Here is a 419,034-nt window from a genome sequence, read left to right on the forward strand (position 1 = left end):
CCACCGCCCCCGCGCTTGGAGTCGCCGTTGCCGCCGCCGTTGCCGCCACCCCCGTTACCACCGTCGTTGCCGTTCGCGGAGGCGGTGAGGCGGTCGGTGAGGCCGCCGATCCGTTCGCCCGCCTTGCCGACGAGGCTGTGTCCCCGGGCGGAGAGGTACCCGCCGAGGGCGTCCTTGAGGCCCCCGAGAGGGGACGGCGTGTCCGTGTTCTGTCGGTCGGGGGTCATCCGCGTCCCCCTCCCCGCCTGCGTGAACTCGCGGTCTTCTTCGCGGGAGCCGCCTTCTTCGCGGGCGCGGCCTTCTTCGCCGTGCTCTTCGCCGTCTTCTTCGCGGCCTTCTTGGCCGTCTTCTTCGCGGGGGGCGCGGCCTTGCGCGGCGGAGCCTTCTTCGCCGTACGCCGACGCGGCGCAGGCTCGGACTCGGGCTCGCGGTCCTCCTCCTCGTCCTCCTCGTCGAAGTAGGCGTCCTCGTCCTCCGCGTCCTCGTCCGGGCCCTCCTCGTCCCCGTCGTCCTCCCGGCCTTCGCCGGTGAGCGCGTCGGTGCGGTCGCGCAGGGAGTCCGCGAGACCGGTGAGCCGCCGGTTCGCCGCGGCGGTGGCGGCCGCGCGCCCGGCGGTCAGCAGCTCGCCGCGCAGCTGCTCGGTGAGTTCGCGGATCTGCGGCGCCTGCTGGAGCCCGCCCAGTCCCTGGGAGAGCAGGTCGCCCGGCGACAGGCCGATGCGCCGCCCCGCGAGGTAGGAGCCGACCGCGAAGGCGAGCTTGGCCTTCTTCGTGCGCCCCAGGAGGTATCCGCCTGCCATGGCTGCCGCCAGGGCCGTCTTGCTGTCGCTCATGCGTGCCTTCCCTGCGCTCGGTCCATGGTGGTCGTACGGCCGCCCGGTCGGGCCGGACGGGCCCGGCGTTCGAGGAGGGCGAGCAGCCGCTCCTCCTCCCGTTCGAAGGCCGCCTCGTCGATGGCGCCCTCGTCCAGGGCCCGGTTCAGCGCGGCCAGCCTCGCCTGCACGGCACGCGGGTCGTGGAACTGACGCCGGGCCTCCTGGAGCAGGTGGTCGGCGATCCACGTCGTGCCGCGCACCGGCGCGAGGGGCAGCAGCAGGAGCCCGCTCACGATGCCCACCGAGTCACCGCCCCGCCGCCGCGGGACGCGGCTCGACGAAGCTGTAGCAGGGCAGGGGGCCGGTCACGCTGAGCGCCAGCCGGTCCCCGCAGGCACGGGCCCCCGCGTCCACCGCCTCCCGGAACCGGCGCTCGTCGCCCGCGCGCAGCAGGAACGACGCGCTGAGCACCTGATCACCGTCGGTCGTGCCCCCGGCCGTGCGCACCGCCAGCGGCGTCAGACGGTCCAGGACCTCCCGCGCGGCGCGCCGTGCCTCCCGGCGTACGCCGAGCGCGAGCGCCTCTCCCAGCCGGACGTTGGCCTCGTAGTCGGGACGGCGCCGGGTCCGCAGCGCCATGGACCGCAGGCTCTCGTCCCGGCGTACCAGATCGGCGAAGTGGCCCGGCACCACCGTGCCCTTGACGTTGAGTTCGACGCATCCCCGCACCTCTTCGAGCTGCTGCGTCAAGTGGGACGAGTCGGCGCGCAGTTGGGCGAGCAGGGTGTCGGTCCGGGGGCTGAGCACCGCGAACCGCATGGGCAGCAGCGGTCCCTGTGCCGCCAGTTCGTCCAGGACGGCCTGGTGGGCCAGCAGGTCGCGGCGCCGGGGCAGGAGCCGCGCCGGCGCGTCCGACACCGCGGCGCACAGGCCGGAGCCGGTCAGCAGCCGCACCGGGGCGCCGTCGACGCCGGGGGAGCGGGGGGCGCGGATCCCGGCGGGCGTGATGCCGTAGACGTAGAGCGACTTCAGCTCGGTGCCGCGGGCGGTGGTGGTGACGGGCGCGGTCATGCGTCCTCCCTACGGGTGCGGCGGCGGGGTCGGTCGCGCGGGCGGTCCTCCTCGGTACGGCGCCGTGCCGAGGAGCGCCCGCGGGGGAGTGCCTCCTCCTCGTCCGTCTCCTCGTCGGTCTCCTCGTCCGGCGCGAGGACGTCGCGCACCTTGTCGGTCAGCGAGCGCGCCGTCCGCTTCGCGCCCGCCCTGCCGACGGACTTGGCGACCGGGCCGCCGAACAGCTCGGGCACGGTCTTGGAGCGCGCGTCGTGCTCCAGGTCCAGCCGGTTGCAGGCCTCGGCGAACCGCAGATAGGTGTCGACGCTCGCGACCACGATGCGGGCGTCCACCTTGAGGATCTCGATGCCGACCAGGGAGACGCGCACGAAGACGTCGATCACCATGCCGCGGTCGAGGATGAGTTCGAGGACGTCGTAGAGGGTTCCGGCGCGGGGCGCGCAGATGACCTCGTCGTCGTACGTGATCATGCGGTGGTCCTTCCGGGTACGCGCCTCACCGTCGGCTCACTGGTCCTGGGCGCCGCGCCGGTAGCGCGCGATCCTGCGGTACTGCACGAGGTCGCCCGCGGAGTCCAGTTCGACCTCGTAGGTCGCGAGCAGACTGGTGGTGTCCGGGATGCGGGCCACTTCGAGCACGTCCACGTTGACGATCCAGCCGTCGTCCTCGCTCCGGCACACCGCGGAGACGCCCTCCAGGTGGTGCCGGGTCAGCTCGGAGAGGGCGTCCGCGGCGCGCCGGGCCGCGTCCCGGGCACCGCGCACGGGACGTTCGCGGGTGGCGGTGGAGGACGTGCGGCGCCGTCGCTCGCCAGGCTCTGTCATGGTCCCCACTCTGGCCGCGGGGCCCGGTGTGCGCGTGCGGGGTTACCCCATCCGGGGCGGCGCCGGGGCCGGCCGCCCGTCGCGGGGCCGGCGGGTCAGGCGTCCGGCGCGGTGGCGGCCGGGCGGCGGCAGTGCAGGAAGAGGTGCGGTTCGGGCCGGGCGTCCGGGTGGGCGGGGGTGAACAGCGTCGCCTCCTCCGTCACCACCTCAAGACCGGCCTCCTCCACCACGGTGGCGAGGGCCTGAGCGGTGAAGCTGGTCACGCGCACCGGCTGTCCCATGAAGACGGCGTCGACGCCCTCCACGTCCAGCGGCACGGTCGCCAGCACCAGGTAACCCCCAGGCTTCAGCACCCACGTCAGACGCCCGATGAGCGCCGCCTGCTCCCGCCGGTCCAGCTGGAGCAGCGAGAAGTACACGCAGACGGCGTCGAACGAAGCGTCCTCGAGCGGTACGTCGTGGATGTCGGCGCACCGGAACGTGGCGTCCGGCACCTGCCGGGCCGCCAGCTCGGCCATGACCGGCGAGATGTCGACGCCCAGCACGTCGTGGCCGGCGGCCGCGAGGGTCTCGGCGGTGGGGCGGCCGGTGCCGCTGCCCACGTCCAGCACCCGGCTGCCCGGCGCGAGCCGCCCGAGCAGCCACTCCAGCGAGCGCCGGTGCGTCCTCGACCCGGCGAACGCCTTCTCGTACTCGGCGCCCAGCGCGTCGAACGCGGCGGCGGGGTGCGGCCGGTGCTGGTCGTCGGTCACGACGGGTCCCTTCGCTGCGCTGAGGCGGTGCCGTCCGCATCGTTCCACCGGGACCGAGCCGCCGACAAGGACCCCTACGGGCGAAGGGCGCCCCGAACGCGCGCCTGCCCCTCGGCCCGCTCCGGCGCTTCCCGCCCCGCAGTGGGACTCAGTGTTCGGAACCGGTCGGCCTGCCGGTGCCGGTGGTGCCCAGGTCGTCGGAGCGGCCGGCGTCGATGCGTGGCCAGTGCGCTGTGGGGCGTCCACCCCGCTCGTCCCGGAGCGGCAGCCAGTCCGGGGCCCCGCTGAGAGTCCGCGTGGCCTGCCCGAGGCGCGGCCGCCCCGCCGGTGAGTCCTCCCACGCCTCCTGACGACCGAACGCCGTGAGGTCCATGAGCGCGTAGCTGTAGTCCACCGCCTCCGCCCCACGGCGCTTGGTCCAGTACGTCTCGAAGACACGGTCGCCGTCGCGCAGGTAGCACACCAGGTGGAACAGGCCCGGCTCCCGGCCGACCAGAAGCGTCTCGAGTGAGGGCTGCGCGGAGTACCACGGCATCGTCCAGCCCATGAAGGCGCGGTAGCGCAGGCTCTCCTCGTACGACGTCTGCGCGTCCGCGAAGCCGTAGGCGGAGTTCCGCCCCTGGGAGAACACGGCGAAGGTGATGTCGCGGGAGTGGAGATAGGCCAGCTCACCCACGTGGCTCATCACCCAGGTGCAGCCTTCGCACTGCTCGGCGGCCGGCCGCCCGGGCCACCACATGAAGTAGTAGGCGATCAGTTGGCGTCGCCCCTCGAACGCGTCCAGCAGCGTCACGGGGCCGTCGGGGCCCAGCAGAGGGCTGTCCGCGGCCACCTCGACCATCGGGAGCCTGCGGCGCGCGGCGGCGATCGCGTCCCCTTCGCGGGTGTGGGCCTTCTCCCTGGACCGCAACCCCTCCAGTCGCTGCTCGAAGGTCGCGCGGTCGACCACCGGCGGATGTGTGTCACTCGGCTTCTCGGACATCAGCGGCTCCTGGGATCACTCGTGGGCGTTCCGTTCGTGCCTCGCTGTCCCTGCCCTTTTCATCCTCCTGCCGCTGCCGTCCGACACCCAAGCCCCTCGATCGGACCACCGGGCTCGCGTCGGCAGGAGGTGAGGGATTCCTGAGAATCCCGGGGACGGCTGAACGCTCCGGCCCGCTCCTCCGTATGGAGCCGGGGGCATTCCATGCCCGAGTCCGTCACGACACAGGAGCACGCCTTGGGACACAACAGGCGCAGACGCCCGACCGGGGCGCGGCGCGCGACCTTCGGAGCGGTCGCGCTGATACTGGGGGGCGGCGGCCTGGTGGCCGTGAACGTCTTCGCCTCCGCGACCGAATCCGGCAACGACGCCGTTCCCCTGGGCAGTTCCGGAGTCGCGGCGACCGTCGACTGCCCCGACCTGACCGAGCGGCTGACCACCGTGCCGGAACCTGCCAGGCAGGAGGTCGACACCGAACTGGCCCAGCTCGACGAGCAGATCGCCACCGCGTACCGCCAACTCCAGGAGGCCGCCCGCACCGCGGACGACGGCTCCCTCGACGAGGCCGCCATCCTGGACCCCCTGAAGGAGGACCGGGCGGCGACCATCGAGCGCATCGCCGCCGCCGTCGCCAAGGCCGGGGACCGCCCCGAAGGACTGGACACACTCGCGGAGTGCACGCTGCGCCGCACCGAGGTCGCGACGGAGCCGGCGCAGAGCGGCAGCCCGGACCAGCAGGAGCAGCAGGACCAGGGACAGGAGAACCAGGGCCAGGACCAGGGACAGGACCAGCAGCAGGGCGGGGATGACGGCGGCGCGGCCGGGAACGGCGGCCAGGCGGGCAACGGCCCGGTGGCGGCCGACTACGCCGACATCAAGTCCGTCCAGCCCAACGTGGTGAAGGCGCCCCGCCAGAAGAACGCCTCGAACGGCTCCTTCAGCACCAGCTGCGGTGTCAACGCCGAGGGCCTGTTCAACTCGGACAACCTGATCGCCGCCCCCGGCGTCGGCAACGGCGCCCACCACTTCCACGACTACGTCGGCAACCAGGACAGCAACGCCTTCTCCAGCGACGAGGACCTGGCCGCCGCCGAGACCAGCTGCGCGGACCAGGGCGACAAGTCCTCGTACTACTGGCCCGTGATCCGCCTCCAGAACGGCACGGCCGAGCAGGACGCCCAGTCACCCGGCGGCGGCATCGAGGGCAACGCGGGCGAGATCGTCACACCGGCCGAGGTCACGCTCACCTTCGAGGGCAACGAGCGCGGCAAGGTCACGGAGATGCCGCGCCTGCTGCGCATCATCACCGGTGACGCTAAGGCGTTCGTCAACGGCAACGCCAACGCGAACGCCTCCTGGAGCTGCACCGGCTTCGAGGACCGGCAGCTGAAGGACAAGTACCCGCTCTGCCCCTCCGGCAGCGACGTGGTGCGCACCTTCACGTTCCAGAGCTGCTGGGACGGCCGCAACATCGACAGCGCCAACCACCGCACCCACATGGCCTTCGCCACCGCCGACGGCGGCTGCCCGGAGGGCTTCAAGGCCGTTCCGCGGCTGGTCCAGCGGGTCGTGTACGACGTGGACGCGCCCAGCGTCCAGGACGGCGGCCGGACGGTTCCGTTGTTCGCCGTGGACTCCTTCCCGGAACAGCTGCACAAGCCGGTCACCGACCACAGCGACTTCATCAACGTCTTCGACGAGGGCCTGATGCGGGAGATGACGGACTGCATCAACTCCGGCCGCGAGTGCGGTGCGGACGCGCCTCCGCCGGGCTCCGACCCGGGCCAGGGTGAGGACCCGGGCCAGGGTGAGGAGGACCCGGGCCAGGGCGAGGACCCCGGCCAGGGTGAGGACCCGGGCCAGGGCGAGGACCCGGGCCAGGGTGGGGACCCGGGCGCCTCCGAGGCGCCTGACGACGGCAAGGGCGAGGAGCAGCCCGGCGGCGACGGCGGCGAGCAGCCCACCGCGCCGCCGGCCGAGCAGACCGCCACGGCCTCGGCACCCGCCGATTCCGGCCAGGACGGCGGCCAGGACGGTCAGGACGGCCGCGACGAGCAGAACGGCGGCGGGAACGACGCGCCGGGCCCCGGGCAGGACGACGGCCGGGACGACGGGCAGAAGGAGGAGCCGAACCAGGGGCAGAACGGCGGCCAGGACGCCGACGCGTCCCCGAGCGCCGCGCCCAAGGCCGCCACGACACCGGCGGACGCCCCGGACGACGCGGGCAGCGCCGTGCCGGCCCCCGAGGCCACCCAGGGCGACGGCGGCGGCGCCGCACCGCAGCCGCAGGCGCAGGGCGGACTCGCCGAGACCGGCTCCGGCCTCGGACTGTGGCCCGCCGCTGTCGGCGGCGTCCTCTTCGCGGGCGGCTGCGTGCTGCTGATCCGTTCCAGGCGGCGTGCGCTCTGACGCGTACTCCGGCACCGGTATGACGACGGGCGGGCGGGACTTCTCCCGCCCGCCCGTCAGTCACGCGAACTGGCTAGTTTCGGATGTTGCCAAGGGATTCACGCGGGCGCAGCCTGGACCCCGCGAGGATTTGGGAGCGCTCCCACTGATGCGTCCCCGCCTGGACACTGTCCCCCCACGGAAGAAGGCAGCATGAATTGTCATGATCACGCTAATTCAGTGAATCCGGTGAGTCCGGTGAAACGGGTCCGCCGCACGACGACCCTCGCCCTAAGCGCCCTGACCGCGGTCCTCCTCACCCTGATCCCGTGGAGCGGCACCGCCTTCGCCCACGGCTCGGTCGTCGACCCCGCATCCCGCAACTACGGCTGCTGGGACCGCTGGGGCGACGACTTCCAGAACCCCGCCATGGCGCAGGAAGACCCCATGTGCTGGCAGGCATGGCAGGACGACCCCAACGCCATGTGGAACTGGAACGGCCTCTACCGCAACGGCTCCGCCGGTGACTTCCAGGCCGTCGTCCCCGACGGTCAGCTGTGCAGCGGGGGGCGGACCGAGAGCGGACGCTACGACTCCCTGGACACCGTGGGCGCGTGGCGGACCACGGACGTCGCCGACGACTTCACCGTCAAGCTGTACGACCAGGCCAGCCACGGCGCCGACTACTTCCTGGTCTACGTCACCCGGCAGGGATTCGACCCCGCCACGCAGGCCCTGACCTGGGGCGACCTCCAGCAGGTGGCGCGTACGGGCAGCTACGCACCCAGTCAGAACTACGAGATCCCGGTCAGTACGTCGGGCCTGAGCGGCCGGCACGTCGTCTACACGATCTGGCAGGCGTCGCACATGGACCAGACGTACTTCCTCTGCAGTGACGTGGACTTCGGCTGACCGCGCCCCCGCCGGTCCCCCCACCCCCGCCGGACGCGGCGCGCGCCGCGTCCGGCGGGGACACCGCGCGCCGCGGCCTTCCGCGCAGTACTCCGCGACCGTCCCGGAGTGCGGTATACGTCCGTACATGGACTACTACGACCTCGGCGTCCACGGCCGACCCGTGACCACGTCGTCGCCCGAGGCCCAGCGGTGGTTCGACCGCGGGCTGGTGTGGACGTACGCCTTCCACCACGAGGAGGCCGTCGCGTGCTTCGAGAGGGCGGTGGCGGCCGACCCGGACTGCGCGATGGCCCACTGGGGCATCGCCTACGCCCTGGGCCCCAACTACAACAAGCCCTGGGAGGCATTCGACGCCGAGGAGCTGACCCAAACCGTCGACCGCACCCACGCCGCCGTGGAACTCGCCCACGCCAAGGCGGGCCGGGCCACCCCCGTGGAACGCGCCCTCATCGGCGCCCTGCGCGCCCGCTACCCGCAGGAGCGCGCCGTCGAGGACTGCTCGGTCTGGAACGCGCCGTACGCCGACAGCATGCGCGCCGTCCACGACCTCGCCCCGGACGACCTCGACGTGGCCACCCTCTACGCCGACGCGCTGATGATGCTGACGCCCTGGCAACTGTGGGACCTGCGCACGGGGCTGCCCGCCGAGGGGGCCCGCACCCTGGCCGCGAAGGAGGTCCTCGACCGGGCCCTGGCCGCCGACGGGGGACTCGAACATCCCGGTGTCGTGCACCTCTACATCCACCTGATGGAGATGTCACCGACCCCCGAGGCGGCCCTCTCCGTCGCAGACCGGCTGCGCGGCCTGGTCCCCGACGCGGGACACCTGCTGCACATGCCGTCCCACCTCGAAGTGCTGTGCGGCGACTACCGGCGCGTGGTGTCGGACAACAGCGCCGCCATCGCGGCCGACGAGAAGTACCGCGCGCGGGCCGGGGCGATGAACTTCTACACCCTCTACCGGACGCACAACTACCACTTCAGGATCTACGGCGCGATGTTCCTGGGCCGGTACGACATTGCCCTCGACACCGCCGCCCGACTGGAGGCGTCCGTTCCCGAGGCACTGCTGCGCGTGCAGAGCCCGCCCATGGCCGACTGGCTGGAGGGCTTCCTGGCCATGCGGGTGCACGTCCTGATCCGCTTCGGCCGCTGGGCCGACATCCTCGCCCTGCCGATGCCGGCCGATCCGGGCCTGTACTGCGTGACCACCGCGATGCTGCACTACGCCCGCGGCGTCGCCCTCTCGGCCACCGGCCGGGTCGCCGAGGCGGAGGCCGAGCGCGTCCTGTTCCGCGACGCGGTCGCCCGGGTGCCGGACACCCGCATGCTGTTCAACAACACCTGCGCCGACATCCTCGCCATCGCCTCCGCCATGCTCGACGGCGAACTGGAGTACCGAAGGGGCGACCACGCCGCCGCCTTCGCCGCCCTGGAACGCTCGATCGGCCTGGACGACAGCCTTCCCTACGACGAGCCGTGGGGCTGGATGCAGCCCACCCGGCACGCGTACGGCGCCCTGCTCCTGGAACAGGGCCGGGTCGCCGAGGCCGAGGCGGTCTACCGGGCCGACCTGGGGCTCGACGACACCCTGCCCCGCGCCCTCCAGCACCCCGGCAACGTCTGGGCGCTGCACGGCCTCCACGAGTGCCTGGTGCGGCTGGGCCGGGAGGGGGAGGCGCGGATCGTGGCGCAGCAGCTGAGGCTCGCCGCCGCCCTCGCGGACGTACCGGTCGAGGCGTCCTGCTTCTGCCGCCTCGACACCGCGCCGGCCCCCGGTGGGGCGGGCGGCTGCTGCGCCACGGACCGGTGACCGGGCCGGGAGCGGGTCAGATGTTGACGCCGAAGTCCGCGGCGATGCCGGCGAGACCGGAGGCGTAACCCTGCCCGACCGCACGGAACTTCCACTCGGCGCCGTGCCGGTACAGCTCGCCGAAGACCATGGCGGTCTCGGTCGACGCGTCCTCGGACAGGTCGTAGCGGGCGATCTCCTGGCCGCCCGCCTGGTTGACCACCCGGATGAAGGCGTTGCGGACCTGGCCGAAGCTCTGGCCGCGGTTCTCCGCGTCGTGGATGGAGACCGGGAAGACGATCCGGTCCACCTCCGCCGGGACGGCGACCAGGTTCACCTTGACCGCCTCGTCGTCGCCCTCGCCCTCACCGGTCAGGTTGTCGCCGGTGTGCTCGACCGAGCCGTCCGGGCTGGTGAGGTTGTTGTAGAAGACGAAGTGCCCGTCCGAGAGCACCTTGCCGGAGGCGTCCAGAAGCAGCGCCGAGGCGTCGAGGTCGTAGTCGGTGCCGGTCGTGGTGCGCACGTCCCAGCCCAGACCGACCAGGACGGCGGTGAGGCCGGGCGCCTCCTTGCTGAGCGAGACGTTGCCGCCCTTGGCCAGGGAAACTCCCACTGCGTTCTCCTTCGTCGTGCCGACTGCGTGTCCACCGTTCAATCTACAACACTGTAGAAATCAGGTTTCTATACGATGGCCTCGGTACGGAGCGCACAGCGGCGGAAGGAGGCGGCCCGTGACGGATCACCGGCGGTCGCGGCGGCGGGGTCAGGGCGAGCTGGAGGCCCTGGTGCTGACGGCGCTGCGCGAGGCGGAAGGGCCCGCGACGGCCGGCTGGGTGCAGGAGCGGCTGGGCGGCGACCTCGCCTACACCACGGTGATCACGATCCTGACCCGGCTCCTGGAGAAGGGCGCCGTCAGCCGCGAGCGGGCGGGCCGGTCCTTCGCCTGGACACCCGCGGACCAGGCCGGTCTGGCCGCGCGCAGGATGCGCAAGGTCCTGGACGCCGAGAGCGACCGGGAGGCGGTGCTGGCCAGCTTCGTCACCGGCCTCGACCCGGACGACGAGCGGCTGCTGCGCGACCTGCTCGGGCACGCGCACGGCGCGGAGGACGGCTGACACCGCCATGGGGGTCTTCGTCTTCCTGCCACTGGTCCTGCCGCTGACGGCATGGCCCGTCGCCCGGCTGGCCGAGCAGCGCCTGCACCCGCGCACCGCGACCAGGCTGCTCACCGCCGTCGCCGCCGTCATGGCGCTGTGCAGCACCGTGTGCCTGGCGCTGGTGATGGTGGTCGGCACCGCGCAACTGCCCGGCAACCCGCTGCCCGACGGCTGGTCGGACCCCGAGGTGCGGGCGGCGGTGCCCTACGACGAGGTCGTCGGCAAGGCGGCGATTCCCGCTCTGTGCGCGGTACTCCTGGTCTCGGTCCGGGCGCTGTGGCGGCACGGCCGGGTGCGCCGCCGGGCCCACCGCGCCCTCGCCGGACTGCGGGGCACCGGCGTGGCCGTACTGCCGGACGACGTGCCCTACGCGTACGCCCTGCCCGGCGGACGCCGGGACCGGGTGGTGGTCAGCACCGCGCTGCTCGACTGCCTCGAACCGGCCGAGCGGCGCGCGCTGTTCGCCCACGAGCGGGCCCACCTCGCCGCCCGCCACCACCGCTTCCTGCTGGCCGTCCGGCTCGCCGCGCTGGCCAACCCGTTCCTGCGCCCCCTGCGCACCGCCGTCTCCTACACGGCCGAACGCTGGGCCGACGAGGCGGCCGCCAAGGTGGTCGGCGACCGTCGCACCGTGGCGACCGCGATCGGCAAGGCGGCCCTCGTCTCCCGGGGCACCCCGGTCGCGACCCTGGCCGGCCTCGCGGCGCCCGGCCCCGTGCCGCGCCGGGTGGCGGCCCTGCTGGGTCCCGCGCCCGCCGTCCGCACCTGGCCCTCGCTGTTCACCTCGGTGGGACTGGCCGCGTGGGCCGCGGCCGCCGGAACGGCCGTGTCGGCGATGTCGTCGGCGAACTCCGCCGTCACCATGTTCCTCATCCTGCGGGCCGCCACCCCGCTCTGAGCCTCCGTCATGTTGACGGCCTCCTCCGGGTGAAACCCCTGGTCACAGAGGTGTCCGAGAAACTTCCCCACTCGATCGGGTGATCGGCCAATCCGGAACCCGCCCTGCTCCGGATTCCCCGTGTGAGGGAAGAACCGAGACCACACCGACAGCGGACCGCCCGCCCGCGCTCCCTGCCTGCGATACGCAGGGCGGCTCGGCCTCCACGCGTATAGGAACCACCCACCGGGCGGACAGCTCACCGAGCGGACCATCGCTCCACCTCGACGCGTACCACGCTCCAGATCACTACATCGCTCCACATCACTACATCAGCGCTGCCTCAGTGCTGCCGATTTGCAGGGAGATATCCATGAACGCCCGTATCCGTCGCTCCGCCGTCGCCATCGTCGCGGCCGCCGTCCTGCCCCTGTCGCTGGCCGCCTGTTCCGACGACGGCGACAGCGGCTCCTCGGACTCCGCGCAGGCCGAGTCCTCGGCCCCCGCAGCCACCGACGACAAGTCCGAGGACACCTCGGGCGGCATGTCCGGCGCCGACGAGCCGTTCGGCCCGGCCTGCTCCACCGTGCCGAAGGAGGGCGCCGGTTCGTTCGACGGCATGGCGAAGGACCCGGTCGCCACCGCCGCCTCGAACAACCCGGCCCTGTCCACGCTGGTGTCGGCGGTGAAGAAGGCCGGTCTGGTCGACACCCTCAACAACGCCGAGAACATCACGGTGTTCGCGCCGACCAACGACGCCTTCGCCAAGATTCCGAAGGCCGACCTGGACAAGGTCCTCAACGACAAGGCGATGCTCACCGACATCCTGACCTACCACGTCGTGGGCCAGAAGCTCGCCCCCAAGGACCTGGAGAACGGCTCCTTCGACACCCTGCAGAAGTCCAAGCTCACCACCTCCGGCTCGGACGAGGCCTACAAGGTCAACGACTCCGCCAACGTGGTCTGCGGCAACGTCAAGACCGCCAACGCCAACGTCTACATCATCGACAGCGTCCTGATGCCGAAGAGCTGACGCGGTCGGGCGCGTCGGCGCCGGGGGGCGGATGAGGCAGCCGCCCGCCCCCCGGCGGCGCGAGGGCCCTGTGGTAGCTTGCGGAAGCCAGTCGAACCCACCTGGTGGGTCAGGGAATCCGGTGCGAATCCGGAGCTGACGCGCAGCGGTGAGGGTGACGGGCGGGACACGGGCCACTGGGCGGCGGACGCCGCCCGGGAAGGCGTCCCGCTCGGCCGACCCCGAGTCCGAAGACCTGCTGGCACCCGCGCCGTGTACGGCGCGGGACGCACCGCACGAACGGGCTTCGCGTACGAGCCCTCGACGCCAGAGGATCCTCCTTGCCCGCCTTCTCGCGCGCAGCGCGCCCCGCCGGTTTCCGACGCCTCCCTGCTTCCCCCCGGGCCCTCCGCGGCCTGGTGCCGCTCCTGGCCGGCGCCCTGCTGGCCGCCGGCTGCGGATCCGGGACGGACACCGGCGGCGACTCCGCAGCGCCGGACGCGGCCGGCTACCCGCGCACCGTCCGTGACTGCGGCCGCGAGGTCGAGGTCGCCGCACCTCCGCAGCGGGCGGTCTCCCTCAACCAGGGCACCACCGAGATCCTCCTCTCCCTCGGCCTGGCCGACCGCATGGCGGGCACCGCCACGTGGACCGACCCGGTCATGAAGGGGCTGGAGAAGGCCAACGCGGGTGTGCCCCGGCTCTCCGACGACATGCCGTCCTTCGAGACGGTCCTGGACGCCGAACCCGACTTCGTCGCCGCCTCCTTCGCCTCCACCCTCGGCACCGGGGGAGTGGCCACCCCCGAGCAGTTCCGCGAACTCGGCGTGCCGGCCTACCTCTCCCCGTCCGACTGCGTGGGCAAGGACAACAGCGGCGACGGCGACGGCGTGCGCAGCGAGCCCTTCACCATGGACACCGTCTACCGTGAGGTCCGAGACCTGGCCCGGCTGTTCGACGTCGAGGAACGCGGCGAGAAGTTGGTCGCCGACCTGAAGTCCCGGGTGAAGCAGGCGACGTCCGGCGTCGACGCCTCCGGCGTCACCCTCATGTACTGGTTCGCCAACTCCACGTCGCCCTACATGGGCGGCTGCTGCGGCGCCCCAGGCGTCATGACCCGCGCGGTCGGGGCGAAGAACGCCATGGACGACACCCACGACGAATGGCCGCAGGTCGGCTGGGAGACCGTTGCCGACCGCGACCCGGACGTCCTCGTCCTCGGCGACCTCACCCGCAAGTCGCAGACGGCCGAGACCGCCGCGAAGAAGATCGAGTTCCTGGAGTCCGACCCGGTCACCCGGAACATGACCGCCGTCCGCGAGAAGCGGTACGTCCTGCTCAGCGGGCAGGCCATGAACCCCACCATCCGCACCGTCGAGGGCGTCGAACAGGTGGCGGCCGCGCTGCGCGAGTACGGCCTCACCAAGTGACGTCCGCGAGCCGGGCGGCTTCCGAGGACGGGGCGTCCTCCAGGGACCGAATATCGTCCGAGGACCGGGCCGCGTCCGGGGAGCGGTCGCCCTCCGGCATACGCACGGCCGGCCGCCGTGCCTACCCCCTGTGGGCGCTGACCGGCGTCGTCGCCCTGTGCGCCTCCGTGGCCGTCGCCGTCACCATCGGACCGGCGGACATCGGCGTGGCCGATGTCTGGTCGGTCATCGTCGCCCACCTCGGCGCGGGCCCCGCCGCCTCGGACGTCACCCCCATCCGTGACGGCATCGTCTGGGACCTGCGGCTGCCCCGGACCTTGCTCGCCGCCGTGTGCGGCGCCGGACTCGCCGTGTGCGGCGCCGTCCTCCAGTCCCTGCTGCGCAACCCGCTCGCCGACCCCTTCGTGCTCGGCGTCTCCTCCGGTGCCTCGACCGGCGCCGTCCTGGTCGTCGTACTCGGCGTGGGCGGCGGCGCGCTGTCCGTCCCCGGCGGGGCGTTCCTCGGCGCGGTGTGCTCCTTCGCGCTGGTGATGCTGCTCAGCCACAGCCTCGGCGGCACCCCGGACCGCGTGGTCCTCGCGGGAGTGGCGGCGATGCAGCTGTTCTCCTCGCTCACCTCCTTCGTGGTGATGACCGCGGCCGACTCCGAGACCACCCGCGGGGTGCTCTTCTGGCTGCTCGGCTCGCTCGGCGGGGCCGGCTGGACGGACGTGTGGACCGGTACGGCGGTCCTGGTGCTGCTCCTCGCCGTGTGCCTCGGCCACGGCAGGACGCTGGACGCCTTCGCCTTCGGCCAGGACGCCGCGGCCACCCTCGGCGTCCACGTGGCCCGCACCCGGCTGGTACTGCTGTGCGCCACCGCCCTGCTCACCGCCGCCCTGGTCGCGTCGGCCGGTGCCATCGGCTTCGTCGGACTGGTGCTGCCGCACGCCGTGCGGGCGCTCACCGGACCCGGGCACGCCCGCCTCCTGCCGGTCTGTGCCCTGGCCGGGGCCGTGTTCCTGGTGTGGGTCGACACCCTGGCCCGTATCGTCCTCGCCCCCAAGGAGGTCCCGGTGGGCGTGGTGACCTCGCTGATCGGCGTACCCGCCTTCGTCCTCGTCCTGTACCGCACCCGGAGGGCACGGTGACGCTGAGCGCCGAGCGGGTCTCCCGCGCCGCCGGCGGGCGGCTGATCCTGGACGGCGTCGAACTCAGCCCCCGGCCCGGCGCCATGACCGGCCTGCTCGGCCCCAACGGGTCGGGCAAGTCCACCCTGTTGCGGCTGCTGGCCGGCGTGCTCGCCCCCACCTCCGGCGTCGTCACCCTGGACGGCCGCCCGCTGAACCGGATGGGCCGCCGCGACGTCGCCCGGCGCGTGGCCGTCGTCGAACAGCAGGCGGACACACTGGTGGAGGTGTCGGTCCGCGACGTCGTACGGCTCGGCCGGATCCCGCACCGCCGCGCCTGGACACCGGCGTCGGCGGCCGACGAGGAGGTGGTCGCGGACGCCCTCGCGCGCACCGGCCTCACCGGGCAGGCCGACCGGCTCTGGCACACCCTCTCCGGCGGCGAACGCCAACGCGTCCAGATCGCCCGCGCCCTGGCCCAGCAGCCGCGCGAACTCCTGCTGGACGAACCCACCAACCACCTCGACATCCAGCACCAGCTGGACGTGCTGGCCCTCGTCGTCGCCCTGCCCGTCACCAGCGTCGTCGCCCTGCACGACCTCAACCTGGCCGCGATGTACTGCGACCACCTCGTCGTGCTGTCCGGGGGACGCGTCGTGGCCCACGGCGAACCGGCCGAGGTCCTGACCGCCGCCCTGGTCGCGGAGGTCTACGGCGTCCACGCCGAGGTCACCCCCACCGGCCCCGACGCCCGCCCGCACGTCCGCTTCCTGGGCACGTTGGCTCACTCTGCGCTTCGCCGCGCGGACACCCCGGGGAAGGGGCCGACGCTCAGCGCCCCGCCGCCGGGGACGGCCCCGGGGCGTCGTCCGGGGCGAGCCGGGTGAGCAGGCCGGTGACCGCGGTCGTCGCCGTGCGGTGCCAGTGGGTGTGGTGGCGGAGCATGGCGTGGTCGCCGCCCGGCACGAGGAGGAGGTCGGCCCGGGCGCCCGCGGTGCGGGCGCGGGAGACGTATGCGGCGGACTCGGCAGGGTCGGTGATCCGGTCGCGGCTGCCGTGCATGACGAACACCCGCCGGTCCCGCAGCTGGGCGACCGGCTCGCCGGGCGGCACCCACGGGGCGAGGGCGACCACACCCCGTACCCGGGCGTCCTCCGCGGCGCGCAGGGCGGCCCGGCCGCCCATGGAGTGCCCCAGCAGGACCACCGGTACGTCACCGACGAGGCGGTACAGCTCGGCGAGCGCGCGCCGCGCGTCCAGCAGCGGATCCTCCGCCGCGCCGTTCCACCCGCGGGAGCGGTAGCGCACCTGGCCGAGCAGCACGTCGTCGCGGTCGGTGGCCGCCTCCAGCGACCGCAGGAACGGGTGCATCCGCAACGCCGCGAGCTGCCACGGCCGCGCGGCCTGCCGGCTGTCCGCGCGGCCACCGTGCAGGATCAGCACCGCCGCTCCCGTCCGCCGCGGCCTCCGCCGCACCCGCAGCGCCCCTGCCGACGGTTCGTCCCGCACGCTCATCCGGTCCCTTCCCCTGCCCTCGCCGGTCATCGGTGATCCGTTGCCGCACCCCGCGCGGATGGGTGGACCGTCAGCACAGGTCGGCCCAGACAGTGTGCCCTCCCGGAGCGGGCCGGTCCCCCCAGCGGGCGCTGAGGGCGTCGACCAGGAAGAGGCCCCGCCCGTCCTCGCCCCAGTCGAAGGCCGGGTGCCGCCAGCGTGCCCGCACCCGTCCGACGTCGAAGGACTCGCCCGCGTCGGTGACCTCCACCCGCACCGTGCACCCGCCGTGCGCCCCGCGCCGCAGGGCCAGGGCGAGCCGCACCGGCGGCCGGCCGTGCCGCTCGGCGTTGGCCAACAGCTCCGCGACGACCAGTTCGGCGTCGGCGGCGAGCGCGCCCGTTCCCCAGGACGTGAGCCGGTCCCGGACGTCGCGGCGTACGACGTGCACCGCGTACGCGGGCCCCTGGGCCACCGGCTCGTAGGTGTCGTTCATGGTCCCTCGGAACTCTTTCTCCCATTTCCTGCGCTTACCTCCCCACTCTTGATTCGTTGCCGCGCACCCTCCGGATGGGTTTCGCGGAACCGCCCGCAACCTGGCCCAATCCGCACCGGACCCGGCTCCGGATTACCCACGCCAGCGTTGATCACCGTGGGGTGGAGGAGTAGCGAAATGCCGCGAGCGTCAGGGGAGACCGCCCGCCGCACCGCCGTCATAGGCAGCGGAGTGGCCGGTCTGACCGCCGCGTACGTCCTGGGCCGTGCGCACCACGTCACGCTCTACGAGGCCGACGACCGCCTCGGCGGCCACGCCCACACCCACGAACTGGCCGCCGCCGACGGCCGGATCCACCGGGTCGACTCCGGGTTCATCGTGCACAACCGCCGCACCTACCCGAACCTGCTGCGCCTCTTCGACGAACTGGACGTCGCCACGCAGGAGTCGGAGATGAGCATGTCGGTGCGGTGCGAGGGCTGCGGACTGGAGTACGCCGGGGCCCGCGGCCCCGCCGGTCTCCTCGCCCGCCCGCGCAACGTCCTCAGCGGCCCCTACCTGCGGATGCTGGCCCAGGTGCCCCGCTTCCACCGCGCCGCCCACCGGCTGCTCACCGCCGACGCCGACCAGGCGCTGACCCTCGGCGAGTTCCTCGACCGCGAGGGCTTCTCGACGTACTTCCGCGCCCACTTCATGACGCCCGTGGTATCCGCCGTGTGGTCCTGCGACGCGGTCACCGCCCTGCGCTACCCGGCCGCCTACCTGTTCCGCTTCCTGCACCACCACGGCATGCTCGCGGTCGGCGGTTCACCGGTGTGGCGCACGGTCACCGGCGGTTCCCGCTCCTACGTCGACCGGATCGCCGAGCGCCTGCCCGACGTACGCACCGCCACCCCGGTCCGCTCGGTGACCCGGCACGCGGACGGCGTGGACGTGACCGCCGCCGACGGCACCACCGACACCTACGACCACCTCGTCGTCGCCGTCCACCCGGACCAGGCCCTGGAGTTGCTGGCCGACCCGACGCCGGAGGAGAAGGACGTCCTCGGCGCGTTCCGCTACTCCCGCAACGCCACCCTCCTGCACACCGACACCACCCTGCTGCCCCGAGCCCGGGCAGCCCGCTCCTCCTGGAACTACCTCATGCCGTCCTGCGACGCCGGCGCCGACCGGGTCCGCGTCAGCTACGACATGAACCGCCTGCAGCGCCTCGACGCGAGCGACACCTACGTCGTCACCCTCGGCGGCGAGGACCGCGTCGCCCCGGACCGGGTGCTGGCCCGCATGACCTACGAACACCCCGTCTACACACCCGAGTCGGTCGCCGCCCAGCGTCGGCTGCCCGGCCTGCGCACCCCGGTCACCGCCTACGCCGGCGCCTACCACGGCTGGGGCTTCCACGAGGACGGCTGCCGCTCCGGGGTGGAGGCCGCCGAAGCCCTCGGGGTGACCTGGTGACCCGCACCCCCACGGCCCGCCCCGGCCTGTACCCCTGCGAGACCGTCCACGTACGCACCGACCCCACCCGCTACAGCCTGCGCCACCGCACCTACATGTGGCTCGTCGACCTCGACCGCCTCCCCGAACTGCCCCGCCCGCTGCGCCCCCTCGCCGGCTTCCGCGCCCGCGACCACTTCACCGGCGACGCCCCCTCGCTGCGGGCCGGCCTCGACCGCTTCCTCGCCGACCGCGGCGTCGACCTGGCGGGCGGCCGGGTCCTCATGCTCGCGCACGCCCGCGTCCTCGGCCACGTCTTCAACCCACTGACCCTCTACTGGTGTCACGGACCCGACGGCACCTCGCGCTGCGTCGTCGCCGAGGTGCACAACACCTACGGCGAGCGCCACGCCTACCTGCTCCACCCCGACGAGGCGGGCGTCGCCCATGCCGCCAAGGACTTCTACGTCTCGCCGTTCTTCCCCGTCGACGGCGCCTACCGCATGCGGCTGCCGCTGCCCGCGGACCGTCTCGACCTGACCGTACGACTGGACCGGCCCGGCAGCCGCCCGTTCACCGCGACCGTCCGGGGCACCCGGCGGGAGGCGACCCCCACCGCCCTCCTGCGGCTCGCCCTGAGGCACCCGCTGTCGACGCTCGCGGTGTCCATCGGGATCCGCAGGCACGGCATCCGTCTCTACCTGCGCGGCCTCCCCGTCCAGCCGCGCCCGGACAACCGCACCACGGAGAAAGCGACATGACCGCGACCCACCACCGTCCCACCCCGCCCCGCGTCCCCTCGGTCCGCAGCACCCCGGTCGACCCGCAGCGCTGGCCCGACGTCGCCGCCCCGCCCCGGGCCTCCCGGGCCCGCCGTACCGTCGCCGCGGCCGTCGTCCGGCGGGCCCTGGAACGGCTGCCGCTGCGCGTGCGGTTCGCCGACGGCGACACCGTGGGCCTGGGCGGACCGCTGGTGGAGGTCCACGACCCCGACGCCTTCCACGGCCGGATCGGCGCCCAGGGACTCATCGGCTTCGGCGAGTCCTACATGGCCGGCGAGTGGGACGCCCCGGACCTGGTCGGCGCCCTCGGCGTGCTCGCCGCCGACGCCGCCCACCTGGTACCCGCCCCGCTCCAGCGGCTGCGCCGGCTGTGGCACCAACGGCAGCCCGCCACCCTGCGCAACACACCCGAGGGCGCCCGGTCCAACATCAGCAGCCACTACGACCTGTCCAACGACCTGTTCGCCCTCTTCCTGGACGAGACCCTCAGCTACTCCTCGGCCGTCTTCCTCGGCTTCCCCGCCCGCCGCGAGTCGCTCGCCACCGCACAACAGCGCAAGATCGACCGGCTGCTGGACCTCGCCGAGGTCGGCGACGGCACCCGGCTCCTGGAGATCGGCACCGGCTGGGGCGAACTCGCGCTCCGCGCCGCCGCGCGCGGCGCCCACGTCACCTCCCTCACCCTCTCCCGCGAACAGCGCGACCGCGCCCTGGAACGCGCCCGCGAGGCCGGACTCTCCGACCGCGTCCGGGTCGAACTGCGGGACTACCGCGAGGAGAAGGGCACCTACGACGCCGTCGTCAGCGTCGAGATGGTCGAGGCCGTCGGCGCCGAGTTCTGGCCGGTCTACTTCCGTGCCCTCGACGACCGCCTCGCCCCGGGCGGGCGGGCCGCGCTCCAGGCCATCACCCTGCCGCACGACCGCATGACGGCCTCCCGCTCCACCCACACCTGGATCCAGAAGTACGTCTTCCCCGGCGGTCTGATCCCCTCCACCGAGGCGATCGAGACGACGGTCCGCGACCACACCGGGCTGCGCGTCGCCCGCCGCGACGGATTCGGCGCGCACTACGCCGAGACGCTGCGGCTGTGGCGGGAACGGTTCACCGAACGCGCCGCCGAGGTCGACGCCCTCGGCTTCGACGAGACCTTCCGTCGCCTGTGGACCTTCTACCTCGCCTACTCCGAGGCCGGCTTCCGCGCCGCCTACCTCGACGTCCAGCAGTACCTGCTCACCAAGGAGGCCACCGCCCGATGACCCCCGCCCGCACCGCCCGGACCGGCGCCGCCCACCGGCTCGCCGCGCTCGTCGAGGACGCGCTCGGCGGTCCGCTCCCCGTCCGGCTGCGCGCCTGGGACGGCACGGAGACCGGCCCCGCCGACGGCCCCGTGGTCGTCGTCCGCTCCCGGCGCGCCCTGCGCCGCCTGCTCTGGCAGCCCGGCGAACTCGGCCTGGCCCAGGCCTACGTCACCGGCGACCTCGACGTGGACGGCGACCTGGCCGACGGCCTGCGCCGGATGTGGGCGGCCGCCCGCGAACGCCGCCTGCACCCGCCCCGCCCGGGCCTCGCCGACCGGGCCCGCGCCGCCGTCGGTGCCGTCCGCCTCGGCGCCGTGGGACCCCGCCCGCCGGTGCCCGCATCCCAGGCGCGGCTGCGCGGCGGCCTGCACACCAGGTCCCGCGACCGCGCCGCGATCAGCCACCACTACGACCTCTCCAACGACTTCTACCGCCTCCTCCTCGACGACACCATGGCCTACTCCTGCGGGCTGTGGCAGGACGAGCACACCGACGCCGACGCCGCCGACGCCCAGCGGGCCAAGCTGGAACTGATCTGCCGCAAGCTGGGCCTCACCGAGGGCGCCCGCCTGCTCGACATCGGCTGCGGCTGGGGCTCGCTCACCCTGCACGCGGCCGAACGGCACAAGGCCCGGGTCACCGCGGTCACGCTGGCGCGGGAGCAGGCCGCCCACGTCCGCGAACAGGTGCGCGAGCGCGGCCTCGAGGACCGGGTGGAGGTCGTCTGCCAGGACTACCGCGACATCACCGGCGGCGACTACGACGCCGTCTCCAGTGTCGAGATGGGCGAACACGTCGGAGACGCCGAGTACCCGGCGTTCGCCGCCGCCCTGCACCGACTGGTACGGCCCGAGGGCCGCGTCCTGGTGCAGCAGATGTCGCGCGGTCGCAACGCCCCCGGCGGCGGCGCCTTCATCGAGGCCTACATCGCCCCCGACATGCACATGCGGCCACTGGGCGAGACCGTCCAGCTCCTGGAGGACGCGGGACTCGAAGTGCGCCACACCGAGTCCCTGCGCGAGCACTACGTCCGCACCGTCGCCGCCTGGGAACGCACCCTGGAGAAGCGCTGGGACGACTTCACCGCCCTCGTCGGAGAGGAGAACGCGCGGGTGTGGCGGCTGTACCTGGTGGGCGGCGCGCTCGCCTTCGAGCAGCGGCGGATGGGCGTCGACCAGATCCTGAGCGTGCGGCCGACCGCCGAGGGCGTCAGCGGGATGCCCGCCACCTCGGGGGAGTGGTACGAGCGGCTGGACGCGTCGTGAGCGGCCTCCCGTGGGGCGCGTTCACCGCCGGCCTCGGCTGGGCGGCGGCCGCCGCGCTCGCCGTCATGCTGGCTACCTTCGCCGTCGCCGTGCGCAAGGGCGTGCACCGGGTCGTGGACGTGGCGTGGGGCCTGGGCTTCGCCGCCGTCGCGGTCGTGACCTGCGTGACGGCGGCAGCGGCCGGAGAGGGCGACCCGCTCCGTCGGATCCTGGTCGCCGCTCTGACCGCCGTCTGGGGGCTGCGGCTCGCCGTGCACATCGGCAGGCGCGGCCGGGGCCACGGCGAGGACCCGCGCTACGACGCCATGCTCGCCAAGGCGCCCGGCAACCGGAACCTCTACGCCCTGCGCATGGTCTACCTGCTCCAGGGCGCCCTCGTATGGCTGGTGTCATTGCCGGTCCAGGCGGCCTCCTACGGTTCGGGCCAGGTCACGGCCCTGGCCTGGACCGGCGCGGCCGTCTGGGCCGTCGGCCTGGCCTTCGAGGCGGTCGGAGACGCCCAACTGGCCCGCTTCAAGGCGGACCCGGCCCACAAGGGCCGCATCATGGACCGCGGCCTGTGGAGCTGGACCCGGCACCCCAACTACTTCGGAGACTTCCTCGTCTGGTGGGGCCTGTTCCTGATCGCCTGCGACGCGGGCCCCGCGGCGGCCGCGGTCTCGGTGATCTCCCCGCTGGTCATGACGTACCTGCTGATCGGCGGCAGCGGGAAGCGGCTGCTGGAACGGCACATGGCCGACCGCCCGGGGTGGTCCGAGTACGCGGCACGCACCAGCGGCTTCTTCCCGCGTCCGCCGCGCCGACGGGCGTAGAGCGGACGTGATGGTGCGGGGTGAGGGCTCGCGGCGCGGGCCCTCACCCCTTTCAGGCCGGCATGCTCATCAGGGCGACCGGGTCGGAGGTCGGCTGCGGTGACCCGCCCGCCGGTTCCACGGTGATGCCGACGCCGCCCGCACCGTCGACGGCGCCCTCCATCAGCACCGCCTGACTGGTCCGGCCGGGATCCATCAGGCCCGCCGACCGCATCGTCCCGTGGTCGTCGAACCAGAGCTGGTAGACCTTGCCCCGCGGCGGCTCGGCCATGCCCGAGGCCAGGAACACGGCCCGGTCCTGGTCCCCGGAGACCACGACGGTCCCGGTGGCGCCGCCGGCCAGGCGCGCGGTGCGCGACTCGGCGTCCGGCGCGGCCAGCACCCCGGCCAGGGTCTCGGCCCGCTGCTCGGCCTGCACCGCCCGCTCCCCGGCGTCCTGCGCCCGCTCGTACTGCCACACCGCCGTGCCACCCAGCCCCGCCGCGGCGGCCAGGCAGGCGGCCAGCGCCCAACGGCCCAGACCCCGCCCCCGGGGCACGACGCGGCGTGCCTTCCCGGCCGCGCCGCCACCCGGCGGGACCTGGCGCACGGCCGAGACCCGGTGCAGTACCCGGTCCCTCATCGCGGGGCCCGGCACGAGCGTCGCGGCCAGCCCCAGCCGGGCCGTGGCGGCGGCGAACTCACTGGTCTCCCGCTCACAGGCGGCGCACTGCTCCAGATGCCGTTCGAAGGCGGTCCGCTCGTCGTCGGGCAGCGCGTGCAGGGCGTAGGCGCCCGTCAGGCTGTGCAGGTCCTCGGTGCGCATCACGCACTCACCCCCAGGCAGTCGCGGAGTCGGATGAGGCCGTCACGGAGCCGCGTCTTGACCGTGCCCAGCGGCAGCGCGAGCGCCTCGGCCACCTGCCGGTAGGTCAGGCCGCGGTAGTAGGCCAGCGTGACGGACTGGCGCTGGATCTCGGTCAGGGTGCGCAGACAGCGCCGCACCTGCTCCCGTTCCAGCCGGGCCTCGACCTGTTCCGTCACCTCGTCGAACTCGGGCGTGCGGTCGAGCAGGGCTGCCTTGTGGTCGCGGGCCGCTGCGGCCTCCACCGACCGCACCCGGTCCACCGCCCGCCGGTGGGCCAGGGTCAGGATCCAGTTCACCACCGTGCCCCGCTCGGGCCGGTAGCGCGGCGCCGTGCGCCACACCTCGACCAGTACCTCCTGCGCGACCTCCTCGGACTGCGCCTGGTCGCGCAGCACCGCCCGGGCGACCCCGAGCACGGATCCCGCCATCGCGTCGTACACCGCGGCGAAGGAGTCCTGATCACCGAGGGCCACCTCGCGGATCAGCTGTTGCAGGTCGGGCTGTGACGATGGATTTCTGCCGATGTGTACGGCTTCCTTCACGACGGTCTCTCCAAAAGAACGCGACAGGCGGGCATGTCCCCGCGTAATCCGGGGCCGGACGGCCCGCGGATTGGTCGCCGGACCGCCGAAGGACGCGGTGACCTCGCCCGACGCCCACCCTCCCACGAGTAGACTGGCCCCCGTTCGCGTTCGACCGGCTCCACGGAGCGGGAGGAAAGGGAGGTGAGGTCGATGACCGTGCTCGACGCCGTCCTTCGGCGCGCCCGGACCTCCCTCGCGTCCCGAGCGGCGGCCTGACCCCGCATCCCACGAACGCAGACACCAGAAACGGATCCCCGTCCCGTCATGCCTCACATCTGGCACACCCGCGCCGAGACCGGCGCCGACATCCCCGTCATCCGCGACCTCGTCCGCGCCGCCTTCCCCACCCCGGAGGAGGCCGCCCTGGTCGACGCGCTCCGCGCCGACCCCGGAGCCTGGATCGAGGGCCTGTCCGTGGTCGCGGTCGACGACGCCGACCGCCCCGTGGGCCACGCCCTGCTGACCCGCTGCCATATCGGGGAGCACCCGGCGCTCTGCCTGGCACCCGTCGCCGTCCGGCCCGGATCGCAGCGGAGCGGCGCCGGTGCGGCCGCCGTCCGGGCCGTGCTGGCGGCGGCCGAGCGGCTCGGTGAGCACCATGTCGTCGTCCTCGGACACCCGGAGTACTACCCCCGGTTCGGCTTCACCCGGGCCTCGGCCCACGGCATCGGCCTGAGCATCGAGGTCCCGGACGAGGCCCTCATGGCCCTCACCCTGGACGCCGCACACCCGCTTCCCGCCGGCACCGTCCGGTACGCGGCGCCCTTCGGTATCTGATCCCACCACCGGTCCGCACTGATCGGATGCAGCGTGTGCCGGCGGGACTCCCTCCGCCGGCACACGGCATTTTCCTCGGTCCAAACCCTTGACCCCGTGCCCTGGCTGCTTCACATTACTGGTTAATGCGCATTAGGTAATGCGCATTAACGCGATCGAGGGGAGCAGTGGTGGCGAAGGAAGCCACAGGGCGGGCGAAGCCGGGGCGGGCCCCCGCGCCGCCCGGCAGGCGGGGGCGGCCGAGGCAGGCGGAGGTCGCCCGGCTCGCGGGTGTGTCGCAGGCGACGGTGTCCCTGGTGCTCTCCGGACGCGACATCGCGACCGGCAGGCCGATCTCGGCGGAGACCCGCGGCAAGGTCCTGGAAGCCGCCCGCAGCCTCGGCTACGTCCCCGACCCCGCCGCCAGCCGCCTCGCCGCCGCCCGCAACAACCTGCTCGGCGTCTTCAGCTTCACCGCGACCTTCCCGACCGACGTCCGGCACTCGTACTACCCCTTCCTCGTCGGCGTCGAGCAGGAGGCCGCCGCGCAGGGGTACGACCTGGTGCTGTTCACCGGCTCCAGCAGCGGGGGAGCGGGTGCGTCGGGGGCCGGCGCGCTCAACCGGGTGCGGCTGGCGGACGGTTGCCTCTTCCTGGGCCGCCACGCCCCCGCGGACGAACTGCGCCGGCTGGTGGCCGACGACTTCCCGGTCGTCCACGTCGGCCGCCCCGACGACGCGGAGGGCCTCGCCTGGGTCGGCGCCGACTACGTCAGCGCGAGCCGCGAGGTCGTCACCACCCTCGCCGGGCTCGGCCACCGGCGGGTCATGCTGGTCCGCGAGGACGACGAGGCCCCCGCCTCCACCGACCGCGAACGCGGCTTCCTGGACGGCCTGTCGGCGAGCGGACTGCCCGTCGGTCCGGACGCCGTGTTCCGCTCCGGCGACCTGCGCCGCGACCTCACCGCCGGCCGTGTCCGCGCCTGGCTGGCCGAGGGCGTGACCGCGTTCGTGGCCGAGGAGACCGACACCGGCACCGCCTGGCGGGCCCTGCGCGCCGCCGTCGACGCGGCCGGGCTGGACTGCCCCGGCCAGGTGTCGCTGGCACTGCTCGGCAGCCCGCCCGCCGACCTCGCCGACGAACCGGCCCCCATGGGCTTCGACATCCCCCGCCCCACGCTGGGCGCCGAGGCGGTGCGGCTGCTCGCCGCCCGCGTCGCGGGCGAACCCGCCAGGGGCACGCTCGTTGCCTGCGCCTTCAGACCGGGCACCACCGCCGGCCCCCCGGGCCGGCCCCCCGGCCGGCCCCTGAACCCCCGTCACCCACCACCCCGTACGAACCGCACCACCAGAGGAGCAGCGTGATACCGGAACCCGACATCCTCGTCGTCGGCGGCGGCCTCGGCGGCGTCGCCGCGGCCCTCGCCGCCTGCCGGGCCGGCCGCAGTGTCGTCCTGACCGAGGAGACGGACTGGATCGGCGGCCAGCTCACCAGCCAGGCCGTCCCGCCCGACGAACACCCGTGGGTCGAGCAGTTCGGCACCACCGCCACCTACCGGCGGCTGCGCGAGGGCATCCGCCAGTACTACCGCCAGTGGTACCCCCTGCGCGCCGAGGCCCTGGCGCTCACCGACCTCAACCCGGGTGCCGGGCGGGTCAGCAAGCTGTGCCACGAGCCGAAGGTCGCCCTCGCCGTCCTGGAGGGCATGCTCGCCCCGCACCTGGCGGCCGGACGCCTCACCGTCCTCACCGAGCACCGCCCCGTGGCCGCCGAGTCGGACAACGATGTCGTGCGCGCCGTCACCCTGGAGGACCTGCGCGACGGCACCCGCCGCACCGTCCCCGCCCGCTACGTCCTGGACGCCACCGAGACCGGCGAACTCCTCGACCTCGCGGGCGTCGAACACGCCAACGGGGCCGAGTCCAGGGCCGAGTTCGACGAACCCCACGCCCCCGAGCACGCCCAGCCGGACAACCAGCAGGGCATCACCGTCTGCTTCGCCCTCTCCCACCACGAGGGCGAGGACCACACCGTCGACCGCCCCGCCGACTACGACTTCTGGCGCTCCTACCGGCCCGATTTCTGGCCCGGCCCGCTGCTCGGCTTCGAGGCACCCGACCCGCGCACCCTCGAGCCGGTGCCGCGCACCTTCGAACCCAACCCCGACCTCGACCCGCTGGCCGTCAGCGCCGACCAGAGCGCCGACGCGGGCGACAAGGAACTGTGGGGCTTCCGCCGCATCCTCGCCCGCAAGCTGCACACCGACGGCGCCTTCGACTCCGACATCACCCTCGTCAACTGGCCGCTCAACGACTACTGGCTGAAGCCCTACATCGGCCAGGAGGCCGAAGCCCTGCGCGAGGCCCGGCAGTTGTCCCTGTCGGTGCTGTACTGGCTGCAGACCGAGGCGCCCCGCCCCGACGGCGGCACCGGATTCCCCGGGCTGCGTCCGCGACCCGACGTGACCGGCACCCCCGACGGGCTCGCCAAGGCGGCGTACGTCCGCGAGTCCCGCCGCATCAAGGCGGTCACCACCGTCACCGAGCACGACGTCGCCATCGACCTGGTCGGCCCCTACGGCGGCACCCGCCACCGGGACTCCGTGGGCGTCGGCAACTACCGCATCGACCTGCACCCCTCCACCGGCGGTGACAACTACGTCGACATCGGCTCCGTGCCCTTCGAGATCCCGCTCGGGGCGCTGGTGCCGCGCCGGGTGCGCAACCTGCTGCCGGCCGGCAAGAACCTCGGCACCACGCACATCACCAACGGCTGCTACCGGCTGCACCCGGTGGAGTGGAACATCGGCGAGGTCGCCGGAGCCCTCGCCGCCCACTGCCTCACCGAGAACGTCGAGCCGCACCAGGTGCAGGCCGAGGACAAGAGGTACGACGAGTTCGCCAAGGTGCTCGACCGCGGCGGCGTGCAGCGTCACTGGCCCGACGTCAGGGGCTACTGAACGACCCCGCGCGCGGGGGGAGTTCGGGCGGGGCAGCTCCACCTGCCCCGCCCGGTGACCGCCCGCGTGCGGACCGACCCAGCACAAGGAGGTGCCCGGACATGACCACCCACCGCATCCGCGTCGGCATCGACGTGGGCGGAACCTTCACCGACGCCGTGGCGGTAGACGCCACGACGCTCCGGCTCGTGGGCCAGGTGAAGGTCCCCACGAGCCACCATCACGAGGACGGCGTCGCCCACGGCATCGTCGAAGCGCTCGACCGGCTGCTGACGCAGACCGGACACGCACCCGCCGACGTCGCCTTCCTGGCACACGGCACGACCCAGGCTACCAACGCCCTGCTGGAGGGCGACGTCGCCACCGTCGGCCTGCTCGGCATCGGCACCGGCGGCGGCACGTACTTCACCCGCCGCCTGGCCTCGCTCGCCAAGCTCGAACTCACGCCCGGCAAACGGCTGCCGCTGCACTACGCGCACGTGCCCGACCCCGACGACGCCACCGCCGTACAAACCGCCGTCGCACGGCTCACCGCGGCCGGCGCGGAGGCGCTGGTGGCCAGCGAACCGTTCGGCGTCGACCGGCCCGAGGGCGAGACGGCGGTCGCCGAGGCGGCCCGCGCCACCGGCCTGCCGACCACCGCGGCCCACGAGATCACCTCGCTGTACGGACTGCGCAAGCGCACCCGCACCGCCGTGGTCAACGCGGCGATCCTGCCGCGCATGCTGGCCACCGCCGACCTCGTCGACGCCTCCATCACCAAGGCGGGCGTCACCGCGCCGCTGATGGTGATGCGCTGCGACGGGGGAGTGATGTCCCTCGACGAGATGCGGCGCAGGCCCCTGCTGACCGTGCTGTCGGGTCCCGCGGCCGGGGTGGCCGGGGCGCTGATGCAGGAACGCGTCAGCGAGGGCGTGTTCCTGGAGACGGGCGGCACCTCCACCGACATCAGCGTCGTCAAGCGCGGCAAGGTCGCGGTCCGCCACGCCACCATCCTCGGCCGCACCTCGTACCTCAACGCCCTCGACGTGCGCACGGTCGGCGTCGGCGGCGGCTCCATGGTGCGCGTCTCCGGCGGCCGCGTCACCGGCACCGGACCACGCAGCGCGCACATCGCGGGCCTGCCGTACGCCTGCTTCGCCGACCCGGCCGACCTGCGGGACGCGACGCTCACCACGATCAGCCCGCTGCCCGGCGACCCCGCCGACTACGCGGTGCTCGACGCCGCGGGCGGCCGGTTCGCGCTCACCATGACCTGCGCCGCCAACGCGCTCGGCCGGGTCCCCGAGGGCGACTTCGCGCACGCCGACCCCGGCACCGCCCGTGCCGCCCTGGCCCCGCTCGCCGCCGCCCTCGGCACCGACGTCCCCACCGCCGCCGCCCGGCTCCTGGACGCCGGGACCGACCAGGTGAAGGCCGTCGTGGACGACCTGGCCCGCGAGTACCGCCTTGACACCGACACCGCCGTCCTGGTCGGGGGAGGCGGCGGCGCGGCCTCCGTCACCCCGCACCTGGCCGACCGCACCGGCATGACCGGCCGCATCGCCCGGAACAACGAGGTCATCAGCCCCATCGGCGTCGCCCTCGCCCTGGTCCGCGAACAGGTCGAGCGGATCGTGCCCGGCGCGACCCAGGAGCAGATCCTCGCCGTCCGCGCCGAGGCCGAACGCGCCGTGGTCGAACAGGGCGCCGCCGCCGACGGCGTCGAGGTCGAGGTCACCGTCGACCCGCAGACCAACGTCGTACGCGCCATCGCCACCGGCGCGACCGAACTGCGCACCCAGGACCGGGCACACCGCGCCGACGACGACGAGCGGCTGCGCCTGGCCGCCACCAGCCTCAGGACCGAGCCGTCCAAGGTGGACGTGCTCGCGGGCACCCCCGCGCACACCGTCTACGGCACCGAGGTGCACCGCCGCTTCCGCCCCGTCCGCCACCCGGTGCGGGTCGTGGACGCCGACGGCGTCGTACGCCACCACGCGGCCGACGCCCGGGTCGAGGCGACCACCGTCGCGAGCGCCCCCGAGGTGCTGGCCAAGCTGGTGACCGAGGCCACCTCCTACGGCGACGGAGGCGTCCGCGCCCCCGCCGTGCGGCTGCTGGTCGGCTCCCGCATCGCCGACCTCTCCGGCGTCCTCGACCCGGCGCCGCTGCTCGCCCTCGCCCGGAGCGAGCTGCGCTCCCGCGCCGCCGACGAACCCGTCGTCGCCGTCCTGGAGGTGCGGGAATGACGGTCCAGGACACCCTCGCGACGGCCGACCCCGCCGCCACCGACGACATCGGGTGGGCGGTACGGCTGCTGGCGGCCACCCCCACCCACGAGCACCGCGACCCGGAGCTGCTGCGCCACTGGGCCCGCACCGCCGACGCGTTCGGCTCCGCGCTCGCGCCCGTGCCGTGCGCGGCGAGAGTCGTGGAGAGCGACGGCGGCCTCGCACACGGCCTGCTGGCCCGCTACACCTCCAGACCGCCCACGGTCGAGCTGTACACCGACACCATCGCGCTCGCCGAACGCGTCGTCGACGCCCGCGGCTGGCGCGCCTGGTACCCGGCGGGCTCCGTACGGGCCGCCGCCCTCGCCCACGAGGCGGTGCACGCCCACTTCCACCACGGACCCGCCCGCGCCGCCCTGAAGCACGCCCTCGGCCACCACGCCCTGCGCCTGGGCCGCCTGCGCGTGCCCGGCCACGTCGCCGGCGCCGAGGAGGTGGCCGCGCACGCCTACGCCCGCACCGTCTGCGGACTCGGCCGCAGCCCCCTGCTGCTGACCGCCGCCCTGGCCGCCGAGGCAGGGACCGGAAACCTCCCCTCACCTGCACGTGACGCAAGAAGAGAGAACTGACCCATGGGTGTCGTCATCCTCCTCGTCATGGCGGCCGGCGTCGCCGCGATGCTCACCCGCAAACTCCCCACCGCCTTCGCCCTGGTGCTGCTGGCCGTGGTCATCGCCTTCCTCTCCGGCGCCCCCCTGACCGGTGAGAACAGCGTCCTGGACACGGTCCTCCAGGAAGGCGCCCCGGCGCTCGCGGCCACCATGGTCGCCATCATCCTCGGCTCCTGGCTGGGCAGACTGCTCGACGAGACCGGCATCGCCGGCACCCTCGTCCGCAAGATCGTGGAGTTCGGCGGCGACCGGCCCACCGTCGTCGCCCTCGGCGTCCTCGCCGTCTCCGCGCTCGTCGGCACGGTCACCGGATCGGCGCCCGCGGCGATGCTGGCCGGCATCATCGGCATCCCCGCCATGGTCGCCGTCGGCGTGCCGAAGGTGACGGCGGCGGGGACCGTGCTGATGGGCATCGCGGTCGGGGTGCCCTTCGAACTGCCCGTCTGGCAGTTCTTCTCCACCGCGCTGGACCTGCCGGTCGACACGGTGCGCGGCTTCATGGTGAAGCTGTTCCCGTTCGCGCTGGTCGCCGCCGTCGCCTACGTGGTGATCGAGAACCGGCGGCGCGGCACCGAGCACGCCTGGTCCCTCAAGTCGGTGGCCGCCCGGCCTCCGTCGCGCCGCGAACGCCTCGGCGACGCGCCTTGGTACGCGCTGCTCGCCCCCGCCGTTCCGCTGGTGCTGGCCCTCGGCCTGGAAGTGGCCATCATCCCCTCCCTGCTGGCGGGCGTGCTCTACGCGCTGGTCACCACCACCCGGCCCGGCGAGATGAACAAGCGGCTGCTGCGCACCCTGTACGGCGGCTTCGAGGTGGCGGCGCCCCCGCTCGCCCTGTTCGTCGCGATCGGCATCCTGCTCGCCGCCGTCAAACTCCCCGGCGCCGTCGAGGCGCTGGAGCCGCTGATGAAGGCGGTCAGCCCGCAGAACCCGGTGCTGTTCGTCCTCGTCTTCACCCTGCTGGTGCCGCTCTGCCTGTACCGCGGCCCGCTGAACGTCTTCGGTCTCGGCGCGGGCATCGCGGGCGTCCTCATCGCCACCGGCATCTACCCGGCCGTCGCCGTCCTCGGCATGGCCACCTCGTACAACCAGGTCTTCGGCGTCGCCGACCCGACCAGCACGCAGACGGTGTGGGCCGCCCAGTACGCGGGTGTCAGCCCGCAGCAGGTCATGGTCCGCACCCTGCCCTACGTGTGGCTGGTCGCCCTCGGCGGCATGTGCGTCACCGCCGCCCTGTACCTCTGACCCCTCCCTCTCCCCCCAGGAGTCGACATGCACGAGCCGCACCTCGACCGCCGTCTGTTCCTGAAGGGCACGGCCGTCACCAGTGCCGCCCTCGCGCTGGGCGCCACCGCCGTACCCGCCGCCTCCGCCGCGCCCGGCGGCTTCCCCGACTACACCCACGTCCGCACCCTGCTGACGCCGTCCCAGCTCGCCTACAACCCCACCGGCGAGATCATCTTCCCGACCGTCCGGGGCGTCTACGACCGGCTGCCCGCGAGCGGCCGGCTGGGCCGCTACTACCTGTACTACGCCCCGCACGACGCACCCGGTGGCATCTGCCTGGCCTACGGCGACTCGCTGGAGGGCCCGTTCACGGAGTACCCGGACAACCCGATCGTCTCCAACAAGTGGTCGCCGCACTACTCCGTCAGCCACGTCTCCTCCCCGCACGTCATGTGGAACGCGGAGGAGAGGGAGATGTGGCTGTACTTCCACGGGGAGAACACCACCACCCGGCTCGCCCGCTCCAAGGACGGGGTGAACTTCACCTACGACAAGGTGGTGCTGACCACCTCGATGCTGCCGTCCGGCACCACGGAGACCTCGTACGCGAGGGTCTTCCGGCACGACCTGCCCTCGCGCGGCGCCCGCTACGTCATGGTGTTCATGCTGAACAACACGACCAACCACCGCGACATCGGCTGGGGCTGGTCCGCCGACGGCCGCACCTGGACGTTCGCCCAGCAGCCCCTGGTGCGCCACGGCGACGTCGGCGCGGTCAACGTGGGCGGACCGCACCTGCTGCACCGGAACGACAGCACCTACGTCGTCTACAACAAGGACAAGGAGAGCGGCGGCGACCTGATGATCACCGAGGTCGGCAACGACTTCTCGCTCCGCAGGCACCTCGGCGTCTTCTACGACTCCCGCGGTTCCGCGCCGGAGAACGGCCGCGCGGCCGCGCCCTCCTTCGGCACGGACGGCGGGGTGCCGTACATGATCTACGAGGCGGGGGAGCGGCTGGCGGGATCGATCGCGATGGCCCGCGGCTGACACACCCACTCCACGACGAAGGGGCCGCCCGTCCGAAGCGGACGGGCGGCCCCTTCGGGTCGGCCGGGTCAGGCGACGGGCGCCGCCGGGTCCTTGCCGGCCGGGGCGGCGGCCGTCTCGCCCGCCTCCTCGGCCAGGCGCTCCATGCCGCTGGTGGTCTTCAGCGGCTTCTCCTTGATGAACACGACGGCGACCAGCGCGAGCACCGCGAACGGTGTGGCGATGAGGAACAGGTCGGCCGTGGCGACGGCGTAGGCGTGCTCGACGATCGTCCGCATCGGGGCGGGCAGCGTGGACATGTCCGGGACGCTGCTCTCGCCCGACGCCTCACCACCGGGCACCGTGATGCCCGCGCCGCTGAGTCCCTTGGTCATCTCACTGGCGACCCGGTTGGCGAGGATCGCGCCGAGGACGCTGACCCCGATGGTGCCGCCCATGCTGCGGAAGAAGGACAGCACGGAGGTCGCGGCGCCCAGGTCGGCGGCGGGCACGTCGTTCTGGGCGGCCAGCACCAGGTTCTGCATCAGCATGCCGACGCCGACGCCGAGCACCGCCATGTAGAGGCTGAGCAGGCCGAAGTGCGTCTTGGCGTCGATGGTGGCCAGCAGCGCGAGGCCGACGGCCATGGTGACCGCACCCGCCACCAGGTACCGCTTCCACTTGCCGGTCCTGCTGATCACCTGTCCGGCGACGGTGGACGACACCAGCAGGCCGAGGATCATCGGCAGGCTCATCAGCCCCGCGACGGTCGGCGACTTGCCCAGCGAGACCTGGAAGTACTGCGAGAGGAAGACGGTCCCGCCGAACATGGCGACACCGACCAGGAGGCTGGCGACCGTGGTCAGGGTGACGGTGCGGTTCTTGAAGATGTCGAGCGGGATGACCGGCTCGGGCGTGCGGGCCTCGACGAGGACCGCGGCGACCAGCAGCAGCACACCTCCACCGGCCAGCGCGGCGGTCTGCCAGGAGGCCCAGTCGAACTCGTTGCCGGCCAGGGACACCCAGATGAGCAGCGCGCAGACACCGGCGACGATCAGGAAGGCGCCGAGCCAGTCGATGCGCACCTCGCGCCGCGTGGTCGGCAGGCTCAGGGTGCGCTGGAGCAGGGCGATGGCGAGCAGCGCGAAGGGGACACCGATGAAGAAGCACCAGCGCCAGCCCAGCCACGAGGTGTCCACCAGGACGCCGCCGACCAGCGGTCCGGCCACCGTGCCCACGGCGAAGACGGCACCGAAGATGCCGGCGTACTTGCCCAGCTGGCGGGGCGGGATGACGGAGGCCATCACGACCTGCGCGAGGGCGGTCAGACCGCCCGCGCCGATGCCCTGCACGACCCGGCTGAAGATCAGCAGGCCGACACCGTGCGAGAAGCCGGCCAGCAGTGAGCCGACGACGAACATGCCGAGCGACAGCTGGAGCAGCAGCTTCTTGTTGAAGAGGTCGGACAGCTTGCCCCACAGCGGGACCGTCGCGGTCATCGCGAGCAGTTCGGAGGTGACGACCCAGGTGTAGGAGGACTGGCTGGCGCCCAGGTCGGCGATGATCGTGGGCAGCGCGTTGGCCACGACCGTGCCGGCCAGGATCGCGACGAACATGCCGGCCATCAGGCCGGACATGGCCTGGAGTATCTGCCGGTGGGTCATCGAGGTGGGAGGCGCGTCGGCGGGCGCCTGGGGTGTGGTCACGACATCTCTTTCGGTGGTGGTGGTGGGTCGCGAGCCCGGCGCGGAGGCTACGCGGAGGGTGCCGGCAGGCCGGCGGCGAGGAGGGTGAACACCTCGTGGAAGACGTCGATGAAGGCGGCTTCCTCCTGATGGGTGGACCAGTGCTCCACGCTGGTCCGCACCGCGGCGCCCGCCACCGCGGCCAGCAGCCGCGGGTAGAGACCGGGCGCGGCCCCCTCGGCGCCGGTGCCGCGGAGGCGTTCGGCGATCGCGTCGGCCAGACCGGCCTCGGCCGCCATGTGGGCGCCGACGCCGCGGGCCAGGAGGTGCGGCGAGGCGTGCAGCACCTCGGCGTGCAGTCGCCACAGCTCGTGCTGCTGCTCCGCCTCGGCCAGCTCCGCCGCCATGGCCTCGCGCAGGGCCTCCAGCGGGGAGAGTGCGGGCGGCGCGTCCAGGACGGCGCGTCGCATGCGCGCCCCCGCGTCCGCGTCGATCACGACGAAGGCGTCGTCACGCGTGTCGAAGTAGTTGAAGAACGTGCGCACCGACACCCCGGCCGCGGCGCTGATCGCCTCGACGGTGACCTTCTCCGCCCCGTGCTCGGCGGCGAGACGTACGGCGGCCTCCGCGAGGGCGGCACGCGTCGCCCGCTTCTTCCGCTCCCGCAGACCGCCTCCCGCGGCACTCTTCTCCGACATAAGTTGCATGATATGCAAAGATGCACAGTATGCAAAATTGATCCGTGGTTCAGCCCGCGCCGCGCTCTTTGTCACAGACCATGAACAACTTCTGTGTCCAGAGGCGAAGTTGGGGTACACCGGGCAGCAGTGCGGCCGTCACCGGGGTCGGCGCCGGTGACGGCCGCGCTGTTCGCGTCCGCGCGCCCTCCCGGCACTCCGTCCGGAACGCGACGTGACCCGAACGGCCCGCTCGGGTACCCGGCCGGTCGGCACGGGGTTGGGATGTGCACGGGACCCCGCGCCCTCGCCGCCCGACCGCCGTCCCGACCCGGAAAGGACCCCCGATGTCCGCCGACACGCAGCAGGCGCCCCCCGGGCCCACCGACGAGGAGCTCGCGGGCCTGGACGCCCACTGGCGCGCCGCGAACTACCTCTCCGTCGGTCAGATCTACCTGATGGCCAACCCCCTGCTGGCCGAACCGCTCCGCCCCGAGCACGTGAAGCCCCGGCTGCTCGGACACTGGGGCACCTCACCGGGACTCAACCTGGTCCACACCCACCTCAACCGGGTGATCAAGGCGCGCGACCTCGACGCGCTGTGCGTCTGGGGTCCCGGCCACGGCGGGCCCGCCGTGCTGGCCAACGCGTGGCTGGAGGGGTCGTACGGCGAGACCTACCCGGACGTCGGCAGGGACGCGGCGGGCATGGCCCGGCTCTTCCGGCAGTTCTCGTTCCCCGGCGGGGTGCCGAGCCACGTGGCGCCCGAGACGCCGGGCTCGATCCACGAGGGCGGTGAGCTGGGCTACTCCCTCTCGCACGCCTACGGCGCCGCCTTCGACCACCCGGACCTGCTGGTCGCCTGCGTCATCGGCGACGGCGAGGCGGAGACGGGCCCGCTGGCCACCTCCTGGCACTCCAACAAGTTCCTCGACCCGGTGCACGACGGCGCGGTCCTGCCCATCCTGCACCTCAACGGCTACAAGATCGCCAACCCGACGGTCCTGGCCCGGCTCCCCGAGGACGAACTCGACACGCTGCTGCGCGGCTACGGCCACGACCCGCTCCACGTCACCGGCGACGACCCCGCCGCCGTCCACCGCGCCACGGCACGGGCCATGGACACGGCCCTGGACCGCATCGCCGCCATCCAGCGCGCCGCCCGGGAGGGCGGGGCCACCGACCGCCCCCAGTGGCCGATGATCGTGCTGCGCACGCCCAAGGGCTGGACCGGACCGGCCGAGGTCGACGGACTGCCGGTGGAGAACACCTGGCGCGCCCACCAGGTCCCCCTCTCCGGCGTCAGGACCGACCCGGACCACCTCGCGCAACTGGAGCGGTGGCTGCGCTCCTACCGGCCCGAGGAACTGTTCGACGAGACCGGAGCCCCGCGGCCCACCGTCCTCGCCGCCGTCCCGGAGGGCACCCGGCGGCTGGGCGCCACCCCGTACGCCAACGGCGGCCTGCTCCTGAAGGAGCTGCCCCTGCCCCCGCTGGAGAAGTACGCCGTGACCGTGGACGCGCCGGGCGCCGCCACGCACGAACCGACCGCCGTCCTCGGCGACCTGCTCCGGGACGTCACGGACGCCACCGCGGACCGGCGCGACTTCCGGCTCGTAGGCCCCGACGAGACCGCCTCCAACCGCCTCCAGGCCGTCTACGCCGCCAGCGGCAAGGCATGGCAGGAACGGACACTGCCCGTCGACGAGGACCTGGACCGGCACGGGCGCGTCATGGAGATCCTGTCCGAACACACCTGCCAGGGCTGGCTGGAGGGCTACCTCCTCACCGGCCGGCACGGCCTCTTCTCCTGCTACGAGGCCTTCGTCCACATCGTCGACTCGATGGTCAACCAGCACGTCAAATGGCTGCGCGTGACCCGCCGTCTGCCCTGGCGGGCGCCGATCGCCTCGCTGAACTACCTGCTCACCTCGCACGTCTGGCGCCAGGACCACAACGGCTTCTCCCACCAGGACCCCGGCTTCGTCGACCACATCCTCAACAAGAGCCCCGAGGCCGTACGGGTCTACCTGCCGCCGGACGCCAACACCCTGCTCTCCGTCGCCGACCACGCGCTGCGCAGCCGCGACTACGTCAACGTGATCGTCGCCGGCAAGCAGCCCTGCTTCGACTGGCTGTCCATGGAGGAGGCGAGGACACACTGCGCGCGAGGTGCCGGCATCTGGGACTGGGCCGGCACCGAGGACGGCGGCCGCGAGCCGGACGTGGTGCTCGCCTGCGCCGGTGACGTCCCGACCCAGGAGGTGGTCGCCGCCGCCCAGCTCCTCCGCCGCCACCTGCCCTCGCTCGCCGTGCGCGTGGTCAACGTCGTGGACATCGCCCGCCTGCTCCCCAGCGGCGAACACCCGCACGGCATGAGCGACTTCGAGTACGACGGCCTGTTCACCGCCGACAAGCCGGTGATCTTCGCGTACCACGGGTACCCCTGGCTGATCCACCGGCTCGCCTACCGGCGCACCGGCCACCCCCACCTGCATGTGCGCGGCTACAAGGAGATCGGCACCACCACCACACCGTTCGACATGGTGGTCGGCAACGACATGGACCGCTACCGCCTCGTCATGGACGTCATCGACCGGGTGCCCGGCCTCGCGGTGCGCGCCGCGGACGTACGGCAGCGGATGGCGGACGTACGGCAGCGGCACCACGAGTGGATCCGCGAGCACGGGGTGGACCTGCCCGAGGTCGCCGACTGGACCTGGGCGGGCCCGCGATGACCGCCACCCCGTCGACCTGGGACTACGACCACTACGACGCGGGCGAGGAGCGGCTGCGCGAGTCGCTGTGCACGCTCGGCAACGGCTACTTCGCCACGCGCGGCGCGCTGCCCGAGTGCGCCGCGGACGACACGCACTACCCGGGCACCTATGCCGCCGGCTGCTACAACCGGCTCACCTCCACCGTCGCCGACCGCGAGGTGGAGAACGAGGACGTGGTCAACCTCCCCAACTGGCTGCCGCTGCGGTTCAGGCCCGCCGGGGAGGAGTGGCTCACGCCGGACACCGCCGAGGTCCTCGACCACCGCCAGACCGTGCACCTGGACTCGGGGGTGCTGGAGCGCCGCACCCGCTTCGGCATCGGCGGGGGCCGCGTGCTGTCGGTGCGCCAGCTGCGTCTGGTGCACATGGCCGATCCCCATCTCGCCGCCCTGCGCACGGAGTTCACGGCCGAGGGCGGCCCGGTCGACCTGGAGGTGGAGTCGGCCCTCGACGGGGGCGTCACCAACTCCGGGGTACCGCGCTACCGGGACCTGGACGGCAGCCACCTGATCCACGTGCACACGGGCAGCGCGGACGACGGCACCGTGTGGCTGCGCTGCCGCACCCGCACCTCGGACATCCGGGTGGGCATGGCGGCCCGCACCACCGCCGAGGCGCCCGTCACCCCCGCGCGCGAGCACCTGTGCGTCACGCAGCGCACCAACCCGCGCACGGAACCCGGCCGCACCGTCACCGTCGACAAGATCGTGGCCCTGCACACCTCACGCGACCAGGCGATCAGCGACCCGCTCCAGGCCGCGATCGACCGGGTGGCCGCCGCCCCCGGCTTCGACGAACTGCTGCTCTCGCACCGGACCGCCTGGGGCCAGCTGTGGCGCCGGGCCGAACTCGACGTGCCCGGTGAGGCGGGCAGCATCCTGCGCCTCCACCTCTTCCACGTACTCCAGACCCTCTCCCCGCACACCGCCGACCTCGACGTGGGCGTACCCGCGCGCGGACTGCACGGCGAGGCCTACCGCGGGCACGTCTTCTGGGACGAGCTGTTCGTCCTGCCCTACCTCAACCTGCACTTCCCCGAGGTGTCCCGGGCCCTGCTCCACTACCGGCACCGCCGCCTGGAACGGGCCCGCGCCGCAGCCCGCGCGATCGGCCGGCGTGGCGCGCTCTACCCCTGGCAGAGCGGCAGCGACGGCCGGGAGGAGACGCAGCAGCTGCACCTCAACCCGCACTCCGGCCGCTGGCTCCCGGACCACTCACACCTCCAGCACCATGTGGGCTCGGCGATCGCGTACAACGTGTGGCAGTACTGCGAAGCCAGCGGCGACGCCGAGTTCCTGCACACCAAGGGTGCCGAGACACTGCTTCAGATCGCCCGGTTCTGGGCCGACTCCGCCGTCTGGGACGACCGGCTCGGACGCCACCGCATCCGGGGTGTCGTCGGTCCCGACGAGTACCACGAGGCCTACCCCGGCGCCCGTCTCCCCGGCCTCGACGACAACGCCTACACCAACGTCACCGCCGCGTGGGTCCTCAGCCGCACCCTGGAGGTCCTGGCCGAGCTGCCCGAACCCCGCCGCCGCGAACTCGTCGAACGCACCGCTCTGGGCGACGGCGAACTCGAACAGTGGGACAGCGTCTCCCGCACCCTCCACGTCCCCTTCCACGAAGGCGTCGTCAGCCAGTTCGAGGGCTACGGCGACCTCGCCGAACTCGACTGGGCCGGGTACCGGGAGCGCTACGGCGACATCCGGCGCCTCGACCGCGTCCTGGAGGCCGAGAACGACAGCGTGAACAACTACCAGGCGTCCAAACAGGCCGACGTGCTGATGCTGGGCTACCTGTTCTCGCCGGCCGAACTCCTGTCCCTCTTCGGCAGGCTGGGCTACCACCTGGACGAGGAGACCTGGCAGCGCACCGTCGACTACTACCTGGCCCGCACCAGCCACGGCTCCACCCTCAGCGGACTGGTCCACGGCTGGATCCTGGCCCGCGCCCGGCGCGCCGAGGCCTGGACCTTCTGCCAGGAGGCGCTCAAGGGCGACGTCGCCGACCTCCAGGGCGGTACCACCGGCGAGGGCATCCACCTGGGCGCCATGGCGGGCACCCTCGACCTCGTCCAGCGCTGCCTGACCGGCCTGGAGACCCGTGCGGGCGCCCTGTGGCTGAACCCGGTGCCGCTGCCGGAGCTGTCCTCGTACGGGTTCTCCATCCGTTACCAGGGCCACTGGGGCGTCCGGTTCCGGCTGGAGCACGGCCGGCTGGAGATCGCGGTACCCGAGTCCGGACCGCTGCCGATCGACGTACGGCTGCCGGACCGCGAGGTGCGTCTCCAGCCGGGTGACACCTGCCGGCTCGCGCTCCCCGACTGACCGCCGGGGGCCGTCAGCCCGGCAGCGGGTGGGTCACCGTGCGCGGTGACCCGTCCGGCCTGCCGTCGGTGTAGGTCAGGGTGATCCGGCTGAAGTGCCGCTCACCCGGGTCCCCGTCCGAGGCCGTGGGCCGGTCGAGCCGGACCGTCACGGGGTAGGAGCGGAACGCGCCCGCGGCGCAGTAGGGGTCGCAGTCGTTGACCGCGTTGCTGCCCCGGCCCACCGCGGCCTCGGCGTCCCAGCGGTACCAGTGCATCGACACCAGGCGGCTGTTGCCGTCCCCGCAGGCCAGGATAAACGTCCCCGGCCGCACCTCCGGCTGCCCGGCGCAGTCCACCAGCACCGGGTCCGTCGTCTGCTGGGCCGGTGCCGTCGGTGCGGCGGTGGCCGTGCCCAGGGGTACCGCGAACGCGGCAGCGGCACACAGTGTGACCGCGGCCCTCATCGGGTTCCTGCCCATGTCTGCTCCCAGCCGTATCGGGATCGCTTGTCTCCGCTCTCCTTTCCCGTACGACCGTACGGCCGAGCCGTGAAACGCACCACTCGTACGGAGTACTGTGCCGTGGCCGCCCGGCGGCGTCAGAAGTCCACCGGATCACGGACCAGTGGACACGTCATGCAGTGACCCCCGCCCCGGCCGCGGCCCAGTTCCGCGCCCACGATGGGGACGACCTCGACGCGGGCCTCGCGGAGCGCGGCGTTGGTGGCGGTGTTGCGGTCGTAGGTGAAGACCACGCCCGGTTCCACCGCCACGGCGTTGTTGCCGCTGTCCCACTGCTGGCGTTCGGAGGCGTAGGCGTCGCCGCCCGTCTCCACCACGCGCAGCGCGGAGAGGCCGAGGGCCTTGGCGACGACGTCGACGAAGGGGGTCGTGCCCTCGTCGACGACGTCGAAGCCCGGTGCCCGGTCGGCGGGGCGCAGCGAGAAGGTGTGGACCCCGTCCATGATGCGCGGATAGAGCGTGACGACGTCGCGGTCGGCGAAGGTGAACACCGTGTCCAGGTGCATCGCGGACCGCAGCTTCGGCATCCCGGCGACCACGACGTGCTCGGCCGCGCCGTCGCGGAACAGCGCGCCCGCGACCTGGGTGATCGCCTGGCGCGAGGTGCGCTCGCTCATGCCCATGAGGACGACGCCGTTGCCCACCGGCATGATGTCCCCGCCCTCGAAGGTGGCCTGCCCCCAGTCGCGTTCGGGGTCGCCCCACCACACCGTCGAGTCCCGGAAGTCGGGGTGGAAGGTGTAGATCGCCTTCATGAGCAGTGTCTCGTCGTGCCGCGCGGGCCAGTAGAGCGGGTTCAGGGTGAGTCCGCCGTACAGCCAGCAGGTGGTGTCGCGGGTGTACAGGGTGTTGGGCAGCGGCGGCATCAGGTACTCGCGCGCGCCGGTCGACTCCCGGGCGAGCGCGAGGTACGGGGAGCGGAAGTCCTCGGGCAGGTCACCGGTGGCCAGACCGCCGACCAGGTACTCCGCGAGTTCCCGGGGCGACAGGGTCTCCAGGTAGGCGCGGGTCGCGTCGACGAGGCCGACGCCGACCCGGTTGGCGACGATCTTCCGGTCCAGGAGCCATGCCTTCGCCTCCGGGATCGCCATGATCTGCGCCAGCAGGTCGTGCAGTTCCACCACCTCCACCCCGCGCCGGCGCAGTTCGCCGACGAACGCGGCGTGGTCGCGCTGGGCGTTCTCCACCCACATCACGTCGTCGAAGAGCAGCTCGTCCGAGTTGGTGGGGGTGAGCCGCCGGTGCGCGAGACCCGGCGAACACACCAGGACCTTGCGCAGTCTGCCGACCTCGGAGTGGACGCCGAGCGCGGGCTGCGCGGCGCTCTCGTTGCTGGTCACACTGCCTCCTTGAGAAGGACTCACAGGCTGATCCACCCGGCCGCCAGGGCGACGAGACCGAGGACGGCACCCACCACCGAGACGGCCAGGACGACTAGTTCCCCGGGCGAGAACAGCGGCCTGCCCTGTTCGCGGCGGGCCATCACGAACAGGGCGGTCGCCGGGGCGTAGAGGATGAAGGACACCAACAGGAACTTCAGACCGGCCGCGTACAGCAGGAACGCCGTGTACAGGGTCGCGACGACCGCGCAGGTCAGTTCCCGCCGGGAGGTGCGGCCGCCCTCGGTGCGCGGATCGTCGCGGCTGCCGATGCGCACCGCGAACCCCGCCGCCAGCAGGTACGGGACCAGGGAGAGGGCACTGGTCAGGTTGAGCGCGAAGTTGAACGCGTCGTCCGAGAAGCTGGTGGCGATCAGCACCACCTGGGTGAGCAGCGAGGTCATCAGCAGCGCCGGCACGGGCACGTCCGCGGCGTTGGCACGGCGCAGGAAGCGGGGCATGTCGTCGTCCTTGGCCGCGACGAAGAGCACCTCCGCCGCCATCAGTGTCCAGGCCAGGTAGGCGCCCAGCACCGACACGATCAGGCCGACGCTGATGAACACCCTGCCCCAGGTGCCGACGGCCGACTCCAGCACGCCCGCCATGGACGGCTGGCGCAGTGCGGCGATCTCGTCCATCGGCATGATGCCGTACGACACGATGGTGACCGACGCGAAGACGGCGAAGACGCTGAGGAAACCCAGCACCGTCGCCCGGCCCACGTCGGAGCGGCGTCTGGCGTGCCGGGAGTAGACACTGGCGCCCTCGACGCCGAGGAAGACGAAGACGGTGGCCAGCATGGTGCCGCGCACCTGTGTGAACAGGGAACCGGCGTGGTCGTCCCCGCCGAAGTTGTCGGCGAACACACCCGGTTCGAAGTACACCAGGGCCAGGATGACGAAGAAGACGATGGGGACGAGCTTGGCGACGGTGACGACCCTGTTGATGGCGGTCGCCTCCTTCACACCGCGCCGGATGATCCAGAAGAAGGCCCACAGCCCGAGGGAGGACAGGACCACCGCGAGGGCGGTGTCCCCGTCGCCGAGGGCCGGCCAGACGGAGCCCACGGTCGACATGATGAGGACCCAGTAGGTCACGTTGCCCACACAGGTGCTGGCCCAGTAGCCGAAGGCGGCGAAGAAGCCCAGGTACTCGCCGAAGCCCGCCTTGGCGTACGCGTAGACACCCGCGTCGAGGTCGGGCCGGCGTACGGCCAGGGACTGGAAGACGAAGGCCAGCATCAGCATGCCGGTACCGGCGATCGCCCACGCGATGAGCGCCCCGGCGACGCCGGTCTCCTCGGCGAAGCGGCCCGGCAGTGAGAAGACACCTGCGCCCACCATCGACCCGACCACCATGGCGGTCAGGGTGAACAGCGGCAGTTTGGCGGTGGGCGGGGATGCGTCTTCGGCGTCGGAAGCAGCGGCCTGCGACATGCCGTCCCTCCGGGTGGCTGGCGACTGGGACCACTGTGCCCCAGGTGACGGAGGCGGGCATCCCGGCCGGGGCGCCGGTCACTGCGCGGTGCGCAGGTCGGTGCCGCGCCGGGCCAGGCTGAGGACACCCATGACGATCAGGCCCACGCCGAGCAGCTGCGGCACGACCCACCAGTCACCGCGCACGTCCTCGCGGTACAGGATCACGCCGAGCAGCAGGCTGACCGTGGCGTCGCCCAGGGTCAGGGCGGGCTGGGAGGCGACGAGCGGGCCGCCCTGCATGGCGTGCTCCAGGAGCAGCACGGCACACACCCCGGCCGCGGCGAACCCGTAGGTCTGCCAGGTGGTCAGGAAGCCGGTCACGCCGCCGGAGTCCAGGACCCGCATGGAGTCCTTCATCAGACCGGCCGTCAGCGCGTAGCACACCGCTGTGGCGGCGCCGAGGCATCCGGCGCGGGCCTTGCCGACGGGCCGCTTCAGTCCGGCCGCCGCCAGCAGCGCGGCCGCCCCGGCACATGCCACCAGCGCGGGCAGCCAGCGGTCCAGCGGCACGTCCGCCTCACCGTGGTCCGGTGCCGCCGAGACCAGCGCGACACCCAGCCCGACGACCACCGCGCCCACGGCGAGCCACATGACCTGGGGCAGCTTGCCGCCGGTCATCAGCGAGGCGAGCAACAGGGCCAGCGGAAGCTCCAGCACGAACAGGGGCTGTACGAGTGACAGGGGCCCCGTCGCCAGCGCCACCGCCTGCCCCACACCGGCCACCACGACGGCCAGCATGCCGCCGAGCCACACGGGCCGCCGGAGCAGGTCGAGGACGAGCCCCGGGCGGAATCCCTGTGACTGGGGCACGCTCAGCGCGGCACGCCGCTGGAGCACGGTGGCCAGCGCGTTGCTGAACGCGGCGAGGAGTGCGAAGAGCACCGGCAGCACAAAGCCCATCCACCGATACTCACCCCGGTTCCCCCCGGCCGCGCGCCGCACCGCGCCCAGGGGGACGGTGTGCTCAGCTGCCGCTCTGCGCGGACGGCTCCGCGGCCGCGCTGTCCTGCTTCTGCTTCGGGGCGGCGGCGTCGGTGGCGGTGTAGTAGACCGAGGAACCCTGCTTGGTGCGCTGGGCCAGGTTCTTGGCGACGAGCCCTTCGAGGGTGGTGCGCACGACCGTGGTCTTGACGTTGCGCTCGGCGTGGGCCTTGCCCAGCGCCGTGGTGACCTCCGCGGCGGACCGCGGCTCGCTCGCCTCGACGAGGTGGGTCCGCACCAGTTCGACCAGCGTGGGCTGGGCGGTGGCCGGCGCGGACGCCTTCTTCGCCGCGGGCTTGGCGGCGGCCTTCGTGGCCGCCTTGGTGGTGGCCTTGCCGGCCTGCTTGGTGCCGGCCTTGGGTGCCTGCTTCGCGGCGGACTTCGCGGCCGGCTTGCCGGCGGGCTTCGTCGCCGACGGCTTGGTGGCCTGCTTGACGCCCGGCTTCGGTGCGGCGGCACGCTTGGGCGCGGTGGCGGCCTTCTTGCCGCGCGAACGCCCGCGGGTGGCCGGCTCGGCGGGTGCGCCGTCGCGCGGCGAGGGCACGGTGGCCGCACCGGTCGCGGGCTCCGGCACGGCGACGCCGAGCGCCTGCTGCACGCTCACCAGCAGGGCGTGGTCGTGCTGCAGCGAGGCCAACTGCTGCTGGAGCGCGGTGAGCTCCGCGCTGACACGTTCCTGCTCCTTGACGTTGCGCTCCAGGTCGTCGGTGACCTGGACGCTGTACTGCGACGCCAGTTGGGTGGCGGACTGCGTCGTGCTCTCGGACATGAGGGTGACTCTCCTCGATTCGCGGCCGTGAAGGCTCGTGAGGAACGGCGGGACACACAGATAGTACGGACGAACAGCGTCTGTTGTTCCCCTGTTTGCTGCCGGGCCGGTATACCACGTATGGCCGCCCACGTGGTATGTGCCGCCGCAATCTCGTGTGTGTGTTCGGAACACATGGCCCCCGCACTCACCCGCCCTGGGGCACCTCCACGATCTTCCCGTTCTCGTCGACGGTGTGTGTCTGCCAGTAGGTGTCCCACTTGTCGCCGACGTGTTCGGGCACCTTGCCCTCGGGGTACCGGGTGTACCCCTTGGGCGGCTCCTCGTCGTTGGACACACATGCGCTGCCGGTGCCGCCGATGGACAGGACCGGGTACTCGCCGCCGCCGCAGGTCGCCTCCTCGACGGAGCAGCCGGTCATGACCGCCGCGGCGGCCACTGAGGCCAGGATCAGATGAACTCGCTTGCCGGTACGCACGATTGGCTCCCTCGGGTGACTGATGACCCAAGCCTCCCGCGACGGGTGGGACACATCATGAGTACGGATACTCAACCGGATGTGTCCCGCTGCCCGGTGCGCGTGACCAGACGGTCCACCCGGCGCGCCGCGGTGCGTGCCTCCCGCTCCGCCCCGGTCACCGCCTTCCGGGCCGTACGGGCCGCTTCCCCGGCGTCCCGCCGGTCCCGCCCGGTCCGGTCGAGGTCCTCGCGTGCCGCGCGCAGTTCGTCCTCCGCGGCCGACACCGCCTCGTGGGCGCGGTCGTGTTCCTCGCCCGTCCGCCGGAGCAGTGTCTCGGCGTCCGCCTGCCGCGCCTGCGCGTCCCGCAGTCGTTCCGCGGCCCGCTCCGCCTCCTGTTCGGCGCGTGCGAGGTCCTCCTGCCGTTTGCGGCGCCGCTCGGCGAGTTCGTCCTTGGCCCCGGTGCGAGCCGGTTCCTTCCGGGGTGGCGGTGCCGGCGCGGGTGCGGGTGTCGCGGGGGCGGCCGGGGAGGTGTCCGAGGGGAACTCCGACGGCGGGGTGAGCGAGACCTCCAGGCGACCGCCGGACCACCGGTCGGCCGCGTCCTGGTCGGCGAGGACCGCGCGCAGGGTCGACTCGACCTCCCGCTGCGCCCCTTGGGACAACCGGTGCCCGGCCTCGTCGGCGAGTTGCGCGGCCTGCCGGGACAGGGCGGCGACGATGCGCCGCCGCTGCGCCGACAGCTCCCTGAGTCCGGCGGCGTCCAGAGCGCGGTGCGCCTCCCGCAGTGACTGCCCCAGTTCCAGGAACCGCCGGCTCTCCTCCGGCTGGGAGCGGGCCAGCAGGTTCGCCGCCCAGGCCGCGAGCGTGGGCCTGCGGGCGGCGTGGATCAGCCGGGCGTCCTCCTTGCGGCCGTCCGTCCTCGCGGCGGCCGCGCGTTCCTCGCGGCGGGAGACGAAGTCGGACGGCGGTGTCGTGTACAGCTCGTCGAGGACCGACTCGACCGAGCCCGTGCCAGGGCTGCCGGTCTTCCCGCCCTGCCCGCTGCTGCGCCGCATGCCCTTCCGCCTCCTCCGCCGGGGCCCGCGCCCGTACCTCCTGTCTACGGTCACCCCGCACGCCCCGCGAGCGGAGCGACATCCTGTTTGCCTAATTGAATTAGGCAAGTGCATAATTAACGAAGGAAAGCGCGACGGAGCGAGACGTACCACCACCGCCGGAGGCGACATGCACACCACGGAAGACTGGATCACCACGCCTCTCACCGGGGACCTCCTGCGGGGCGCCCTCGACCTGGAGCGCACGGAGCACGGCCTGCTGCCCCACCGGCTCCCCGCCGCGGCCCGCGCCCAGAACACCGACGGACAACTCGCCATGGCCGAGTCCCAGCCCTCCGGCGTACGCCTGGTCCTGCGCACCCGTGCCACCGCGCTCGAACTGGACACCCTGCCCACGAAGCGGGCCTACGTCGGCGCCCCGCCACGCCCGGAGGGGGTCTACGAACTGCTCGTCGACGGCCGCCCGTCGGGCCGGGGCACCGTCGCGGGCGGCAACATCCTGACCATCGACATGACCACCGGCACGACGGACGTCGAGCGTGGCCCGGTCGGCACCCTGCGCTTCGCCGACCTGCCCGAGGGCGACAAGGACATCGAGATCTGGCTGCCGCACAACGAGACCACCGAACTCGTCGCCCTGCGCACCGACGCCCCTGTCGAGCCCGCCCCGGACCACGGCCGCAGGGTCTGGCTGCACCACGGCAGCTCGATCAGCCACGGCTCCGACGCCGCGGGCCCCACCACCACGTGGCCGGCGCTCGCCGCCACCCTCGGCGGCGTGGAACTCGTCAACCTCGGACTGGCCGGCAGCGCCCTGCTCGACCCGTTCACCGCGCGCGCCATGCGCGACACCGCGGCCGACCTGATCAGCGTGAAGATCGGCATCAACGTGGTCAACGCCGACCTCATGCGTCTGCGTGCCTTCGGCCCGGCCGTGCACGGCTTCCTCGACACCATCCGCGACGGCCATCCCACCGCCCCGCTGCTGGTCGTCTCGCCCATCCTGTGCCCCGTCCACGAGGACACCCCGGGCCCGCTCGCCCCCGACTTCTCCGGCGTCGCCGAGGGACGGATGAGCTGGGTGGCCACGGGCGACCCGGCGGAGCGCGCGAGCGGGAAGCTGACCCTGAACGTCATCCGGGACGAGCTGGCCAGGATCGTGGCGCAGCGGTCCGCCACCGACCCGCACCTGCACTACCTGGACGGCCGCGACCTCTACGGCGAGGCAGACACCGCCGAACTGCCCCTGCCCGACGGCCTCCACCCGGACGCGGCCACCCACCGCCGCATGGGCGAACGCTTCGCCAAGCTGGCCTTCGCCGATCAGGGCGCCTTCAGCGGCTGACCCCGGCCCCGACCCTCACGCCGAGACGACCGCGGCGAAGCGCCGGGCGACCTCGTGCCAGACCGCCTCGGCCGCGGGCTCGTCGCGCTCCGCCCGGCGGGACAGCTCCACCGGGTCCAGTCCGCTCGCCCGGAGCCGCCCGGCGTCCCACGCCCGGACCCGGTCCGCCCCGGCCTCGGGATGGAACTGCACGCCCCACGCCCGCTCACCGACGCGGAACGCCTGGTACGGGCACCGCTCGCTCTCCATCAGCCAGGCGGCGCCGGGCGGCAGGGCGGTGACGGCGTCCTTGTGGTGCTCGACCGCCGTCACCCGCGACGGCAGACCCCTCAGGAGCGGATCGTCCCCGGCCTCGGACCGCAGGCTCAGCGGCGTGCTCCCGAACTCCGGTTCGCCGTGGTCGCCCCGCACCGTCCCACCCGACACCTGGGCGAGCAACTGCCCGCCGAGGCAGATCCCGAACACGGCGGCACCCCGCTCCACCGCCTCCGCGACCACCGCGCGGGTCGGCGCGAGCCAGGGCGCCCGCTCGTCGTCGTCGGGGAGATAGCCGCCGCCGAGCACCACCACGCCCTCGTGCCGCGCACGCCGGGGGAGTGGCGCACCGGCGTACGCGTGCACCACGTCCAGCGACAGCCCCTCCGCGACCAGCCAGTCACCGAACCGGCCCGGCCCGCCACCGGCATGGTTCTGCACCACGAGCACCCGCGGCATCGCCCACCCCCACGCTCCCGCGCCTCACCTGCGCGACATGTACAGACTCAGAGCCTTGTGCAGCACCCTGTTGAGCGGGTAGTCCCACTCGCCGAGGTACTCGACCGCCTGCCCGCCGGCGCCGACCTTGAACCGCACCAGTCCCAGCAGGTGGTTGTCCTCGTCCAGGGTGTCGGTGATGCCGCGGAAGTCGTAGACGGCCGCGCCCCCTTCGTGGGCGTCGCACATCATCCGCCACTGCAGGGCGCTGCTGGGCTGCACCTCGCGACGGCGGGCGGTGGACGCGCCGTAGGAGTACCAGACATGCTCCCCGACGGTCAGCATGGTGGCCGCGGCCAGCACCTCCCCGTCGTGATGGGCGAGGTAGAGGCGCATACGGTCGGGGTCCTCGGCCGTCAGCGCGGTCCACATGCGCCGGAAGTAGTCGAGCGGCCGGGGGACGAACCGGTCCCGTTCGGCGGTCTCGACGTACAGCTCGTGGAACGCGGCCAGGTCCTCCAGGTCGCCCCGGACCACCTTCACGCCCGCCTTCTCCGCCTTGTTGATGTTGCGGCGCCACTGCTGGTTGAGGCCGCCCCGCACATCCTCCAGTGACCGCCCCGCGAGCGGCACCTGGCAGACGTAGCGCGGCTGTCCCGCGGCGAAGGCGTCCTCGGTGCCCGCCTCGGCGCGCCGCCAGCCCATCCCGCGCAGTCGTTCCGCGATCCCGTCCGCCCCGGCCTCCCGCACCGTGGCCTCCACGTCACCGAGCCGCCGGGCTCCCGGGTCGGCGATCGCGGCCTTCACCGCGTCCGCGCTCCAGCGCCGGGCCACCACCGGGGGACCCATCTTGACCGAGAAGGCACCCCGCGAGCGCAGATACGCGAGCATCGGCTCCAGCAGGCCCTCCAGGTCCGCGGCGCCCCAGTCGATGACCGGGCCCTCGGGCAGGTACGCCAGACAGCGACGCAGCCTCGGCAACGGCCGCATCAGCACCAGCCCGGCGCCCACGAGCACGCCGTCCTCGTCGAACCAGCCCAGGCTCTCGGCGTGCCAGTCGGGTTTCACGTCTCCCCACGCGGGGGTCTGGAGATGGCTCACGGACGGCCGGGCCGCGACGAAACGCAGGTGTTCCTCGCGGCTGATCGCCTTGACGTGCCGGCTCATGGGCGGCGCCCCTTCGTTCGACGTCGTTGGGTGGGTGGGGGAGAGACGGCCGGCGGGTCGGTGGGGCCGCCGTCCTCCTCACAGGGAATACCGGCGGCGGCCGATCCGCGCGGGCTACCGGCCGTTCGGGCCGCCCCGGCGCCGGCCCGCCCGCCGTGCGACGACCACGCACACCCGACTGCTCCGCCCGGCGCGCGGGGGCGGGCACCCGGTGCGAGCGTGGGTGGCCCGGACGGTGTGGGACAGGACGGAGCGGACGGTCATGGCACGGGCGATCTGGACCGGTGTGATCACGTTCGGGCTGGTCTCCGTGCCCGTCGGCCTCTTCACCGCGACCGAGGACCACACGGTCCACTTCCACCAGTTGCAGCGCGGCACCTCGGACCGGATCCGCAACCGGCGGGTCAACCAGCGCACCGGCGACGAGGTCGACGCCGCCGACATCGTCAAGGGATTCGAGGTGAACGACGGCGAGTACGTCGTCGTGGAACCCGGCGAACTCGACGAGATCGCGCCGGGCCGCTCCCGCACCCTGGAGATCACCGACTTCGTCGACCTGGACCGGATCGAGCCGGTGTACTTCGGCCGCACCTACTACGTCGCCCCGCGCGGTGAGGCATACCTCAAGGTCTACGAGTTGCTGCGCACCGCGCTCGCCGAGACCGGCAAGGCCGGCGTCGCCACCTTCGTGATGCGCAACCGGCAGTACCTCACCGCGCTCCGGGCCGAGGACCGGGTCCTGCTGCTCCAGACGCTGCACTGGGCCGACGAGGTCCGCGACCCGGTCGAGGAACTGCCGGAGCTGCCGACGGGCCGGGTGGGCCGCGGCAAGGAACTGGACATGGCGCTGCGGCTGGTCGAGGCCCTCAGCGGCCCCTGGGACCCGGCCCGCTACCACGACACGTACCAGGAGAAGGTCCGCGAGCTGGTCCGGGCCAAGGCCGAGGGCGAGGAGATCGCCGTCGCGGAGGAGGCACCGCGGGCCACCGACGTCGTCGACCTGATGGACGTACTGCGGGGCAGCCTGGAACAGGCGCAGGACGCGGGCGGCAAGCGGTCGTCCGCACCTCGGAAGAAGGCCACCGCCCCCTCCCGCGAGGCCAGGCCCAAGCGGTCCGAGCTGCGGGAGCTGAGCAAGGCCGAGCTGTACCAGCGGGCCACCGAACAGGACATCGCCGGACGTTCGAAGATGAGCCGCGCCGAGCTCGTCGACGCGCTCACCGGTGCCGGTGGCCGCCGCAAGAAGAAGAGCGCCGCCTGAGCCGGAGACCCGGCTCAGGCGGCGCGCCGCCGGTCACGTGCTCAGGTGGTGCTGAGCATGCCCTCCCGCAGGCGGCCCAGCAGACGCGAGATCAGCCGCGACACGTGCATCTGCGAGACACCGAGCCGCTCGCCGATGTCCTTCTGGGTGAGCTCCTCGACGAACCGCCAGTGGATGATCTGCCGGTCGCGCTCGTCCAGCTGGGCGATCATCGGGGCGAGGGCGTGGAAGTCGTCCACGAGCGCCAGCGCGGCGTCGTCGGTGCCGATGAAGTCCGCGAGGGCCGACTCGCCGTCCTCGCTGCCGTTGATGGCGGCGTCCAGGGAGGCGGAGTTGTAGCCGTTGGCCGCGAGACGGGCCTCGACGACCTCGTCCTCCGGCAGGCTCATCAGCTCGGACAGCTCCTGCGTGGTGGGGTTGCGGCCCAGACGGCTGCGCAGCTCCTCGGTGGCGCGCGCCAGCTGGACGCGCGCCTCCTGGAGACGCCGCGGGACGTGCACGGCCCACGAGGTGTCCCGGAAGAACCGCTTGATCTCCCCGACGATGTACGGCACGGCGAACGAGGTGAACTCGACCTCACGGGTGAGTTCGAACCGGTCGATCGCCTTGATCAGGCCGATCATGCCGACCTGGACGATGTCCTCCATCTCCTCCGGGCCGCGGCTGCGGAACCGGCCGGCCGCGAAGCGGACGAGGGACATGTTCATCTCGATCAGGGTGTTGCGGGCGTACTGGTATTCGGGCGTGCCCTCCTCCAGCACCGTGAGCTGCTCGAAGAAGAGCTTCGACAACTCCCGCGCGTCCTTGGGCGCCACCTTGGACGGATCCGTGATCTCCGGCATGTCCGTGGTGGTGTGCGTCGCCTGTGCGGTCGTCGTCGCCATGATGTGCCCTCCCTGTCGATCGGCCCCCGTCGTCGTCACCTTGTTCGGCCGACGAAGGACCGCCTACCCCGGGTCACGCGCCGCACACCCCTCGATTTCCGCCGTTGCCGGACGGGCCCTGGGCCGGTGGGGCGACAGAGGCGCGACAGACGCGTGAAGCGGGGAACTAGACAGTGAGCGCGTTCTCGGAAGGGGAGAGTGGCCATGTTTGAAGCCGAAAACATTCGTGACTGGCGCGGCCAGGACGTCGTCGACCAGGACGGCCGCAAGATCGGGACCCTGGAGTCCGTCTATTTCGACACGCTGACCGACCGCCCCGCGTTCGCGACGGTCACGGTCGGCATGCCGACCCGGCGCCGTCTCGTCTTCGTCCCGGTGGAGAAGGCCGTCGTCGGGCCGGGCTACGTGAAGGTGACCTACGACAAGTCGCTGGTCAAGGACGCCCCGGGGATCGATCCGGACGGTGAGCTCGCGGCCGAGGAGGAAGGCGCGGTCTTCGAGCACTACAAACTGCCGTACGAGCAGGGCAGCCGCGGCGAACGGCGGCTCGGCCGGCGCTGAAGCGTCCGGGCCGGGTCGTCCGAGGGGCGGCCGGGCGCCGATGACGGCGGGCCCGGCGCGCCCCGCGTCCGGCGGGGCCGGCCGTCAGCCGATCTCGGCGCCGCGGGCCGCCGCCTCCTTCTCGGACTCCGCGCTGCCCGTCGCCAGGGTGCCTCCGGCGCTCTCCAGGTGGGCCCGCACGAACCACTGGAACTGCTCCAGGTCCCGGAGCTGGCCGATCAGGAGGTCCTCCGTGGCGGTGTCGATCTTGCCGGCCTCCTCGACGGCCGCGCGCATGCCCTCCACCACGCCGGTGTAGACCAGGTCGAGCGCGCCGAGGTGGGCGATCGCGTCGGCCCGGCCGATGGAGTAGTCGTCCCACTTCCGCTCCGACACCAGGGCCCCGGGCGTGCCCTGGGCCACACCGCCGAGCGCGGCGATGCGCTCCGCGACGTCGTCGGCCATGTCGCGCACCTGGTCGACCTGCGGGTCGATCATCTCGTGCACGGCGATGAAGTGCGGCCCGACGACGTTCCAGTGCACGTGCTTGAGGGTCAGGTGCAGATCGTTGAGGGCGTGCAGGCGCAGTCGCAGCACACCGATCAGCCGTCCGGCGGCCTCGCGCTCGATGCCGGGGACCGTGTACTTCGGGGTCAGGTCGTGCGTCATGGCGGACCTCAGCTCCTCATGTGTGTCGTACGTCGTTGCTCGTGCACGAATGCCCCGTATCGGGACCCTCAGACATCCGCGGGCCAGGTCGGTGACCATGAGTGCGGTACGAAGGCCTGCGAGGTCAGGACGGTGGGGCGGGCACGGGCATCGCGGCGAGGGCGCGCGCGGCGTGTACGAGGTTGGACGCCATCGCCCGGCCGGTGGAGAGCGCCCAGTCGTGGCCGCGCTCGTCGTCGAGGAAGTCGGGTCCGGGTCCGGGACCCAGGTGCCAGTAGGTCCAGGCCTGTCCCGGGACGGTGTAGCCGATGTCCGCGAGTCCGCCGCTGATCTCGCTGATGACGTGGTGCGCGCCGTCCTCGTTGCCGGTCACCAGGACACCGGCGACGCGGTTGTAGGCGACGGGGCGGTCCTCGTCGTCGGTCTCGCTCATCATGGCGCCCATCCGTTCGAGGACCCGCTGGGCCACGGAGGACGGACGGCCGAGCCAGGTGGGCGACCCGATGATCAGGATCTGGGAGGCCAGGAGCTTCTCGTGCACCTGGGGCCAGTCGTCGCCGTCGCCCATGTCGGTCTCGACGCCCGGTCTCAGATTCAGGTCGACGGCCCGGACGACGTCCACCTCGGCTCCGTGGCCCTTCAGGGCCGCGATGACCGTCGAGGCGAGGGCCTCGGTGTTGGACGGCGCCGGGGAGGGCTTCAGGGTGCAGTTGATGACGAGTGCGCGCATGCCCGTCCTTGTTCCCCGGTCGACGCAGGCCGACCGGGGAAGCGCGGGGCCGTTCACCCGGAAGGCCCCGCGGCGGACCGGTCAGGGCAGCGCGACGCCGTCCAGCTTGCCCTGCTTGGCGTCGTCGACCAGCGACGAGAACTGGTCGGCGCTCATCTGCACGCGCTGGCCGAAGTCGTCGGTCAGGACGATCCGCCGCTCCGCCGGTGCCTGGGGGTCGACGAACAACTGGGGACAGCCGCAGTCGCAGTTGCCGCAGAACGTCGCGACGGGCTCCAGGTCGTGAGGCTCGGTCATGTCGGTGCGCCTTCCGTGGGAGACGGGTGACCGCGCGGGTGTCCGGGGCGGCGGTCTCGGGGGCCCGTCTTGGGAGATACCCCGTGCGACCCCCGGGAACGCGCACCGGCGCCCCGCACGGAGGCACGCCGGTCGGCTCCCGGTGCGCCGGTGCACCCCGCGTCCGCTCCCGCCGCACCGGCTCGGTGGGGCCGGCCGGGAACCCGGCGGGGATTCCGTACGACCGCACGCGCGCGCGTGCACGTTATCGTCGGCCGTATGGCTGACGAGTGCTTCCTGCATCCGCGGCTCGCCGCCGTCTACGACGCGCTGGACACCGATCGCGGCGACCTGGACGCGTACCTGGGCATGACCGGCGAGTTCGGCGCCCGGCGCGTGCTGGACATCGGCTGCGGCACCGGGGTGTTCGCCCTGCTGCTGGCCGCACGGGGCATCGAGGTGGTCGGGGTGGATCCCGCCGCGGCCTCCCTCGACGTGGCCCGGGGCAAGCCGGGCGCCGCTCGGGTGCGCTGGATCGAGGGGGACGCGACCTCGCTGCCCCCGCTGCGCACGGACCTGGCGACCATGACGGCGAACGTCGCCCAGGCGATCACCGGGCCACGGGCGTGGCGGGGGACACTTCAGGGGGCGTACGAGGCCCTGCGGCCCGGCGGGCACCTGGTGTTCGAGACACGGGACCCGGCCCGGCGTGCCTGGGAGGAGTGGGTCCGCGAGCACACGCACCGGGTCGTCGAGATCCCCGGCACGGGTGCGGTGGAGAGCTGGTGCGACTTGCTGGACGTGAGCGGCCCGCTCGTCACCTTCCGCTGGACCCACGTCTTCACCGCGGACGGCGAAGTGCTGACCTCCGACTCCACGTTGCGCTTCCGCGACCGGGCCGAGGTGGAGGCCGACCTGACCGGTCGGGGCTTCGAGGTCCGGGAGGTGCGCGACGCCCCCGACCGCCCTGGTCGCGAACTCGTCTTCGTGGCACGACGCCCATAGAGCACCCATAGGGCACCCGTAGGAGGTGCACCGGCGCGCGGGGGGCGCACATCGGAACCGAGTGAGCCCTGTACGCGCCCCGTCGACGGTACGGACAATCACATTGGCCGTGATCACGCGGCGGGTGACGCCTCGTCGTTCCACCGCCGACTGCCGGGAAAGCAGGTCGATCAGCATGCACTTGCGTCTGCCCACGTCCGTGTCCGAGGCACAGGAGTGCCTGGCGGAGGGAGCGGTGCCCGTCGGCGGCGCCACTCTCGTGTGGGCCGCCTGGCAACGCGACGGCTTCCCCGAACTGGCCATGTCCCTGCGCGAGCTGCCGGAGGCGACCGTCCTCGAACCCGAGGCGCTGGGCGCGGCCGTACTGCTGCACCGCATCGACGAGCGGGTACCGGAGGTGCTGCGCCGCGCGGCGGGCTCGGTGGGCACCGGAGCCGTGCGCCGCGCGGCGACGGTCGGCGGCAACCTCGTGGGCAGCACCCTGCGCTGCCTGCTGCCCGCGGCCCTCGTGCTGGACGCCCGCGCCACCGTACTGGGTTCCGACGGGGCCTACGAGACGGATCTGGCCGAGGTGATGGCCAAGCGTCACCTGCTGCTGGGCCTGCGCTGGCGCACCCCGACGGCCAGCGGCTACCGCAAGGAGCCCGCCGCGGCGGGCGGGCCGCCGCCCCTGGTCGTCGCCACGGCGGTGCACACCGACGACGACGGCCGGCCCCGGCTGCGGGTCGCCGTCCGGGACGGCTACGAGGTGGTCGGCGGCAGCACCGCGTGCGACGGGGGCGCCGACGAGGCCGTCGACGCCCTGGAGGGTACGGATCTCGGCGGACTGCCGCCCGCTGCCCGGGACGTGATGCGCGAGCAGGTCACCGGCATCCTGGAACCCCTCGCCGGCCGCTGACACCGCGACCGGCGCCCGACGCGGGTCCCCGTCAGCCCTTGGCCAGGGCCTTGACGCGGTCCAGCGATCCGTTGAACTTGTTGTGGTCCCCGACGGTCTTTCCGGTCGAGGTGTACTGCCACATCGTGTGGAAGCCCCAGCCGGCCGGCAGGGCCCCCACGGACGAGGCGTACCGGGCGACCCACAGGGGGTTGTCCGCGCCGAAGGCGCTGGAGTTGCCGGTGCACTGCGTCCACCAGTTGGTGGAGGTGTAGATGGCGGCCTCGCGCCCGGTGCGCGCCTTGTACCGGTCCACGAAGCTCTTGATCCAGCTCACCATCTGGGACTTGGTCTTTCCGTAGCAGGTGGCCCCGTACGGGTTGTACTCGATGTCGAGGACGCCGGGCAGGGTCTTGCCGTCCTTCGACCAGGCGCCGCCGTGGTCGACGAAGTAGTCGGCCTGGGCCTTGCCGCCGGAGGTGTCCGGGGTCGCGAAGTGGTACGCGCCGCGGATCATGCCGGTGTCGTAGGAGCCGCCGTACTGCTGGGCGAAGTACGGGTTGCGGTAGGAGGTCCCCTCGGTGGCCTTCACATAGGCCCACTTGACCCCGCTCTTCCACAGGGTCGACCAGGCGACGTTGCCCTGGTGGCTGGAGACGTCCACGCCCTCGATCTGACTGGCGCGGGTTTCGGCGGGCCGCCCCTGGACACCTTCGTGGGCGAGGACACCCCGGCCCATGTAGGCGGAACCGCGGACGGGCGACCCGGCGTCTCCGGCGGTCGCGGGGACCGCCGACAGGGTCAGCAGGAGTGACTGGGAGGCGAGGAGCACGCCTGTCGTGAGCAGGCGTGAGTGGCTTGAAGCCACGGCTATGGGTCTGCGCATGGCACCCATACGATCCGCTGTCGCGCCCCACCGCATCCCACAGTCACCCAGATGGTGTCGCCGCGCCCGGGCCCGGCCCGTCCGGCCACCGCGCGAGCAGGCCGCCGGCCGGTCCGAACGGCCGTATCACATCGGCGCTTTCGATCGACGGGATGTGCGGGAAGTTCGCTCCTCGGTGGGGTTCCCGGCGGGTCGGGCATGCGTGTCCGCGGCGCTGACTAGCATGAGCCGGAAGTCCACCGGAGTGATCACCGGAGTGGTCAACAGGACCCGGTGGCACGGCTCCGCCCCGCGGGCCGACCCATGTCGATCGGCCCTTCCCCGCTCTCAAGGACCCCAGGGACCGCGGAATGTCAGTGTCTGCACCCCCCACCCCGCCCCGGACGCAGAAAGCCCCCCGCCGCACCCCCGCCGTCGCCCTGGTCGTGCTGCCCGCGACCGCCGCGGGCGCCGGTGCCGCCTGGGCCGCGGCGCCCGGTGCCGCCCAGGGCTGGACCGCGACCCTCGCCGTGACGTCCTGGCTCTGCGTCGCCGTCACCGTGGTCCTCGCCTCCCACCTCGTCGGGCGGGCCCGCCGTACCGCGGCCGACCGGATAACCGAGATCGGCACCCTGAAGGCCCGGCTCGCCCAGGAGAACGCCGGCCTGGTGCACCTCGTCAACGTCGTGCTGCCGGGCGTCGCCCAGCAGGTGCGCGAGGGGGCCGGCGCCGACGAGGCCGTCGCCCGCACCGCCCCCGCACCCGGGCCGCACCTGCGTCAGGTCGTCCAGGGCTTCGCCTCCCTCACGGCCGACGCCGTACGGCACGCCGCGGAGGCCGAGGCCCGGCACCAGGAGGCGCTCCGTGAGACGCGCAGCGCCACCGGGGAGCTGGAACACCTGACGAGCAGCACCCTGCCCGCCGCGGTGCGCAGGCTGCGCGACGGCACCTCGGCCGAGGCCGTCCTCGCCGAGCTGGACTGGCCCCGGCGCCCGCACCTGCGTACCTGTGCCGAACTGTTCGTCCGGGAACTGGCCCACAGCGAACGGCGCACCGCCGCCGCCGAGGCCGCCTCCGCCAAGTCCCTCAGCCGTGTCCAGGCCAAGGCCGTGCGCATGCTCGCCGACCTGCGGGACATGCAGGACCGGCACGGAGAGGAGGTCCTGGGCGACCTCCTGAGGCTCGACCACAGCACCTCCCAGCTCGGTCTCATCACCGACCGCCTGGCCCTGCTGATGGGCGGCCGCTCGAGCCGCGCCTGGAACAGGCCCATCGTGATGGAGAGCATCCTGCGCGGTGCCGTCGGCCGCATCGCCGCCTACCAGCGCGTCCGCATGCACTGCTCCACCACCGCCGCGATCTCCGGCTACGCGGCCGAGGGCGTCATGCACCTGCTGGCCGAACTGATGGACAACGCAGCCAACTTCTCGCCACCCGTCGACGAGGTCCACGTGTACGTGGAGGAACGTACCGCCGGAATCGTCATCACCATCGAGGACAGCGGACTGAAGATGGCCGACGCCGCCATGCGCCACGCCGAGGAGGCCGTGTCGGGACGGGCGACCGACCTGGCCTCGCTCCAGGGCACCCGGCTCGGCCTGGCCGTGGTCGGACGGCTGGCCGCCAAGTACGGCGTCGGAGTGAGCTACCGCCCCTCGTCCCGCGGCGGCACGGGCGTCGTCGTCCTGGTGCCGCCGCAACTGCTCGCCCAGCAGCGGGACCCGGGGCCCGCCCTGACCGGCCGCACCTTCGGCGGCGCCGCCCGCGTCCCCGTCCCCGGACCCGCGCCCGCCGCGGAGGCGCCCCTGGCCGCGTCGCGCCTCCCGGACGTCCGGGACGCCGAGCGGACCGTACCTCCCGAGCAGGCGCCGCGAAGCCGCACGCCGTCCGCGACACCGGGCGGACTGCCCGTGCGCTCCCCGGGCCGGACCATGGCCGAGGCCGAGCGCGAACGGCGCGACCCGCCCCCGCGGCCCACCGACCGGCCGGCGACGGCGTCCCGCGACGCCGGGTCCAGCTTCGGTGCCTTCCACCGCGGGCGCCGGTCCGGGGCGGCCGGCGGGGCGCCGACGCCGGAGCCGCCCGCGTCCGGGTAGACCGCGCGCCCCTCCGCACGGCGCACAACGGAGCCCCTTCGCAACCGAGTTCGTGAGATTGGAGGAACGGGCCGGTGACCGGAGCAGCAGCACCCACCGTCCCCTCACTCAGCATGCAGACCACCGACAACAGCCTCACCTGGCTCCTCCAGAACCTCCTGGACAGCACCCCCGGCACCCGCCACGCCCTCGTCCTGTCACGCGACGGCCTCCGGCTCTGCTGGACCGAACACCTCACCCTGGACCGGGCCGACCAACTGGCCGCGATCTGCTCCGGCATCCAGGCCCTCGCCCAGGGCGCCTCCGTCGAGTTCGGCAACGGAACCGGTGGCGTACGGCACTCCATGACCGAGTTCCACGGAGGGCTGCTGTTCATCGTCGAGGCGGGCGAGGGCGCACACCTGGCCGTCGTCGCGGTGGAGGACGCCGACCCCGGCGTGGTGGGCCACCAGATGACCGAGTTGGTCGAGCAGATCGGCGAGCACCTGCGGGCCGCGCCGCGCCACGCCCTGCGCGGGAGCGGCCCGTCGTGACGCGCAGGCCCGTGGACACCGGCGCACCCGACCGGCTCTACACGGTCACGGGCGGACGCAGCCGCGCCGACGACTCCTTCGACCTCGTCACCCTGGTGGTCGGCGAGTGCGAACCGTCGGCCGGCATGCAGTCGGAACACATCCGGATCCTGGAGCTGTGCCGGCACCCCACGGCCGTGGTGGAACTCGCCGCCGAACTGGCACTGCCGATCACGGTGGTCCGCATCCTGCTCGGCGACCTGCTCGCCACCGGCAGGATCACCGCCCGCCATCCGCGCCTGGGGCGGTCCGCCGCGTCGCACCGCCCCGATACCGCCCTTCTCCAGGAGGTGCTCCATGGGCTCCGCAACCTCTGACACGCCCACCCCCGCGCACCTCTCCGCCTCCGGCCGCACACCTCTGACCGACGCGGCGGAGACCGGCCTGAAGATCGTCGTCGTGGGCGGGTTCGGCGTCGGCAAGACCACCCTGGTGCGCTCCGTCAGCGAGATCCGGCCCCTCAACACGGAAGAGGTGATGACCCAGGCCGGCGTGGGCGTGGACGAGACCGGTGACGTCACGGCGAAGACCACCACCACGGTGGCCTTCGACTTCGGCCGGATCAGCCTCAACGACCGCATGGTGCTGTACCTGTTCGGCGCCCCCGGCCAGGAGCGCTTCTGGTTCCTGTGGGACCGCCTCTTCTCCGGCACCCTGGGCGCGGTCGTCCTCGTCGACACCCGCCGCATGGACGACTCCTGGTACGCGATAGACCGGCTGGAACACCACGGCACCCCGTTCGTCGTGGCCGTCAACCGCTTCGACGACGACACCGCCCGGCACTCCCTGGACGAGATCCGCCTGGCCCTCGCGCTGCCGGAGCGCGTACCGCTGATCGACTGCGACGCCCGGGTTCGCGCGTCCGGCAAGGACGTGCTGGTCACCCTTGTGGACCACCTCTACCAACTGGCCCTGGCCCAGGAGGGCGCACCGTGACCGACATCGACCCCGCTCCGCACCCCGTCGCCGCACCGGGCTGCCCCGCCCACCCGGACGCCGTCGCGCTGGCCGGTCTCGCGTACCAGCAGACGCCGTCGGAGCTGTACCGCGGACTGCGGGGCGAGCACGGCGCCGTCGCACCAGTGCTCCTCGACGGCGGGGTACCCGCCTGGCTGGTCCTCGGCTACCCCGAGGTCAGCTACGTGACCACCCACGACGAGCTGTTCGCCCGCGACTCGCGGCGCTGGAACCAGTGGGACCGCATCCCGCCCGACTGGCCGCTCATGCCCTACGTCGGACATCAGCCCTCGGTGCTGTTCACCGAGGGCGAGGAACACCGGCGCCGGGCCGGCGTGATCACCCATGCCCTGGCCGGCGTCGACCAGTTCGAGCTGGCCCGGGACTGCCGGCAGCTCGCCGACCGGCTCATCGCGGGCTTCGCCGGCAGCGGCCGGGCCGAGCTGATGAGCGGCTACGCGCACGCCCTGCCCATGCGCGCCGCGGTACGCATGTGCGGGATGCCGCACAGCGGTGCCGAGACCCAGCACCTCGTCGAGGACCTGCGCATCTCCCTCGACGCGGCGGAGGGCGACGACCCCGTCGCGGCGTACACACGTGTGGGCGAGCGCATCCACGGCCTGGTCCGGCACAAGCGCGAGCGGCCCGGCCCCGACGTCACCTCGCGGATGCTGACCCACCCGGCGGGCCTGACCGACGAGGAGACGGTGCAGGACCTGATCTCCGTGATCGCCGCCGCCCAGCAGCCCACCGCCAACTGGATCGGGAACACGCTCCGGCTGCTGCTCACCGACGAACGCTTCGCCCTCAACGTGTCGGGCGGGCGGCTCAGCGTGGGGGAGGCGCTCAACGAGGTGCTGTGGCTGGACACGCCGACGCAGAACTTCATCGGCCGCTGGGCCGTGAACGACACCCAGTTGGGCGGCCGGCAGATCCGCGCCGGCGACTGCCTCGTCCTCGGCCTGGCCGCGGCCAACACCGACCCGCAGCTCTGGCCCGAGGCCCACGTCGGCGCCGAGAACTCCGCGCACCTGTCCTTCAGCAACGGCGAGCACCGGTGCCCGTACCCGGCGCCGCTGCTCGCCGACGTCGTCGCCCGCACCGCGGTCGAGACCCTGCTGGAACGCCTCCCCGACCTCGTCCTCGCGGTGGAGCCCGAGGAGCTGACCTGGCGTCCGTCGATCTGGATGCGCGGACTCACCGCCCTGCCCGCCCTGTTCACCCCCGTCGTGGTCTGACCGGGTGTGCCCGCGTCAGCCCGCGCGCGGTGTGAACCGCACCGGCAGGGACTGCGGGCCCCGGGTGAACACCCCGCGCTCCACCGCGTCGAAGCCGTCGTCCGGCCGCAGATCCGGCATGGCGTCCAGCAGTTGTCCCACGCCGATCTCGACCTCCGCCTTCGCCAGCAGCGCTCCGACGCAGAAGTGCCGGCCCAGCGCGAAGGCGAGATGGTCGGCGGCGGCCGAGAAGGCGGTCGTCGTGGTCAGGTCCTCGCGGTGCAGGTCGAAGCGGTCCGGGTCGCGGTAGCGGCTCCCGTCCCGGTTGGCGGCGCCGATGAGACACGTGACGGTGTCGCCCGCCGGTATGGTGCCGCCGCTCAGCTCCACCTCGGACGCCGACTGACGCATGATCATGTGCACCGGCGGGGTGTAGCGCAGTGTCTCCGCGAAGGCGCGCGGTATCAGGGACCGGTCCTCGCGCACGGCGGCCAACTGCTCCGGGTGGGCGAGCAGGTTGGCGAAGATACTGGCGATCGCCTTGTCCGTGGTCTCACCACCCGCCGCGAGCAGCAGGCTGCAGAACGCCTTGATGTCGTCGTCGCTCATCCGGACCCCGTCGACCTCCGCCGCGCACAGGGAGGACAGCAGGTCGTCGCCCGGATTCTCCCGGCGCTCCCGGATGATCGGGATCATGTACTCGGCGAACTCCACGCGGGTGCGCGCTCCCGCGGCCGCCACCTCCTGGTCCCCCGAGAGGTTGCCCAGGAAGGCGATGACCGACGTGTACCAGCCGTGGAACCGGTCGTGGTCCGCCTTGTCCAGACCCAGCATGTCCGCGATGACGTTGACCGGGAAGCGGGTCGCGTAGTCGGCGACCAGGTCGGCGCGTCCGGTGTGCCGGAACACGTCGATCAGCTCGCGGGAGTTGCGCTCGATCACCGGCAGGAACCGGTCCTGGAGATCGGCCCCGCGAAACGCCGGCGCGACCAGCGCCCGCCGGACCGCGTGCTCCCGGCCGCTGAGCTGGAGGATCGTCCTGCCGTGCACGGGCTCGAGCTGCCAGTCGTAGTTCTCGGTCGTGAACTGCCCGTTCCGGTCCTTGAAGACGCGCTCCACGTCGTCGTAGCGCGAGACGATCCAGCTCCGCGTCGCCTCGTGCCAGATGAGGGGCGCGCTCTCCCGCATCGCCCGGTAGACCGGATAGGGGTTCGCCGCGAACTCGGGGGAGAGGATGTCGGGGACCTGCTGCGCGGTGGACATGGGGCTCCTCGGTCGACAACGGCCTTACGTCACCAGGCTATTGACGAGGCGGCGAGGCCGACAGACCGCGGACGGGACGAGGTCCCGGTCAGACGCCGCCGCCGTCCACCGAGGCGCGCGACCGGGCGCCGGCCATCCGCATGTGTCCGGCCGTCGCCCGGTCCGCGGCCTCCGGATCGCGCGCGGATCGCCCGGAGCACCGCGCGGTGCTACGCCCGCGAGTCGAACGCCGGGGTGACGTCGAGCAGTTCGGACAGGTCGGCGCCCACCGCGATCTCGCGGGCGGCGGTGGAGCGGCGGAAGAGACGGGCGTCGCGCGCGCCACCCAGGGTCGCGCGCCCCCCGTCGACGCGCAGCCAGGAGCCCTCCCGCAGGCCGAGGACCGGCACGTCGTTCTCCTCCAGGAACTCCGTCAGCCGTTCCTCGCGGGTCTCGCCCTTGTGCGTGGACGCCGGGTCCGGGTCGAGGTAGTGCGGGTTGATCTGGAAGGGGACCAGGCCGAGCGCCTCGAAGGAGGGCGGCTCGACGATCGGCATGTCGTTGGTGGTGCGGAGCGACGGCGCCGCCATGTTGGTGCCGGCACTGGCCCCCATGTACGGCAGTCCCGCGCCGACGGCCTTGATCAGTGCCTCCCGCAGCCCCGTGCGGTACAGCGCGGAGAGCAGCCGGAAGGAGTTGCCGCCGCCGACGAACACGGCGTCCGCCTCGGCGAGCCGCGCGAGCGGGTCGCCGCCCTCGTGCACGCCCCGCACCTCGATCCCCGCCCCGGCGAGCGCGCCGCGCACCTTCGCGGTGTAGCCGTCGTGGTCGGCGAGTGCGTACGGCACGAAGACCAGGCGCCCGCCCGTGGGCAGGAAGCCGGTCACGGTGTCCATGGCGTGTTCCAGGTAACCGCGGCCGTGCTGGGTGGAGTTGGACAGGAGCAGGAGATTCACGGGGTGGTCCTCGTCTACGGGGGTGGATCGGAGGTGCGGGTCAGGCGGTGCGGGGCGGGCGCGGGCGCCGGTGGTGCTGGGGCGGATGCGTCAGGCGCTGCTCCAGCAGCCGGGCGGCCCGGCGCAGCACCTCGAGACGGTCCTCGGGGCCCTCGGGGAAGCGCTCCTTGGCGGCGCCGAGACTGAGGCTGCCGTAGGGCTCCGCGCCGAGGAACACGGGCAGGGCGACGGTGCCGATGCCGGCGTCGTACTCGCCGACCGTCCAGGCGTAGCCCTGCGCGCGGACCTGGCGGAACTCGCGTTCCAGCTGGTCGGCGTCGGTGACGGTGCGCTCGGTGAAGCGGGCCATGGGGCGTCCGCGGAAGAGGCGGTGGCGCTGGTCGTCGGGCAGGAAGGCGTAGAACGACTTGCTGGTGGCCCCGGCGTGCGCCGGGTACAGCTCGCCGACCAGCGGGTAGTAGCGCAGCGGCCCCTCCTCGCCCTCGACGGCCGCGACGCAGCGCATGTGGAAGTTGTCGGGCAGGCAGAAGAGCACCGTGTCGCCGGTGGCCGCCCGCAGCTCCTGGAGGACGGGCTCGGCGAGCAGCTCCAGGGAGCCCGAGCGCTCCCAGAGACGGCCCAGGCGCAGGGCGGCCGGACCGATGCGGTAGCGCCGGGTCGCCGGGTCGGAGACCAGGAAGCCGCGGCCCGCGAGCGTGGACAGCAGGCGCTGGGCGACCGAGGTGTCCCAGCCGAACTCGGCGGCGATCTCGGTGACGCCCCAGTCCGGCCGGGTGCGCTCGAAGGCCAGCAGCACCAGCAGGGCGCGGTCGACGGTCTGGAGCGCCCCGGCCGGGGTCTTCCGGTCCGCGGGCTGTACCGGCGGGTCGGCCACGGTGACTCTCCTCCATCTCGCCATTCAGACGCGTATTGCAGATAACGGGAAACAGTTGCGGAGAACGTTAGTCGATCCCGAACCTGCTGTCAGCACCGCTCCCGGTGCGGATCAGGAGAACTGCCCATGTTGAAGTACGTCCTGGACCTCGTGGATCTGCTGGACGATCCCGACGTCGACGGCAAGCGCGTCGCCGCCCACCTCGACTCCGTGGCGGGGCCCGAGGGCTCCGGCGCCGAGGTCACCACCGTCACCGGCGAGCGCGGCTCGACGGACTTCGTGCTCGTGCGGATCCCCGGCCGGGACGGCCGCACCCGCGGTGGCCAGGCGCGCACCCTGGGCGTGGTGGGGCGGCTCGGCGGCATCGGGGCCCGCCCGGAGGCGACCGGCCTGGTCTCCGACGCCGACGGCGCGGTCGCCGCGCTCGCCACCGCCGCCAAGCTCCTCGACATGCGCCGCCGCGGCGACGTGCTCGACGGTGACGTGATCGTCGCCACGCACATCTGCCCGGACGCTCCGACCGCGCCGCACGACCCGGTGCCCTTCATGGACTCGCCCGTCGACATCGCGACCATGAACCGGCACGAGGTCACCGGCGAGATGGAGGCCGTGCTCTCCGTCGACACCACCAAGGGCAACCGGATCATCAACCACAAGGGCCTCGCCCTGTCGCCCACCGTCAAGGAGGGCTGGGTGCTCAAGGTCAGCGAGCAGCTCGGCGAGCTGCTCGCCGTGGTGACCGGTGAGCCGTTGGTCACGTACCCGGTGACCACCCAGGACATCACCCCGTACGGTAACGGTGTACATCACATCAATTCGATCCTTCAGCCGGCCACGGCGACGGCCGCTCCGGTCGTCGGCCTCGCGATCACCTCCGCGGCGGCCGTGCCCGGCTGCCAGACGGGTGCCAGCCACGAGACGGACATCGCGGCGGCGGCCCGGTTCGCCGTCGAGACCGCGAAGTCCTACGGCGGCGGACGGGTCGACTTCCACGACGACCAGGAGTTCGACGCGCTCGTGTCCCGCTACGGCTCGCTGACCCGGCTGCAGACCCTCGGCCGCGAACCCGGGGAGTCGTGATCATGGCCGCGCACAAGAACACCGGCACCGCGCCCGGGAACACCGGCACCGAGCCCGCCACGGGCGCCGCCCGCGCCGTCGGCAGCGACGACTACGCCCTCTCCCGCGTCCCGCGCGACAAGCGGCTCGGCTTCTGGACGATGCTGCTCCAGTGGCTCGCCCAGTCGGGCTCCATCTCCCAGTTCACCCTCGGCGCCACCATCGGCGTCGGCATGACCTTCGGCGACGCCTTCCTCGCGTTCACCCTCGGCGCGGTGATCCTGGAAGTGGTCATCTTCGCGATCGGCCTGGCCGGCATGCGCGAGGGCCTGGCCACCCCGCTGCTCACCCGCTGGGCCGGCTTCGGCCGCAACGGCTCGGCCCTGGTCAGCCTGGTCATCTCGGTCAGCCTCGTCGGCTGGTTCGGCGTACAGAACACGATCTTCGGTGACAGCGTCTCCGCGCTGGTCGGCGGCCCCTCGTGGCTGTGGTGCGTGGCCGCGGGCGTCGGCATCACCGTGCTGGTGATCTTCGGCTTCAAGTACATGGCCGTCTTCGCGAAGATCGTCACCCCGCTGTTCTTCGCGATGGTCGCCTGGTCGGTGACCGACGCGCTGAGCGACCACTCGCTCTCCGAGCTGATCAACTCGCCGGCGCCCGGCGAGACCATCCCGCTCGCCGTCGCGGCGACCGCCATCGCGGGCGGCTTCATGACCGGCGCGATCGTCTCCCCGGAGATGACCCGCTACAACCGCAAGGGCAGCCACGTCTTCCTCCAGAGCGCGTCGTCGATGATCCTCTCCGAGTACATCGTCGGCCTGACCGGCGTCCTGCTCGGCCACATGGTCGGCAGCGGCCAGGTCTCCCAGATCGTGCTCTCCACCTCCGGCGTCTTCGGCGTGCTCGTCGTCCTGATGTCCACCGCGAAGATCAACGACTGGAACCTGTACGGCTCCTCCCTCGGCGTCGTCAACTTCTTCCAGGTCGTCTTCGGCAAGCGCCTGCACCGGGGCGCGGTCACCATCGCCCTCGGCATCGCCGGCACCCTGCTGTCCGCCGTCGGCATGATGACCCACTTCACCGACTTCCTGTCCGTGCTGGGCGTCGCCATCCCGCCGGTCGGCGGCATCATCGTCGCCGAGTACTGGGTGGTGCGCCGCATGCGGGCACCCCTGGACGCCACCCGCGAGGCCGGGACCCTGCCCGCCACCTCACCGACCTGGGTGCCGATGTCCCTGGTCATCTGGGCGGCCGCCTTCTGCGTCGGCAAGTTCTACGACGGCGGCATCCCCGCCCTGAACTCGCTGCTGACCGCGTTCGTCCTCTACTGCGCCCTCGGCCTGGCCGGCTGGATCAGGACGTACGGCACCACCGCCCTCGACGACACCACCGAACCCACCCCGGCCGCCTCCGGCACGGCCCCCGTAGGAGCACCGTGAGCACCACCGCCCCCGCCCCCGTCCCGGCCTCCGAGGAGGCACAGCGGGAAGTCGTCGAGCTGTGCGCGGAACTGATCCGCTTCGACACCTCCAACCCCACCGGCGACGAGCGTGCCTGCGCCGACCGGGTCGTCGAACTCCTCGCCGAGGCCGGCATCGCCTCCGAACTGGTCGAGAGCGCCCCCGGCCGCGCCAACGTCGTCGCCCGCATCCCGGGCGCCGACCCGGCACGCGGCGCCCTGCTGGTCCACGGCCACCTGGACGTCGTACCCGCCGACCCGGCGGAATGGCAGGTGCCGCCGTTCTCGGGGGAGATCCGCGACGGCTACCTGTGGGGCCGGGGCGCCATCGACATGAAGGACACGGTGGCCGTCATGCTGGCCACCGCCCGGCACTTCGCCCGCACCGGTACCCGGCCCGCCCGCGAGATCGTCCTCGCCTTCCTCGCCGACGAGGAGGCGGGCGGCAGGTTCGGTGCCCACTGGCTGGTCGAGCACCGGCCCGACCTGTTCGCCGGGGTGACCGAGGCGATCGGCGAGGGCGGCGGCTTCAGCTACGCCCTGGACGACACCCGGCGCCTCTACCCGATCGAGAACGCCCAGCGCGGCATGGCCTGGATGGAGCTGACGGCCGCCGGCCGCGCCGGCCACGGCTCCTCCCCGAACGACGAGAACGCCGTCACCGACCTCGCCGAGTCCCTGACCCGCATCGGCCGGCACACCTTCCCCGTCCGGCTGATCGAGCCGGTACGCGCCCTGCTCGCCGAGGCCGCACGCCTCCAGGACGTCGACCTCGACCTCGACGCCGAGGACCTGGACGCCGAGCTGGCCAAGCTCGGTCACGTGGGGGACTTCATGCAGGTCGTGCTCCGCAACTCGGCCAACCCCACCATGTTCACGGCCGGGTACCAGACCAACGTCATCCCCGGCCGGGCCACGGCCCGCGTCGACGGCCGCTTCCTGCCGGGCCACGAACAGGAACTGGTCGACGCGATCGACGCGCTGCTCCTGCCCTCGGTGTCCCGCCGGTGGGTCAACCACGACATCGCGATGGAGACGTCCTTCGACGGCCCCCTCGTCGACGCCATGTGCGCCGCGGTGCGCGCCGAGGACCCCGACGGCCACCCGGTGCCGTACTGCAACCCGGGTGGCACCGACGCGAAGGCCTTCACCAAGCTGGACATCCGCTGCTTCGGCTTCAAGGGCCTCAAACTGCCCCACGACCTCGACTACGGCCGCCTCTTCCACGGCGTGGACGAGCGGGTGCCGCTGGAGGGGCTGCGGTTCGGGGTGCGGGTGATGACGCGGTTGTGGCAGGACTGCTGATCCCCGCCCGGCAGGCCCTCGCGACCGCGGGAATGCGCCGGCGGGGTGCGGTGTTGAGACGTCCGACTGGCATGCGCGGGTCAGCACAGGAACGGACACCGCGGGCTCGGTCGGAAGGAGCACCCATGGCACGCAGCACCGCACGCCCGGTCGTCAGGCTGAAGTCGACGGCGGGCACCGGCGTCACCTACGTGACGCGCAAGAACCGGCTCAACGATCCCGACCGCCTCGTACTGCGCAAGTACGACCCGGTCGCGGGGGCGCACGTGGCGTTCCGCGAGGAACGCTGATCCCGCGCCACCACGGAACAAGGAGGACCCCATGAAGGTGCGCAATTCCCTCCGCTCGCTCAAGGCCAGGCCCGGCGCGCAGGTGGTGCGCCGCCGGGGCGTGACCTACGTGATCAACAAGAAGGACCCGCGCTTCAAGGCCCGGCAGGGCTGAGCGCCCCCGTGTCCCCGGCCCGGCCCCGCCATCGCGGGGCCGGGCCCCCCTTGTGCTCCTGGTGCGGACCGTCGCCGGTGCCGAGCGGCAGCCCGCGAGGCGGAGCCGCGAGCGTCGGCTGACACACTGCTGAGCGCGTCACTCACCCGCCCTCAGGAGGACCTCGTCATGACCGAGCAGCCGCCGGCCCGCCTCGCCCGCCACGGGCGCCGGTTCGACAGGCTCTTCACGGAGTACTTCGACGACCTCGCCCGGACCCTGGACGCGCCGTCCTTCAGCCGCTTCACCCCTGAGTGCGTGCAGTTGCTGCGTGACCTGTCCCTGCGCGGCGGCAAGCGGATGCGGGTCGTGCTGCTGCACGAGGCCGCCCGGCTGGTCACCGACGGGCCCGTCGAGGGGCTGGACGCCGCCGCCCTGAGCGTGGAGCTGCTCCAGACCCACGGCCTCGTCCACGACGACCTCATCGACGACAGCGCGACCCGCAGGGGCGGCCCGACGACGTACTACGCCTACCGGGAGAGATTCCCCGGGCAGCCGCGGGCGGCGCTCGCCCTCACCGTGCTCGCCGGCGACCTCGCGCTCGCCCTCTCGCTGCAAGCGCTGCTGGACGCCGGGCTGCCGGCAGAGGTGCGCCAGGCCATGGTCGAAGTGCAGACGCGGGTCGCGGCCGACACCTTCGTGGGCCAGATCGCCGACCTCGAACGTGACTTCACCGACACGGTCCCGGACGACGAGGTGCTGCACGACGTCGCCGACCGGAAGTCGGCCCGGTACTCGATCCTCGCCCCCATGACCCTCGGGCTCATCGCCGCGGGCGAGGCACCGGCGGCCCACGAGGGCGAGTTGCGGCGCTACTCGCGCCTGGTCGGCATCTGCGGGCAGATGCGCGACGACTACCTCGACCTGTTCGGCGACGCGGACACGATGGGCAAGCCGACCGGCACCGACCTCCGCGAGGGCAGGCACACCTACGCCGTCGTCCGGCTCCTGTCCGCCGTGAGCGGCGCCGAGCGGGATTTCGTGCGGGAGGCCCTGGGCGACCCCGGCTGCACGCCGGCGACCGTCGCCGAGATCCGTGCGATCGGCGAGAGCCGGGGCGTCGCCGACCGCATGCGCGCCGAGATGGCGCAGTACGCGGAGCAGGCCCGCCTGGTGGCGCGGGGCTGGCGGCCGCGGTGGCGCGAGGACGCGGTGGCGTTCTTCGAGCGGCTGCCCGGGTGGAGCGTGGAGCGGGCCGCCTGACACCAGTTCCCCACGTCACTCAAAGGGGTATTCGGGATCTTCCGCCCCGTATGCCCGGCCATGATCGGACCGGATGCTCCGCCGACCAGGCGCATCCGTGCCGATGACGTGACCGGTGGGGAGAAGCATGACGGACGCGACGCGACGGGGCTCGGGCAGGGACGAACGGGCCGTGCTGCTGGTCGCCGGCCTGGCCGACCTGGCGGTGAGCACGGTCGGCTCGGCGGTGGGCGGGCTCCGTGGGCTCCTCGGCCGTTCGGACACCGCCGACCTGGTGCGCGACGTGGAAGGGGACCTCAAGGCCCGGGGCAGACTGGCCCTGGACCGGTACACGAGAGTGCCCCCCGCCCACCTGGAGGTTCTGGCCCAGCACGTGAAGGCCCGGCGTGCGGCCGACGGCGGCGATGTCTGAGCGCTGGGACCTGGACGCCTTCAGAACCCGCGTCGACGGCGTCCTGCGGAACTTCCTGGACGAGGAGGCCCGCCTGCTCGTGGCGGTCGACGACGCTCTCGCGCCTGTGGCCGAGCAGCTGCGGACGTCGGCCCGGCACGGCAAACGACTGCGGGCGGCCTTCTGCTACTGGGGTTGGCGGGCAACCGGACAGCCCGAAAGCGACGCGCTGGTCAGAGCGGCGGCCTCCATGGAGTTGGTGCACGCTGCCGCGATCGTGCACGACGACCTCATCGACGACAGCCGCCTGCGCCACGGCCTGCCCACCGCCCACATCGCCCTGGAAGCCGTGCTCGTCCGGGGCGGCCGCCACGAGGCGCACACGGCCGCGCGGTCCCTGGCCATGCTGGTGGGCGATCACCTGATGGCCCTCGCGGGCCGGTTGTTCACCACGAGTGGTCTGCCGGCCGCCTATCTGGCGCGGGCCCGGGACCTGTGGGCCGCCCTCGCCCGGGAACTCATCGCCGGTGAGTGCCTGGAGATCCTGCACACCGGTGGACGACCGGACACCGACACCTCCTTGAAGGTCGTCCGGTACAAGACCGCCAAGTACACCGTCGAACACCCCCTGCTCATCGGTGGCCTGCTCGGCGGTGCCGCCCCCGCGTTGCAGGACACCTTCCGCGACTACGGCCTGGCGCTCGGGGAGGCCTTCCAGCTCCGTGACGACCTGCTCGGCCTGTTCGGAGACCGGGAACGCACCGGGAAGTCGGGCCTGGACGACGTGCGCGGCCACCGGCCGACCGCTCTGCTGGCCGAGACGTGGAAGGCGGCCGACGACTCTCAACGAGGCTGGTTGCGCAGCCTGCTGGGCCGCGACGATCTGGACGGAACCCATCTGCGCGACGTGCGCCGTCTCATGCTCGAGCTGAAGGCGCCACAACGGATCGAGCGGATGATCGCCGCCCGTGTGGAGCGCGCCACCCGTGCCCTGGACGCCGGAGGGACACCGCCGCACGCCCGCCGGGCACTGCGCGAACTCGCCCTCCACGCCACCGACCGCACGCACTGACGAGGAGCCCGCCATGACCTGTACCGAGACGTCGATGGACGCCCTGCGCCACAGCGGTGACGAACTGGCCGACGCGGTCGTCGCCACGCTGTTCGAGCGCGGCGAGGTCGGCAAGTTCAATTCGCTGATGCGCTACGTGTCCACCACCGGTCAGCAACTGCCGGACGGCCTTCCCGGCGTGGCCCGGGAGTACCTGCGGACGACCGGCACGCCGCCCGACTGGGTCGACTGGGAGGAGATGGAACGAGCCCGCGCCTTCTTCCTCGACAACAACGTGCACATCTCCACCGCGCTGTCGTTCGCGTCCATGCCCGCCTGCTACGTCGTTCCCCACGTCGCCCGGCTGCTGTCGGCCACCCACGGGCTGGACTACCCCTCCAAACGCATGGCCGAGACCGGCCAGTTCACCGTCTACCTCATGCAGCCGGACGCCTTCGAGGCCGGCGGACGCTTCATCCCGGCCGCCCAGAAGGTACGCCTGCTGCACGCCGCCATCCGGCACCACCTGAAGCGGGAGGACCGCTGGGACACCGGTACCCTCGGCGTGCCGATCTGCCAGGAGGACATGATCGGCGGGCAGATGTTCTTCTCCCTGCTCGTCCTGGACAGCCTCCACCGACTAGGCATCCACATGTCCGTCGAAGGAGCGGAGGCCTACTTCTACGCCTGGCGCGTCGTCGGCGCCATCCTCGGCGTCGACCAGTCGGCGGTCCCGACCACGCTCGACGAGGCACGCCGGTTCCTCGACCTGTACATGCTGCGCCACATGGGCCCCTCCGAGGAGGGCGTCCACCTGACGAGGCAGCTGATCGACCTGTACGAGGAAGTCGTCCCGGGCACCCTCTTCGACCCCGTCGTCTCCGCGCTGATCCGCCACCTCGTAGGCGACACCTGCGCCGACTGGCTGGGCGTGCCGAGCACCGCCTGGGACACCCTGGTGCGCGCGGCACCGCACCTCCTCGGCGTCCTGGAGACGATCGAGGACCGTTCACCGCTCGGCGCGTGGGCCCTGGACCGGCTCGGCCACCTCACCACCGCCCTGGAGCTGTCCTCCCTGACCCGTGGACGGGTGATGCACTACGCCATCCCCGAACAGCTGAAGGAGGGATACGGCGTCGCCGGCGCCGCGGCCCGCACCAGGCGCTGGACCCCGCCGCCCGCGACCGTCTCCTGAGGGGCCGGGCCACGCGGTCGACGGACCGATTGTCAGTGGGATCTCCTACTGTTCGGGCAGTGGAACCCGCGGAACACGCCGCGGGGCCGGGCGGGGAGAGGTCTGACATGTCGAAGACGTACCTGGAGCTGTCACAGGACGACGGGAGCGCGCACAAGTTCTACGAAGTCACCGTCCAGGGACAGGTCGTGTCGGTGCGCTACGGCAGGATCGGCGCCGCCGGACAGACCCAGACGTCGACCTTCCCCACCGCCGAGAAGGCCGCGGCCGCCGCCGCCAAGAAGATAGGCGAGAAGGTCCGCAAGGGATACGCCCCGGCCGTCCAGGGACAGCGCGCGCCCCGCGCCGTCACCCGCAGGCAGGTGGCCTCCGCGCCCTCCACGGCCCGCGCGGTCGCCCCGGTCCTGTGGCGCTTCCGTACCGGCTCCGCCGCGTTCGGCATCCACATCGACGAGGAGCGCTGCTGGGTGGGCAACCAGTCGGGCGACGTCTACACCCTGGCGCACGGCGGCGAGGTCCTCGCCCACTACCAGTTGCCGGACGGCGTCAAGTGCCTGGTCGCCGACGACTTCTGGATCTACGCCGGCTGCGACGACGGCCGGGTGTACGACCTGTCGTCCAAACTCCCGTTCGCCGCCTACGACATCGCCGCCGACGTCGACATCTTCTGGCTCGACATCCACGAGGGCGTGCTGAACGTCGCGGACCGCGCCGGGCGCCTCACCGTCATCGACCACGAGGACGAACACCAGTGGGCGCGCGGCGGGCGAGGTGAGCACGCCTGGATGGTGCGCGCCGACGACCGCGCCGTCTACCACGGGCACACACGCGGTGTGACGGCCCACGCCCCGGACGGCGGCACCGAGTTGTGGCACACGCCCACCCAGGGGGCCGTGCTCTTCGGCTGGCAGGAGGACGACGCGGTGTACGCGGGCACGGCGCGTCACACGGTCCAGCGGCTGTCGAAGGCGACCGGCGCCATCGAGGCGACCTACCGCTGCGACAGCCCGGTGTACTCCTGCGCCACCTCGCCCGGCGGCCGGTACGTGTTCGCGGGTGACTCCGCCTCCTCCGTCTACTGCTTCGACCGGGACGGCACGCGGCTGTGGAAGCTGGGCACCGGCGGCGGCTCCGCGCTGTCGATGCAGTACCGCGACGAGCGGCTGTTCCTGGTCACCACGGACGGCTCCCTGGTCTGCGTGGACGCGAGCGAGACCGCGGTGAGGGCGGCGGAGCAAGGTTCGGTGCCCGTCGCCCGCGACGTCAAGCTCGCCGCCACGCTGCCGACGTACGCGCCCGCCACCGCGGCCGCGGCCGTCACGACCGTCGCCGTGGCGCCCGCCGGCTCCGTCGTCGTGGAGTGCGTCCAGGAGCACGGCCGGACCCGCATCCACGTGGTGTCGGAGGGGTACGACCGTTCCTGGAACGTCCAGTTCCCGAGGGCGATACGGGAGCCCGGCGCGCGGTACGTGGTCGACGCGCTGCACGCCGCGTCGGGCGGCTTCTACCGGGTGCGCGGGGACATCAGGCGCCTCCAGTGACCGGGCGGCGGCGTCAGGCTATCGACGCCGCTATGACCGCGGAGACCGCGATGTTGCAGGACGCCGTCACCCACACCGCGGGGTGCGGCTCCTGCTCGACCAGCGTCGCGCCCAGCCGCCCCGGGGTGATCAGGTCGACCACCAGGAAGGCCACGGCCATCATGACGAGCCCCAGCAGCCCGAAGACCGCCGTCGACACCAGGCCCTTGCCGAAGTCCTCGTACGTGGTCCAGATGGAGGTGAAGACGATGCCCCCGATGCCGAGCAGCGCGGAGCTGAGCACCAGGGCGGCGTTGCGGTTGCGCTGCTCCCAGATCTGCCGGCCGAGCTTTCCGGGGGTCAGCAGATCGACGAGGACGATCCCGAGCACCAGGAGGACCAGACCCAGGCCGCCGTAAGCGGCGGCCCGGCCGAGTCCGTTGACGATGTCGCTCATGGGGTAGCCGGCTCCGTTGGGTTGAGGGATCGCGATTGATCGTGGTCAAGGCGATGCAAAATGTAGCGCACCCGTTCGGAGGGTCAGGAGGCGGTCCGCAGCGCGCGGTTGCGGCGCACGGAGGACCAGAAGGAGGAGCCGATCAGGACCACGCCGACCAGACCCGTGATGATCTCGTTGATCTCGTACTGGATGGTCACCAGCAGGATGACCGACAGGGCGCCGATGGCGTAGTGGGCGCCGTGCTCCAGGTAGACGTAGTCGTCGAGGGTGCCCTGGCGGACCAGGTAGACGGTCAGCGATCGGACGTACATGGCGCCGATGCCGAGGCCGAGGGCCATCAGGACGATGTCGTTGGTGATGGCGAAGGCGCCGATGACGCCGTCGAAGGAGAACGACGCGTCCAGGACCTCCAGGTAGAGGAACATGAAGAACGCGGCCTTGCCGGCCAGCTTGACCGGTGAACCCGAGCCTCCGCCGCGCTCCGCCTGCCGCTCCGCCTCGTGCTCGCGCTCCTCCTCGTCCTCCAGCTTCTGCTCGAAGAAGCCGGAGAGCCCGCCGACGACCATGTACGTGATCAGACCGCCGACTCCGGCCAGCAGGACCGTCTCCGTCTTGTCGGCATGGATGCCGCCGTGCTGGTGGGCGTGGGCGCCGAAGGTGATCGCGGAGACGAGCAGCACGACCAGGGCGATGCAGACCGACAGCATGTCGACCTTGCCGAGCCTGGCCAGCGGGCGCTCCAGCAGGCCGAGCCACTTGATGTCCCGGTCCTCGAAGATGAAGTCGAGGAAGATCATCAGGAGGAACATGCCACCGAAGGCGGCGATCGACGGATGCGCGTCCGTCACCAGCTCCTGATAGCGCTCCTTGTCCGTGAGCGCGAGATGCACCGCGCTCCAGGGACTCAGCCGGGCGCTGATCGCCACGATCACCACCGGGAAGACCAGCCGCATCCCGAACACGGCGATCACGATGCCCACGGTGAGGAAGATCTTCTGCCAGAAGGCGTTCATCTTCTTCAGGATCCCGGCATTGATCACCGCGTTGTCGAAGGACAGCGAGACCTCCAGGACGGAGAGGATCGCCACGATGCCGAGAGCTGCCCAGCCGTCGTAGAGCACGCCCACGGCCAGACCGAGGGCGGTGACGGCGAAAGCCCAGCGGAACGTCTTCAGAAGCACCGGCCACTCATTCCTGTCGTCACGTGCGGGTGGGGCATCCCGTGCCAGTGCCCGCCACGCAGGTTGTCTACCACGATCATCCGGCCCCGGCAGGGCAGGACCCGGACGGCCTGTCCTGGACGACCACCAAGAATGGAATCGTTCGTTTCCTTGAGTCATTCGTGTTCCAGGGAGTAGGTTCGCGGCCATGACGGCATCCCGGCACTCCCGGAACCAGACCACCGCCGCCGAGCTGCGCGCGGTGGGCCTGCGGGTGACCTCCGCCCGCGTCGCGCTGCTGGAGACGGTCCGGGAGGGCGACCACCTCGACGCCGAGGCGGTCGCGTCCGGAGTGCGCCGACGCGTCGGGCAGGTCTCCCTCCAGGCCGTGTACGAGGCCCTGCACGCGCTCACCGCGGCCCGGCTCGTGCGCCGTATCGAGCCGCCCGGCAGCCCGGCGCGGTTCGAGGGCCGGGTCGGCGACAACCACCACCACGTCCTGTGCCGGTCCTGCGGTGCCCTCGCCGACGTCGACTGCGCCGTCGGCGACGCGCCCTGCCTGACCGCCTCGGACGACCACGGCTTCGCGATAGACGAGGCCGAGGTCATCTACCGGGGCCTGTGCCCCGACTGCTCCACCCCCGGCAGTTCCACAGCACCTTGATCCGCCCCGTTCGGAAGGATTTCCCTCCCATGTCCGAGAACCACGACGCCATCGTGACCGACGCGAAAACCGAGGAGACGGGTGGCTGCCCGGTCGCCCACGGACGCGCCCCGCACCCCACGCAGGGAGGCGGCAACCGACAGTGGTGGCCGGAGCGGCTCAACCTGAAGATCCTCGCCAAGAACCCCGCCGTGGCCAACCCGCTGGGTGAGGAGTTCGACTACGCCGAGGCGTTCGGCAACCTCGACCTGACGGCCGTGAAGCGGGACATCGCCGAGGTGCTGACCACCTCGCAGGACTGGTGGCCCGCCGACTTCGGCCACTACGGCCCCCTGATGATCCGCATGGCCTGGCACAGCGCGGGCACCTACCGCATCAGCGACGGCCGCGGCGGCGCCGGCGCCGGCCAGCAGCGCTTCGCCCCGCTCAACAGCTGGCCGGACAACGGCAACCTCGACAAGGCCCGCCGCCTGCTGTGGCCGGTCAAGAAGAAGTACGGCCAGAGCATCTCCTGGGCCGACCTGCTGGTCCTCACCGGCAACGTCGCCCTGGAGCAGATGGGCTTCGAGACCTTCGGCTTCGCCGGTGGCCGCGCCGACGTCTGGGAGGCCGAGGAGGACGTCTACTGGGGCCCCGAGACCACCTGGCTCGACGACCAGCGCTACACCGGCGACCGCGAGCTGGAGAACCCGCTCGGCGCCGTCCAGATGGGCCTGATCTACGTCAACCCGGAGGGCCCGAACGGCAACCCGGACCCGATCGCCGCCGCCCGCGACATCCGTGAGACGTTCCGCCGCATGGCGATGAACGACGAGGAGACCGTCGCGCTGATCGCCGGCGGCCACACCTTCGGCAAGACCCACGGTGCCGGCCCGGCCGACGCCGTCGGCGACGACCCCGAGGCCGCCTCCATGGAGCAGCAGGGCCTGGGCTGGAAGAGCACCCACGGCACCGGCAAGGGCGGCGACGCCATCACCTCCGGCCTCGAGGTCACCTGGACCACGACGCCCACCCAGTGGAGCAACGGGTTCTTCAAGAACCTCTTCGAGTACGAGTACGAGCTGGAGCAGAGCCCGGCCGGCGCCAACCAGTGGGTGGCGAAGGACGCCCCGGAGATCGTCCCGGACGCGCACGACTCGTCGAAGAAGCACCGCCCGAAGATGCTCACCACCGACCTGTCGCTGCGCCTCGACCCGGTCTACGAGCCGATCTCCCGCCGGTTCTACGAGAACCCGGAGGAATTCGCGGACGCGTTCGCCCGCGCCTGGTACAAGCTGACCCACCGCGACATGGGCCCGAAGTCCCTGTACCTGGGCCCGGAGGTCCCCGAGGAGACCCTGCTGTGGCAGGACCCGCTGCCGGAGCCCGACGGTGAGGCCATCGGCGCCGAGGATGTCGCGACGCTCAAGACCAAGCTCCTCGAGTCGGGTCTGTCCGTCGCACAGCTGGTGTCCACCGCGTGGGCCTCGGCGTCCACCTTCCGCGGCAGTGACAAGCGCGGCGGTGCCAACGGCGCCCGCATCCGCCTCCAGCCGCAGCGCGGCTGGGAGGTCAACGAGCCCGACGAGCTGGCGCAGGTGCTGCGGGTCCTGGAGGGCGTCCAGCAGGAGTTCAGCTCCGGCGGCAAGAAGGTCTCCATCGCCGACCTGATCGTCCTCGGCGGCTCCGCCGCCGTCGAGAAGGCCGCCAAGGAAGCCGGCTTCCAGGTCCAGGTCCCGTTCACCGCGGGTCGCGTCGACGCGACGGAGGAGCACACCGACGCCGAGTCGTTCGAGGCACTGGAGCCGGTCGCCGACGGCTTCCGCAACTACCACGGCAAGGGCAACCGCCTGCCGGCCGAGTACCTGCTGCTCGACCGGGCGAACCTGCTGACCCTGAGCGCCCCCGAGATGACCGTACTGGTCGGCGGACTGCGAGTCCTGGGCGCCAACCACCAGCAGTCCCAGCTCGGTGCCCTCACCCGGACTCCCGGCGTGCTGACCAACGACTTCTTCGTCAACCTGCTCGACCTGGGCACCACGTGGAAGTCGACGTCCGAGGACCAGACGACGTTCGAGGGCCGCGACGCCGACACGGGCGAGGTCAAGTGGGCGGGCAGCCGCGCCGACCTGGTCTTCGGCTCCAACTCCGAGCTGCGGGCACTCGCCGAGGTCTACGCGAGCGACGACGCCAAGGAGAAGTTCGTGCACGACTTCGTCGCCGCCTGGGTCAAGGTCATGAACCTGGACCGGTTCGACCTGGCCTGATCCACCGGCGTCCGGGCCGGCCGGTGGGATCCGGCCGGCCCGGACGGTTGCGAAAACGGGTGGGATCCGAAAACCGTTCGCGATGGCAGGGGCTTCGAGCCGAGACTGGTGGGTCGATCGCACCGAACAGGAAGAGTGGCCGGCCCTGACGTACAACCGCGACACCCTGCCCTTCCCCGAGAACCGCGTATCTCGCCTCACCTACGAGGACCTTCGGAACTGGGACGAATTCGACCCGGGCCGTCACCCGTTCGCCTGGGACGAGGCCGAGGACGCTCGTCTCCGCTCGCTGGTCCGCGCCTGGGTGCCGCCCGTGCTCTCTGGCATGGCCGGCTGGTGGCAGGGCGAACGGTGGTGTGAGAGCCAGGTGGACGCGGTCCTTCGGGAGCGGTACGGCACCTGGGCCTGGGGATGGAGCTGGAGCTATTACGACGGCGGTCCCATCGGCAACTGGGCCGGCGGGCCGAGCTCGGTCTCGACCCCGGACGAGACCGCAGAACGCGTCGTGGCCGCGCTGTTGGAGTGGCGGGAGTGGCTGGAGCGGACGGCCCGGCGCTTCGCCGAACTGGCGCCGCCGCAGGGCGCCTCGCCCGAGGATCGCAGCTGGCACCTGGAGCGGGCCTGCGTCCGGCTCGTGACCCACGCGCTGGACTCGTGCGCGGACAACGCCTGGTGCGGCCAGACCTCGATCGTCCTGGGCTGGTTCCTCACCAGCACCGGCATGGACCGGGCCGAAGCCGCGCAAGCGGTGGAGAACGCGATCGGTGGCCGGTTCAAGAGCTGGGTCCATCCGAAGCGGACGCTGATCGAGTCTGTCGGCGAGGACCTCGCCGTCGGCCTCACCGGCCACGCCCCGTACCAGGACCACCGTGAGAGGGCGGCGCTGGAGGAGCTCCATGACCGCTACTGACAGCCTTTCGGTCTGGATGCGCGTGCGCCGCGAGGCCGACTGGCACTGTGCACCGGCCCTGCAGCGGGACCCGTCCGGCCGAGACGGGTTCCGATCCTGGTGCGAGGGACCGGTGCGTCTGCGCGACCCGCTGCGAGCCGAACGTCTGCTCGCCGCACACACCTTGGCCCGAGAGGACGCCGCACGCCGCACCCCGCTGAACTTCGCCCTGCTGGCCGGCTGGCAGCGCGAAGTCCTCGGCGCAACCGAGGCACCGTTCCGCGCGAGCGACGCTTATGCGAAGGCCGGCCGCGAGCGCTACGGCTTGACCCCGCGCACCCGAGCCGATTTCGATTCCTGCCTGCGCGAGACGACCGACCCGGACGTCCCGCCGGCGGCCCGAGCGGCCCGCGCCTACCTCGATGTGGCGTTCTTCCACCCCTTCACCGACGGCAATGCCCGCGCCGCGCTGCTGACCCTGGTCCATGTTCTGGCGCGTGAGGACATCGTCCTTCCTGAGGTCGGTCCCCTCCAGACCACCCGCTACGCGGACGACCCGGCCGGCGCTGCCGACCTTGCCGCCCTCATCGGGGTACTCAGCCGACGCCGACCATGAACTGGCCGTTCCGGATCTCCCCGGAGGATGAAAAGCGGTGGCCGCCCCCGGCGCACGGTGCTGGGATGGCGTGATGCTCGGTGATGTGCCCGTGGTGGTGGACCGGGGGCGGTACGACGATGCCGTGACCCCCTGGGAGGAACGGTCCTGGCGGACCGGCGCGCTCGCCTGGACGGCGGGCGCGCTGGCCGGGCGGGGGCTGCGGCCGGCGGGGGAGTGGCGGGTGCGGCTGCGCCCCTGGTCCGTCCTGGTACGCGTGCCCGTCGAGGGCCGTGACGCGGTCTGGTTCAAGGCCAGTCCGCCGGCCAGTGCCTTCGAAGGCGCGCTGACCGAGGCACTGGCCCGCTGGGTGCCCGGGCGGGTACTGGAGCCACTGGCCGTGGACGCCCGCCGCGGCTGGTCGCTGCTCCCCGACGGAGGACCGCTCTTCCGGGACGTCCTCGCACGGGGGACGACCGGCCCCGGCGAGTGGGAGGAACTGGTGCGCCAGTACGCGGCCATGCAGCACGCCCTCACCCCGCACACCCCCGAGATCACTGGGCTGGGTGTACCCGGCGTCCCCGTCACCGCGCTGCCCGGCGTCTTGGACCGGATCGACGACACCCCGCTGCCACCGCACGAACGCGAGAGCCTGCGGAAGCTGCGCCCCCGCCTGCCGGACTGGTGCGCGGAGCTCACGGCCCTGGGCGTCCCGGACGCCCTCGACCACGCCGACCTGCACGACGGCCAGGTGTTCCGCCCCGGGCCAGGCAGGTTCACCTTCTTCGACTGGGGCGACGCCCTCGTCTCCCACCCCTTCGCGAGCCTGGCCGTCCCCGCCCGCCGCGCCCGCGAGGAGCACGGGCCGCGGGTACTGCCGCGTCTGCGCGACGCCTACCTGGAGCCCTGGACCGGCGCCGGCCGGAGCACGGCCGACCTGCGACGGGCGGTGAGCCTCGCCTGGCGGCTCAGCGCACTCGGCCGCGCGGCCGCCTACGGCAGGCTGTTCCCCACCGCGTCCGGCGCCGCCACCACCGACGCGGCCGCCCGCTGCCTCCTGGAGCTGCTCGACGACCCGCCGCTCTAGGACCCCGGCCCCTGGAACCCGGCCGTTGTCAGTGGCGGATGCGAGGCTGCGCGGCATGGATGAAGTGGAGTTCATGCGGGGCAGGGTCTACGGCGCCGACCACGACAGCCCCGGACCACGCGCCGGACGCGTGTACGCGCAACTGGTGGGCGGTCCGCTGGACGGCCTGCTGCTGGACGTCACGGACCTCACCGACCAGGAGCGCGGCCGGGGCGTGGCCCTGGCCACAGAGATCGGCCACTACGGCGCGGGCGGCCGCTCCGCGTACGCCCCCAGGCCGGGGGACCCCCGCCGCTTCGACTGGCGCGGCGACGTGCCCTGACCGACGAACTCCCCGGTCTCCGCGAACGCCCCCGTCTCCGCGGCCAGCGCCGCGAGCAGCCAGTCGTGCGCGGCCCCGGGGGTCGGCTCCGGCCTGCCGCCCGGCGGGGTACGCACCTCGGAGACCAGCTCCCAGTAGGTGTCGAGCCGCGGGTCGGCGGCGAGTTGCCCGGCCAGCCGGTGCCGGAAGTCCGGCGTGTCCCGGACCCCGTAGGCCCCCGTGTACGCGGCGACGAAACCGTCCAGCGCCTCGCCGGGCCGCGGCTCCCGGCCCCGGCGCAGGTGCACACCGGCCAGCTCGTACGCCTCCGCCAGCCCCGCGTACAGCACGGCCGCACCCCTGGCCCCGGAGACCCGGTGCGCCTCGGGCTGCGGCTGCGCGGTGCCCGGGCACGGGGCGAGGGTGAGGGCGTTGAGACGGGCGAAGGCCAGGAGCTGACCAGGGGCCGGGTCGTCGGGCGGCTGCGGGACCGCCACGTCCAGGAACGCCCCGGCCGCCGGGGCCGGCATCCGGGCCGGCAGCCAGCCGCGCCAGAACCGGACCAGCGGCGCCGTGCTGGGCGGCAGGGACACGGCGCCGATCAGCCGCAGACGGGCGGCCCGTTCCCCGGGCGGGCACTCCTGCACCAGCCGCAGCGCCGCCTCCCGCCAGCGCATCGCCCGCAGTTCCGAGCCGAGTTCGCGCAGGCGTCCGGCGACCGCGGCCTCCAGCGTCCCGCCCTCGCCGACCCGCCCACCGGACCCGTCCTCCTCCTCGAGGACACGGCGCACCTCGGGCACGGACAGACCCAGCGCGCGCAGCGACCGGATCAACCGCAGCCGGTCGAGCGCCTCGGGGCCGTACCGCCGGTGCCCGCCCGCGCTGCGGGATGCCTCCGGGAGCAGATCGCGATCGGAGTAGAAGCGGACGGTCTTGACGGTGACACCTGCCCGCTCGGCGAGTTCGCCGATGCCGCACAGTCCGTCGTACGACGTGACCACTTGAACCTCCCTCAGGGGGAGTTCCTACCGTACCGGCGAACGCGGACCGGTGATCGGCCCGGTCCGCGGACGTACGGCATCGCGACGACGCCGTACCGGACTCCGCGACGAGGGAGCGACCATGACCACGTTCATCCTGGTATCGGGCATGTTCACCGGCACCCACATCTGGCAGGACACCGCCGCGCGCCTCACCGCCGCCGGCGCGCGGGCACACACCGTCGCCCTCACCGGCCTCGACGGGCCGCGCGCCGCGCCGGGCACCGGCGTCGATCTGGAGACCCACATCGCGGACGTACTCGCGGTGATCGACTCGGTGGAGACCGGGCCGGACCGGAAGGTCGTCCTGGTCGGGCACGACTACGGCATCCACCCGGCCGTCGGCGCCGCCGACCGGCGCGCGGACCGCGTCGCCCGGATCGTGCACCTCGACTCGGGCCTGCCGCGGGACGGCGTCCCGGCGCTGGCCGCGGTGCCCGACCAGTCCCTGCGCGAGCGGCTGGGCGGGGAGCAGAGCCACGACGGACTGCTGCCGCCCCCGTCCCACGACGCGTGGCAGCGCTGGGGCAGCACCGAGGGCGTCCCGGCCGCGGCCCTGGACCGGCTCACCGCGCTCGCCGCCCCGCAGCCGCTCGGCACCCTGCTCCAGCCGCTGCGGCTGACCGGAGCGGTCGACACTGTGCCCTCCAGCGGAGTGCTCTGCACCGGCAACGGCACCAGCATCGAACTGATCCAGATGCTGGTGGGTCTCGGCGACCCCGCGCTGCGCGCCCTGACCGACCCGCGCGTGACGTTCTTCGAACTCCCCACCGGACACTGGCCGATGCTCTCCAGCCCGGCCGGGCTCGGCGACGTACTGCTGCGGGCCGCGGCCGGCGAGGGACACCGCCTGACGCCCGTCGACGCCGCCGAACCCCCCGCGCACCTGCGGCCGTTCGTGCTGGACGTCCCCGAAGTCCCCCGGGAACGGCACGGCAACGTCGACCTGTACCTGCCCGACGCCGAGGAGCCGCGCCCCGCCGTGGTGTTCGTGCACGGCGGCCCGGTACCCGCCGACGCGACCCCGACCCCGCGCGGCTGGCCGGGACTGACCGGGTACGCCCGGTACGCGGCCGGGGAGGGCGCGGTGGGTGTGCTCCTCGACCACCGGCTGCACGACCTCGGCGACTACGAGCGGGCCGCCGCCGACGTGGCCGCCGCCGTCGAACTGGTCCGGGGCGATCCCAGGGTGGACGCCGACCGGATCGCGCTGTGGTTCTTCTCCGGCGGCAACTTGCTCACCGTCGACTGGCTGACGGCGCCCCCGGCGTGGCTGCGCTGCCTCGCCGCCACCTACCCGGTCCTCGCCCCGCTGCCCAACTGGGGCCTGTCCGGCACCCGCTTCCACCCGGCGCGGGCGCTGGCGAACGCCGGGTCGCTGCCCCTCGTACTCACCCGGGTGGGACGGGAGATGCCCGAGATCGCCGCCACCGTCGAGGAGTTCCTGGCGGCGGCGAAGGACCACGGCGCGGACGTGGAGGTGGTCGACGTGCCGCACGGCCACCACGGCTTCGAGACCATCGACCGGACCGACGAGGCACGCGCGGCGATACGGCACGCCATGCGTTCGGTCCTGCGCCTCGCCTTCGGGCCGGACGCGCGCGGTCACCAATCCGCCCGCCGCCCGGCCCCGGATTACCGACGTGAGTGACGACGACAGGACCCCGCGGAATCATCCGGCCCCAGCATGGACCCGTCTCGGACTGGGGGCGCTGAGCGGCCTGCTCGCGGGCGGCGCGGCCCTCGCCGCCGCCGAGTTGACGGCGGTGGCCGTGCGACCGCAGGCCGGTCCGGTCGTCGCGGTCGGCGGGGCCGCCATCGACCGGACACCGGCCGCCGTCAAGGACTGGGCGATCCGCTCCTTCGGCACCAACGACAAGCTGGTCCTCCAGCTCGGCATCCTCGCCGTCCTGACGCTGTTCGCCCTGGCCCTCGGCCTGCTCGCCCTCCGCCACCGGCGTACGGGAGCCGCGGGCGTCCTGGTCTTCGGCGTCGTCGGCGCCACCGCCGCCCTCGGCCGGCCCGACTCCACGGGCGTCACGGACGCCTTGCCCTCCGTGCTGGGGGCTGTCGCCGGCGCGCTGCTCCTGTACTTCCTCGTCGGCCGCCTGCCCGCACCGGGCCGGGACGTCCCGGACCCGGAGGGCGAGGACTGGGACCGGCGCCGCTTCGTGATCGCGGCGACCGCCGCTGCCGCCGCCTCGGCCGGGGCCGGTGTACTGGGCCGGGCCCTGAGCGGCGCGGGCGGCCGCGAAGCCGTCGCGTCCCGCGAGAGCATCACCCTCCCGCGGCCCGCCTCGGGCGCCCCCGCCGTGCCCCGCCGCGTCCAGGCACGGGTCGACGGGGTCAGCTCCTTCTTCACCTCCAACAGCGACTTCTACCGGGTCGACACCGCCCTGGTGGTCCCCAAGGTCGACGCGACGACGTGGAAGCTGCGCGTCCACGGCAAGGGAGTGACCCGCGAGAAGACCCTGACCTTCGACGACCTGCTGCGGCGCGAGCTGATCGAACGCGACATCACCCTCACCTGTGTGTCCAACGAGGTCGGCGGCCCGTACGTGGGCAACGCCCGCTGGATCGGCGTCCGGCTGGCCGACCTCCTGGAGGAGTGCGGCGTGCGGCCGCCGTCGGCGGGCGGCCCCGCCGATCAGCTCGTCGCCCGCTCCACGGACGGTATGACCATCGGCAGCCCGGTGGAGGACGTCATGGACGGCCGCGACGCGATGCTCGTCGTCGGGATGAACGGCCAACCCCTCCCCTTCGACCACGGGTTCCCGGTCCGTATGCTCGTGCCCGGCCTCTACGGCTATGTCTCGGCCTGCAAGTGGATCAAGGACATCGAGCTGACGACGTTCGACGACTACGACCCGTACTGGGTCAAGCGCGACTGGGCCCGCGAGGCCCCCGTCAAGACCCAGTCCCGGATCGACACGCCGAAGCCCTTCGGCCGGCCCGGCGCGGGCACGGTGATGGTCGCGGGCGTCGCCTGGGCCCAGCACCGCGGCATCGACAAGGTCGAGATCCGCGTCGACGACGGCCCCTGGCAGGAGGCCACCCTCGCGGCCGAGGACTCCCGCGACACCTGGCGCCAGTGGTCCTACGCCTGGAAGGCCACGAAGGGCGGCCACACCCTGACCGTCCGAGCCACCGACCGCACCGGCGAGGTGCAGACCGAGAAGCGCACCAAGACCGTGCCGGACGGCGCGAGCGGGTGGCACTCCGTGGTGGTGACGGTGGACTGAGCGGGGGCGGGCCGTGCTCCCGCGGTGAGGGCGCGTCCCTCACGCGCGGTGAGGGCGCGTCCCTCACGACCCCAGACGCGCCGCCATGTGGTCCAGCAGCATCTCCAGGGCGACCGGGTAGGCGCTGTGCGGCATCCGCCGGGCCAGGAGCGGGGCCGTGGCGGCGATGTGGGGGTGCGACGTCGCCGGCAGGCGTGCGTACGTGGTGGCCCACATGTCCTCGTCCGCCGTCCGGCTCTCCTCCGTCAGCGCCAGCGCACCGGCGTCGAGCGCCGCGAAGGCCAGGCTCTGGTCGATGAAGGTGTGGTAGATCCGGGCCGCGTCCTCGTCCGGCAGACCGGCGCCGCGCAGGATGCCGAGGATGGTCTCGTCCACCGCGATCTCCCGTGGGCGCCCGGTGACCCGGCTCGCGGTGAGCACGGCGGCCTGCGGGTGGGCCAGGTAGGCCGAGTGGATGGCGAGGCCCAGGGCCCGCAGGTCGGCACGCCACCGACCGGTCGCCGTCCAGCTCTCCAGGGCCCGGCCCATCAGCTCGTCGCCGATGGCCCGCGTGAGGTCGTCCATACCCGCGAAGTACCGGTAGAGGGTGCTCGGGTCCGCGCCCAGCGCCAGACCCAGGCGCCGCGCGGTCAGTCCGCTGCCGCCGTGCTCGCGCAGCAGCCGCAGCGCGGTGTCCACGATGAGCGTCTCGGACAGCACCGTGCCCTGCCGGGTCGGCCGCCTCCTGCGCCGCGCCTCGTCCCGCACCACCGGCTTCGGCATCGCACCCCTCCTCGTCACCGCCACCGCGGCAGCGTTATGCCAACACGGTTGACCTTACCGTTCGGGCTCCCGTTCCATCGGGGGTACCCGGGAGGCGCCCGTCTTCCGTGACGAGCCAGAAAGGTGTCCGACATGCGTGTACTCCTCGTCGGCGCGGGCGGTGTCGGTACCGCCGTCACCAGGATCGCGGCCCGCAGGCGGTTCCTGACCCACATGGTCGTGGCCGACTACGACCTCGCCCGTGCCGAGGCCGCGGTCGCCGCGCTCGGTGAGGACGGCGACCGTTTCAGCGCCCGGCGGCTGGACGCCTCGGACGGCGCGGCCGTACGCCGGATGCTCACCGAGCAGCGCTGCGACGTCCTGCTCAACGCGACGGACCCGCGCTTCGTGATGCCGCTGTTCGAGGCGGCGCTGGCGGCCGGGACCCACTACCTCGACATGGCGATGTCGCTGTCCGTCCCGCACCCCTCCCGCCCGCACGAGGAGTGCGGTGTGAAGCTCGGCGACGACCAGTTCGCCCTGGCCGGCCGCTGGGACGAGTCCGGCCGGGTCGCCCTGGTCGGCATGGGTGTGGAGCCCGGCCTGTCCGACGTCTTCGCCCGGTACGCCGCGGACGAACTCTTCGACGACATCGAGGAGATCGGGGTCCGCGACGGCGCGAACCTGACCGTCGAGGGCTACGACTTCGCCCCGTCCTTCAGCATCTGGACCACCATCGAGGAGTGCCTCAACCCGCCGGTCGTCTTCGAGAAGGACCGCGGCTGGTTCACCACCGCGCCGTTCAGCGAGCCCGAGACCTTCGACTTCCCCGAGGGCATCGGCCCCGTGGAGTGCGTGAACGTCGAGCACGAGGAGGTCCTGCTCATCCCGCGCTGGGTGGACACCGGGCGCGTGACGTTCAAGTACGGCCTCGGTGAGGACTTCATCGCCAAACTGCGGACCCTCCACGAACTCGGCCTGGACTCCACCGCCAAGGTGACCGTGCCCGGCGCGGACGGCCCGGTCGGCGTGTCCCCGCGCGACGTGGTCGCCGCCTGCCTGCCCGACCCGGCCGGCCTGGGCGACCGGATGACCGGCAAGACCTGCGCCGGCACCTGGGTCAGGGGAAGTCGGGGCGGCGCGGCGCGCGAGGTGTACCTCTACCACGTCGTCGACAACGAGTGGTCGATGCGCGAGTACGGTTCCCAGGCCGTCGTCTGGCAGACCGCCGTCAACCCGGTCGTCGCCCTCGAACTCCTCGCCACCGGCGCCTGGCAGGGCACCGGGGTCCTCGGTCCCGAGGCGTTCCCGCCGCGCCCCTTCCTCGACCTGCTCACCGAGTACGGGTCCCCCTGGGGCCTGCGCGAAGAGGGCTGACCCCCGGACGCGGCCACGACGCCGGCCCGCCCCACCCCCCGGATGCCGACGGGCGGTGGGGCAAGCGTTTTCTGTGCGACGTCTTGACGTGTACGCGGCGTAGTGAGTGGATGGGGTGGGGCGTGGGAGCGCTCCCACGCCCACCTTCCCGTGTCCGCACTATTCCTGGAGTCGCCGTGCACACAGCTAGACGAGACACGCCGAAGAGCCCCCTGGCCCGGCTCATGACAGGGCTGGCCGCCCTGACCGGGCTGGTCCTCTTCGGCGCCCTCTGCCCCTCCATGGCAGCGGCCCAGTCGGCGGTCGGCGCGCAGGCGACCGGCCTGCACATCAGCGACGGCCGGTTACTGGAGGGCAACGGCAACGACTTCGTCATGCGCGGGGTCAACCACGCCCACACCTGGTACCCCGGCGAGACGCAGTCCCTCGCCGACGTGAAGGCGCTGGGCGCCAACACCGTCCGCGTCGTCCTGTCCGACGGCCACCGCTGGAGCGAGAACAGCCCCGAGGACGTCGCCGCCGTCGTCGGGCAGTGCAAGGCCAACCGGCTGATCTGCGTGCTGGAGGTGCACGACACCACCGGCTACGGCGAGGACGCCGCGGCCGGCACCCTCGACCACGCGGCCGACTACTGGATCGGCCTCAAGGACGTGCTGGCCGGTCAGGAGGACTACGTCGTCGTCAACATCGGCAACGAGCCCTGGGGCAACACCGACCCCGCCGGCTGGACCCGGCCGACCGTCGCGGCGGTCGGGAAGCTGCGCGACGCGGGCTTCCAGCACACGATCATGGTGGACGCGCCCAACTGGGGCCAGGACTGGCAGGGCGTCATGCGGGCCGACGCGCGGTCCGTGTACGACGCAGATCCCACCGGCAACCTGATCTTCTCGATCCACATGTACAGCGTCTACGACACGGCCCAGGAGATCACCGACTACCTGAACGCCTTCGTCGACGCCGGACTGCCCATCCTCATAGGCGAGTTCGGCGGCCCCGCCGACCAGTGGGGCGACCCGGACGAGGACACCATGATGGCCACCGCCGAGCAGCTCGACCTCGGCTACCTGGCCTGGTCCTGGAGCGGCAACACCGACCCGGTCCTCGACCTCGCCCTCGACTTCGACCCCAGCCGGCTCAGCTCCTGGGGCGAGCGCATCTTCCACGGCGTCGACGGCATCGCCCAGACCGCCGAGGAGGCCACCGTCTACGGCGGCGGCACCCCGGGCGACACCGAGGCCCCGACGGCACCCGGAGCGCCCGCCGCCTCCGCGGTCACGGACACGTCGGTCACGCTCACCTGGGCCGCGTCCACCGACGACACCGGCGTGACCGGCTACGACGTCGTGCGCGTCACCGGCGGCGCCGAGACCGGGGTCGCCGCGTCCAGAACCACCACCGCCACGGTGACCGGCCTCACCGCGGGCACGGCCTACGTCTTCGCCGTCCACGCCCGGGACGCGGCGGGCAACCGCTCCGCCCGCTCGGCCACCGTCGACGTCACCACCGACGAGGGCGGCACACCGGGAGCGGCCTGCTCCGTCGGATACCGGGTCGTCGGCGAGTGGCCGGGCGGCTTCCAGGGCGAGATCGCCGTCCGCAACACGGGCACCGCCGCCATCAGCCCCTGGACGCTGACGTTCGCCTTCGCGGACGGCCAGACCATCAGCAACATGTGGGGAGGCACCGCCACCCAGAACGCCGGCGCGGTGAGCGTCGCCCCCGCCTCCTACACCGCCACCATCCCGGCCGGCTCCACGGTGACTCTCGGATTCACGGCCGGCAAGGGCGCCGCCAACACCGCCCCGGCCGCGTTCCGCCTCAACGGGTCCGAGTGCGCCAAGGGGTGACCGACGTCACCACGACACCTCACGGACGTTGGCCTGGCTCTGCGGCCGCGTCGTCGCGGTGACCTCCGAGCGGTGGCGGCTCGCCGAGAACGTCACCGTCAGCTTCTCCGGCTCGCTCTGCTCCGTACTCACCGTGAAGCCCTGGTTCGGCACCGCCGAGATCAGACACACCCCGGAACCGCCGAACCGCACGGTCGCCTTGCCGCCCTCCGAAGGCACCGTGTACACACCCGCGCCGCCCTCCTCGCACCCCGGGTCGCCTCCGCCGCCCGGCGGTCGCGGGGAGGCGGTGGGCGCGGTCGGCGTCGGCTTCGCGGTCGGGCTCGGCGGCTTCGTGCTCGTACGGGAGGGCGTCGGGCTGGGCTTCCGGCTGCTGGGCGCGGCGCTGGGGGAGGGCTTCGCGGACCTGGACGGCCCGGGCGCGGGAGAGGCGGGCGGCTCCTTCGGTGCCGACTGCGCGACCGGTGCCGTCGGCCGGGTCGAGCCCACCACGAAGTGGATCGTGATGATGACGGCCGTGACACTGGCCGCCGTGCACGACAGCCAGATGATCAGGTAGCGCAGAAGGCGGGACACGACACCATAGTGACGGACCGGCTAACGTGCCTGCCCATGGCCTCCGTACTTGTCGTCGAGGACGACCCCGTGATCCGGGCCGCGCTGATCGAGGTCCTGACCGGGCACGGCTACGCCGTGAAGACCGCGCACCAGGGTTTCGAGGCGTTGCGCGAGATCACCCAGAGCCCGCCGGACATCGTCGTGCTCGACCTCGGGCTGCCCGACCTCGACGGGCTCGACGTGCTGCGGATGATCCGGGGCATCTCCCGCGTCCCGGTGCTGGTCGCCACCGCGCGCGACGACGACACCGAGGTGATCCGGCTGCTCAACGCGGGGGCCGACGACTACATGGTCAAGCCCTTCTCCGGCGGCCAGCTCGCCGCCCGCCTCGCCGCCGTGCTGCGCCGCTCGGTGCCCGCCGACGTCCGCGCGGCGCGGCGGCCCGTCCTCCAGGTCGCCGACCTGCGCATCGACACCACCGCCCGCACCGCGCACCTCGCCGGCCGGGAACTTCCGCTCACCCGCCGGGAGTTCGACCTGCTCGCCTACCTCGCGGCCAACGCCGACCAGGTCCTGTCCCGGCAGCGGATACTCGCCGAGGTGTGGCAGCAGCCGTACGTGGAGGACCAGACGGTGGACGTCCACCTCTCCGCACTTCGCCGCAAACTGGGGGAGAAGGCGCGAAAACCGCGCTATCTCCACACCGTGCGCGGCATCGGAATCAAACTGGTCAGCTCGCCATGAGACGTGCCCTCGCCGGGATCGCCCTGGCCGTCACCTCGATGGTGGCGCTGTCGTTCCTCATCCCGCTCGCCCTGCTCGTGCGTGAACAGGCCCGCGACCGGGTCACCACCGCCGCCGAGCAGCGCGCCTCCGCACTGTCGCCGGTGCTCGCCCTCACCACTCGGCGCGCCGACGTGCAGCAGGCCGTCGCCGAGCTGGGCTCGTCCGACCAGCTCGTGGTCCGGCTTCCCGACGGCGGCTTCGTCGGCACCCCGCACGCCCCCGAGAGCGCGCTCGACCGGGCCGTACGGGGGCGCGAGACGCTCGCCGTCGACACCGACGACGGCTGGGTCTACCTTCAGCCCGTCGTCCTGCGGGGCGACCGGGTCGCGGTCGTCGAGGCCTACGTCCCCGCGGCCGACCTGACCCGTGGCGTCGCCGCCTCGTGGGGGGTCATGGCCCTGCTCGCCCTCGGCCTGGTCGGTGGCTCGGTGCTGGTCGCCGACCGGCTCGGCGCCCGCGTCGTCCGCTCCTCGCGCGGCCTCAAGCGCGCCTCGCTCGCCCTCGGCTCCGGTGACCTCGACGTACGGGTGGAACCGGACGGGCCGCCCGAACTGCAGGAGGCCGGAGTGGCCTTCAACAGCATGGCCGACCGGGTCGTGGACCTGCTGGCGGTGGAACGCGAGCTGGTCGCCGACCTCTCCCACCGGCTGCGCACCCCGCTGACCGCCCTCTACCTGGAGGCCGACCGGATGGGCGCGACTCCGAGCGCCCGGCGGGTCACGGAAGCGGCCGGGCAGCTGGAGAGCGAGCTGGACGCGATCATCGCGGCGGCGCGTACACCCCTGGCCGCCGCGCAGCTCGGCGGGGCGGCGGGCACGGGGAAACCGTGCGACGTCGCCGAGGTGGTCGCCATGCGCCTGGAGTTCTGGTCCGTCCTCGCGGGCCAGCAGGGCCGGGCGTACCAGCGCTCCCTGACTCCGCGCCCGGCACCGGTCGCGTTCCCCGAGGACGACCTCGCCGCCGTCGTCGACGCCCTGATCGGCAACGTCTTCCGGCACACACCGCAGGGCACCGCCTTCACCGTGCTCGTGGAGCGGCAGGAGCGGTACGTCTTCCTCACCGTCGACGACGCCGGGCCGGGCGTGGCGGATCCCGAGGCGGCGCTCACCCGGGGCGTCAGCGTCGGCGGCTCCACCGGGCTCGGACTCGACATCGTGGCCCGGGCGGCCCGCGCGGCCGACGGTGAACTGACGATCACCCGCGCGCCGATGGGCGGCGCGCGGGTGCGGGTGTCGTTCGTGCTGGCCGGCGTCCGCGAGGGCGCTCAGCGGTGACGCGGGTCAGCGGCTCGCGCCGAAGTTCTGGGTCCACCAGGGGCCGCCGTCGCCGACGTGGACGCCGACGCCCAGCTCCTTGAAGGAGCAGTTGAGTATGTTCGCTCGGTGGCCCTCGCTGTTCATCCACGAGTCCATCACCGCCGCCGCGTCCGCCTGACCGCGGGCTATGTTCTCCCCGAGCGTGGACCACTGGTATCCGGCGGCCTCGACGCGGCTCGTCATGGTGGAGCCGTCCGGGCCCGTGTGGGACATCACACCGCTGCTCGCCATGACGTCGCTGTAGTCGTCCGCGGCCCGGGTCAGCTTGTCGTTGGCGGTGACGGGCGAGCAGCCGGCGGCGGCCCGCTCCTCGTTCACCAGGGCGAGGACCTGGGCCTCGGGCCCGCTCGACCCACTGGAGCCCGACCCCGAACCCGACCCGCCGTCCGACCCCGTGTCGCCGCCGCCCGCCGAGCGGTCGCCGCCGCTCTTCGCCGTCGCCTTCTCGGGCGTGCGGGACGCGGGAGGGTCCGCCTTCGCCGCGCTGGTGGACGGGCTCGCCGTCTTCTTCGGCTTCTTCGTCGGCTCCGCGCTCGCGCTCGGCGAACCGCTCGCCGTGCCCCTGGGGCTCGCCGAGGGGGACGTCAGGGGCGACGAGCCGCTCACCGTGTCCCCGGCGTCCGGCGTCTGCCCGGCGGCGTTCGCGCTCACCTGGTCCGAGGCCCCGCCGTCGTCGCCGTCCGCGACCGCCAGGGTGATCCCGACGCCCGCCGTCAGGGTGACCGCGCCGAGGACCAGCGCGGTCCCGCGGGTCCGGAGCCCGCCGCGGGGGCGGGCGTGGGAGCGGGACGGGCGAGCGGCTCGGCGGGAACCCATACGCAGGACACCTCGGCTTGTCTGTCGGCTGTCGGACCCCGCACCCGGACCCGGTGGACGCGACCGCGCCCACCGGGACTGTGGGGGGTGTTCGAGAGCCTAGGACCCGAACGGCGGGAAACGGCCGTTCGAAGGTCATCTTCAGAAAGCCTTAAAAGAGCCGCCAAAGTCCGCTGAGGAACGGACGGCCCCGGCCGGCCGGTGCACGCGGTCTCTTTACGCGCTCACCGCCCCGAGCCCTCGCCCCGCGGCGGGGCGCCTCAACGTGAAGGGAGGACGCGGGGGCTGCGCCGACGCCCCTCATGTGCTCCCGACACCCCGCCGTCACTCCCTCCGCGGCGCTTGCCGTGCCGGAGGGCCGGACAACCTGTCGGCGTGTCCGGCAGGTCGCCGGACGAGAAGGAGGAACCGGCATGACATCCACCGCCGAGGAACGAGAACTGGTCGACGAACTGCGGGAACTGCTGGCCGCCACGGTCGAGGACCTGTCCGTGGAGGAAGTCGTACCGGACTCCTCCCTGAGGGACGACCTGGGCGTCGACTCGCTGGCCATGCTGGAGCTGATCGCCGCGATCGAGGACCGCTGGCAGATCGAGGTGTCCCAGGAACAGGCGGAACAGCTCACGACGGTCCGGCAGATCGCCGCCCACCTGGCCAAGAGCGCCGCCGCGCCCGCCGGCGGCACCGCGTGAGCCCACGACACGCGGCCGGCCCGGACCGCCACGAGCGGGACGCCGTCGTCACCGGACTGGGCATGACGACCGCGCTCGGCGGCGACGTCCCCACCACCTGGCGGGCCCTGCTGGACGGCGTGTGCGGCATCGAGCGCGTCGACTTCGCGACGCCGGACGGACCCGCGCAGACCTACCTCGCGGCGCCCGCGGCGGTCGATCCCGGCACGGTCCTGCCCTCCGCCAAGGCGGCGCACTGCGACCGCTCGGCGCAGTTCGCCCTGGTCGCCGCGCGTGAGGCCACCCGCGACGCCGGATTCGAGGACCCGTCGTCCCTCTCCGCGGACGGTTCGCGGGTGGCCGTGGTCGTAGGGGTGGGTCTGGGTGGCTTCACCAGCATCCTGGAGCACGACCACCGCCTCCGGACCCGGGGCCCCGGGCGGGTGAGCCCGCGCGCCATCCCCGTCATGCTGCCCAACCATCCGGCGGCCGAGGTGGGACTGATGGTGGAAGCCAAGGCCGGGGTGCACGCCCCGGTCAGCGCCTGCGCCTCCGGCGCCGAGGCCCTCGCCCAGGCCCTCGGCATGATCCGCGACGGCCGTGCCGACATCGTCGTCGCCGGTGGTGCCGAAGCCGCGCTGCATCCGCTCGCCCTCGCCGGGTTCGCGCGGCTGCGGGCACTCTCCCGGCGCCTGGACGACCCCAAGGGCGCGTCCAGACCCTTCGACGCCGAACGGGACGGCTTCGTGATGGGCGAGGGCGCCGGCATGCTCGTCGTGGAGAGCGCCGCGCACGCCGCCGCCCGCGGCGCCCGCGTCCACGGCCGGCTGAGCGGAGCCGGCATCACCAACGACAGCCACCACGTCGCCCAGCCCGCGCCCGGTGGCACGGGCTGCGCCGCCGCCGTCGACGAGGCCCTGAGCGACGCCGGGCTCCGTCCGGGGCAGGTCCGGCACGTCAACGCCCACGCCACGTCGACACCGCTCGGCGACCTCGGCGAGGCACAGGCTCTGCGCCGGATCTTCGCCGAGGGCCTCAAGGACGTGGCGGTCAGCGCCACCAAGGCCGCCTTCGGGCACACCCTCGGGGCGGCCGGCGCCATCGAGGCCGTCCTCACCGTGCTCGCCCTGCGCGAGCGGACCGCACCGCCCGCGTGCAGTCTCGAACGCCTCGACCCCGAGATCGACGGAATCGGCCTGAACGTCGTGGGACCCAGCCCCGCGGCACTGCCCCCCGGACCCCTCGCGGCCGTCACCACGAGCATGGGTTTCGGCGGCCACAACGTCGCACTCGCCTTCACCGGCGCCCCATGAGCCACGGCGGCCCGGCCCCCACCGGAGGCACACCGCGCACCGTGCTGATGTGCCCCGGCCAGGGGGCCTACCTCCCCGGCGCGCTGCGCCACCTGCGGGACCTGCCGACCGTGGCGGACGTACTGCGGAGGGTGGACGCCCACAGCACCGCCCTCGGCGCGGCCGGGCCACCCGTCGCCCGTCTCCTCACCGACCCCGGCGCGCCCGGCCCCGACCAGCTCCTGCGCACCGACCCCCTCGCCTTCGACCTGGCCACCTACACCGCGGTGACCGCCCTGGCCGCCGTCCTGCTCGACCTCGCCGCCCGGCCCGTCCACGCGGTGCTCGGCCACAGCATGGGCGACCTCGCCGCTCTCACCGCCGCCGGGGTCATCACCCTGGAGCAAGGCGTCCGGCTGCTGCACCTGCGCGACCGGCTGCTGCGCGACGCCGCGCTGCCGGCGGCCGGCCTGCTGGCCACCGACCTGACCGCCGGCCGGGCAGCGGAGCTGCTCCGCACCCGGGCACTGGCCCGGGTGCGGATCGCCGCCCGCAACGCGCCCACCCAGACGGTCCTGGCCGGCCCCGACGACCAGCTGGCCACCGCGGCGTGCGCGGCCCGCGCACTCGGCCACCGCGCCACACCGCTGACCAGCCGCACCGCCTACCACCACCCCCTGCTCACCGACGTCCACCGGTCCTTCCGCCGCCTCCTGCGCGCGCAGCCCCTCGCACCACCCGCACTCGCCGTGTACTCGACCGTCACGGACCGTCCCTTGGACACCCCGGCTCAGCTGCGCGCCATGGCCGCCGCCCACCTCACCGAGCCCATGGCCTTCCACCGCACGCTGCACGCGCTGCGCCGGGCGGGCGTCACCACCTACCTAGACAGCGGCCCCCGGGCCCTGCTGACCACCCTGGCCAGGGCGGGACTCCCGGACTGCGCCGTCGCGGCCCCCTTCCGCACCCCGGTCGGCGTGGAACGCCTGCGCCACCGCCTCACCGCCGCCCTGGGGTGACGGAACGCATCCGGCCGGATCCCGGGACCGTATCCGGGTAGGCGGAGGGGATCAGAAGGAGGAGTGTCATGACGACATACGTCATCTCGGTGCCGGGCACGTTCACCGGCGCGGTCCAGGACGCCACGACGGACGAGCTCGCCCGCGCCCTGCGCCCCGACGACCCGCACCGGACCCAGCTGGGGGACGAGGAGGACCTGGACGCCCTCTCGCTCAACGACGACGGCACCTTCACCATCCGCCTCACCGTCGAGGCGGACACCGCGGCGCACGCGGAGAGCCGCGCCAAGGAGATCGCGGACTCCGCCCTGCGCACGGCAGGCCTGGACCGCGGCAGCGCGCCGCTCGGACCCACGGTCGTCACCGGGATCGACTCCGACGTGTGAACCGGCCCCGGGAAATCCCGGGCCATGAGTGGCCCGGCTCACATGGCGTACCGGAGGTGGCGCCGACACGATGGTCTCGTCACCCGGCAGGCTGAAGGGATCAAGAATGTTCCGCAAGGTGCTGGTCGCCAACCGCGGTGAGATCGCGATCCGCGCGTTTCGGGCGGGCTACGAGCTCGGCGCGCGCACCGTCGCCGTCTTCCCGCACGAGGACCGCAACTCGCTGCACCGGCTGAAGGCCGACGAGGCCTACGAGATCGGGGAGCCCGGGCATCCGGTGCGCGCGTATCTCTCCGTGCAGGAGATCGTCCGCGCTGCGCTCCGCGCGGGGGCCGACGCCGTGTACCCGGGTTACGGCTTCCTGTCGGAGAACCCGGAGCTGGCCCGTGCCTGCGAAGAGGCCGGCATCACCTTCGTCGGACCCGACACCAGGATCCTGGAACTGACCGGCAACAAGGCCCGTGCCGTGGCCGCCGCCCGCGAGGCCGGCGTACCGGTGCTCGGCTCCTCCGCGCCCTCCACCGACGTGGACGAACTCGTCCGCGCCGCCGACGACATCGGTTTCCCGGTGTTCGTCAAGGCGGTCGCCGGCGGTGGCGGGCGCGGCATGCGCCGGGTCGAGGATCCCGAGCAGCTGCGGGAGGCCATCGAGGCGGCCTCCCGGGAGGCCGCCTCCGCCTTCGGCGACTCCACGGTCTTCCTGGAGAAGGCGGTCGTGGAGCCCCGCCACATCGAGGTGCAGATCCTCGCCGACGGGCAGGGCGACGTCATCCACCTCTTCGAGCGGGACTGCTCGGTGCAGCGCCGCCACCAGAAGGTGATCGAGCTGGCGCCCGCGCCCAACCTCGACCCCGCCCTGCGCGAGCGGATCTGCGCCGACGCGGTGAACTTCGCCCGGCAGATCGGCTACCGCAACGCCGGCACCGTGGAGTTCCTCGTCGACCGCGACGGCAACCACGTCTTCATCGAGATGAACCCCCGCATCCAGGTCGAGCACACGGTGACCGAGGAGGTCACCGACGTCGACCTCGTCCAGTCCCAGCTGCGCATCGCCGCCGGTGAGACGCTGGCGGACCTGGGGCTCGCGCAGGAGAACATCACCCTGCGCGGCGCCGCCCTCCAGTGCCGCATCACCACCGAGGACCCGGCCAACGGCTTCCGCCCCGACACCGGGCAGATCAGCGCCTACCGCTCGCCCGGCGGCTCGGGCATCCGCCTCGACGGCGGCACCACCCACGCCGGTACGGAGATCAGCGCCCACTTCGACTCGATGCTGGTCAAACTCTCCTGCCGCGGCCGGGACTTCACCACCGCCGTGAACCGCGCCCGGCGCGCCGTGGCCGAGTTCCGCATCCGCGGCGTCGCCACCAACATCCCGTTCCTCCAGGCGGTCCTGGACGACCCGGACTTCCAGGCGGGCCGGGTCACCACCTCGTTCATCGAGCAGCGCCCGCACCTGCTCACCGCCCGGCACTCCGCCGACCGCGGCACGAAGCTGCTGACCTACCTCGCCGACGTCACCGTGAACAAGCCGCACGGCGAACGCCCCGAGCTGGTCGACCCGCTGACCAAGCTGCCGGCCGTGCCCGCCGGGGAGCCCCCGGCCGGATCCCGGCAACTGCTGGCCGAGCTGGGCCCCGAGGGCTTCGCCCGCCGGCTGCGCGAGTCGTCCACCATCGGCGTCACGGACACCACCTTCCGGGACGCGCACCAGTCGCTGCTCGCCACCCGGGTGCGCACCAAGGACATGCTCGCCGTCGCCCCGGTGGTCGCCCACACCCTGCCCGAGCTGCTGTCCCTGGAGTGCTGGGGCGGCGCCACCTACGACGTGGCGCTGCGCTTCCTCGCCGAGGACCCCTGGGAGCGGCTGGCCGCCCTGCGCGAGGCCGTGCCCAACATCTGCCTCCAGATGCTGCTGCGCGGCCGCAACACGGTGGGCTACACCCCGTACCCGACCGAGGTGACCGACGCCTTCGTGCAGGAGGCCGCCGCCACCGGCATCGACATCTTCCGCATCTTCGACGCCCTCAACGACGTCGAGCAGATGCGTCCCGCCATCGAGGCCGTACGGCAGACGGGGACGTCCGTCGCGGAAGTGGCCCTCTGCTACACCGCCGACCTGTCCGACCCCGCCGAGCGGCTCTACACGCTCGACTACTACCTGCGGCTCGCCGAGCAGATCGTCGACGCGGGCGCCCACGTCCTCGCGATCAAGGACATGGCGGGACTGCTGCGCGCCCCGGCCGCGGCGACCCTGGTGTCCGCGCTGCGCAGGGAGTTCGACCTGCCGGTGCACCTGCACACCCACGACACCACCGGCGGCCAGCTCGCCACCTACCTGGCCGCCGTCCAGGCCGGCGCGGACGCCGTGGACGGAGCGGTCGCGTCCATGGCCGGCACCACCTCGCAGCCGTCCCTGTCGGCGATCGTGGCCGCCACCGACCACACCGAACGGCCCACCGGCCTGGACCTCAGGGCTGTCGGCGACCTGGAGCCGTACTGGGAGAGCGTCCGCAAGGTCTACGCCCCCTTCGAGGCGGGCCTCGCCTCCCCGACCGGCCGCGTCTACGACCACGAGATCCCGGGCGGGCAGCTCTCCAACCTGCGCACCCAGGCCATCGCGCTCGGGCTCGGCGACCGCTTCGAGGACATCGAGGCGATGTACGAGGCCGCCGACCGGATGCTGGGCCGCCTGGTGAAGGTCACGCCCTCCTCCAAGGTGGTCGGCGACCTGGCCCTGCACCTGGTGGGCGCCGGTGTCTCCCCGGCGGACTTCGAGGCGGAGCCCGACCGCTTCGACATCCCCGACTCGGTCGTCGGCTTCCTGCGCGGCGAACTGGGCACCCCGCCCGGCGGCTGGCCCGAGCCGTTCCGCAGCAAGGCGCTGCGCGGGCGGGCCGAGGCCAAGCCGGTGCCTGAGCTGAGCGCCGACGACCGGGAGGGGCTGGACAAGGAGCGCCGGGCGACCCTCAACCGGCTGCTCTTCCCCGGCCCGGCCCGCGAGTTCGACACGCACCGCTCGTCCTACGGCGACACCAGCGTCCTGGACAGCAAGGACTTCTTCTACGGGCTGCGCCCCGGCAAGGAGTACACGGTCGACCTGGACCCCGGCGTCCGGCTGCTCATCGAACTCCAGGCGGTCGGCGACGCCGACGAACGCGGCATGCGCACCGTGATGTCCTCGCTCAACGGGCAGATCCGGCCCATCCAGGTCCGCGACCGCTCCGCGGCCTCCGACGTCCCGGTCACCGAGAAGGCGGACCGCACCGACCCCGGCCACGTCGCGGCGCCCTTCGCCGGTGTCGTGACGCTCGCCGTCGCCGAGGGCGACGAGGTGGAGGCCGGTGCCACCGTGGCCACCATCGAGGCGATGAAGATGGAGGCCACGATCACCGCCCAGAAGGCCGGCACGGTCACCCGCCTCGCCATCAACCGCATCCAGCAGGTCGAGGGCGGCGACCTGCTCGTGCAACTCGCCTGACCCGGCGGTTGCACCCGCGCGCCCGGGGCCCACCCCCGTGCGCGCGGGTGCACCGCGTCCTAATCCCGGGTCACGGGAACTGCGTGACCTTGGACGGCACGGTGCTCGTCCCCGACGTGGGCGCGCCGGTGTCGTTGATGACGTGCCGGTACTGGCCCATGCCACCCAGCGAGATCACCTGGAGGTGGCGCATCCTGACGCCCGGCTTGACCGGCACCTGGAACCCGTGGTGCTGGACGATGCCCGGATCGGACGTGTAGTTGCAGTAGCTGCCCAGGGCCACCGCCTCGTGCTCGTTCACCGAGTCGGCGACCTTGTAGGCCGCGTAGCCGACGATGCCGTCGTGGGTGATGGCGGCCTCGTTCGGGGCGTCGTACGCCTTCTCGTTCTGGAAGAAGATGGTCCGTCCGCGTTCGCCGCTCCAGTACACGTCGTACTTGTTGAAGTGCTCGACGAACAGTCCCGTCGCGAGGACGTCGTCGCCGTTGACGCGCAGGCCGTAGTCGGCGCGGTTGGTCTCCCAGCCGACGCCCTCGCCGTGGTCGGCGCGCCAGATCCAGGTGTGGTCGATCAGCACGTCGTCACTGTTGACCACGACGGAGTCGGTGGCCTTGCCCGGTCCCGCGCCGCCGATGCGGATGAACACGTCCTGCATGGTGGTCGGGTTGGCCGCGTGGTCCGCGCTCGAACCGGGCGCCCCGATGCGCAGCAGCGTCTCGGAGTTCTGCGGCCCGGCGTCGATCAGGAAGCCCGCGAGCCGCACACCGTCCACGTCGGCCACGTGCATGGCGTCGACGCCGCCGTCCGGGATGATCGTGGCCAGGCCGAGGCCCAGCACGACGGTGTTGGCGCGGTCGACCTCGATGGTCTTGTCGATGTGGTAGACCCCGGGCGTGAACAGCAGGTTGAGGCCCTGGTCGAGCGCGGCGTTGATGGTCGTGGCCGTCGCGCCCGGCTTGACCACGTAGAACTGGCTGAGCGGCAGCGAGGTGCCGCCCGCGTTGGCGGGCCAGGACACCCCGCGGGCGTTGGTCCGCTTGGCCGGCACCCGCACCTTGTACTCGTTGCCGTCCAGGTAGAGGAACGGCTTCTCACGGGAGATCGGCGTCGTGTCGAGCGTGGTGTACGGGCCGGTCTCGAAGTTGCTCGCGGGCGCGCCCTCGACCCCGGTGAACGTCATGTTCCAGACGCCGTTGGTCCAGCCGCCCACCGAGCTGTCGCGGGTGTACCACTGCTGCTGCGAGTAGGGGCCGACCGTGCCGTCGACCTTCGAGTCCGCGATGTAGCCGCCGGAGGCCCAGCCGTAGCCGTTGGGCGCGAGGTTGAGGCCGCCCTGGACGTGGATGCGGCGGAAGGGTGCCGCCTGGGCCACCGCCCAGCGGTTGGTGCCGCTCACGGGCCGGATGGCGAGGTTCTCGGCCGAACGCCAGAAGTTCTGCGTGGCGTTGCCGTTGAACCAGCCGGCGTCGACCGTGATGTCGCCGTTGAGCTGGACGTCGTCGGGGTTGAGGCCCAGGCCGGAGACCGAGGTGTAGAAGCCGAGCTGGGCGTTGATGCCGTTGTAGGTGCCCGGCTTCAGCAGGAACTGGTAGCGCCCGCTGCCGAACTGGGCCGACTCCTGCTGGGCGAAGACCTGGTCGAAGCGCTGCTGGAGGTTCGGGGTCGAGGGGTCCACGACGATGACGTTCGGGCCCAGGTCGCCGCCGCCCTCGATCGGGGGAGTGCCGGTGGTGCCGGTGTGCACGGCGAACTCCCAGAGCGAGTAGCCGTAGCCCGTGGCACGCGCGGTGCCGTACACGCGGACGTACCGCCCCGAGCCGCTGACGTCGTAGGAGGCCTTGCCCCCCGTGGCGCCGGTGACGCTCTTCAGCGTGTGCCAGCTCTGTCCGTCCGAGGAGGCCTCGATCCGGAGGTCCTTGGCGTGGGCGGCCTCCCAGTGCAGGTCCACCTTGCACAGGTCGCGCACCGCGCCCAGGTCGACCCGCAGCCACTGCGGATCCGAGGCCTGGCTGGACCAGCGGGTGCCGGCGTCGCCGTCGAAGGCCGCGGCGGCGGGTGTCCCGGCGTTCTCGACGGAGGAGGCCGAGGCGGGCTTGCCGCGCGCGGCGTCGGCGCTGTCGCAGGAGCCGGGGACGGCGGGGCCCGTGGTGCCGAAGACCTGGAACTCCCACAGGGAGTAGCCCCAGTCGGTGGCCCGGTGGACGCCCTGCATGCGGACATACCGTCCCTGGCCCGAGACGTCCAGGGTGTCGGTGCCGCCGTCGCCGCCGGTCACCGTCTTCGCGTCGGTCCAGGTGCTCCCGTCCGGGGAGAGCTGGATCTTGTAGTCCTTGCCGTAGGCCGCCTCCCAGTCGAGGACGACCCGGGTCACGGACGCGGTGGCGCCCAGGTCGACCTGGAGCCACTGGTCGTCGCTCGCGGCCGACGACCAGCGGGTGCTCGTGTTCCCGTCGACGGCGTTGCCGGAGGGCGTTCCGGCGTTCTCGGCCGACGACGACGTGGCCGTGCGGCCCTGGGAGAGGGGCGTGTCGGCCGCGGTGGCCGTGAGGGGCGCGGGAAGGGTGACGAGCGCCGCCGTGGCGACGAGCGCGACACCCAAGGATCTGAGTCTCATCTGTGGGCTTTCTGCGGGTGCGGACAAGGAGTGGCCCAGCGCCAACCGCAGTACGCGGCGGCTTAGTTCAAGGTGTGATTTAAGTAGTGAGACCTCGATCGGGCAAGAGTCCGGGCAAGAGTTCGGGCAACTCTTCGGTCCGGGCGGCCCCGCTCGGACCGCCCGTCAGGTCGTCGGCCGGGTGAAGACCCCGGCCCGCGCCGCCGTCGCGGCGGCCTCCGCGGCGCGGTCGGCCGCCGCCTCGTCGAGCGGGTCGCCGGTGGTCAGCAGTCGGTAGTAGAGGGGGGCGGAGACGGCCCGGATCACCTCGTGGGTGTCGGTGGCCGCCGGCAGTTCGCCGCGATCCACGGCCTGCCGGGCGCAGGGCTCCCACTCCGCGACGCGGACCTCGTAGAACCGGTGCAGGGCGGCCGCCGTCTGCGGGTCGCAGGTGGCGGCGGCCAGGACGGCCTTGAACAGGGCGCCTTGGCGGGGGTCGGCCAGCGTGCGCTGCACCAGCCGGGCGTTCGCCCGCAGGTCGCCGAGGAGTGAGCCGGACTCGGTGCGGGGCAGTGACTGCTCCGCCATGTCCGCGAGCAGGTCGGCGACCAGATGGGCCGGGGTTCCCCAGCGGCGGTAGACCGTCGTCCTGCCGACCTCAGCGCGGCGCGCCACGTCGGCCAGGTCCAGGCCGGCCAGTCCGTGCTCCGTCAGCGCGTCGCCGGCCGCCCGGAGTACGGCGGACCGCACCCGTGCGGTGCGGCCGCCGGGGCGAACGGTGCCGTGGCCTGTGCTCTCGGACGCCATAACGGGACTCCTGTTCCATTAATGCGGTGACTGGTGCTAGCGTGGGTCCCACGTTAACGGAACAAAAGTCCCGTTAAAAGCCGTCGTCGTGCGCGACGGCCGGACGAGGGGATGCGGTTGTGGAATACAGGAGACTGGGCGCGTCCGGGCTGATGGTCCCGGCACTGAGCTTCGGCGCGGGCACCTTCGGCGGGCGCGGCGAACTGTTCGGCGCCTGGGGCGACACGGACGCGGCCGAGGCACGCCGGCTGGTCGACATCTGCCTGGAGGCGGGGGTGACCATGTTCGACACCGCCGACGTCTACTCCGCGGGCGCCTCGGAGGAAGTCCTCGGCGCCGCCGTCAAGGGACGGCGCGACCAAGTGCTGATCTCCACCAAGGCCGGCCTGCCGACGGGGGACGGCCCGGGGGACGCCGGGACCTCGCGGACGCGTCTGATCAAGGCCGTCGACCAGGCCCTGCGCCGGCTCGGCACGGACCACATCGACCTCTTCCAACTGCACGCCTACGACGCCGGCACCCCGGTGCACGAGGTGCTGGCCACCCTCGACGACCTCGTACGCGCCGGGAAGCTCCGCTACACCGGCGTCTCGAACTTCAGCGGGTGGCAGCTGATGAAGTCGCTGGCCGACGCGGACACCCACGGGTACCAGCGCTACGCCGCGCACCAGGTCTACTACTCCCTCGTCGGACGGGACTACGAGTGGGAGCTGATGCCGCTGGCCGTCGACCAGGGGGTCGGAGCCGTCGTCTGGAGCCCCCTGGGATGGGGACGGCTCACCGGCCGGATCGGCCGCGGCCGGCCCCTGCCACCCGGCAGCCGGCTGCACGCCACCGCCGACTACGGGCCGCCCGTCGCGGACGACCTCCTCTTCCGCGTCACGGACTGCCTCGACGCCATCGCGGAGGAGACCGGCCGGACCGTCCCGCAGATCGCCATCAACTGGCTGCTGCGGCGCCCGACCGTCTCCTCGGTCCTCATCGGCGCCCGCAACGAGGACCAGCTCAGGCAGAACCTCGGCGCCGTGGGATGGTCCCTGACCGAGGACCAGGTGGCCCGGCTCGACGCCGCGAGCGCCAAGGCCGCCCCCTACCCGTACTTCCCCTACGAGCGCCAGGAGGGCTTCGCCCGCGTCAATCCGCACCCCCTGAGCCGCGCGGGCGGCCATGCGAGCGCCTCCGCCCTCGGCTGACCTGGGAGTTCCGGCGCGCGGATCACGTCGTTGTCAGTGTGGTGCCGCAGAATGCGGGTAACCGAGATCAACACCGGCCGGACCGGGTAGGCGGTCTCGAGTCACTGACCTGGAAGGGCCATTGCCGATGCCGCTTCACGCCGTCCGACCGCGGACCGCCGCCTCCCGTGCCACCGCGCGCCACGCCCCGCTCGGCCAGGGGGAGGCCGAGGTCCTGCGGATAGTCGCCGACGCGCGCACCCCCGTCTTCGTCACCGTGCGCGAGGGCGGGCGGCGCAGGTACAGCTACTGGCGCCCGCTGGACTCCGCCACCGGGAGAGGCGGCTGCTACGTCGCGCTGCCCACCGCCGAGTGCGACGCGCTGCACGCCGCCGGGCGGATCACCCTCGGCGACCCCGTCGCCGACCCGGCGCGGACGACCTACCGGGTGCGGGCCGCCCGCACACCGGCCGCGGCCGTGCGCGCGCTGCCCCGGCGGGAGCGCGCCGCGTGAGCCGGGACGGGGCGGATCGCGAGGACGGGGCGCCGCGCGACGAAGAGCCCACCGAGGCGAACCTCCTCGACGGCCTGCGGATCGACGAGCGCAGACCGGAGAAGCCGGTCCTCCTCAACGCCGACCGGACCCCCATCGACACCTGGCGGGAGAACCACCCCTACGACCGCAAGGTGCGCAGGACCGACTACGAGCGCGAGAAGCGGGTTCTGCAGATCGAGCTGCTCAAGATGCAGCGCTGGGTCAAGGAGTCCGGACAGCGGATCGTGGTGCTGTGCGAAGGCCGTGACGCGGCCGGCAAGGGCGGCACCATCCAGCGCTTCACCGAACGTCTGAACCCTCGCGGCGCACGCGTGGTCGCCCTGGACAAACCGACCGAGAAGGAGGCCGGCCAGTGGTACTTCCAGCGCTACGTCGCCCACCTCCCCTCCGCCGGCGAGATCGTCTTCTTCGACCGCTCCTGGTACAACCGGGCGGGCGTCGAACGCGTGATGGGCTTCTGCACCGAGCCCGAGTACCGCGCGTTCCTCGAACAGGCGCCGCTGTTCGAACGCATGCTCACCGATGACGGCATCCTGCTGGTGAAGTTCTGGTTCTCCGTCTCCCGGGCCGAGCAGCGGACCCGTTTCGCGATCCGCCGGGTCGACCCGGTACGCCGCTGGAAGCTGTCGCCGACGGACCTCGCCTCGCTGGACCGCTGGGACGACTACACGGCGGCGAAGGTCGACATGTTCCGGGCCACCGACACCGAGCACGCGCCCTGGACGGTGGTCAAGAACAACGACAAGCGCCGCGGCCGGCTGGAGGCGATGCGCAGCCTGCTGGACCGCTGCGACTACCCCGCCAAGGACCACCGGGCCGTCGGCCGGCCCGACCCGCTGATCGTGGGCGCCGCCGACACCCTGCTGGAGGCCGACGAGGAACCGGCCGACCTCTCGCCGACACCCCTGGCCGGGCACGGTGAGGGCCCCGGGACCCATCCGGGCCCGACGCACTGACGCGGGCCGCCCGGCCCCTCGGTGGCGGGTGCCTCCGAGGGGCCGGGCGGCGCTCAGTGCTCCAGCGGAGCGCGCAGCGCCGGGTCCGAGGCCGCCCCCCACACCTCCGGCAGCTCCCGCTGCCGCGCCTCCGCGCCCGCCCGCTCCCTGCCGTGCAGCAGCCCCCAGGTGAAGGCGGACTCGCCCGCCGCGTGCGCGGCCACGCCCAGCGCCCGCAGGGCTTCCTGGGCGACGACCGCGTCCTGGTGCTCGCCGAGCACCTTCTGCACCTTCTTGACCCGCTTGCCGAGCCGCGCGACGGGCTTGCCGAACGCGGGACGCGCGACCTCGGCCGCGTAGCGGACCTTCTTGGCCTCCTTGCGGGCCTCGTGCAGGGCCGTCGCCCGCGCCGGACCGGGCTCCTGCGCGAAGGCGTGCTCCATCCGCCCGGCGAGGCGGCCGTACTCCTTGAGGACCGCCGCGGCCATCGTCCGGGCCGGCTTGCCCGACGCCTTGGCGCGCAGTGGCGGCTCCCGCAGCAGCCCGTCCAGCGCGTCGAGGAGCAGCAGATAGCGGGGCGAGTCCAGGGCCTCGCGCGTCCGTGTCAGCGCGTCGGCGCCGCGGGACACGTCCCACACCCGAAGCCGGGCGGCGACGGGGCCGAGCACCAGGTCGTCGGGCAGGTCGTCCAGCGCGGTGCCGATGCGGTCGCGCAGTACCTCCTGGTCCCGCGCCACGCCCAGCTCGCCCGCCAGCCACTTGAGTTCCGCGCGTATTGGATCGGTGGTCCCGCGGTCGAGCACCGACCGGTACGAGCGCAGGCAGCTGCGCAGACGGCGGCACGTGACGCGCATCTGGTGCACGGCGTCGGGCAGGTCGCGCCGGACCGCCGGGTCCAGGGCGACCAGCTTGCCGACCTGCTCGCGCAGATACCCGAGCACGTACGAGCCGGGGGACGCCGCAACCACCTCGGCGGGCTCCGGCACCGCCCGCCCGGTTCGCGAGCCGGTGTCCCGCAGCGCGCGGGCGAGCTTGGAGGGGCTGTCGGACCGGACGACGCCCTTCTTGCGGAGCTTCTTCTCCACGCGGTCCAGCAGACCGGGGTCCGTCCCGTCCGTGAGTTCGACCTCCAGTTCGCTCCACTCGGCACGGCCGCCGCCCGGCAGCAGCGAGTCGGCGCGCACGTCGTCGAGGCTCAGCTCGGCGAGGACCCTGCCCTTCGCGTCGCACAGGTGCCGCACGGTCCGCCTGGAGCGGATCCGGACGACCGGGCGCAGGCGGGCGCCCCGGGTGCGGGACAGGGCCAGCTCGCGCAGCGCCGGGGGCACCTCGTCGGACAGCGGGGCCCGCACCTCTTCCCGGGTGTCCCCGGTGAGCGGCAGCTTCAGATGCCAGCCGGCGTCCGCACCGCCGGTCCGACGGCGCAGCGTGGCCGAGGTCGCGACGAGACGCAGATCCTCGGTGTCGTGGTACAGCGCGTCCAGCTTCTCGGACGCGGCCTCGGTGACCGAGGCGACCGGACCGACACCGGTGAGGTCGGGCAGCCCGCCGGTGCCGCGGGTGGCGGGCTCGTACTTGCGTTCTGTCTCGTGCTTGGACTGGGTCATGTTGTGTCCCTGGACGGTATCCGGCGGATCAAACGCGCGCGGCGGGAGTGACACCGCGCCCGGAGGGCGGGCACACCTGCCTCCTTGTAAGGAGTTCCCTGTCCGGCGGCGGCTAGCCGCCGCCGACCAGCCAGGGCTGCGGGTCCGTGTAGTAGCCGTCGAGGACGACCTCGAAGTGGAGGTGCGGGCCGGTGGACAGGCCGGTGGAGCCGACCCGGCCGATCGGTGTCCCGGCCTCCACCGACTGCCCCACGGCGGTCTCCAGGGCGGACAGGTGGCTGTACGTCGTCTCCAGCCGCTTGCCCTGAATGGTCCCGTGGTCGACCACGACACGGTTGCCGTACGCGCTGGTCGGCGACGCGAACACCACGCGCCCCCCGCGCGCGGCGACGACCTGCGCACCCTGGGGCGCCGCGAAGTCCACGCCGGTGTGCAGCTTGGTCACGCCGGTCAGCGGATGCTCGCGCGATCCGTAGGGCGAGGTGATGGTGAGCGGGCTGACCGGGGCGGTCAGCAGGGCGCCGGCCGCCCCGCCCGCGCCGGCGGGGTCCTCCCGGTCGAGCGCCTCGTAGCGGGGGAGGAGCTTGTGGACCTCGGCGAGGTAGGTCTCCGCCTCCGCCGGGACGCGTCCCGCCTTCGTCACGGCGTCCGTTCCGGTCGCGTACGCGGCCAGCGTCAGGTCCACGAGGTCGCCGTTGACCCTGCCCTCGGTGCGCAGCTCGGTCACCTTCTCGGCCAGGGAGCAGTCCCGCCGGCCCAGCGCCATGATGGCGTCCGCCGGTTCGCGCGGCGAGGCCTTGCCGTTGCCGTCGTCGTCCTTGCCCCAGGTCCGCCACTCGGAGTCGGTGAAGGCGGCGATGCCCTTCTGCCCCGACAGCTCGTCCGTGTCGTCGCTCCAGCCGGAGAGCTGGTCGATCTGGGCGGCGAGCACGGACGGGTCGAGGACGGTGCAGGCCGAGGCCGCCTTGCGCAGCCACGGGACGTAGGACGGGTCGACGTCGACTCCCGAGGACCGTTTCGTGTCCGAGTCGTCGGGCCAGGGGTTCGGCAGGCCGCCCGTCAGGGCGAGGAAGGAGGCCACACCGATGACGGTCACCAGAGCCGGCAACAGCAGCAGGGTGAGGAGTCCGGGGCCCCGGCGCTTCCGCTTCCGCTTCGGGGGCTGCTCCGCCTGCTCCGGCGGTGCCTCGTCCGTGCGGCCGGTCGCCTCCGCCACGGTCAGCCGCTCGTCGTTCACCAGGCCGCTCGCCGGGACGTGATGCTCACCGGAGGAACGTAACGCGGCGGTGGCGGGGAGTCAGGAGACGCCGAGGCAGAGGGAGCTGCCCGAACGGGCAGAGCCGGACGGGTGCGGCGACCGCGAGGGCGCCGGGTCTGGCCGGGAGCGGATTACTTCGATAGCTTGCAGGTGCGGCCCCGTGTCATCCCCCGTACGCGGGGCCGCGCCAAGCGTCCGCGTCACGAGCCGACGGTGACCACCTCGCCGGTACGGCGGGCCCGTTCCGCGGCCCAGACGACCCGGTGGCTCGCCAGACTCGCGGCCGCGTCCGACGCCAGGGCGCTCGCGTCGCCGGTGGCGACCGCGTCGAGGAACGCGTCGACCAGCGCCTCGTCCCCGCTCGGCCGCCGAAGCCCCCGCCGTGATCTCGGGATCCACCACCGACTCGGCGCCCGTGCGGAAGTCGACCAGCCTGATGCTCGTCCCGTCCCCTTCGGCGAAGCCGTGCGTGCCGTGCAGCCGGGTGCGCCGGTGCCCCATCGGCGTGAAGGCGCTCATGGTGAACGAGCAGGTGGCGCCGTCGGCGAACTCCATGGCGACGACCTGGTGGTCCACGACGTCGTTGTCGCAGGCGTACACGCAACGCCCGTAGGGGCCGGTGCGCAGCGCCCGCTCCACGCCCTCCTCGGTGAAGGTGTCCGTCACCGCGGACAGCGGCCAGAACTCGCTGTCCGCGTCGCCCAGACAGCCGAGGTAGAGCCGCTTGGCCGAGTACGGGCAGTCCGCCTCGACCGAGCAGTCCAGGCAGCGTGCGGCCGCCCCGGCGGGCGCGGCGTCGGCGCGGAAATGGCTGAGCGACCCGAAGGAGGAGACCCGCCGCGGCGTGCTGCCGACGAGGTGGACCAGCCAGTCCACGTCGTGACACGCCTTGGTGAGCAGCATCGGTGCCGAGGTGTCGCTGCGGCCCCAGTTGCCGCGCACGAACGAGTGCGCCTGGTGCCACCAGCCGACCGGCTCCAGGTGTTCCACGCTGGTCAGCCTGCCGATCCGGCCGCTGTCCAGCAGGGACTTGAGGGCCCGCGTGTAGGGCGTGTAGCGCAGGACGTGACAGACCGCGAGCATGATTCCGGCCCGCTCCGCGGCCTCGGCGACGGCCGTCGCCTCCCGCTCCTCGGTCGCCATCGGTTTCTCCAGCAGCAGGTGGTAGCCGAGTCCCGCCAACCGGACCGCGGGCGCCGTGTGCAGGCGGTCCTGGGTGGCGACCACCGCCGCGTCCGCCAGCCGTTCCCGCCCCGCCAGCTCCTCCCAGCCGGTGTACAGGCGGTGCGCCGGCACACCGAACTCCCGCCCGGCCGCGGCCCGGCGCACGGGGTCCGGTTCGGCCACCGCCACCACCTCGCCCGCGCCGGTGTCCCGCGCGTGGCGTGCGTACGTCAGCCCGCGCAGACCGGCACCGACCAGCGCCAGCGTCACTCGGGGCATCGTCCCGCCTCCCTCGTCGTGTTCGTCCCTCGTCGTGTGCCTCGCGCCGGTCGCGTCGGCTCAGCGGCCGAGCACCGCCCGCAGCCCCGGCTGGAGCCGGTCACCGTGGGCACGGACCATGTCGTCGCACAGCTCCCAGATCTGCTCGACCCGCAGCGTCGCTGCCGTCGCCGGGTCGGTCATCGCGGCGTGCCTGATGTGCCGCGGGTCGTCCTCCGTCGCGGCCCGCACCACCAGGTCGGTGGTGCTCAGGTAGGTGCGGTTGAGGGCCGCCAGTTGCGGGGGCAGCGCGCCGATGCGGGTGGGCTGGATGCCCGAGGAGTCGACCAGGCACGGCACTTCGACGGCGCCGTGGGCGGGCAGGTTGTCGATCAGGCCGTGGTTCGGCACGTTGCCGTAGATCGTGCGCGGCGTGCCGGTCACGATGCTGTGGATGATCTGCGGGGCGTACTCCATGGTGCCCTCGACGGTGAGCGGGGCGCCGCAGGCCAGCGCGTCCCGGGTCCGCTCGTACTCGGCGACGTTCTCGTCCACGATGTCCAGGTAGGCGCCGACGGGCAGCCGCAGCCGGTCGATCTCGCTGTCGTGGTGCAGGTACCAGGGGACGTACTCGGAGGAGTGCTCGCTGGTCTCGGTCGGGTACGCGCCCAGGCGCCGGTACATGTCGACGCGCACCCGCCGGCGCAACTGCTCGTCCTCGGCGATCAGGGCGTCGAGCCGCGGGTACAGGTCAATGCCGCCGTGCTCCAGACGGAGCACCCACGCCTGGTGGTTGACGCCCGCGGCCCGGTAGGTGACCTCCTCGTAGGGGACCTTGAGCAGGTCGCACAGGCTCTGGATGGTCCAGTAGACGGAGTGGCACAGTCCCACCACCCGGGTCAGGCCGGTCGCCTCGGCGAGGTACTGGACGTTCATCGCCATCGGGTTGGTGTAGTTGAGCAGCCAGGCGTCCGGGCACAGCTCGGCGATGTCCCGACCCAACTCCCTGAGCAGCGGGAAGGTGCGCAGGGCGCGGAAGATGCCGCCGACGCCGAGGGTGTCGCCGATGGTCTGGCGCAGCCCGTACCGGGCCGGCACCTCGAAGTCGGTGCGGGTCGCCTCCCGCATGCCGACCTGCACGATGTTGATGACGAAGTCGGCGCCGGCGAGGGCCTCGCGGCGGTCGGCGTGCGCGGTGACACGCGGGCGGGCACCGCGTTCGGCGGCGATGTACTCGGCCGCGGCCCGCGCGGTGGACAGGCGCTCCGCGTCGATGTCGTGCAGCGCGATGTGCGCGGACTTCAGCTCGTCGAACGCGAAGAGGTCGGCGAGCAGGCCCTGGGTGAAGACGACGCTGCCGGCTCCGACGAAGGTGATCTTGGGGGCGGTCGGCTGGGCGGTGCTCATGCGGGGTTCTTTCCGTTGCGGGTGACCTGGGCGAACGCTTCGTCCCAGGTGGGCTGGGCGGTCGTGCCGCCGTGGGCGCGGGTGGACAGCGCGCCGCAGACGGCGGCGAGTTCGAGGGCGTCGGGCAGGGCGAGCCCGGCGAGGAGGGCGGCGACGAAGCCGGCGTCGAAACTGTCGCCGGCGCCCACCGTGTCGACGGGCCGCGCCGGGATGCCCGGCGTGCAGAGCAGGGTGCGGCCGTCGTGGCACAGGGCGCCCTCGGCCCCGTTCTTGACGACGACCGTCGGTCCGCGTTTCGCGAGGGCGGCCGCGGACTCGCCGAGGTCGGTGGTGTCGAGTCCGGCGAGCCGCCGCGCCTCGGCCGCGTTGGGCAGCAGGTAGTCGGTGTGGGCGAGGACGGCGTCGAGACCGGGCGGGTCCCAGCGCCCCGAGGGGTCGTCGTTCGTGTCGAGGGACGTCGTGGCGCCGTTCGAGCGCGCGGTGCGCAGCAGGGCGGGCAGACCGGCGGCGAGGCCGGGCAGCAGGAAGTACGACGCGGCGTGCACGTGACGGGCCGCGGCCAGCAGGTCGGCCGGGACGTCGGAGGCCGTCGTGGACCGCAGGGTGCCCGGCGCCGTCACGATGGCGCGGTCCCCCTCGGCCAGGGTCAGGACGACGGTGAGCGGCGTGGCCAGGCGCGGATCGGTGCGCAGGGCCGTGGTGTCGACGCCGTGCGAACGGAGGCTGTCGCGCATGTAGCGGCCCGCGTCGTCGTCGCCGACCCGCCCGGCGAACGCCACCCGCAGACCGAGGCGGGCGGCGCCGCAGGCCATGATCGCGGCGGAGCCGCCGAGCGTGAGGGCGCCGTCGGCCACGAGTTGTTCGCGCTGCCCGAAGGCGAGCGGGGCGTCGAGCGGCCCGAGGACGACGTCGGGGTTGGCATCGCCGACGACGAGCAGGTCGAGGGTGTGCGGCATGGGTCTTCCCTGGGATGACGGAGTGACGGCGGTGCGGGAGGGCCGGGACGTGGCGGGACGTCAGCCCTTGAGACCGCTGGAGGTGATCGACTGGATGAAGGTCTTCTGCGCGCCGAGGAAGGCGAGCAGCACCGGCAGCACGGTGATGACGTTGCCGGCCATCACCGCGGCCCACTGGGTGTGATGCTGTCCCTGGAACGTGGTCAGGCCCAGTTGCAGCGTGTACTGCGTGTCGTGGTTGATCGCGATCAGCGGCCAGGTCAGGTCGTTCCACGTGGTGAGGAAGGTGAGCACGGCCACCGTGCTCAGCGCCGGCCGCGACAGCGGCAGCACGATGCGGAACAGCACCCGCAGCCGGGAGCAGCCGTCGATCCAGGCGGCCTCCTCCAGCTCCCTGGGCAGCGAGAGGAAGAACTGCCGCAGCAGGAAGACCGCGAACGGGGTGACCAGCGACGGCACGATCAGCGCGCCCAGGGTGTCGATGAGCCCGAACTTCTTCATCACCAGGAAGGTCGGGATCATCGTCAGCTGGAACGGCACCGCCATGGTGGCGAGCATCAGCCCCAGCAGCACCCGGGACCCCGCGAACCGCATCCGGGCGAAGGCGTACCCGGCGAGCGAGCCGAAGACGAGGTTCGCGGTGACGGTGACCGCCGAGACGATCAGCGAGTTGGCGAACCAGCGGGGGAACATCGCGTTGCCCAGCACGTAGCGGTAGCCGCCGAGATCGATGCCGGACGGCCACAGGGCCGGCGGGAAGCGGTTGATCTCCGCGTTGCTCATCACCGAACTCAGCAGCAGCCAGACCAGCGGCACGGCGAAGGTGAGGGCGAGCGGCGCGAGCAGCAGGTGCCACGGGCTGAACGGGAGCCGCCGCCGGTTCCGTTCGATGCCGGCGGGCTTCGTCGCGACGGTGTGGACGGTTTCGGGCCGGGTGGAGGTCGCCGTCATGATCGGGCCCCTTCGAGACGGTGGCGTCCCCGACGCCGGACGATGCGGACGGACCCGGCGACCAGGGCGAGGGCGACGGCCAGGACGTACGCGGCCGAGGCCCCGTATCCGGCGGTGGCGTTCTTGAAGGCCTGCTCCCAGATGAAGTAGACGATCACCGTGGTCGAGCCGAGCGGACCGCCCTTGGTGGTGACGTACACGAGGTCGAAGACCTGGAGGGACTGGATGGCCTGCCACACCACCAGGAAGACGGTGACCGGGGTGAGGGTGGGCAGCGTGACGTGGCGCAGCAGATGCCGACGGCCGGCACCGTCGAGGCGGGCCGCCTCGACGAGGGACTGCGGAACGTCCTGGAGGGCGGCGAGATAGACGACGACACAGAACCCGGTGCCGCTCCACAGGGTGATCGCCACCAGCACCAGCAGCGCCTGGGACGGATCGGAGAGGAAGCCCTGCGACGAGATGCCGAGTCGGTGCAGCACCGAGTTGGCGGCGCCGAACTCCGGGTCCAGGATGAAGGAGAACAGCACGCCCTGCGCGGTCGCCGACAGGACGAACGGCACGAAGATCAGGGTGCGGTAGAGGCCGACCAGACGGATGCTCCGGTTCAGCACCAGGGCGAGGGCCAGTCCGAAGAACATGCTCAGCGGCACGTACAGCACCGTGTAGAGCAGGGTGTTGCGGACCGCCTGACTGAAGTGGGGGTCCTGGGCGAGGGCGCGGTAGTTGTCGAGGCCGACCCAGCGGCTTGGCGTCACCAGGTCACTGGCCTGGAAGGACAGCAGCAGCGACCAGACCACGGGCACGATGCTCAGGCCCAGGACGATGAGGACCGCCGGTGAGACGAAGGCCCAGGCGGTGCCCGTCTCGCGCCGGCGCTTGGTGCGCAGGGCACGTGGCTCCGGCGGCGGACCCGCGAGGGTGATGGGTTGGGGGAGGCGCGGCATGGCGGTGTGGCTCCTCAGCGCGGTATGAGCAGGGCGGCGTTGGCGTCGTCGGCGCAGGCGCGCAACGCCTTCTCGGGAGTGCCGCGCCCCAGGAGCACGGCGACGATCGCCTGCCCCAGCGCCTGCGAGACCTCCGGGTACGCCGGGTGGACGGGGCGCACGCGCGCCGTCTCCAGGGCCTTGGTGAACACGGCCAGTCCCTCGGTGCGGGCGACCTTGTCCTGCCAGGCGGGCAGGGACTCGGTGCGGCGGCTGAGCGGGAGGCTGCCGGCCTCGATGTCCCAGCGCACGTCCTGCTCGGGCCGCGAGAGCCAGTCCAGGAAGGTGCGGGCGGCACGGGACCGCGCCTCGCCGTTGTCGAACACGGTCCAGGTGTCGGGTCCCGAGATGGTCACCGGGCGCCCGCTGAAGGACGGCAGGGGAGCGACGTGGTAGTCGATCCCCGCGTGCTCGATGTCGGGCAGCTGCCAAGGACCGGTGACCACCATGCCCATGCGGCCGGAGAGGAACACCTGGTACATCTGCTCGCTGCCGGGCTTGGGGTCGATGTAGACGCTCTTGTCGCGGACCAGGCCGGCCACCACCTCCAGCGCGCGGGTGCCGGAGTCGGCGAAGCCGATCCCCTTGCCGCTGTCGTCGATGACGTCGCCGCCGAGGTCCCAGATCATCGGCCACAGGCGCCACACGGTGTCCTCGTCGCCGGTGCCGGGCCAGCCGGTGCCGAACCGGCCGCGGCCGCTGTCGGTCAGGCGACGCGCGCAGGTGACGAAGTCCTGCCAGCTCCAGCCGGCCTTCGGCAGCGGCAGCCCGGCCTCGCGGAACAGCTTCCTGTTGCAGACCACGGCGAGTGAGTCGAGCAGTGCCGGAGCGGCCCTGACCTGACCGTTGATCGTCACGGCCTCCCGGGCCGCCGCCCAGTGGTTCTTCCACGGCACGGGACCGGACTCGACCTCCTCGGTCAGATCGACGACCTGCGGGCTGCGGGCCACCCGCGCCAGGTCCGAGCCGAAGATGTAGGCGATGTCCGGGTAGGACCCGGCGGCGAGGGCGGCGGTCACCTTCTGGAGCATCACGTCCGACAGCACCCCGCCGCCCATCGACACCTTGATGCGCGGGTGGCTGCGTTCGAAGTCGGCCACCAGGCCCTGCAGGACCTTCTTCGCGGTGTCGGCCTGGCCGTGCCACATCTCGATGGTGACCGTGCCGTCGGGGCCGACGCCGTCATCCTTGCCGGCTCCGCAGCCGGTCAGCGCGGTGCCCGCGACCGCCGTGAGCGCCGCGCCTCCGGCCGACCGCAGCACCCTCCTGCGGGAGGGCCGTGCGGCACGTCGGACCGCATCCATCTGTACCTCCAAGGACTGGCCGTGGGTGAAGTCAGCAGGTCTCACGGACGTAGGAGCTGCTGCCCTTCGGCGAGACGTCCAGGTCGCGCCGGACGATGCTGAGCGTGTCCGCGAACCCGGAGCAGGCCTTCGACAGGCCCTTGGCGGTGTACTCGATGACGATGACGTGGTCGCCGAACTCGGCCGTGTAGTCGCCGCACTCGTCCCATTCGCCGCACTCCTCGGCCACGGCGAAGTCCAGACCGTTCGCCACACGGTTCCCGGCGAGTTCGACGGTGTTCTTCTGTCCGACGGCCAGCCCGTCGGCGTGCGCGCGCTCCGCGAGCAGCTTGATGAACGCCTGGGCGTCGGCGGCGTCGAGGAGCTTGTGCGAGCGGGTGTAGCTGTCGTAGTTGTCCGGCTCGACCGCCTGGAAACCCTTGTTGCCGCAGCTGTCGATCCAGGTGCCGATCTTCTCGGCGACGCGCTCGCGCTTGTCGGCGGTGCGCAGGTCGAGCAGGGCCTCCTTCCATTCGGTGTCGTAGACGATGTCGCCGTCCGCGTCGCGCAGCAGCAGGTCGTCGTCCCACTCGTCCTCGGCACCGCGCTGCGCCTGGAAGGCGTTGACGTAGCAGATGTTGTAGAGGCCCGCCGCGGGGGAGGCCGTGTGGTCGCGGCTGACCACCCGTACGCCGGCCGGCGGGGCGTAGGCGCCGCCGATCTGGTAGTCGAAGTCCGCGTGCGCGGGGGGCGGTGCCGGTACCGCGGCCTCGGCCGGGGTGCTGCCCGGGACGAGGGCGGCGGCGGTGGCGAGGACGGCGGCGGCGCAGACGCCCGCCAGAACCGGCTTCTTCGAGGTGTGCACCTGCGTGCGGCTCATGGTTCGAGCTCCGGAGGGTGGTGGGCACGGCCCCGCCTCGGACGCGCATGGCAGTCCTGGCGACTCAGTCCGGGCTTCTGGCGTCGAGCCAGCTACCGGCTGGGCGTACCTCTGCCGCCGATCGCATGACATCGGCGTTGATCGGGAGTAAATCGACCGGATCCTGCCCCTGTCAAGGGTTCGAAAGGAGAGAGTCGATGCACGAAGTTGATCGAATAACCTTCATTCAGCGCAGAATCAATCACAATGCGTCGGTGGGTGGAGAGCCGGGAACGATGGGAGGGAGCCAGGTCGGAGCCGTGATCACCGGGTGGCCGCGGGGCTGGTAGCGTCGCGTGGTCGCGGCGGGCGGCGCGAGAGAGGTGTCGGTGCGTGGGAGAGCGGCAGGACCGTGAGTGGGTGGCGATGACACCGGGCGACTTCGACCGGGACGCCCCGCTGGTCCTCAACGTGGGCACCGGCCCCGCCACCGTGCCGGCCGAGCCGGACGAGTACGGCACCGCCCCCCTGTTCGGGGAGGAGGCGCCCGCGCCGGGCACCCGGCCCCGCAACCGGCGGGGACGGCCCGCACCCGCCCAGGAGCGGCTGTTCTGACCGTCCCCGCCAGGGGTCAGGAGGCAGGGACCTCGTCCACGAAGTCCGTACCGGCGTCCCGGTACCCGGCGACCTTCGCGGCCACCTGGGCCGGGGTGAGCACCTGGTCCTTGACGTGCAGGACGTAGTCGACCTGCTGGTCGTAGGCGCGCGGGGTCGTCGACGTCTGGCCGTTCAGGTCGATCAGCCACTGGTTGAAGTTGATCGACATCGGCCGCTCGGGCAGGTACTGCGCGTCATGGGTGCCGAAGTGCTGCCCGTCCACGTAGTACGTGATGGCGCTGTCGTCGATCGTGACGACCAGATCGTGCCAGCCCGCGTAGCTCCGGCGCTGCTCGGAGTGCTGGTTGACGGCCTGCCAGGGATCGGGGTTGTAGGTTTCCCAGGAGGTCGTGTACAGGATGTTCGCCGGCTCGCCCCACCCGCCGTTGGGCAGGTACTCGAAGTCGTACTCGGCGTAGTCGTCGGCCATCGGTGCCTTGAGGTCGTTGATGGTGAAGAACGTCTGCACCAGGTGGTCCCCGTCCGGCCCCGACTTCGGCGCGTCGGAGAACTTCACGCGCGCGGCGTAGGTGCCGTTCCTGAACTTCGTGGCCCGCGTGAGGACCTCGGTGTGGGTGGTGGACGCGCCGGTGCCCGCCGTGGAGGTCTCCAGGTTCATCACCGAGTTGCCCCCGGAGGACACGAAGGTGACCTTCGACGGGTCCCAGGTGGCGCCGGGGACGCCGGGGCCGCCGGAGTTGGCGCGCACGCTCCAGCCGTGCGCGGAGATCGCGGGGTCGGTGTGCGAGCTGTAGTCGAAGTCGTCGAACAGCGCCTGCCCGTCGCCGGGCGGGTCCGTGGGATCGGTGGGGTCGGTCGGGTCGTTGCCCTCGGGGGCCGTGCCCCACACGGTGGCACCGGCGAGCTGAGCGGTGACCTTGTCCCAGTTCGCGTACGAGGTCTGGGCGCCGTTGAAGGAGTAGTCGTCGCTCTGCCGGACCGTCTGCCAGTTGGTCCGGTGGAACCGCAGTTGGAGGTCGCCGGTGTCCGCGCCGGGAGCCAGCGTGCCGGCCGCCTGGGTGAAGCCGATCTCCAGGTAGCGGTCGGCGGTCGCCGTCGGGTTGCTCAGCGTGCCGAACGTGCCGGTGACGACCGAGCAGCCGCGTACCGCCCAGGAGCAGGCGAAGCGGTAGGAGTCGCTGGGGGAGTCGGCCTTGAAGTAGTAGCGGACCTTCACCTGGCTGAGCTGGACGGGGGAGGGGCCGGTGTTGCGGACCTTCAGCCAGGGTTCGGTCTGGTCCGCGGTGGCCCCGCCCGCGCTGGTGCGGTACTGGACGCTGAGGCCGTCCGCCGCGGGGGCGGCCTGGGCGGGGAGGGCGGTCAGGGCGCCGCCGCCGAGCAGAGCCGCCAGGGCGAGCGCGAGTCGGGCGCGCCCGGGTCCGGTTCGGCCGGTGGTTCGGCTGGTGAGTGGGCCGGTGGGTCGGTCGCTCATCGGGAATCCTTTCGGCAGGGCTTCCGCGGGTGCGGGAGCGTGGGGGGTGTGAAGTTCGGGGTGTGGAGCGTCGGCACGGGGGCCGGCGGGTCGGCGTGCGGCACGTCCAGGGCGTCCAGGCGGGCCCGGTGCCCGGCCAGCCGGGACGTGAAGTCCCGCCAGCCGGACGTGCCGTCCCAGACCCGCTCGGCGAGCGCGCACAGCCGCGGGTAGGTGAGGTACTCGACGTGCGCCCCGGTGGGCACGAACTCGGTCCACAACTGGCCCTGGGCGCCCAGCACCCGGGACGCGTCCACGGGCGCGGGCGGGGTGAGGTGCACGTCGTACACCGCGCGCAGGTCGACGATCCCGCCGGGCTGGCCGGGCGGTTCGCCGGGGCCGGGGCCGCGCGGGTAGTCGAAGTATGTCGCCCGGTGGTCGGCGTGCACGACCTCGTGCCCGCGCCGTGCCGCCGCGTGTGCGTGGCCGGGTTCGCGCCAGCTCATCACCGTGCACTCCAGGGGGAGGGTGACGCCGTTCTCGGCCCACACGACCGGCCGGCGGCCCGCGCCCACCAGGTGCTCGGACATGCGGGCGATGAACCAGGGGTGCAGGGCGCGGGGATCCGGCAGCCCTTCCCGGGCGGCCCGGGCGCGGGCCGCCGCGCTGCGCTCCCACTCGACGGTGGGGCACTCGTCGCCCCCGATGTGGACGTACGGCGCGGGGAAGACGTCCATGACCTCGTCCAGGACGGTCCGGAAGAAGTCCAGGACGTGGTCGTCGGTGCCCAGGACGTTCTCGCACACCCCCCAGTGCGTCCACACGCCCAGGCGCCGTCCGGGGTCGGTGCCCAGCTCGGGGTGGGCGGCCAGTGCGGCGCGGACATGCCCGGGCAGCCCGATCTCCGGGAGCACGCTCACGCCGCGCTCGGCCGCGTACGCCACCAGGTCCCGCAGCTCCGCCCGGGTGTAGGACCCGCCGTGCGGGACGCCGTCGAAGCGGTCGCTGCCCGCGGGCCCCGCCATCGACTCCGCCCGTGCTCCGCCGACCTCGGTCAGCCGCGGATACGCGGTCACCGGCATCCGCCAGCCCTGGTCGTCGGTGAGGTGGAGATGGAACACGTTCAGCTTGTGCAGCGCCATCAGGTCGACGTAGCGCCGCAGGTAGGACACCGGCTGGAAGTGCCGGGCCACGTCGAGCATGGAGCCGCGCCAGGCGTACCGGGGCACGTCGGTGATCTCCACCGCGGGCAGCTCCCACGGCACCCCGCGCACCGGTCGCCCGGACAGGGCCTCGTACGGCAGCAGTTGCCGCACCGTCTGCACACCGCGCAGGAGTCCGGCCGGGCGGGCGGCGCGCAGGAGGACGCCCTGCGGGCTGACGGTCAGGCCGTAGCCCTCGTCGCCGAGGCCGGTCAGGGCGGGGTCGAGGGCGAGGACGAAGGTGCCGTCGGCGGCCGTCGGCAGGGGAAGCCCCGTGGCGGGGGCGAGGAGGGTGCGCAGCAGGGCGGCGGCCGGTCCGGCGCCCGGGGTGACCCGCAGCCGGGTCGTGTCGTCGAGGCGGAAGCGGCCGGCACGGGTGGAGAGGCGCCGGGGGAGGGGTACGAGGGCCAGTTCGGGGCGTGGCAGGTCCACGGGACGGCTCCGGGGGGTCGGCGGTGCGCGGCGGGGTGGGGGAGAGCGGGGAGGGCCTAACGGTCAGCCCTTGACGCCTCCCGAGGCGAGCCCGGCGGTCACATGGCGTTGCAGGGCGAGGAAGACGACCAGCGCGGGGAGGGCGAAGAGGGTGGAGGCCGCCATGGTGGCTCCCCAGTCGGTGCCGAAGGTCGACTGGAACGAGGAGAGCCAGACCGGCAGCGTCCGGCTGTCCTGCTGCTTGATGATGAGGAAGTTGGCGTAGGTGAACTCGTTCCACGCGGTGATGAAGCCGAACAGCGAGGTGGCCATCAGACCGGGCGCCAGCAGTGGGAACGCGACCTTGCGGAAGGCGGCGCCCCGGGTGCACCCGTCCACCTGCGCGGCCTCCTCCAGTTCGGGCGGGATGCCCGCGATGAAGCCGCGCAGCACCACCACGGTGAACGGCAGCGTGATCATGAAGTAGATGAGCGTGAGTGTCGGCAGGCGGTCGAGCATGCCGGTGTCGCGGGAGATGATGTAGATAGGGATGATCAGCGACTCCCAGGGCGCCATCTGCGCGATGAACACCGCCAGCATGAACTGCCGGCGCCCGCGCCAGCGCATCCGGGCCACGGCATAGGCGGCGCCGAGGGCGACCAGCAGGGCGAGGAGCACGGCACTGAGGGTGACCAGGATGCTGTTGCGCCAGAACAGCGCGAACCCGTCGGCCCCGACGGCCCGCCGGAAGTGGTCGAGCGTCCACGCGCCGGGGATCAGCCGGGGGTCGTACGACTGGATGTCCGTGGACGGTTTGAGGGCCGTCGTGACCATCCAGTACACGGGGAACAGGCAGACCACGACGGTGAGCAGGGCCGCCGCGTTGAGCGGGAGGCGGCGCAGCGCGCGGCGCGGCGAGGGGTGCGGGGTGCTCACAGCTGCTCGCCCTCCTGACGGAAGAGTTGACGGAAGTACAGGACGAGGACGCCGCTCATCAGCAGGACCGTGAGCATCGAGGCGGCCGACCCCAGGTCGTAGCGCTGCCCGGCCAGCGCGGTCTGCACGGCGTACACCGGCAGGATGGTGGTGGCCTCGCCGGGGCCGCCCCGGGTCATCACCCAGATCTGCACGAACGCCTTGAACGTCCAGATGACCTCGAGCGACAGGACGAGCATGAAGATCGGCCGGATCAGCGGGAAGGTGACGGAGCGGAAGACGCGCGTGCCGCCCGCGCCGTCCATGCGCGCCGACTCGTACAGCTCGGCGGGCACGGTGACCAGCGCCGAGTAGAGCGTGATCGCCGCGAACGGCACGGACTGCCAGACGATCAGCACCACCACGATGGCGAACGCGGTGCCGCCGTGCGCGAACCAGGTGTATCCCTCGTACGATTCGAGGCCCAGGCCGGTCAGGGTCTCGTTGACGATGCCGAACTCGGAGTGGAAAAGCCACTGGAAGACGGTGGTGGCCGCGACCACCGGGACCGCCCAGACCAGGACCAGGGAGCTGAGGACCACGGTCCTGGCCACCCTGCCCAGCCGCTCGGTCATCAGCGCGACCAGGGTCGACAGGACCATGATCGCGACCACGCAGACCGCCATGAAGACGAAGGTGCGGCGCACCACCTCCCAGAACTCCGGGTCGCCGAGCAGCGTCCGGTAGTTGCGCAGCCCCACGAACTCGGCGTCGCCGAGGATGAGTTGGCGCAACCGGAAGTCCTGCACGGAGATGAGCACCGCGCGGGCCAGTGGATAGAGCAGCAGGTAGAGCATGCCCAGCACGGCGGGTGCGATCAGCAGGTACGGCCACAGCGCGCCCCGGCCCGCCCCGCCGCGTCCCCGCGTGGGCCCGGACGCGGCGGGCGGACGGCGACGGGCTGCCTCGCGCGGGACGCTCCGCTCACGGACGGTCGACACGGTGCCTCCTGTTCCCTCGGGTCGTCGGGGTCGTGGTCAGGAGCCGCTGTTGAGGGTGTCGGTGATGGTCCGGGACGCCTTCGCGGCCTCGGACGCGGTGTCCTCGCCGGTGAGGACGGCGGTCATGTACTCCTTGACCGGGTTCTTGGCCTCGACCGCCGCCCACTGCGGGGTGTTGGGGGTGGCGTGTCCGTTCGCGGCACCGGCCGCCATGGCCGCGGTGCCCGGGTCGCCGGAGACGGCGTCCGCCAGCGTGGTCTTGTTCGGTACGTAGCTCATGGCGACCGCGAGCTTCTTCTGCCAGGCGTCGCCCGTCAGTTCCCGGATGAAGGTGAACGCCTCCTCCTGGTGCGCGGCGACGGCCGGGACGACCAGGTCGGAACCGCCGGTGAAGACGGCGCCGGGCCGGTCGGCGCTCTTGCCGGGAATCGGGAAGAAGCCGAGCTTGCCCTTGAGTTCGGGGTTCTTCTCCTCGATGACCTTGGCACCGCCGGGGACCGCGATGATCTGGGCGACCTGGCCCTTGGCCATCACCTCCGCCTGCGGCGGCTGGGACTCGTCGGAGTCCTTGGGGCCCTTGCCGAGGGCCTGGAGGCGCTGGTAGAAGTCCATCGCCCGCAGCGCCTCGGGGCTGTCCAGGCCGCCCTTCCACCCGCCGCCCGACTTCACGGCCAGGTCGCCGCCCTCGTCCCAGACGAAGCCGGACAGGACGTACCAGTTCTGTCCCGGCAGATAGATCCCCTGGGTGCCGCCCTTGTCGAGCTTGCGGGTGGCGGCGATCCACTGGTCCCTGGTCCTGATCGAGGCGGGGTCAACGCCCGCCCTCTCGAACAGGTCGGTGCGGTGGATGACGACCCGGTTGGCGGCGTAGTAGGGAATGCCGTACTGCTTCCCGTCGTACGACCCGGGCTCCGCGAGCCCCTTCAGCCAGTCGCCGCCGCGCAGTTCGTCCACCCGGTCCGAGAAGTCGGTGAGGCCGCCGCTCTGGGCGTACTGGGCGACCTGGGTGTTGCCGACCTCGATGACGTCGGGGGCGTCGTTGCTGGCCAGGGCTGCCGTGACCTTCTCGCCGATGCCCTCCCACTCCTGGATCTGGATCTTCAGGTCGATGCCGGGATGGGCCTTCTCGAAGCCCGTCTCGAACTCCTTCTGGAAGCCGGCCGAGACGCTGTCGCGCATGAGCCACACGTCGAGGGCGGTCCGGCCGGACCCGGAGCCGTCCGAGGAGTCGCCGGAGGAACAGGCGGCGAGCCCGGCACCGAGCACCAGCGTGGAGAACAGGGCGAGGGAGCGGTACTTCACGGTTCACCTCTGGGAGAGCTGGAAGGGACGACGCACCCACACTTGACCAGTAAGGGGCGCAAGGCTTACCAGTCGGCGTTGGTCGAAGGTGGCATAGACCAATGGGGGCGTCAACCCCTCGCGTATGCACGGGATTTCAGCCGTTGAGGCCCGACGGGTGGCTGGATCACGAGCGAGGTGGACAGGTAAGCTCGGCTGACCAGCAGACCAGTTACGGGAGTACTGCATGGAGATCGACGCCGCCGCCTCCGGTGCGGTGCTCAAGCGCGAGCGCGTCCGCGACGCGATCCTGGAACTCATCGAGGGACGGCGCCCGGGGGACGCCATCCCCTCCGAGCGCAGCCTGTGCGCCGAACTCGGCGTGTCCCGTCCCACGTTGCGCGCCGCGGTCGACGAACTGGTGGTCGCCGGACTGCTGGTGCGCGAGCACGGCCGGGGCATGTTCGTCGCCGCCGAGAAGATCACCCAGGAACTGGTGTCGGACCGGCGTGCCTTCAGCCTCCCGCAGGCCGCGGGCGCCTGGACCAGCAGGCTCCTGGAGGTCCGCACCCTCCCCGCGGGCGCCCGGGTGGGCCGCAAACTGCGCATGTCGCCCGCGGCGCGGATCCACTACGTGGCCAGGCTGCGGCTGGTCGACGGGGCGCCCATGGCCATCGAGTACCTGCACGTGCCGGCCGACCTCGTCTCGGACCTGACCAGTGAGGAACTGGAACAGGGCGACCTGTACGCGCACCTGGCCGAGCGGCACGACGTCCGGGTCAGCGAGGCCGTGCAGTCGATCGAGCCCACCGTGGTCACCCGGGCCGAGGCCGACCTCCTCGACGTCCCCGAACTCTCCCCGGCGCTCCTCTTCGAGCGCCTGACCACCGACACCCTGGGCCGCCCCGTCGAGTACGTGCACTCGCTCTACCGGGGCGACCGCTACCGCATCGTCTCCCGCCTCACCCTGGGCCCGCGCGACCAGGCCCCCCCTCCGGGTCAGGGGCACCATCCGGGCATCCCGCCAGGCGACTTCACCACCAAGGACCCCGTCACGCTCTCGACCCGCGGAGTGGTCCAGGACGGCATGTAGACACGAGGACGAGCACCCTCAGGTGCGCGGAGATGCTCGGAACGGCTTTGTATCGAGCACGTATTGACATGTCAGGGCTGACACCGCAGAGTCATGCCCCGACAGTGCTCGACAACGCCCGTCCGCGCCCCCACCGTGCAGCCGACCGCCCACGAGGAGTGTTGCCGTCATGTCCGAAAAGCCCGCTGTCTCACGCCGACTGCTGCTGGGCTCCGCCGTCGCCACCGGCGCGGCCGCCGCCGGGATGACCGCGGCCGCCCCGTCCGCGTCGGCGGCCGAGCCGACGCCGCCCCGCCGCCGGCCCGGCCAGAAGTCGATGATCGGCGTGCCCTTCGAGGCCCACAGAACCGTCCGCGTCGGCGTCATCGGCCTCGGCAACCGGGGCGGCGGCATGATCACCGGCTGGGCCGCCGTACCCGGCTGTACGGTGACCGCCGTCTGCGACATCCGCGCCGACCGCGCCAAGAGCGCCGCCGACCGGCTGGCGGCCAAGGGCCACCCGCGCCCCGCCGAGTACGGCGGCTCGGCCGATTCCTACGCCCGGATGCTCAGGCGCGACGACATCGACCTCGTGTACATCGCCACGCCGTGGGAGTTCCACTACGAGCAGGGGAGAGCGGCGCTGCTCAGCGGCAAGCACGCCTTGGTGGAGCTCCCCGTCGCGACCGAACTGCGCCAGCTGTGGGACCTCGTGGACACCTCCGAGCGCACCCGCAGGCACCTGCTCCTGTCCGAGAACTGCAGCTACGGCCGCAACGAGCTGGCGATGCTGAAGGCGGCCCACGACGGTCTGTTCGGAGACGTCACCAACGGCCACGGGGGCTACCTCCACGACCTGCGTGAACTCCTCTTCTCCGACACCTACTACACCGACTCCTGGCGCCGGCTCTGGCACACCCGCAGCACCGCGTCCTTCTACCCGATGCACGGACTGGCGCCCATCGCGGCGGCCATGGACGTCAACCGCGGCGACCGCATGGCCACCCTGACCGCCACCTCGACCGCGCCGAAGGGCCTGGCCGACTACCGGGCGCGCTTCGTCCCCCGGGACCACCCCTCCTGGAAGGAGAACTACATCAACGGTGACCTGGTCACCTGCATGATCGAAACGGCGAGGGGCCGGACCATCCGGGCGGAGCACGACGTGAGTTCGCCCCGCCCGTACAGCCGCATCAACACCCTCGCCGGCAGCCGGGGCATCGTCGAGGACTACGCCGGATCCGCGCCGACCGGCGCCCGGATCTACGTCGAACCGGACCACAGCGGCCACACCTGGCGGGACTTCGAGGCCTACCGCAAGGAGTACGACCACTGGCTGTGGCAGAAGGTCGGCGACGACGCCGCGAACAACGGCGGCCACGGCGGTATGGACTACGTCCTCCAGTGGCGCCTGGTCCAGCTCATGCGGGTGGGACTGGTACCGGACATCGACGTCTACGACTCGGCCGCCTGGTGCGCGCCGGTCCCGCTGAGCGTCACCTCCCTGGCCCGGGGCGGCCGCCCGGTCGAGATCCCCGACTTCACCCGGGGTGCCTGGCGAGAGCGCAGGCCCGGTCTCGACTCGACGCCCACCGAGATGCCGCCCGTGCGCTGAACACCCGCCGCACACCCCCGGACCGCGTCAGCGGTCGCGCACCCGGCCCAGCTCCTGAAGCGCCCGGGCCGCGGTGCGCGCCAGCCGCGGCCGGTCCCGCACGAAACGCCGGGCGGCCCGCACCGGATCCCGGCGCATCCGGTGGACGGCGCCGCCCGGCCCGGGACGCACCACCGCACCCTCGTACACCCGCAGGTCCCGCGTCTTGAACGACTCCTTGTAGCGGGCCGGCCCACTGCCCAGGTCCACTGTCTGGATCCCGTCGGCGGCCGCCGCCTCCAGCATCCGCAGCAGCAGCACGAGCCCGGGCGAGTACTTGGCGTACATGCGGTCGTACGCCGGGAACCACCAGGACAGGACCGTCGGCGAGCGCAGCCCGAAGTGGGCGGCCACCGGCCGGCCGCCGGCGTGCAGCACCGACAGCACACCACGGCACCCGGGATCCCCGCTCCGGGCGAGCAGCTCCACCAGCCCGGTGATCCAGGTCTGCGCGAACCGGTCGCGCCGGCCGGTGCGCCGGTACTGCGCGGACTTCCAGCGCATGAGCGTGCCCAGCGCCGCGGGGTCCTGTTCGTCGTACACGAAGCGGACTTCGCCGACCTGCCGGGCGAGTCTTCGCTCCTTGGCGAGCGTCTGCTTCAGGAACGCGGGCGACCCGGCACGCAGGGCCCGCGCGTACCGGTCGAAGCCGTCACCCAGGTCGACGACCGGCGAGGCCAGCGCCTCGGCCGTGTGCGGCAGGAACATGTCCTGCTCCGACTCCAGGTTGTCGAACTCCCAGGACGGCAGCGAACAGGCCCGCAGCAGCGCGCGGGGGTCCAGACGGATGCCGTCCCGCAGCACGGCGCCCTGGCTGTCCGACACCCCGAGCCCGATGGCCCGCCCCTGGCCCGCGAAGCCCCGCTCGTACGGGAAGTACCCCACCGGGACTCCGTCGTCCCGCAGGACCGCCACCTCGGCCCGCGGCCTGACCAGCCCCACGGCCGTGGTGAACGCCGGGTCCAGGAACGGGTTCGCCGGAGCTCGGGAGGCGGCCCTGATCTCCCGCCAGATCTTGTGGTCGTCCGCGCCGAGCCGCCCCGGCCCGATCACGTCGATGCGCTTACCGGACACGCGCCTGCCTCCTGCGTCGTCGGAACTGAGGACACACGACGGCCTGCCGGACACCGTGTCGCGGCGGGTGGTCACCCGGGCCGCGCGGCGCAGGCCTGCTCGGTACCGCCTCGCTCAGCAGCGAAACGTCTGCAGTGCGGCCACGCCCCGGGCGCCCCCGTCGGCCGCCCTCCCGCGGGCCGGAAACGCACGGCCGGCCGCCGTCCCGTGCTGCCGGGCGGCGTGGGCAGGTGCCGGGACGCGGGCGGCGTCCCCGTCGTCGGCACCCGCCGTGCCCGCGGCCCTCGGCGCGCGGACGGCGACGTGACGGGCCGGGGAGTCCTCCTCGCCCGGGCCGGATTCCCCCGCGGCGTCGGCCACCACGGCGACCGTGGCCGCCGCACGCTCCGCGGGCGCCTCGGCGAGCACCGGCGGCCGGGGGGTGAGGAGATACAGCAGCGCCCACGCCAGCAGGACTGCCGCCGCTGCCCGTCGACGCCGCACTCTCGGACTCCTGACCTCAGTCCCGGCCGGGGCCGACCGCGGGTCGGCACGGGGCCAGTCCCCCGCATACGCCCAGTTGGCTCTCCAGTAGGCCGACCGTGCTCCGTCCCGTCAAGACCGAACCGTGCGAACCGGTCCGTCCGGCCCGGTCCGGTGACGTCGTGCTCCGTTGCCCTCTCGCACCGGGCGTCTACACCGGGTGGACGCACGAGGGGTGTGCTACCGCGCCAGGACCTCCCTCGGACCCATGACGACCACCGGCTCCTTGTCCGGGTCCACGGCGGTCAGCAACGCGCGCATGTGCTCCTCGCTCAGGGACACGCAGGCGTTGGTCGGCCCGTCGTGGTCCACGTGGATCCAGACGCCGCCGCCCTTGTCCTCCCCCTCGGGGCGGGTCAGGTCCAGCGGGGTGGTGCCCGGCACCCGGTTGTAGTCGATGGCGATCACGTAGTCGAAGGACCCCTCCAGCGGCTCGCCCAGATGCCCGGTGCCCGACACGGCGAACTCCGGATCCTGGTCGTACGGGAGTCGGCTGCCCGGGTCCGGCAGCCGGCCGCCCGCGTCGCTGAGCCCGAAGACACCGATGGGTGAGTGCAGGTCGCCCGCCTCGTGCTCGTCGGTCCAGCCGCGCAGGCCGTTGTGCGCGGACCAGGGCCCCGCGACCGCCCGCCAGCCCTGGGCGGGATACCGCTCGTAGAGCACCACCCGCGCCTGCGACGACGTCTCCGACTCACCGGTGACCACCAGGGCCTGCCGCGTGCCGGGCGGGAGCAGGTCCCCCATGACCGGCCCGACCCCGGGAAGCGGGCGGGGGAAGTGGCGCGGGGGACCGGGGCGGGGGGACACCGGCTGGGCCGCCGAACTGCCGGGCGCGTGGGCGTCCTGCAGGGAGGCGTCCGCTTGCTGCCGGGCGCAGCCGGTCCCCAGCACGCCGGTGCACACGGCAGCGCCGATCACCAGGGCCAGGGCTTTCCTGACGGTCATATCGATCTCCGACTCCGTGGGTGGACTACTCATAGCTAGACCACTTGTGGAACCGGGGTGTCCGCTCGCCTCGCCGTCTCCCCCGGATGGCGCAGAGGGGACCCGTACGGCGGTCGTTTTGGGGCCCCCGTACGCAACATCGTTCCCGCTCACACCCCTTACTCACTGGTGGGGCTCGGACATGCCGTGTAGCGTCAGCAGCAGATGTCGTGGTTCGCCCAGACCGCCCGCCCCGGAGTGCGGGCGGTTTGCTGTGCAATGCCGGAGGACCAGGACGACCACCTCCGGGTTCGCGCGGTGCGGATCCGATAACGGCTGAAAGGCAAAAGGCATGGCCAGCGGAACTGTCAAGTGGTTCAACTCTGAAAAGGGCTTCGGCTTCATCGCGCAGGACGGCGGCGGTCCCGACGTCTTCGCGCACTACTCCAACATCAACGCCCAGGGCTACCGCGAGCTCCAGGAAGGCCAGGCCGTCACCTTCGACATCACCCAGGGCCAGAAGGGCCCGCAGGCGGAGAACATCACCCCCGCCTGACCGGCAGACTGCCGAACAGGGCAGGGTGGCCGGAGACCGAGCGTCTCCGGGCACCCTGCCCTGTGGCATGCCGTCAGGGAACGTCGCGCAGGAAGCCGAGCAGTGCGGCGGTCAGCTCGGCCGGCGCGTCCTCCTGGACCAGATGACCCGCTTGGGCGATCGGCTCCCACCGGGCGCCGGGCACGGCGGCGGCGAGTTCGCGACCCTTCGCCACGGGAATCCAGGCGTCGTCCTCACCCCAGCAGATCAGTGTCGGTACGCCGATCCGGGTGTACCGGTCCTGGATCTCGTCGGTGTACCGCTGGTCCGCCTGGGCGATCTGCCGGTAGAAGGCCGGCTGCCCCGACTCGCCGAGCCAGGGCAGGACGAGCTGGTCCAGCACCGCCGGGTGCAGTCCGGGGCCGCCCGTGGAACCCACGTACTCGCGCACCAGCGCCCCGTGGAGCGCCGGGGGCAGCTGCTCGAACACCTCGGCGTGCTCGCGGACCAGCCGGAAGAACGGCGACCCCCAGGGCGCCAGCGCGACCGGATCGACCAGGGCCAGCGCCCGGTAGCGGGCGTCGTGCAGAAGGTGGGCCCGCAGCGCGACGGCGCCCCCGAAGTCGTGCGCGACGACCAGGGGCTCCGCCAGGCCCCAGTGGTCCAGCAGCTCGGTGAAGACCCTGCCCTGCGCCGCCAGTGACACGTCCTGGCCCGGGAACTTCTCCGACATCCCGTAGCCGGGCATGTCCCACACGAACACCTGGTGGTCCCGCGCCAGCGAACGGGCCACCGCACGCCAGACGTACGAGGAGAACGGCGTCCCGTGCAGCAGGACCAGCGGGCGCCCGTCCGGGGCGCCCAGCCGGTTCCAGCGGACGGTGCCCGAGCCGCTGCGGTACGACTCGGGCAGCTGCCATGCGGACATCGGGGTGTTCCTTTCGATCGGCGTGGCGCGGCGTCCGGTGCCGGACGCCGCGCGTGGCGTCACGGCTTGCGCGCGAGACCGCCGTGTTCGCCGATGGGCTCAGGGGCGGGGCCGCCGGCCTCGGGACGCCAGAGGGTCACCGGGACCACGCCCGGCTCCACGAGCTCCAGGCCGTCGAAGTATGCCGTGATCTGGTCGACGGTGCGCAGGATGTACGGCGCGGCGCCGCTCTCGTTGTAGGCGTCCTGCGCCCGCTCGAACTCCGGGTCCGTGCCCCGCGAGCCGTCGTTGACCGAGAGGTAGCTGCCGGACGGCAGGGCGTCCATCAGCCGGGTGGCGATGGAACGCGCCCGGTCGTGGTCGGCGACGTGGCCCAGGATGTTGCTGAGGATGAGGGCGACCGGCCGGTCCAGGTCCAGGGTCTCGGCGGCGGCCGCCAGGACGGTGTCCGGGTCGAGCACGTCGGCGTCGATGTAGGCGGTCGCGCCCTCCGGGGTGGAGTACAGCAGCGCGCGGGCGTGGGCGAGGACCATCGGGTCGTTGTCCACGTAGACGACGCGCGCCTCGGGCGCGAGGCGCTGGGCGACCTCGTGCGTGTTGTCGGCGGTCGGCAGACCGGTGCCGATGTCGAGGAACTGCCGGATGCCCGCCTCGGTGACCAGATGGGTGATGTTGCGGCGCAGGAAGGCCCGGCTGCTGCGGGCGATGGTGACGATGCCGGGGAAGACGGCGGTGTACGCGTCGCCGGCCTCCTCGTCCACCGGGTAGTTGTCCTTGCCGCCCAGCCAGTAGTTCCAGATCCGGGCCGAGTGCGGCACCGAGGTGTCGATCTTCTGGTGTGCCGAGTGACCGGGCGTCGTCGCGGGGTCGTTCATGGTGGCGGTCCGTCTTTCAGCCGAGGCGTGGGTGCTTTCCCACAACCTACGCGGCAACGGCCTTTCCCTGTACACCGGTTCGCCCACGGCCCGGACGGAACCGAGGGTTCCGCGGAAATCCGGACGCGCGACCCGGGGCGCTCGTGCCGGGCTGCCGGGCCGGCCCACGGCCTCACGACCGGTTGCCGTCCGCCCGCTCCACGAGGTCGCGGAGTTGCGAGCGGGCCGTGATGCCCAGCTTGGGGAAGCTGCGGTACAGGTGGGAGCCGACCGTGCGCGGGGAGAGGAAGAGCCGCTCGCCGATCTCGCGGTTGGTCAGCCCGCGGGCGGCGAGCCCGATGATCTGCCGCTGCTGCGGGGAGAGCCCGGCCAGCGAGCCGGGGTCCGCGTCGGCGACGTCGAGTCCGGCGGCCCGCGACTCGGCCAGGGCCCGTTCGGTCCAAGGGCGCGCTCCCAGCCGCCGGAAGGTCTCCAGTGCCTCGGCGAGCGGCGTGCGCGCCTCGGTGATCCTCCGCCGGCGGCGCAGCCACTCGGCGAGGTCCAGCAGGGCCTGCGCGCGCTCGAAGGGCCGGTGCGCCGAGTCCGGCTCGGCGAGCGCCGCCCGGAAGCGGGGTTCGGCGTCCTCGGGGTCCGCGAGGAGACCGCGGGCCCGCTCGGTCAGGGCGCGCAGACGGGGCGAGGCGTTCCCGGCGAGTACGTGCGCGGAACGCTCGACGATCGCGGCGGCCTCCTCGCGCCGCCCCGCGCGCACGGCGGCCGCGGCCAGGTCGGCGAGCGCGGGGTAGGACGCGTGGTAGTGCACGGGGGAGCCGTCCGTCGTGAAGACCGCGCGCAGTTGGTCGTACGCCGTCTCGTGGGCACCGTCGGACGCCGCGGCGGCCGCGAGCGCGCGCCGGGCGTAGACCGCGACCGAGCGGCTCTCCAGCGGGTCGACGAGGGCGAGCGCGTCCGCCGCCCGGGCGCGCGCCGGCTCGCTGTCCCCCTGGAGGGCGAGCAGCATGGCGTCCACCGCGGCCGCGCACGCCACGGCGTGGTCCAGGCCCAGCGCCGAGCCCACCGCGGTGACGCGGGCGCAGGCCTCGCGGGCCCGTTCCCAACGCCCCTGCTCCAGGTAGGCCCAGGCCGCCGCGCCGCCCATGCCGTCGGGGAGCGCCCCGTGCGCCTCCCAGTGGTCGAAGGCCTCGTCGAAGGCGCGGACGGCGAGCGGTGTCTCGTCCATGAGCCACGCCATGACGCCCACCGCGGTGAGCCGTTCGGGCCGGCCATTGGACTCTTCGGCCAGCCGGGGCAGTCGGGGGACGAGCCAGGCCCGGCTCCCGAAGGGGTCGGACACGGCCCTGACCCAGACGCCCGGCCACGGGTCCGGCACGTCCTCCGGAAGCGCCGCCAACACCTCTTCGATCCGGTGCAGCTGGGCTTCGTGTCCCGCGTAGAAGCGGACCACCGCGGCGTCCGTCAGCAGATCCAGCGCGGCGGCGGGCCGGGAGCGGGCCAGCCCCTCGGCGGTGTCGGTCAGCCGGGCGAAGACCGCGGAGTGACGCGCGGTCAGCACGGCCAGCCGCCCGGCCTGTACGGCCGCCTCGGCCCGCGCCCCCACGTCGTCCGTGCGGGCACGGACGGCCGCGACCAGTTCCTCGACCCAGGACAGGTCCCCGGTGAGCACCGCCGCCCGGGCGGCCGCCACCAGCAGCCGGGCGCCGTCCTCGGGGCGCGGGGCGAGTTCGGCGGCCCGTTGCAGCGCTTTCGCCGCCGCCGCGTGGCCGCCCCGGCGTCGGGCCCGCCCGGCGGTGCGCACCAGGTCCGCCGACACGTCCGCGTCCGCGTGCGGGGCGGCGGCGGCACGGTGCCAGGCACGCCGGTCCGGCTCGGTGAGCAGCATGTCGGCCAGCGCCAGGTGCGCCGCACGGCGGGCCTCGGAGGACGCCGCGTGATACACCGCGGACCGCACCAGCGGGTGGCGGAACCGGACACCGGAGCCGGTCCGCCCGATCAGCCCGGCCGCCTCGGCGGGCAGCCACGCGTCGTCCCCGGCACCGGGCAGCCCGGCCGGTACGGCGAGCGCGGAGTCGCCGGTGTCCATGGCGGCCAGGAGCAGCAGGGCCCGTGCGGTGGGGGAGGGGAGGCCGTCGAGACGGGCGGCGAAGACCCGTTCCAGGTGGTCGGTGAGCGGCAGCGGTCCGGCCGGCGCCGGCTCCCGGCCCGGGTCCCGGGCGGACCTCGCCAGTTCCACCAGCGCCAGCGGGTTGCCGCCGGCCTGGTCGAGGATCCGCGCCCGGGTCCGGCCGACGGGACTCCGCGGCTGGAGGTCCAGCAGACGGTGGGCCGAGGCGTCGTCCAGCGGTCCGAGCACGAGGGTCGGCGCGTGCCGGTCGAAGCCCGGGAGGCGCTCGCCCGTACGGGCTCCGACCAGCATCGTCACCGGCTCACCCGCCAGCCGCCGGGCCACGAAGGACAGCACGGTGAGGGAGGCTCGGTCGAACAGCGGCGCGTCGTCGAGGAGCACCAGCACGGGGGAGGGCCCGCCCAGCGCGGAGAGCAGGTCCAGGACGGCCACGCCGACGAGCATGAGGTCGGGCGGCGCCGCGTCCCGCCCCCCGCCGAGGGCGTCGCACAGCGTCGCGCGCTGTCCGTCCGGCAGTCGCTCCGCCTCGGTGCGCACCGGCCGCAGCAGTTGGTGCAGCGCGGAGAACGCGAGGTCCGACTCCGACTCGCTCCCGGTGGCCCGCAGCACGCGCGCACCGCTCGCCGCTGCCCGCCGCGCCACGGAGTCCAGCAGCGTGCTCTTGCCCGTGCCCGCCTCGCCCAGGAGCAGCAGCACCCGCTCGGGCGACGCCGGGTCCGCCGCACGAAGGAGGCGTGCCCACTGCGCGTCCCGGCCCACGACCGGCTCGCCGGTGTCCGGCCCCGGGTCCGCGGCGGCACCCGCCGTCCCTGTGCGCTCGTCCACGCCGCCAAGGCTACAAGCGGCGCCGACTGCCCCGGCGCGGGTGCAGTCGGGTGACGGATACCGCGCCCGCCGGAGCGTCCGTAGGTTTTCGGGCGGGCCCAGTAATGTCCTCGCCTCACCAAGGAGCGTCATGGAACGGATCGAACTCGGGAACGTCGGTGTCACCCGGGTGTGGGAATACTTCGGGCCCGTGGAGATGACACCCGAGACGTTCTTCCCGGAAGTCCCGAAGGACGTGTGGGACCGGCGCCGGGACTGGCTCGAACCGCATTTCCTGGATTCCCGGACCAATATCGTGAACTCGGCGATCCAGACCTGGCTGCTGCGCAGCGAGGGCAAGAACATCCTCGTCGACACCGGTGTGGGCAACCACAAGGAACGCCCCTACGCGCCGGTCTGGAGCCGGCTCGACACCGATTTCCTCGCCAACCTCGCACGGGCCGGCGTCCAACCGGAGGACGTGGACGTCGTGATCAACACGCACCTCCACATCGACCACGTCGGCTGGAACACGTATCTGGACGGACGCGACTGGGTGCCCACATTCCCCAACGCCACGTATCTGATGCCGCGTGACGACTTCGAGTTCTGGAACCCCGAGAACGGCCACCGTCCGCTGCTGGGCCGCGGCAACCAGAACGTGTTCGAGGACAGCGTCGCCCCGGTGCACCGGGCCGGACAGACACTGCTGTGGGAGGGCGGCCACCGGATCGACGGCAATCTGCGGCTTGACCCGGCCCCCGGTCACACCCCGGGCTCCAGCGTGCTCACCCTCGACTCAGGGAAGGACCGCGCGCTCTTCGTCGGGGACCTGCTGCACTCCCCGGTCCAGATCCTCGAACCGGACCACAACAGCTGCTTCTGCGAGGACCCCGCCGGCGCCCGCGCCACCCGCCGCAGACTCCTGGGCTGGGCCGCCGACCACCACGCCCTCCTGTTCCCGGCGCACCTGGCCGGACACGGAGCCGCCGAAGTGGTGCGCGACGCGGACAAGTTCGCCATCAAGGGCTGGGCGCCCTTCGACCCGTACACCGAGCAGCACCGAGACCACCCGAAGGGCACGAAGTGAACCACCACGACCCCGTCGTGACCACGGGCCGGGGCGCCGTGCGCGGAACCCTCGAGGACGGCACCGCCACCTTCCTGAACATTCCCTACGCCGCACCGCCCCGGGGGGCCGGCCGCTTCGCACCGCCCCGGCCGCACGAGAGCTGGGACGGCGTACGCGACGCCACCCGGCCGGGGCCCACCGCACCGCAGTCCGAGCGCAGACTCGGCCGTGTCGACATGTCGGCCTACTTCGGCCCCGGCCGGATCCCCGGCGACGACTATCTGACCGTCAACGTGTGGACGCCGGAGATCACGAGAGGTGCCCTGCCCGTCATGGTGTTCGTCCACGGCGGGGGATTCGTCGCCGGATCGACCCGGGCCCCGATGTACGACGGGTCCGCGTTCGCCCGCGACGGCGTCGTCCTCGTCACCCTCAACTACCGGCTGGGCATCACCGGATTCCTCGACCTCCCCGGAGCGCCCGCCAACCGCGGCCTGCTGGACGTCGTCGCCGCACTGCGGTGGGTGCACGAGAACATCGCCGCCTTCGGCGGCGACCCGCACCGCGTCACCCTCTTCGGCCAGTCGGCCGGGGCGACGATCGTGGGCGGCGTCCTCGCCGACCCCGGGGCCGCCGGGCTCCTGCGCCGGGCGATCGTCCAGAGCGGCAGCGGCCTGGGCGCGTTCACCACCGGGCAGGCCGCCCGCGTCACCGCGGCGGCGGCCGACGCCCTCGGCGTGGCACCCCGGGCCGACGCCTTCGCGGAGATCCCCGACGACCGCCTGGTCGACGCCGCCGGCGCCTTGGCCGGCCTCGACCTGCGGACCCCGGCCCACCGCGACCCGCTGCTCGGTCTCAGCCCCTTCAGCCTGGTCCTCGACACCCAGCCCGCGACGTCCGTCGCCGCGGGCGCCGGGGCGGGCACCGACCTGCTGATCGGAACCAACACCGAGGAGGGCAACCTCTACCTGGTCCCCGTCGACCGGTACACCACCTCCGACGCCCGGGACGTCGACGCCACGGCCGCGCGGGCGCACCCGGACCCGGCGCGGCTCGTCGGGACGTACCGCGCGGCACGCCCCGGAGCGACCCCCGGCGAACTCCGCTCCGCCATCATGGGCGACGCCCTCTTCGGCGCCGGCAGCCGCGCCCTGGCCGACGCGCACGCCGCGCATCCGGCCTCCTCCACCCACGCCTACGAGTTCGCCTGGCGCTCGCAGGCCCTGGACGGACGGCTCGGCGCCACCCACACCATGGAGCTGCCCTTCGTCTTCGACCGCACCGGCCTGCCGGAGCTGCGCGGACCCGGCGGCCTGCTCGGCCCCGACGAGCCACCGGCGGACCTCGCCGCCCGCACGCACGCGGCCTGGATCAGGTTCGCGAGCACCGGGAACCCGGGCTGGGACGCCTACGACACCCGGCGCCGGACGACCATGCGCATCGACGCGGAGTGGACACCGGCCGACGACCCCCGCGGCGCGGAGCGGCGGGCCTGGAGCTGACCCGCGGGGTCCGGGCCCGCCCGGCTACTGGGCGCTGCCCGCCGGGCGTACGACGATCTCGTTGACGTCGACCCCGGCGGGCCGGGACACGGCGAACGCGACGGCGTCCGCGATGGCGGAGGCGGGCAGGGCCACCGAACGGTAGGTCTTCATGTCCTCCCGCGCACGCGGGTCGGAGATGGAGTCGGCCAGCTCCGACTCGGTGACCCCGGGGGACACGACGCTCACCCGGATGCTTCCGTCCGACTCCTGGCGCAGTCCCTCGGACAGGGCCCGCACCGCGAACTTGGTCGCGCAGTACACGGCGGCGGTGGGCACCACCTCGTACGCGCCGACCGACGCGATGTTCACGACGTGGCCGCCGCCCTGCCGCCGCATGACCGGCAGGGCGGCCGCGACGCCGTGCAGCACCCCGCGCACGTTCACGTCGATCATCCGGTCCCACTCGTCGACCTTCAGGGCTGCGAGCGGCGAGAGCGGCATCACCCCGGCGTTGTTGACCAGCACGTCCACCCGGCCCCAGCGTTCGGCGGCGGCCGACACGAACGCCCGCACGTCGGCGGCGTCGGTGACGTCCAGCCGTCGGAAGGCGGCCGTGCCGCCCTCGGCCGTGATCCGCCCGGCCAGCTCCTCCAGCCGGTCGGTGCGGCGGGCGCCCAGGAACACCCGGTGGCCGTCGGCGGCCAGGCGGTGGGCCGTGGCCTCACCGATCCCGCTGCTCGCCCCGGTGACCAGTACGACCTTCGCGATGTGTGTCATGACAGTGCGTCCTCTCGGTCTCAGGCCTTGCTCCACCGAGTCTGTGCAGGTCGGCGGCCAGGTGCCAGGACGGTCCCTGCCTGGGTGCGACACACCCGGGCAGGGACCGGGGCCGCCGCCTAGCCTGGACGCCATGGACGAGAAGCACCTGGGCGACTTCCTGCGCGCACGCCGGGCCGGACTGCGGCCACGGGACGTCGGCATGGTCAGCCACGGCACCCGCAGGGTCGCCGGGCTGCGCCGCGAGGAGGTCGCGGTCCTCGCCGGAGTCAACGGCGACTACTACACCCGCCTGGAACAGGGCCGCGAACGCAACCCCTCACCTCAGGTCCTCGACGCCCTCGCCCGCGCCCTGCGCCTGGACACCGACGCCCGGGCACACCTGTTCCGCCTCGCCGGCGGCGCACCGGGCGAGGCACCCTCCGCCCACGCGGCGGAGGAAGTCAGCCCCGCGCTGCGCCAGTTGATGGACGGCTACCCGCACACCCCGGCGTTCGTGCTGAGCCGCACCCTGGACCTGCTGGCCGCCAACGCCCTGGCCGAAGCCCTCTTCGAGCCGTTCGAGCCGGCCCGCAATCTGGCCCGCATGGTGTTCCTCGACCCCGCGGGCCGGGCCTTCTACGCGGACTGGGAGCGGGCGGCCCAGGCCACCGTCGCCAACCTGCGCCAGGCGGCCGGGTTCGACCCGGACAGCCCACGGCTGCGTCGCCTGGTCGGCACCCTCACCGAGCACAGCGCGGACTTCACCCGCCTGTGGAATGCCCACGCCGTGCGCGGCAAGACCCAGGACGCCAAGAACCTCCGCCACCCCGAGGTAGGCGTTCTCGCCCTCACCTACCAGGCCTTCGACGTACGCGACGCGCCCGGCCAGCAGCTCGTGATCTACCACGCCGAGCCCGGCGGCCCGAGCGCCCGCGCCCTCGACCTGCTCGGCACCCTCCACGCCACCCGGCGGCGCACCGGGCCGCGGGGTTAACCGGCGCCGCGACCGGCGAGCAGGGCGCGCAGCACGTCGAGGCAGTCGTCGAGGAGTTCCCCCATCGGCTGTTCCACGGGCCCGTTCGTCCAGCGCCCGACGGCCACCTTCAGTACCGCGACCGCGATCTCTGCCGTCAGCTCCGCGGTCGGGTCGTTGACGTCGCGGCGGCGCAGCGCCTCCGCCGGCGCGAGGGACAGCGACGCGAGCTTGACCAGTTCCCGTTCCCGCAGCTCGGCGTTGGCGTCGATGACGGTCCGGCGCTGCCGGACGTGCTCGCCGGACTCCTCGAGGACCCGTGCCGCGGTGCTGAGCGCCGCGGCCGTCGCGTCCATCGGGGAGGCGCCGTCGGGAGCCGCCGCGACGGCGCCCACGCACTGCTCCGCTCGTAGCCGCGCTCCACATACAGCTCCGACGCCGCCTGCTCCAGCCGTCCGCGCGCGTTCGGCTCCCGCCGGCCCATGGCGCGGAGCCCATGGGGCGGCGATCACGCCCTGTCGTCGCCGAGCACCGCGATGCCCAGGGGGCGCTCTCCGACGGGCAGGCGCGTCACCCGGCCCGTGCCGGTGTCGACGACGCTCAGGCCGTTCCAGTAGCCGTCGCGGGTGAAGCCGCCCGACACGTAGGCGGTGCGGCCGTCGGCGGACACGGCGACCGACTCGTGCGGGCCGTCCAGGCCGATGACGCGTTCGCCCCCGTCGGGCGAGCGGACGGTCAGGGACGGTCCGTCGTCCTCGGACGGATCGATCGGGCCGGTCCCCACGACGTAGAGCGTGCCGTCCGGACCGGCCGCGACGCCGTGCTGGTGGGTGTTGGCCGTCATGTCCTCGATCCGGACCCGGCCGGTGCCGGGATCGACCACGGCCAGCCGCTCGCCCTCGAACGGCAGCAGCAGCGCCCCGTCGGACGGGCGTACGGCGGTGTAGTGGGGCTTGAGCCAGGAGCCGAGGCCGCCCTCCGTGCCGTACGGGGCGACCTCCACGCGGCGCGTCGACCAGTCACCGGTGTCGACGACGGTCACGTCGAAGGAGTCGTGGTTGGTTGCGTAGACGTGCCGGCCGTCGCGCGACACGTCCACGTCGAACGGGCGGCGGCCGACCGGCACGGACTCCGTCACCTCGCGCCGCCCGGTGTCCACGACCTCCAACGTGCCGTTGCCGCCCGGCACGTTGACCCCGACGTAGAGGCGGCCGCCGTCCGGGGACAGGGCGATCCCCATGCCCCCGCCCCGGTACTCGCCGGTCGTCACGGGGCCGGTGCGCGTGCGGTAGGGGATCAGGGCGGTGCGCTCGCGGGTACGCGTGTCCACCGCGGCCACGCCCTCCGCGGTCGCCACCCACGCGGTGCCGTCGTCGCCGAGAGCGATGCCGTAGGGGGCCGTCCCGACCCGCACGGAGCCCAGATCGGCCGCCGCGCCCCGTCGGCCGGGGTCGACGAAGGTGACGGTGTCGGCACCGAAGTCCGTGACCAGCAGGGTGCCGTCGGAGGTGCCGGCCGTTCCGGTGCCGTGGTCAGGCGTCCGGTCGGGCGAGGACACCGACGGCCGCGGCGGCTTCGGCGCCGCTCCGCCGTCGGCCGTCGTGCATCCGGACAGCGTCGCCGTGACGGCGGCCAGCAGGGCCAGGGGACCCGCGAGGGTGCGTCGTTTCACCGCCGCCCACCTTCCCCCTGCCCGCGGGCGCCGTTCGTCTCCGCGTGCCGCAGCAGGTCCGCCATGGCATCGAAGCCCCTGCGCTCGGCGTGGGCGCGTGCGGTGACACCGTCGCCGTCCGGCAGCAGGGGATCGGCGCCCGCGGCGAGCAGGGCCGCCACCACGTCCTGGTGGGTGCGGTCGCCGTCGCCGAGGATGACCGCTTCGAGCAGCGCCGTCCAGCCGAGCCGGTTGACGTGGTCGACGTCGATCGCGGTCTCGGCGAGCACCGCCCGCACGTAGGCCACGTGGCCGCGTTCGCTCGCCGGGATCAGCGACACGCCGCCGAAGCGGTTGGTCAGCGTCACGTCCGGGCCGCCGGGCAGCAGGGCCCGCATCATCGCCACGTTGCCAGTGACCCCGGTGACCAGCCACGCGCTGTCCTCGTGCGCGTCCTGCGCGTCGACGTCGGCCCCGGCGGCCACCAGAAGCGCGGCGATCTCGACCCGGTCGGCGAGGGCGGCCAGGAGGAGCGGGGTGCGGCCGTGCCCGTCCGGAGCCTCCGGATCGGCGCCGGCCCGCAGCGCGGCGCGGACGGCATCGGCGTCGCCGCGTACGACGGCGGCCGGAAGATCGAGGTCCCCGGGGATGGGTGGGGTGGCGTTCATGACGGGACGACTCCGCGGTGTCGGGGGCGAGTGTCCCCAGCCTCACCCCTCGCGGCGGCCGCGGCGGTCGGCGTACGGGATCCTTCCGGGTGGCCGGTCGGAGGACGGGCCTGTCGTCCGATCGGTCGACCCCGGCCGGCCGACGGGTGCGCTACGGGTGCCGTCTCAGCCCAGCGCGAAGGGGAGCCGCGCGGCGAGCCCGCCCAGTGCCGTCGTCTCCGCCGCGGTCGGGGCGCGCCGGCCGGTGCCCACCAGCAGCGCGTCCGTGTCGCCGAACGACCGGGGGAACTCCTCCCCGACGACCCGCTCCAGCAGCGCCCGGGCCCCGGCCAGCGCCTCGGCGGGAGGCGCGGCCGCGTCCGGGAGGTGGGCGACGAGGTCGAGGTGGTGCAGCGTCCACTCCAGGACGTACGCCGAGAGGTAGTCGCCCGCCGTGAGCACCTGGTCCTGGGTCTCCACGCGGGCGACGGGGTCCGCGAGCCCGGCGGCGCGGCCGGCGGCCGAACCCACGTCGTCCAGATGGAACTTGAGCAGCCACGGCTCCTGGTAGGCGGCGGCCAGCCGGACGGTCAGCGCGTCCAACGGGTCGTCGCCCGTGGGGGTCTCCACGACGTTCCAGTAGGTCGCCGCGGACCGGGTCGGCTCCGCCGAGGCCGGGGTGGCCAGGGTGATCAGGACGTCCTGGGCGTCGATGACCAGGTGGCACACCAGGTCCCGGACGAGCCAGCCGGTACAGCCGGACGGCCGTGCGAAGTCCTCGTCGGCGAGCTCGGCGACGGCGGTGCGCAGGGCCGCCCATGAGCCGGTGAACAGATCCATGACCGCAAGCCAACAGCACCCGTGCCGCGGTGGCGAACGGTTTCCCGCCCGCCGTTGCTCGCTGGCCGCCCGGTGGGACGCTCAGGCCCCCGCAGGCGCCGCCGGGGCCTGAGCGGGTTCCTCCGGTGGTTCGACGAGTTGCTCGCGCAGGTAGTTCCAGACCACCGCGATCAGCGCGGCGATCGGCACCGCGAGCAGACTGCCCACGATCCCGGCCAGGCTGCCGCCCAGCGTCACCGCCAGCAGGATCACCGCCGCGTGCAGACCGAGGCCGCGGCTCTGGATGATGGGCTGGAACACGTTGCCCTCCAACTGCTGTACGACGACGATGATCGCCAGCACGAGCAGCGCGTCCGTCAGCCCGTTGGACACCAGCGCGATGAGCACCGCGACGAAGCCCGCGAACAGGGCGCCCACGATGGGCACGAACGCGGACACGAACGTCAGCACCGCCAGCGGCAGGACCAGGGGCACATCTAGGATCCACAGCCCGAGGCCGATGAAGACCGCGTCGAGCAGGCCCACCAGTGCCTGGGAGCGGACGAAGGAGCCCAGGGTCTCCCAGGCGCGCAGGGCCACGGCCGGGACGTCGGTGGCCAGCCGGCCGGGCAGCTGACGGGTGAGCCACGGCAGGAACCGCGGTCCGTCCTTGAGGAAGAAGAACATCAGGAAGAGGCCCAGCACCGCGGTGATCAGACCGTTGACCACGGCGCTCACCCCCGTGGTCACGGCCGTCACCACACTGCCGACGCTGTCCTGGAGACGGGCCATGGCCGAGTCGAGCGCACCCGTGATCTGGTCGTCGCCGATGTTCAGCGGGGGACCGGCGGCCCACTCGCGCAACCGCTCGATGCCCTCGACGACACCGTCGGTCAACTCCCCGGTCTGGGACGACATCGGCACCGCGATCAGCGCCACGATGCCGAGGAGGGCCAGCAGGAACCCGACCGTGACCGTCGCCGCGGCGAGCGCGGGTCGCCAGCCGTGCCGGCGCAGGAAACGGGCCGCGGGCCAGGTCAGCGTGGTCAGGAGCAGACCGACTATCAGGGGCCACACGACCGACCACATGCGGCCGAGGAGCCACAGGGCCACCGCGAGCATGACGAGTACGATCAGCAACTCGGCAGAGACGCGGGCGCCGGTGCGCAGCGCGGCCCGGGTCCTCGCGGAACTCAATCTGGCAGACATGGGGGTCACCCTATGGGCAAGCCCCGACGTCCCCGGGCGTGAGGGTCTCCGCGCGAACCCGCGCCGTGCTCAGCTCTCGGGCACCTTGACCCAGTCGAGGGTGCGCTCCACGGCCATCTTCCAGCCGGCGTACCCTTCCGCGCGCCGTTCCTCGGACCACTGGGGTTCCCAGCGCCTCGACTCGGCCCAGTGCGTGCGCAGTTCGTCGGTGTCCCGCCAGAAGCCCGTCGCGAGCCCCGCCGCGTAGGCCGCGCCGAGCGCGGTGGTCTCCGCGACGACCGGGCGGCTGACCGGGACGCCGAGGACGTCGGCCTGGATCTGCATGCAGAGGTCGTTGGCGGTCACACCGCCGTCGACCCTGAGCACGTCCAGGTGGACGCCGGAGTCCTGCTCCATGGCCACGACGACGTCGCGGCTCTGGTAGCAGATGGCCTCCAGCGTCGCCCGCGCCAGGTGCGCGTTGTCGTTGTACCGGGCGAGCCCGACGATCGCGCCCCGGGCGTCGGAGCGCCAGTACGGGGCGAACAGGCCGGAGAAGGCGGGGACGAAGTACATGCCGCCGTTGTCCTCGACGGAACGGGCCAGTTCCTCGCTCTCGGCCGCGGTCTTGATGATCTTCATCTGGTCGCGCAGCCACTGCACCGCCGAACCCGTCACCGCGATGGAGCCCTCCAGCGCGTAGACCGCAGGGCTGTCGCCGAACTGGTAGGCCACCGTGGTGAGCAGACCGTGCTCCGAACGGACCAGCTCCGTGCCGGTGTTGAGGACCAGGAAGTTGCCGGTGCCGTAGGTGTTCTTGGCCTCGCCGGGCGAGAAGCAGACCTGCCCGACGGTCGCCGCGTGCTGGTCGCCGAGGACGCCGGTGATGGGAACGGCGGCGCGCAGCGGCCGGGAGGTCCGGGTGGTGCCGTACGCCTCCCGGTGCGAGGAGGGGTTGATGGTGGGCAGCATGCTCCGCGGGATGCCGAAGAAGCCCAGCAGCTCGTCGTCCCAGTCGAGCGTCTCCAGGTTCATCAGCATGGTGCGGCTCGCGTTGGTCACGTCGGTGGCGTGGATGCCGCCGTCGGGACCGCCGGTCAGGTTCCACAGCACCCAGCAGTCCGTGTTGCCGAACACGGCGTTCCCCTGTTCGGCCGCCTCGCGGACGCCGTCGACGTTCTCCAGGATCCACTGGATCTTCCCGCCGGAGAAGTACGTCGCCGGGGGCAGCCCGGCCTTGCGGCGGATGACGTCGCCCCGGCCCGAGCGCTCCAGGTTCGCCGCGATGGCGTCGGTGCGGGTGTCCTGCCACACGATGGCGTTGTAGTAGGGACGGCCGGTGCGCGGGTCCCAGACCACCGTCGTCTCGCGCTGGTTGGTGATGCCGATGGCCGCCAGGTCGCTGCCCGACAGGCCGCCGTTGCGCAGCGCGTTCTGCATCACCGAGTTGGTGCGCTCCCAGATCTCGACCGGGTCGTGCTCCACCCACCCGGAACGCGGCAGGATCTGCTCGTGCTCCAGCTGGTGCTTCGCGACCTCGTTGCCGCCGTGGTCGAAGATCATGAATCGGGTGCTGGTGGTCCCCTGGTCCACCGCGCCGATGAAGTCCGCCATGGTTGTGCCGCCTCTCCGGCCGGTGTCAGCCTTCTGATGCCGGGACACGCCCCGGCGGTTCGGGCTCGGCGGTCGGCAGGAACCGGCCGACGAAGACCTTGTACAGACCGGCGCCGAGCACGCCTCCGATCAGCGGACCGAGGATCGGCACCCAGAAGTAGAGATTTCCGTACTGATCTCGCCACGCGCCCCCGTACCCGGTGAGGAAGCTGGCCAGCCGGGGGCCGAAGTCACGGGCCGGGTTGATGGCGTAGCCGGCGTTGGTGCCGTAGGCCATGCCGATCGCGACCACGATCAGGCCGATGATGAAGGCGCCCAGGTTCGCGCCCGGCGGGGTGTTCAGCATGTCGGTGACGGCCAGGATCAGCAGCAGCAGGATGGCCGTGCCGATGACCTGGTCGCGGAACGCACCCCACTCGTGCACCGGAAGCGCCGGGTTGCCGTTGGCGGGAAGCGTGGAGAACACCGTCTGCGTCTTGATGGTGTGCCCGGGGTCGGCCTTCGCCAGGGCCTCGCTGTAGTTCCAGCGGACGATGAGGGCCGCCACGAAGGCGCCCGCCGTCTGGGCCAGCGCGTACGGGAGCACCTTGCGCCAGGGGAAGCCCTTGAACGTGGCGAGGGCGAGGGTCACCGCCGGGTTGAGGTGGGCGCCGCTCAGCCGGGCCGCCACGTAGACGCCGAGCGTGACGCCGAAGCCCCACGCCCAGGCGATGCTGTCGTGGTCCCCGAGGCCGCCGGCGGGGTCGGTGAGGGCACCGCCCGCCGCGACCTGTGCGACCACGCCGCAGCCGAAGAGAATGAGGATCATCGTGCCGGCGAATTCCGCCGACACTTCACCGATAAGACCGTGTCTTTTGAGCCGCTCAGCCATGGAAGCTCACCTTCCGCCGGCATGACCGGCTGTCGACTGTTCGAGCCTCTCCTCGGACAGATTAAGGTCGCTTCCGGCAAACCGCACATAAAGGACAAGCGTGACGAGCGGTCACCTCGTATGCGGATGCCGTGCGTTTCCTCTCACGCCTGCGGGCGGACGGCGTCGAGCGCCGGGGCGATGACGGCGAAGGCCCGCTCGGTCAGGGCCGCGGGGTCCTCGGTGCCGTCGCTGTCGCTCCAGCGGTGCAGCACGGTGTTGAACGCGGTCAGCGCCATCCCCGCGGCCAGTTGGGGATAGAGGTCGACGTCCGGGGCGGGGCCCGGGCGGCGGGCCAGCTCCGCCGTCAGGTCCTCGCGCCACTGTCCCTGCCGCTCCAGGAAGCGGGCGTGCAGGGCCGGAGTGCGCAGAATCAGCTGGACCACCCGCAATGCTCTGTCCGAGTGATCGGCGCAGGCGGCGACGGGGGCGGAAAGGGCGTTCCGCAGCGCCACGGAGGGGCGTTCCGTGGTGGGGCGGTCGGCCAGCTCCCGGTGGATGCCGGCGCCCATGTCGGTCAGGAACTGGACGACCACGTCCTCCTTGGACGCGAAGTACCGGAAGAACGTCCTCTTGGACACTCCCGCCGTGCTCGCGATCTCGTCGATGGTGACCGCGTCGAACCCCTTCGAGGCCAGCAGTTGCAGCGCCGCCTCGGTCAGTTCGTCCGAGACGAGTTGACGCTTGCGCTGGGCCAGGCTGGTTTCGGGGCGAGTGTTCACCGGCTCATCGTACCTCCATGCCTTGAATGGCACTCGGGTGCTCTGTTGACACTTGGTGCCACAGACGGCATGGTGAGTCAAATGACACAGCAGCGACGTTGGACCGCCGAGCGGATCGCGGACCAGACCACACGGGTGTTCGTCGTCACCGGCGCCGGCAGTGGCCTGGGCCTGGCGACCACCCGGGCACTCGCCGAGCGCGGCGGACAGGTGATCCTCGCCGTACGCGACGAGGAGAAGGGACGGCGGGCGGTCGCGCGGATCTCAGCCGGGACGCCGGGCGCCCGTCTCGAGGTGCGCCGGCTCGACCTGGCCGACCTCGACTCGGTGCGGGCCTTCGCCCAGGGGGTGCGTGCCGACCATCCGAGGGTCGACGTGCTCGTCAACAACGCCGGCATCATGGCGCCGCCCCGGCGACTGAGCGCGCAGGGGCACGAGTCGCAGTTCGCCTGCAACCACCTGGGTCACTTCGCGCTCACCGGCCTGCTGATGGACCTGCTCGCCGGAGCGCGGGACCCCCGTGTGGTGACGGTGACGTCCGCCAACCACCGGCAGGGGCGCCTCTTCCTCGACGACCTCACCGGGGAACGCCACTACTCACCCATGGCGTTCTACAACCAGTCGAAGTTCGCGAACGCCGTCTTCGGACGGGAGCTGCACCGGCGACTGGCCAGGGCCGGCAGCCCGGTGCGCAGCGTCCTCGCGCACCCCGGCTACAGCGCCACCGGCCTGCAGACGAGCGCGCCGGTGGCCACTGTGCGGCTCCTGTTCGGCCGCATACTCCTTCCGCTGGCCCAGTCCGCCGAACGGGGCGCCCTCCCGCAGCTGTACGCGGCGACCGACCCGGGCGCGCTGAGCGGCGACTTCCTGGGCCCGGACGGCCCGGGCGAGCTGCGGGGCGGACCGACACGGGTACGGCTGTCGCCGGCGGCGGACGACGAAGCCACCGGCCGCCGGCTGTGGGATCTGTCGGAGCGGCTGACCGACGTCCGGTACCCGCTCTCGTCCACGGCCGTCTGAGACCGGCCGCTCAGGGCGCGATCGGCAGCCTGCGCTTGTGGTCGGTCTGGCGGTAGCGGGTGACGATCTTCTGGAAGGTGTCGTCCTTGACCGGCTTGCCCTCCAGGAAGTCGTCGATCTCGTCGTAGGTGACGCCGAGGGCGTCCTCGTCGGCCTTGCCGGGGTCGAGGGACTCCAGATCGGCCGTCGGCACCTTGCCCACCAGCTCGGCGGGCGCTCCCAGCCGGTCCGCCAGGGCCCGCACACGGCGCTTGGTGAGACCGGTCAGCGGCACCAGGTCGGCGGCGCCGTCGCCGAACTTGGTGAAGAAACCGGAGACCGCCTCGGCCGCGTGGTCGGTGCCGACGACGAGGCCCTGGTGCGCCCCCGCCACCGCGTACTGGGCGATCATGCGCTGCCGGGCCTTGATGTTCCCGTGCACGAAGTCCTGGTGGTGGTCGTCGCGGAACGCCACGTCGGCGGCGAGCAGGGCGTCGAGCGCCGCGTCGCTCGCGGGCCGGACGTCGACGGTCAGCACTTGGTCGGCCTGGATGAAGGAGAGCGCGAGCTGGGCGTGGTGCTCGTCGGCCTGGACGCCGTGCGGCAGCCGCATCGCGTAGAAGCGCGCCTCGTGACCCGCGGCCCGGGCCCGCTCCACGGCGAGCTGGCACAGCCGGCCCGCGGTGGTGGAGTCGACACCTCCGCTGATGCCGAGCACGAGGGACCGCAGCCCGGTGGAGGTCAGCCGGTCGGCCAGGAAGGCCACCCGGCGTTCGATCTCCCGGTCGGCGTCGAAGGTCTCCGCGACCTCGAGTTCCCGGGCGATCTCCAGTTGCAGGGCGATGGACGCCGGCTCGCTCATGCCGCTCCTCGTTCGATGTGCAGGGCCTCGGCCACTCACCCTACCGAGCGACGTCCTCGGACCCGGAGCGGGAGACGCGGGGCGGCCGTCAGGGGGCCGCCCCGCACGCTCGCCGGTCAGGTGAGCGGTTCCACCCGGATATTCCGGAAACGGACCTTGTTCCCGTGGTCCTGCAACCGGATCGCCCCGGCCGCCGGTGTCTCGGCCCGGCCGGAGGCGGTGGGCCCGTCGAGAACGATGTCGTCGTGGACCTTCTCGCCGTTCCAGACCACCGTCACCCGCGCGTCGGCGGTCTTGCGGCCGCTGTCGTCGAAGCGGGCGGCACGGAAGACCACGTCGTACGTCTGCCAGGTCTCCGGGGCCGTCGCCGCGTTGGTGTCGGGCGCCTTCTTGAGATAGATCGCGCCTGCCTCGTTGGTGTCCAGGGTGGTGTCACCGTAGGAGTCGAGGATCTGCAGCTCGTAGCGGTCCTGGAGGAAGATGCCGCTGTTGCCGCGGTCCTGGCCGGTCACGTCGGGCGGCAGCAGCGGGACGCGGAACTCCAGGTGCAGCTTGAAGTCCTGGTAGGCGTCCTTCGTGCGGATGTCGCCGCAGCACACCTCCATCGACTTCTCCTCGGCGAGCGGCCAGGCCACCCGCCGCCCGTCCGTGTGCTGCCACTGCTCCTGCGAGGCCGCGGTGCCGTCGAACAGCGAGACGCGGGCGCCCCGCGGGTGCACGGTCACCAGGTCGAGGTTGACGTGGCCGGTGTCCCCGGCGTCGTACCGGTAGGACACCGTGTTGTGGCCCGCGCGCAGCTTCAGCCGTTCCGTGCGCGTGGACCAGGTGTCCCAGTCCCCGGTGGACTCGAGCCGCGTCTGCCGCACCTTCTTCCCGTTGGCGTACAGGGACAGCGACTTGGTGCCCTCGAAGGGGTTCGGGCCGTTGGAGTAGCGCAGGCCCACGTCGTAGGTGCCCGACTTCGGGACGGTCACGTCGAACGTGGTGGAGACCTCGCCCTCGGTGGCGTAGCGGTCGACGAACCCGCTGCCGGAGTAGCCGGCGTGGTCGGTGTTGATGCCGGCCTTGCCCGTCAGGCGCGCCTCCTCGGCCTCGTACAGGGTGGCCGGCGGGGGCTGCTTGCCGGGCATCTCGTTGAGCGTGTACCAGGCCTCGGTGCTCCACAGCGCCTCACCGGACGCCGAGCTGAAGGGCCGCGGGGAGCGCACGTGCACCACGCGGTCCGGCTCGAGCCCGTCCAGTCGCAGCCGCACGGTCCGCCCGTCGTCGGAGAGGGTCGCCGAACGCACGTTCAGCTCCTCCTCGGCGATCTTCGGGCCGCCGTAGTCGGCGGTCGGGGTGTAGCCCCACTGCTCGACCTGGTAGCGGTCGGCGAGTTCCGCGGCGGTCTCCTCGGAGACCGGCTGCGTGTACGTGAGGTCGAAGCCGCCCGGTACGGCCCGCATCTTCTGGATGTCGAAGGTGTTGCCGCCGTTCGGCGTGAGCTTCTGCAGACCGAACTTCAGCTTCCCCTCCTGCCCCCAGTTGCCGTCCGCGCCGAGACCGCCGGCGTAGACCGCGCCGTCGGGGCCGACGGAGATCCGGTTGACCCCGGCCTCCAGGCCCTGGGTGTAGCGGAAGACGGCGCCCTGGTACTGGCCCCTCACCTTCTCCAGGTAGGCGCGCTGGAGGCCGCCGTAGGTGACGTCGCCGATCAGCATCTGACCGGCGAAGGTGCCCTTGCTCACGTACAGCGGCGTGGAGGGCGAGTTGCCGATCTCGTTCTGCGGCAGCCACAGCACCGGCTCGGTGACCGGGGACTTCTCGAAGGGGCCCGCGGGCTCGGTGTAGTGGTTGAAGAAGCGGTCCTGCTTGACGTGGACGAGCTTCGAGGACGGCAGCCATCCGCCCTGGTTGTCGGTGGCGAAGAGGTCGCCGCCGGGGCCCCAGCCGATGCCGTTGGGCGTGCGCAGTCCGCCCGCGACCGGGCTGATCTTCCCGGTCTTCTTGCTGATTCGGTACGTCGTCCCGCGGCCCGGCGCGGGCTGCGGCGTGGTGGTCGCGCCGCCGAGGTCGATGGCGACGGAGAGGTTCACGTAGAAGTACCCGTCGCGGTAGAGCAGCCCGAAGGCGAACTCGTGGAAGTTGCCGCCGTACGGCCAGGTGGCGACCGTGCGGTACTCGTCGGTCACCTCGTCGCCGTCCTCGTCGACCAGCCGGGTGAGTTCGTGCTTCTGCGACACGTAGAGGGCGCCGTCGACGTACTTGATGCCCATCGGCTCGCGCAGCCCCTCGGCCACCTTCTTGACGGTGACCTTGTCGCGGCCGGTCGCGCCGGTGACGTTGTCGAGGAGATACACCTCCCCGGCAACGTTGTCGGTGCCGCCCCAGGTGCTGATCGCGAGACGTCCGTCGGGCAGCCAGTCCATGCCGGTGACCTGGGGCTCGAATCCGTCGGGGCGCAGGTCGGTGAGGGTGAGGTCGGGGCGTACCGAGTTCAGCGGCAGACCGTCGCCGGGGGTGTCGGTGCCCGCCTCGCACTCTTTGCGGCCCGGCGCCGTCACCCGGACGACCCCGGCGTCGGTGCTCAGTGCCTCCCGCGGTACGACGCTGAAGGCGCTCTCGCCCGGCGGCATCCAGGACAGTTGCAGCTGCTGGCCGCCGCCGCGGTCGAAGTGCTCGACGCGCAGCGGGTGCGCGCCGGCGGTGAGTTCGACCGTGCCGTCCTTCGGCTCGGCGCCGTGCAGGCCGTCGTGGTCGATGACCGTGGCGCCGTCCAGCGTGAGCCGTGAGCCGTCGTCGCTGACGAGCCGGAACGCGTAGGTGCCGTCGCGGGGGGCGACCAGGTAACCGGACGCCTCCGTCACGAAGTTGTCGGCGATGCCGCCGAAGTCGGCCGTACTGGACCAGTCGACCGTCGGCATCAGCTTGTCGTGGTTGGGGGTCTGGCCCGGTTTGAGGGTGCACAGCTCGTTCAGGGGCGTCTGGACGTCGAACACCCGCATGGTGACCCCGGGTTCCTGCGGCGGGATGTCCGCCGGGGCCGCGGAGGAGGCCGGGGCCGCCAGGACGCCGCCGACGGACACTGCTGAGGCCAGCAGGAGGATGAGGTGTCTTCGGGCGCGTGAGAACAGCCGTGGGGGCATTGGTCCTCCAGTGGGTGGGGACCGGACCGTGCCGGAAGCGCTCCGGTCATGAGCGGCAGGACGGTGGTTCCGCCGCAAAGGTAGGAGACTTCCGCTTGGCATGTCCATACTTTGTCATCGATGTGTTCAAAGTTCCCGGCGCTCGAAGTGCGCTGCCCCGCCCGGAGGTTGGGGAACTACTTGGACTCGAGGCGCGCGAACGCGTTCGGTCCGGCCGCCAGTTCTTCGCACGCCGCCCGCCAGGCCGCGTCCTCCGCGTACAGCGCGCCGCGCAGGTAGGCCCAGGTGAGCCGCTGCACCGCGGCCACTCGCCCGGGGTTCTCGTCGGTGGTCTCGGCGACGTCGTACCCGGCGATCCCGCCGAGCCCGTGCTCCGCGTCGAAGAGGGTGAGCAGGGACTTGGGGCCCGGGGCGAGGGAGTAGGGGTCGGCGTGCCACCCGGGCCCGCCGGCCGTCAGGTGGGCCGAGTCGTCCTTGTCGCCGGCGACCACGAGCGCGGGCGTCGTCATCGTGGAGAAGTCCGTGGACAGCAGGAACGGCAGGTTCGCCGCCGCCCAACCGCTGAGGGCGTCGCCGCCCCGGCCGGGCGCGGCCAGCAGGACGCCCGCCTTGATGCGGGGCTCGGTCAGGTCCACCTCCGTGCCGTCGTCCGGATCGGTGAGCCGGGCGCCAAGGAGCAGGCTCGCGGTGTGCCCTCCCATCGAGTGCCCGGCCACGGCGACCCGGTCCCGGTCCAGCCGGCCGGCGAGCTGGGGGACCGCCTCCTCCAGGACGTCGAGCCGGTCGAGGACGTGTGTCATGTCCTCGGCGCGGGAGCGCCAGAACATGGGTGCGCCGGGGGTGCCGGGGTCCAGGCGGAGGCTCCTGGAGCTGAGGTGGGTCGGCTGGATCACGACGAAGCCGTGTGCCGCCCAGTAGTGGGCGAGGGGTGCGTAGCCGTTGAGGGAGGAGAGGTGGTTCGACCGGCCCTGTCCGTGCGAGAGGAGCACCACCGGCAGGTCGCTGCCGGTGACGGGCGCGGAGACCCGGGCCTGGAGGTCCACGGCTCGGCCGGGGGCGGGCAGCGTGACGGGGGCGACGGAGAGCACGGGTGTGGGAAGTGTGGCGTGCACGGTGAGGTGTCCTTCGCGCAGCAGGAAACGAAACGATGTCCCGTTTAATATACGGAACGCTGTCCCGTTTGGTCAACGCGCGCGGTCCACGGGAGGCTCCGACTCCCGGCGCTGCGCCTGAACACGGCGGTGACTCCACACCAGCAGGGCGAAGAGGACGCAGCCGGAGATGATCAGACTCGCCCCGGTGGCCCACCCGGAGAACGGCAGCTCGGGGAACAGGCCCCACACCACGCCGGCGGCGAGGAGGAACAGACCCACGACCACCGCCCCGGCGATCCGCCAGCGGGAGGAGACGCTCTCCTCGGCGGCGCGCATCGCCCGGGTCCGGGCGGGAGCGACGAACCGGTCCAGGGCCGGGATCGCGCGTGAGAGCAGCACCACCCCCGCGAAGACGAGCAGCAGGCCCGGGCCGGGCAGCACCAGCAGGGCGACGCCGATCACCAGCAGAACGGCGCCGACGGCACCGAGAGCGGTCCGCCGGATCGATTCGACACCGCGCGCCATGTCGCCCCACTCTCCCGCGATCGCGATCGGCAAGTACTCCGGTTCGGCCGGCGTTCTCAACCCTAGGCAGGGTTCGCGGTGCGGGCGATTCCGGGCGGGCGCGAGGGTTCCCAGACCGAGCAGTCGTGGGCGAAGAGGACGCGCCGGGGGTCGAAGTCGGCGAGCCGGTCCAGCCAGGGCCGGTACTCCGGGAGCGGCGGTGCCGTGCCGTGCAGCGCGGCCTCGCGGGCCAGCTGGTCCGAGCCGAACTCCGACGCGAAGTCGTGAGCCTGCCCCGCGAGGATCACGGTGCCGTCGTCCTGCCCGACGACCAGCGACTGGTGCCCCGCGGTGTGCCCGGGCGTCGGGACGATCCGGACACCCGGCCAGACCTCGGCCTCACCGGTCAGCTCCTCGTACACCGCGCCGGGAAAGTCGACGAGTGCGTCGAAGGTGTGGCCGCCCGCGCGGGCGGTGGCCAGCTCCACGCCCTGCACCAGGATCGGCCGGCCGGCCAGCAGGGGGTTCCCGCCGCAGTGGTCGAAGTGGAGGTGGCAGTTGACGACCAGGGTGATCTCGTCGGGGGCGACTCCCGCCGCGGACAGCGCCGCCGGCAGCGCACGCCGCCGTGGCCGGTAGTGCGCCTCGGTTCCGGCGTCGGCGTGACCCATCCCGGTGTCGAAGAGGAGGAGCCCCCGCTCGTGCCGCACCAGATACGCGAGCACGGGCTCGACGCGCGGCCGCGACCCGCCGGTCTCCTCGGCCGGCCGGATGAAGTGTCCCAGGTCGAGGCGGAGTACCGCCGTGTTCGTCGCCATCTCCCCATGTTCACGGGGAGCGTGGGCGAGGCGGGCGGTATCTGCCCACGGCAGAGCCGGAGTCGGACGCCCCATCGACGTACGAGGGCTTCACTGCTAAACCTGCACAGCAGCCTGCACCGTCGCTACCACCTGCGCCATCTACGCCATCCGCACCATCCTGCACCACCTCACCACCTGCACCCACCGTCCAAGGAGGAGCATGTGAGAGCACGTCGCGCCGTCGTCCGAAGCGCCTCGGCCCTGGTCGCCGTCCTCGCCCTGACCGCCGGTCTCGCCGGCCCCGCCGTCGCCGCGCACGAGGGACAGGCCCGACCGGCCGCCACCACGGCCGACCCCGTCACGCACGAGGAGAACGACCGCGTCCCGGAGGGCTCGGTCTGGACCCAGCACTACTTCCCGTCCGCCGACCGCTCCGGCACCCGGCTCCACGCCGACGTCCTGCTGCCCGAGGGGATGACACGGCGTGAGAAGGTGCCGGTGATCCTGTCCGTCGGCCCGTACTTCGCCCACGCCGGCCAGACCGGGCCGGAGGGCTGGACCCACACCGGCCCCTCCGCCCGGTTCCAGGACTTCATCGAGGGCACCGACCTGTTCGACCAGGGCTACGCCTTCGTCATGGTGGACCTGCGCGGCTTCGGCGGCTCCACCGGCTGCCTCGACTGGGGCGGCCCCGGCGAACAGGCGGACGTCCGGGCGGCGATCGACTGGGCCTCCCGGCAGCCGTGGTCCACCGGCGCGGTGGGCATGTACGGCAAGTCGTACGACGCCGTCACCGGCCTCATCGGCAACAACCTGGACCAGCGTGCGCTCAAGGCCGTCGTAGCCCAGGAGCCGCTGTGGGACATGTACCAGTACATCTACTCCAACGGCGTGCCCCGCCCGAACGTGACCGGAACGGCGAACGCCTACAACTCCATCGCCACCATGGCGCCCATGCCGGACGACGACCCGCGCTACCGGGCGGCCGCGCTCCACGAGGAGACCCATCCGGAGTGCCTGACCGAGAACTCGGCCGGCTACCGGATATCCGACCAGCGGGACGAGCACTGGACCTCCCGTGACCTGGCGAGGATGGCGAAGGGCAGCGACACCCCGCTGTTCGTCACGCAGGGCTTCATCGAGAACAACACCAAGCCCGAGGAGATGGAGGAGTACCTCGACAACCACAGGGGCCCCGAGCGCGGCTGGGTCGGCCAGTGGGACCACGTGCGCGGCGGGGACCGCACCGGTGACGGCCGCCTGGCGATGGGCCGCGAGGGCTGGTACGAGGAGACCCTGTCGTTCTACGACCAGTACCTCAAGGGCGTGCGGCCGTCGGTGCGTTACCCGGCCTACGCCGTCGAGGACTCCACCGGCGCCTGGCGCGCCCAGCGCACCTGGCCCGTCACGGAGCGGTCGGTGACCCTTCCGCTCGGTGACGGCTCCTACGTCGACGACGGCGGGGCGTCCGCCCGCGCGGCGCTGGCCGCACCGGGGCGGCCGGCGCCCGCGGCACCGCCGCAGCCGACCGGACGGTGGGACATGGAGAACGCCCCCGCGATCGAGCGCCCGGCCCCGGAAGGACTGGCCGCGGAGCTGGCGGAGCGTCAGCGGGACGGTGAGGTCGCCTCCAGTTTCTTCGTGTGGTCCGAGCCGCTGAGGAGGCCCGTACGGGTCACCGGCACCCCTCGGCTGTCCCTGAAGGCGAAGGGCGAGGGCAACGTCATGGTCAAGCTGTACGACGTCGCCCCGGACGGCACCGCCGTCATGTTCGACGAACAGGTCTCCCTGGTGGACTCCGGCCGGCTGGCCGTCGACCTGAAGGCCACCGACTGGACCCTGGCCGCGGGGCACGTGCTGGCCGTGGAGATCGGGTCGATCCAGACCGGGTCGTGGCGGGACACCCCCTCCGGCGAGACCATCCGGGTCAGTGACGCCGGGCTGCGGCTCGCCCTCGACGACCCGGCCGACGACGTCGCCACCCCCGGTGACCGCTCGCCCTACCTGGACACGTACCTGAGTCAGTACACGGTGACCCTGCCGGCCGGGCCGGGGACATTTTCGGTGGTTCCGGGTCGCCGGCCGTGACAAGCTGTGCTCCTGATTGTCCGAGCCCAGGAGGTCGTCATGACTGAAGAGTCTTCATCGCAGGCAGGTTCGGAACCGGCGGAGGACGAGCGCCCCGCCCTGACACCCGACGAGGACGGTCAGTACGACCTGAAGGGCAAGTTCCGCGAGGCCCTGGAGCGCAAGCGCGGCAAACAGGCGGAGGCCGCGGCCCTCGCCTCGAACGCCGACGTGGCGAAGATCCGCGGCACCCACGGTCCGGCCGCCGGCCAGCGGTCGTTCCGGCGCAAGAGCGGCTGAGACCGCGACCGGTCGTACGGGGCGGGGCCCGGCCGTGGCAGCACGGCCGGGCCCCGTCCGTCATGCGGGGCCGGTCACGGGCGGCTGGTCAGATAGCCGCCCATCGAGGTGAAGTACTCGGCCGCGGACAGCTCCCGGCCGTCCTCCGTCCGCACCCGCGTGATGGCCAGGCCGTGACTGCGGCCAGCCCGGGCGTCGGCTCCGGCGACGATCACCACGCCGTCGCCCTCGCGGTAGAAGACGCGGCCGGGCGTACCGCCGTAGCGGCCCCGCGAGACCACCGCGGCGAGCACCTCCAGCCGCCTGCCCCGGTGGAAGGTGAAGGCGCTGGGGTAGGGCTCCGACTGGGCGCGGACCAGGCGCTCCAGGTCCTCGGCCGGCCAGTTCCAGTCGATCCGGATGTCCTCGGCGGACCGCTTGTGGAAGAAGTTCGCCTGCGACCGGTCCTGCTTGGTGAACTCGGTCTGCCCGGCGGCGATGAGGCCCAGAGCGCCCACGGTGACCGGGGCGATGAGGTCGACCGTCTTGTGGAAGAGGTCGGTCGCGGTGTCCGTCGGTCCGACCGGCACCGCCTCCTGCCGGACGATGTCGCCGGCGTCCAGCTCGTCGTTCATCATGTGCGCGGTGACGCCCACTTCGGACTCGCCGTTGAGCAGGGCCCAGATCAGCGGGGAGAACCCGGCGTACTTCGGCAGCAGCGAGTCGTGCACGTTGAGCGTGCCGTGACGGGGGAGCCCGAAGATGCGCGGAGGGATCCAGGTCCGCCAGTTGTTGGCCACGATGATGTCCGGGTCCGCGTCCTTGAGGCGCTCGAACAACTCGTCGTCGTCGGGCCGGTTGCGGATCAGTACGGGGACGCCGTGCTCCTCGGCGAGGTCGGCGACGGAGTCGCTCCAGATCTTCTCGTAGGCGTGCTCGCTCCTGGGGTGGGTCACGACCAGTACCACGTCGTGTTCGGAGTCCAGGAGGGCTTGCAGGGTCCGGTGCCCCCAGGTCTGGTAACCGAACATGACGACCCGCATGGGGTACCTCCTCAAGGCAGGGGCTGACCCGGCAAGTTGAGCAAGGCGTACCTTAGTGTGCAACGTCGGTGCGCAACAGCCCAGTTGGTGGCCGTGCGCTCCGGTTCGCCCTATCGACAGCTTCAAAGGCTTAGCTTAGGCTCACCTAAGTTTCCGGCGGGCGGCTCCGTCGGCATGTCCCATTCCGGCATCCCCCCAGGCCTCACAGGCGACTGTCCCGCACGATGGGAGTGACATGTCACAGGTTCTTCCTGATGACGCAACGCTGGTCCACGACCTCATTGGCATCGGCTTCGGCCCGTCCAATGTCGCCATGGCGATCGCGATCCGCGAGCACAACGCACAGGCCGGCACTCAGGAGGCGGTCAGCGCCCGCTTCTTCGAGCAGCAGCCCCGCTTCGGCTGGCACCGCGGCATGCTGATCGACGACGCGACGATGCAGGTGTCCTTCCTCAAGGACCTGGTGACACTGCGGAACCCGGCCAGCGAGTTCAGCTTCCTCTGCTACCTGCAGAGCAAGGGCCGGCTGATCGACTTCATCAACCACAAGAACCTCTTCCCGCTGCGCGTGGAGTTCCACGACTACTTCGAGTGGGCCGCCGCCAAGGTCGACGACCAGGTCTCCTACGGCCACGAGGTGGTCGGCGTCGCACCCGTGGAGCGCGACGGAGCCGTCGACCACCTCGAGGTGACGGTCCGTTCGGGCCAGGGCCTGGAGGTGCACCGGGCGCGCAACCTCGTCGTCGGCACCGGCCTGCGCCCCCTGATGCCGGAGGGCGTCGAGCGCGGCGACCGGATCTGGCACAACTCCGAACTGCTGGCGCGGGTGGACGCGTTGGAGGGCACCTCGCCCTCCCGGTTCGTGGTCGTCGGCGCCGGACAGAGCGCCGCCGAGAACGTCGCCTACCTGCACCGCCGCTTCCCCGGGGCCGAGGTGTGCGCGGTCTTCGCCCGCTACGGCTACAGTCCCGCCGACGACAGCGGCTTCGCCAACCGGATCTTCGACCCGGCCGCCGTGGACGACTACTTCGCCGCGCCCGGCAGCGTCAAACGCCGGCTGATGGACTACCACGGCAACACCAACTACTCCGTGGTGGACATCGACCTGATCGACGAGCTGTACCGGCAGATGTACCGGGAGAAGGTCCTCGGCACCGAGCGGCTGCGCTTCCTCAACGTCTCCCGGCTCACCGACGTCAAGGAGACCTCCGACCGGGTCCGTGCCACCGTGACCTCCCTGGTCACCGGCGAGGAGACGCTCCTCGACGCGGACGTCGTGGTCTTCGCCACCGGCTACCTCCCGGCCGACCCCCTCGGGCTGCTCGGCGAGGTCGCGGACCGCTGCCTGCGCGACGACGAGGGCCTGGTGCGGGTCGAGCGCGACTACCGCGTCGCCACCGACCCCGCACTGCGCTGCGGCATCTACCTCCAGGGCGGTACCGAGCACACGCACGGCATCACGTCGTCGCTGCTCTCCAACACCGCGATCAGGGTGGGCGAGATCCTGGAGTCCCTGGTCGACCGGAACCTGAAGTCCGCCTCCGACGAGGCCCGGACCATCGCCGACGGAGCCGGCGGCGGCGCGCGTTAGTGTACGTCGCCATGACCACGACTGCGGTTGAGCGCCCCGCGCCCGGGGGCACGACGGAGGCCCGTCGCAGACGGGTTGCCGGTTTGGGCGTACTCGCGGTGCTGCTCGTGCTCGCCGCGGCGGCCTCATTGGCCGTCGGCGCGCGGGCGTTGACCCCCGCCGAGGTCTGGCACGGGCTGACGGCCGCACCCGAGGCCGACCAGCGGCTCACCGAGATCAGGCTCATCGTGCGGACCGTGCGGGTGCCCCGCACGGTCCTCGCGGTCGTGGCGGGCATCGCCCTCGGGGCCGCCGGGGCGCTGATCCAGGGGTACACCCGCAACCCCATCGCCGACACCGGGCTGCTGGGGATCAACGCCGGCGCCTCCTTCGCCGTGGTCTCGGCGATCGCCCTGCTCGGCCTGACCGACCCGTTCCTCTACGTCTGGCTCGCCTTCCTGGGCGCCGGGCTCGCCGGTGCCGTGGTGTTCGGGCTGTCGAGCATCGGCCGGGGGGCGGGCAACCCGCTGACCCTCGCCCTGGCCGGCCAGGGGATCGCGGTCTTCCTCGCGGCGATGACCACGGCGGTCTCACTGACGGACAAGGCCTCGCTGAACGCGCTGCGGTTCTGGAACGCGGGCTCGCTGGCCGGCGTCGGGTTCGACGTCATCGGTCCGGTGTCGGCGTTCATCGCCGCCGGGCTGCTGCTCGCGCTCACCACGCTGCCCGCCGTCAACCTCCTCAACCTCGGTGAGGACGTGGCACGCGGGCTCGGGGTGAACGTCGCGCGGAGCCGGACGGCCGGCATCGTCGCCATCACCCTGCTCGCGGGCGCGGCCACCGCGGCCTGCGGTCCCATCGCCTTCCTCGGGCTCATGGTGGCCCATGTCGCGCGGTACCTCACCGGGCCGGACTACCGCTGGCTGGTGCCGTACGCCGGTCTGCTCGGCGCGGTGGTACTGCTGGTCTGCGACATCGTGGGACGCCTGGTGGTGCGGCCCGGGGAACTGGACGCCGGGGTCGTCGTCTCGCTGCTGGGGGCGCCGTTCTTCGCCGTACTGGTGTGGCGCGGAAAGTTCAAGAACACGTGAGCGGGGCGGACGTGAAGGCAGACGGGACGGACGTGCGGCCGGGTGGGGCTCACGTGAGCGCGTCGGTGGCGCCGGGAGTGCGGCTCGGCGGTGTGTCGTTCGTGTGGCGGCCCTGGACCGCGGGGGTCACGCTCCTGCTGGCGGCGGCGGCCTTCCTGGTGTTCTGCCTGTCCATCGGCGTCGGTGACTTCCCCATCGGGCTGCCCAGGGTCCTCGCCACGATCGTCGGCCGGGGCGAGCAGGTCGACGAGTTCGTCATCCTGGACCTGCGGATGCCCCGCGCGCTGGCCGGGCTCGTGGTGGGCATCGCGCTCGGGGTGTCCGGCGCGCTCACCCAGTCCATCGCGCGCAACCCGCTGGCCAGCCCCGACGTCCTCGGCATCACCAGCGGCGCGGGCGCGGTGGCGGTGTTCCTGGTGACCGTGTCGGGCGGCGCCGCGACGGCCGTCGTCGACTCCGTGGGCCTGTCGGCGGCGGCGCTCGCGGGCGGGCTCGGGACCGGCCTGCTGGTCTACTTCCTGGCGTGGCGCCGCGGGATCGACGGCTTCCGGCTGATCCTCATCGGCATCTCGGTGACCGCCGTCATGCAGGCGATCACGACCTGGCTGCTGGCCACCGCCGACATCAGGGACGTGGCCCGGGCCCAGGCGTGGCTGGTGGGTTCGCTGGACAACCGGTCCTGGGACGAGGTGCGGGTGGCGCTCTGGTGCACGCTCGCACTCCTGGCCGTCGTGGCGTGCGCCGCCTTCCAGTTCAAGCCGATGCACTTCGGTGACGAGATCGCCGCGGGTCTCGGCGTCCGCTACGGGGCGGTGCGCGCGGTTCTGCTGCTGTGCGCCGTGCTGCTTGCCGGCGTGGCGGTGAGCGCGGCCGGACCGGTGCCGTTCGTGGCCCTGGTGTCGCCCCAGGTGGCGATGCGGCTGGCGAGGTGCCCGACGCCGCCGCTGGCTGCCTCCGGCATGGTGGGCGCCCTGCTGCTGACCGGATCGGACGTGGTCGCTCGCACGGCACTGCCGGTCTCGCTGCCCGTCGGCGTGGTCACCGCGGCGATCGGCGGGCCCTTCCTCGTCTATCTGCTGGTGCGGGCGAACCGCCGATAGCTGGTACAAAGTAAGGCGAGCCTAATGGAGGGGGGCCTTGTGGCCGTTGAGTCCATCACCGGGGCCGGGACGGAAGTCGGCGGCGCCACGCGGCTGGCCGCCAGGTCGGTGGCGGTCGGGTACGGGGCCCGGCCGGTCATCGACGGGCTCGACGTGGCGATCCCGCCCGGGGTGATCACCACCATCATCGGCCCCAACGGCTGCGGAAAGTCCACCCTGTTGCGGACCCTGTCCCGGCTGCTGAAGCCGACCAGCGGCACGGTCGTGCTGGACGGCGAGGACATCGCGGGGCTCAGGACCCGGGACGTCGCCAAGAAGCTCGGACTGCTGCCGCAGGCACCGGTCGCCCCCGAGGGCCTGACCGTGTCCGACCTGGTCGCCAGGGGCCGCCACCCGCACCAGAGCTGGCTCAGGCAGTGGTCGTCGGACGACGCGGCCGTGGTGGGCCGCGCGCTGGCCATGACCGGGGTGTCCGACCTCGCGGACCGTCCGGTCGACTCGCTCTCCGGCGGGCAGCGTCAGCGCGTCTGGATCTCCATGACCCTGGCACAGGGCACCGACCTGCTGCTCCTCGACGAGCCCACCACCTACCTGGACCTGGCGCACGCGATCGACGTGCTCGACCTCGTGGACGACCTGCACGAGTCCGGGTGCACGGTCGTCATGGTGCTGCACGACCTCAACCTCGCCACCCGCTACAGCGACAACCTCGTCGTGATGCGGGACGGGGCCATCCTGGCCCAGGGGCATCCGCGGGAGGTCATCACCGCCGAACTGCTGCACGAGGCCTTCGGGCTGCGCGCCAAGGTGATCGACGACCCCGTGGGGGACCGGCCCCTCATCGTGCCCATCGGGCGGGCCCACGTGGAACTGGACCCGGTTTCCCCGGAGTTGTCACGGTGAGGGTAGGCTAACCTCACTCGGGCGCGATAAGATTCGCTGCCCTCAGAACGGGGCGCAGTGGACGGCGCGACAGCAAGGGATCTCCGGATGCTCCTCAGAACGACGCGTATGACGCCCTGGCGACGACTGGCGGCGGCACTCTCCGCCGCCGCACTCGGCGTCGGCCTCCTCGCGGGGTGCGGCTCCGACTCGGACGACTCGTCGGACAGCGCGAGCGGCGACAAGGCGACCGCCGGCGCCGGCGCGTTCCCGGTCACCGTGGAGCACGCGTTCGGAACCACGAAGGTCGCCAAGGCACCCGAGCGGGTCGTCACCGTCGGCTACACGGACGACCAGACCGTCCTGGCCTTCGGCGTCAAGCCCGTCGGCATGGTCGACCAGTACCCGAACCCGGAAGGGCAGAGCCCCGACATCAACACCCAGTGGCCGTGGGTGAAGGAGAAGTGGGGCGACGCCAAGCCCGAGGTCGTCATGAAGAACGGTGACACCGGCCCCAACTTCGAGAAGATCGCCGCACTGCGCCCCGACCTGATCGTCGCGGTGTACTCCGAGGTCGACCAGGCCTCCTACGACAAGCTCTCCAAGATCGCGCCGACCGTGGGACGCACCAAGGCGGAGAAGGAGCCGTTCAGCGCCCCGTGGCAGGACAACGCCCTGCACATCGCCAAGGCCCTCGGCAAGGCCGAGGAGGGCGAGAAGATGGTCGCCGACATCCAGGGCAAGCTCGACGCGGCCAAGCAGGCGCACCCCGAGTTCGCGGACCAGACCGCCGTCGCACTCTCCTGGTACAAGGACTCGGTGGCCCCGTTCACCTCCACCGACGTGCGCGGACGCCTGCTGACGGGCATCGGCTTCAAGTACCAGACCAAGATCGACGAGGTCGCCGGCGGCGACTTCTACACCACGCTCTCGCCCGAACGCGTCGACCTGGTCGACGTCGACCGCGTCTTCGTCATCAACGACAAGGCGGACCAGGACGCGTTGAAGAAGTTCAAGCTCTTCACCAACCTCGACGCCGCCAAGAACGGCAAGGTGACCTACCTCCTCGACAGCGAGGGCCCGGCGGTCGGCGCGGCCATCTCCCAGGGCACCCTGCTGTCGATGCCGTACGCGGTCGACGAACTCGTCAAGTCGGCCGGGTAGGTGTGAGCGCCACGGACACCCGGGTCGCCCCGGCCGCCCTGCGCACGGCGACCGGACGCGAAGCCACCCGCTGGGTCGGGGCGCACTGCCGTGAGGTGCCGTGGCTGACCCTCGCCACGGCACTCACCACGGTGGCCGGAGCGGCTCTCCAGGTCCTCCCCGTGCTGCTGCTCGGCCAGGTGGTCGACGCCGTGGTCGGCGGCGATTCGCGCTCGGTCCTGGTCACGATCGGCGCCGTGATGGTGGTGGCCGCGCTGCTCGGCGCGGCCGCCACCGCGGTGTCGACGTACCTGATCGGGCGGCTCGGCGCCGACCTGCTCGCACGGCTGCGGGAGGGCGCCGTCCGCGCGGTGCTGGCCATGCCGAGCGCCCGTGTCGAGCAGGTCGGCCGCGGCGACGTGCTGTCCCGCGTCGGCGACGACGTGGGCGTCCTCTCCAAGGGCATCCGTACGGCCGTCCCCACGGTCTTCTCGGCGGGGGTCCTGGTCGTCATCGCCACGGCCGGCATGTTCGGCCTGGACTGGCGGCTCGGTCTCGCGGGCGCGGGCGCGCTGCCCGCGTACGCGCTGGCCCTGCGCTGGTACCTCCCGCGCTCCGCCCCGCTCTACCAGCGGCAGCGGGTGGCCCAGGCCGACCGTGCCCAGGCCCTGATCAGCGGTCTCAACGGCATCGACACGGTGCGGGCGTACCGGCTGGAGGACGCCTTCCGCGAACAGGTCACCCGTGAGTCGTGGCGGGTGCGCGATCTCGGGATCGAGGTGTTCCGGTTCTTCGGACGGTTCGTCGGCCGGGAGAACCGCGCCGAGTTCATCGGCCTGACGCTCATCCTGGTGGTCGGGTACGCCCTGCTGGAGGCTGACGCCGCCACGCTCGGCGAGGTGTCGGCGGCCCCGCTGCTCTTCCACCGGCTGTTCACGCCGCTCGGCGCCATCATGTTCACCTTCGACGAGGCGCAGAAGTCGGGTGCGAGCCTGACCCGGCTGGTCGGCGTGGTCGGCGAGGACGCCGAGGACCGGCTGGTGGGCGACGCCTCGGTCGGGCCCGCGGCCGCCGGGGCGCACCCGGTGCGGGTGGAGGGGCTGACGTTCACCTACCCGGGGGGTGAGGAGCCGGTCCTCAGGGACGTCGACCTGACGATCCCCGCCGGTGGTTCGCTCGCCCTGGTCGGCGCCACGGGCGCGGGGAAGACGACGCTGGCCGCGCTGATCGCGGGCATCGGGACTCCGCAGGCGGGATCGGTGCGGGTCGGGGCGACCGACCTGGCCGGACTGGACGAGGCCGGCGCGCGCTCCCTGGTGACCATCCTCACCCAGGAGACACACGTGTTCTCCGGGCCGCTCGCCGACGACCTGCGGCTGGCCGCGCCGGAGGCCACCGACGCCGAACTCGCCGACGCCCTGCGGACGGTGGGCGCCGACAGGTGGGTCGACACCCTGCCCGAGGGGCTGGACACCCTGGTGGGGGAGGGCGGTGAGCGCCTCGACGTGACCAAGGTTGCCCAGGTCGCCCTCGCCCGGCTGGTGTTGAGCCGCTCACCCGTGGTGGTGCTGGACGAGTCCACGGCGGAGGCGGGCAGCGAGGGCGCCGCCGAGCTGGAACGCGCCGTGCTCGCCGCGTGCGCCGGCCGGACCACGCTGTTCGTGGCGCACCGGCTCACCCAGGCGATGGCGGCGGACCGGATCGCCGTCCTGGACGCCGGGCGGGTCGTGGAGGAGGGGACGCACGACGAACTGGTGGCGCTCGGCGGGCGGTACGCGCGGCTGTGGCAGGCCTGGCGAGAGGGCAGTTAGTCAAGGGTAGTTAGGCAAGCCTTAGTTAGGTTAGCCTGCGTTCATTCCTTGGAAGGGCGTGGATTCTTCGATGATGGAACCGACCGCTCGTCTCGTACTGCTCTCTCCCCGGCACCTGACCGACATCCGCCGGCGTACCGGGGACTTCGCCGACCGGACCATCGCCGCGGCGTGCGCCGTCGGACTGTCGTACTGGGCGACGGGCCGGAGCCCCGCCGGACTCGACCTCACCGCGGGCACCCTCTTCGGCGACGTGCTCGGCTGGGTTGCCAACGGAGGCTCCACGCCCGGCGGTTGGGAGGTCGCGGCGGACGGCCGGAGCATCACCCTCCCGGACGGCGTCGTACCGGACGACGCGCAGCTCGCGCTCGACGACCTGGCCGACTTCCCGGACCGGCCCCTCGGCACCATCGGCCCCTCCGGCCCGGCGGCCCGGCTGGCGAGCCTGGCCGCGTGGAACGACACCGACGTCGACCGGGCGCGTCCCACGCTCGTGGAGATGTTCCTCGCCCAGGCGCGCACCAGACCGGACGCCATCGCCGTGGTCGACGAGCACCGCTCGCTGACCTACCGTCAGACGGCGGCCATGTCGGCCCAGCTGGCCCACGTGCTGGCCGGACGCGGGCTGGCCGCGGAATCCGCCGTGGGCATCTCCCTGGAGCGCTCCGCCGACATGGTCGTCGGGCTGCTCGGTGTGCTCCGGGCGGGCTGCGCGTTCGTGCCGCTCGATCCGCACTGGCCGGCCGAGCGCCGGGCCGTCGTCATCGAGGACGCCGGGGTCGTCGTACAGCTCAACGCCACCGGCGAACACACCCCGGGCGAACCGGAGGCCCTCGCCGTCGACCTCGGCGACTGGCGCTACGGGTCCCACCCCGCCGAGGCGTCGGCAACCTCCGTCCGGGGCGACGGACTCGCCTACGTCATCTTCACCTCCGGGTCGACCGGACGGCCCAAGGGCGCCATGATCCGCCACGAGGCGATCAGCGAACGGCTGCTGTGGCAGGCCCAGGACATCCTGGGCTTCGGACCCGACGACGTGTCGCTGTTCAAGGCGCCGCTGTCCTTCGACATCTCCGTCAACGAGATCTTCCTGCCGCTGGTCCGCGGCGGCCGGCTCGTGGTCCTGCGCCCGGGCGGCGAACGCGACCCCCACCACCTGCTCGGCGTCATCGCCGAACAGCGCGTCACCTTCACCTATCTCGTCTCGTCCATGCTGGACGTCCTGCTGGAGATGGCGGGCGACTCCGGGCGACTCGACAGCCTGCGCCACGTGTGGTGCGGCGGCGAGGTGCTGACCCCCGAGCTGTACGAACGCTTCCGCACCCGGCTCGACATCCCCCTCTACCACGGCTACGGACCGGCGGAGACGACCATCGGCGTCTCCCACGTCGTCTACCGGGGCGCGGCGGAACGCCTGTCGACGTCCATCGGAAAGGCCAACCCCAACACCCGGCTCTACGTCCTCGACGACGAACTGCGCCCCGTCCCCGTGGGCGTCGGCGGCGAACTGTACGTCGGCGGCTTCCTCCTGGGCCGCGGGTACGTGGGCGCGCCCGGCCTGACCGCGTCCCGGTTCGTGGCCAACCCCTTCGCCGACGACGGGTCCAGGCTCTACCGGACCGGAGACCTCGCGCGCTACGCCCCCGACGGCTCGCTGGACTTCCTCGGCCGCGCCGACAACCAGGTCAAGATCCGCGGCATGCGCCTGGAGATCGAGGACGTCGAGATCGGTCTCGCGGAACACCCCGGAGTGCGCCACACCTGCGTCGTCGCCAGGAAGAACGCCGCCGGCGGCACTTACCTCGTGGGCTACGTCATCCCCGCCGCCGGCCACGAGGACCTCCGTGCCGACGACGTCAAGGCGTGGGCCGGCGCGCACATGGTGGAGTACATGGTGCCCACCCACGTCGTCGTGACGGCCGAATTTCCGCTCACCGCCAACGGCAAGATCGACCGCCACGCGCTGCCGGAGCCCGTGACCGGTGCCGCCGCTTCCGTGCCGCCGTCGACCGCGAACGAACGCGCGGTGTGCGCGGCGGTCGCGGCGCTCCTGCGACTGGACGAGGTCGGCGTCGACCAGGACTTCTTCCAGCTCGGCGGGGACAGCATCCTGGCGATCTCCCTGCTCGGCGCGTTGCGCGAGGCGGGCCTCTACGTGACGGCCCGGCAGATCTTCACCCACAGCACCGTGGGAGCGCTGGCCGCCGTGGCGAGCCGCGAGGACACCACGGCCGTGGACCACCGCGACGTCCCGGCCGGCACCGTCGTGGGGTCCCCCGTCGTGCAGTGGCTCGGCGAGACCACGGACGCCGTCGACGGCTTCGTGCAGTCGGTCGTCCTGAACACCCCGGCCGACCTCGGCGCGGACGCCCTCGACGCCGTCCTCACCGCCCTGACCAGCCGGCACCCCATGCTCCGCGCCCGGCTGGTGCGCGGCGACCGCTGGGGCTTCGACATCCCCGACGCGGCCCCGGCCGCGGCCCCCTGGCAGGAGAGCGACCGGCCCCTCGACGCGTGCGTCACCCTGGCCACCGAGGCACTGGACCCCGAGTCCGGCGCCATGCTGAGCGCCGTCTGGCGGCGCGCCGCACGGCAGTTGGTCGTGGTCATCCACCACGTCGTGATCGACGGTGTGTCCTGGCGGGTACTCATGGAAGACCTGGCCACAGCGTGGCGGCAGTTCTCCTCGGGCGCACCCGTCGAACTTCCCCCCGAGGGGACGTCGTTCCGGCGCTGGACCCAGCTGCTCGAGCGTGCCGCCTTCGACGCCGACAGCGCCCCCTTCCGGCGCCCGCTGCCGGGCCCGGACGAGCCGGTGGGCCGCCGCGCGCCGGCCGTGACCGACACCGTGGCGAGGGAACGGGTCCGCACCCTGTCCCTCGACGCGGCCTCCACCGCCGCCGTCCTCGGTGAGACACCCGCCAGATTCCACGCGGGCGTCAACGACGTCCTGCTGACCGCACTCGCCGTCGCCCTCGCCCGCCGGCGCCGCGACCTCGGCCAGACCCAGACCTTCGCGCACATCGAGCTGGAGGGCCACGGCCGCGAGGGACGCTTCGTCGCCCCGTCCGCCGGTTTCGAGCCCGAACTCTCGCGGACCGTCGGCTGGTTCACCACTCTCTTCCCGGTCACCGTGGACCCCGGCACCGCCCCCGACCCGACCGCACCGGCCTACCTGGCCACCGCGCTCAAGGCGGTGAAGGAAGACCTCGCGCGCGTACCCCACAACGGCGTCTCCTACGGCGCCCTCCGCCATCTGGCCGGAGTCTCCTTCGACGCACCGGCACCCCAGGTACTCTTCAACTACCTCGGCCGGTTCGAAGCCGGGGGCTCCGGCGAGTGGCAACTCGCGCGCAACACGGAGCAGCTGGGTGAGAAGCGCGACCCGCGCATGCGCCTGCCCCGCGCCCTGGAGTTCAACGCCGTCGCCGAACCCGGCACGGACGGCGCGTACCAGCTCGTCACCACCCTCTCCTGGCCCGAGGGCATGTTCACCGACGAGGACATCACCACCCTCGGCGGCTACTACCTGGACGCGCTGAGCGGCCTGGCCGCACTCGACCGCGGCGGCCACACACCCAGCGACTTCCGGCCCCTGTCCCTCACCCAGGCCGACGTCGACACCCTGGACGGACCCGCGCTGCGGGACATCCTCCCGCTGACCCCCTTGCAGGAGGGCCTGTACTTCCACTCGATCTACGACGACGACGCGACCGGCAGCTACGTCGAGCAGCAACTGCTGACCCTGGACGGCGAGGTCGACACCGGCCGGCTCGCCACGGCGGCCACCCGCCTGCTCAGCCTGTACCCGAACCTGACCGCGCGGTTCACGGCCCTCGACGACGGCCGGGTGGTCTCCGTCCTGGAGAACGGCGTCCAGGCGCCCTTCACCGTGCTCGACCGCCCCGGCATCACCGACGACGAGATCCGCGAGTACGCCGAGCGCGACCGCCGCGCCGGGTTCGACCTGGCCACCGGCCCGCTGATGCGGTACACCCTCGTCCGCACGGGGGACGGCCGGCACGTCCTGGTACAGACGGTGCACCACATCATCGCCGACGGCTGGTCGGTGCCGCCCATGCTGCGCACCCTCCTCGCCGAGTACCACGCGCCGGGCACCGTCCACCCGCTCGGCGGCTTCCCCGACCACGTGCGCCGCCTCGCCGCACGCGACGACGAGGAGAGTGACCGGGTCTGGGGCGAGCAGCTCGCCGGACTGCCCGGCCCCTCGCTGGTCGCCGAGGGCCACACCCCCTCCGACCACTTCGCGGACACCGCCGTGGTGCCGGAGACCGACGTCGAGGCCGCCGCCCGCGCGGCCGGCGTGCCGCTCAGCGTCGCCGTGCACGGCGCCTGGGCCCTGACCCTGGGCTCCGTCCTGGGCCGCGACGACGTCGTGTTCGGCTCCACGGTCTCCGGGCGCGACGCCGACGTGCCCGGCATCGAGGACATGGTCGGCCTCTTCATCAACACCATCCCCCTGCGCGCCCGGTGGACCGGCACCACGACGGCACGCGACCTGCTCGCCGCCGTCCGGGAGCACCAGAGCGCGGTCCTGCCGCACCAGCATGTCCCGCTCGCCGGGATCACCCGGCGGACCGGCACGGGACCCCTCTTCGACACCCTCGTGGTGTTCGACGTCGCGACCGACACCACGGACCTGCGTCGACCCGGCGACACACTGGCCGTCACCGACATCGTGAACGAGGGCGCCCCGCACTACCCCCTGACCCTCGTGGTGGAACGCACCCCCGAGGGCCGACCGCGCTTCAACCTCATCCACGACGCCGAGCTGCTGCGCGAACCGCGGGCCCGACGCGTCCTGCACACCTTCACCCGCACCCTCACCGGCCTGCTCACCCGCCCGGACACCCCGGCCGGCCACCTCGCCCATGCGGAGTCCTCGCGCGTCGAACCGGTCGCCCCCGCCACTCTGGGCGGACTCTTCGACGCCGCCGCACGCCGCGACCCCGCCGCCACCGCCGTCACCCAGTGCGCCCTCGACGGCACCACCCGGTCCCTGACCTACGGCGAACTGGCGCACGCCAAGGACGATCTCGCCGCCGTCCTGCGCGCGGCCGGCGTGGCACCGGGCGGGCGCGTCGCCGTCGCCGTCCCGCGCTCCGTCGAGCAGGTCGTCGCCCTGGTCGCGGTGGTCGGCGCGGGCGGAGCGTACGTGCCGCTGGACCTGGCCTACCCGGACGAGCGGCTGGAGTACGTCCTGGCCGACGCCGCGCCGCAGGTCGTCCTCGTGGCCCCGCAGCAGCGCGACCGCTTCACCCGGCTGCTGGACCGCGCGGGCGTCACGGCCCGGGTGCTCGTCCAGGGGGAGGAGCCCGTACCGGCCGGCGCCGGGCCGGGTCCCGAGGCCGACTGGCGCGACCCCGCCTACATCATCTACACGTCCGGCTCGACGGGCCGGCCCAAGGGCGTCGTCGTCCCGCACGCCGCCGTGGTGACCCTGCTCGCCCACACGCGGCCCGCCATGGAGTTCGGCCCGCACGACGTGTGGGTCCAGTTCCACTCCTTCTCCTTCGACTTCGCGGTCTGGGAACTGTGGGGCGCGCTGACCCACGGCGCCGAACTGCTGGTGCCCGACTACGCCCTGACCCGTTCCCCGGTCGACTTCCACCGCCTGGTCCGCGAGCGCGAGGTGACCGTCCTCAACCAGACGCCGTCCGCGTTCCACCAGTTCGCAGAGGCCGACCGGCACGCCGGTGGACCGCTCCCCGCACTGCGCCGGATCATCTTCGGCGGCGAACCGCTGGACCTGGGACGCCTGCGCGACTGGGTCGAGCGGCACGGCACCGCCTCGCCCGAGCTGGTCAACATGTACGGCATCACCGAGACCACGGTCCACGTCACCCACCGGGTCCTGACCGACGCGGACTTCGGCACCGACGACGACGCCAGCCCCATCGGCGGCCCGATCCCCGGCCTGGTCACCCACCTGCTCGACGACCGGCTCCGGCCGGTACCGCCGGGACGGGTGGGCGCCATCTACGTCGCCGGCGACCAGGTGTCCCTGGGCTACCTGGGCCGGCCGGGCCTCACCGCCGGGCGATTCGTGGCCGACCCGTTCGCCGGTGACGGCTCCCGCATGTACCACACGGGCGACCTCGCCCGCCGCACGCTCGACGGCGAGCTGGAGTTCGCGGGCCGCGCCGACGACCAGGTGCAGCTCAAGGGGTTCCGCATCGAGCCCGGCGAGGTGGAGTCCGCGCTGCGGGACCTCGACGGGGTGGTGGACGCGGCCGTCACGGTGGCGGACACCGGCGACCACCTGGTGGCCCACGTCGTGGGCCGGGTGCCCGACGGCCTCACCGCCCTCCTGGCGGCGAAGCTGCCCGCGCACATGGTGCCGGGCCGGGTGCTGCCCGTGGACGCCCTCCCGCTGACGGTCAACGGCAAACTGGACCGCGGCGCCCTGACCGCGCGCGCCGCCGCGGCATCCCGTGACGCGGCGCCGCCGCAGGACACGGCCTGCGGCGGCCGGCCCGGAGTCGCGCCGGTGACGGACCCGGGCGCCGACGCCCTCGCCCCGCTCCTCGGCATCTTCACCGAGACGCTGCCCGGCGCGGTCGTGGACGCCGACACCGACTTCTTCACCGCCGGCGGCGACAGCATCGTCGCCATCACCGTGATCAACCGCGCCAGGGCGCTCGGCCTGCCGATCACCCCGCGCGACGTGTTCCTGCTGAGGACCCCGCGCGCCCTGGCCCACCACCTCGGCACCACCGGCGCCCCGCACACCGAGACCCCCGCACCCGCTCCCCGCGAGGACGGCCCGCTGCCCCTCACGCCGATCATCCTGCGTCGACGCGAACTGGGCGGCCCGCTCGCCCGGTTCGCCCAGGCCAGGACACTCACCGTCCCCGGGGAGGCCGGACCCGCCGACGTGCGCCGCGCCGCCCAGGCCGTCGTGAGCGCGCACCCGGCGCTCAGGCTGCGCCTGCGCGTCCGGCACGGCGTGTGGTCCCTGACCACGGAGCCCGACCGCGAGGTGACGGTCGTCCGCACGGACGGGACCGACGCGACCGCCGCCGCCGACCTGGCCGCCGGCCGGCTCGACCCCGAGTTGGGCGAGGTCGTCGCGTTCACCTGGCTGGAGACGAGCCGCACCCTGGTCGTCGTCGTGCACCACCTCGCCGTGGACGCAGTGTCCTGGCTGATCCTGCTGGACGACCTGGCCGAGGCCCTGCGCGGGACGGCCCCGGCACCGGCGACCACCTCCTACGCCGAGTACGCCGAAGCGCTGACGTACCGGTCCGCCACCGCCGTCGACGACCTGGACCACTGGCTCACCGCACTCGCGGCCCCCACGCCCCTGCCCCCGGCCACCGGACTGCGCCAGACCACGGCCGTCCTCGCGCCCGAGGTGAGCGGACGCCTGACGCGTACCGCGCCCGCCGCACTCGGCCTCGGTCTCACCGAGCTGCTGTGCGGCGCGCTGCGCACGGCACTCACCCGAGTCCAGGCGTCGCCCACCGACCTGGCGATCGACCTGGAGCGGCACGGCCGCGTCCCGGCCCTCGCACACCACGACTACACCCGCACCGTCGGCTGGTTCACCGCCATCGCGCCGGTACGGCTCACCCCGCACACCGACCCCGTCGCCGCCGCGCACGAGCTCACCGAACGGCAGCCCGACGAGGACGCGCACGCCGCCTACGGCCGGCTCAGGTACCTCAATCCGCAGACCGCCCCGCTCTTCGGCACCCATCCGCAGGTGCTGTTCAACTATCTGGGCCGTGGCGGTGAATCCGAGGCGCCGCGCCTGACCGGCGTGGACGGGCACAGCCCGTACGCCGTCGAGGTGAACGCGTGGACCGACGCGGCGACCGGCGCCCTGCACGCGGAGTTCACCCTCGCCGAGGGCGTCCCCGACGCGATCACCGGGCACTGGCTGACGGCACTCGAACGGATCGCGGACGCCGCGCGGACCGCCGAGCGCACCGCGCCGGTCACCCCCCTCCAGAGGGGCCTGTTCTTCCAGGCCCAGTTGGCCGGCTCGACCGGGCACTACGTCGCCCAGAGCTACTTCACCTTCGAACGGCGCCTGGACACCGACGCGTTGGCCGAGGCGATGGCCTTCGTGATCGCCCGGCACCCGGCCGTGGGCGCGGGCTTCACCACGGACGACGACGGCGACCCCGTCCAGGTCCTCGCCGCCGGACGGCGGGTCGGCGTCCGCACCGTGGACGCGGCCACGGACGCGGAGGTCGAGGCGCTGCGGCTGGCCGACCGGGACACGGGATTCGACCCGGGTGCACCACCGCTGATCCGGCTGACCGTGGTGCGCCTGCCCGACGACCGCGACGGCCTGCTGCTCAGCTATCACCTGCTGCTGTGGGACGGCTGGTCGCGCGAGATCGTGCTGCGGGACCTCTTCGACGCCTACCGGGCCGTCCTCGCGGGCACGCTCCCCGTCGCGGTCCCGGCCACGCCCGGCTTCGAGGACCACGCGCGGGCGCTCGCCGCGAGGGATCCCGCCGCCTCCGAACGCTTCTGGGCGGAGTACCTGGCCGGGCTCCCCGGCCCGACCCTGCTGGCCGGACCCGCCCCGGCCCTCGCGGACGGCCTGCCGCGCGCACTCGTCCACACCCTGGGCGCCGAGGAGTCGGAACTGCTGCGGGCGGCGGCCAGGACGCACGGGGTCACGCTGAACTCCGTCCTCACCGGCGCGTTCGGCCTGCTCCTGGCCGCCCGGACCGGCCGCACCGACGCCGTGTTCGGCGTGACCGTCTCCGGCCGCGACGGCGAAGGGCTCGCCGACATCGTGGGCGTGCTGCTCAACACCGTGCCCACCTGGACCCGGGCCCGGCCGCACGACACGGTCCGCGACTACCTGACGGCGGTCCAGACCGCCAGGGCCGAGGCAATGGAGCACGAACACCTCGGGCTCGGCGAGATCCAGCGGGCCGGCGGCCACGGCACCCTCTTCGACAACCTGTTCGTGCTCCAGAACTTCCTGGACCTGGACGCCTTCGCCGAGATGAACGCCCGGCACGGCATCACCTCCGTGCGCGCCGACGACTCCACCCACTACCCGTTCACCTGGGTCGTCACCCCGGGCGACCGGCTCACCGTCAAGCTGGAGTACCGCGACCACGACACCGCGAACGCCCGGCGCCTCCTCGACGACTACCTGCGCGTCCTGGACGACCTGGCCCGGTCCACGGGCCCGTTGGGCGCGCTGCCCGGCCTGGGCTCCGAGCCCCGGCCCGTCGAACGCACCGACGTCGGCAGCGACACCGTCGTCGACCGCTTCGACCGGGCGGCCGACCACGACCCGCAGCGGGTGGCGCTCGTCGCCGACGGCTCCACCATGTCGTTCGCGGAACTCCGCGACCGCAGCCGCGCGGTGGCGGGCGTCCTCGCCGGGCGCGGCATCGGACCCGAGACGAACGTGGCCATCGCGGTCCCGCGCTCACTCGACTCCATCGTGGCCCTGTTCGCCGTACTGCGCGTCGGCGCCGCCTACGTGCCGCTGGAACTGGACCACCCCGACGAGCGGATCGCCGCGATCGTGGCGGACGCCCGCCCGGACGTCACCCTCACCGTGAGCGCCGTCTCGCCCCGGCTGACCGGCGACCTGATCGAGCTGGACCGCCCGCTGCCCGAGGCCGAGCCGTACCGCAGCTTCGCGCCGGACGATCCGCACCGGCTGCGGCACCCCGCGTACACCATCTACACCTCCGGATCGACCGGGAAGCCCAAGGGCGTGGTGACCGAGTACGCGGGACTGACCAACATGCTGGTCAACCACCAGCGCCGGATCTTCGAACCGGTGCTGGCCGAACACGGCCACCGGACCTTCCGGATCGCCCACACCGTGTCGTTCGCCTTCGACATGTCGTGGGAGGAACTGCTGTGGCTGGCCGACGGCCACGAGGTGCACATCTGCGACGAGGAACTGCGCCGTGACGCGCCCCGCCTGGTCGAGTACTGCCTCCGGCACGGCATCGACGTCGTCAACGTGACCCCGACCTACGCGCAGCAACTGGTCGCCGAGGGACTGCTCGACGACCCGGCCCGCCGGCCCGCGCTGGTGCTGCTGGGCGGCGAGGCCGTCACCCCGGCCCTGTGGCAGCGGCTCGCCGAGACCGAGGGGACCGTGGGCTACAACCTGTACGGGCCCACCGAGTACACCATCAACACCCTCGGCGTCGGCACCTTCGAATGCCAGGACCCGGTCGTCGGGGTCGCCATCGACAACACCGACGTGTACGTCCTGGACCCGTGGCTGCGACCGCTGCCCGACGGCGTCCCCGGGGAGCTGTACGTGTCCGGCATCGGCATCGCGCGCGGCTATCTCGGGCAGCCGGCGCAGACCTCGCACCGCTTCGTCGCCTGCCCCTTCGGCGCCCCCGGCGCCCGCATGTACCGCACCGGCGACCTCGTGCTGCGCCGCCCCGACGGCAACCTGATGTACCTCGGCCGCACCGACCAGCAGGTCAAGATCCGCGGCCACCGGGTCGAACTCGGCGAGGTGGAGGCGGTGTTCGCCGCGCACCCGGCGGTGCGGTTCGTCGCCGCCGTCGCCCAGCCCGACCCGCAGGTCGACGGCGCCCACCGGCTCGCCGCCTACCTCGTGCTGGACGGCGCCGACCTCGCGGCGGTCGCGGCCGAGGTCGGCGCCGGGCTGCCGGACTTCCTGCGCCCCACGCACTACGCGCAGGTCGACGCCATCCCGCTGACCGTGAACGGGAAGGCCGACACCAAGGCACTGCCCGAGGCCAGGCCGCTGGGCGCGCTGACCACGGCGGGGGAGCGCGGCCCGGAGACGGAGACCGAGACGACCGTGTGCGAGTTCTTCGCCGAGGCACTGGACCTGGACGACGACGAGGTGAGCGCGGTCAGCGACTTCACTGCCCTCGGCGGGCACTCCATGCTGGCGGTACGGCTGACCGGACTGCTCCGCCGGGAGTACGGTCCAGTGATCACGATCCGCGATCTGTTCACCCTGCGAACCCCGGAAGCGATTGCCCGCCACATCGATGAAGAATCCTGACAAGCAGCGGACCCGTCAGGGGGCCGACATCCTCCGCACCGCGCTGCGGCGCAATCTCGGCGCCATGGCCTGGGGCACCCTCCTCATGGGCCTCTACCAGGCCGCCGAGACCGCCTTCCCCATCGCGCTCGGACTGATCGTCGAACACACCATGCGGGACCGGAGTCCCGGCAGGCTCGGTGTCTCCATCGGCGCGCTGGCCGTGATCATCACGACCGTGTCGCTGTCGTGGCGGTACGGGATGCGGGTGCTCCAGAAGGCCAACACGACCGAGGCGCACCGCTGGCGGGTGCGGGTCGCGGGTCGCGGACTCCAGCCCGTGGCCCAGGACATCGACCTCAAGTCCGGCGAGGTGCTGACCATCGCCACCGAGGACGCCGACCAGACCGCCGACATCATCGAGGTGGTGCCGCTGCTGATCAGCTCGCTGGTCGCGGTGCTGATCGCGGCGGTCGCGCTCGGCCTGGCCGACATCCGGCTCGGCCTGCTGGTGATCGTCGGGACCGCCGCGATCCTGTCGGTCCTGAGCGTCATGTCCAGGCGGATCGGCTCCAGCACCCGTGAACAGCAGGCCCGGGTGGCCCGGGCGGGCGCCAAGGTCGCCGACCTGATCATCGGGCTCCGTCCGCTGCACGGCTTCGGCGGCAACCACGCGGCCTTCCGTTCGTACCGGAGGGTCAGCACCGAGGCGAAGCACCAGTCCATCACCGTCGCCCGGGTGAACGGCGTCTACGCGGGCACCGCGCTGGGCCTCAACGCGGTGCTCGCCGCCGCGGTGACCCTGACGGCGGGCTGGCTGGCCTTCGCCGGCCGGATCAACATCGGCGAACTCGTGATGGCCGTGGGGCTCGCGCAGTTCATCATGGAGCCGCTGAGGCTGTTCTCGGAGATGCCGAAGTACGTGATGATCGCCCGGGCCTCGGCCGATCGGATGGCGCTGGTGCTGACCGCGCCGCCGGTGACCACACCGGGCACCGGCCGGCCGGCCGCGGGCGCGGACCTGGAGGTCGACTGCGTACGGCACGGGACGCTGCGCAAGGTGCGGTTCCGGGTGGGCGCCGGCGAGTTCGTCGCGATCGCCGCCTACCAGCCGCGCGCCGCCGCCGACCTGGCCTCGGTCCTGGCGCTGCACGTCCCGCCCGACGGGTACGACGGGAGCGTGCGGCTCGGCGGACGCGACCTGGCCGACCTCCCGGTCGAGGCGGTCCGCGAGCGTCTGCTGGTCAACCCGTACGACGCGGAGATCTTCGCGGGCACCCTCCGCACGAACATCGACCCGTCGGGCACCGGCCGGACGGTCCCCGAGGCGGTCGAGGCGTCGATGCTGACCGACGTCGTCGCCCTGCACCGCGAGGGCCTCGACTACGCCGTCCGAGACCGCGGCGCCAACCTCTCCGGGGGACAGCGCCAGCGACTCTCCCTGGCCCGCGCCCTCGCCGCCGACACCGACGTCCTCGTCCTGCGCGACCCGACGACGGCCGTCGACGCGGTCACCGAACAGCTCATCGCCCGCAACGTCGCGAAGCTGCGCCGGGGCCGCACCACCCTGGTGATCACCAGCAGCCCCGCCCTCCTGGACGCCGCCGACCGCGTCCTCGTCCTCGACGAGGGCGTCATCACGGCCGAGGACACGCACCGCAACCTGCTCGCCACCGACGAGGAGTACCGCCTGGCGGTGACCCGGTGACGCAGGTCTCGCACAGGTGTCCCCCGATGCACCCGTTCCGGATGTTTGCCGTGGCACACACGGGAAAGGGGACCTGTGATCACCGGAGCCGACAATCCGGTGCACAGCGTGTGAAAAGTGATCAGCAAGGAGGTTTCGATGTCCTCGAAGCGACGTCGCAAGAAGAAGGCCCGCCGCAAGAACGGCGCCAACCACGGTAGCCGTCCGCAGAGCTGAGGACGTCCCGTCGTCTCGGGTGGGTGGCGTGAGCCACCCACCCGACGCGTTTCCGGGCCCTACCGCCCCAGTCCGCGCTGAGCCTCGTACAGGTTCCGCGGGCGCACGGCGTCGGTCGTGCCGTACAGCTCCAGGCGCGTGTGCAGGTCCCCGGCGAAGTCGGGGACGTCGATCTGGTCGAACTCGCGCACCTCGTTGATCCCGACGGTGGCGGACCAGGGAGCCAGACCGTCGATCCTCATCAGCCCGGCCCGGCCGTTCGTCACCCTGATGTTCCAGTGGGCGAAACGCGCTCCGAAGAGGGGGCCCGCGCTCGCGTCGCCGCCGTGGCGGCCGTTGTTGTCCACGGTGATGTCGGTGCGCACGTTCGCGAAGGGCATGCCGCGGTGACTGTCGAAGGTGCCCATCTCCATCACCCCGCGTGACCAGACGTTGTGCGAGGAGAGCCCCTCCACGTTGATGCCGTGCAACTGGGTGCCGGAGGGAGCGGGCGTGGTGCGTTCCTCGACGGTGAAGTCCTCGATCAGGTTGTCGTGGGAACCCTCGCGGCAGAAGTACGGGTGATGGGCACCCCGACCGGCCACCTTGGTCCGGCTCAGGGTGCACGCCGAGGCGGCGACCAGTCCGAACCCGTTGTCGACGTGGCGCACGGTCACGTCGTCCACCCGGCAGTCGTAGGCGCACTGCAGCACGACCCCGTTGAACCCGCGGTCCAGCAGGTGCGGCTGCTGGGGGACGTCGGGGGCCTCCAGTGTCAGCCCTTCGACCCCGGCGCCGGTCAACTCCCCGACGTGGGTCGTCAGCCGGGGATCCCACTCGGGGCGGAGGTCGAGCGGCAGCGGGCGCTCCAGGATGACGCGCCGGCCGCGTATTTCCGTGATGCGGACCGGCCACTCGTAGGGCACGTACGACGTCAGCTTCGTCTTGTCGTCCCAGGTGTAGGACTCGGCGCCCGGGCCGCCGCCCGCCATGTGGGCGAGCAGGGTGTGGTCCGCGTCGTCGGCGAGGCGCAGCAGGACGAGGTCGCCGGGACGGAGCCATGAGGGGTCGCTCACGCGGACCGTCCACGAGCCCCGTCGGGCGGGGGCGACGGTGGTCAGCGTGCGCCACTCGTCGCGCCGGTTGCCGGTCCAGCCCTCGAACGGCCACTCCTTCGCCCTGATGGCGTCGGTGAGGGAGTTCCAGCGGGCCTCGGGGGCCAGCCAGATCAGGCCGCCCGCCCAGGACCAGGAGGACTTGTCGCCGCCGTACCGGGATCCGTAGGCGCCGACGAGTTCGGTGAGGTGCTTGGTGGCGCGCAGTGTCGTGCGGTCGCTTCCGGCGCCGCGCAGTACGACGTTCGAGTGGCCGACGCGGATCAGGCCGTCGATGCGGAGGGTGCCGGGCGGCAGGGTGACGGTGCCGCCGCCGGCCCGCCCGGCGGCGGCGAGGGCGCGATTGACCGCCGGGGCGCAGTCGGTCGTGCCGTCCGCCACCGCACCGAAGTCGCGGACGTCGGCGACCACGGGACGCCGGGGGAGCCGTGCGGCCCCGCCGAGACAGCCGGCCCGGCCGACGAAGGGGATCTGGGGGTGCGTGAAGGGAGAGCGGGCGAACTCACGCCACAGAGGCGGCACCACCCCGGGCGCCCCGCCGGGCGGTGCTCCGGCCGCGGCGAGGGCCGACGGCGCCGCCCCGGCCACGGCACCCGCGGCCACGACCACGGCACCGCCGAGCAGACCCCGTCTGGTGACCGGACCGGCGCAACCGCCCGCGCCGCCACGGCTTTCGTCGTGAGACATACCCGCCCCTCTCCGTTGCTCCGTCAGACATGTATGTGAATCACGTTCGCGGTGGAGTTCCGGGGAGCATGGCACGTCGACGCCGAGTCGGAAAGACCGTCCGCAGGATCCCTGAGTGATCACTTCCGTTCATGTACGGGAACAGCGCTCAAGGGTGTACACCCATGGTGCCGTGTGCCACGCTCGGACAACTCCCAGGTCCCGTCGCCCAGTTGGAGGACGACCACCCATGAGTGTTTCCCGTCGAACCGTGCTGGCCTCGGCCACCGGCGTCGTGGGCGTTCACGCCCTGTCACAGCAGACCGCGGCCGCCGCCGACGCCGGGGCGCCCCCGCCGGCCACCGACCGCGTCCTGCGGGACGCGGCGGACTACGCCGTCGCGAAGCTCCGCGTCGTCGCGCCGGGGGTGAGCGGTTTCCCGGTGGGAACGAAGTCCGAGAAGTGGGTCTACTCCAAGAACGGCGACTGGGTGGGCGGGTTCTGGCCCGGGACGCTCTGGATGGCGTATCTCCACAGCGGCGACGAGGACTTCCGCACCCTGGCCCTCGACTCGGCGCGGGGACTCGCGCCGCGCCAGTACGACACCTCCACCCACGACCTGGGCTTCCTCTTCTACCCGTCGTGGGTCACCGCCTGGCGCCTGACGGGCGACCCCGCCTGGAAGGACGGTGCGATCAGGGCGGCCGACTCCCTCATCCAGCGGTACAACCCGCGCGGCCGCTTCATCCGCGCGTGGGGCGCGCTCTCCGACCCCGGGAACGCGGGCCGGGTCATCATCGACACCATGATGAACCTCGACCTGCTGGCCTTCGCGAGCCGGGAGACGGGGGACGGGAAGTACCTGGACATCGCCGTCGAGCACGCCGGGACCACGCAGCGCGTCTTCCCCCGCCCCGACGGATCGACCCCGCACGTCTACGACTTCGACCCGGACAGCGGCGCGCCCGTCGGACCCGGCACCGTGCAGGGGTACAGCCCCACCTCGTGCTGGGCGCGCGGCCAGGCCTGGGGCATCTACGGCTTCACGACGATGTACCGCAGGACCGGCGACCGCGCCTTCCTGACCACCGCCCGCGGCCTGGCCGACTTCGCGACGGGCGCCCTGACGGAGGACCACGTCCCCGTGTGGGACTACCGGGCGCCGCAGCAGCCGTACGACGTCAAGGACGCCTCGGCCGGTGCGGTCATGGCCTGCGGTCTGCTCGACCTCGCCGCGGCCACCGGCAGGCGGGAGTACCGCGAGACCGCCCTGCGGCTGCTCACCGCGCTGGCCCGGACCTGTCTCACGCGGCGGTCGGCGCGGGCCGACGCGGTGGTCGCCCGCTGCACGCGCAACCGCCCGGCCGAGGACGGCGTCGAGATATCCCTGCCCTACGCCGACTACTACCTGCTGGAGGGCATCATGCGCGTCCTCCGCCCGCGCGACGCCGACCGCGCCCTCGACCTCTCCGTCGTCGGCGCGTCGTAGGCCCTGAGTTCGGGGGTGGACCCTAGGCGAGCGCCCAGGCCACGTCCCGGAGCAGGGCGTGCCGCCAGCCCGCCCGGTCGTGGCCCGAGGCCGAGCGGGAGGCGAGCACCGTCGCACCGGCCTGTTCGGTCAGGGTCTCCACCAGGGAGCAGTGCGGGAGCATCCGCGTCTCGTGCTCCCCCACGTCGAACGCGATCCGCAGCCCGGACAGGTCCGGACCGCTGCGCAGCCGTGCCGCGACGGTGCCGCCGACCGGGCCGCCCAGCGGGTCCGGCAGGTGCGCGGCGTCCGGCGTCCACCAGAACGACGGCGACTGGCACGCCACCCGGGACACCAGGTCCGGGAAGTCCAGCGCGGCGTACAGCGCGCTCAGTCCGCCGAGGCTCTGGCCCGCGACCACCAGCCGGTCCGGGTCGGCGTGCACGGCGCTCTCCGCCATCAGGGGCAGCAGCTCGTCCCGGACCGCCTCCCACAGCGCGGGCCGGCACCCGAACTCGGTCTGCCGGTCCTTGGCCGGCAGGAACACCAGCGTGACCGGCGGCATCTCGCCGCTCGTGACCGCCGAGTCGAACGCGGCCGCCGCCGGATGCAGATACAGCCAGTCGTCCCCGTCGAGCAGCAGGACCACCGGCCCGCCCCCGCCCACCTCGTGGACCCGGACGGTGCGCCGCCCACCGAGGCGCTCGCTGGTCCAGCGCAGCCGGGTGCGGGGAAGGGGCAGGACGTCGTCGGCGCCGATCACGGGCCAGTGCGGCTGCGGCGGGGCGTCCGGCGTCGCGGCGATGGACCGCTCGCCGCCCGCGCCCACCGGATTGCACGGGTCCGCGTACGCCTCGTCGCCCACGAGGAACTGGTACGTCACGCGCAGCCGCGCCGGCATGCGGACCTCGGCGTACCAGCAGTCCGTGACCCCCCACCTGCGCAACGGCACCGGGTCCGACCAGCTCTCGAAGCCGACGCTGGCCGCCTCCCCGCCGCGCCGCAGGAACAGGGTCGTCCAGCCGTCGCCGTCGGCCAGCGACGCGGGGGTCCGCGCTGCGGCCCAGAAGGCGTCAGTGCCCGGCGCGCCGGAGAGCCCGTACGCGGCGAAGGCCTCTTCCCCCACCAGCCTCATGAACGTCTCCTTGTGGAGCGGAAAAAGGGACGGCTAAGCTCGCCGTCCATTAGGCGAGCCTAACCTAATGCCTCAGGAGGGATCCGACCCCCGATGCTCTGCACCAGACTGACGAACGCGCGCTTCCTCACCATGGACCCGGACCATCCCGTCGCCCACGACCTGGGCATCTGGCGGGGCCGGATCGTCGGCCTGGACGAGGCCGCGACCTCCCTGCCCGCCCGCGAAGTCGTCGACCTCCAGGGCGCCACCGTACTGCCGGGCTTCATCGACGCCCATGTGCACCTGGCCTGGACCGGGTTCAAGCAGAGCACTCCCAGCATCGCCGGACTCACCCGGATCGAGGACGCCCTCGCGGTCGTGGCGGAGGCCGTCACCCGCAAGAACACCCCCGGCTCCTGGGTGAGCATCGCCGGATACGACCAGCGGGCCCTCGGCCGCCACCTGACCGCCGCCGACCTGGACCGGGTCAGCCACGGGCACCTGCTCTACGTGACGCACGACTCCGGGCACGGCTGCGCCGTCAACTCCGCCGTTCTCGACCTGCTGCCCGCCGGCACCCCGCACGACAACGGCTTCCTCGCCGAGGGCGCGATGGGCGCCGCCCGCGCCCTGCGCCTGCCGCACGCCCAGGACGAGTTGGCCGAGGCGATCGGACGGGCCGCCCGCACCTGCCTCACCGAGGGCGTCACCGCCTGCGCCGAAGCGGGCATCGGCGGCACCCTCCTGGGCCACAGCCCGGTCGAACTGGGCGCCTACCAACTCGCCCGGGACCGGGGCCTGCTCCCGCTGCGGGTGCAGCTCATGGTGTCCGCGGACCGGCTGCACCCGGTCGGCGCCCACGAGACCGACGGCATTCCCCGGGCCCTCGACCTCGGACTGCGCACCGGCTTCGGCGACGACCGGCTCTCGGTGGGCGCGCTGAAGGTGTTCACCGACGGCGGCATGATGGCCAGGACCGCCGCGCTCAGCAGCCCCTACGAAGGGCTCGGCCACGCGGGCCAGTTGCAGGACGACCCCGACGTGCTCGCCCGGACCATCGTGGACGGACACCTCGCCGGCTGGCAGCTCGCCGTCCACGCGATCGGCGACCGCGCGGCCGACGTCGCCCTGGACGCGCTGGAACGGGCGCAGACCCTCCGCCCGCGGCCGGGCGCCCGGCACCGCATCGAGCACGCCGGACTGATCCGGCCCGACCAGCTCCCGCGCTTCGCCCGGCTCGGTGTCACCGCGGTCGTCCAGCCCAACTTCCTGCGCTACTTCGGCGACGACTACGCCGCGATCATGGGTGCGGAACGCGCCCCGTGGCTCTACCGGGGCAGGGCGTTCCTGGACCACGGCATCCCGCTGGTGGGCAGCTCCGACCGCCCCGTCACCGACGGATCCCCGCTGCGCGCCGTCCAGTTCATGGTCGAACGCGCCTCCCTGTCGGGCCGGCGGATCGGCCCCGCCGAGGGCGTCACCGTCGACGAGGCCCTGCACGCCTACACCGTGGCCGGCGCCCACGCCTGCCACTGGGAGGACGACCTGGGCAGTCTCACCCCGGGCAAGCGCGCCGACCTGGCCGTGCTCGGCGACGACCCGCGGCGCGTCGACCCCTCGCGCATCGGCGACATCGAGGTGGTGGCCACCTACGTCGACGGCCGCCCCACCGCGGGCGGTGTCACGCCGTCCCCGTGAACTCCCAGGTGCCGTGGCCGACCCGGTGGATGTCGAAACCGGGCACGGACCGCACGAACTCGGTTCCGCCGGGCGCCGACGCGCGCACCCCCTCGGCCACCGGGACGTGCACCTCCGCCTCCGACCCCACGGGCACCCGCACCGTCAGCCGGAGGCTGCCGCCGACCGCCGACCAGGCCACGGCCGCCTCCCCGCGCACGGTACGGATGGAGGTACGCGCCCAGTCCACGCCCGTACGGGCGTCGGGACGCACGCTGAACGTGCGGTACCCCGCGTCGCCCGGCCGCAGCCCGGCCACGTTCTCGTACAGCCACTGGGCGACGGTGCCCTGGAAGTAGTGGTCGCGGGAGCGGGAGTCCAGCGGCCACATCTCCCACATGGTGTCGGCGCCGTGGTCGTGCCAGTACCCCCAGCCCGGGTAGGTGCGCCGGGTGGCCACGGTGTGCGCGACGTCCGCACGGCCGTGGGCGCACAGCACCCGCAGCAGCACGCTGGTGCCCAGGGCACCGGTGTTGAGGTGGCCCCCGCGCTCCTCGATGTCGGCCACCAGGCTCTCCAGGACGGTGGCCCGGGCGCCCGGCGGGACCATCCCGAAGGCCAGCGGGATCGCGTTGGACGTCTGCCGGTACCCCGGGTCCCTGGCCGTGCGGTAGTGCCCCTCCGGCCCGAGGAACGCCTCGTTGAACGCGTCCCGCAGCGCCGCGGCGGCGGCCCGGTACCGTGCGGGGACGTCGTTGTCGCCCGGGAGGCCGGTCAGCTCCTCGCCCAGCTCGGCGGTGTGCAGCAGCGCCCGGTACAGGTAGGCCGTGGCGGTGAGCCGGGTGTCCTCGGGCGGGTTGCCGCCGTACCCGGGTGCCAGGTAGTCGCCGAGCGCGGTCACGGCCAGGCCGTCCCGCAGGCGGGCCAGTTCCCAGTCCAGGTAGCGGGTCAGGGCCGTCCAGTGGTCCCGGGCCGCCCGCTCGTCCCCGTACACCCGGTACAACTCCCGCACCACGAAGGGGTACACGGTCGTCCACTCCGGGGAGGGCCCGAGGTCGCCGTAGCCCCAGCCCCCGCTGGGCACGATGACCGGCAGCTGCCCCTCGCCGGTCTGGCTGTCGGCGAGGTCGCCCAGCCACTTCGACAGGAAGCGCTGCATTCCGAAGGCGTACGTCATGACGGGTGTGCCGAGCTGGGCGTCCCCGGTCCAGCCGTTCTTCTCGAACATCGGGGTGTCGGTGGGGATGCCGTGCAGGTTGTTCAGCACGGTGCGCCGCATGGCACGGTCCAGCCACTCGTAGAACGGCTCGGAACAGGAGAAGGAGCCGACCTCGTCGACGCGGGAGTGCACCAGGCGCCCCAGCACGTCCCCCGGCTCCGGCCGGGCGGGCAGGCCGTGCACCTCGACATGGCGGAAGCCCTTGTAGGAGAAGCTGGGCTCCCACACCTCCTCGTCCCGCCCCGCGCTCACGTACTCGTCGGTCTGGAAGCGCCCGGGTACGTGCCCGGTCTCCGCGTGCACGCTGCCGTCGTCCTTGAGCTTCTCGCCGTGGACCAGCCGGATCACCGCGCCCTCGGCGGCGCCGCGCACCGTGAGCCGGGTCCAGCCGGCCATCGTGCGTCCCATGTCGACGAGGTACACACCCGGGCGCGGTTCGCTGATGGCGTCCGGGCGCACGGTGTCGATGATCCCGATCGGATCGTGCGGCTGGGCGCGCAGGGTACCGCCCGGAGCCTCCCGCACACCGGCACGCCGCCACCCCGAGTCGTCGAACCCGGGCCGGGACCAGCCGGCCGGCGCCCGCCGGGCGTCGTACGTCTCCCCGGCGTAGAGGGAGTTGGACAGGGTCGGCCCCTCGGTGATGCGCCACTCGCCGTCGGAGGCGACGGTGGTGCGGGTCCCGTCCGGATGGTCGATCTCCAGCTGCGCGAGCAGCCGGGGCTCACCGTGCCAGGGAGCGCGGTGCCAGTTCCAGACGTTCGGCGTCGTCATGCCGTAGAAGCCCCGCCCCAGCGCGACACCGATCACGTTCTCCCCGCGCCGGAGCAGCTCCGTCACGTCGTGGACGGCGTAGAGCACGGTCTCCTCGTAGTCGGTGAACCCGGGGTCGAGGACCTGGTCTCCGACGCGGCGGCCGTTGATCTCCGCCTCGTAGTAGGCGAGTCCGCTGATGTGCAGGCGGGCGCGGGCCACCCGCCCGCGTACGGGGAAGGAGCGGCGCAGCAGCGGGGCGGGCTGCTCGGGCGTGCTGACGGTGACACCGCTTCCCCACGGCCCCTGGCCGTAGGGGGCGAGAACCGCGGCCTGCTCCCAGTCGGCGTCCTCGAACTCGGGCCGCTCCCAGCCCTCTTGGTCCTCCTCCGAGGTCCGCCAGCCTGCTCCGGAGTTGAGTTCGTGGGTACGCCCGTCCTCGGTCTCCACGACCAGCCGTACGACGAGCCCACCCGGGTTCACACTGGCGCCCGGCCGGTTGGTGGCCAGCGCGGCGACGACGATCCGGCTCCCGGCGGAGCGCGCCAGTTCGGTGACGTCCGCCGTACGGCCGGTGCGCCAGCCGTCGGTCTGCACGGGGGCGTGCAGCACCTCGCGGCCCTGCAGGTAGAGGGTGAAGTCGTCGTCGGCGGTGGCGGTGACCACGGCCCGCCTCACCACCGGCCCGTCCGGCAGGCCGAGCACGGCACGGAACCGGCGGGCACCCTCCGGGGCGTCGGAGGAGGTCGCGCCCGGGGACCAGATCCACGAGGCGCCTTCGAGTGAGGGCGGCGCGGGCGGCTCCTGCGCGCCGATCCAGCGCGCCCGCCACCCGTCCTCGGGCAGCGACGTCTCCCACCAGCGGCTCTCGCTCCATCGCGAGCGGCGCCCCGCGGCGTCCCAGACACGGACCTGCCAGTGGTAGCGGGTACGGGGGAGCAGCGCGGGCCCGTCGTAGGGGACACCGACGCTGCGGCCGGAGGTGACCTTGCCCGAGTCCCAGACGGCGCGGGCTCGCGGGTCGCGGCCATCGGAGTCCCGGGTGACCCGGATGTGGTAGGCGCTCTGCCGGGCGCCCCGGCCGGGGGCGGCCAGTTCCCAGGACAGGCGGGGGCGTTCGACGTCGGTGCCGAGCAGGTTCTCCGCGTACTCGACGGTGGTGCGGACGACGCGCAGTCCGGCGTCGTCGCCCTGCCGCCCTTCGTCGGGTCCGTCCGAGGCCGCCGCCGCGGGGCCGCCGGTGGAGAGCGCGGTGACTCCGGCGCCCGCGGTCGCCGCGGTGCCGCGCAGGAAGACTCTGCGGTTCCAGCCCTGGGTCATGACGATCCGCCTTCGGCTCAAGGGGAGGTGTGGTTTGAAACGTTTCAAGTCCTGCCTTCACGATCCTATGCACGCCCGGTGGGCCGCTTCAAGGGATGTGACGGTCATCGTCCCGTGGGACTCCGTGGGACTCCGCGGTCGCCGAAATCCGGTCGCGCCCCCGGGTGGCGACTCGCTAGCCTCCGCCTGAAAGCCGTGAGGGTGCGGGGTGCCACGAGGGGAGCCGGACATGGAGACCGAGGGTGCGCGCACCGACCGGTTGGGGGCGCTGCTCGACCAGTTCGACCAGGCCAGGGAGATGGCGCAGGTGCGACTGGCGGGGCTCGGCGACGAGGAGTACCTGTGGGAGCCGGTGCGCGGCTGCTGGTCGGTCCGGCGCAGGTCCGAGGCGGTGACGCCCCGGGCGTACGGGCCGGGCGAGTGGGTGCTGGACAAGGGTGCCCCGGACATCCCGGCCAACGAGTACGCCGAGGTGGCGCGGCAGGCCGCTGGGGGCATGTCGGTCGCCAAGATCGCCGTGGACTGGAGCGTGAGCGTCGAGCGCGTCGAGCAGGTACTCGCCCACACCGGTGAACCGCCCCCGGACGAGGCGCCGTTCACCACCCTCGCCTGGCGGCTCGGGCACCTGCACTCCTGCTTCGCGGGCCAGTGGGAGTGGACCTTCGGCGAACGCCGGCAGGACCCGAGGCGGCTGGTCGACTTCTCTCCCTCCGCCGAGGTGGCGCTCGCCCGCTTCTGGTCGCTGATCGACCGCTGGCGCGCCGACGTCGCCACCGTGACCGACGAGCAACTCGACACGGTCGGCTTCTCGCAGTACCCGTACGGGTCCGACCCGGACGACCCCTACATCAGCGTGGTGGCGGGCGCCAACCTCGAGTTCATCCACCACATGTCCGAGATCGCTGTCCTGCGCGACCTGTGGCGGCTGCGCGCCACCCTTTCCGGTTAGCGGTGCCCGTCCCGGGGGCGACGCGGCGACCCCTCGCGATCGGCGGTGCCGCTGATCGCGAGGGGTCGGTTGCGTCGGCTAGCAGCTGAGGTTGCCGCCGGGCTCGACCCCCAGGGCCTGAGTGAAGCGCTGGTAGTTGTCGATCCGGCTCTGGACCTGACCGGGGTTGCCCCCGTTGCACTCAAGGCTGCCGTTGATGGCGCGGATGGTCTCGCCGAATCCCGCTCCGTTGACCATGGCGTCGTGCGGTGTCATGGTCCCGGGCCCGCTCTGGGTGTTCCAGTACCAGAGGCCGGTCTTCCAGGCCACGGCCGCGTCGTTCTGGACCAGGTCGGGGTTGTTGAGCAGGTCGATGCCCAGGGCGTCCCCGGCGGCCTTGTAGTTGAAGTTCCAGCTGAGTTGGACGGGGCCGCGTCCGTAGTACTTGTCGGTGCCGGCCGGGCAGCCGTACGGCTGGCTGGCGTCGCAGTAGTGCGGGTAGTTGGCCTCGTTCTGCTCGACCACGTACTGCAGCCCGCCGGTCTCGTGGCTGACGTTGGCGAGGAAGGCGGCGGCCTCCTGCTTCTTCACCGTGTCACTGCCCGTGTTGGTGAACCCCGGGTAGGCGCTCAGCGCCGCGGTGAGTCCGCTGTAGGTGTAGAACGAGTTCCTGTTCGGGAACATCTGGTTGAACTGGGCCTCGCTGACCACGAATTCGGCGGCGGTCCGGGCGTCGGACCCGGGGGCGTCGGACTTCTGGGCGAGGGCCGACGGCGCCAGGGTCAGGCTGCAGAGGGCGGCGGCCGCTCCGGTGGCGGCCAGCAGTGCGAGTTTGCGGTGCTGCACGGTTATCGACTCCTGCTCGGTGGGGGGGAACGGCACGGAGGGGCGGGGAGGAGGGGGAGCGGTCGCGGTCCTCAGGGCGAGTGCGACCGCTCCCGGACTGCTCCGGCCGGTCCGTCAGCCGCCGACGTTGACGTCGATGCAGGCGTAGAAGGCGTTGGACGTGTCGGCGACGTTCCACACGGCGAGCACCTTCTGCTGGCCGGAGAGGCCGCCGAAGTCGACCTGGTGGTTCACCACCGCGCCCGGCTTGGCACCGCCGTCGTCGAACAGCGCGATCCGCTGCCCGCCGACGTAGTACTCCCAGGTGCTGGTGTTGTGCTGCGCGGTGAGCTTCCAGGAGAACGTCGTGTTCTTCGACACCGGGGTGACGGCCCAGCCCTTGCTGTCGTCGTCCAGCTCCGAGAAGCGGCTGTTGCCGCCGCTGCAACTGGTCAGGCCCTTGGGTCCTTCGACGCTCTGCGGCTCGTACTGGATGTCACCGCAGGACACCGTGCCGGCGGCGCACTGCGCCTGGCGGCTGGGCGGATCGGAGATGTAGCCGTGTGCGCTCGCCGAGGAGGCGGGGAGACTGACGGCGACGACGGGAGCGAGGGCCGCGCCGATCAGCGCGGCGGTCTTCCTGCGTGCGTGCATGCGGAACTCCTTCACTACAGGCCGTTCCAGGGCGGCACGCGGTCGTATGTGGGGGTGACCGCGCACGCCGAGTACGGCCTCTCGTGGGTGGGGCCAAGAGGCGGAAGGTGACGCGCGCTCGCCGTCCTCGCGGGGAGCGCGGCCCCGGGCAGGGGCCAACTCCGCAAACGGAGCGGCGAGTTCTGTTGGACTAGACCATACAAGCGGTCGACGTGAGCGTGTCAAGAGTGTTGCGTGGGGTCCGGGATCACCGTGCGGGAGTCTCCGTCTCGCCGGGCTGGTGGCCGCGCCGGGCGTCGCGGTCGAAGATGCCGAGGATCTCGCAGGGCCCGCCCTCGGCGCCGATGCTGTGCGGCAGCATGGTGGGGAACTCCGCAGCCTGGTGGGTCTCGACCCGGAACCGGCGGTTGCCGAGGAGCAGCGTCGCGGTGCCCGACAGGACGACCAGCCATTCGCGCCCCGGGTGGGCCCGCATGCGCGAGGGGTGGTCGGAGGCCGGCTCGGTCATGCGCCGGCGCACGACGGTCATGCCGGGCTCGGCCTTGATGGGCCACCGCATCAGCCCGTGGGCGGCGTCGATCATCGGGGAGGAGACGACGTCGTCGGTGGCGGTCTCGACGAGCTGGTCGAGGGACGTGTCCAGGGCGCGGGCCAGGGTGACGAGCTGGTCGAGGGCGAGGCGGCGATGGCCGTTCTCGATGCGGCTGAGTGTGGACTGGCTGAGCCGGGCCCGGGCGGCCAGCTCCTCCAGTGACCAGCCCTGGGCCACGCGCAGTGCGCGGATGCGTTTGCGTACCAGGCCGTCCAGATCGCCATCGTCTTGCGTCATGGGCAACATCGTATGCCTTCACGGCAAGGCCTGGTTAGCGTCGCCCGTGTGCCGCCCTCGCGGCCCGGCCCCACATCCCCCGCTTGAGAGGACCCATGAGTACGAACCAGCCTTCCCGGACGACCCACGACGCGGGCGACGCCCCCGACGAGGGTCTGCCCGACGCGCGTCGCCGCCGTACGATCCTGATCGCCGTCTGCGTCGCGCTGATGGCCGTCATCGCCTCGGTGTCCGGGCTCAACGTCGCCCAGCCCGACCTGGCGGTCGCCTTCGGCGCCTCGCAGAGCACGATCCTGTGGTTCATCAACGTCTACACCCTCACCCTGGCCGCGCTGCTGCTCCCGCTGGGCGCGATCGGCGACCGCCTCGGCCGCAGACCCACGCTGATCGCCGGCCTGACCGTCTTCGGCGTGGCGAGCGCGGTGGCCGGACTCGCGCCGTCCAGCGAGGTCATGCTCGCCGCGCGCACGCTCAGCGGTGTGGGCGCGGCGATGATCATGCCCATCACGCTCGCGGTCATCACCTCGACGTTCCCCGCTCAGGAGCGGGGGAGGGCGATCGGGGTCTGGACCGGCGTCGCCGGGGGTGGCGGCATCCTGGGCATGTTCCTCTCGGCCGCCCTGGTCGACGTGGCGAGCTGGCGGTGGCTCTTCGTGCTGCCCGTCGCGCTCGTCGCCGTCGCTCTCGTCCTGACGCTGCGCTCCGTCCCCAACTCCCGTGACGTGCCCCGCCACGCCTTCGACACCGTCGGTGCGCTGACCTCCGTCGTCGCGGTCGTCGGGCTCATCTTCGTCCTCCAGGAAGGACCCGAACGCGGCTGGGCCGCGCCCGCGACACTGCTGGCCCTGGTCGTCGGGGCCGTGGCCGCGGCCGCCTTCGTCGTCTGGGAACTGCGCCGCCGCGACGCCGCCCTGCTCGACGTGCGCCTGTTCGGCCAACGGGCCCTCGCCGGAGGCTCGATCACGCTCCTGGCCGTGTTCGGGGTGCAGGCGGGCATCTTCGTGGTCCTGTTCCCGTTCTTCCAGGCGGTCCTCGGCTGGTCGGGCCTGCTGTCCACCCTGGCGCTGATGCCGATGGCCGTACTGATGATGGCGGCCTCCGGCCTCGCTCCCCGGCTGGCCGCGAGGGTCGGGCCGCGGGCGACCATGGCCTCCGGGATCCTCCTGGCGGGTGCCGGGCTGGCGCTGATGGCCGGCGTCGTCTCCGTCGACGGCGGCTACCTCTCCGTCCTGCCCGGCATGCTCGCCATGGGCACGGGCATGGGCCTCGCGATGACACCTTCCACGGAGGCCATCACCGGCGCCCTCCCGCGTGAGCACCAGGGCGTCGCCTCCGCGCTCAACGACGTCACCCGCGAGTTCGGCACCGCGCTCGGCGTCGCCCTGCTCGGGGCCCTGCTCTCCGCGGGCTACCGCAACGCCGTCGACGCCCGGCTCGACGGTGTCCCCGACGCGACCGCGGACACGGCACGCGAAGGGGTCGCCAACGCGCTCGACGCCGCGCACGCGGCGGGGCCGCACGCGCGGGCGGTGGCGGACGCGGCCCGGGAGTCGTTCGTCGACGGCTGGCAACAGGCCATGTGGGCGGGCGTCGCCGTCATGGCGGTCCTCTTCGTCTACGTCCTGGCCCGCGGCCCGCGGCACCCCGGCCCCGCCCTGGCGGAGGGACCGGAACGGGTCGACGCGACCACCGGATCCTGACGCCGGGACCACCGGGGGCCCGCCCCGGCCGGGCGCGCCGGCGATACGGCCGACCGGGTGGGGGATGCCGCGCTCGGCGGCGCGCGCCGGGGAAACGGCGCCCGCGCTGCTAGTTTCGCCAGCCGTCGGAGGAATCCGGACGCCTCGGTCCGAGGCGCGGTTCACATGCGAGGGAGCAGCGGGTGACAGATGTGCGCGCGGAATCGTCGGGGGCACGGGCCCCGTTCGGGCGGAGGGCCTTCATGGCGTCGGCCGCTCTGACGGCTGCCGCTCCCGTGACGGCGGCCACCGGTCCGGCGGTGGCCGCTCCCGTCCCGGCGGCCGGCTGCCCGGTCACCACGGGCCCCTGCCCGTCCGTGGCGTCGCTGCTCGCCGTCCCCACGGACGGCCGGGACGTCGAGTGGCTCAAGCAGTCCCTGCAGGTGGCCGTGGCGCTCGAACTCGCCACGATCCCGCCGTACTTGTGCGGCTGGTGGTCCATCGAGGACCGCTCGAGCCAGGCGGCACGGCTGATCCGGCGGATCCTCGCCGACGAGATGTACCACATGGGTGTGGTCTGCAACCTGCTGGTGGCCGTCGGCGGCCGCCCACGCATCGCGGAGGCGGCGCTCGCCTACCCCGGGCCGCTGCCCGGCGGAGTGCGCGCCGAGGTGAACGTCTACCTGTCGGGCCTCACCCGCCCCTACGTGCACGACGTGATGATGGCGATCGAAGCCCCCGACACACCGCTCGCCCGGCGCGTGGAGGACGCGCCCAGCATCGGTGACTTCTACGACGCCCTGCTGGGCGCGTTCAAGGCCGCGGCGCCCGAGATGACGGCGCGGGGGCAGCTCTCCGACCGGATCGGCAGCGACGTCATGGAACCGGTGACCGATCTCGACGGCGTCGAGCGCTCGATCGAGATCATCAAGGAGCAGGGCGAGGGCACCGCCAGCTCCCCGGCGGAAGCCTTCGGCGACGACCACCCGGCCCACTACTACGCCTTCGGCGAGATCTACCACGGGCGGCAGCTGCGCGAGACGGAGGACGGGTGGGAGTTCACCGGCGCCCCCGTCCCCTTCCCCGCCACACGGCCCATGGCCCGCGTCCCGGCGGGCGGCTGGTCCGGTGCGTCCACCGCCGTCCAGGGCATGCTCGACCGGTTCGACACCGCCTACGCCAAGGTGCTGAGCACCCTGGACGCGGCGTGGACCGACGGGGACCCGCGCACCCTGCGCTCGGCCGTCCGCGCCATGGGTGCGATGGAAGCACCCGCGCTGAGGCTGATGGAGACCGCCCTGCCGGACGGCGGGGGCAACTACGGCCCCCAGTTCCGCCCGCCGGGGACGTGACCCGCTCCGCTACTTGCTGTGCACGATCTGGATCAGGTTGCCGCAGGTGTCGTCCAGCACCGCGGTGGTGATGGCCCCCATCTCCAGCGGCTCCTGCGTGAAGTGCACCCCTAGCCCCCGCAGCCGTTCGAACTCCGCCGGCACGTCGTCCACGGCGAAGGAGGCGGCCGGGATGCCGTCGTGGGCCAGCGCCTCCTTGTAGGGACGCACCGCGGGGTGGCCGGAGGGCTCCAGCAGAAGCTCGGTTCCGTCGGGGGCCTCCGGTGAGACCACGGTCAGCCACCGGTCCGTGCCCATGGGGACGTCGTGCTTCTTCACGAAGCCCAGAACATCGGTGTAGAAGCGCAGGGCGTTCTCCTGGTCGTCTACGAACACGCTGGTGAGATGGATTTTCATGGAGTGCTCTCCGGTGTGTCGGGTCTGAGCCATCGGGTCACGATGAGCTCCAGGGGTTCGGTGTCGAGGTCGTGGAACTTGTAGCGGCCCTCACGCCTCGGGACGACCAGGCCCGCCGCTTCCAGCACGGCCAGATGCTGGCTGACTGCCTGCCGGGACAGGCTCAGGCCGTGCTTGGCGGTCAGGCGGGCGCATATCTCGAACAGGCTCTGGCCGTCCCGTTCCGCCAGTTCGTCAAGGATGCGCCGACGGGTGGGGTCGGCCAGCGCCTTGAACACATCCTGCGTCATGACCCCACCATAGGCAAGTATCGACTTGCCTATCAATCCCCGGCCGTCCGGGCGCCCGGCGCCGGCGGGCCGGAGAGGGCGCGGACCAGGGACTCCGCCGGGAGCGCGGGGGCCGTCCGGCCGTCGAGGCCGGTGGTCGTGGTCGCTGCCAGCAGGGAGTTGAGTACCGCCTCCTCGACGGCGTCGAGCACCGCTTCGAACAGCGGGTTCAGGTCGGCATCGGCCACCGGGGTGCCGCCCGGGCGGGTGGCGAAGGCGACGGCGTAGTCACCGCTGCCGTGGCTGTACGCCGCACCGGTGCGTGCCAACGCGAACACCGCGCGCCGGGCGACCCGGGTGAGCTGCCGGGCGTCGAGCGGGGCGTCGGTGGCCAGCACGATCATGCAGGAACCCGCGTCCGCGACCGGCCCCGCACCGTCCGCCCCGACGACGCCCAGGGAGCGTGGGGTGAGGGTCCGGCCGAGCACCCGGAGCGTGCCGCCGAAGTTCGCCTGCACCAGGACGCCCACCGTGCGGCGCCGCCCACCCGCTTCCGGAGTGCGCGAGGCGGTGCCGACACCCGCCTTGAAACCCAGCGCCACGGTGCCGGTTCCGGCGCCGACGCATCCCTCGGCCACGGACCCGCCGGCGGCGGAGTCGAGGGCGGCGCGCACATGGTCCTCGTGGACGGGACGTGCCCGGATGTCCGACAGGAAGCCGTCGTTGCACTCGCCGACCACGGGGTTGAGACTGCGCACCTCCTCGCATCCGGGCCGCCGCAGCATCCAGCCGACCAGCGCGTCCGCGACCCGGAAGGCCGACAGGGTGGAGGTGAGCAGGACCGGGGTCTCCAGCGCGCCCAGTTCGGTGAGCTGGGTGGTGCCGATGAGCTTGCCGTAGCCGTTGCCGCTGAACACCCCGGCCGGCAGCGGGGTCCGGGGGCCGACCAGGTCGGGCACGACGGCGGTGACTCCGCTGTGGACGTCGGGCGGCCGCCGCACGGTGGTGTGCCCGACGCGGACGCCCGGCACGTCGGTGATGGCGTTGCGGGGCCCGGGGGCGCCGGACCCGATGACGACACCGAGGTCACGCGCCCGGGGCCGGGAAGTGGCGGAGGAGGATTCCATACCGCCGGACGTTACGTCGCCGACGAGGCGGCCGACGAGAAGCGAAGGCGGCGTTGGTTTCCGGCGGTTTCCGGCGACTTCCCGATACCGGCGCCCACGGAGTGCTCGCCTTCCGTACGATGTCGCCATGATCCGCAGCCCACGCCGCTTCGCCGCCCCGCGGTTCCGTGTGCTCGTCCTCCACGGCTGTTGTTGATCCCCACCGCGTAGTTCCCCGGGCAGACGGCCGGTTCGCCGTCGCGCCCACGGGACCGGTACGGCCGTCCCCCTGCCCGCCTCGGGGCGGGCACCCTCTTCTCTCCGCGCGGGACCGCCCGCGCCCTCCCTGCGAAAGGCAGGCCGTCATGCGTACCCACGAATCCGCCTACGACCGCCGCAGACTGCGCCAGTGGCTGGCCGGCGAGGCCCGGGCCGACGGCGTCTCCCGGCGCTCCATGCTCCGGCTGCTCGCCGCCGCCGGAGCAGCCGGTGCCGTACCCATGGCCCTGGGCACACCGGCCCGCGCCGCCGCGACGGTGCCCGGCATCGTCAAGCCCCTGCCCGAGGAGCTGTTCACGGTCCGCGGCACGAACGCCGAGACACGGTTCGCCGCACTCGCGGGAACCGGCTACCACACGCCCAACGACCGCTTCTTCGTGCGCAATCACACCTCGACCCCCGTCCTCTCGGCGGCCGACTGGGCCCTCACCGTGCACGGCGACGGCCTCACCCGCGACCGGACCGTCGACTTCACCCTGGCCGACCTGAGGAAACTGCCTTCCGTCACCCACACCGCGTTCGTGGAGTGCGCGGGCAACGGGCGCAGCCTCTTCACCGGTCAGCAGGGCCAGACGGTCAGCGGGACGTCCTGGACCCTCGGCGCCATCGGTGTCGCCCGGTGGCGCGGGGTCCGCCTGGCCGACGTCCTGAGGCGCGCGGGACTGAGCCGCCGGGCCGTGGACGTGATGCCCCGCGGCCTCGACGCCGACTACGTCACCGCCGACGGCGCCGTCCTCGGACGGGTCCGCCGCCCGCTCCCGCTGTCCAAGGCGCTCGACGACGTCCTGCTCGCCTACGAGATGAACGGCGAACCACTGCCGCCCGACCACGGACACCCCGTGCGCGTCCTCGTCCCGTCCTGGATCGGCATCGCCTCCATCAAGTGGGTCGGCGACATCGAGGTCTCCGCCGAGCCGCTGTACTCGCCCTGGAACACCGACTTCTACCGCCTGTTCGGCGACGCGTACCCGGACGGGGGGACCGCGCCGCTCACCGGGCAGACGGTCAAGAGCGCCTGGGAGCTGGACGCGGGGGCGAAGCTGGCGGCCGGGGCCACCCACCGGCTCACCGGCCGTTCCTGGTCCGGCGCGGGCGGAGTCGTCCGCGTGGACGTCAGCACCGACGGAGGCGGCACCTGGCACCGGGCCCGGCTCCACGACGCCCCCCGGCGCGACGGCTGGGTCCGCTGGTCCACCCGCTGGCGCCCGGCGACGCCTGGCCCGTACACCCTGCTCGCGCGGGCGACGGACAGCGCCGGCCGGACCCAGCCCGACGCGACCGTCCACAACACGCAGGGCTACCTGTTCGACGCGGTCGTGCGGCACCCGGTCAACGCCGTGTGACACCCGCACGCGGGGCGGGCCGGCCCGGTGCCGAGCCGGGCCAGGCGACGTCGTCGATCGCCAGCCACGGTGCGGCGGCCAGGGCGGTGGGGGTGAGACCGGTGAACGCCCGCACCTCACGGTGGAGATGGGACTGGTCGGCGTAGCCGCCCCGGGCGGCCGCGGCGGCCGGGGCGACGCCCGCCGCGAGGAGGTGGGCGGCGTGGTCGAAGCGGACGAGACGCGCGGCGCGCTTGGGCGTGATGCCGAGCTGGGCGGTGAAACGCGCCGACAGGTGCTTGCGGCTCCAACCGACCTCGCCGGCAAGGCCGTCGACCCGTACGCGCCCCCGGCCGGAGAGCGTCCGCCGCCAGGTGCGGGCGACCTCCGGGTCGACCGGACGCCGGTGAGCCGTCCGGCGGAGCAGCATGCCCGCCGCGAGGGCGAACCGTTCGTCCCACGACCCCGCGGCGCGCAGTTCCTCCTCGTTCCGTTCCGCGTCCCGGCCCCAGACGTCCGCGAAGGACTCGACCCGCCCGCTCAGGTCGGTCGACCAGCCCAGTACCGCGGTCGCCACGGCGGGTTCCAGCCGGATCTGGAGGCACTCGTCCAGGCGTCCCGACGCGCGCAGTTCGCCCGGGAGGAGACCGGCGACGAAGCTGCCGTGACCCTGCCGGCCGTGGGCGCCGTACTGGATGCCCTCGCCCTCGCTCAGATCGATGAGCAGGGTGACGGACGGGTGCGCGACCATCGCGATGTCCGTGAAGGAGGGGACGTGCTGCCGAAAGCCGGCCATGCTGATGCCCGGCAGCCGGACCGGCGGGGCCGGGACGGCGATGTCCACGCCCGTCCAGTCGGGTGGCGCGTCTGAAGGCAACACGGAAGCAGTCTAGGTATCCGTGGGCGACGGGCGGAGCGCCGGCGCCATCGCCGCGAAACGCAGCAGCAGTTCGGCGGTCGCCGCTGGCGCTTCGAGCGGGGGAAGGTGCCCCACCCCCGGCAGCGTCTCGACCCGCGTGTCGGGCACGGCGCCGTACCGGTGCGCCGACGACGGATCCCAACGGGGGTCGGCGTCGCCGAAGACGGCCAGCACCGGGAGGTGGAGCGCCGCGAGGCGCTCGGGCACGGTGCGCTCGGTGATGTACGCGATGTTCCGGCGCGACAACGTCCGGAACGCCCGGTACGTGGTGTTCCGCAGATCGCCGATCATCCCGTCCGGGACGTCCACGGGTCGGGCGGCCGTCGCGCCGATCCCCTTGCGGATCATCGTGTCCGTGCGGCGCGACCACAGGAGGCGGCCGAACGGCGGGCCCAGCAGCAGGCGGAGGACGAGGGGCTGGGTGCGGAACGCGTCCATGTCCGGACCGGTGCTGACCAGCGCGACGGCCCCCACCAGATCCGGCCGCCGCTCGGCGAGCGCCGTCGCGACGTACCCGCCGCTGGAGTGGCCGGCCACGGTCACGGAGCGAAGCCCCAGATGGTCGAGGAGTGCCGCGACGCGATCCGCCTGCGCGGGGACGTCGTACGACTCCGCGGGCGGGGACTGGCCGCAGCCCGGGAGGTCCACCCGGACGACGTGATGGCGGGCGGCGAGTGCCGGGATCACGGGGTCCCAGGTCGCGCCCGAGGCTCCGGTGCCGTGGACGAGCAGCAGCGGCGGCGCTTGGGGCGGGCCGTCGCGCACCACGTGCAGGCCGTGCGAGAGGTGGGTGCGGGTGCCGTTCTCCTTCATGCCTGCGATGGTGCGGCCGGTGCCGGCCGCGGGTCTTGTACGAATGTCGGCTCATCATTACGGGTGAAAATGTGTCATGTCCGACATGGACGTAAGGTGGCGGAGACGGACTCGGCCACGGTCTCCGGCCCCGGTCAGGGTCCGGCAATCCCTCCTGCCCCGGACCCGGAAGGATCAGCAATGGGCACGGTCACCACCTCGGACGGCACGACCATCTTCTACAAGGACTGGGGCCCGCGCGACGCGCAGCCGATCATGTTCCACCACGGCTGGCCGCTCAGCGGGGACGACTGGGACAACCAGATGTTGTTCTTCCTCTCGCACGGCTACCGCGTGATCGCCCACGACCGGCGCGGTCACGGGCGTTCCAGCCAGTCCTCGACCGGCCACGACATGGACACGTACGCCGCCGACGTGGCGGCCGTGACCGACGCGCTCGACCTGAAGAACGCCGTGCACATCGGGCATTCGACCGGCGGCGGCGAGGTCGCCCACTACGTGGCGCGTGCCAAGCCGGGCCGGGTCGCGAAGGCCGTACTCCTGAGCGCCGTCCCCCCGATCATGGTCAAGTCCGCATCCAATCCCGGCGGCACGCCGATCGAGGTCTTCGACGAGTTCCGCGCGGGCCTCGCCGCCAACCGCGCGCAGCTCTACATCGAGGTGCCGTCCGGGCCCTTCTACGGCTTCAACCGGGAGGGCGCGACGGTGTCGCAGGGCCTGATCGACAACTGGTGGCGCCAGGGAATGACGGGCGCGGCCAACGCCCACTACGAGTGCATCAAGGCGTTCTCCGAGACCGACTTCACCGAGGACCTCAAGCGGATCGACGTACCGGTCCTCGTCGCGCACGGAACGGACGACCAGATCGTGCCCTACGCCGACGCGGGGCCGCTGTCCGCCGAGATCCTCGAGCACGGCACCCTCAAGTCGTACGAGGGATTCCCGCACGGCATGCACGCGACCCATGCGGAGGTCATCAACGCAGACCTCCTGGCCTTCGTGAAGTCATAGCGGAGGGCTCACCGCCGGCCGTCGGCCCTCGACCGGTGGCCGGCCGCCTTGGCCCGGTTGCCGCAGCGCCGCATGGAACACCACTTGCGCGGCCTGCCGCCGCCGGAGTCGAGGAACAGCATCCGGCACACCTCGGAGGCGCACGCGCTGAGGCGGGAGCTTCGGGCCTCGTCCGTCACGAGGTCGATCAGATCCCGTGCCACGAGCGAGAGGAGTGCCTCCCGGGTGAGCGCCCGGCCGCCCTTCGCGACCCAGCCGCCGCCGGCCGCCGGTTCCAGCCGCGGCACCGGCGGTTCGGTCCGGGCCAGTCGGTTGACCAGGTCCACCGACCCGGGCCGGGGCCGGTGGCCGTCGAGCGCGGAGGAGGCGATGTCGAACGCCGCCGTGCGCAGGGCGTGCAGCGAGCGCAGCGTCTCCTGCGGGTCCTGTCCCTCCGCCGGCACCACACCCACGCCGCGGCACCAGGCGTCGAGGCGTGCCGCGTCCCCCATCCGTTCGACCGGGACGCCGGGCCTGCGGCCCACCGTCGCCACGAGGTTCAGGGAAAGGGCCCCCGCGTCGAAACGCAGCTCCCGGAGCCGCGCGGTGACCCTGGGACGAGGGGCGTCCCGCTGCTCTCCGTCCATGGTTTGATGGTAACCGTTCTAATGGTTACCAAGGGGAACGGGGCGGATTCATGCGCATCGCGGTGATCGGGGCGGGCGGCGTCGGCGGGTACTTCGGAGCGCGGCTGGCCGCCGCCGGGAACGAGGTGACCTTCGTGGCCCGCGGCCCCCACCTCGAAGCGATACGCCGGTCGGGGCTGGTCGTGCGCAGCCCGCTGGGCGAGTTCCGGGCGCCGCCCGCCTCGGTGGTCGCGAGCATCTCCGAACTCGGCCCCGCCGACGTGGTCCTGGTCGCCGTCAAGCTCTGGGACACCGAGGACGTCGCCGGACAACTGCGGTCGTCGGCGGCGCACTCGGCGCCGGTGCTGTCCCTCCAGAACGGGGTGCACAAGGACGGCATCCTCCGTGACCGGCTGACGGACGAACAGGTCCTGGGCGGTGTCTGCTTCATCTCCGCGTTCATCCAGGAGCCCGGGGTCGTGGTCCACAACGGGACGCTGCAGAGGATCGTGCTCGGCCCCTACCACGACGGTCAGAAGGCGGTCAGCGACGCCGTACTCGCCACGTTCCGCGACGCCGGGATCGACGCGGAGGCGAGCGACGACATCGAGCGGGTCATCTGGGAGAAGTTCGTCTTCCTGATCGGCCTGTCGGCGACCACGGCGGCCGTCCGCGCACCCATCGGGGTCGTGCGGGCCCACGAGGAGAGCCGCCGCCTGCTGCACGAGGTGATGGCCGAGACGGTGGCCGTCGCCCGGGCGTCCGGCGTGCGGCTGGACAGCGGGTTCGCGGACGACCGACTCGCCTTCTGCGACACGCTTCCCGCGGACATGACCTCCTCCATGCACCACGACCTGGAGCAGGGCAACCGCCTGGAACTGCCCTGGCTCAGCGGGGGAGTGGCGGACCTCGCCGACCGGCTCGGCATCCCGGCCCCGCGCAACCGCACGGTGGCCGACATCCTGGCACCCCATGTCATGGGGCGCCGGGCCGGCCACTCCTGAGGTCCTGGCCCGGCGGGCGCCGGTCAGGCGACGACGCGGGTGAGGAAGCCGCGGATGTGCCCGGTGATCTCCTCCAGGTGGCTCTCCAGGGCGAAGTGCCCGGTGTCGAGGAGGTGGATCTCGGCGTCCGGCAGATCGCGCTGGAAGGCGCGCGCTCCGTCGGGCCCGAAGATCTCGTCGTTGGCGCCCCAGACGGCCAGCAGCGGCACCTGGGAGTCGCGGAAGTACTGCTGGAGCCGCGGGTAGAGGGTGACGTTGGTCGGGTAGTCGCGGAACAGTGTGAGCTGGACGGCGTCGTTGCCCGGCCGGTCGAGCAGGGCCAGGTCGACGGTCCAGTTGTCCGGGCTGACGACGGTCGGGTCCGGCACCCCGTTCACGTACTGCCACTGGATCATCTCGGGGGACAGTGCCGCACGGACCGGGGCCTCGGTCTCGGGGGCCGGGTGATCGGTGTAGGCGAAGAGCCCGTCCCAGAACGTCTTGACGAAGCCGTCGGTGTACGCGTTGCCGTTCTGCGTGATGATCGCGGAAATGCGCCGCGGTGACCGGGTGGCGATCCGCCAGGCGATCGGCGCCCCGTAGTCCTGCACGTACACCGCGAACCGGTCGACGCCGAGGTGGTCCAGCAGGCCGACGGTCACGTCGGTGAGGGAGTCGAAGCTGTAGTCGAACTCGTCGACCCGGGGCATGGCCGAATGCCCGAAGCCGATCATGTCCGGCGCGATGACGTGGTGGGTGTCCGCGAGCTTCGGGATCAGGTTCCGGAACATGCGGGAGCTGGTCGGGAAACCGTGGAGCAGCACGACCGCGGGCGCCTGCGGGTCCCCGGCCTCGCGGTAGAAGACGTCCAGGCCGTCGACGGTGGCGGTGCGGTGATGGACGGTGGTATTCATCGTAACCCCTTTGATGACGTTAAGCGGTTAGCTTCAACTTCAGTGGAGCACCTCGAGACTAACCTGTCAAGCCAATTTAAAGGGTTAGAGTATGAAGGTGGCTGTAACCTGTAAGTCCGCGAAGAGGGGTTAGACGGTGGATGTGATGATCGACGGGGCGGCCGAGGAGAGGCTCCTGGAGCTGCTCAACACGACACCCGTCGTGGAGGGTGCCGTGCACGACACCCTGGGCGCGCCCGACGAGGCCCGCGCCTGGGTGCGCGAGCACGGCGGGACCGGGACGCGTGAGGAGATCGCCTTCCTCGCCGAAGTGCGGGACGCGCTTCAGCGTGTGGTCCGGGGCGAGCGCGCGCCGGAGTCCCTGCGCGGGTTCCTCGACGGGGTCGACAGTGTGCCCGGCATCGAGGACGGCAGGCTGGAGTGGTCGCTACGGGTGCCCGCGGCGCGGCGTCTCGCGGTGGAGTCCGTACTGGCCTGGGCGCATCTGCGGGAAGCGAAGCCGGGACGGCTGAAGCCGTGCGGCAATCCCGAGTGCCGGCTCTTCCTGCTGGACCGGAGCAAGCCCAACAGCGCCCGCTGGTGCTCCATGGCCGACTGCGGGAACCGGATGAAGGCCCGTCGCCACTACCGGCGGGTCAAGGACGCCCAGTCCTGAACCGCCTCAGGCCGCGACCTGCGCCTTCTCGTGCTTCCAGAAGCCCGAGAACGTGATGCGTTCCTTCGGCAGACCGAGGCGGTGCAGGTGCCTGCGTCCCTCGGTGGCCAGTGTCGACTCGCCCACGACGAAGGCGTACCCCGTGGCCTCGGCGCGGGTGACCCGGCGCAGTGCGCCCAGGGCGGCGACGCCGGGGACGGAGGCGCTGTCCTCGCGCACGACCCAGGTGACGGTCACGCCGGGCGGGGCGTGCAGCTCGCGCCGGTCGGCCGCGGTGGGGATCTCCTGGATGAGCCGGCCCACCGCGTCGGCGGGCAGGGAGCGCAGGATGCCCGCGGTGGCCGGAAGGCCCGTCTCGTCGGCCACGACGGTGACCTCGGAGGCGTCCCGCGGGCAGTCGAAGAGGATCCCCTGGTCGAGCACGGCGAGCGCGTCGCCGGGCCGGGCGGCGCAGGCCCAGATCGCGGCCCGGCCCTCGATCTCACCCGTGGGCCCGCGGTGGACCACGAAGTCGATGTCCATCTCCGCGCTCTCGCGGCGGAAGTCGGCCACGGAGTAGTTGGCGCAGTGCGGCCGTTCGGCCTCGGGGATGGCCAGGTACGGCTGCCACCACTGGGCGCCGGTGAACTCCGGGAGACGGAGGTCGCGTTGGTGGGGGAGCTGGAGGAAGAGGCGGAACCAGTGGTCGTACCCCAGCCACGGGAAGTCACCGAGTCCCGGTCCGGTGATCGTGACGCGCTGCATGGACGGGGTGACCCGCTCGGTCCGCACCACGCGGGCGCGGAACATCTCGGGCTGCTGGGGCGTGAGCCGACGAACCTTCGCCATAAAGGGAAGGCTAGCCTAAGTTGTACGCGATTCCGAGTCGGTGATCTCCAGACGCGCCCCCTGAGTGCGGTCGGACGCCGGTCCCGTCTCCAGTTCGACGACGCCCGCCTCGACGCCGACGCGCAGGTCGCGCCCCACTGACGCCAGCGTCTCCGCGTCCACGTCGAAGACCGCGTCGGCCCGCTCGCCCGGCGCGAGGCGCACGCGGACGAACCCCCGCAGCTCGCGCACACGCGGCCAGGACGTGCCCCCCGACACCCGGCGCAGGTACAGCTGCACCGTCTCGTCGGCCGGCCGCGTCCCGGTGTTGCGGATGGCGACCCGGCAGGTCAGGCGGGGCGCGTCCACAGGGACCCGGACCTGCGACAGGCGCGGCGCGCCGTACTCGACGCTCGTGTACGACAGGCCGTGCCCGAAGGCGTAGCGGGGCGTCGCGCTCTGATCGACGTAGCCGCGGTAGCGGTGGTCCTTGCCGTTGTAGAAGACGGGCAGTTGGGCGGCCGAGCGGGGTACGGACACCGGCAGCCGACCGCGCGGCTCGGCGTCGCCGAACAGCACCTCGGCCACGGCGCGCCCGCCCCGCGGTCCCGGGTACCAGCTGCTCAGCACCGCCGAGACCGGTGCGTCGACCTCGGGCAGGGCGTGCGGCCGGCCCTGCACCAGCACCACCACGACCGGCGTCCCGGTCGCCGACACCGCCGCCAGCAGGGCCCGCTGCGCCGGTGGCAGGGCCGGATCCGCCAGGTCGACGCCCTCACCGCACGTCATGCCGGACGGCGCCCCCGCCCCGGTGACGGCCGCCCCGTTCTCCTCGAAGGCGGTGCCGGCGCTGCGGGCACTGGAACCGCCCAGCACCAGCACCGCGACGTCCGAGCCGGCGGCCAGTGCCACGGCCTCGGGCACCCGGGACACGTCGTCCCCCACCAGCTCGCAGCCACGGGCGTACCCCACCTCGGTGCCGGGCGTGACGGCGGCCCGGATGCCGTCCAGGACGGTGACGCCGTCACCGGGCCTTTGCGGTGCCGTGTAGTCGCCGATCTGCTGGGCGACGGAATCCGCGTTGGGCCCGAGCACCGCGATCCGTCGCGCGGCCCGGGACAGCGGCAGGACCCCGCCCTCGTGCGCGAGCAGCGTCACCGAGGCACGGGCGATCCGCTCGCCCAAGCCGCCGACGTCCGGCCGGCCGGGGCTCCCGGGCCCGTCCGCGGGCCCCGGCCGCTCGAACAGACCGAGGCGGAACTTCAGCGTGAGCACCCGCGCCACCGCGGCGTCCAAGGCCCCCTCGGACACCAGCCCCCTTTCCACGGCCTCGCCCAGCCGGGGGAAGCAGTCGTCCCACAGACTGAGATCGCAGCCGGCGTCCAGGGCCAGGGCCGCTGCCGACACGGGGTCACCCGTCAGCCGTACCAGCCGGTCGATCGCGGTTCCGTCCGCCATCACGACACCGTCGAAGCCCCACTCGTCGCGCAGCAGTTCGGTCAGCAGGTACCGGTTGGCCACGCACGGCACGCCGTCGAACTCGTTGTAGGCGGCCATCACCCCGGCCGCGCCCGCCGCCACCCCGGCCCGGGCCGCCGCGAGGTGGATCTCGTGCAGCTCGCGGTGGCCCAGCTCCGTCGCCGCGCTGTTGCGACCGCCGACCGTGGCGCCCTGGCCGGCGAAGTGCTTCAGCACCACGGCGACACCCGCCCGCCGCGCACCCTCCACCAGGGCCTCGGTCATCCGTGCCGTGAGGTACGGGTCCTCGGCGAAGCACTCCTCGCTGCGCCCCCAGCGCGGATCACGTACGAGGTCCAGCGCGGACACCAGGGCGACGTGCGCGCCCCGGGCCCGGAGTTCGGCGCCCGCGCCGGCCACCGCCTCCGCGTACAGTTCCGGATCCCAGGTGGCGCCGGCCGCCAGGTTGACCGGCAGCACCGTGCCGTCGAGCGCCTGGTGGCCGTGCGGCATCTCCTCGACCAGCAGGACGGGGATGCCCAGCCGGGTGTTGTCCCTGACGTGCCGCTGGACGGCCGCCGCAGTCAGGGCGCCGTCCCGGGCGTCCAGGCCGTCCTCGAACCCGACGCCCGACCAGGCGTCCGCCCGCTGGAGTCCGTACAGCGCGCCCATGCCGTCGAAGGCGGCGACCTCCTCGCGGAACGCGTCCGTGAGGCGGTGACCGTCCGGGCCGCGCTCGTAGGCGTGCCAGCCGTACATGCGCTGGTTGAGCTGGCCCACCTTCTCCGCCGGGGTCATGCGGCCCAGCAGGTCGCGGACGCGTTCCGGCACCGGCGCCGCCGGGTCGCGGTAGCGGGGGACGGTCATCGCAGCTCCAGGACGGCGACGCCGTACGCGTCGATCCGTACGTCCTCCACGGGTTCGCCGTCGGCCAGACGGTGCAGCTTCCCGTCGGTCTCCGGACGGACCACCAGCGGTCCGTCGCTCTGACTGACCAGCCAGACGAAGCGGCGGCCGTCCGCGTGCGCGACGACGTCCGCCGAGACGTGCGGATCGGCCACTGTGACGGGCCGCCGCGCGCCCGACACCCGCGCCAGCGCGGCGTACAGCCGGTGGGTGACGTCCGGGTTGACCCGCGCCGTCCGGGCCGCCATGTGCTCCAGCGGGTAGGTGGCCAGCACGGTACGGCCCGTGCCGGTCTCGTGCACGACCAGGGTGGGCCGGCCGTGCGCGTCCACGGCGACGACCCGGCCCGCGCGCGGCACCACGGGCAGGTAGGCGCGGCTGTCCTCGTTCCCCGCGACCGGGAAGCGCAGCACCTCTCCGGCGCGCAGGCCGCCGAAGTCCTCGGTGAACGTCATCTCCAGCACGTCGTCCTCGATCGGCTCGGCGACGCCGTAGGACAACTGCAGCTCCACCCCGAAGAGGCCGTCCAGGTCGTCGAACCAGGGGCCGCGGGTGCCCGGGTGCTCACCGGAGCAGAACGACAGGTACACGGTGGCGCCGTCGGCGGCCCGGCGGGCCAGCTCCCGGCGGGTACGCGTGGTGAGCTGCCGGGTGGCGGGCAGCAGGTACAGCGACGCCTCGCCGGGCATCCCGTCGGCCTCGCGCGTGAGCGCGACGGGAAGGTCGGCGGCGCGCGCGGTGACGTAACCCTGGTGCAGGGACGTGAAGATGAGCGGCCGGTCGGCGGGGCGGCTGTACGGGTAGCCGCGTTCCAGGAAGGCGGGCACCACCAGTGCGGCGTCGGCCTCCGTGCGGGCGCAGTTCGGGAAGTCCACGGCCTTCAGCACCTCGGCGAAGGCGGCCAGTTCACGCAGCGGTTCCTTGGGCGCGCCCGTGGAGTCGGTGATGCCGAAGTGCATCTCGAAGGGGTGGTGGTCGTAGGGGGACTGGTCCCACAGGTCGTCGTAGTCGGTGTTGTTCCAGGCGATCCAGCCGGTGGCCCCGCCCAGCAGCGAGTTGTGCAGGGTCTGGCGGTAGAAATGGCCCGCGTTGGCGGCCGAGACGGTGTCGGTGGACAGCCCGAACTCCTCCAGCACCACGGGCTGCCCGGTCACCGCGGCCAGCTCGCACTCGAAGGCCGCGCGGTAGTGCTGCCGCGGCCGGTCGGTGTCGGAGCGGTACACGTGCGGGCCGACGAAGTCGACGTACTCGGCGGTCTCCCGCAGCGAGAAGCCGTTGTCGCGGCCGGTGACCTCGATGCCCCACGCCCCGTCGCCCAGCGACACCGGCTGCGTCGCGCCGGCCGCGCGCACCGCGTTGCACATGGCCTGGGCCCAGGCGGTCACCACGTCGGCCGACGGCGGGTCCACCTGGTAGATCCGTCCGTAGCCCGGCATCTCGTTGGTGATCAGCCAGCCCGTCACCGCCGGGTGGTCCTTGAAACGGCGTGCCATGCGGGAGACGAACCACGCCTGGCGGCCGACCATCCACACGTCCTCGTACAGGTCGCGGTTGCCGCGCCAGGCCGGGTCCCAGTTCTCACCGGACATGTGGCCCACGATGAACGTCGGTACCGTCCCCATGCCCGCTTCGAGGTGGGCGTCCAGGAAGTCCTCGAACCGCGCGCACAGTTCGTCGTCGACGCGGTCCGGCTCCGGGTGGAAGTCGGGCCAGTAGAAGAACGACCGGGTCATGTTCAGGCCGTGGTCGCCCAGTACGCGCAGTTCCTCGCGGACGGTCCTCGGGTCGTAGTCGCGCCACATCAGCGGACCGCCGGTGCGGGACCAGAAGTTGGCGCCGAGCCAGGGCAGGACGGCGGGCTGGTGGGTGAGCTGGGCGCTGTCGCGTCGCATGGTCCTTCTCGCGTGGTGGGGTTCGGGTGGTGCGTGGCCGCGGGTGCGTCGCGGCCGTGAGGTCAGCGGGCGTCCTGACCCGTGGCGGCGTCCCCGGGCGGGGCGGGGCCCGTGGACTCACGGACGACCAGCCGCGGCCGCCCGTCCAGGCCGGTCTCCTCGACCGGCTCGCCGCACAGGGCCAGCAGCATGCGGGCGGCGGCCGCGCCGACCCGCTGCACCTGCTGGTCGACCGTGGTCAGCCGGGGATGGAGCCAGCTGCCGAGCGGCAGGTTGTCGTAGCCGACCACGGACACGTCCCTGGGCACGGCCAGCCCGGCGCGCTGCGCGGTGCCGATGCCGCACACGGCCATCGAGTCGTTCGCGTACACCAGCGCGGTGGGCCGGTCGGCCGCGGCGAGCAGCGCCTCGGTGGCTCCGACGGCGTGCCGCTCACTGAAGTCGGTCGGCAGGACCGCGAAGGGACGCAGCCCGGCCGCGCGCAGCGCGTCCTCGAAGGCGGCCCTGCGCACCCGGGTGTGCTGCAGCTCCGGTGGCCCGCTGACGTAGGCGACACGCCGGTGGCCGAGCGCCAGCAGGTGTGCGACGGCCTCGGCGATCCCCGCCCCCTGGTCCCGCAGGCCGACCCGCGGTACGACGCCCGTGCCGTCCGGCGCGCCCAGCAGCACCGCGGGCAGCCCCAGCCGGGCCAGCAGGGCGGGGCGGGCGTCCTCGTCGCGGGCGTCGGTGAGCACCGCCCCGTCCACCCGGCCCTCGGCCGCGAGCCGTTCGTAGAGCGCGTACTCCTCCCGGTGACCGCTCACCAGGTGCAGCAGCAGACCGTAACCGCGCGGCGCCAGCTCGCCCTCTATGCCGGTGATCAGCTCACTGAAGTGCGGGTCGGAGCCCAGCACGTCGGTGGGGCGCCGGACCACCAGGGCCAGGCTGCGGGTACGGGCGTTGCGCAGCGCCGCCGCCGGGGCGTTGGGGCTCCACCCCAGCTCCAGCGCGGCGTCGAGGATGCGGCGTCGGGTCGTCTCGGAGAGCCGGCCCTTGTTGTTGAACGCCTGCGACACGGCGGCGGTCGACACGCCGGCCGCGGCGGCGACCTCCTTGATCGTCGGCCGTCGGCCCGGCCGCTCGGTGGACACGCTCACGCCTTCACCGCCCCGCTGACCAGGGCCTGCTGCATGCGCTTCTGGAGCACCGTGTAGACGATCCACACCGGCACCAGGGTCAGCACCGTGCCCGCCGTCAGGACGCCGTAGTCCGTGCCGGTGATCGACTTGAGCGTGGGCAGCGCCACCTGGACCGTGCGCTGCGCCGGGTCCGGGCCGATGATGACCAGCGAGTACAGATACTCGTTCCAGAAGGTCAGGAAGTTCAGCAGCAGCACCGTGGCGATGCCCGGCAGGCACATCGGCGTGTAGACGTGCCGCAGCACCGCGAAGGTCGACGCCCCGTCCAGCCGGGCGGCCTCCTCCATCTCCGGCGGGATGGTGCGCATGAACTGCACCAGGATCACCACCGACAGCGGCAGCGCCGTCGCCGGCAGGAAGAGCACCATGAAGATCCGGGTGTGGAACAGCCCGGTGGCCGCCGCCAGCAGGAAGGTGGGGAAGAGCGCGGCGAAGGTCGGGATCAGAAAGCCCAGGGAGAAGACCTTCTCCACCAGCGCCGCCGGCCGCCCGGTCGAACGGGCCAGGGCGAACGCGGCCGGGATCGCCAGCAGCAGCGTCAGCGCCAGCGAGAACACCGTCACCAGCGCGGAGTTGACCACCGCGAGCCCCAGGTCGGCGCTGTCGAACGCGGTCCGGAAGTTGTCCATGCCCAGCGAGGTGGGCGGGGCGAAGGGGTGGGCGAAGATCTCCTCGTTCGACTTGAACGCCGAGGCGAGGAAGTAGTACAGCGGGACGACGAGCAGCACCGCGTACGTCCACACCAGGACGTGGGCCGGGAGCCAGCGCTTGCCGAGCTTCATGAGTGCTGCTCCGATCAGTAGTTCTGGCGGAAGACGCGGCGGATCGTCAACAGCCCGACGAGGCCGGCGAGGAAGAGCAGGACGCCCACCGTCTGGCTGTAGCCGAGGTCGGCGGCGATGAACGCCTTCTGGTAGACGAGGAACGACAGGGTGGTGGACGACGTCCCCGGACCGCCCTGGGTCAGCAGCAGCACGTGCTGCGCCGAGCCGAACAGCGTCCACAGGAACTGGAGCATCGTCACCACGCCCACGTAGTCGCGGATCACCGGGAAGTGCACCGACCACATCGTCCGCCAGTGCCCCGCCCCGTCCAGCTGCGCGGCCTCGCCCAGCTCGTCCGGCACACTGCCCAGCCGGGCCGCGAACAGTACGGCGGTGAAGCCGATGCCGCTCCAGATGTCCAGGGCGATCAGACACGCCAGCGCCGTCGAGGGCGAGGCCAGCCAGGCGTCGGTGAGCGAACCCAGGCCGATGCCCGTCAACGCCCCGTTGAGCAGGCCGTCCGGGGACAGGGCGGCGTAGAAGACCATCGCCTTCGCGGGCGTCGAGATCAGCCCCGGAATGAAGAGCAGGTACCGCAGGACGCGGTGCCCGGGCGGCCGTTGGGCGACGTAGTAGCCCAGCATGTACGCGCACACGATCATCACGGGCAGGGCGACGGCCAGTTGTACGACCGTGTTGCGGACCGCGTCCCAGAACACCGGGTCGTCCAGGACCACCCGGACGTTGTCGAGGCCCGCGAAGGACACCGGCTGGAGCATGCCCGGCCAGTGCAGGGCCGCGATCACGAAGATCGCGAGCAGCGGCCCGACCATGAACACGAGGTACCACGCGAGTGCGGGGACCGCGAGGACGGTGCCGCCCTGCCGCCGGCGCCCGCGCGGTGCGGAGGCGGGCGGGGGCGGGGATGCGGACCGACGGGCCGCGCTGCCGTCCGGCGTCGTCGTGAGCGTCGTCATGCGGTGACTCCCGGAGTACGGGGGGCGGATACGAGGAGGACCGGGCGGTTCATGCGGACCGGTACGCGGACTCGAGGGCGGCGCGCACCCGGGTCGCGCTGGTGCCCCGGGTGAAGGACGTGCTGGTCGCGGTGATCAGCTGCTGCGCCGCGGCGGGCGGCACGTACACGTCGGGGAGGAGGACCTGGCTCACCTCGGAACCGAGCCGCTGGGCCGCGCCCACGAGGGGGAAGTCCGTACTCACGGCGTCCGTGCGCAGGGCCATGTCCCGGCCGCTCTCCGTCACGAACCGGGCCACCGTCTCGGGCCGGTACATGAACCGCAGGAACTTCTCGACCTGCTCGATCTTGCGCACGCCGTTGGGGCTGATCCAGAAACCGATGAGCGTGTAGGCGCGGATGACGGTCGGACCCTCGTGCGCCGCGCCGTCGGCCAGGGGCCAGCCGCCCACCTCGGTGTGCCGGGCCACCTTCTCCGGCACCTTGGCGAGCGCCGAGGACATCGCCGACTGGATCGCCGCCTCCTCGGTGTTGAACTGCGTGTTCATCGAGTCGGACGTGAGCCCCTGCGCCTTGTCCGCGAAGACTCCGGCGTCGCGCAGATGCGTGAAGTACTCGATGCCCCGGCGGGCGCCGCGGCCGCCGAAGTCGCCGGTGGAGTAGACGTGCCGGGCCTCCTCCTGCGACAGGAACGTCTGGATGATCTGCGCCATCAGCTTCTGCCCGGTCCAGTCGTTGCCGCCCACGGTCACGGGGGCGATGCCCTTGGCGCGGAGCTTGCGGGCCGCGGCGATCAACGCGTCCCCGGTGGTGGGGATCTCGTCGACGCCGGCCCGGTCGAGCAGGGCGCGGTTGTAGGCGACGGGCCAGTTGGTGGCGAAGTAGGGGAACGCCCTGACCCGGCCCTCGTCGTCGGTCCAGTCGGCCAGGGCGGCGGGCAGCACGCGGTCGCGCAGCCCCCAGTCGTCCAGGTAGGGGCGGACGTCGACGGTGGCGCCGACGTCCGTCCAGGCCAGCGTCTTGTCGTAGAGGTTGACCATCACGACGTCGGCCTCCTTGCGGGCCAGCCGGGAGGTCTCGTACACCTGGCCGAGGTCGTCGCCGTTGACGAGGTTCTTGACCTTCAGCCCCGGGTTCTCCTCGCGGAAGCGGTCGACGGCCGCGAGGTAGGTGGGGGAGCCCGGCGCGGTCGTGCCGAGCTGGGTGTGGACGACGAGGGTGTCCGGATCGGAGTCCGCCGACGCCAACGACGAACAGCCGGACAGAGCGGGCAGGGCAACGGCCGCAGCCAGGCCGGAACCGGCGGCGAGCAGGTCGCGCCGAGTCAGCGAAGAGCGCACAGCGGGGGTCTCCAACCAAGCGGTTAACGATTGGTTAATCGATGTACCTCGTGAGGTGCGAGGACCATATGGAGTGGAGGGACCGCGGTCAAGGGGGTGACGCCGGGGACTTCGGCGGGTCCGCTCAGGTGGTCGCGGTGTCGTCGGTGGCGATGCCGAGCCGGGCGGCCACGGTGGTGAGGGCCGGGCCCAGGGGGAGCGCGACCCGTGCGACGGCCTCCCGGTCGCCGCGGGTCGGGTCCCGGTTGACGATCAGCACCGGCGTCCCGGCGCGGGCCGCCTGGCGGACGAACCGCAGCCCCGACATCACCGTCAGCGAGGAGCCCAGGACCAGCACCGTGGTGGCACCCCGGACCAGTTCGCGGCAGTGCTCCACGCGTGCGGGCGGGACGGCCTCGCCGAAGAACACCACGTCCGGTTTGAGGACGCCGCCGCACACTGCGCAGGGCACCACTCGGAAGTCCCCGACCTGGTCGTCGGTGAGATCGGCGTCGCCGTCCGGATTGATCCCGGCGGCCACCGGCTCGAACCCCGGGTTGGCTGCCTCGAGACGCCGGGCCAGTTCGCGGCGCGCGCTGAACGCGCCGCAGGTCAGGCAGATGACGCGGTCCAGGCTGCCGTGCAGTTCGACGACGTCCTCGCTGCCGGCGGCCTGGTGCAGACCGTCGACGTTCTGGGTGATCACACCGGCGAGCAGGCCCCGATCGCCGAACGCGGCCACGGCCCGGTGCCCGGCGTTGGGCCGCGCCCGGCCGAAGGTGCGCCAGCCGAGGTGGCTGCGGGCCCAGTAGCGGCGCCGGGCCGCGGCGCTGCCGGTGAAGTCCTGGTACGTCATCGGCGTGTGCCGGCTCAGGCTGCCGCCCTCGCCCCGGTAGTCGGGAATCCCCGACTCGGTCGAGATCCCCGCCCCGCTGAGCACCACCACCCCACCGGCGCCCAGCGCGTCGGCAACGGGCTCCAGGTCCGTGGTGCCCGGCGGCAGGTCCGCTCCCGGGGTCCAGCTCAGAGTGGGCCGCATACGCATGCGGCAAGGGTACGGAAACCGGACGCCCTTCCGGGCGCCGGGGCGTGTCTGCTGTGTGCCTCGGGCGGGGGCCGGGACGAGCCCGGTGCGGCTCGGTGAGCGGCTACGGCCCCACGCTCGTCGAACCGGGCCGAACCGAACCGGGCCGGGCCGCGCCGCCCGGCGACTCCCCCCGGTCGGGCCTGGCGGGTCGCTCGACATGCCCTTCCCCGGGCCGGGTGACACACTTGCACTGGCCAGGCCCGCGGGTGGCTGACGCCCGTTCGGAGGCGTCCTGGTCCGGGAGTGGCCGATGTTCCGCAAGCGTCCCGCACCTGACGGTGAAGAGCTGCTGGCCCGGCTGGCGTCGCTGACCACTCAGGCCCGGGAGCTGGCCGAGCTGCGCAGGTCCCAGGTGGAGCTCGCGATCGCCCTGCAACGCGACATGCTGCCCGCCGACCTCCCCACGGTGCCCGGCTTCCATCTGGCCGCCTGCTACGCGCCCGCGTACGCCGGACTCAATGTGGGCGGCGACTGGTACGACGCCTTCGAGCTGCCCGACGGCCGCGTCGGGCTGTCCGTCGGTGACGTGCAGGGTCACGCCATCGACGCGGCGGCGTTCATGGGCCAGATCCGTGTCGGCCTGCGGGCGCTGGCCTCCGTGACGAGCCAGCCGGGCGACCTGCTCACGTGGACCAACGACCTCGTCCTGTCCCTGAACAAGGACCTCTTCGCCACCTGCACCTTCATCCGCTTCGATCCGGCCACCGGCGTCCTGGAGAGCGCGCGGGCCGGCCACATCCCCTGTGTCCGGGCCACCGCGGACGGCAGGGCCGAGGTCTGCCACGACGAGGGCGGGCCGCCACTGGGCGTCCTGGAGGGGGCCGAGTATCCGGTGACCCGGTACCGGCTCGCCGCGGGCGGAGTGCTCGTCCTGGTCACGGACGGCGTCGTGGAGGGGCCCTCCCTCAGCATCGACGACGGGCTCGACCGGGTGGTGCGGCTGGCGGGCCTCGCGGCCGTCGTCGGCATGGAGGCACAGGCCCTCGCGGCCGCCGTGCTCAAGAACGCCGAGCTGATCGGACACGAGGACGACGCCGCCGTGCTCGTCGTCGGCCATGGCGGACCCGCCGTTACGCCGTAGGGCGGGTCGCGGCGCCTCTCACCTCGCTGACCGGCCGGGGCCGGTGTCTGATGGCTCTGTGGTGGATATCCGTGCATGGCCGCGACCGGTCGTCCTCCTCTGCGAGACGCTGCTCGTCGCCGGTATCTACTACGCGGCGGGGCGACTGGGCCTGTCGCAGCAGCTGACCGCCGACGGGGCGGTCGTCACACCCATCTGGCCGCCCACCGGCCTCGCGGTGGCCTGTCTGCTGCTCTTCGGACCACGGTGCGTGCCCGGCATCGCGCTCGGCGCGCTGCTCGTCATCGTCTCCCTCGGAAGGCCCGGACTCTCGGCCGTCGGGATCGTGGCCGGCAACACCGCGGCCCCCGTCTGCTCCTACCTGATGCTGCGGGCTGTGGGTTTCCGCGTGAGCCTGAGCCGCCTGCGCGACGGGCTGTCGCTCGTCTTCCTGGGGGCGCTGACGGCGATGCTGATCAGCTCGGCGGTGGGCGTCGGGATGCTCGTCCTGTCGGACAAGCTGCCGTCGAGCGATCTCTGGCTCGTCTGGCTGGCGTGGTGGGTCGGCGACGCGATGGGCGTCGTACTCGTCACGCCGATGCTGCTGCTCCTGCACCGTGCCCGGCTGCCGCCGCCGTCCGCCCGGTGGACCGAGGCCGTGGGGCTCGCCGTCGTCGTCTGCGTCCTGGTCCCGCTGATCATGTACAGCACGGTCAGCCTGCTCTTCCTGGTCTACCCCCTGCTGATCCTTTCCGTGCTGCGCTTCCAGCTGGCGGGCGCCGTACCGTGCGCCCTGTTCGCCTCGGTGATGGCCACCGTCGTGGCCCGGGAGGAGGTCGGCGCCTTCGGCACGCTCAGTGACATCGAGACGTTGATGAGGCTCCAGGCGTTCAACGGCACGCTGGGGCTCACCGCGCTCCTGCTGTCCGCGGTGATCAGCGAGCAGCTCAACACCCGGCGGTCGGTGGAACGGGCCTGCAAGGAGCTGGTCGAGGCCTTGCAGCACCTGAACGCCGGGGGCTCCCAGAACCCGGGAGGGCCCGGCGGGGACGTCCGCTGAGCGGGGCGGCGGATCGCCGGGCCCGGGTCCGCCGGCTACGTCGCCGACCGTGTTTCCGGGGCCGGCCCGCGGCCCAGGGTGCGGTCGAAGACCGTCAGCAGGAGGTACACCACCCCGGCGCCGAGCATGACCCAGGCCAGCGTGTGCATGCCGCCGGTGTCCGCGCGGTGCCCGAAGGCCGCCGCGCTCGCGGCAGAGGCGATCATGGAGCCGACGTACGCGAAGGTCCGCAGCAGACCGGCGGAGGACGCCGTGCGCTCGGGAACGGCCTGGAAGTAGACCGAGTTCTGCAGGGCCAGGTTGTTGAGCCCCTGCGGGACGCCGAAGACGAGGGCGACCAGGAGCAGCATCCACAGCGGGCTCTCAGCCGTGAGCGTCAGGATGAGCACGCAGGCCACGATCTGCCCCGCCGCGCCGAGCAGCAGCTTCCCGCGCACACCCCGGCTGCGGCCGGAGACGACCGAGACGCCGATCGCCAGCAGGAACATCGGGATCTGTGCCAGCCCGGCATGGAAGGGCGACAGTCCGAAGCCCTCCTCCGTCCACTGGGTGAAGCCGTACAGGAAGGCGTACGCCACGACGTAGGCCACGAGCGCGCGCCCGTAGGTGGCCAGCAGCGGGGTGTTGCCGCCCAGCACCCGCAGATCGATGAAGGGGGTGGCGGCCCGCAGCTCCCGTGCCGCGAAGGCCGCACCCGCGGCGACGGTGATCGCCACGAGGTACCAGTCGCGCAGGTGCAGGTTCATCAGGAAGAGCAGCAGCGAGACGAGCGTCGCCGCGAACAGCGCCATGCCGGGCAGGTCGAGCTGCGCGGCCGGCCGTTCGTGCCGCGGGCGCCCGGCCCCGTCGGCCGGCTTGGGCAGGCGCAGCATCCCGAGCACCACCGCGGCGACGGCCAGGGGCACGTTCAGCGCGAACGTGGTGCGCCAGCCACCGGCGGCGATCAGCAGACCGCCCAGCAGCGGGCCGACGACGGCGATGGTCTGATTGGCGACCGCCAGCGCGGTCAGTACCCCGCCGGGACTGTCCCGCCCGGTGCGGTCGGCCTCGCCGCGCAGCAGCGCCATCGCCGCGGGATAGCCGGCGCAGGTGCCGAAGCCGAGCAGGACCCGCGCGGCGATCAGTACGCCGAGGCCGGGTGCCAGGGCGCCGACCACTCCGGCCACGCCGACCAGGCCGGTGCTGAGGAGGAAGAGCCTGCGCGGACCGAAGAGGTCGATGAGCCGGCCCACGACCGGCTGTCCGAGCGAGGTGGCCAGGTAGAGCGCGGAGACCAGCCATGCGGTCTCCGAGGCCGGCGCTCCCAGGGCGCTGCCGATGGGGACGAGGGCGACGGCGATGATCGTCGAGTTGATCGGGTTGAGGACCGAACCCAGCAGCATGGGCGGCAGCAGCCGCCGGTCGAATCCGGGCCGGTCCTCGTCGCGCGTCCGGGCCGCCGTCGGCTCAGTCACGGGTGAGTCGCTCCAGGACGGCCATGGCCGCGATCACCGCACGGCGCTCCTCCTCCGTGCACTTGTCCTGCAACTGGCCGGCGAGCCACTCCTTGCGCGTCTGCCGGTCCTCTTCTACCCGCCGGCGGCCCTCGGCGGTCAGTGTGATCAGCAGGCGCCGCCCGTCGTCCGGGTCGGGCCGCCGCTCCACGAGCCCCAGGGCGGCGAGCGGAGCGATGGTCGCCGTCATCGACTGGTGCCGCACCCCTTCGCCCGCGGCGAGTTCGCTGGCCGTGACCCCGCCGCGGTCGGACAGGCGTGCGAGGAGGGTCGCCTGGCCCACGGTGATGTCCTCCGCCTCGGACGCCTTGAGGATGCGGCGCCGCAGACGCCTGATGACCGCGCGGACCTCGCGGGACGCCTCGACCGCCGACGGCGACAGGTACTGGTTCTCGCTCATGCGCACAGCTTAACTTCCACAGTCTCAGCTGTACAGATAAAACTGTATAACTCGTCGGTCCGGTCCGGTCCGGTCCGGTCCGGTCCGGTGCGGTGCGGCGCGGTGTGGCGCGGTGTGGTGTCGTGCGGTCCGGCTTCGCGCGAGTCCCCGCCGGTGTCAGGAGGCGCTCGGCATGTGCTGCCGTACCCACGATGCGAAGGGCGTGACGGACAGGCCCAGCTTCCGCGCGAACTCGGGGCGGGCGGGCTGCGGGAACTCGTTGAGGGACGACTGTCCGAACCCCATGTCGGGCATGCCGGCGGCGACCGCCTCCTCCTCGCTCATGTCGGGCGCGGCGACCGTCGTGCCGAGGTGACGGGAGAGGATACCGGCGATCTCCGTCATGGTCAGGTGGTCGCTCGCCAGTTCCAGTTCCACGCCGTCGAAACGCTCGGGCTCGGCCACGGCCGCGGCAGCGGCCGAGCCGATGTCGTCGACCGCGACCAGGGACAGCCGCGTCGCGGGCTTGAGCAGGCTCACCAGGCCGCCCGCCAGGCCGCGCGGGAACACGATGGCCTCGGCGGGGAGGAAGTTCTCCATGAAGAAGCTCGGCTTGAGGAGCGTCCAGTGGGCGAAGCCGGCCTCGCGCACGCGGTCCTGGATCCCGGCCTTCGCCGTGTAATAGGGCTCCATCGCGGCCCATCGGCCCCGCACCCAGCCGGTGTGCTGCCCGGCGCCGGAGGCCGACGTGTGGATGAACTGGGGCACCCCGGCCGCCCTGGCGCCCTCGATCAGCCGGGTGGCCTGCGCGAGCTCGCCCGCGAAGGCGGCTCCTTCGAGGTCGGGCATCTGGACCGAGAAGACGGCGCGGGCCCCGTCGGCGGCGCGGGTCAGCGAGCCGAGGTCGTCCAGGTCCCCGACCACCAGTTCGGCGCCGAGTGCCGCGACCGCCGCCGCCCGGTCGGTCGAGGGGTCGCGGACCAGCGCCCTGACCGGTACTCCCGACTTCAGCAGGGCGCGGGCGGTGGCGCCGCCCTGTCGGCCGGTCGCGCCGGTGACCAGGACGGGTGCGGGATCTGTGGTCATGGTGTCCTCCGGACAGGCATCGTCGAAGCTAAGTGGCGGGGCCCGCCACTTAGCTTCCCGGTACGATACGGAGGGGCCCGCCATTTAGCAATGCGAGAGGACGCCATGCCTGATCACCAGCGCGCGGACGCGCGGCGCAACTACGCGCGGATCCTGGCCGTCGCCGAGCAGGAGGTCGCAGCACACGGCGCCGACGCGTCCCTGGAACGCATCGCCCGTATCGCCGGTGTCGGCTCGGCGACGGTGCGCCGGCACTTCCCCGGCCGCCGCGCGCTGCTGGAGGCGGTGTTCGCCGAGCGGATCGAGGCCCTGCGGGTGTGTGCCGTCGAGGCGGCCGAGGCGGAGGACGCCCGCACCGCGCTGCTGGACTGGCTGCGGGCCCTCACCGAATACGCCGCCTCCGCGCGGGGCATGGCCGACGCGCTGGCGCAGGACAGGCTCGTCGAGCCGGAGCATGTGAACGCCTGCGCGGCGAAACTCGGTGGAGCGGTCGAGCCCCTGCTGCGGCGCGCCGCGGCGGAGGGCGTGGTGGCGCCGGGCGTGACCCCCACCGACCTGCTCACGCTGGTCACCGGCATCGCCCTGGCCACGGAGCACCACGCCGCCCCGGCTGCCGAGGCGCGCCGCCTGCTCGGACTGACCGTGGAGGGGCTCAGCCCCACGAGGTGACCGGGGTGCGGAGCCGTCCTGAGTGTGGCCCACGCCACTTGATGTGGCGGGAACCCGCCGGTGTACGTCTCCGACTACTGCACCGTGACGGTTGGCGCACGAACGCTTCCCCGTGTGACGTGGCTCCGTGCGCCCGCGGGCGGCATGCGGTGCGCGCGTTTCGTACGGGCTGTGCTGTTCGCCGCCGTCTGCGTGCTGCTCGCCGCCCTCGGACACAGCCTGATGTCCGGTGCCGCCGTGCCCTGGTGGGCGGCGGGAGCGGGACTGGGTGGCACGGCGGGCGCGGCCTGGTGCGTGGCCGGTCGTGAGCGGGGACTGCCCGCCGTCGTCGCGCTCTCGGTCGCCGCGCAGACGGTGCTGCACCGCGCGTTCGCGGCGATACCGACGCCGTCCGCCCCGGCGCCGTCCTCTGTGCCCGGCGGCGGGGGCATGGCGCAGCCGCACATGGACGCCGGCCACATGAACATGGGCGTCGGCCATGGGTACTTGGGCGCCGACCACGGACACTTGGGTGTCGACCACGGACACTTGGGTGTCGACCAGGGACACTTGGGTGTCGACCATGGGTATTTGCATGCCGCTCATGTGCATCTGGGTTCCGGCCCCATGGAGATGACCGGCGCGGGTCACGACATGAGTGGCTCGTCGTCGTTGGGCATGTGGGCCGCCCACACGCTCGCCGCGCTGCTGTGCGGACTCTGGCTGGCCCACGGAGAGCGCGCCGCGTTCGACCTGCTCCGGGCCGTCGCCGGATGGCTGGCCGCGCCGTTGCGGCTGCCGCGCGGCACCTCCACCGCCGGGCCGATTCACCCCCTGGTCCGGCGTGCGCGCGGCGCGGGCCGGACGCCGAACCGCTTGCTCCTCGCCGACCCGATCACTTCCCGTGGACCTCCGCCCGGCCTCGCTCTCGTGTGAGACGGCCGGTCGTGCGGCAGCCGGTCCTGAGACAGCCGCTCGTACGACCGGCTCACCCGTTCCGCAGCCGCCCGGACGAACCGCGAAGGACCTCGAGTGATCACCCCTGCCCTGCCACGCCTGTCCTTACCGCCACAAGAACCCGCCCGGCGCGACGCGTTCGGGTCAACGGCCTCGTCCGACGAGGCGGTGACCGCATGGGCGCTCGCCGCCCGGGGAGGGGATCCCGTGGCCGTCGACCGATTCGTTCGCGCCCTTCACCAGGACGTCGTGCGTTACGTGGCGTGGCTCTGCTCCGACCCTCAACTCGCCGACGACCTGGCCCAGGACACCTTCGTGCGGGCGCTCGGAAGCCTGCACCGTTTCGAGGGCCGGTCCTCGGCGCGGGTGTGGCTGCTGTCCATCGCCCGCCGTGCGGTGATCGACAGCCACCGGTACGCCGCCGCGAGACCACGCCTGAGCGACACGGAGGACTGGAAGGGCGTGGCCGAACGCGCCCAGAAGCGGGACCTGCCCGGCTTCGACGACGGGATAGCACTGGCCGATCTCCTCCAGACCCTGCCCGCGGACCGCCGCAGGGCGTTCGTCCTCACCCAACTCGCGGGCCTGCCCTACGCGGACGTGGCCGAGATGAGCGGCTGCCCCGTCGGGACGGTCCGCTCGCGGGTGTCCCGCGCCCGCGCGACGCTGACCGGCTTGCTGGCCGACGCCGAAGCGGAAGCCGACGTCGAAACCGCGCCAGAGGCCGGGCCCGGGAACGAATCTCCGAACCCGGCGGGTACCGATTCCCCCATCCGCCCGCCCACTGGTGCGACGGCACAAAGATGCAAGGGCGGTGACCGCGGCCTGCAGGGAAGACAGTGACCCCGGAGACAACAACCGGGCCCTGTCGGTCCCGGGAGCGGCCGGTGCGGGGGGAACGGCCGGTGCGGCGACGTGTGCTTCGGCTCGCGGCTGGGAGGAGCGCTGGTGGAGGCGTTCGGGCGGCCGCCGGTCTTCCTGATCGACATGCCCGTCACGCGTGGGGCCGGTCGGCTCCGTGCGGATTCAGCCGGTGTGCAGGACGCGGAAGCGGTCGGGGCGCGCCGGATCCCGGTCCACGACCTGGACCGGCGGCCAGGCCCACTGCAGGACGCCGATACCGGGCGTGCGGGTGAACCGGATCCGCCCCCGGGTGCCTTCGACGTCGACCCGGGACCAGGACCAGGCGGTGCCCGCCGGCTCCGCTCCGTCCCTGCGCAGCACGTCGGCGAGGACGGCGACCGTGTCGTAGCCCTCGAAGGCGACGAAGGAGGGCGCTTCGCCCAGCTGTACGCGAAGAGCCGCCCCGACCCGTGCGCCCAGCGGGCCGAGCCGCTCGGGCAGGTAGCGCAGGAACGGGATCCCGGAACCGTCGGCGCCCAGCGCCCCGGCCCATTCGGCGAACTCCGGTTGCCCGGCCGGGGCACCGATCGTCAGCCCGGCCAGTCGCGGGTCGCGGCGCACGGCCCTGACGACGGGGACCACCGGATCCGGGTGGCCGAGCAGGAGGAGGAGAGCCGTCGCGCCGTGGTCGGCGAGCGCGTCGCACAGGGCCGCGGGGGAGAGCGCGCTCATGTCGAACTCGGTGACGGCGCCGCCGCGCGGAGCCAGGTGCTCCCGCAGGAGGCGAGTCCCGGACGCCCAGTACACGCTCGGCTGGGTCGCCACGGCGACCCGGCGATGGCCCGCGCCGAGCAGGAAGTCCCCGTAGACGCGCCACCCGTGGGACTGCGCCGGTGCGAGCCGGGCCACCCGGTCCGTGGGCCCTTCGGTGAGCGTGTCCAGCACCGCCGACGAGCAGAGGTACGGCACGCCGAGTGCGTCGGCCCTGGAAGCCGCGGCACGGGCGACGACGCTGTGGTACTCACCGGCCAGGGCGGCCACGCCCAGGCCGGCCAGTTCCTCCACGGCCGCCGCGGCCTTCGACGGATCGGCCGCGGTGTCGCGGACCACCAGCTCCAGCGGTCCGCCGGTCACCCCGCCGCTGTCGTTGACCTCGTCCACGGCCAGTTCGAGGCCGGCGAGCAGATGGCGGCCCGCCTCGACCCAGCCCGGCCGGGTCAGTGGAACGAGAGCGCCGATCCGGACGGACGGCCCGCCGGCCCGCGCTGCTTCGAAGGGGGTGTTCACGCGACGACGCCTCCTCGGTTGATCGTTCCGGCCATTGCATCCGTCGCCACGGCCGACGGGCAAACGAATTTGGAGTTCCGAGGACCGCCTCGTGGACGTGAACTCCCCGAGGTCGCCGGGGACATCACCCTCAGCAGGCACCGGATGACGCCCGGCGGAGCCGCGTACCGCCAGGAAGCGGCCGCGCGGTCTTTCGCTCAGACTGCAATGACTTGCTCACGACAAGTGGGGCGATCCATCATGCGGCTACCGGTGTGCGCGAACGCCCGTTCCTCGCGGGCCCGTTCGCGAGACCGGCCGGCCGCGGACCCCCGGTGCCCGCGCGGCCACCGCCGGGCCGCCCCCAGGAGACCCCCGGCCGCACCCGAACCGCCCCCACACCTCGTGGGCACCGGAGAGAGCGGAGCACCCCCACATGTCCTCCTCACTCCCCGCCGGACGTGCGAGAACCGCACTGTGCGCCGCGGTCGTCGCGGCCGCGCTGGCCCTCACCGGCCAGCCCTCCCCGGCCGCCGCCGCACCCGCGCCCAACGCACCGGACGGCTCCGTCAACCGGGCATTCGACCGCGCGGCCGTCGCCCACGACGTCCCCCGGGACCTGCTGGTCGCCGTCGGCTACGGCGAGACCCGCCTGGACGGCCACGAAGGACTGCCCAGCCAGGACAACGGCTACGGCATGATGCACCTGGTCAGCAACCCGCAACGGCACACCCTGGAACAGGCCGCGCGACTCACCGGCGAGAGCGTCGCCGACCTGAAACGCGACACCGACGCCAACATCCACGGCGCCGCCGCCGTGCTGCGCGCCCTGGCCGACGAGGCCGGTCTCGACGCCTCGGACCGCGACCGCCTCGGCGCCTGGTACCCGGTCGCCGCCCGCTACGGGGCCTCCGGCAGCGACGCCGCCGCGCGCCTCTACGCCGACGCCGTCTACGACGTCCTCGGCGAGGGTGTCCGGACCCGTGCGGACGGCGGCGAGCAGGTCACCGTGGCCCCGCTTGAGGTCCGGCCCCAGCGCGGGGAGTACGCCGGGACCGGCCCCGGCGCCGGGGCGAGCGCATCCGCCGACTACCCGCCGGCCCTGTGGAACCCGGCGTACTCCGGCAACTACGCCGCGGGCCGCAACTCGGCGATCACCACCGTGGTCGTCCATGTCACGCAGGGCTCCTACGCGGGCTCCATCAGCTGGTTCCAGAACCCGTCGGCGCAGGTCAGCGCCCACTACGTGGTGCGGTCCTCCGACGGCCAGATCACCCAGAGCGTCCGCGAGGGTGACACCGCCTGGCACGCGCGCTCGGCCAACCCCTACTCCGTGGGAGTGGAACACGAGGGGTACGTCAGCGACCCCGCCTGGTTCACGGACGCCATGTACCGCTCGTCGGCGGCGCTGACCCGTCACCTCACCGACAGGTACGGCATCCCCCGGGACCGCGCGCACATCGTGGGACACAGCGAGGTGCCCGGCAACGACCACACCGACCCCGGCCCGCACTGGGACTGGGCCTACTACATGAGCCTGGTCCGCGGCGACGACGGCGGCACGGGCACCCCGTTCCCCACGTGGGGCACGGACGTGAGCGTCCGTCAGCAGCCCTCCACGGACTCCGCCCGGGTGGCGAGTCTGCCCGGACCGACCTCCGTCCGCGTGGCCTGCCAGGTCCACGGCGGGCTCGTCGAGTACGACGGCTACAGCAACGATGCCTGGTCGTACCTGCCGGACTACGGCGGATACGTGTCCAACATCTTCATCGACGTCGCCGACGCCTGGCTCCCAGGAGTGCCCACATGCTGACCCCTCCCACCCCGCGCCCGGGTCCCGTCCCGCGCCGCGGACCGCGTCCCACGCGTGCCCTGACCGGCACCGTGTGCCTGCTCGCCCTCGCCGGCACGGCACTGGCCGCGGCTCCCGCACCGGCCGCCGACACCGCCGCCGCGCCCGCCTCGGAGTCCTGGCACCCCGACCTGTCCCCGGCCGGCGGCGACGACGTCAACGTCCGGTACGGGGAGGGCGCGCTGCGGGTGCGGGACGGCTCCGTCAGCCCCGCCTCCCTGGACCGGGACCGCGGCTACGCCTCCGCCGTCCTGGAGACCCACCACGTCCAACGGCCGGTGAACCGGGTCACCGTGGACCTCGACGTGACCGTGCCCGTTGCGGCGGACGTCGAGGTCGACGTGCGCGGACGGGCAGCCGACGGAACCTGGACCGAGTGGCGGCGAGCGGCGGCCGGCAGCCCGGCGCGACTGCCGCGTGACGTCGTCGACGTCCAGGCCCGGCTCACCCTGTGGAACGCCAAGGGCGAGGCCACGGCCGCCGTCCGCGCCCTGACCCTGACGGCCGACGACACGGGCAGCGTCTCCGCCGGGTCCACGCCGACGGCCGCCGCCTTCTCCGCCCGCGTCTACGCCACCCGCGAGGGCCTGGTCGGTCACACCACGGCCAACGGCCACGTCATCAAGGCGAACGACCACTTCGTGGCGCTCCCCTCCCGGAGGGCCCTGTCGCCCAAGGGCAGCGCACAGTACTCGGTGCAGGTGTGCGGTCCCGCCCGCTGCGAGACCGCGCCGGTGTGGGACGTCGGCCCGTGGAACACGCACGACGACCACTGGAACCCCTCCACGCAGCGCGAGCAGTGGAAGGACCTGCCGCGCGGCCTGCCCGAGGCGCAGGCGGCGTACGAGAACGGCTACAACGGCGGTCGCGACGAGTTCGGCCGCCAGGTCGCCAACCCGGCCGGCATCGACCTGGCCGACGGCACCTTCTACAACGTGGGCCTCAACGACAACGGCTGGGTGACCGTCACGTACCTGTGGACCGACGCCGGCGGAGACATCACGTCGTTCCCGACCTGGGGCACCGACGTGAGCATCCGTCAGCAGGCGAGTACCGGGTCCACCCGGGTGGCGAGCCTGGCCGGACCGACGACCGTCCGGGTCCGCTGCCAGGTCCACGGCGAGCTGGTGAACTACGACGGCTACAGCAACGACGCCTGGTCCTACCTGCCCGACTACGGCGGCTACGTCTCCAACATCTTCATCGACGTCGCCGACTCCTGGCTCCCCGGCGTGCCCACCTGCTGAACGGCTCCGTCCAGCAGCGCCGACCCCAGCGCGGTACGCCGGTGCAGTACCCGGTTGCCCTCGCGGCGGGTCGCCACCAGCCCCGCCTCACGCAGTACGGCGGCGTGGCGGCTCGCCGTGGACGGTGCCAGGCACAGCGCCGCGGCGAGCGAGGTCGTGGTCATCGGCGTCTCCAGCGACTCCAGCATCCGGGCTCGCGACGGCCCGGTCAGCCGGTCGACGGACGGCCTCGCCGCACCGGCGCGCAGGCGCGGCAGCCAGCCCGGCGCCGGGCGCAGCGGGTGCACCAGCACCGGCGGCAGCGACTCGTCCACCAGGGCCAGCGGCGTCCGTACGCAGAAGAAGGCGGGGACCAGCGTCAGCGGGCGTCCGCCCAGCCTGAGCGACCGGGGTTCGGGGTAGGGGGCGGCGAGCAGGGTGCCGTCCTGCCGCCAGCCCGGCAGGTCCGTGTAACTCGCGAGCAGGGCCTCGGCGCCACCGCTCAGCGCCGCCTCGGCACGCCGGGCGCGGTCCTCCCCGGCCCGGGCACGGATCACGGGCAGGTACGGCGCCACGGCAACGGCGTGGTAGCGGCGCAGCGTGCCGCCCAGCCAGCGCAGTGCGGTCGCGTCCCCGGAGGCCACCCACCGCACACTGCGCGGCACCGGGCCGCGCAGGTTCGCGCAGAGCCGGGTGAGTTCGGCGACGAGTCTGCTCCGGGGCGTCGAGCGCACCCGGTCCACGCCCTCCGCCAGGTCCAGGTCACCGCGACCGGGCGTCAGGAAGTCCGGGAAGTACCCGGTGGGCGGGCACAGCCGCATCAACGCCCTTACGTCGTCGGCGAGTCCACCACGGTGAAGGGCGCCGCGCACCTCGCGCCGCCAGGGGTCGTAGGCCAGGGGCTCCTGGTCGTTCTGCAGCAGGTGGAGGCTCAGCACCGTCTCCCACAACGGGTCGGCGCCCCGGGCCACGCCCATCCGGGTCAACGCGCCCTCGTCGAAGTCCACGTGCAGCACTGTGCCTCCCCCCGCCGGCCGCGGTCACGGCTCAGCAGCCGCCACAGTTGTAGTAGGTGACGTCCCAGTGGTTGCCCTCGTCGGCGTAGACGTTGCCCGACCCGGACCGCCACTGCGGAGCGCCGTCGCCGCGCACGCCGATGTAGGTGAACGTGTTCTTGATGTAGTTGCCGACACAGGTGGTCTTGCCGAAGTCGAGCTTGTAGCCGTTCCAGTGCGAGTAGGTGCCGGAGGCGTGCCCGGTCTCGGTACCGCCGGTGATGTTCAGCGCGCACCCGGTGGCCCGCTTGAGGGTCTGCGCGCCCTGCGCGGTGGCGAGGTTGAGCTGGTCGAACGACGTACAGGTGCCGTTGTTCCGGTTGGAGCAGTTGCCGGAGGACGACCAGGTGATGCCGACGTCGCGGAACATCGACGTGGCGGTGGCGTGACTGATCTTCGTGGCCGCGAAGGCGTCGCCGGCGCCGGCGACGACGACCGCGCCCGGTGCGGCGACCAGGGCGAGCGCCGTGACGACCGCCCGGACGCGCGTGGTTGGAGACCTCATGATGGAACCTCCATGCAGAACGTCATGCTTCCTGTGGGGTGGTTGAGCATGCGGTGCAGCACGATGGTGCCCGAGGTCTACGCGCGTACGCCATAGGGCGTCGGCGGCGGGAAGCCGTCAGCCGGGCGTGAAACGCACCCGGGTTCCGGCCGCGGCCTGCGCCGCCGCCGCGAGGGCGGGTTCCGCGACGACCGCGACGACCGGGTAACCCCCGGTCGTCGGATGGTCGTGCAGGAAGATCACGGGGCGCCCGTCCGGCGGGACCTGAACGGCGCCCAGAACCATGCCCTCGCTGGGCAGTTCGCCCGTCGCCGCGCGTTCCAGCGGCGGCCCCTCCGTGCGCAGGCCGATGCGGTTGCTGTGCGGCGAGACGCGGTAGACGGCCGTCACGAGGGTGCGCAGGGCGGCCGGGGAGAACCAGTCGGCGCGGGGGCCCAGGCGTACCGGCAGGACCAGTTCGGCGGGCGGACCGGGCCAGGGTGCGGTCACGGGCGGCGGCACCGTCCGTGCGGGCGCGCCCACCGGGAGGACGTCGCCGTCGCGCAGGGGGAGTGGCCCCAGCCCCGACAGCAGGTCGGTCGAGCGGCTGCCGAGGACGGCATCGACGGCGATGCCCCCGGCGACGGCCACGTACGACCTGACCCCGGTGGTGGCCGCCCCCACGTCCAGGACCGCGCCCACCGGCACCCGCACCGGGGCGCCCCAGGCGGCGGGCCGCCCGTCGACGGTCACGGGGCAGGGCGCGCCGCCGACGACCACGGTGACGCCGCGATCGGGCCGCAGGGCACACCCGGTCAGCGTGGTTTCCAGGACGGCGGCGTCCGGATCGTTGCCCAGCAGCCGGTTGGCGAGGCGCATCGCGGGCGAGTCCAGGGCTCCGGAACGTGGCACGCCGAGGTGGGCGTGGCCGGGCCGGCCCGCGTCCTGCACGGTGGTGAGCGCCCCGGCGCGCACGGTCGTGAACTTGGCCGTCATGCGGCGGCCTCCGCGGAGGCGCCGTCCACTGTGACGAATCGCACCCGGGTCCCCGGCGTGAGGAGCGCCGCACGCTCACGCGCCGGGTCCCACAGCGGCCGCGGGTCCGGCATGGTGCCGATCAGCTGCCAGCCGCCCGGCGTGGAGCGCGGGTACACCGCGCTGTAGGGGCCGGCCAGCGCGACCGCGCCGGCCGGCACGCGGGTCCTCGGTGTGGCCCTGCGGGGGACGTGGAGGTGAGAGGGCAGGCCGGTGAGATAGCCGAAGCCGGGCGCGAACCCGCAGAACGCGACCCGGTAGGTCCGGGAGCCGTGCCGGGCGGCGACCTCGTCGGGAGCGACTCCCCACAGCGCCGCCACGTCGGCCAGGTCCGGGCCGTCGTAGCGCACGGGAACCTCCACCACGTCCCCGTCGTCGTCCGGGACCGGCGGTACCTCCCACCCGGTGACCTCGCGGGCCAGCGCCTCCGGGTCCGGCACCCCGTCGAGCAGCACGGTCCGCGCCCCCGGGACCACCTCGGTCACCGGCGGCAGGGTCCCGGCGGCGCGCCGGGACAGCACCTCGGCGTGGAAGGCCGCGGTGTGTTCCGCGTCGGGCAGTTCGACGAGGAGCGCTTGGCGGCCGGCGGGGCGGGCCGAGCGGGCCCGGGCGCCCGTCATGCGAACGCCCCGATGCCGACCCCGGCCGCTTCCAGCGCCTCGCGCACCCGCGCCGCGATCCGGGCCGCGCCCGGGGTGTCGCCGTGCACGCACAGCGAACGGGCGGCGACCGCGACGGTCGTGCCGTCCACCGACTCGACCCGGCCCCGCTCCGCGAACCCCAGCGCACGGCCGACCACCGCGTCCGCGTCGGTCACCACGGAGTCCGCCTCGCCGCGGGGGACGAGGGTGCCCCGCGCGGTGTAGGCCCGGTCCGCGAAGGCCTCCGGGACACCGGTGAGACCCGCCTCCCCGGCGGCGTCGAGCAGCCGCGAGCCCGGCAGACCCAGCACGGGCAGCGCGCCGCCCGCCAGCCGGACCCCCGCCACGACGGCCCGGGCCTGCTCGGCGTCATGGACGGTGCGGTTGTAGAGCGCGCCGTGCGGTTTCACGTAGGCCACCTCGGACCCGGCGGCCTCGGCGAACACCCTGAGCGCGCCGATCTGGTAGGCGACCTCGGCCGCCAGCTCGCCCGCCGGTACGTCCATGGCGCGCCGTCCGAAGCCCGCCAGGTCGCGGTAGGACACCTGCGCCCCGATCCGGACCCCGCGCTCGGCGGCGAGGGCGCAGACGCGCCGCATCACGGAGGGGTCGCCCGCGTGGAAGCCGCAGGCGACGTTGGCGCTGGTGACGACGGAGAGCAGGGCGTCGTCGTCGGTGAGGGTCCAGCGGCCGAAGCCCTCGCCGAGGTCTGCGTTGAGGTCGATCACATGCCGAAAGTAGACGATCGTTGAACGATCCGACAAGACGCCGATGGTGGCCGTCCGGGCGGACGGAGAAAATCCACCTCTTGTTAGATCGTTGAACGATCGCTAGTGTCCGTGCATCTGCCACGTATCTGGAGCTATGGTCCGGGGACCGCTGAAGCCACGGCTCCGAAAGCTCCGGATCCGTGCTGCCCCGCCCCCTCATGCCTGAAGAAGGCCACCGAATGATCGTTCTCCTCGGTGTGGTCGTGGTGATCCTCGGATTCGTCACGCGCCGCAACCCCGTCCTCGTAGTGGGTGTCGCCGGAATCGTCACCGGACTGCTCGGCAAAATGGACCCCCTGGAGGTCCTCGCGGCCTTCGGCCGGTCCTTCGCCGACAGCCGCTCGGTCACCGTCTACGCCATCGTGCTTCCGGTGATCGGCCTGCTGGAGCGCTACGGCCTGCGCGAACAGGCCCGCAATCTCATCGGGCGCCTGGGCAGGCTCAGCGCCGGCCGGTTCCTCACCGTCTACCTGCTGGTCCGGCAGGTCACGGCGGCGTTCGGACTCAACAGCATCGGCGGCCCGGCCCAGACCGTGCGGCCGCTGGTCGCGCCCATGGCCGAGGCGGCCGCCGAACGCTCCACGGGGGCCAGACTGCCCGAGCGGTGGCGCGAGAAGGTGCGCTCCTACTCGGCGTCGGCCGACACCGTGGGTGTGTTCTTCGGCGAGGACTGCTTCATCGCGATCGGCTCGATCCTCCTGATCACCGGCTTCGTGAACTCGACGTACCACCAGGACATCGAACCCACCCAGCTGGCCCTGTGGGCGATCCCGCTGGCCGTCTGCGCCTTCGTCATCCACGGTGCCCGGCTGCTGCTCATGGACCGGCAGCTGGAGCGCGAGATGGCGGTCGCCGCCGCCGAACACGACCTGCCGCTTCCCGAGGGGGCCGACAAGTGATCAAGGTCGAATGGCTCTACTGGCTGATAGGCCTCGTCTTCGTCGTCATGGCCGTGCAGATGGCCGCCGACCGCAGCAACCCCAAGCGGTGGACGTCCGCCGCCTTCTGGGGACTGCTCGGCCTCACCTTCCCCTACGGCACCGGCGTCGCCAACGCCACCGCGAAGAACGGCGACTGGACCCTGCCCGCCGAACCGCTCGGCGTGGCGGTCCTCGCCCTGATCGTGCTCGCCGGCTTCAACTTCCTCGGCAAGGGCGTCCCGGTCACCACCACCGGTGAGCAGCGCGAGGCCTCCGCCGCCCGGCTCGGCAACAAGATCTTCATCCCGGCGCTGACCATCCCGCTCGTCGCCATCGTCTGCGCCTCGGTGCTGGACGAGTCCGGCCTGTTCGAGACCGGCAAGGCGACCCTCCTGGGACTCGGCGTCGGCTGCGTCGTCGCGCTCGTCGTCGGCATGCTGGTCACCGGCGAGAGGAAGCTGTCCGTCCCGGTCCACTCCGGCCGCTCCATGCTCGAGGCGATGGGCTCGGCCCTGCTGCTGCCCCAGCTGCTGGCCGTGCTGGGCTCGATCTTCGCCGTCGCCGGGGTCGGCGACCAGGTCGGCGACATCATGAACAAGGTCCTCCCGGACGACTCCAAGTACCTCGCCGTGATCGCATACTGCGTGGGCATGTTCCTGTTCACCGTCATCATGGGCAACGCGTTCGCCGCGTTCCCCGTCATGACGGCGGCGATCGGCTGGCCCGTACTGATCCAGCAGATGCACGGCAACGAACCGGCCGTCCTCGCCATCGGCATGCTGGCCGGGTTCGCCGGCACCCTGTGCACGCCGATGGCCGCGAACTTCAACATCGTCCCGGCCACACTGCTCGAACTGAAGGACCAGTACGGCCCGATCAAGGCACAGCTGCCGACGGGCGTCGCCCTGCTCGGCTGCTGCACCGTCATCATGGCGCTCTTCGCCTTCTGACCCGGCCATCCGACCCGCACGGCAAGGAACGCCCATGACCCGCGTCCTCATCACCGGTTTCGCCCCCTTCGGCGGCGAACGCGTGAACCCGTCCTGGCAGGCGGCGGCCCTGGTGGCCGCCGAACCACCCGCCGGGCTCACCGTCACCGCCGCCGAACTGCCCTGCGTCTTCGGCGAGTCCCTCGACGCCCTGCGCGACGCCGTCCGGGCGGCCCGCCCCGACCTGGTCCTCTGCCTGGGCCAGGCGGGCGGCCGCCCCGGCGTCACCGTCGAACGCGTCGGCATCAACGTCGACGACGCACGCATCTCCGACAACGCCGGCGCACAGCCCATCGACGAACCGGTGGTCCCGGACGGCCCCGCCGCCTACTTCTCCACCCTTCCGGTCAAGGCGTGCGTCGCCGCGATGCGCGAGGCGGGCGTCCCGGCGGCCGTCTCCAACACGGCCGGCACCTTCGTCTGCAACCACGTGGCCTACGGCCTCGGCCACCTCATAGCCACCGAGTTCCCGCACGTCAGGGGCGGGTTCGCGCACGTGCCCTGGGCACCGGAACAGGTCGCCGACGGCACCGCCCCGTCCCTGCCGCCCGCCACCGTCGCCCACGGCCTGCGCGCCCTGCTGGCCACCGCCGCCCGCACCCCGGCCGGGCACGACCTGAAAGTCACCGAAGGAGCCACCCGCTGATGCCGCTCGGCGCCCACGCGGCCCCGTTCGCCAGGATCGCCCTGGCCAACATCACCCGCGCATACCCCAACTTCCCGGCCCACCTGATCACTTCCGCGCGGGAGAACCCCGCGCACACCTCCCTGCACCCCGCCTTCTACGGGGCCTACGACTGGCACTCCTCGGTGCACATGCACTGGCTGCTCGTCCGACTGCTCCGCCGCCACGGCGGCACCCCCGAACTGCCGGACACCGCACCGGCCCTCGAGGCGCTGGACCGCCACCTCACCCCGGAACACCTCGCCACCGAGGCCGCCTACCTCCGCGACCATCCCTCCTTCGAGCGGCCCTACGGCTGGGCGTGGCTGCTCGCCCTGGCCGCCGAGTGCCGCGCCCACGGCGGACCGGCGGGCACCCGCTGGGCCGAGGCACTGGCCCCCGCCGTCAACGCGGTCGACGAACTGCTGGGCGGCTGGCTGCCCAAGGCCACCTATCCCGTACGCCACGGCAACCACCCCAACAGCGCGTTCGCGCTGAGCCTCGCCCTCGACTCGCGGGAACTGTCCGCCGGGACCGACCGGGCCGTCCGGGAACGTCTGCTCACCTGGTTCACCGACGACCACGACGCACCCGCGCACTGGGAACCGTCCGGACAGGACTTCCTCTCCCCGGTGCTGACCGAGGCCGACGCGATGCGCCGGGTGCTCCCGCCGGACCGGTTCGCGGCATGGCTGGACCGCTTCCTGCCCGCGCTCACCTCCGGCGCGCCCTGCCCGCTGCTCGAGGTGCCGGTGGTCTCCGACCACGCCGACCCGCAGATCGGCCACCTGCTCGGCCTGACGCTCAGCCGCGCGGCCGCGCTGCGCGCCCTCGCGGACGCCCTGCCCGACGGCGCCGTCCGCGCCCGCCTGGACGCGGCGGCTCAGGCACACCTCGCGGCGGGAATGCCGGCGGTGGAGCGCGGCGACTTCACCACCGACCACTGGCTGGCCACGTTCGCCGCCCTGGCCCTGGACCCGGTCGCCCGGCCCTGACGCCGGGTCACCCGCTCCGGCGGCGGATCGGCATCATCGTCTCGACCGCCGCCTCCTGACCGAGGTGGTCCAGGACCAGCCCGTTGACCAGGGCCGGCCGCTCCAGCGGCACCAGGTGGGAGGCACCGGGCAGCACGGCCAGCCGCGCGTCGGGAAGCGCGCGGTACAGGGCGGTGGTGTGCTCCAGCGTCATCATGTCGTCGTCACCGGTCACGACCAGGGTGGGCGCGGTGACCCGGCCCAGCTCGCGCTCGGTGAGGGCCGGCTGGGTGCGCCACATGTCGATCACCTTCAGCGCCACCACCGGCCAGTGGTCCGCACCGTCCGGCGACACGGCCTCGTACATCTCGCGGAAGAACGCCATGTCCGGGCTGTCGGGCGTCATCGCGTCGAGCATGTCCGGCTCGACGAAGCACTCTCCGGCGGGCCGGAAGTTGGCCCCGATCAGCACGACCCGGCGCACCAGTTCCGGCCGGGCGAGGGCGACGAGCAGCGCGACGACGGCCCCGTCGCTCCAGCCGACCAGGTGCGCGGGCGCGTCCACCACCGTCTCCAGGAAGGCGACCGTGTCGTCGGCCATGTCCTGGTACGTCAGCGGCCCGTCGACGTCGGGGGTGTGCCCGTGGGCGCGCCGCTCGGGCAGCAGGACACGGTACGCGGCGGCGAGATCGGCGCGCTGCGCTCCCCAGGTGTCATTGGTGCAGAACCCGCCGTGCAGCAGGACCAGCGGATCGCCGGTCCCCTCGCTCTCGTACCAGGTCCTGACACCAGGCAGGTCCGCGTAGTCACCCATCGTCCAGGCCCTCTCCGGCAGGCTGCCAGTTCCGGCCAGTGTCCGCCGGGACGTGGGCGGCCGCAACGCGGGCTCGGCGGCGGCGCCCCGTCCGCCGTCACGGGCACCTGGGCGGGCGTGCTCGCCCCGCACCGGGCGGAGGACCGTGTCATCGGCAATCGGGTGCGATCCGCCGCACCGCCCGCACCAGCGCCTCGACGCCCGCCTCCGCCTTGGACCGGGGGCACCCGACGTTGAGCCGCACCAGCCCCGGGGCGCCGTAGGCGGCCCCCGGCATGACGGCCACCTTCTCCGCCTCCACCAACTCGCGCTGGAGCGCGTCGTCGTCGATCCGGAGCGGGCGCAGATCGATCCAGGCCAGGTACCCGGCCTGCGGGGGCTCCCAGCCGAGCGCCGGGAACGCCGCGCGCAGCCGGTCCGCGACCATCGTGAGATTGCCCGCGAGGTACCCGCGCAGGGCGTCCAGCCAGGGTGCCCCGCTCCGGTACGCGGCGATGTGCCCGACCAGTGACAGCACCGCGGGGGAGGAGAGGCCGTCGGCGTCCTTGAGCTGCCGCAGATACGCCTCGCGGGAGGGCGCGTCGCCGATGATGCCGTAACTCCCGGTCAGCGCAGGGATGTTGAACGACTTGGACGCCGAACTGAGCACGGCCCAGCGGCCCTCGCCGCCGTGCCCGGCCCACGGGCGGTGCACATGGGGGGCGTACGCCAGGTCGGAGTGGATCTCGTCGCTGACGACCGCGACGCCGTACCGTTCGCACATCCGGGCCATCCGGTCCAGCTCCGCCTCTGACCACACCCGGCCCGTGGGGTTGTGCGGCGAGCACAGCAGCAGCACGGCCGTGTCGGGGAGTGCGAGGAGCCGTTCGAACTCCGCCCAGTCGTCCAGGGGGCACTCCCGCAGCCGGCGCCCGTTGGCCGCCACCGTCTTGGGGAAGGCGTCGTACATCGGGATGTGCGCGACCACGCCGTCACCGGGCCGCGACCACAGGCGCAGCAACTGCGAGACCTGGTAGACGACGGAAGGGGCGTACACGACGGACTCCGGGTCCACCTTGGTCTCGTGCCGCGTGGCATACCAGTGCACGATCGCGGAGAGGAAGTCGCTCTGGCGCCAGCGCGAGTAACCGAGCACTCCGTGGTCCAGACGGCCGCGGAGCGCGGCCAGGATCTCGGGGGCCGTCTCGAAGTCCATGTCGGAGATCGTGAACGGCAGCAGGTCGGGCACGCCGAACCGGTCCTGGACGTAGTCCCACTGCGTGCACCAGGTGCCGCGCCGGTCCACCGGCGTGTCGAAGTCGTAGGGCGGTGCCGAGGCCATGGTCAGCCCACCGGGATCATCGTGGCGATGGCGTCCTTCACCGACTGCACCTGCGGGCCGATGATGACCTGCACGCTGTGGGCGTCGAGCTTGACGACCCCCACGGCACCCAGCTTCTTCAGCCGTGCCTCGTCGACCCGTTCGGCGTCCTCGACCGTCATGCGCAGGCGGGTGATGCAGTTGTCCAGGGACCGGATGTTGCCGGCGCCGCCGATCGCGTCGAGGATGGCGACGGCGTCGTACTTCCCCGCGACCAGCTCACGCGGGGGCGCCGCCTTCTCGGCGGAGCCGGCGGGCGCCGCACCGTCGCCCTCGTCCCGCTGCTCCGCGTCCTCCTCGGCGCCCTCGGCCGGGTCGTCCTCGCGGCCGGGAGTCTTGAGGTCGAAGCGCCTGATGGCCCAGCGGAAGAGGAAGTAGTACACGGCGAACCACACCGCCGCGATGACCGGTATCAGGTACCACTTGGTCGTGGAGCCCTGGAGTACGCCGAAGACCAGCCAGTCGATGACGTTGCCGTCGGTGTTCCCGATGTAGACGCCGAGCACGGCCGCCGTGAGGAATCCGAGACCGACGAGGACCGCGTGGATCGCGTACAGCCACGGGGCGACGAAGAGGAACAGGAACTCCAGCGGCTCGGTGATGCCGCCGACGACGCAGGCGACGACGCCGGACACGAGGAGGGCCTTGATCTCCGGGCGCATCCGCCGCTTCGCGCAGTGGTACATCGCCAGCGCGGCGCCCGGCAGACCGCCCAGGTAGGCCGCCATCTTGCCCTGGGAGAGGAAGTGCGTCGCGTCCGTGACGGCGGAGCCCGGCGCGGCCGAGCAGTCCAGCTGGGCGTAGAACATGTTCAGGGCGCCGGAGACATGGTCGCCGCACACGGCTCCGGAACCGCCGACGTCGGTGAAGCGGAACATGGCCACGAGGATGTGGTGCAGCCCGATCGGCCGCAGGAGGACCTCTCCCATGCCGAAGAAGAACGGCCCGAAGACCCCGGTGTGCCCGATGCCCCGGCCCACGGCCGTGATCCAGCCGTTGAAGGTCGGCCAGACCAGCGGGATGAGGAGACCCAGCACGCTCAGGACCAGGGCGGAGACGATCGGGACGAAGCGCAGCCCGCCGAAGAAGGCGAGCGCGTCCGGCATCCGCTGGGTACGGAAGCGCCGGTGGAGCAGGCTGACAACGATGCCAACGGCCACGGCGCCGAGCAGTCCCGTGTCGATGGACTGCACGCCCAGCACGTCGGCTATGCCGTAGTGCTCGATCGCCTTCTCGTCCTCGAAGTCGACGCCCTTCGCGGTGAGGTAGAAGTTCACCGCGAGGTTCATGGCGGCGAAGCCGACGAAACCGGAGAAGGCCGCCACCCCCTTGTCCTCACGCGCGAGGCCGAGGGGGATCGCCATCGCGAAGAGCACCGGGAGGAACGTGAAGGCGACCAGACCGGTGTTGGCCATCCAGGTGAAGACGAGGTGCCAGCCCTCACCCTTCAGGAAGGCAACGTTGTCAGTAACCGCCTCGCTGGACAAGGAGGAACCGATGCCGAGCATGATGCCGCAGAACGCGAGCAGGGCCACCGGGAGCATGAACGTCTTGCCGAGCCCTTGGAGGAATTCCCAGAGCGCGGCCTTGGTCTTCTGCATGTGTACGGAACTTTCGAGCCTGAGGGGGGACGGACCCGTCCGTCCGCCGCACGGATCACATCACAGCAGGTTGGGGGCTGTCCATGGACCGGCGCCCCGCGGACCGGGCAGCCGGAGGTCTCCACGCGCCCCCGGCGATCCGGCCGTGGCGATGGCGTCTCGTCACGTCCGGTGTCCGCGTGCCCGCGGTCGGTCCGCCGCGCGCACCGGACGTTTACCCGCCGGTCTGCGGGACATCGGAGGTGTGGCCGCGCGTGCGGTCGCGGTCGTGGCCCGCAGTCGGCCGGCCGCCGGTGAGTGAAGGTGTGTGTATGCGTGAACGGCTGAGTGAGCGGCGAGTGGCGTCGGCGCCGCAGTGGGAGAACCTCTTCCTCGCCCCGGCCTACCGGGGCGAGGCGGCGGAGAGGGTCGAGGTGGACTGGCAGGAGCGGACGGCCGCCGTGTCGGTGGGCGGGCGGCGCCGGCGGGGTGCGCGCCGCGCCTCCCGTCCGGCCGCCTGACCCGGCGTCCCGGACGGGACCGGGAGGGCCGGGCGGCCGGACGGCGACGGCGCGGCAAGCCTCAGGGAGTGGCGGGGCGTGGCCGGCTTCAGGCCGCGCCCGCCGACGGGAGCCCGGAGAGAAGGGGGCTCCACGGGCCCGCCGGGTACATCCGTGCGGCCAGTCGCAGCAGGTGCAGTGGCTGGGGCTGCGGGCCGGTCACCGTCAGGCTGCCGCCGCTCCGGCGGGCGGTACGGTGCTGGTCCTCCAGCAGGTGCAGCCCCGCGGAATCCATGAAGACGACCTCGCGCAGGTCCCAGGTCACCGAGCTGACCGAGGCCGGCAGCGAGTCCGCGGCGGCGTACAGGCCGGGCCGGGTGTCCTGGTCGATCGCTCCGCTTGGAGAGATCACGGCACGGTCGCCGTCGATCGTGATGGGGATGATCATGCTCGCCCCCCTTCATGGGGGTCGTGTGAGTCCACCACCTACGACAGCCCGGCCGGACGGTCGCGGCCGTGCGGTGGCAGATCCGGTTTCCCGTGGTGAGGGCAACGCCCGGATCCGATGGCCCCTCAGGTCCAGAGGGAAGGTCGGACTCTTGTCCCACCATCCTCTCACGAGCCGTCAAGTGCCCGCCTCCAGGCGTATGTGGAGCGTGATACGCCGGGGACCGGCGTTGAACTGGTTCGATGGGGAAGGAGGTTGGGACAAACCGGGCTGGGATGGCTGTCCCGGCGTTCTACCGGGAGGTAAGTGATGGACGGGTACGGCGGGGATTTGACGCGGACACCCCCCGAGGGGGTGGCGCCGCTCGGTCCTCGGGCTCCGGGTAGGCCGCCGCAGATGACGGCGGGCGAGGCGCGGGACACCGTCCGGCGACTGCTCGACGACCATTACGGGTCGCGGGGCGAGCCGTCCGGCACCGAGGTGGCGGACGCGCTGCTGGTGACCAGCGAGTTGGTGACCAACGCGAACCGGCACGGCGGCGGTCTCACGGCGTTCAGCGCGCATGTCGTGCATGGTGAGCTGATGCTCCAGATCACCGACCGCAGCCCGCTCTCGCCCCATGTGCTGGAGACGGAGCGCGGCACGCCGGGCGGCTTCGGCTGGGCGCTGGCGAGCCGTCTGTGCCGCACCCTCTACGTCCGGCCGCTGCCGCACGGCGGCGGCAAGACGATAGTGGCCTGCCTGCCGCTGTGACGTCGGCGCACCGCCCGCTGCCTCGAACGGACCGAGACGGACACCGCCGACCGCGCCCCGAACGGCTTGGTACCCAGCGGGCGCCGGCACGACGGCCCCCGACACCGGGACCGTCGTGAAGCGGCTCACCGCACCCTGAGGGCCGGCGCTACGGCCGGGCGGCGCAGGCGAGGTCCCGCGCGGGGCGTTCCCCCGTGGTCAGGAAGGTCGTTGCCGCGTCGTTCGCGCACGTGTTGCGGCCGTACGGGTAGACACCGTGGCCGCCCTGGTCGGCGGTCACCATCGTGGCCCGCCCGCCGAACGCCCGCCGGAGCTCCAGCGCGCCGGCGAGCGGTGTGCCCGGGTCGCGCTCGTTCTGCAGCATCAGCACGTTCGACGGCCCCCGGCCGGTGATGCGCACCGGCGGTTCGGTCCGCTCCTCGGGCCAGAACGCGCAGGGGTTGATGCTCGCCGTCGAGCCGCCGAGCATCGGGTACTTGAGCCGGTCGACGGCGACGTTGCGCTGGTACTGGCGGACCGTACCCGGCCAGCGCGAGTCACCGCAGACCACGGCGAAGCGCGAGGCCAGCAGGTTCTCCAGCGTCGCGGGCGGTTCGGGAACCGGCAGTTCGGCTCCCGTGTCGACCGCCTGCCAGAACTCGGCGAGCTTCGGCATGGAGCCGTCCGCGTAGAGCTGTTCGAAGGTGTGCCCGCGGAACGCGATTCCGTTGACACCCTGCGCGGGCTCGGCGTCCAGCCGCTCCACCAGCTCGTAGAACTTGGCCTTGACCTGCCCCGGCGTGGAGCCCAGACCGTACTCGGGGTGGGCGGCGGCGAACGCGGCGAAGTCGGGGAAGCGGTCCTCCATTCCCCGGGCCAGCAGCCGCATGGCAGTGATGTCGTAGCCGCCGGGCCCCATGTTGCTGTCGAGGACGATCCGGTCGCCGCGCCGCGGGAACAGCGTCGCGTACACCGCGCCGAGGTAACTGCCGTACGAGGCGCCGAGGTAGGAGACCTGCTTCTCGCCCAGGGCCGCGCGCAGGCGGTCCATGTCCCGCGCGGTGTTGGCGGTGGTGGTGTGCGGCAGCATCCACGCCGTCCGTGAGCTCGCGCACTGTTCGGCGATCTTCCGCGCGTACGGGACCTCGCGGGTCACGTCGGCGGCGGTGTGTGCGTACGGAGGGAAGTTGCCGCGCCACTGCTGTTCCTGCGTCAGGTCACAGGTCACGGGTGCGCTGCGGCCGACCCCGCGCGGGTCGAAACCGATGATGTCGTAGGAGTCGAGGACGCTGCGCGGCAGGCCCGAGGCGGCGAGGACGGCCGGATACGTCAGCCCCGCCCCGCCCGGACCGCCCGGGTTGGTGATCAGGACGCCGCGCCGCCGGGACGGCTTCTCGCTCGCCAGACGGGAGACGGCGATCTCGATCCGCCGGCCGTCCGGATCGCGGTAGTCCAGCGGGACTTCGAGGGTCGAGCACCGCAGGCGCGGCGCGTCGGCGCCCTCGGGGCACGGGCCCCACTCCAAGGTGCTCGATGGTGGTGACCCGGTGTCGGCCGCCGACGAGGCGCCCGCCGGTAGCGCGGTGGCCGCCAAGGCCGCGGCGGTGAGGGCCAGGGACATACTTCGGCGCATGAGGTGTCCTCCTGTGGGGGGCCGGACCGGCACGGGACGAGTCTGCGCACCGGCTCCGGCCGGCACATCGGCCCAGCGGACGGCCCCTGCCCCGACCCTGGGCCAGGCAGGGGTCAGACCTGGGTCCGAGGCGGGGTTGGTCCTGGGTCGGAGCACCGTTTGCCGATGGCCGTTGGGTGCGTCTCCCACCTGGGCCTACGGCCGCCCGACGTGAGCCTCGCCTCACGGACGAAATCGCCGGACATGGGGTGAGGAAGCCGGGGTACGCCCTGCAACGTCAATTTCACGGTCCGGCGACCGCCGGAGCGATGCGGGAGGGAAAAGATGATGGCGACGACCGTGCAGGCGGCCGGGTGCCGCGCCGCGATGCCGGAAGTGGCGGATCCGTCCAAGGTGGCGCCCAGGGACGCCCGGGAGCTGTCGAGACTGTTCTTCGACCAGCTGGCCGTGCTCGAGGAGGGCACGCCCGAATACCAGTACGCGCGCAACACCCTCATAGAGATGAACATGTCCCTGGTCCGGTTCGCCGCCGGCCGGTTCCGCAGCCGCGGGCCGGAGGAGAGGGAGGACATCGTCCAGGTCGGCATGATCGGCCTGATCAAGGCGATCGACCGGTTCGAGATCTCGCGCGAGGTGGAGTTCACCTCGTTCGCCGTGCCGTACATCGTCGGCGAGATGAAGCGCTTCTTCCGGGACACCTCGTGGGCCGTGCACGTCCCGAGGCGCCTCCAGGAAGCCCGCGTACAGCTGGCCCGAGCCACCGAGGAGCTGCGCAGCCGGCTGGGGCGCACTCCCACGACCAGGGAGCTGTCCGAGCTGATGAGCCTGCCGGAGGAGGAGGTCCGCGAGGCGCGGGTGGCCTCCAACGGCTACAGCTCCTCGTCCCTGGACGCGGCCATCAGCGGCAGCGAGGACGGCGAGTCGGCCCTCGCGGACTTCATCGGCACCGACGACGCCGCGCTGGCGCTCGTGGACGACTTCCACGCCCTCGCCCCGATGATCGCCGAACTGGACGAGCGGGACCGGCAGATCATCCACTGGCGCTTCGTCGAGGAGCTGACCCAGAAGGAGATCGGTGAGCGGCTCGGCGTCTCGCAGATGCACGTCTCCCGGCTGATCTCGCGCCTGCTGGGCCGCCTGCGGGAGGGCATGCTGGCCACCGACTGAGCCCTGCCGGGCGACTTCGACCGAAGGGGGGCGCGTACGCGGTTCCTGAACGACGGGACCGCGGAGTCAGGCGCGCCGCCTTCTCTCGCTCCATGCCCGCGTTCTCGCCCGCCTCGGGACGGCCCGGGGCGGGCGTTTCCGTGTTCGTGGGAGTGGCGCGGCGCCGAACGGCCCGCACCGAGTAGGTTCCCGGCTCCTCGCCCCGTATCGCCGTCCCTACGGCCGGGGAGCGAGGTCCTGCACACCGATCACGCGCAGCAGTGCCAGCCGCTCGTACGCCGGTGTGCCCGGGCGCGCGGAGTGGACGATCAGCTGCTGGCTGTGGCCGTCGCTGAGCAGTACCTCGCAGTCGAGGTCGAGGACGCCGACGACCGGATGAACGAAGCTCTTCGGCGACGGGCGGCGGACCACCACGTCGTGCTCCAGCCAGAGCGCCTCGAACTCCGGCGACCGGGCGCGTAGTTCGGCCACGAGGGCGGCCGGGCCCGGGTCGTCGGGGCGGGCCGCGGTGACGGCCCGCAGGCCGGCCACGTGTGCCCGGGTGTGCTGGGCGTGGTTCTCCGGTGGGGCGATGTCCCGCGCGCCGGGGACCGTGAACCAGCGCCGGATGAGGTTCGTGCCGGTGTGCTCACCGGTGAGGGCGACGGACATGGCGTTCTGCGCCAGCATCACGCCCCAGTCGCTCACGACCGCGGCCGGCAGGTCGTGCAGGCGGTCCAGGATCAGCAGCAGGCCGGGGCGGACGTGCTCCGAGGAACCACCGGGCCGGGGCGGTTCCTCGCCCGCGAGGTGGAACAGATGGTCCCGTTCGGCGTCCGTGAGCCGCAGCGCGCGGGCGAGAGCGGTCAGCATCTGCCGGGAGGGGTGCGACCCGCGCCGCTGCTCCAGCCTTGCGTAGTAGTCCGTGGACATCCCCGCCAGGAGCGCGACCTCCTCGCGGCGCAGCCCCGGAGTACGGCGTCGTGGGCCGGCGCTGAGACCCACGTCCCCAGGGTTGAGTCGGGTGCGGGCGCGCCGCAGGAAGTCGGCGAGACCTGTGCGATCCATGGCTCCAGCATCCCTCCCGGCCGGGCCGGTATCCAGGGAGAGCCGCTCCCTGGATGACCGCGTCTCTCCCGCCGCGGCCGTGCCGGAGCCACGCTTCGGACATGGATACGACACATGAGGAGGCGGCCATGCTGACCCTGGTGACGGGAGCGACGGGACAGGTGGGACGGCGGTTCGTGCCGCGGCTGCTGCAGAGCGCGGCCCCCGGGGAGCGGCTGCGGGTGCTGGTACGGGACGCGGCGCGCGGCGAACACCTCGCCGCGCTCGGGGCCGAGGTGCTGGTGGGCGACCTCCGCGACGCGGAGGTGCTCGGCAGGGCCACGGCGGGTGTGGACGCGGTGGTCAACGTCGCCGCCGCGTTCCGCGGTGTTCCGGACGAGGAGGCGCGGGCGGTCAACCACGACGCCGCCGTGGAGCTGGGGCGGGCGGCGGCCGCCTCGGGGGTGGGGCGGTTCGTCCAGGTCAGCACCGGACTGGTCTACGGCGCCGGCAGGGGCCGGCCGCTGGTCGAGAGCGACGAGACCGTGCCGGGCACGCATCTGTGGGGCGCCTACCCCGAGTCCAAGTGGGAGGCGGAGCGCGCACTCGCCCGGCTGGACGGCCTGAGGGACCTGCGCATCGCCCGGCTGCCCTTCGTCTACGGCGAGGGCGACCCGCATCTCGCCGATGTCATGGCGTGGGCTCCGCGGTGGCCCGCGATGCAGCGCCTGCACATGGGGCACCACGTGGACGTGGCGCAGGGCCTTCGACGGCTGCTGTACGCGCCGGGCGCGCGGGGCGTCTACAACATCGCGGACGACGCCCCGGTCACCACGGTCGACCTGTTCCTGCTGAACGGTCTTCCCGTGCCGGGGGAGGTCCACGACCGCGAGACCCCGGATCCCTGGCACGGCGTGCTGTCCACCGACCGCATCCGGCGCGAGCTCGGCTACCGGCCCCTGGTCCCCTCGGTGTGGACGGCGAGGGAAGCCGGCCTCCTGTGAGCCGGCCCGCGGTGCGTCCCGTCGACCCGCCCGCTGCGGTCGCCTCCCGGGACACCGCCCACTCGTGGACGATGCCTAGGCGCGCGCGGCGTCGGTCCGTACGAAGTCCAGGACGAGGGAGACCACCCGCTCGGGGAACTGGTCGTGCGGGTAGTGCCCGGCGCCCTCGATCATCTCCAGGCGTCCGAGACCCGGGGACAGGGCGTCGACGACGGCCGTCCCCTCGGCGCGCGGGTCGGCCCAGTCGGGGTCCAGCGTGCCCATCACCACAAGGACGGGGCAGCGCACGTTGGCCAGTTGCGCGCCGGCGTCGCCGGGGGTGCTGCGGCCCATGCCCTGGAGGGCCTTCATGCGTCCCGGTTCGCGCAGCATCGTGTCGACCCGGCCCAGCCGCTCCGCCCAGTCGGCCGGCTTCGGGCCGGGGTAGGCCACGTCGAGGTACGAGCGCCACAGCCGCAGGCTGCCGAGCACCCCGGCACCGGCCAGCCGCAGCATGCCCCGCCGTACGCGCCGCACGCGCAGGTCGCCGAGGCGGATGGACTGCTTGCGCGTGAACGGCGCCAGCTCCACCACCGAGGTGATCAGCGAGGGCTCGCGGGCCGCCGCGACCGTGGCGGCGCCGCCGGAGATCGAGTGGCCGACGAGCACGGCCGGGCCGCCCAGGTGACGCACGACGGCGAGCAGGTCGGCGGCGATGTCGGTGCGGCTCCAGGCCGGCCAGTCGACGCTGGATTCGCCGCAGCCGCGCAGATCGACCGCGGCGACCCGGAAACCGGCCTCCACCAGGGGCGGGACCACGGCACGGTAGGCCGCGCGGCTGTCGCCCATGCCGTGCGCGAGGACGATCAGCGGCCCGGACCCCGCCACCTCGTACGCGATCGTGCCGCCGTCGACGGCCAGGTACTCGGTCATGACACTCCCCGTGGTGAACCAGCAGCGGCTAACGTTGTTAGCTCAAAGCTATTGCTGTTAGCCGCCACTGTCAACGGGCGGTCCCGCTCAGACGGACGCCGGGGACGGGGGCAGCACGTGGACGGCTGCCTTGTCGGTGCTCAGGCACAGTGAGCAGACGAACGCGGCATGGGCCTGGCAGGCCGTCATGTCGGGTCGCTCGTAGCGCACCCCGCAGACGTGGCACTCCAGGGCGACCGCGCTGGGGTTGCCCTCCGGGTCGAGCAGCGGCTCGTCGATGCCGTCGTCGGTGCGCCGCAGGTAGTAGCGGCCCTTGGTGGCGACGGCCATGACGGGTGTGAGCACGAAGGCGATCACCGCCGCGGCGACGGGGGAGTAGGGCTGCATGGCGTCGCCCAGGGCGTGGAAGTACATCGCGATGGACAGCCCGGAGGCGGCGACGAAGGACACCACCCCGACCGGGTTCACGGCGTACAGCATGCCGCGCCGGAACTCGGGTGCGTGCGGGGACAGTTTGAGCAGGTACTTGTTGACGCCGATGTCGGTGGCCACCGTGACCACCCAGGCGATCGCGCAGTTCGAGTAGAACCCGAGGAGGCTGTTGAGGAAGCTGAACATGTCGGCCTCCATCAACGCGAGGGCGAAGCCCAGGTTGACCAGGACGAAGACGAGACGCCCGGGGTACGTCCCGGTCACCCGGGTGAACGAGTTCGTCCAGGCCAGTGAGCCGGAGTAGGCGTTCGTGACGTTGATCTTGATCTGGCTGATCACGACGAGCGCCACCGCCAGCGGAACCACCGTCCAGGACGGCAGCATCGCGTCCAGCGCGCTCCTGAACTGCTGGATGGGCTCTGTCGCGGTGGCCGGCCCGACCTCGGCCAGGATGTACACGGCGAGGAAGACACCGATGGCCTGCTTGAGCGCGCCCAGCACCACCCAGCCGGGCCCGGCCATGACGACCGCCGTCCACCAACCGCGCTTGTTCGCCTCCGTCCTGGGCGGCATGAAGCGCAGGTAGTCGATCTGCTCGCCGATCTGGGCGATGAGGGACAGGCAGACGCCAGCGCCCAGCAGTACCGAAGCCGTGTTGACCCCGCCGTCGCCGTCCGTGCCCGCGTGCGCGAGGAAGCGGTCGACCGTACCGGGGTCGGTGGCGATCAGGTAGACCAGCGGCGCGACCATCAGCAGCAGCCAGACGGGCGTCGTCCACACCTGGAGCCTGCTCAGCGCCTTCATGCCGTAGACCACCAGCGGGATCACCATGACGGTGGAGACCAGGTAGCCCAGCCACAGGGGCATGCCCAGGCCGTACTCCAGACCCTGGGCCATGATCGACCCTTCCAGGGCGAAGAAGATGAAGGTGAAGCTGGCGAAGATGACACTGGTGAGGACCGACCCGTAGTAGCCGAAACCGGAGCCGCGGGTGATCAGATCGAGGTCGATGTTGTAGCGGGCGCCGTAGTAGGCGAGCGGGAAGCCGGTGACGAAGATGACCACGGCGGCCACCGTGATCGCCAGCAGCGCGTTCCCGGTGCCATGGGTGAGACCGATGCCCGCGCCGATGGAGAAGTCCGCCATGTAGGCGATCCCGCCCAGTGCGGTGGTGGCCACGACCATCGGGCTCCAACGCCGGTAACTGCGCGGCGCGAAGCGCAGGGTGTAGTCCTCCAGGGTCTCCCGTACGGCCTGGTCGGCGCGGGGCGCCGTCCCCGGTCCCGGCCGTGGTTCCGTGGCCTCCGTCAGCTGTGGCTCGACGCTCATCCACGCCTCTTCCGCCGTAGGGGGCGAGCGCCGTGCGCGCTCGTCGTGTTCATGGCGGATGACGGTAGGTCGGACGCGTTTCCGACCGCTCTCCACGGCGTGACGGCCGCGTTTCCGGCCGGGCCCCGTGCGCTCCGGCGGGCCGGTCGCGGTCAGGCCGAGGCGTCGCCGAAGTAGGACTTCACCCTCCGGCGCGCTTCGTGCAGCCGAGACTTCACGGTGCCCAGCGGCACCCCCACCCGCTCGGCCACCTCTGCGTACTCCAGCTCGCACAGGTCGCGGTAGACCAAGGGCGCGACCAGGTGCGGATGTTCCTGCTCCAGCCGGTCGAGCGCGTCCAGAAGCAGCAGCCGGGAGCCCGCGATGACGCTGGTGGTGCGCGGATCGACGTGCTGCGAGTCGTCGATCACCGCGGGCTGTTCGGCGCTGCGCCGCTTCAGCTCGCGGTACTTCTGCCGGGAGCAGTTCGCGACGACCGTGTACAGCCAGGTGCTGAACCGGCTCCGCCCCTCGAACGTCCCGATCTTCCGCGCGACCTGGAGCAGCGCGTCCTGGGCCGCCTCCTCCGCGTCCTCCCGGCACGGCAGGAAGTGCCCGCAGCGCCGGACCACCTCCGGGCGGATACCCGTCAGCAGTTCGTCCAGCGCCGAGGAGTCCCCGCCCGCCGCCCGCCGGGCCAGTTCCTCGGTGCGGGGCGCGTCGTGCACGGTGGTCCTCTCGGTCGGCCGGATCCGGGGCAATGCATGATAGACACATGCTTTCCTCCGACCGGATCGGGCGCTATCGGCTGGAGCGACGTCTGGGCACGGGTGCCTTCGGCGTCGTGTGGCTGGCCCACGACGACCAGTTGCAGGCGCCCGTGGCCGTCAAGGTCCTCGCCGAGAACTGGTCGGAGCGGCTGGACGTGCGGGAGCGCTTCCTCTCCGAGGCCCGCATGCTCCGCAAGGTGCGCTCCGCCCACGTGGTGCAGGTCTACGACATCGGTGAGCTGCCGGACGGGCGCCCCTACTTCGTCATGGAGTACGGCGACGGGGGCACCCTCGGCGACCTCGCCGACGGATCCCTGGCGCTGCCGGACGCTCTGCGCCTGACCGCGCTGGCCGCCGAAGGGGCCGCGGCCCTGCACGAATCCGGCGTCGTGCACCGGGACATCAAGCCGTCCAACGTCCTGCTGGCCACGGCACCGGACGGTTCGCGCCGGGTGCTGCTCGCCGACCTCGGACTGGCCAAGAGCCTCGCCCACGCCTCCGGGCTCACGCTCGCCGCCGGGAGCGCCGGCTACCAGCCGCCCGAACAGGCTCAGCCCGGCGGCGGCATCGACGAGCGGGCCGACGTGTACGCCCTCGGCGCCGTCGCCTACCACCTGCTCACCGGCACCGTCCCCGCCGCGCCCGGGCAGGTGGTCCCGGTGGACCGGCTCCGGCCGGGCCTCCCGCCGCGGGTGGCGCACGTGGTGACGCGTGCCCTGGAGCCGGAACGCGAACGTCGCTGGCCCACGGCGCGGGCGTTCGCCGAGGAACTGGAGTCGGCCGGCGACCGGACCGGCCGGACCACCGCCCGGCGCCCGCGGCTCCGTCGGCGGACGATTCTCCTGGCCGCCGGCACCCTCGTCCTGGCCGGTGCGGTGACCGCGACGACCGTGCTCGTCGACCGCGGCCGTGCCGCCGCCTCCGAGGTGACGGTCAGGGACGACACGGGCCGGGTCGGCGTCCGCGTCCCCACCGCCTGGGGCGGCCAGAAGCAGACCGGCGGCTGGGACCCCGCGGCCCTGGGCCTGCGCGCGGGGCACGAACCGGGGCTGATCGTCGCCGACGACCTGAGCGCGTGGGGGGACGCGGACGCCGAGGCGCAGGGCGTGTTCGTCGGGCTCGGCGGCGAGGGCGACGTCACCGCGAAGGTGGACGGCATCGAGCACGACGGGTGCCGCTACGCAGGGGCGCGTGCCTTCACCGGCGCCGAGTCCACGGGCCGGGTGCGCACCTGGGCGGACTGCTTCCACCAGGGTGAGACGCTGGTCGAGGCCGCCCTCGGACCGGTTGGCGGCGCGACCCGGCCCCAGGCGTACGTGCAGATCCGGCTGCGGGGCACGGACGCCGACGTCACCCGGGTGCTGGACTCGGTGCGCGTCACGGCCTGAGTGCCCCCGGAGCCGGGCCCTATCCGGTGGAGTGACGCAATCCGTTCGGGCGGGGTGACGCATCCGTTCGGGCGGGGTGACGAAATCCGTTCCGGGTGATCGCGAACTTTTCCGCGGGTAGGCGCATCGCATCACCTGACGGCGCACAGAGCGCCTCAGGCCCGCACCGGACGGTGCGGCAAGCGATCAGGGGAGACGGACATGGTGCAGACATCGCGAACCTTCCGGACGGCCGTCGTGCTGGCGAGCGCGAGCGCCGCGCTGGGACTGCTCACGGCGTGCGGCTCCGGCGAGGGCGCGGACGCCCCCGAGGCCGTCGCGGGCACGGCCGCCCCGATGGCCACGGACGGAGACGGTGAGACCGCCGACAGCAGTGCGTCCCCGGACGGTGACGCCGCCGGGGAGACGCCCACCTCCGGCTCCGCGAAGCCGGCGGAACCGTCCGGCTCCGGGGCCGACTCCACGAGGTCCGCGGGCGGTACGACGACCGAGCGCTGCCACACCTCGGAGCTGCGGGCCTCCGTCGGGCCGAACCACCCGGGCGCCGGACAGGAGAACTTCTCCGTGGTGTTCACCAACACCTCCGGGCACACCTGCACCCTGCGCGGCTACCCCGGGGCGGCGTTCACCGACGCGGACGGCAAGCAGGTCGGCAGCGATCCGGAGCGTACGTCCGGCAGCCCGGGCACCATCACGCTGAAGCCGGGCGCGGACGCGTGGGCGGGGCTCTCCTTCTCCAACCCCGAGATCAGCGGCGCCAAGACGGCCACCCCCGCCTCCCTCCTGGTCACGCCGCCGAACGAGCGCGACCCGCTGACCGTGGACTGGAAGGGCGGCGAGGTGCCGGTGTCCGGCAACGCCTCCAAGGCGAAGGTCTCGGTGCTCGCCCCCGGGTCGGGGGAGTGAGGCGGACGGCTACGTTCCACCGACACCCGTGGGGCCCGGCGGGCCGGGAAGCCGTTCCGCACCAGGGGCCTCCTCGGCGGTCGCCTGCTGAGCGGGTGCCGTGGCGTCCGTGTCGCCTGGCAGCCCCGGAGGAGCCTCGGGCAGGCAGGAGAAGAGTGCCAGCAGCAGGGCGAGCGCGGCGGCCGCACCGATGAGGCGTCCGGCGCGACGCAGCCGCATGCGGCGGTCGAGCTCCCGCCACGGCGTCGGCGTCGGCGTGTCGCTCTGCCAGAGGTCCCCTACGGCCGTCGGGGCCTCCTCGGGTCCGTCGCCACGTGAACCGGCCCGGTCCCGTGCCGCGGGCTCCACGGGGGCGGACCGCCGTATCGCCTCCTCGTCGTCCGCGAGGAACTTCTGCCACACCGATGCGGGGATCCGATCGGTCACGTCAGTCCTCCCTCGTGCCGCGGGAGCCGCGACGGTCCGCGTCGTCGCCGGAGGCCGGGCCCGATTCGAGGCGGACGAAGGGGATCGCGCGTCCCGCACCGCGCAGGGACGGAGCGCTTCCGTCGGCGGGCAGGCCCATGAAGGCGCAGAGCCGGCGCGCCGTACGCGGATGGCGCCGGCCGTACCGCTCCATGACGGGGGCGCCCTCGTCCGGTGAGAGGAAGCGCGCGGTGACGGCGTGGTGGCGGTTGCCGAACTGGACCACTGTCTTCGGCTGTTCGCGCAGGTTGCGGTACCAGTCGGCGTCCGGGCCGAACCCGGAGGCCACGATCCAGGTCCGGGAGTCCGTCTCGTACTCCACGACTTCCAGTACGACGCGGCGGTCCAGTCCCGAGCGCCGCCCCGTGTGGTGCAGGAGCAGCAGGCGTCCGCCCAGCAGCGGGCCGAGACCGGCTCGGAACAGAAGAATGGGCGTTCGGGCCATGGTCCGGCGCCATCCCGTGGGCGGGGGCGGACGGGTGTGACCTTCGTCCTCGTGCGAAAAGTGATTCATTGCCCGAAGTTTTGCACAGGCTAAATGTGCTTTCGGCGGGACGAGTCGGCTCCGATCCCCAGATGTTGTCGCTCCGTGACGTCGCCCGGGTGCCCTCGCCGCGCCGGGAGACCGGCGGCTGCGGCACGGTGGAAGGGGGCCGCCTAGCCGCATCCCCGGGGGTGCTCGGGGAAGCCGTCAGTGCCCGCCGGTGTGCGGCCGCGTCGCACGCTCCACGGCTCGTTCCACCTCTTGGCGGGAGACGCCCTGCTCTTCGGCGTAGGCGGTGATGCCGCGGACCAGAGCGGCGGTGGCGTCGGACCAGACCGCGAGGGCGACCGTCGCGTTCTCACCGGAGTTGCTCCGGTAGCGGTTGTCGGCGGCCATGGCGGCCCGCTTCAGTTCGACGAGGCGTCTCGGGATGTCCATGGTCGCAGAGCCTAGGAGGACAAGTCGCGGCGCCCAGTGTCTCGTCGAGCGCCCTTGCGCAGCGGTGAGGGCAAGGATGTCTGCCCTCGTGATCACGCGGACGGCTCAGGTGCGGACCGCGTGACACCCGCCCAGGGTGGACTCCCTGGCCTCCAGCCAGTGCGGTGCCACGTGAACCTCGAACGGCAGCGGTGCCTGCGACCGTATGCGTGCCGCCAGGCACTTGACGGCCAGTGCGGCGATGGCCGCCTTGTCGGGGACCACGGAGGTGAGGGAGGGGGTGCTGTACCGCGCCTCCTCGGAGCCGTCGATGCCGGCCACCGCCACGTCGCCGGGGATGTCCAGGCCGGCCTCGTACAACGCGCGCTGCGCGCCGACCGCCAGCAGGTCGCTGAAGCAGAAGACCGCGTCGGGCCGTTCGGCGGCGGGCAGGGAGGCGAGGGAGCGCATCGCCAGCAGGCCGTTGCGGCGGTCGAACTCCTCCACCCGGGGTGCCAGCCGGGGATCGAAGGGCAGTCCGGCGGCGTGCAGGGCCTGCTGGTACCCCTCAAGGCGCTGCCGGCTGGTCGCCGAGCCCTGGTGGTCCACCCCGATCGCGGCGATCCGGCCCCGCCCCAGCCCGATCAGGTGGGCCGTGATGTCACGGGCCGCGGCGACGTTGTCGATGAGGACGTGGTCGGCGACGACCCGGTCCTGTCCGTAGCTGCGCTCACCGAGCAGGACCAGCGGGAACTCGTCCGTGACGGCGGCGAGTTCGTCGGGCGTGACCCGCAGCGGGGAGAGGATCACGCCGTCGAGCAGCGACGCGCCCACCCCGTTGGCCAGACGCAGCTCCTCGGCGGTGTCCCCCAGCGACTCCTCCGTCAGGACGGTCAGGCCCAGCAGAGTGGCCTCCCTGCGCACGTGGTGGGCGAGTTCGGCGAAGTACGGAGTGGCCAGCTCGGGTACGACGAGGGCGATCAGGCCGCTGTGGCCCGTACGGAGCCTGCGGGCCGAGGGATTGGGCCGGTAGCCGAGCTCGTCCACCGCCCGCAGCACCCGCGAACGGGTCGAGTCCGACACCCGCGGGACGCCGCGTACAACGTTGGACACCGTCTTGATCGATACCCCCGCGCGCTCCGCCACGTCCTTGAGTGTCGCCGCGGCCACTGTCCGTCCCCCCTCGACCGAGTTTTCGCAGATTATGCCCCCGTGGACCCCACTTGTCAGGGTGCGGGAAGCGACGTCGAGTCTTTTCCGGACAGAGGGTTGACCTTGCGGACGCACGGCGGTTACAACGTTGGAACACGATAGCAAGCGGTTGCTACGAGCGGGTTGCCGCCCGGTGACCCGAATCCGGTGCCGCCCCACATCGGCACATCACCACTGTGCCCGCAGTGCTCGCCCGTCCGGCTCACGAGAGGGTCCGCATGTCTTCGCACGTTTCGCCCGCACCACTGCGTACGGCGGTGGTCGGAACGGGATCCATCGCGCGGTCCAGTCATCTGCCCGCGCTGCAGAAACTGGCCGCCGACGGCGAGGTGGAGATCGTGGCCGCGGTGGACGTGAACGGCGACGCGGTGCGCGCGTTCGCCGACGAGTACGGGATAGCGCACGCGTCCACCGATCTCGACGCGATGCTGGCCGAGGTGCGTCCCGATCTCGTCGTGCTGTGCACCCCGCCCGCCGTGCACCGGGACCAGTCCGTGGCCGCGCTCCGGGCCGGCGCCTGGGTGTGGTGCGAGAAGCCGCCCTGCCCCTCGCTGGCCGACTACGACGCCGTCGAGGCGGCCGAGCCGGGGGACGACGCGGCGCCCTACGCCTCCATCGTGTTCCAGCACCGCTTCGGTTCGGGCGCACGGCACGTCCGCGCCCTGCTGCGCGGCGGTGCGCTGGGCCGCCCGCTGGTGGCCCACTGCCAGACCACCTGGTACCGCGACAAGGCCTACTACGCGGTGCCGTGGCGGGGCCGTTGGGCCACCGAGGGCGGGGGCCCGGCCATGGGCCACGGCATCCACCAGACCGACCTGCTCCTCGACCTGATGGGCCCGTGGACCGAACTGCGCGGCATGGCGGCCCGGCTCGTGCACGACGTGGAGACCGAGGACGTCTCCACCGCCCTGGTCCGCTTCGCCGACGGCGCCGTCGCGACCCTCGTGAACAGCGTGCTGAGCCCCGACGAGGTCAGCCGGATACGCATCGACTGCGAACTGGCCACGGTCGAGGTGACCCACCTGTACGGCTACCGCAACGCCGACTGGCGCATCACCCCCGCGCCCGGCGTCCCCGAGGAGACCGCGGCGGCCTGGCGCGACTTCGGCACCGACGAACCCAGTTCGCACCTGGCCCAGCTGCGCGTCCTGGTCGACGACATCAGGAACGGCCGGCGCCACGCGACCAGCGGCGCGGGCGGCCGCCGCACGCTGGAGCTGATCACCGCCCTGTACAAGTCGGCGTTCACCGGCACGACCGTGCGCGCGGGCGACATCGGCCCCGGTGACCCGTACTACACCGAACTGCACGGCGGCGCCCCGGGCTGGGCGCCGGCCGGTAGCCGCGAGGAAGAGGACCACGCATGACGCTCTCACTGACCCACGTCCACGGCGACCGCATCACCGTGGCCCACGGGACGGCCGGCACCGAGCTGTTCTCGTACGTGTACCGGCCCGAGGCCGACTGGGAGGCACCGAAGCCGTACCTGCACCCGGTCCGCACCCTCTCCGGGGGTCTCGTGACCGACTACCGTCCCAACGACCACCGTTGGCACAAGGGACTCCAGCTGACCGCCTCCCACCTGTCGGGCCAGAACCTGTGGGGCGGCAACACCTACGTGCACGGCGACGGATATCTCGCCCTGCCCGAGAAGGTCGGCTCGATGGCCCACGTGTCCTTCGAGGAGGTCAGCGCCTCGGGCGACCGCGCCGTCATCGCCGAGCGGCTGACCTGGCACCCGCACGGCGGCGAACTGTGGGCCGAGGAGGAGCGCCGCGTCGAGGTGCGCGACGTCGACGCCGAGACCGGCAGCTGGACGCTCACCTGGACGTCGGCGGTGACCAACCGGCGCGACGAGGACCTGCGGTTCGGCAGCCCCACCACGCACGGCCGTCCCGCCGCCGGATACACCGGCCTCTTCTGGCGCGGCCCCCGCGCCTTCCGCGACGGCCGGGTCTTCACGGCCGAATCCGCCGGCTCCGCCGAGTCCGGCGATTCCTCCGACGGCGACCTGATGGGCACCCAGTCCCCGTGGCTCGCCTACGTCGGCGAGCACGACGGACGGGACGGCCACGCCACGGTCGTCTTCGAACACGCGCCCTCCAACGACCACTTGGGAGAGAAGGGCACGCACCCGGCGCACTGGTTCGTGCGCAGCGACCCGTTCGCCGCGGTCGCCCCGTCCTGGGCGTTCCACGAGGAGCTGGTCCTCCCGCCCGGCGAGACGCTCGCGCGCGCCTACCGGGTGGTCGTCGCCGACGGTGCCTGGGACCGCGCGCAGGTGGCCGCACACCTGGAGGGACTCACGTGGTGAGCACGGCGTACGACGGCTTCCCCGGCGCGGTGGGCGTGTCCCTCCTGACCGTGTACGACTGGCCGACCGTCGAGGGACTGCCCGGCGGAGGCACCCCGCACCTGCACCTCACGTGCAGCGAGGGGTACGTGGTCACGGCGGGCCGGGGTGCCGTGCAGACCCTCACCACCTCGGGTTTCGCGGAGACCCCGCTGGAGCCCGGCACGGTCGCCTGGTTCACGCCCGGCACGATCCACCGCCTGGTCAACGACGGCGATCTCGAGATCACCGTCGTGATGCAGAACAGCGGACTGCCCGAGGCGGGCGACGCGGTGCTCACCCTGCCCCAGGACCGGCTCACCGACCCCGACACGTACGCCGGCGCCGTCCACATCCCCGCCGACGTCCCCGAGGCCGAGCAGGCGCGGATCGCCCGCGCCCGCCGTGATCTGGCCACGCGGCGTTTCCTGGAGTTGCGCGAGGCGACCGAGAAGGGCGACCCGGAGCCCCTGGCCGCGTTCCAGCGGGCGGCGGCCGACCTGGTGCGGCCCCGCCTGGACGACTGGGAACAGCGCTGGCTCGACGGCGCGCACGCCGCCGCCGAGGCCACCCGTGCCCAACTCGACGCACTGCGCGGCAAGGACGACGGACACCTGGCCGAGGCCCGGGTGTCCGCCACCGGCCCCAAGGCGAGCGGCCGCTTCGGCATGTGCGGCCGGCTGGCCGTCTACCCCGGCATCTGACCGGGCGCCCACCCCGGCATCCCAACGGCCGCCTCCTCCGGCATCCCGGCGGGCCCGGCCCACGCCGCGACCCGCCTCCCGCCCTCGTCCACCCGTCCTCGCAACCCTGGGAAGGCACCCATGCCCGAGCCCCGAAGCGGCCGGCGCCGACCTCTGAGCCGCCGGGCCGTCCTGGCCGCGGCCGCCGTCGGTCTCAGCACCGCACTGACGGCGTCGCTCAGCGCGTGCTCCTCCTCCGGTGACGTGTCGTCCGGCGGCGTCACCCTCACGTTCTCCTGGTGGGGCAACGACGACCGCGCCGCACGCACCAAGAAGGCGGTGGAACTGTTCGAGAAGGAACATCCCGGCGTCGAGGTCCGCACCTCCAACGCGGACTTCGGCTCGTACATGCAGAAGCTGGCCACCCAGGCCGCGGGCGGCGGCATCCCGGACGTGGCCCAGCTCGACTACCGGCAGATCTCCCAGTACGCGGGCGGTGGCGCGCTCCTGCCGCTGGGCGAGGCCGTCGAGAACGGCACGATCCGGACCTCCGACATGGACGGGGAGTTCGTCCGTACGGGCGTGTTCGAGGGCAAGCAGTACGCCCTGCCGATGGGCCGCGGCATCACCGGCTACGCCTACGACTCCACGGTCTACCGGAAGGCCGGCATCCCCACCCCGCAGCCCGACTGGACCTGGCAGGAGTGGGCGCAGGCCAACCGGAAGATCGCCGCCCTGGGGCTGAAGTCCCCCGACGGACGCGACATGGTGGGCGCCAACGACAACGGTGTCAACGAGGACATCTTCGAGGACTGGCTGCGCAGCCGCGGCGGAAAGCTCTACAAGAGCCAGACCGAACTCGGCTTCACCGAGGACGACCTCACCGAGTTCTGGGCCTTCTGCGACAGGCTGCGCGAGGAAGGCGTCGTCGCCGAGGCCAAGGACACCTCGCAGGCCAGCACCACCGAACTGTCGCCCATGGGCCGCGGGCTCGCCGCCGCCGACTTCACCTGGGACGCGCCCTTCCCCGGGTACCCCGCACTCCTCGGCGACCAGGTCCACTTCGCGCCCGTCCCCACCGCCGACGGCCGCCAGGGCGCGTACTTCAAGCCCTCCATGCTCCTCGGGGTCGGAGCCAACAGCGAACACCCCAAGGAGGCAGCCGAGTTGGTCGACTTCCTGCTCAACGACGAGCGGGCCGGCGACATCCTCGGCTTCACCCGCTCCACACCCCCCAACCGGAAGATCGCCGCCCGCGTCGCCAAGACCCTCGAAGGCGCGGAGAAGGAGATCTACGAGTACGCGCAGAAGATGGAGAAGTACGGTCTGGACGCCCCGCCCCCCGCACCGCCCCGGGGCGACGTCGCCATCCAGACCGCCTTCAAGCGCGCCTACCACCGTGTGATGTACGAACTGACCTCCCCGCGCGAGGCGGCGCGGGAATTCATCGACGAGGCCGAACGGGAGCTGCGGTCATGAGCACAGTGTCGACCAGGGCGCCCGCACGCGCCGACCGCCCGGCCCGGTCACGGCCGCCGGCCGAACGCCGGCGCCACCGCCGTCGCGAACAGCAGTGGCCCGCCTATGTGTTCCTGACCCCGTGGATGCTCGGCGCGGCGGTGCTGACGCTGGTGCCGATGGCCGTGTCGCTCTACCTGTCGTTCACGGACTACAACCTGTTCGACCCGCCGCAGTGGGTGGGCCTGCGCAACTACCAGGAGATGCTCACCGAGGACCCCCGGTTCTGGCGGTCGGTCGGCACCACGCTGCTGTACGTCGTGGTCGCCGTTCCGCTCAAGCTGCTCCTCGCACTCGGGGCGGCGATGCTCCTGAAGAACCTCGGTCGGGGCCGCGCCTTCTACCGCTCCGCCTTCTACGCGCCCTCACTGCTCGGTGCCAGCATGACGATCGCCCTGGTGTGGCGCGCGCTGTTCAACGACGGCGGCTCGGTCGTCGACATCCTCGGCTCGGTCGGCATCGACACCGGCGGCTGGGTCGGCAACCCCGACCTCGCGGTCTACGTCATCGTCCTGCTGACCGTGTGGCAGTTCGGCGCCCCCATGGTGATCTTCCTTGCCGGCCTCCAGCAGATCTCGCCCGAGCTGTACGAGGCCGCGGCGCTGGACGGCGCGGGCCGCTGGCGGCAGTTCGTCTCCGTCACCGTGCCGATGCTGTCCCCGGTGGTCTTCTTCAACCTGGTCCTGGAGATGATCCAGTCCTTCCAGGTGTTCACCCCGGCCTTCGCGGTCAGCGGTGGTGAGGGCGGCCCCGCCGACTCGACCATGTTCTACACGCTCTACCTCTACGAACGCGGGTTCACCGCTTCCCACATGGGCTACGCCGCGGCCATGGCCTGGCTGCTGCTCATCGCCATCGGCGTCATCACCCTGATCCTGTTCAGGACGTCCAGGTCCTGGGTCTTCTACGCGGACGAGGAGGGACGATGAACCTCACCACCAGGCGATGGATCCCGCACACGATCGCCGTCGTGGGCCTGCTCGTCCTGCTGTACCCCCTGGCCTGGCTGCTCGCCACGTCACTCAAACCGGCCGACGAGGTGGTGACCAGCCTCAACCTGTGGCCCAGCCACCTGGAGTGGTCGAACTACACGACCGCCCTCGACGGCGTGTCCGGCGTCCCCGTCACCCGGCTGCTGTGGAACACCGTGCTGATCGCCGGCGGCGCGGTGGTCGGCAACGTGCTCTCCTGCTCGCTGGCCGCCTACGCGTTCGCCCGGCTGCGCTTCAGGATGAGCAAGGTGATGTTCGCCTTCATGGTGGCGACGCTGATGCTTCCGCACCACGTCGTGCTCATCCCGCAGTACATCATCTTCAACCGGCTCGGCATGGTGGACACCTACTGGCCGCTGATCCTGCCGAAGTTCCTGGCCACGGAGGCGTTCTTCGTCTTCCTCATCGTCCAGTTCATGCGCGGACTGCCGCGCGAGCTGGAGGAGTCCGCCCGCATCGACGGCTGCGGCGCCTTCCGCACCTACTGGTCGGTGACGCTGCCGCTGAGCCGGCCGGCGCTGATCACCACGGCGATCTTCACCTTCATCTGGACGTGGAACGACTTCTTCACTCAGATGATCTACCTGTTCGCCCCGGAGAAGTTCACCATCACCCTCGCCCTGCGCAGCTTCGTGGACCAGTCCAGCACCTCGGCGTACGGGCCCATGTTCGCGATGTCGGTGATCTCCGTGCTGCCGATCGTGCTGTTCTTCTTCGTCTTCCAGCGCTACCTGGTGCAGGGCATGGCCACCTCCGGACTGAAGGGCTGACACCATGACCCAGGCACCGGCCCTGCCGCCGAGCGACCGCCGCGAACCCGGGGAGGTCTTCTCGGCCGGGTTCACCCTCTTCGCGGACGTGCTGCTGGTGGGAGTGCTCACCAGCGTCGCCTGCCTTCCCGTCGTCACCGCTCCGGCCGCCTTCGCCGCCGCCTCAGCGACCCTGCGCCGGGCCGTGGAGGACGGCGCACCCGGAGGGGCCGGCGGCTACCTGGGGCACCTGCGCGCCCACCTGACACCGCGCTCGCTCGCCGGCGGTCTGGCCGTACCGCTGCTGGTCGTCGCCCTGCTGGTCGACTCGGCGCTGATCCGCGGCAGCCTGCCCGGGGCGGGACTCATGGCCCCGGCGCTGGTCCTGCTCACCCTCGGCCTGGCGGTGGTCGCCCTGCGCACCACCGCACTGCCGGCCCCGCACCGGCTCTCGCCGCGCGAGGGCCTCCTGCGCTCCGTCGCGGGCCCTCGCGGGAGCCTGCTGCTGGCCGCGGCGGTGGTGCTGGCCGCGCTGCTCGCCTGGTCGATACCCGTACTGATCCCGCTGCTCCCCGGCCCGCTGGCCTTCGCGGCCACCGTCGTGGACCTGCGCGGCACGGGGCAGGGGCGGGCGGACTGACGTGGACGTCAGCCCGGCCTCCCGTCCACGCGGAGGCCGACCTGTTCGCCGTAGAACGCGACCAGGCCGGCGATCCGCTGGACCTGCGCGGTCGGGAAGTCGTACGCCCAGAGGAGGTCCGAGTGGGCCCCGGGATCGGAGCGCAGGGACCAGTAGCCGCTGGTCGTCCCCTTGTACGGGCAGCGGGTGACCGTTTCCGAGGGCAGGAGCCGTGTCCAGTCGACGTACGCGCGGTCGAGGTAGTAGCGCGTGGGCAGGCCCGTCTCGAACAGGGTCACGCAGTGCGGCGCGTCCGCCAGCACCTCGCCGTTCAGCTCCACGCGGACGCTGCTGGACGAGCGCAGGGCGTCCACCCGCGAGTAAGGGCTCCGCGGATGCACGAAGACCGGTTCGTCCTCCTCGAACCAGTCGTCCAGCGCCTCCCATTCGAAGCGGACGGTGCCGCGCACCCGCTCCGGCGCCTCGTCGTCCCAGACCCAGACCGCCGCCTCGCGGACCTCGGGCCCGAAGCGCAGGGAGTGGCGCCGGGCGGGCCAGGCCCCCAGGGTCCGGGTCTCCCCGTCAGGAGTCAGCACCGCCCCCTCGGCCAGGTCGTCGAGCGGGATGCCGAACTGCGGATACGGGGGCCATTCCCAGACGTACAGCGCACGCCGCGTGTCGAAGACGGCACGGCCGCCGATCAGCCCGCGGACACGGCGCGGCACGGGCTCCACGTGCCCCACGGGCACGATCGCACCCGGGTACCGCACGGACTCGGTCGCCAACGGTCCTCACCTCGGCTCGTTCGATTCGGTTCGGGCGTCCCGGGCCCGTCGGGCCCTCGCGCCGTCATCCTTCCGATGGTGTGATCTCATCCGGGTCGGGCGCCACTCGGCGGACCGGCGGCATCAGGCGAGAGGGGCCCGGATCGATGGGCGCAGTGACGCGGACCGGTGTGGTCCTTTCCGGATACGGCCCGGTCGGCCGGGCGTACGTCGACCACCTGGCCGGGCACGGGGACGGACTCGCCCGCCTGCACGGCGTGCGCCCGGTGGTCCGCGCCGTTCGCGCGAGCTCGGGTCAGTGCCTGCTGGGAGACGACGGGCGGCCGGTGCCACCGCGCCCGTCCTGGGACCCGCCGGAGCCACTGGACGAGACGCTCGACCGGACCGGCGCCGCCGTGTTCGCGCAGGCGCTGCCGTCCTCGCCCGAACTTCGCGCGCTCGCCGCGGCCGAGGCGGCAACCGCGCTGCGCCGGGGCGTCCACGTCGTGACGGCCACCAAGAGCCACCTGCTCGACCACTGGGGGGACCTCGGCGCGGCGGCCCGCGCCGGGCGGAGCATGATCAGGATCTCCGGCGCGACCGGGGCGGCGCTGCCCGCGGGCGACCTGTCGCGGACCGCCCTGCGCGGCATGGGCTGCCGGACCGTCCGGGCCTGCCCGAACGGCACCGTGACCTTCGTCCTCGACCGCCTCGCCGAGGGCGACTCGCTGGGCGACGCGGTCGACGAGGCGCGGCGGCGCGGGATCGCGGAGGCGGACCCGTCGGCCGACCTGTCCGGCGCGGACTCCGCCACCAAGGTGCGACTGCTGGCCGCCCTGGCCTGGGGCTGGGACCCGGCGTCGGTGCGCGTGCGCGCGCAGCCCGTGGACGAGGGCACCGCCGGTGCGGCCCTGAGCGCGGCCTCCCGCTCGCGTCGCCTGCGGGCGGTCGCCGTCGCCTCCCTGGACCGGCCCCTCCTCGTGGACGTACGCCTGGAGGAGACGGAACCCGGGGATCCGCTGTACGCGCTCACCGGGCCGGAGAAGGCCGTGGTCTTCGGCTGTCCGGACGCGGGCGACGTGACCGTGAGCGGCGGACGGTCGAGTCCGACGGGGGCGGCCCTGGCGATGGTGAAGGACACCATCGACGTCACGGCGGACCGGACGGGGTTCCACTGACGTCGCCGGACACGGTGATCACGGTCTTGCCTCGGGCGTGGCCCCGCTCCACGTGGCGTACTCCGTCCGCCGTGTCGGCCAGCGCGTACGTCCGGCCGACCACGGGGACGACCTGCCCGGCCTCGATGAGGGCGGTGACGGCGAGCAGGTCCGCGCGCGCCGGTCCGGCCGGGGTCGCCGGGAGGATCGGGCCCAGCCGCTGCCGGGTGAGGGCGTTGGCCGCCGTCACCCTCAGCATGGAGCCGATCGCGCCGAAGACCCGGCCGGGCGAGCCGCCCCCGTTGGCCACCAGAACCCCGGTGGGGGTGAGCGCCCGGCGCAGTCGGCCGGGCGGGTGGTTGCCCACGTTGTCCAGGATCACGTCGTAGCGAACCCCCGCGTCGGTGAAGTCCTGTCGGGCGTAGTCGACGACGTGCGCGGCGCCCAGGGAACGCACCAGGTCGGCGTTGCCGGCGCCGCAGACTCCGGTGACCTCGGCGCCCAGCACCGCGGCGATCTGCACGGCGAAGGTCCCCACGCCACCGCCCGCGCCGTTGACCAGCACCCGCTGCCCGGACCGGACCCGCCCCACGGTCCGGACGCCGCGCAGGGCGGTCACCGCGGCCATCGGAACTGCGGCGGCCTGCTCGAAGGTGAGGCCGGCCGGCTTGGGCACCAGCAGCCCGGCCGGGGCGCACCCGTACTCGGCGAAGGAACCGGGGCAGAAGCCCAGCACCTCGGCTCCGGGGCCGAGCCCTTCCACACCGGTGCCGGCACTCTCCACCACCCCGGCGACGTCGATGCCGGCCACGGGGCACTTCGGACGCCTGAACCCCATGCCACCCGTCAGCCGCGCCGCGTACGGGTCGCCGCGCATCATGTGCCAGTCGTACGGGTTCACCGAGGCGGCGCGTACCCGTACCAGCACCTGACCGTCCCCCGGCCGGGGCCGGTCGATCTCCTCGACCCGCAGCACCTCGGGCGGGCCGAAGCGCTCCTGGACCACCGCCTTCATCGGCCTGCCCCTTCCCCCTGGCGCCCGTCAGCCGCCGAAGCGACCGCGTGCGTCCTCGATGTGGCCGAGGTACTGCTGGGTCCAGCCGCACATGGCGTCGACCGTGGCGCGCAGCGCCCGCCCCGGCTCGGTGAGGGTGTACTCGACACGCGGCGGCACGGTGGGGTGCACCGTCCGCTCGACCAGGCCGTTGCGCTCCAGCATGCGGAGGTTCTGCGTGAGCATCTTGTGGCTGACGCCCTCGACCTCGTTCCGCAACTCGCTGAAGCGCAGGGTGCGTTCACCGAGCGCCTCGATGATCAGGAGCGCCCACTTGTTGGCGACGTCGGAGAAGATCTCCCGGGCGAGGGAGTCCGCGCGCCTGAGGTCGGCGTCCTCGGGCAGTCCCTTGAGCAGCTGTTTGGAACCCATTCGCCCATACTCTCCTACGGTTTCCGGGTATCGACAAGAGAGTGCCCCGGGCGAACCGCCCGCCTCACCCCGCCGACCGCTACGACACCGGCGCCAGTCGGTAGGCGTCCCCGTGCGCGCGGACGCGGCCCGCGGTGGGCGGTGCGAAGTGGGTGCCGAGCAGGAGCGTGTCCGTGCCGGCGAGGTCGCCCAGCAGCCGGCGGCGCGTGGCCTCGGCCTGCTCCGGGTCGATGTCCACGCAGGCGCTGATCCCGGGACTGGCGAGCTGCACGGGGTGGTGGATGCAGTCGCCGCTGATGAGCGCCGTCCGCCCCCGCGCGGTCAGCTCGACGGCGACGTGGCCGGGGGTGTGGCCCGGGGTGGGGACCAGGCGCAGGCCCGGTGTGATCCCGACGCCCTCGCCCGGCACGTCGACGAGATCGAGCAGGCCCGCCTCCTCGACGGGGATCACGGAGTCGCGGAACATCTGCCGGCGGCCCTCCTCCATGTCGTACGTGGCCCAGAACTCCCGCTCGGCGCGTGAGGTGACGTAGCGCGCGTTGGGGAAGGTGGGGATCCACGCACCGTCCACCTTCCGCGTGTTCCAGCCGACGTGGTCGGCGTGCAGGTGGGTGAGGACCACCAGGTCGACGGAGTCCGGGGGGAATCCGGCGGCGGTGAGGCGTTCGACGAAGTCGGTGCGCAGGTCGTGCCAGGCCGGGTTGGCCCGCTCCTTGCCGTTGCCGATGCCGGTGTCGACGAGGACCCGCAGCCCGTCCGCGTGGAAGGCGAAGCTGTGACTGTCGAGGCGCAGGGTGCCGTCCGGGTCGGCGAAGTCGGGGCGCAGCCAGGGGTGTTGCGAGACGACCTCCGTGGTCGCGCCGGGCAGCAGCCAGGGGCCGGTCGCGGGCGGCAGGGGAGCCTCGTCGACGCGGTGGACGGTGACGTCGCCCACGGTCCAGGAGGGGGTCGGCATGACGGATCGAGCCCTTCAGGCTAAAAGCAATCTGTTTGCGTTAAAGAACCGTAGCCTCTAAGGTCCACTAAAGCAAACAGTTAGCTTTTGTTGCCCCGGGGATGACCCCGCTGCGCTTGTCGCTCGTCGTCGATCCGATCAGGAGAAACGCCCGTGTCCGCCGATGAACTCACGCCCCCGGAGGCGTACCGCTGGGCTGCCCGCGCGGGGCTCCCGCTTCCGGCCGACCGCCTCGACGCGGTCGCGGCCACCGCAGACCACATCCACTCCGTGGTCGCCGCCCTCCGGGAGATCGACTTCCGGGACACCCCGCCCGCACCCGCCTACCGCGCGGGGGAGGAGAAGCCCGATGCGGCCGTATGAACTGACCCTGACCGCCGCCGCCGACGCGATCCGGTCGCGGCGGCTGTCCCCGGTCGAGCTGGTGGACTCCGTCCTCGACCGGATCGACGAGGTGGAGCCGCACCTGAACGCCTACGCCACCGTCACGGGCGAGCGGGCCCGCCGCGCCGCCCGCCGGGCCGCGGACGAGATCACGGCCGGACGCCATCGGGGACCGCTGCACGGGATCCCGCTGGGGCTGAAGGACCTGTTCGACGTCGCCGGTACGGCGACCGCCGCCGGCTCCCGGGTCCGCGCGGACCACAGCGCGCCGGGCGACAGCACTGTGGCCGCGCGTCTGTCGGCGGCGGGCGCCGTCCTGGTCGGCAAGACCCACACCCACGAGTTCGCCTACGGCCTGACCACCCCGCAGACCGGCAACGCCTGGGACCCCGACCGGATCGCCGGCGGCTCCAGCGGCGGATCCGCCGTCGCCGTCGCGGCCGGTGCCGCCACCTTCGCCCTGGGAACCGACACCGGCGGATCCATCCGGGTGCCCGTCGCGCTCAACGGCGTCGTCGGACTCAAGCCGACCTACGGCCTCGTCCCCCGCACCGGCGTCACGTCACTGTCCTGGTCCCTGGACCACGTCGGCCCCGTCACCCGCACCGTGGAGGACGCGGCCCTGGTCCTGCCGGCGCTGGTCGGACCCGATCCCGGCGACCCCGCCTCGGTGCCCGCACCGCGGTCGGTCCACCCGCCGGGCGCGGGCACGGACCTGACCGGGCTGCGCGTCGGAGTTCCGGGCAACTACTACTTCGACCACGTCCACCCGGAGGTGGAGGCGGCCGTACGGCGCGCGATCACCCGGCTCCAGGACCTCGGCGCGCAACTCGTCGACGTGGACATCCCGATGGCACGCCACGTCCGGGCCACCCACTGGGGGCTGATGGTGCCGGAGGCCACCGCCTACCACGAACGGACCCTGCGTACGGTCCCCGAGCTGTACCAGGCGGACGTCCGCGTCCTCCTCGAGGCCGGTGAACTCATGCCCGCCGGCGACTACTTGCGTGCCCAGCGCGCCCGCACGCTCATGCGGCAGGCCTGGGCCCGCCTGCTGGGCGAGGTCGACGTCGTCGCCGCCCCCACGGTCCCGGCCACCGCCGTGACCGCCGGCAGCGAGACCGTCACCTGGCCCGACGGCACCGTCGAGAGCGTCTCCGACGCCTACGTGCGGCTGTCCTCCCCGGCCAACATCACCGGGCTGCCGTCCCTGTCCGTTCCGGTCGGCCACGACTCCGCGGGCATGCCGGTGGGCATGCAGTTGATGGCCCGGCCCTTCGCCGAGAGCGTGCTGCTGCGGACGGGTCGCGCGTACGAGGCGACCATGCCCGCACGCAAGCCGGCCCCGGTGGCCTGAGCGAGGTGGATCAGGCCCGTAGACGCAACACGTTTGCTTTAGGCTGGAGCCATGAGCCGCCCGATGGTGCGCCCCGGCGGGCGCAGCGCCCGAGTCCAGGCCTCGGTCCACGCCGCCGTACGCGAACTCGCGGCGGAAGTGGGCCGGGACGCCCTGACCGTCCCGATGGTCGCCCAGCGCGCCGGGGTGACGCCGTCGACGATCTACCGGCGCTGGGGCGACCTCCAGGAACTGCTTTCCGACGTGGCGGTCGAGCGGCTGCGCCCCGAGACGGCGCCCGAGGACACCGGCGACCTGCGCGCCGACCTGACCGCGTGGGCCGAGCAGTTCCTGGACGAGATGGCCTCCCCCTCCGGCCGCGCCTACATCCGCGACGCCCTGCTCGGCGATCCGGACGGCAGCAACGCCGGGCAGTGCTCCGCCTATGCCGCCGAGCAGATCGACGTCATCCTCACCCGCGCCACCGCGCGCGGCGAGCGGACGCCCGACACCGAGACGGTCGTCGACCACGTCGTGGCCCCTCTGATGTACCGCATCCTCTTCCGCCCGGCCGGCCTCGACGCCGCCCACGCCCGCCGCCTCGTGGCGACGGTGCTGTAGCCGCCACGGGACCGCGGGGGTCAGAGACCGGATCACCACCACCGTGTAGTCGGCCGGTGCGCCCATGAACCCGGTGAATGGCACCCCGCGATGAGTTCCGGCTGCGGCACGAGTCTGCACCTCGTGAGCGTCGTAGTCCCCGCTCGCGGCGCCGCCCGGCACGAGACACCACGGAGGATGTCATGGCGCACACGCCCAGTGACCCGACCACCCTGCCGTCCGGCCGTCCGCCCGTGGTGGACCGGGCCACCTGGCAGGCCGCCCGTGACGAGCTGCTGGTCCGCGAGAAGGCACACACCCGAGCCGGTGACGCCGCCCTCGCGGCGGCCCGTCGCCGGCTGCCGATGGTCGAGTTCGACGGGACGGTCGAGGTCGTCGGACCCGACGGGCCGGTCCCCTTCCTGGACCTCTTCCAGGGCCGAGACGAGCTCGTGGTCTACAAGCACATGTGGTACGACGGCGCACCGCACCAGGGGCAGTGCGAGGGCTGCACCACGACGGTCTGGCACCTGAAGGACCCCGTCTACCTCAACGCCCGCGGCGTCTCGTTCGCCGTCGTGACCACGGGCCGCTGGGAAGAGGTCGCCGCCTACGTCGAGTTCATGGGCTACACCCAGCCCTGGTACTCGGTCCGCGGCGTGGACGGACCGGCCGGCGGCGAAATGGGCTACCTCACCTCCTACCTGCGTGAGGGCGACCGTGTCTTCCTCACCTACTCCACGACGGGCCGCGGAAACGAGCGGGTCAACGGTTCCCTCGGCCTGCTCGACATGACGCCGTACGGCCGTGGCGAGGCATGGGAGGACACGCCCGAGGGCCGGCCGGAGGGCGGCGAGCCGTGCTGGTCGTGGCGCTCGGACGCGGACGGCAACGCCACCTGGGGCCGGACCAGCCGCCCCGTGCCCCAGTGGACGCGCCCCGGCGCGACACCGGAGGAAACCCTCGGCCGCCTCGGCCCTCACGGCTGAGGTGGGGCCGCCGGTCGGAGGCGGCATCGGGCGAAGCGACTTCCGGGGTTCACCAGCCCTCCGCGTGATTGTGGCCGCCGGACACCGGCTGCCACCCCGTGTCGGCCGCCCAGCGCTCCGCCGCAACCATCAGCACCTCGGTCGCCGGCCCCTTGATCTGCCCGTAGTCGGACAGGTCCGGCACGCTGTGGGCGAGGCGTTTCTTGAAGGCACCCCACGCGTCGCGGGTGGCGGTGTCCGAGCGCATGTAGTCGCGGAACAGGAGTGCGAACCGGGCGTTGGGTGAACCCACTTCGCGCAGGTGGACGTTGCAGCGGCGGGTGCCGACGGGCGGTGCGAACACGAGCTTGGGGCAGGGCAGGCCGCCCGAGATCTCCTGCCGGTTCCACGGCTCCGGACGGCACCGGAAGCCGACGGCGGCCAGGAGCCCGGCGTGACGCTCCCCGTCGAGGGCGTCGACCTGGACCTGGACGTCCACGCAGTCCTTGGCCGCGAGTCCGGGCACCGAGGTGGACCCGATGTGGTCGATCGCGCGGGCCTCGGCTCCGAGCGCAGCCCGCAGCACACCGGCCAGCCGCTCGAAGTCCTCCGCCCACCACGGCTGGTGCTCCACCATGGTCACCGGAGCCGACTCATCGGGAAAGGGCATGCCCCCAGCATGACGGAGGCGGCCGGACTTCGAGGGCGGTGGCGGCGAAGGTAGCTTCAGGCCATGGCTGATGACTGGCGGACGGATCGGATCGGGGCCGCGCTGAGGGGTGAGAACCCGACCGTGATGCGGCGACTGGCGGCCGGGTTCGCGGTGATCGGGGACGTCCAGTTCCTGCCGGGCTACTCGGTACTCCTCGTGGACGAACCGGACGCGCAACGGCTGTCCGACCTGCCGAGATCGAAACGGCTGGCTTTCCTGTCCGACATGGACCGCCTCGGCGAAGCGGTGGAACGTGCCTGCCGGCACCTGGACCCCGCCTTCCGCCGCGTCAACCTGGAGATCCTCGGCAACACGGACCCCTTCCTGCACGCGCACGTGTGGCCGCGCTACGACTGGGAGCCGGCCGACCTGGTCGGTGCCCCCGTCTGGCTCCATCCCCGGGACCGGTGGAGCGACGACCGGTTCCGGCTGGGGCCGCGACATGACGTACTGCGCGCCTCGATCGTCCGGGAACTGGACGAGCTGGGAGCGGTCGACGGGTGCGAGTGAGTGGGCCCGGGCCCGCGGTCAGCGGTCCGCCTCGGTGAAGGTGTCGAGGCCCAGTACGGCCAGCAGGCGCAGTTTCTCGTAGCCCTCCGTGCGCGGGGGAGCGGTGAGGACCAGGAGCGTCTGCTGCTGGTCCTCCGTGAACAGTGCCTGGCAGTCCACCTCGATCGGGCCCAGCTCCGGGTGGACGAGCGTCTTGTGGTCCTCGAAGCGCCGCGCGACCTCGTGCCGGACCCACAGCTCGGCGAACTCCTCGCTCGCCCTCTCCAGCGTCCGTACCAGCTCGCCGGCCCGCGACCGGGCACCCCGCAGGCCGTAGGCGGCGCGCAGGTTCGCCACCTGGGCGCGGCTCTGCCGGTCCCGGTCGGCCTCGGGGTAGAGGGACCGCTCCGCCGGGTCGGTGAACCAGCGGTAGATCGCGCTGCGCGCCGCCCCGGTGTGCCGGGACGCGTCCCCGAACAGGGCCGCGGCCATCCGGTTCTGCACCAGCGTCTCGCCCAGGTCGGTCAGGACGAGCGCCGGGGTGTCGTCGAGCCGGTCGAGGACCCTGAGGAGCGCCGGGGCGACATGGGCGGTGGCCGACAGTGACGTCGGCGCGTTGTGCCCGGCGACCCGGTACAGGTAGTCGCGCTCGGTGCCGGTGAGCCGCAGCGCACGGGCCAGCGAGGCCAGCATGTGCTCGCTGGGCTGCGGGCCGCGCCGCTGCTCCAGCCGGGTGTAGTAGTCGGTCGACATCACGGCGAGGGCGGCGACCTCCTCGCGCCGCAGCCCCTTCGCCCGCCGGCGGGGGCCCGTGGGAAGTCCGGTGTCCTCAGGCCGCAGCGCCTCACGGCGGCTGCGCAGGAATTCGGCCAGTGCTGCACGGTCCATGCGGTCGATTGTCGCCCGGCGCCGATGGCTGAGCCAGGGATCGCCGATCCCCCGACAAGCGGTCTCTGCACCCGGCCCCGCGCACCGCCCACGATCGAGCCATGGACATCTCCGGAAACACCATCTTCATCCCCGGCTCCACCAGCGGAATCGGCCTCGCCCTCGCCCTCGAGCTGCGAGCCCGCGGGAACAAGGTCATCGTCGGCGGGCGGCGCGGCGAACTGCTCGCACGGATCGCGGCCGACCACCCCGGCATCGACACCGTACGGATCGACACCACGGACGCCGCGAGCATCGCGACCGCCGCCGAGCAGGTGCTCGCGGACCATCCGGACCTCAACGTCCTCGTCACGATGGCAGGCGTGATGCACGCCGAGGACTGGCACGATCCCGCCACCTTCCTCGCCACCGCGGAGTCCACGGTGACGACCAACGTGCTCGGCCCGATCCGGCTCGTCGCCGCCTTCGTCGAACACCTGCGGACCCGCCCGGACGCCACGATCATGACCGTCTCCTCCGGCCTGGCTTTCACGCCGCTGAAGGTCACGCCCAGCTACAACGCGTCGAAGGCCGCGATCCACATGCTCAGCGAGTCCGTCCGGCTCCAGCTCGCCGACACCTCCGTGAAGGTCGTGGAGCTCGTACCGCCGTCCGTGCGCACCGCGCTGCTGCCCGGCCAGGAGGACAACGAGCACGCCATGCCGCTCGACGAGTTCGTCACCGAGGTCGTCGCCCTGATAGAGGCGGAGCCCGATGCCCGGGAGATCCAGGTCGAGCGCGTGAAGTTCCTGCGCCACGGGGAGGCCCGCGGCGACTACGACCAGGTCGTGGCCGCACTCAACGCGACCGACCCGCACGGGAAGTAGGCGGCCACTCGGCGATCTTCTTCGCGAATGGCTGTAAACAGTCGTCAACGGCGTACAACCACCGAACAGGCGCAAAGGTCTCAACGGGTGGCTTCAGCAACACCATGGGGAGGCCAGTCCGATACACGGATCGAGGTGCCATGAAGCGTTCCATGCAAGCCGTGGGTACGTTGTTGATCGCCGTCGGGGCCATCGGAGCGGCGCTGTTGGTGACCGCGCCCGCCGCCGGTGCGGCCACCAACGGCGCGACCGCCGCGTACAACGGGGTCTGCGGCTCCGGCTACAAGGTGGTGAACTCCATGCCGATCGGGAAGACCGGCACGGTCTACCTCACCTACAACTCGGCGACGGGCAAGAACTGCACGGTGACCATCCGCAACAGCACCGGCGCGCCGAAGTACATGGTGGCCTACGTGCGCAACGTCGACAGCAGCGAGGACATGTACGACGCGGGCGAGTACCGCTCGTACGCGGGGCCGGTGTACGCCTTCGCGCGAGGCGCCTGCGTGGAGTGGGGCGGCGTCATCGACAACCTGCAGGCCTGGAACTACGGCTCCAACTGCGGCGCGCTCGCGGCCAAGACCCCGCAGAAGGACTGGTTCGCCGGCGACCGGTGACGACCAGGAGGGGGCTTCGCCGGTGGGCGGAGCCCCCTCGTCGCATGGAGCCGAGTACGGTGTCGAGATGAACGGCACCGACGCACCCGTCCTCCTGCACACCACTGGCCGGGCCGCGCACATCACCCTCAATCGCCCCAGGGCCCTGAACTCCCTCACCCACGAGATGGTGCTCCGCGTCGACGAGGCGCTGACCGCCTGGGAGCGGGACCCGGCCGTGGACACCGTCGTCGTCACCGGCGCCGGGGAGCGCGGCCTGTGCGCGGGCGGCGACATCCGGAGCATCCACGACGACGCCCGCGACGGCGACGGCACGGTCTCGGCCGCCTTCTGGCGGGACGAGTACCGGCTCAACGCCCGTATCGCCCGCTACCCGAAGCCGTACGTCGCCGTCATGGACGGCATCGTCATGGGCGGCGGCGTCGGCATCTCCGCGCACGGCAGCGTCCGGATCGTCACCGAACGCTCCCGGATCGCCATGCCCGAGACCGGCATCGGCTTCGTCCCCGACGTCGGCGGCACCCACCTGCTCGCCCGCGCCCCCGGCGAACTCGGTACCCACCTCGCCCTGACCGGCACTCCGATCGGCGCCGCCGACGCCCTGCTCTGCGGTCTCGCCGACCACTACGTGCCCTCCGCCGCGCTGGGCGGCCTCGTCGACGAGCTGGCCGAGCTCCCCGCCGCCGAGGCCCTGGACCGGTACACGCAGGCGCCTCCGCCGGGTGTCCTGGCCGCGCACCGGACCTGGATCGATGCCTGCTACGCGACGGACGGCGTAGAGGAGGCGGTGCGGCGGCTGTACGACCACGGCGATCCGGCCGCCAAGGAGGCCGCCGAGACCCTGCTCACCAGGTCGCCGACCTCCCTCAAGGTCACCCTGGCCGCCGTACGCCGCGCCCGCGGGCTCGGCTCCCTGGAGCGGGTCCTGGACCAGGAGTACCGCGTCTCCTGCGCGGCACTGACCGCACCCGACCTGGTCGAGGGCATCCGCGCCCAGATCATCGACAAGGACCGCGACCCCCGCTGGACGCCGGCCGCCCTCGCCGACGTCACCGACGCGGACGTCGAGCGCTTCTTCACCCCACTCGGCGAGCGCGAGCTCGGGCTCGCCACCACGGCCGGCGCCGCGCCGGAACCCGGCGGTCAGACCCGGTCGTAGGTGTGGAATCCCCGGCCGGTCTTCCGGCCGAGGAGCCCCGCCTCCACCATGCGCTGGAGCAGCGGCGGCGGGGCGTACAACTGCTCGCGGAACTCGTCGTACAGCGACTCCGCGATCGAGGCGACCGTGTCCAGACCGATCAGGTCGGCCAGCCGCAGCGGCCCCATGGGATGGGCGCAGCCCAACTCCATGCCCGCGTCGATGTCCGCCGCGGTGGCGAAGCCGGACTCCGCCATCCGCACGGCGGACAACAGGTACGGGACGAGCAGCGCGTTGACGACGAACCCCGCCCGGTCCTGCGACCGGACCACCGTCTTGCCGAGCGCGCGGGCCGCGAAGTCCTCGACGAGCAAGACCGTGTCCGCCGACGTGTGCAGGGACGAGACGACCTCGACCAGGGGCAGCACCGGCACGGGATTGAAGAAGTGCAGGCCCACGACCCGGTCCGCGCGGCCGGTCGCCATACCCAGTCGCATGACCGGCAGCGAGGAGGTGTTGGTGGCCAGCACGGCCTGCGGATCCTCGACGATCTTGTCGAGCGCGCCGAAGACCTCCGCCTTGGCGTCCGCGTTCTCCACCACCGCCTCGACGACCAGCTGACGGTCGGCGAGGTCGTCGAGGCTGCCCGTGAACACGAGGTGGGCCAGCGCGTCCTCCGCCCCCGACGGCTCCAGCTTCCCGCGCCGTACCGCTCGGTCGAGGGACGCCGCCACCCGGTCCCGGGCGGTGCGGGCGGCGAGGGCGTCGGCCTCGCACACCACCGTGTCCAGGCCCGCCCGGGCGCACACCTCGGCGATGCCGGCGCCCATCTGCCCGCCGCCGACCACACCGACGCGCCGGATACCGACGCTCATGCCCCGGCCTCCGTCCGCCGCACGAGGTGGCGGGTGTACGCGTCCGGGGTGAAGAACAGCGGCAGTTCACCCGCCAGCACGGTCCGCTCGAACAGTCCCCGGATGTCGTCGAAGGACGCCCACGGGGAGATCGCGCCGAGCGCGACGACCTCCTCGTCGAGCAGCCGCAGCACGGTCTCCCGGTCGATCACCCGGTGCCGCAGCCACTGCCAGACCTGCACGCGGGCGATCTCGGCGGTGGCCGCGTCCTCCATCAGCCCGTCCACCGCGACCGCGCCCTCACCGCGCAGCCAGCCGGCGAAGTAGCGCAGCGCGACGGCGATGTTGGTGCGCACGCCCTCCGGGGTCGGCGGGCCGGTGACCCGGCGGACCGACAGCAGATCGACGGCCGTGACCTCGACGTCGTCGCGGGTGCGGTCGAGCTGGTGGGGCCGTTCGCCGAGGACGCCGTCGAAGACGTCGCGGCACACCGGCACCAGGGCCGGGTGGGCCACCCAGGAGCCGTCGAAGCCGTCCTCCGCCTCCCGCTCCTTGTCCAGCCGCACCTTGGCGAAGGCCGCCTCGTTCGCGGCCGGGTCGCCGCCCGGCACCTGGGCGGCCATGCCGCCGATGGCGTGCGCTCCGCGCCTGTGGCAGGTGCGCACGAGCAGTTCGGTGTAGGCGCGCATGAAGGGCGCGGTCATCGTGACCCTCGCGCGGTCCGGGAGGAGGAAGTCGGTGCGGTGCCCGAAGGTCTTGATGATGCTGAAGAGGTAGTCCCAGCGGCCGGCGTTGAGACCGGCGGAGTGCTCGCGCAGCTCGTACAGGATCTCCTCCATCTCGAACGCCGCGGTGATCGTCTCGATGAGGACGGTGGCCCGGACCGTGCCCCGGGGGATGCCGAGCAACTCCTGCGCCAGCAGGAAGACGTCGTTCCAGAGGCGGGCCTCGTATCGGTTCTCCAGCTTGGGGAGGTAGAAGTACGGGCCGCGGCCCGCGTCGATCTGCCGCCGCGCGCAGTGGAAGAAGTAGAGGCCGAAGTCGACGAGGGCCGCGGGCACGGGGCCGCCGTCGAACTCCAGGTGCTCCTCGTCGAGGTGCCAGCCGCGCGGGCGGATCATGAGGGTGGCGAGCCGGTCGCGGTCGGCGAGCCGGTACTCCTTGCCCTCCGCCGTGGTGAAGTCGATACGGCGCTCGACGGCGTCGAGCAGGGTGAGCTGGCCGTCGACGATGTTGTCCCAGGTGGGGGCCGTGGCGTCCTCGAAGTCCGCCATCCACACCTTGGCACCCGAGTTCAGCGCGTTGACGGCCATACGGCGGTCCGGCGGCCCGGTGATCTCCACCCGCCGGTCGGTCAGACCGGGCGCGGGCGGCGCGACCCGCCAGGACGGATCGTCCCGCACCGCCGCGGTGACCATGGGGAAGACGAGCGGAGAGCCCGACGCGAGCCGCAGGGCCTGGCGGCGGCGTTCCTTCATGAGATCCCGCCGGCGCTCCCCGAACGCCGCGGCGAGACGGCCGACGAAGTCCAGGGCGGCGGGGGTGAGGATCTCGTCGTGCCGGTGGCCCGGAGCGGCGAGGACACGGAGCTGGTGGGGCGGTGCGAGGGTGGTCATGGCGATCTCCTGGGAGAGGGGAGGGCGGGCCGGGCCGCGCGGGCGGCCCGGCCCGGCTGCCTAGTGGAACTGCTCTTCCTCCGTGGACCCGGCGAGAGCGGTGGTCGAGGAGGCCGGGTTGACGGCGGTGGAGACCAGGTCGAAGTAGCCGGTGCCGACCTCGCGCTGGTGCTTGACGGCGGTGAAGCCCTGGGCCTGGGCGGCGAACTCCTTCTCCTGGAGGTCGACGTAGGCGGTCATGCCGTGCTCGGCGTAGCCGCGGGCCAGGTCGAACATGCCGTGGTTCAGGGAGTGGAAACCGGCCAGGGTGATGAACTGGAACTTGTAGCCCATCGCGCCCAGCTCCCGCTGGAACTTGGCGATCTGGTCGTCGTCCAGCGCAGCCTTCCAGTTGAAGGACGGCGAGCAGTTGTAGGCGAGCATCTGGTCGGGGTACTGCGCGTGGATCGCCTCGGCGAACTCACGGGCCTGGGCGAGGTCCGGGGTGCCGGTCTCGACCCAGATCAGGTCGGAGTACGGCGCGTAGGCGAGGCCGCGGGCGATGACCGGGGCCATGCCGTTCCGCACCCGGTAGAAGCCCTCCGCCGTGCGTTCGCCGGTGACGAACTCGGCGTCGCGCTCGTCGACGTCGCTGGTGAGCAGGTTGGCGGCGAGCGCGTCGGTGCGGGCGACGATCACGGTCGGCACGTCGGCGATGTCGGCGGCCAGCCGGGCCGCGTTGAGGGTGCGGATGTGCTGCGAGGTCGGCACCAGCACCTTGCCGCCGAGGTGGCCGCACTTCTTCTCGGAGGCGAGCTGGTCCTCGTAGTGGATGCCGGCCGCGCCGGCGGCGATCATCGCCTTGGTCAGTTCGAAGGCGTTCAGCGGGCCGCCGAAACCGGCCTCCGCGTCGGCGACGACCGGCGCGAGCCAGTCGGTGGTGTCCCCGGCGCCCTCGGACGTGGCGATCTGGTCGGCACGCAGCAGCGCGTTGTTGATGCGGCGCACCACCTGCGGCACCGAGTTGGCCGGGTACAGGCTCTGGTCCGGGTAGGTGTGCCCGGCCTGGTTGGCGTCGGCGGCGACCTGCCAGCCGGACAGGTAGATGGCCTGGAGGCCCGCCTTGACCTGCTGCACGGCCTGCCCGCCGGTGAGCGCTCCGAGCGCGTGCACGTAGTCCAGATCGTGCAGCTGCCGCCACAGCCGCTCGGCACCGCGCCGGGCGAGGGTGTGCTCCTCGCGGACGCTGCCGGAGAGCCGCAGCACCTCGTCGGCGCCGTAGGTGCGCTCGATGCCCTGCCACCTCGGGTCGGTGGCCCAGCGCCGCGCGAGTTCCTCGGCCGCCTGTGTCCTCGCCTCTGCCATGACTGTCACCGTCTCCTCGGTCTGTGGTGTCTGCCAATCCCGAACCGATCGGAATCGGGTGTGGCACTGCGTGTCTGTCCTGTGGCTGCGGCCCGCCGGGACCTCCTGGAGAGGAGGATGAGCAATGCTGCCGTGGAGAGGTCACTCGCACCGATCCTTCCGACGTCAGGGCATGAAATCGCAAGTCGGTACCGGGTGGCCGTCCACCGGTTCCGGCGGGCCGCACTGAGACTCTGACACTGGCACTGAGTGCCATCAACCGTGGACGAATGCCAAGTTCTGCGAATCTTCCGGCCGGATTCTGCCAAGGTTGCGAAGGGCCCGCAGGAGGGCTCGTCCCGTACTCTGGCGGTCGGTTTCCCGGTGCGGAGGAGTGGCCGTGAGCAAGACCTATGCGGGGGCGCGGCTGCGGCGCCTGCGTGAGGACCGTCGGATGAGCCAGGCCGAGCTGGCCCGGGTGCTCGGCATCTCGCCGAGCTACCTCAACCAGATGGAGCACGACTCCCGCCCGCTCACGGTGCCGGTACTGCTGCGGCTGACCGAGGCGTTCGGCGTCGACCCGGGGTTCTTCTCCGCACGCGACACGACGCGCCTCGTCGCCGACCTGCGCGAGGCCCTGTCCACGGAGATCGCCGAATCCCGGGTCTCCGCCGCCGACCTGACCGACCTCGCGGCGCGAACCCCCGAAGTGGCCCGCGTCCTGCTCGACCTCGGCCGGCGCAACCAGCGGCTGTCCGAGCGGCTGGCCGGTGCCACGGACGGCCGGGCCGGAGAGTCGGCGGCCTCCTCACCCCACGAGGAGGTCCGGGACTTCTTCTACCGGCGCGAGAACTACCTGCACGACACCGACCTCGCGGCCGAGGGCCTGGCGGCGGAGATCGGCGTCCGGCCCGGCGAGGTGATCGGCGCCCTCACCGCCCGGCTCGCCCAGGCCCACGGCGTCCACCTGGCCGCCGAGGCCGGCGACCGGCTCCACCACTACGACGAGGCGACCCGCACCCTGCACCTGTCGCCGCGCCTGCGCCCGGGACGGCGCGCCTTCCGCATGGCCACTCAGCTCGCCCTGCTGGAGCACGGGGACGCCCTCGACCGGCTCGCCGCCGAGGACTTCACGCCCGGCTCGGCACCGCACGCCCTGACCCGCATCGGCATCGCCAACTACTTCGCCGCCGCACTGATCCTGCCCTACGGCACCTTCCACGCCGCGGCCGAGGAGGCCCGCTACGACATCGACCTGCTCACCGACCACTACGGCGTCGGCTACGAGACGGTCTGCCACCGCCTGAGCACCCTCCAGCGGCCCCGGCTGCGCGGCGTACCGTTCTCCTTCGTCCGGGTCGACCGGGCCGGCAACATGTCCAAGCGGCAGTCGGCCACCGGCTTCCACTTCTCCCGGGCGGGCGGCACCTGCCCGCTGTGGAACGTCTACGAGTCGTTCGCCGCTCCCGGCCGCATCCACGTCCAGATCGCCGAGATGCCCGACGGACAGCGCTATCTGTGGACCGCCCGGGCGGTCACCCGCCACCGCGGCCGGTGGAACGAGGCCGGCAGGACGTACGCCATCGGCCTCGGCTGCGAGACCCGCCACGCCCACCGGCTCGTCTACTCGGACGGCCTCGACCTCGGCAACGCCGCCGCCGCGACCCCCATAGGCATGGGCTGCCGCGTCTGTGAGCGCCTCGACTGCTCCCAGCGGGCCGCGCCACCGCTGGGCCGAGGTCTGCTCATCGACCAGAACAGCAGCACCTTCGTGCCCTATCCGGTCACGAACGACGGTTCCCGCTGAGCGCTGAGCGCTGAGCGCTGAGCGCTGAGCGCTGAGCACCGCCGCCACCGCGCCTTTTCGGCCGCACATGCCCGGCGCACTGGCTTGATCGCGACTCGGTGCTCCGCCGTCCCGTCGGCCAGACTGATGGCCCCACGACACACGCGCACCGCCCTGGCGGTGGCGGCGCCCGGGAGGCCCTGATGCTGTCCGACGCGAGGCCCGGGGAAGACGGGCCGCCCGCCGCTGGGACCGGACGCGAGCGCCGCCCCGCCGACCGCCCCGCCCTCCGAGGTGATCTGAGGTCCGCGGTGCCCGACGCCACCGCCGCGGTGGTGGTCACCGCGGCCGTGTTCGCGTTCCTCTACGCACGCATGGGGTCGGGGGACTCGGCCACCGTCGCGGTCATGCCGTTCATGGACGACCCCGCCACCTACTGGATGTACCTGCTCAGCCAGGCGTTCGGCTGGTCCGGCCTGCTGTGGGCGTGGGGCACGGTGATGCTCGGACTGCTGCTGTCCGGACCGCGCCCCACCCGACTGCCCGTCTCCCGGCAGGTGCTGGAACGCTGGCACCGGACGACCAGCCTGACCACGATGGCCCTGATGTTCGCGCACGCGCTGATGTTCGCCGCCGAACTCGTGCGCTACGAGACGAAGGTGGGGTGGGCGGAGCGGCTCTGGGTCGCCTTCGCGGACAGCTTCGTGCCCGGCTGGTACGACTCCGGCACCGGCCGGATCGCCATTCCCGTCGGCCAGGCCGCCCTGTACCTGGCCGTCCCCCTGGGCCTGTTGTTCTACGTCCGGCACCATATCGGCGCGAACACCTGGCGGCGACTGCACCGGTTCGTCATCGTCGTGTACGTGCTGAGCGTCTGGCACACGCTGCTGTACGGGACCAACGTCTGGTACGGAGAGTGGCCGCGCACCGTGCTGTGGCTGCTGCAACTGCCCGTCGCGGCACTGCTGTTGCTCCGACTGCTGCGACCCGCCCGGCGCGCCGAGAGGCTGGGTGCGCCCGGGACGCACGAGGGCGCGTCCCGGGCGGGATGGACGACGCGAGCCGCTGGACGCGTCGTCGTCGCCGCCGTCGTCGTGGGTCTTCTGATCGTGGTGGTGTCCGGCCGCGACGGCGGACGGGACCGTCCGGCCGAACCACCGGCGACCGGCCCGCACGCCCCGGCGTCGGAGTGACCGCGACGACCGCCGGAATCAGCCCTGTGCCGCCGTCGGATCCATCCACATCACCTCCCAGGTGTGCCCGTCGAGGTCGTCGAAGGCGCGGCCGTACATGAAGCCGTGGTCCTGGGGCTCACCGGTGGCCGAGCCCCCCGCGGCCACCGCCTTCTCGACGAGCGCGTCGACCTCTTCCCGACCGGCGGCGCTCAGGGCGAGCAGCACTTCGCTGGACGACGTCGAGTCCACGATCCGCTTCTTGGTGAACTCCGCGTACTTGCGGTGGGTGTGCAGCATGACGTTGATGGTGTCGCTGAGGGGAATCGCGGCCGTCGTGTCGTCGCTGAAGTTGTCGTCGGCGGCGAAGCCCAACTCGGCGAAGAACTTCCTGGCCGCGTCGAGGTCGTTGGTGGCCAGGTTCACGAAGATCATCTGCTGGTGCACAGGGTGATGCCTTTCCTACGGCTGTGATGGTGGTCCCCGGAGCCTAGGAACCGAACGCCTGCCTGACGCGTTGATTCGATCAGGTTCGAATGCCGGTCTGCGACGAACCGTTCATCGGGGTTGAGAACGCACAGGGGGAGCGGACTCGTGATTCGCCTGCACATGCCCGCCGAGCGGCTGGCCGGTCTGCGCTGGGCCGTGTCACCCGTGGGGGAGTTGGCAGCCGCGCTGGTGGCCGTGTCCGAGGTCCGGAGACCTCCGCCCGCCCTCCGTCAGGTCGGGGCCCTGCTGTCCTCCGGCCGGCTGCCGACGCTCGCCGCCGTCTCCCGCGGATACACCGCCTACCTCCCGGAACTGCTCACGCCGGCCCCCCGTACCTTCCTGCCGTCGGTCGAGGACCAGTTGCACGCCGTCGCCACGACCCCGACGAGCACGGTGGAGACCCAGTTCACCGCCTTTTTGGCCGGGGGACAGGCGCGGGGCAGCCGCTGCCCCTGGCTGCGCGAAGGCCAGCTCGGACGCGCCGAGGAGCGGGTCCGGCCCGGGATCGAGGTGGGCGAGAGCGAACTGCGGGAGCGTCTGGCCCGCGAGTTGCACTGGCTGTGGTCGAAGGCGATGGCACCGCGCTGGTCCGAGACCACCGCGAGCTTCGAGGGCTTCGTGGAACGGCACGGCGCCGTCGCGGCCCGCGAAGGACTCGGCGGTGCCCTCGCGGCCCTGCACTCCTCCCTGCGCTGGCAGGACGGCGCACTACAGGTCACCTCGGCCTACGAGGGCGAGGTCGGCGGCACGCACCCCCTCACGCTCATCCCGAGCCTCTTCCTCGACCGGGTCGGCCTGCACGCCCCGCTGCGACGCGAGGAGGCCCAGCTCGCCATCCCCATGGGCGCCGCACGCCACCGGGGCCCGCGCATCGCCCCCGTCCTCGGCGCCACCCGGCTGGCGATCCTCCACAGCCTGACCGAACCGCGCACCACCACGGCGCTCGCCGCCCTGCACCACCTCGCCCCCGCGACGGTCTCCTTCCACCTGACCCGACTCCTCGCCGCCGACCTGGTGCACCGCACCCGCTCCGGCCGGCACGTCCACTACCGGCACACTCCCCGGGCCCGCGCCTTCCTCCGCCCGTCCCCGGAGACCGACCCGTCCGCCGGGTCGCCGCCGCCGTGACCCGAGGACGTCACCCGGCGCCGCCGGCGTCCCGCGTCAGCAGATCGGCGACCCGGGCGATCATCTGGCTCTCCGCACCGTCGCGGACCGTCGTCGGGTGGTACGCGAGGACGAAGCGGCGGCTCTGGTCGCTGGTGGAGAACGCGGCGTTCTTGTAGCCGTACGTCTCGCCGGTCTTGCCCCACAGGACGACGCCGTTGACCGCGGCCTGTTGCAGTCCGGTGCTGTAGCGGGCCGGGCTGCCGTCGAGCATGCGCACCTCGTCCGGGGGCAGGGTGAACATCAGCCGGAGCAGCCGGGGCGGCAGCAGTTCGCCCGAGAACAAGGCGGTGAGCAGCCGGTCCACGTCGTCCACCGTGGAGATCATGTCGCCCTCGCCCCGGGCCGACGACTGGTCGTACGCGGTGATGTCCCGCAGCCGGCCCTCCGCCGTCCTGAGGTACCCGTGCACATGCCGGCCACGGATGCGCCGCTCGTCTCCCGGCACGGCGGTGCGGGTCAGGCCCAGAGGGCGCAGGACGCGGGCCGCCACCGCCTCCCCGTACGGGCGGCCGGTCAGCGTGTCGACGATCAGGGCGGCCAGCACGTAGTTGATGCCGCGGTACTCCTGCCGCGTCCCCGGCGCGAACTTGAGCGGACCGCGCGTCGCCGTCGCCACCCACTCCCGCGGCGTCCAGTGGTCGAAGCGGTGCCGGAACACCTCCTCGGCCGTCTCCGGCTCCGGGATGCCGACGTGGTCGGGCAGCCCGCTGGTGTGGTTGAGCAGGTGCGCCACGGTGATCGCGCCGAACCGGTCCGGCAGGAGGCCCGGCAGGATCCGCCGCACCGGCGTGTCCAGCGTCAACCGGCGCTCCGCCACCAGCTGGAGGACGACCGTGGCGACGAAGACCTTGGTCACGCTGCCGACCCGGACCCTGTCACCCGCCCGCACCGGACGCCGGCTCCCGAGGTCGGCGAGGCCCGAGGTGCCGTGCCAGTGCCCGGCCGTGCCGCCGATCCGGAGCTGCGCCGCGGTCGACGCAGGCGCCGCGCGGTCGTCGATGACCGCCTGAAGAGCGGCGGGGTCCAAGGGCGGGAGCGGCGGCATCGGCGCGGCGCGGGCGCGATGCCCGGGCAGTGCCAGACCGGTGGCCAGCGCGGCGGTCCCGGCGACCGCCGCGTGCCCGAATGCCCTTCGTGACATGTGCGTTGAGGTCATGCCCCCACACTGCCGACCGGCCGGGCACGGAACATCGGGGAGACCCCCGAGCGACCCCTGACGTCACCCCGATCCCGGCCGGGTGTGGTCGGGGCCCGCTCCGCGTGAAGCTTTCTTTCTGGTCAATTCCGTTCCATGCCGGGGTGATCGGCGCCGCGTCACGGCGGTGATCGCGCAGAGTACTTCCCATGACGACACCCGCAGAACAGCTCCGCGCCCTTGCCCGCACCCGTGCCTCGCTGGACGGCGAGGAGGTCACCTACTGGTGGACCGGTGACGTGTACGCCTGGGGTCCCGAGGAGCCGTACGAGCGTCTCTTCGGCTTCGAGGGCGTCAACGTCGCCCGCCTCGTCCAGGACGCCGACGGAGGTCCGGACGCCTACCGTCTGCTCACCCGCGAGGCCGCCTTCTACCTCGACCCCGTCAGCCGCGAGATCCTGGAGACCTGGCGGGACCTGCCGGTCGTGCACGTCTGGAACGACCCGGCGAACCAGAAGTGGCGCCCCTTCCCCGTCCCGACGACCGAACTCGGCGGACAGGTCTGCTTCAGCCTGGAGATCCCGCTCGCCTACCCCTCGCCGCTGCCCGTGGCCCAGTACCCGGTCCACTCGGCCGGTGACACGTACCGGGCTCTGGAGCTGTTCCAGTTCTTCGCCGACCGCGCCGACCTGGCGGGCCCCGCGCCCAGTGTCCCGGCGACCATGTCGTGGTCCCGGATGTCCCCGTGGCTCCCGTGGATGGCCCGCGGACAGCGGCCCGGCGGCCTCACCTTCCACTGCCGGGGCCGCAAGCTCGGCGCGTACACGGAGGTTCCCGAGCGCACCCGCGCGTACATCGCCGGCCACCATCCGGAGTTCGCGCACGCCCCGGAGAAGTGGAGCGAGCCGAACGAGACGAGCTGGACCTACTTCCGCAAGCTCAATCCACCGCAGTAGCCGCCTACGACCCGCGGCTCCTGACCCGCTTCGAGGACGAGCTGGTGGCCGTGGACCACGACCACGTCGTCGGCGGCCCGGCACTCGAGTACCGGACCGCCGACGACAGGGGAGTGGCTCAGTAGATGTTGGCCTCCACCTGCGGGCCCTCCTCGCGTCCCGCGTCGATCTGCGCGCGGAGCGAGATCTCGTCGTAGACGCGGACCTCCTTCACGATGCGGCCGTCCTGGATCAGGAACTGCGACACCCCGAGTACCGTCACCGGCCGGCCGGTGAGGGGGCCGAAGGCGGCGGTGCCGCGGTAGGTGCCGTGCATGGTCCACAGGACGGCGACGCGCAGACCCGCGTAGCGCGGTGAGTGGTTGGTCTGGATGTCCCGGACGGCGAACCGCGCGTCGGGGAAGGGGCCGACCATGGCGAGGAGGTCGCTCTGGTAGCGCTCGGGGCGGATGACGGTACGGTCGCCGACCGTGTGCAGGAACAGGTCGCGGACCATGAAGTCGTCGACCCGGTGCAACTGGCGCCGCGTCCACACCTCGTCGATGAACCGCAGCACCATCTCGCACTCGGGACGGTACTGGTCCTGGCGGGCGCCGCTGACGCCTTCCAGCAGCACGTCCGTCGGCGGCTCGTCGAGCATGGAGCCGCTGAACCCCTGGAAGGTGAGCCGGCGCGCCGCCTCGGCGGGATCGAGGCCGCGCTGGAGGCAGTCGGCCAGCTCGTCGCGTACCACCCACTCCTCCACCATCCGGCCCCTGCGGTACAGGCAGTTGGCCACCGTGCGCTTGCGGATGCGGATGTTGCGGCCGTCCACCAGGTGTTCGTCGGCGGAGAAGACCAGGTGGGAGCTGAGGAAGGCGTCGTCGCCGCGCGCCTCCCAGACCACGTCCTCCGCCTGGCCGATGTGGCCCGGCGTGCTGCCCATGCGGATGGTGGTGCCCTCGATGACACCGTCACGGCCGACGACGGTGCCGAGGCTGGTGTGCACGATCGAGTCGGGCTCGTAGTTGTCGACGATGTGGGCGATGTCCCGGTCGACCCAGATGCGGTCGGTCACCTCGCGGATGAAGTCGTCCGGGTCCTTGTAGGGGAGGTATGCGACGGGGTCGAGAGGCATGGTGCTTTCCGTTCCTGTGAATCGATGACAACTGTGCGGTGGTGCGAGAATGCGTATGTACGGATTCGCTCAGGTGCGGACGGCGAACTTGTCCGCGCCCAGGTGGCTCCGGTACGTCTCCGTCATGAAGGCGCTCACCACGACCAGCGCCAGGAGGGCGCCCGCCGCCAGGTAGGCCCAGACGGCGTAGATGGTGTCGAAGGTGCTGACCAGCAGCGTCGCGACGAACGGCGTGATGCCCATGAAGATGGAGAACGAGCTGTTGTACGCGATGGCGCTCGCGCTGAACCTGGTCCGCGTGGAGAACAGCTCGGCCGCGCAGACGGTGACGATGCCGGTGAGGAAGAACTCCGGCACGATGTAGATGAGTTGACTGGCGACCGCGGCCCCGAACGTCCCCTCCTCGCCCACCCGGAAGGCGAGCGGGACCAGCACGATGCAGGCGATGGCACCCGTCACCAGCATCGGCTTGCGCCCGATCCGGTCGGACAGCATGCCGGCCAGCGGCAGGAGGGGGATGAGGACCGCGATGGAGATGGCGTTCGAGGCCAGGCCCATCCAGCGCGGCAGACCGAGCGTGTCGGTCAGGTATTGCGGATAGAAGGTGACCCAGCTGTACGACAGGATCGCGAGCATGATCGAGATCCCGCAGAAGACCAGGATCGGCCGCCACTGCGAACGCAGCGCCTCACGGACCGGCGACTTGACGACGTCCGCGCCTTCCGCCGTCGCGCGCACGAACTCCGGGGTCTCCTCGATGTGGCGACGCAGCCACACCCCGACCAGGCTGAGCGGGATCGCCAGCAGGAACGGCAGGCGCCACCCGTACGAGTCCAGGGCCTCGCCCTGGAACACCCAGCTGGTCAGCGCCGCCGTACCGGCGCCGGCGAGGGTGCCGACGAAGCAGCTGTTGGAGGCGTACGACGTGTAGTAGGCGCGGCGGTTCGGCTCCGCCCACTCCACGATGAAGGCGACGGCCCCCACGTACTCGCCGCCCGAGACCGCGCCCTGGACGACCCGGAGCAGCAGGAGCAGGAGTGGCGCACCGATGCCGATCTGCTGGTACGTGGGCAGCATGCCGATCAGGGCGGTGGTCACGCCCATGGCGACGATGGTCCACAACAGGGTCTTCTTGCGGCCGACCCGGTCGCCCCAGCGGCCCACGAGGGTGCCGCCGAGCGGGCGGAACAGGCAGGCGATGGCGATGATCGCGTAGGTGCCCAGCACCGCCACGGTCCGGTCACTCTCGGGGAAGAAGGCGGGGGCCATGATGGGGGCCATGTAGCCGTAGAGGCCGTAGTCGAACTGTTCGACGAAATTGCCGATGCTGCCCGCGCCGATGGCTCGGCGTATCGCGTGTCGCTTGTCCGTGTCGGACTGGGGAGAGCCGACTGCTGGGGAGGCCGGTGCTGCGGCGGACATGGCTTCTCCGATCGCGCAGGGGAGGGGGAGGGGGGGAAGGGGAGAGAGAGGGGGGTGGGGATGCAGGCTAGAGCGTGCATACGTATGAACTGCTGGTGAACACTAAGGATCCGTGCGGGGGGCGTCAAGGGTTCGCCCCTCGTCAGGCCGAGTCCCCGGTCGCGTCCGTCGTCCCGGGCGCGGTCAGGGAGCGCAGGGTGTCCATGAGTACGTGGGCCATGTTGTAGACGACGAGCTGCGCACCCCGCCGCTCGGCGGCCCGGGCGGCGTCGAGGCCCGGCACGATGGCCATGACGGCCCGCCCGTTGGCGCGCGTCGCGTCGTGCGCCCTCGAGATCAGGGCGTCGACCACGCCGGGGTCCGGAAAGCCGCAGTCGGCGGCGAGGTCGGCGGGGCCCACCAGGACCGCGTCCACCCCCTCGGTGCCGGCGATGGCGTCGGCGGCGTCGCAGGCACGGCGCGTCTCGGCCATCGCCACGACCAGGGTTTCGCGGGACGCGGCCACATGCTCGGCCGCGCCGACCGTGCCGAACCGGCCCGCTCTGCTGTATGTGGCGAAACCGCGCTCTCCCCACGGCGGGTAGTGGCTGGCGGCCACCGCACGCCGGGCGTCCTCGCGGCTGTCGACGTGCGGGTGGATCAGCCCGGCGGCGCCCAGGTCGAGGCAGCGCAGCGCGAGGGCCGGCTCGGCCGAGCCGACGCGGACCAGGACGTCCAACCCGTGGGCCGCCGCGGCCGTGAGGTGATGCTGGAGCAGCGTCAGGTCGGCCGGCCCGTGCTCGCAGTCGATGACGACGTAGTCGAGTCCGGCGACCCCCGCCATCTCCACCAGCGTCTCCGACGGGAGCCGCAGCAGGGCGCCCCGCAACCGCTCGCCGTCCGCCAGGCGCTGTTTGAGGCCGCGGCGGGGGATGCCGCGCGCCGTCACCGGGCCACCATCCCGGCCGAGAGGTCGATGTCGGCCCCGCAGAGACCGCCCATGCGCAGCATCGCGGTGACGGCCTCGCCGACCTCGTCCTCGGTCACCATCCGCCCCAGGGCGGAGCGGGCCACGAACGCCTGCTCGGCCTGGGCGGGGGAACTGCCCGTGCGCTCTGCCTCCAGCCTGAAGTTGCGTTCCATCCGGGGGCCGGAAACGGGCCCGGGAGACAGGGAGTTCACCATGACACCGTGCGGTCCCGCCTCAACGGCCAGGGTGGTGGTGAGCCCGATGACCGCCATCTTCGAGGCGCAGTAGGGAGTGCGCCGCGCCAGCGGGCGTTTGCCGGAGACCGAGGCGATGTTCACGATGTCGCCGGTGCCCCGCGCGGTCATGGCGGGCAGGAAGGCCCGGCACATCAGGAACACCCCGCGCACGTTCACGTGGAAGACCTCGTCCCACTCCCGCGGGTCGATCTCGGTGAGCGGTGCCACCGGTCCCGCCGTCCCGGCGTTGTTGACCAGGATCGAAATCTCCTCGTCGGCCAGGTCGTGGGCGAGTTCCGCGACCTGTTCGGGGCTGGAGACGTCGCAGACGCGGTGCGAGACGTCCGGGCCGAGACGGTCGGCGGTCTCCCCGAGCCTGGTCCCGTCGCGGCCCGTGATCACCACCCGTGCCCCGTCGGCGACCAGCCGCCGTGCGATGCTCCGGCCGAGGCCGCTGCCTCCCCCGGTGACCAGAGCGGTACGCCCGGCCAACGGCGCGGTGTGTCCGGCCGACGCTGCATTGCGGGTGCTCACGCGGCGCCCTCCTCGTTCCAGGGCAGCCCGCCCCGGCCGTACTTGGCGGCACGCACGTCGCCGGAGCGGGCGTGCCCCTCGAACAGTTCGACGCGCGCGGCCCGTCCGCACACCTCTCCCAGCAGCGCGGAGGACGCGGTGTCGGTGACCTCCTGGTAGGTGACCGTCTTGAGGTACTTGCCGACCCACAGGCCGCCCGTGTAGCGGGCCGCGCCGCGCGTGGGCAGGACGTGATTGGTGCCGATGACCTTGTCGCCGTAGGAGACACAGGTCCCCTCCCCGAGGAAGAGGGCGCCGTAGTCCCGCATCCTGTCCAGGGCCTGGCGCGGGTTCTCGGTCAGCACCTCCACGTGCTCACTCGCGTAGGAGTCGGCGATCCGGAAGGCGTCGTCGAGGCTGTCGGCGATCACGATCTCGCCGTGGTCGCGCCAGGCCGGTCCGGCGAAGTCCCGGGTGGGCAGGCCGGGCAGCAGGCGCTCGATGTGCCGCTCGGCCTCGCGGCCCAGCTCCTCGGACGTGGTGACCAGCACGGCGGGGGAGTCCGGGCCGTGCTCCGCCTGCGACAGCAGGTCGACGGCCACCACGAAGGGGTCCGCGTGCTCGTCGGCGATCACCAGGATCTCGGTGGGCCCGGCGAACAGGTCGATGCCGACCTCGCCGAACAACTGCCGCTTGGCCTCCGCCACGTACGCGTTGCCCGGCCCGGCGAGCATCGGCACGCGCTCGATGGTCTCGGTGCCCACGGCCAGAGCCGCGACGGCCTGGACGCCGCCCAGCAAGTGAATCTCGTCGGCGCCCGCCAAGTGCATGGCCGCGACCGTCGCGGCCGGGATCTCACCCCGGATCGGCGGGGTGCAGGCGGCGACCCGGGGGACGCCGGCCACCTTGGCGGTCACGATCGTCATGTGCGCCGACGCGGTCAGCGGGTAGCGCCCGCCGGGTACGTACGCGCCGGCGCCGGACACGGGGACGTGCCGGTGGCCGAGACGCACGCCGGGCAGCGTCTCGATCTCGACGTCGGCCAGCGCGTCACGCTGGGCCTGTGCGAACGTGCGGACCTGGTCCTGCACGAAGCGGATGTCGTCCAGGACCGTGTCGGGGACCTGGGAGACGATCCGGCGGATCTCGTCGGGGGAGAGGCGGAACGACTCGGGGCTCCAGTCGTCGAACTTCTCGGAGTACTGGCGTACCGCGTCGTCGCCGCGCTCGCGGATGTCGTCGAGGATGACGCGGACGCGCTCGGCGACGTCCGCCCGGGCCGCGGTCACACGTGCTGCCGGTACGGGGGACTTGAGGTGTCGGGGCATGGCGGCTCACTTCCAGTAGGTGCAGGGGTGGGGTGGCAGGTCGTTCAGGAGGGGGTGGCCACGGGGCCGTCCGGCGACGAGACGACGGCCGTGACCAGGTCGCGCAGCGCGGACGACACCGCGTCGGGCCGTTGCCACGGCACGAGGTGTCCCGCGTCCGGCAGCAGCGTCAGACCTGCTCCCGGAACGGTCCGCGCGATCGTCCGGTGGAAGGCGGGCGGGCACAGTGCGTCCTGTTCCCCGGCCAGGACCGTGGTGGGGCAGCGGACGGTCCGCAGGACGCCGGTCGCGTCCGTGCGGGTGGCCTGTGCGGCGAGTTGTGCGCGGGCGGCGGTGGCGCCCACCGCGTGCGCCATGGCCCGGTAGCGCCGCTTCGCCGCGGGGGTGGGGCTCCGGTCGGGGAACATGGCCGGCAGCGTCCGTTCGACGACGTCCGTGAACCGGCCGGCCAGGATCTGTTCGTCCATCTCCCGCCAGGCCGTGTACTGCCCGGGGCGCGGCGCACCCGGGTTGGTCGCCATCACGCACAGCCCCGCGACCCTCTCGGGCGCCCGGCGCAGGACCTCGAAGCCGACGATGGCCCCGAGGCTCAGCCCGACGAGGACGAACGGGCCGGTGACCGCGGAGAGCACGTCCTGGGCGAGCGCCCCGACGCCGTCCCGCCGCAGCGGGACGTGATGGACGGCGTGGCCTTGCGGAAATTCGACGTCGTCCCAGAGCCCGGTGTCGCAGAGCATGCCGGGCACGACGACCAGGGGCGGCGGACCGGCCGGGTCCTCGCTCGGCACGCCGGTCACCAGGGACGTGCGGAGCGGGGCAGCAGCGCGTAGGGGGCGACGTAGCCGTTGTGGTCGATGCCCAGGCCCGCGTCCGCCGCGCTCTTGACGACCTCGTCGTCCCACTCCAGGCGGACCCGCCCGTCACCGGAGTTGACCACGAGGAGGTCGCCCCGCTCGTCGCCCGCGTTGCGTACGGAGCGCCAGGCGTCCTGCGGGACGGAGAGCATGTCGCGCGGACCGAGGCGGACCGTGACGGGGTCGGTGCGGTTGAGGGTGACCTCCCACAGGCCGTCCTTCACGATCAGGGTCTGGGTCTCGTGCTGGCGGTGCGTCGAGACGCCCTGCCCGGGATCGGCACGGAGCCAGGCGGCGTTGTGGCCGTGCGGGTTGAAGACGCGGGGTTCCTGGTGCGGGTCCTCGGTCATGCCGTAGCCGATGACGCAGCTCAGCCGGGCTCCGCCACCGGGCAGGGTGCTGTCGAGGAAGGGCCGCTCGGAGAAGACCAGGTCGTCGGCGGCGGCGACGCGGCGCCTCATCTCGTCGGGGGTGTAGCGGCGGAGCCGGTCGATGTGCTCCCGGGCCATGGGGCTGACCAGCTCGGACTCCGCGGGGAGAGGGTCCCCGGCGACGGTGTCGACGAGTTCGTTGCCGGCGGTGAGGTACAGGCCGTGCTCGCTCGCCTCGCGCAGGACCGAGGGGCCCCAGATGATGCCGCCGGTGTCGTCCATGCCCAGCACGGTGAAGAGCCAGCCGTCGTCGGGGCCGGTGTTGGTGAATCCGCGGAAGATCCAGGTCGGGACGGACGCGATGTCGCCGGCCCGGAGCGTGAGTTCACCCTCGGTGCCGTCGACGCCCCAGCGCAGCAGGTACTCGCCCTCGGTGCAGACGAAGACCTCGGCCGTGTAGTGGAGGTGCAGGTTGTTGGTGATGCCGTGCGGCATGGCGGCGGCGCCGATGTTGTAGCCGTGCGGCAGCCGGAGGTTGACGTGCTGGCCGGCGGCCTGTGAGACGCCCGGCCCGATCATCGCGTAGTTCTCCTTGCGGTCGGAACCGGGCGTGCGGCAGTCGATGAACGCCTGGTCGCAGGAGACGAAGTCGCTGCGGCGCACCGTACGGCGGGCCAGCTCGTGAGGGGTGACGACTGCGTCGGGCATAACGGCTCCTTGCTTGTGTATACGTATGCATTCCATGACAGGCGCCGGTGGCCGTGATGTCAAGGGGGTGGGTCAAGGTCTTTGCGGGCGGATGTCGATGACCGGCTGCGGCGGGTGGGCCGGGTACGGCGCAGGGGCGACTGACTGCCGTGAGATCGACATACGTATATTGGGTAAGGGTGCGCCGTCGGGTGGCGGCGGTGGCGACGAGGAGAGAGCCGATGGGGATCACCAGTCACGACGTGGCCAGACTGGCCGGTGTCTCGCAGCCCACGGTCTCCCGGGCCCTGCGCGACGATCCCCGTGTCTCCGAGGCCACCCGCGAGAAGGTGCGACGCGCCGCCCAGGCGCTGAACTACGTGCCGAGCGAGGCCGGGCGCACCCTCTCCACGCGTGCCACCCGACGGGTGGGTGTCATCGTCACAGACCTGACCAACCCGTTCTACCCGCACGTGATCGCCCCGCTCCACGACGAACTGAGCAGCCTCGGCTACCGCATGATGCTGATCACGGAGCGGTCCGACGAGGCGGTCGCGGAGGAGAAGCTGCTGGACCAGTCGATGGACGGCGTCGTCCTCGCGACGGCCACCACCGACTCCCGCCTGCCCGCTCAGCTGGACCGTCGCGGCATGCCCTACGTCTTCCTCAACCGGGACACCGGCCGGGCCGGCGACTTCGCCTCCGTCGTCGACAACGAGGGCGGCGGGCGGCTCGTCGCCCGGGAACTCGTGGCCCTCGGGCACCGGCACATCGCGGGCGTCTTCGGCGCGGCGAACACCACCACGGGGCGCGAGCGCGAGCTGGGGTTCCGGCTGGCCCTCGCCGAGGCGGGCGTCGGACTGCCCGAGGACCGGGTGGTACGCGGGGCCTTCGAGTACGACACCGGGTACCGGGCGCTGCCCGCCCTGCTCGACGCGGACCGGGCGCCCACCGCCGTGTTCTGCGGCAACGACGTCGTGGCCATCGGGGTCCTGAACGCGGCCCTCGCCGCCGGGGTCAGGGTCCCCGACGACCTCACCGTCATCGGCTTCGACGATCTCCCGATGGCCGCGTGGGAGGCCTTCCGGCTCACCACCGTCCGGCACGACCTGCGGGAGCTGTCCCGCCAGGCCGCCCGGCTGCTGGTCCGGCGGATCGCCAAGGAGGTCGACCCGGCCGGTGAACGGCTGGTCCTGCCGACCGAGTTCGTGCCCCGCGCCACGCATGCCCGCGCCCGCTGATCCGTCAGCGCCCGCCGACCGCGTGCCGCGCCGCCGGCCCCGACTCCCGGACCGCCGACGCCGGGGCGTCCCCGTCGCCGCCCCTCGTGCGCCGCTGCCGCAGCACCCCCACGCCCACCAGGACCGCGGTCAGGCCCAGCGAGAGCCACAGCTCCAGCCGGTGTCCCGGCAGCACGGCCATGACCACCAGTACCCCGGCGATGAAGGCGACCGTGGCGAGCGTCAGGTAGGGGAATCCCCACATCCGCACCTCGGCCGGCTGCCCTCCCTTGCGCCGGTTCGCGTACTGGGTGAGGGCGATGACCATATACATGATCAGGGCGATGGCTCCGCTGGAGGCGATGAGGTAGGAGAAGACGTCCGGCAGCAGGTAGTTGGCGACGACCGCGGCCACCCCGACGACCGTGGAGGCCGCGACCGCGTTGCGGGGGACTCCCTGCCGTGAGGTGCGGGCGAAGAGCGCGGGGGCGTCGCCGCGCCCGGCCAGCGAGAACATCATGCGGGACGCGGTGTACACGGCCGAGTTGAGGCAGCTGCCCACGGCGACGACGAGGACGACGTCCATGATCCGCGCGGCGCCCGGGATGTTCATCCGGTCGAGAACGGCCTGGTAGGAGCCGGCCGCCAGATCGTCGGCGTTCCACGGGACCAGGCACACCACGATGAGGATCGAGCCGATGTAGAAGAGGCCGAGCCGCCAGACCACCGCGCGCACGGCCTTCCTGATGTTCTTGCGCGGTTCCTCGGACTCGGCGGCGGCGATGGTGACGATCTCGCTGCCCTGAAAGCTGAACATCGCGGTGAGCAGACCGGCGAGGACGGCCGTGCCGCCCTGCGGTGCGAAGCCACCGTGACTCCACAGGTTCGACACCCCGTGGGTGTCCGACCCCGGCAGCAGACCGAGTACGGCGAGCGCACCGAGAACCAGGAACGCGACGATCGCGACGACCTTCAACAGGGCGAACCAGTACTCGAACTCCCCGTAGTTGCGCACCGCGAGAAGATTGCTGCCCGCCAGCAACGCGATCACCACCAGCGCCGGGATCCAGCTGGGCACCGAGGTGAGACCCGCGACCACCTCACCGGCGGCGATGGCCTCGATGGGGATCACGAGGATGTAGAACCACCAGTACAGCCACCCGATCGAGAAGCCCGCCCAGCGGCCCAGCGCACGGTCGGCGTAGGTGGAGAAGGAACCGGTGTCGGGCTGGGCCACGGCCATCTCGCCCAGCATCTGCATGACCAGCACCACCAGCCCCGCGGCCAGCAGGAAGGAGACCAGGGCGGCCGGCCCGGCGGCGGTCACGGAGGCGGACGAGCCGACGAACAGGCCGGCGCCGATCACCCCGCCGATGGAGATCATGGTGATCTGGCGGCCCTTCAGGCCCTGGGTGAGAGCGGTGCCGCTCCCTGTTCCGGCGGGCGCCGGTGGCGCGGACGGGTGGTGTGGCATGGCAGAACCTCGGGTGGGGACAGGGCGCGTGGCCGGGCGTGGCGGGGAGGGGGGCTTCGGCACCGGAGAGGCGGTCGCGTGCCGCCGCATGCCGTGCGGCGGCACGCGAGGTGTCACAGCTGGTCGCGCAGTGCGGCCGGAACGTCGTCGAACGCGCCGGACTTCCGTCCGATCCGGTCGATGCGGAGCGTCGCCGTCGCACCGTGGGCCGCCAGCCCCTCGAAGGCCGAGACGCGCTCGACGGCCGGGGCCAGCGACGCGGTCCCCTCCTTCGAGGCACGCTGGTACGTCAGCGGCTTGAGGAACCGGGACACGGAGAGCCCCGCGTTGTAGCGGGCCGTCTTGCCGGTCGGCAGTACGTGGTTGGTGCCGGCGATGCCCTTGTCGGAGTAGGCGACCGTCGACCACGACCCGATGAACAGCGAGCCGTAGTTGGCCAGGTTCTCCAGGTAGTAGTCGTCGTCCTCGGTCTGGATCTCCAGGTGCTCGGGGGCGATCACGTCGGCCACCGCGACGGCGGCGGCCGGGTCGTCCACCACGACGACGGAGCCGAAGTCGCGCCACGCCGGGCCGGCGATGTCCCGGGTGGTCAGCGTCCCCAGCTGGCGCTCGACCTCCGCGATCACGGCGCGCCCCAGCTCGGCGGAGGTGGTGACCAGAGCGGCCGGTGAGTTGGGCCCGTGCTCGGCCTGTCCCAGCAGGTCCGCCGCGACCCACACCGGGTCGGCGCTGTCGTCCGCGATGACGGCGACCTCCGAGGGCCCTGCCAGCAGGTCGATGCCGACCCGGCCGAACAGCTGCCGCTTCGCCTCGGTGACGTACGCGTTCCCCGCGCCGACCAGCATGTCGACCGGTGCCTCACCGAGCAGCCCGAAGGCCATCGCGCCGAGCGCCTGGACGCCACCGAGCGCGAACACCCGGTCGGCGCGCGACAGGTAGGCACCGTACAGCACGGCGGGGTGCGCGCCGTGCTCGCCGGACGGGGGAGTGCAGGCGAGGACCGTGGGGACGCCGGCCGTCTTGGCCACGTTCACCGTCATGAAGGCGCTGGCGAGGAGGGGGAACCGGCCGGCGGGCAGGTAGGCGCCGACGCGGGAGACGGGAACGTAGCGCTGACCGCCGGCGACACCGGGAGCCACCTCGATCTCGAAATCCGTCAGGTGCTCGCGCTGCGCGGCGGCGAAACGGTGGGTGCGCTCGTAGCCCATCTCCAGCGCGGTACGGACGTCCGGGGGAAGCGCGTCCCCCGACTTCTTCAGCTCGGCGGCCTCGATCTCCAGGTCGCCGGACCAGCCGTCCAGCTCCTGGGCGTAGCCGCGTACCGCGTCCATGCCCTTGCGCTCGATCTCGCTCAGCATCTGCGAGACGCGCTCGACCACCGAGGGGTCGCGCTGGGCGGGCGGACCGTCCACGGACGGCTTCTTGAGCCACTGGAACGGGGGGAGGGACTGTGCTTCGTCGTGCGTGATCTGCATGGCAGGGACGCTAGACGGCACACTGCCACAGGACCAGAGGGGCGAATCCTGTCCGAAGTACAGGGTTTCCCTGTGGCTTGCCCTGTGGGTCAGGTGGTCGGTGTGGAGAGGCCGAGATCGTCCCGGATCTCGCGCAAGGTGTCCTCGGCGATCCTGACCAGTTCCCGGGTGGCCCGCGACAGCGGATGACCCCGCCGCTTGACCAGCGCGATCGTGTCGTAGAGGGGGTCGGCGAACGGGACGGTGCGCAGCCCCGCGGGAAACGTCGCCCCGGCGACCACGGCCCGGCTGGCGATGGTGTCGCCCACACCTGCGGCCACCAGACCCAGCGCGGCCTCGACGTGTTCCAGCTCGATCAGGGGATCGACGCTCACACCGGCCAGCTGGGCCCGTTCCGCGAGCTGGCGCCGGGTGGGGTCCTGCCAGCCGTAGTGGGCGTCGTAGAGGACCAGCGGGGTACGGGAGAACGCCTCGATCGTCACGGGCGTCCGGGTGCGCTCCTCGCTCGCGCTGACGAAGAACACCTCGTCCCGCAGCAGCGGCGTCACCACCAGCCCCTCGTCCTCGATCGGCAGCACCACGAGCCCGGCCTCGATCCGTCCCGCCGCCACGGCCGCCGCGGTCTCGGCGGAGTTCTGCCCCACCAGCCGGACCCGGACGGACGGATAACGGGCGTGGAACAGCTGCACGAGGTTGGACAGCAGGTAGTAGTCGGCGTTGCGCAGCACACCGAAGGTGGCGGTCCCGCCGCCCAGCGAACCCAGGGAGCGCACCGCCCGGGTCCCGCTCTCGGCGGCCTCCACCGCCTGCTGGGCGTACGGCAGCAGTTCCTGGCCCGCCGAGGTCAGGGCCAGGGTGCGGCTGCCCCGCGCGAACAGCTCGGCGTCGAGCTCGGTCTCCAGGCGGCGCACCAGCTCGGAGGCGGAGGCCTGGGCGATGTCCATGGCCCGCGCCGCTGCGGTGAACGACCCGAGCCGCTCCGCCTCGACGAAGGCCCTCAGCTGGTTGAGGGTCATACGCGGTCCGTGTCCTGTCGAGTCGGGGCGCGCGTCGTCCTGACGCCGACGCGGGAGTCCTCGTTCTACCACGGCCGCCGGGCGGCGCGGGACGCCGCGCGGACCACAGGGTCTTCCTGTGGATCGCACTGGACAAGGGGATCTTGTCCCGTGGGTGGCCCGGTGATTGGCTCGACCACGCCCCCCCCGTCCCCGGACGTCAGCGACCGCGGAAGGCTGCCCGATGATGACGACTCCCCTGCCGATCGGCCTCGTCCAGACGGCCGCGCGGCACCACGCCGCCGATGCCGCCGACGCCTTCGCCGAGGACGTGCGCCGCGTCATGGCTGCGCACCCCGGCCTGCGGCTGCTCGCCTACCCGGAACTGCATCTGTGCGGGCAGGAGCCGGGCGAGGACCCCGAGCGGGTCATGACCAAGGGGGCCCAGCCCCTGGACGGCCCGCGCGGCGCCCGGCTGGCCGCCCTCGCCCGTGAACTGGACATCTGGCTCGTGCCCGGCAGCGTCTACGAACAGGGTGCCGACGGCCGGATCTACAACACCGCCCCCGTCTACTCGCCCGTGGGCGAGCGGGTCGCGGCGTACCGCAAGATCTTCCCGTGGCGCCCCCACGAGACCACGGCGGCCGGCTCCGACTTCGTGGTCTTCGACCTGGCCGGGCACGGACGGGTGGGCCTGACGATCTGCTACGACGCCTGGTTCCCCGAGGTCACCCGCCACCTCGCCTGGCAGGGCGCCGACCTCGTACTGAACCTGGTCCGCACCCCCACCGTCGACCGTGCCCAGGAAGTCGTGCTCGCGCAGGCCAACGCGATCGTCAACCAGGTCTTCATGGCCAGCCTCAACGCGGCCGCGCCGGACGGCCTCGGGCGCAGCGTCGTGGTGGACCCCGAGGGGCGGATGCGCGCCGAGGCCGGGCCCGGGACGGAGGAGGTCCTGACCGACGTGATCGACCTGGGCGAGGCCCGGCGGGTGCGAGCGCGGGGCACCGCGGGGCTCACTCGGGTGTGGGACCCCTTCGAGGACGGCGGGCCGCCGCTGGAGCTGCCCCTGTACGCCGGCCGAATCGAGCCTGAGCGCTGGCGTCTCGGCGCCGGTGTGGGCGAAGGCGCCCGGCGTGTTATTGAATGAGGTGTGCGGTCGGAGATCTCGGGGCCCGCCGCACGGGTGCGAGTACGGCCCGGCGCCGTGCCGGGGCCGGCGAGCGAGCTGAGAGAGCCGTATGGACACACCCTCTCCTTCGTCCTCTTCGTCCTCGTCGCCGTTCGACCTGGTCAGCAGCGCCTTGGGCAAGTACATCCCGCGCGGCGGAGCGGGTGCGGCAGCCGGTGCCGCCGGAGCGCCGGGCGAGGACACCGCCCCCGTACGCGTCCACCCCGGCCCGGCGGCCGGCCTCCAGGAGCAGATCCTCGGCGCGGTCAACCTGGACCGGGAGCTGCGCATCACGCGCAGCAACCTGGACGCCCCCGTCTTCGCCGGTCTGGACGTCGTGACCGGAAGCCCCTTCGTCGACCTGCTGCCGCCCTGGGACGTACCGACGGTCACCCGCCGGCTGCGGCAGGTGCTGGAGACCGGCGAGGCACATGTCGCCCGGGTCCAGCGGCTGCGGCGCGCGGACGGCTCGGAGCTGGTCGTCTCGATGAGCATCCTGTCCGCCGCGGCGCCGCAGGAGGGCCTGACCGTCTCCCTGATCGCCATGGCCAGGAGACTGCACCTGTACGCCGCCGAGACCGCGATCGGCACCTCGCTGGACATCGGCGAGACCGCGCAGTCGCTGGCGGAGTCGCTGCTGGCCTGGGGAGACGTGGCCGCCATCGACCTCGACTTCGCCGTGTGGACGGGCGAGGGGGTCACCGAGCACGGCCAGGGACGCATCCGGCTGCGGCGGGCGGCCCTGGTGCCGGACCGGGTCTGGCCCGCAGGGTATGTGACCGAGGGTGACGATCTGCCCAAGGATGCGAGTCATCTGCTGTCGCAGGCGATCCGGCGCGACGACGCCGCCCAGGCCGTCGTCATCCCGGACCGCGAGTCGATCGAGCGGGTCCTCGGCAGCCCGAAGCTGGTACGTGCCCTGGTCCCCAGCGACCGGTCGGCGGGTGTGGCCTGCATCCCGCTCGTCCTCGACGGGGCGCCGCCCGTCGTGCTCGGCGTGGCGGAGGTCTGGCGGCGGGCCGACCGCCCCTTCAACGACGGCGAGCTGCTCGACCTCCAGGAACTGGTGGCCAGAACCTCGCACCACGTCGATCTGGCCCGCCAGCACCAGCGCGAGCACACCCAGGTGCTGGCCCTGCAGCGCCGGCTGCTGCCGCGCACCGGCGGCGACACCGTCGAGACCGCCAGCGTCTACCAGCCCGCCACCCCCGACAGCGCGGGCGTCGGCGGTGACTGGGTCAACAGCTTCCCCCTCCCGGACGGCCGGACCGCCCTCGTCGTCGGGGACGTGGTCGGACACGGACTGGGAGCCGCGGCGACGATGGGCCAGCTGAGCATGGAGGCCCGCGCACTGCTCTCCGCGGGTCTCGCACCCGACGAGGTGCTGGAACACCTGGACAAGACCGTGACGATGCTCGACGACGCGGAGTCGGGGCTGGCCGCCGGCTACAGCGCCCTCGGATCGACGTGCTGCATCGCCGTCTACGACCCGGTCAGTCACCGCGTGGCCCTGTCCAGCGCGGGCCACCTTCCCCCGGTCCTGGTGCTGCCGGACGGACGCGCCGCGCCGCTCGCGGTCCGCCCGCATCCCGGCCTCGGCGCTGAGTTCGCCCTGCGGGAGCCGTTCGGGGTGCACACGTTCGCCGCACCCCCGGGCTCCCTGCTCGCCCTCTACACCGACGGGCTGGTGGAGGATCCCGCCGTGCCGATCGACGAGGGCATCGGCAGGCTCGCGGACGCCGTGTCCACGGTGCACCCCTGGGACGTCCTGGAGGAGGCCGCGCGACGGGTCGTCTCCGGGCTGTCGCCGCAGCGCGGGCGCGACGACGTGACCCTGCTGCTGGCCCGCATGATCGGCTACCGCAAGGGTGACACCGCCACCTGGCGGCTGCCGGCCCGCGACGACGCGGCCGCCCGGGCCCGCACGCTGGTCTCCGCGCTGCTGCGCGAGTGGCGTACCAGGGACGACACCCGGGACAGGGTGCTGCTCCTGGTCAGCGAGCTGGTCACCAACGCGGTCCGGTTCGCCGGCGGACCCATCACGGTACGGATGATCAGGGCAGGTCACGGACTGCTGTGCGAGGTCGGCGACACCGGCAACGGCCGTCCCCGCCTCGGCCGCGGCGAGCTGCTCGACGACTCCGGTCGCGGCCTGCACGTCGTGCACCGGCTCACCGCCCGCTGGGGGGTGCGGTGGACGGACACCGGCAAGGTGGTCTGGGCGGTGGTGGCCAGGTGACCGCGCGGCCGTGCTACAGCCACTCTCCTTCTAGGGCGGTCGCCGTGAGGCCCGGGGCCGCCGCGTACAGCACGGCGCGGCTGCCCGGCCGCTGCCCGGCGTCGTGCGCCCGCCGCATGATGTCGAACACGGCGGCGCCGCCGCGGTTGCCGCTGGTGTAGCTGGCCCGGCTGTGGTCCAGGAGCCCCGACGGCCACTCCTCGGGCATGGTCTGCTCCATGTACTCCAGCACGCGCGTCCCGCCGGGGTGCGCGAGCAGCACGTCGGGGTGCCAGGACTTCGGGTCGTCCTGGTAGCGGTCGTGCAGCCAGTCCCACATGGCGGTGACGGTGTTCTGCACGGCGCGCGGGCCGCGCCGGTCCATCACGAAGTGGGTGCCGTCCGCCCGCGTCTCCAGGCGGTGCAGGTCCTGGGTGTCCGGCAGGGTGTGGTGCCAGGAGGCGTCCAGCCGCAGCACCGACTGGGGCCGGGGGCGGCCCGTGACCACCGTCGCGACCGCGGTGTCCGCGAACAGCAGCCGGACGATCAGGGACTCCAGGGTGTCGTCCGCGGGCTGGTAGGTCGTACTCAGCGCCTCCGAGATCACGACCAGCACCACCCGGTCGGGGTCGGCCGCCACGAGGTCGGCCGCGAGTGCCAGGGAGCGGGTCCCGGCGACACAGGCCCACTGCGAGGCGGGCAGCAGCGTCGTGTCGCCGCGCAGCGGGAGCCGGTTGGCCAGGGCGACGTCCAGACCCGGCAGCGCCGGGGTGGTGGAGTTGCTGGTGATCAGGCAGTCGACGTCCGAGACGTCCAGCCCGGCGATCTGCAGGGCCCCGCGCGCCGCCCGCTCCCCGTAGGCCTGCACGGCCTCCCAGGCCGGGGCGGTGCGCTCCTGCACGGTCTGCGGTGCGGGTACCGCTTCGAGGGCGGCGACCACGCGGTCCGCGTCCTGCTCGGTGAACCCGTCGCGGACCAGCGCCTCCCGCGCGGGCCCGGTGCCGACCGCGGACAGAGCGCCCGAGGCGCCGGGCGCGACGGCGGACTCCAGCGGCAGCATCCAGCCCCGGGTCTCGATGCCGGTACTGGCCGCGATGCCGTCGATCCGGGGCGCCCAGGCCGCGTCCGGGTGCCGTTCGCGGACCTCCTCCACGATCTCGCTGGTCTTGACGGCGTGCTCGCCGTGTATGACGGCGGGCGGGCACAGGTATGCGGCCACGATTCGCACCTTTCTCCGGTGAACAAGAGAGGGAAGTCCCGAGTGCTGTGGCATGGCTCACTCCAGCACCCCACGTCCAAGTCCATGCCGGCGCGCGTCACTTCGGGCGCCGGCATCCGATTCGAGCATGGCGGCTAAAAGGACATTTGCGCTGTGACTCAGACAACTTGGACGGCTCTTGTCATGCGTGACGCTCCACACACCCCTGATGCGGAACCCACTCCGGAGGCGCCCCTCTCAGACCAGTTCGCCGTTCCGGGCCACCACCCGCCCGCCGTGCACGACCATGTCGCGCCGGGGCATGTCGACCACGACCTGCGGCAGGCACTCGCCGCGCACCAGCACGAAGTCCGCCGGCGCCCCCGGCTTCAGGTCGGCCCGTGGCAGGCCCATCACGTCCGCGCCGCCGTGCGCGCCGACGTCGTAGCAGGAGGCCAGCTCGTCGTCGAGGCGTACGTCCGTGATCCACCCGAGCAGATGGGCGCGGTGCAGCATGTCCGCGTCGCCGAACGGGCTCCAGGAGTCGCGCACGCCGTCCGAGCCGAGCCCGACCCGCACGCCGTACTCGCGCAGCGTGGAGACGGGCAGCACCAGGGACTCGTTCGGTGCGACCGTCGTCAGGGCGATGTCCAGCTCCGCCAGATCCTCGGCCATGGTGCGCAGGGCGCGCTCGGCGAGGAACGGCAAACAGAAGACGTGACTCACCGTCACCCGGCCCCGCAGGGACAGGGACCGGGTGCGCTCGATGATGCCGCGCATGACCCGGGTCCCCTTCTCGTCCCGGTCGTGCAGATGGATGTCGACGCCGATCCCGTGCCGGTCGGCCAGGTCGAAGACCAGGTCGAGCTGCTCCTCCGGAGCCTGGTCGAAGCTGATCGGGTCGATGCCGCCGATCATGTCGACCAGGCCCTCGCGCGCCGCAGTGGCCAAGAGTTCGGCCGTGCCCGGTGTACGGACCACGCCGTGCTGGGGGAACGCCACGATCTGCACGTCCAGCGCGTCCGCCAGGCGGTCCCGCGCCTCGGCGATGCCCTCCACGCCGTCGAGGCCGTAGGCGGGGGCGACGTCCGCGTGGGCCCGCATGGCCCGGGTGCCGCGGGTCACGGCGTGCGCCATCAGCCCGTACGCCCGTTCGCCGACCGGGCGCCGCTGGGAGTGGTACAGCTCGACGTCCTGCTCGCAGTACTCGGCGATGCCGCTCGCGGGCCTGCGCGACACCCACGGGCCGCCCCAACTGGTCTTGTCGGGGTGGATGTGCGCGTCGACGAGCGCCGGCAGCGCCAGCCGGCCGCCGCCGTCGACGACCTTGGCCCCCCTGGGCGCCGGCCGGTCCGAGACCCGGCCGTCGAGGACGGTCAGGTCCACCGCCCCGGACCTGCCCGGGAGGCGCACGTCGCGGAACACGACGGCGCCGCGGCCGTGCCGGGCCGGTCCGGGTGACGCGTGCGCCGTCTGGGCGGCCAGAGCGGCGGTGCCGCCCAGCGAGGCGGCACCGGCGAGGACGTTGCGCCGCGACAGGGGCGGAGGAGTCATGTCGTTCTCCTACGGGTCAGGGGGTGTGGGACGGCTGGAGGGTGGGGCAGTGGTCAGACGGGGAGGCCCGAACGCACCACCCGGGACGGCTTCTTGAGCAGTGACACGTCGGCCAGCGGGTCGCCGGGCACCAGGACCAGGTCACCGGCGTGTCCCCGGGCCGGCCGGCCCGCCGTGCCCTCCAGGCCGAGCAGCCGCGCGGCGTGCGTCGTCGCCGTGCGGATCGCGTCGAGCGGTGAGAGTCCGGCGGCGTGCATCAGCTCCACCTCCCGCCCGATGGGGTCCACCGTGCCGCCGGAGGAGTCCGTGCCCGCCGCGAGCGGCACGCCCAGCTCGTGCGCCGCCAGCACCGCCTGCTTCAGGACGGGCAGGTAGGCGCGGCCCCGCTCGGCGAGTACCGGGTCCGAGGACTCGGCGAGGCCCGCGATCGCGGTGAGGGTGGGCGTGAAGAACGTGTCCCGCCGCCGCATTTCGTGCAGGGTGCGCTCGCCGACGAACACGCCGTGCTCCAGGGAGCGGATGCCCGCGGTCACCGCGTCGTGGCAGCCCTTCTCGCTGTAGCTGTGGCAGAGCACGCCCTTCCCGCCGCGCCGCGCCGCCGCCACCACCTCGCTGAGCTGGGCATGCGAGTAGACCTGGGCCAGCGGGTCCTGCTCGGGCAGCCCGGCGCGTTCGTTCACCCGCGTCTTGACCACCTCGGCGCCGCGCGCCAGATTGACCCGGACCACGTGGCGCAGGGCCTCGGCGGAGCGGACCCCGTCCTTCAGTCCGGCCAGCATGGCGAGTTCCGGGTCGGCGAGGAGGGTGTCGCCCAGGTCCGGCGTCACGAAGATGCCGGCCGCCCGCAGACGGGGCGCCATGCCGGGAGCCCGGCGGGCCAGCTCGCGCACGGCGATGTCCTGGTAGAAGTTCGTGGACCCGCTGCGCGCGCTCGTCGCGCCCTTGCCGACGGCGTCGCGTGCCTCGGCCACGGTGTTGAGGTGGATGTGCGCGTCGATCAGGCCGGGCAGGACCCACTGGCCGTGCGCGTCGAGGCGCGGGACGCCGGCCGGGACGGTGGTCCTGCCACGGGCGCCGGCCGCGCGCACCACTCCGTCGCGGATCACCACGACGGCGTCCTCGGTGACGTCACCGGTGGCGGGGTCGAGAAGCGTGCCGCCCTCGACGACCAGGTCGCCGGTGCGCGGCCGGCGGTCCGTCGTGGTCGCGGCCGCCGGTCCGGCGGAACCGAGGGCCGTCGCGGTACCGGCGAGGGCCGCGGAGGCGGCGAGCACGCCCCGCCGGGTCAGCCGGGGGGACGGGGGCTCGGAGGACTCGATGCACATCGCTGGGCTCCTGGTGGGGGCGGGAAGTCGCGGCAGGGGGGAGACCTGCCTGGCGCCATTTTGTATACCAAGCCAGGAGGGCGGGACAAGGGGGTGTCGGATGTGCCCCGAAGATTCCCACCAGTACTGCACACTTACGAGATTCTCGCTGAGTGCAGAATCACTTGGTATACAAAGCGCTGTCCCCGAAGAGGGACCGCAGGGCCACGGCCCGGCTGTCCCGGACGTGCAGCAGGGTGCTCGCGGCGGCCGGCTCCTCGTCGCCCGCGGCGATGTGCCGGAAGATGTCCGCGTGCTGGGCCCGCATGTGCGCGGGTTCGGCACGCATGCCGAACAGCAACTGCAACTGCCAGCCGAGCTGCTCCATGGTGCGGGCCAGCAGCGGATTACCGGAGAGCGCGACGATCCGCTCGTGGAACTCCGTGTGCGCCGCGACCTCCAGCGCGCCCTCGTCCTCCTCGGCGGCGTCCTCGGCCCGCGCCAGGGAGGCACGCAGTGCGTCCAGTTCCGGCAGCGGCCCGTCCGCCGCCGCGACCTGCCGGGCGGCGAGCCGCGACGCCTGGACGGCCAACGGCTCCCACACCTCGTACAGGTACCGGACGTCGGCCCGCTCCAGACGCCGCACCCGCACTCCGCTGTGCGGCAGCAGTTCCAGCAGCCCCTCGGCGACCAGCGCGCGCAGCGCCTCGCGGACCGGCACCCGGGACATCCGCAGCTCCTCCGCGACCTCCCGCTCCACCAGCCGCGTGCCCATCGGATACCGGCGGTCCACGATGCGCTCGCGCACGGCCTCGCGGGCCCGCGCGCTCAGCGACGTCCGGGTCTGTCCCGCCTGCGGTGTGCCGGCTGCCACGTGCACCGTCCCTCGCCCTCGCCCTCGCCGTTCAGAGCGAGGATACGTTCAGGGCGATCACCGGGCCGCCCACGGGCGCGACCGCCCGCGGATCGTCATACTGGCCGGGTGGCGGACGAGGAGGAGCGGACGGGCCGGCAGCTGGAGCGAGCCATCCTGGAACTCCTGGAGCGCCGCCGCCCGGAGGCGACGATCTGCCCCTCGGACGCCGCACGCGCGGTCTACGAAGGGGACGACGACGGCTGGCGCGCCCTCATGGAGCCGGCCCGCCGTGCGGCCCGGCGACTGGCCGAGGCCGGGGAGGTCACGGTCACCCAGCGCGGTCGCAAAGTCGACCCGGCGACCGCGCGCGGCCCCGTCCGCATCCGCCGCGCCCGCTGACCGGCGTCAGCCGAAGACGTCGTACGTACGGCGGTAGAGGGCGTCGGTGTGTTCGCGGACGTCCCGGTACACCGCTTCGAGGCGCCGGTAGAGAGCGTGGTTCTCCGGGTCCGGGTGGAAGACCTCGCCGTCGCGGACCATCCTGGCCGTGGCCTCGTCGAAGTCCGCGTGCACACCGAGGCCCACCGCCGCGCAGATCGCCGCTCCCAGGCCCGCGGCGCTGGACGCCTCGGCGCGGCGGGCGGGAACGCCGTGCACGTCGGCCTGGATCCGCATCATCAGGTCGGAGCGCGAGCCGCCGCCGGAGACGATGACCTCGCGGTGTGCCGTGCCCAGTTCGCGCGCCATGCGCTCCGTCGTGTCGTGGACCGTCATCGCGAGGGCTTCCAGGATGGACCGGTAGACGTGGAAGCGGCCGTGGCGTCCGTCGAAGCCCAGCATCGTGCCCTTGCGGAAGGGGGCGTCGTCCGGGGCGAGCCAGTCGAGGACGGTCATCAGCCCGTCGGACCCCGGCGGCACCTTCGCCGCTTCGGCGTTGAGGTAGTCCTCCACCTCCAGCCCGGCGGCGCGTGCCCGGGCGGACGCCTCCTCGCCGAGCAGGTCGCGGTACCAGCTGACCGTCCACATGCCGCGCCGCACTCCGCCGGACTCGTAGAGGTAGGAGTGCGGCACGGCGGCGTAGTTCACCCAGAAGTCCGAGGGGCCCGTGACGTTGCGCGGGCCCGTGGCCATGCCGGCCACGTACGTGCCGAGCGAGACGAGGAGGGTGTCGGGGGAGCGCAGCCCGCAGCCCAGGGCCTCGACCGCCTTGTCGTTGGCCGTGGCGACCACGGGGACCCCGGCGGGGATGCCGGTGTGGCGTGCCGCGGCCTCGGTGACCTCGCCCAGGACGTCACCGGGCAGCACGAGGTCGAAGAGCAGCTCGGGGCGCAGGCCGAGCTTCGCGATCTCCGCGTCGTCGTCGCTCCACTGCCAGGTGTCCGGGTCCAGGGGCCACATCCCGGCGTAGTTGGCCGCCGTGTCACGGAACTTCCCCGTCATCCGGTGACCGATGTAGCCGGAGCTGGTCGTGACGCGGGCGGCCTCCGGGTCGGTGTCCTGGTAGGGGAGCCCGACGCGCTCGTCCATCCAGCTCATGACGGGCTGGGCGAGCGTGCCGTCCGCCTTGAGGACGGCACGGCAGAAGCGGATGGTGCACAGTCCCACGCCCACGATGTCCGCCGGGTCCCCGTCGAACGCCGCGAGCGCGGCCCGGCTCGCGGCGCCGATCGACGTCCACAGGTCGTCGTCCGGATGCTCCACGACGCCGGGCCGCGGGGTGTCGTAGGGGCGCAGCGCGGCACGGCCCTCGCTGACGACCCGGCCGTCGGTGTCGAAGACGGTCACCTTCGACGACTGCGAGCCGTTGTCGATGCCGATGAGGTAGCGGGGACGAGCGCTGGACATGGCCACTCCGGGGAGGTCGTGCGGGTCGGGGAAGGAGCGGGACCCCGGCCGTTGTGACGGCGGCCGGGGTCGGCTGGGAGTCTGGCTCAGGCGTCCATGGGGAAGATGGTGCCCTTGTTCATGATTCCGTTGGGGTCGAAGGTCTCCTTGAGCTTGGCGAGGATCCGGTACGCGCTGCCGTGCTCCTGCGTGGTCCACGGGGCGCGGTACTTGCCGATGCCGTGGTGGTGGACCATGGAGCCGCCCACCTTCAGCGCCTCCTCGACGATGATCGCGTTGAGCGGGATGTGGTACTTCTCGATCTCCTCGCGCGGCTCGCAGTTGATCCTGTAGTCGTAGACGAAGTACAGGTTGGTGCCGGTCTGGTAGCTGTGCGAGGAGTGGGCGCCGAGCATGACCAGGTCGTCGGCGGCCGGGAACTCGGTGCGGATGCGCCGGATCACGTTGTCGTACAGCTCGACGGTGCGCGACCAGTCGACGGAGACCTCGGTGGTGTAGCCGAGTTCTCCCTTGGCGAGCATGACCTGCTTCTCGGCCTCGATCTTGTCGACACCCCAGTTGAGGTTGTCGAACCAGTCCTCGATCAGGCGGGGGTCGACCTTGTCGTGCGGGTACTGGGCCAGGACCCGCTCGATCTCCTCGCTGGTGGCGCGCACGAGGCCCTTGGGCCCCTCCGCCACGAAGACGACGACGACCTTGCCCTGGTAGAAGTGCGAGAAGTGCTGCCGGGCGTCCTCGGGCGAGTAGACCCGGACGACCGACGGCTTGAACCCGCCTGTGACGACCTCGCGGATCGCCTTGACGCCGGTGGCCATGTCGTCGACGAGGAAGCCGTGGAACTCGTTGTTCTCGGGCTGGTACTTGAAGACCTTGACGGTCACCTCGGTGATGTAGCAGAGGGCGCCCTCGTTGCCGATGACGACGTGCCGGATGTCGGGGCCGGCCGCGCGGCGCGGGACGTTCTTGATGCGGGTGACCGAGCCGTCCGGGAAGACCGCCTCCAGACCGACGACCATGTCCTCGATCGCGCCGTACAGCGTGGAGAACTGGCCGATGGAGCGGGTGGAGACGAGCCCGCCGTACTGGGCGAGCGGCTTGGACTGCGGGGAGTGGCCCGTCGTGAGCCCCTGTTCGCGCAGCTTGTCCTCGAGCACCTGGAGCGGCACCCCGCACTCGACGGTCACCTGCATGTTCTCGGCGTCGACCGAGAGGATGCGGTCCAGGCCGGAGCCGTCGAGCACGATGGTGTCCTCGACCGCGGTCTCGAGACCGCCCTCGGTGCCGGTGCGGCCGGTCCGCGCGACCACGTTGATCCTGTTGTCGTTCGCGAAGGCCAGGACCTTCGAGACGTCCTCGGTGGAACGGGCGTTGACGATCGCGGCCGGGAGCGGGGCGTCGAAGATGCCGTGTACCGACTGGTACTTCTTGAACCGGTCGACGCTCGCGAGCTTCAGCTCCTCGGTGTCGGTGACGACCTGTCCGGCGTCGAGCAGGCCGGTGAGGCGGGCGACGATGTCTTCGCGGGTGAGCTTGGAGAGCGACTGGGCCATGGTGATCTACCTCTTGGTGTGCGGTGCGTGGGGGAGGGCGCGGCGTGGGGGGTTCAGCGGACCAGGTAGCCCCCGTCCACCGGGAGGACGTGCCCGTTCACGTAGTCCGACGCCCGGGAGGCGAGGAAGACGGTGGCGCCCATCAGGTCCGCGACGTCGCCCCAGCGGCCGGCCGGGATGTGGTCCAGGACGCGCTGGCGGGTCTCCGGGTTCGCCCGCGTCGCCTCGGTGATCTTCGTGGCGAAGTAGCCGGGCGCGATGGCGTTGACCTGGATGTTGTGCTGGGCCAGCTCGTCGCAGTACGCCTTGGTGAAGCCCACGATGCCGTGCTTGGTGGCCGCGTACGCGGGCGACCACTGGCCGCCGAGGAACGAGAACATCGACGCGATGTTGATGATCTTTCCGGAGCGCTGCGGAACCATGAACCGGACCGCCTCGTGGCTCAGCTCGAACGGGGCCGTGAGGTTGATGTCGACCATCGGGTCCCACTGCTCGCGGCCGAACTCCGCGACGTCCGCGATGTTGCAGATGCCCGCCGAGTTCACCACGATGTCGACCGATCCGAAGGTCTCCGCGCAGCCCTCGACGATCTGCCTCGGCACGCCGGGCCCGGTCAGGTCCGCCTTCATGAACTCCATGCGGCGGCCCTCGGCCTCGATCAGCTCGCGGGTGGTGCCGTCGTCCTCGGTCACGGACGGCACGAACACGTCGGCGCCCGCCTTGGCGAGGGCCAGCGAGAACGCCCGGCCGAGACCCGTGTTGCCGCCGGTGACGATGGCGCTGCGGCCGTCGAGGGAGAAGAAGTCCCGGTTGAAGTCGGTGATGTCCATGGTGAGTGACCTTCCTCAGAACGCGGGGGCCGGCTCGGTGGGAGCCGGCGCGGACGCCGCCGCACGCGCGGCCAGCTCCCTGCGGCGGATACGGATGGTGAGTGTGGTGAACAGCAGGCCCAGCAGCGCCGCGGCCAGCAGGAAGACGAACAGGGTGGTGTAGCCGCCGCCGCGCTCCGGCACCGCCGGACTGGCCGACGGGTCGCCGATCCACCACGCGGCGAGCGACGGCAGGAAGGCGTCCGGCAGGAACGCGATCCCGGAGACCAGGCCGATCACCCCGCCCCGCTCGTTGGGCGGGATCTCCACCTCCCCGACGGTGGCGAAGTACACCCCGCGGCTGGCGAAGACGAACAGGCAGAGCAGGAACATCAGCGTGACGGCGACCCAGCCGAAGGCCGTGCTGCGCGGCAGTACGAGGAACAGCACGGCGGCAGCCGCGCACCCCAGGAACATCCAGCGCAGGAAGCGCGGCGTCGACCGGGTGACCTTGTCGACGACCACACCGCCCGCGGGGCCGGCGGCGAACTGGAAGACGTACGTACGGACCACACCGATGACACCGATCAGACCCGCCGCGATCCCGTAGTGGTGCTCAAGGAGCGGCGAGAAATAGCCGAGGGTGGTGTAGAAGCAGTACATCATCATCACGGTGAGCCCGATGAGCCACGTGTATTTGTTGCTGGCTGCCCGCCACAGCTGCTTCAGGGTGACGGTGCTGGAATCCAGCGCGGCCAGTTTCTCCTTGTCGCTGTCCACGAAGAACCAGATGAGCGCGGCGAAGACGAAGGCGAGTATTCCGTAGAGCCGGATGAGCCACGTGACACCCGCCGCCTGCGTGACGGCCGTCGCCACCAATGCGGTGCCGACGAATCCCACGAGGGTGGAGGTGACTCCCCGCGCGCCTTCCAGGAACCCGAAGAGCCGGCCCTGTTCCGAGGCGTCGCCGAGCATTCCGATGGCCTTGAGCAGAGCCGGCCAGTAGAGGCCGGTGCCCATGACCGCCATAAGGGCGTGCGCGACGAGCGTACCGGTGTAGCCGGGGGCCTGCGCGATGTACAGATCAAGCACGCCGGTACCGGCCAGACCCAGCGTGACCAGGATCTTCGGCGAGAACTTGTCGGCGAACCAACCTCCCGCGAAGTACATCACGATCGCCACGATGCCGAACACGGAGATGATGTTGCCGTAGTCCTGCGTCGAAAGGTGCAGCGCCTCGGCGGTGGGGCCGAGAAAGACGAAGCGGATGTAGGCGACCTGGAAGATGATGCCGCATGACATCGACAGGATCAGGAATCCCGTCCATTTCCGCGCTCTGTTCACAGTCCACCTCGTTGTGGTTCGCAATCGGGCAACAAAAAAAGAACAGCAACTCTCGACGGGCGAGGAGTTACTGTTCTCTGGTCTCTAGTAACTGCTCCGGCACGGAGGCCGGAGCCGATATGTGATTGTGGCGGCCGAACGGGTGATCAGATGGCCGCAGGGCAAACCTAGAGTGACGCTCGGGCGAGTGTCAAGGGTCCGCCGGCGGTGTCACATCTCCCAGACATCGGTATTCGACGAGGCAATCGCGGCCGCGCCCGCCTTGAGTGCGGCGAACACGTCGTCCCGGTCGCAGACCAGGCCGCCCGCGATGAGCGGCACGTCGATGTCGGCGACGACCCAGGAGATGACCCGCGGCATGCACCCGGGGAGGATCTCCACGCAGTCCGCCTGCGAGGACCGCACCTGCGGCGCGAGCTTGCGGTACGAGAGCGAGTCGATGAGGAAGAAGCGGTGCACCGCGTACAGGCCCAGCTCGCGGGCGGCGCGCACCATGAACCCCTTGGAGCTGAGCACCCCGTCCGCCGCCGTCTTCTCCTTCACGTACCGGACGACGATCTCCTTGCCGGCGAAACCCTCCAGCAGATCGACGTTGACCAGGACCGTACGGCCGTCCTCCTTCAGCCGGGCCACGATCTCCGGCAGGTCCAGGACCGTGCCGTAGAGCAGGAAGACCACGCGGCAGTCGGAGCGCAGCACGGCCTCCAGGCCCTCCGCGTCCTTGACGCTGGCGACGACCGGGTTCTCCTCCAGGAGGGCGGGCAGTGGTGGGGTGTCCAAGGTGCGCTCCTAGCAGAGGCAGGCGGTGTCCTCTCAGGGTAGGACGCGGACACGGGGCACCGGCGTCCGGTCTCCGGCCGCCGTCGGCCACCGTCCTTGACGCGGGCTCGCGGCCCTCCCATACTGGCGGCCAAATCGATTTGGCCAAATCGATTTGGCCCTCCGTCCGGGGCCGGATCGCTGTTCCACCCCGAGCGTGCTGCAGGCCCGAACGGAGTCCAACGTGACCAGTGCCCACCAGAGCCGGCCGCCCCAGGCCGGACGTACCGACCAGCCCCCGCAGGCCCCGCCCCCGGAGCCCGCCGCCGACGCGCGGTCCACGGCCGGCGCCGGTGAACGGTCCGGCGTCCACCCCGTGGACGAGTCGCGGCCGTTCCACCGCATCCTGCTCTTCGGCGTCCAGCACGTCCTCGTGATGGCGGCCACACCCATCTCCGCGATCTTCCTGATGAGCGCGACCCTCGGGCTGGACGACGGCCTCACCGTCGACCTGCTCTCCGCGGCCTTCGTGCTCTCCGGCGTAGGATCCCTCATCCAGTCGCTCGGCCCGTGGAAGTTCGGGCCCCGGCTGCCGTTCGTGATGCTGCCGGGCGGTGCCCCGCTCATCCTCTTCCTGGCCATCGCCGAGCAGCACGGCCTGCCCACCGCCGGTGGTGCCGTGATCCTCACGGCGGCGTTCTGCTTCGTCGTACTACCGGTGTTCTCGCGGCTGCTGGCCTTCTTCCCCGCCCTCGTCATCGGCACGATGATCGTGATCGTGGGCGTCAACCTGGTGAAGGTCGGCGCGCTCCTCGTCACCGGCCCGCCCGGCTCACCGGGCTTCGCGGACCCGGGCAAGCTCGGGCTGGGCTTGGCGACGATCGGCTTCACCGTCGTCTTCTACCTGCTCTTCACCGGCGTCCTGCGCCAACTGGCCGTCATGCTCGGCCTGCTGGCCGGCACCGCTCTCGCCGCGGCGACCGGCGCGATCCACACCGGGTCCCTCACCGACGGACAACTGGTCACCCTGCCGCACCTGATGCCCTTCGGCACACCCGAGTTCAACCTCGTCGCCGCGCTGCCCCTGATGCTCTACAGCCTGGCCTCGATGGCCGAGGCCACCGGCCAGACGGTCATCAACGCCGAAGCGGTCGGCAAGACCATCGACAAGCGCACCGACGTCCCGAAGACCGTCCGCGGCGACGCGCTCACCTCGCTCCTGGGCGGCTGCTTCGGCCTGCCCCTCATGGTCACCAGCGGGGAGAACATCGGCATCGTCCGCGTCACCGGCGTCCGCAGCCGCTTCGTCACCGCCGTGGCCGGAGTCGTGCTCGTCGTCATCGGGCTGCTGGCGCCCGTCACCCACGCCATCAGCGCGATCCCGTCCGCGGTCGTCGGCGGCACCGCCATGATCGTATTCGGCGTCATCACCGTCCTCGGCATCCAGATGCTCGGCCGGTCCGACCTCGACCGGCACACCAGCACGTTCGTCGTCGCCGTCGCGCTCGCCCTGGGACTGCTCCCGATCCTGGTCCCCGGCGTCTACAGCGGCTTCCCGCCGAACGTCCGCATCCTGCTCGAGAGCGGTGTCGCCGTGGGCGCGTGCGTCGCCGCCGTGCTCAACGTCCTCTTCCACCACGTCAGGCCGGGCATCGCCGCGCGGCTGACCAACCCCCGCACAGAAAGCGACCGATGAACCGACTCGACCGCGCCCCCCTCACCGGCCAGGGCCCCCTGCTGCTCGCGCCGGACGCCGTCCTGCTGCCCGAAGGCCCCACCGACGGGTATGCCGTACTGGTCGACGACGGACTCTTCCAGGCCGTCGGACCGGCGGCGGAGCTGGCGGGGGCCCATCCGGGACTCGACACCGTAAGCCTCCCCGGGCATCTGCTCATGCCCGGATTCGTCGACGCCCACCACCACCTCACCCAGAGCTTCGGCGCGGCGCTCGCCTTCGGGGAGCCGTCGGAGATCTTCCGCCGGGTCTGGGTGCCGCTGGAGGGCGCACTGGACGAGGAGTCGGCGTACACGGCGGCCAAACTGGCCTCCTTCGAGGCCCTGCGCGGCGGCTTCACGACCGTCACCGACGCCGGCACCCGCGCCGACGTCGACGTCGACGTGGTCGCGTCCGCCGCACGGGACGCGGGCATCCGCTGCGTCCTGGGCCTCGTGTGCAACGACACCGACCGCGAGCCCGGGAGCGACCCCCGGGCCGTCCTCGACGACGCGGAGAAGCACCTCGCCCGCTACGACGGCGATCCGCTCGTCCATCCCTCCCTCGCCGTCTCCATCCCCGAGGCGGCCACCGAACGAACCCTGCGCGACACCGCCCGACTGGCGGCGGAGGCAGACGCCGTCGTCCAGATCCACGTCAACGAGCATCTCGCCGGCGTCGAACGGTCGCTCCTGCGGCACGGACTGCGCCCCCTCGAACACCTGCACCGCGTCGGCGCCCTCGGCCCGCAACTGCTCGCCGCACACGCCACGTTGCTCACCCCGCGCGAACTGTCCCTGCTCGCCGACACGGGCGCCGCCGTCAGCTACAACCCGGTCGCCAGCGCCTGGAAGGGCAACGCGGTCGCGGCAGCGACCGACATGACCGAGCGCGGAATCCGCGTCGGCCTCGGCACCGACGGCACCCGCGGCGACGGCTTCCGGCTCGCCGAGGCCGCCGAGTTCGCCCAGCGCCTGGCGTACGGGCTCACCACCGGCGACTCGTCGTGCGGGGCCGGCTGGACCTGGCTGGAGCACGCCACACGCGGGGGAGCGGACGCCGTGGGCCTCGGCGGCCGCACGGGGACCGTCGCGCCGGGCAGGGCCGCCGACTTCCTCCTGGTCGACATCGACACACCCGAACTCGCGCTCTCCTGGGACCTGCCCTGGGAGCTGGTCCGGCGCGGCAACCGCGACCAGATCACCGCCGTCTTCGTCGCCGGGCGCCTGCGCATGTGGCACGGCAGCCCCACCGCCTGGGACGGTGCCGCGCTGGTGCGACGCGCGGCCGAACTGGCGCGAGCGGCGGTGACCAGGGCGGGTGTGGTGCGGGCGCACCCCACCTCCACCGAGGCCCGGGCACGGCGGGAGCGGACGGTGATCCTGTGAGCTGGCCCTCGCTGGTCGCCCTGGCCGTGACGGTGGCGGTCGCCGCCTTCGTCCAGGGCAGCAGCGGACTCGGCTTCGCGCTGGTCGTCGCGCCCGTGGCCGGCTTCCTCGCCCCCGGTCTGGTCCCGGTGTTCGTCCTGGCCGCGATGATCCCGCTCAACCTGTACGTCGCCTGGAGGGAACGGGCGTCGCTCGACCTGCGGGGTGCCGGCTGGATCACCGGGGCACGGCTCGCGGCCACCCCCGCGGGACTGGCACTCCTGTGGCTGATCCCGGAGCGCAGCCTCGGCGTGTTCGTCGGGGCCGCGACCGTGCTCGCGGCCGTGGTGAGCCTGGCCGCGCCCGTCTTCACTCCGGGCCGGGCGGCCTACCTGGGCGCGGGCGCGGTGACGGGACTGACGGAGACGGCCACCGGCGTCGGCGGGCCGCCGCTCGCGCTGGTCTACCAGCACCGGTCACCGGCCGAACTCCGCTCCACCGTCGCCGCGTGCTTCCTCGTCGGGGAGGTCGCCTCCTTGGTGCTGCTGTTCGCCACGGGGAAGGCGGAGCCGTCCCAGCTCGGCTGGGCGGCGGCGGCGCTGCCGGCGATCGCGCTGGGCGCCGGGCTCAGCCGCCTGGTGCACCACCGGCTGGACGCCCGCAGGATGCGACTGTTCGTGCTGGTCTTCGCGCTGGTGTCCGGGGTCGTCCTGCTGCTGGGCTTCTGAACGGGCCGGGCCGGGACGCCGGGGTGAGGTAGGGGACGGAGGGGGATGGAGGGTGTCACTCCTTCCGGTCCCGGTCCCGGTCACCGCCCCGGTCCCGTACCGACGAGGCACGGGCGATCACCGCCGGCTCCGGGGACACGGCCACCGTCGGGGTGGTGGTGTCCCCGCGAAGCCTCCGCAGCAGCAGCTCGACGGCGGCCGACGCCGCCTGCTCCAGGTGCAGGTCGACCGCCGTCAGGGGCGGTTCGCAGGTGCGGGCGCGCAGGCCGTCGTAGCGGGTGGCCACCATGACGTCGTCCGGAACGGACCGCCCGCTGTCCCTGACGGCCCGGACCGCGCCCACGGCGAAGGCGTCGACCATCGCGCACACCGCGTCGGTGCCGGGGTGTTCGGCGAGGAGCGTGGCGCAGGCCTCGTAGCCCGCCTGCTCGCCACCCGACTCGGCGATCCGCGCCACGACCGGGGGCCAGCCCCACTCGCGCGCCATGTGCTCGTAGGCGGCGACCGCGTCCACGGACGAGTGCCGGGAGCCCGAGCCCACCATCAGCGCCGGCCGGGTAGCACCCTGGTCGTGCAGGTGCCGCAGCAGCAGCTCGGTCACCCGCGCACCGCGCAGATCGACGTACGGGACGCCCTCGTCCGGCGCCATGGGCCTGCCGAGCGCCACGTACGGCAGCCCGCGCTCGCGCAACTGCGCCGCGGCGGCGTCCGCGGTGTCCGGCTCGACAACGATGGCCCCGTCGATGTCCACGGAGTACAGCGCCGACCCCGACTGGACGGGCGGTACGAGCACGAGCGCGAAGCCGTGCGTGAGGGCACTCTCCGCGGCCGCCGCAGCGACCTCCATGTAGAAGCCGAGCCGGGACGGGCCGCCCGCCACGGCGAACGGCATCGAGGACGCCAGCGCGATCGCCTTCGCCTCTCCGCGGCGCAGCCTCTGGGCCCGGAGGTTGGGCCGGTATCCCAGCTCCGCGGCCGCCTGCCTGACGCGTTCCCGGGTGCGGGGGTCGACCTTCCCCAGCCCGTTGAGGGCGTGGGACACGGTGGTCCGGGAGACCCCCGCGACGCGGGCGACGTCGGCGATGGTGGGCTGTCTCGGGCCGGAGGCGGAAGCGGTCATCCGCGCGGACTCTCCTCGCTGGCGGGGAAGGGCGTACCCGTCCATCTTCCCCGACGGCGCCGCTCACCGGGAGTTCGGCCGCGCTCAGCCCTGCTGCGCGGCGCCCTCGAGGGCCTTGCCGGTCATGTCGGTCACCTCGGCGGCGGGGGGCGCCTCGGTGTCGACCTCGGTGCCGAAGTCCGAGAAGTTCATGACCGTGCTCATCTTGAGTTCCTTGGGCGACGAGCCGCTGTCGGGCTTCGCGGAGGCGGAGGCCGGTGCCTTGACGGTCATGTCGATCTGCTGGCGCCGCAGCCGGCCGTCGTCGTCGAGCCAGACCTGCATCGGCAGCGTCGGGCCGAGCTGCTGGCGCATCAGTTCGCCGCCGGGCAGCTCGGCCACGTCGACCGACACCCGGTAGTGGGTGGTCTCGGCGCCGTCGATCTTCTCGGTACCGACCTTCTCGACGTCCTTGTCGGTAATCGCCTTGGCGTAGGCGGCGGTCTGGGCCGGGTCGCCGAGCTGCTGACTGCCCAGGCCCTGCTGCTGGGCGACCTTCTTGAGGTCGATCTTGATCCAGGGTTTGCCGCCCGCGTTCTGCCCGGGCACCTTCTGGTACAGGACCTGGTCGACGACGCGCTGCTCGATCTTCTTGTTCTGGGCGGTGACGGTCATCACGCTGTTGCCCTCGGCGAGGTCGAGCGTGCCCTCGCCGTCGGTCGCGATCCGCTGCTCGCCGGCCGTGAGCTTCATGTCGATCGTCATGCGCGCGGACCCGGCCTCGGCCGTCTTGTCGTAGGCCGCCCGGACCGCCTTCGTGTCCTGCCCCTGGCCGCCCTCGCCGGAGCCGCCGTCGCTCGCACTCGAACTCGCGCTGGCCGACGCGCCCTTGTCCTTGCCCGTGTCCTCGGCCTGCGGGTCGCTGTCGCCCCCGCATCCCGCCAGCACCACGCTCGCCATGACGGCGGCGGTGCCGATCGCGCCGGCCTTCATCCCCCTGCTGCGCATGTGAATCCCCTTCTCCTCAACGGCTCTCGGCCGCCATCACCCGGCGTCCGGCTTTCGAGCCGAATGCCCGTGATGAGGCTCAACACGCCTATTGCTGCGTTGTTTTGCGCGTGGGACGGGCCGGCGGCCTCCGTGGCAGTCCGGCGGTCGATGCGTCTGGTCCAGCGGTCCGGCACGGGCGCCCCGGGGTGAGGCGCGTCTCATCCGGACCTGCCGCCTTGTCTATGCAACAAGTTGCATAGAAGGATCGGGGCATGGCGCTCGAACACGCGATCCTCGTCTCGCTGCTGGAGAAGCCGGGCTCGGGTTACGAACTCGCGCGCCGGTTCGAACGGTCCATCGGGTACTTCTGGACCGCCACCCACCAGCAGATCTACCGCGTCCTCGGACGCATGGAGGGTGGCGGCCTCCTGCACGTCCGCGACGTCCCGCAGCGGGGGCGGCCGGACAAGAAGGAGTACTCCGTGGCGGCCCCCGGCCGTGCGGCGCTCTCGGCATGGCTGCACGAGCCGATCGAACCGGAGAGCGTACGCCACGAACTGGCCGTGAAGATCAGGGGAGCGGCCTTCGACGACCCGACGGCGCTGCTCTCCGAGGTCGAGCGCCACCGGAAGGCCCACGACGACCGGCTCCGGCGCTACCTCACCGGGGAGCAGCGGGACTTCACCGGTCCCGAAGCACCCGACCCCCTGGACATCGGCCAGGAACTCCAGCACGTCGTCCTGCGCGCGGCATCGCCTACGAGCGCATGACCATCGCCTGGCTCGACGACGTCCTCGACACCCTCCACCGGCTCCGCGCCACGAAGCCCCGCGCCTGAACACCCGGCGCCCGCCACACCACGACCACGTCCGCACGCCCGACCCGCTCCGGAAGGCACCCCTCATGGCCGACCAGTTCCTGTTCAACCCGCGCACCTACGACCCGGCACACTTCGACCCGGAGACGCGCAGGCTGCTGCGCGCCACGGTCGACTGGTTCGAGGCGCGCGGCAAGCGCAGGCTGATCGAGGACTATCGCTCGCGCGTCTGGCTGGAGGACTTCCTCGCCTTCGCCGCGAAGGAGGGACTGTTCGCCACCTTCCTCACCCCCGCTGCGGACGGCGACCGGCCGGACCAGCGCTGGGACACCGCCCGGATCGCCGCCCTCAACGAGATCTTCGGCTTCTACGGCCTCGACTACTGGTACGCCTGGCAGGTCACCATCCTCGGCCTCGGCCCGGTCTGGCAGAGCGACAACGCCGCCGCCCGCGCCCGCGCGGCCGAACTCCTCGCCCAGGGTGAGGTGTTCGCCTTCGGCCTCTCCGAGAAGAGCCACGGCGCCGACATCTACTCCACGGACATGCTGCTGGAACCCGACGGCAGGGGAGGCTTCCGGGCGACCGGCTCCAAGTACTACATCGGCAACGGCAACGCCGCCGGACTCGTCTCGGTGTTCGGCCGCCGCACGGACGTCGAGGGCCCGGACGGCTACGTCTTCTTCGCCGCCGACAGCCGCCACCCCGCCTACCACCTGGTCAAGAACGTCGTCGACTCCTCCAAGTACGTCAGCGAGTTCCGGCTCGACGACTACCCCGTCGGCCCCGAGGACGTCCTGCACACCGGGCGGGCCGCCTTCGACGCCGCCCTCAACACCGTCAACGTCGGCAAGTTCAACCTGTGCACGGCCTCGATCGGCATCTGCGAACACGCCATGTACGAGGCCGTCACCCACGCCCACAACCGCATCCTGTACGGCCGCCCGGTCACCGCGTTCCCGCACGTGCGGCGCGAACTGATCGACGCCTACGTGCGCCTCGTCGGCATGAAGCTGTTCAGCGACCGCGCCGTCGACTACTTTCGCACGGCCGGCCCGGACGACCGCCGCTACCTCCTCTTCAACCCGATGACCAAGATGAAGGTCACCACCGAGGGCGAGAAGGTCATCGACCTGATGTGGGACGTCATCGCCGCCAAGGGCTTCGAGAAGGACACCTACTTCGCCCAGGCCGCGGTCGAGATCCGGGGTCTGCCGAAGCTGGAGGGAACGGTGCACGTCAACCTCGCGCTGATCCTCAAGTTCATGCGCAACCACCTGCTCGACCCGGTCGACCGTCCGCGGGTGCCGGCCCGCCTCGACGCGGCCGACGACACCTTCCTCTTCCGCCAGGGCCCGGCCCGTGGGCTCGGCTCCATCCGGTTCCACGACTGGCGCACGGCGTTCGACGCGTACGCCGCCGTGCCCAACGTGGCCCGGTTCCGCGAACAGGCCGACGCGCTGTGCACGTTCGTGACGACCGCCGCTCCCGACGAGCGGCAGAGCCGCGACCTGGACCTGCTGCTCGCGGTCGGCCAGTTGTTCGCCCTGGTGGTGCACGGCCAGCTCATCCTGGAGCAGGCGGAGTCGGCCGGCCTCGACGAGGACGTCCTCGACGAGCTGTTCGCCGTGCTCGTGCGCGACTTCTCGGGCCACGCCGTGGAGCTCCACGGCAAGGACTCCGCCACGCGGGAGCAGCAGGACTGGGCCCTCGGGGCCGTCCGCCGCCCGGACGTGGACGAGGCCCGCTCGGCCCGCGTCTGGGAGCGGGTGGAGGCGCTGTCCGGCGCCTACGCCTGACGCACGCACGCGAGGGGGCCGGGCCACCGGAAGCGGCGTGCGCCGGTGATGAAGACTGGGCGCATGGAGTTCTTCTGCTACCACCGTGACCGGCCCGGCTCCCTGCCGCTGCGCGAGGAACTGCTGGAGCGGCACTGGTCCTACATGGACGGCTACGCGAAGGAGATGATCGCCCGCGGCCCGACCCTCTCGGACGCCGACGGCGATCCCACCGGCAGTGTGCACATCCTCGACCTGCCGGACCCCGCCGCGGCCCGCGCCTTCGCCTTCGACGAGCCCGGGTACCAGGCGGGCGTGTACCGGGACGTGCTGCTGCGCCGGTGGCGCAACCTGCTCGGCCGCACCATGTGGGACTTCCCCGGCGGCCCGACGGACGGGGACCGGTACCTCGTGCTCGGCCTCGGCGCCGGCCCGGGGGCCGACCTCGCCGTGCCGCCCGACCGGGACGAGCTGATCGCCTACGGCCCCCTGCTCTCCGACGACGGCGCCACCTGGCTGGGCACGGCCGCGCTGGTACGTGCCCCGGACCCGGACACGGCCCGGACCTGCCTCACCCCCGACCGCTACGCCGGGGTCGAGGTGCACCACTGGCAGTTCGGCGGACGGCCGTCCTGACCTCGGCAGGCGCCCGGCCGGCCACGTCCTAGTGCAGCCGGCCGAGCGCCTCCCGCACCCTGCGCGCGTCGCGCAGCCGCTGCTCGTAGGTGGCGCCCAGCACGAGCAGCACCACACCGGCGAGGGCCGGAGGCACCCAGCGGGGCAGCGCGCCGACCGCCTGGGCGATGTACGGGGCGAGTTCGTGCAGCGCCACCAGCGCGAGCGCGCTTCCGCCGAGCAGCAGCGGCGCCTTGAGCCGGTGCCGGGCGCCCACCAGGGTCACCGTCAGCGCGGCGGCCCCGAGCAGCAGGGGGCGCGTCCAGTGCTGGTCGCCCCAGACCGCGAGCAGGCTCGGCACCAGCGTGACGGCCAGCCCGGCACCGTACGCCGTCCACGAGGAGACCTCCGGTTCGCGGCGCCGGCGGAGGAAGCCCACGACGAGCACGGGCACGGTCACCGGCAGGGTGTAGGCCTCCGGCGCGGTCACCTCCCAGGCGACCAGCCTGACCCATGTCGCCAGCAGGAACAGCACGGCTGCGGCGTGTCCGGCGGGGCGGCGGTCGGGACGCAGCGCGGTGCCCGCGGCGATCACCCCGGCGAGGGCCAGCACCAGCGCCAGCAACGGCGGTTCCGTCACGGCGAGCGCGAGGGCGACCACCCCGGCCGCCAGACCCGCCGCCTCGACCGGGACGGTCGTCGCCGAGGCGCCCCCGAGCCGGGCCGCGATCAGGGCTGCCGCGGCGGGCACGACCAGGACCAGCAGCGCGGTGTGGTGCCCCTGCCAGCCGGCGGAGGCACCGACCGCGCACGCCAGCGCCGTGGCGTATCCGAGGGCGGCGGGCACGGTGAACGGGCCGGCTCCCGGACGCAGGCCGGCCGCACCGAGCGCGACCGTCAGCGCCAGGAGCACACCGATCGTCGCCTGCTCGGAGGCCAGCGAGAGGAGTGCGAGGTGTGCGGAGGTGACCAGGGCGGCGAGGAGCGCCGCGAGGGGGAGCGGTGACGCGTCGGCGGCGGGACGCCGCGCCCACGCGGCACATCCGAGGGCGGCCAGGACCAGCGTCCCCTCCGCCACCAGACCGGCCGTGTAGGGGAGTTCGAGCACCACCGGCAGCACGAACAGCGCCGCCCAACCCAGGACGAGCCCGCCCACCGCGGTCGCCGGACGCCGGATCCCCCGCCGCTCGGCCACCAGCAGTACGGCGGCCAGCGCACCGAGCACGATGGGTCCGGTGCTCGCGTACGGGGGCCACGGCACGTGCGTGAAGACGGCGTCCCGCACGTCCCCGGGCGCCCCGGACCAGGGACGCTCCACCCGGGCGACCGGACCGAGCAGGGTCCCGGCGACCAGCGGGACCGTCGACAGCGCGGCCCACGCCTGGACCGTGACCGATGCCCACACCAGCCCCTGGCGCAGCGGGCGGGGCAGCGGAGTGCGCAGTACCGCCAAGAGGGCCAGGCCGAAGGCCAGGCACCCGGGCACCATCCACTCGCCGGGCACCGACACCCGCAGCACCCCGCCCGCCCCCGCCACCAGGCACAGCCCCGCGGCCAGGGCCGAGACCAGCGAGACGTCCGGCTTCGGCGCGAACCTCCCCGCGGTCAGCGCGATCGCCGCGGCGAAGACGAGGAGCACCGCTGCCCGCGCGGCCGCACCCGGGTCGGACGCGCTCCAGCAGAGCAGTCCGGCGGCCAGGACACCGACGGCGCCCGTTCCGAGCGCCCCGACCACCGCGACGTACCGCACCGGCACGAGCGCCGTGCGCAGCGCGAGCGCGGTGCCGCCCGAGGCCGTCACCAGCAGCACGGCCGTGAGCGTGTGCGCACCCGCACCGGCCGCGACCGCCCACAGCAGCAGCGGCAGGTGCGCCGTCCCCACCGCGAGGGGGAGCGGCACCCGGAGCGTGAGGCGAACGCCCGGAACCGGCGCGCCGTTCTCCGCCGCCGCGCGGGCGGCGCCCTCCGGGGCAAGTCCACCCGTTCCCACGCCGTACGCGGCCCACACCGCGGCCAGCACGGCGGAGGCAGCGGCCGTGTACCCGAGCCCGTCCGTCCCGGTGAACGCCACCTCGTGCAGCGCGTACGCGTCCAGCACCGTCAGCGCCAGCCCCAGACCCGCCACTGCCTCCGCGGTCGACCTCAGCCCGCGCCACAGCAGGGCCGGGGGAGCGCCCAGAGCGCCGACGGTCAGCGCGCCGAGCACCAGACCCCGCCCCGTGATGCCCATGTGGCCCCAGCTGACCAAGGTGAACGCGATCGCGGCGATCGTCAGCAGGACCCCGCCGAGGACCAGCAGCACGTTCTGCACACCGGGAGCCGTGGCGTCCGGCCCGGGCGCCGGGACGGGACCCGGAGCGGCGGCCCGCCACACCGGTGGGGCGGCGGACGTCCGCAGGGTGTGGATCAGCCACTCACGGCGGCGCAGCAGGACGACACGGCGGGCGTCGAGCTGCCGCAGCTCGGCATCGAGGAACCGCAGTTCCTCGGCCGGGGGCGGAAGGTTCGTCATGCCCCGGAGTGTGGCCGCCGCCACGTGGCCGGACATGAGCTCGGATACTCAGTCCGTACTCAGGTACCGGCCGCTCCGGACCCCCGCATCGCCGGCGCTCTCCTGGGCACTCGGCAACCGACACAGTTTCACGAGCCGGAGGAGAGACCATGCCGCAGACACCCGAAGGACAGAGCCGCAGCCGCTTCTGCAAGGCCTGTGGCACGCCCGCCGGGGACGGCACACTGTGCGAGCGCTGCGGATCCGTCCTGGAGACACCCGACGGCAAGGGGCTGACGGAGGACCAGGGCGCGGCCGTCCGGCGAGACTTCGAGGACCGTCGCCCATAGCCTGCCCGGTGCCGGGTACACGGTGCCGCATGGCAACGAGCACTGATTCCCCCGCACCCCAGTCGGTCGTGCGCCGGCTGCGCCAGCTCCGCCGCACCCGGGCCTCCTACGCGGTCGGTCTCGCCCTGTGGGCGGTCTCTACCGCCTGGACGGGGTGGGAATCGCCCGGCAGTCGGCAGATGTGGGTGTCCGTGCTCCTCCTGTCGGTCTTCGCGGCCCTGCTGCTCATGACCTCGCTGTGGACCCGCCGCCTGGAGAAGGCGCGTCCGGCCAAGCCCGCACACCACGCGGCACCGCGCCCGGCGGTCGTGGCGCACCACGCCGGCACCTGAGACGACGGCGCTCGTACGCCGCGACGACGGGCGTCCGTCCTGCCGTCGGCGTCAGCCGTGCGGCGGGCCGGACGCCGAACCGTCGTCCGTCTCGATCCGCTCCGCCTCGCGCATGCCCGGCAGGGTCCGGTGCTCGTCGGGGGAGGGGCGCTCGTCGTCGGGCGGAGCCACGACCAGGACCTCGTCGGCGTCACTCCAGACTCGTCGCTCCGACTTGAGGGGCGCCAGCCGGACGTCGCCGGGGCGGCCCGACGCGTGCGGGCGGTACCCGATCGCGCACTCTCCGCGCCCGAGCGCGGCGGCCACCACCGTGGCGAAGGAGGCCTCCCGCCCCGCCGGCACATAGCGGGAGGCGGGGTGCAGGGCCAGCGCGCCGCCCCTGGAGGCGAACAGCTCCTCGAACAGAGAGGTCATGGCCGGGGCGTGGGAGATCCGCGTCATGACCAGGGCAGTGAGTTCCGCGCGCACCACGGCGGCCGACCGCGGGCCGAGGGGGGCCAGCGCGCGGCTGCGGTGGTCACTCAGCTCGGCGACCACGGGCAGTGGCCGTCCCGCCGACTCCTCGTACGACCGCAGGGTCAGCAGCGTCAGCAGGGTCTGGTCGTCAGGCCCGAAGGCGACGGTCCCCTCGTCGGGTCCCAGGACGATCACACAGTCGTAGCCGAAGAGGTCGAGCCCCTCCGCCCGCTCCGGCAGGTCCAACTCACCGGTGCGGTGGGTGACGGTGAGCCGTCCGCCGCTCACGCGATGCACGAGGCGGGATGCCGTCGGCGCCGCCCGCGGGGCGGTCATGATGTCCAGGACGGAACCGGGGCGTGCCGTGCGGCTCAGCAGATCCGTGATCAGCGGAGCCCGGCTGTTCCACCCCAGCAGCAGCAGGCGTGCCGGCGGACCGGGGGGCGCGTCGGCCGGGGCCATCACGCCGGCGTCGACGTGTGCCCGCCCGGCCGCCGTGCGTTCGGGCCGCTCGTCCGGGGCGACGACGATCAGGCGGTCACCCGGGCCGCACCGGGTCTCCGCCGCCGGGGTGAGCAGGGCACGTCCGTCCGGCAGCAGGAAGCCGACGGGGCACGCCCTCGCGTACCGCAGAGCGAGCTCCCCGAACTCCAGTCCCGCGGCCTCCGGTTCGTCGACCACGTGGAACTCGGCCCCCGCCAGGTCGAGTAGGTCCCGCAGTGTGGACACCAGCCCGGGGTTGCGGGCGGCCTGCACGAGCAGCCGTGCGGTCGTGGCCTCCGTCTCGAGCACGGTTCCCCGCGCGCCCGCGGCGAGCCGGGCGGCCGCCAGGTGGCGCTCGTGGCGCACCGCGGCGACCACCGGTGGCCCCTCCTCCTCGCCGAGCAGGGCCCGCAGCGCCAGCAGGACCCGGATCACCTCGAGGTCGGCGTTGTCGTCGTCGGACGGCATCACCAGCACGGAGTCCGCCGCCGACGGCGTGAGCAGGGCGAGCGCGTCGGGATCGGCCGGTGAGCCGGAACGGCAGACGATCCGGACGCCGCCCGTCGCACCGAGCGCGGTGTGCAGCGCGGCCGCCATCTCGGTGGAATCGCGGTCCGCGAGGACGGCGACGACGCCTCGCGACCGGGCGGACTGGGCCGCGACCAGCTCACCGACCACCGTGAACACCTGGTCGGACCAGCCGAGTACCACCGCGTGCCCGCGCTCGAGCACCGTGGAGCGCCCTCGCCGCAACTCCTCCAGCCGGTCACCCAGCCCGGTCGTGACGACGCCGACCAGGGTCGACACACACAGCAGCGCGATCAGCCCGAGCACCACGGACAGGAGCATCCGCAGCGGTGCGCCGGTGATCCCGCCCAGGCGCAGGGTCTCGGCGCTCGTGCGCCACACCGCGACCAGCCGCTCGGAGAGCGAACGCGGCGCCTGGGGATCCGTCCAGACCAGCAGTGTGCTGACCGGCACCACGACCGCCAGGCAGCACACGGCGAGCCAGCCGAGCAGGGTCCCGGTGCTCCGGGCCAACGTCCGGTCGAACGCGTAACGCGCCCGGTCCCGGCACGAAGCCGCTCGCTGCCGCCGCTCCACAGCCACCTCCTGCCAACCCGCCCGGCGTCCGCCGTCAGCGGCAGAGTGCTGGCAGCGACCCCGCGACACACCGTGCCAGCGGGATATTCACCCTTACGGGAGGCCGCCGCACGGCCGGGACCGGATGCCCGCGCCCGCTGGCGCGGCCGCAACGGGCAACGCCGGGGAAGCCGTTGGTCCGGACCATGGCACCCGCGGCCGGTCCGGGCGGGCAGAGTGTGGGGCGGCGGCTTGCTGTACTTCGAGTAACAAGATCATTCTTGGGTCCGCGTCTCAGCTCCCCAGCGACAGGAACCCCGATGACCACGCCGCACGACCGCCTCGAGCAGGCGCGCCAGGACTACGAACGGCACCTGCGGAGCTGCCGTCAGTGCGAGGCGGACGGCGCGAAATGTCCCGCGGCCAAGCATCTGAGACGCCTCTACAACAACCAGCTCAGAGTGGGCTGACGAGCACGCCGCGATACGTGGTCAGACGGCGGTGGTGACGCGGTCCCGGCCGTTGGCGGCGGGTGGCTGCGCGGTCAGGGACTGCTCCAGGGTGTCGAGCGCCTGCCGCATGCCGGCGATGCGCTCGGCGAGAACCGCGGGATCCGGCGCGGGAAGGTTCACCACGGAGGTCCGGGCTCCGGGGTCACCGTCGCTGGTGGAGCGCCGCGCGTCGTCCAGTGCCGCCGTGTCCAGTTCGCGCGCCTCGTCGAGGCTGTTGAGGACGACGCCGATGAGGACGTTGACCAGGACGAAGGACGCGAGCATGACGTAGGAACCGTAGTAGAGGATGCTCAGCCGGGAGATGGACAGGCCGGTGTACACGGCGTCCTGCAGGCCCTCCAGCGTCATGAGCAGGAACAGGGTGAGCATCGCCCGGCCGAGAGAGCCGTAGTGGGCGGGATCGCTGGAGCCGAAGCAGAGCCAGCCGATCATCGCGTAGACGTAGAGGATGACGGCGCCGACGAAGAGAAAGCTCACCGTGCCGGGCAGACTGCGCGACACGGCCAGGAACAGCACCCGCAACTGGGGCAGGAACCTGGCCGTGCGCAGTACCCGTACCAGGCGCAGCAGCCGAAGCACGGTGGCGTTCTCCCGCACCAGCGGGATGTAGGCCGAGGCGACGACCACCAGGTCGAACACGTTCCATCCGTCAAGCCAGAACTCCCTGGGCCGGTCGGCGTGCGCGGCCACCCGCAGCACCATCTCCACGGTGAAGAAGGCCAGACAGCCGCGCTCGGCCCAGCGCAACTGGCCCATGTGGTCGGCGGCGAAGCCGTGGTAGGTCTCCGCGCCCAGCAGGGCGGCGTTGAGCAGGATCACGGCGAGGACGGCCAGGGAGAAGAGGCGGGCCTCGGTCACGGCGCGGCAGGCGGCCGCGAGCCGGGCCCGGACGGGAGCCGGGGCGGTGGTCATGAGGATCTCCGATGCGGACTGAGTCGGGCACCCGCCACGGAGCGTGCGCTGCGGCCCGGGCGGCAGGAGCGGCTGCCCCCTCGCGCCTAACGCGTGAGACGCCCTCAGGCTGCGGCGCGAGGAGCAAATGACCACGGGATTCATCCACTTCGGCGAAGGCCCGCACCCGCAGGCCCGCACGCCGCTCGTCAGGGCCGGCCGAGGGCCTGGATCATCCAGGGCTGGAACGGCAGATGTCCGTCGACGACCTGCCAGTCGTTCACCGTCCAGACAAGACGCCAGTACCGCTCCACGAGCGGGTCGTGTCCCGCCTCGAACTCCCGGGCCATCCACTCCCGCAGCCCGGGCCCCGACGGGCGGCCGAGTGCCTCGGCGAAGCGCGCGACGACGGCGTCGACGACGGGGACCGCCGCTGCACTGTCCGGCTCGATGCCCGCACCCCGCGCGGCGGCGACGGCCTCCCTGGTGAAGGACACCAGCCCGGCCGCCTCCCCGGAATCCACTCGCGGCAGGGCCGCTTCGTCGGCGGCGGCGAACGCCCCGTGCGCCAGGCGGGTGCGGAAACCGTCGTCGGCCATGAGCTCGGCGATCTCCACCCATGCGGCCAGCTGGGCGTCGGACGGGTCGTCGGGCAGCACGGGCAGCGCGGTGCCCAGCACCGCCGCCGCACCGCCGGCCTGGGGTGTGCCGGGGGCGAGACCGGCGACGAAGTCGGCGACCAGGCGCTTGCGTTCCTCGGCGGTGAGGTGGGTGAGGCGGTGCATGAGAACGGTCTCCTCAGGGCTGGAACCACGCTCGGCGACGAGCCGCAGAATGCTCTGACGCAGGCGCAGCGTGCGGATCCGGAGCGCGGTGGCTTCCCCTTGCGCCGCCGCGACCTCCGCGACGGAGAGGCCGTCGTCCAGTACGCGGCGGATGGTCGGGAGATCGACGTCGAGGTCCCGCAGGACGCAGATCAGGTGCAGCCGCCCCACGGACGCGTCGCTGTACCGGCGGTAGCCCGCCGGGGTGCGATGAGCCGGGGGCAGCAGTCCGGTGTCCGAGTAGAACCTGATCGTCCGTACCGGAACGCCGGTACGGACGGACAGGTCACCGATCGAGTGCGGGAGCGTCGCGCCGTTCATGACGCCCACTCTCCGGTCTCCAGCCACTGGAGAGTCAAGCCTCAGCGGCCGGTTTCGATCCTCAGGTCCCCCGTGGTCACCCTGCGGACGTGGTCACTGGCGAGCATGTCGTGCGGGAAGCCCAGCTCGATCCGGCCGGCCTCGTCGAGACGGGCCAGCTGGGCGGCGGTGAGCTCGACCTCCAGCGCGCCCAGGTTGCCCTCCAGCTGCTCGGGGGTGCGGGCGCCGACGACCGGTGCCGTCACTCCCGGCTTCCGCAGGGTCCAGGCCAGCCCGACCTGCGCGGGTGTGCGGCCCAGTTCCGCGGCGACCTCCTTGACGACGTCCGCGATGGCGAGGTTCCGTTCGGTGACCGTGCCCAGGGCGAGGTTGAAGCTCTTGCGGCTGCTGCCCTCGTCGGACGCGCCGTCCTGTGCGGTGAGGTCGGCACGGCTGTACTTCCCGGTGAGCACCCCGCCACCGAGGGGCGAGTACGGGACCACACCCAGTCCCATCTCGCGGGCCATGGGGATCAGGTCGCGTTCGCCCGCCCGCTCGATCAGGCTGTACTCGATCTCCAGCGCGACCAGCGGCGCCCAGCCGCGCAGGTCGGCGATGGCCTGCATGCGCGACACCTGCCAGGCCGGTGCGTTGGAGATCGCCACGTGCAGGACCTTGCCCTGGCGGACCAGGTCGTCCATGCCGCGCAGGATTTCCTCGACCGGAGTCGTGAAGTCCCACACGTGCAGGTAGAGCAGGTCGATGTAGTCCGTGCCGAGCCGCCGCAGGCTGGACTCCACCGACGCGAAGAGACTCTTGCGGTGGGCGCCCCCGGAATTCGGGTCACCGGGCCGACGCAGCGTCGTGTACTTCGTCGCCAGCACCAGGCTCTCCCGGCTGTCGCGGGTGAACTCGCCCAGCAGACGCTCGGAGCTGCCGTCCGTGTAGGTGTTGGCGGTGTCGATGAAGTTGCCGCCGCGCTCGACGTAGAGGTCGAACAGCTTGCGCGACTCGTCCGGCCCGGCGCCCCAGCCCCACTCGGTGCCGAAGGTCGCCGCACCCAGGGCCATCGGTGAGACCCGCAGCCCGGAGCGGCCCAGCGGCCGGTAGGTGTCGAGGGTGAGGGACATCGTGTCCTCCTGTGCTCGTGATCGTGCGATTCGTCGTCGAGCGCAAGCCTGCGACCGCCGTGAGCAGGGGGTAAGGGAAGAACCTTCCTGGGAACACCGGTCCCACCCTCGCTGTTGCACCCTGCATGCCGCCCCGGACCGTGGACACGACACAGGAGTTGGCCGCGTTCCTGCGGACCCGACGCGAGCGCCTGGACCCGCAGGACTTCGGACTGCCGTCACGCCGGCGGTCCCGGCGGACCCCGGGGCTGCGCCGCGAGGAGGTCGCCGAACTGGCCGGGGTCAGCATCGACTACATCGTGCGGCTCGAGCAGGCCCGCGGGCTGCGGCCCTCCGGGGACGTGGTGGAGGCCCTGGCCCGGGCCCTGCGGCTGACCCCCGACGAACGCGCCTACCTCTTCGACCTGACCCGGCAGCGCCGCCGCGGCGCCGTGGGAATCACCAGCACCGCGGCGCCACAGCTGGCCCGGCTGGTCGCGGACCTGTCGCCCCTGCCGGCCATGCTGACGAACCACCGGTACGACATCCTGGCCTGGAACGGTGCCATGGCGAGGCTGCTGCTGGACTTCGGCACCCTGCCGCCGTCGCGCCGCAACGCGATGTGGCTGTGCCTGCTGCATCCGCGGATCAGCGCGTGCTACGTCGACCGTGACCGCGTCGTGCGCGAGGGCATCGCCCACCTGCGCGCCGCGTGGGCCGCGCACCCCGAGGACGCGGCGCTGACCGGCCTCATCACCGAGTTCATCACCCACGACGAGGAGTTCGCGCGCCTGTGGGCCGAGGGCGACGTCAAGGTGAACGGCAGGGGACACAAGGTGATGCGGCATCCGGACGCCGGTGAGATCGCCCTGCACTTCGAAGTGCTCATGCCACTGCAGGACACGGACCAGCGGCTGATGATCTGCCGGGCCGCCGACGACGCGAGTCAGTCGGCCCTGGACCGGTTGCGGTAGCCCACGGCCACCGGCGGCAGTCCCGACTGCTCGCGGGGGCGAACGGCCGGGCCAGGCCGTGCGCAGGCACCTCTGCCCCGACCACCGAACCGGCTCGGAGTACGACGGCGATGGCGTTCGTGCTCCGCCCGTTCAGCCCGTGGGTACCGGCACCCCGGCAGGCAGCAGCCCCGCCGACCGCGCGGATGTCCAGAACTCGGTCGGGACCGGGTGGGCCAGCATACGAGCGGTGTCGTCCACCTCGTCCGGAGTGCGGGCTCCGACCACGACGCTCGTCACCACGGGATGGCCGAAGGGGAACCGGACGGCGGCCGCTGTCGGGGGCACCCCGAAATCGCGGCAGACCGAGTGCCAGGCGGCGACGCGACCGGCCAGTTCGCCCGGGACCGTGGCGTAGCCGTGCGGAGCGCCGGGGCGCGGGTCGGCGAGCAGGCCGGACTGGTAGACCCCCGCCACCATGACGGCGACGCCCTTCGAGGCGCAGAGCGGGAGCACCTCGTCCAGGCCGGACTGGTCGAGCAGGTTGTAACGGCCCGCGAGCATCACGCAGTCGGGGCCGGGATCCGCCACCTCCCTGAGGTAGCGAGCCGCCACCGGGGCGTGGTTGACGCCGATCGACACCGCGCCGATGGTGCCCCGGGCACGCAGCTCGGCCAGCGCCCGGTACGCCTCGGAGACGGCGACGGGGAAGTCCTCGTCCGGGTCGTGGACGTGGAGGACGTCGATCCGGTCGAGGCCGAGCCGTGCCAGGCTCTCCTCGACCGAGCGCATGACCCCGGCGTACGAGTAGTCGAGCCGAGGCCCGACACCGGGCGGCGGGTCGGCCCAGATCGGCTGGGTGTCGCCGCCGTCGGGCACGATCAGGCGGCCCACCTTGGTACAGAGCGTGTACTCATCCCGGGGACGGCCGCCCAGCGCGGCACCGGTGCGGCGTTCGGAGCGGCCGTAGCCGTAGACGGGAGCCGTGTCGAAGAGCCTGACGCCGACGTCCCAGGCGCGGTCCACGGTGCGAGCCGCGGCCGCGTCGGAGACGGGAACGAACAGCCCGCCCAGGGACGCGAGTCCCAGCCCCAGGCGAGTCACCCGCACATCGGTGCGCCCCAACGGCCGCGACTCGCCCGCCCTCATGAGCGGCTCCCGGAAAGACGCAGCCGCCAGCGGAGCTTGTCGCCGTGCACCTCGCCGGTGCGGGTGAACCCCGACCGGGCGGCGGCCCCCGCGGAGGCGCGGTTGTCCGGGTGTATGTCGGCCACGACGCTGTCGACGCCCTGCCCCCGGAGCCAGCCGAGCATGCCCCCGGCCGCCTCCCCGCCGATGCCCCGGCCCTGCCAGGGCCGCCCCGTCACCAGGGAGACGACCGCGGTCGAGCCCTGGTCGGAACGCGTGACGATCGCCTGCGCGAATCCCGTGAGACAGCCGGCCTCGCGGAGGTGGACGACCCAGTTGCACCACGAGACCGCCGGATCCGGCGAACCGGCGACCAGGTGCGCGTAGCGCGTACGCATGATCTCCGCCGTGGGCGGTGCCCCGGCGAAGAACGCGTACAGCGCCGGGTCGGCGAGGACTTCGGCCATCTCGTGCGCGTGGTCCACCCGGAGTGGCACGAGCACGAGCCGGTCGGTGTCGATCCGCCCGGGTGCCGTCTCTGCCTCTGCCATTGCCCTGACCTTCCCTGAACTCCTGCGGGCGTACCGTCCCGCCGGACGAACCCGGCGGGACGGAACGGTCCGACGGACGGCGGCGGGGTCAGCCGAACGTGTTGCTGCCCTCCGTGCCGATGCCGGTCACCGTGTCACAGCAACATCCCAGGTCGTGCAGGCGATCGGCCTCCATCATCTCGGTCGGCTCCAACAGCTGGAGGTCGTTGACGTTGTCCGACATCGGTTCACCTTTCTGTTGTGGGTTCCTGCGTCGTACGGACGGCGCGTGGCGCGTTGTGTGCCGCGAGCGTGAAGTCGTCCGTCATCCACCAGCGCTCGCCTCCGTGGCGGAGGCGATGCAGGAATCCGATCGGTCCGGCCATCCCCAGGTTGTAGCTGTGGTTCAGTTCGGTGTCGGATTCCGTCACGACGACCAGGCGGTCCTCACGCAGTGCGCAGAAGTGCCACAGCGCCGTGACGTGGTCCGCGGCCCAGTCCCGGTATGCCTCCTCACCGGTGAGGGCCGCCATGTCCAGGAGGAACTCCCCGTTGCCGGCGAGCCCATGGCAGTGCGTGTGGGCCAGCAGCCACCTCCGCCGGTGGGCGCTGACGGCGGCTCGGTGCGCGGCAGCGCGGAAACGGTCGTCGCCGGTCGCCCGCCACAGCCGGATCAGGAACGTGCCGATGCCAGGAGCACCGTTGCACCACCAGCACGAGATGCGGGCACGCTCGTCCCCGTCGCCCTCCGGACCGGCGACCGGCCATCGGATGCCGGCCCCGTCCTCGCGGGCCGCGTCGAGCAGGGACTCTCCACCGCGTACCGCGATGTCCAGGAGGTCGGGCCGGTCCAGCTCCCGCGCGGAGGCGAGGACGAAGGCGGCGATCCCGGCGAGCCCGTGGGCGAAACCGTGGTCACCGGCGTCGGTCGTGGTGCGCATGGCCTCCGGATCCAGCCACCTCCCGCCCCGAGAGGTGCGCGCGCCGAGCAGGGAGGTGACACATCGCTCCGCCCGGTCCCGGAACTCCTCGTCCCCGGTGCGGCGCCACAGGTGCAGCTGGGCGAGCCCGTTGCCGGCCAGTCCGTGCGTGATGTCGGCCTCGTGCCACACGGTCGGCAGGCGCTTGGCGCGCCCGGCACATCGCCGCCGGATCTCCTCGTCGCCGAGGGTGTCGGCCGCCTCGTACATGGCCCAGTACGTGCCCGCGCGACCGAAGTACAGGCCGGGGAGCTGCCGCGGCTCGCGGTCGGCGCGCTGATCCAGCCAGGTCAGCGCGGTGCGCAGGGCGTCCAGCAGCCGCTGCCCGCCGTACCCGGTCAGCGCCCCGCGGCGGAGCACCTCCAGCGTGCCGCCGACACCCGCCTGGACGGCGAACGGATCGAAGCGCTGTCCGCCGATCGCCGGAACCGGCCAGGGTGCGCGGTCGGAGGAGGGGTCGAGGGCGGCGACGAGCTGGTCCCAGCCGTCGGTGAGCAGCCGGCCGGCGTCGACGGGGACGCGACACCGCGGCTTCCCGGCCGCCGTCGGCTGCGCGGGCGGTACGTGCAGGGCGTCCCGCGCCTCGGCGGGCGCGGGCCGCTCCTCCGGGTCCTCCCGCATGAGCCGGGTGATCAGCGGGGCGAGGACGGCGAGTGCCGGACTGTCCTCGGAGGCCGCCGTCACCAGCTGCCGCACCCGCTCGTCGTGGGAGCGCGGTGCGACGGCGCGCGTGGTGCCGGGCCGGTCCTCGGGCAGAAGCGGAACGAAGCCGGTGCACAGGTGGAAGAGCGTCGCCCCGAGACCGTAGAGGTCCGCTGCCGCGGTGGCCGGGGAGATCCGGTCCGAACCGAGGCACACCTCGGGCGCGGTGAAGCCCGGCGTACCCACACCGGTCACCGGTTCCGCGACCGCCGCCACGAACTCGGTGTCGATCAGCAGCGGGTCCCCGTCCGGGGTGACCATCACGTTGCTGGGGGCGAAGTCCCGGATCACCAGCCCTTTGTCGTGTACGGCCGCGACCAGCTCCACCAGGTGCCGGGTCGTGGGCAGCACCTGCCCCGCTGCCAGGCCCCGGCCGGGTTCGCCGAGCACCCGCTCCCTCGCCCACCGGTACAGGGTGGTACCGGGCACCTCCTCCTCGGCGAGGAAGAGGTGCCCCTGATGCTCGAAGAGGTCCACCGGCCGGACCGCGATGCCCAACGGCTCCAGCACGGTCAGGGTCCGGTACTCGTTGCGGAGGTGGTCCCGGGCGTCGATGCCGTCCGGCCTCGCGTCGATGTGGGGACGCGCCTCCTTGACCACCGTCCGGCGGTCCCCGTCGTGCCGGTCCAGCGCGCGGTAGACACCGCCCCTGTTGGAGTGCCGGATGGCCTCCCGCACCAGGAACCGACCGCCCAGCAGAACGGGGGAGGGGACGCGGCCGCCCGCGGGCGGCCCGCCGCCTTGCGCGTTCGCCCCGTCGGTCGCCAGAGCCGGCAGGGTGGCCCACTCAGGGGGCGAGAACCAGGGGTTGCGGGTGTCGGGCGTCCACCTGCCGTCGGGGGCGACGAGGACGGGGACGTAGAAGCCGTCGTCCTCCAGCCTGGGCGGCAGGCCGCCGAAGCCTCCGTAGCGGTAGTGCACGAGGCTGCCCGGCCGGTAGGCGCGATCGGAGAGGACGGCGGGCCCTTCCAGGCCCTCGGTCGCCTCGTGCAGGGCCGCCAGCAACCGGACGAAACGGGCATCGTCGTCCGGATAGACGGTGATGAACTTCCCCCCGGCGCCACGGTCCATCCGCGGCGAGAGAAGGCTCCGCAGACGGCCCGGGCTGTGGGCGAACTTGAAGGCGGCCCGCTCCCGCAGCAGGACACCGGCCGCGGCCGTCAGCACCCGCTCCGCGGAGCGCGGGGTGGCCGACAGATGGATCTTCCAGCCCTGCACACGGAGCCCGGTGCCGGGCGGGGTCACCACACACCACAGGTCACGGATGTCGGTCCGCCAGCCCTCACCCGGCACGAACTCGTCAAGGAGACGGGCAAGGACGCCCCGATAGGCGTGGTCGTCACCGACCGGGCCGGCGAGGGGGACCAGAGCCATGCGGCACCTCGTTTCAAAGGTCACCTTCAGTCTGGCTTCACCGGATATGCGCCGAGCATCCGCGTGATATCCGGTACGCCCTCCCGGGGAGTTGCGTGGAGCACATCCGGCACGTCACCCGCCCGATGTTGTGTACATTCTGTAAGAGCGGGCGAAGTCGTCTTGGGAGAGACGGCCCGAGTGTGCCGAACCCCGTACTCAGAGCCATGATCCCGGGTTTGACGGGACGGAAGGTGGAGGCAGGGTGGCGGCGCCACAGTCATGGGCCGGTGGAATGCCCGCGTCCGAGAGGACCTCCGCCGAGGAGGCCTGGCAGTGGCGGGAACCGTCGGTGCTCCTGATCGAGGACGACCCGGGCGACGCCCTGCTGGTCGAGGAACTCGTCGCCGACAGCGCGTTGAAGATGCGCCTGCGCTGGGCCCGGTCCATGGCCGAGGCCCGCGAGGTGCTGCTCGCGGAGGCGCCGGACTGCGTGCTCCTCGACCTCCACCTGCCGGACGCCCACGGGCTCGAGGCCGTGTCGGCGGTCCACGCCCTGGCCGAGCAGGTCGCCGTCGTGGTGCTCACCGGACTGGCCGAGGACGAGACCGGCCTCGCCGCCCTCATGGCGGGTGCCCAGGACTACCTGGTCAAGGGCCGCGTCGAGCCGGAACTGTTCGGCAGGGCCGTGCGGTACGCCATGCAGCGCAAGGAGGCCGAGCAGGCCGCGGCGGCGCTGCAGGCCAGCCAGATGCACGCCCGGGAGAACGCCCGGCTGGAGAGGGGCCTGCTGCCCCGCCCGCTGCTGCACGGCACCGGCGTGGACGTCGTGGCCCGCTACCGCCCCGGCCGCGCCCAGGCGCTGCTCGGCGGTGACTTCTACGACATCGTCCAGAGCCCCGACGGAACCGTGCACGCCGTCATCGGTGACGTCTCCGGGCACGGCCCCGACGAGGCCGCCCTCGGCGTCGCGCTGCGCATAGCCTGGCGCACCCTGGTGCTCAGCGGTGTCACCGGGCCCGAGCAGATCGGCCGCCTGGAGGAGATCCTCGTGGCCGAACGAGCCCGCACCGAGGTCTTCGCCACGCTGACCAGCCTCATCCTTCCGCCGGGCGCACCCTGCGCACGGATGGTGCGGGCCGGGCACCCCGGCCTGCTGCTGCGCACCGACGACGGCGACGTGCGGTGGGTCGAGGTCGCCGGGGGACCGGCCTTGGGCGTGGTGCCGGGCCTGGCCCGCTGGCCCGTCCAGGAACTGCCCCTCCCCCCGGGAGCGGCACTGGTGCTCTTCACCGACGGACTCTTCGAGGGATACGTCGGCCGGGGCAGGGAGCGGCTCGGTGAGGAAGGGCTGCTCCGGCTCGCGAAGGAGGCGGCCCGGCTGTCCCCGGAGCCGTTCGTCGACGGTCTGATCGAGCGGGCCGAGAACCTCGCCGAGGAACAGGGCGGCCTCGCCGACGACGTGGCCGTGCTGCACCTGCGCTGGCACGCGCGGCAGGAGAACGAGAACAAGGGTGGAGACGTAAGCAGTGGCTGACGAGACACGGCTGCCGCGGGGCGGCGGCCGGCTGACGGTGCAGGGCTGGTTCCAGCTCGTGCTCGGCCTCATGGTCCTCATCGTGGTGGTGGGCACCGTGGTCGGTGCCCGGATGCAGGGACGCACCACCGACCTCACCGACCAGCTCACCGACCGCGTCCAGCCGGCCCAGACCGAGGCGTACCGGTTGCAGGCGGCCCTGGTCAACCAGGAGACGGGCGTGCGCGGCTACGCCATCGCCGCCGACCGGCAGTTCCTCACCCCCTACGAGCAGGGCAGGAAGGACGAGGCCCGGGCCGCGGCCCGGCTGCGCACGCTGATCGGCGACCAGCCCGTGCTCCTCGCGGACCTGGAGACGGTGCAGCGGCAGGCGGCCGAGTGGCGGCGGACCTACGCCGCCCCCCTCGTGGACGGTGTCACGCCCGGTGAACCCCGGACCGTGGACGAGACGACCGCCGGGCGGGGCAAGAAGGTCTTCGACGCGATGCGCGCCGCCTGGACCCAGCAGAACCGCGACCTCGCCGATGTCGTCGACGACGGCAAGGCCGAAATGGCCGACGCCCGCACGCTGCGCGACCTGACCTTCGGCATCGTGGTGGGGGCCTTCCTGCTGGCCGGTGTGGCGCTGGCGATCGTGATCCGCCTGCTGGTGGCGCGCCCCCTTCAGAACCTGCGTGAGGCCTCGCGGAAGGTGGCGCGCGGGGAGTTCGACTACTCCATCCCCGCCGAGGGGCCGGCGGACCTCACCGCCGTCGCCCGGGACGTCGAGGACATGCGGCAGCGGATCGTGGCGGAGCTCGCCGCGTCCCAACGGCAGCAGGACGTCCTGAGCCGGCAGGCCGCCGACCTGGACGCCCAGGCCGTGGAGCTCCGCCGCTCGAACGCCGAACTGGAGCAGTTCGCCTACGTCGCCTCCCACGACCTTCAGGAGCCCCTGCGCAAGGTCGCCTCCTTCTGCCAGCTGCTGGAGAAGCGGTACGGCGACAAGCTCGACGACCGGGGCGTGCAGTACATCGACTTCGCCGTCGACGGCGCCAAGCGCATGCAGGTCCTCATCAACGACCTGCTCACCTTCTCCCGGGTGGGCCGGCTCAACGACGCCGCTGTGGAGTGCGGCCTCGACGAGTTCCTGTCCAAGGCCCTGACCAACCTCGACACGGTCATCACCGAGACCGGTGCGCAGGTCGAGCGCCCCGGGGAACTGCCCCGGGTCGTCGGTGACCCGACCCTGCTGGTCATGCTCTGGCAGAACCTGGTGGGCAACGCCGTCAAGTTCCGCGACCCCGAGCGCGCCCCTCGGATCCGGATCACCTGCGACGAGGACCCCGACACCCCCGGGGTCTGGCGGTTCTGCGTCACCGACAACGGGATCGGCATCCCGCAGGAGTTCGCCGAGAAGGTTTTCGTGATCTTCCAGCGGCTGCACAGCCGGGACACGTACGGTGGCACGGGCATCGGCCTGGCGCTGTGCAAGAAGATCGTCGAACACCACGGCGGCCGCATCTGGATCGACACCGCCCACACGGGCGGTACCCGCTTCTGCTTCACTCTGCCGTCCGTCGCGAACGACACCGGCGACATCGACTCCCGTACCGAGGAAAAGGCCCTGGCATGACGACACCCGCCACCCCCATCGACGTCCTCCTCGTCGAGGACGACCCGGGCGACGAGCTGATGACGCGCGAGGCGTTCGAGGACAACAAGATCGGCAACACCCTGCACGTGGTCCGGGACGGTGAGGAGGCGCTCGACTTCCTCTACCGTCGCGCCGGCCACGCCGAGGCCCCCCGGCCGGACCTGATCCTGCTCGACCTCAACCTGCCCAAGTACGACGGACGGCAGGTCCTGGAGAAGATCAAGTCCGATCCCGAGCTGAGCGACATCCCGATCGTCGTCCTGACCACCTCGGCGGCCGAGGAGGACATCCTGCGCAGCTACAAGCTGCACGCCAACGCCTACGTCACCAAGCCGGTCGACCTGGACCAGTTCATCGCCGCGGTCCGCCAGATCGACGACTTCTTCGTCCAGGTGGTACGCCTGCCCCGACGCGGCCTCTGAACGAGCGGGCGGGGACGGCCCCCTTACGGACCCTCCGCTCCGAACAGGGTTTTCGCGAGCGGGTCCGCGCCCAGGAACGCCGTCAGTTCGGCGCGGTCGGGTGCGGTTGCCGGGCCCCTGCGGCCCACCGCGAAGGCCGCCGCCGCGTTGGCGCCGCGTGCGGCCGTCAGCGGGTCGTGGCCCTGTGCGAGCAGGGCCAGGAACGAACCGACGTGGGCGTCCCCCGCCCCGTTGCTGTCGACCGCGTCGACGGGGAATCCCGGTACGTGGACCGGTTCCCGGCCGGGCAGCGCCAGCCGGCAGCCGTCCTTGTCGGCCCGCACGAGCACGCCCGCCGTCGGCGCCAGCCGATCCCGCAGGGCTGCCACCGCGGCCCGCGGATCCTCGTGTCCGCAGAGCAGGCGGGCCTCTCGCGCGTTGAGACTGAGCCAGTCCGTGCGAGCGAGGACGGGCGCGAGGACGGCCTCGGGAATGCCGGCCACCAGGGGCCCCGGGTCGAGGCAGAGCGTGATGCCCGCCGGGAGCCCGGACGCGAAGGCGGACAGCAGGGGACCGTTGACCGGCAGCACCAGGCCGTAGCCGGAGAGCTGCACCAGGTCCCCGGGGCGCAGTTGCCCCGCGACCGCCTCGACCTCGGCGGGCCGCAGCGTGGCCTCGACACCGAAGCTGGTGACGAAGGTGCGTTCGCCACCGCCGTCGATCAAGGCGACGGTGAAGCCGGTGTCGCCCTCCGCACGGGCGGGGAGCAGGGTGCCGATGTCCTCGGCGGCGAGCGCCTCGCGTACGAGATCGCCGTACGGACCGCTGCCGTGCAGCCCGGCGAACACCGCCTCCGTGCCGAGCCGACGGGCCGCGACCAGGGTGTTGAATCCGCCGCCGACGGTCGTCTCGCTGCGCGTGCCGATGACGTCCCCGCCGCGTTCCGGCAGCGCGGGCACCTCGATCACCAGGTCGGCGATCACATTTCCGGCGAGGACGAGACGGCCGGTCATCGTCCGGCCTCCTGCAGGGCGGAGGGCACGGTTGGGTCCCCGCTGCCCGCGACGGAGCGGGTGCCGCGGTCGAACAGCGCGTACACGGCGGCGCCGACCGCCATGGCGATCGCCCAGCCGAGCCCGTTCCGGCCGAACCAGGTGTCGGAGAGCGGACCCGCGAACCAGACGTCCGCCTCACCGGTCGCGGCCTTGGTGAAGAGCAGGCCGGCCACGATGGCGGCGACCCAGCCCACGACCGCGGGCAGCCGGAAGCCGCCCGAGTACCAGTAACGGCTGGTCGACGTGGTGTCCATCAGCGCCTCCGGATCGTAGGCGCGCCCGCGCAGCGAGTCGACCGCGATCACTCCGATCCAGGCCGAGATGGGAACGGCGAGCAGGGTCAGGAACGTCGAGAAGGGCCCGTAGAAGTCGTCGGCGATCAGCATGAAGTAGATGCCGCCCGCGAACATCAGCACCACGTCGAGGGCGACGGCGGCGGCCCGCGGCACCCGGAGCCCCAGGGTGATCATCGTCAGCCCGGCGGAGTAGGTGGAGAGGTGGTTCGACATCAGCAGCCCGCCGAAGGCCGCGACGAGATAGGGGATCGCCATCCAGGAGGGCAGCATCGCGTTGATGGCCGCCACCGGGTCGGAGGAGGTGGCGAGCGTGGGATCGCCCGCCGAGAGCAGCGAACCGAGGGAGATCAGCAGAACGAGGGGGATGCCCGCACCGAAGGCGGAGGCCCCGATGAGCCGGCGGCCGGGGACCGACCGGGGGAGGTAACGGGCGTAGTCGGCACCGGCGTTGGCCCAGCCGATGCCGGTACCCGCGGCGATGAAGCCGATCCCCGCGATCACACCGCTGGCCGGACCCGCCGGGGTGCCGAGGACCTCGGACCAGTCGACGGTGGCGACCAGGAACCCCATCACGACCAGGTTGAGCGCGCCGAAGACGACCGTGGCCCACTTGTTGATCCACATGATGGTGGCATGGCCGAGGCCGCTGATCAGCAGCGTGCAGCCGATGAAGACCAGCAGGCAGACCAGCGTCAGCACGGTGTTCCGGCCCACCCCGAAGGCGGTGTGCAGCATGGCCAGCAGCGCGTACGCCGCGGTCGTGGTGGTGATGGTCTCCCAGCCGACCCGGCTGAGCCACGTGATGAGGGTCGGACCGGCGTTGCCCCGCTGTCCGAAGACCGCCCGGGAGAGGGTGAGCGCGGGCGCACCGCCCTTCTTGCCGGCCAGACTCAGGGCCCCCACCAGCGCGAAGGAGCCGAAGGAACCGACGGCGGCGACGAGGGCCGCCTGCCAGATGTTCAGGCCGCGGAAGGCGACGAGGGTCGCACCGAGCGGGAGCCCGAGGATGCTGATGTTGGCCGCGAACCAGGTCCAGAACATCTGGCCGGCCTGGCCGTGCCGCTCGTGGTCGGGGACCGGCTCGATCCCACGGGTCTCAATGGCGCCGACGCGATCGTTCGTCTTCGAAGCGGTCATGACGGAACCTCCTTGCTGGTGCGGAGGGGCGGGGCGTGCTCGGCGGCTCAGCGGAGTGCGAGCAGCCGCGTGGTCAGGGTTTCGAGTTCCAGGGAGTTGACGGACCGCAGCGTGTCCACGGGCTCGGCGGGCAGCCCAGAGAGCCCGGCGACGGACCCTGCGACGGCACCCGCGATCGCGCCGATGGTGTCACTGTCGCCGCCGAGGTTGGCGGCGAGCAGGGCGGCCTGCCAGGGATCTCCGTCGGCCACCGCCAGGACCGCGAACGCGGCGGGCACCGACTCCTGGCTCGCGACGCTGGTGCCGACGAGCGCGACGATCCGGTCCAGCGCCTCGGCCTCCGGGAGATCCCGTACGAGGTCCCGTGCCCAGGTGATCCGGGCGGCGATGTCGGCCCCGGCGACCCAGTGGCCGCGCCGCGCACCGGCCCGGGCCGCGGCCACGGCGGCATCGACGGCCTCGTCCAGCGAGCCGCCGCCGACACCCGTGCTGACGGCGGCGGCGACGGCGGCCGCGCCCGCGATGCCGAGCCCCGTGTCATGGGTGACCTGGCAGGACTCCACGACATGGTCCAGGAAGACGTCCAGCGGCTGGACGTCGAAGGCGATGCCGACCGGGGTGACGCGCATGGCCGCGCCGTTCGTCGTGCCGTTCCTGCCCGCGTCCCGCGCCGGAACACCGGCGGCCACCGCGTCCAGGGCGGCCTTGGTGGAGGGGCCGAGGAGGTCGAAGGAGCCCTTGGCCTTCATCTCCTTCTCCCAGTCCAGCAGGTCGTGGGCCAGGCGCAGGGGATCGATCCGGCCGCGTCCCTCGGCGATGAGGCGGCCCACGATGACGGCCTGGTCGGTGTCGTCGGTGACGGACCCGGCCGGCATGCCGGCGCTGACCGGATTGTCGGGGAGCGCGGGCCGGAAGCCGGTGAGCCTGCCGTAGACCCGGACGACGTCCTCCCGGGACATCACCTGTGTGGGCATGCCGAGGGCGTCGCCGAGGGCGAGCCCGTAGTAGGCGCCGAGGGCGCGGTCGAGTCGGTCGGTCACGGTCGGCCTCCCTGGCCCGAGCGCACGTGCAGTTCGAATTTGGCGGGATCCAGCAGGCTCGTGACCTGCTCGACGACCGAGCCGTCGCCCGCCCGGTACACCTGGGTGAGCCGCAGGAAGGACTCGCCGGGCGAGCGGTGCAGCACGGCGGCGTCCGCCTCGTCGAGCCCGCGCACCGACACCACGCCCTCGCCGGCGACGGTGATCCGGCCCGCGGCGACCAGCGCCCGGCTCAGCGAGCCGTCGACGAGGCCGCGTTCGGACAGCCCGGCCAGGTCTCCCGTGGCCGGGACCCTGCTGCGCTCCAGCGACACGCCCCGTCCGTCGGCGAGTCGCCTCACCCGGTCCAGCGCGATGAACGTGCTCGAATCCATCCCGAGTTCGGCGGCCAGCTCGGGGTCGCCGACCTCTTCGAAGCGCAGGGTCTCCGACGTGAGCTCCGTGCCCTGCTCGGCGAGGGCCTTGGTCCAGCCGAGCCGGTTGTCGATCGGTGTCCCCTCGAAGGTGACGAAGGAGCCGATCCCGGCATGGGTGGCGATGAGGCCTTCCTCCCCGAGCGCTTGCAGCGCCTGCCGCAGAGTGGTGCGACTGACCCCGAAGCGTTGGGTGAGCGCGTGCTCCCCGGGGAGCCTGCTGCCGTCGGAGTGGACTCCGGCCCTGATCTCGTCGGAGAGGACACGGACGATGCGATGGTGTTTATGGACCTGTCCAGGCATGTCCAAACCGTAAATGAACAAGTCTGGTCAGGTCCATAGCCGGCCGAGGATTTCCCGAACCGCGCGATCACGCGGAGCCAGGCGTGCTAGATTCCCCTTCTGAACATGGTTCCCATTATCGAAAGAAAGCGTAGGTAGGCCACGTGCCTCCGCCCTCGACATCCATACCGACGGCGCGCGCCGACGCGTTCACCGCGGCCGAGGCGCCCGCACCCGCCCCGGGAAGCGGCGGCCGGCTCGCCTCCCGCACGGGACTGCTGCTGGCCTGCGGCGCGTTGACCGCCCTCCTGCTCGCCTCGGTCGTCGTGGCCATCGGCCTGGGACCCGCGGTCATCACCCCCGGGGAGACCGCCCGTCACCTGTGGGCGGCGCTCAGCGGCGGGCGCATCGGCCAGGACGAGGTGACGACGTATCAGATCATCTGGCAGATCCGCACCCCGCGCGTCCTGCTGGCGGCCCTGGTCGGAGCCGGGCTCAGCGCGGTCGGCGTGGCGATCCAGGCCATGGTGCGCAACGCGCTGGCCGACCCCTTCGTCCTCGGTGTCTCGTCGGGCGCCTCCGTCGGCGCCGTCGCCGTCACGGTCACGGGCGGGCTGGCCGCCCTCGGCATCTACGCCGTCTCCGCCGGAGCCTTCGTCGGCGCGTTCGCCGCCTCGCTGCTGGTGTACGCCGCGTCCGCCAGCCGGGGAGCGCTGTCCCCGCTGCGCCTCGTCCTGACCGGCGTGGCCATGTCGCTCGGTTTCCAGGCCGTGATGAGCCTGATCGTGTACTTCGCGCCGGACAGCGAGGCGACCAGCATGGTCCTGTACTGGACCATGGGCAGCTTCGGCGCCGCGACCTGGGGCTCGCTGCCCGTCGTGGCGGTGGTGGTCACGACCGGGATCCTGGCCCTGCACCGGCACGGGCGGGTGATGGACGTCCTCGCCCTCGGCGACGAGACCGCGGCGAGCCTGGGCATCGGCCCCGACCGGCACCGCAAAGGGCTGCTGGTGCTCGTCTCCCTCGTCACCGGCGTCATGGTCGCCGTCAGCGGTGCCATCGCCTTCATCGGACTCGTCATGCCCCACGTGGTGCGCATGCTCGTCGGCGCCACCCACGCCCGCGTCCTCGCCGTGGCACCGCTGGCCGGAGCCATCTTCATGGTGTGGGTCGACCTGGCGGCCCGGACCGTGGTGGCCCCCCGGGAGCTGCCGCTCGGCGTGATCACCGCACTCGTGGGCGTGCCCGTCTTCATCGCCCTGATGCGCCGCAAGGGCTATACGTTCGGGGGGCGTTGACATGGATCTGAGGCTCGACGGACTCTCCGTCGTGACCGACGGCAAGAGCCTCGTGCGCGGCCTGTCCCTGGAGGTGCCGGACGGGCAGGTCGTGGGTCTGGTCGGCCCGAACGGCAGTGGCAAGTCCACCGCCCTGCGGTGCGTGTACCGGGCCCTGCGTCCCAGCTCCGGAACCATCTGGGTGGGCGAGCGGGACCTGGCACGGCTGTCGCTCCGACAGAGCGCGCGAACCATCGCGGCGATGACCCAGGACGGCGCCGTCGACTTCGACTTCACGGTCGAGGAGGTCGTCGCACTCGGACGCGCGCCCCATCTCCAGGGGAACCAGGCACTCAGTGGCCGCGAGCGCGAACTGTGCGAGCGCGCGATGCACCAGCTCGACATCGGTCACCTCGCACAGCGGGGTGTCCTGACCCTGTCGGGCGGTGAGCGCCAGCGCGTGCTGCTGGCCCGCGCCCTCGTCCAGGAGCCGAGCATCCTGATCCTGGACGAACCGACCAACCACCTCGACGTCCGCCACCAGGTCGAGCTGCTCTCGCTGCTGCGCGGGTCCGGCCTCACCGTCCTCGTCGTCCTGCACGACCTCAACCTGGCCGCGGCGGCATGCGACCGTCTCGGCGTGCTGGCGGGGGGCCGCCTCGTCACCTCGGGCACGCCCGCGGACGTCCTCACGCCCGAACTGGTCGCCGACGTCTTTGGGGTGACCGCCACCGTCGTCCCGCACCCGCTCACGGGCGGGCCCCAGCTCCTCTACTCGCTCGGCTCATCCCGCTGAAAGGTGCACGACGACATGCGTACAACCCGACCTCTCGCCCCGGCGCGCCGGCCTGCGGTTCTCGGATCGGCCCTGGTGGTGGCCCTGCTGCTCACCGGTTGCGGCGCCGAAGTCGAACCCGACGCCAAGGCGTCCGCCGAGGTCACCGTCAAGCGCTGCGGTGAGCCGGTGAAGTACAACGTTCCCCAGCGGGCCGTCGCCTACGAAGCCGGCAGCGCGGACAAGCTGTTCGCCCTCGGCCTGACTGATCACGTGCACGGCTACGTGATGCCGCCGGCCAACCCGCCGGTGAGCGAGTCCCCGTATGCCTCCGACTACGCCAAGGTGAAGATGCTCAGCGACGACCTTCTCAACAAGGAGGTCGTCGTCGAGGCCAAGTCCGACTTCGTCGTCGCGGGCTGGAACTCCGGGTTCAAGGACGAGCGGGGCATCACACCGGCCATCCTGGACAAGCTCGGCATCCAGAGCTTCATGCACACCGAGAGCTGCTTCAACTATCCCGGGTATCCGGAGAAGGTCACCCCCTTCGAAGCCCTCTACACCGACCTCGAACGGCTGGGCAGGATCTTCCGGGTCGAGGAGAAGGCGAAGACGGTGGTCGACGGTCTCAAGGAGCGCGTCGAGGCCGTCGAGGCCAAGGCTCCGGCGGGTGACCCGGTTCCGGTCTTCCTCTACGACTCCGGAACCGACCAGCCGTTCACCGCGGGCAATCAGGTCCCGCCCAACGACATCATCAAGTCGGCGGGCGGCAGGAACGTCTTCGACGGACTCGACGAGCGCTGGACCCAGGTCAACTGGGAGTCGGTCGCCGAGTCGGAGCCGGAGGTCGTCGTCATCCTCGACTACGGCGACCTGCCCGCGGAGAAGAAGATCGACTTCCTGAAGAAGTCTCCCCACACCAAGGGACTCCCCGCTGTGAAGAAGAACAACTTCTTCGTCCTCGACTACAACGAGGGCATCAGCGGGCCCCGCAACATCGACGGCCTGGAGAAGTTCGGCGCGTACCTGAGCAGTCTCCGGGGCTGATCGGGCGATGCCGGACGGCACCGGCGAGGTGCCGTACGGCAGTCGCGCGTCGGTCAGTCGCGCACCAGCACGGGCATGCGCGCCGCGGCCTCGGACGGCGAGGCGGCCGCGCTGCCGAAGTTGCCCTCGACCTCGGACTTCTCCGCCGCGTTCGGGTACGGGTTCGTGCACGCGACACCCGCCGTGGAGCCCGACATGAGGCTGGAGCACGGCCCGGGCTTGCGGTCCGGCAGACCCAGGATGTGGCCGAGTTCGTGGGACGAGATGCGCACCGTGTTGTAGCCCTCGTTCACCGCCTGGCGTCCGATGTAGACCGTACCGTTGCCCAGCGAGGTGGTGTAGGCACGCGGCCAGCCGTTGTCGGCCAGGATGCGGATGTTGGCCCGCTGCCCGGACGCGGCCGGGCGCATCTCCACGCCCTCGACGCTCTCGTTCCATATGGCCGCACCCCGGTCGACGGCCGACCGGAACTCCGCGGAGCCGCTCGCGTCGTAGGTGAGCACCGTGGCCGCGGCCAGGGACCTGGCGGTGCCGTTCGGGGCGTCGGCGGCCACGGCCTGGCCGCTCAGCAGGGGCATGGACATCAGCAGGGCTGCGGCGACACCGCCGGTCAGCGCACGGACGTGCATGTTCGACCTCCTTGTGGGGGTAGGAGTCGTGCTCATGACATCACCTGCCTCCCTGCCCGCTCCGCCCGGCGGTCAATCCGCTATTCCGCCCGGTGTCGAACAACCGCGCTGATAGCGTGGCGCCTTGAGCGAGGGGGAGCGGCGGCAGTGACTTCGACTGAGTTTCTGATCGGCGGGGATCTGCGGGTACGGCGGCTCGGATTCGGGGCCATGCACCTGCCGACGGACCCGGACCTGGCCCGCAAGACCTCTCTCGCGGTCACCCGGCGGGCCGTGGAGCTGGGCGTCACCCTGATCGACACCGCGTACATGTACGGCGGCGGAGCCAACGAGGAACTCCTGGCCGAGGCTCTCCACCCCTGTCCCGACGAGCTGCTGATCACCACCAAGGTCGGCGTCGCCCGGTCCGGCCCCGACGGCGAGTGGAGGCTCGACGGCCGGCCGGCAGTGCTGCGCGACCAGGTCGAGCAGGCGCTGCGCCGACTGCGTGTCGAGCGGATCGAGTTGCTCCAGCTCCACCGCATCGACCCCGAGACCCCGCTCGCCGACCAGGTCGGCACGCTCCGGGAGCTGCGGGACGAGGGGAAGATCGGCCGGATCGGACTGTCCGAGGTCACCGTGGGCGAACTCGACCGGGCGCGGCGGATCGTCGACATCGCGAGCGTGCAGAACCGCTACAACCTGCTCGATCGCGAGCACGAGCCGGTGCTGGCGGCCTGCGAGGCGGCGGGGATCGCGTTCCTGCCCTGGCGCCCTGTCGCCTGGGGAGAGTCGGGGCAGCGGGCCGAGGTCGCCGCCGTGGCCGCCGAAGTCGGCGCCACCCCCACACAGCTTGCCCTGGCTTGGCTCCTCGGCCACTCGCCGGTCGTCCTCCCGATCCCGGGCACCGCCCGGATCGACCACCTGGAGGAGAACCTCGCCGCCGAGAGCCTCCACCTGTCCCCGGCCCATCGCGATCGCCTAGACCGCCTCGGAGACGCTGGCAGCCGGGGAGCGGCCAAGTAGCGCCATCGGTTTGGAAACCGAGTGACAGAAGTGGCGTGCATTGGTCTAGGCCTGAGCGCTCCGGCCTCGTATGGTCGTCGGTGGCCGGCGGCACGACCTTCTCCCCCCACCCGGGTTGCGAGCCGGCTCGGAAGGCGCCCCACGACCGCGACCCGAGCAGCCGGGTGAACTCCCCCCACTCACCGCCTCCGGGAGGCAATGGTGAAAGTTCGCACCAGATTGTCGGCGATCATCGGCACCCTCGGTCTCGTCGGATCCCTGGCACTGGCCACGGCGTACGCCGACGAGCCCGCCACCGAAACGAGCGCGGCGCAGGTCGCGCTGACGGAGGTCGCCCAGGCCAAGAACCCGACCGCCGGTGCCGCGGGACCCGGCGACACGGTCTGGATCGCCGAACGCGCGGGAACGGTCCGGGTCCTGAACGACGCCGGACTCGGCGAACCCGTCCTCGACATCTCCGACGAGACCACCACCGACGGCGAACGCGGCCTGCTCGGCGTGACGTTCGACAAGGACTTCGCGCACTTCTACATCTCCTACACCGACCTCCAGGGCACCAGCACCATCGACGAGTTCGCCGTCCAGGACGGGACGATCCAGGAGGACACCCGGCGCACCGTCCTGACCCAGCAGCAGCCCGAGTCGAACCACAACGGCGGCGACATCACGTTCGGCCCCGACGGCTACCTCTACATCGCGTTCGGCGACGGCGGAGGCGGCGGCGACCCCGACGGCAACGGGCAGAAGCTCGACACCCTGCTCGGCAAGCTGCTCCGGATCGACCCGAAGGGCGGCACCCCGTACGCCGTCCCGAAGGACAACCCCTTCGTCGGCGACCCCAACGCCAAGAGCGAGATCTGGTCCTACGGGCTGCGCAACCCGTGGCGGTTCTCCTTCGACTCGGGCTCCGGCGACCTGCTGATCGCGGATGTCGGTCAGAGCGAGTGGGAGGAGATCGACTGGGCGCCCGCGGACAGCAAGGGCGGCGAGAACTACGGCTGGGCGCAGATGGAGGGCACCCACCCCTTCCGCGGCGGCACCGAGCCCGCGAACCACGTCCCGCCGATCCACGAGTACGACCGCAACGGCCTCGGCTGCTCGGTCACCGGCGGCTACGTCTACCGGGGCCAGGCCATCGGGGACCTCGCGGGCCAGTACGTCTACAGCGACTACTGCGACGGCACCCTGCGCTCCCTGGAGATCGAGAACGGCAAGGTGACCGCCGAGCACGACCTCGGTGTGAACGGCGGAGAGATCGTCTCCTTCGCCCAGGACACCGACGGCGAGCTGTACGCCCTGGCCATCGGCGGCACGGTCTGGCGGGTCGACCCGGCGTGACATGAGGGTATGACGGAGGCCCGGAAGGGCCGCACTTCGCGAGGGTAGGGTGGACGGGTGACCCTCATCGTGCGGCCCGACCGCGTCCTCCGACGCCCCCGTTGAGTGGGCGCGCCTGTGACCGGTGCGCGGGAGCGTGCGGTGCTTGTGACGGGGCCGCGCGTGTGGTGGGGGGCGGTGGTGGTGCTCGCCGCACTGGTGGTCGTCGCGGTCGGGGTTCTCTACGGCGGTGCCGGCGGGCCCGGTGTGGTGGACGCGCGGGTCGGGGCGGCCGTTGACGGTGCGGGATCGGCGTGGCGGGATGTCGCCCTGGCCACGGACTTCCTGGGGGAGCCCGGGGGAGCGGCGATGCTGGTGGTGGCCGCGGCGGTGGGTGCCCTGGTGGTTCGGTGGCCTCGTGCGGCCGTGTTCGTCGTGGCCGGTCCCGGCCTGTCCGTGGTGGCGACGAAGCTTCTCAAACCGGTGGTGGGACGCACCATCCACGACGGTCACCTGTCCTACCCGAGCGGGCACACCGCCTTCCTCACCGCGTTCGCCCTCGCGGTCGCGCTGCTCGTGACCGGCCGGCTCCGGATCGGCGGCGCCGCCGGCCCGTCGCTCGTGCTCGCCACGGCGACGGCGGCCGGCGCCGCGATGGGCTGGGCGCAGGTCGTGCTGGGCGCGCACTACCCGACGGACGTGCTCGGCGGCTGGTGCACCGCGCTGGCGGTGACACCGGCCACCGCGTGGATGGTCGACCGGGCGGCCGGCAGGCGGGCCGGACGGATGTCCGACGCCCCTCAGCCGGAGCGCCGCTGACGCCGGGTCACACGGAACGCCGGAACACCGGTTTCACCGGGCGTCCCCCCGTCCACGGCGTGGGGTCACCCGCGTCCAGTGCCTTCCGGTACACCGCACACGCCTGCGCCACCACGTCGACGGTGTGATCGATGTCGGCGTCACTGAGAGCGTTGCTCACCACGAACGACGGGGCCAGCACCCCGCCCGCCAGTAGCCGGCGCAGGAACAGGGTGCGGTACGGCTGTGACGGCCGACGGTTCTCGTCGAGGGTGGCGAAGACCAGGTTGCTGGCCCGGCCCCGGACGACAACGTGGTCGGCCACACCCATGCCGGCCGCGGCGTCGCGGACACCGGCGGCGAGGCGCTCGCCGAGCGCGTGCAGCCGCGCGGTCACGCCCTCCTCGACGTAGGTGGTCTGCACGGCCATCGCGGCCGCCAGCGAGTGCGTTTCGGCCCCGTGCGTGGTGGACAGCAGGAACACCCGGTCGCCGGAGTGACGCAGTCCGCCCCACTCCATCAGATCGCGGCGCCCGGCCAGGGCGGAGACGGCGCACCCGTTGCCCAGCGCCTTGCCGAAGGTGGAGAGGTCGGGGACGACGCCGTACAGGCCCTGGGCGCCCGCCTCGGACCAGCGGAAGCCGGTGATCATCTCGTCGAAGACCAGCACGCAGCCGTGCCGGTCGGCCAGTTCGCGCAGACCGGCGAGATACCCGGGCGGCGGCTCGTTGTGGGTGGCCGGTTCGAGGATCAGGCAGGCGACCTCGTCCCGGTACCGGGCGAGCAGTTCCTCGGTGGCGGCCAGGTCGCCGTACGGGAAGGCCACGGTGAGATCGGTGGTCGCCGCCGGAACACCGGCGGACATGGGCGTGGTACCGATGAACCAGTCGTCGACGGAGTAGAAGGGATGGTCGCCGCAGATGGCGACTCGTGCGCGCCCGGTGACGGCGCGGGCGAGACGTACCGCGGCGGTGGTGACGTCGGATCCGTTCTTCGCGAACTTCACCATCTCCGCGGTCGGCACGGTGGCCAGGAAGCGTTCCGCGGCCTCGACCTCCACGACGGACGGCCGGACGAAGTTGCTGCCGCGGTCGAGTTCGCGCCGTACCGCCTCGACCACGCGCGGGTGCGCGTGCCCGAGGCTCACCGACCGGAGGCCGGAGCCGTATTCGACGTAGCGGTTGCCGTCGACGTCCCACACATGGGCACCGCGGCCGTGGCTGATGACCGGGGCCAGGTCGTCGGGGTACTGGTCGTCGCCCTTGGCGTAGGTGTGCGCGCCCCCGGGAATCATGGCGTGCAGACGTTCGTTGGCCTGCCGCGACCGGGGCAGGCGGAGGCCTTCGGGCCCTTGGGTGTTCACGCGTACTTCAGCCCTCTCTCTGCTTCAGGACCTCGGCGAGGCTCGGCGCCTCCCGGTCCCGCCGGGACATCGACCTGGGCGGCAGCGGCCAGGGAACGGCGAGTTCGGGGTCGTCGAAGGCGATCGTGACGTCCTCGGCCGGATCGTGCGGGCGGTCGATCCGATAGGAGGTGTCGGCGGTCTCGGTCAGCGCCTGGAAGCCGTGCGCGCACCCCGCAGGGATGTACAGGGTCACCTGTGTCTCGCCGGACAGCTCGAAGGTGGCCACGTTGCGGTAGGTCGGGGAGCCGGGTCGCAGGTCGACCACGACGTCGAGGATCCGCCCGTACGAGCACCGCACCAGCTTGGCCTCTCCGGCCCCCGCGCGCAGGTGCAGCCCGCGCAGCACGCCCCGGACCGAGCGGGACACGCTGTCCTGGACGAAGGCGTCCGGGTCGAGGCCCACCGAGCGGACCACGTCGGCGTCGAAGGTGCGGCAGAAGAAGCCGCGTTCGTCGGCGTACGGCACCGGCTCGAAGAGGTACGCGCCGGTGATCTCCGGGACCGCGGTCGCCTTCATGAAGTCTCCTGTCGGGCGGGGGCGCCGGCGTTGCCGGTCGAGGGGAACAGGGTCGCGGTCAGGACGGTGAACTGCTGCTCCAGCCGCCGGACGGCGCCCTCGTTCCGCTCGGCGAGGGTCAGCCGCAGCTCCGCCGAGCGCTTCTCCAACTCCCGGAACTGCTCCAGCAGATGCTCGGCGTCGATGTCGCGCGCCGGCTGGCAGTACGGGGCCAGGCCCATGCGCGCCATCAGGGCGTCGCTCTTGGCCGAGTAGCTGAGCGCGAGCGTCGGCGTGCCCACCTTCAGGGCGCAGACCAGGTTGTGGTACCGGGTCGCCACCACGGTGTCGGCGGCCGCCGTCTCCTTCATCAGGTCGGCGAGCGAGGCCGTCTCGGCGACGGTGACCAGCGGCGAGTCCACCGCGTCGAGAATGCGGTCGGCCACCGGCCGGTCGAGCTCGTCGCCGGTGAGCAGCCGGACCGGTCTGCCCTCCGCGACGAGCGCGCGGACGAACCGCGTCGTTCCGTCGAGGTAGCGCCGGTGGATCTCGTCGGCCCTGGCGCGGTCGTCGTTGCCGCCGTGGAAGGCCATGACACCGACGCAGACCGTGCCCTGCGGAGCCGAGGGCGCGCTCGTCGCCGGTGTCGGCAGAGCGAACACGAGGTCCTCGTAGACCTCGTCGCGCGCGGTGTCCACGCCCATCTCCCGCATCGCGTCACGGGACATGCCGTCCCGGAACGACCGGTAGGTGGCCAGCCGTGCCGACCAGCGCGTCAACACGCGGGTCGGCCGCCGGGCGATCGTGGCGGCGCCCACACTGACCAGCGCGACCCGGGTACGGAGCAGCCGCCCGGTCGCACAGAGCAGGAACAGCGAGTACGGGAACCCCCACGGCCGCAGCGGCAGCGTGGCCTCCAGGACGCCCGTGCCCGGCACGATCACCACGTCGTGCCGGCGCACCCAGACGGCGGTGCGGACGGCGTCGACGATTTTGCCGAGCCCCTTGGCCGCGATCGCGCTCGCCCGGGACGCGGTCCGGTACTCGCCGCCGTACCAGTTCAGCCGGGTCGCCGGGATCCCGTACCTGCTCTCGACGTGTTCGGGTCCACCGCACAGCGCGTCCACGACGGCCGCCGGATGCTCGGCGCGGAGGTACCCGAGCACGGCCTCGAGCGATCCGTCGTTGCCGACGTTGCCGGAGCCGAGCAGCCCGAACACCCCTACGCGCACCGGTGTTCCGTGCGCAACGGTCATGCCTGCCTCCCCTCGCGGCCGGCGACGAGCGCGTCGACGGAGACGGTGTGCCGGCCCGGGTCGACGGGCGCGCGGTCCTCGACCCGCTCACCGGCACCGGGCCGGGCCCGGCTGGTCATCCACGCGGCAAGGTGGCGGTAGCACGCGCGCCGGTCCGCGGCCGACAACGGCGCCCGCCGGATCGCCGCGACGAAGCCCCAGACGTACTCGGCGAGCAGCCGGGGCGTCGGGTGCAGCGGGCCCGCCCGGCGCGGGTCCAGGTTGACGCACCGGGCGCGCTTGCCCGGGTTCGCCCGCTCGGCGCGGGTGGGGTGGTCGCGGCGGAAGTACAGCAGCTCCGGCACCTGGTGGAAGGGGCCGTGCAGGGTGATCTCGGCGACGAACGTGCGGTCCGCGTGGTGGTAGCTGTCGTGCGGCTTCACCCGGCGCAGCACGTCGGCCCGCATCACTCCGTAGAAGTCGTCGCCGCCGGGCTCGAACAGCAGACTGCGGAAGCGCTCCGGCGCGCGCGGCGAGTCGGTCGCGAGCCCGTACTCGTAGGGGACCTTCACCTCGCCGTCGCCGTCGACGACCGCCTGCCCGCTGTGCGCGAGGATCACCTCCGGCCGCTCGTCCAGCGCCTGCACGCAGCGGCGCAGCAGGTCACGGGCGTACAGGTCGTCGTGCGAGGCCCACTTGAACAGCTCGCCCCGGCACTCGGTGAACACGTAGTTGTGGTTGGGCGCGGCGCCGATGTTCCTGGGCAGCCTGAGGTACCGGATGCGTGAGTCCCGCGCGGCGTACCGGCGGCAGATGTCCCGGGTGCCGTCGGTCGAGGCGTTGTCCGACACGACCAGCTCGAAGTCCTCGTAGGTCTGGCCGAGCAGGGCGTCGAACGCCTCGGACAGGTACTCCTCGCCGTTGTACACGGGCAGGCCGATGCTCAGCCGGGGATGGGCGGTCATGGCGTCCTCACTTCACGGATGGAATGGTGGTGGCGCTCGCGCAGGGCGGCCCGCAGTTGCAGCCACCAGACGGCGGAGCCGCAGGCGGCGGCGGTGGCGACGCCCCAGGCGGAACCGGCCGTGCCGGCCGCGAAGGCACCACCGAGCCCTCCGCCGACGTAGCAGACGGAGGCGAACAGCTGGCAGCGCAGACTGCGCCGGGCCGCGGCGAGCGCGCGCAGCCCGGCCGCCGCGCCGGTGCCGAGGCCGGCGCCCGCGACACCGAGAGTGACCGGCACGACGATGGCCGACGCGCCGTCCCAGACATCACCGAGTACCAGCTCGCCCAGCCGGTCCGGGACCAGCAGCAGCGCCGCGCCCCAGAGCAGTGCGCCGACGGCCTGCCCGCCGCCCAGGAGAAGGCAGAACCTGCCCAGCCGCCGCGGGGCCTCCCGCAGTACCCGGGCCGCCTCCGCCACGGTGACCAGCGACAGCCCCATCAGTACCGCGAGGAAGGGGCCGAGCAGCAGTTCGGCTCCCCGGATCACACCGACCGCGCCGACGCCGACGATCACGCCGAGCCCGTACGCCCGCAGCTGGCTGGAGCCGCTGACGCCGACGTTCTCGACCAGGTACCGGTAACCGAGGTCGCGGTGGTCGCGCAGCCAGTCGCGTGCCCCGGTGAACCTGGGCCGGATGCCGGACTGGAAGCAGCCGTACACGGCGGCCACCGCGGCGGACGTGCCCCACGCGACCACGAACGCGGTCACGCTGCCCACCCGGGCCGCCACCACCATGGCGGGGACGAGCGCGACACCCCAGACGACGTCGTTCACAAAAGCCTTGCGCCCCTGGCCCGCGGCGAAGAACGAATACCGCCAGGCGTCCTGCAGCAGCAGCCCCGGCAGCATGAGGCCGAGGCCGGCGAAGGCGGGCCCCACGCGGCCGCCCATACCGAGGCCGGCCACCAGACACACCGCGCCGACGGTGGCACCGACGCCGAGCGCGGTGCCCGACGACCGGGCCACAGCCCCGCGCCAGGACGCCTCCGGCACGCCGCTGAAGCGCACCACGAGCGGGTCGGTGGCCAGCCCTCGCGAGACGCTGAGCACCACGCCGTACGTCACCCAGGCCAGGCTGAACACGCCGAACGCGGTCAGCCCCAGCGAGCGAGCCACGTAGATCCCCACCGCGAAGTTGGAGATGCTGGAGGCCGCCTGGTCGGCCAGTCCCCAGGACAGCCGGCCGGCCATGCCCGCCATGGCCCGCGTGCCGCTGGGCCGGGCGGGTCCGGCCTCGTCGGCCGAGGCCGTCGTCGTCTTCTTCCCTCCGGTGGTCATGGGCGTCACGCCTTGAGCAGCCCTGCGCCGTGCAGGGCGTCGGCCGCGTCGGCGACGGTGTCGAACGGGAGCCCGGACCGCTCGGCGATGTCCAGCAGACCGTGCTCGCCGTCGGAGAGGCTGAGCACCCAGAGCATGGCCATCTGAGCCTGCTTGGCGTCGCTGCGGCCGCCGAGCGAGTCGTACAACCCGCGCCGCCCCAGCTGTGGTTCGCCGTAGGGGCTGAGGTTGACGTACCGCCGGTCGCGGTCCAGCACGGCGAACGCCTCACGGCAGACGGCGAGCGTGTCCTCCATCGCCCGGGGGGAGACGAAGTCCAAGTCGTCCGCCGAGGTGTGGTATTCGGGGTAGCCGGCGTACGGGGTGCGGGTGAGCGAGCCCACACCGAGGTCGAAGCCGGGCGAGCAGAACTGGCGCTCGTCGTATCCGTAAGGGGTGAACTCGGTGACGAGGTGCGGGCGTTCGGAGGTCTCCAGCACGTGCCGCATCACCCGGTCGATGCCCGCGTCACCGCGCCGGCTCCGCTTGTAGGTCAGCCGGCCCCGGTCGCCCGCGCAGGCCAGCACCAGGCCGTGCTTGACCCGCTCGACGCGCTCCGCGTTGCGGGCCAGCCAGGTGATGGCCCCGATGGTGCCGGGCGCGAACAGGAACCGGTACGTGTAGTACGGCGTCCGCTCCGCCAGCTCCCGGGCCAGGAACGTCGCCACCGCGATGCCGGCCAGGTTGTCGTTGGCCAGCGACGGGTGGCAGACGTGGCAGGAGACGATCACCTCGTCGGGGACCTGCCCGGGGACCACGTGCTCGGCGTAGGTGAGGTGGCCGTCGGCGAGGGTGGAGTCGATCCGGACCTCGTAGTCGCCGTCCGGCAGCGCGTCCAGGGTGTCCTGGGCCAGGCAGAAACCCCAGTCGGGCTTGTAGTAGCTGGTGCGGTACGGCACCCAGGCGGGATGGTCCGGCAGGGTGTGCAGGTGCGCACGGAGTTCGGCGAGCGGCATCGTCGCCGACACCGGGACGCTGTAGCCGAGCACGTGCAGGCTGGACGCGGCGAAGTCGACGACCCGGTTGCCCCGCGCGTCGGCGATGTACGCGTCGCGGATGTTCCACTCCTGCGGCACCGTCCAATCGAGCACCTGCGTCCCGGTCGGCACCTCGTGCACCCGCAGCGGCAGGTACTCGCCCACGATCTCCAGGGTGGCCCGCACCCCGTCGCCCGTGATGCTCCGGCACAGCGGGTACATCCGCTCCACCAGCGCGTGCATCCGCTCACCGACCGACGTCCCCGGCTGTGCGCCGGCCGTCGTCATCCGCGCCACCGCAGGGTGTCGTCCACGGCGCCGGCGTCGGTGGCCGCACGCAGCACGGCCAGCCGGGTGAAGCGGCGCTCGAAGTCCTCCCGGGTCAGCCCGTGTTTCCGGTAGGCGTCGGCGAGTTCGAGCGCGCCCTGCTTCACCGTCCACTCGCAGTCGAAGCCGGGCACCGCGGCGCGGAACCGGGAGAAGTCCACCCGGTACGACCGCGGGTCGGCACCCGTCTCCCCGGTGATCACCACCTGTGAGTCCGGCACCGCCGCCGCGACCTGCTCGGCGATCTCGGCGACCGTGACGTTGTTGACCTCGCTGCCGATGTTGAACGCCCGGTCGTGCACCGCCTCCCGGGGCGCGGTCAGCGCGGCCGTGAAGGCCCGGGCGATGTCCACGGCGTGCACCAGCGGACGCCAGGGGGTGCCGTCCGAGAGCACCAGCACCTCGCCCGACAGGAGCGCGTGGCCCACCAGGTTGTTCAGCACGATGTCGGCGCGCAGCCGGGGCGAATGGCCGAAGGCGGTGGCGTTGCGCATGTACACCGGGCTGAAGTCGCCGTCGGACAGCGCGTGCAGGTCGTCCTCCACCCGCACCTTGGACTCCGCGTACGGCGTCACCGGGCGCAGCGGGGCGTCCTCGGCCACCAGGTCGCCACCACCCGCGGCGCCGTAGACCGAGCAGGTCGACGCGTACAGGAAGCGCCGCACCCCGGCGTCGCGGGCCAGCCGGGCCAGCCGCACGGACGCGTGGTGGTTGATGTCGTACGTCAGCTCCGGCGCCAGCGAGCCCAGAGGGTCGTTGGAGAGCGCGGCCAGGTGGATCACGGCGTCCACGCCGCTCACATGCTCGGCCGTGACGTCACGCAGGTCGACCCGGTGCCCGGGCGGGTCCTCGGGTGACGGGCCCAGCAGGCAGTCGGCGAACAGGCCGGCGTCGAGACCGACGACCTCGTGCCCGGCGGCCGTGAGGACGGGCGCCATCACGGTGCCCAGATAGCCCTGGTGTCCGGTCAGCAGTACGCGCAAGGTTGTTCAACCCCCCAGGTTGAGAGTGAGTTTGGTGACGGCGAACGCCTCGGCGTAGCGCGCGTGGCATTCGATGCCGCGGATCCGGGCGAGACCGAGGAAGGCCTCCCGGTCGTACCAGGGCCGGTGCCGCTGCGAGGGGTAGTGCTCCTGGAGGAGCCGTACCTTCCGCTCCGCGGTCTCCGGCGACAGCGGCTGGTACGCCACCGGGCGCCCGAGATCGCCGTCCCACTTCGCGATCTCGTAGCGGAGCACCAGGTGGTCGCGGAACGCGGTGGTCATCAGCTCCGCCAGGCCGCGGTGGTCCTGGTGCGCGTCGTCGGTACGCGGCGCCAACACGAGATCCGGTTCGGTCCGCTCGCGCAGCTCCTCGACCGCGGCCTTGGCCTCCTCCCAGTGCGCGGGCATCCGGCCGTCCGGCAGCTTGAGCACGGTCAGCCGCAGATCGGCGCCCGGGCAGAAGGCGTCGAGCGCGGCCTGCTCCTCCTGCTCCCGCTCGCCGCCACCGCCGGACAGCACCAGCGCGTCGACGCGGACACCCGGCCGCGCGCGGCACAGCGTGAGCAGGGTGCCGCCGGCACCGATGGCGATGTCGTCGCAGTGCGCGCCCACCGCGACGATCCGGTCCAGGGGCCCGCCCCCGAGCCCGATCACGCGCCCGCTCCGACGCCGGCCCGCTCCCACACGGCCCACGGACGGTCGCCCTGGGCGTAAGCGGCGTCGAGGGCGGCCCGCTCCTTCACCGTGTCGGTGGGCTTCCAGAAACCTCGGTGCTGATGCGCCACCAGGCGTCCCCGCTTGGCCAGTTGGGCGCACCCGTCGGCGACCAGGTCGCCGTTCTCCGGTATGTGGTCGAAGACTTCCTGACGGAGCACGAAGTAGCCGCCGTTCTCCCACAGCGGGAGTTCCCCGACTGCGGTGATGCCGCCCACCAGACCGTCCTCGCCCAGCTCCACGCAGTGGAACGACGACTGCGGTGGGACCACCATCATCGACGCCCCGGCGTCGCGCGCGGCGAACCGGTCGATCATCTCCGGCAGCGGGGCGTCGGTGAGCACGTCGGCGTAGTTGGCGAGGAACATCTCGTCGCCGTCCAGGTGGTGGCGCACCCGGCGCAGGCGTTCCCCGATCGGCGACTCGATGCCGGTCTGCGCGAACGTGATCGTCCAGTCGGAAATGTCCGTGGACAGCAGCTCGGTGCGTCCGCCGCGCAGCACGAAGTCGTTGGACGTCGTCTCCTCGTAGTTGAGGAAGAAGTCCTTGATGTGGTGCGCGCCGTACCCGAGGCACAGGATGAACTCGGTGTGCCCGAAGTGCGCGTAGTACCGCATGACGTGCCAGATCAGCGGGCGCGGGCCGACCATCGCCATCGGCTTGGGCACGTCGTCGGAGGTGCCGCTGCGCATCCGCATGCCGTAACCGCCGCAGAACAGGACGACCTTCATCGCTTGACCTCGACAATGCTCAGTTCCGGAATGGGGAAGACCAGCCGGCCGCCCCAGTCGTGTACGAAGGACAACTGCTCGATCAGCTCGTCCCGCAGGTTCCAGGGGAGGACGAGGACGTAGTCCGGCCGGTCGGTGGCGATCTGCTCGGGCGGCAGGATCGGGATGCGGGTACCCGGAGTGAACCTGCCGTGCTTGTACGGGTTGCGGTCGACCGTGTACGGCAGCAGGTCGGGCCGGATGCCGCAGTGGTTGAGCAGGGTGTTGCCCTTGCCCGGCGCGCCATAGCCGACCACGGTCTCGCCGCGCTCGGCCGCGTCGACGAGGAAGCGCAGCAGGTCCCGGCGCACCTTGGCCACCCGGGCGGAGAACTCGGTGTACCCGGACAGCTCCTGCAGCCCGGCGGCCTTCTCCCGGGCCAGCACGTCGGCCACCCGCCGGGCCGGCTCGCCCGCCACCTCGGCCGGCCGCGCCCACAGCCGGATGGAACCGCCGTGCGTGGGCAGCAGCTCGACGTCCACGAGGGCGAGCCCGCCGCTCGCCAGCGCCCGGATCGCGGACGCGACCGTGTAGTACTGGAAGTGCTCGTGGTAGATCGTGTCGTACTGGTTCTCCTCGATCAGCGTCAGCAGGTGCTGCACCTCGATCGAGACCCAGCCGTCGTCGGCGACCAGGGCGCGCAGCCCCTGGGTGAACCCGACCACGTCAGGGATGTGCGCGTACACGTTGTTGGCCACGACCAGGTCCGCCGGGCCGTGCTCGGCGCGGACGGCGGTGCCGGTCTCCGGGTCCAGGAACGCCGTCAGCGTGGGCACACCCGCCTCCCGCGCCGCGGCGCCGACGTTCACCGAGGGCTCGATGCCCAGGCAGCGGATCCCGCGGTCCGTCACGTGCCTCAGCAGGTACCCGTCGTTGCTCGCGACCTCGACCACGAAGGCGGCGGGGCCGAGATCCAGCCGCGCCGCGGCGTCGGCGACGAAGGTGCGCGCGTGCTCCACCCAGGATGTCGAGTAGGAGGAGAAGTACGCGTACTGCGTGAACGTCTCCTCCGGCGTGATCAGCGGAGGTATCTGCGCGAGCCAGCAGTCGGTGCAGACCCGCAGGTGGAGCGGGTATGTCGGCTCCGGCTGGGCCAGTTGCCCCGCCGAGAGGAAGCTCTCGCACGGTGGTGTCGCCCCCAGGTCGACGACGCTCTCCGTCGCCTCGGAGCCGCAGAGTCGGCATCGTGTCATGTGCTGTTCCCATCCCCCCTGCCCGCGCGGGCGCGCCCGCCCCGGGCCAGTGCTGACCGATCCGCGATCGCGGTGCGGTACCCCTCCAGCAGGCGCTCCAGCCCGACGGCCGGGCTGAAGCCCTGCTCGTAACGGTGCCGGGCCGCCCGTCCCATCTCCCGGTTGCGGGACGCCCCGGCCGTGATCCGGCGCAGGCACGAGGCAAGCGAGGCGGGCTCGCCCGGCCGGTGCAGCAGCCCGCTCACCCCGTCCTCGACGAGTTCGACGAAGGCGCCGTGACCGGCGGCGACGGCCGGGACCCCCGCGGCCATCGCCTCCACGACCACCAGGCCGAACGCCTCCAGCCAGGTGGACGGCGCCACCACGGCGACCGACCGCGCGACGGCCTCCCGGCACTGGGCCGGGTCGTACAGCCCGACGTACCGCACGTCTTCCCGGCCCGCCGCCCAGGCGGCCACCTCCCGCTCCAGCGGCCCCGCGCCGGCGATCACGAGCGGTACGCCCACGCCACCACCGGCGGCGATCTCGTCCCACGCGGCCATCAGCAGCCGCACGCCCTTGGCCTCCGCGAGGCGGCCGAGGAAGAGCAGGTGCTCGCCGGGGCCCGTCCGCCGGGCGCCCGGGTCGGGCACGAAGTTGTGCTTCACCGACAGCCGTTCGGCCGGCATGCCCGCTTCCACCAGCACGTCGCGCTGGGCCGAGGAGATGCAGAAGAACCGCTCCACGCCGGACCACCAGCGCCGCCGGTTGACCGACATGCTGACCGCGAGCGGCACCGTCGCCAGCCGGGAGTTGCGGTAGCAGCCGTGCCGGACCGCGGGCAGCGGACCGGACCCGACACACTCGGTGCACGGCCGGCCGTCCCGCTGCAAGGTGCCGGGCGGGCACACCTGGGTGTAGTTGTGCAGTGTGGCGACGGCGGGCACACCCGCGTCGGCACAGGCGGCCAGTACCGCCGGCGACAGCAGCGGGAAGACGTTGTGGATGTGCACCACGTCCGGCCGTTCGGCACGGAGCCGCGCGGTGAGCTCCGCCCGCACCGCCGGATTCCACGGCACGAGGAGCGGCACCGCGACCTTGCCCGGCAGGGACCGGGCGGCGATCTCGTCGCTGCGCCGCTCGAACAGGTCGACCCGGTGCCCGGCTCCGCGAAGCAGCGCCACCTCCTGGTCGACGACCTTGTTCTCCCCGCTCGGCTGCGCCGAGGCGTAGCGGTTGTGCGCCACGAGGACGTGCATCTCAGGTCACCTCCGGTGTGCTGCGGGCCCATCGCGGGACGTGTCGGTCGGGGGCTCCCGGTGCCGGGAGGGGAGTGGCCGACGGGGCGGGGGCCGCCAGCAGCGACGCGGCCACGGCCAGATGCAGCAGATACGGCGAGGCGTCGCCCAGCCCCGCCTCGGTGTACGACGCGATCGCGCAGTAGCTGATCAGGAAGATCGCGCAGGCCCTCGACAGCGAGGGCGGCCGCAGCAGCGCGACGGCGCCCAGGACGACGACCATGCCCGCCACCAGTGCCACGCCGGTCACGCCCTGTTCGTGGTACACGGCCAGCCAGCTGTTGTCGATCGGCAGCCCGCCGAAGGACTTGTCGCCCAGGCCCGCGCCGAACAGGTACTCCGAAGTCGTCCGGGGAGCCGCCAGCAGGGCGTCCCAGACCTTGGCCCGCCCGGTGAGGCTGGTGAAGTTCTCCTCGCTCTGGCCGCGCAGGAACCACGCGTGCAGCGCGGAGCCGAACACCACCGCCGCCAGCGCGGCGCACCCCACCGCCCAGGTGAAGAACCGCCGGGCGGCGGCGCTGGTCAGGACGAGCGAGCCGATCGCCAGGGCCAGCCCGGCGAGCAGACCGAGCGTGGCGGTCCGGGTGTGGGTCAGCACGAGCAGGACGAGTGCGGGTACTACGACCAGTGCCGCACTGGTCCGGTCGGTGCGGTGACCGAGCAGGAGCAGCACGGTGAGGCCGATGACCACCGCGGCGTACTGCCCGATCTGCGGCGGGGTGAGCGGCCACAGGGCGCCGACCAGCCGCCCGCCGTACAGGTCGGGCAGGGCCGTGCCCGGTGAGACGACCGCGCCGGCGGCCACCGTCCCGAGGACCGCCACATACATCCGGATGTGGTGCCGGACGAACGTCGTGCCGCCGTCCCACCAGCGGCTGAGCAGCCACAGGGTGGCGAGGAAGAGCGCCAGCCGGGCGCAGCGGAACAACGCGCCGAACCCGGACTCCAGGCTCAGGCTGGAGATCACGCTCGGCACCAGCAGCAGGGTGAGCAGGAGGAGGAAGGAACTCGCCCGCACGCGCAGCCGGAGGTTGACCAGGAGCGCCAGCGCGAACGCGGCGACCAGCGCGCCCATGGTGACCATCTGGATGAGGGAGCGGGGGAGCGGCACGATGGTCTCCGCCCCGGTGGAACCCAGCGTGTTGAGGACCAGCAGCCCCCAGACCGTCGCCACGGCCTTGGGCGTGGTGTGCTCGGCGGCCATCTCAACCACCGTCCCGAGCGCGGAAGGTACTGCCCTCGTCCTGCCGGTACGGCATGCCCTGCCACTGTCCGGAGTCGAGGGTGCGGCTCGGGTCGTGGGCGACGAACGTCCACGCGCCGAGGTAGACGTTGTCGTACCAGCGGTTGTGCTGCTCGCCGGTGATCGCCTCCGCCACGCGCTCGCCCTGGTACGGCGACCAGTCGGGGTAAGTGCCGTAGTTGGCCAGTACCGCCATCCGGTCGCAGAGCGCCGTGCAGTCGACGACGGACTTGTCCAGCACGAAGCGGTTGTCGTGGATGGTCACCCGCTGGGTCTTCCACCGGCAGTCGGCGTACAGCGGTGCGGTGGCGATCGCCGGCTGTGCGCACCGGTCGGTGTCCTTCACCAGGAGTGTGCACTCACCGGAGGAGGTGTTGGCCGGGCTGTTGCAGAACCGGTCGGCGTTCTCCCACAGGGTGATCCCGGACCAGTTGTTCTCCAGCGTGTTGCCGTAGATCTCGATCCGGTCCGTGCGGGCCCGGATCCGCGGTTCGCCGCCGGACTCGGACACGTAGACGGTCGCGAGCGGGAAACTGTCGCCGCGGTCGGCGTAACGGCGGCCCTCGACCCAGTTGTTGCGCCGGATCGTGTTCTTGCGGACGACGGCGTTGTAGCTGGTCTCGTAGATCAGCGCGGCTCCGTCGTTGGCCTCCAGCACGTTGCCCTCGATGCGGAAGTCGTTGTTGTTGGTGTCCGCCCACAGTCCGGTTCCACGGTTGTCGTGCACCCAGTTGCCGCGGACGTCGGCGCCGTCGACGGCCCAGAACTTGACTCCTCCGGTGCAGCCGCAGCCCGGCCGCCGCCGCTCCCAGTCGTCCCTGTTGTTGCCCGTGATCTCGTTGCCCTCGACCACCAGGCCGGTGATGCCGCCGCCGCCCTTGTACGCGTTCATGCCGTACTGGCCGTTGTCGCGCAGACAGCTGGCGCGGACCCGCTGGCGGGCACCGGCCATCAGCCCGGCACCGGAGTTCTGCTGGATCGTCGCATGCTCGACCACCCAGCCGTCGGCGGAGTCGTGGTTGACCACGCCCTCGTCGTGCGGCGCGACGAACCCCTGCACGGTCAGGTGGCGGATGGTCACGTCGCGGGCGGTGCCGCCGAACGCGTACTGGTTGGTCTTCCGGCCGTCGAGCACCGCGCCCGGGGCTCCGAGATACCGGTTCCCCTCCTTGGGGACGACCTGCGCGTAACGGTCCGGCTGGAGCCGGTGGGTGCCCGGACGCAGCCAGAACGTGGTGTTCGGGGGGCTCTTCCTGGTCTTCGCGGCCAGATCGCCGGCAACCTTGGGGTCCACCGTCACCGCGCCCGCCGGCGCCGTCGCGGGGCCGGCGGCCGGCTTGGCGCACACGCGCGCGACCGGCGCGGTCGGCGCGGCGGTCGGCTTCGGCCGCGCGCCCTGCGTGCTGTCGCAGCCGGTCGCCGCCAGCAGGGTCAGCGCCAGCAGTGCGGCAGGCAACGCCCAGCGCCGCCACTTGATCCCCACGCGGCCCCCTAGCCGTGGAACCTGAGTACGGTGGTGAACCCCTCGGCCCCGTCGGAGAAGCCGGTGCCGACGAGCGTCGTGGCGGGTTCCTTGCGCCCGAAACCGGCGGAGTACCAGCCCAGCGGCGGATCGGTCTCGCCGCGGTGCGCGCGCCAGCTCAGCTCCCCGGGCAGGTCGAGCACGGCGGAGCGCTCCGCGCCGTCCCGGTGCCAGGTGAGGGCGGCCCGGCTCCCCGTCAGGTCCGCGGCGATCGCCGGACCGAGGTGGAAGGCCAGCCGCACGGACCGGCGCGGGCCGCGCACCTCGTCGACCACCTTCAGCTCCCGGCTCGCGGCCGCCAGCTCCACCCGGCGGCGGTGCACGGAGCGCCGGTATCCGTCGTGCTCGGCGCACCAGCGGGCCGTCCCCCCGTCCAGGGCCCCGGACGGTTCCGCGACCAGCACCCGGCTGCGGGCGTGCCGGGTCCACAGGAACGGGCCGCCGGACACGGACTGGTCGGCGTCGTCCAGTTGCAGGGTGTTGTGCCCGAGCGTCGACCGGAAGTAGCGGCGCCACACGGGTTGCCCGTGGTAGCAGAACGTCCCGGGGTCGGCGAGCACGTCGACGCCGTCCTGCCGCACCTCCACGGACAGCGCATCCGCGTGCGCGTGCGCGGCGATGGACAGGAAGCCGTGCGGACCGCCGTCGCAGCGGCACCAGATCCCGTCCGGTCCGCGCAGGACGGTGAGCCCCGCGTCGGCGAAGTGGGCCGGGCGCCTCGCCGGACGGGTAACCGGGGGCACGGCTCCGGCCTTCGGGTACGGCCGGATGAGCGCGGCCAGCAGCGGGGTGCGGACGTCGGTTCCGGTCACCTCCGGCCACCAGGCGCGCCGTCCGAACACCGCATCCCCGGTGGCCAGCAGCGAGCCCCAGCGGTCGGTGCCCGCCCCGTCCACGACCAGACCGTGGCCGTCGTCGGCGTCCCCTTGGCGCGGCGGCCGCAACCGGTCGTCGACGATCGCCGCGAGCGCGTCGGTCATCCGCAGCAGCACCAGCCGGAGCGTCGGCGGCACCGGCACGTCGGCGAGGTCCGCCTCCGCCAGCGCGGCCAGGCCGAGCTCCAGCACGAGCCCGTGGTACTCGGTGGCCAGCTCGCGGTTGAGTCCGGACAGGAAGGTGTTGCCCCGCAGGTGCCGCTCCAGGGACCGCAGCGCGTCGGCCCGCAGCCGCGCCGAGGAGGGGAACCACCCGAAGGCGCAGGACGCCGCGAACTGCCCGGCGGCCTCGGCGATCACGTGGTTGTTGGCCGACGACCCCCGGCTGGGGAAAGCGGGCAGCCAGCGCTGGTGGTGCCAGATCTGGTTCAGCGCCACCGGGTTGTCCTCGAACAACTCCGCCGCGCCCGGCCAGCCGTCGAGCAGCCGGCGGACCCACACCCACGACAGCAGCCGGATCCCCAGCTCGATCCCGCTGGTCCAGTGCACCCCGTGCAGCGGCGCGTTCGCCGCCCACCACGACCGCAGATGGTCGGCCACGCGCTCCGCGTACCGCTCGTCGCCGGTGATCGCGTAGGCGGCGGCGAGCACGGTGAGGTACTGGTGCCGGGACAGCTCCCAGATCTGCTTGATGTCACCGACCACCTCCTCGTCCCGGTACGGCACCCCGAAGGCGTAGCCCCAGGGAGCCCGGCGCCCGGTCTTCGGGTCGTACCACCAGTCCGGGTCGGCCAGGTCGTCGCGGACCACGCCGAAGTACTCGACGTGCCCGGCCATCAGCCGGTCGGCCTCGGCGACGAGCCGTTTCGCGGCGTCCGGGGGCACCGCGGCGACCGTCCCCGCGGGCAGGACCGCGGTGAACCGGGCGCCGGTCACGGTCGGGGAGTGCGGCGGCGCCGACCGCCAGCGCCGCCTGCGCACGGCGTCTCCCGCCCGGCCGCCGACCTCCCGCGGCCCCATCCGGGACAGCCGCCGCAGGTACCAGCCCGGGCTCCCCGAGTTCACGGTCATCGCGCCGCCGCCAACGTGACCGGCGCGCCGCCGGCCAGACTGGCCTGCACGGCGAGAGTGGCCGCGGTGGTCGCCACCAGCGACTCCAGCGGCACCGGCATCGGCCGGCCGGTCCGCACGGCCCCGATGAACGCGGCCAGTTCGGCGTTCTGGCCCTTGTCCCGCGCCTTCGGCAACCGGGAACTCACCCACCGCTTCCGGCCGCCGTCGTAGACGGAGGCACGGACGAAGTCGTCGAGCCGCAGCGCCCGGCCGTCGGCGACCAGGTCCAGCGTCTCCTTGGGGAACCCGGACGGGCCGGTGGTGAGGTAGCTGATGGTGGCGGTCGAGCCGCCCGGGTAGCCCAGCACCACCTGGAGGTCCTCGTTGCCGGGCGTCGCCGTCGCGTACACCGACACCGGGTCGGCTTCGAGCAGCCGGCTCGCCGTGTCGATGAAGTGCCCGCCCTCACCGGCGAACCGCGAACCCTGGGTGCCCTGCTGGAGGTACCAGCTGCCGTGCTCCAGCCGGCCCGCGTTGACCAGGTAGCGCAGGCTGGCCGGCCCCGTCCGCGCGCCGAACCGCTCCCGCGCCTCCAGGAGCAGCGGCGCGAACCGGCGGTTGAAGCCCACCTGCAGCCGGTCGTTGCCCGACTCCTCCACCGCCGCGAGCACCCCGGCCAGTTCGTCCTCGGTCAGCGCCAGCGGCTTCTCCACGAACACCGCCTTGCCGGCCAGCAGCGCCCTGCGGGTCAGCTCGGCGTGCGAGCTGTGCCGGGTGACCACGAACACCGCGTCGACGGACGGGTCGTCGAGCACCGCGTCGAGTTCCGTGGTCGCCTCGGCGAAGCCGAACTTGCGCTGCGCGTTGGCCGCGGACAGCGCTGTCGTGGTGACGACCGTGGACAACTCGATGCCCTCGCGCCGCGCCAGGTGCGGCAGCAGCATCGACGTCGCGTAGTTCCCGGCGCCGACGAACGCCAGCCGCACCGGCGTCTTGCCGGGCCGGCCCGGCGCGGGGGCCCCGCCACCGCGGCGCACCGCGGGCACCGTCAGCTCCGGCGCCACCGCCTCCTCCGTGTGTCCGGGGTACCGGAACAGGACGGCCACGGCCTTGAGACCGCCGTCCTTCAGGCTCCGGTACGTCTCGACGGCGTCGTCGAAGTCGGCCGTGTGGGAGACCAGGGGCTCCACGTCGACGCGACCGCGGGCGACGAGATCGAGGAAGCACGCCAGGTTGCGACGCTCGGTCCAGCGCACATAGCCGATCGGGTAGTCGCGCCCCTCCAGTTCGTACTCCGGGTCGTAGCGGCCGGGGCCGTACGAGCGGGAGAACCGGACGTCGAGCTCTTTCTCGTAGTACGCGTTCCAGGGCAGGTCCAGGCTGCACTTGCCGATGTCGACGACCCGGCCGCGGTCCCGGCTCAGCCGGGCGGCCAGCTCCACGGGCTCGTTGCTGCCGCCGCCCGCGGCCAGGTACACCTGGTCCACACCGTGGCCGCCGGTGAGTTCGGCGACGGCGTTCTCCACGGCCGGTGAGGAGGGGGCGCCGCAGGCCGCCGCGCCCAGCCGCTCGGCCAGTTCGCAGCGCACCGGGTCGGGGTCGGCCCCGATCACGCGCACCCCCGAAGCGGCCAGCAACTGCACCACCAGCTGACCGATCAGCCCGAGGCCGACGACCAGCGCCACCTCGCCGAGCTGGGGCTCCCCGCGGCGCACGCCCTGCAACGCGATGGACCCGACGGTGCCGAACGCGGCGTGCCGCGGCGCGAGGCCGTCCGGCACGCGGGTGTAGAGGTTCTTCGGGACCCAGTTCACCTCGGCGTGCAGCGCGTGCTCGTTGCCCGCGCACGCCACCACGTCACCCACGGACACGTCGTCGATCCCGGCGCCGACCTGCTCGACCACCCCGCACAGCGAGTAGCCGAGCGGCGTGTAGGAGTCCAGCTTGCCCATCACCTTGCGGTAGGTGGCGGGCACTCCGTTGGTGGCCACGCTCTGCACCACCTTGGCGACCTGGTCCGGCCGGGAGCGGGCCTTGCCGACCATCGACATGCCCGCCTCGGACACCTTCATCAGCTCGGTCCCGGTGGAGATCAGCGAGTAGGCGCTCCGCACCAGCACACCGCCCGGCTTGCACCCCGGCACCGGGACGTCGAGCAGCGTCAGCTCGCCGCTCTTGTAGTTCTGCACTACCTGTTTCACCGAAGTCCTCTTGTCTCTACGCCGTCGAGGGAGAGTTCTGGCCGGCCCCGGAAAGCGCGCCGCGATACCAGTACTCGAGGGTCAGCACGTGCCACAGATGCTTGGAGTAGTCCCGGTGCCCGGCGGCGTCCTCGGCGATCAGCCGGGCCAGCGCGTCGCGGCGCAGCAACCCGGCCCGGACCAGCTCGCCGTCGTGTACCACCTCGCGGACCAGCGGTGCCAGATCCCGGCTCATCCAGGCCCGCAGCGGAGCGCTGAACAGACCCTTGGGCCGGTACACGATCTCCCGGGGCAGGACCGAGACGGCTGCCTTCTTGAGGACCGCCTTGCCCTGACGTCCGGCGATCTTGCGGTCTCCGGGCACGGCGAAGGCCGCCTTGACCACCTCGACGTCCACGTACGGCACACGCACCTCGGTCGACGCGGCCATGCTCGACCGGTCCGTGTAGGCGAGGTTCAGGCCCGGCAGGAACATCCGGGCGTCACCCAGGCACATCCGGTTGACGAAGTCGTCGAGGTCGTTGTCCCGGTACACGTCGGCGTGCTCGGTCAGCACGTCCTCCACCGTCCCGGCCAGGTCGGGATCGACCAGGGCGAGCAGCTCGTCCCGGTCGTACATGGTGTAGCTGCGCCGGAACGCGGTCTCCTCGGGCAGTTCGGCGAAGGAGAGGAACCGCTTCGCGAAGCGCACCGACCGGTACCCGCGACGGGCCGTGGCCACCGGCAGCCGGTCCACGGCCGCGGACACGCCGCGCCGCAGGGGACGCGGGACACGCTGGTAGCGCAGCGCGAGCAGGTTGGCCAGGTGCTTGCGGTACCCGGCGAACAGCTCGTCGGCGCCCATCCCCGAGAGCATCACCTTGACCCCGGCCTCCCGGGCGGCCTCGCAGATCAGGAACGTGTTGATCGCCGCGGGGTCGCCGATCGGCTCGTCCAGGTGGTACGTCATCCGCGGCAGCAGGTCGAGCACGTCGGGGGCGATCTCGATCTCGTGCAGGTCGACGCCGAACCGCTCGGCCACCCGCCGGGCGTGACGCAGGTCGTCGGGCATCGCCTCGAACCTGGCGTCCTCGGCGCGGAACCCGATCGTGTACGCGGAGATCCCGGGCCGGTCGCGGGCGGCCAGCGCGGTCAGGTAGCTGGAGTCCAGCCCGCCGGAGAGGAACGTTGCCACCGGCACGTCGGAGAGCAGGTGCCGCCGGGTCGACTCCTCGACGACGGCCGCGACATCCGGCCGTTCGCCGCTCAGCGCCCGCTCCCGGCCCTCGGCCGCGACGTCCTTCAGGTTCCAGTACCGGCCGCGCTCCACTCGGCCGTCGGGCCGGCACCGCAGCCAGCTCCCCGGCGGCAGCTTCTCCGCGCCGCGCAACGCACAGCGCGAGTCCGGCACCCAGTAGTACAGCAGCGAGGCGACCAGCGCCCCGTGGTCCACCTCCAGCGACCCGCCGGTCACGGCGGCGAGCGCCTTCAGCTCGGAGGCGAACACCAGGCCCTCGCCGCGCCGGAGCAGGAACAGCGGCTTGACGCCGAGCTGGTCGCGGGCGAGGAACAGGTCACCGGTCCGCTCGTCGAAGATCCCGAACGCGAACATGCCGCGCAGCCTGGGCAGGCAGTCGGTGCCCCAGCGCCGCCACGCCTCCAGCAGCACCTCGGTGTCGGACGTACCGCGAAAGCGCACCCCGGCGGCCGCCAGCTCGGCACGCAGCTCCGGCGCGTTGTACAGCTCGCCGTTGTACGTCAGGACGAGGCCCCCCGAGACCATCGGCTGGGCGCCCGTCTCGGTCAGGTCGATGATCGCCAGCCGGCGGTGCCCGAGGTGTACTTCGCCCTCGCCGACGGGGTGGCTGTAGCGGCCCGCCCCGTCCGGGCCGCGGTGGGCGAGGACGTCGGTCAGCCGGTCGGCCACGGCCTTCCCGTCCGGCCACCGGTAGGTGCCTGCGATGCCACACATGTCCTATCGCCCCTCCTGGTCGCTGTCCGGGACCCGCGTCGCCCGCATCGGCAGCCGCTCCGTCCGCGGTCGTTCGGTCCCGTTCGGCCGGGCCGGCCGCTCGCCGCGGCCGCGCAGCGCGTGGGCCCGCCCGTCCCACAGCGTGCCGTCGGTCCGGTCCCGTGGATCGGGGTCGATCAGCACCACACCGATCACCGTGACGCGCTGGTCGGCAAGGTGCCGGGCCACGGTGTGCAGCCAGGCGGCACTGCCGTGCCCGGCCCGGACGACGAGCACCGTACGGCCGCCGAGGTGCGGCAGATCGGTCCACGCCGTGCCCGGCGCCACCGAGCCGACGCAGAGCCGGCGCTCCTGCTCCGGCCGGGCCGTGGCGGCGTCCTCGCCGCCGATCACGGTCGGGTCTCCCGGCTTCGGGCGGCGCCGGGCGAGCGGGAGGCCGGGCAGGGCGTCGACGACGACCACCGACTCCTGTCCGTCCCGCGCCACCAGTGCCGCCGCGAGGTCGAGGGCGATGACGCCCGCGCTGCGCGCACACCCCAGTTCCAGCAGCGACACCGGTTCCTCGGAGCCGCGCACGGTGCGGGCCAGGGACGTGGTGAGCCGTGAGCGCGCCGCGCGGATCCGACGGCGCCGCCAGAGCCTGGGCGATCCGCGGCGGGGCAGCTCCGCGACGACCGAGGCCCCGAGGTGCGCCGCGATCTCCCGGCGCAGCACCGGGCGGTCCGCCACCAGGGAGCCGACCGCGGCCACCACGAGCCCGAGGACCAGCCCGAGGACGAGTCCGATCCCGGCGTTGGTGGCAGCGGTCCTGGGCAGGGAGTGCCGTACCGCGCGAGGGGCGTCCACGATCTGTGTGCCGGAGACGATCCCGGGTGTACCGGTACGTGCCTCCGCGGCCCGCTGGTCGAAGTCGGCGACACGTGAACTGAGTTCGGCCCGGCGGGCGAAGAGCGATTCGAGGCTCGCCGACGCCTTCGGGTCGCTCTCCGGTGACCGGTCCCCGATCGCCTTGTTGACCTCGGCGAGTTCGTCCCGCGTGCGCTCCCGCTGCTCGAGCAGGGCTTTGGACTCGGCGGCCGCGGTCTCGCGCATCCGACGGACATGGTCCGCGACGAACGCGTCCGCCAGCGCCTCGGCCCGGGCCACGGCCTGGGCGTCGCTGTCGCCGGACACGGTGATCTCGAGCAGGTTGTTGGTGAGGCCGGTGCCCCGGTAGTCCGCCATGAAGTCCTCCGGTTTCTCCGGGGACTTGAGGGACTTCAGGGCCGCCTCGGCGATCCGCGTCGTCCTCAGCAGCTCGACGTCGGTGCGGATCAGCGTTCCGGTGTCGTTCGGCTGGTCCTCCTTGTGCGCGACCAGCACCTTCGTCACCGCGGTCGGGGGTGGCGGCAGCAGGACCGCGAGCGCCCCGCCGGCCACCAGCCCCAGCATCGCCAGGGAGCACCACAGACGGCGGCGCCTGCGTACGGCCACCACCAGCGGCTGCAGATCCAGCAGCGGAGCGGCGGCCGGAGAGTCCGCTGTCCTGTCCGTCGTCACGCCGAACCTCCCCTCGCGTCGTCGCCGACCGCGACCGCCGGCGCCCGGTGGCGCGGAGGGCCCGCGGCCGCCCGGCCCCGGGGGGCCAGGACGGGGGTGGCGACGACGACACCCACGACCTCGTGCCCGGCGTCCGCACAGGCCTCGGCGATGCCGGCCAGCTCGCCCGCGGTCCGGCTGCCCGCGCCGAGCACGACCAGGGCACCGGACTCGGCGTCGCGATCAGGCACCATCGGCCGGTCCACCGAGACCTCCGCCACCCGCAGCAGCGCATCGCCCCCGGCCTCCGCGACGAGTTGCCGCGCGGCCCGACGGGCGGTCTCGTCGCCGTCCGGAACGACCACCAGCAGCCGCCGGGGGGCCGGCAGCCGGTCCCGGAGACGGGCGCACACCCGCCGGTAGCGGATCCGCCGGCCCTCCTCGTCGCCGGATGCGGGCGGGGGCGGCGTGTCCCACGGCGTGTCGATGCCCAGCAGGCCGCTGATCCGGGCTCCTCGGCCACGGCCGTCCGGTCGAGGCGCCGGCCGCTCACCGGGTACGTCGACGGTACCCAGCAGCGCGGAGCCGAGCGCCCCGGCGATCTCCTGACCGGAGCGCGGCCGGCGATTCCTGCGTGCGGTGACGAGATGCCCGACGATCGCGAGCACGAGGAACAGCAGCGCCCCGCCCGCGATCAGGTGCACCCGCGTCGGCGGGGCCTCGCCGGTCGGCCGGGCCGCCGGCCCCATGACGACCAGGTTGGCCTTGCCCGTCGCCCCGTCTGCCTGCTCCAGCTTGTTCATGGCGTCCGCCAGCGTGGTACGCAGCTTCGCCAGTTCGGTGCGGGCCTGCACGCTCTCCACGGTCCGCCCGGGGTCGGCCGAGTCGGCCAGATCGGTGATGCGGCGGTTGGTGCGCACGACCTGCTGCCGCAGCGCCTCGGACTCCGTGGCCGCGTCGGAACCGGTGTTGTCGCCCGCGATCCGCGCGGCGAAGGAGACGAACTGCTGTGCCACCTCGTCGGAGAGCCGCTGCGCGCGCCCGGGGCTGTCGGCCGTACCCGAGATCTTGATGATGTTCCCGTCGGTGGCCTCGGCGCCCACCTGCTCCCGCAGGCCGATGCCGTCCACGCCGTTCCAGTGGAGCGCGGCGGCCGCGCGGTCGACCACCTCCGAACTGGTCGCGATCTTCGCCTGGGTCAGCAGCTCGCGCTGCTCCCACTGCCCGGGCAGGAGGACGGATGCCGACGTCGTGTATCTCGGCGGGAACAGCAGGGAGGCGCCGTAACCGACGAGTGCGCCCACCACGGCGAGGACGGCGAAGAGCCGCCGACGCCTGCGCAGCATCCGCCCGATCGTGACCAGACGTATGGTGTCATCGCTCAACGGTGCGGCTCCCGCCCTGTACTGACGTGCCGGCCGGCGGCACCGGAGTGCGGCCGTCGCAGGCGGCGGCGTAGGCGGCGAGCAGCGACCGCTGGGAGTTCCGCCAGGAGAGCTCTCCGCCGATCCGCTCCTGGCCGAGCTTGCCCATCTGCTCCCGCCGCTCCGGGTCGTCGAGGAGCAGCGCGATGAGCCCGGCGAACTCGGCCTCGTCGTTGGCGGGCGCGTAGACGGCCGCGTCGCCCGCGGAGACCCTCGCCTCCCGGAGGTCGAACGAGACGATCGGCCGGCCCATCACCATGTACTCCAGGACCTTGTTCATCGTCGACACGTCGTTGAGCGGATTGCGCGGGTCGGGGGAGAGGCACACGTCCGCGGTCGACAGGTAGCGCACCAGGTCGGCGTCCGGAATGCGCCCGGTGAACTGCACCTGATCCGCGAGCCCGAGCCGTCGGGACAGCTCCACCATCTCGTCGAAGGTGTCACCGGCGCCGACGAACACCGCGTGCCAGTCGGTCCGCCCGAGGTCGTCGCGCAGCCTCGCGAGGGCCCGCAAGGCGTAGTCGACGCCGTCCTGCGGGCCCATGACGCCGAGGTAGCAGAGCAGATGAGGCTTGCCTCGCTTCAACTCCGGCTCGGGCGGGACCGGGTGGAACCGGTCGACGTCGGGAGCGCTGCGGACCACGAAGACGTCCGCCGGACGCCGGCCGCCACGGCGCACCGCGACGTCCCGGTAGCTCTCGTTCGTGGCGATCACGACGTCCGCGGCCCGGTAAGTGAGCCGCTCCAGGGCGCGCACACCGCGGTAGAGCAGGTCCTCACCGCGGCCGAACCGGGACAGGTACAGCTCGGGAACCAGGTCGTGCTGGTCGAAGACGAACCGCGCGCCGCGCCGCTTCATCCACAACGCGGGCAGGAACAGCAGGTCGGGCGGGTTGCAGGCGTGGACCACGTGGACCGGGCCGACCTTCCGGGCCAGCCGGACCGTGTGCCACAACGCCGCTCCGTACTCCCGCAGATAGCCGGCCGGTCCTCCGGTGGCCGCGCGCAACGGGTAGCGGTGGATCCGCACCCCGTCGATCTCCGCCTCCGGCTCCGTGTCCCGCTTCGTTCCCCGGGGACAGATGACGTGCACCGTCCAGCCCGCGTCGCGCAGCGTCGTGCACTCCTGCCAGACCCGCCGGTCGAACGGGACCGACAGGTTCTCGACCAGGATCAGCGCGCGCCGTTCCGGCCCGGCACCGCCCTTCGCGTCATTCGACGCCGTGTCACCAAGCAAGGCCCATGTACCCCGGTTCGGCCCGGCGCGCCTCGGCGTCGGGAAGGTGGACGAGATCGACGATCACGGGGCCGCCGGCGCCACGGGGCAGCGCCGACAGCACGGCCGGGTCCCTGGTCCCGACGACGCACACCTCGGCGTGGTCGAGTACCTCCTCGACGGAGTCCGCGAGCAGCTGCGCGAGGTGCGGCAGCCGCGTCTCGATGTACTCGCGGTTCGCGCCGAGCAGCCGGGACAGGCTCACGTTGGCGTCGTAGATCCGCAGGTCGTACCCCTTGCCGAAGAGCCGCTCCGCCAGCTCGACCAGCGGGCTCTCGCGGAGGTCGTCGGTGCCGGGCTTGAAGGACAGCCCGAGCAGGCCCGCCCGGCGTTTGCCGGTGCGCTCGACCAGCTCCACCGCGCGCTGCAGATGGTCGGAGTTGGAGGGCAGCACGTGGGAGAGGATGGGCACCGAGACGTCGGCCCGCTGCGCCGCGTGGACCAGGCTGCGCAGGTCCTTGGGCAGGCACGAACCACCGAAGGCGAAGCCGGGCCGCAGATAGGCGGGGCTGATGTTCAGCTTGCGGTCGGCCAGGAACACGTCCATCACCTGGTGCGAGTCCACGCCCAGCGCCTGACACACCGCGCCCAGCTCGTTCGCGAAGCCGATCTTGAGGCCGTGGAACGCGTTGTCGGCGTACTTGATCGCCTCCGCCGTCGGGATCGGCACCCGGAACACCTCGCCGGGCAGGCCGTAGTACAGCTCCATCACCGCCTCGCCGCTGGCGGGATCCAGCTCGCCGATGACGGTCTTCGGCGGGTCGAAGAAGTCCCGCACGCTCGTGCCCTCGCGCAGGAACTCCGGGTTGACCGCGACCCCGATGTCCACGCCGGCCGTGCCGCCGACGGCCTTCTCCAGGATCGGCACCAGCAGGTTGAGGCAGGTGCCGGGGAGCATGGTGCTGCGGAACACGACGGTGTGCCGCCCGCCGCGCTCACCGCGGGCCGCCAGCGCGGCGCCGATCTGCTCGGTGACCCGCTCCAAGTAGGTCGTGCACAGGCTGCCGTTGGGCTCCGACGGGGTGCCCACGCAGACCAGCGACACCTCGCTGTTCATGACCGCCTCGTGGACGTCGACGGTGGCGCGTAACGCGCCGGTCCCCGTGACCTCGGCGATCAGCTCGCCGATCCGCTCCTCGACCACCGGGGCCTTGCCGTCGTTGACCAGGTCGACCTTCACCTGGTTCACGTCCACCCCGATGACCTCGTGGCCGATTTCGGCCAGGCACGCGGCCGACACACAGCCCACGTAGCCGAGCCCGAAAACGCTGACTCTCATGACGCGTTCCTCCCCCCAGGCAGGCCCACCGGGCCTGCGGTCCCTGCGCCGGCCGGACCACGGCTCCGGCGCATCAGTAGGCCCCCTGGCCGTAGAACACCGCACGCAGCGTCTTCCACAAGATCACTGTGTCCAGGGCGAGCGACCAGTCCTCCACGTACCGCAGGTCCAGCCGGACCGCCTCGTCCCACGACAGGTCGCTGCGTCCGCTGATCTGCCACAGGCCGGTGAGCCCGGGCTTGACCAGCAGCCGCCGCCGGATGTCCGGTCCGTAGGCGGCGGACTCCTCCGGCAACGGGGGCCGCGGGCCGACGAGCGACATCGATCCGGTCAACACGTTGAAGAGCTGCGGCAGTTCGTCGAGCGAGTACCGGCGCAGCACCGCACCGACCCGGGTCACCCGCGGGTCCCGGCGGAGCTTGAACAGCAGGCCGGCGCCCTCGTTGCGATCGGCCAGCGCCGCACGCGCCCGGTCCGCCCCGGCGACCATGGTGCGGAACTTCAGGATGGTGAACTCGCGGCCGTCCTTGCCGACCCTGCGCTGGCGGTAGAAGGCCCCGCCCCGGCTGTCGACCAGCACGAGCAGCCCCACGAGCACCATCAGCGGCGCGAACAGCACCAGCAGGACCGCCGCGCCGGCCCGGTCGACGATCCCCTTGATCGCGCGGCGGCCACCCGTGAAGGTCGGCATGCTGACCCGCAGTAAGGGGATGCCGAGCACCGCGTCGATGTGCAGCCGCGGTCCGGCCACCTCCATCAGCACGGGTGCCACGACCATCTCGGTGTCGCTGCCTTCAAGGTTCCAGGCCAGTCGCTGGAGCCGGTCCGGCGACCAGTGCGGGTCCGGTGTGACGGCGACGACACGGTAGCCGTCGCGGTGGACGTGGCCCGCGACGTCCGAGAGCCGGCCGACGACCGGCACTCCGTCCAGTCGGTCGTCGTGCCCCTGACCGTTCGTCCCCAAACCGTCCGTCGTGCACACCGCGTCGACCCGCCAGCCGAGATGCGGGAATCTTCGGGTCCGCGTGATCAGGTCGCGCACGGTGGCGGGACTCCCGGCGGCGAGCACCGGTATCAGGCACCGCCCGTCCTTCCGCTGCCGGTGCAGCCACAGCCGCAGCACGTACCGCGCGGTCATGGTGACCAGCGCGATCGCGGGAATGGCGACGAAGATCCAGAGTTTGATGTTGCGCGAGGTGAGGGCGATCCCGCCGAGCGCCAGTACGACGGTCGCCATGAACAGTGAGCGCCCGAGCCGGCGGAATTCCTCGGCACCCTGGCCGAGCACCCCCGGGGCCCACGACCGGCTCACCGCGAGCGCGCCCAGCACCAGCAGTTCGGTGCCGAAGGCGAGAATTCCCCACTTCTCGTGCCAGTTGGCCGCGTCCCGGGCCCCGAAGAAGTTACCGATCGCGGCTACGACGACGGCGGTCGCCACCGTATCGGTGGTGATCACGGTACGGCGATATCGCTGCTCCCAGTCGACCGCGGGCCGGCCGACCGCCCCGTTCGCCAGGCTTCCGCCCGCAGCCGGAAAAGGGCTGACTATTCCCCCTTGCCGCACAGAACCCCCCAGGTCCCCAGTGATTCGACGTGTTCGCCCAACACTGTTTTGCTCTGCCGGGAGGCCCCCGCCTTCCGTGCCGATGCGGCAATGCAGAGCTACTTGAAGCAGAGCTACTGGAATTCGAGGCGCGCCGGTACCCGCCGAAACCTTGGGTGCTCCCCTCACCCAAGCGCCCTTTCGGGCTCCAGAAATTGATCATCCCCATGGCCGGCACGGATGCCGCAGGGTGCAACGCTGACCTGCCGCAGTGCCGGACCTATAGATCATTACTGGTCGCCTCGTGTCGAAGCACGGTCAATGTAGACCATCGTGGCCCGGTGTGAAGAGGGGATGTGTGTAATTTGTGTTCAACCTTTGAGGTTACCTTCATTAATCGGTCACGCTTTGCGGCGCTCCCGATGTCGCCCGGACTCCGGCGACGGCCTTGATCGAATTTGCGATACTGCTCACCCCCGAGCTCTGACCGTCAGTCATGGAACCGGTGCTGAGCTGCGGGTCTTGTGCCGTGTGATCGTCCGCGCTCATGGCCCGCGACTTTGCACGCGGTTGCCCGATCGCGCCGGCCCGGCCGGCGAAGAGCGCTCTCCGGCGGAGATCGCCCGCCCGCCGTGGAGGGGCATCGGGATCAACATCGGCTGGATTGCGGCGGGGTGGGGCCTCGGTCGTCGCTGGAGTGCGGGCGGGGGAGGTCGCCGCGGCTCCAAACCGGCGCGCGGTGGCGTGGACTCGGCCGACGGTGATCCCGGGCGCCGTTGGCCGGCCCGTGGAACTGGACAGGCTCTCCCCAACCGGGTGAGTCAGGGGGCTTGAGATGGCCAGTGGGTTTCAGCGGGCGAAGGTCGGGGCGATGTTCGAGGCGTTCGACGCCGACGGCAACGGCCTTCTGGAGGAGGCGGACTTCGCGGCGCTCGTGGAGCGGTGGCGCCTGCTGCCGCGCGTCGCCGCCGCTCCGGAGCTGACGGAGCGGGTGCGGGGCGTGCTCATGGGGTGGTGGCACCAGCTGTCGGCCCTCGCCGCCGAGGAGGGGGGAGGCGCGGGGCAGGTCGACATGGACATCCTGATGGCGATGGTGGACCGGCTGCCGTCGATGCCCGAGGCCGTCACGGCCACGGCCGACACCATCTTCGACGCCGTGGACGAGAACGGTGACGGACGCATCTCCCGCGCCGAGCATCAGCGGCTCATCGACACCTGGCACGGGCGCGGCACGGCGACGGGGGACGTGTTCGACCGTCTCGACCAGGACGGCGACGGCTACCTCGGCCGGCCGGAGTTCGCGCTGCTGTGGCTGCAGTTCTGGATCAGCGACGACCCGGCCGAGCCCGGCAACGTGATGTGCGGTCCACTGGCCCCGGCCGCCTGACGCCGCGGGCGCCGACACGGGAGTACGGTGTCGGCGCGCCGGCCGCCGGGAGCGCCCCGGCGGTCGTGGGCAGTGACCGGCCGCCGCGGCTCCCGTTCATGCCCGCCGCAGCGCGGAGCCGCCCGCGAAGCGTGCTGCGGATCCCAACTCCTCCTCAATGCGGATGAGTTGGTTGTACTTCGCCGTCCGGTCGGAGCGGGAGAGCGATCCGGTCTTGATCTGACCGCAGCCGGTCGCCACCGCGAGATCCGCGATCGTCGTGTCCTCCGTCTCGCCCGAGCGGTGCGACATGACGGCCGTCCAGCCCGCCTGGTGGGCCGTGGCCACGGCGGCCTGCGCCTCCGTCAGGGTCCCGATCTGGTTGACCTTGACCAGGACGGAGTTGCCGACGCCGGTGCGGATCCCCTCGCGCAGCAGCGTCTCGTTGGTGCAGAACACGTCGTCGCCGGTGAGCTGGCAGCGGTCACCGACGCGGGCGGTCAGCTCGCGCCACCCGTCCAGGTCGTTCTCCGCCATCGGGTCCTCGATGGAGACGACCGGGTAGGCGTCGATGAGCCTGGCCAGGTAGTCGGCCTGCTCCGAGGGGGTGCGCCGCACTCCCTCGCCCGTGTAGTCGTACACCCCGTCGTGGAAGAACTCCGACGACGCCGGGTCCATGACCAGGCCGATGTCCGTGCCGGGTCGGTAGCCGGTGCGTTCGATGGCGGCCATCACGAAGTCGAGCGCCTCCTCGGCCGTGCGCAGGTCCGGTGCGAAGCCGCCCTCGTCGCCGACGCCCGTGGAGTGCCCGGCGGTCAGCAGATCGCGGCGCAGGGTGTGGAAGACCTCGCTGCCCATGCGGACGGCCTCGGCGAAGGTGTCCGCGCCCACCGGCGCGATCATGAACTCCTGGAAGTCCAGCGGATTGTCGGCGTGGGCACCGCCGTTGACGATGTTCATCATGGGCAGCGGCAGGAGGTGTGCGTCGGCCCCGCCCAGGTAGCGGTAGAGGGGCCGGCGCCGGGCTGCCGCGGCGGCCTTGGCGGTGGCGAGGGAGACCCCGAGGATCGCGTTGGCCCCGAGCCGGGACTTCGTGGCCGTCCCGTCGAGGGTGATCAGCGCGCCGTCGAGCCCCGCCTGGTCCGCCGCGTCCCGGCCGCGCACGGCTGCCGCGATGTCGCCGTTGACGTGGGCCACGGCGCGGTCGACGCCCTTGCCGTGCCAGCGCGCGGAGTCTCCGTCACGCAGCTCGACGGCCTCCCGGGCACCCGTCGAGGCCCCGGAGGGGACAGCCGCGCGCCCCAGGGACCCGTCCTCCAGGACGACATCGACCTCGACCGTGGGATTGCCTCGGCTGTCGATGATCCGGCGGGCGGTGACGGTCTCGATGACGGCCGCGACGTCTTCGGCTGCCTGTGCGGACATGGGAGGTCCTTCCCGTTGTCGTGTGCCGTGGCCCCGGCTGCGACAACGCTGGCGCTGAGCCCGACAGCACAGACACTACAGCAATGCTGAACAGTCTTGCTGTTCAGTTCTGCTGCGCAGCTCTGCTGTGCAGTCCCGCCGTGCGGGTTCTTCTGCTGTGCAGCTCAGGTGCACAGCAATGCTGGTCAGCGGGATAAAGTGCCGTATGCCCACCTCGGAAGCCGCCGCCATCGCCGCCGAACTGCGCACCGCGATGGGAAAGCTGACCAGACGCGTCAGGCACGAGGACCGCATTCCGCTGGGTCAGATCGCCGTCCTGGGCTCACTCGACCGAGCCGGGGCCATGACCACCAGCGATCTCGCCGCGGACCAACGCGTCCGCCCCCAGTCGATGGCCCGGGCGGTGGGTCTGCTCATGGAGAAGGACCTCGTCACCCGCCGCGCGCACCCCACCGACGGCCGCAAGACCCTGGTGGAGCTGTCGGACGCGGGCCGGGCCGCGCTCGAAGCGGAACGCAACCGCAGGGCCGGCTGGCTCGCCCAGGCCATCGACGCCGGCCTCGACGACGAGGAACGGGCGCTGCTGGCCCGGAGCACCGCGCTGCTGGAGCGGCTCGCGGACTACTAGGGCGGCTATGGAAAGTCGACCCCGCCCTGGTCAGGCTGGGTTCGCGTGCTCACCGGCCAGGAACGGACGCAGCAGCCTGAGCAGTTCGCGCGGGCGATGCAGCGGAATGATGTGGCCGCAGTCCTCGATGACGTGTCCGGTGAGGTCGTCGGTGAACGGTCGGAGCTGGCGTTCCAGCGAGGCACCGACGGGCCGGGCGCCCACCGCCATCGTCGGCGCTTTCAGGCGGGCGGTGGCGACCGCCCGCTCGATCTGTGCGGCGCTCTCGGGCAGTGCCCGGTAGTACGCGAACGCGCGGCTCAACGCCGGGCGGCCGGTGTATGCGCGGACGAAGGCGTCCCGAAGCTCGGGGCGCACCCCGTCGCCGAGCGTGCCGGCGCGCAGAAACCAGTCGACGTAGTCGGCCTCGTGGCCCTGCAGCACGGTCTCGGCGAGGCCGGGCGCGGCGGAATGGAAGCCGAACCACCACGGCGGCCCGTCGGCGAGGAAGTCCTCGGCGCCGGGCAGCGTCCCCAGCAGGGACTCCATCACGACCAGGCGCCGGACGAGCCCGGGGCGACGCAGGGTCAGGAGGAAGGCCAGCGCAGCACCCGCGTCGATGCCCACCACCGCGGCCGGGGAAACGCCGAGCGAGGTGAGCAGCGCCGCCGCGTCCTCGGCCAGGGTGCCCGCGTCGTACCCGGAGGCGGCGGGGCTGCTCGCGCCGAACCCGCGCAGGTCCGGCGCGATGACGCGGTAGCGGCCGGACAGATCGGCCATGACGTCCGTCCACAGCTCCCAGGTGTGCGGGAAGCCGTGCAGCAGCAGTACGGCCGGGCCCGATCCGGCGAGAGCGACGTTCAGTTCGACACCGTTGACGGGGACGCGCCGCAGTTCGGGCATGGACAGGCTCCAGGTGTGTGGTGAGGAATGGTGACCTGGTCACGCTAGGGAACTATCCTGGTCCGTCCAAGACGGCACTTTCCCTTCAGGTGGTGAGCCCTGAGTGACCACATCGAGGCCCGGCGAACCCGCCCGGCGGCCCGGTGAGCGGGGTGATCTGCTGGATCCGCGCTGCCCGGCCCGCCAGTTGCTCGACCGTATCGGCACCAAGTGGACGTCGATGGCGGTCAAGGTGCTGGCCGAGGAGGCTCCGGACGAGCTGCGTTTCGCTGAACTGCGGCGCCGTATCCCCGGCATCTCACAGAAGATGCTGTCCGTCACCTTGAAGAGCCTGGTCCGCGACGGCCTGGTCGCACGGCGCGTGGAACCCACCGTGCCGCCCGCCGTCCACTACCGGCTCACCGAACTCGGCCTGTCCCTCGAAGGACCGCTCTCCGCGCTGCGGGTCTGGGCCGAGACACACATGCCGGAAATCGACCGCAGCAACCAGCTCGCCGACGAGTCGCCCCCGGGCTGGATCGCGGGCATGCCCAGGACCACACCACCAGGAGGAACCGGTGTCATACCCGCACCTGCTCACCCCCGAGGAGCAGCTGGCCCGGGCGAAGAAGCTGCTGAGCCTCCCTCGCATCGTCGCGATCTGCGGCTCCACCCGCTTCATGACCGAGATGAACGAGGCCGATCTGCGGGAGACCAGAGCCGGAAGGATCGTCGTCAAACCCGGCTGTGACATGAAGTCGCCGCACGAACTCTGGTCCGACCCCGTCGAGGCCGAGGCGCTGAAGGTGCGACTCGACGATCTGCACCGGGCGAAGATCCGGCTCGCCGACGAGGTGCTCGTCGTCGGCGGCTACATCGGAGACAGCACCCGAGCCGAAATCGCCTACGCCCGGTCACTGGGCAAGCCCGTGCGCTTCACACACCCCGACGTCGATCCCGACGCCTGACCGTCTCGCGGTGGCTCCGTCCGCCGCCCACGCCGCCGGTCAGCGGGTGCCCGGCCTGGGCCGGGGCACCCGCTCCGTGCGACACCGTCAGACGGCCCCGCGCACGCGTTCGCCGACCCGCTCCTGCGAACCGAGAGCCCGCAGTATCTCCTCGACGCTCTGCTTGGCGTCGCCGAAGAGCATGCCGCTGTTCTCCCGGAAGAACAGCGGGTTCTGCACGCCCGCGTAGCCGGAGGCCATCGAGCGCTTGAAGACGATGACGTTCTCCGCCTCCCAGACCCGTAGCACCGGCATGCCCGCGATCGGGCTCGACGGGTCCTCGGTCGCGGAGGGGTTGACCGTGTCGTTCGCCCCGATGACCAGCACCACCGACGTGTCCGCGAAGTCGTCGTTGATCTCGTCCATCTCCAGGACGATGTCGTACGGCACCTTCGCCTCGGCCAGGAGCACGTTCATGTGCCCGGGCAGTCGCCCCGCGACGGGGTGGACGCCGAACCGGACCTCGATGCCGCGCTCGCGCAGCCGCCGTGTCAGCTCCGCGACCGGATGCTGGGCCTGCGCCACGGCCATGCCGTAGCCGGGAGTGATCACCACCGACCGCGCCCCCGCGAGCAGCCCGGCCGCCTCGTGCGCCCGGATCTCGCGGTGCTCGCCCTGCTCCTCGGCACCGCTGGGCGGGGCCTCCATGCCGAAACCGCCCGCGATGACGGAGAGGAAGGAACGGTTCATCGCCTGACACATGATGTAGCTCAGATACGCACCCGAGGCTCCGACCAGGGCCCCGGTGACGATGAGCAGGTTGTTGTCGAGCAGGAAGCCGGCGGCCGCCGCGGCCCACCCGGAGTAGCTGTTGAGCATGGAGACGACGACGGGCATGTCGCCACCGCCGATCGAGGCCACCAGGTGCCAGCCCAGGGCGAGCGCCAGGACCGTGACCGTCACCATCAGAGGCAGGTTCGGACTGACGGTGAACCAGACCGTGAGCGCGGCGAACAGGGCCAGCGCGCCCAGGTTGAGGGCGTTCTTGCCGGGCAGCGTCAGGGGCCGGGACTTGATCCGGGCGGACAGCTTCAGGTACGCGACGACGGAACCGGTGAAGGTGACCGCGCCGATGAAGACGCCGATGAACACCTCGGCGTGGTGGATGCGGATCAGATCGGCGGCGATCAGGTTCTGCGAGCCGTGGGCCTCGACCTCCAGGTAGCTGTTCCAGCCGACCAGGACGGCCGCGAGGCCGACGAAGCTGTGCAGTACCGCGATCAGCTCCGGCATCTGCGTCATCTCCACGCGCCGCGCCTGCCACAGGCCGATCGCGGCGCCGATCACCGTGGCGAGCAGGATCAGCACGATCGGACCGGCGGAGACGCTCTGTGCCGAGACGACGATGGTGGCGGTCAGGGCCAGCGCCATCCCCGCGATGCCGTAGACGACGCCGGCGCGTGAGGTGCGGTGCTGGGACAGGCCGGCCAGGCTGAGCACGAACAGCAGGGCCGCCACCAGGTCGGCCGCGCGGGAGGCGGTCATGGACGTCATCAGGACTCGCCTCTCGAGAACATGGACAGCATGCGTCGGGTGACGGCGAAACCTCCGAAGATGTTCACGCTCGTCAGCAGGATCGCCACGAAGGACAGCACGGTGACGAGCGCGCTCTCGTGCCCGACCTGCAACAGGGCACCGATCACCACGATCCCCGAAATGGCGTTGGTCACCGACATCAGCGGTGTGTGCAGGGAGTGGTGCACCTTGCCGATGACGTAGTAGCCGATGACCACCGCGAGCGCGAACACCGTCAGGTTCTCGGCGAGTTGTGCCGGCGCGAAGGCGATCAGGAGGAACGTGACCGCCATCCCGAGGCCGATCAGCCCGAAGCGCCCGGCCGGGGTGAGCCGGGACTTCCTCGCGGGCACGGGCGCTGCCGGCGACGCCGCGGGCTCCGCCGCGGCCGGGGCGGCCGAGACGGCGACCGGTGGGGGAGGCCAGGTGACCGCGCCCGCGCGCACCACGGTCACGGCTCGCTGCACCACGTCGTCGAAGTCGACGGCGAACCGCCCGTCCTTGCCGGGGGTGGCCAGGGCGAGCAGGTTGACCAGGTTGGTGCCGAACAACTGGGAGGCCTGGGCCGGGAGCCGGGACGCCAGGTCCGTGTAGCCGATGAGGGTCACGCCGTTGTCGGTCACCACGGTCCGGCCCGCGACGGTGCCTTCCACGTTGCCGCCCTGCGCGGCGGCCATGTCGACGACGACGCTGCCGGGTCTCATCGCCGCCACGTCCGCGGCGGTCAGCAGTCGCGGCGCCGGCCGCCCGGGGATCAGGGCGGTGGTGATGACGATGTCCACGTCCCTGGCCTGCTCGTGGTAGAGCTCGGCCGCGGCCCGGTCGTAGTCGGTGGAGGTCGCCCTGGCGTAGCCGTCGGTACTCGCCTCCTGGGAGGCGTCCACCGCCAGGTACTCGCCGCCCAGGGAGCGCACCTGATCGGCGACCTCGGGGCGCGGGTCGGTGGCCCGCACGACCGCGCCGAGGCTGGACGCGGCCCCGATGGCGGCGAGGCCGGCGACCCCGGCCCCGGCGACGAGGACCTTCGCGGGCGGTACCTTGCCCGCCGCGGTGACCTGCCCGGTGAAGAAGCGTCCGAAGGCGTGCGCCGCCTCGATCACCGCACGGTATCCGGCGATGTTCGCCATGGAACTGAGGACGTCCATCGACTGGGCCCGCGAGATGCGCGGCACCGCGTCGAGGGCGAGCACCGTGACGTCCCGCGCGGCCAGCGCCTCCAGCAGGTCCGGGCGCTGTGCCGGCGCGATGAGCGCCACCAGCGCCGCACCCTCGCGCAGTTCGGCGACCTCCTCGCCCGACGGCGGGTTGACCTTCAGTACGACGTCGGCGGCCCAGGCCTCGCCGATACTGGCCCCCGCCTCCGCGTAGGCGTCGTCGGCGAACCCGGAGGCCGAGCCGGCTCCCGACTCGACGACGACCTCGTAACCGAGGCCGAGGAGCGGGCGGACCGTGGCGGGCGTCGCGGCGACACGAGTCTCTCCCGGTATGGACTCGGCGACGACGCCGACGCGTTGCGGCGGATGGTGAGTGGCGTGGTGTCCAGTCATGTCCAGTCTCTCGTCGAGGCGTTGTTGCCGGTTCCGTACCCAGACGAGGGCGAGCGGGCACCGAAAACGTGATCCCGGTCCGGCGGTTCACCGGCCGACGAGGATGAGCGGCACCGATCTGGTCCAGGGAGGCGGGGAGACGTGCTCGACGTCCCAGTCGCGCAGCCGCTCGAGGACGTGGTTCGCCCGGCCCCCCCCGTGCGAGCGGTGCGTCAGGTCCCTTCGCCCGAGTCGGGTTCGGCCATCTTGCGGTGGGCCTCGGCCTTGAGCCTGTCGGGCAGCACCTTGTTCGCCAGTCCCTGTGCCTTGGTCCTGGCGGATCCCGCGGTGAGCTTGTCCTTGCCGGCGAAGAGCGCGTCCAGCCCCTGCCGCGCCACCTGCGCCGGGTCGTCCTTGTCCTGCCGGCCGACCGGGGTGTCGTCCATGCCGGCGCGGTGGAAGAAGTCGGTCTCGGTGGGGCCGGGCATCAGCGACGTCAGGGTGACGCCGGTGCCCTCGAACTCGTTCCCCAGGGCCTGGGTGAAGGACTGGAGGAACGACTTCGACGCGTTGTAGACCGCCTGGTGGGAGCCCGGCATCGTCGACGCGATGGAGGACGTGACGAGGACCCGTCCTTCGTCCCGGGCGGCCATGTCGCGCAGGACGAGCTTCGCCAGGTGGACGGTGGACCGGACGTTGAGGTCCACGATCTCGAGATCGTCCGCGAGGTCGGTGTCGACGAAGGCGCCGCCCCGCCCGACACCCGCGTTGAGCACGGCGACGTCGAGCGGGCGGCCGGTCGCGGTAACCGCGGCGTAGAGCGCCTCGGTCCGGTCGGGGAGCCGCAGGTCGGCGGGGACGGTGTGGACGACGGTCCCCGCCTCCCGGATGCGCCCTGCCGCCCGCTCGAGTCGGGCCTCGTCCTCGGCGTTGACGATCAGGTCGTGTCCCCGCTCGGCGAGCTGACTCGCGAGTTCGAGACCGATACCGCTGGAGGCGCCCGTGACCAGGGCGAAAGGCTTGACGTCGTTCATGGCCGCTTCCCGGGGGTGTGGGGTTCAGGAGGACGGCGGACAGACCGCGGTCCGGGCCCCGGCCGCGTGGTCGGAGCCGACGGCCGGGTTCCCCGCCTCGCGCTCCCGGAACGGGGCACCGCGGCCCGGTCCGCACCACGCCCGCGTCGACCTTGTCCGTGCGGGTAGTCGGGGTGGCATGAGCGAAACGGACCCGAGGAAGAACGTGCAGGACTGGGCCACCGGCGAGGAACCGGCGACCGGCCCGCAGCTGAGCTATCTCCGGACGCTGGCCCGCGAGGCGGGCGAAGAGGTCCCCGAGAACCTGACGAAGGCGGACGCGTCACGGATGATCGACCGCCTGCAGCAGGCCTCACCCAGGACTAAGGAGACGGGTCCGGGCGGCGCGCAGGCCACCTGACCTGCACCCCGGCCCGGCTGACCAGGAGCGGGGCCGGGCATGCGTGGACTACCGTTGGCGTGAGCCGGACTCAGCGGCCGGTGAGCCCGGACGAGTCGGGGAGGCGCGGGTGGCGAGCCCGGAGGACGAGGTGGTCGGCGACGCCGACCGGCTCCAGGCGGTGCGGGACACCGGCCTGACCGCGGTCGCGGACGCCGACATGGACCGCTTCGCCCGCCTGGTCTCCCGCATGCTCGGTGTGCCGGTGGCACTGGTGTCGATGCTGGAGGAGGCCCGCCAGGTCTTTCCCGGCATGGTCGGCCTCGGCGAACCGTGGGCGCGGACACGGCAGACCCCCCTCACCCACTCGTTGTGCCACCACGTCGTCGCGAGCCGTGAGCCCTTCACCGTGGCGGACACCCGCGCGGACGAGCGGACCGCGGCGAGCCCGGCGATCGACGACCTCGGGGTGCTCGGCTACGCGGGGGTGCCTTTGACGGACGACGTCGGGCGGGTACTGGGCTCGCTGTGCGCCATCGACAACCGGCCCCGGCGGTGGAGCGCCGAGGATCTGGCGGCGCTGCGGGACCTCGCGGCCGCGTGCAGCGCGGAGCTGCGCCTGCGCATCGCCTCCAGCCAGCGGGAGCTGGCGCGCCGGGGGGAGGCCCGGGCCCGTGAGCGGGCCGACGTGATGCAGCACGGGACCCGGACGGCACTCAAACGCTCGCAGCTGCTGCTGCGCGCCGCGGACGCGCTGGCGGACACCACCGGCCTGAGCGAGGTCCGCCAACGCGTCCGCGAACTGGTCAGCGGCGACCTCAAGCCCGACTACGTCGGCCTGGTCCTGGCCGAGCGGCGACGTATGCGCCGGCTCATCGACCGGACCGGCGTCGCACCCATGGAGTACTCCTACGAGACCTACTCGATCGACTCGGCCTGGCCCACCGCCCGGGCGGCGCGCGAAAAGCGCACCGTCATCGTGCACAGCCCCGAGGAGCTCGCCGACCAGTACGGGCCGGACGCGGTCGCCGCCTTCGGACAGCTCGGCCTGCACACGGCGGTGTGCGTGCCGCTGCCCGGCACGGTCAGCTCGCTCGGCACCCTCGTCCTCGGCTGGGCCCACCCCTACGAGATTGACGTGCTGGAGCAGGCAGTGCTGGCCTCGCTGGCCGGCTACACCGCCCGCGCCGTCGAACGCGCCCTCTTCGTCGACGACCGCGTCCACGTGGCCCACCAGCTCCAGGAGGCCATGCTCACCGACCTCCCCGCCGTCGACGGACTGGACAGCGCCGCCCTCTACCGCCCCGCCGCCCAGGCCGACATGGTCGGCGGCGACTGGTACGACCTGTACGTCCTGCCCTCGGCACCGGACCGCGAGGCAGACCCCGCAACGGTCGCGCTCACCATCGGCGACATCACCGGCCACGACATGCACGCCGCCACTCTCATGGGCCAGACCCGCAGCATGCTGCGCCAGGCGGACCTCGACCACCCCGGCAGGGACCCCGCCCACATCGTGCGGGCCCTGGAGCACGCCAACCGCGAACTGCTCGTCGGCTCCAGCGGCACACTCGTCCACACGCACCTGCGCCCGTGCCCGCCGCCCGACGCCGCGACCTGGGAGATGACCTGGACCAACGCCGGTCACCCCCCGCCCCTGCTGGCTCTCCCCGACGGCACCACCGAGCTGCTCCACGACCACGGTGCACTGATCCACCCCGGTCTCGACCCGTCCGGTCGTACCTCCCACCGGCGCGTCCTCGATCCCGGCACGCTGCTGCTGCTCTACACCGACGGCCTCGTGGAGCGCCGGGGCACGGACCTCGACGCGCTCACCGACCGGGCGGCCAGGATCCTGTCCACCCACCGGCGCGACGATCTCCCGGCGCTGCTGTCACACCTGGTCGACGCCGTCGCGGGAGCGAGCGCCCCGGACGACGTCGCCCTCCTCGCCGTGCGCGTCAAGGAGTGAGCGACGCAAGGCGCGGGCGACCTTCCGGCGGTGACCGGCGGTCCGGTGGACGCCGGTTTCCCCAGCCGGCCGCGGGGGACCCGTCCGGTCGGCCTCCACGACGGAGCGCGCCTCGATGTCGGGAGCCCTTCACGGCGGCTTGTCGCGCTGCCGTTCGCGACCGCGCGCCGTTTTGCCCCGCTGCACGGTCCGCCCGGCCCTGCCGCTCTCGCGCCCGGTCTCCGGCGAGGCCTCCCGCGCAGCGCGCCCCGAGGTCCTCCCGACGACCTCACCGGCGCCGTCGCCCACCTCGCCAACCGCCTTCCCGGCGCTCTCGCCGACGCCCCGGACCGCGTTCCCGGCACCTTCCGCCAGCTCTCCCGCGGCCCGGCCGGCGCCGCTGCCCAGGCTCTCGGCCGCGGCATCGAGGCCGGACGTCAGCTGCTCGAGGATCTGCGGATGGGCGTCGACGGTGGACAGGACCCTGCCGACCATCTCGGCGACGTTGTCCAGCCGGACCTTGAGCAGGGCCTGCGCCTGGACGCCCTTGATGTCGAGCTCCACGCGGCCGAGCGAGACGTCGGCCCCGACGTTCAGCTTGAGGAGGTCGAGCACCTCCGCGTTCAAGGACACCCTGGCCTGCAGGTTTTCCACGTGCAGGCTGATCTCCTCGACGTGGAGCTCCGGCACGTCGAGGAGCACGTCCGGCTCACCGTCGCGGCCGGCACCGGTCTCCGCCTCCTCGTCGTCCCACTCCTGCTCGTACGTCTCGTTCTCGGCGTCGTCGCGGTCCGGCATAAGACCCCTCAAATCGCATATGTGTCTCTTTTCATACTGCATCACCCGTACGTCGGAGCGCAGAGGGAGCGGTCACGACGTCCCGGTGCCCGAGTCCACGGTGATGTCCGGCGCGGACGGGAGGGCGTGGAGCGGCAGTCCCGTCAGGTCTGCCGCCGGCTCGGTGTTCCGAAGGGTGTCGCCGAGCCACTCGCACATCAGCACGGTCGCGTCGTCCTGCAAATGCCCGTCGTGGTAGTCGAGGACGGCCTGCATGAGGCGGCGCAGCGTCTCCGGGACCGGCAGGCCGTCGGCGTGGTGGCGGATGAGGAAGTCGGTGAAGCGCTCCACGCCGAACTCGCTGTCGTCGTGGCTCCGGGCGTCGGTGATGCCGTCGGTGTAGAGGACGACGCGGTCACCCGGCTGGAGCTGTTCCCGGCAGACGGTGCTGGACAGGTTCAGGTCGGTGCCCATGGGGTGGGCCGGCGGGCACTGCAGGTGACTGAACCAGCGGTTGCCGCGGATGACGATGGGTGGGTGATGGCCGCGGTTGACCCAGCTCAGCACCCCCGTGCGGGTGTCGAGGGTGGCGAGGATGCCGGTGACGTACCGGCGGTGCCCGTACTGCTCGACGAGGGCGGCCTCCACCGCGGCGCCCTTGGCGGCCAGACCGGCGCCCTGACGGCGGGCGTTGCGGCAGGCTCCCAGCGCCAGGGCTCCGCACAGGCCCGCCGCGTTGTCGTGGCCCATGGCGTCGAACAGCGTCAGGTGCACCAGTGGCCCGTCGAGGGCGTACTCGTAGACGTCGCCGCTGATCTGGTAAGTCGGCTCCATCACCGCGGAGATGACGACCCGCCCGTCGGCGTAGGTGCGCGGCGGCATCAGGTTCCACGCCATCTCCGCCGCGATGTTCAGCGGCTCGGTCCGCATCAGCCGGGCCAGCGTGTCGCTGGAGGTGCGTTTGGTGGTGAGCAGCAGCGCCACGAGGGCCGCGAGACGGTCCGCGTCCTCCCGGGCGCGGGCGTCGTCGTGGGCCGAACGCAGCCGCAGCAGTCCGAGTCGCTCGGTACCGTCCACCAGGGGCACCCACCAGTCGGTGCCGGTCTCCTCCTGGGGCGCGGCGGAGGTGAGCCGTCCGCGCTGGTAGGCCCGCCCGGGCGCGGTGCCCTCGATCCGGATCTCCCGTTCGGCCCCGTGCGGCGGACCGTCCGGCCCGGCCAGCAGGTGCAGGCCCTGGTGCCCGAGGTCCGCGACATAGACGAGAACGTCGGTGAAGCCTGCGGCACGCGCGTGCGTGCGGACGGTGTTCGGCAACGCGTCGACCGGCATGAGGTGGCCGGCGTCCAGCAGGCCGGCGAGCATCGCCCGGGCCCCGGCGTCACGGTCCACGTCCACGGTCAGCTCCCTCCCGCTCGGCAGCCGCCCCCGCGTCACGTACTGGGGCCCATCGCAGCACAGGAGGCTCGCGCGCACCATCGGAGGGCGCATGTGAAGCGGTCTCGGGTTCCCCGGGGCCCGAAGGCCCCGAGGAACTCGGGGCTGTCTGCTCAACCCCTGGAGGGCGAGTAGCCCGGCTCAAATGCCTCACACCCGCACACCCGGCCCGAGTACCCGCATGGGCCGACGGGCCGGCCCCGCACCCCTTGACGCCCGTCCGGCGCCACGAGCGCCGCAAGCCCGTCAGTGAAGCCGCCGCACCGGGGTACCCGGTCGGCATGACGGAGAACGCGCAGGTCAACGGCTCGTACTGGCTTCAGACGGCCCCCGGTGGTGCGCCGCGTCCCGCTCTCGACGCCGACCTGGAAACCGACGTCGTCGTGATCGGTGCCGGGATCGCCGGGCTCAGCGCGGCCTGGGAGCTGGCGCGGGCCGGGCGCCGGGTCGCGGTGCTGGAGGCCGGGCGCCTCGCCGCCGGCGTCACGGGGCACACCAGCGCGAAGCTGACCGCCCTGCACACGCTCGTCTACGACAAGCTGCGCCGCACCCGCGGCCCCGAGGGCGCCCGCCTGTACGCCCGCTCGCAGTCCGAGGCCGTCGAGCACGCCGCCGGCGTCGTCGCAGACCTCGGCATCGACTGCGACTGGGAGACCCGCGACGCGTACACCTACGTCCGTGATCCGGGCCGCGCGGACGAGCTGCGGGCCGAGGCGGCGGCCGCCGCGGACGCGGGACTGCCGGCGTCGTTCGTGACGGAGACGGGGCTGCCGTTCCCGGTCGCGGGCGCGGTCCGCGTGACCGGCCAGGCCCAGTTCCACCCCCGCAAGTACCTGCTGGCCCTCGCCGAGAACCTGGAGGCGCAGGGCGGGCGGATCTTCGAGAGCACGCCCGTGCACGGTCTGGACGGCGGCAGCCCCTGCCGCGTCTCCACGGGCACGGGCGCGACCGTCACCGCCCGGGACGTCGTGGTCGCCACGCACTACCCGGTCTTCGACCGGGCCCTGCTCTTCGCCCGCCTCTCCCCGCGCCGCGAGCTGGTCGTCGCCGGGAGCATCGAGGCCGACCGCGACGTCGACGGCATGTACATCACGCCGGAGGAGAACACCCGCTCGGTCCGCACGGCGCCGCTGGACGACGAGGGACGCAGGCTGCTCATCGTGACCGGCGAGCACTTCACGCCCGGCACGGGCGACACCCGGGAGCGCTTCGAGAGGCTGTCCGCGTGGGCCGGCGAGCACTTTCCCGGCGCGGGCCTCACCCACGCCTGGGCCACCCAGGACATCGACCCCTCCGACACCGTGCCGATGGTCGGCCCACTGCACCCCGGAGCACAGCACACCTACGTCGCCACCGGCTTCGGCGGCTGGGGGCTGAGCGGCGGCATCATGGCCGGCCGGCTGCTCACCGCGTTGATCACCGGCGAGGAGTGCGCGTGGGCCGGCCTGTACGACCCGCGACGAATGCGCACGGCGGTGCGCGAGGCACCCGCCCTGCTCAAGGCGCAGGCCGAGGTCGCCGGCCACTTCGTCGGCGACCGGCTGCGGCCCGTACCCCCGGTGGACGCGCTCCCGCCCGGCGAGGGCGCGGTGGTCAGGGCCGGTGGCGACCGCGTCGCGGTCTACCGCGACGAGGCCGGCACGCTCCACGCCCTCTCCCCGCGCTGCACCCACCTCGGCTGCCTGGTCGCCTTCAACGCCGCCGAACGCGCCTGGGAGTGCCCCTGCCACGGTTCCCGCTTCGACACCGACGGCAAGGTGATCGAGGGCCCGGCGACCAAGCCGCTGGAGCGACGCGACATCTGACCGCGCCGCGCCGCGCCGGCGGGCGGTACGCGCGCACGTAACCCTCCCACCTGCGCTTCGAGTCCGCCTCGAGCGGCATTCAAGGGATTCGTGCGCACGGGGTGCTGTACTGGACGGCATTGACCGTGCTCGTCGAGGCGTACCGGGTCGGGCGAGCGTGACCCACGAGGTGCGGGAGCGCACATGAGCAGTGGCGACAAGAGCAACTACGAGGGTTTCACGGCCGAGGAACGGGCCGCGATGAAGGACCACGCCAAGGAGCAGAAGGCGGCGGCGAAGCGCGGGTCGCGGGCCGACAAGGCCGCGCTGGCCGAGAAGGACGTGCTGGAGAAGATCGCCGAGATGCAGGACTCGGACCGGGCGATGGCCGAACGCGTCCACGCGGTGGTCCTGAAGACCGTCCCCGAGCTGGCGCCCAAGCTGTGGTACGGAATGCCGGCCTACGCGCTGGACGGCAAGCTGGTCTGCTTCTTCCAGAGCGCGGCGAAGTTCAAGGCGCGCTACGCGACGCTCGGCTTCAGCGACAACGCGAACCTCGACGAGGGCAACATGTGGGCGTCCGCGTTCGCCCTGACGAAGGTGACGTCCGAGGTGGAGGAGCAGATCGCCGCCCTGGTGAAGCAGGCGGTGAGCTGACGCCCTCCTCGCCGTACTGATGGGAGAGCCGGCCCTGTGCCCTGCTGGCCGGCCGTGCCCCGTGCGCGGCCGGCCCCGCGCGGACGGCGCACTGCGCCCGGCGCGGGGGCACCGCGGCAACGCCCCATTCGTCCCCCTGCGCGCCCTGCCGAGCCCGCGTCACCCGCGGAAATGATGTACGGACCGCACGTGCACCACGTGCATCCGCGCACCCGCCCCTCAACAGGCGGGGCACGCAGGGAAGGACACCACCTTGCTGCTTCTCATCTCTCCGGACGGCGTCGAGGAAGCCCTCGACTGCGCCAAGGCGGCCCAGCACCTCGACATCGTCGACGTCAAGAAGCCCGACGAGGGCTCGCTCGGCGCCAACTTCCCGTGGGTCATCCGGGAGATCCGAGCGGCAATACCGGCGGACAAGCCGCTCTCCGCCACCGTCGGCGACGTCCCCTACAAGCCCGGCACGGTCGCCCAGGCCGCGCTCGGGGCGGTCGTCTCCGGCGCCACGTACATCAAGGTCGGCCTCTACGGATGCTCCACCCCCGAGCAGGCCGTCGACGTCATGCGGGGCGTCGTCCGCGCGGTGAAGGACCACCGGCCGGACGCCTTCGTCGTCGCCTCCGGCTACGCCGACGCCCATCGCATCGGCTGCGTCAACCCGCTCGCCCTGCCCGACATCGCCCGCCGCTCCGGCTCCGACGCCGCCATGCTCGACACGGCGGTCAAGGACGGGACGCGGCTGTTCGACCACCTTGCGCCCGACGTCTGCGGGGAGTTCGTCCGGCGCGCCCACGACGCCGGCCTCCTGGCCGCGCTGGCGGGCAGCGTCAAGACCGGCGACCTGGGCGACCTGGCCCGCATCGGCACGGACATCGTCGGCGTACGCGGGGCGGTCTGCGAGGGCGGCGACCGCAACGCCGGCCGCGTCCAGCCGCACCTGGTGGCCGCCTTCCGGGCGGAGATGGACCGGCACGTACGCGAGCACACGGTCACCGTCCCCGCCGCGAGCTGACCGCCACCATGGCGACGGAAACCCGGGGACGCCACCCCGAGACCCGCAACGGATACTTCCCCGTCGTCGATCCGGCGACGGGCGAGCCCTTCGACGAGGCCCCCGACCAGCAGCCGGACGACCTGGACTCCGTGGTCGACCGCGCGCACACGGCCTGGCACGGCTGGCGGGCCGACCCTGCAGCCCGCACGGCCGCGCTGCTCGCCGCCGCGGACGCCGTCGAGGCGGCCGGCCCCGGCCTCGCCACCCTGCTGACCCGCGAACAGGGCAAACCCCTGGCCGAGTCGCACGCGGAGGTGGCCCGCACGGCCGCCCGGCTCCGCCACTTCGCCGACCCCGACATCCCGACCCTGCCGATCACGGACGGCCGGCCGGTCCGCAGCGAGCTGCGCTGGCGGCCGATCGGCCCCGTCGCCGCGATCGTCCCGTGGAACTTCCCCCTGCAGCTCGCCTCGGCGAAGTTCGCACCGGCGCTCGCCGCGGGCAACACGGTCGTGCTCAAGCCCTCTCCGTACACACCCCTCGCAACCCGCCTGTTGGCGTCCGTCGTCTCCGCCGCCCTGCCCGAGGACGTCCTGACCGTCGTCACCGGCCGCGAACCCCTGGGAGCCCGTCTCGCCTCGCACCCGGGGATCCGCCACGTGACCTTCACCGGCTCGGCCCCCACCGGACGCGCCGTCGCCCGGGGAGCGGCGGCCTCACTGGCCCGCGTCACCCTGGAACTCGGCGGCAACGACGCCGCCGTACTGCTGGACGACGTCGACGTGGAGGAGATCGCGGACCGCCTGTTCTGGGCCGCGTTCCGCAACTGCGGACAGGTCTGCATGGCCGTCAAGCGTGTCTACGCCCCGGCCCGCGTCCACTCCCTGGTCGTGGAGGCCCTCGCCCACCGGGCGAAGACCGTCGTCGTCGGACCCGGACTGGACCCGGCCTCACGACTCGGCCCCCTGAACAACGCGGCGCAACTGACCCGGGTCGAGCACTGCACGGCCCGAGCCCTCGCGGACGGTGCCCGAGCCGCCGCCGGCGGCCACCGGCTGGACGGGCCGGGGTACTTCTTCGCCCCCACAATCCTGACCGGCGTAGCGGCCGACAGCCCGGTGGTGACCGGGGAGCAGTTCGGCCCGGTCCTGCCGGTCCTGCCGTACGACAGCGTCGACGAGGCCGTCGAGGCCGCCAACGGCACCCGCTTCGGACTCGGCGGCTCGGTGTGGGGGACCGACGCCGACCGGGCCGAGGCGGTGGCCGGCCGGCTGGAGTGCGGGACGGCGTGGGTCAACCACCACGCCGAGCTGTCCCTCGCCCAGCCCTTCGCCGGCATCAAGGACAGCGGCGTCGGCGTCGCCGGCGGACCGTGGGGCCTCTACGGGAACCTCAGACCGTTCGTCGTGCACCGCCCGCAGGAGGCCTGACGTGAGGTACCGCGCGGCCGTACTGCGCTCGTACGAGAAACCGTTCGCCGTCGAGGAGGTGACACTGGACGAGGCACCCGCCGCGGACGAGGTCCTGGTCCGGATCGCGGGCTGCGGCCTGTGCCGGACCGACCTCGCGGTGCGGCACTCCGCCGGCCGCTCACCCCTGCCGGCCGTACTCGGTCACGAGGGCGCGGGCGTCGTGGTGGAGACGGGCGACGCGGTCACCGGCCTGCACCCCGGCGACCACGTCGTGCTGAGCTTCGACTCCTGCGGTCACTGCCGCAACTGCCTGCGTGCCGCCCCCGCCTACTGCGACTCGTTCGCCACCCTGAACCTCCACGGCGGACGCCCCGGGAACGCCGGCCGGTTCACCGACACCGCGGGCGCCGTACTGGCCCCCCGCTGGTTCGGCCAGTCCTCCTTCGCCGAGTACGCGGCGGTCCCGGCCCGCAACGCCGTCCGGGTCGACCCGGCGCTGCCGCTCCACCTGCTCGGACCGCTCGGCTGCGGGTTCCTCACCGGCGCGGGCGCGGTCCTCAACTCCTTCGCCGCCGGCCCCGGCGACACCCTCGTGGTCCTCGGCGCGGGCGCGGTCGGCCTCGCGGCCGTGATGGCGGCCACCGCGGCCGGCGCGGTGACCGTCGCCGTCGACCGGCACCCCGAACGGCTGGCCCTCGCCGAGCGACTCCACGCCATCCCCCTTCCCGCCGCGTCGGCCGGCCTCAGCGAGCGCATCCGCCGGCTGACGGGCGGCGGAGCCCACTACGCCCTGGACACCACCGCCTCGGCCGAGCTGATCAACGGCACCCTCCACGCCCTGCGCCCGACCGGACGCCTCGGCCTGGTGGCGCGGCTCCACACCACCCTGCCCCTCGAACCCGGAACACTCGACCGGGGCCGCCGCATCTCCCACATCTGCGAGGGCGACGCCGTGCCCGCACTGCTGATCCCCCGGCTGACCGCCCTGTGGCAGGCGGGGCTGTTTCCCTTCGACCAGCTGATCCGCACCTACCCGCTCGCCGACATCAACGAGGCCGAACAGGACTGCGACGCGGGCCGCGTCGTCAAACCCGTACTCATCCCGGAACCGATCGGGGGACATGACGCATGACCCATACCGCACAGCAGGACACCGGCGTGGAGGGCGTGGAAGGAGGGGTCGGAGTGACCGCCCTCCTGGTCGCCGCGGCCCGGGCGCTCGAGACCCACCGGCCCGACAGCCTGGCCCAGGACGCCTACGCGGAGCACTTCGTGCTCGCCGCTCCGGCGTCCGCCGGCTGGCCGATCCGCCCCGAACAGGTCCCGGACGGCGACGCGAACCCGCTGTGGGGGCGGTTCGCCCGGTACTTCGGCCTGCGGACCCGCGTCCTCGACGACTTCGTCCTCGACGCGGTGCGGGCCGGCGGGGTCCGCCAAGTCGTGCTGCTCGGCGCGGGGCTGGACTCGCGGGCCTTCCGTCTCGACTGGCCGGCCGGCTGCGTGGTGTTCGAGATCGACCGCGGCGGCGTCCTCGACTTCAAGCACGAGGTGCTCGCGGGCGTGTCCGCGGCACCGCTCACGACGCGCGTGCCCCTCCCGGTCGACCTGCGCGACGACTGGGTCGGCGCGCTGACCGACGCCGGCTTCGACACCGCGGCCCCCACCGTCTGGCTCGCCGAGGGACTGCTGTTCTACCTGCCCCGCGCGGCCGAGACCTATCTCGTCGACACGGTGGACCGCCTGAGCGCGGCAGGCAGCGCGCTGGCCTACGAGGCCAAGCTGGAGAAGGACCTGACGGCCTACCGGGACAGCCCCCTCTACACCGAGACGCGCCGGCAGATCGGCATCGACCTCCTGGAGCTGTTCAGCCGGGAACCGCGCCCCGACTCCGCCGGCGACCTCGCGGGCAAGGGCTGGACGACATCCGTCGGCACCCCCTTCGACTTCACCCGCAGCCACGGACGCGGCCCGCTGCCCGAGGAGAACGACGCGCTGGCGGGCAACCGGTGGGTCTTCGCGGTGAAACACCGGAGGTAGGAGGGCCACACCACGGCCGGCCGGGGGCTTGCCACGGCGCGAGCGTGGAAGAAGGGCCCCATGAGTTCACTCACGACGCAGCAGAACCCGGCCGACTTCTACGACTTCGAGGGCGCCCTGTCGGAGGAGGAACGCAAGGTCCTGGCGAGGACACGGGCGTTCATGCGGGAGGAGGTCCAGCCCCTGGTCGCCGAGCACTGGGCCGAGGGGACGTTCCCCAGAGAGCTGATCGACCGCTTCCGCGAGAGCGGACTGGTCGGCCTGCCCTACGAGGGATACGGCGAACCGGGCCCCGTCGCCTCCCACTTGCTGACCGGCATGATGGCCATGGAGATGAGCCGCGTCGACGCCTCCGTGGCCACCTTCTTCGGCGTCCACAACGGACTGGCCATGTACGCCGTCCAGTCCGGCGGCGACCAGGAACAGCGCGACCGGTGGCTGCCCGGCATGGCGACCATGGAGACGGTCGGGGCGTTCGCACTGACCGAACCGCTCGACGGCTCCGACATCGCGGCCGGCATGCACACCACCGCCCGGCGCGACGGCGACACCTGGGTGCTCGACGGCGAGAAGCGCTGGATCGGCAACGCCACCTTCGCCGACCACGTCGTGGTGTGGGCCCGCGACGTCGACGACGACCAGGTCAAGGGCTTCGTGGTCGGGCAGGGGACACCGGGATTCGAGGCCACGCGGATCGAGCACAAGACATCGCTGCGCATCGTGGAGAACGCGGACGTCACCCTCACCGGCGTACGGGTGCCCGAGTCCGACCGCCTCCAGAACGTGTCGTCCTTCCGCGATGTCGCGGAGATCCTGCGCGCCACCCGCAGCGGCGTCGCCTGGCAGGCCCTCGGCGTCATGATCGGCGCCTACGAACTGGCGCTGCGGTACTCCACTGAGCGGGAGCAGTTCGGCAGGCCCCTGGCGGGCTTCCAGCTCGTCCAGGACCTCCTGGTGAAGAGCCTGGCCAACATCACCTCGAGTTGGGGGCTGCTGCTCCAGCTCGCCCGTCTGCAGGACGCGGGCACCTTCCGCGACGAGCACTCCTCGCTGGCCAAGGCCCACGTGACCGCTCGTATGCGCGAGGTGGTGGCCTGGGCGCGGGAGATATTCGGAGGCAACGGCATCGTCCTGGACTACGACGTGGCCCGGTTCTTCGCGGACGCCGAGGCCATCTACTCCTTCGAGGGCACCCGGGAGATGAACACCCTGATCGTCGGCAAGGCGATCACCGGGGAGAGCGCCTTCGTCTGATCCGCGGCGGCATGCGGAGCACCACGAGCGCGGCGTCGGCCGGGACGCCGCGCTTCCCCGTGCGACGGCCTCCGACGCATCGGCGGGAGGGATACGCCCGTTCGTGTGCACGGGACGGCCTTCGCCACCGCGACCGTCCGGTCGGCCCGATAGTGGACGAGCCGCCGGCCACGGAGCCGGCGAGCACCGACGGCAGTACTCCACCCGGAAAGTTCGAGGTGCACCATGACGCCCACCAGCGAGGCGACGGACCGTGTCCAGCTGGTCTTCACCCTCTTCGACGCCGACGGGAACGGCTACCTGGAGCCGGCCGACTTCAAGCTGATGAGCGACCGTGTCGTGGCGGCCGTACCGGCGGCCGGCGACGCCGTGAAGGACCGGCTCGCCGCATCCTTCCGCCGCTACGGGGACACGCTCCTGACCGAGCTGGACGCCAACGGCGACGGGCGGATCAGCCCCGAGGAGTTCGACTCCGTCGTCCTCAACCCGCAGCGCTTCGGGGCGGCCGTCGACGAGTTCGCGGAGGCGCTCGCGGCGATGGGGGACCCGGAGGGCGACGGCTTCGTCGCCCGGCCCGAGTTCGTCGCGCTGATGCTGGCCATCGGCTTCCGGCGGCCCAACATCGAGGCCCTGTTCGACGCCTTCGGGCCGGACCGGGAAGACCGTATCCGGGTGGCCACCTGGGCGGACGGCATCCGGGACTTCTACCGGCCCGAGAAGTCCGGCATCCCCGGCGACCACCTGACCGCGAACGCCTCCGCCTGACGCGCGGGCGGTGGCGGCGGGAGAGGCTCAAACCCGCACCACGCTGGTGTGATCGGCGACCGTCACCGCCCGAGCCGGGTCGCCCGCGATCGCGACCATGACGTACTGCCTCTCCTGGCGGGAGGGGGCGCACCGCATGCCTGACCGCCGTCCGGGCAGGTGAAGGATGCCGGACCACACGCGCACCGACAGCCCGCCAGGGGAGTGCACCATGCTGGAGATCAAACGGGAACGCGCCTTCGGGCGCACGTACCGCATTCTGTCGGACGGCACGCCCGTCGCGCGATGGTCCGCCCACGCGTGGAAGTCCGGCGGGCGGGTCGAGGTGGCCGGTGAGACCTTCGAGCTGCGCTCCGGCAAGTGGGGCCGGTCCTTCGAGATGCTGGCGGGGGACACGGTCCGCGCCGAGGCACACCGGTCCGGCCGCCGGTGGGTCGTCACGGGTGAGGGCGGCGAGTACGAGCTGACCCGCCAGTCCGCCCTGCGCGGACACCGCCGGCTGGTCCAGGGCACACGCGTCCTGGGCGAATTCCGGCGCAGCGGCTTCGGCACCGGCCTGACCGCCGAACTCACCGACGTGCCACTCTCCCTCCAGATCTTCACCGGCCTGGTGGTCGTCTCGCTCCAGCACCGCCAGAACACGGCTGCCGCGGCGTCGGCATCCAGCGGCTGATCGGAGACACGCCGCGCCAGCCGGTTGACCTCAACCACCCTGCACAGCAGGCTCGTTCGCGGACACGACGGGCCCGTGGTGCCTCGCGGGACGGACGACGACCTCCGAGAGAACGGGGTGAAGGCTGTGGCGACACGTCGCGCGGTGATCATGGCAGCGGGAGCCGGGGCACTCGCGTCCGGTGTGCAGACGTCGGCTGCCGGCGCGGCCGGGCCCGCCGGGAGCGACGTGCTGGCGGTCGTGGAGAAGAGCGGCCACGCGGTCGGCTTCTACGAGACGACGTCGGGCCGGCTGCTGCGGAAGGTGGCACTGCCCGACCACCCGCACGAGATGGTCGTCGACTCCCAGCGGCGGTTCGCGTACGTCGGGCACTACGGAGTGCGCATGTCCGCGACGGCCGGCGAGGGCGGCGCCGCGGTCTTCGTCGTCGACCTCGCCGAGCGGACGCTCGCCCGGACGATCGACACCCGGCCCTTCAACCGCGTCCACGGCATGGGCATCGACGACCGCGACCGGCTCTACGCGCTGAGCGAGGAGAAGGCGATGCTGCTCGGCTTCGACACACCCTCGACCGACCAGGCACCGACGCGGGCCGTACCCGCGCACGGCGTGAAGACCCACCTGTTCACCCTCAGCAAGGACGGCGAACGGGCCTATGTCACCGGACTCCTGTCCCACACCGTAAGCCTCGTGCGCCCCCACGACGCCTCCGCCCCTCCGCTCGTGGTGACCCCCGGGCAGCTGCCCGAGAGCAGCTGCCTCAGCCGCGACGAGAAGACCCTGTTCGTCGGCGCACGCAAGAGTTCAGCCCTGGTCGCCGTCGACGCGCGGACCATGAGGGTCCAGCGGAGCCGGAAAGTGGGCGGCGACCCGCTGCGCGTCTACACCGTCGACGACGACCGGCTGCTTGCGACGGACATCGCCGCCAACACCGTCACCCTCTACAGCACGGCCCTCCGCCCGATCCGCTCACTGAAACTCGACGGCATCCCGGCGGCCGTCTCCTTCCACCCCCACAGGCCAGTGGCGTACGTGTCCCAACTGGGCACCAACAGCGTGGCCATCGTCGACCTGGAGCGCTTCGCCGTGGTCGGCGGCTTCGACACCGGCCTGGAACCGGACTCCTCGGCCCTGCTGCCGACGGCCGGATAGGTACGGGGCCGTAGCCGGCACACCGGTCTCGACCGCGCCCACGGAGGGGTCAGACCGGTGCGGCACCGCCGAGGATCAGTTCGACCTCGTCCCCGGCGAGGACCGTGCCGCGCACCACCCAGCCGCGTCCGCCGATGGCGGTCCCCGCTGCCGTGGTGTAGGCCGCGACGACGAGCACGGGGTCCGCCGGGCCGTCTGTCGACAACCGCGCGTCCGCGATCACACCGTCGGAGAAGCGCACGTCCACGTCGACCGGGGCGGGCCGAGCCGCGAAGCCCCGCGGATCGGGCAGACCCTGGACACGGCACCGAGCCCCGGGAAACAGGTGCGTGCGGTCACACACGGCGACGTACGTGTCCGCGTCGGCCGGCCCGGTGGAGGACGGGGGCATGCGGGACCTCCGCGAGAGTGAGAGGGACGGTGCTTCGCCCGGTGACTCTAGGCCACCCTCGCGGGCCACCGGCGCAGGTGCGGGGGTGGTTTCGATCCTTCACGTACGCGTGGGCCGACGGCGGTACTCCCCGGGTGTCGTCCCCGTGATCCGTTTGAAGGCGACGCTGAGGGCGCTCTCGGACCCGTAGCCCACGGAACGGGCGATCGAGGCCAGGGTGGTGCCGTCCTTCCGCAACTGCCGGGTCGCCAGCTCGATGCGCCAGTGGGTGAGGTACTCCAGGGGCCCCTGGCCGACCGCGGCCTTGAAGCGCGCGGCGAGCGTGGAGCGGGACACGGCGGCGGCATCGGCCAGTTCGGCCACGGTCCACGGGCGCGCGGGGTCCCCGTGCAGGGCGGTCAGCGCCTCCGCGACCACCGGGTCCGTGAGCCCGGACAGCCAGCCGGACGCCGCCCGTGGAGACTGCTCGAGATGCAGCCGCAGCATGTGCACGAGCATCACCACGGCCAGGTGCTCCGCCACCAGGGCGCCGGCCATCGGCCGGTCCGTCAGCTCCTGGTTGATGGCGGCCAGGGCCCACCGCACGGTCTCGGCGTGCGGTGTGCCCGCGGAGACGTGGAGGACCGGCGGCAGTTGGCCGAGCAGCAGGTCCTGCGCGCGGCTGCTGAAGGCGAAGCCACCGCCGAGGAGAAACACGTCCGACCCCTGGCCTGCCTGGGCGATGCCGTCGACGGCACCGGCGAAGACAGTGCTGCCCTCCACCGGATCCGTCTCCGGGTCGCTGCGCAGAATGTAGGAGCGCGGCCGGGTCAGCAGAAAGCAGTCGCCTTCCGCCAGCTCGAACGGTTCCGGCACCCCGTCGACCACCAGCTGGCAGGAGCCCCTCCGGACGGCGTTGAACTTCACGACAGGGGGCGCGTCGAAGCGGACGGCCCAGCGTCCGCCCGCGACCAACCCGGCGGAGAGCCGGCTCCGGGTCTCCAACAGGGTCAGCACGTCCTCGAGCGGATCCATCTCCGACCTCCCCTCCTCAGCGCCTCGGCCTTGACTTCCTCGGGCTTTGGACGCTGGCTAAAGAAATGTGGACTCTTGATGATAGTGGATCCAGTGGGTTCATCGTAGCTTGGACGCATGACGACGAATCCGAGTCCACGGCCCGCCCCTGACGGCCACCGCCCCCTGCCGGCCGTCTCCGCACCCCTGACCACTCCCTTCGGCCCCGATGCCCGCGCCCGCGACGTCATCGAGGGCGTGGACCTCACCGGTCGCCGCGCCGTCGTCACCGGAGGCGCCTCCGGTCTCGGTGCCGAGACGGTCCGGGCCCTGGCCGCCGCCGGCGCGGAGGTCACGGTCGCCACGCGCCGCGTCGAGTCCGCGCAGCCGCTGCTCTCCGAGCTGACGGCCGCCGGGGGAGCGGGGCGGGTGCACGTACGCGCCCTCGACCTCGCCGACCCCTCCTCGGTCGACGCCTTCGCGCACACATGGAGCGACCCCCTCGACATCCTCGTAGCGAACGCCGGGATCATGGCGCTACCCACCCGCACTCTGAGCCCGCGCGGCTGGGAGATGCAGCTCGCCACCAACTACCTGGGCCACTTCGCCCTGGCCCTGGGCCTGTACCCGGCCCTGCGCGATGCCGGCTCGGCGCGCATCGTGGTCGTCAGCTCGGGCGCCCACCGCGGGGCGCCCTTCGACTTCGGCGACCCCCACTTCGAGCGGCGCCCGTACGACCCGTGGACGGCGTACGGGCAGTCGAAGACCGCCGACGTCCTGTTCACGGTGGGCGCCCGCCGCTGGGCGGCGGACGGCATCACGGCCAACGCCCTCAACCCCGGCTACATCCTCACCGGCCTGCAACGCCACGTGGACGACGACACGATGCGCGCGTTCGGCGTGATGGACGACCAGGGCAACGTCAAGCCGCTGCCCTACTACAAGACCGCTGAGCAGGGCGCCGCCACCTCCGTCCTGCTGGCGGCGTCGCCCCTCCTCGACGGTGTCACCGGCCGCTATTTCGAGGACAACGCCGAGGCCCGCACCGTCCGGGCCGGCGAAGAGGAGCCCGGTGGCGTGGCCCGCCACGCGCTCGACCCCGACGCGGCGGACCGGCTGTGGGAGTACGCGGCGAACGCCCTGCGCGACGGCTGAGAGAGCCCGGCCGCCGACGCGCCCTTCCGCGGGAGCCCGCCGGCCCGCCCGGCGTCAGCGCGCCGCCTGATCCGCCGGCTCGTGCGGCCGGGTCTCCGTGAAGGAGTACGGCGGCCAGGGGCCGAGGAAGCGGATGCGCAGCGCGGGCTCGCCCGCCCGGGCCTCGCTCAGTACCGCGCCCACGGCGTCGATGTCCTCCCGGCGCACCAGCACGGCGGCGGAGAGGACCGCCGTCTCGCCCGGTGCGCGCTGGGCCGGACCGCGCTCGCGCAGGTCCTCGGCCACCGACAGCAGCCGACGGCGCAGTCCGGCGTGCAGGGTGTCCGCGAGCTGCCCGGCGGTGTTCTTCTCCCGCTGCTCGCGCTGCTTGGCCATGAGCCTGCGCATACCCGGGGACCGTCCGTCGTCCCCGCTCTCCGGGGTGTCCGCGGCCCGCGCGCCCGGCTCACCGCCCGCACCGCGCTCGAGGGCGACCTCCACCCGCAGCTCGCAGCGTCCGGCGAGCGCGTCGAGCTGACCGGTGACCTCGTCCCGCTGGTCCCTGACCCAGTCGCCGAGCCGCTGTTCGGCGCCACGTCCTGACGCCGTGTCGGCGGCCACCAGGACGTTGAAGGTCATCGGCAGCAGGGTGCCGGTGCGCTCCCAGACCGTGGTGACGGCCTCGCTCTGCTCAGCCACCCACCGGCGCACCCGGTCGTCGTCGCCCTGGAAGGGTTCCGGCGCCGCATCGTGCACCAGTGCGGCCACCCCGGTCCCCTCGACCGGCACCAGCCGCAGCCGGCGTCCGTCGAGCCCGGTGACGCCGTCGGCGGCACCCGGCAGGTCGGGGAGCAGGGCGTAGACGTACAGCCCGCTGTCCTCGGTCATCGCCCGGCCTCCTCCGACCAGCGCTGAGGGTTGATCAGCTTGTCCACCACGTCGTCGACCACCTCGTCCAGGCCTCGGTGGAGATCGGCGACCGACGCGACGATGCCGTGGTCCTCCTTGATCTGCTCCATCGCCTCGTCCAGCTCCAACAGAGCGTCGGCGAGCCGCTCGGACTCCTCCGGGTTCAGGTCACCGCCCTCGATCCGGCGCATGGCCTGACGGTCCAACGCCTCCTGGATGACCTCGACCAACGTCACCACGAGGGACAGCACCCCGTGTTTCAGGCTTTTCTCGTCGACGGTCAACGGCATGTCGTCCCCTTCTTCCTCCGCGTCACTGTCAGGTTCCTGCGGGCGCCGCTCACGCGGGCGCCGCCATCCGGCCCACCGACTCGAAACGCCGGACCCAAGCCGCCGGGTCCTCGGCGGAGAGCCGGTGCTCGTCGCCGCCGACGGTGCGCAGCAGCACGACGCTCCCCTCGCCCCCGGGCCCGTACCCCGGTGCCCGGCCGACCTCCGCCAGGTCGGCCGTGGACAGCACCAGTGCGGGCCGGCCGTCCACCGGCGACTTCCACGTCAGCCGGTCGGCCGTGAGCCGTGCCCGGCCGCCCCGCCACATCGGACCGGACCTTCGCGGCTCCTCGTACCAGAGGTGCCCGTCGGCGAGCGGCGGCTCCTCCTCGGCGACACCGGGCGAGAGCGACGGCCCGAGACTCCCGGCGAGTGAGCGGCTGAGCAGGTCGTGCAGGGTCTCGGGCTCCCGCGCGGAGAGCAGCTCCCGCCGGCCGTCGGCCAACGCGACCTCCAGGCGCAGGCGTTCCTCGCCGCCCACCGTCTCCTCCGGCTTCAGCCGCACGTCCCGTACGGCATCCAGGTCCGTCTGCCAGAGCACTTCCCGCGGCTCGTCGCGCAGGACCACCAGGCGCCGGTCGGTGAGATAGACGGTGCCGGGTCGCCAGCCGTGGTAGACGCCGCCGGTCAGCAGGTGGCCGCCGCTCATCCGCCGTACGACGCTCTCGCCCTCGCGCAGCCCGAGACCGCGGGGCACGGCGGAACGTTCCGCCCACTCCCTGGTGGCCTCGTCCCAGTTGCGCATCATGCCGTACTCCAGCATCGTCTCCATCCCCGCGATCGCCGCCCGCACCGAGACGCCGATCAGCGGGATGTCGGCGACGGCGACGATGAGGTCGAGGTGCAGCACGGCGCCCTTGTTCAGCAGTACCTCCACCAGGTCGTCCAGGGTCACCCGCGGTTCCCGGGTGGGGCGCATCGGCGGCTGTTCACTCGCCATGCGGCTCCGCCTCCCGCTCGGCGGAGCGCCGGGTGCGCCTGCCGTCGCCCTCACCGTCACCGTCGTCGGTGGCGTCGTCCCTGCCGCCCTCTACCGCCGCGTCGTCCCGGCCCACGACGGCGGCCCGGCCGGACGCCTCCCGCATCTGCGCCTGCGCACTGCGCCAGCCGCACCAGGGACACCACTGGTTCAGCAACTGCTCCACGGGGGCGCGCTTGCCGCACGCCGGGCAGGACTCCTTCTCCTCGCGCGTCTCCCGCCACGCGGCGGTCTCGGTGTCCGTGCCGGAGGGGAACTCCAGCCCGTAGCGGGCCGCCGTCTCGAACGAGGCGAGGGCCGCCCGCAGACGGATGCCCAGCAACTCGACACCGGCGACCGAGACCATGATGTCGGCGTTGAGCACCAGGCCCTTGTCCAGCAGGGTCTCCACGACGTGTGCGAGGCTGCCCTCGCCGTCCCGCCGGGGCTGCATGGGGGCCGCACTCACGGCCGGAACCGTACGGGCGGACGGCTCGCGCGCGGCGGCAGTGGCGGGGAACCCGCCCTCACCCGGCGAGGTTCTTCCGGAAATGCTGCTCATCCCAGCCGCGTATCCGGTCAAGGGCCTTTCATACCCGGCGACTGCTCACATGCGGCGTCCCACCACGTGACACGGGCCACCCCGGTTCGGTCCGACCCGTCACTCCACGAGCGCGTACACACCGATGATCACGACGCCGATCAGCATGTCCATGAACCCCGCCCGCAGCGACGACGCCCAGCGGAGCCCGGCCGTACGGGCCGCCGAGATACCGAGGCAGAACAGGGCGACGGTGTTGAAGAGCAGGGCCACGTCCGCGGCGGTCTCCTCCGACCACCACTCCGCCACCGCGCCGAGCAGCAGACACACGGTGGGCAGCGCCGCGGCGACGAGGGGCCACTCGGCGAGCACCGCACGCAGCCTGCTCGGCCTCGCCCCGCCCTCGGCGACCGCACGCTGGGCGATCACGTGCGCGTAGCCGTGGGCGGCGCTCGACGCCAGCGCGGTGAGCAGCACCCACAGCGCGTCCTCGCCGGGGTCGGCCACCTCGCCCGGCACGTCGAGAGCCGCCACCAGAGCGCTGGCCAGAACCAGGCCGTAGATGCCGCGGAACAACCACAGCTCGGCCGTCCTGGGCGGCAGACCCCGCCGTGGGGCGGCACTCGCGGGATGGACGTGGTCGGCGGGTTCGGACATCGCGTCGCCTCGGTACGGGGGAGGAGTGGGTCGGCCCATGCTCGCCCGCGCGGCGCCCGGGAACACGGTGCCACGCGGTCGAGCCCGGCCGTTCGCCCGAAGGAGCCGACGCCACGCTGGTGCTGGTGCTGTTGCTGCCGGCGGTCGTGCCCGTGACGGACGACCGATCACCGCCGCTGCGCAGACGGGTGTCACGAGCGATCGAACAGAGCGACGACGCTCCGCGGAGCTTCCGGTCCGAAGAAGTTCTCCAGGTTCCGCGCCGACCGGCCGGCGGCATCGCCGCCGCGCCGGAACAACCGCTCCTCGTAAGCGGTGAGCGCCGCCTCGACGTCACCTTGCCCGACCAACTCACCCGCCAGGTCCGCACCGTCGTACATGGCAAGGTTCGCGCCCTCGCCGGCGAAGGGCGACATCAGATGCGCGGCGTCGCCGACGAGCGTCACGCCGGGCATCCTCTCCCAGCTGATTCCGACGGGAAGGGCGTAGACGGCCCGGAGCCACGGTTCCGCGTCGCTCTCCGTCACGAAGGCGGTCAGCAGCGGCGACCAGCCGTCGAACTCACCGGCGACCTGCCGGAGGCCGGCAGACGGATCGCCGAAGTCGATCGACCTCATCCACTCCTCGGACTTGTTCAGCGCCACGTACCCGCGCACCTGCCCGTCCGCGTAGCGGTGCACGATGATGCCCTTGCCCGGTGCGACCGCCATCAGCGTGCCACTGCCGATCGCGGCCACGCTCGCCCGACGGGTCCGGCCGCCCGAGGCGAGGGCGACCTCGACGAAGCAGGTTCCGCTGTAACGGGGCGCGGCGGGCGTGAGCAGCGCACGGACCTTCGACCAAGCACCGTCGGCGCCGACGACGACATCGGCACGCGAGGCGGGCCCCGCCTCGAAGGTGAGGTCGTAGCCGCCCTGCGGCCGGCGCCGGACCCGGTCGAGCCTGCGCCCCCACCTGATCGTCCCCGGCGCCAGCGAGTCGACGAGCAGGCGCCTGAGTTCGCCACGGTCGACCTCGGGACGGGCGGAACGGCGGTCGGCCGGCCTGTCGAGCAGGATCGTGCCGTGGCGGTCCACCACGCGCTTGGCGTCCTCGCCAGGGCGGACCAAGGTGAGGAACTCGTCGTACAGACCGGCCGCCCGGAGCGCGGCCTGACCGGTCTCTTCGTCGATGTCGAGCAGGCCGCCCTGCGCACGGCTCGTCGCCGAGGCATCACCCTCGTAGACGGTCGCGGTGACACCGCGAGCCTGAAGTACCCGGGCGAGCGTCAGCCCGCCCAGTCCCGCTCCGACGACGGCGATGGTCTTCTGCATGCTGCGCTCCCTGATACCGGCACGGCCGGCGATGGTCGGCGCCGGGAACGGGCAGGAGCCCGGTCTCGGCAAGGAGACGCTCAACGATCAGAACCATCTGGATCGATGTGTGCGCGATGTCCGGCGCAACTCGGCGGAACATCGTTTTTCGCGACCATTCGACTATAACCCCGCCCGGCTCCGTGCCACGGCGCCAACGGCTCTCCCGACGCCTTGGTACCGCAAGCGCGTACGGTGCACGCCCTGGTTCGCGGCACCGTCCCGCCGAGACTGCCGACGTCGGAGGTAGCGGCCCCGCGTAGGATCACCGTCCAAGGGGGACGGCATGTTCATGAAGCAGTGGTGGGGAACGGCGATCGTGGCGGCGCTGCTGCTCACCGGTTGCGGTGGCGGCGTGCAGACCGACGGCGCGAGCGACAAGGCGGCCGCACTCTCCGAGGACCGAGTGCGGGACGTACTGCCGGACGACGAAGCCATGCCCGACTGGAAGCAGTCCGCGCGGCCCACGGCCGTGAAGATGACCGACCTCTACCGCCGCGAAGCCTGCCCGGTCAAGGGCAACGCCGGATGTGAGGAGTCCCGTTTCTTCGGCGCCTCGACCTTCCGGCACGACGACACCGCCGCCTACGTCAGCTTCCTGGTCATCGCCTACAACAGCGAAGAAGCCGCCGAGAGAGCGTACGACGTGCTGTGGGACGGCTACTACGGCGACAAGGCCGGACCGCGTGCCAAGACGCTCGAACTCGGCCCGCTCGGCGATGAGCGCGACGCGCGGTTCGGTACGTCCGGCTTCAACGGCGAGGCCGGCGCGGTGACCCAGACCCGGGTGGGTACGACCCTGCTGTGGACCGAGGCGGCCTCCACCGGCAAGGGCGGCATCGACGAGGAGGACGTGCGCGAACTCGCCACGGTGCTGGCGGAGCGCTCCCGGCAGGCGCAGAACGGAGATGCGGTGTCGGCGAGCCTCGGCGGCTGACCGGTGCCCGGCCCCGTACGCCGCGTCGCGTTCCGCTCTGCGCAGTAAGGCTCTGTTGGGCAGAATCGGTTCCATGGAGGCGCATCAGTCACCGGAGCGGACACCCGACGGGCACTTCGTCGTCATCCGGGGCCGGAAGTGGCGGGCGACCGACCCTTCCGTCCCGGAGGAAGCCGCGGCCCGCCTTCGGCGCCACTTGATGTCCGCTCGCCGTGCGGTGCGCCATGCCCTCGCTGAGAGCGACGCGCGGGCTGAAGCGGCGGCGCGTGCGCGGGTGAACCGGGCGAAAGTCGCGTTGGGGGAGCGCGGTACGCCTTGGTGGGAGCAGTCCGACGGGGCGCGTCGGGAGCGTTGGGAGGGCGGGTTGGCGGAGCTGGACGAGCGGGCGTCGGACGTGTAGGGGGGGCGATGGGCTCCAGCCCAGGCGAACCGCGACGCCGGACGCCTCTGCCCTCGACTCCGTCGGGTCACTTCTCGAGGAGCCTGCCGTGGGCGTCGGCGATCCGGCCCCGGAGCATGAGGTCCAGCACGGCCATTTGACTTCCGCTCCCCGGGCTAAAGCCCGGGGATTCCTACCACGGTCGGCTGACCGTCTCGGTGGGTTCCTGCTTCACCGCGCTGGGCCGGTACGAGTACCGGTCTTACCTGCGCTCCACAGGCTGACACCGCCAGTCCGGCGGCCTTGGCGGCGTTGACCGCCGCGTTGATGTCACGGTCGAGGACGGCCCCGCAAGCCCTGCATTGCCACACTCGAATGTGTAGGGGCTTGGGGCCGTCCTTGATGCCGCACTGTGAGCACACCTGGGAGGTCGGCTCGAACCGTCCGATGCGGAGGAAACTGCGGCCGAACTTCGCGGCCTTGTACTCCAGCATCGTCACGAACGCGGACCATCCCGCGTCGTGGACGGACTTGGCCAAGCGCGTACGGGCGAGCCCCTTCACCGCCAGGTCCTCAACGGCAATCGCTTGGTTATCGCGAATGATCCTCGTTGAGAGCTGATGGTGGAACTCGCGCCGTGCGTCGGCCACCTGCGCGTGAGCGCGGGCGACCTTGACGCGGGCCTTGTCCCTGTTCTTCGATCCCTTGGCCTTACGGGACAGGCGGCGCTGTTCCCTCTTGAGTTTCTTCTCGGCCCGGCGCAGGAAGCGCGGGGCGTCGATCTTCGTGCCGTTGGAGAGGACCGCGAAGTGCCGGAGGCCCAGGTCGATGCCGACGGCGGATGCCACGTCGGGCAGCGTCTCGGGGACGGTCTCCACGACGAAGGACGCGAAGTATCTCCCGGCAGCGTCTTTGACTACGGATACCGTGGACGGCACGGAGGGGAGGTTGCGGGACCACTTGACCCGCACGTCGCCGATCTTCGGCAGGGACAGGTCCCCGCCGGTCGTGATCTTCCATCGGGCGTTCGCGGTGAACCGTACTGCCTGCCGGTTGTCCCTGCGGGATTTGAACCGGGGCGCTCCCATGCGTGGGCGCTTGCCCTTGAGGCCGTCGAAGAAGTTCCGGTATGCGGTGTCCAGGTCCCGGAGGGACTGCTGGAGGACGACGGCGGACACCTCGCCGAGCCATGCGCGCTCTTCGGTGAGCTTGGCCTCGGTGATCAGCAGCTTGGACAAGTCCCCGGTCTTCGGGAACGCCTCGCCCGCAGCGCGGGCGGTCTCACGAGCGCGAAGCGCATCGTTGTAGACCACCCGCGCACACCCGAACGCCCTGGCCAGCGCTGAACGCTGAGGACCGTTCGGACATAGGCGAAAGCTGTACCTCAACTGCACACCGATCACCCTACCCAAGTTGTCTTATGTCTGAGTGTCAGACAGCATTCCGGTCACGCAGAGGGTGTGAGCTGCGAACGCACCCATTCCGGGGCGGGGTTGGTGTGCAGGCGGCCCGCCACGACGACGGTCGGCACGGTCTCGTTGCCGTCGTTGGCATCCCGCACCACTGCGGCTGCAGCCGGGTCGCGCCAGATGTTGACCCAGTGCAACCGGCGGCCGCTGCGGCCCAGCCGGAAGCGCAGTCGTATGCAGTACTTGCAGCCCGGCCGCCAGTAGACGACCGGCCGGCCGTCGACCGCGGCGCGGCGTTCCGCCTCGCGCGCACCGATCGATCTCGGGAAGACGAGGGGCGAGTGCATGCCGGCGAGCGCCAGGAACACCAGCAGGAGTGCCGCGGCAGTACCGACGTCGCCCGCGAGGGCGGGCCGCATCGCGACGGCTGAGCCGCAGAGCACGAACACCATCGGCAAGATCCAAGCGCGCATCATGATGACGCAGGCTATCGCTCAACCGAACCGTCCAGGAGCCGTCGCCTCATTGCGTAGAACGGCCCGTTACCGAGTGCCGCCGCGATCCATCCACCGAGATCACGTGGGCGACTGACCCTGGGCAAGGGAACGGGTGACCACGTTGATGTTGAACGTGTGGGCGCCCAGACCGCCCGCGATGCCCATGAAGAGCAGGGCGAAGTGCTCCTGTCCGCGTGCGGTGGTGATGCCGCCGATGTCCAACTGGGACGACAGGGGCCAGCCGAGGTCGTCGAGCAGGCGGGCGGTGGTCCGTTTGGCCTCGGCATCGTCGCCGGAGAGGAAGACGGTGCTCGGGCCGTCGAGGGCGTCCGGTGCGGTCATCACGGTGGAGTCCATGGTGCAGAGCGTCTTGACGACGGGGGTCAGGGGGAACGCTTCCTGGATCTGTTCGCCCAGGCTGTTGTTGGGGTGTGAGAGCTCGGTGAAGTCGTCGGAGAGGCCGACCCCGACATCGATCAGCACGGTGCCGGCCAGCGCAGGCGCGCCGATGGAGCGCAGCAGTTCCACGGAGACGGCCCCTGGGGTGGCGTTGACCAGGACCTCTGCGTGGGCGGCTGCTTCACTCAGGTCTGCCACGGGGAGACCGAGGTCGGTACGTTCCCCGGGCCGACGTGATCCGAGGAGCACGTCGTGTCCTGCGTCGCTCCATCCCTGGGCGAGTGCTCGGGCGACGTTGCCGGTGCCAAGTAGTCCTATACGCATGGGGGGACGCTAACTGCCGTCGGGGCTCGGCGAATCGGACCGCGGTCCCGGGTGGACCGGCACCAAAGACGTAGTCCCGGAGGCAAGGGCCGCGTGCGCTCCCCCGCGTGGGTGGCGCGGCAGGGGCGTACGGACCCTCGCCTGTGCGCAACAGCGGTGTCATGATGGTGAGTTATGGCTGAGGGGGACAGTGTGGTGACGCGCGGTATCCGGATCCGGCTGGACGGGACCGAGAGGGCGACTGACATCGTCGCCCTGCACAAGTGGCTGGAACGGGAGAAACCACTCGCCGACCTGGCCCGGATCGACCAGCTCCGCATCACCGAACAGAGCAGGACCGACGAGGCCGGCACCCCCATGGGCACCGGCATGGACATCGTCGTGGCGGTGCTCGGGGGCGCCGCGGGCGCGATGTTCCAGGGGGTGGTGGACCAGGTCAGACGGTCGGTGGAGGCCTGGCAGGCCAACCGCCGTGCGGTGGAGGAAGGCGATCCGCCCCAGGTGCGCGTCGAGCCGGTGCAACCCGACGACAGGTAGGCGCCCGGTGACCGGTTACGACCCGCGGGGGAAGGCGAACCGGGCGCTGTTGGTCGGAGTGTCCGAGTACGACAACACGGCGCCGCCGGACGGCGTGCCCGGCGACCTTCCCGCGGTCAAACACAACCTGAACCGGCTGTCGGAGGCGCTGCGGCACGGCGGGGTGTTCGATGAGCGGGAGATCACGGTGTGCCGCTCTCCCGACCAGGGCACCTTCGACCAGGAGCTGTGGAAGGCCGCCAACGAGGCGGACGGTGTCCTGCTGCTGTATTTCGCCGGACACGGGGCGATACCGAACGCGGGCGACGAGCTGTTCCTGCAGATGCGCAACGCACGCGTGGTCGCGGGCGGGCACGCGGTCTTCCCGGGCGCGGTGCTGTTCAGCCTCGCGCAAGCGATGCTCACCGCGAGTTCGGCCCGGCGGATCGTGGTCGTCCTCGACTGCTGCTTCGCCGGCAACGCCGCCTGGGTCCGTCCGGAGACACCCGACAAACGGCGGCTGCTGCTGATGAGCGTGCAGCCCAATCACCGCATCGACGCGGGCGATCCCGACACGCCGACGCCGTTCACCAACGAGCTGGTGAAGCTGTTGGAAGCGGGTGGCGATGTGTCGTTCCGCGCCCTCGTGGACGACCTGCGGGCTCAGATGTCCGCCGCGGGTCACCGGACGGTACGGGGTGACGCCTGGGAGCCGGAGAGCCGCGCCGAGCCCGGCATGGACGTGCTGCTCGCCGCCGGAGCAGGGGGTCCCGGAAGCCCACCCGCGCCCGACCCCGCCCAGGGCACCGACCCCGGGCCCGGGGCCCTCGACCCCGGCCCTGGGCTCGTCCGGCGGGTCGGGGTGGTTCTGGTCGGGGGGCTGGGCGGGATGGGGGCGGCCTGGGGCGCGCTGATGCGTCGCAGGCGGGACTCCGGGGCCCGGGGGAGCGGGGGTGGCGACGGGAACCCCGGTGTGGCGGCGGGCGACACCGGCGAAGAGGACGCGACGAGGCGGGAGCGGCGGCGGACGCGGCGGCTGGTCGCCGGAGGCGTCGCCATGCTGGTCCTGGTCGTCACCGCCATCGGGATCGGGACCTACCGTCACCTCGTTCTGGCCAACGGCCCCTCCTCCTGCGCCCCACCCCTGGAACTGCGGGTGCTCACCGACCCCGACCTGGAGCCGACCGTCCGGGCCGCGGCCGACGCGTATCTGACGTCGGAGGCGAACACCACCGGCGACGACTGCCGCCGCAGCGGCATCACCGTCTACAGCGCGGGCGCCGCCGACGCGGTCACCGCCCTGCGCAAGCAGACCGGTGCCTGGCAGGAACCCCGCGAGGCCGACACCAATCCGCAGCGCGACGTCGGTCCGCAGCCCGACGTGTGGATACCGGCTTCCCCCGCCGACGCCGCCCGGGCCGTCGCGGGCCAGGACACCGACGCCGTGGCCGAAGTGGACGCCGACCAGGAGCCCTTCGCGTACTCTCCCGTCGTGCTCGCCGTCCCGCAGGACATCGCCGTCGACGAGCTGGACGACCGTACCGGCCCTCCGCTCACCCGGATGATCGACGACCTGCGTGCCCGGCACGCGGACGCGGCGGTGCGCCGCCCCGACCCGGAGTTCACCGACACCGGGCTGCTGGCCACGATCGGCCTCTACGCCACCCAGGGCGCGGCCGGTGCCCCTGACCCCCGCCGCGCCGAGGACCGGGTCGCCCAGTCCGGGCCGCCCGCCCCGACCGCCGCCGAGTTGCTGTGCGCGCTGCCCGACGACGACGCCGTCGACAACCGCACCGCGGCCCTCGTCCCCGAGTTCCTCCTGAAGAGCGGCGTCGGCTGCGACAGCGCGCGCCGCGCCCCGCGCATGGCCCAGTATCCGGGTGATGTGCCGGGGCTGGAGCCGGTCTTCGTCCGCGTCCGCTGGCAGGGCGCCGACCGCGACCAGGCCGACCGGAACCGTGAGGCGGAGGCCTTCCGGGAGTGGCTCACCGGCGAGGGCGGCCGGGTGGCCTTCGCCCGGGACGGCTTTCGCGCGGCCACCGGCGACCGGGCCCTGCTGGATTCCACCGAGGTCGCCGAGGGGGTGCTGAGGGCGCCGTCGCCGCTGAAGGAGTCGGCCGGACGGGACGCGATGGAGGCGTCGCTGGAGGACTACCGGGGCGCCAACGGGCCGGGCCGCGTGCTGTTCCTGCTGGACAGTTCCGGCTCCATGGCCGGTCAGTGGGAGGGGCCCAGCGGTGGGCCGGGCCTGCTGAAACAGTCGCTGGGCGGGCTCGGCGACCGGGACGAGTACGCCGTGTGGGCGGTGTCGGACGCGGGTGAGGACACGTACGACACTCTGCTCCCCTTCGGCCCGCACTCCCGCAAGGACGCCGAGCGCGCCATCGACCGCGAGGCCCGGGTCCGGGACGCCGAGGCGGACCCGCTCGGGGCGCTGCGGGCCGCGCTCGACGCCATGGAGGTGCGGGACGCCGACGACGAACGCCCCGGCCTGATCGTCTTCGTCACCGACGACGAGGACGGGGACCGGCTGGCCGGCGACGGCTTCGGCAGCCTCCTGGACATCGCCCGCGCGAGAGGGCTGCCGGTCGCGATGGTCTCCCTCAAGGGCGGCGGCTGCGACGCGGGGAAGCCGGACGCCCGGATCTCGGAGGCCGGCGGCGGACGGTGCCTGGACGCCGACGACGATCTCGGTGCCGCCCTGCACGACGAGGTCGCGCGCACCGGAACGGGGGAGAGCTGATGCGCGGACTACCGCTACGACGAGAGCCCCGTCGGCGGCTGGCGGTGCTGCCGGCAGCGCTGTGCCTGGTCCTGCCCACCGCGTGCAGCGGTGGTGGTGACGGTGGAAGCGGACCCGCGGCGCCGCCCTCCGCCGACGTGCCCGGCGACATCGTCGTCGCCAGCGGCCGGGACGTCACCGGCAAGAACGGAGTCCGCCAGCGGCTCATCGACGCCTGGAACACCGAGCAGGAGAAAGCCGGCACCGGCTACCGGGCCCGACTGGTCGAACTCCCCGGCAGCGCCGACGAACAGCGCAGCCAACTGCTCGGCGCGCTCCAGTCCGGCAGCGCCGCCTACGACGTGGTCAACCTCGACGTCACCTGGGTCCCGGAGTTCGCCGCCGCGGACCTGATCAGCCCACTGCCCGAGTCGCTGCTCGACGACGACGTCATCGCACCCGTCGCGAGCACCGCCCGCTGGGACGGCAACGTGTACGCCGCTCCCTTCAACAGCGATGTCGGCCTGCTCTACTACCGCCGCGACCACCTGAGCCAGGCGGACGTCGAGCAGACCGACCTGACGGGCGGCCTGGACTGGCCGGAACTGAAGACGCTGATCAACGCCGTCGGCGACCACAAGCCCGACGGCTACGACAAGGGCTGGACGACCCAGCTCGCCGCGTACGAGGGGCGGACGGTCAACGCCGTGGAGGCGTTCGCGTCGGCCGTACCCGACCTCACACTCACCGGCGAGGACGGCCACTACGACGCCACCGTCGAGGAGCTGACCGAGGGCATCGGCGAGCTGCGCCGTCGCACCGAGGCCTCGTACGTGCTCCCGGACGCCTTCCACTCCGACGAGGCGGCTTCCCTCGGTGACTTCGCCGCGGGCCGCACCACCTTCCTGCGCCACTGGCCGTACGTGTATCCCGCCCTGCACCAGTCGTTCCCCGGCGACGACCGGCTCGGTGTGACCGCGTTGCCGGGGCGGGCCGTGCTCGGTGGCCAGAACCTCGCCGTGACCGCGGCGTCCCAGCGCAGGACCAAGGCGACCGACCTGATCGAGTACCTGACCGGCAAGGAGAGCGAACGCTGCCTGCTGGACGCCGGTTTCGCGGCGACGCGCACGTCCGCCTACACGGACGACGCCGTGACGTGCGCGGTGGGCGCCACGACCCCATCGGCGGCGCCGACCGGGGAGAGCGCCGACACCGTGCCCCGCGACGCGGCCGGCCGCCCGGAGTACGCCGGCGACACCCTGCTCCCCGCCCTCCAGACGGCGGTGCACCGCCCCCGCACCCCGCTGTACGGCGCCTTCACCCAGACCTTCACCACCGAGCTGGGCGCCCTCTTCGCCGACGACCCGCCGAGCGACGGGGAATTGGCGCGGCGCTTGGACGAAGCGCTCAGACGCGCCCTGCCGGACTGAGGGCCCGGCCGCGCCGGGCGAGGCCCTGGAGGAGGGGGGTGACCCACTGCTTCCAGGTCCTGGCGACGCCGGGATGCTCGCCGGCGGGCCGAAGTACCGCCCGGCCGGGCTGGCCGGTTTGCCGTGACTGCCTCAGGCGGCCCGCACGTCGAGTACGACCCGGAATCGGGCCTGACCCGACAACATCCGCTCGTAGGCAGGGGGCTCCTGCCCCCACCAGCCACGCCACCCGTGGTCCTCCCAGGGCCCGCGCTGGGGCCCGAACTTGTTACGGCCCATGATCTCGGCACCGATGTTGCGCGCGGAGTCTCGAGTGAAGTAGTCGTCAAGGCCCCCGGCTCCCCCCATCATCCGTGCGCATGGGCCAGCTCGCCGTGGCCCCCGCCCAGGCGAACAGCGGAACCGACAGCGGGCGCGGCCTTCTTCCCCGGCGCGAGGGCAGAGGGCCCGCCGGTTCCCCGCGCGAGGGCAGAGGGCCCGCCGGTTCCCCGCGCGAGGGCCGGAGGACGGTGCCGGAGGCGCGCGGACCGCCTGCCACGAAGAGGCGAGCACGTCGGAGAATCGTTCGCTTGAGTCGCTGCGTCCCCCGCCCCCTCCCGCGTCCGCCGACTCAGACGGGGACGCCCACCGAGTGGTCCCGGCGGAAGACGGGGGGTCGTGCGCCCGGAACCCCGTCCACGAGGACATGGTCGACCTGGCACCCCTGCCCGGTCGGGAACCCTGTGGGCGGATGCAGAGAAAGGGTGGGCGGCGCGGGGGTGTGGTTGGCTGGAGGGCATGGTGAAGCGCGCACGGATCCGCGCACCCGAGCTGGCGGGTAGAGGCGGGTGGATCAACACGGGAGGCCGCGAACTGAGCCTGGCTGCACTGCGCGGGCGGATCGTGATCCTCGACTTCTGGACGTTCTGCTGCATCAACTGCCTGCACGCCTTGGACGAGCTGCGTGAACTGGAGGCCGGGCACCGGGACACCGTCGTGATCGTCGGTGTGCACTCGCCGAAGTTCGCCCACGAGGCCGAGCACGGGGCCGTCCTCGACGCCGTCGAGCGCTACGCCGTCGGACATCCGGTGCTGGACGACCCGGACCTCCACACGTGGGGGCAGTACGCGATCCATGCATGGCCCACCCTGGTCGTGGTCGATCCCGAGGGGTACATCGTCGCCCAGCACGCCGGCGAGGGACACGCGCGCGCCATCGAGGTGCTGGTGCGTGAGCTGGAGGCCGAGCACGCGGCGAAGGGCACCCTGCGGCGCGGCGACACCCCGTACGTGGCGCCGGAGCCGGAAGCGACCGCTCTGCGTTTTCCGGGCAAAGTGCTAGCTCTTCCTTCGGGAGGCTTCCTGGTCAGCGATACGACTCGGCACCAGCTGGTGGAGCTGGGCGAGGACGGGGAGACTCCGGTGCGGCGGATCGGGAGCGGAGCACGGGGCCTCGAGGACGGGCCCGCCGAGCACGCACGCTTCAACGAGCCGCAGGGACTCGCCCTGCTCCCCGACGGCTCGGTGATCGTGGCCGACACCGTCAACCACGTCCTGCGCCGCTACGACGCCGCCGACGGCGAGGTCACCACCCTGGCCGGGACCGGTGGGCAGCGCAGACGCGACGAGCCCCGTTCCGGCCCTGCTCGTTCCGTCAGCCTCTCCTCACCTTGGGACGTCGCCGCGTGGCGCGGCCGGGTGTGGATCGCCATGGCCGGGGTGCACCAGCTCTGGGCGTACGACCCACGGGACGGCACTCTGGCCGTAACCGCCGGCACGGCCGACGAGGGGCTCGTCGACGGGCCCGGGGCCGAGGCCCTGTTCGCGCAGCCGTCCGGCCTGGCGGCGACCGAGGAGCGGTTGTGGGTGGCCGACTCCGAGGCCTCCGCCCTGCGGTGGGTCGACCTCGACGGCACGGTACGTACGGCGGTCGGCAGCGGGTTGTTCGACTTCGGCCACCGCGACGGCCCCGCGGGACAGGCCCTGTTCCAGCACCCCCTGGGCGTCACCGCCCTGCCCGACGGCTCGGTGGCGGTCAGCGACACCTACAACAACGCCCTGCGCCGCTACGACCCGAGGACCGGCGAGGTCAGCACGCTCGCGACGGACCTGCGCGAACCCAGCGACGCCGTTCTTGCCGGCGACGACGTCGTCGTGGTCGAGTCGGCCGGGCACCGGCTGACCCGGTTGCGGCTGCCCGCCGAGGCCACACGCCCGGCAGCGCTCGCCGACCTCACCCGGAGGGAGCCGACCGAGGTGGCGCCGGGCGCACTGCGACTGGACGTGACCTTCGAGGCGCCCGCCGGCCAGAAGCCGGACAGCCGGTACGGCCCCGCGACCCGGCTGCTCGTCTCGGCCACCCCGCCCGAGCTGCTGCATGGCGGCGAGGGCGCGGACAGCAGCCTGTCCCGCGTCCTGCGACTGAACTCCGCCGTGCCCACCGGGGTGCTGCACGTCTCGGCGACGGCCGCATCCTGTGACGACGACCCGGGCAACCTGCACCCGGCCTGCCACCTCCACCAGCGGTCCTGGACGATCCCGGTCCGTCTCACTGAGGCTGGGGCCGATTCTCTTCCGCTGGTGCTGGCCGGGCCGGCCGACGAATGACGGACGACGCCGACACCCCGGCCGTCTCGTGCGGGCGGGAGGGAAGGACCGGACGGACCGGCGCCCCACCGCCCGGCGCGCGCACGGCCCGTCGGCCGGGCCTCGTGCTGAGCCCCACCCCTAACCACTAGTGTCCGGGCATGAGCGAAAACTCGAAGCGTTCCGTCGTCGTCGAACGCACCAGCGGTGGTCGGTTCGTCGCGGTCAACGCCCGCGGCGAGTCGATCAGCTTCGGCACTTCCCCGGACAGCGGCCAGGCCAGCGGATTCACTCCGGTGGAACTGCTCCTGGCCGCGATCGGCGGCTGCACAGCCGTTGACGTCGACGCCGCCACCGGCCGCCATGCCGAGCCCACCGCGTTCTCCGTGACGGTCAGCGGTGACAAGATCAGCGACGAGCTGGGAAACCACATGACCAACCTCCAGGTCGCCTTCACCGTCGCCTTCCCGGACGTCGAAGGTGCGGAGCGCGCCCGTGCGATCCTGCCCCGCGCGGTCAAGGCCTCCCACGACCGCCTGTGCACCGTGAGCAGAACGGTCGAGCTCGGCACACCCGTGACCGCGACCGTCGCGAACCCCTGAGGACGCCGCCGAGCCGGCGGTCCGATCCCAATGTGTACCCGGCCGAGGGCTCCGACCGGGTCGTAGCGAAGATGCAACCGTTGTGGCAGCCCTTGCGCCACGTTCGATGAGGGCTCTTTGTACGTGGCGGCACAGACTCCACCCGGCCACCTGATCAGGACCGGATACGGTTCCTAGCTGCGGGCTGCCGGTGTGCCGGTCGCGTGCCATTCGCGGCGGAGGAGGCCGTAGATCCAGGAGTCGGAGACGTCGCCGTTGACGATGCAGTCTTCTCGGAGAGTGCCTTCGCGCACGAAGCCGAGCTTTTCCAGAACCCGGGCGGACGCAAGGTTGCGGGTGTCGGTTTCGGCCTGGACGCGGTTCAGGTCCAGGGTGCTGAACGCCCATTGCAGGACGGCGTGCGCGGTCTCTGTGGCATAGCCGTGGCCCCATGCGGCGGCGTCGAATACGTAGCCCAGGGAGGCGCTACGGAAGCTGGGGTTCCAGCTGGTGAGGCCGCACCAGCCGATGAACGCGCCGTCGCGGACGCGGTCGACGGCCAGCCGCGCTCCCGTGCCTTCCTCCTCCATCGTCCGGCAGGTCGCGATGAAGCGCTGGGCGCGGGCCGGTTCGGTCCATGGCGGGGAGTCCCAGTAGCGCAGCACGTGGGTGCTGCTGTGCAGCGCGTAGAGCGACGCCGCGTCGGCGTCGGTGAACGGCCGCAGCCGCAGGCGGGTGGTGTGCAGCTCGGGCGTGGCCAGTGTCATGCGGAGCATCCTGCCGCGTCACGCTCGCCCCCGGCCAGCCGTTTGTCCGGACGGTCGGGGGCGGGTATGTCCCGGGTGATGTCGGGCGGCCGATGTTAGGGGCTGTCGGGGGTGCGGCGACTGTGGGGTGTGCGGCCGAGGGGGGTGGGTGTCCTTTGGTCGTGGGGGTGTTGCTGGGTGGGTGGGTGGGGTTAGGGCCCGTCTTTCGGATCAGGCGTCAGCCGAAGCGGTCGAGCAGCGCGGCGGCGCTGTCCTCGGCGAGATCCTCGGCGTAGGGCGGGAGGGCCTCGCCGGCGCGGAGGTGGCGGCGGACTGGGAGGAAACCCTGCGCGGCTACGACGCCATCTTCTTCGGCGCGGTCGGATGGCCCGAGGTCCTGCCCGACCACGTTTCGCTCTGG

378 protein-coding genes, 5 pseudogenes and 1 riboswitch (1 of these 384 cut by a window edge) are annotated in these 419,034 nt (G+C 72.6%); of the genes and pseudogenes, 177 read left to right on the forward strand and 206 right to left on the reverse strand.

What is annotated here, in order from left to right; genetic code table 11:
- From ACGF3J_RS22985 to ACGF3J_RS23020, 8 genes are all read right to left on the reverse strand, one after another.
- Positions 1 to 227: the beginning of an SRPBCC family protein gene (locus ACGF3J_RS22985; protein ID WP_393854585.1), read on the reverse strand. It extends 691 nt beyond the left edge of the window; 227 of the gene's 918 nt are visible here — the first part of the coding sequence; its start codon is at positions 225 to 227; its stop codon lies beyond the left edge, outside the window.
- The gene (locus ACGF3J_RS22990) at positions 224 to 832 is read right to left on the reverse strand and encodes a hypothetical protein (protein ID WP_393854586.1); all 609 of its coding nucleotides are present in this window, start codon (positions 830 to 832) and stop codon (positions 224 to 226) included. The genes ACGF3J_RS22985 and ACGF3J_RS22990 overlap by 4 nt, the downstream gene beginning before the upstream one ends.
- Complete coding sequence (locus ACGF3J_RS22995) at positions 829 to 1,116, reverse strand: gas vesicle protein GvpG (RefSeq protein WP_393854587.1); 288 nt, start codon at positions 1,114 to 1,116, stop codon at positions 829 to 831. The genes ACGF3J_RS22990 and ACGF3J_RS22995 overlap by 4 nt, the downstream gene beginning before the upstream one ends.
- A 4-nt stretch (positions 1,117 to 1,120) precedes the next feature.
- On the reverse strand, positions 1,121 to 1,885 hold the full coding sequence (locus tag ACGF3J_RS23000; protein ID WP_393854588.1) for a GvpL/GvpF family gas vesicle protein: 765 nt from the start codon (positions 1,883 to 1,885) through the stop codon (positions 1,121 to 1,123).
- Positions 1,882 to 2,355 carry a gas vesicle structural protein GvpA gene (locus ACGF3J_RS23005; protein ID WP_393854589.1) on the reverse strand — a complete coding sequence of 158 codons (474 nt, stop codon included), beginning with the start codon at positions 2,353 to 2,355 and terminating at the stop codon, positions 1,882 to 1,884. The genes ACGF3J_RS23000 and ACGF3J_RS23005 overlap by 4 nt, the downstream gene beginning before the upstream one ends.
- 36 nt (positions 2,356 to 2,391) lie before the next feature.
- Entirely contained in the window at positions 2,392 to 2,709 is a 318-nt protein-coding gene (locus tag ACGF3J_RS23010) for a gas vesicle protein (RefSeq protein ID WP_393854590.1), read from the reverse strand.
- Positions 2,710 to 2,804: 95 nt separating this feature from the next.
- A complete protein-coding gene (locus ACGF3J_RS23015) occupies positions 2,805 to 3,461 on the reverse strand; it encodes a class I SAM-dependent methyltransferase (RefSeq protein ID WP_393854591.1) in 657 nt (218 codons plus the stop codon).
- A 148-nt stretch (positions 3,462 to 3,609) separates the two neighbouring features.
- Positions 3,610 to 4,443, reverse strand: a complete 834-nt coding sequence (locus ACGF3J_RS23020) for a DUF899 family protein (RefSeq protein ID WP_393854592.1) — start codon at positions 4,441 to 4,443, stop codon at positions 3,610 to 3,612.
- 324 nt (positions 4,444 to 4,767) lie between these two features.
- On the opposite strand from ACGF3J_RS23020, the gene ACGF3J_RS23025 reads away from it, so the two are divergent.
- From ACGF3J_RS23025 to ACGF3J_RS23035, 3 genes are all read left to right on the forward strand, one after another.
- Complete coding sequence (locus ACGF3J_RS23025) at positions 4,768 to 6,852, forward strand: DUF1996 domain-containing protein (protein ID WP_393854855.1); 2,085 nt, start codon at positions 4,768 to 4,770, stop codon at positions 6,850 to 6,852.
- Between the two features lie 192 nt (positions 6,853 to 7,044).
- Positions 7,045 to 7,743: a lytic polysaccharide monooxygenase gene (locus tag ACGF3J_RS23030; protein ID WP_161329063.1), complete on the forward strand. Its 699-nt coding sequence runs from the start codon at positions 7,045 to 7,047 to the stop codon at positions 7,741 to 7,743.
- 127 nt (positions 7,744 to 7,870) lie between these two features.
- A complete protein-coding gene (locus ACGF3J_RS23035; protein ID WP_393854593.1) occupies positions 7,871 to 9,559 on the forward strand; it encodes a hypothetical protein in 1,689 nt (562 codons plus the stop codon).
- Between the two features lie 16 nt (positions 9,560 to 9,575).
- On the opposite strand, the gene ACGF3J_RS23040 is transcribed toward ACGF3J_RS23035, so the two are convergent.
- Positions 9,576 to 10,151 carry a TerD family protein gene (locus ACGF3J_RS23040; protein ID WP_393854594.1) on the reverse strand — a complete coding sequence of 192 codons (576 nt, stop codon included), beginning with the start codon at positions 10,149 to 10,151 and terminating at the stop codon, positions 9,576 to 9,578.
- A gap of 118 nt (positions 10,152 to 10,269) precedes the next feature.
- Here ACGF3J_RS23040 and ACGF3J_RS23045 point away from each other — a divergent pair, with 118 nt between their 5' ends.
- The 6 genes from ACGF3J_RS23045 to ACGF3J_RS23070 all read left to right on the forward strand — a co-directional run bounded on the left by ACGF3J_RS23045 (position 10,270) and on the right by ACGF3J_RS23070 (position 16,010).
- Positions 10,270 to 10,653: a BlaI/MecI/CopY family transcriptional regulator gene (locus tag ACGF3J_RS23045; protein ID WP_161327483.1), complete on the forward strand. Its 384-nt coding sequence runs from the start codon at positions 10,270 to 10,272 to the stop codon at positions 10,651 to 10,653.
- A 7-nt stretch (positions 10,654 to 10,660) separates the two neighbouring features.
- Positions 10,661 to 11,593: a M56 family metallopeptidase gene (locus tag ACGF3J_RS23050; RefSeq protein ID WP_393854595.1), complete on the forward strand. Its 933-nt coding sequence runs from the start codon at positions 10,661 to 10,663 to the stop codon at positions 11,591 to 11,593.
- 352 nt (positions 11,594 to 11,945) lie between these two features.
- On the forward strand, positions 11,946 to 12,605 hold the full coding sequence (locus tag ACGF3J_RS23055) for a fasciclin domain-containing protein (RefSeq protein WP_161329869.1): 660 nt from the start codon (positions 11,946 to 11,948) through the stop codon (positions 12,603 to 12,605).
- Positions 12,606 to 12,676: 71 nt separating this feature from the next.
- A riboswitch (cobalamin riboswitch) is annotated at positions 12,677 to 12,863 on the forward strand.
- 137 nt (positions 12,864 to 13,000) lie between these two features.
- Positions 13,001 to 14,014 carry an ABC transporter substrate-binding protein gene (locus tag ACGF3J_RS23060; RefSeq protein WP_393854856.1) on the forward strand — a complete coding sequence of 338 codons (1,014 nt, stop codon included), beginning with the start codon at positions 13,001 to 13,003 and terminating at the stop codon, positions 14,012 to 14,014.
- A gap of 98 nt (positions 14,015 to 14,112) precedes the next feature.
- A complete protein-coding gene (locus ACGF3J_RS23065) occupies positions 14,113 to 15,144 on the forward strand; it encodes a FecCD family ABC transporter permease (protein WP_393854857.1) in 1,032 nt (343 codons plus the stop codon).
- Positions 15,141 to 16,010: an ABC transporter ATP-binding protein gene (locus tag ACGF3J_RS23070; protein ID WP_393854596.1), complete on the forward strand. Its 870-nt coding sequence runs from the start codon at positions 15,141 to 15,143 to the stop codon at positions 16,008 to 16,010. Before ACGF3J_RS23065 ends, ACGF3J_RS23070 begins: the two co-directional genes overlap by 4 nt.
- Here the strand turns inward: ACGF3J_RS23070 and ACGF3J_RS23075 are convergent.
- Together ACGF3J_RS23075 and ACGF3J_RS23080 are read right to left on the reverse strand one after the other, a co-directional pair.
- Positions 15,955 to 16,638 (reverse strand): alpha/beta hydrolase, encoded by a 684-nt coding sequence (locus ACGF3J_RS23075; protein ID WP_393854597.1) that lies wholly within the window; start codon positions 16,636 to 16,638, stop codon positions 15,955 to 15,957. The two genes, ACGF3J_RS23070 and ACGF3J_RS23075, sit on opposite strands and share 56 nt — an antisense overlap.
- Before the next feature lie 70 nt (positions 16,639 to 16,708).
- A complete protein-coding gene (locus ACGF3J_RS23080) occupies positions 16,709 to 17,113 on the reverse strand; it encodes an ATP-binding protein (RefSeq protein WP_393854598.1) in 405 nt (134 codons plus the stop codon).
- Positions 17,114 to 17,290: 177 nt separating this feature from the next.
- Between ACGF3J_RS23080 and ACGF3J_RS23085 the strand changes: the two genes are divergently transcribed.
- The 5 genes from ACGF3J_RS23085 to ACGF3J_RS23105 are packed head-to-tail and all read left to right on the forward strand — an operon-like array spanning position 17,291 to position 22,710.
- Positions 17,291 to 18,571, forward strand: a complete 1,281-nt coding sequence (locus tag ACGF3J_RS23085) for an NAD(P)/FAD-dependent oxidoreductase (protein WP_393854599.1) — start codon at positions 17,291 to 17,293, stop codon at positions 18,569 to 18,571.
- On the forward strand, positions 18,568 to 19,311 hold the full coding sequence (locus ACGF3J_RS23090) for a DUF1365 domain-containing protein (RefSeq protein WP_161332430.1): 744 nt from the start codon (positions 18,568 to 18,570) through the stop codon (positions 19,309 to 19,311). The genes ACGF3J_RS23085 and ACGF3J_RS23090 overlap by 4 nt, the downstream gene beginning before the upstream one ends.
- Positions 19,308 to 20,591, forward strand: a complete 1,284-nt coding sequence (locus ACGF3J_RS23095; RefSeq protein WP_393854600.1) for a class I SAM-dependent methyltransferase — start codon at positions 19,308 to 19,310, stop codon at positions 20,589 to 20,591. Before ACGF3J_RS23090 ends, ACGF3J_RS23095 begins: the two co-directional genes overlap by 4 nt.
- A complete protein-coding gene (locus tag ACGF3J_RS23100; protein ID WP_393854601.1) occupies positions 20,588 to 21,898 on the forward strand; it encodes a class I SAM-dependent methyltransferase in 1,311 nt (436 codons plus the stop codon). Before ACGF3J_RS23095 ends, ACGF3J_RS23100 begins: the two co-directional genes overlap by 4 nt.
- Positions 21,895 to 22,710 carry a DUF1295 domain-containing protein gene (locus ACGF3J_RS23105; protein ID WP_393854602.1) on the forward strand — a complete coding sequence of 272 codons (816 nt, stop codon included), beginning with the start codon at positions 21,895 to 21,897 and terminating at the stop codon, positions 22,708 to 22,710. The genes ACGF3J_RS23100 and ACGF3J_RS23105 overlap by 4 nt, the downstream gene beginning before the upstream one ends.
- A gap of 52 nt (positions 22,711 to 22,762) precedes the next feature.
- Here the strand turns inward: ACGF3J_RS23105 and ACGF3J_RS23110 are convergent, their stop codons facing one another.
- Positions 22,763 to 23,515 (reverse strand): anti-sigma factor domain-containing protein, encoded by a 753-nt coding sequence (locus tag ACGF3J_RS23110; protein ID WP_393854603.1) that lies wholly within the window; start codon positions 23,513 to 23,515, stop codon positions 22,763 to 22,765.
- Positions 23,515 to 24,099, reverse strand: a complete 585-nt coding sequence (locus ACGF3J_RS23115; protein ID WP_161330600.1) for a sigma-70 family RNA polymerase sigma factor — start codon at positions 24,097 to 24,099, stop codon at positions 23,515 to 23,517. Before ACGF3J_RS23115 ends, ACGF3J_RS23110 begins: the two co-directional genes overlap by 1 nt.
- A 306-nt stretch (positions 24,100 to 24,405) precedes the next feature.
- Between ACGF3J_RS23115 and ACGF3J_RS23120 the strand changes: the two genes are divergently transcribed.
- The 7 genes from ACGF3J_RS23120 to ACGF3J_RS23150 all read left to right on the forward strand — a co-directional run bounded on the left by ACGF3J_RS23120 (position 24,406) and on the right by ACGF3J_RS23150 (position 33,014).
- Positions 24,406 to 24,918, forward strand: a complete 513-nt coding sequence (locus tag ACGF3J_RS23120; protein ID WP_161330601.1) for a GNAT family N-acetyltransferase — start codon at positions 24,406 to 24,408, stop codon at positions 24,916 to 24,918.
- 167 nt (positions 24,919 to 25,085) lie between these two features.
- A complete protein-coding gene (locus tag ACGF3J_RS23125) occupies positions 25,086 to 26,261 on the forward strand; it encodes a LacI family DNA-binding transcriptional regulator (RefSeq protein WP_393854604.1) in 1,176 nt (391 codons plus the stop codon).
- Complete coding sequence (locus ACGF3J_RS23130; RefSeq protein WP_161330926.1) at positions 26,258 to 27,856, forward strand: FAD-dependent oxidoreductase; 1,599 nt, start codon at positions 26,258 to 26,260, stop codon at positions 27,854 to 27,856. The genes ACGF3J_RS23125 and ACGF3J_RS23130 overlap by 4 nt, the downstream gene beginning before the upstream one ends.
- A 101-nt stretch (positions 27,857 to 27,957) precedes the next feature.
- On the forward strand, positions 27,958 to 30,087 hold the full coding sequence (locus ACGF3J_RS23135) for a hydantoinase/oxoprolinase family protein (RefSeq protein ID WP_161330925.1): 2,130 nt from the start codon (positions 27,958 to 27,960) through the stop codon (positions 30,085 to 30,087).
- Positions 30,084 to 30,698, forward strand: coding sequence for a hypothetical protein (locus tag ACGF3J_RS23140; RefSeq protein ID WP_393854605.1), 615 nt, complete (start codon positions 30,084 to 30,086; stop codon positions 30,696 to 30,698). The genes ACGF3J_RS23135 and ACGF3J_RS23140 overlap by 4 nt, the downstream gene beginning before the upstream one ends.
- A gap of 3 nt (positions 30,699 to 30,701) precedes the next feature.
- Positions 30,702 to 31,982: a TRAP transporter large permease subunit gene (locus ACGF3J_RS23145; protein ID WP_161330458.1), complete on the forward strand. Its 1,281-nt coding sequence runs from the start codon at positions 30,702 to 30,704 to the stop codon at positions 31,980 to 31,982.
- A gap of 27 nt (positions 31,983 to 32,009) precedes the next feature.
- The gene (locus ACGF3J_RS23150) at positions 32,010 to 33,014 is read left to right on the forward strand and encodes a hypothetical protein (RefSeq protein ID WP_393854606.1); all 1,005 of its coding nucleotides are present in this window, start codon (positions 32,010 to 32,012) and stop codon (positions 33,012 to 33,014) included.
- Between the two features lie 68 nt (positions 33,015 to 33,082).
- Here ACGF3J_RS23150 and ACGF3J_RS23155 read toward each other — a convergent pair whose 3' ends face one another.
- Together ACGF3J_RS23155 and ACGF3J_RS23160 are read right to left on the reverse strand one after the other, a co-directional pair.
- Positions 33,083 to 34,657 (reverse strand): MDR family MFS transporter, encoded by a 1,575-nt coding sequence (locus ACGF3J_RS23155; RefSeq protein ID WP_393854858.1) that lies wholly within the window; start codon positions 34,655 to 34,657, stop codon positions 33,083 to 33,085.
- Between the two features lie 89 nt (positions 34,658 to 34,746).
- Positions 34,747 to 35,385, reverse strand: a complete 639-nt coding sequence (locus tag ACGF3J_RS23160) for a TetR/AcrR family transcriptional regulator (protein ID WP_161325984.1) — start codon at positions 35,383 to 35,385, stop codon at positions 34,747 to 34,749.
- A 317-nt stretch (positions 35,386 to 35,702) separates the two neighbouring features.
- Between ACGF3J_RS23160 and ACGF3J_RS23165 the strand changes: the two genes are divergently transcribed.
- Complete coding sequence (locus ACGF3J_RS23165; RefSeq protein ID WP_393854607.1) at positions 35,703 to 38,093, forward strand: phosphoketolase; 2,391 nt, start codon at positions 35,703 to 35,705, stop codon at positions 38,091 to 38,093.
- Positions 38,090 to 40,465, forward strand: a complete 2,376-nt coding sequence (locus ACGF3J_RS23170; RefSeq protein ID WP_393854608.1) for a glycoside hydrolase family 65 protein — start codon at positions 38,090 to 38,092, stop codon at positions 40,463 to 40,465. The genes ACGF3J_RS23165 and ACGF3J_RS23170 overlap by 4 nt, the downstream gene beginning before the upstream one ends.
- Before the next feature lie 13 nt (positions 40,466 to 40,478).
- On the opposite strand, the gene ACGF3J_RS23175 is transcribed toward ACGF3J_RS23170, so the two are convergent.
- From ACGF3J_RS23175 to ACGF3J_RS23205, 7 genes are all read right to left on the reverse strand, one after another.
- Positions 40,479 to 40,925 (reverse strand): hypothetical protein, encoded by a 447-nt coding sequence (locus ACGF3J_RS23175; RefSeq protein ID WP_393854609.1) that lies wholly within the window; start codon positions 40,923 to 40,925, stop codon positions 40,479 to 40,481.
- Positions 40,926 to 41,044: 119 nt separating this feature from the next.
- On the reverse strand, positions 41,045 to 42,307 hold the full coding sequence (locus tag ACGF3J_RS23180; RefSeq protein WP_161327906.1) for an arginine deiminase: 1,263 nt from the start codon (positions 42,305 to 42,307) through the stop codon (positions 41,045 to 41,047).
- A gap of 20 nt (positions 42,308 to 42,327) precedes the next feature.
- The gene (locus ACGF3J_RS23185) at positions 42,328 to 43,782 is read right to left on the reverse strand and encodes a basic amino acid/polyamine antiporter (RefSeq protein WP_393854610.1); all 1,455 of its coding nucleotides are present in this window, start codon (positions 43,780 to 43,782) and stop codon (positions 42,328 to 42,330) included.
- Between the two features lie 78 nt (positions 43,783 to 43,860).
- Complete coding sequence (locus ACGF3J_RS23190; protein ID WP_161327908.1) at positions 43,861 to 44,724, reverse strand: DMT family transporter; 864 nt, start codon at positions 44,722 to 44,724, stop codon at positions 43,861 to 43,863.
- Between the two features lie 64 nt (positions 44,725 to 44,788).
- Positions 44,789 to 45,574, reverse strand: a complete 786-nt coding sequence (locus ACGF3J_RS23195) for a BlaI/MecI/CopY family transcriptional regulator (RefSeq protein ID WP_393854611.1) — start codon at positions 45,572 to 45,574, stop codon at positions 44,789 to 44,791.
- Between the two features lie 187 nt (positions 45,575 to 45,761).
- Entirely contained in the window at positions 45,762 to 46,052 is a 291-nt protein-coding gene (locus ACGF3J_RS23200) for an SCO0607 family lipoprotein (protein WP_393854612.1), read from the reverse strand.
- 71 nt (positions 46,053 to 46,123) lie between these two features.
- On the reverse strand, positions 46,124 to 47,089 hold the full coding sequence (locus ACGF3J_RS23205) for a hypothetical protein (RefSeq protein WP_393854613.1): 966 nt from the start codon (positions 47,087 to 47,089) through the stop codon (positions 46,124 to 46,126).
- A 169-nt stretch (positions 47,090 to 47,258) separates the two neighbouring features.
- On the opposite strand from ACGF3J_RS23205, the gene ACGF3J_RS23210 reads away from it, so the two are divergent.
- Entirely contained in the window at positions 47,259 to 48,434 is a 1,176-nt protein-coding gene (locus ACGF3J_RS23210) for a GDSL-type esterase/lipase family protein (protein WP_393854614.1), read from the forward strand.
- 15 nt (positions 48,435 to 48,449) lie between these two features.
- On the opposite strand, the gene ACGF3J_RS23215 is transcribed toward ACGF3J_RS23210, so the two are convergent.
- Positions 48,450 to 49,148 (reverse strand): type 1 glutamine amidotransferase, encoded by a 699-nt coding sequence (locus ACGF3J_RS23215; RefSeq protein ID WP_393854615.1) that lies wholly within the window; start codon positions 49,146 to 49,148, stop codon positions 48,450 to 48,452.
- A gap of 24 nt (positions 49,149 to 49,172) precedes the next feature.
- On the reverse strand, positions 49,173 to 50,294 hold the full coding sequence (locus ACGF3J_RS23220; protein ID WP_393854616.1) for a lipid II:glycine glycyltransferase FemX: 1,122 nt from the start codon (positions 50,292 to 50,294) through the stop codon (positions 49,173 to 49,175).
- Positions 50,295 to 50,556: 262 nt separating this feature from the next.
- Here ACGF3J_RS23220 and ACGF3J_RS23225 point away from each other — a divergent pair, with 262 nt between their 5' ends.
- Positions 50,557 to 51,555 (forward strand): Ku protein, encoded by a 999-nt coding sequence (locus ACGF3J_RS23225; RefSeq protein ID WP_393854617.1) that lies wholly within the window; start codon positions 50,557 to 50,559, stop codon positions 51,553 to 51,555.
- A gap of 41 nt (positions 51,556 to 51,596) precedes the next feature.
- Here ACGF3J_RS23225 and ACGF3J_RS23230 read toward each other — a convergent pair whose 3' ends face one another.
- Positions 51,597 to 52,439 (reverse strand): RNA polymerase sigma factor SigF, encoded by an 843-nt coding sequence (locus ACGF3J_RS23230; protein WP_122619175.1) that lies wholly within the window; start codon positions 52,437 to 52,439, stop codon positions 51,597 to 51,599.
- A gap of 204 nt (positions 52,440 to 52,643) precedes the next feature.
- Here ACGF3J_RS23230 and ACGF3J_RS23235 point away from each other — a divergent pair, with 204 nt between their 5' ends.
- Positions 52,644 to 53,000, forward strand: a complete 357-nt coding sequence (locus ACGF3J_RS23235) for a PRC-barrel domain-containing protein (RefSeq protein ID WP_161331984.1) — start codon at positions 52,644 to 52,646, stop codon at positions 52,998 to 53,000.
- Positions 53,001 to 53,084: 84 nt separating this feature from the next.
- On the opposite strand, the gene ACGF3J_RS23240 is transcribed toward ACGF3J_RS23235, so the two are convergent.
- The 3 genes from ACGF3J_RS23240 to ACGF3J_RS23250 form a co-directional block, all read right to left on the reverse strand.
- Positions 53,085 to 53,648 carry a Dps family protein gene (locus ACGF3J_RS23240; protein ID WP_122619177.1) on the reverse strand — a complete coding sequence of 188 codons (564 nt, stop codon included), beginning with the start codon at positions 53,646 to 53,648 and terminating at the stop codon, positions 53,085 to 53,087.
- A gap of 124 nt (positions 53,649 to 53,772) precedes the next feature.
- Positions 53,773 to 54,378 (reverse strand): flavodoxin family protein, encoded by a 606-nt coding sequence (locus ACGF3J_RS23245; protein WP_393854618.1) that lies wholly within the window; start codon positions 54,376 to 54,378, stop codon positions 53,773 to 53,775.
- An 81-nt stretch (positions 54,379 to 54,459) separates the two neighbouring features.
- Positions 54,460 to 54,675, reverse strand: a complete 216-nt coding sequence (locus ACGF3J_RS23250; RefSeq protein WP_393854619.1) for a hypothetical protein — start codon at positions 54,673 to 54,675, stop codon at positions 54,460 to 54,462.
- Positions 54,676 to 54,933: 258 nt separating this feature from the next.
- On the opposite strand from ACGF3J_RS23250, the gene ACGF3J_RS23255 reads away from it, so the two are divergent.
- Together ACGF3J_RS23255 and ACGF3J_RS23260 are read left to right on the forward strand one after the other, a co-directional pair.
- Positions 54,934 to 55,659: a class I SAM-dependent methyltransferase gene (locus tag ACGF3J_RS23255; RefSeq protein ID WP_393854620.1), complete on the forward strand. Its 726-nt coding sequence runs from the start codon at positions 54,934 to 54,936 to the stop codon at positions 55,657 to 55,659.
- A gap of 175 nt (positions 55,660 to 55,834) precedes the next feature.
- On the forward strand, positions 55,835 to 56,557 hold the full coding sequence (locus ACGF3J_RS23260) for an FAD binding domain-containing protein (protein WP_161331605.1): 723 nt from the start codon (positions 55,835 to 55,837) through the stop codon (positions 56,555 to 56,557).
- A 31-nt stretch (positions 56,558 to 56,588) separates the two neighbouring features.
- Here the strand turns inward: ACGF3J_RS23260 and ACGF3J_RS23265 are convergent, their stop codons facing one another.
- Positions 56,589 to 57,422: a lysozyme gene (locus ACGF3J_RS23265; RefSeq protein ID WP_161331607.1), complete on the reverse strand. Its 834-nt coding sequence runs from the start codon at positions 57,420 to 57,422 to the stop codon at positions 56,589 to 56,591.
- Between the two features lie 350 nt (positions 57,423 to 57,772).
- Between ACGF3J_RS23265 and ACGF3J_RS23270 the strand changes: the two genes are divergently transcribed.
- The 5 genes from ACGF3J_RS23270 to ACGF3J_RS23290 all read left to right on the forward strand — a co-directional run bounded on the left by ACGF3J_RS23270 (position 57,773) and on the right by ACGF3J_RS23290 (position 62,264).
- A complete protein-coding gene (locus ACGF3J_RS23270) occupies positions 57,773 to 59,497 on the forward strand; it encodes an ATP-binding protein (protein WP_393854621.1) in 1,725 nt (574 codons plus the stop codon).
- A gap of 113 nt (positions 59,498 to 59,610) precedes the next feature.
- Positions 59,611 to 60,030 carry a roadblock/LC7 domain-containing protein gene (locus tag ACGF3J_RS23275; RefSeq protein WP_125491122.1) on the forward strand — a complete coding sequence of 140 codons (420 nt, stop codon included), beginning with the start codon at positions 59,611 to 59,613 and terminating at the stop codon, positions 60,028 to 60,030.
- Complete coding sequence (locus tag ACGF3J_RS23280) at positions 60,027 to 60,386, forward strand: DUF742 domain-containing protein (RefSeq protein WP_161329552.1); 360 nt, start codon at positions 60,027 to 60,029, stop codon at positions 60,384 to 60,386. The genes ACGF3J_RS23275 and ACGF3J_RS23280 overlap by 4 nt, the downstream gene beginning before the upstream one ends.
- Positions 60,367 to 61,005: an ATP/GTP-binding protein gene (locus ACGF3J_RS23285; protein ID WP_161329551.1), complete on the forward strand. Its 639-nt coding sequence runs from the start codon at positions 60,367 to 60,369 to the stop codon at positions 61,003 to 61,005. Before ACGF3J_RS23280 ends, ACGF3J_RS23285 begins: the two co-directional genes overlap by 20 nt.
- On the forward strand, positions 61,002 to 62,264 hold the full coding sequence (locus tag ACGF3J_RS23290) for a cytochrome P450 (RefSeq protein ID WP_393854622.1): 1,263 nt from the start codon (positions 61,002 to 61,004) through the stop codon (positions 62,262 to 62,264). The genes ACGF3J_RS23285 and ACGF3J_RS23290 overlap by 4 nt, the downstream gene beginning before the upstream one ends.
- Before the next feature lie 15 nt (positions 62,265 to 62,279).
- On the opposite strand, the gene ACGF3J_RS23295 is transcribed toward ACGF3J_RS23290, so the two are convergent.
- From ACGF3J_RS23295 to ACGF3J_RS23310, 4 genes and pseudogenes are all read right to left on the reverse strand, one after another.
- Positions 62,280 to 63,506: a cytochrome P450 gene (locus ACGF3J_RS23295; protein WP_161329549.1), complete on the reverse strand. Its 1,227-nt coding sequence runs from the start codon at positions 63,504 to 63,506 to the stop codon at positions 62,280 to 62,282.
- Positions 63,507 to 63,594: 88 nt separating this feature from the next.
- Positions 63,595 to 63,715, reverse strand: a pseudogene (locus ACGF3J_RS23300) (GntR family transcriptional regulator); the annotation flags it as partial.
- Positions 63,716 to 64,441, reverse strand: coding sequence for a dipeptidase PepE (gene pepE / locus ACGF3J_RS23305; RefSeq protein ID WP_393854623.1), 726 nt, complete (start codon positions 64,439 to 64,441; stop codon positions 63,716 to 63,718). It abuts the pseudogene before it with no gap.
- 40 nt (positions 64,442 to 64,481) lie between these two features.
- The gene (locus tag ACGF3J_RS23310) at positions 64,482 to 65,315 is read right to left on the reverse strand and encodes an IclR family transcriptional regulator (RefSeq protein WP_352153944.1); all 834 of its coding nucleotides are present in this window, start codon (positions 65,313 to 65,315) and stop codon (positions 64,482 to 64,484) included.
- Between the two features lie 126 nt (positions 65,316 to 65,441).
- Between ACGF3J_RS23310 and ACGF3J_RS23315 the strand changes: the two genes are divergently transcribed.
- The 10 genes from ACGF3J_RS23315 to ACGF3J_RS23360 all read left to right on the forward strand — a co-directional run bounded on the left by ACGF3J_RS23315 (position 65,442) and on the right by ACGF3J_RS23360 (position 75,002).
- A complete protein-coding gene (locus tag ACGF3J_RS23315; protein ID WP_393854624.1) occupies positions 65,442 to 66,395 on the forward strand; it encodes a DUF1177 domain-containing protein in 954 nt (317 codons plus the stop codon).
- Positions 66,396 to 66,397: 2 nt separating this feature from the next.
- Positions 66,398 to 67,813, forward strand: a complete 1,416-nt coding sequence (locus ACGF3J_RS23320; RefSeq protein ID WP_393854625.1) for a cytosine permease — start codon at positions 66,398 to 66,400, stop codon at positions 67,811 to 67,813.
- Positions 67,810 to 69,138, forward strand: coding sequence for a M20/M25/M40 family metallo-hydrolase (locus ACGF3J_RS23325; protein WP_393854626.1), 1,329 nt, complete (start codon positions 67,810 to 67,812; stop codon positions 69,136 to 69,138). The genes ACGF3J_RS23320 and ACGF3J_RS23325 overlap by 4 nt, the downstream gene beginning before the upstream one ends.
- A 125-nt stretch (positions 69,139 to 69,263) precedes the next feature.
- Positions 69,264 to 69,428, forward strand: coding sequence for a 50S ribosomal protein L33 (rpmG, locus tag ACGF3J_RS23330; protein ID WP_114533934.1), 165 nt, complete (start codon positions 69,264 to 69,266; stop codon positions 69,426 to 69,428).
- 31 nt (positions 69,429 to 69,459) lie between these two features.
- The gene (gene ykgO / locus ACGF3J_RS23335) at positions 69,460 to 69,582 is read left to right on the forward strand and encodes a type B 50S ribosomal protein L36 (protein WP_114533933.1); all 123 of its coding nucleotides are present in this window, start codon (positions 69,460 to 69,462) and stop codon (positions 69,580 to 69,582) included.
- Between the two features lie 168 nt (positions 69,583 to 69,750).
- Complete coding sequence (locus ACGF3J_RS23340) at positions 69,751 to 70,824, forward strand: polyprenyl synthetase family protein (RefSeq protein WP_393854627.1); 1,074 nt, start codon at positions 69,751 to 69,753, stop codon at positions 70,822 to 70,824.
- Positions 70,825 to 70,951: 127 nt separating this feature from the next.
- A complete protein-coding gene (locus ACGF3J_RS23345) occupies positions 70,952 to 71,236 on the forward strand; it encodes a polyprenyl synthetase (protein WP_393854628.1) in 285 nt (94 codons plus the stop codon).
- Positions 71,229 to 72,287, forward strand: coding sequence for a polyprenyl synthetase family protein (locus ACGF3J_RS23350; protein ID WP_393854629.1), 1,059 nt, complete (start codon positions 71,229 to 71,231; stop codon positions 72,285 to 72,287). Before ACGF3J_RS23345 ends, ACGF3J_RS23350 begins: the two co-directional genes overlap by 8 nt.
- 13 nt (positions 72,288 to 72,300) lie before the next feature.
- Positions 72,301 to 73,461, forward strand: a complete 1,161-nt coding sequence (locus tag ACGF3J_RS23355; protein ID WP_393854630.1) for an oxygenase MpaB family protein — start codon at positions 72,301 to 72,303, stop codon at positions 73,459 to 73,461.
- Between the two features lie 107 nt (positions 73,462 to 73,568).
- Positions 73,569 to 75,002, forward strand: a complete 1,434-nt coding sequence (locus ACGF3J_RS23360; RefSeq protein ID WP_386932958.1) for a WGR domain-containing protein — start codon at positions 73,569 to 73,571, stop codon at positions 75,000 to 75,002.
- A 13-nt stretch (positions 75,003 to 75,015) separates the two neighbouring features.
- Here ACGF3J_RS23360 and ACGF3J_RS23365 read toward each other — a convergent pair whose 3' ends face one another.
- Both ACGF3J_RS23365 and ACGF3J_RS23370 read right to left on the reverse strand, forming a co-directional pair.
- On the reverse strand, positions 75,016 to 75,438 hold the full coding sequence (locus ACGF3J_RS23365; protein WP_161326543.1) for a DUF350 domain-containing protein: 423 nt from the start codon (positions 75,436 to 75,438) through the stop codon (positions 75,016 to 75,018).
- Positions 75,439 to 75,521: 83 nt separating this feature from the next.
- Positions 75,522 to 76,622 (reverse strand): DUF475 domain-containing protein, encoded by a 1,101-nt coding sequence (locus ACGF3J_RS23370; RefSeq protein WP_161326542.1) that lies wholly within the window; start codon positions 76,620 to 76,622, stop codon positions 75,522 to 75,524.
- Between the two features lie 187 nt (positions 76,623 to 76,809).
- On the opposite strand from ACGF3J_RS23370, the gene ACGF3J_RS23375 reads away from it, so the two are divergent.
- From ACGF3J_RS23375 to ACGF3J_RS23400, 6 genes are all read left to right on the forward strand, one after another.
- Complete coding sequence (locus ACGF3J_RS23375; protein ID WP_161326541.1) at positions 76,810 to 77,265, forward strand: Fur family transcriptional regulator; 456 nt, start codon at positions 76,810 to 76,812, stop codon at positions 77,263 to 77,265.
- A 29-nt stretch (positions 77,266 to 77,294) separates the two neighbouring features.
- Complete coding sequence (gene katG / locus ACGF3J_RS23380; RefSeq protein ID WP_393854631.1) at positions 77,295 to 79,511, forward strand: catalase/peroxidase HPI; 2,217 nt, start codon at positions 77,295 to 77,297, stop codon at positions 79,509 to 79,511.
- Between the two features lie 82 nt (positions 79,512 to 79,593).
- Positions 79,594 to 80,421 carry a hypothetical protein gene (locus ACGF3J_RS23385; protein WP_393854632.1) on the forward strand — a complete coding sequence of 276 codons (828 nt, stop codon included), beginning with the start codon at positions 79,594 to 79,596 and terminating at the stop codon, positions 80,419 to 80,421.
- Positions 80,408 to 81,016, forward strand: a complete 609-nt coding sequence (locus tag ACGF3J_RS23390; protein ID WP_393854633.1) for a Fic family protein — start codon at positions 80,408 to 80,410, stop codon at positions 81,014 to 81,016. Before ACGF3J_RS23385 ends, ACGF3J_RS23390 begins: the two co-directional genes overlap by 14 nt.
- A 73-nt stretch (positions 81,017 to 81,089) precedes the next feature.
- Positions 81,090 to 82,082, forward strand: coding sequence for an aminoglycoside phosphotransferase family protein (locus tag ACGF3J_RS23395; protein WP_393854859.1), 993 nt, complete (start codon positions 81,090 to 81,092; stop codon positions 82,080 to 82,082).
- A gap of 55 nt (positions 82,083 to 82,137) precedes the next feature.
- Positions 82,138 to 82,404, forward strand: a complete 267-nt coding sequence (locus tag ACGF3J_RS23400; RefSeq protein ID WP_161326136.1) for a hypothetical protein — start codon at positions 82,138 to 82,140, stop codon at positions 82,402 to 82,404.
- On the opposite strand, the gene ACGF3J_RS23405 is transcribed toward ACGF3J_RS23400, so the two are convergent.
- Positions 82,323 to 83,384, reverse strand: coding sequence for a MerR family transcriptional regulator (locus ACGF3J_RS23405; protein ID WP_393854634.1), 1,062 nt, complete (start codon positions 83,382 to 83,384; stop codon positions 82,323 to 82,325). The genes ACGF3J_RS23400 and ACGF3J_RS23405 overlap by 82 nt on opposite strands.
- 121 nt (positions 83,385 to 83,505) lie before the next feature.
- On the opposite strand from ACGF3J_RS23405, the gene ACGF3J_RS23410 reads away from it, so the two are divergent.
- Both ACGF3J_RS23410 and ACGF3J_RS23415 read left to right on the forward strand, forming a co-directional pair.
- Positions 83,506 to 85,074, forward strand: a complete 1,569-nt coding sequence (locus tag ACGF3J_RS23410) for an alpha/beta fold hydrolase (RefSeq protein WP_393854635.1) — start codon at positions 83,506 to 83,508, stop codon at positions 85,072 to 85,074.
- Complete coding sequence (locus ACGF3J_RS23415) at positions 85,067 to 86,665, forward strand: molybdopterin-dependent oxidoreductase (RefSeq protein WP_393854636.1); 1,599 nt, start codon at positions 85,067 to 85,069, stop codon at positions 86,663 to 86,665. The genes ACGF3J_RS23410 and ACGF3J_RS23415 overlap by 8 nt, the downstream gene beginning before the upstream one ends.
- 63 nt (positions 86,666 to 86,728) lie before the next feature.
- Here ACGF3J_RS23415 and ACGF3J_RS23420 read toward each other — a convergent pair whose 3' ends face one another.
- Positions 86,729 to 87,427 (reverse strand): TetR/AcrR family transcriptional regulator, encoded by a 699-nt coding sequence (locus ACGF3J_RS23420; protein WP_234957911.1) that lies wholly within the window; start codon positions 87,425 to 87,427, stop codon positions 86,729 to 86,731.
- Between the two features lie 132 nt (positions 87,428 to 87,559).
- Between ACGF3J_RS23420 and ACGF3J_RS23425 the strand changes: the two genes are divergently transcribed.
- The 5 genes from ACGF3J_RS23425 (at position 87,560) to ACGF3J_RS23445 (ending at position 93,248) form a co-directional block, all read left to right on the forward strand.
- Positions 87,560 to 88,783: a saccharopine dehydrogenase family protein gene (locus tag ACGF3J_RS23425; protein WP_161330563.1), complete on the forward strand. Its 1,224-nt coding sequence runs from the start codon at positions 87,560 to 87,562 to the stop codon at positions 88,781 to 88,783.
- 224 nt (positions 88,784 to 89,007) lie between these two features.
- Positions 89,008 to 90,630 carry a cellulase family glycosylhydrolase gene (locus ACGF3J_RS23430; protein ID WP_393854860.1) on the forward strand — a complete coding sequence of 541 codons (1,623 nt, stop codon included), beginning with the start codon at positions 89,008 to 89,010 and terminating at the stop codon, positions 90,628 to 90,630.
- A gap of 28 nt (positions 90,631 to 90,658) precedes the next feature.
- Positions 90,659 to 91,189, forward strand: a complete 531-nt coding sequence (locus ACGF3J_RS23435; protein WP_393854637.1) for a hypothetical protein — start codon at positions 90,659 to 90,661, stop codon at positions 91,187 to 91,189.
- Between the two features lie 53 nt (positions 91,190 to 91,242).
- Positions 91,243 to 91,932, forward strand: coding sequence for a response regulator transcription factor (locus tag ACGF3J_RS23440; RefSeq protein WP_161330565.1), 690 nt, complete (start codon positions 91,243 to 91,245; stop codon positions 91,930 to 91,932).
- Positions 91,929 to 93,248: an ATP-binding protein gene (locus tag ACGF3J_RS23445; RefSeq protein WP_393854638.1), complete on the forward strand. Its 1,320-nt coding sequence runs from the start codon at positions 91,929 to 91,931 to the stop codon at positions 93,246 to 93,248. The genes ACGF3J_RS23440 and ACGF3J_RS23445 overlap by 4 nt, the downstream gene beginning before the upstream one ends.
- 6 nt (positions 93,249 to 93,254) lie before the next feature.
- Here the strand turns inward: ACGF3J_RS23445 and ACGF3J_RS23450 are convergent, their stop codons facing one another.
- Positions 93,255 to 94,106 (reverse strand): CAP domain-containing protein, encoded by an 852-nt coding sequence (locus ACGF3J_RS23450; RefSeq protein ID WP_393854639.1) that lies wholly within the window; start codon positions 94,104 to 94,106, stop codon positions 93,255 to 93,257.
- Positions 94,107 to 94,519: 413 nt separating this feature from the next.
- Between ACGF3J_RS23450 and ACGF3J_RS23455 the strand changes: the two genes are divergently transcribed.
- The 5 genes from ACGF3J_RS23455 to ACGF3J_RS23475 all read left to right on the forward strand — a co-directional run bounded on the left by ACGF3J_RS23455 (position 94,520) and on the right by ACGF3J_RS23475 (position 100,955).
- Positions 94,520 to 94,798, forward strand: a complete 279-nt coding sequence (locus ACGF3J_RS23455) for an acyl carrier protein (protein WP_393854640.1) — start codon at positions 94,520 to 94,522, stop codon at positions 94,796 to 94,798.
- Entirely contained in the window at positions 94,795 to 96,090 is a 1,296-nt protein-coding gene (locus ACGF3J_RS23460) for a beta-ketoacyl-[acyl-carrier-protein] synthase family protein (RefSeq protein ID WP_393854641.1), read from the forward strand. The genes ACGF3J_RS23455 and ACGF3J_RS23460 overlap by 4 nt, the downstream gene beginning before the upstream one ends.
- Positions 96,087 to 97,088, forward strand: coding sequence for an ACP S-malonyltransferase (locus ACGF3J_RS23465; RefSeq protein WP_393854642.1), 1,002 nt, complete (start codon positions 96,087 to 96,089; stop codon positions 97,086 to 97,088). The genes ACGF3J_RS23460 and ACGF3J_RS23465 overlap by 4 nt, the downstream gene beginning before the upstream one ends.
- Positions 97,089 to 97,156: 68 nt before the next feature.
- Entirely contained in the window at positions 97,157 to 97,474 is a 318-nt protein-coding gene (locus ACGF3J_RS23470) for a hypothetical protein (RefSeq protein ID WP_161330763.1), read from the forward strand.
- Positions 97,475 to 97,580: 106 nt separating this feature from the next.
- Complete coding sequence (locus tag ACGF3J_RS23475) at positions 97,581 to 100,955, forward strand: pyruvate carboxylase (RefSeq protein WP_393854643.1); 3,375 nt, start codon at positions 97,581 to 97,583, stop codon at positions 100,953 to 100,955.
- 70 nt (positions 100,956 to 101,025) lie between these two features.
- Here the strand turns inward: ACGF3J_RS23475 and ACGF3J_RS23480 are convergent, their stop codons facing one another.
- Positions 101,026 to 103,569, reverse strand: a complete 2,544-nt coding sequence (locus ACGF3J_RS23480) for a discoidin domain-containing protein (RefSeq protein ID WP_393854644.1) — start codon at positions 103,567 to 103,569, stop codon at positions 101,026 to 101,028.
- A 165-nt stretch (positions 103,570 to 103,734) separates the two neighbouring features.
- Positions 103,735 to 104,355, reverse strand: coding sequence for a TetR/AcrR family transcriptional regulator C-terminal ligand-binding domain-containing protein (locus ACGF3J_RS23485; RefSeq protein WP_393854645.1), 621 nt, complete (start codon positions 104,353 to 104,355; stop codon positions 103,735 to 103,737).
- A 119-nt stretch (positions 104,356 to 104,474) separates the two neighbouring features.
- On the opposite strand from ACGF3J_RS23485, the gene ACGF3J_RS23490 reads away from it, so the two are divergent.
- The 3 genes from ACGF3J_RS23490 to ppk2 all read left to right on the forward strand — a co-directional run bounded on the left by ACGF3J_RS23490 (position 104,475) and on the right by ppk2 (position 107,039).
- Positions 104,475 to 105,548 (forward strand): aldo/keto reductase, encoded by a 1,074-nt coding sequence (locus tag ACGF3J_RS23490; RefSeq protein WP_393854646.1) that lies wholly within the window; start codon positions 104,475 to 104,477, stop codon positions 105,546 to 105,548.
- Positions 105,549 to 105,675: 127 nt separating this feature from the next.
- Positions 105,676 to 106,041 (forward strand): hypothetical protein, encoded by a 366-nt coding sequence (locus ACGF3J_RS23495; protein ID WP_393854647.1) that lies wholly within the window; start codon positions 105,676 to 105,678, stop codon positions 106,039 to 106,041.
- Complete coding sequence (gene ppk2, locus ACGF3J_RS23500) at positions 106,038 to 107,039, forward strand: polyphosphate kinase 2 (protein ID WP_393854648.1); 1,002 nt, start codon at positions 106,038 to 106,040, stop codon at positions 107,037 to 107,039. Before ACGF3J_RS23495 ends, ppk2 begins: the two co-directional genes overlap by 4 nt.
- A gap of 53 nt (positions 107,040 to 107,092) precedes the next feature.
- On the opposite strand, the gene ACGF3J_RS23505 is transcribed toward ppk2, so the two are convergent.
- The 9 genes from ACGF3J_RS23505 to ACGF3J_RS23545 all read right to left on the reverse strand — a co-directional run bounded on the left by ACGF3J_RS23505 (position 107,093) and on the right by ACGF3J_RS23545 (position 117,768).
- A complete protein-coding gene (locus ACGF3J_RS23505) occupies positions 107,093 to 108,625 on the reverse strand; it encodes a CHAD domain-containing protein (protein ID WP_393854649.1) in 1,533 nt (510 codons plus the stop codon).
- A 112-nt stretch (positions 108,626 to 108,737) separates the two neighbouring features.
- Complete coding sequence (locus ACGF3J_RS23510; protein WP_393854650.1) at positions 108,738 to 109,862, reverse strand: M23 family metallopeptidase; 1,125 nt, start codon at positions 109,860 to 109,862, stop codon at positions 108,738 to 108,740.
- Between the two features lie 60 nt (positions 109,863 to 109,922).
- Positions 109,923 to 111,326, reverse strand: coding sequence for a Gfo/Idh/MocA family protein (locus ACGF3J_RS23515; protein WP_393854651.1), 1,404 nt, complete (start codon positions 111,324 to 111,326; stop codon positions 109,923 to 109,925).
- A 60-nt stretch (positions 111,327 to 111,386) separates the two neighbouring features.
- Positions 111,387 to 112,712, reverse strand: coding sequence for an alpha-glucosidase/alpha-galactosidase (locus ACGF3J_RS23520; RefSeq protein WP_393854652.1), 1,326 nt, complete (start codon positions 112,710 to 112,712; stop codon positions 111,387 to 111,389).
- Positions 112,709 to 113,668: a carbohydrate kinase family protein gene (locus ACGF3J_RS23525; protein WP_161327284.1), complete on the reverse strand. Its 960-nt coding sequence runs from the start codon at positions 113,666 to 113,668 to the stop codon at positions 112,709 to 112,711. The genes ACGF3J_RS23520 and ACGF3J_RS23525 overlap by 4 nt, the downstream gene beginning before the upstream one ends.
- A gap of 60 nt (positions 113,669 to 113,728) precedes the next feature.
- On the reverse strand, positions 113,729 to 114,619 hold the full coding sequence (locus ACGF3J_RS23530; RefSeq protein ID WP_393854653.1) for a carbohydrate ABC transporter permease: 891 nt from the start codon (positions 114,617 to 114,619) through the stop codon (positions 113,729 to 113,731).
- A complete protein-coding gene (locus tag ACGF3J_RS23535; RefSeq protein ID WP_393854654.1) occupies positions 114,616 to 115,566 on the reverse strand; it encodes a carbohydrate ABC transporter permease in 951 nt (316 codons plus the stop codon). The genes ACGF3J_RS23530 and ACGF3J_RS23535 overlap by 4 nt, the downstream gene beginning before the upstream one ends.
- A 14-nt stretch (positions 115,567 to 115,580) precedes the next feature.
- Positions 115,581 to 116,909 (reverse strand): ABC transporter substrate-binding protein, encoded by a 1,329-nt coding sequence (locus ACGF3J_RS23540; protein WP_393854655.1) that lies wholly within the window; start codon positions 116,907 to 116,909, stop codon positions 115,581 to 115,583.
- A 31-nt stretch (positions 116,910 to 116,940) separates the two neighbouring features.
- The gene (locus ACGF3J_RS23545) at positions 116,941 to 117,768 is read right to left on the reverse strand and encodes an endo alpha-1,4 polygalactosaminidase (RefSeq protein ID WP_393854656.1); all 828 of its coding nucleotides are present in this window, start codon (positions 117,766 to 117,768) and stop codon (positions 116,941 to 116,943) included.
- A gap of 372 nt (positions 117,769 to 118,140) precedes the next feature.
- Between ACGF3J_RS23545 and ACGF3J_RS23550 the strand changes: the two genes are divergently transcribed.
- Positions 118,141 to 118,362, forward strand: coding sequence for a hypothetical protein (locus tag ACGF3J_RS23550; protein WP_161327279.1), 222 nt, complete (start codon positions 118,141 to 118,143; stop codon positions 118,360 to 118,362).
- A gap of 16 nt (positions 118,363 to 118,378) precedes the next feature.
- On the opposite strand, the gene ACGF3J_RS23555 is transcribed toward ACGF3J_RS23550, so the two are convergent.
- The 5 genes from ACGF3J_RS23555 to ACGF3J_RS23575 all read right to left on the reverse strand — a co-directional run bounded on the left by ACGF3J_RS23555 (position 118,379) and on the right by ACGF3J_RS23575 (position 124,646).
- Entirely contained in the window at positions 118,379 to 119,836 is a 1,458-nt protein-coding gene (locus ACGF3J_RS23555; RefSeq protein WP_393854657.1) for a cellulose binding domain-containing protein, read from the reverse strand.
- A complete protein-coding gene (locus ACGF3J_RS23560) occupies positions 119,833 to 121,449 on the reverse strand; it encodes a beta-N-acetylhexosaminidase (protein WP_393854658.1) in 1,617 nt (538 codons plus the stop codon). The genes ACGF3J_RS23555 and ACGF3J_RS23560 overlap by 4 nt, the downstream gene beginning before the upstream one ends.
- 63 nt (positions 121,450 to 121,512) lie before the next feature.
- Entirely contained in the window at positions 121,513 to 122,364 is an 852-nt protein-coding gene (locus tag ACGF3J_RS23565) for a carbohydrate ABC transporter permease (protein ID WP_393854659.1), read from the reverse strand.
- Positions 122,361 to 123,344, reverse strand: coding sequence for a carbohydrate ABC transporter permease (locus tag ACGF3J_RS23570; RefSeq protein WP_161326493.1), 984 nt, complete (start codon positions 123,342 to 123,344; stop codon positions 122,361 to 122,363). The genes ACGF3J_RS23565 and ACGF3J_RS23570 overlap by 4 nt, the downstream gene beginning before the upstream one ends.
- Before the next feature lie 36 nt (positions 123,345 to 123,380).
- On the reverse strand, positions 123,381 to 124,646 hold the full coding sequence (locus tag ACGF3J_RS23575; protein WP_393854660.1) for an extracellular solute-binding protein: 1,266 nt from the start codon (positions 124,644 to 124,646) through the stop codon (positions 123,381 to 123,383).
- Between the two features lie 226 nt (positions 124,647 to 124,872).
- Between ACGF3J_RS23575 and ACGF3J_RS23580 the strand changes: the two genes are divergently transcribed.
- Together ACGF3J_RS23580 and ACGF3J_RS23585 are read left to right on the forward strand one after the other, a co-directional pair.
- Positions 124,873 to 125,718, forward strand: coding sequence for a GntR family transcriptional regulator (locus tag ACGF3J_RS23580; protein ID WP_161326495.1), 846 nt, complete (start codon positions 124,873 to 124,875; stop codon positions 125,716 to 125,718).
- Positions 125,719 to 125,887: 169 nt separating this feature from the next.
- Positions 125,888 to 127,312, forward strand: a complete 1,425-nt coding sequence (locus ACGF3J_RS23585; protein ID WP_393854661.1) for a Gfo/Idh/MocA family protein — start codon at positions 125,888 to 125,890, stop codon at positions 127,310 to 127,312.
- Between the two features lie 27 nt (positions 127,313 to 127,339).
- Here ACGF3J_RS23585 and ACGF3J_RS23590 read toward each other — a convergent pair whose 3' ends face one another.
- The 3 genes from ACGF3J_RS23590 to ACGF3J_RS23600 form a co-directional block, all read right to left on the reverse strand.
- Positions 127,340 to 128,425, reverse strand: coding sequence for a GNAT family N-acetyltransferase (locus ACGF3J_RS23590; protein WP_393854662.1), 1,086 nt, complete (start codon positions 128,423 to 128,425; stop codon positions 127,340 to 127,342).
- Positions 128,426 to 128,539: 114 nt separating this feature from the next.
- Positions 128,540 to 128,908: a hypothetical protein gene (locus ACGF3J_RS23595; protein ID WP_393854663.1), complete on the reverse strand. Its 369-nt coding sequence runs from the start codon at positions 128,906 to 128,908 to the stop codon at positions 128,540 to 128,542.
- Positions 128,909 to 129,127: 219 nt separating this feature from the next.
- Entirely contained in the window at positions 129,128 to 129,892 is a 765-nt protein-coding gene (locus ACGF3J_RS23600) for a hypothetical protein (protein ID WP_161326517.1), read from the reverse strand.
- Between the two features lie 331 nt (positions 129,893 to 130,223).
- Between ACGF3J_RS23600 and ACGF3J_RS23605 the strand changes: the two genes are divergently transcribed.
- Positions 130,224 to 130,427 carry a cold-shock protein gene (locus ACGF3J_RS23605; protein ID WP_003978336.1) on the forward strand — a complete coding sequence of 68 codons (204 nt, stop codon included), beginning with the start codon at positions 130,224 to 130,226 and terminating at the stop codon, positions 130,425 to 130,427.
- A gap of 73 nt (positions 130,428 to 130,500) precedes the next feature.
- On the opposite strand, the gene ACGF3J_RS23610 is transcribed toward ACGF3J_RS23605, so the two are convergent.
- From ACGF3J_RS23610 to ACGF3J_RS23620, 3 genes are all read right to left on the reverse strand, one after another.
- On the reverse strand, positions 130,501 to 131,334 hold the full coding sequence (locus ACGF3J_RS23610) for an alpha/beta fold hydrolase (protein ID WP_393854664.1): 834 nt from the start codon (positions 131,332 to 131,334) through the stop codon (positions 130,501 to 130,503).
- Positions 131,335 to 131,393: 59 nt separating this feature from the next.
- The gene (locus ACGF3J_RS23615; protein WP_393854665.1) at positions 131,394 to 132,209 is read right to left on the reverse strand and encodes an SAM-dependent methyltransferase; all 816 of its coding nucleotides are present in this window, start codon (positions 132,207 to 132,209) and stop codon (positions 131,394 to 131,396) included.
- 172 nt (positions 132,210 to 132,381) lie between these two features.
- Positions 132,382 to 135,156, reverse strand: a complete 2,775-nt coding sequence (locus tag ACGF3J_RS23620) for an AAA family ATPase (protein WP_393854666.1) — start codon at positions 135,154 to 135,156, stop codon at positions 132,382 to 132,384.
- Positions 135,157 to 135,286: 130 nt separating this feature from the next.
- Here ACGF3J_RS23620 and ACGF3J_RS23625 point away from each other — a divergent pair, with 130 nt between their 5' ends.
- Positions 135,287 to 136,225, forward strand: coding sequence for an MBL fold metallo-hydrolase (locus tag ACGF3J_RS23625; RefSeq protein ID WP_393854667.1), 939 nt, complete (start codon positions 135,287 to 135,289; stop codon positions 136,223 to 136,225).
- Entirely contained in the window at positions 136,222 to 137,709 is a 1,488-nt protein-coding gene (locus ACGF3J_RS23630) for a carboxylesterase/lipase family protein (RefSeq protein ID WP_393854668.1), read from the forward strand. The genes ACGF3J_RS23625 and ACGF3J_RS23630 overlap by 4 nt, the downstream gene beginning before the upstream one ends.
- Positions 137,710 to 137,733: 24 nt before the next feature.
- Here ACGF3J_RS23630 and ACGF3J_RS23635 read toward each other — a convergent pair whose 3' ends face one another.
- Complete coding sequence (locus ACGF3J_RS23635; RefSeq protein WP_163016169.1) at positions 137,734 to 138,468, reverse strand: SDR family oxidoreductase; 735 nt, start codon at positions 138,466 to 138,468, stop codon at positions 137,734 to 137,736.
- A 133-nt stretch (positions 138,469 to 138,601) separates the two neighbouring features.
- On the opposite strand from ACGF3J_RS23635, the gene ACGF3J_RS23640 reads away from it, so the two are divergent.
- Positions 138,602 to 139,444, forward strand: coding sequence for a helix-turn-helix transcriptional regulator (locus tag ACGF3J_RS23640; RefSeq protein ID WP_393854669.1), 843 nt, complete (start codon positions 138,602 to 138,604; stop codon positions 139,442 to 139,444).
- Here the strand turns inward: ACGF3J_RS23640 and ACGF3J_RS23645 are convergent.
- The 8 genes from ACGF3J_RS23645 to ACGF3J_RS23680 form a co-directional block, all read right to left on the reverse strand.
- The gene (locus tag ACGF3J_RS23645) at positions 139,441 to 139,818 is read right to left on the reverse strand and encodes a hypothetical protein (RefSeq protein ID WP_393854670.1); all 378 of its coding nucleotides are present in this window, start codon (positions 139,816 to 139,818) and stop codon (positions 139,441 to 139,443) included. The genes ACGF3J_RS23640 and ACGF3J_RS23645 overlap by 4 nt on opposite strands.
- A gap of 113 nt (positions 139,819 to 139,931) precedes the next feature.
- A complete protein-coding gene (locus ACGF3J_RS23650; protein WP_393854671.1) occupies positions 139,932 to 141,095 on the reverse strand; it encodes a YncE family protein in 1,164 nt (387 codons plus the stop codon).
- The gene (locus ACGF3J_RS23655) at positions 141,092 to 141,742 is read right to left on the reverse strand and encodes an ankyrin repeat domain-containing protein (RefSeq protein ID WP_393854672.1); all 651 of its coding nucleotides are present in this window, start codon (positions 141,740 to 141,742) and stop codon (positions 141,092 to 141,094) included. Before ACGF3J_RS23655 ends, ACGF3J_RS23650 begins: the two co-directional genes overlap by 4 nt.
- Positions 141,743 to 141,907: 165 nt before the next feature.
- Entirely contained in the window at positions 141,908 to 142,561 is a 654-nt protein-coding gene (locus ACGF3J_RS23660; protein ID WP_393854673.1) for a maleylpyruvate isomerase N-terminal domain-containing protein, read from the reverse strand.
- An 81-nt stretch (positions 142,562 to 142,642) separates the two neighbouring features.
- Positions 142,643 to 143,749, reverse strand: a complete 1,107-nt coding sequence (locus tag ACGF3J_RS23665; RefSeq protein ID WP_393854674.1) for an AI-2E family transporter — start codon at positions 143,747 to 143,749, stop codon at positions 142,643 to 142,645.
- A gap of 69 nt (positions 143,750 to 143,818) precedes the next feature.
- Complete coding sequence (gene glpK / locus ACGF3J_RS23670; RefSeq protein WP_161331099.1) at positions 143,819 to 145,342, reverse strand: glycerol kinase GlpK; 1,524 nt, start codon at positions 145,340 to 145,342, stop codon at positions 143,819 to 143,821.
- Positions 145,343 to 145,367: 25 nt separating this feature from the next.
- Entirely contained in the window at positions 145,368 to 146,213 is an 846-nt protein-coding gene (locus tag ACGF3J_RS23675; RefSeq protein ID WP_125492064.1) for an MIP/aquaporin family protein, read from the reverse strand.
- A gap of 143 nt (positions 146,214 to 146,356) precedes the next feature.
- Entirely contained in the window at positions 146,357 to 146,974 is a 618-nt protein-coding gene (locus tag ACGF3J_RS23680) for a TetR family transcriptional regulator (RefSeq protein WP_393854675.1), read from the reverse strand.
- Positions 146,975 to 147,055: 81 nt separating this feature from the next.
- Between ACGF3J_RS23680 and ACGF3J_RS23685 the strand changes: the two genes are divergently transcribed.
- Complete coding sequence (locus ACGF3J_RS23685; RefSeq protein WP_393854676.1) at positions 147,056 to 147,994, forward strand: oxidoreductase; 939 nt, start codon at positions 147,056 to 147,058, stop codon at positions 147,992 to 147,994.
- A 10-nt stretch (positions 147,995 to 148,004) separates the two neighbouring features.
- On the opposite strand, the gene nadE is transcribed toward ACGF3J_RS23685, so the two are convergent.
- From nadE to ACGF3J_RS23710, 5 genes are all read right to left on the reverse strand, one after another.
- Complete coding sequence (nadE, locus tag ACGF3J_RS23690) at positions 148,005 to 148,835, reverse strand: ammonia-dependent NAD(+) synthetase (protein WP_393854677.1); 831 nt, start codon at positions 148,833 to 148,835, stop codon at positions 148,005 to 148,007.
- 116 nt (positions 148,836 to 148,951) lie between these two features.
- Complete coding sequence (locus ACGF3J_RS23695; RefSeq protein ID WP_393854678.1) at positions 148,952 to 151,960, reverse strand: family 16 glycoside hydrolase; 3,009 nt, start codon at positions 151,958 to 151,960, stop codon at positions 148,952 to 148,954.
- A gap of 176 nt (positions 151,961 to 152,136) precedes the next feature.
- Positions 152,137 to 153,096: an alpha/beta hydrolase family protein gene (locus ACGF3J_RS23700; RefSeq protein WP_393854861.1), complete on the reverse strand. Its 960-nt coding sequence runs from the start codon at positions 153,094 to 153,096 to the stop codon at positions 152,137 to 152,139.
- Positions 153,097 to 153,144: 48 nt separating this feature from the next.
- Positions 153,145 to 153,579: a PGPGW domain-containing protein gene (locus ACGF3J_RS23705; protein WP_393854679.1), complete on the reverse strand. Its 435-nt coding sequence runs from the start codon at positions 153,577 to 153,579 to the stop codon at positions 153,145 to 153,147.
- Positions 153,580 to 153,641: 62 nt separating this feature from the next.
- Positions 153,642 to 154,376 carry an N-acyl homoserine lactonase family protein gene (locus ACGF3J_RS23710; protein WP_393854680.1) on the reverse strand — a complete coding sequence of 245 codons (735 nt, stop codon included), beginning with the start codon at positions 154,374 to 154,376 and terminating at the stop codon, positions 153,642 to 153,644.
- Positions 154,377 to 154,580: 204 nt separating this feature from the next.
- Between ACGF3J_RS23710 and ACGF3J_RS23715 the strand changes: the two genes are divergently transcribed.
- Positions 154,581 to 156,446 (forward strand): CocE/NonD family hydrolase, encoded by a 1,866-nt coding sequence (locus ACGF3J_RS23715; protein ID WP_393854681.1) that lies wholly within the window; start codon positions 154,581 to 154,583, stop codon positions 156,444 to 156,446.
- 39 nt (positions 156,447 to 156,485) lie between these two features.
- Positions 156,486 to 156,725, forward strand: coding sequence for a DUF5302 domain-containing protein (locus ACGF3J_RS23720; RefSeq protein WP_161331582.1), 240 nt, complete (start codon positions 156,486 to 156,488; stop codon positions 156,723 to 156,725).
- A gap of 74 nt (positions 156,726 to 156,799) precedes the next feature.
- Here ACGF3J_RS23720 and ACGF3J_RS23725 read toward each other — a convergent pair whose 3' ends face one another.
- The gene (locus tag ACGF3J_RS23725; RefSeq protein WP_393854682.1) at positions 156,800 to 157,747 is read right to left on the reverse strand and encodes a methionyl-tRNA formyltransferase; all 948 of its coding nucleotides are present in this window, start codon (positions 157,745 to 157,747) and stop codon (positions 156,800 to 156,802) included.
- A gap of 235 nt (positions 157,748 to 157,982) precedes the next feature.
- Here ACGF3J_RS23725 and ACGF3J_RS23730 point away from each other — a divergent pair, with 235 nt between their 5' ends.
- The 9 genes from ACGF3J_RS23730 to ACGF3J_RS23770 all read left to right on the forward strand — a co-directional run bounded on the left by ACGF3J_RS23730 (position 157,983) and on the right by ACGF3J_RS23770 (position 178,261).
- Complete coding sequence (locus tag ACGF3J_RS23730; RefSeq protein WP_393854683.1) at positions 157,983 to 159,338, forward strand: lysine N(6)-hydroxylase/L-ornithine N(5)-oxygenase family protein; 1,356 nt, start codon at positions 157,983 to 157,985, stop codon at positions 159,336 to 159,338.
- Positions 159,339 to 159,349: 11 nt separating this feature from the next.
- Positions 159,350 to 160,408, forward strand: a complete 1,059-nt coding sequence (locus tag ACGF3J_RS23735) for a FecCD family ABC transporter permease (protein ID WP_386930993.1) — start codon at positions 159,350 to 159,352, stop codon at positions 160,406 to 160,408.
- 11 nt (positions 160,409 to 160,419) lie between these two features.
- Positions 160,420 to 161,508, forward strand: a complete 1,089-nt coding sequence (locus ACGF3J_RS23740; RefSeq protein ID WP_393854684.1) for a FecCD family ABC transporter permease — start codon at positions 160,420 to 160,422, stop codon at positions 161,506 to 161,508.
- 39 nt (positions 161,509 to 161,547) lie between these two features.
- Positions 161,548 to 162,411: an ABC transporter ATP-binding protein gene (locus tag ACGF3J_RS23745; RefSeq protein WP_161332224.1), complete on the forward strand. Its 864-nt coding sequence runs from the start codon at positions 161,548 to 161,550 to the stop codon at positions 162,409 to 162,411.
- A gap of 87 nt (positions 162,412 to 162,498) precedes the next feature.
- The gene (locus ACGF3J_RS23750) at positions 162,499 to 163,554 is read left to right on the forward strand and encodes an iron-siderophore ABC transporter substrate-binding protein (RefSeq protein WP_161332225.1); all 1,056 of its coding nucleotides are present in this window, start codon (positions 162,499 to 162,501) and stop codon (positions 163,552 to 163,554) included.
- 2 nt (positions 163,555 to 163,556) lie between these two features.
- A complete protein-coding gene (locus ACGF3J_RS23755) occupies positions 163,557 to 165,344 on the forward strand; it encodes an ABC transporter ATP-binding protein (protein ID WP_393854685.1) in 1,788 nt (595 codons plus the stop codon).
- A 70-nt stretch (positions 165,345 to 165,414) separates the two neighbouring features.
- Positions 165,415 to 176,358, forward strand: coding sequence for an amino acid adenylation domain-containing protein (locus tag ACGF3J_RS23760; protein ID WP_393854686.1), 10,944 nt, complete (start codon positions 165,415 to 165,417; stop codon positions 176,356 to 176,358).
- Positions 176,345 to 178,045: an ABC transporter ATP-binding protein gene (locus tag ACGF3J_RS23765; RefSeq protein WP_393854687.1), complete on the forward strand. Its 1,701-nt coding sequence runs from the start codon at positions 176,345 to 176,347 to the stop codon at positions 178,043 to 178,045. Before ACGF3J_RS23760 ends, ACGF3J_RS23765 begins: the two co-directional genes overlap by 14 nt.
- Before the next feature lie 138 nt (positions 178,046 to 178,183).
- The gene (locus tag ACGF3J_RS23770; protein WP_370443954.1) at positions 178,184 to 178,261 is read left to right on the forward strand and encodes a 50S ribosomal protein bL37; all 78 of its coding nucleotides are present in this window, start codon (positions 178,184 to 178,186) and stop codon (positions 178,259 to 178,261) included.
- A 59-nt stretch (positions 178,262 to 178,320) separates the two neighbouring features.
- Here the strand turns inward: ACGF3J_RS23770 and ACGF3J_RS23775 are convergent, their stop codons facing one another.
- Complete coding sequence (locus ACGF3J_RS23775) at positions 178,321 to 180,042, reverse strand: glycosyl hydrolase family 28-related protein (RefSeq protein ID WP_393854688.1); 1,722 nt, start codon at positions 180,040 to 180,042, stop codon at positions 178,321 to 178,323.
- A 229-nt stretch (positions 180,043 to 180,271) separates the two neighbouring features.
- On the opposite strand from ACGF3J_RS23775, the gene ACGF3J_RS23780 reads away from it, so the two are divergent.
- Positions 180,272 to 181,510 (forward strand): glycoside hydrolase family 88 protein, encoded by a 1,239-nt coding sequence (locus ACGF3J_RS23780; protein ID WP_393854689.1) that lies wholly within the window; start codon positions 180,272 to 180,274, stop codon positions 181,508 to 181,510.
- A gap of 22 nt (positions 181,511 to 181,532) precedes the next feature.
- On the opposite strand, the gene ACGF3J_RS23785 is transcribed toward ACGF3J_RS23780, so the two are convergent.
- A complete protein-coding gene (locus tag ACGF3J_RS23785; RefSeq protein WP_393854690.1) occupies positions 181,533 to 182,624 on the reverse strand; it encodes an alpha/beta hydrolase-fold protein in 1,092 nt (363 codons plus the stop codon).
- A gap of 93 nt (positions 182,625 to 182,717) precedes the next feature.
- Between ACGF3J_RS23785 and ACGF3J_RS23790 the strand changes: the two genes are divergently transcribed.
- On the forward strand, positions 182,718 to 184,304 hold the full coding sequence (locus ACGF3J_RS23790; protein WP_393854691.1) for an amidohydrolase: 1,587 nt from the start codon (positions 182,718 to 182,720) through the stop codon (positions 184,302 to 184,304).
- Here the strand turns inward: ACGF3J_RS23790 and ACGF3J_RS23795 are convergent.
- A complete protein-coding gene (locus ACGF3J_RS23795) occupies positions 184,288 to 187,575 on the reverse strand; it encodes a family 78 glycoside hydrolase catalytic domain (RefSeq protein WP_393854692.1) in 3,288 nt (1,095 codons plus the stop codon). The two genes, ACGF3J_RS23790 and ACGF3J_RS23795, sit on opposite strands and share 17 nt — an antisense overlap.
- 229 nt (positions 187,576 to 187,804) lie before the next feature.
- Between ACGF3J_RS23795 and ACGF3J_RS23800 the strand changes: the two genes are divergently transcribed.
- A complete protein-coding gene (locus ACGF3J_RS23800) occupies positions 187,805 to 188,524 on the forward strand; it encodes a DinB family protein (protein ID WP_393854693.1) in 720 nt (239 codons plus the stop codon).
- Between the two features lie 78 nt (positions 188,525 to 188,602).
- On the opposite strand, the gene ACGF3J_RS23805 is transcribed toward ACGF3J_RS23800, so the two are convergent.
- The 3 genes from ACGF3J_RS23805 to ACGF3J_RS23815 form a co-directional block, all read right to left on the reverse strand.
- The gene (locus ACGF3J_RS23805; RefSeq protein ID WP_161329376.1) at positions 188,603 to 189,349 is read right to left on the reverse strand and encodes a chitinase; all 747 of its coding nucleotides are present in this window, start codon (positions 189,347 to 189,349) and stop codon (positions 188,603 to 188,605) included.
- A 114-nt stretch (positions 189,350 to 189,463) separates the two neighbouring features.
- Positions 189,464 to 189,982, reverse strand: coding sequence for a lytic polysaccharide monooxygenase auxiliary activity family 9 protein (locus ACGF3J_RS23810; RefSeq protein ID WP_161329375.1), 519 nt, complete (start codon positions 189,980 to 189,982; stop codon positions 189,464 to 189,466).
- Positions 189,983 to 190,229: 247 nt separating this feature from the next.
- On the reverse strand, positions 190,230 to 190,811 hold the full coding sequence (locus tag ACGF3J_RS23815) for a helix-turn-helix domain-containing protein (RefSeq protein ID WP_393854694.1): 582 nt from the start codon (positions 190,809 to 190,811) through the stop codon (positions 190,230 to 190,232).
- A 95-nt stretch (positions 190,812 to 190,906) separates the two neighbouring features.
- Between ACGF3J_RS23815 and ACGF3J_RS23820 the strand changes: the two genes are divergently transcribed.
- Entirely contained in the window at positions 190,907 to 192,511 is a 1,605-nt protein-coding gene (locus ACGF3J_RS23820) for an MFS transporter (protein WP_393854695.1), read from the forward strand.
- Positions 192,512 to 192,753: 242 nt separating this feature from the next.
- The gene (locus ACGF3J_RS23825) at positions 192,754 to 193,842 is read left to right on the forward strand and encodes a ferritin-like protein (protein ID WP_393854696.1); all 1,089 of its coding nucleotides are present in this window, start codon (positions 192,754 to 192,756) and stop codon (positions 193,840 to 193,842) included.
- A gap of 9 nt (positions 193,843 to 193,851) precedes the next feature.
- Here ACGF3J_RS23825 and ACGF3J_RS23830 read toward each other — a convergent pair whose 3' ends face one another.
- Genes ACGF3J_RS23830 through ACGF3J_RS23840 form a run of 3 tightly spaced genes read right to left on the reverse strand, consistent with a single transcriptional unit; the run spans position 193,852 to position 195,634 of the window.
- A complete protein-coding gene (locus ACGF3J_RS23830) occupies positions 193,852 to 194,238 on the reverse strand; it encodes a VOC family protein (protein ID WP_161329371.1) in 387 nt (128 codons plus the stop codon).
- Entirely contained in the window at positions 194,235 to 194,528 is a 294-nt protein-coding gene (locus tag ACGF3J_RS23835; protein WP_161329370.1) for a helix-turn-helix transcriptional regulator, read from the reverse strand. The genes ACGF3J_RS23830 and ACGF3J_RS23835 overlap by 4 nt, the downstream gene beginning before the upstream one ends.
- Positions 194,529 to 194,560: 32 nt before the next feature.
- Complete coding sequence (locus ACGF3J_RS23840) at positions 194,561 to 195,634, reverse strand: P1 family peptidase (protein ID WP_393854697.1); 1,074 nt, start codon at positions 195,632 to 195,634, stop codon at positions 194,561 to 194,563.
- 344 nt (positions 195,635 to 195,978) lie between these two features.
- On the opposite strand from ACGF3J_RS23840, the gene ACGF3J_RS23845 reads away from it, so the two are divergent.
- The gene (locus tag ACGF3J_RS23845) at positions 195,979 to 197,235 is read left to right on the forward strand and encodes a sulfite oxidase (RefSeq protein ID WP_393854698.1); all 1,257 of its coding nucleotides are present in this window, start codon (positions 195,979 to 195,981) and stop codon (positions 197,233 to 197,235) included.
- On the opposite strand, the gene ACGF3J_RS23850 is transcribed toward ACGF3J_RS23845, so the two are convergent.
- Positions 197,222 to 198,094 (reverse strand): helix-turn-helix domain-containing protein, encoded by an 873-nt coding sequence (locus tag ACGF3J_RS23850; protein WP_393854699.1) that lies wholly within the window; start codon positions 198,092 to 198,094, stop codon positions 197,222 to 197,224. The two genes, ACGF3J_RS23845 and ACGF3J_RS23850, sit on opposite strands and share 14 nt — an antisense overlap.
- A gap of 9 nt (positions 198,095 to 198,103) precedes the next feature.
- Positions 198,104 to 198,946: an alpha/beta fold hydrolase gene (locus ACGF3J_RS23855; RefSeq protein ID WP_161331439.1), complete on the reverse strand. Its 843-nt coding sequence runs from the start codon at positions 198,944 to 198,946 to the stop codon at positions 198,104 to 198,106.
- Positions 198,947 to 199,126: 180 nt separating this feature from the next.
- Between ACGF3J_RS23855 and ACGF3J_RS23860 the strand changes: the two genes are divergently transcribed.
- Complete coding sequence (locus ACGF3J_RS23860; RefSeq protein ID WP_161331440.1) at positions 199,127 to 199,957, forward strand: alpha/beta fold hydrolase; 831 nt, start codon at positions 199,127 to 199,129, stop codon at positions 199,955 to 199,957.
- An 8-nt stretch (positions 199,958 to 199,965) separates the two neighbouring features.
- Here ACGF3J_RS23860 and ACGF3J_RS23865 read toward each other — a convergent pair whose 3' ends face one another.
- Positions 199,966 to 200,583: a CGNR zinc finger domain-containing protein gene (locus tag ACGF3J_RS23865; protein WP_393854700.1), complete on the reverse strand. Its 618-nt coding sequence runs from the start codon at positions 200,581 to 200,583 to the stop codon at positions 199,966 to 199,968.
- A gap of 50 nt (positions 200,584 to 200,633) precedes the next feature.
- Here ACGF3J_RS23865 and ACGF3J_RS23870 point away from each other — a divergent pair, with 50 nt between their 5' ends.
- Complete coding sequence (locus ACGF3J_RS23870) at positions 200,634 to 201,566, forward strand: ketopantoate reductase family protein (RefSeq protein WP_393854701.1); 933 nt, start codon at positions 200,634 to 200,636, stop codon at positions 201,564 to 201,566.
- Between the two features lie 23 nt (positions 201,567 to 201,589).
- Here the strand turns inward: ACGF3J_RS23870 and ACGF3J_RS23875 are convergent, their stop codons facing one another.
- Positions 201,590 to 202,459, reverse strand: a complete 870-nt coding sequence (locus tag ACGF3J_RS23875) for an alpha/beta fold hydrolase (RefSeq protein WP_393854702.1) — start codon at positions 202,457 to 202,459, stop codon at positions 201,590 to 201,592.
- A gap of 145 nt (positions 202,460 to 202,604) precedes the next feature.
- Here ACGF3J_RS23875 and ACGF3J_RS23880 point away from each other — a divergent pair, with 145 nt between their 5' ends.
- Complete coding sequence (locus tag ACGF3J_RS23880; RefSeq protein ID WP_393854703.1) at positions 202,605 to 203,114, forward strand: CGNR zinc finger domain-containing protein; 510 nt, start codon at positions 202,605 to 202,607, stop codon at positions 203,112 to 203,114.
- A gap of 6 nt (positions 203,115 to 203,120) precedes the next feature.
- Here the strand turns inward: ACGF3J_RS23880 and ACGF3J_RS23885 are convergent, their stop codons facing one another.
- The 8 genes from ACGF3J_RS23885 to ACGF3J_RS23920 form a co-directional block, all read right to left on the reverse strand.
- Positions 203,121 to 203,942 (reverse strand): siderophore-interacting protein, encoded by an 822-nt coding sequence (locus ACGF3J_RS23885; protein WP_393854704.1) that lies wholly within the window; start codon positions 203,940 to 203,942, stop codon positions 203,121 to 203,123.
- Positions 203,943 to 203,957: 15 nt separating this feature from the next.
- Positions 203,958 to 206,246, reverse strand: a complete 2,289-nt coding sequence (locus ACGF3J_RS23890) for a glycoside hydrolase family 3 N-terminal domain-containing protein (RefSeq protein ID WP_393854705.1) — start codon at positions 206,244 to 206,246, stop codon at positions 203,958 to 203,960.
- Positions 206,243 to 208,177, reverse strand: coding sequence for a cellulase family glycosylhydrolase (locus ACGF3J_RS23895; protein ID WP_393854706.1), 1,935 nt, complete (start codon positions 208,175 to 208,177; stop codon positions 206,243 to 206,245). Before ACGF3J_RS23895 ends, ACGF3J_RS23890 begins: the two co-directional genes overlap by 4 nt.
- 62 nt (positions 208,178 to 208,239) lie before the next feature.
- Positions 208,240 to 209,313 (reverse strand): LacI family DNA-binding transcriptional regulator, encoded by a 1,074-nt coding sequence (locus tag ACGF3J_RS23900; RefSeq protein ID WP_161332068.1) that lies wholly within the window; start codon positions 209,311 to 209,313, stop codon positions 208,240 to 208,242.
- Positions 209,310 to 210,137, reverse strand: a complete 828-nt coding sequence (locus ACGF3J_RS23905) for a carbohydrate ABC transporter permease (protein ID WP_161332069.1) — start codon at positions 210,135 to 210,137, stop codon at positions 209,310 to 209,312. The genes ACGF3J_RS23900 and ACGF3J_RS23905 overlap by 4 nt, the downstream gene beginning before the upstream one ends.
- 14 nt (positions 210,138 to 210,151) lie before the next feature.
- A complete protein-coding gene (locus ACGF3J_RS23910) occupies positions 210,152 to 211,096 on the reverse strand; it encodes a carbohydrate ABC transporter permease (RefSeq protein WP_161332070.1) in 945 nt (314 codons plus the stop codon).
- 49 nt (positions 211,097 to 211,145) lie between these two features.
- Positions 211,146 to 212,435 carry an ABC transporter substrate-binding protein gene (locus ACGF3J_RS23915; RefSeq protein ID WP_161332071.1) on the reverse strand — a complete coding sequence of 430 codons (1,290 nt, stop codon included), beginning with the start codon at positions 212,433 to 212,435 and terminating at the stop codon, positions 211,146 to 211,148.
- 124 nt (positions 212,436 to 212,559) lie between these two features.
- Complete coding sequence (locus ACGF3J_RS23920; protein WP_393854707.1) at positions 212,560 to 213,459, reverse strand: NAD-dependent protein deacetylase; 900 nt, start codon at positions 213,457 to 213,459, stop codon at positions 212,560 to 212,562.
- Between the two features lie 292 nt (positions 213,460 to 213,751).
- Between ACGF3J_RS23920 and ACGF3J_RS23925 the strand changes: the two genes are divergently transcribed.
- Both ACGF3J_RS23925 and ACGF3J_RS23930 read left to right on the forward strand, forming a co-directional pair.
- Positions 213,752 to 214,582 (forward strand): PP2C family protein-serine/threonine phosphatase, encoded by an 831-nt coding sequence (locus ACGF3J_RS23925; protein WP_393854708.1) that lies wholly within the window; start codon positions 213,752 to 213,754, stop codon positions 214,580 to 214,582.
- Positions 214,583 to 214,640: 58 nt separating this feature from the next.
- Positions 214,641 to 215,621 (forward strand): MASE1 domain-containing protein, encoded by a 981-nt coding sequence (locus ACGF3J_RS23930; protein ID WP_346346017.1) that lies wholly within the window; start codon positions 214,641 to 214,643, stop codon positions 215,619 to 215,621.
- Between the two features lie 35 nt (positions 215,622 to 215,656).
- Here the strand turns inward: ACGF3J_RS23930 and ACGF3J_RS23935 are convergent, their stop codons facing one another.
- The 3 genes from ACGF3J_RS23935 to ACGF3J_RS23945 form a co-directional block, all read right to left on the reverse strand.
- Positions 215,657 to 217,003, reverse strand: a complete 1,347-nt coding sequence (locus tag ACGF3J_RS23935; RefSeq protein WP_393854862.1) for an MFS transporter — start codon at positions 217,001 to 217,003, stop codon at positions 215,657 to 215,659.
- Positions 217,004 to 217,067: 64 nt separating this feature from the next.
- On the reverse strand, positions 217,068 to 217,514 hold the full coding sequence (locus ACGF3J_RS23940; RefSeq protein WP_122619298.1) for a MarR family winged helix-turn-helix transcriptional regulator: 447 nt from the start codon (positions 217,512 to 217,514) through the stop codon (positions 217,068 to 217,070).
- A 156-nt stretch (positions 217,515 to 217,670) separates the two neighbouring features.
- Positions 217,671 to 218,579: an NmrA family NAD(P)-binding protein gene (locus ACGF3J_RS23945; RefSeq protein WP_393854709.1), complete on the reverse strand. Its 909-nt coding sequence runs from the start codon at positions 218,577 to 218,579 to the stop codon at positions 217,671 to 217,673.
- Between the two features lie 105 nt (positions 218,580 to 218,684).
- Between ACGF3J_RS23945 and ACGF3J_RS23950 the strand changes: the two genes are divergently transcribed.
- The 3 genes from ACGF3J_RS23950 (at position 218,685) to ACGF3J_RS23960 (ending at position 221,027) form a co-directional block, all read left to right on the forward strand.
- Positions 218,685 to 219,248, forward strand: coding sequence for a TetR/AcrR family transcriptional regulator (locus tag ACGF3J_RS23950; RefSeq protein WP_393854710.1), 564 nt, complete (start codon positions 218,685 to 218,687; stop codon positions 219,246 to 219,248).
- Positions 219,249 to 219,362: 114 nt separating this feature from the next.
- On the forward strand, positions 219,363 to 220,163 hold the full coding sequence (locus ACGF3J_RS23955) for a hypothetical protein (protein ID WP_393854711.1): 801 nt from the start codon (positions 219,363 to 219,365) through the stop codon (positions 220,161 to 220,163).
- A gap of 96 nt (positions 220,164 to 220,259) precedes the next feature.
- Positions 220,260 to 221,027, forward strand: a complete 768-nt coding sequence (locus ACGF3J_RS23960; RefSeq protein ID WP_393854712.1) for a sigma-70 family RNA polymerase sigma factor — start codon at positions 220,260 to 220,262, stop codon at positions 221,025 to 221,027.
- 183 nt (positions 221,028 to 221,210) lie between these two features.
- Here ACGF3J_RS23960 and ACGF3J_RS23965 read toward each other — a convergent pair whose 3' ends face one another.
- On the reverse strand, positions 221,211 to 222,314 hold the full coding sequence (locus tag ACGF3J_RS23965; RefSeq protein ID WP_346346302.1) for an ABC transporter substrate-binding protein: 1,104 nt from the start codon (positions 222,312 to 222,314) through the stop codon (positions 221,211 to 221,213).
- Positions 222,315 to 222,729: 415 nt separating this feature from the next.
- On the opposite strand from ACGF3J_RS23965, the gene ACGF3J_RS23970 reads away from it, so the two are divergent.
- Both ACGF3J_RS23970 and ACGF3J_RS23975 read left to right on the forward strand, forming a co-directional pair.
- A complete protein-coding gene (locus ACGF3J_RS23970) occupies positions 222,730 to 224,106 on the forward strand; it encodes an N-acetylmuramoyl-L-alanine amidase (RefSeq protein ID WP_393854713.1) in 1,377 nt (458 codons plus the stop codon).
- Entirely contained in the window at positions 224,100 to 225,392 is a 1,293-nt protein-coding gene (locus ACGF3J_RS23975; RefSeq protein WP_393854714.1) for a hypothetical protein, read from the forward strand. The genes ACGF3J_RS23970 and ACGF3J_RS23975 overlap by 7 nt, the downstream gene beginning before the upstream one ends.
- Here ACGF3J_RS23975 and ACGF3J_RS23980 read toward each other — a convergent pair.
- The 5 genes from ACGF3J_RS23980 to ACGF3J_RS24000 all read right to left on the reverse strand — a co-directional run bounded on the left by ACGF3J_RS23980 (position 225,329) and on the right by ACGF3J_RS24000 (position 229,314).
- The gene (locus ACGF3J_RS23980) at positions 225,329 to 226,387 is read right to left on the reverse strand and encodes an ArsR/SmtB family transcription factor (protein WP_393854715.1); all 1,059 of its coding nucleotides are present in this window, start codon (positions 226,385 to 226,387) and stop codon (positions 225,329 to 225,331) included. The genes ACGF3J_RS23975 and ACGF3J_RS23980 overlap by 64 nt on opposite strands.
- A gap of 31 nt (positions 226,388 to 226,418) precedes the next feature.
- Complete coding sequence (locus tag ACGF3J_RS23985; RefSeq protein WP_386931038.1) at positions 226,419 to 226,931, reverse strand: hypothetical protein; 513 nt, start codon at positions 226,929 to 226,931, stop codon at positions 226,419 to 226,421.
- 117 nt (positions 226,932 to 227,048) lie between these two features.
- Positions 227,049 to 227,906, reverse strand: a complete 858-nt coding sequence (locus tag ACGF3J_RS23990; RefSeq protein WP_393854716.1) for a biotin-dependent carboxyltransferase family protein — start codon at positions 227,904 to 227,906, stop codon at positions 227,049 to 227,051.
- Positions 227,903 to 228,565: an allophanate hydrolase subunit 1 gene (locus ACGF3J_RS23995; protein ID WP_393854717.1), complete on the reverse strand. Its 663-nt coding sequence runs from the start codon at positions 228,563 to 228,565 to the stop codon at positions 227,903 to 227,905. The genes ACGF3J_RS23990 and ACGF3J_RS23995 overlap by 4 nt, the downstream gene beginning before the upstream one ends.
- Entirely contained in the window at positions 228,562 to 229,314 is a 753-nt protein-coding gene (locus ACGF3J_RS24000) for a LamB/YcsF family protein (protein WP_393854863.1), read from the reverse strand. Before ACGF3J_RS24000 ends, ACGF3J_RS23995 begins: the two co-directional genes overlap by 4 nt.
- Before the next feature lie 221 nt (positions 229,315 to 229,535).
- Here ACGF3J_RS24000 and ACGF3J_RS24005 point away from each other — a divergent pair, with 221 nt between their 5' ends.
- Genes ACGF3J_RS24005 through ACGF3J_RS24020 form a run of 4 tightly spaced genes read left to right on the forward strand, consistent with a single transcriptional unit; the run spans position 229,536 to position 232,924 of the window.
- Positions 229,536 to 230,255, forward strand: a complete 720-nt coding sequence (locus ACGF3J_RS24005; protein WP_161331281.1) for a DUF969 domain-containing protein — start codon at positions 229,536 to 229,538, stop codon at positions 230,253 to 230,255.
- Positions 230,252 to 231,226, forward strand: a complete 975-nt coding sequence (locus ACGF3J_RS24010) for a DUF979 domain-containing protein (RefSeq protein ID WP_393854718.1) — start codon at positions 230,252 to 230,254, stop codon at positions 231,224 to 231,226. Before ACGF3J_RS24005 ends, ACGF3J_RS24010 begins: the two co-directional genes overlap by 4 nt.
- A gap of 34 nt (positions 231,227 to 231,260) precedes the next feature.
- Positions 231,261 to 231,911, forward strand: coding sequence for a pyroglutamyl-peptidase I (gene pcp / locus ACGF3J_RS24015; protein WP_393854719.1), 651 nt, complete (start codon positions 231,261 to 231,263; stop codon positions 231,909 to 231,911).
- Positions 231,911 to 232,924 (forward strand): DUF2891 domain-containing protein, encoded by a 1,014-nt coding sequence (locus ACGF3J_RS24020; RefSeq protein ID WP_393854720.1) that lies wholly within the window; start codon positions 231,911 to 231,913, stop codon positions 232,922 to 232,924. The genes pcp and ACGF3J_RS24020 overlap by 1 nt, the downstream gene beginning before the upstream one ends.
- Before the next feature lie 7 nt (positions 232,925 to 232,931).
- On the opposite strand, the gene ACGF3J_RS24025 is transcribed toward ACGF3J_RS24020, so the two are convergent.
- The 3 genes from ACGF3J_RS24025 to malX form a co-directional block, all read right to left on the reverse strand.
- Positions 232,932 to 233,717, reverse strand: coding sequence for an alpha/beta fold hydrolase (locus tag ACGF3J_RS24025; protein ID WP_393854721.1), 786 nt, complete (start codon positions 233,715 to 233,717; stop codon positions 232,932 to 232,934).
- Positions 233,718 to 233,865: 148 nt separating this feature from the next.
- Positions 233,866 to 235,038, reverse strand: coding sequence for a MalY/PatB family protein (locus ACGF3J_RS24030; protein ID WP_393854722.1), 1,173 nt, complete (start codon positions 235,036 to 235,038; stop codon positions 233,866 to 233,868).
- 2 nt (positions 235,039 to 235,040) lie between these two features.
- Positions 235,041 to 236,678: a maltose/glucose-specific PTS transporter subunit IIBC gene (malX, locus tag ACGF3J_RS24035; RefSeq protein WP_161328866.1), complete on the reverse strand. Its 1,638-nt coding sequence runs from the start codon at positions 236,676 to 236,678 to the stop codon at positions 235,041 to 235,043.
- A 311-nt stretch (positions 236,679 to 236,989) separates the two neighbouring features.
- Here malX and ACGF3J_RS24040 point away from each other — a divergent pair, with 311 nt between their 5' ends.
- Positions 236,990 to 237,178, forward strand: a complete 189-nt coding sequence (locus ACGF3J_RS24040) for a hypothetical protein (RefSeq protein WP_393854723.1) — start codon at positions 236,990 to 236,992, stop codon at positions 237,176 to 237,178.
- 88 nt (positions 237,179 to 237,266) lie between these two features.
- On the opposite strand, the gene ACGF3J_RS24045 is transcribed toward ACGF3J_RS24040, so the two are convergent.
- Positions 237,267 to 237,605, reverse strand: a complete 339-nt coding sequence (locus ACGF3J_RS24045) for an STAS domain-containing protein (RefSeq protein WP_393854724.1) — start codon at positions 237,603 to 237,605, stop codon at positions 237,267 to 237,269.
- 396 nt (positions 237,606 to 238,001) lie between these two features.
- On the opposite strand from ACGF3J_RS24045, the gene ACGF3J_RS24050 reads away from it, so the two are divergent.
- Positions 238,002 to 238,358 (forward strand): ATP-binding protein, encoded by a 357-nt coding sequence (locus ACGF3J_RS24050; RefSeq protein ID WP_161326303.1) that lies wholly within the window; start codon positions 238,002 to 238,004, stop codon positions 238,356 to 238,358.
- 148 nt (positions 238,359 to 238,506) lie between these two features.
- Here the strand turns inward: ACGF3J_RS24050 and ACGF3J_RS24055 are convergent, their stop codons facing one another.
- A complete protein-coding gene (locus ACGF3J_RS24055; protein ID WP_393854725.1) occupies positions 238,507 to 239,970 on the reverse strand; it encodes an alpha/beta hydrolase in 1,464 nt (487 codons plus the stop codon).
- 324 nt (positions 239,971 to 240,294) lie between these two features.
- On the opposite strand from ACGF3J_RS24055, the gene ACGF3J_RS24060 reads away from it, so the two are divergent.
- Positions 240,295 to 241,137, forward strand: coding sequence for an RNA polymerase sigma factor SigF (locus ACGF3J_RS24060; RefSeq protein ID WP_161326297.1), 843 nt, complete (start codon positions 240,295 to 240,297; stop codon positions 241,135 to 241,137).
- Between the two features lie 216 nt (positions 241,138 to 241,353).
- Here ACGF3J_RS24060 and ACGF3J_RS24065 read toward each other — a convergent pair whose 3' ends face one another.
- Positions 241,354 to 242,184 (reverse strand): helix-turn-helix transcriptional regulator, encoded by an 831-nt coding sequence (locus ACGF3J_RS24065; RefSeq protein WP_161326298.1) that lies wholly within the window; start codon positions 242,182 to 242,184, stop codon positions 241,354 to 241,356.
- 128 nt (positions 242,185 to 242,312) lie between these two features.
- Here ACGF3J_RS24065 and ACGF3J_RS24070 point away from each other — a divergent pair, with 128 nt between their 5' ends.
- Positions 242,313 to 243,167 carry an NAD-dependent epimerase/dehydratase family protein gene (locus ACGF3J_RS24070; RefSeq protein ID WP_393854864.1) on the forward strand — a complete coding sequence of 285 codons (855 nt, stop codon included), beginning with the start codon at positions 242,313 to 242,315 and terminating at the stop codon, positions 243,165 to 243,167.
- 75 nt (positions 243,168 to 243,242) lie between these two features.
- On the opposite strand, the gene ACGF3J_RS24075 is transcribed toward ACGF3J_RS24070, so the two are convergent.
- The 3 genes from ACGF3J_RS24075 to ACGF3J_RS24085 form a co-directional block, all read right to left on the reverse strand.
- On the reverse strand, positions 243,243 to 244,079 hold the full coding sequence (locus tag ACGF3J_RS24075) for an alpha/beta fold hydrolase (RefSeq protein WP_393854726.1): 837 nt from the start codon (positions 244,077 to 244,079) through the stop codon (positions 243,243 to 243,245).
- A gap of 87 nt (positions 244,080 to 244,166) precedes the next feature.
- The gene (locus tag ACGF3J_RS24080; RefSeq protein ID WP_393854727.1) at positions 244,167 to 245,840 is read right to left on the reverse strand and encodes a purine-cytosine permease family protein; all 1,674 of its coding nucleotides are present in this window, start codon (positions 245,838 to 245,840) and stop codon (positions 244,167 to 244,169) included.
- A 152-nt stretch (positions 245,841 to 245,992) separates the two neighbouring features.
- The gene (locus ACGF3J_RS24085) at positions 245,993 to 246,547 is read right to left on the reverse strand and encodes an RNA polymerase sigma factor (RefSeq protein ID WP_393854728.1); all 555 of its coding nucleotides are present in this window, start codon (positions 246,545 to 246,547) and stop codon (positions 245,993 to 245,995) included.
- A gap of 47 nt (positions 246,548 to 246,594) precedes the next feature.
- Here ACGF3J_RS24085 and ACGF3J_RS24090 point away from each other — a divergent pair, with 47 nt between their 5' ends.
- Positions 246,595 to 247,977 carry a serine/threonine-protein kinase gene (locus tag ACGF3J_RS24090; RefSeq protein ID WP_393854729.1) on the forward strand — a complete coding sequence of 461 codons (1,383 nt, stop codon included), beginning with the start codon at positions 246,595 to 246,597 and terminating at the stop codon, positions 247,975 to 247,977.
- 201 nt (positions 247,978 to 248,178) lie between these two features.
- Positions 248,179 to 248,883: a DUF4232 domain-containing protein gene (locus ACGF3J_RS24095; RefSeq protein ID WP_393854730.1), complete on the forward strand. Its 705-nt coding sequence runs from the start codon at positions 248,179 to 248,181 to the stop codon at positions 248,881 to 248,883.
- 9 nt (positions 248,884 to 248,892) lie between these two features.
- Here ACGF3J_RS24095 and ACGF3J_RS24100 read toward each other — a convergent pair whose 3' ends face one another.
- The 4 genes from ACGF3J_RS24100 to ACGF3J_RS24115 all read right to left on the reverse strand — a co-directional run bounded on the left by ACGF3J_RS24100 (position 248,893) and on the right by ACGF3J_RS24115 (position 251,419).
- Positions 248,893 to 249,309, reverse strand: coding sequence for a hypothetical protein (locus ACGF3J_RS24100; protein ID WP_393854731.1), 417 nt, complete (start codon positions 249,307 to 249,309; stop codon positions 248,893 to 248,895).
- Between the two features lies 1 nt (position 249,310).
- Entirely contained in the window at positions 249,311 to 249,793 is a 483-nt protein-coding gene (locus tag ACGF3J_RS24105) for a nitroreductase family deazaflavin-dependent oxidoreductase (protein WP_393854732.1), read from the reverse strand.
- Between the two features lie 246 nt (positions 249,794 to 250,039).
- Positions 250,040 to 250,270, reverse strand: a complete 231-nt coding sequence (locus ACGF3J_RS24110; RefSeq protein ID WP_161330760.1) for a hypothetical protein — start codon at positions 250,268 to 250,270, stop codon at positions 250,040 to 250,042.
- A 105-nt stretch (positions 250,271 to 250,375) separates the two neighbouring features.
- Positions 250,376 to 251,419, reverse strand: coding sequence for a LacI family DNA-binding transcriptional regulator (locus ACGF3J_RS24115; protein WP_393854733.1), 1,044 nt, complete (start codon positions 251,417 to 251,419; stop codon positions 250,376 to 250,378).
- A 260-nt stretch (positions 251,420 to 251,679) separates the two neighbouring features.
- On the opposite strand from ACGF3J_RS24115, the gene ACGF3J_RS24120 reads away from it, so the two are divergent.
- From ACGF3J_RS24120 to ACGF3J_RS24150, 7 genes are all read left to right on the forward strand, one after another.
- Positions 251,680 to 252,828: a Gfo/Idh/MocA family protein gene (locus ACGF3J_RS24120; RefSeq protein WP_161330758.1), complete on the forward strand. Its 1,149-nt coding sequence runs from the start codon at positions 251,680 to 251,682 to the stop codon at positions 252,826 to 252,828.
- Positions 252,825 to 253,775 (forward strand): PmoA family protein, encoded by a 951-nt coding sequence (locus ACGF3J_RS24125; protein ID WP_393854734.1) that lies wholly within the window; start codon positions 252,825 to 252,827, stop codon positions 253,773 to 253,775. The genes ACGF3J_RS24120 and ACGF3J_RS24125 overlap by 4 nt, the downstream gene beginning before the upstream one ends.
- Positions 253,769 to 254,497: a cupin domain-containing protein gene (locus tag ACGF3J_RS24130; protein WP_393854735.1), complete on the forward strand. Its 729-nt coding sequence runs from the start codon at positions 253,769 to 253,771 to the stop codon at positions 254,495 to 254,497. Before ACGF3J_RS24125 ends, ACGF3J_RS24130 begins: the two co-directional genes overlap by 7 nt.
- Positions 254,498 to 254,617: 120 nt before the next feature.
- Positions 254,618 to 255,955, forward strand: coding sequence for an ABC transporter substrate-binding protein (locus tag ACGF3J_RS24135; RefSeq protein WP_393854736.1), 1,338 nt, complete (start codon positions 254,618 to 254,620; stop codon positions 255,953 to 255,955).
- Positions 255,952 to 256,923, forward strand: coding sequence for a carbohydrate ABC transporter permease (locus tag ACGF3J_RS24140; RefSeq protein ID WP_393854737.1), 972 nt, complete (start codon positions 255,952 to 255,954; stop codon positions 256,921 to 256,923). Before ACGF3J_RS24135 ends, ACGF3J_RS24140 begins: the two co-directional genes overlap by 4 nt.
- Entirely contained in the window at positions 256,920 to 257,756 is an 837-nt protein-coding gene (locus ACGF3J_RS24145; RefSeq protein WP_393854738.1) for a carbohydrate ABC transporter permease, read from the forward strand. The genes ACGF3J_RS24140 and ACGF3J_RS24145 overlap by 4 nt, the downstream gene beginning before the upstream one ends.
- Before the next feature lie 4 nt (positions 257,757 to 257,760).
- Complete coding sequence (locus ACGF3J_RS24150) at positions 257,761 to 258,375, forward strand: hypothetical protein (RefSeq protein ID WP_393854739.1); 615 nt, start codon at positions 257,761 to 257,763, stop codon at positions 258,373 to 258,375.
- Positions 258,376 to 258,383: 8 nt separating this feature from the next.
- On the opposite strand, the gene ACGF3J_RS24155 is transcribed toward ACGF3J_RS24150, so the two are convergent.
- Positions 258,384 to 259,139, reverse strand: a complete 756-nt coding sequence (locus ACGF3J_RS24155; protein ID WP_393854740.1) for a DUF427 domain-containing protein — start codon at positions 259,137 to 259,139, stop codon at positions 258,384 to 258,386.
- 146 nt (positions 259,140 to 259,285) lie between these two features.
- On the opposite strand from ACGF3J_RS24155, the gene ACGF3J_RS24160 reads away from it, so the two are divergent.
- Positions 259,286 to 260,296 carry a homoserine dehydrogenase gene (locus ACGF3J_RS24160; protein ID WP_393854741.1) on the forward strand — a complete coding sequence of 337 codons (1,011 nt, stop codon included), beginning with the start codon at positions 259,286 to 259,288 and terminating at the stop codon, positions 260,294 to 260,296.
- Here ACGF3J_RS24160 and ACGF3J_RS24165 read toward each other — a convergent pair.
- From ACGF3J_RS24165 to ACGF3J_RS24175, 3 genes are all read right to left on the reverse strand, one after another.
- Complete coding sequence (locus ACGF3J_RS24165) at positions 260,268 to 261,290, reverse strand: NAD(P)-dependent alcohol dehydrogenase (RefSeq protein ID WP_393854742.1); 1,023 nt, start codon at positions 261,288 to 261,290, stop codon at positions 260,268 to 260,270. The genes ACGF3J_RS24160 and ACGF3J_RS24165 overlap by 29 nt on opposite strands.
- A gap of 27 nt (positions 261,291 to 261,317) precedes the next feature.
- Positions 261,318 to 261,701, reverse strand: a complete 384-nt coding sequence (locus tag ACGF3J_RS24170; RefSeq protein WP_161325988.1) for a helix-turn-helix domain-containing protein — start codon at positions 261,699 to 261,701, stop codon at positions 261,318 to 261,320.
- A gap of 79 nt (positions 261,702 to 261,780) precedes the next feature.
- Entirely contained in the window at positions 261,781 to 262,656 is an 876-nt protein-coding gene (locus ACGF3J_RS24175; protein ID WP_393854743.1) for an MBL fold metallo-hydrolase, read from the reverse strand.
- A 153-nt stretch (positions 262,657 to 262,809) separates the two neighbouring features.
- On the opposite strand from ACGF3J_RS24175, the gene ACGF3J_RS24180 reads away from it, so the two are divergent.
- The 4 genes from ACGF3J_RS24180 to ACGF3J_RS24195 all read left to right on the forward strand — a co-directional run bounded on the left by ACGF3J_RS24180 (position 262,810) and on the right by ACGF3J_RS24195 (position 265,965).
- Entirely contained in the window at positions 262,810 to 263,019 is a 210-nt protein-coding gene (locus tag ACGF3J_RS24180; RefSeq protein WP_393854744.1) for a hypothetical protein, read from the forward strand.
- Positions 263,006 to 264,397, forward strand: a complete 1,392-nt coding sequence (locus ACGF3J_RS24185; RefSeq protein WP_393854745.1) for an amidase — start codon at positions 263,006 to 263,008, stop codon at positions 264,395 to 264,397. Before ACGF3J_RS24180 ends, ACGF3J_RS24185 begins: the two co-directional genes overlap by 14 nt.
- 51 nt (positions 264,398 to 264,448) lie before the next feature.
- On the forward strand, positions 264,449 to 264,997 hold the full coding sequence (locus tag ACGF3J_RS24190; protein WP_161327451.1) for a TetR/AcrR family transcriptional regulator: 549 nt from the start codon (positions 264,449 to 264,451) through the stop codon (positions 264,995 to 264,997).
- 182 nt (positions 264,998 to 265,179) lie between these two features.
- On the forward strand, positions 265,180 to 265,965 hold the full coding sequence (locus ACGF3J_RS24195; RefSeq protein WP_393854746.1) for a DUF899 family protein: 786 nt from the start codon (positions 265,180 to 265,182) through the stop codon (positions 265,963 to 265,965).
- A 49-nt stretch (positions 265,966 to 266,014) separates the two neighbouring features.
- Here the strand turns inward: ACGF3J_RS24195 and ACGF3J_RS24200 are convergent, their stop codons facing one another.
- Positions 266,015 to 266,614 carry a GrpB family protein gene (locus tag ACGF3J_RS24200; protein WP_393854747.1) on the reverse strand — a complete coding sequence of 200 codons (600 nt, stop codon included), beginning with the start codon at positions 266,612 to 266,614 and terminating at the stop codon, positions 266,015 to 266,017.
- Positions 266,615 to 266,677: 63 nt separating this feature from the next.
- Between ACGF3J_RS24200 and ACGF3J_RS24205 the strand changes: the two genes are divergently transcribed.
- Positions 266,678 to 267,166, forward strand: a complete 489-nt coding sequence (locus tag ACGF3J_RS24205) for a diadenosine tetraphosphate hydrolase (protein ID WP_393854748.1) — start codon at positions 266,678 to 266,680, stop codon at positions 267,164 to 267,166.
- Positions 267,167 to 267,184: 18 nt separating this feature from the next.
- Here the strand turns inward: ACGF3J_RS24205 and ACGF3J_RS24210 are convergent, their stop codons facing one another.
- Positions 267,185 to 268,033 carry a helix-turn-helix transcriptional regulator gene (locus ACGF3J_RS24210; RefSeq protein WP_393854749.1) on the reverse strand — a complete coding sequence of 283 codons (849 nt, stop codon included), beginning with the start codon at positions 268,031 to 268,033 and terminating at the stop codon, positions 267,185 to 267,187.
- A gap of 101 nt (positions 268,034 to 268,134) precedes the next feature.
- Between ACGF3J_RS24210 and ACGF3J_RS24215 the strand changes: the two genes are divergently transcribed.
- The 3 genes from ACGF3J_RS24215 to ACGF3J_RS24225 all read left to right on the forward strand — a co-directional run bounded on the left by ACGF3J_RS24215 (position 268,135) and on the right by ACGF3J_RS24225 (position 270,675).
- Positions 268,135 to 268,899, forward strand: coding sequence for an SDR family oxidoreductase (locus ACGF3J_RS24215; RefSeq protein ID WP_393854750.1), 765 nt, complete (start codon positions 268,135 to 268,137; stop codon positions 268,897 to 268,899).
- Between the two features lie 152 nt (positions 268,900 to 269,051).
- Positions 269,052 to 269,516 carry a spore-associated protein A gene (locus ACGF3J_RS24220; protein ID WP_393854751.1) on the forward strand — a complete coding sequence of 155 codons (465 nt, stop codon included), beginning with the start codon at positions 269,052 to 269,054 and terminating at the stop codon, positions 269,514 to 269,516.
- Between the two features lie 67 nt (positions 269,517 to 269,583).
- On the forward strand, positions 269,584 to 270,675 hold the full coding sequence (locus ACGF3J_RS24225; RefSeq protein WP_393854752.1) for an enoyl-CoA hydratase/isomerase family protein: 1,092 nt from the start codon (positions 269,584 to 269,586) through the stop codon (positions 270,673 to 270,675).
- Here ACGF3J_RS24225 and ACGF3J_RS24230 read toward each other — a convergent pair.
- Genes ACGF3J_RS24230 through aceA form a run of 3 tightly spaced genes read right to left on the reverse strand, consistent with a single transcriptional unit; the run spans position 270,660 to position 274,468 of the window.
- On the reverse strand, positions 270,660 to 271,529 hold the full coding sequence (locus tag ACGF3J_RS24230; RefSeq protein ID WP_393854753.1) for a 3-hydroxybutyryl-CoA dehydrogenase: 870 nt from the start codon (positions 271,527 to 271,529) through the stop codon (positions 270,660 to 270,662). The genes ACGF3J_RS24225 and ACGF3J_RS24230 overlap by 16 nt on opposite strands.
- On the reverse strand, positions 271,526 to 273,124 hold the full coding sequence (gene aceB / locus ACGF3J_RS24235; protein ID WP_393854754.1) for a malate synthase A: 1,599 nt from the start codon (positions 273,122 to 273,124) through the stop codon (positions 271,526 to 271,528). Before aceB ends, ACGF3J_RS24230 begins: the two co-directional genes overlap by 4 nt.
- A 60-nt stretch (positions 273,125 to 273,184) precedes the next feature.
- Positions 273,185 to 274,468, reverse strand: a complete 1,284-nt coding sequence (gene aceA, locus ACGF3J_RS24240) for an isocitrate lyase (protein ID WP_386931088.1) — start codon at positions 274,466 to 274,468, stop codon at positions 273,185 to 273,187.
- Between the two features lie 379 nt (positions 274,469 to 274,847).
- On the opposite strand from aceA, the gene ACGF3J_RS24245 reads away from it, so the two are divergent.
- Positions 274,848 to 276,254 carry a short-chain fatty acyl-CoA regulator family protein gene (locus ACGF3J_RS24245; RefSeq protein WP_393854755.1) on the forward strand — a complete coding sequence of 469 codons (1,407 nt, stop codon included), beginning with the start codon at positions 274,848 to 274,850 and terminating at the stop codon, positions 276,252 to 276,254.
- A gap of 182 nt (positions 276,255 to 276,436) precedes the next feature.
- Positions 276,437 to 277,426 (forward strand): ferric reductase-like transmembrane domain-containing protein, encoded by a 990-nt coding sequence (locus ACGF3J_RS24250; RefSeq protein ID WP_393854756.1) that lies wholly within the window; start codon positions 276,437 to 276,439, stop codon positions 277,424 to 277,426.
- Between the two features lie 18 nt (positions 277,427 to 277,444).
- Here the strand turns inward: ACGF3J_RS24250 and ACGF3J_RS24255 are convergent, their stop codons facing one another.
- Positions 277,445 to 277,852, reverse strand: coding sequence for a VOC family protein (locus ACGF3J_RS24255; protein ID WP_393854757.1), 408 nt, complete (start codon positions 277,850 to 277,852; stop codon positions 277,445 to 277,447).
- Between the two features lie 147 nt (positions 277,853 to 277,999).
- Between ACGF3J_RS24255 and ACGF3J_RS24260 the strand changes: the two genes are divergently transcribed.
- Entirely contained in the window at positions 278,000 to 279,022 is a 1,023-nt protein-coding gene (locus tag ACGF3J_RS24260) for an ArsR/SmtB family transcription factor (RefSeq protein WP_393854758.1), read from the forward strand.
- Positions 279,023 to 279,032: 10 nt separating this feature from the next.
- On the opposite strand, the gene ACGF3J_RS24265 is transcribed toward ACGF3J_RS24260, so the two are convergent.
- On the reverse strand, positions 279,033 to 280,220 hold the full coding sequence (locus ACGF3J_RS24265; RefSeq protein ID WP_393854759.1) for a serine hydrolase domain-containing protein: 1,188 nt from the start codon (positions 280,218 to 280,220) through the stop codon (positions 279,033 to 279,035).
- 188 nt (positions 280,221 to 280,408) lie between these two features.
- Here ACGF3J_RS24265 and ACGF3J_RS24270 point away from each other — a divergent pair, with 188 nt between their 5' ends.
- Positions 280,409 to 281,155, forward strand: coding sequence for a DUF1838 family protein (locus ACGF3J_RS24270; protein ID WP_393854760.1), 747 nt, complete (start codon positions 280,409 to 280,411; stop codon positions 281,153 to 281,155).
- Between the two features lie 118 nt (positions 281,156 to 281,273).
- Here the strand turns inward: ACGF3J_RS24270 and ACGF3J_RS24275 are convergent, their stop codons facing one another.
- The 7 genes from ACGF3J_RS24275 to ACGF3J_RS24305 all read right to left on the reverse strand — a co-directional run bounded on the left by ACGF3J_RS24275 (position 281,274) and on the right by ACGF3J_RS24305 (position 288,653).
- Entirely contained in the window at positions 281,274 to 282,272 is a 999-nt protein-coding gene (locus ACGF3J_RS24275; protein ID WP_393854761.1) for an ester cyclase, read from the reverse strand.
- 69 nt (positions 282,273 to 282,341) lie between these two features.
- Entirely contained in the window at positions 282,342 to 283,694 is a 1,353-nt protein-coding gene (locus ACGF3J_RS24280; RefSeq protein WP_393854762.1) for an MFS transporter, read from the reverse strand.
- A 142-nt stretch (positions 283,695 to 283,836) separates the two neighbouring features.
- Positions 283,837 to 284,622 carry an HpcH/HpaI aldolase/citrate lyase family protein gene (locus ACGF3J_RS24285; RefSeq protein ID WP_393854763.1) on the reverse strand — a complete coding sequence of 262 codons (786 nt, stop codon included), beginning with the start codon at positions 284,620 to 284,622 and terminating at the stop codon, positions 283,837 to 283,839.
- The gene (locus ACGF3J_RS24290; protein ID WP_393854764.1) at positions 284,619 to 285,413 is read right to left on the reverse strand and encodes an SDR family NAD(P)-dependent oxidoreductase; all 795 of its coding nucleotides are present in this window, start codon (positions 285,411 to 285,413) and stop codon (positions 284,619 to 284,621) included. The genes ACGF3J_RS24285 and ACGF3J_RS24290 overlap by 4 nt, the downstream gene beginning before the upstream one ends.
- Positions 285,410 to 286,720, reverse strand: a complete 1,311-nt coding sequence (gene hisD, locus ACGF3J_RS24295; protein WP_393854765.1) for a histidinol dehydrogenase — start codon at positions 286,718 to 286,720, stop codon at positions 285,410 to 285,412. Before hisD (ACGF3J_RS24295) ends, ACGF3J_RS24290 begins: the two co-directional genes overlap by 4 nt.
- A 44-nt stretch (positions 286,721 to 286,764) precedes the next feature.
- Complete coding sequence (locus tag ACGF3J_RS24300; protein ID WP_393854766.1) at positions 286,765 to 287,508, reverse strand: alpha/beta fold hydrolase; 744 nt, start codon at positions 287,506 to 287,508, stop codon at positions 286,765 to 286,767.
- Positions 287,509 to 287,513: 5 nt separating this feature from the next.
- Positions 287,514 to 288,653 (reverse strand): cupin domain-containing protein, encoded by a 1,140-nt coding sequence (locus tag ACGF3J_RS24305; protein ID WP_393854767.1) that lies wholly within the window; start codon positions 288,651 to 288,653, stop codon positions 287,514 to 287,516.
- 200 nt (positions 288,654 to 288,853) lie between these two features.
- Here ACGF3J_RS24305 and ACGF3J_RS24310 point away from each other — a divergent pair, with 200 nt between their 5' ends.
- Complete coding sequence (locus ACGF3J_RS24310) at positions 288,854 to 289,873, forward strand: LacI family DNA-binding transcriptional regulator (protein WP_393854768.1); 1,020 nt, start codon at positions 288,854 to 288,856, stop codon at positions 289,871 to 289,873.
- A 4-nt stretch (positions 289,874 to 289,877) separates the two neighbouring features.
- Here the strand turns inward: ACGF3J_RS24310 and ACGF3J_RS24315 are convergent, their stop codons facing one another.
- From ACGF3J_RS24315 to ACGF3J_RS24325, 3 genes are all read right to left on the reverse strand, one after another.
- Positions 289,878 to 291,326: an amino acid permease gene (locus ACGF3J_RS24315; RefSeq protein ID WP_202558144.1), complete on the reverse strand. Its 1,449-nt coding sequence runs from the start codon at positions 291,324 to 291,326 to the stop codon at positions 289,878 to 289,880.
- Between the two features lie 113 nt (positions 291,327 to 291,439).
- The gene (gene hisD / locus ACGF3J_RS24320) at positions 291,440 to 292,801 is read right to left on the reverse strand and encodes a histidinol dehydrogenase (RefSeq protein WP_352154618.1); all 1,362 of its coding nucleotides are present in this window, start codon (positions 292,799 to 292,801) and stop codon (positions 291,440 to 291,442) included.
- A gap of 89 nt (positions 292,802 to 292,890) precedes the next feature.
- A complete protein-coding gene (locus ACGF3J_RS24325) occupies positions 292,891 to 293,817 on the reverse strand; it encodes a LysR family transcriptional regulator (protein ID WP_393854769.1) in 927 nt (308 codons plus the stop codon).
- 223 nt (positions 293,818 to 294,040) lie between these two features.
- Here ACGF3J_RS24325 and ACGF3J_RS24330 point away from each other — a divergent pair, with 223 nt between their 5' ends.
- Together ACGF3J_RS24330 and ACGF3J_RS24335 are read left to right on the forward strand one after the other, a co-directional pair.
- The gene (locus ACGF3J_RS24330) at positions 294,041 to 294,946 is read left to right on the forward strand and encodes a carbon-nitrogen hydrolase family protein (protein WP_393854770.1); all 906 of its coding nucleotides are present in this window, start codon (positions 294,041 to 294,043) and stop codon (positions 294,944 to 294,946) included.
- A 91-nt stretch (positions 294,947 to 295,037) separates the two neighbouring features.
- Positions 295,038 to 297,206 (forward strand): SpoIIE family protein phosphatase, encoded by a 2,169-nt coding sequence (locus ACGF3J_RS24335; protein ID WP_393854771.1) that lies wholly within the window; start codon positions 295,038 to 295,040, stop codon positions 297,204 to 297,206.
- Between the two features lie 13 nt (positions 297,207 to 297,219).
- Here ACGF3J_RS24335 and ACGF3J_RS24340 read toward each other — a convergent pair whose 3' ends face one another.
- The 4 genes from ACGF3J_RS24340 to ACGF3J_RS24355 form a co-directional block, all read right to left on the reverse strand.
- Positions 297,220 to 298,404, reverse strand: a complete 1,185-nt coding sequence (locus ACGF3J_RS24340; RefSeq protein WP_393854772.1) for a type III polyketide synthase — start codon at positions 298,402 to 298,404, stop codon at positions 297,220 to 297,222.
- A gap of 237 nt (positions 298,405 to 298,641) precedes the next feature.
- Positions 298,642 to 299,937, reverse strand: coding sequence for an amidohydrolase (locus ACGF3J_RS24345; protein WP_393854773.1), 1,296 nt, complete (start codon positions 299,935 to 299,937; stop codon positions 298,642 to 298,644).
- Between the two features lie 53 nt (positions 299,938 to 299,990).
- Positions 299,991 to 301,262, reverse strand: a complete 1,272-nt coding sequence (locus tag ACGF3J_RS24350; protein WP_393854774.1) for an amidohydrolase family protein — start codon at positions 301,260 to 301,262, stop codon at positions 299,991 to 299,993.
- A gap of 160 nt (positions 301,263 to 301,422) precedes the next feature.
- A complete protein-coding gene (locus ACGF3J_RS24355; protein ID WP_352154612.1) occupies positions 301,423 to 302,115 on the reverse strand; it encodes a GntR family transcriptional regulator in 693 nt (230 codons plus the stop codon).
- A gap of 108 nt (positions 302,116 to 302,223) precedes the next feature.
- Here ACGF3J_RS24355 and ACGF3J_RS24360 point away from each other — a divergent pair, with 108 nt between their 5' ends.
- On the forward strand, positions 302,224 to 302,496 hold the full coding sequence (locus ACGF3J_RS24360; protein WP_386931100.1) for a DUF3253 domain-containing protein: 273 nt from the start codon (positions 302,224 to 302,226) through the stop codon (positions 302,494 to 302,496).
- 6 nt (positions 302,497 to 302,502) lie between these two features.
- Here ACGF3J_RS24360 and ACGF3J_RS24365 read toward each other — a convergent pair whose 3' ends face one another.
- From ACGF3J_RS24365 to ACGF3J_RS24385, 5 genes are all read right to left on the reverse strand, one after another.
- On the reverse strand, positions 302,503 to 303,942 hold the full coding sequence (locus tag ACGF3J_RS24365; RefSeq protein ID WP_393854775.1) for an FGGY-family carbohydrate kinase: 1,440 nt from the start codon (positions 303,940 to 303,942) through the stop codon (positions 302,503 to 302,505).
- An 86-nt stretch (positions 303,943 to 304,028) separates the two neighbouring features.
- Positions 304,029 to 305,492 (reverse strand): FAD-binding oxidoreductase, encoded by a 1,464-nt coding sequence (locus ACGF3J_RS24370; RefSeq protein ID WP_161332437.1) that lies wholly within the window; start codon positions 305,490 to 305,492, stop codon positions 304,029 to 304,031.
- 53 nt (positions 305,493 to 305,545) lie between these two features.
- Complete coding sequence (locus ACGF3J_RS24375) at positions 305,546 to 306,322, reverse strand: SDR family oxidoreductase (RefSeq protein WP_393854776.1); 777 nt, start codon at positions 306,320 to 306,322, stop codon at positions 305,546 to 305,548.
- 15 nt (positions 306,323 to 306,337) lie between these two features.
- Positions 306,338 to 307,603 (reverse strand): nitrate/nitrite transporter, encoded by a 1,266-nt coding sequence (locus tag ACGF3J_RS24380; RefSeq protein ID WP_237552847.1) that lies wholly within the window; start codon positions 307,601 to 307,603, stop codon positions 306,338 to 306,340.
- Positions 307,604 to 307,855: 252 nt separating this feature from the next.
- A complete protein-coding gene (locus ACGF3J_RS24385; RefSeq protein WP_237552846.1) occupies positions 307,856 to 308,425 on the reverse strand; it encodes a glycerol-3-phosphate responsive antiterminator in 570 nt (189 codons plus the stop codon).
- A gap of 355 nt (positions 308,426 to 308,780) precedes the next feature.
- Between ACGF3J_RS24385 and ACGF3J_RS24390 the strand changes: the two genes are divergently transcribed.
- From ACGF3J_RS24390 to ACGF3J_RS24400, 3 genes are read left to right on the forward strand one after another with little or no spacing between them, the layout of a single operon-like run.
- A complete protein-coding gene (locus tag ACGF3J_RS24390; protein ID WP_393854865.1) occupies positions 308,781 to 310,100 on the forward strand; it encodes a uracil-xanthine permease family protein in 1,320 nt (439 codons plus the stop codon).
- Complete coding sequence (locus ACGF3J_RS24395; protein ID WP_161332440.1) at positions 310,097 to 311,506, forward strand: amidohydrolase family protein; 1,410 nt, start codon at positions 310,097 to 310,099, stop codon at positions 311,504 to 311,506. The genes ACGF3J_RS24390 and ACGF3J_RS24395 overlap by 4 nt, the downstream gene beginning before the upstream one ends.
- Positions 311,503 to 312,213 carry a sulfite exporter TauE/SafE family protein gene (locus tag ACGF3J_RS24400; RefSeq protein WP_393854777.1) on the forward strand — a complete coding sequence of 237 codons (711 nt, stop codon included), beginning with the start codon at positions 311,503 to 311,505 and terminating at the stop codon, positions 312,211 to 312,213. Before ACGF3J_RS24395 ends, ACGF3J_RS24400 begins: the two co-directional genes overlap by 4 nt.
- Before the next feature lie 55 nt (positions 312,214 to 312,268).
- Here the strand turns inward: ACGF3J_RS24400 and ACGF3J_RS24405 are convergent, their stop codons facing one another.
- Together ACGF3J_RS24405 and ACGF3J_RS24410 are read right to left on the reverse strand one after the other, a co-directional pair.
- Positions 312,269 to 313,333, reverse strand: a complete 1,065-nt coding sequence (locus ACGF3J_RS24405) for a substrate-binding domain-containing protein (protein ID WP_393854778.1) — start codon at positions 313,331 to 313,333, stop codon at positions 312,269 to 312,271.
- 84 nt (positions 313,334 to 313,417) lie between these two features.
- Positions 313,418 to 314,320, reverse strand: coding sequence for a hypothetical protein (locus tag ACGF3J_RS24410; protein WP_393854779.1), 903 nt, complete (start codon positions 314,318 to 314,320; stop codon positions 313,418 to 313,420).
- Positions 314,321 to 314,574: 254 nt separating this feature from the next.
- On the opposite strand from ACGF3J_RS24410, the pseudogene ACGF3J_RS24415 reads away from it, so the two are divergent.
- The 3 genes and pseudogenes from ACGF3J_RS24415 (at position 314,575) to ACGF3J_RS24425 (ending at position 317,530) form a co-directional block, all read left to right on the forward strand.
- Positions 314,575 to 315,140 (forward strand): annotated as a pseudogene (locus ACGF3J_RS24415) (PadR family transcriptional regulator).
- A 65-nt stretch (positions 315,141 to 315,205) separates the two neighbouring features.
- Positions 315,206 to 316,915 carry an acyl-CoA dehydrogenase family protein gene (locus tag ACGF3J_RS24420; protein WP_161332445.1) on the forward strand — a complete coding sequence of 570 codons (1,710 nt, stop codon included), beginning with the start codon at positions 315,206 to 315,208 and terminating at the stop codon, positions 316,913 to 316,915.
- 63 nt (positions 316,916 to 316,978) lie between these two features.
- Positions 316,979 to 317,530, forward strand: a complete 552-nt coding sequence (locus ACGF3J_RS24425) for a YciI family protein (protein WP_161332446.1) — start codon at positions 316,979 to 316,981, stop codon at positions 317,528 to 317,530.
- Positions 317,531 to 317,558: 28 nt separating this feature from the next.
- On the opposite strand, the gene ACGF3J_RS24430 is transcribed toward ACGF3J_RS24425, so the two are convergent.
- On the reverse strand, positions 317,559 to 320,021 hold the full coding sequence (locus ACGF3J_RS24430; protein ID WP_393854780.1) for an SCO7613 C-terminal domain-containing membrane protein: 2,463 nt from the start codon (positions 320,019 to 320,021) through the stop codon (positions 317,559 to 317,561).
- 149 nt (positions 320,022 to 320,170) lie between these two features.
- Between ACGF3J_RS24430 and ACGF3J_RS24435 the strand changes: the two genes are divergently transcribed.
- Both ACGF3J_RS24435 and ACGF3J_RS24440 read left to right on the forward strand, forming a co-directional pair.
- Positions 320,171 to 320,350, forward strand: a complete 180-nt coding sequence (locus ACGF3J_RS24435; RefSeq protein WP_161328073.1) for a hypothetical protein — start codon at positions 320,171 to 320,173, stop codon at positions 320,348 to 320,350.
- 29 nt (positions 320,351 to 320,379) lie between these two features.
- Positions 320,380 to 320,682: a hypothetical protein gene (locus tag ACGF3J_RS24440; RefSeq protein ID WP_161328072.1), complete on the forward strand. Its 303-nt coding sequence runs from the start codon at positions 320,380 to 320,382 to the stop codon at positions 320,680 to 320,682.
- Positions 320,683 to 320,733: 51 nt separating this feature from the next.
- Here the strand turns inward: ACGF3J_RS24440 and ACGF3J_RS24445 are convergent, their stop codons facing one another.
- Positions 320,734 to 322,662 (reverse strand): NAD-binding lipoprotein, encoded by a 1,929-nt coding sequence (locus tag ACGF3J_RS24445; RefSeq protein WP_393854781.1) that lies wholly within the window; start codon positions 322,660 to 322,662, stop codon positions 320,734 to 320,736.
- Positions 322,663 to 323,024: 362 nt separating this feature from the next.
- On the opposite strand from ACGF3J_RS24445, the gene ACGF3J_RS24450 reads away from it, so the two are divergent.
- Positions 323,025 to 323,174, forward strand: a complete 150-nt coding sequence (locus ACGF3J_RS24450) for a hypothetical protein (RefSeq protein WP_202557910.1) — start codon at positions 323,025 to 323,027, stop codon at positions 323,172 to 323,174.
- Between the two features lie 21 nt (positions 323,175 to 323,195).
- On the opposite strand, the gene ACGF3J_RS24455 is transcribed toward ACGF3J_RS24450, so the two are convergent.
- The 3 genes from ACGF3J_RS24455 to ACGF3J_RS24465 form a co-directional block, all read right to left on the reverse strand.
- The gene (locus tag ACGF3J_RS24455) at positions 323,196 to 324,128 is read right to left on the reverse strand and encodes an ion transporter (protein ID WP_393854782.1); all 933 of its coding nucleotides are present in this window, start codon (positions 324,126 to 324,128) and stop codon (positions 323,196 to 323,198) included.
- A gap of 188 nt (positions 324,129 to 324,316) precedes the next feature.
- Positions 324,317 to 325,252 (reverse strand): MerR family transcriptional regulator, encoded by a 936-nt coding sequence (locus ACGF3J_RS24460; protein ID WP_393854783.1) that lies wholly within the window; start codon positions 325,250 to 325,252, stop codon positions 324,317 to 324,319.
- Between the two features lie 41 nt (positions 325,253 to 325,293).
- A complete protein-coding gene (locus ACGF3J_RS24465; RefSeq protein WP_393854784.1) occupies positions 325,294 to 326,361 on the reverse strand; it encodes an aldo/keto reductase in 1,068 nt (355 codons plus the stop codon).
- Between the two features lie 140 nt (positions 326,362 to 326,501).
- On the opposite strand from ACGF3J_RS24465, the gene ACGF3J_RS24470 reads away from it, so the two are divergent.
- A complete protein-coding gene (locus ACGF3J_RS24470; protein ID WP_393854785.1) occupies positions 326,502 to 327,314 on the forward strand; it encodes a helix-turn-helix transcriptional regulator in 813 nt (270 codons plus the stop codon).
- Positions 327,315 to 327,446: 132 nt separating this feature from the next.
- On the opposite strand, the gene ACGF3J_RS24475 is transcribed toward ACGF3J_RS24470, so the two are convergent.
- From ACGF3J_RS24475 to lanL, 4 genes are all read right to left on the reverse strand, one after another.
- The gene (locus ACGF3J_RS24475) at positions 327,447 to 328,442 is read right to left on the reverse strand and encodes an aldo/keto reductase (RefSeq protein WP_393854786.1); all 996 of its coding nucleotides are present in this window, start codon (positions 328,440 to 328,442) and stop codon (positions 327,447 to 327,449) included.
- Positions 328,439 to 328,972, reverse strand: coding sequence for a GNAT family N-acetyltransferase (locus ACGF3J_RS24480; protein WP_393854787.1), 534 nt, complete (start codon positions 328,970 to 328,972; stop codon positions 328,439 to 328,441). The genes ACGF3J_RS24475 and ACGF3J_RS24480 overlap by 4 nt, the downstream gene beginning before the upstream one ends.
- A gap of 88 nt (positions 328,973 to 329,060) precedes the next feature.
- Positions 329,061 to 329,195, reverse strand: coding sequence for a hypothetical protein (locus ACGF3J_RS24485; protein ID WP_272924110.1), 135 nt, complete (start codon positions 329,193 to 329,195; stop codon positions 329,061 to 329,063).
- Between the two features lie 4 nt (positions 329,196 to 329,199).
- A complete protein-coding gene (lanL, locus tag ACGF3J_RS24490) occupies positions 329,200 to 332,007 on the reverse strand; it encodes a class IV lanthionine synthetase LanL (protein WP_393854788.1) in 2,808 nt (935 codons plus the stop codon).
- A gap of 274 nt (positions 332,008 to 332,281) precedes the next feature.
- On the opposite strand from lanL, the gene ACGF3J_RS24495 reads away from it, so the two are divergent.
- The 3 genes from ACGF3J_RS24495 (at position 332,282) to ACGF3J_RS24505 (ending at position 335,581) form a co-directional block, all read left to right on the forward strand.
- On the forward strand, positions 332,282 to 333,523 hold the full coding sequence (locus ACGF3J_RS24495) for a PP2C family protein-serine/threonine phosphatase (RefSeq protein ID WP_393854789.1): 1,242 nt from the start codon (positions 332,282 to 332,284) through the stop codon (positions 333,521 to 333,523).
- A 70-nt stretch (positions 333,524 to 333,593) separates the two neighbouring features.
- Complete coding sequence (locus ACGF3J_RS24500; protein WP_393854866.1) at positions 333,594 to 335,138, forward strand: CHASE3 domain-containing protein; 1,545 nt, start codon at positions 333,594 to 333,596, stop codon at positions 335,136 to 335,138.
- Positions 335,135 to 335,581: a response regulator gene (locus ACGF3J_RS24505; RefSeq protein ID WP_234957739.1), complete on the forward strand. Its 447-nt coding sequence runs from the start codon at positions 335,135 to 335,137 to the stop codon at positions 335,579 to 335,581. The genes ACGF3J_RS24500 and ACGF3J_RS24505 overlap by 4 nt, the downstream gene beginning before the upstream one ends.
- A gap of 23 nt (positions 335,582 to 335,604) precedes the next feature.
- Here ACGF3J_RS24505 and ACGF3J_RS24510 read toward each other — a convergent pair whose 3' ends face one another.
- From ACGF3J_RS24510 to ACGF3J_RS24525, 4 genes are read right to left on the reverse strand one after another with little or no spacing between them, the layout of a single operon-like run.
- Complete coding sequence (locus tag ACGF3J_RS24510; protein WP_393854790.1) at positions 335,605 to 336,573, reverse strand: PfkB family carbohydrate kinase; 969 nt, start codon at positions 336,571 to 336,573, stop codon at positions 335,605 to 335,607.
- On the reverse strand, positions 336,570 to 338,048 hold the full coding sequence (locus tag ACGF3J_RS24515) for a purine-cytosine permease family protein (protein ID WP_393854791.1): 1,479 nt from the start codon (positions 338,046 to 338,048) through the stop codon (positions 336,570 to 336,572). The genes ACGF3J_RS24510 and ACGF3J_RS24515 overlap by 4 nt, the downstream gene beginning before the upstream one ends.
- Before the next feature lie 47 nt (positions 338,049 to 338,095).
- Positions 338,096 to 339,088: an ADP-ribosylglycohydrolase family protein gene (locus tag ACGF3J_RS24520; RefSeq protein ID WP_393854792.1), complete on the reverse strand. Its 993-nt coding sequence runs from the start codon at positions 339,086 to 339,088 to the stop codon at positions 338,096 to 338,098.
- Complete coding sequence (locus ACGF3J_RS24525; RefSeq protein WP_393854793.1) at positions 339,085 to 339,804, reverse strand: GntR family transcriptional regulator; 720 nt, start codon at positions 339,802 to 339,804, stop codon at positions 339,085 to 339,087. Before ACGF3J_RS24525 ends, ACGF3J_RS24520 begins: the two co-directional genes overlap by 4 nt.
- A gap of 254 nt (positions 339,805 to 340,058) precedes the next feature.
- On the opposite strand from ACGF3J_RS24525, the gene ACGF3J_RS24530 reads away from it, so the two are divergent.
- From ACGF3J_RS24530 to ACGF3J_RS24540, 3 genes are read left to right on the forward strand one after another with little or no spacing between them, the layout of a single operon-like run.
- A complete protein-coding gene (locus ACGF3J_RS24530; RefSeq protein ID WP_393854867.1) occupies positions 340,059 to 341,081 on the forward strand; it encodes a FecCD family ABC transporter permease in 1,023 nt (340 codons plus the stop codon).
- 1 nt (position 341,082) lies between these two features.
- Entirely contained in the window at positions 341,083 to 341,856 is a 774-nt protein-coding gene (locus tag ACGF3J_RS24535; protein ID WP_393854794.1) for an ABC transporter ATP-binding protein, read from the forward strand.
- A 15-nt stretch (positions 341,857 to 341,871) separates the two neighbouring features.
- On the forward strand, positions 341,872 to 342,882 hold the full coding sequence (locus tag ACGF3J_RS24540; RefSeq protein WP_393854795.1) for an ABC transporter substrate-binding protein: 1,011 nt from the start codon (positions 341,872 to 341,874) through the stop codon (positions 342,880 to 342,882).
- Between the two features lie 53 nt (positions 342,883 to 342,935).
- Here ACGF3J_RS24540 and ACGF3J_RS24545 read toward each other — a convergent pair whose 3' ends face one another.
- A complete protein-coding gene (locus ACGF3J_RS24545) occupies positions 342,936 to 343,511 on the reverse strand; it encodes a snapalysin family zinc-dependent metalloprotease (RefSeq protein WP_393854796.1) in 576 nt (191 codons plus the stop codon).
- A 147-nt stretch (positions 343,512 to 343,658) separates the two neighbouring features.
- Here ACGF3J_RS24545 and ACGF3J_RS24550 point away from each other — a divergent pair, with 147 nt between their 5' ends.
- The 3 genes from ACGF3J_RS24550 (at position 343,659) to ACGF3J_RS24560 (ending at position 346,652) form a co-directional block, all read left to right on the forward strand.
- The gene (locus tag ACGF3J_RS24550; RefSeq protein WP_393854797.1) at positions 343,659 to 344,516 is read left to right on the forward strand and encodes an aldo/keto reductase; all 858 of its coding nucleotides are present in this window, start codon (positions 343,659 to 343,661) and stop codon (positions 344,514 to 344,516) included.
- 201 nt (positions 344,517 to 344,717) lie between these two features.
- Complete coding sequence (locus ACGF3J_RS24555; protein WP_393854868.1) at positions 344,718 to 345,854, forward strand: PQQ-dependent sugar dehydrogenase; 1,137 nt, start codon at positions 344,718 to 344,720, stop codon at positions 345,852 to 345,854.
- Between the two features lie 117 nt (positions 345,855 to 345,971).
- The gene (locus ACGF3J_RS24560; RefSeq protein ID WP_393854798.1) at positions 345,972 to 346,652 is read left to right on the forward strand and encodes a phosphatase PAP2 family protein; all 681 of its coding nucleotides are present in this window, start codon (positions 345,972 to 345,974) and stop codon (positions 346,650 to 346,652) included.
- A gap of 7 nt (positions 346,653 to 346,659) precedes the next feature.
- On the opposite strand, the gene ACGF3J_RS24565 is transcribed toward ACGF3J_RS24560, so the two are convergent.
- The 21 genes from ACGF3J_RS24565 to ACGF3J_RS24665 all read right to left on the reverse strand — a co-directional run bounded on the left by ACGF3J_RS24565 (position 346,660) and on the right by ACGF3J_RS24665 (position 374,237).
- Entirely contained in the window at positions 346,660 to 347,994 is a 1,335-nt protein-coding gene (locus ACGF3J_RS24565) for a glutamate-1-semialdehyde 2,1-aminomutase (protein WP_393854799.1), read from the reverse strand.
- A gap of 7 nt (positions 347,995 to 348,001) precedes the next feature.
- Positions 348,002 to 348,553, reverse strand: coding sequence for a dTDP-4-dehydrorhamnose 3,5-epimerase family protein (locus tag ACGF3J_RS24570; protein WP_386931136.1), 552 nt, complete (start codon positions 348,551 to 348,553; stop codon positions 348,002 to 348,004).
- Entirely contained in the window at positions 348,550 to 349,788 is a 1,239-nt protein-coding gene (locus ACGF3J_RS24575) for a polysaccharide pyruvyl transferase family protein (RefSeq protein ID WP_161326892.1), read from the reverse strand. Before ACGF3J_RS24575 ends, ACGF3J_RS24570 begins: the two co-directional genes overlap by 4 nt.
- Positions 349,785 to 350,732 carry a glycosyltransferase family 2 protein gene (locus ACGF3J_RS24580; protein ID WP_393854800.1) on the reverse strand — a complete coding sequence of 316 codons (948 nt, stop codon included), beginning with the start codon at positions 350,730 to 350,732 and terminating at the stop codon, positions 349,785 to 349,787. The genes ACGF3J_RS24575 and ACGF3J_RS24580 overlap by 4 nt, the downstream gene beginning before the upstream one ends.
- The gene (locus tag ACGF3J_RS24585) at positions 350,729 to 352,051 is read right to left on the reverse strand and encodes a hypothetical protein (protein WP_393854801.1); all 1,323 of its coding nucleotides are present in this window, start codon (positions 352,049 to 352,051) and stop codon (positions 350,729 to 350,731) included. The genes ACGF3J_RS24580 and ACGF3J_RS24585 overlap by 4 nt, the downstream gene beginning before the upstream one ends.
- 5 nt (positions 352,052 to 352,056) lie before the next feature.
- Positions 352,057 to 353,355, reverse strand: a complete 1,299-nt coding sequence (locus ACGF3J_RS24590; protein WP_393854802.1) for a DUF4910 domain-containing protein — start codon at positions 353,353 to 353,355, stop codon at positions 352,057 to 352,059.
- Positions 353,352 to 354,377, reverse strand: a complete 1,026-nt coding sequence (locus ACGF3J_RS24595; protein ID WP_161326450.1) for an NAD(P)-dependent oxidoreductase — start codon at positions 354,375 to 354,377, stop codon at positions 353,352 to 353,354. Before ACGF3J_RS24595 ends, ACGF3J_RS24590 begins: the two co-directional genes overlap by 4 nt.
- A gap of 6 nt (positions 354,378 to 354,383) precedes the next feature.
- On the reverse strand, positions 354,384 to 355,031 hold the full coding sequence (locus tag ACGF3J_RS24600; protein ID WP_161326451.1) for a PIG-L family deacetylase: 648 nt from the start codon (positions 355,029 to 355,031) through the stop codon (positions 354,384 to 354,386).
- Positions 355,028 to 355,822, reverse strand: coding sequence for a sugar phosphate nucleotidyltransferase (locus ACGF3J_RS24605; RefSeq protein ID WP_125490282.1), 795 nt, complete (start codon positions 355,820 to 355,822; stop codon positions 355,028 to 355,030). Before ACGF3J_RS24605 ends, ACGF3J_RS24600 begins: the two co-directional genes overlap by 4 nt.
- Positions 355,819 to 357,054, reverse strand: a complete 1,236-nt coding sequence (locus ACGF3J_RS24610; RefSeq protein ID WP_393854803.1) for a class I SAM-dependent methyltransferase — start codon at positions 357,052 to 357,054, stop codon at positions 355,819 to 355,821. The genes ACGF3J_RS24605 and ACGF3J_RS24610 overlap by 4 nt, the downstream gene beginning before the upstream one ends.
- The gene (locus tag ACGF3J_RS24615; protein WP_393854804.1) at positions 357,051 to 358,292 is read right to left on the reverse strand and encodes a glycosyltransferase; all 1,242 of its coding nucleotides are present in this window, start codon (positions 358,290 to 358,292) and stop codon (positions 357,051 to 357,053) included. The genes ACGF3J_RS24610 and ACGF3J_RS24615 overlap by 4 nt, the downstream gene beginning before the upstream one ends.
- A 1-nt stretch (position 358,293) precedes the next feature.
- Positions 358,294 to 359,535 (reverse strand): O-antigen ligase domain-containing protein, encoded by a 1,242-nt coding sequence (locus ACGF3J_RS24620; protein ID WP_393854805.1) that lies wholly within the window; start codon positions 359,533 to 359,535, stop codon positions 358,294 to 358,296.
- Position 359,536: 1 nt separating this feature from the next.
- The gene (locus tag ACGF3J_RS24625; RefSeq protein WP_393854806.1) at positions 359,537 to 361,057 is read right to left on the reverse strand and encodes a right-handed parallel beta-helix repeat-containing protein; all 1,521 of its coding nucleotides are present in this window, start codon (positions 361,055 to 361,057) and stop codon (positions 359,537 to 359,539) included.
- Between the two features lie 8 nt (positions 361,058 to 361,065).
- Complete coding sequence (locus tag ACGF3J_RS24630; protein WP_393854807.1) at positions 361,066 to 363,042, reverse strand: alginate lyase family protein; 1,977 nt, start codon at positions 363,040 to 363,042, stop codon at positions 361,066 to 361,068.
- On the reverse strand, positions 363,039 to 365,225 hold the full coding sequence (locus ACGF3J_RS24635; protein ID WP_393854808.1) for a bi-domain-containing oxidoreductase: 2,187 nt from the start codon (positions 365,223 to 365,225) through the stop codon (positions 363,039 to 363,041). The genes ACGF3J_RS24630 and ACGF3J_RS24635 overlap by 4 nt, the downstream gene beginning before the upstream one ends.
- A 16-nt stretch (positions 365,226 to 365,241) precedes the next feature.
- Positions 365,242 to 367,176, reverse strand: coding sequence for an asparagine synthase (glutamine-hydrolyzing) (asnB, locus tag ACGF3J_RS24640; protein ID WP_393854809.1), 1,935 nt, complete (start codon positions 367,174 to 367,176; stop codon positions 365,242 to 365,244).
- A gap of 3 nt (positions 367,177 to 367,179) precedes the next feature.
- Positions 367,180 to 368,715, reverse strand: a complete 1,536-nt coding sequence (locus tag ACGF3J_RS24645) for a Wzz/FepE/Etk N-terminal domain-containing protein (RefSeq protein WP_393854810.1) — start codon at positions 368,713 to 368,715, stop codon at positions 367,180 to 367,182.
- Positions 368,712 to 370,079: a Wzz/FepE/Etk N-terminal domain-containing protein gene (locus tag ACGF3J_RS24650; RefSeq protein WP_393854811.1), complete on the reverse strand. Its 1,368-nt coding sequence runs from the start codon at positions 370,077 to 370,079 to the stop codon at positions 368,712 to 368,714. Before ACGF3J_RS24650 ends, ACGF3J_RS24645 begins: the two co-directional genes overlap by 4 nt.
- Entirely contained in the window at positions 370,069 to 371,355 is a 1,287-nt protein-coding gene (locus ACGF3J_RS24655; protein WP_161331083.1) for a glycosyltransferase family 4 protein, read from the reverse strand. The genes ACGF3J_RS24650 and ACGF3J_RS24655 overlap by 11 nt, the downstream gene beginning before the upstream one ends.
- A complete protein-coding gene (locus tag ACGF3J_RS24660) occupies positions 371,345 to 372,673 on the reverse strand; it encodes a nucleotide sugar dehydrogenase (RefSeq protein WP_393854812.1) in 1,329 nt (442 codons plus the stop codon). The genes ACGF3J_RS24655 and ACGF3J_RS24660 overlap by 11 nt, the downstream gene beginning before the upstream one ends.
- 73 nt (positions 372,674 to 372,746) lie before the next feature.
- Complete coding sequence (locus ACGF3J_RS24665; RefSeq protein WP_393854813.1) at positions 372,747 to 374,237, reverse strand: sugar transferase; 1,491 nt, start codon at positions 374,235 to 374,237, stop codon at positions 372,747 to 372,749.
- Between the two features lie 814 nt (positions 374,238 to 375,051).
- Here ACGF3J_RS24665 and ACGF3J_RS24670 point away from each other — a divergent pair.
- Positions 375,052 to 375,603, forward strand: coding sequence for an EF-hand domain-containing protein (locus tag ACGF3J_RS24670; protein WP_393854814.1), 552 nt, complete (start codon positions 375,052 to 375,054; stop codon positions 375,601 to 375,603).
- 96 nt (positions 375,604 to 375,699) lie between these two features.
- Here ACGF3J_RS24670 and eno read toward each other — a convergent pair whose 3' ends face one another.
- Positions 375,700 to 377,007 (reverse strand): phosphopyruvate hydratase, encoded by a 1,308-nt coding sequence (gene eno / locus ACGF3J_RS24675; protein WP_393854815.1) that lies wholly within the window; start codon positions 377,005 to 377,007, stop codon positions 375,700 to 375,702.
- Between the two features lie 205 nt (positions 377,008 to 377,212).
- On the opposite strand from eno, the gene ACGF3J_RS24680 reads away from it, so the two are divergent.
- Positions 377,213 to 377,635: a MarR family winged helix-turn-helix transcriptional regulator gene (locus tag ACGF3J_RS24680; protein WP_393854816.1), complete on the forward strand. Its 423-nt coding sequence runs from the start codon at positions 377,213 to 377,215 to the stop codon at positions 377,633 to 377,635.
- A gap of 30 nt (positions 377,636 to 377,665) precedes the next feature.
- Here ACGF3J_RS24680 and ACGF3J_RS24685 read toward each other — a convergent pair whose 3' ends face one another.
- Positions 377,666 to 378,517 carry an alpha/beta hydrolase gene (locus tag ACGF3J_RS24685; RefSeq protein ID WP_393854817.1) on the reverse strand — a complete coding sequence of 284 codons (852 nt, stop codon included), beginning with the start codon at positions 378,515 to 378,517 and terminating at the stop codon, positions 377,666 to 377,668.
- A gap of 103 nt (positions 378,518 to 378,620) precedes the next feature.
- On the opposite strand from ACGF3J_RS24685, the pseudogene ACGF3J_RS24690 reads away from it, so the two are divergent.
- Together ACGF3J_RS24690 and ACGF3J_RS24695 are read left to right on the forward strand one after the other, a co-directional pair.
- Positions 378,621 to 379,019: pseudogene (locus ACGF3J_RS24690) on the forward strand (winged helix-turn-helix transcriptional regulator); the annotation flags it as partial.
- 55 nt (positions 379,020 to 379,074) lie between these two features.
- Positions 379,075 to 379,464 carry a hypothetical protein gene (locus tag ACGF3J_RS24695; protein ID WP_393854818.1) on the forward strand — a complete coding sequence of 130 codons (390 nt, stop codon included), beginning with the start codon at positions 379,075 to 379,077 and terminating at the stop codon, positions 379,462 to 379,464.
- 87 nt (positions 379,465 to 379,551) lie between these two features.
- On the opposite strand, the gene pntB is transcribed toward ACGF3J_RS24695, so the two are convergent.
- The 3 genes from pntB to ACGF3J_RS24710 form a co-directional block, all read right to left on the reverse strand.
- Positions 379,552 to 380,997, reverse strand: a complete 1,446-nt coding sequence (gene pntB / locus ACGF3J_RS24700) for a Re/Si-specific NAD(P)(+) transhydrogenase subunit beta (protein WP_393854819.1) — start codon at positions 380,995 to 380,997, stop codon at positions 379,552 to 379,554.
- Positions 380,997 to 382,565 (reverse strand): Re/Si-specific NAD(P)(+) transhydrogenase subunit alpha, encoded by a 1,569-nt coding sequence (locus ACGF3J_RS24705; RefSeq protein ID WP_393854820.1) that lies wholly within the window; start codon positions 382,563 to 382,565, stop codon positions 380,997 to 380,999. The genes pntB and ACGF3J_RS24705 overlap by 1 nt, the downstream gene beginning before the upstream one ends.
- 212 nt (positions 382,566 to 382,777) lie before the next feature.
- Positions 382,778 to 383,578: an SDR family NAD(P)-dependent oxidoreductase gene (locus tag ACGF3J_RS24710; protein ID WP_393854821.1), complete on the reverse strand. Its 801-nt coding sequence runs from the start codon at positions 383,576 to 383,578 to the stop codon at positions 382,778 to 382,780.
- A gap of 178 nt (positions 383,579 to 383,756) precedes the next feature.
- Here ACGF3J_RS24710 and ACGF3J_RS24715 point away from each other — a divergent pair, with 178 nt between their 5' ends.
- The gene (locus ACGF3J_RS24715; RefSeq protein ID WP_393854822.1) at positions 383,757 to 383,978 is read left to right on the forward strand and encodes a DUF3072 domain-containing protein; all 222 of its coding nucleotides are present in this window, start codon (positions 383,757 to 383,759) and stop codon (positions 383,976 to 383,978) included.
- Positions 383,979 to 384,087: 109 nt separating this feature from the next.
- Positions 384,088 to 385,929, forward strand: coding sequence for a GAF domain-containing SpoIIE family protein phosphatase (locus ACGF3J_RS24720; protein WP_393854823.1), 1,842 nt, complete (start codon positions 384,088 to 384,090; stop codon positions 385,927 to 385,929).
- A 129-nt stretch (positions 385,930 to 386,058) separates the two neighbouring features.
- On the opposite strand, the gene ACGF3J_RS24725 is transcribed toward ACGF3J_RS24720, so the two are convergent.
- Together ACGF3J_RS24725 and ACGF3J_RS24730 are read right to left on the reverse strand one after the other, a co-directional pair.
- Positions 386,059 to 386,706 (reverse strand): hypothetical protein, encoded by a 648-nt coding sequence (locus ACGF3J_RS24725; RefSeq protein WP_393854824.1) that lies wholly within the window; start codon positions 386,704 to 386,706, stop codon positions 386,059 to 386,061.
- Between the two features lie 72 nt (positions 386,707 to 386,778).
- Positions 386,779 to 388,047, reverse strand: a complete 1,269-nt coding sequence (locus ACGF3J_RS24730; RefSeq protein ID WP_393854869.1) for a PP2C family protein-serine/threonine phosphatase — start codon at positions 388,045 to 388,047, stop codon at positions 386,779 to 386,781.
- A gap of 353 nt (positions 388,048 to 388,400) precedes the next feature.
- Here ACGF3J_RS24730 and ACGF3J_RS24735 point away from each other — a divergent pair, with 353 nt between their 5' ends.
- The 8 genes from ACGF3J_RS24735 (at position 388,401) to ACGF3J_RS24770 (ending at position 397,019) form a co-directional block, all read left to right on the forward strand.
- Positions 388,401 to 389,924, forward strand: coding sequence for an FAD-dependent oxidoreductase (locus ACGF3J_RS24735; RefSeq protein ID WP_393854825.1), 1,524 nt, complete (start codon positions 388,401 to 388,403; stop codon positions 389,922 to 389,924).
- Positions 389,925 to 390,107: 183 nt separating this feature from the next.
- Positions 390,108 to 390,560 carry an iron chaperone gene (locus ACGF3J_RS24740; RefSeq protein ID WP_393854826.1) on the forward strand — a complete coding sequence of 151 codons (453 nt, stop codon included), beginning with the start codon at positions 390,108 to 390,110 and terminating at the stop codon, positions 390,558 to 390,560.
- Positions 390,561 to 390,813: 253 nt separating this feature from the next.
- Positions 390,814 to 391,569, forward strand: a complete 756-nt coding sequence (locus tag ACGF3J_RS24745; RefSeq protein WP_393854827.1) for a (5-formylfuran-3-yl)methyl phosphate synthase — start codon at positions 390,814 to 390,816, stop codon at positions 391,567 to 391,569.
- An 8-nt stretch (positions 391,570 to 391,577) separates the two neighbouring features.
- Positions 391,578 to 392,981, forward strand: a complete 1,404-nt coding sequence (locus ACGF3J_RS24750) for an aldehyde dehydrogenase family protein (protein ID WP_393854828.1) — start codon at positions 391,578 to 391,580, stop codon at positions 392,979 to 392,981.
- A 1-nt stretch (position 392,982) separates the two neighbouring features.
- Complete coding sequence (locus ACGF3J_RS24755) at positions 392,983 to 394,095, forward strand: NAD(P)-dependent alcohol dehydrogenase (RefSeq protein ID WP_393854829.1); 1,113 nt, start codon at positions 392,983 to 392,985, stop codon at positions 394,093 to 394,095.
- Positions 394,092 to 395,000, forward strand: a complete 909-nt coding sequence (locus ACGF3J_RS24760; protein WP_393854830.1) for an SAM-dependent methyltransferase — start codon at positions 394,092 to 394,094, stop codon at positions 394,998 to 395,000. The genes ACGF3J_RS24755 and ACGF3J_RS24760 overlap by 4 nt, the downstream gene beginning before the upstream one ends.
- A gap of 60 nt (positions 395,001 to 395,060) precedes the next feature.
- A complete protein-coding gene (locus ACGF3J_RS24765; RefSeq protein WP_393854831.1) occupies positions 395,061 to 396,254 on the forward strand; it encodes an acyl-CoA dehydrogenase family protein in 1,194 nt (397 codons plus the stop codon).
- Positions 396,255 to 396,479: 225 nt separating this feature from the next.
- A complete protein-coding gene (locus tag ACGF3J_RS24770; RefSeq protein WP_393854832.1) occupies positions 396,480 to 397,019 on the forward strand; it encodes an EF-hand domain-containing protein in 540 nt (179 codons plus the stop codon).
- 27 nt (positions 397,020 to 397,046) lie between these two features.
- On the opposite strand, the gene ACGF3J_RS24775 is transcribed toward ACGF3J_RS24770, so the two are convergent.
- A complete protein-coding gene (locus tag ACGF3J_RS24775; RefSeq protein ID WP_393854833.1) occupies positions 397,047 to 397,232 on the reverse strand; it encodes a hypothetical protein in 186 nt (61 codons plus the stop codon).
- Here ACGF3J_RS24775 and ACGF3J_RS24780 point away from each other — a divergent pair.
- On the forward strand, positions 397,231 to 397,692 hold the full coding sequence (locus ACGF3J_RS24780) for a hypothetical protein (RefSeq protein ID WP_393854834.1): 462 nt from the start codon (positions 397,231 to 397,233) through the stop codon (positions 397,690 to 397,692). The genes ACGF3J_RS24775 and ACGF3J_RS24780 overlap by 2 nt on opposite strands.
- A 126-nt stretch (positions 397,693 to 397,818) precedes the next feature.
- Entirely contained in the window at positions 397,819 to 398,844 is a 1,026-nt protein-coding gene (locus ACGF3J_RS24785; RefSeq protein ID WP_393854835.1) for a YncE family protein, read from the forward strand.
- A 49-nt stretch (positions 398,845 to 398,893) separates the two neighbouring features.
- Here ACGF3J_RS24785 and ACGF3J_RS24790 read toward each other — a convergent pair whose 3' ends face one another.
- Entirely contained in the window at positions 398,894 to 399,235 is a 342-nt protein-coding gene (locus ACGF3J_RS24790; RefSeq protein WP_393854836.1) for a hypothetical protein, read from the reverse strand.
- A 99-nt stretch (positions 399,236 to 399,334) separates the two neighbouring features.
- Positions 399,335 to 400,249, reverse strand: coding sequence for a cupin domain-containing protein (locus tag ACGF3J_RS24795; RefSeq protein ID WP_393854837.1), 915 nt, complete (start codon positions 400,247 to 400,249; stop codon positions 399,335 to 399,337).
- Between the two features lie 117 nt (positions 400,250 to 400,366).
- Here ACGF3J_RS24795 and ACGF3J_RS24800 point away from each other — a divergent pair, with 117 nt between their 5' ends.
- Positions 400,367 to 401,383, forward strand: coding sequence for an SDR family NAD(P)-dependent oxidoreductase (locus ACGF3J_RS24800; protein WP_393854838.1), 1,017 nt, complete (start codon positions 400,367 to 400,369; stop codon positions 401,381 to 401,383).
- A gap of 54 nt (positions 401,384 to 401,437) precedes the next feature.
- On the opposite strand, the gene ACGF3J_RS24805 is transcribed toward ACGF3J_RS24800, so the two are convergent.
- From ACGF3J_RS24805 to ACGF3J_RS24830, 6 genes are all read right to left on the reverse strand, one after another.
- Complete coding sequence (locus tag ACGF3J_RS24805) at positions 401,438 to 402,250, reverse strand: GvpL/GvpF family gas vesicle protein (RefSeq protein ID WP_393854839.1); 813 nt, start codon at positions 402,248 to 402,250, stop codon at positions 401,438 to 401,440.
- Positions 402,247 to 402,561 carry a gas vesicle protein K gene (locus tag ACGF3J_RS24810; RefSeq protein ID WP_393854840.1) on the reverse strand — a complete coding sequence of 105 codons (315 nt, stop codon included), beginning with the start codon at positions 402,559 to 402,561 and terminating at the stop codon, positions 402,247 to 402,249. Before ACGF3J_RS24810 ends, ACGF3J_RS24805 begins: the two co-directional genes overlap by 4 nt.
- Positions 402,562 to 402,610: 49 nt before the next feature.
- Positions 402,611 to 403,540, reverse strand: coding sequence for a gas vesicle protein (locus ACGF3J_RS24815; protein ID WP_393854841.1), 930 nt, complete (start codon positions 403,538 to 403,540; stop codon positions 402,611 to 402,613).
- Positions 403,530 to 404,027, reverse strand: a complete 498-nt coding sequence (locus ACGF3J_RS24820; RefSeq protein WP_393854842.1) for a gas vesicle protein — start codon at positions 404,025 to 404,027, stop codon at positions 403,530 to 403,532. The genes ACGF3J_RS24815 and ACGF3J_RS24820 overlap by 11 nt, the downstream gene beginning before the upstream one ends.
- A gap of 192 nt (positions 404,028 to 404,219) precedes the next feature.
- Positions 404,220 to 404,756 (reverse strand): hypothetical protein, encoded by a 537-nt coding sequence (locus ACGF3J_RS24825; protein WP_393854843.1) that lies wholly within the window; start codon positions 404,754 to 404,756, stop codon positions 404,220 to 404,222.
- Between the two features lie 191 nt (positions 404,757 to 404,947).
- Positions 404,948 to 406,069: an FAD-dependent oxidoreductase gene (locus tag ACGF3J_RS24830; RefSeq protein WP_393854844.1), complete on the reverse strand. Its 1,122-nt coding sequence runs from the start codon at positions 406,067 to 406,069 to the stop codon at positions 404,948 to 404,950.
- 325 nt (positions 406,070 to 406,394) lie between these two features.
- On the opposite strand from ACGF3J_RS24830, the gene ACGF3J_RS24835 reads away from it, so the two are divergent.
- Both ACGF3J_RS24835 and ACGF3J_RS24840 read left to right on the forward strand, forming a co-directional pair.
- Positions 406,395 to 407,045, forward strand: coding sequence for a hypothetical protein (locus ACGF3J_RS24835; RefSeq protein WP_393854845.1), 651 nt, complete (start codon positions 406,395 to 406,397; stop codon positions 407,043 to 407,045).
- Positions 407,046 to 407,118: 73 nt separating this feature from the next.
- Positions 407,119 to 407,445: a hypothetical protein gene (locus ACGF3J_RS24840; RefSeq protein WP_393854846.1), complete on the forward strand. Its 327-nt coding sequence runs from the start codon at positions 407,119 to 407,121 to the stop codon at positions 407,443 to 407,445.
- A gap of 155 nt (positions 407,446 to 407,600) precedes the next feature.
- Here the strand turns inward: ACGF3J_RS24840 and ACGF3J_RS24845 are convergent, their stop codons facing one another.
- The 3 genes from ACGF3J_RS24845 to ACGF3J_RS24855 all read right to left on the reverse strand — a co-directional run bounded on the left by ACGF3J_RS24845 (position 407,601) and on the right by ACGF3J_RS24855 (position 410,053).
- A complete protein-coding gene (locus tag ACGF3J_RS24845) occupies positions 407,601 to 408,818 on the reverse strand; it encodes an RNA-guided endonuclease InsQ/TnpB family protein (protein WP_393854870.1) in 1,218 nt (405 codons plus the stop codon).
- Between the two features lie 53 nt (positions 408,819 to 408,871).
- On the reverse strand, positions 408,872 to 409,309 hold the full coding sequence (locus tag ACGF3J_RS24850) for a glutaredoxin domain-containing protein (RefSeq protein WP_393854847.1): 438 nt from the start codon (positions 409,307 to 409,309) through the stop codon (positions 408,872 to 408,874).
- Positions 409,310 to 409,408: 99 nt separating this feature from the next.
- Positions 409,409 to 410,053 carry an NADPH-dependent F420 reductase gene (locus tag ACGF3J_RS24855; RefSeq protein ID WP_393854848.1) on the reverse strand — a complete coding sequence of 215 codons (645 nt, stop codon included), beginning with the start codon at positions 410,051 to 410,053 and terminating at the stop codon, positions 409,409 to 409,411.
- A 174-nt stretch (positions 410,054 to 410,227) separates the two neighbouring features.
- Between ACGF3J_RS24855 and ACGF3J_RS24860 the strand changes: the two genes are divergently transcribed.
- From ACGF3J_RS24860 to ACGF3J_RS24870, 3 genes are read left to right on the forward strand one after another with little or no spacing between them, the layout of a single operon-like run.
- Complete coding sequence (locus ACGF3J_RS24860; RefSeq protein ID WP_161326564.1) at positions 410,228 to 410,590, forward strand: hypothetical protein; 363 nt, start codon at positions 410,228 to 410,230, stop codon at positions 410,588 to 410,590.
- Positions 410,591 to 410,597: 7 nt separating this feature from the next.
- Complete coding sequence (locus ACGF3J_RS24865) at positions 410,598 to 413,312, forward strand: substrate-binding domain-containing protein (RefSeq protein ID WP_393854849.1); 2,715 nt, start codon at positions 410,598 to 410,600, stop codon at positions 413,310 to 413,312.
- Positions 413,312 to 414,721: an extracellular solute-binding protein gene (locus ACGF3J_RS24870; protein ID WP_393854850.1), complete on the forward strand. Its 1,410-nt coding sequence runs from the start codon at positions 413,312 to 413,314 to the stop codon at positions 414,719 to 414,721. The genes ACGF3J_RS24865 and ACGF3J_RS24870 overlap by 1 nt, the downstream gene beginning before the upstream one ends.
- Positions 414,722 to 414,919: 198 nt before the next feature.
- On the opposite strand, the pseudogene ACGF3J_RS24875 reads toward ACGF3J_RS24870, so the two are convergent.
- Positions 414,920 to 415,163 (reverse strand): annotated as a pseudogene (locus ACGF3J_RS24875) (hypothetical protein); the annotation flags it as partial.
- Positions 415,164 to 415,498: 335 nt separating this feature from the next.
- Here ACGF3J_RS24875 and ACGF3J_RS24880 point away from each other — a divergent pair.
- Both ACGF3J_RS24880 and ACGF3J_RS24885 read left to right on the forward strand, forming a co-directional pair.
- Positions 415,499 to 417,307 (forward strand): NHL domain-containing thioredoxin family protein, encoded by a 1,809-nt coding sequence (locus ACGF3J_RS24880; protein WP_393854851.1) that lies wholly within the window; start codon positions 415,499 to 415,501, stop codon positions 417,305 to 417,307.
- 140 nt (positions 417,308 to 417,447) lie between these two features.
- Entirely contained in the window at positions 417,448 to 417,888 is a 441-nt protein-coding gene (locus ACGF3J_RS24885) for an OsmC family protein (protein ID WP_393854852.1), read from the forward strand.
- 173 nt (positions 417,889 to 418,061) lie between these two features.
- On the opposite strand, the gene ACGF3J_RS24890 is transcribed toward ACGF3J_RS24885, so the two are convergent.
- On the reverse strand, positions 418,062 to 418,634 hold the full coding sequence (locus ACGF3J_RS24890) for a GNAT family N-acetyltransferase (protein ID WP_393854853.1): 573 nt from the start codon (positions 418,632 to 418,634) through the stop codon (positions 418,062 to 418,064).
- 181 nt (positions 418,635 to 418,815) lie between these two features.
- On the opposite strand from ACGF3J_RS24890, the pseudogene ACGF3J_RS24895 reads away from it, so the two are divergent.
- Positions 418,816 to 419,034 (forward strand): annotated as a pseudogene (locus ACGF3J_RS24895) (hypothetical protein); the annotation flags it as partial.

It is taken from the genome of Streptomyces sp. NPDC048171 (assembly GCF_043202655.1).
In the GTDB taxonomy this organism is placed as follows: domain Bacteria; phylum Actinomycetota; class Actinomycetes; order Streptomycetales; family Streptomycetaceae; genus Streptomyces.

Excerpts from the sequence above, each read along its gene's own strand:
- ACGF3J_RS22990 (WP_393854586.1), bottom strand. The coding sequence starts at position 832 with ATGAGCGACAGCAAGACGGCCCTGGCGGCAGCCATGGCAGGCGGATAC.
- ACGF3J_RS23000 (WP_393854588.1), bottom strand. The coding sequence starts at position 1,885 with ATGACCGCGCCCGTCACCACCACCGCCCGCGGCACCGAGCTGAAGTCG.
- ACGF3J_RS23005 (WP_393854589.1), bottom strand. The coding sequence starts at position 2,355 with ATGATCACGTACGACGACGAGGTCATCTGCGCGCCCCGCGCCGGAACC.
- ACGF3J_RS23010 (WP_393854590.1), bottom strand. The coding sequence starts at position 2,709 with ATGACAGAGCCTGGCGAGCGACGGCGCCGCACGTCCTCCACCGCCACC.
- ACGF3J_RS23020 (WP_393854592.1), bottom strand. The coding sequence starts at position 4,443 with ATGTCCGAGAAGCCGAGTGACACACATCCGCCGGTGGTCGACCGCGCG.
- ACGF3J_RS23030 (WP_161329063.1), top strand. The coding sequence starts at position 7,045 with ATGAATTGTCATGATCACGCTAATTCAGTGAATCCGGTGAGTCCGGTG.
- ACGF3J_RS23035 (WP_393854593.1), top strand. The coding sequence starts at position 7,871 with ATGGACTACTACGACCTCGGCGTCCACGGCCGACCCGTGACCACGTCG.
- ACGF3J_RS23050 (WP_393854595.1), top strand. The coding sequence starts at position 10,661 with ATGGGGGTCTTCGTCTTCCTGCCACTGGTCCTGCCGCTGACGGCATGG.
- ACGF3J_RS23055 (WP_161329869.1), top strand. The coding sequence starts at position 11,946 with ATGAACGCCCGTATCCGTCGCTCCGCCGTCGCCATCGTCGCGGCCGCC.
- ACGF3J_RS23075 (WP_393854597.1), bottom strand. The coding sequence starts at position 16,638 with ATGAGCGTGCGGGACGAACCGTCGGCAGGGGCGCTGCGGGTGCGGCGG.
- ACGF3J_RS23080 (WP_393854598.1), bottom strand. The coding sequence starts at position 17,113 with ATGAACGACACCTACGAGCCGGTGGCCCAGGGGCCCGCGTACGCGGTG.
- ACGF3J_RS23085 (WP_393854599.1), top strand. The coding sequence starts at position 17,291 with ATGCCGCGAGCGTCAGGGGAGACCGCCCGCCGCACCGCCGTCATAGGC.
- ACGF3J_RS23095 (WP_393854600.1), top strand. The coding sequence starts at position 19,308 with ATGACCGCGACCCACCACCGTCCCACCCCGCCCCGCGTCCCCTCGGTC.
- ACGF3J_RS23100 (WP_393854601.1), top strand. The coding sequence starts at position 20,588 with ATGACCCCCGCCCGCACCGCCCGGACCGGCGCCGCCCACCGGCTCGCC.
- ACGF3J_RS23110 (WP_393854603.1), bottom strand. The coding sequence starts at position 23,515 with ATGCGCACCGAGGACCTGCACAGCCTGACGGGCGCCTACGCCCTGCAC.
- ACGF3J_RS23120 (WP_161330601.1), top strand. The coding sequence starts at position 24,406 with ATGCCTCACATCTGGCACACCCGCGCCGAGACCGGCGCCGACATCCCC.
- ACGF3J_RS23135 (WP_161330925.1), top strand. The coding sequence starts at position 27,958 with ATGACCACCCACCGCATCCGCGTCGGCATCGACGTGGGCGGAACCTTC.
- ACGF3J_RS23140 (WP_393854605.1), top strand. The coding sequence starts at position 30,084 with ATGACGGTCCAGGACACCCTCGCGACGGCCGACCCCGCCGCCACCGAC.
- ACGF3J_RS23145 (WP_161330458.1), top strand. The coding sequence starts at position 30,702 with ATGGGTGTCGTCATCCTCCTCGTCATGGCGGCCGGCGTCGCCGCGATG.
- ACGF3J_RS23150 (WP_393854606.1), top strand. The coding sequence starts at position 32,010 with ATGCACGAGCCGCACCTCGACCGCCGTCTGTTCCTGAAGGGCACGGCC.
- ACGF3J_RS23155 (WP_393854858.1), bottom strand. The coding sequence starts at position 34,657 with ATGACCCACCGGCAGATACTCCAGGCCATGTCCGGCCTGATGGCCGGC.
- ACGF3J_RS23160 (WP_161325984.1), bottom strand. The coding sequence starts at position 35,385 with ATGCAACTTATGTCGGAGAAGAGTGCCGCGGGAGGCGGTCTGCGGGAG.
- ACGF3J_RS23165 (WP_393854607.1), top strand. The coding sequence starts at position 35,703 with ATGTCCGCCGACACGCAGCAGGCGCCCCCCGGGCCCACCGACGAGGAG.
- ACGF3J_RS23170 (WP_393854608.1), top strand. The coding sequence starts at position 38,090 with ATGACCGCCACCCCGTCGACCTGGGACTACGACCACTACGACGCGGGC.
- ACGF3J_RS23175 (WP_393854609.1), bottom strand. The coding sequence starts at position 40,925 with ATGGGCAGGAACCCGATGAGGGCCGCGGTCACACTGTGTGCCGCTGCC.
- ACGF3J_RS23185 (WP_393854610.1), bottom strand. The coding sequence starts at position 43,782 with ATGTCGCAGGCCGCTGCTTCCGACGCCGAAGACGCATCCCCGCCCACC.
- ACGF3J_RS23190 (WP_161327908.1), bottom strand. The coding sequence starts at position 44,724 with ATGGGCTTTGTGCTGCCGGTGCTCTTCGCACTCCTCGCCGCGTTCAGC.
- ACGF3J_RS23195 (WP_393854611.1), bottom strand. The coding sequence starts at position 45,574 with ATGTCCGAGAGCACGACGCAGTCCGCCACCCAACTGGCGTCGCAGTAC.
- ACGF3J_RS23205 (WP_393854613.1), bottom strand. The coding sequence starts at position 47,089 with ATGCGGCGCAGCAGCGGGCAGGGCGGGAAGACCGGCAGCCCTGGCACG.
- ACGF3J_RS23210 (WP_393854614.1), top strand. The coding sequence starts at position 47,259 with ATGCACACCACGGAAGACTGGATCACCACGCCTCTCACCGGGGACCTC.
- ACGF3J_RS23215 (WP_393854615.1), bottom strand. The coding sequence starts at position 49,148 with ATGCCGCGGGTGCTCGTGGTGCAGAACCATGCCGGTGGCGGGCCGGGC.
- ACGF3J_RS23220 (WP_393854616.1), bottom strand. The coding sequence starts at position 50,294 with ATGAGCCGGCACGTCAAGGCGATCAGCCGCGAGGAACACCTGCGTTTC.
- ACGF3J_RS23225 (WP_393854617.1), top strand. The coding sequence starts at position 50,557 with ATGGCACGGGCGATCTGGACCGGTGTGATCACGTTCGGGCTGGTCTCC.
- ACGF3J_RS23230 (WP_122619175.1), bottom strand. The coding sequence starts at position 52,439 with ATGGCGACGACGACCGCACAGGCGACGCACACCACCACGGACATGCCG.
- ACGF3J_RS23235 (WP_161331984.1), top strand. The coding sequence starts at position 52,644 with ATGTTTGAAGCCGAAAACATTCGTGACTGGCGCGGCCAGGACGTCGTC.
- ACGF3J_RS23240 (WP_122619177.1), bottom strand. The coding sequence starts at position 53,648 with ATGACGCACGACCTGACCCCGAAGTACACGGTCCCCGGCATCGAGCGC.
- ACGF3J_RS23245 (WP_393854618.1), bottom strand. The coding sequence starts at position 54,378 with ATGCGCGCACTCGTCATCAACTGCACCCTGAAGCCCTCCCCGGCGCCG.
- ACGF3J_RS23250 (WP_393854619.1), bottom strand. The coding sequence starts at position 54,675 with ATGACCGAGCCTCACGACCTGGAGCCCGTCGCGACGTTCTGCGGCAAC.
- ACGF3J_RS23255 (WP_393854620.1), top strand. The coding sequence starts at position 54,934 with ATGGCTGACGAGTGCTTCCTGCATCCGCGGCTCGCCGCCGTCTACGAC.
- ACGF3J_RS23260 (WP_161331605.1), top strand. The coding sequence starts at position 55,835 with ATGCACTTGCGTCTGCCCACGTCCGTGTCCGAGGCACAGGAGTGCCTG.
- ACGF3J_RS23265 (WP_161331607.1), bottom strand. The coding sequence starts at position 57,422 with ATGCGCAGACCCATAGCCGTGGCTTCAAGCCACTCACGCCTGCTCACG.
- ACGF3J_RS23270 (WP_393854621.1), top strand. The coding sequence starts at position 57,773 with ATGTCAGTGTCTGCACCCCCCACCCCGCCCCGGACGCAGAAAGCCCCC.
- ACGF3J_RS23275 (WP_125491122.1), top strand. The coding sequence starts at position 59,611 with ATGCAGACCACCGACAACAGCCTCACCTGGCTCCTCCAGAACCTCCTG.
- ACGF3J_RS23285 (WP_161329551.1), top strand. The coding sequence starts at position 60,367 with ATGGGCTCCGCAACCTCTGACACGCCCACCCCCGCGCACCTCTCCGCC.
- ACGF3J_RS23295 (WP_161329549.1), bottom strand. The coding sequence starts at position 63,506 with ATGTCCACCGCGCAGCAGGTCCCCGACATCCTCTCCCCCGAGTTCGCG.
- ACGF3J_RS23315 (WP_393854624.1), top strand. The coding sequence starts at position 65,442 with ATGTTGAAGTACGTCCTGGACCTCGTGGATCTGCTGGACGATCCCGAC.
- ACGF3J_RS23320 (WP_393854625.1), top strand. The coding sequence starts at position 66,398 with ATGGCCGCGCACAAGAACACCGGCACCGCGCCCGGGAACACCGGCACC.
- rpmG (WP_114533934.1), top strand. The coding sequence starts at position 69,264 with ATGGCACGCAGCACCGCACGCCCGGTCGTCAGGCTGAAGTCGACGGCG.
- ykgO (WP_114533933.1), top strand. The coding sequence starts at position 69,460 with ATGAAGGTGCGCAATTCCCTCCGCTCGCTCAAGGCCAGGCCCGGCGCG.
- ACGF3J_RS23340 (WP_393854627.1), top strand. The coding sequence starts at position 69,751 with ATGACCGAGCAGCCGCCGGCCCGCCTCGCCCGCCACGGGCGCCGGTTC.
- ACGF3J_RS23345 (WP_393854628.1), top strand. The coding sequence starts at position 70,952 with ATGACGGACGCGACGCGACGGGGCTCGGGCAGGGACGAACGGGCCGTG.
- ACGF3J_RS23350 (WP_393854629.1), top strand. The coding sequence starts at position 71,229 with ATGTCTGAGCGCTGGGACCTGGACGCCTTCAGAACCCGCGTCGACGGC.
- ACGF3J_RS23355 (WP_393854630.1), top strand. The coding sequence starts at position 72,301 with ATGACCTGTACCGAGACGTCGATGGACGCCCTGCGCCACAGCGGTGAC.
- ACGF3J_RS23360 (WP_386932958.1), top strand. The coding sequence starts at position 73,569 with ATGTCGAAGACGTACCTGGAGCTGTCACAGGACGACGGGAGCGCGCAC.
- ACGF3J_RS23365 (WP_161326543.1), bottom strand. The coding sequence starts at position 75,438 with ATGAGCGACATCGTCAACGGACTCGGCCGGGCCGCCGCTTACGGCGGC.
- ACGF3J_RS23375 (WP_161326541.1), top strand. The coding sequence starts at position 76,810 with ATGACGGCATCCCGGCACTCCCGGAACCAGACCACCGCCGCCGAGCTG.
- katG (WP_393854631.1), top strand. The coding sequence starts at position 77,295 with ATGTCCGAGAACCACGACGCCATCGTGACCGACGCGAAAACCGAGGAG.
- ACGF3J_RS23385 (WP_393854632.1), top strand. The coding sequence starts at position 79,594 with ATGGCAGGGGCTTCGAGCCGAGACTGGTGGGTCGATCGCACCGAACAG.
- ACGF3J_RS23390 (WP_393854633.1), top strand. The coding sequence starts at position 80,408 with ATGACCGCTACTGACAGCCTTTCGGTCTGGATGCGCGTGCGCCGCGAG.
- ACGF3J_RS23395 (WP_393854859.1), top strand. The coding sequence starts at position 81,090 with ATGCTCGGTGATGTGCCCGTGGTGGTGGACCGGGGGCGGTACGACGAT.
- ACGF3J_RS23400 (WP_161326136.1), top strand. The coding sequence starts at position 82,138 with ATGGATGAAGTGGAGTTCATGCGGGGCAGGGTCTACGGCGCCGACCAC.
- ACGF3J_RS23410 (WP_393854635.1), top strand. The coding sequence starts at position 83,506 with ATGACCACGTTCATCCTGGTATCGGGCATGTTCACCGGCACCCACATC.
- ACGF3J_RS23420 (WP_234957911.1), bottom strand. The coding sequence starts at position 87,427 with ATGCCGAAGCCGGTGGTGCGGGACGAGGCGCGGCGCAGGAGGCGGCCG.
- ACGF3J_RS23425 (WP_161330563.1), top strand. The coding sequence starts at position 87,560 with ATGCGTGTACTCCTCGTCGGCGCGGGCGGTGTCGGTACCGCCGTCACC.
- ACGF3J_RS23430 (WP_393854860.1), top strand. The coding sequence starts at position 89,008 with ATGACAGGGCTGGCCGCCCTGACCGGGCTGGTCCTCTTCGGCGCCCTC.
- ACGF3J_RS23440 (WP_161330565.1), top strand. The coding sequence starts at position 91,243 with ATGGCCTCCGTACTTGTCGTCGAGGACGACCCCGTGATCCGGGCCGCG.
- ACGF3J_RS23445 (WP_393854638.1), top strand. The coding sequence starts at position 91,929 with ATGAGACGTGCCCTCGCCGGGATCGCCCTGGCCGTCACCTCGATGGTG.
- ACGF3J_RS23450 (WP_393854639.1), bottom strand. The coding sequence starts at position 94,106 with ATGGGTTCCCGCCGAGCCGCTCGCCCGTCCCGCTCCCACGCCCGCCCC.
- ACGF3J_RS23455 (WP_393854640.1), top strand. The coding sequence starts at position 94,520 with ATGACATCCACCGCCGAGGAACGAGAACTGGTCGACGAACTGCGGGAA.
- ACGF3J_RS23465 (WP_393854642.1), top strand. The coding sequence starts at position 96,087 with ATGAGCCACGGCGGCCCGGCCCCCACCGGAGGCACACCGCGCACCGTG.
- ACGF3J_RS23470 (WP_161330763.1), top strand. The coding sequence starts at position 97,157 with ATGACGACATACGTCATCTCGGTGCCGGGCACGTTCACCGGCGCGGTC.
- ACGF3J_RS23475 (WP_393854643.1), top strand. The coding sequence starts at position 97,581 with ATGTTCCGCAAGGTGCTGGTCGCCAACCGCGGTGAGATCGCGATCCGC.
- ACGF3J_RS23480 (WP_393854644.1), bottom strand. The coding sequence starts at position 103,569 with ATGAGACTCAGATCCTTGGGTGTCGCGCTCGTCGCCACGGCGGCGCTC.
- ACGF3J_RS23485 (WP_393854645.1), bottom strand. The coding sequence starts at position 104,355 with ATGGCGTCCGAGAGCACAGGCCACGGCACCGTTCGCCCCGGCGGCCGC.
- ACGF3J_RS23495 (WP_393854647.1), top strand. The coding sequence starts at position 105,676 with ATGCCGCTTCACGCCGTCCGACCGCGGACCGCCGCCTCCCGTGCCACC.
- ACGF3J_RS23505 (WP_393854649.1), bottom strand. The coding sequence starts at position 108,625 with ATGACCCAGTCCAAGCACGAGACAGAACGCAAGTACGAGCCCGCCACC.
- ACGF3J_RS23515 (WP_393854651.1), bottom strand. The coding sequence starts at position 111,326 with ATGCCCCGAGTGACGCTGGCGCTGGTCGGTGCCGGTCTGCGCGGGCTG.
- ACGF3J_RS23520 (WP_393854652.1), bottom strand. The coding sequence starts at position 112,712 with ATGAGCACCGCCCAGCCGACCGCCCCCAAGATCACCTTCGTCGGAGCC.
- ACGF3J_RS23525 (WP_161327284.1), bottom strand. The coding sequence starts at position 113,668 with ATGCCGCACACCCTCGACCTGCTCGTCGTCGGCGATGCCAACCCCGAC.
- ACGF3J_RS23530 (WP_393854653.1), bottom strand. The coding sequence starts at position 114,619 with ATGACGGCGACCTCCACCCGGCCCGAAACCGTCCACACCGTCGCGACG.
- ACGF3J_RS23535 (WP_393854654.1), bottom strand. The coding sequence starts at position 115,566 with ATGCCGCGCCTCCCCCAACCCATCACCCTCGCGGGTCCGCCGCCGGAG.
- ACGF3J_RS23540 (WP_393854655.1), bottom strand. The coding sequence starts at position 116,909 with ATGGATGCGGTCCGACGTGCCGCACGGCCCTCCCGCAGGAGGGTGCTG.
- ACGF3J_RS23545 (WP_393854656.1), bottom strand. The coding sequence starts at position 117,768 with ATGAGCCGCACGCAGGTGCACACCTCGAAGAAGCCGGTTCTGGCGGGC.
- ACGF3J_RS23555 (WP_393854657.1), bottom strand. The coding sequence starts at position 119,836 with ATGAGCGACCGACCCACCGGCCCACTCACCAGCCGAACCACCGGCCGA.
- ACGF3J_RS23580 (WP_161326495.1), top strand. The coding sequence starts at position 124,873 with ATGGAGATCGACGCCGCCGCCTCCGGTGCGGTGCTCAAGCGCGAGCGC.
- ACGF3J_RS23585 (WP_393854661.1), top strand. The coding sequence starts at position 125,888 with ATGTCCGAAAAGCCCGCTGTCTCACGCCGACTGCTGCTGGGCTCCGCC.
- ACGF3J_RS23600 (WP_161326517.1), bottom strand. The coding sequence starts at position 129,892 with ATGACCGTCAGGAAAGCCCTGGCCCTGGTGATCGGCGCTGCCGTGTGC.
- ACGF3J_RS23605 (WP_003978336.1), top strand. The coding sequence starts at position 130,224 with ATGGCCAGCGGAACTGTCAAGTGGTTCAACTCTGAAAAGGGCTTCGGC.
- ACGF3J_RS23610 (WP_393854664.1), bottom strand. The coding sequence starts at position 131,334 with ATGTCCGCATGGCAGCTGCCCGAGTCGTACCGCAGCGGCTCGGGCACC.
- ACGF3J_RS23615 (WP_393854665.1), bottom strand. The coding sequence starts at position 132,209 with ATGAACGACCCCGCGACGACGCCCGGTCACTCGGCACACCAGAAGATC.
- ACGF3J_RS23625 (WP_393854667.1), top strand. The coding sequence starts at position 135,287 with ATGGAACGGATCGAACTCGGGAACGTCGGTGTCACCCGGGTGTGGGAA.
- ACGF3J_RS23635 (WP_163016169.1), bottom strand. The coding sequence starts at position 138,468 with ATGACACACATCGCGAAGGTCGTACTGGTCACCGGGGCGAGCAGCGGG.
- ACGF3J_RS23640 (WP_393854669.1), top strand. The coding sequence starts at position 138,602 with ATGGACGAGAAGCACCTGGGCGACTTCCTGCGCGCACGCCGGGCCGGA.
- ACGF3J_RS23655 (WP_393854672.1), bottom strand. The coding sequence starts at position 141,742 with ATGAACGCCACCCCACCCATCCCCGGGGACCTCGATCTTCCGGCCGCC.
- ACGF3J_RS23660 (WP_393854673.1), bottom strand. The coding sequence starts at position 142,561 with ATGGATCTGTTCACCGGCTCATGGGCGGCCCTGCGCACCGCCGTCGCC.
- ACGF3J_RS23665 (WP_393854674.1), bottom strand. The coding sequence starts at position 143,749 with ATGTCTGCCAGATTGAGTTCCGCGAGGACCCGGGCCGCGCTGCGCACC.
- glpK (WP_161331099.1), bottom strand. The coding sequence starts at position 145,342 with ATGGCGGACTTCATCGGCGCGGTGGACCAGGGGACCACCAGCACCCGA.
- ACGF3J_RS23675 (WP_125492064.1), bottom strand. The coding sequence starts at position 146,213 with ATGGCTGAGCGGCTCAAAAGACACGGTCTTATCGGTGAAGTGTCGGCG.
- ACGF3J_RS23685 (WP_393854676.1), top strand. The coding sequence starts at position 147,056 with ATGACACAGCAGCGACGTTGGACCGCCGAGCGGATCGCGGACCAGACC.
- nadE (WP_393854677.1), bottom strand. The coding sequence starts at position 148,835 with ATGAGCGAGCCGGCGTCCATCGCCCTGCAACTGGAGATCGCCCGGGAA.
- ACGF3J_RS23695 (WP_393854678.1), bottom strand. The coding sequence starts at position 151,960 with ATGCCCCCACGGCTGTTCTCACGCGCCCGAAGACACCTCATCCTCCTG.
- ACGF3J_RS23705 (WP_393854679.1), bottom strand. The coding sequence starts at position 153,579 with ATGGCGCGCGGTGTCGAATCGATCCGGCGGACCGCTCTCGGTGCCGTC.
- ACGF3J_RS23710 (WP_393854680.1), bottom strand. The coding sequence starts at position 154,376 with ATGGCGACGAACACGGCGGTACTCCGCCTCGACCTGGGACACTTCATC.
- ACGF3J_RS23720 (WP_161331582.1), top strand. The coding sequence starts at position 156,486 with ATGACTGAAGAGTCTTCATCGCAGGCAGGTTCGGAACCGGCGGAGGAC.
- ACGF3J_RS23725 (WP_393854682.1), bottom strand. The coding sequence starts at position 157,747 with ATGCGGGTCGTCATGTTCGGTTACCAGACCTGGGGGCACCGGACCCTG.
- ACGF3J_RS23730 (WP_393854683.1), top strand. The coding sequence starts at position 157,983 with ATGTCACAGGTTCTTCCTGATGACGCAACGCTGGTCCACGACCTCATT.
- ACGF3J_RS23735 (WP_386930993.1), top strand. The coding sequence starts at position 159,350 with ATGACCACGACTGCGGTTGAGCGCCCCGCGCCCGGGGGCACGACGGAG.
- ACGF3J_RS23750 (WP_161332225.1), top strand. The coding sequence starts at position 162,499 with ATGCTCCTCAGAACGACGCGTATGACGCCCTGGCGACGACTGGCGGCG.
- ACGF3J_RS23760 (WP_393854686.1), top strand. The coding sequence starts at position 165,415 with ATGATGGAACCGACCGCTCGTCTCGTACTGCTCTCTCCCCGGCACCTG.
- ACGF3J_RS23765 (WP_393854687.1), top strand. The coding sequence starts at position 176,345 with ATGAAGAATCCTGACAAGCAGCGGACCCGTCAGGGGGCCGACATCCTC.
- ACGF3J_RS23770 (WP_370443954.1), top strand. The coding sequence starts at position 178,184 with ATGTCCTCGAAGCGACGTCGCAAGAAGAAGGCCCGCCGCAAGAACGGC.
- ACGF3J_RS23775 (WP_393854688.1), bottom strand. The coding sequence starts at position 180,042 with ATGTCTCACGACGAAAGCCGTGGCGGCGCGGGCGGTTGCGCCGGTCCG.
- ACGF3J_RS23780 (WP_393854689.1), top strand. The coding sequence starts at position 180,272 with ATGAGTGTTTCCCGTCGAACCGTGCTGGCCTCGGCCACCGGCGTCGTG.
- ACGF3J_RS23785 (WP_393854690.1), bottom strand. The coding sequence starts at position 182,624 with ATGAGGCTGGTGGGGGAAGAGGCCTTCGCCGCGTACGGGCTCTCCGGC.
- ACGF3J_RS23790 (WP_393854691.1), top strand. The coding sequence starts at position 182,718 with ATGCTCTGCACCAGACTGACGAACGCGCGCTTCCTCACCATGGACCCG.
- ACGF3J_RS23795 (WP_393854692.1), bottom strand. The coding sequence starts at position 187,575 with ATGACCCAGGGCTGGAACCGCAGAGTCTTCCTGCGCGGCACCGCGGCG.
- ACGF3J_RS23800 (WP_393854693.1), top strand. The coding sequence starts at position 187,805 with ATGGAGACCGAGGGTGCGCGCACCGACCGGTTGGGGGCGCTGCTCGAC.
- ACGF3J_RS23810 (WP_161329375.1), bottom strand. The coding sequence starts at position 189,982 with ATGCACGCACGCAGGAAGACCGCCGCGCTGATCGGCGCGGCCCTCGCT.
- ACGF3J_RS23815 (WP_393854694.1), bottom strand. The coding sequence starts at position 190,811 with ATGACGCAAGACGATGGCGATCTGGACGGCCTGGTACGCAAACGCATC.
- ACGF3J_RS23820 (WP_393854695.1), top strand. The coding sequence starts at position 190,907 with ATGAGTACGAACCAGCCTTCCCGGACGACCCACGACGCGGGCGACGCC.
- ACGF3J_RS23825 (WP_393854696.1), top strand. The coding sequence starts at position 192,754 with ATGGCGTCGGCCGCTCTGACGGCTGCCGCTCCCGTGACGGCGGCCACC.
- ACGF3J_RS23830 (WP_161329371.1), bottom strand. The coding sequence starts at position 194,238 with ATGAAAATCCATCTCACCAGCGTGTTCGTAGACGACCAGGAGAACGCC.
- ACGF3J_RS23835 (WP_161329370.1), bottom strand. The coding sequence starts at position 194,528 with ATGACGCAGGATGTGTTCAAGGCGCTGGCCGACCCCACCCGTCGGCGC.
- ACGF3J_RS23840 (WP_393854697.1), bottom strand. The coding sequence starts at position 195,634 with ATGGAATCCTCCTCCGCCACTTCCCGGCCCCGGGCGCGTGACCTCGGT.
- ACGF3J_RS23845 (WP_393854698.1), top strand. The coding sequence starts at position 195,979 with ATGCGTACCCACGAATCCGCCTACGACCGCCGCAGACTGCGCCAGTGG.
- ACGF3J_RS23855 (WP_161331439.1), bottom strand. The coding sequence starts at position 198,946 with ATGAAGGAGAACGGCACCCGCACCCACCTCTCGCACGGCCTGCACGTG.
- ACGF3J_RS23860 (WP_161331440.1), top strand. The coding sequence starts at position 199,127 with ATGGGCACGGTCACCACCTCGGACGGCACGACCATCTTCTACAAGGAC.
- ACGF3J_RS23865 (WP_393854700.1), bottom strand. The coding sequence starts at position 200,583 with ATGGACGGAGAGCAGCGGGACGCCCCTCGTCCCAGGGTCACCGCGCGG.
- ACGF3J_RS23870 (WP_393854701.1), top strand. The coding sequence starts at position 200,634 with ATGCGCATCGCGGTGATCGGGGCGGGCGGCGTCGGCGGGTACTTCGGA.
- ACGF3J_RS23875 (WP_393854702.1), bottom strand. The coding sequence starts at position 202,459 with ATGAATACCACCGTCCATCACCGCACCGCCACCGTCGACGGCCTGGAC.
- ACGF3J_RS23880 (WP_393854703.1), top strand. The coding sequence starts at position 202,605 with ATGATCGACGGGGCGGCCGAGGAGAGGCTCCTGGAGCTGCTCAACACG.
- ACGF3J_RS23885 (WP_393854704.1), bottom strand. The coding sequence starts at position 203,942 with ATGGCGAAGGTTCGTCGGCTCACGCCCCAGCAGCCCGAGATGTTCCGC.
- ACGF3J_RS23890 (WP_393854705.1), bottom strand. The coding sequence starts at position 206,246 with ATGACCGTCCCCCGCTACCGCGACCCGGCGGCGCCGGTGCCGGAACGC.
- ACGF3J_RS23895 (WP_393854706.1), bottom strand. The coding sequence starts at position 208,177 with ATGCGACGCGACAGCGCCCAGCTCACCCACCAGCCCGCCGTCCTGCCC.
- ACGF3J_RS23905 (WP_161332069.1), bottom strand. The coding sequence starts at position 210,137 with ATGAAGCTCGGCAAGCGCTGGCTCCCGGCCCACGTCCTGGTGTGGACG.
- ACGF3J_RS23910 (WP_161332070.1), bottom strand. The coding sequence starts at position 211,096 with ATGACGACGCTCACGACGACGCCGGACGGCAGCGCGGCCCGTCGGTCC.
- ACGF3J_RS23920 (WP_393854707.1), bottom strand. The coding sequence starts at position 213,459 with ATGCGTATGCGGCCCACTCTGAGCTGGACCCCGGGAGCGGACCTGCCG.
- ACGF3J_RS23925 (WP_393854708.1), top strand. The coding sequence starts at position 213,752 with ATGTTCCGCAAGCGTCCCGCACCTGACGGTGAAGAGCTGCTGGCCCGG.
- ACGF3J_RS23935 (WP_393854862.1), bottom strand. The coding sequence starts at position 217,003 with ATGCTGCTGGGTTCGGTCCTCAACCCGATCAACTCGACGATCATCGCC.
- ACGF3J_RS23940 (WP_122619298.1), bottom strand. The coding sequence starts at position 217,514 with ATGAGCGAGAACCAGTACCTGTCGCCGTCGGCGGTCGAGGCGTCCCGC.
- ACGF3J_RS23945 (WP_393854709.1), bottom strand. The coding sequence starts at position 218,579 with ATGACCACAGATCCCGCACCCGTCCTGGTCACCGGCGCGACCGGCCGA.
- ACGF3J_RS23950 (WP_393854710.1), top strand. The coding sequence starts at position 218,685 with ATGCCTGATCACCAGCGCGCGGACGCGCGGCGCAACTACGCGCGGATC.
- ACGF3J_RS23970 (WP_393854713.1), top strand. The coding sequence starts at position 222,730 with ATGTCCTCCTCACTCCCCGCCGGACGTGCGAGAACCGCACTGTGCGCC.
- ACGF3J_RS23975 (WP_393854714.1), top strand. The coding sequence starts at position 224,100 with ATGCTGACCCCTCCCACCCCGCGCCCGGGTCCCGTCCCGCGCCGCGGA.
- ACGF3J_RS23985 (WP_386931038.1), bottom strand. The coding sequence starts at position 226,931 with ATGAGGTCTCCAACCACGCGCGTCCGGGCGGTCGTCACGGCGCTCGCC.
- ACGF3J_RS23990 (WP_393854716.1), bottom strand. The coding sequence starts at position 227,906 with ATGACGGCCAAGTTCACGACCGTGCGCGCCGGGGCGCTCACCACCGTG.
- ACGF3J_RS23995 (WP_393854717.1), bottom strand. The coding sequence starts at position 228,565 with ATGACGGGCGCCCGGGCCCGCTCGGCCCGCCCCGCCGGCCGCCAAGCG.
- ACGF3J_RS24005 (WP_161331281.1), top strand. The coding sequence starts at position 229,536 with ATGATCGTTCTCCTCGGTGTGGTCGTGGTGATCCTCGGATTCGTCACG.
- pcp (WP_393854719.1), top strand. The coding sequence starts at position 231,261 with ATGACCCGCGTCCTCATCACCGGTTTCGCCCCCTTCGGCGGCGAACGC.
- ACGF3J_RS24020 (WP_393854720.1), top strand. The coding sequence starts at position 231,911 with ATGCCGCTCGGCGCCCACGCGGCCCCGTTCGCCAGGATCGCCCTGGCC.
- ACGF3J_RS24025 (WP_393854721.1), bottom strand. The coding sequence starts at position 233,717 with ATGGGTGACTACGCGGACCTGCCTGGTGTCAGGACCTGGTACGAGAGC.
- ACGF3J_RS24030 (WP_393854722.1), bottom strand. The coding sequence starts at position 235,038 with ATGGCCTCGGCACCGCCCTACGACTTCGACACGCCGGTGGACCGGCGC.
- malX (WP_161328866.1), bottom strand. The coding sequence starts at position 236,678 with ATGCAGAAGACCAAGGCCGCGCTCTGGGAATTCCTCCAAGGGCTCGGC.
- ACGF3J_RS24040 (WP_393854723.1), top strand. The coding sequence starts at position 236,990 with ATGCGTGAACGGCTGAGTGAGCGGCGAGTGGCGTCGGCGCCGCAGTGG.
- ACGF3J_RS24045 (WP_393854724.1), bottom strand. The coding sequence starts at position 237,605 with ATGATCATCCCCATCACGATCGACGGCGACCGTGCCGTGATCTCTCCA.
- ACGF3J_RS24050 (WP_161326303.1), top strand. The coding sequence starts at position 238,002 with ATGACGGCGGGCGAGGCGCGGGACACCGTCCGGCGACTGCTCGACGAC.
- ACGF3J_RS24055 (WP_393854725.1), bottom strand. The coding sequence starts at position 239,970 with ATGCGCCGAAGTATGTCCCTGGCCCTCACCGCCGCGGCCTTGGCGGCC.
- ACGF3J_RS24060 (WP_161326297.1), top strand. The coding sequence starts at position 240,295 with ATGATGGCGACGACCGTGCAGGCGGCCGGGTGCCGCGCCGCGATGCCG.
- ACGF3J_RS24065 (WP_161326298.1), bottom strand. The coding sequence starts at position 242,184 with ATGGATCGCACAGGTCTCGCCGACTTCCTGCGGCGCGCCCGCACCCGA.
- ACGF3J_RS24070 (WP_393854864.1), top strand. The coding sequence starts at position 242,313 with ATGCTGACCCTGGTGACGGGAGCGACGGGACAGGTGGGACGGCGGTTC.
- ACGF3J_RS24075 (WP_393854726.1), bottom strand. The coding sequence starts at position 244,079 with ATGACCGAGTACCTGGCCGTCGACGGCGGCACGATCGCGTACGAGGTG.
- ACGF3J_RS24080 (WP_393854727.1), bottom strand. The coding sequence starts at position 245,840 with ATGAGCGTCGAGCCACAGCTGACGGAGGCCACGGAACCACGGCCGGGA.
- ACGF3J_RS24090 (WP_393854729.1), top strand. The coding sequence starts at position 246,595 with ATGCTTTCCTCCGACCGGATCGGGCGCTATCGGCTGGAGCGACGTCTG.
- ACGF3J_RS24095 (WP_393854730.1), top strand. The coding sequence starts at position 248,179 with ATGGTGCAGACATCGCGAACCTTCCGGACGGCCGTCGTGCTGGCGAGC.
- ACGF3J_RS24105 (WP_393854732.1), bottom strand. The coding sequence starts at position 249,793 with ATGGCCCGAACGCCCATTCTTCTGTTCCGAGCCGGTCTCGGCCCGCTG.
- ACGF3J_RS24110 (WP_161330760.1), bottom strand. The coding sequence starts at position 250,270 with ATGGACATCCCGAGACGCCTCGTCGAACTGAAGCGGGCCGCCATGGCC.
- ACGF3J_RS24120 (WP_161330758.1), top strand. The coding sequence starts at position 251,680 with ATGTCTTCGCACGTTTCGCCCGCACCACTGCGTACGGCGGTGGTCGGA.
- ACGF3J_RS24125 (WP_393854734.1), top strand. The coding sequence starts at position 252,825 with ATGACGCTCTCACTGACCCACGTCCACGGCGACCGCATCACCGTGGCC.
- ACGF3J_RS24135 (WP_393854736.1), top strand. The coding sequence starts at position 254,618 with ATGCCCGAGCCCCGAAGCGGCCGGCGCCGACCTCTGAGCCGCCGGGCC.
- ACGF3J_RS24140 (WP_393854737.1), top strand. The coding sequence starts at position 255,952 with ATGAGCACAGTGTCGACCAGGGCGCCCGCACGCGCCGACCGCCCGGCC.
- ACGF3J_RS24145 (WP_393854738.1), top strand. The coding sequence starts at position 256,920 with ATGAACCTCACCACCAGGCGATGGATCCCGCACACGATCGCCGTCGTG.
- ACGF3J_RS24150 (WP_393854739.1), top strand. The coding sequence starts at position 257,761 with ATGACCCAGGCACCGGCCCTGCCGCCGAGCGACCGCCGCGAACCCGGG.
- ACGF3J_RS24160 (WP_393854741.1), top strand. The coding sequence starts at position 259,286 with ATGGGCGCAGTGACGCGGACCGGTGTGGTCCTTTCCGGATACGGCCCG.
- ACGF3J_RS24165 (WP_393854742.1), bottom strand. The coding sequence starts at position 261,290 with ATGAAGGCGGTGGTCCAGGAGCGCTTCGGCCCGCCCGAGGTGCTGCGG.
- ACGF3J_RS24170 (WP_161325988.1), bottom strand. The coding sequence starts at position 261,701 with ATGGGTTCCAAACAGCTGCTCAAGGGACTGCCCGAGGACGCCGACCTC.
- ACGF3J_RS24175 (WP_393854743.1), bottom strand. The coding sequence starts at position 262,656 with ATGCCGACCCCCTCCTGGACCGTGGGCGACGTCACCGTCCACCGCGTC.
- ACGF3J_RS24185 (WP_393854745.1), top strand. The coding sequence starts at position 263,006 with ATGCGGCCGTATGAACTGACCCTGACCGCCGCCGCCGACGCGATCCGG.
- ACGF3J_RS24190 (WP_161327451.1), top strand. The coding sequence starts at position 264,449 with ATGAGCCGCCCGATGGTGCGCCCCGGCGGGCGCAGCGCCCGAGTCCAG.
- ACGF3J_RS24195 (WP_393854746.1), top strand. The coding sequence starts at position 265,180 with ATGGCGCACACGCCCAGTGACCCGACCACCCTGCCGTCCGGCCGTCCG.
- ACGF3J_RS24200 (WP_393854747.1), bottom strand. The coding sequence starts at position 266,614 with ATGCCCTTTCCCGATGAGTCGGCTCCGGTGACCATGGTGGAGCACCAG.
- ACGF3J_RS24205 (WP_393854748.1), top strand. The coding sequence starts at position 266,678 with ATGGCTGATGACTGGCGGACGGATCGGATCGGGGCCGCGCTGAGGGGT.
- ACGF3J_RS24210 (WP_393854749.1), bottom strand. The coding sequence starts at position 268,033 with ATGGACCGTGCAGCACTGGCCGAATTCCTGCGCAGCCGCCGTGAGGCG.
- ACGF3J_RS24215 (WP_393854750.1), top strand. The coding sequence starts at position 268,135 with ATGGACATCTCCGGAAACACCATCTTCATCCCCGGCTCCACCAGCGGA.
- ACGF3J_RS24220 (WP_393854751.1), top strand. The coding sequence starts at position 269,052 with ATGCAAGCCGTGGGTACGTTGTTGATCGCCGTCGGGGCCATCGGAGCG.
- ACGF3J_RS24225 (WP_393854752.1), top strand. The coding sequence starts at position 269,584 with ATGAACGGCACCGACGCACCCGTCCTCCTGCACACCACTGGCCGGGCC.
- ACGF3J_RS24230 (WP_393854753.1), bottom strand. The coding sequence starts at position 271,529 with ATGAGCGTCGGTATCCGGCGCGTCGGTGTGGTCGGCGGCGGGCAGATG.
- aceB (WP_393854754.1), bottom strand. The coding sequence starts at position 273,124 with ATGACCACCCTCGCACCGCCCCACCAGCTCCGTGTCCTCGCCGCTCCG.
- aceA (WP_386931088.1), bottom strand. The coding sequence starts at position 274,468 with ATGGCAGAGGCGAGGACACAGGCGGCCGAGGAACTCGCGCGGCGCTGG.
- ACGF3J_RS24250 (WP_393854756.1), top strand. The coding sequence starts at position 276,437 with ATGCTGTCCGACGCGAGGCCCGGGGAAGACGGGCCGCCCGCCGCTGGG.
- ACGF3J_RS24265 (WP_393854759.1), bottom strand. The coding sequence starts at position 280,220 with ATGACCTCAACGCACATGTCACGAAGGGCATTCGGGCACGCGGCGGTC.
- ACGF3J_RS24270 (WP_393854760.1), top strand. The coding sequence starts at position 280,409 with ATGACGACACCCGCAGAACAGCTCCGCGCCCTTGCCCGCACCCGTGCC.
- ACGF3J_RS24275 (WP_393854761.1), bottom strand. The coding sequence starts at position 282,272 with ATGCCTCTCGACCCCGTCGCATACCTCCCCTACAAGGACCCGGACGAC.
- ACGF3J_RS24280 (WP_393854762.1), bottom strand. The coding sequence starts at position 283,694 with ATGTCCGCCGCAGCACCGGCCTCCCCAGCAGTCGGCTCTCCCCAGTCC.
- hisD (WP_393854765.1), bottom strand. The coding sequence starts at position 286,720 with ATGCCCCGACACCTCAAGTCCCCCGTACCGGCAGCACGTGTGACCGCG.
- ACGF3J_RS24305 (WP_393854767.1), bottom strand. The coding sequence starts at position 288,653 with ATGCCCGACGCAGTCGTCACCCCTCACGAGCTGGCCCGCCGTACGGTG.
- ACGF3J_RS24315 (WP_202558144.1), bottom strand. The coding sequence starts at position 291,326 with ATGCCACACCACCCGTCCGCGCCACCGGCGCCCGCCGGAACAGGGAGC.
- hisD (WP_352154618.1), bottom strand. The coding sequence starts at position 292,801 with ATGCAGATCACGCACGACGAAGCACAGTCCCTCCCCCCGTTCCAGTGG.
- ACGF3J_RS24325 (WP_393854769.1), bottom strand. The coding sequence starts at position 293,817 with ATGACCCTCAACCAGCTGAGGGCCTTCGTCGAGGCGGAGCGGCTCGGG.
- ACGF3J_RS24330 (WP_393854770.1), top strand. The coding sequence starts at position 294,041 with ATGATGACGACTCCCCTGCCGATCGGCCTCGTCCAGACGGCCGCGCGG.
- ACGF3J_RS24335 (WP_393854771.1), top strand. The coding sequence starts at position 295,038 with ATGGACACACCCTCTCCTTCGTCCTCTTCGTCCTCGTCGCCGTTCGAC.
- ACGF3J_RS24345 (WP_393854773.1), bottom strand. The coding sequence starts at position 299,937 with ATGACTCCTCCGCCCCTGTCGCGGCGCAACGTCCTCGCCGGTGCCGCC.
- ACGF3J_RS24350 (WP_393854774.1), bottom strand. The coding sequence starts at position 301,262 with ATGTGCATCGAGTCCTCCGAGCCCCCGTCCCCCCGGCTGACCCGGCGG.
- ACGF3J_RS24365 (WP_393854775.1), bottom strand. The coding sequence starts at position 303,942 with ATGTCCAGCGCTCGTCCCCGCTACCTCATCGGCATCGACAACGGCTCG.
- ACGF3J_RS24370 (WP_161332437.1), bottom strand. The coding sequence starts at position 305,492 with ATGGCCCAGTCGCTCTCCAAGCTCACCCGCGAAGACATCGTCGCCCGC.
- ACGF3J_RS24375 (WP_393854776.1), bottom strand. The coding sequence starts at position 306,322 with ATGGACATCACCGACTTCAACCGGGACTTCTTCTCCCTCGACGGCCGC.
- ACGF3J_RS24380 (WP_237552847.1), bottom strand. The coding sequence starts at position 307,603 with ATGTCATGCGGCATCATCTTCCAGGTCGCCTACATCCGCTTCGTCTTT.
- ACGF3J_RS24395 (WP_161332440.1), top strand. The coding sequence starts at position 310,097 with ATGAACCGACTCGACCGCGCCCCCCTCACCGGCCAGGGCCCCCTGCTG.
- ACGF3J_RS24405 (WP_393854778.1), bottom strand. The coding sequence starts at position 313,333 with ATGACCGCTTCCGCCTCCGGCCCGAGACAGCCCACCATCGCCGACGTC.
- ACGF3J_RS24410 (WP_393854779.1), bottom strand. The coding sequence starts at position 314,320 with ATGCGCAGCAGGGGGATGAAGGCCGGCGCGATCGGCACCGCCGCCGTC.
- ACGF3J_RS24420 (WP_161332445.1), top strand. The coding sequence starts at position 315,206 with ATGGCCGACCAGTTCCTGTTCAACCCGCGCACCTACGACCCGGCACAC.
- ACGF3J_RS24425 (WP_161332446.1), top strand. The coding sequence starts at position 316,979 with ATGGAGTTCTTCTGCTACCACCGTGACCGGCCCGGCTCCCTGCCGCTG.
- ACGF3J_RS24430 (WP_393854780.1), bottom strand. The coding sequence starts at position 320,021 with ATGACGAACCTTCCGCCCCCGGCCGAGGAACTGCGGTTCCTCGATGCC.
- ACGF3J_RS24435 (WP_161328073.1), top strand. The coding sequence starts at position 320,171 with ATGCCGCAGACACCCGAAGGACAGAGCCGCAGCCGCTTCTGCAAGGCC.
- ACGF3J_RS24440 (WP_161328072.1), top strand. The coding sequence starts at position 320,380 with ATGGCAACGAGCACTGATTCCCCCGCACCCCAGTCGGTCGTGCGCCGG.
- ACGF3J_RS24450 (WP_202557910.1), top strand. The coding sequence starts at position 323,025 with ATGACCACGCCGCACGACCGCCTCGAGCAGGCGCGCCAGGACTACGAA.
- ACGF3J_RS24455 (WP_393854782.1), bottom strand. The coding sequence starts at position 324,128 with ATGACCACCGCCCCGGCTCCCGTCCGGGCCCGGCTCGCGGCCGCCTGC.
- ACGF3J_RS24460 (WP_393854783.1), bottom strand. The coding sequence starts at position 325,252 with ATGAACGGCGCGACGCTCCCGCACTCGATCGGTGACCTGTCCGTCCGT.
- ACGF3J_RS24465 (WP_393854784.1), bottom strand. The coding sequence starts at position 326,361 with ATGTCCCTCACCCTCGACACCTACCGGCCGCTGGGCCGCTCCGGGCTG.
- ACGF3J_RS24475 (WP_393854786.1), bottom strand. The coding sequence starts at position 328,442 with ATGAGGGCGGGCGAGTCGCGGCCGTTGGGGCGCACCGATGTGCGGGTG.
- ACGF3J_RS24480 (WP_393854787.1), bottom strand. The coding sequence starts at position 328,972 with ATGGCAGAGGCAGAGACGGCACCCGGGCGGATCGACACCGACCGGCTC.
- ACGF3J_RS24485 (WP_272924110.1), bottom strand. The coding sequence starts at position 329,195 with ATGTCGGACAACGTCAACGACCTCCAGCTGTTGGAGCCGACCGAGATG.
- lanL (WP_393854788.1), bottom strand. The coding sequence starts at position 332,007 with ATGGCTCTGGTCCCCCTCGCCGGCCCGGTCGGTGACGACCACGCCTAT.
- ACGF3J_RS24495 (WP_393854789.1), top strand. The coding sequence starts at position 332,282 with ATGCCCGCGTCCGAGAGGACCTCCGCCGAGGAGGCCTGGCAGTGGCGG.
- ACGF3J_RS24500 (WP_393854866.1), top strand. The coding sequence starts at position 333,594 with ATGGTCCTCATCGTGGTGGTGGGCACCGTGGTCGGTGCCCGGATGCAG.
- ACGF3J_RS24505 (WP_234957739.1), top strand. The coding sequence starts at position 335,135 with ATGACGACACCCGCCACCCCCATCGACGTCCTCCTCGTCGAGGACGAC.
- ACGF3J_RS24510 (WP_393854790.1), bottom strand. The coding sequence starts at position 336,573 with ATGACCGGCCGTCTCGTCCTCGCCGGAAATGTGATCGCCGACCTGGTG.
- ACGF3J_RS24515 (WP_393854791.1), bottom strand. The coding sequence starts at position 338,048 with ATGACCGCTTCGAAGACGAACGATCGCGTCGGCGCCATTGAGACCCGT.
- ACGF3J_RS24525 (WP_393854793.1), bottom strand. The coding sequence starts at position 339,804 with ATGCCTGGACAGGTCCATAAACACCATCGCATCGTCCGTGTCCTCTCC.
- ACGF3J_RS24535 (WP_393854794.1), top strand. The coding sequence starts at position 341,083 with ATGGATCTGAGGCTCGACGGACTCTCCGTCGTGACCGACGGCAAGAGC.
- ACGF3J_RS24540 (WP_393854795.1), top strand. The coding sequence starts at position 341,872 with ATGCGTACAACCCGACCTCTCGCCCCGGCGCGCCGGCCTGCGGTTCTC.
- ACGF3J_RS24545 (WP_393854796.1), bottom strand. The coding sequence starts at position 343,511 with ATGCACGTCCGTGCGCTGACCGGCGGTGTCGCCGCAGCCCTGCTGATG.
- ACGF3J_RS24570 (WP_386931136.1), bottom strand. The coding sequence starts at position 348,553 with ATGAAGGCGACCGCGGTCCCGGAGATCACCGGCGCGTACCTCTTCGAG.
- ACGF3J_RS24575 (WP_161326892.1), bottom strand. The coding sequence starts at position 349,788 with ATGACCGTTGCGCACGGAACACCGGTGCGCGTAGGGGTGTTCGGGCTG.
- ACGF3J_RS24580 (WP_393854800.1), bottom strand. The coding sequence starts at position 350,732 with ATGACCGCCCATCCCCGGCTGAGCATCGGCCTGCCCGTGTACAACGGC.
- ACGF3J_RS24585 (WP_393854801.1), bottom strand. The coding sequence starts at position 352,051 with ATGACCACCGGAGGGAAGAAGACGACGACGGCCTCGGCCGACGAGGCC.
- ACGF3J_RS24590 (WP_393854802.1), bottom strand. The coding sequence starts at position 353,355 with ATGACGACGGCCGGCGCACAGCCGGGGACGTCGGTCGGTGAGCGGATG.
- ACGF3J_RS24605 (WP_125490282.1), bottom strand. The coding sequence starts at position 355,822 with ATGAAGGTCGTCCTGTTCTGCGGCGGTTACGGCATGCGGATGCGCAGC.
- ACGF3J_RS24610 (WP_393854803.1), bottom strand. The coding sequence starts at position 357,054 with ATGACACGATGCCGACTCTGCGGCTCCGAGGCGACGGAGAGCGTCGTC.
- ACGF3J_RS24615 (WP_393854804.1), bottom strand. The coding sequence starts at position 358,292 with ATGCACGTCCTCGTGGCGCACAACCGCTACGCCTCGGCGCAGCCGAGC.
- ACGF3J_RS24620 (WP_393854805.1), bottom strand. The coding sequence starts at position 359,535 with ATGGCCGCCGAGCACACCACGCCCAAGGCCGTGGCGACGGTCTGGGGG.
- ACGF3J_RS24630 (WP_393854807.1), bottom strand. The coding sequence starts at position 363,042 with ATGACCGTGAACTCGGGGAGCCCGGGCTGGTACCTGCGGCGGCTGTCC.
- asnB (WP_393854809.1), bottom strand. The coding sequence starts at position 367,176 with ATGTGTGGCATCGCAGGCACCTACCGGTGGCCGGACGGGAAGGCCGTG.
- ACGF3J_RS24660 (WP_393854812.1), bottom strand. The coding sequence starts at position 372,673 with ATGAGAGTCAGCGTTTTCGGGCTCGGCTACGTGGGCTGTGTGTCGGCC.
- ACGF3J_RS24670 (WP_393854814.1), top strand. The coding sequence starts at position 375,052 with ATGGCCAGTGGGTTTCAGCGGGCGAAGGTCGGGGCGATGTTCGAGGCG.
- eno (WP_393854815.1), bottom strand. The coding sequence starts at position 377,007 with ATGTCCGCACAGGCAGCCGAAGACGTCGCGGCCGTCATCGAGACCGTC.
- ACGF3J_RS24680 (WP_393854816.1), top strand. The coding sequence starts at position 377,213 with ATGCCCACCTCGGAAGCCGCCGCCATCGCCGCCGAACTGCGCACCGCG.
- ACGF3J_RS24685 (WP_393854817.1), bottom strand. The coding sequence starts at position 378,517 with ATGCCCGAACTGCGGCGCGTCCCCGTCAACGGTGTCGAACTGAACGTC.
- pntB (WP_393854819.1), bottom strand. The coding sequence starts at position 380,997 with ATGACGTCCATGACCGCCTCCCGCGCGGCCGACCTGGTGGCGGCCCTG.
- ACGF3J_RS24705 (WP_393854820.1), bottom strand. The coding sequence starts at position 382,565 with ATGACTGGACACCACGCCACTCACCATCCGCCGCAACGCGTCGGCGTC.
- ACGF3J_RS24710 (WP_393854821.1), bottom strand. The coding sequence starts at position 383,578 with ATGAACGACGTCAAGCCTTTCGCCCTGGTCACGGGCGCCTCCAGCGGT.
- ACGF3J_RS24715 (WP_393854822.1), top strand. The coding sequence starts at position 383,757 with ATGAGCGAAACGGACCCGAGGAAGAACGTGCAGGACTGGGCCACCGGC.
- ACGF3J_RS24725 (WP_393854824.1), bottom strand. The coding sequence starts at position 386,706 with ATGCCGGACCGCGACGACGCCGAGAACGAGACGTACGAGCAGGAGTGG.
- ACGF3J_RS24730 (WP_393854869.1), bottom strand. The coding sequence starts at position 388,047 with ATGCTCGCCGGCCTGCTGGACGCCGGCCACCTCATGCCGGTCGACGCG.
- ACGF3J_RS24735 (WP_393854825.1), top strand. The coding sequence starts at position 388,401 with ATGACGGAGAACGCGCAGGTCAACGGCTCGTACTGGCTTCAGACGGCC.
- ACGF3J_RS24740 (WP_393854826.1), top strand. The coding sequence starts at position 390,108 with ATGAGCAGTGGCGACAAGAGCAACTACGAGGGTTTCACGGCCGAGGAA.
- ACGF3J_RS24750 (WP_393854828.1), top strand. The coding sequence starts at position 391,578 with ATGGCGACGGAAACCCGGGGACGCCACCCCGAGACCCGCAACGGATAC.
- ACGF3J_RS24760 (WP_393854830.1), top strand. The coding sequence starts at position 394,092 with ATGACCCATACCGCACAGCAGGACACCGGCGTGGAGGGCGTGGAAGGA.
- ACGF3J_RS24765 (WP_393854831.1), top strand. The coding sequence starts at position 395,061 with ATGAGTTCACTCACGACGCAGCAGAACCCGGCCGACTTCTACGACTTC.
- ACGF3J_RS24770 (WP_393854832.1), top strand. The coding sequence starts at position 396,480 with ATGACGCCCACCAGCGAGGCGACGGACCGTGTCCAGCTGGTCTTCACC.
- ACGF3J_RS24780 (WP_393854834.1), top strand. The coding sequence starts at position 397,231 with ATGCTGGAGATCAAACGGGAACGCGCCTTCGGGCGCACGTACCGCATT.
- ACGF3J_RS24775 (WP_393854833.1), bottom strand. The coding sequence starts at position 397,232 with ATGGTGCACTCCCCTGGCGGGCTGTCGGTGCGCGTGTGGTCCGGCATC.
- ACGF3J_RS24790 (WP_393854836.1), bottom strand. The coding sequence starts at position 399,235 with ATGCCCCCGTCCTCCACCGGGCCGGCCGACGCGGACACGTACGTCGCC.
- ACGF3J_RS24795 (WP_393854837.1), bottom strand. The coding sequence starts at position 400,249 with ATGGATCCGCTCGAGGACGTGCTGACCCTGTTGGAGACCCGGAGCCGG.
- ACGF3J_RS24800 (WP_393854838.1), top strand. The coding sequence starts at position 400,367 with ATGACGACGAATCCGAGTCCACGGCCCGCCCCTGACGGCCACCGCCCC.
- ACGF3J_RS24805 (WP_393854839.1), bottom strand. The coding sequence starts at position 402,250 with ATGACCGAGGACAGCGGGCTGTACGTCTACGCCCTGCTCCCCGACCTG.
- ACGF3J_RS24810 (WP_393854840.1), bottom strand. The coding sequence starts at position 402,561 with ATGCCGTTGACCGTCGACGAGAAAAGCCTGAAACACGGGGTGCTGTCC.
- ACGF3J_RS24815 (WP_393854841.1), bottom strand. The coding sequence starts at position 403,540 with ATGGCGAGTGAACAGCCGCCGATGCGCCCCACCCGGGAACCGCGGGTG.
- ACGF3J_RS24825 (WP_393854843.1), bottom strand. The coding sequence starts at position 404,756 with ATGTCCGAACCCGCCGACCACGTCCATCCCGCGAGTGCCGCCCCACGG.
- ACGF3J_RS24830 (WP_393854844.1), bottom strand. The coding sequence starts at position 406,069 with ATGCAGAAGACCATCGCCGTCGTCGGAGCGGGACTGGGCGGGCTGACG.
- ACGF3J_RS24835 (WP_393854845.1), top strand. The coding sequence starts at position 406,395 with ATGTTCATGAAGCAGTGGTGGGGAACGGCGATCGTGGCGGCGCTGCTG.
- ACGF3J_RS24840 (WP_393854846.1), top strand. The coding sequence starts at position 407,119 with ATGGAGGCGCATCAGTCACCGGAGCGGACACCCGACGGGCACTTCGTC.
- ACGF3J_RS24850 (WP_393854847.1), bottom strand. The coding sequence starts at position 409,309 with ATGATGCGCGCTTGGATCTTGCCGATGGTGTTCGTGCTCTGCGGCTCA.
- ACGF3J_RS24855 (WP_393854848.1), bottom strand. The coding sequence starts at position 410,053 with ATGCGTATAGGACTACTTGGCACCGGCAACGTCGCCCGAGCACTCGCC.
- ACGF3J_RS24860 (WP_161326564.1), top strand. The coding sequence starts at position 410,228 with ATGGCTGAGGGGGACAGTGTGGTGACGCGCGGTATCCGGATCCGGCTG.
- ACGF3J_RS24870 (WP_393854850.1), top strand. The coding sequence starts at position 413,312 with ATGCGCGGACTACCGCTACGACGAGAGCCCCGTCGGCGGCTGGCGGTG.
- ACGF3J_RS24880 (WP_393854851.1), top strand. The coding sequence starts at position 415,499 with ATGGTGAAGCGCGCACGGATCCGCGCACCCGAGCTGGCGGGTAGAGGC.
- ACGF3J_RS24885 (WP_393854852.1), top strand. The coding sequence starts at position 417,448 with ATGAGCGAAAACTCGAAGCGTTCCGTCGTCGTCGAACGCACCAGCGGT.
- ACGF3J_RS24890 (WP_393854853.1), bottom strand. The coding sequence starts at position 418,634 with ATGACACTGGCCACGCCCGAGCTGCACACCACCCGCCTGCGGCTGCGG.